Annotated in this window: 423 protein-coding genes, 7 tRNA genes, 4 pseudogenes and 1 riboswitch (1 of these 435 cut by a window edge); of the genes and pseudogenes, 224 read left to right on the top strand and 210 right to left on the bottom strand. The window is 60.0% G+C overall.

Annotated features, from left to right (window positions below; translation table 11 throughout):
* Positions 1-82 precede the first annotated feature (82 nt).
* The 4 genes from J4721_RS03510 to J4721_RS03495 form a co-directional block, all read right to left on the bottom strand.
* Positions 83-367 (bottom strand): hypothetical protein, encoded by a 285-nt coding sequence (locus J4721_RS03510; RefSeq protein WP_014874314.1) that lies wholly within the window; start codon positions 365-367, stop codon positions 83-85.
* Positions 368-445: 78 nt separating this feature from the next.
* A complete protein-coding gene (locus J4721_RS03505) occupies positions 446-1,123 on the bottom strand; it encodes a PspA/IM30 family protein (RefSeq protein ID WP_102855811.1) in 678 nt (225 codons plus the stop codon).
* A 92-nt stretch (positions 1,124-1,215) separates the two neighbouring features.
* Complete coding sequence (locus J4721_RS03500) at positions 1,216-1,803, bottom strand: TetR/AcrR family transcriptional regulator (RefSeq protein ID WP_211002110.1); 588 nt, start codon at positions 1,801-1,803, stop codon at positions 1,216-1,218.
* A 73-nt stretch (positions 1,804-1,876) separates the two neighbouring features.
* Positions 1,877-2,242 (bottom strand): hypothetical protein, encoded by a 366-nt coding sequence (locus J4721_RS03495; protein WP_014874311.1) that lies wholly within the window; start codon positions 2,240-2,242, stop codon positions 1,877-1,879.
* Positions 2,243-2,386: 144 nt separating this feature from the next.
* On the opposite strand from J4721_RS03495, the gene J4721_RS03490 reads away from it, so the two are divergent.
* Positions 2,387-3,145, top strand: coding sequence for an alpha/beta fold hydrolase (locus J4721_RS03490; RefSeq protein ID WP_211002109.1), 759 nt, complete (start codon positions 2,387-2,389; stop codon positions 3,143-3,145).
* A gap of 30 nt (positions 3,146-3,175) precedes the next feature.
* Here J4721_RS03490 and J4721_RS03485 read toward each other — a convergent pair whose 3' ends face one another.
* The 3 genes from J4721_RS03485 to J4721_RS03475 are packed head-to-tail and all read right to left on the bottom strand — an operon-like array spanning position 3,176 to position 5,033.
* The gene (locus J4721_RS03485) at positions 3,176-3,358 is read right to left on the bottom strand and encodes a hypothetical protein (protein ID WP_014874309.1); all 183 of its coding nucleotides are present in this window, start codon (positions 3,356-3,358) and stop codon (positions 3,176-3,178) included.
* A 14-nt stretch (positions 3,359-3,372) separates the two neighbouring features.
* On the bottom strand, positions 3,373-3,621 hold the full coding sequence (locus tag J4721_RS03480; protein WP_211002108.1) for a hypothetical protein: 249 nt from the start codon (positions 3,619-3,621) through the stop codon (positions 3,373-3,375).
* 38 nt (positions 3,622-3,659) lie between these two features.
* Entirely contained in the window at positions 3,660-5,033 is a 1,374-nt protein-coding gene (locus tag J4721_RS03475; protein ID WP_102915210.1) for a PAS domain-containing methyl-accepting chemotaxis protein, read from the bottom strand.
* A 456-nt stretch (positions 5,034-5,489) separates the two neighbouring features.
* Here J4721_RS03475 and J4721_RS03470 point away from each other — a divergent pair, with 456 nt between their 5' ends.
* A complete protein-coding gene (locus tag J4721_RS03470) occupies positions 5,490-8,018 on the top strand; it encodes an ATP-binding protein (protein ID WP_211002107.1) in 2,529 nt (842 codons plus the stop codon).
* 29 nt (positions 8,019-8,047) lie between these two features.
* Here the strand turns inward: J4721_RS03470 and J4721_RS03465 are convergent, their stop codons facing one another.
* The 4 genes from J4721_RS03465 to J4721_RS03450 form a co-directional block, all read right to left on the bottom strand.
* Positions 8,048-9,028 carry a glycosyltransferase family 2 protein gene (locus tag J4721_RS03465; RefSeq protein ID WP_102883294.1) on the bottom strand — a complete coding sequence of 327 codons (981 nt, stop codon included), beginning with the start codon at positions 9,026-9,028 and terminating at the stop codon, positions 8,048-8,050.
* 31 nt (positions 9,029-9,059) lie between these two features.
* Positions 9,060-9,145: transfer RNA gene (locus J4721_RS03460), tRNA-Leu, on the bottom strand.
* 109 nt (positions 9,146-9,254) lie between these two features.
* Positions 9,255-9,887 carry a tetratricopeptide repeat protein gene (locus J4721_RS03455; RefSeq protein WP_211002105.1) on the bottom strand — a complete coding sequence of 211 codons (633 nt, stop codon included), beginning with the start codon at positions 9,885-9,887 and terminating at the stop codon, positions 9,255-9,257.
* A gap of 69 nt (positions 9,888-9,956) precedes the next feature.
* The gene (locus J4721_RS03450) at positions 9,957-10,430 is read right to left on the bottom strand and encodes an Lrp/AsnC family transcriptional regulator (RefSeq protein WP_061048746.1); all 474 of its coding nucleotides are present in this window, start codon (positions 10,428-10,430) and stop codon (positions 9,957-9,959) included.
* Between the two features lie 168 nt (positions 10,431-10,598).
* Here J4721_RS03450 and putA point away from each other — a divergent pair, with 168 nt between their 5' ends.
* The 3 genes from putA to J4721_RS03435 all read left to right on the top strand — a co-directional run bounded on the left by putA (position 10,599) and on the right by J4721_RS03435 (position 15,363).
* Positions 10,599-14,042, top strand: coding sequence for a bifunctional proline dehydrogenase/L-glutamate gamma-semialdehyde dehydrogenase PutA (gene putA / locus J4721_RS03445; RefSeq protein ID WP_211002290.1), 3,444 nt, complete (start codon positions 10,599-10,601; stop codon positions 14,040-14,042).
* An 87-nt stretch (positions 14,043-14,129) separates the two neighbouring features.
* Positions 14,130-14,906 carry a rhomboid family intramembrane serine protease gene (locus J4721_RS03440; RefSeq protein WP_014874286.1) on the top strand — a complete coding sequence of 259 codons (777 nt, stop codon included), beginning with the start codon at positions 14,130-14,132 and terminating at the stop codon, positions 14,904-14,906.
* A 40-nt stretch (positions 14,907-14,946) separates the two neighbouring features.
* Entirely contained in the window at positions 14,947-15,363 is a 417-nt protein-coding gene (locus J4721_RS03435) for a GFA family protein (protein WP_211002104.1), read from the top strand.
* A gap of 91 nt (positions 15,364-15,454) precedes the next feature.
* Here the strand turns inward: J4721_RS03435 and J4721_RS03430 are convergent, their stop codons facing one another.
* Together J4721_RS03430 and J4721_RS03425 are read right to left on the bottom strand one after the other, a co-directional pair.
* The gene (locus J4721_RS03430; protein ID WP_014879691.1) at positions 15,455-16,240 is read right to left on the bottom strand and encodes an inositol monophosphatase family protein; all 786 of its coding nucleotides are present in this window, start codon (positions 16,238-16,240) and stop codon (positions 15,455-15,457) included.
* Positions 16,241-16,420: 180 nt separating this feature from the next.
* Entirely contained in the window at positions 16,421-17,326 is a 906-nt protein-coding gene (locus J4721_RS03425) for a LysR family transcriptional regulator (protein WP_014874283.1), read from the bottom strand.
* A gap of 96 nt (positions 17,327-17,422) precedes the next feature.
* On the opposite strand from J4721_RS03425, the gene metF reads away from it, so the two are divergent.
* From metF to J4721_RS03410, 3 genes are all read left to right on the top strand, one after another.
* The gene (metF, locus tag J4721_RS03420) at positions 17,423-18,292 is read left to right on the top strand and encodes a methylenetetrahydrofolate reductase [NAD(P)H] (protein WP_014874282.1); all 870 of its coding nucleotides are present in this window, start codon (positions 17,423-17,425) and stop codon (positions 18,290-18,292) included.
* 140 nt (positions 18,293-18,432) lie between these two features.
* Positions 18,433-18,960: a PaaI family thioesterase gene (locus J4721_RS03415; protein ID WP_051001637.1), complete on the top strand. Its 528-nt coding sequence runs from the start codon at positions 18,433-18,435 to the stop codon at positions 18,958-18,960.
* Between the two features lie 436 nt (positions 18,961-19,396).
* Entirely contained in the window at positions 19,397-19,873 is a 477-nt protein-coding gene (locus tag J4721_RS03410; protein ID WP_102891893.1) for a PDZ domain-containing protein, read from the top strand.
* A 520-nt stretch (positions 19,874-20,393) separates the two neighbouring features.
* Here the strand turns inward: J4721_RS03410 and J4721_RS03405 are convergent.
* The 3 genes from J4721_RS03405 to J4721_RS03395 form a co-directional block, all read right to left on the bottom strand.
* Positions 20,394-21,581, bottom strand: coding sequence for a DUF2235 domain-containing protein (locus J4721_RS03405; protein ID WP_211002103.1), 1,188 nt, complete (start codon positions 21,579-21,581; stop codon positions 20,394-20,396).
* Positions 21,559-23,856, bottom strand: coding sequence for a xanthine dehydrogenase family protein molybdopterin-binding subunit (locus J4721_RS03400; RefSeq protein ID WP_211002289.1), 2,298 nt, complete (start codon positions 23,854-23,856; stop codon positions 21,559-21,561). Before J4721_RS03400 ends, J4721_RS03405 begins: the two co-directional genes overlap by 23 nt.
* A 121-nt stretch (positions 23,857-23,977) precedes the next feature.
* Positions 23,978-25,129: a type III PLP-dependent enzyme gene (locus J4721_RS03395; protein ID WP_211002102.1), complete on the bottom strand. Its 1,152-nt coding sequence runs from the start codon at positions 25,127-25,129 to the stop codon at positions 23,978-23,980.
* A 109-nt stretch (positions 25,130-25,238) separates the two neighbouring features.
* Between J4721_RS03395 and J4721_RS03390 the strand changes: the two genes are divergently transcribed.
* From J4721_RS03390 to J4721_RS03300, 19 genes are all read left to right on the top strand, one after another.
* Positions 25,239-25,676 (top strand): Lrp/AsnC family transcriptional regulator, encoded by a 438-nt coding sequence (locus tag J4721_RS03390; protein ID WP_102854405.1) that lies wholly within the window; start codon positions 25,239-25,241, stop codon positions 25,674-25,676.
* Between the two features lie 435 nt (positions 25,677-26,111).
* Complete coding sequence (locus J4721_RS03385) at positions 26,112-29,222, top strand: valine--tRNA ligase (protein WP_211002101.1); 3,111 nt, start codon at positions 26,112-26,114, stop codon at positions 29,220-29,222.
* 264 nt (positions 29,223-29,486) lie between these two features.
* On the top strand, positions 29,487-29,780 hold the full coding sequence (locus tag J4721_RS03380; RefSeq protein WP_014874274.1) for a DUF1330 domain-containing protein: 294 nt from the start codon (positions 29,487-29,489) through the stop codon (positions 29,778-29,780).
* Between the two features lie 43 nt (positions 29,781-29,823).
* Positions 29,824-30,375: a TerB family tellurite resistance protein gene (locus tag J4721_RS03375; protein ID WP_014874273.1), complete on the top strand. Its 552-nt coding sequence runs from the start codon at positions 29,824-29,826 to the stop codon at positions 30,373-30,375.
* On the top strand, positions 30,372-30,812 hold the full coding sequence (locus tag J4721_RS03370) for a TerB family tellurite resistance protein (RefSeq protein WP_014874272.1): 441 nt from the start codon (positions 30,372-30,374) through the stop codon (positions 30,810-30,812). Before J4721_RS03375 ends, J4721_RS03370 begins: the two co-directional genes overlap by 4 nt.
* Entirely contained in the window at positions 30,809-31,594 is a 786-nt protein-coding gene (locus tag J4721_RS03365; RefSeq protein ID WP_211002100.1) for a phosphate/phosphite/phosphonate ABC transporter substrate-binding protein, read from the top strand. The genes J4721_RS03370 and J4721_RS03365 overlap by 4 nt, the downstream gene beginning before the upstream one ends.
* Positions 31,595-31,857: 263 nt before the next feature.
* Complete coding sequence (locus tag J4721_RS03360) at positions 31,858-32,637, top strand: ABC transporter ATP-binding protein (protein WP_014879679.1); 780 nt, start codon at positions 31,858-31,860, stop codon at positions 32,635-32,637.
* 37 nt (positions 32,638-32,674) lie between these two features.
* A complete protein-coding gene (locus J4721_RS03355) occupies positions 32,675-33,385 on the top strand; it encodes a transporter substrate-binding domain-containing protein (RefSeq protein WP_014874269.1) in 711 nt (236 codons plus the stop codon).
* A gap of 113 nt (positions 33,386-33,498) precedes the next feature.
* Positions 33,499-34,380, top strand: coding sequence for an ABC transporter permease (locus J4721_RS03350; protein ID WP_076619744.1), 882 nt, complete (start codon positions 33,499-33,501; stop codon positions 34,378-34,380).
* The gene (locus J4721_RS03345; protein WP_014874267.1) at positions 34,377-35,183 is read left to right on the top strand and encodes an ABC transporter permease; all 807 of its coding nucleotides are present in this window, start codon (positions 34,377-34,379) and stop codon (positions 35,181-35,183) included. Before J4721_RS03350 ends, J4721_RS03345 begins: the two co-directional genes overlap by 4 nt.
* Positions 35,184-35,343: 160 nt before the next feature.
* Entirely contained in the window at positions 35,344-36,663 is a 1,320-nt protein-coding gene (locus tag J4721_RS03340; RefSeq protein WP_076619742.1) for a glutamine synthetase family protein, read from the top strand.
* A 93-nt stretch (positions 36,664-36,756) separates the two neighbouring features.
* Positions 36,757-37,437 (top strand): type 1 glutamine amidotransferase, encoded by a 681-nt coding sequence (locus J4721_RS03335; protein WP_014874265.1) that lies wholly within the window; start codon positions 36,757-36,759, stop codon positions 37,435-37,437.
* The gene (locus J4721_RS03330; RefSeq protein WP_014874264.1) at positions 37,437-38,795 is read left to right on the top strand and encodes a glutamine synthetase family protein; all 1,359 of its coding nucleotides are present in this window, start codon (positions 37,437-37,439) and stop codon (positions 38,793-38,795) included. The genes J4721_RS03335 and J4721_RS03330 overlap by 1 nt, the downstream gene beginning before the upstream one ends.
* Before the next feature lie 115 nt (positions 38,796-38,910).
* Entirely contained in the window at positions 38,911-40,221 is a 1,311-nt protein-coding gene (locus J4721_RS03325) for an FAD-binding oxidoreductase (RefSeq protein WP_211002099.1), read from the top strand.
* Positions 40,222-40,390: 169 nt separating this feature from the next.
* Positions 40,391-41,611, top strand: a complete 1,221-nt coding sequence (locus tag J4721_RS03320) for a DegT/DnrJ/EryC1/StrS aminotransferase family protein (protein WP_211002098.1) — start codon at positions 40,391-40,393, stop codon at positions 41,609-41,611.
* Between the two features lie 171 nt (positions 41,612-41,782).
* Positions 41,783-42,724, top strand: coding sequence for a nucleoside hydrolase (locus tag J4721_RS03315; protein ID WP_211002097.1), 942 nt, complete (start codon positions 41,783-41,785; stop codon positions 42,722-42,724).
* On the top strand, positions 42,721-43,248 hold the full coding sequence (locus J4721_RS03310) for a GrpB family protein (RefSeq protein WP_211002096.1): 528 nt from the start codon (positions 42,721-42,723) through the stop codon (positions 43,246-43,248). The genes J4721_RS03315 and J4721_RS03310 overlap by 4 nt, the downstream gene beginning before the upstream one ends.
* Positions 43,245-43,694: an N-acetyltransferase gene (locus tag J4721_RS03305; protein WP_014874259.1), complete on the top strand. Its 450-nt coding sequence runs from the start codon at positions 43,245-43,247 to the stop codon at positions 43,692-43,694. Before J4721_RS03310 ends, J4721_RS03305 begins: the two co-directional genes overlap by 4 nt.
* Before the next feature lie 761 nt (positions 43,695-44,455).
* Positions 44,456-44,731 carry a glycine zipper 2TM domain-containing protein gene (locus tag J4721_RS03300; RefSeq protein WP_014874258.1) on the top strand — a complete coding sequence of 92 codons (276 nt, stop codon included), beginning with the start codon at positions 44,456-44,458 and terminating at the stop codon, positions 44,729-44,731.
* A 210-nt stretch (positions 44,732-44,941) separates the two neighbouring features.
* On the opposite strand, the gene J4721_RS03295 is transcribed toward J4721_RS03300, so the two are convergent.
* The 5 genes from J4721_RS03295 to J4721_RS03275 form a co-directional block, all read right to left on the bottom strand.
* Positions 44,942-45,199, bottom strand: a complete 258-nt coding sequence (locus J4721_RS03295) for a hypothetical protein (RefSeq protein ID WP_102874493.1) — start codon at positions 45,197-45,199, stop codon at positions 44,942-44,944.
* Between the two features lie 302 nt (positions 45,200-45,501).
* Entirely contained in the window at positions 45,502-46,017 is a 516-nt protein-coding gene (locus tag J4721_RS03290; protein WP_014874257.1) for a hypothetical protein, read from the bottom strand.
* A 65-nt stretch (positions 46,018-46,082) separates the two neighbouring features.
* The gene (gene eno, locus J4721_RS03285; protein WP_014874256.1) at positions 46,083-47,357 is read right to left on the bottom strand and encodes a phosphopyruvate hydratase; all 1,275 of its coding nucleotides are present in this window, start codon (positions 47,355-47,357) and stop codon (positions 46,083-46,085) included.
* Positions 47,358-47,531: 174 nt separating this feature from the next.
* Positions 47,532-48,428: a DMT family transporter gene (locus J4721_RS03280; protein ID WP_014874255.1), complete on the bottom strand. Its 897-nt coding sequence runs from the start codon at positions 48,426-48,428 to the stop codon at positions 47,532-47,534.
* 254 nt (positions 48,429-48,682) lie between these two features.
* Entirely contained in the window at positions 48,683-49,096 is a 414-nt protein-coding gene (locus tag J4721_RS03275; RefSeq protein WP_014874254.1) for a Fur family transcriptional regulator, read from the bottom strand.
* 379 nt (positions 49,097-49,475) lie between these two features.
* Here J4721_RS03275 and J4721_RS03270 point away from each other — a divergent pair, with 379 nt between their 5' ends.
* A complete protein-coding gene (locus J4721_RS03270) occupies positions 49,476-50,804 on the top strand; it encodes a DEAD/DEAH box helicase (protein WP_244915651.1) in 1,329 nt (442 codons plus the stop codon).
* Between the two features lie 160 nt (positions 50,805-50,964).
* Here J4721_RS03270 and J4721_RS03265 read toward each other — a convergent pair whose 3' ends face one another.
* Positions 50,965-51,690 carry an endonuclease/exonuclease/phosphatase family protein gene (locus tag J4721_RS03265; RefSeq protein ID WP_036767012.1) on the bottom strand — a complete coding sequence of 242 codons (726 nt, stop codon included), beginning with the start codon at positions 51,688-51,690 and terminating at the stop codon, positions 50,965-50,967.
* 176 nt (positions 51,691-51,866) lie between these two features.
* Here J4721_RS03265 and J4721_RS03260 point away from each other — a divergent pair, with 176 nt between their 5' ends.
* Positions 51,867-52,760 (top strand): DMT family transporter, encoded by an 894-nt coding sequence (locus tag J4721_RS03260; protein ID WP_211002288.1) that lies wholly within the window; start codon positions 51,867-51,869, stop codon positions 52,758-52,760.
* A gap of 10 nt (positions 52,761-52,770) precedes the next feature.
* Here J4721_RS03260 and J4721_RS03255 read toward each other — a convergent pair whose 3' ends face one another.
* Positions 52,771-54,210 (bottom strand): YdiU family protein, encoded by a 1,440-nt coding sequence (locus tag J4721_RS03255; protein ID WP_211002095.1) that lies wholly within the window; start codon positions 54,208-54,210, stop codon positions 52,771-52,773.
* 75 nt (positions 54,211-54,285) lie between these two features.
* Here J4721_RS03255 and J4721_RS03250 point away from each other — a divergent pair, with 75 nt between their 5' ends.
* Entirely contained in the window at positions 54,286-54,717 is a 432-nt protein-coding gene (locus J4721_RS03250; RefSeq protein WP_044041422.1) for a cupin domain-containing protein, read from the top strand.
* Positions 54,718-54,776: 59 nt separating this feature from the next.
* Here J4721_RS03250 and J4721_RS03245 read toward each other — a convergent pair whose 3' ends face one another.
* The gene (locus J4721_RS03245) at positions 54,777-55,949 is read right to left on the bottom strand and encodes an anhydro-N-acetylmuramic acid kinase (protein ID WP_211002094.1); all 1,173 of its coding nucleotides are present in this window, start codon (positions 55,947-55,949) and stop codon (positions 54,777-54,779) included.
* 153 nt (positions 55,950-56,102) lie between these two features.
* On the opposite strand from J4721_RS03245, the gene tyrS reads away from it, so the two are divergent.
* The 5 genes from tyrS to J4721_RS03220 all read left to right on the top strand — a co-directional run bounded on the left by tyrS (position 56,103) and on the right by J4721_RS03220 (position 60,796).
* Entirely contained in the window at positions 56,103-57,359 is a 1,257-nt protein-coding gene (tyrS, locus tag J4721_RS03240; protein WP_027247579.1) for a tyrosine--tRNA ligase, read from the top strand.
* Between the two features lie 454 nt (positions 57,360-57,813).
* Positions 57,814-58,758: a GNAT family N-acetyltransferase gene (locus J4721_RS03235; protein WP_211002093.1), complete on the top strand. Its 945-nt coding sequence runs from the start codon at positions 57,814-57,816 to the stop codon at positions 58,756-58,758.
* A 72-nt stretch (positions 58,759-58,830) separates the two neighbouring features.
* Positions 58,831-59,586: an SDR family NAD(P)-dependent oxidoreductase gene (locus J4721_RS03230; protein WP_014874246.1), complete on the top strand. Its 756-nt coding sequence runs from the start codon at positions 58,831-58,833 to the stop codon at positions 59,584-59,586.
* Positions 59,587-59,759: 173 nt separating this feature from the next.
* On the top strand, positions 59,760-60,245 hold the full coding sequence (locus J4721_RS03225) for a GFA family protein (protein ID WP_211002092.1): 486 nt from the start codon (positions 59,760-59,762) through the stop codon (positions 60,243-60,245).
* On the top strand, positions 60,242-60,796 hold the full coding sequence (locus J4721_RS03220) for a sugar O-acetyltransferase (protein ID WP_211002091.1): 555 nt from the start codon (positions 60,242-60,244) through the stop codon (positions 60,794-60,796). Before J4721_RS03225 ends, J4721_RS03220 begins: the two co-directional genes overlap by 4 nt.
* 167 nt (positions 60,797-60,963) lie before the next feature.
* On the opposite strand, the gene J4721_RS03215 is transcribed toward J4721_RS03220, so the two are convergent.
* From J4721_RS03215 to J4721_RS03205, 3 genes are all read right to left on the bottom strand, one after another.
* On the bottom strand, positions 60,964-62,751 hold the full coding sequence (locus J4721_RS03215) for an ABC-F family ATP-binding cassette domain-containing protein (RefSeq protein WP_102888011.1): 1,788 nt from the start codon (positions 62,749-62,751) through the stop codon (positions 60,964-60,966).
* Between the two features lie 65 nt (positions 62,752-62,816).
* Positions 62,817-63,641, bottom strand: coding sequence for a GNAT family N-acyltransferase (locus J4721_RS03210; protein ID WP_211002090.1), 825 nt, complete (start codon positions 63,639-63,641; stop codon positions 62,817-62,819).
* Between the two features lie 155 nt (positions 63,642-63,796).
* Complete coding sequence (locus J4721_RS03205) at positions 63,797-64,264, bottom strand: outer membrane protein assembly factor BamE (protein ID WP_027247585.1); 468 nt, start codon at positions 64,262-64,264, stop codon at positions 63,797-63,799.
* Positions 64,265-64,351: 87 nt separating this feature from the next.
* Between J4721_RS03205 and J4721_RS03200 the strand changes: the two genes are divergently transcribed.
* The 8 genes from J4721_RS03200 to J4721_RS03165 all read left to right on the top strand — a co-directional run bounded on the left by J4721_RS03200 (position 64,352) and on the right by J4721_RS03165 (position 72,693).
* Entirely contained in the window at positions 64,352-64,897 is a 546-nt protein-coding gene (locus J4721_RS03200; RefSeq protein ID WP_014874240.1) for a DUF177 domain-containing protein, read from the top strand.
* A 219-nt stretch (positions 64,898-65,116) separates the two neighbouring features.
* Positions 65,117-65,323, top strand: a complete 207-nt coding sequence (rpmF, locus tag J4721_RS03195) for a 50S ribosomal protein L32 (RefSeq protein WP_014874239.1) — start codon at positions 65,117-65,119, stop codon at positions 65,321-65,323.
* A 39-nt stretch (positions 65,324-65,362) separates the two neighbouring features.
* On the top strand, positions 65,363-66,487 hold the full coding sequence (plsX, locus tag J4721_RS03190; protein ID WP_027247586.1) for a phosphate acyltransferase PlsX: 1,125 nt from the start codon (positions 65,363-65,365) through the stop codon (positions 66,485-66,487).
* Positions 66,488-66,502: 15 nt separating this feature from the next.
* Positions 66,503-67,474 carry a beta-ketoacyl-ACP synthase III gene (locus tag J4721_RS03185; protein ID WP_211002089.1) on the top strand — a complete coding sequence of 324 codons (972 nt, stop codon included), beginning with the start codon at positions 66,503-66,505 and terminating at the stop codon, positions 67,472-67,474.
* Positions 67,475-67,593: 119 nt separating this feature from the next.
* Positions 67,594-67,896 carry an integration host factor subunit alpha gene (ihfA, locus tag J4721_RS03180; RefSeq protein ID WP_014874236.1) on the top strand — a complete coding sequence of 101 codons (303 nt, stop codon included), beginning with the start codon at positions 67,594-67,596 and terminating at the stop codon, positions 67,894-67,896.
* 29 nt (positions 67,897-67,925) lie between these two features.
* Entirely contained in the window at positions 67,926-71,321 is a 3,396-nt protein-coding gene (locus J4721_RS03175) for a MerR family transcriptional regulator (protein ID WP_211002088.1), read from the top strand.
* A 75-nt stretch (positions 71,322-71,396) separates the two neighbouring features.
* Positions 71,397-71,473, top strand: a tRNA-Pro gene (locus J4721_RS03170).
* A 110-nt stretch (positions 71,474-71,583) separates the two neighbouring features.
* Positions 71,584-72,693, top strand: coding sequence for a 2'-deoxycytidine 5'-triphosphate deaminase (locus tag J4721_RS03165; protein WP_102874507.1), 1,110 nt, complete (start codon positions 71,584-71,586; stop codon positions 72,691-72,693).
* Positions 72,694-72,716: 23 nt separating this feature from the next.
* Here the strand turns inward: J4721_RS03165 and J4721_RS03160 are convergent, their stop codons facing one another.
* From J4721_RS03160 to J4721_RS03125, 8 genes are all read right to left on the bottom strand, one after another.
* A complete protein-coding gene (locus J4721_RS03160) occupies positions 72,717-72,929 on the bottom strand; it encodes a hypothetical protein (RefSeq protein ID WP_102876436.1) in 213 nt (70 codons plus the stop codon).
* Positions 72,930-73,032: 103 nt separating this feature from the next.
* A complete protein-coding gene (scpB, locus tag J4721_RS03155) occupies positions 73,033-73,695 on the bottom strand; it encodes an SMC-Scp complex subunit ScpB (protein WP_061048781.1) in 663 nt (220 codons plus the stop codon).
* Positions 73,695-74,486, bottom strand: coding sequence for a ScpA family protein (locus J4721_RS03150; RefSeq protein ID WP_014874231.1), 792 nt, complete (start codon positions 74,484-74,486; stop codon positions 73,695-73,697). Before J4721_RS03150 ends, scpB begins: the two co-directional genes overlap by 1 nt.
* Positions 74,479-75,483: a beta-N-acetylhexosaminidase gene (gene nagZ / locus J4721_RS03145; RefSeq protein ID WP_211002087.1), complete on the bottom strand. Its 1,005-nt coding sequence runs from the start codon at positions 75,481-75,483 to the stop codon at positions 74,479-74,481. Before nagZ ends, J4721_RS03150 begins: the two co-directional genes overlap by 8 nt.
* A gap of 164 nt (positions 75,484-75,647) precedes the next feature.
* Positions 75,648-77,030, bottom strand: a complete 1,383-nt coding sequence (locus tag J4721_RS03140; RefSeq protein ID WP_211002086.1) for an SPOR domain-containing protein — start codon at positions 77,028-77,030, stop codon at positions 75,648-75,650.
* 92 nt (positions 77,031-77,122) lie between these two features.
* Entirely contained in the window at positions 77,123-78,868 is a 1,746-nt protein-coding gene (gene argS, locus J4721_RS03135; protein ID WP_014874228.1) for an arginine--tRNA ligase, read from the bottom strand.
* Between the two features lie 165 nt (positions 78,869-79,033).
* The gene (locus J4721_RS03130) at positions 79,034-79,333 is read right to left on the bottom strand and encodes a YciI family protein (protein WP_247655775.1); all 300 of its coding nucleotides are present in this window, start codon (positions 79,331-79,333) and stop codon (positions 79,034-79,036) included.
* Between the two features lie 136 nt (positions 79,334-79,469).
* Positions 79,470-80,651, bottom strand: coding sequence for a deoxyguanosinetriphosphate triphosphohydrolase (locus tag J4721_RS03125; protein WP_211002085.1), 1,182 nt, complete (start codon positions 80,649-80,651; stop codon positions 79,470-79,472).
* Positions 80,652-80,750: 99 nt separating this feature from the next.
* Between J4721_RS03125 and J4721_RS03120 the strand changes: the two genes are divergently transcribed.
* Complete coding sequence (locus J4721_RS03120) at positions 80,751-81,074, top strand: iron-sulfur cluster assembly accessory protein (protein ID WP_014874225.1); 324 nt, start codon at positions 80,751-80,753, stop codon at positions 81,072-81,074.
* A gap of 203 nt (positions 81,075-81,277) precedes the next feature.
* Positions 81,278-81,796, top strand: coding sequence for a YetF domain-containing protein (locus tag J4721_RS03115; RefSeq protein ID WP_211002084.1), 519 nt, complete (start codon positions 81,278-81,280; stop codon positions 81,794-81,796).
* A 16-nt stretch (positions 81,797-81,812) separates the two neighbouring features.
* Here J4721_RS03115 and J4721_RS03110 read toward each other — a convergent pair whose 3' ends face one another.
* Together J4721_RS03110 and J4721_RS03105 are read right to left on the bottom strand one after the other, a co-directional pair.
* Complete coding sequence (locus J4721_RS03110) at positions 81,813-83,072, bottom strand: hypothetical protein (RefSeq protein ID WP_211002083.1); 1,260 nt, start codon at positions 83,070-83,072, stop codon at positions 81,813-81,815.
* Between the two features lie 71 nt (positions 83,073-83,143).
* The gene (locus J4721_RS03105) at positions 83,144-83,380 is read right to left on the bottom strand and encodes a DUF6749 family protein (RefSeq protein ID WP_211002082.1); all 237 of its coding nucleotides are present in this window, start codon (positions 83,378-83,380) and stop codon (positions 83,144-83,146) included.
* Between the two features lie 388 nt (positions 83,381-83,768).
* Between J4721_RS03105 and xth the strand changes: the two genes are divergently transcribed.
* The gene (gene xth / locus J4721_RS03100) at positions 83,769-84,575 is read left to right on the top strand and encodes an exodeoxyribonuclease III (protein WP_102869738.1); all 807 of its coding nucleotides are present in this window, start codon (positions 83,769-83,771) and stop codon (positions 84,573-84,575) included.
* Positions 84,576-84,781: 206 nt separating this feature from the next.
* On the opposite strand, the gene J4721_RS03095 is transcribed toward xth, so the two are convergent.
* The 3 genes from J4721_RS03095 to dksA form a co-directional block, all read right to left on the bottom strand.
* Positions 84,782-84,988 (bottom strand): cold-shock protein, encoded by a 207-nt coding sequence (locus J4721_RS03095; protein WP_211002081.1) that lies wholly within the window; start codon positions 84,986-84,988, stop codon positions 84,782-84,784.
* Positions 84,989-85,203: 215 nt separating this feature from the next.
* Positions 85,204-86,430 (bottom strand): FAD-dependent monooxygenase, encoded by a 1,227-nt coding sequence (locus tag J4721_RS03090; RefSeq protein ID WP_211002080.1) that lies wholly within the window; start codon positions 86,428-86,430, stop codon positions 85,204-85,206.
* A 119-nt stretch (positions 86,431-86,549) separates the two neighbouring features.
* Positions 86,550-86,972: an RNA polymerase-binding protein DksA gene (dksA, locus tag J4721_RS03085; RefSeq protein WP_036767290.1), complete on the bottom strand. Its 423-nt coding sequence runs from the start codon at positions 86,970-86,972 to the stop codon at positions 86,550-86,552.
* Positions 86,973-87,165: 193 nt separating this feature from the next.
* On the opposite strand from dksA, the gene J4721_RS03080 reads away from it, so the two are divergent.
* Both J4721_RS03080 and J4721_RS03075 read left to right on the top strand, forming a co-directional pair.
* The gene (locus J4721_RS03080; protein ID WP_102858228.1) at positions 87,166-88,005 is read left to right on the top strand and encodes a MoxR family ATPase; all 840 of its coding nucleotides are present in this window, start codon (positions 87,166-87,168) and stop codon (positions 88,003-88,005) included.
* 133 nt (positions 88,006-88,138) lie between these two features.
* Positions 88,139-88,774: a DUF998 domain-containing protein gene (locus J4721_RS03075; protein ID WP_211002079.1), complete on the top strand. Its 636-nt coding sequence runs from the start codon at positions 88,139-88,141 to the stop codon at positions 88,772-88,774.
* On the opposite strand, the gene J4721_RS03070 is transcribed toward J4721_RS03075, so the two are convergent.
* Positions 88,768-89,130 carry a DNA-binding transcriptional regulator gene (locus tag J4721_RS03070; protein ID WP_014879640.1) on the bottom strand — a complete coding sequence of 121 codons (363 nt, stop codon included), beginning with the start codon at positions 89,128-89,130 and terminating at the stop codon, positions 88,768-88,770. The genes J4721_RS03075 and J4721_RS03070 overlap by 7 nt on opposite strands.
* A 1-nt stretch (position 89,131) precedes the next feature.
* Positions 89,132-89,509 carry a hypothetical protein gene (locus tag J4721_RS03065; RefSeq protein WP_014874215.1) on the bottom strand — a complete coding sequence of 126 codons (378 nt, stop codon included), beginning with the start codon at positions 89,507-89,509 and terminating at the stop codon, positions 89,132-89,134.
* Between the two features lie 266 nt (positions 89,510-89,775).
* On the opposite strand from J4721_RS03065, the gene J4721_RS03060 reads away from it, so the two are divergent.
* From J4721_RS03060 to rsgA, 4 genes are all read left to right on the top strand, one after another.
* Entirely contained in the window at positions 89,776-91,191 is a 1,416-nt protein-coding gene (locus tag J4721_RS03060) for a DUF2927 domain-containing protein (protein WP_211002286.1), read from the top strand.
* Positions 91,192-91,286: 95 nt separating this feature from the next.
* Positions 91,287-91,454 carry a hypothetical protein gene (locus tag J4721_RS03055; RefSeq protein WP_027247599.1) on the top strand — a complete coding sequence of 56 codons (168 nt, stop codon included), beginning with the start codon at positions 91,287-91,289 and terminating at the stop codon, positions 91,452-91,454.
* Between the two features lie 52 nt (positions 91,455-91,506).
* Positions 91,507-92,691: a VWA domain-containing protein gene (locus J4721_RS03050; RefSeq protein ID WP_211002078.1), complete on the top strand. Its 1,185-nt coding sequence runs from the start codon at positions 91,507-91,509 to the stop codon at positions 92,689-92,691.
* A 252-nt stretch (positions 92,692-92,943) separates the two neighbouring features.
* Entirely contained in the window at positions 92,944-94,035 is a 1,092-nt protein-coding gene (gene rsgA / locus J4721_RS03045) for a ribosome small subunit-dependent GTPase A (RefSeq protein ID WP_211002077.1), read from the top strand.
* Between the two features lie 92 nt (positions 94,036-94,127).
* Here the strand turns inward: rsgA and J4721_RS03040 are convergent, their stop codons facing one another.
* The 3 genes from J4721_RS03040 to J4721_RS03030 all read right to left on the bottom strand — a co-directional run bounded on the left by J4721_RS03040 (position 94,128) and on the right by J4721_RS03030 (position 98,396).
* Positions 94,128-96,002 (bottom strand): OmpA family protein, encoded by a 1,875-nt coding sequence (locus tag J4721_RS03040; RefSeq protein ID WP_211002076.1) that lies wholly within the window; start codon positions 96,000-96,002, stop codon positions 94,128-94,130.
* A 123-nt stretch (positions 96,003-96,125) separates the two neighbouring features.
* Positions 96,126-97,391 (bottom strand): VWA domain-containing protein, encoded by a 1,266-nt coding sequence (locus J4721_RS03035; RefSeq protein ID WP_211002075.1) that lies wholly within the window; start codon positions 97,389-97,391, stop codon positions 96,126-96,128.
* Positions 97,392-97,409: 18 nt separating this feature from the next.
* Positions 97,410-98,396, bottom strand: coding sequence for a MoxR family ATPase (locus tag J4721_RS03030; RefSeq protein ID WP_247655774.1), 987 nt, complete (start codon positions 98,394-98,396; stop codon positions 97,410-97,412).
* Between the two features lie 203 nt (positions 98,397-98,599).
* Here J4721_RS03030 and J4721_RS03025 point away from each other — a divergent pair, with 203 nt between their 5' ends.
* From J4721_RS03025 to J4721_RS02930, 20 genes are all read left to right on the top strand, one after another.
* The gene (locus tag J4721_RS03025) at positions 98,600-99,667 is read left to right on the top strand and encodes a glycosyltransferase family 2 protein (protein ID WP_211002074.1); all 1,068 of its coding nucleotides are present in this window, start codon (positions 98,600-98,602) and stop codon (positions 99,665-99,667) included.
* A gap of 235 nt (positions 99,668-99,902) precedes the next feature.
* Positions 99,903-100,862: a hypothetical protein gene (locus J4721_RS03020; protein WP_014874207.1), complete on the top strand. Its 960-nt coding sequence runs from the start codon at positions 99,903-99,905 to the stop codon at positions 100,860-100,862.
* Positions 100,863-100,964: 102 nt separating this feature from the next.
* Positions 100,965-102,005: a dihydroorotase gene (gene pyrC, locus J4721_RS03015; RefSeq protein WP_076619674.1), complete on the top strand. Its 1,041-nt coding sequence runs from the start codon at positions 100,965-100,967 to the stop codon at positions 102,003-102,005.
* A 76-nt stretch (positions 102,006-102,081) separates the two neighbouring features.
* Positions 102,082-102,762, top strand: coding sequence for an orotate phosphoribosyltransferase (locus J4721_RS03010; protein WP_014879629.1), 681 nt, complete (start codon positions 102,082-102,084; stop codon positions 102,760-102,762).
* A gap of 277 nt (positions 102,763-103,039) precedes the next feature.
* Complete coding sequence (locus J4721_RS03005) at positions 103,040-104,560, top strand: replicative DNA helicase (RefSeq protein ID WP_014879628.1); 1,521 nt, start codon at positions 103,040-103,042, stop codon at positions 104,558-104,560.
* Positions 104,561-104,819: 259 nt separating this feature from the next.
* A complete protein-coding gene (gene alr / locus J4721_RS03000; RefSeq protein ID WP_211002073.1) occupies positions 104,820-105,857 on the top strand; it encodes an alanine racemase in 1,038 nt (345 codons plus the stop codon).
* Entirely contained in the window at positions 105,854-106,654 is an 801-nt protein-coding gene (locus J4721_RS02995) for an ABC transporter permease (RefSeq protein ID WP_211002072.1), read from the top strand. Before alr ends, J4721_RS02995 begins: the two co-directional genes overlap by 4 nt.
* Positions 106,651-107,397: an ABC transporter ATP-binding protein gene (locus J4721_RS02990; protein WP_102858217.1), complete on the top strand. Its 747-nt coding sequence runs from the start codon at positions 106,651-106,653 to the stop codon at positions 107,395-107,397. The genes J4721_RS02995 and J4721_RS02990 overlap by 4 nt, the downstream gene beginning before the upstream one ends.
* Positions 107,398-107,427: 30 nt before the next feature.
* A complete protein-coding gene (locus tag J4721_RS02985) occupies positions 107,428-108,078 on the top strand; it encodes a hypothetical protein (RefSeq protein ID WP_211002071.1) in 651 nt (216 codons plus the stop codon).
* On the top strand, positions 108,075-108,521 hold the full coding sequence (locus tag J4721_RS02980) for a paraquat-inducible protein A (protein ID WP_102874527.1): 447 nt from the start codon (positions 108,075-108,077) through the stop codon (positions 108,519-108,521). The genes J4721_RS02985 and J4721_RS02980 overlap by 4 nt, the downstream gene beginning before the upstream one ends.
* Positions 108,522-108,697: 176 nt before the next feature.
* The gene (radA, locus tag J4721_RS02975; protein ID WP_014874199.1) at positions 108,698-110,062 is read left to right on the top strand and encodes a DNA repair protein RadA; all 1,365 of its coding nucleotides are present in this window, start codon (positions 108,698-108,700) and stop codon (positions 110,060-110,062) included.
* A gap of 40 nt (positions 110,063-110,102) precedes the next feature.
* Positions 110,103-110,657, top strand: a complete 555-nt coding sequence (locus J4721_RS02970) for a CvpA family protein (protein WP_014874198.1) — start codon at positions 110,103-110,105, stop codon at positions 110,655-110,657.
* 569 nt (positions 110,658-111,226) lie between these two features.
* Entirely contained in the window at positions 111,227-111,931 is a 705-nt protein-coding gene (locus J4721_RS02965; protein WP_076619665.1) for a Hint domain-containing protein, read from the top strand.
* A gap of 249 nt (positions 111,932-112,180) precedes the next feature.
* A complete protein-coding gene (purF, locus tag J4721_RS02960; protein WP_044040897.1) occupies positions 112,181-113,638 on the top strand; it encodes an amidophosphoribosyltransferase in 1,458 nt (485 codons plus the stop codon).
* Between the two features lie 124 nt (positions 113,639-113,762).
* On the top strand, positions 113,763-114,305 hold the full coding sequence (locus J4721_RS02955) for a DUF2199 domain-containing protein (RefSeq protein WP_014874195.1): 543 nt from the start codon (positions 113,763-113,765) through the stop codon (positions 114,303-114,305).
* A gap of 232 nt (positions 114,306-114,537) precedes the next feature.
* On the top strand, positions 114,538-114,807 hold the full coding sequence (locus J4721_RS02950; protein ID WP_014874194.1) for a hypothetical protein: 270 nt from the start codon (positions 114,538-114,540) through the stop codon (positions 114,805-114,807).
* A gap of 88 nt (positions 114,808-114,895) precedes the next feature.
* Positions 114,896-115,549 (top strand): SDR family oxidoreductase, encoded by a 654-nt coding sequence (locus J4721_RS02945; protein WP_014874193.1) that lies wholly within the window; start codon positions 114,896-114,898, stop codon positions 115,547-115,549.
* Positions 115,550-115,830: 281 nt separating this feature from the next.
* Positions 115,831-116,613 (top strand): 5'/3'-nucleotidase SurE, encoded by a 783-nt coding sequence (surE, locus tag J4721_RS02940; protein ID WP_076619660.1) that lies wholly within the window; start codon positions 115,831-115,833, stop codon positions 116,611-116,613.
* The gene (locus tag J4721_RS02935; protein ID WP_014874191.1) at positions 116,610-117,257 is read left to right on the top strand and encodes a protein-L-isoaspartate(D-aspartate) O-methyltransferase; all 648 of its coding nucleotides are present in this window, start codon (positions 116,610-116,612) and stop codon (positions 117,255-117,257) included. The genes surE and J4721_RS02935 overlap by 4 nt, the downstream gene beginning before the upstream one ends.
* A gap of 136 nt (positions 117,258-117,393) precedes the next feature.
* Complete coding sequence (locus J4721_RS02930; RefSeq protein ID WP_102876417.1) at positions 117,394-118,620, top strand: peptidoglycan DD-metalloendopeptidase family protein; 1,227 nt, start codon at positions 117,394-117,396, stop codon at positions 118,618-118,620.
* 107 nt (positions 118,621-118,727) lie between these two features.
* Here J4721_RS02930 and J4721_RS02925 read toward each other — a convergent pair whose 3' ends face one another.
* The 5 genes from J4721_RS02925 to tatA form a co-directional block, all read right to left on the bottom strand.
* Complete coding sequence (locus tag J4721_RS02925) at positions 118,728-119,570, bottom strand: ATP-binding protein (RefSeq protein ID WP_211002070.1); 843 nt, start codon at positions 119,568-119,570, stop codon at positions 118,728-118,730.
* A 48-nt stretch (positions 119,571-119,618) separates the two neighbouring features.
* Entirely contained in the window at positions 119,619-120,074 is a 456-nt protein-coding gene (gene rpiB, locus J4721_RS02920; protein ID WP_014874188.1) for a ribose 5-phosphate isomerase B, read from the bottom strand.
* A gap of 125 nt (positions 120,075-120,199) precedes the next feature.
* Complete coding sequence (locus J4721_RS02915) at positions 120,200-121,168, bottom strand: twin-arginine translocase subunit TatC (RefSeq protein WP_211002069.1); 969 nt, start codon at positions 121,166-121,168, stop codon at positions 120,200-120,202.
* Entirely contained in the window at positions 121,165-121,650 is a 486-nt protein-coding gene (tatB, locus tag J4721_RS02910) for a Sec-independent protein translocase protein TatB (protein WP_211002068.1), read from the bottom strand. Before tatB ends, J4721_RS02915 begins: the two co-directional genes overlap by 4 nt.
* A 6-nt stretch (positions 121,651-121,656) precedes the next feature.
* Positions 121,657-121,875 (bottom strand): twin-arginine translocase TatA/TatE family subunit, encoded by a 219-nt coding sequence (tatA, locus tag J4721_RS02905; protein ID WP_014874185.1) that lies wholly within the window; start codon positions 121,873-121,875, stop codon positions 121,657-121,659.
* Positions 121,876-122,097: 222 nt separating this feature from the next.
* Here tatA and J4721_RS02900 point away from each other — a divergent pair, with 222 nt between their 5' ends.
* A complete protein-coding gene (locus J4721_RS02900) occupies positions 122,098-122,406 on the top strand; it encodes a hypothetical protein (RefSeq protein ID WP_014879614.1) in 309 nt (102 codons plus the stop codon).
* Between the two features lie 76 nt (positions 122,407-122,482).
* Entirely contained in the window at positions 122,483-123,172 is a 690-nt protein-coding gene (locus tag J4721_RS02895) for a YafY family protein (RefSeq protein ID WP_211002067.1), read from the top strand.
* A gap of 9 nt (positions 123,173-123,181) precedes the next feature.
* On the opposite strand, the gene J4721_RS02890 is transcribed toward J4721_RS02895, so the two are convergent.
* The 3 genes from J4721_RS02890 to J4721_RS02880 form a co-directional block, all read right to left on the bottom strand.
* Positions 123,182-124,309 carry an ABC transporter ATP-binding protein gene (locus tag J4721_RS02890; RefSeq protein ID WP_211002066.1) on the bottom strand — a complete coding sequence of 376 codons (1,128 nt, stop codon included), beginning with the start codon at positions 124,307-124,309 and terminating at the stop codon, positions 123,182-123,184.
* Between the two features lie 144 nt (positions 124,310-124,453).
* Positions 124,454-125,584 (bottom strand): hypothetical protein, encoded by a 1,131-nt coding sequence (locus tag J4721_RS02885; RefSeq protein WP_211002065.1) that lies wholly within the window; start codon positions 125,582-125,584, stop codon positions 124,454-124,456.
* Positions 125,585-125,596: 12 nt separating this feature from the next.
* Complete coding sequence (locus J4721_RS02880) at positions 125,597-126,376, bottom strand: SDR family oxidoreductase (RefSeq protein WP_102848869.1); 780 nt, start codon at positions 126,374-126,376, stop codon at positions 125,597-125,599.
* Positions 126,377-126,671: 295 nt separating this feature from the next.
* Here J4721_RS02880 and J4721_RS02875 point away from each other — a divergent pair, with 295 nt between their 5' ends.
* The 7 genes from J4721_RS02875 (at position 126,672) to J4721_RS02845 (ending at position 133,879) form a co-directional block, all read left to right on the top strand.
* On the top strand, positions 126,672-127,688 hold the full coding sequence (locus J4721_RS02875; RefSeq protein ID WP_211002284.1) for a Hint domain-containing protein: 1,017 nt from the start codon (positions 126,672-126,674) through the stop codon (positions 127,686-127,688).
* 190 nt (positions 127,689-127,878) lie between these two features.
* Positions 127,879-128,310 carry an ester cyclase gene (locus tag J4721_RS02870; RefSeq protein ID WP_102850019.1) on the top strand — a complete coding sequence of 144 codons (432 nt, stop codon included), beginning with the start codon at positions 127,879-127,881 and terminating at the stop codon, positions 128,308-128,310.
* Positions 128,311-128,397: 87 nt separating this feature from the next.
* Positions 128,398-130,005, top strand: a complete 1,608-nt coding sequence (locus J4721_RS02865) for a peptide chain release factor 3 (RefSeq protein ID WP_061048891.1) — start codon at positions 128,398-128,400, stop codon at positions 130,003-130,005.
* A 38-nt stretch (positions 130,006-130,043) separates the two neighbouring features.
* Complete coding sequence (locus tag J4721_RS02860) at positions 130,044-130,790, top strand: hypothetical protein (protein ID WP_061048890.1); 747 nt, start codon at positions 130,044-130,046, stop codon at positions 130,788-130,790.
* Positions 130,787-131,752, top strand: coding sequence for a glycosyltransferase family 2 protein (locus J4721_RS02855; protein WP_211002064.1), 966 nt, complete (start codon positions 130,787-130,789; stop codon positions 131,750-131,752). The genes J4721_RS02860 and J4721_RS02855 overlap by 4 nt, the downstream gene beginning before the upstream one ends.
* Positions 131,753-131,931: 179 nt before the next feature.
* Positions 131,932-133,482 (top strand): DEAD/DEAH box helicase, encoded by a 1,551-nt coding sequence (locus J4721_RS02850; protein WP_102915269.1) that lies wholly within the window; start codon positions 131,932-131,934, stop codon positions 133,480-133,482.
* Between the two features lie 223 nt (positions 133,483-133,705).
* Positions 133,706-133,879 carry an RSP_7527 family protein gene (locus J4721_RS02845; RefSeq protein WP_014879604.1) on the top strand — a complete coding sequence of 58 codons (174 nt, stop codon included), beginning with the start codon at positions 133,706-133,708 and terminating at the stop codon, positions 133,877-133,879.
* A gap of 187 nt (positions 133,880-134,066) precedes the next feature.
* Here J4721_RS02845 and J4721_RS02840 read toward each other — a convergent pair whose 3' ends face one another.
* From J4721_RS02840 to J4721_RS02700, 29 genes are all read right to left on the bottom strand, one after another.
* Complete coding sequence (locus J4721_RS02840; RefSeq protein WP_211002063.1) at positions 134,067-135,734, bottom strand: ribonuclease J; 1,668 nt, start codon at positions 135,732-135,734, stop codon at positions 134,067-134,069.
* Complete coding sequence (locus J4721_RS02835; protein ID WP_102874540.1) at positions 135,724-136,512, bottom strand: type III pantothenate kinase; 789 nt, start codon at positions 136,510-136,512, stop codon at positions 135,724-135,726. The genes J4721_RS02840 and J4721_RS02835 overlap by 11 nt, the downstream gene beginning before the upstream one ends.
* 15 nt (positions 136,513-136,527) lie before the next feature.
* Complete coding sequence (locus J4721_RS02830) at positions 136,528-137,277, bottom strand: biotin--[acetyl-CoA-carboxylase] ligase (RefSeq protein WP_211002062.1); 750 nt, start codon at positions 137,275-137,277, stop codon at positions 136,528-136,530.
* A gap of 70 nt (positions 137,278-137,347) precedes the next feature.
* Positions 137,348-138,787 (bottom strand): NADH-quinone oxidoreductase subunit NuoN, encoded by a 1,440-nt coding sequence (gene nuoN / locus J4721_RS02825; protein WP_027247629.1) that lies wholly within the window; start codon positions 138,785-138,787, stop codon positions 137,348-137,350.
* A gap of 13 nt (positions 138,788-138,800) precedes the next feature.
* Positions 138,801-140,348, bottom strand: a complete 1,548-nt coding sequence (locus tag J4721_RS02820; RefSeq protein WP_102858201.1) for an NADH-quinone oxidoreductase subunit M — start codon at positions 140,346-140,348, stop codon at positions 138,801-138,803.
* Positions 140,348-142,474, bottom strand: a complete 2,127-nt coding sequence (nuoL, locus tag J4721_RS02815) for an NADH-quinone oxidoreductase subunit L (RefSeq protein ID WP_211002061.1) — start codon at positions 142,472-142,474, stop codon at positions 140,348-140,350. Before nuoL ends, J4721_RS02820 begins: the two co-directional genes overlap by 1 nt.
* A 6-nt stretch (positions 142,475-142,480) precedes the next feature.
* The gene (gene nuoK, locus J4721_RS02810) at positions 142,481-142,786 is read right to left on the bottom strand and encodes an NADH-quinone oxidoreductase subunit NuoK (protein WP_014874166.1); all 306 of its coding nucleotides are present in this window, start codon (positions 142,784-142,786) and stop codon (positions 142,481-142,483) included.
* 4 nt (positions 142,787-142,790) lie between these two features.
* Positions 142,791-143,393, bottom strand: coding sequence for an NADH-quinone oxidoreductase subunit J (locus J4721_RS02805; RefSeq protein WP_014874165.1), 603 nt, complete (start codon positions 143,391-143,393; stop codon positions 142,791-142,793).
* Positions 143,390-143,809, bottom strand: coding sequence for a carboxymuconolactone decarboxylase family protein (locus J4721_RS02800; protein WP_014874164.1), 420 nt, complete (start codon positions 143,807-143,809; stop codon positions 143,390-143,392). Before J4721_RS02800 ends, J4721_RS02805 begins: the two co-directional genes overlap by 4 nt.
* Positions 143,806-144,300: an NADH-quinone oxidoreductase subunit NuoI gene (nuoI, locus tag J4721_RS02795; protein ID WP_014879596.1), complete on the bottom strand. Its 495-nt coding sequence runs from the start codon at positions 144,298-144,300 to the stop codon at positions 143,806-143,808. Before nuoI ends, J4721_RS02800 begins: the two co-directional genes overlap by 4 nt.
* 3 nt (positions 144,301-144,303) lie before the next feature.
* Entirely contained in the window at positions 144,304-145,341 is a 1,038-nt protein-coding gene (gene nuoH / locus J4721_RS02790; RefSeq protein WP_014874162.1) for an NADH-quinone oxidoreductase subunit NuoH, read from the bottom strand.
* Positions 145,342-145,347: 6 nt separating this feature from the next.
* Entirely contained in the window at positions 145,348-145,734 is a 387-nt protein-coding gene (locus tag J4721_RS02785) for a hypothetical protein (protein ID WP_014874161.1), read from the bottom strand.
* On the bottom strand, positions 145,731-147,749 hold the full coding sequence (gene nuoG / locus J4721_RS02780) for an NADH-quinone oxidoreductase subunit NuoG (protein WP_211002060.1): 2,019 nt from the start codon (positions 147,747-147,749) through the stop codon (positions 145,731-145,733). The genes J4721_RS02785 and nuoG overlap by 4 nt, the downstream gene beginning before the upstream one ends.
* Positions 147,750-147,752: 3 nt before the next feature.
* Entirely contained in the window at positions 147,753-148,157 is a 405-nt protein-coding gene (locus J4721_RS02775; protein ID WP_211002059.1) for a DUF5333 domain-containing protein, read from the bottom strand.
* 113 nt (positions 148,158-148,270) lie between these two features.
* A complete protein-coding gene (locus tag J4721_RS02770) occupies positions 148,271-148,621 on the bottom strand; it encodes a hypothetical protein (RefSeq protein ID WP_211002058.1) in 351 nt (116 codons plus the stop codon).
* Positions 148,622-148,639: 18 nt separating this feature from the next.
* On the bottom strand, positions 148,640-149,938 hold the full coding sequence (nuoF, locus tag J4721_RS02765) for an NADH-quinone oxidoreductase subunit NuoF (RefSeq protein ID WP_027247636.1): 1,299 nt from the start codon (positions 149,936-149,938) through the stop codon (positions 148,640-148,642).
* Between the two features lie 6 nt (positions 149,939-149,944).
* Positions 149,945-150,172 (bottom strand): DUF5337 domain-containing protein, encoded by a 228-nt coding sequence (locus J4721_RS02760; RefSeq protein ID WP_014874156.1) that lies wholly within the window; start codon positions 150,170-150,172, stop codon positions 149,945-149,947.
* A gap of 52 nt (positions 150,173-150,224) precedes the next feature.
* Complete coding sequence (locus tag J4721_RS02755; protein ID WP_211002057.1) at positions 150,225-151,418, bottom strand: NADH-quinone oxidoreductase subunit E; 1,194 nt, start codon at positions 151,416-151,418, stop codon at positions 150,225-150,227.
* A complete protein-coding gene (locus J4721_RS02750) occupies positions 151,418-152,629 on the bottom strand; it encodes an NADH-quinone oxidoreductase subunit D (protein WP_014874154.1) in 1,212 nt (403 codons plus the stop codon). The genes J4721_RS02755 and J4721_RS02750 overlap by 1 nt, the downstream gene beginning before the upstream one ends.
* Complete coding sequence (locus J4721_RS02745) at positions 152,629-153,234, bottom strand: NADH-quinone oxidoreductase subunit C (protein ID WP_076619634.1); 606 nt, start codon at positions 153,232-153,234, stop codon at positions 152,629-152,631. The genes J4721_RS02750 and J4721_RS02745 overlap by 1 nt, the downstream gene beginning before the upstream one ends.
* A 24-nt stretch (positions 153,235-153,258) precedes the next feature.
* Entirely contained in the window at positions 153,259-153,792 is a 534-nt protein-coding gene (locus J4721_RS02740; protein WP_014874152.1) for an NADH-quinone oxidoreductase subunit B family protein, read from the bottom strand.
* Positions 153,783-154,148, bottom strand: coding sequence for an NADH-quinone oxidoreductase subunit A (locus J4721_RS02735; protein ID WP_014874151.1), 366 nt, complete (start codon positions 154,146-154,148; stop codon positions 153,783-153,785). The genes J4721_RS02740 and J4721_RS02735 overlap by 10 nt, the downstream gene beginning before the upstream one ends.
* Positions 154,149-154,386: 238 nt before the next feature.
* Complete coding sequence (locus J4721_RS02730; protein ID WP_027247639.1) at positions 154,387-155,169, bottom strand: crotonase/enoyl-CoA hydratase family protein; 783 nt, start codon at positions 155,167-155,169, stop codon at positions 154,387-154,389.
* A gap of 11 nt (positions 155,170-155,180) precedes the next feature.
* Positions 155,181-155,690 carry an AAA family ATPase gene (locus J4721_RS02725; RefSeq protein ID WP_102854347.1) on the bottom strand — a complete coding sequence of 170 codons (510 nt, stop codon included), beginning with the start codon at positions 155,688-155,690 and terminating at the stop codon, positions 155,181-155,183.
* A gap of 1 nt (position 155,691) precedes the next feature.
* The gene (locus J4721_RS02720) at positions 155,692-156,543 is read right to left on the bottom strand and encodes a hydroxymethylglutaryl-CoA lyase (protein ID WP_014874149.1); all 852 of its coding nucleotides are present in this window, start codon (positions 156,541-156,543) and stop codon (positions 155,692-155,694) included.
* 104 nt (positions 156,544-156,647) lie between these two features.
* Positions 156,648-158,585 carry an acetyl/propionyl/methylcrotonyl-CoA carboxylase subunit alpha gene (locus tag J4721_RS02715; protein WP_211002056.1) on the bottom strand — a complete coding sequence of 646 codons (1,938 nt, stop codon included), beginning with the start codon at positions 158,583-158,585 and terminating at the stop codon, positions 156,648-156,650.
* Between the two features lie 9 nt (positions 158,586-158,594).
* Positions 158,595-160,199, bottom strand: coding sequence for a carboxyl transferase domain-containing protein (locus J4721_RS02710; RefSeq protein WP_211002055.1), 1,605 nt, complete (start codon positions 160,197-160,199; stop codon positions 158,595-158,597).
* 100 nt (positions 160,200-160,299) lie between these two features.
* Positions 160,300-160,803 carry a hypothetical protein gene (locus tag J4721_RS02705; protein WP_211002054.1) on the bottom strand — a complete coding sequence of 168 codons (504 nt, stop codon included), beginning with the start codon at positions 160,801-160,803 and terminating at the stop codon, positions 160,300-160,302.
* The gene (locus J4721_RS02700; RefSeq protein WP_211002053.1) at positions 160,800-162,353 is read right to left on the bottom strand and encodes an AMP-binding protein; all 1,554 of its coding nucleotides are present in this window, start codon (positions 162,351-162,353) and stop codon (positions 160,800-160,802) included. Before J4721_RS02700 ends, J4721_RS02705 begins: the two co-directional genes overlap by 4 nt.
* 164 nt (positions 162,354-162,517) lie before the next feature.
* Here J4721_RS02700 and J4721_RS02695 point away from each other — a divergent pair, with 164 nt between their 5' ends.
* Positions 162,518-163,120, top strand: coding sequence for an OmpW family protein (locus J4721_RS02695; protein ID WP_102858189.1), 603 nt, complete (start codon positions 162,518-162,520; stop codon positions 163,118-163,120).
* A 142-nt stretch (positions 163,121-163,262) separates the two neighbouring features.
* Here the strand turns inward: J4721_RS02695 and J4721_RS02690 are convergent, their stop codons facing one another.
* A complete protein-coding gene (locus tag J4721_RS02690; RefSeq protein ID WP_014874144.1) occupies positions 163,263-164,423 on the bottom strand; it encodes an isovaleryl-CoA dehydrogenase in 1,161 nt (386 codons plus the stop codon).
* Between the two features lie 204 nt (positions 164,424-164,627).
* Between J4721_RS02690 and J4721_RS02685 the strand changes: the two genes are divergently transcribed.
* Complete coding sequence (locus tag J4721_RS02685; RefSeq protein ID WP_211002283.1) at positions 164,628-165,692, top strand: Hint domain-containing protein; 1,065 nt, start codon at positions 164,628-164,630, stop codon at positions 165,690-165,692.
* Positions 165,693-165,743: 51 nt separating this feature from the next.
* On the opposite strand, the gene J4721_RS02680 is transcribed toward J4721_RS02685, so the two are convergent.
* A complete protein-coding gene (locus J4721_RS02680; protein WP_044040895.1) occupies positions 165,744-166,952 on the bottom strand; it encodes a DegT/DnrJ/EryC1/StrS aminotransferase family protein in 1,209 nt (402 codons plus the stop codon).
* Between the two features lie 63 nt (positions 166,953-167,015).
* Positions 167,016-167,681 (bottom strand): HAD-IA family hydrolase, encoded by a 666-nt coding sequence (locus tag J4721_RS02675; protein WP_211002052.1) that lies wholly within the window; start codon positions 167,679-167,681, stop codon positions 167,016-167,018.
* 132 nt (positions 167,682-167,813) lie between these two features.
* Here J4721_RS02675 and glmU point away from each other — a divergent pair, with 132 nt between their 5' ends.
* From glmU to J4721_RS02660, 3 genes are read left to right on the top strand one after another with little or no spacing between them, the layout of a single operon-like run.
* Positions 167,814-169,169, top strand: a complete 1,356-nt coding sequence (glmU, locus tag J4721_RS02670; RefSeq protein ID WP_014874140.1) for a bifunctional UDP-N-acetylglucosamine diphosphorylase/glucosamine-1-phosphate N-acetyltransferase GlmU — start codon at positions 167,814-167,816, stop codon at positions 169,167-169,169.
* On the top strand, positions 169,169-170,977 hold the full coding sequence (gene glmS / locus J4721_RS02665; protein WP_211002051.1) for a glutamine--fructose-6-phosphate transaminase (isomerizing): 1,809 nt from the start codon (positions 169,169-169,171) through the stop codon (positions 170,975-170,977). Before glmU ends, glmS begins: the two co-directional genes overlap by 1 nt.
* Positions 170,974-171,723 (top strand): DNA alkylation repair protein, encoded by a 750-nt coding sequence (locus J4721_RS02660; protein ID WP_211002050.1) that lies wholly within the window; start codon positions 170,974-170,976, stop codon positions 171,721-171,723. Before glmS ends, J4721_RS02660 begins: the two co-directional genes overlap by 4 nt.
* A gap of 69 nt (positions 171,724-171,792) precedes the next feature.
* On the opposite strand, the gene J4721_RS02655 is transcribed toward J4721_RS02660, so the two are convergent.
* Positions 171,793-172,263, bottom strand: a complete 471-nt coding sequence (locus J4721_RS02655) for a hypothetical protein (RefSeq protein WP_102869702.1) — start codon at positions 172,261-172,263, stop codon at positions 171,793-171,795.
* 102 nt (positions 172,264-172,365) lie between these two features.
* Between J4721_RS02655 and moaA the strand changes: the two genes are divergently transcribed.
* From moaA to J4721_RS02640, 3 genes are read left to right on the top strand one after another with little or no spacing between them, the layout of a single operon-like run.
* Complete coding sequence (gene moaA / locus J4721_RS02650) at positions 172,366-173,373, top strand: GTP 3',8-cyclase MoaA (RefSeq protein WP_014874137.1); 1,008 nt, start codon at positions 172,366-172,368, stop codon at positions 173,371-173,373.
* Between the two features lies 1 nt (position 173,374).
* Positions 173,375-174,718, top strand: coding sequence for a 3-deoxy-D-manno-octulosonic acid transferase (locus tag J4721_RS02645; protein WP_211002049.1), 1,344 nt, complete (start codon positions 173,375-173,377; stop codon positions 174,716-174,718).
* Positions 174,719-174,731: 13 nt separating this feature from the next.
* Entirely contained in the window at positions 174,732-175,775 is a 1,044-nt protein-coding gene (locus J4721_RS02640) for a glycosyltransferase family 4 protein (RefSeq protein WP_211002048.1), read from the top strand.
* Positions 175,776-175,872: 97 nt separating this feature from the next.
* Here the strand turns inward: J4721_RS02640 and J4721_RS02635 are convergent, their stop codons facing one another.
* The 5 genes from J4721_RS02635 to J4721_RS02615 form a co-directional block, all read right to left on the bottom strand.
* A complete protein-coding gene (locus tag J4721_RS02635) occupies positions 175,873-177,036 on the bottom strand; it encodes a M20 aminoacylase family protein (RefSeq protein ID WP_102874557.1) in 1,164 nt (387 codons plus the stop codon).
* An 87-nt stretch (positions 177,037-177,123) separates the two neighbouring features.
* Entirely contained in the window at positions 177,124-178,290 is a 1,167-nt protein-coding gene (locus tag J4721_RS02630) for a M20 aminoacylase family protein (RefSeq protein WP_102874558.1), read from the bottom strand.
* Positions 178,291-178,300: 10 nt separating this feature from the next.
* On the bottom strand, positions 178,301-179,467 hold the full coding sequence (locus tag J4721_RS02625; protein ID WP_102874559.1) for a M20 aminoacylase family protein: 1,167 nt from the start codon (positions 179,465-179,467) through the stop codon (positions 178,301-178,303).
* Positions 179,468-179,692: 225 nt separating this feature from the next.
* Positions 179,693-180,859: an acetylornithine deacetylase gene (gene argE, locus J4721_RS02620; protein WP_014879566.1), complete on the bottom strand. Its 1,167-nt coding sequence runs from the start codon at positions 180,857-180,859 to the stop codon at positions 179,693-179,695.
* Between the two features lie 4 nt (positions 180,860-180,863).
* Positions 180,864-182,684 carry an ABC transporter ATP-binding protein gene (locus tag J4721_RS02615; RefSeq protein WP_102850017.1) on the bottom strand — a complete coding sequence of 607 codons (1,821 nt, stop codon included), beginning with the start codon at positions 182,682-182,684 and terminating at the stop codon, positions 180,864-180,866.
* A gap of 330 nt (positions 182,685-183,014) precedes the next feature.
* On the opposite strand from J4721_RS02615, the gene J4721_RS02610 reads away from it, so the two are divergent.
* The 4 genes from J4721_RS02610 (at position 183,015) to J4721_RS02595 (ending at position 188,194) form a co-directional block, all read left to right on the top strand.
* Positions 183,015-184,715, top strand: a complete 1,701-nt coding sequence (locus J4721_RS02610; protein WP_014874129.1) for a peptide ABC transporter substrate-binding protein — start codon at positions 183,015-183,017, stop codon at positions 184,713-184,715.
* A gap of 149 nt (positions 184,716-184,864) precedes the next feature.
* A complete protein-coding gene (locus J4721_RS02605; protein ID WP_014874128.1) occupies positions 184,865-185,872 on the top strand; it encodes an ABC transporter permease in 1,008 nt (335 codons plus the stop codon).
* Positions 185,865-186,836 carry an ABC transporter permease gene (locus J4721_RS02600; protein ID WP_014874127.1) on the top strand — a complete coding sequence of 324 codons (972 nt, stop codon included), beginning with the start codon at positions 185,865-185,867 and terminating at the stop codon, positions 186,834-186,836. The genes J4721_RS02605 and J4721_RS02600 overlap by 8 nt, the downstream gene beginning before the upstream one ends.
* Before the next feature lie 284 nt (positions 186,837-187,120).
* Complete coding sequence (locus J4721_RS02595; RefSeq protein ID WP_211002047.1) at positions 187,121-188,194, top strand: YeeE/YedE family protein; 1,074 nt, start codon at positions 187,121-187,123, stop codon at positions 188,192-188,194.
* Here the strand turns inward: J4721_RS02595 and J4721_RS02590 are convergent.
* The 8 genes from J4721_RS02590 to J4721_RS02555 all read right to left on the bottom strand — a co-directional run bounded on the left by J4721_RS02590 (position 188,130) and on the right by J4721_RS02555 (position 195,674).
* Positions 188,130-189,410, bottom strand: coding sequence for a DUF3422 family protein (locus tag J4721_RS02590; RefSeq protein WP_014879562.1), 1,281 nt, complete (start codon positions 189,408-189,410; stop codon positions 188,130-188,132). The genes J4721_RS02595 and J4721_RS02590 overlap by 65 nt on opposite strands.
* Positions 189,411-189,474: 64 nt before the next feature.
* Complete coding sequence (locus J4721_RS02585; protein ID WP_211002046.1) at positions 189,475-189,912, bottom strand: carboxymuconolactone decarboxylase family protein; 438 nt, start codon at positions 189,910-189,912, stop codon at positions 189,475-189,477.
* On the bottom strand, positions 189,905-190,273 hold the full coding sequence (locus J4721_RS02580) for a MerR family transcriptional regulator (RefSeq protein ID WP_102858177.1): 369 nt from the start codon (positions 190,271-190,273) through the stop codon (positions 189,905-189,907). The genes J4721_RS02585 and J4721_RS02580 overlap by 8 nt, the downstream gene beginning before the upstream one ends.
* Positions 190,274-190,343: 70 nt before the next feature.
* Positions 190,344-190,718, bottom strand: a complete 375-nt coding sequence (locus J4721_RS02575) for a VOC family protein (protein ID WP_014879559.1) — start codon at positions 190,716-190,718, stop codon at positions 190,344-190,346.
* Positions 190,719-190,816: 98 nt separating this feature from the next.
* Positions 190,817-192,250: an NAD(P)(+) transhydrogenase (Re/Si-specific) subunit beta gene (locus J4721_RS02570; RefSeq protein ID WP_102874563.1), complete on the bottom strand. Its 1,434-nt coding sequence runs from the start codon at positions 192,248-192,250 to the stop codon at positions 190,817-190,819.
* A gap of 13 nt (positions 192,251-192,263) precedes the next feature.
* Entirely contained in the window at positions 192,264-193,835 is a 1,572-nt protein-coding gene (locus J4721_RS02565; protein WP_102858176.1) for a Re/Si-specific NAD(P)(+) transhydrogenase subunit alpha, read from the bottom strand.
* A 137-nt stretch (positions 193,836-193,972) separates the two neighbouring features.
* Positions 193,973-194,434, bottom strand: a complete 462-nt coding sequence (locus tag J4721_RS02560) for an isoprenylcysteine carboxylmethyltransferase family protein (RefSeq protein WP_211002045.1) — start codon at positions 194,432-194,434, stop codon at positions 193,973-193,975.
* A gap of 286 nt (positions 194,435-194,720) precedes the next feature.
* Positions 194,721-195,674, bottom strand: coding sequence for an MBL fold metallo-hydrolase (locus J4721_RS02555; RefSeq protein ID WP_044040894.1), 954 nt, complete (start codon positions 195,672-195,674; stop codon positions 194,721-194,723).
* Positions 195,675-195,920: 246 nt separating this feature from the next.
* Between J4721_RS02555 and J4721_RS02550 the strand changes: the two genes are divergently transcribed.
* From J4721_RS02550 to kynA, 4 genes are all read left to right on the top strand, one after another.
* Positions 195,921-196,673, top strand: coding sequence for an SDR family NAD(P)-dependent oxidoreductase (locus tag J4721_RS02550; RefSeq protein ID WP_014874117.1), 753 nt, complete (start codon positions 195,921-195,923; stop codon positions 196,671-196,673).
* Positions 196,673-197,071 (top strand): MmcQ/YjbR family DNA-binding protein, encoded by a 399-nt coding sequence (locus J4721_RS02545; protein WP_014874116.1) that lies wholly within the window; start codon positions 196,673-196,675, stop codon positions 197,069-197,071. Before J4721_RS02550 ends, J4721_RS02545 begins: the two co-directional genes overlap by 1 nt.
* A gap of 93 nt (positions 197,072-197,164) precedes the next feature.
* The gene (gene kynU, locus J4721_RS02540; RefSeq protein ID WP_211002044.1) at positions 197,165-198,358 is read left to right on the top strand and encodes a kynureninase; all 1,194 of its coding nucleotides are present in this window, start codon (positions 197,165-197,167) and stop codon (positions 198,356-198,358) included.
* A 152-nt stretch (positions 198,359-198,510) separates the two neighbouring features.
* Positions 198,511-199,344 (top strand): tryptophan 2,3-dioxygenase, encoded by an 834-nt coding sequence (kynA, locus tag J4721_RS02535; protein WP_211002043.1) that lies wholly within the window; start codon positions 198,511-198,513, stop codon positions 199,342-199,344.
* 38 nt (positions 199,345-199,382) lie between these two features.
* On the opposite strand, the gene J4721_RS02530 is transcribed toward kynA, so the two are convergent.
* On the bottom strand, positions 199,383-199,964 hold the full coding sequence (locus tag J4721_RS02530) for a TetR/AcrR family transcriptional regulator (RefSeq protein ID WP_102848841.1): 582 nt from the start codon (positions 199,962-199,964) through the stop codon (positions 199,383-199,385).
* Between the two features lie 99 nt (positions 199,965-200,063).
* Here J4721_RS02530 and J4721_RS02525 point away from each other — a divergent pair, with 99 nt between their 5' ends.
* Complete coding sequence (locus tag J4721_RS02525; RefSeq protein WP_061048843.1) at positions 200,064-200,528, top strand: (2Fe-2S)-binding protein; 465 nt, start codon at positions 200,064-200,066, stop codon at positions 200,526-200,528.
* 4 nt (positions 200,529-200,532) lie between these two features.
* A complete protein-coding gene (locus tag J4721_RS02520) occupies positions 200,533-202,773 on the top strand; it encodes a xanthine dehydrogenase family protein molybdopterin-binding subunit (protein WP_211002042.1) in 2,241 nt (746 codons plus the stop codon).
* 69 nt (positions 202,774-202,842) lie between these two features.
* Here J4721_RS02520 and J4721_RS02515 read toward each other — a convergent pair whose 3' ends face one another.
* The 4 genes from J4721_RS02515 to J4721_RS02500 all read right to left on the bottom strand — a co-directional run bounded on the left by J4721_RS02515 (position 202,843) and on the right by J4721_RS02500 (position 206,911).
* Positions 202,843-203,622 carry a gamma-glutamyl-gamma-aminobutyrate hydrolase family protein gene (locus J4721_RS02515; protein ID WP_211002041.1) on the bottom strand — a complete coding sequence of 260 codons (780 nt, stop codon included), beginning with the start codon at positions 203,620-203,622 and terminating at the stop codon, positions 202,843-202,845.
* Positions 203,623-203,841: 219 nt separating this feature from the next.
* Complete coding sequence (locus tag J4721_RS02510; RefSeq protein WP_014879548.1) at positions 203,842-204,267, bottom strand: heme-binding protein; 426 nt, start codon at positions 204,265-204,267, stop codon at positions 203,842-203,844.
* 75 nt (positions 204,268-204,342) lie between these two features.
* Entirely contained in the window at positions 204,343-206,475 is a 2,133-nt protein-coding gene (locus J4721_RS02505) for a malate synthase G (protein ID WP_211002040.1), read from the bottom strand.
* Between the two features lie 235 nt (positions 206,476-206,710).
* Complete coding sequence (locus tag J4721_RS02500) at positions 206,711-206,911, bottom strand: hypothetical protein (RefSeq protein WP_014874107.1); 201 nt, start codon at positions 206,909-206,911, stop codon at positions 206,711-206,713.
* Between the two features lie 121 nt (positions 206,912-207,032).
* Between J4721_RS02500 and pepN the strand changes: the two genes are divergently transcribed.
* The 3 genes from pepN to J4721_RS02485 all read left to right on the top strand — a co-directional run bounded on the left by pepN (position 207,033) and on the right by J4721_RS02485 (position 211,680).
* Entirely contained in the window at positions 207,033-209,597 is a 2,565-nt protein-coding gene (gene pepN, locus J4721_RS02495; RefSeq protein WP_211002039.1) for an aminopeptidase N, read from the top strand.
* A 123-nt stretch (positions 209,598-209,720) separates the two neighbouring features.
* Positions 209,721-210,173, top strand: coding sequence for a hypothetical protein (locus tag J4721_RS02490; RefSeq protein ID WP_211002038.1), 453 nt, complete (start codon positions 209,721-209,723; stop codon positions 210,171-210,173).
* A 367-nt stretch (positions 210,174-210,540) separates the two neighbouring features.
* Complete coding sequence (locus J4721_RS02485) at positions 210,541-211,680, top strand: hypothetical protein (protein ID WP_371816054.1); 1,140 nt, start codon at positions 210,541-210,543, stop codon at positions 211,678-211,680.
* 51 nt (positions 211,681-211,731) lie between these two features.
* Here J4721_RS02485 and J4721_RS02480 read toward each other — a convergent pair whose 3' ends face one another.
* Positions 211,732-214,098, bottom strand: coding sequence for a Tex family protein (locus tag J4721_RS02480; RefSeq protein ID WP_211002036.1), 2,367 nt, complete (start codon positions 214,096-214,098; stop codon positions 211,732-211,734).
* Between the two features lie 232 nt (positions 214,099-214,330).
* On the opposite strand from J4721_RS02480, the gene gatB reads away from it, so the two are divergent.
* The gene (gatB, locus tag J4721_RS02475) at positions 214,331-215,845 is read left to right on the top strand and encodes an Asp-tRNA(Asn)/Glu-tRNA(Gln) amidotransferase subunit GatB (protein WP_014879542.1); all 1,515 of its coding nucleotides are present in this window, start codon (positions 214,331-214,333) and stop codon (positions 215,843-215,845) included.
* A 282-nt stretch (positions 215,846-216,127) separates the two neighbouring features.
* The gene (locus tag J4721_RS02470) at positions 216,128-216,847 is read left to right on the top strand and encodes a DUF4177 domain-containing protein (protein WP_211002035.1); all 720 of its coding nucleotides are present in this window, start codon (positions 216,128-216,130) and stop codon (positions 216,845-216,847) included.
* A 74-nt stretch (positions 216,848-216,921) separates the two neighbouring features.
* On the opposite strand, the gene J4721_RS02465 is transcribed toward J4721_RS02470, so the two are convergent.
* On the bottom strand, positions 216,922-217,176 hold the full coding sequence (locus J4721_RS02465) for a BolA family transcriptional regulator (protein WP_211002034.1): 255 nt from the start codon (positions 217,174-217,176) through the stop codon (positions 216,922-216,924).
* Positions 217,177-217,294: 118 nt separating this feature from the next.
* Here J4721_RS02465 and J4721_RS02460 point away from each other — a divergent pair, with 118 nt between their 5' ends.
* Together J4721_RS02460 and bla are read left to right on the top strand one after the other, a co-directional pair.
* Positions 217,295-217,918, top strand: coding sequence for a DnaJ domain-containing protein (locus J4721_RS02460; protein ID WP_014874099.1), 624 nt, complete (start codon positions 217,295-217,297; stop codon positions 217,916-217,918).
* Between the two features lie 320 nt (positions 217,919-218,238).
* Complete coding sequence (gene bla, locus J4721_RS02455; RefSeq protein WP_211002033.1) at positions 218,239-219,132, top strand: class A beta-lactamase; 894 nt, start codon at positions 218,239-218,241, stop codon at positions 219,130-219,132.
* A gap of 91 nt (positions 219,133-219,223) precedes the next feature.
* Here bla and J4721_RS02450 read toward each other — a convergent pair whose 3' ends face one another.
* Positions 219,224-221,338, bottom strand: a complete 2,115-nt coding sequence (locus tag J4721_RS02450; RefSeq protein WP_247655769.1) for a DEAD/DEAH box helicase — start codon at positions 221,336-221,338, stop codon at positions 219,224-219,226.
* A gap of 428 nt (positions 221,339-221,766) precedes the next feature.
* Here J4721_RS02450 and cobS point away from each other — a divergent pair, with 428 nt between their 5' ends.
* The 4 genes from cobS to J4721_RS02430 all read left to right on the top strand — a co-directional run bounded on the left by cobS (position 221,767) and on the right by J4721_RS02430 (position 227,255).
* The gene (gene cobS / locus J4721_RS02445; RefSeq protein WP_014879537.1) at positions 221,767-222,753 is read left to right on the top strand and encodes a cobaltochelatase subunit CobS; all 987 of its coding nucleotides are present in this window, start codon (positions 221,767-221,769) and stop codon (positions 222,751-222,753) included.
* 180 nt (positions 222,754-222,933) lie between these two features.
* Entirely contained in the window at positions 222,934-224,814 is a 1,881-nt protein-coding gene (gene cobT, locus J4721_RS02440; protein ID WP_211002032.1) for a cobaltochelatase subunit CobT, read from the top strand.
* Positions 224,815-225,048: 234 nt separating this feature from the next.
* Positions 225,049-226,851 carry an aminopeptidase P family protein gene (locus J4721_RS02435; RefSeq protein WP_211002031.1) on the top strand — a complete coding sequence of 601 codons (1,803 nt, stop codon included), beginning with the start codon at positions 225,049-225,051 and terminating at the stop codon, positions 226,849-226,851.
* Positions 226,852-226,913: 62 nt separating this feature from the next.
* Positions 226,914-227,255 carry a DUF427 domain-containing protein gene (locus J4721_RS02430; protein ID WP_211002030.1) on the top strand — a complete coding sequence of 114 codons (342 nt, stop codon included), beginning with the start codon at positions 226,914-226,916 and terminating at the stop codon, positions 227,253-227,255.
* Between the two features lie 405 nt (positions 227,256-227,660).
* Here J4721_RS02430 and J4721_RS02425 read toward each other — a convergent pair whose 3' ends face one another.
* The 15 genes from J4721_RS02425 to ftsW all read right to left on the bottom strand — a co-directional run bounded on the left by J4721_RS02425 (position 227,661) and on the right by ftsW (position 245,222).
* Complete coding sequence (locus tag J4721_RS02425) at positions 227,661-227,852, bottom strand: hypothetical protein (RefSeq protein ID WP_014879533.1); 192 nt, start codon at positions 227,850-227,852, stop codon at positions 227,661-227,663.
* Between the two features lie 216 nt (positions 227,853-228,068).
* The gene (locus tag J4721_RS02420; RefSeq protein WP_027247678.1) at positions 228,069-229,760 is read right to left on the bottom strand and encodes a chloride channel protein; all 1,692 of its coding nucleotides are present in this window, start codon (positions 229,758-229,760) and stop codon (positions 228,069-228,071) included.
* Positions 229,761-229,873: 113 nt separating this feature from the next.
* The gene (gene recN, locus J4721_RS02415; RefSeq protein WP_102854307.1) at positions 229,874-231,520 is read right to left on the bottom strand and encodes a DNA repair protein RecN; all 1,647 of its coding nucleotides are present in this window, start codon (positions 231,518-231,520) and stop codon (positions 229,874-229,876) included.
* Positions 231,521-231,548: 28 nt separating this feature from the next.
* Positions 231,549-232,397, bottom strand: a complete 849-nt coding sequence (locus J4721_RS02410; protein WP_014874090.1) for an outer membrane protein assembly factor BamD — start codon at positions 232,395-232,397, stop codon at positions 231,549-231,551.
* Positions 232,398-233,011: 614 nt separating this feature from the next.
* Positions 233,012-233,947 carry a UDP-3-O-acyl-N-acetylglucosamine deacetylase gene (gene lpxC, locus J4721_RS02405; RefSeq protein ID WP_211002029.1) on the bottom strand — a complete coding sequence of 312 codons (936 nt, stop codon included), beginning with the start codon at positions 233,945-233,947 and terminating at the stop codon, positions 233,012-233,014.
* A gap of 214 nt (positions 233,948-234,161) precedes the next feature.
* Positions 234,162-235,955: a cell division protein FtsZ gene (gene ftsZ, locus J4721_RS02400; RefSeq protein ID WP_014874088.1), complete on the bottom strand. Its 1,794-nt coding sequence runs from the start codon at positions 235,953-235,955 to the stop codon at positions 234,162-234,164.
* A gap of 449 nt (positions 235,956-236,404) precedes the next feature.
* Positions 236,405-237,739, bottom strand: coding sequence for a cell division protein FtsA (gene ftsA, locus J4721_RS02395; RefSeq protein WP_014874087.1), 1,335 nt, complete (start codon positions 237,737-237,739; stop codon positions 236,405-236,407).
* A 1-nt stretch (position 237,740) separates the two neighbouring features.
* Positions 237,741-238,634 carry a cell division protein FtsQ/DivIB gene (locus J4721_RS02390; RefSeq protein WP_014874086.1) on the bottom strand — a complete coding sequence of 298 codons (894 nt, stop codon included), beginning with the start codon at positions 238,632-238,634 and terminating at the stop codon, positions 237,741-237,743.
* On the bottom strand, positions 238,622-239,542 hold the full coding sequence (locus J4721_RS02385) for a D-alanine--D-alanine ligase (protein ID WP_211002028.1): 921 nt from the start codon (positions 239,540-239,542) through the stop codon (positions 238,622-238,624). Before J4721_RS02385 ends, J4721_RS02390 begins: the two co-directional genes overlap by 13 nt.
* A gap of 286 nt (positions 239,543-239,828) precedes the next feature.
* Complete coding sequence (gene murB, locus J4721_RS02380) at positions 239,829-240,752, bottom strand: UDP-N-acetylmuramate dehydrogenase (RefSeq protein ID WP_211002027.1); 924 nt, start codon at positions 240,750-240,752, stop codon at positions 239,829-239,831.
* 183 nt (positions 240,753-240,935) lie between these two features.
* Positions 240,936-241,187 carry a DUF2484 family protein gene (locus J4721_RS02375; protein WP_014874083.1) on the bottom strand — a complete coding sequence of 84 codons (252 nt, stop codon included), beginning with the start codon at positions 241,185-241,187 and terminating at the stop codon, positions 240,936-240,938.
* The gene (locus J4721_RS02370; RefSeq protein WP_102883207.1) at positions 241,184-241,438 is read right to left on the bottom strand and encodes a DUF2484 family protein; all 255 of its coding nucleotides are present in this window, start codon (positions 241,436-241,438) and stop codon (positions 241,184-241,186) included. Before J4721_RS02370 ends, J4721_RS02375 begins: the two co-directional genes overlap by 4 nt.
* A 61-nt stretch (positions 241,439-241,499) precedes the next feature.
* Complete coding sequence (murC, locus tag J4721_RS02365) at positions 241,500-242,897, bottom strand: UDP-N-acetylmuramate--L-alanine ligase (protein ID WP_014874081.1); 1,398 nt, start codon at positions 242,895-242,897, stop codon at positions 241,500-241,502.
* The gene (locus J4721_RS02360; RefSeq protein WP_102874584.1) at positions 242,894-243,991 is read right to left on the bottom strand and encodes a UDP-N-acetylglucosamine--N-acetylmuramyl-(pentapeptide) pyrophosphoryl-undecaprenol N-acetylglucosamine transferase; all 1,098 of its coding nucleotides are present in this window, start codon (positions 243,989-243,991) and stop codon (positions 242,894-242,896) included. Before J4721_RS02360 ends, murC begins: the two co-directional genes overlap by 4 nt.
* Before the next feature lie 19 nt (positions 243,992-244,010).
* Complete coding sequence (gene ftsW / locus J4721_RS02355; RefSeq protein WP_211002026.1) at positions 244,011-245,222, bottom strand: putative lipid II flippase FtsW; 1,212 nt, start codon at positions 245,220-245,222, stop codon at positions 244,011-244,013.
* A 132-nt stretch (positions 245,223-245,354) separates the two neighbouring features.
* On the opposite strand from ftsW, the gene J4721_RS02350 reads away from it, so the two are divergent.
* The 3 genes from J4721_RS02350 (at position 245,355) to J4721_RS02340 (ending at position 247,359) form a co-directional block, all read left to right on the top strand.
* The gene (locus tag J4721_RS02350) at positions 245,355-246,536 is read left to right on the top strand and encodes an NAD(P)/FAD-dependent oxidoreductase (protein ID WP_102874585.1); all 1,182 of its coding nucleotides are present in this window, start codon (positions 245,355-245,357) and stop codon (positions 246,534-246,536) included.
* Positions 246,537-246,617: 81 nt separating this feature from the next.
* Positions 246,618-246,911, top strand: coding sequence for a putative quinol monooxygenase (locus J4721_RS02345; protein WP_211002025.1), 294 nt, complete (start codon positions 246,618-246,620; stop codon positions 246,909-246,911).
* Between the two features lie 4 nt (positions 246,912-246,915).
* The gene (locus J4721_RS02340) at positions 246,916-247,359 is read left to right on the top strand and encodes a MarR family winged helix-turn-helix transcriptional regulator (RefSeq protein WP_211002024.1); all 444 of its coding nucleotides are present in this window, start codon (positions 246,916-246,918) and stop codon (positions 247,357-247,359) included.
* Between the two features lie 3 nt (positions 247,360-247,362).
* Here J4721_RS02340 and murD read toward each other — a convergent pair whose 3' ends face one another.
* Positions 247,363-248,760, bottom strand: coding sequence for a UDP-N-acetylmuramoyl-L-alanine--D-glutamate ligase (murD, locus tag J4721_RS02335; RefSeq protein ID WP_211002023.1), 1,398 nt, complete (start codon positions 248,758-248,760; stop codon positions 247,363-247,365).
* Between the two features lie 124 nt (positions 248,761-248,884).
* Here murD and J4721_RS02330 point away from each other — a divergent pair, with 124 nt between their 5' ends.
* Positions 248,885-249,799 carry a glutaminase gene (locus J4721_RS02330; RefSeq protein WP_014879519.1) on the top strand — a complete coding sequence of 305 codons (915 nt, stop codon included), beginning with the start codon at positions 248,885-248,887 and terminating at the stop codon, positions 249,797-249,799.
* A 331-nt stretch (positions 249,800-250,130) separates the two neighbouring features.
* Here the strand turns inward: J4721_RS02330 and mraY are convergent, their stop codons facing one another.
* From mraY to J4721_RS02290, 8 genes are all read right to left on the bottom strand, one after another.
* Entirely contained in the window at positions 250,131-251,213 is a 1,083-nt protein-coding gene (mraY, locus tag J4721_RS02325; RefSeq protein ID WP_014874073.1) for a phospho-N-acetylmuramoyl-pentapeptide-transferase, read from the bottom strand.
* Between the two features lie 27 nt (positions 251,214-251,240).
* Positions 251,241-252,653, bottom strand: a complete 1,413-nt coding sequence (murF, locus tag J4721_RS02320; protein WP_211002022.1) for a UDP-N-acetylmuramoyl-tripeptide--D-alanyl-D-alanine ligase — start codon at positions 252,651-252,653, stop codon at positions 251,241-251,243.
* Entirely contained in the window at positions 252,650-254,134 is a 1,485-nt protein-coding gene (locus J4721_RS02315) for a UDP-N-acetylmuramoyl-L-alanyl-D-glutamate--2,6-diaminopimelate ligase (RefSeq protein WP_211002021.1), read from the bottom strand. The genes murF and J4721_RS02315 overlap by 4 nt, the downstream gene beginning before the upstream one ends.
* 15 nt (positions 254,135-254,149) lie before the next feature.
* Complete coding sequence (locus tag J4721_RS02310) at positions 254,150-255,937, bottom strand: penicillin-binding protein 2 (protein ID WP_014874070.1); 1,788 nt, start codon at positions 255,935-255,937, stop codon at positions 254,150-254,152.
* Positions 255,934-256,308 (bottom strand): cell division protein FtsL, encoded by a 375-nt coding sequence (locus tag J4721_RS02305; protein ID WP_014874069.1) that lies wholly within the window; start codon positions 256,306-256,308, stop codon positions 255,934-255,936. The genes J4721_RS02310 and J4721_RS02305 overlap by 4 nt, the downstream gene beginning before the upstream one ends.
* On the bottom strand, positions 256,305-257,312 hold the full coding sequence (gene rsmH, locus J4721_RS02300) for a 16S rRNA (cytosine(1402)-N(4))-methyltransferase RsmH (RefSeq protein ID WP_102848818.1): 1,008 nt from the start codon (positions 257,310-257,312) through the stop codon (positions 256,305-256,307). The genes J4721_RS02305 and rsmH overlap by 4 nt, the downstream gene beginning before the upstream one ends.
* A 3-nt stretch (positions 257,313-257,315) precedes the next feature.
* Complete coding sequence (gene mraZ / locus J4721_RS02295; RefSeq protein ID WP_040104080.1) at positions 257,316-257,783, bottom strand: division/cell wall cluster transcriptional repressor MraZ; 468 nt, start codon at positions 257,781-257,783, stop codon at positions 257,316-257,318.
* 825 nt (positions 257,784-258,608) lie between these two features.
* On the bottom strand, positions 258,609-259,679 hold the full coding sequence (locus J4721_RS02290) for an Mrp/NBP35 family ATP-binding protein (RefSeq protein ID WP_211002020.1): 1,071 nt from the start codon (positions 259,677-259,679) through the stop codon (positions 258,609-258,611).
* A gap of 319 nt (positions 259,680-259,998) precedes the next feature.
* Here J4721_RS02290 and J4721_RS02285 point away from each other — a divergent pair, with 319 nt between their 5' ends.
* Positions 259,999-260,217 carry a DUF1127 domain-containing protein gene (locus J4721_RS02285; RefSeq protein WP_014874065.1) on the top strand — a complete coding sequence of 73 codons (219 nt, stop codon included), beginning with the start codon at positions 259,999-260,001 and terminating at the stop codon, positions 260,215-260,217.
* A 355-nt stretch (positions 260,218-260,572) separates the two neighbouring features.
* Here J4721_RS02285 and J4721_RS02280 read toward each other — a convergent pair whose 3' ends face one another.
* The gene (locus tag J4721_RS02280) at positions 260,573-262,936 is read right to left on the bottom strand and encodes an ATP-dependent helicase (protein WP_211002019.1); all 2,364 of its coding nucleotides are present in this window, start codon (positions 262,934-262,936) and stop codon (positions 260,573-260,575) included.
* A 271-nt stretch (positions 262,937-263,207) separates the two neighbouring features.
* On the opposite strand from J4721_RS02280, the gene J4721_RS02275 reads away from it, so the two are divergent.
* From J4721_RS02275 to J4721_RS02265, 3 genes are all read left to right on the top strand, one after another.
* On the top strand, positions 263,208-265,004 hold the full coding sequence (locus J4721_RS02275) for a diguanylate cyclase (protein WP_014874063.1): 1,797 nt from the start codon (positions 263,208-263,210) through the stop codon (positions 265,002-265,004).
* Between the two features lie 575 nt (positions 265,005-265,579).
* The gene (locus J4721_RS02270; protein WP_211002018.1) at positions 265,580-266,785 is read left to right on the top strand and encodes an alpha-hydroxy acid oxidase; all 1,206 of its coding nucleotides are present in this window, start codon (positions 265,580-265,582) and stop codon (positions 266,783-266,785) included.
* A 126-nt stretch (positions 266,786-266,911) separates the two neighbouring features.
* Positions 266,912-270,352, top strand: a complete 3,441-nt coding sequence (locus J4721_RS02265) for a pyruvate carboxylase (protein ID WP_027247695.1) — start codon at positions 266,912-266,914, stop codon at positions 270,350-270,352.
* A 115-nt stretch (positions 270,353-270,467) separates the two neighbouring features.
* On the opposite strand, the gene J4721_RS02260 is transcribed toward J4721_RS02265, so the two are convergent.
* Positions 270,468-270,674 carry a hypothetical protein gene (locus J4721_RS02260; protein ID WP_014874060.1) on the bottom strand — a complete coding sequence of 69 codons (207 nt, stop codon included), beginning with the start codon at positions 270,672-270,674 and terminating at the stop codon, positions 270,468-270,470.
* A gap of 234 nt (positions 270,675-270,908) precedes the next feature.
* Between J4721_RS02260 and J4721_RS02255 the strand changes: the two genes are divergently transcribed.
* The 6 genes from J4721_RS02255 to J4721_RS02230 all read left to right on the top strand — a co-directional run bounded on the left by J4721_RS02255 (position 270,909) and on the right by J4721_RS02230 (position 275,136).
* Positions 270,909-270,983, top strand: a tRNA-Gly gene (locus tag J4721_RS02255).
* A gap of 157 nt (positions 270,984-271,140) precedes the next feature.
* The gene (locus J4721_RS02250) at positions 271,141-272,115 is read left to right on the top strand and encodes a DNA cytosine methyltransferase (RefSeq protein ID WP_014874059.1); all 975 of its coding nucleotides are present in this window, start codon (positions 271,141-271,143) and stop codon (positions 272,113-272,115) included.
* 112 nt (positions 272,116-272,227) lie between these two features.
* Positions 272,228-273,139, top strand: a complete 912-nt coding sequence (locus J4721_RS02245; protein ID WP_014879508.1) for a NaeI family type II restriction endonuclease — start codon at positions 272,228-272,230, stop codon at positions 273,137-273,139.
* 67 nt (positions 273,140-273,206) lie between these two features.
* Positions 273,207-273,281, top strand: a tRNA-Gly gene (locus J4721_RS02240).
* A 214-nt stretch (positions 273,282-273,495) separates the two neighbouring features.
* Positions 273,496-273,570: transfer RNA gene (locus tag J4721_RS02235), tRNA-Gly, on the top strand.
* A 213-nt stretch (positions 273,571-273,783) separates the two neighbouring features.
* The gene (locus tag J4721_RS02230) at positions 273,784-275,136 is read left to right on the top strand and encodes an aminotransferase (protein ID WP_211002017.1); all 1,353 of its coding nucleotides are present in this window, start codon (positions 273,784-273,786) and stop codon (positions 275,134-275,136) included.
* Between the two features lie 415 nt (positions 275,137-275,551).
* Here the strand turns inward: J4721_RS02230 and J4721_RS02225 are convergent, their stop codons facing one another.
* Complete coding sequence (locus J4721_RS02225) at positions 275,552-275,791, bottom strand: Lrp/AsnC family transcriptional regulator (RefSeq protein ID WP_014874056.1); 240 nt, start codon at positions 275,789-275,791, stop codon at positions 275,552-275,554.
* A 202-nt stretch (positions 275,792-275,993) separates the two neighbouring features.
* Here J4721_RS02225 and hisB point away from each other — a divergent pair, with 202 nt between their 5' ends.
* Both hisB and hisH read left to right on the top strand, forming a co-directional pair.
* A complete protein-coding gene (hisB, locus tag J4721_RS02220) occupies positions 275,994-276,581 on the top strand; it encodes an imidazoleglycerol-phosphate dehydratase HisB (protein ID WP_102877576.1) in 588 nt (195 codons plus the stop codon).
* A gap of 1 nt (position 276,582) precedes the next feature.
* The gene (gene hisH / locus J4721_RS02215; protein ID WP_014874054.1) at positions 276,583-277,221 is read left to right on the top strand and encodes an imidazole glycerol phosphate synthase subunit HisH; all 639 of its coding nucleotides are present in this window, start codon (positions 276,583-276,585) and stop codon (positions 277,219-277,221) included.
* A gap of 98 nt (positions 277,222-277,319) precedes the next feature.
* On the opposite strand, the gene J4721_RS02210 is transcribed toward hisH, so the two are convergent.
* Positions 277,320-278,051, bottom strand: a complete 732-nt coding sequence (locus J4721_RS02210; RefSeq protein ID WP_211002016.1) for an AraC family transcriptional regulator — start codon at positions 278,049-278,051, stop codon at positions 277,320-277,322.
* 102 nt (positions 278,052-278,153) lie between these two features.
* On the opposite strand from J4721_RS02210, the gene J4721_RS02205 reads away from it, so the two are divergent.
* Both J4721_RS02205 and J4721_RS02200 read left to right on the top strand, forming a co-directional pair.
* A complete protein-coding gene (locus J4721_RS02205; RefSeq protein ID WP_014874052.1) occupies positions 278,154-278,690 on the top strand; it encodes a peroxiredoxin-like family protein in 537 nt (178 codons plus the stop codon).
* Positions 278,691-278,866: 176 nt separating this feature from the next.
* A complete protein-coding gene (locus tag J4721_RS02200) occupies positions 278,867-279,118 on the top strand; it encodes a WGR domain-containing protein (RefSeq protein ID WP_014874051.1) in 252 nt (83 codons plus the stop codon).
* Between the two features lie 104 nt (positions 279,119-279,222).
* On the opposite strand, the gene J4721_RS02195 is transcribed toward J4721_RS02200, so the two are convergent.
* Positions 279,223-279,609, bottom strand: a complete 387-nt coding sequence (locus tag J4721_RS02195; RefSeq protein ID WP_014874050.1) for a DUF2147 domain-containing protein — start codon at positions 279,607-279,609, stop codon at positions 279,223-279,225.
* Between the two features lie 132 nt (positions 279,610-279,741).
* Between J4721_RS02195 and hisA the strand changes: the two genes are divergently transcribed.
* Positions 279,742-280,464 carry a 1-(5-phosphoribosyl)-5-[(5-phosphoribosylamino)methylideneamino]imidazole-4-carboxamide isomerase gene (hisA, locus tag J4721_RS02190; RefSeq protein WP_014874049.1) on the top strand — a complete coding sequence of 241 codons (723 nt, stop codon included), beginning with the start codon at positions 279,742-279,744 and terminating at the stop codon, positions 280,462-280,464.
* Between the two features lie 143 nt (positions 280,465-280,607).
* Here the strand turns inward: hisA and J4721_RS02185 are convergent, their stop codons facing one another.
* Entirely contained in the window at positions 280,608-281,054 is a 447-nt protein-coding gene (locus J4721_RS02185; protein ID WP_014874048.1) for a DUF302 domain-containing protein, read from the bottom strand.
* Positions 281,055-281,279: 225 nt separating this feature from the next.
* Here J4721_RS02185 and J4721_RS02180 point away from each other — a divergent pair, with 225 nt between their 5' ends.
* Genes J4721_RS02180 through J4721_RS02170 form a run of 3 tightly spaced genes read left to right on the top strand, consistent with a single transcriptional unit; the run spans position 281,280 to position 282,872 of the window.
* Positions 281,280-281,762 carry a DUF2867 domain-containing protein gene (locus J4721_RS02180; RefSeq protein ID WP_014879500.1) on the top strand — a complete coding sequence of 161 codons (483 nt, stop codon included), beginning with the start codon at positions 281,280-281,282 and terminating at the stop codon, positions 281,760-281,762.
* A 34-nt stretch (positions 281,763-281,796) separates the two neighbouring features.
* Positions 281,797-282,558, top strand: a complete 762-nt coding sequence (gene hisF / locus J4721_RS02175; protein ID WP_211002015.1) for an imidazole glycerol phosphate synthase subunit HisF — start codon at positions 281,797-281,799, stop codon at positions 282,556-282,558.
* Positions 282,555-282,872, top strand: coding sequence for a phosphoribosyl-ATP diphosphatase (locus J4721_RS02170; protein ID WP_014874045.1), 318 nt, complete (start codon positions 282,555-282,557; stop codon positions 282,870-282,872). Before hisF ends, J4721_RS02170 begins: the two co-directional genes overlap by 4 nt.
* A 238-nt stretch (positions 282,873-283,110) precedes the next feature.
* Here J4721_RS02170 and J4721_RS02165 read toward each other — a convergent pair whose 3' ends face one another.
* From J4721_RS02165 to rlmB, 3 genes are all read right to left on the bottom strand, one after another.
* On the bottom strand, positions 283,111-283,581 hold the full coding sequence (locus J4721_RS02165) for a CoA-binding protein (protein ID WP_211002014.1): 471 nt from the start codon (positions 283,579-283,581) through the stop codon (positions 283,111-283,113).
* A 392-nt stretch (positions 283,582-283,973) separates the two neighbouring features.
* On the bottom strand, positions 283,974-284,537 hold the full coding sequence (locus J4721_RS02160) for a YHS domain-containing (seleno)protein (RefSeq protein WP_211002013.1): 564 nt from the start codon (positions 284,535-284,537) through the stop codon (positions 283,974-283,976).
* 198 nt (positions 284,538-284,735) lie between these two features.
* Positions 284,736-285,512, bottom strand: a complete 777-nt coding sequence (gene rlmB / locus J4721_RS02155; protein WP_014879496.1) for a 23S rRNA (guanosine(2251)-2'-O)-methyltransferase RlmB — start codon at positions 285,510-285,512, stop codon at positions 284,736-284,738.
* A 120-nt stretch (positions 285,513-285,632) separates the two neighbouring features.
* Between rlmB and J4721_RS02150 the strand changes: the two genes are divergently transcribed.
* Positions 285,633-285,716, top strand: a tRNA-Tyr gene (locus J4721_RS02150).
* A 224-nt stretch (positions 285,717-285,940) separates the two neighbouring features.
* On the opposite strand, the gene J4721_RS02145 is transcribed toward J4721_RS02150, so the two are convergent.
* The 7 genes from J4721_RS02145 to bioB form a co-directional block, all read right to left on the bottom strand.
* Positions 285,941-286,468: a DUF2478 domain-containing protein gene (locus J4721_RS02145; RefSeq protein ID WP_211002012.1), complete on the bottom strand. Its 528-nt coding sequence runs from the start codon at positions 286,466-286,468 to the stop codon at positions 285,941-285,943.
* 105 nt (positions 286,469-286,573) lie between these two features.
* Positions 286,574-287,362, bottom strand: a complete 789-nt coding sequence (locus J4721_RS02140) for a methyltransferase (RefSeq protein ID WP_211002011.1) — start codon at positions 287,360-287,362, stop codon at positions 286,574-286,576.
* A complete protein-coding gene (locus tag J4721_RS02135) occupies positions 287,359-287,979 on the bottom strand; it encodes a pimeloyl-ACP methyl esterase BioG family protein (protein ID WP_211002010.1) in 621 nt (206 codons plus the stop codon). The genes J4721_RS02140 and J4721_RS02135 overlap by 4 nt, the downstream gene beginning before the upstream one ends.
* Before the next feature lie 3 nt (positions 287,980-287,982).
* Positions 287,983-289,281 (bottom strand): adenosylmethionine--8-amino-7-oxononanoate transaminase, encoded by a 1,299-nt coding sequence (gene bioA, locus J4721_RS02130; protein ID WP_211002009.1) that lies wholly within the window; start codon positions 289,279-289,281, stop codon positions 287,983-287,985.
* Complete coding sequence (gene bioD, locus J4721_RS02125; RefSeq protein ID WP_211002008.1) at positions 289,278-289,919, bottom strand: dethiobiotin synthase; 642 nt, start codon at positions 289,917-289,919, stop codon at positions 289,278-289,280. Before bioD ends, bioA begins: the two co-directional genes overlap by 4 nt.
* A complete protein-coding gene (locus tag J4721_RS02120; protein WP_102883189.1) occupies positions 289,916-291,055 on the bottom strand; it encodes an 8-amino-7-oxononanoate synthase in 1,140 nt (379 codons plus the stop codon). The genes bioD and J4721_RS02120 overlap by 4 nt, the downstream gene beginning before the upstream one ends.
* Complete coding sequence (bioB, locus tag J4721_RS02115) at positions 291,055-292,032, bottom strand: biotin synthase BioB (protein WP_102858131.1); 978 nt, start codon at positions 292,030-292,032, stop codon at positions 291,055-291,057. Before bioB ends, J4721_RS02120 begins: the two co-directional genes overlap by 1 nt.
* A 209-nt stretch (positions 292,033-292,241) precedes the next feature.
* Positions 292,242-292,370: riboswitch (TPP riboswitch) on the top strand.
* Positions 292,371-292,492: 122 nt separating this feature from the next.
* Between bioB and thiC the strand changes: the two genes are divergently transcribed.
* Genes thiC through J4721_RS02080 form a run of 7 tightly spaced genes read left to right on the top strand, consistent with a single transcriptional unit; the run spans position 292,493 to position 298,585 of the window.
* A complete protein-coding gene (gene thiC, locus J4721_RS02110; RefSeq protein WP_102869666.1) occupies positions 292,493-294,301 on the top strand; it encodes a phosphomethylpyrimidine synthase ThiC in 1,809 nt (602 codons plus the stop codon).
* Positions 294,298-295,272 carry a glycine oxidase ThiO gene (gene thiO / locus J4721_RS02105; RefSeq protein WP_211002007.1) on the top strand — a complete coding sequence of 325 codons (975 nt, stop codon included), beginning with the start codon at positions 294,298-294,300 and terminating at the stop codon, positions 295,270-295,272. Before thiC ends, thiO begins: the two co-directional genes overlap by 4 nt.
* Positions 295,241-295,438, top strand: coding sequence for a sulfur carrier protein ThiS (thiS, locus tag J4721_RS02100; protein WP_211002006.1), 198 nt, complete (start codon positions 295,241-295,243; stop codon positions 295,436-295,438). Before thiO ends, thiS begins: the two co-directional genes overlap by 32 nt.
* Positions 295,439-295,441: 3 nt before the next feature.
* Positions 295,442-296,209 (top strand): thiazole synthase, encoded by a 768-nt coding sequence (locus tag J4721_RS02095; RefSeq protein ID WP_014874013.1) that lies wholly within the window; start codon positions 295,442-295,444, stop codon positions 296,207-296,209.
* A 23-nt stretch (positions 296,210-296,232) separates the two neighbouring features.
* A complete protein-coding gene (locus J4721_RS02090) occupies positions 296,233-296,826 on the top strand; it encodes a thiamine phosphate synthase (RefSeq protein WP_102858128.1) in 594 nt (197 codons plus the stop codon).
* Positions 296,802-297,791, top strand: coding sequence for a HesA/MoeB/ThiF family protein (locus J4721_RS02085; RefSeq protein ID WP_102883184.1), 990 nt, complete (start codon positions 296,802-296,804; stop codon positions 297,789-297,791). The genes J4721_RS02090 and J4721_RS02085 overlap by 25 nt, the downstream gene beginning before the upstream one ends.
* On the top strand, positions 297,788-298,585 hold the full coding sequence (locus tag J4721_RS02080) for a hydroxymethylpyrimidine/phosphomethylpyrimidine kinase (protein ID WP_211002005.1): 798 nt from the start codon (positions 297,788-297,790) through the stop codon (positions 298,583-298,585). The genes J4721_RS02085 and J4721_RS02080 overlap by 4 nt, the downstream gene beginning before the upstream one ends.
* Before the next feature lie 272 nt (positions 298,586-298,857).
* Here J4721_RS02080 and J4721_RS02075 read toward each other — a convergent pair whose 3' ends face one another.
* Positions 298,858-301,257 (bottom strand): methyl-accepting chemotaxis protein, encoded by a 2,400-nt coding sequence (locus tag J4721_RS02075; protein WP_102875526.1) that lies wholly within the window; start codon positions 301,255-301,257, stop codon positions 298,858-298,860.
* Between the two features lie 390 nt (positions 301,258-301,647).
* Here J4721_RS02075 and J4721_RS02070 point away from each other — a divergent pair, with 390 nt between their 5' ends.
* The 10 genes and pseudogenes from J4721_RS02070 to J4721_RS02030 form a co-directional block, all read left to right on the top strand.
* Complete coding sequence (locus tag J4721_RS02070) at positions 301,648-301,935, top strand: STAS domain-containing protein (protein WP_024099218.1); 288 nt, start codon at positions 301,648-301,650, stop codon at positions 301,933-301,935.
* Positions 301,932-302,306: a response regulator gene (locus J4721_RS02065; RefSeq protein WP_014881839.1), complete on the top strand. Its 375-nt coding sequence runs from the start codon at positions 301,932-301,934 to the stop codon at positions 302,304-302,306. Before J4721_RS02070 ends, J4721_RS02065 begins: the two co-directional genes overlap by 4 nt.
* Before the next feature lies 1 nt (position 302,307).
* The gene (locus tag J4721_RS02060) at positions 302,308-304,443 is read left to right on the top strand and encodes a chemotaxis protein CheA (RefSeq protein ID WP_014889357.1); all 2,136 of its coding nucleotides are present in this window, start codon (positions 302,308-302,310) and stop codon (positions 304,441-304,443) included.
* Positions 304,427-304,915: a chemotaxis protein CheW gene (locus tag J4721_RS02055; RefSeq protein WP_014881837.1), complete on the top strand. Its 489-nt coding sequence runs from the start codon at positions 304,427-304,429 to the stop codon at positions 304,913-304,915. Before J4721_RS02060 ends, J4721_RS02055 begins: the two co-directional genes overlap by 17 nt.
* Complete coding sequence (locus J4721_RS02050) at positions 304,912-305,775, top strand: protein-glutamate O-methyltransferase CheR (RefSeq protein WP_014881836.1); 864 nt, start codon at positions 304,912-304,914, stop codon at positions 305,773-305,775. Before J4721_RS02055 ends, J4721_RS02050 begins: the two co-directional genes overlap by 4 nt.
* 37 nt (positions 305,776-305,812) lie before the next feature.
* The gene (locus J4721_RS02045; protein WP_014881835.1) at positions 305,813-306,199 is read left to right on the top strand and encodes a response regulator; all 387 of its coding nucleotides are present in this window, start codon (positions 305,813-305,815) and stop codon (positions 306,197-306,199) included.
* On the top strand, positions 306,196-306,540 hold the full coding sequence (locus tag J4721_RS02040) for a hypothetical protein (RefSeq protein WP_014881834.1): 345 nt from the start codon (positions 306,196-306,198) through the stop codon (positions 306,538-306,540). Before J4721_RS02045 ends, J4721_RS02040 begins: the two co-directional genes overlap by 4 nt.
* Before the next feature lie 196 nt (positions 306,541-306,736).
* A pseudogene (gene tnpB / locus J4721_RS19695) lies at positions 306,737-307,036 on the top strand (IS66 family insertion sequence element accessory protein TnpB).
* Positions 307,015-307,350 (top strand): hypothetical protein, encoded by a 336-nt coding sequence (locus J4721_RS02035; RefSeq protein ID WP_211002004.1) that lies wholly within the window; start codon positions 307,015-307,017, stop codon positions 307,348-307,350. Before tnpB ends, J4721_RS02035 begins: the two are co-directional and overlap by 22 nt.
* A gap of 158 nt (positions 307,351-307,508) precedes the next feature.
* Positions 307,509-307,675, top strand: a pseudogene (locus J4721_RS02030) (integrase core domain-containing protein); the annotation flags it as partial.
* An 81-nt stretch (positions 307,676-307,756) separates the two neighbouring features.
* On the opposite strand, the gene J4721_RS02025 reads toward J4721_RS02030, so the two are convergent.
* From J4721_RS02025 to J4721_RS01995, 7 genes are all read right to left on the bottom strand, one after another.
* Positions 307,757-308,257 (bottom strand): DUF3299 domain-containing protein, encoded by a 501-nt coding sequence (locus J4721_RS02025; RefSeq protein WP_211002282.1) that lies wholly within the window; start codon positions 308,255-308,257, stop codon positions 307,757-307,759.
* Between the two features lie 27 nt (positions 308,258-308,284).
* The gene (locus J4721_RS02020) at positions 308,285-309,535 is read right to left on the bottom strand and encodes an ABC transporter permease (protein WP_211002003.1); all 1,251 of its coding nucleotides are present in this window, start codon (positions 309,533-309,535) and stop codon (positions 308,285-308,287) included.
* The gene (locus J4721_RS02015) at positions 309,532-310,227 is read right to left on the bottom strand and encodes an ATP-binding cassette domain-containing protein (protein WP_211002002.1); all 696 of its coding nucleotides are present in this window, start codon (positions 310,225-310,227) and stop codon (positions 309,532-309,534) included. The genes J4721_RS02020 and J4721_RS02015 overlap by 4 nt, the downstream gene beginning before the upstream one ends.
* A 6-nt stretch (positions 310,228-310,233) precedes the next feature.
* Positions 310,234-310,905 (bottom strand): DUF2796 domain-containing protein, encoded by a 672-nt coding sequence (locus J4721_RS02010; RefSeq protein ID WP_102856120.1) that lies wholly within the window; start codon positions 310,903-310,905, stop codon positions 310,234-310,236.
* A gap of 28 nt (positions 310,906-310,933) precedes the next feature.
* Positions 310,934-311,320: a Fur family transcriptional regulator gene (locus tag J4721_RS02005; RefSeq protein WP_014881788.1), complete on the bottom strand. Its 387-nt coding sequence runs from the start codon at positions 311,318-311,320 to the stop codon at positions 310,934-310,936.
* A gap of 180 nt (positions 311,321-311,500) precedes the next feature.
* Positions 311,501-313,774: a glycosyltransferase family 2 protein gene (locus J4721_RS02000; protein WP_247655767.1), complete on the bottom strand. Its 2,274-nt coding sequence runs from the start codon at positions 313,772-313,774 to the stop codon at positions 311,501-311,503.
* Between the two features lie 141 nt (positions 313,775-313,915).
* A complete protein-coding gene (locus J4721_RS01995; RefSeq protein WP_102875502.1) occupies positions 313,916-314,941 on the bottom strand; it encodes an AraC family transcriptional regulator in 1,026 nt (341 codons plus the stop codon).
* A 121-nt stretch (positions 314,942-315,062) separates the two neighbouring features.
* Between J4721_RS01995 and J4721_RS01990 the strand changes: the two genes are divergently transcribed.
* The 7 genes from J4721_RS01990 (at position 315,063) to J4721_RS01960 (ending at position 324,595) form a co-directional block, all read left to right on the top strand.
* Positions 315,063-316,835 carry an acyl-CoA dehydrogenase gene (locus J4721_RS01990; RefSeq protein ID WP_211002001.1) on the top strand — a complete coding sequence of 591 codons (1,773 nt, stop codon included), beginning with the start codon at positions 315,063-315,065 and terminating at the stop codon, positions 316,833-316,835.
* A 56-nt stretch (positions 316,836-316,891) separates the two neighbouring features.
* Entirely contained in the window at positions 316,892-317,698 is an 807-nt protein-coding gene (gene dmdD, locus J4721_RS01985; RefSeq protein ID WP_014881784.1) for a methylthioacryloyl-CoA hydratase, read from the top strand.
* Positions 317,699-317,815: 117 nt separating this feature from the next.
* The gene (locus J4721_RS01980; RefSeq protein WP_211002000.1) at positions 317,816-319,285 is read left to right on the top strand and encodes a PLP-dependent aminotransferase family protein; all 1,470 of its coding nucleotides are present in this window, start codon (positions 317,816-317,818) and stop codon (positions 319,283-319,285) included.
* 219 nt (positions 319,286-319,504) lie between these two features.
* Positions 319,505-320,755 carry a sarcosine oxidase subunit beta family protein gene (locus tag J4721_RS01975; RefSeq protein WP_014889348.1) on the top strand — a complete coding sequence of 417 codons (1,251 nt, stop codon included), beginning with the start codon at positions 319,505-319,507 and terminating at the stop codon, positions 320,753-320,755.
* Positions 320,756-320,767: 12 nt separating this feature from the next.
* Positions 320,768-321,076 carry a sarcosine oxidase subunit delta gene (locus J4721_RS01970; RefSeq protein WP_014881781.1) on the top strand — a complete coding sequence of 103 codons (309 nt, stop codon included), beginning with the start codon at positions 320,768-320,770 and terminating at the stop codon, positions 321,074-321,076.
* Positions 321,073-324,039, top strand: a complete 2,967-nt coding sequence (locus J4721_RS01965; RefSeq protein WP_211001999.1) for a sarcosine oxidase subunit alpha family protein — start codon at positions 321,073-321,075, stop codon at positions 324,037-324,039. Before J4721_RS01970 ends, J4721_RS01965 begins: the two co-directional genes overlap by 4 nt.
* The gene (locus J4721_RS01960; RefSeq protein ID WP_211001998.1) at positions 324,032-324,595 is read left to right on the top strand and encodes a sarcosine oxidase subunit gamma; all 564 of its coding nucleotides are present in this window, start codon (positions 324,032-324,034) and stop codon (positions 324,593-324,595) included. Before J4721_RS01965 ends, J4721_RS01960 begins: the two co-directional genes overlap by 8 nt.
* Positions 324,596-324,627: 32 nt before the next feature.
* Here the strand turns inward: J4721_RS01960 and J4721_RS01955 are convergent, their stop codons facing one another.
* On the bottom strand, positions 324,628-325,635 hold the full coding sequence (locus J4721_RS01955) for a GlxA family transcriptional regulator (RefSeq protein WP_211001997.1): 1,008 nt from the start codon (positions 325,633-325,635) through the stop codon (positions 324,628-324,630).
* Positions 325,632-326,528, bottom strand: coding sequence for a LysR family transcriptional regulator (locus J4721_RS01950; protein ID WP_102875496.1), 897 nt, complete (start codon positions 326,526-326,528; stop codon positions 325,632-325,634). The genes J4721_RS01955 and J4721_RS01950 overlap by 4 nt, the downstream gene beginning before the upstream one ends.
* 110 nt (positions 326,529-326,638) lie before the next feature.
* On the opposite strand from J4721_RS01950, the gene J4721_RS01945 reads away from it, so the two are divergent.
* From J4721_RS01945 to J4721_RS01920, 6 genes are all read left to right on the top strand, one after another.
* Positions 326,639-328,087 carry an aldehyde dehydrogenase family protein gene (locus J4721_RS01945; RefSeq protein WP_102875495.1) on the top strand — a complete coding sequence of 483 codons (1,449 nt, stop codon included), beginning with the start codon at positions 326,639-326,641 and terminating at the stop codon, positions 328,085-328,087.
* Positions 328,087-329,079, top strand: a complete 993-nt coding sequence (locus J4721_RS01940; RefSeq protein ID WP_211001996.1) for a membrane dipeptidase — start codon at positions 328,087-328,089, stop codon at positions 329,077-329,079. Before J4721_RS01945 ends, J4721_RS01940 begins: the two co-directional genes overlap by 1 nt.
* Before the next feature lie 62 nt (positions 329,080-329,141).
* The gene (locus J4721_RS01935; protein ID WP_014881774.1) at positions 329,142-330,686 is read left to right on the top strand and encodes a BCCT family transporter; all 1,545 of its coding nucleotides are present in this window, start codon (positions 329,142-329,144) and stop codon (positions 330,684-330,686) included.
* Between the two features lie 103 nt (positions 330,687-330,789).
* Positions 330,790-332,481, top strand: coding sequence for a hypothetical protein (locus J4721_RS01930; protein WP_211001995.1), 1,692 nt, complete (start codon positions 330,790-330,792; stop codon positions 332,479-332,481).
* Positions 332,478-333,128, top strand: coding sequence for a DUF3726 domain-containing protein (locus tag J4721_RS01925; protein ID WP_211001994.1), 651 nt, complete (start codon positions 332,478-332,480; stop codon positions 333,126-333,128). Before J4721_RS01930 ends, J4721_RS01925 begins: the two co-directional genes overlap by 4 nt.
* 63 nt (positions 333,129-333,191) lie before the next feature.
* On the top strand, positions 333,192-334,199 hold the full coding sequence (locus J4721_RS01920; RefSeq protein WP_211001993.1) for an Ldh family oxidoreductase: 1,008 nt from the start codon (positions 333,192-333,194) through the stop codon (positions 334,197-334,199).
* 91 nt (positions 334,200-334,290) lie between these two features.
* Here the strand turns inward: J4721_RS01920 and J4721_RS01915 are convergent, their stop codons facing one another.
* The 5 genes from J4721_RS01915 to J4721_RS01895 form a co-directional block, all read right to left on the bottom strand.
* A complete protein-coding gene (locus J4721_RS01915; RefSeq protein ID WP_211001992.1) occupies positions 334,291-336,711 on the bottom strand; it encodes an FAD-dependent oxidoreductase in 2,421 nt (806 codons plus the stop codon).
* A gap of 144 nt (positions 336,712-336,855) precedes the next feature.
* Complete coding sequence (locus J4721_RS01910) at positions 336,856-337,095, bottom strand: hypothetical protein (protein WP_014889337.1); 240 nt, start codon at positions 337,093-337,095, stop codon at positions 336,856-336,858.
* A gap of 3 nt (positions 337,096-337,098) precedes the next feature.
* Entirely contained in the window at positions 337,099-338,550 is a 1,452-nt protein-coding gene (locus J4721_RS01905; protein WP_211001991.1) for an aldehyde dehydrogenase family protein, read from the bottom strand.
* Complete coding sequence (locus tag J4721_RS01900; protein ID WP_211001990.1) at positions 338,547-339,701, bottom strand: aromatic ring-hydroxylating dioxygenase subunit alpha; 1,155 nt, start codon at positions 339,699-339,701, stop codon at positions 338,547-338,549. The genes J4721_RS01905 and J4721_RS01900 overlap by 4 nt, the downstream gene beginning before the upstream one ends.
* A 90-nt stretch (positions 339,702-339,791) precedes the next feature.
* Positions 339,792-340,697 (bottom strand): LysR substrate-binding domain-containing protein, encoded by a 906-nt coding sequence (locus J4721_RS01895; RefSeq protein ID WP_211001989.1) that lies wholly within the window; start codon positions 340,695-340,697, stop codon positions 339,792-339,794.
* Between the two features lie 132 nt (positions 340,698-340,829).
* On the opposite strand from J4721_RS01895, the gene J4721_RS01890 reads away from it, so the two are divergent.
* A complete protein-coding gene (locus J4721_RS01890; protein WP_211001988.1) occupies positions 340,830-341,774 on the top strand; it encodes a PDR/VanB family oxidoreductase in 945 nt (314 codons plus the stop codon).
* Positions 341,775-341,854: 80 nt separating this feature from the next.
* On the opposite strand, the gene J4721_RS01885 is transcribed toward J4721_RS01890, so the two are convergent.
* Positions 341,855-342,604, bottom strand: a complete 750-nt coding sequence (locus J4721_RS01885) for a hypothetical protein (protein WP_211001987.1) — start codon at positions 342,602-342,604, stop codon at positions 341,855-341,857.
* A gap of 80 nt (positions 342,605-342,684) precedes the next feature.
* Between J4721_RS01885 and J4721_RS01880 the strand changes: the two genes are divergently transcribed.
* Both J4721_RS01880 and J4721_RS01875 read left to right on the top strand, forming a co-directional pair.
* Positions 342,685-343,242: a MarR family winged helix-turn-helix transcriptional regulator gene (locus J4721_RS01880; protein WP_211001986.1), complete on the top strand. Its 558-nt coding sequence runs from the start codon at positions 342,685-342,687 to the stop codon at positions 343,240-343,242.
* Positions 343,229-343,930, top strand: a complete 702-nt coding sequence (locus tag J4721_RS01875) for an MOSC domain-containing protein (protein WP_211001985.1) — start codon at positions 343,229-343,231, stop codon at positions 343,928-343,930. The genes J4721_RS01880 and J4721_RS01875 overlap by 14 nt, the downstream gene beginning before the upstream one ends.
* A 47-nt stretch (positions 343,931-343,977) precedes the next feature.
* Here the strand turns inward: J4721_RS01875 and J4721_RS01870 are convergent, their stop codons facing one another.
* Together J4721_RS01870 and J4721_RS01865 are read right to left on the bottom strand one after the other, a co-directional pair.
* Positions 343,978-345,465: an NAD(P)/FAD-dependent oxidoreductase gene (locus J4721_RS01870; RefSeq protein ID WP_211001984.1), complete on the bottom strand. Its 1,488-nt coding sequence runs from the start codon at positions 345,463-345,465 to the stop codon at positions 343,978-343,980.
* Between the two features lie 125 nt (positions 345,466-345,590).
* Positions 345,591-346,031 (bottom strand): cupin domain-containing protein, encoded by a 441-nt coding sequence (locus J4721_RS01865; RefSeq protein ID WP_014881760.1) that lies wholly within the window; start codon positions 346,029-346,031, stop codon positions 345,591-345,593.
* Between the two features lie 156 nt (positions 346,032-346,187).
* On the opposite strand from J4721_RS01865, the gene J4721_RS01860 reads away from it, so the two are divergent.
* Positions 346,188-347,219, top strand: a complete 1,032-nt coding sequence (locus tag J4721_RS01860) for an AraC family transcriptional regulator (protein WP_211001983.1) — start codon at positions 346,188-346,190, stop codon at positions 347,217-347,219.
* 73 nt (positions 347,220-347,292) lie between these two features.
* A complete protein-coding gene (locus tag J4721_RS01855; RefSeq protein ID WP_211001982.1) occupies positions 347,293-347,901 on the top strand; it encodes a TetR/AcrR family transcriptional regulator in 609 nt (202 codons plus the stop codon).
* Between the two features lie 2 nt (positions 347,902-347,903).
* On the opposite strand, the gene J4721_RS01850 is transcribed toward J4721_RS01855, so the two are convergent.
* Both J4721_RS01850 and nirK read right to left on the bottom strand, forming a co-directional pair.
* Positions 347,904-348,662 carry an SUMF1/EgtB/PvdO family nonheme iron enzyme gene (locus tag J4721_RS01850; protein ID WP_247655765.1) on the bottom strand — a complete coding sequence of 253 codons (759 nt, stop codon included), beginning with the start codon at positions 348,660-348,662 and terminating at the stop codon, positions 347,904-347,906.
* Positions 348,663-348,699: 37 nt separating this feature from the next.
* On the bottom strand, positions 348,700-349,923 hold the full coding sequence (nirK, locus tag J4721_RS01845; protein ID WP_102856098.1) for a copper-containing nitrite reductase: 1,224 nt from the start codon (positions 349,921-349,923) through the stop codon (positions 348,700-348,702).
* A gap of 218 nt (positions 349,924-350,141) precedes the next feature.
* Between nirK and J4721_RS01840 the strand changes: the two genes are divergently transcribed.
* Positions 350,142-350,831 carry a Crp/Fnr family transcriptional regulator gene (locus tag J4721_RS01840; protein ID WP_211001981.1) on the top strand — a complete coding sequence of 230 codons (690 nt, stop codon included), beginning with the start codon at positions 350,142-350,144 and terminating at the stop codon, positions 350,829-350,831.
* A 74-nt stretch (positions 350,832-350,905) separates the two neighbouring features.
* Here J4721_RS01840 and J4721_RS01835 read toward each other — a convergent pair whose 3' ends face one another.
* Positions 350,906-351,133, bottom strand: a complete 228-nt coding sequence (locus J4721_RS01835; protein ID WP_211001980.1) for a DUF1858 domain-containing protein — start codon at positions 351,131-351,133, stop codon at positions 350,906-350,908.
* 130 nt (positions 351,134-351,263) lie between these two features.
* Between J4721_RS01835 and J4721_RS01830 the strand changes: the two genes are divergently transcribed.
* The 8 genes from J4721_RS01830 to J4721_RS01795 all read left to right on the top strand — a co-directional run bounded on the left by J4721_RS01830 (position 351,264) and on the right by J4721_RS01795 (position 359,425).
* The gene (locus J4721_RS01830; RefSeq protein ID WP_014881753.1) at positions 351,264-351,716 is read left to right on the top strand and encodes a cytochrome c; all 453 of its coding nucleotides are present in this window, start codon (positions 351,264-351,266) and stop codon (positions 351,714-351,716) included.
* 12 nt (positions 351,717-351,728) lie between these two features.
* A complete protein-coding gene (locus J4721_RS01825) occupies positions 351,729-353,087 on the top strand; it encodes a cbb3-type cytochrome c oxidase subunit I (RefSeq protein WP_211001979.1) in 1,359 nt (452 codons plus the stop codon).
* A 3-nt stretch (positions 353,088-353,090) separates the two neighbouring features.
* A complete protein-coding gene (locus J4721_RS01820; RefSeq protein WP_102875479.1) occupies positions 353,091-353,885 on the top strand; it encodes a CbbQ/NirQ/NorQ/GpvN family protein in 795 nt (264 codons plus the stop codon).
* 4 nt (positions 353,886-353,889) lie between these two features.
* A complete protein-coding gene (locus J4721_RS01815) occupies positions 353,890-355,827 on the top strand; it encodes a nitric oxide reductase activation protein NorD (protein WP_211001978.1) in 1,938 nt (645 codons plus the stop codon).
* Between the two features lies 1 nt (position 355,828).
* The gene (locus J4721_RS01810) at positions 355,829-356,011 is read left to right on the top strand and encodes a hypothetical protein (RefSeq protein ID WP_014881749.1); all 183 of its coding nucleotides are present in this window, start codon (positions 355,829-355,831) and stop codon (positions 356,009-356,011) included.
* Entirely contained in the window at positions 356,008-356,229 is a 222-nt protein-coding gene (locus tag J4721_RS01805) for an NnrT protein (RefSeq protein ID WP_211001977.1), read from the top strand. Before J4721_RS01810 ends, J4721_RS01805 begins: the two co-directional genes overlap by 4 nt.
* Before the next feature lie 25 nt (positions 356,230-356,254).
* Positions 356,255-357,478, top strand: a complete 1,224-nt coding sequence (locus J4721_RS01800; RefSeq protein WP_211001976.1) for an NnrS family protein — start codon at positions 356,255-356,257, stop codon at positions 357,476-357,478.
* Positions 357,479-358,036: 558 nt separating this feature from the next.
* The gene (locus J4721_RS01795; RefSeq protein WP_211001975.1) at positions 358,037-359,425 is read left to right on the top strand and encodes a PepSY domain-containing protein; all 1,389 of its coding nucleotides are present in this window, start codon (positions 358,037-358,039) and stop codon (positions 359,423-359,425) included.
* A gap of 305 nt (positions 359,426-359,730) precedes the next feature.
* On the opposite strand, the gene J4721_RS01790 is transcribed toward J4721_RS01795, so the two are convergent.
* Together J4721_RS01790 and J4721_RS01785 are read right to left on the bottom strand one after the other, a co-directional pair.
* Positions 359,731-364,407 carry a DUF4347 domain-containing protein gene (locus J4721_RS01790; protein ID WP_211001974.1) on the bottom strand — a complete coding sequence of 1,559 codons (4,677 nt, stop codon included), beginning with the start codon at positions 364,405-364,407 and terminating at the stop codon, positions 359,731-359,733.
* 320 nt (positions 364,408-364,727) lie between these two features.
* A complete protein-coding gene (locus tag J4721_RS01785; RefSeq protein WP_102859841.1) occupies positions 364,728-365,639 on the bottom strand; it encodes a LysR family transcriptional regulator in 912 nt (303 codons plus the stop codon).
* A gap of 110 nt (positions 365,640-365,749) precedes the next feature.
* Here J4721_RS01785 and J4721_RS01780 point away from each other — a divergent pair, with 110 nt between their 5' ends.
* The 4 genes and pseudogenes from J4721_RS01780 to J4721_RS19875 all read left to right on the top strand — a co-directional run bounded on the left by J4721_RS01780 (position 365,750) and on the right by J4721_RS19875 (position 369,086).
* Positions 365,750-366,715 (top strand): glutathione S-transferase family protein, encoded by a 966-nt coding sequence (locus J4721_RS01780; protein ID WP_211001973.1) that lies wholly within the window; start codon positions 365,750-365,752, stop codon positions 366,713-366,715.
* Positions 366,716-366,777: 62 nt separating this feature from the next.
* Positions 366,778-367,590, top strand: a complete 813-nt coding sequence (locus J4721_RS01775) for a hypothetical protein (protein WP_211001972.1) — start codon at positions 366,778-366,780, stop codon at positions 367,588-367,590.
* 132 nt (positions 367,591-367,722) lie between these two features.
* Positions 367,723-368,696: pseudogene (locus J4721_RS01770) on the top strand (IS5 family transposase).
* A 39-nt stretch (positions 368,697-368,735) separates the two neighbouring features.
* Complete coding sequence (locus J4721_RS19875; protein WP_338142638.1) at positions 368,736-369,086, top strand: Hint domain-containing protein; 351 nt, start codon at positions 368,736-368,738, stop codon at positions 369,084-369,086.
* 363 nt (positions 369,087-369,449) lie between these two features.
* Here the strand turns inward: J4721_RS19875 and J4721_RS01760 are convergent, their stop codons facing one another.
* The 6 genes from J4721_RS01760 to J4721_RS01735 are packed head-to-tail and all read right to left on the bottom strand — an operon-like array spanning position 369,450 to position 375,229.
* Positions 369,450-369,914 carry an HAD family acid phosphatase gene (locus tag J4721_RS01760; protein WP_102859792.1) on the bottom strand — a complete coding sequence of 155 codons (465 nt, stop codon included), beginning with the start codon at positions 369,912-369,914 and terminating at the stop codon, positions 369,450-369,452.
* Positions 369,911-370,456 carry a histidine phosphatase family protein gene (locus tag J4721_RS01755; protein WP_014889308.1) on the bottom strand — a complete coding sequence of 182 codons (546 nt, stop codon included), beginning with the start codon at positions 370,454-370,456 and terminating at the stop codon, positions 369,911-369,913. Before J4721_RS01755 ends, J4721_RS01760 begins: the two co-directional genes overlap by 4 nt.
* The gene (locus J4721_RS01750) at positions 370,453-371,520 is read right to left on the bottom strand and encodes an MBL fold metallo-hydrolase (RefSeq protein WP_014889307.1); all 1,068 of its coding nucleotides are present in this window, start codon (positions 371,518-371,520) and stop codon (positions 370,453-370,455) included. The genes J4721_RS01755 and J4721_RS01750 overlap by 4 nt, the downstream gene beginning before the upstream one ends.
* Positions 371,521-372,570, bottom strand: a complete 1,050-nt coding sequence (locus J4721_RS01745; RefSeq protein WP_014889306.1) for an ABC transporter ATP-binding protein — start codon at positions 372,568-372,570, stop codon at positions 371,521-371,523.
* On the bottom strand, positions 372,558-374,261 hold the full coding sequence (locus J4721_RS01740; RefSeq protein WP_102875471.1) for an iron ABC transporter permease: 1,704 nt from the start codon (positions 374,259-374,261) through the stop codon (positions 372,558-372,560). The genes J4721_RS01745 and J4721_RS01740 overlap by 13 nt, the downstream gene beginning before the upstream one ends.
* Complete coding sequence (locus tag J4721_RS01735; RefSeq protein ID WP_014889304.1) at positions 374,261-375,229, bottom strand: ABC transporter substrate-binding protein; 969 nt, start codon at positions 375,227-375,229, stop codon at positions 374,261-374,263. Before J4721_RS01735 ends, J4721_RS01740 begins: the two co-directional genes overlap by 1 nt.
* A gap of 204 nt (positions 375,230-375,433) precedes the next feature.
* Here J4721_RS01735 and J4721_RS01730 point away from each other — a divergent pair, with 204 nt between their 5' ends.
* Positions 375,434-376,165, top strand: coding sequence for a DeoR/GlpR family DNA-binding transcription regulator (locus tag J4721_RS01730; RefSeq protein ID WP_275541774.1), 732 nt, complete (start codon positions 375,434-375,436; stop codon positions 376,163-376,165).
* A gap of 300 nt (positions 376,166-376,465) precedes the next feature.
* Here J4721_RS01730 and J4721_RS01725 read toward each other — a convergent pair.
* Positions 376,466-376,828: pseudogene (locus J4721_RS01725) on the bottom strand (transposase); the annotation flags it as partial.
* Positions 376,829-377,267: 439 nt separating this feature from the next.
* On the opposite strand from J4721_RS01725, the gene J4721_RS01720 reads away from it, so the two are divergent.
* Positions 377,268-377,792 (top strand): hypothetical protein, encoded by a 525-nt coding sequence (locus J4721_RS01720; RefSeq protein ID WP_044041053.1) that lies wholly within the window; start codon positions 377,268-377,270, stop codon positions 377,790-377,792.
* 402 nt (positions 377,793-378,194) lie between these two features.
* On the opposite strand, the gene J4721_RS19690 is transcribed toward J4721_RS01720, so the two are convergent.
* The 5 genes from J4721_RS19690 to J4721_RS19825 form a co-directional block, all read right to left on the bottom strand.
* Positions 378,195-378,521: a hypothetical protein gene (locus J4721_RS19690; RefSeq protein WP_260079300.1), complete on the bottom strand. Its 327-nt coding sequence runs from the start codon at positions 378,519-378,521 to the stop codon at positions 378,195-378,197.
* A complete protein-coding gene (locus tag J4721_RS19685; RefSeq protein ID WP_102859787.1) occupies positions 378,518-378,865 on the bottom strand; it encodes a hypothetical protein in 348 nt (115 codons plus the stop codon). Before J4721_RS19685 ends, J4721_RS19690 begins: the two co-directional genes overlap by 4 nt.
* 791 nt (positions 378,866-379,656) lie before the next feature.
* Positions 379,657-379,733 (bottom strand) — tRNA-Arg (locus J4721_RS01710).
* A gap of 103 nt (positions 379,734-379,836) precedes the next feature.
* Positions 379,837-380,325: a DUF995 domain-containing protein gene (locus J4721_RS01705; protein WP_102859786.1), complete on the bottom strand. Its 489-nt coding sequence runs from the start codon at positions 380,323-380,325 to the stop codon at positions 379,837-379,839.
* A 117-nt stretch (positions 380,326-380,442) separates the two neighbouring features.
* Positions 380,443-381,366 carry a calcium-binding protein gene (locus J4721_RS19825; protein ID WP_102859785.1) on the bottom strand — a complete coding sequence of 308 codons (924 nt, stop codon included), beginning with the start codon at positions 381,364-381,366 and terminating at the stop codon, positions 380,443-380,445.
* A gap of 528 nt (positions 381,367-381,894) precedes the next feature.
* Between J4721_RS19825 and J4721_RS01695 the strand changes: the two genes are divergently transcribed.
* The 14 genes from J4721_RS01695 to J4721_RS01630 all read left to right on the top strand — a co-directional run bounded on the left by J4721_RS01695 (position 381,895) and on the right by J4721_RS01630 (position 395,341).
* Complete coding sequence (locus J4721_RS01695) at positions 381,895-383,451, top strand: ABC transporter substrate-binding protein (RefSeq protein WP_102856081.1); 1,557 nt, start codon at positions 381,895-381,897, stop codon at positions 383,449-383,451.
* Between the two features lie 151 nt (positions 383,452-383,602).
* Entirely contained in the window at positions 383,603-384,583 is a 981-nt protein-coding gene (locus tag J4721_RS01690) for an ABC transporter permease (RefSeq protein WP_014881734.1), read from the top strand.
* The gene (locus tag J4721_RS01685) at positions 384,580-385,527 is read left to right on the top strand and encodes an ABC transporter permease (RefSeq protein ID WP_211001971.1); all 948 of its coding nucleotides are present in this window, start codon (positions 384,580-384,582) and stop codon (positions 385,525-385,527) included. The genes J4721_RS01690 and J4721_RS01685 overlap by 4 nt, the downstream gene beginning before the upstream one ends.
* A 5-nt stretch (positions 385,528-385,532) precedes the next feature.
* Entirely contained in the window at positions 385,533-386,525 is a 993-nt protein-coding gene (locus tag J4721_RS01680; RefSeq protein WP_014881732.1) for an ABC transporter ATP-binding protein, read from the top strand.
* Entirely contained in the window at positions 386,522-387,556 is a 1,035-nt protein-coding gene (locus tag J4721_RS01675; RefSeq protein WP_014881731.1) for an ABC transporter ATP-binding protein, read from the top strand. The genes J4721_RS01680 and J4721_RS01675 overlap by 4 nt, the downstream gene beginning before the upstream one ends.
* 50 nt (positions 387,557-387,606) lie before the next feature.
* Positions 387,607-388,530 carry a LysR family transcriptional regulator gene (locus J4721_RS01670; protein ID WP_211001970.1) on the top strand — a complete coding sequence of 308 codons (924 nt, stop codon included), beginning with the start codon at positions 387,607-387,609 and terminating at the stop codon, positions 388,528-388,530.
* 268 nt (positions 388,531-388,798) lie between these two features.
* Positions 388,799-389,689, top strand: coding sequence for a LysR family transcriptional regulator (locus J4721_RS01665; protein WP_102884434.1), 891 nt, complete (start codon positions 388,799-388,801; stop codon positions 389,687-389,689).
* A 214-nt stretch (positions 389,690-389,903) separates the two neighbouring features.
* Positions 389,904-390,602 carry a glutathione S-transferase family protein gene (locus J4721_RS01660; RefSeq protein ID WP_211001969.1) on the top strand — a complete coding sequence of 233 codons (699 nt, stop codon included), beginning with the start codon at positions 389,904-389,906 and terminating at the stop codon, positions 390,600-390,602.
* Between the two features lie 519 nt (positions 390,603-391,121).
* Positions 391,122-391,724, top strand: coding sequence for a hypothetical protein (locus J4721_RS01655; protein ID WP_014889286.1), 603 nt, complete (start codon positions 391,122-391,124; stop codon positions 391,722-391,724).
* A 37-nt stretch (positions 391,725-391,761) separates the two neighbouring features.
* Positions 391,762-392,178, top strand: coding sequence for a thioesterase family protein (locus J4721_RS01650; protein WP_014889285.1), 417 nt, complete (start codon positions 391,762-391,764; stop codon positions 392,176-392,178).
* 23 nt (positions 392,179-392,201) lie between these two features.
* Positions 392,202-393,395, top strand: a complete 1,194-nt coding sequence (locus J4721_RS01645; protein WP_102875467.1) for an acyl-CoA dehydrogenase family protein — start codon at positions 392,202-392,204, stop codon at positions 393,393-393,395.
* 40 nt (positions 393,396-393,435) lie between these two features.
* Positions 393,436-394,017 carry a hypothetical protein gene (locus J4721_RS01640; RefSeq protein WP_102875466.1) on the top strand — a complete coding sequence of 194 codons (582 nt, stop codon included), beginning with the start codon at positions 393,436-393,438 and terminating at the stop codon, positions 394,015-394,017.
* Positions 394,014-394,700, top strand: a complete 687-nt coding sequence (locus tag J4721_RS01635; protein ID WP_102859782.1) for a M23 family metallopeptidase — start codon at positions 394,014-394,016, stop codon at positions 394,698-394,700. The genes J4721_RS01640 and J4721_RS01635 overlap by 4 nt, the downstream gene beginning before the upstream one ends.
* Before the next feature lie 83 nt (positions 394,701-394,783).
* Positions 394,784-395,341, top strand: a complete 558-nt coding sequence (locus tag J4721_RS01630; protein ID WP_102856074.1) for a gamma-glutamylcyclotransferase — start codon at positions 394,784-394,786, stop codon at positions 395,339-395,341.
* Here the strand turns inward: J4721_RS01630 and J4721_RS01625 are convergent.
* Genes J4721_RS01625 through tsaA form a run of 5 tightly spaced genes read right to left on the bottom strand, consistent with a single transcriptional unit; the run spans position 395,338 to position 400,779 of the window.
* A complete protein-coding gene (locus J4721_RS01625) occupies positions 395,338-396,834 on the bottom strand; it encodes an ABC transporter ATP-binding protein (protein WP_211001968.1) in 1,497 nt (498 codons plus the stop codon). The two genes, J4721_RS01630 and J4721_RS01625, sit on opposite strands and share 4 nt — an antisense overlap.
* Positions 396,831-397,640, bottom strand: coding sequence for an ABC transporter permease (locus J4721_RS01620; protein ID WP_211001967.1), 810 nt, complete (start codon positions 397,638-397,640; stop codon positions 396,831-396,833). Before J4721_RS01620 ends, J4721_RS01625 begins: the two co-directional genes overlap by 4 nt.
* The gene (locus tag J4721_RS01615) at positions 397,641-398,684 is read right to left on the bottom strand and encodes an ABC transporter permease (protein ID WP_211001966.1); all 1,044 of its coding nucleotides are present in this window, start codon (positions 398,682-398,684) and stop codon (positions 397,641-397,643) included.
* Positions 398,685-398,688: 4 nt separating this feature from the next.
* A complete protein-coding gene (locus J4721_RS01610) occupies positions 398,689-400,290 on the bottom strand; it encodes an ABC transporter substrate-binding protein (RefSeq protein WP_211001965.1) in 1,602 nt (533 codons plus the stop codon).
* 42 nt (positions 400,291-400,332) lie between these two features.
* The gene (gene tsaA / locus J4721_RS01605) at positions 400,333-400,779 is read right to left on the bottom strand and encodes a tRNA (N6-threonylcarbamoyladenosine(37)-N6)-methyltransferase TrmO (RefSeq protein WP_027246541.1); all 447 of its coding nucleotides are present in this window, start codon (positions 400,777-400,779) and stop codon (positions 400,333-400,335) included.
* A gap of 310 nt (positions 400,780-401,089) precedes the next feature.
* On the opposite strand from tsaA, the gene J4721_RS01600 reads away from it, so the two are divergent.
* The 4 genes from J4721_RS01600 (at position 401,090) to J4721_RS01585 (ending at position 405,601) form a co-directional block, all read left to right on the top strand.
* Positions 401,090-402,547: an SLC13 family permease gene (locus J4721_RS01600; RefSeq protein ID WP_102875461.1), complete on the top strand. Its 1,458-nt coding sequence runs from the start codon at positions 401,090-401,092 to the stop codon at positions 402,545-402,547.
* Between the two features lie 130 nt (positions 402,548-402,677).
* Positions 402,678-404,003 carry a vanadium-dependent haloperoxidase gene (locus tag J4721_RS01595; RefSeq protein ID WP_211001964.1) on the top strand — a complete coding sequence of 442 codons (1,326 nt, stop codon included), beginning with the start codon at positions 402,678-402,680 and terminating at the stop codon, positions 404,001-404,003.
* Positions 404,004-404,094: 91 nt separating this feature from the next.
* The gene (locus tag J4721_RS01590; RefSeq protein ID WP_211001963.1) at positions 404,095-405,156 is read left to right on the top strand and encodes a hypothetical protein; all 1,062 of its coding nucleotides are present in this window, start codon (positions 404,095-404,097) and stop codon (positions 405,154-405,156) included.
* A 4-nt stretch (positions 405,157-405,160) separates the two neighbouring features.
* Complete coding sequence (locus J4721_RS01585; RefSeq protein ID WP_211001962.1) at positions 405,161-405,601, top strand: hypothetical protein; 441 nt, start codon at positions 405,161-405,163, stop codon at positions 405,599-405,601.
* Between the two features lie 79 nt (positions 405,602-405,680).
* Here the strand turns inward: J4721_RS01585 and J4721_RS01580 are convergent, their stop codons facing one another.
* Together J4721_RS01580 and paaZ are read right to left on the bottom strand one after the other, a co-directional pair.
* Complete coding sequence (locus J4721_RS01580; protein WP_014881712.1) at positions 405,681-406,250, bottom strand: flavoprotein; 570 nt, start codon at positions 406,248-406,250, stop codon at positions 405,681-405,683.
* 34 nt (positions 406,251-406,284) lie between these two features.
* Complete coding sequence (gene paaZ / locus J4721_RS01575; RefSeq protein WP_211001961.1) at positions 406,285-408,417, bottom strand: phenylacetic acid degradation bifunctional protein PaaZ; 2,133 nt, start codon at positions 408,415-408,417, stop codon at positions 406,285-406,287.
* A gap of 331 nt (positions 408,418-408,748) precedes the next feature.
* On the opposite strand from paaZ, the gene J4721_RS01570 reads away from it, so the two are divergent.
* Positions 408,749-409,858, top strand: coding sequence for an NAD-dependent epimerase/dehydratase family protein (locus J4721_RS01570; RefSeq protein ID WP_211001960.1), 1,110 nt, complete (start codon positions 408,749-408,751; stop codon positions 409,856-409,858).
* A 4-nt stretch (positions 409,859-409,862) separates the two neighbouring features.
* Here the strand turns inward: J4721_RS01570 and J4721_RS01565 are convergent, their stop codons facing one another.
* Both J4721_RS01565 and J4721_RS01560 read right to left on the bottom strand, forming a co-directional pair.
* The gene (locus tag J4721_RS01565; RefSeq protein ID WP_211001959.1) at positions 409,863-411,107 is read right to left on the bottom strand and encodes a lytic murein transglycosylase; all 1,245 of its coding nucleotides are present in this window, start codon (positions 411,105-411,107) and stop codon (positions 409,863-409,865) included.
* A 69-nt stretch (positions 411,108-411,176) separates the two neighbouring features.
* Positions 411,177-411,650, bottom strand: coding sequence for an Lrp/AsnC family transcriptional regulator (locus J4721_RS01560; protein WP_014881707.1), 474 nt, complete (start codon positions 411,648-411,650; stop codon positions 411,177-411,179).
* A gap of 84 nt (positions 411,651-411,734) precedes the next feature.
* On the opposite strand from J4721_RS01560, the gene J4721_RS01555 reads away from it, so the two are divergent.
* A complete protein-coding gene (locus tag J4721_RS01555; RefSeq protein WP_211001958.1) occupies positions 411,735-412,760 on the top strand; it encodes a pyridoxal-phosphate dependent enzyme in 1,026 nt (341 codons plus the stop codon).
* Positions 412,753-413,880, top strand: a complete 1,128-nt coding sequence (locus J4721_RS01550; RefSeq protein WP_211001957.1) for an amidohydrolase — start codon at positions 412,753-412,755, stop codon at positions 413,878-413,880. Before J4721_RS01555 ends, J4721_RS01550 begins: the two co-directional genes overlap by 8 nt.
* On the opposite strand, the gene J4721_RS01545 is transcribed toward J4721_RS01550, so the two are convergent.
* The 5 genes from J4721_RS01545 to J4721_RS01525 are packed head-to-tail and all read right to left on the bottom strand — an operon-like array spanning position 413,872 to position 417,690.
* The gene (locus J4721_RS01545) at positions 413,872-415,032 is read right to left on the bottom strand and encodes a sensor histidine kinase (RefSeq protein ID WP_254682957.1); all 1,161 of its coding nucleotides are present in this window, start codon (positions 415,030-415,032) and stop codon (positions 413,872-413,874) included. The genes J4721_RS01550 and J4721_RS01545 overlap by 9 nt on opposite strands.
* A 4-nt stretch (positions 415,033-415,036) precedes the next feature.
* Entirely contained in the window at positions 415,037-416,050 is a 1,014-nt protein-coding gene (locus J4721_RS01540) for an ATP-binding protein (protein WP_211001956.1), read from the bottom strand.
* Positions 416,047-416,454, bottom strand: coding sequence for an ATP-binding protein (locus tag J4721_RS01535; protein ID WP_211001955.1), 408 nt, complete (start codon positions 416,452-416,454; stop codon positions 416,047-416,049). The genes J4721_RS01540 and J4721_RS01535 overlap by 4 nt, the downstream gene beginning before the upstream one ends.
* The gene (locus tag J4721_RS01530; RefSeq protein ID WP_211001954.1) at positions 416,451-416,813 is read right to left on the bottom strand and encodes an STAS domain-containing protein; all 363 of its coding nucleotides are present in this window, start codon (positions 416,811-416,813) and stop codon (positions 416,451-416,453) included. The genes J4721_RS01535 and J4721_RS01530 overlap by 4 nt, the downstream gene beginning before the upstream one ends.
* Position 416,814: 1 nt before the next feature.
* Complete coding sequence (locus tag J4721_RS01525; RefSeq protein WP_014881700.1) at positions 416,815-417,690, bottom strand: STAS domain-containing protein; 876 nt, start codon at positions 417,688-417,690, stop codon at positions 416,815-416,817.
* A 219-nt stretch (positions 417,691-417,909) separates the two neighbouring features.
* Here J4721_RS01525 and J4721_RS01520 point away from each other — a divergent pair, with 219 nt between their 5' ends.
* The 4 genes from J4721_RS01520 (at position 417,910) to J4721_RS01505 (ending at position 421,932) form a co-directional block, all read left to right on the top strand.
* Positions 417,910-418,407 (top strand): MgtC/SapB family protein, encoded by a 498-nt coding sequence (locus J4721_RS01520; protein WP_247655758.1) that lies wholly within the window; start codon positions 417,910-417,912, stop codon positions 418,405-418,407.
* Between the two features lie 108 nt (positions 418,408-418,515).
* Positions 418,516-419,862, top strand: coding sequence for a hypothetical protein (locus J4721_RS01515; protein WP_076620369.1), 1,347 nt, complete (start codon positions 418,516-418,518; stop codon positions 419,860-419,862).
* 277 nt (positions 419,863-420,139) lie between these two features.
* Positions 420,140-420,673 carry an ATP-dependent Clp protease proteolytic subunit gene (locus J4721_RS19665; protein WP_247655756.1) on the top strand — a complete coding sequence of 178 codons (534 nt, stop codon included), beginning with the start codon at positions 420,140-420,142 and terminating at the stop codon, positions 420,671-420,673.
* Positions 420,674-420,783: 110 nt separating this feature from the next.
* A complete protein-coding gene (locus tag J4721_RS01505) occupies positions 420,784-421,932 on the top strand; it encodes a lytic murein transglycosylase (RefSeq protein ID WP_211001952.1) in 1,149 nt (382 codons plus the stop codon).
* A 96-nt stretch (positions 421,933-422,028) separates the two neighbouring features.
* Here the strand turns inward: J4721_RS01505 and J4721_RS01500 are convergent, their stop codons facing one another.
* Positions 422,029-423,108 (bottom strand): calcium-binding protein, encoded by a 1,080-nt coding sequence (locus J4721_RS01500; protein ID WP_076620367.1) that lies wholly within the window; start codon positions 423,106-423,108, stop codon positions 422,029-422,031.
* Positions 423,109-423,432: 324 nt separating this feature from the next.
* Here J4721_RS01500 and J4721_RS01495 point away from each other — a divergent pair, with 324 nt between their 5' ends.
* Entirely contained in the window at positions 423,433-424,482 is a 1,050-nt protein-coding gene (locus J4721_RS01495; protein ID WP_211001951.1) for a DUF418 domain-containing protein, read from the top strand.
* A 129-nt stretch (positions 424,483-424,611) separates the two neighbouring features.
* Here J4721_RS01495 and J4721_RS01490 read toward each other — a convergent pair whose 3' ends face one another.
* Both J4721_RS01490 and J4721_RS01485 read right to left on the bottom strand, forming a co-directional pair.
* Positions 424,612-425,265: an aspartate-semialdehyde dehydrogenase gene (locus J4721_RS01490; protein WP_211001950.1), complete on the bottom strand. Its 654-nt coding sequence runs from the start codon at positions 425,263-425,265 to the stop codon at positions 424,612-424,614.
* A gap of 132 nt (positions 425,266-425,397) precedes the next feature.
* Positions 425,398-426,126 carry a metallophosphoesterase gene (locus J4721_RS01485; RefSeq protein ID WP_211001949.1) on the bottom strand — a complete coding sequence of 243 codons (729 nt, stop codon included), beginning with the start codon at positions 426,124-426,126 and terminating at the stop codon, positions 425,398-425,400.
* A 127-nt stretch (positions 426,127-426,253) separates the two neighbouring features.
* Here J4721_RS01485 and J4721_RS01480 point away from each other — a divergent pair, with 127 nt between their 5' ends.
* From J4721_RS01480 to J4721_RS01465, 4 genes are read left to right on the top strand one after another with little or no spacing between them, the layout of a single operon-like run.
* Entirely contained in the window at positions 426,254-428,383 is a 2,130-nt protein-coding gene (locus J4721_RS01480; RefSeq protein WP_211001948.1) for a YjbH domain-containing protein, read from the top strand.
* Positions 428,380-429,039 carry a YjbF family lipoprotein gene (locus J4721_RS01475; RefSeq protein ID WP_211001947.1) on the top strand — a complete coding sequence of 220 codons (660 nt, stop codon included), beginning with the start codon at positions 428,380-428,382 and terminating at the stop codon, positions 429,037-429,039. The genes J4721_RS01480 and J4721_RS01475 overlap by 4 nt, the downstream gene beginning before the upstream one ends.
* A 34-nt stretch (positions 429,040-429,073) precedes the next feature.
* Positions 429,074-430,447 carry a polysaccharide biosynthesis/export family protein gene (locus J4721_RS01470; protein WP_211001946.1) on the top strand — a complete coding sequence of 458 codons (1,374 nt, stop codon included), beginning with the start codon at positions 429,074-429,076 and terminating at the stop codon, positions 430,445-430,447.
* A gap of 26 nt (positions 430,448-430,473) precedes the next feature.
* Positions 430,474-430,731, top strand: coding sequence for a hypothetical protein (locus tag J4721_RS01465; RefSeq protein WP_211001945.1), 258 nt, complete (start codon positions 430,474-430,476; stop codon positions 430,729-430,731).
* 27 nt (positions 430,732-430,758) lie between these two features.
* Here J4721_RS01465 and J4721_RS01460 read toward each other — a convergent pair whose 3' ends face one another.
* A complete protein-coding gene (locus tag J4721_RS01460) occupies positions 430,759-432,204 on the bottom strand; it encodes a UdgX family uracil-DNA binding protein (protein ID WP_211001944.1) in 1,446 nt (481 codons plus the stop codon).
* Positions 432,204-433,439 (bottom strand): putative DNA modification/repair radical SAM protein, encoded by a 1,236-nt coding sequence (locus J4721_RS01455; protein WP_211001943.1) that lies wholly within the window; start codon positions 433,437-433,439, stop codon positions 432,204-432,206. Before J4721_RS01455 ends, J4721_RS01460 begins: the two co-directional genes overlap by 1 nt.
* Before the next feature lie 190 nt (positions 433,440-433,629).
* Between J4721_RS01455 and J4721_RS01450 the strand changes: the two genes are divergently transcribed.
* Positions 433,630-435,009 (top strand): NAD-dependent succinate-semialdehyde dehydrogenase, encoded by a 1,380-nt coding sequence (locus J4721_RS01450; protein ID WP_102875440.1) that lies wholly within the window; start codon positions 433,630-433,632, stop codon positions 435,007-435,009.
* Positions 435,010-435,083: 74 nt separating this feature from the next.
* Positions 435,084-436,061 (top strand): DNA topoisomerase IB, encoded by a 978-nt coding sequence (locus J4721_RS01445; RefSeq protein ID WP_102875439.1) that lies wholly within the window; start codon positions 435,084-435,086, stop codon positions 436,059-436,061.
* Positions 436,062-436,072: 11 nt separating this feature from the next.
* Here J4721_RS01445 and J4721_RS01440 read toward each other — a convergent pair whose 3' ends face one another.
* On the bottom strand, positions 436,073-437,407 hold the full coding sequence (locus J4721_RS01440) for an MATE family efflux transporter (RefSeq protein ID WP_211001942.1): 1,335 nt from the start codon (positions 437,405-437,407) through the stop codon (positions 436,073-436,075).
* A gap of 193 nt (positions 437,408-437,600) precedes the next feature.
* Between J4721_RS01440 and J4721_RS01435 the strand changes: the two genes are divergently transcribed.
* The 5 genes from J4721_RS01435 (at position 437,601) to J4721_RS01415 (ending at position 441,636) form a co-directional block, all read left to right on the top strand.
* Complete coding sequence (locus J4721_RS01435; RefSeq protein WP_211001941.1) at positions 437,601-438,614, top strand: ligase-associated DNA damage response exonuclease; 1,014 nt, start codon at positions 437,601-437,603, stop codon at positions 438,612-438,614.
* Entirely contained in the window at positions 438,614-440,170 is a 1,557-nt protein-coding gene (locus J4721_RS01430) for a cisplatin damage response ATP-dependent DNA ligase (protein WP_211001940.1), read from the top strand. The genes J4721_RS01435 and J4721_RS01430 overlap by 1 nt, the downstream gene beginning before the upstream one ends.
* A gap of 77 nt (positions 440,171-440,247) precedes the next feature.
* Complete coding sequence (locus J4721_RS01425) at positions 440,248-440,970, top strand: tryptophan-rich sensory protein (protein ID WP_211001939.1); 723 nt, start codon at positions 440,248-440,250, stop codon at positions 440,968-440,970.
* Positions 440,971-441,008: 38 nt separating this feature from the next.
* Positions 441,009-441,284: a type II toxin-antitoxin system ParD family antitoxin gene (locus tag J4721_RS01420; protein WP_102856046.1), complete on the top strand. Its 276-nt coding sequence runs from the start codon at positions 441,009-441,011 to the stop codon at positions 441,282-441,284.
* Positions 441,268-441,636, top strand: coding sequence for a type II toxin-antitoxin system RelE/ParE family toxin (locus J4721_RS01415; protein WP_014889242.1), 369 nt, complete (start codon positions 441,268-441,270; stop codon positions 441,634-441,636). The genes J4721_RS01420 and J4721_RS01415 overlap by 17 nt, the downstream gene beginning before the upstream one ends.
* On the opposite strand, the gene J4721_RS01410 is transcribed toward J4721_RS01415, so the two are convergent.
* From J4721_RS01410 to xylF, 4 genes are all read right to left on the bottom strand, one after another.
* Positions 441,637-442,065: a helix-turn-helix domain-containing protein gene (locus J4721_RS01410; RefSeq protein ID WP_014889241.1), complete on the bottom strand. Its 429-nt coding sequence runs from the start codon at positions 442,063-442,065 to the stop codon at positions 441,637-441,639.
* A gap of 123 nt (positions 442,066-442,188) precedes the next feature.
* A complete protein-coding gene (locus J4721_RS01405; protein ID WP_061047529.1) occupies positions 442,189-442,971 on the bottom strand; it encodes an ATP-binding cassette domain-containing protein in 783 nt (260 codons plus the stop codon).
* Positions 442,968-444,269, bottom strand: coding sequence for a sugar ABC transporter permease (locus J4721_RS01400; RefSeq protein ID WP_014889240.1), 1,302 nt, complete (start codon positions 444,267-444,269; stop codon positions 442,968-442,970). The genes J4721_RS01405 and J4721_RS01400 overlap by 4 nt, the downstream gene beginning before the upstream one ends.
* Positions 444,270-444,387: 118 nt before the next feature.
* Positions 444,388-445,413: a D-xylose ABC transporter substrate-binding protein gene (gene xylF, locus J4721_RS01395; RefSeq protein ID WP_014889239.1), complete on the bottom strand. Its 1,026-nt coding sequence runs from the start codon at positions 445,411-445,413 to the stop codon at positions 444,388-444,390.
* Positions 445,414-445,599: 186 nt separating this feature from the next.
* On the opposite strand from xylF, the gene J4721_RS01390 reads away from it, so the two are divergent.
* Positions 445,600-446,814, top strand: coding sequence for an ROK family protein (locus J4721_RS01390; RefSeq protein ID WP_211001938.1), 1,215 nt, complete (start codon positions 445,600-445,602; stop codon positions 446,812-446,814).
* On the top strand, positions 446,804-448,360 hold the full coding sequence (locus J4721_RS01385) for a CRTAC1 family protein (RefSeq protein WP_211001937.1): 1,557 nt from the start codon (positions 446,804-446,806) through the stop codon (positions 448,358-448,360). Before J4721_RS01390 ends, J4721_RS01385 begins: the two co-directional genes overlap by 11 nt.
* Before the next feature lie 11 nt (positions 448,361-448,371).
* Here J4721_RS01385 and J4721_RS01380 read toward each other — a convergent pair whose 3' ends face one another.
* On the bottom strand, positions 448,372-449,724 hold the full coding sequence (locus tag J4721_RS01380) for a cytochrome-c peroxidase (protein ID WP_211001936.1): 1,353 nt from the start codon (positions 449,722-449,724) through the stop codon (positions 448,372-448,374).
* Positions 449,717-450,775, bottom strand: coding sequence for an aldose epimerase family protein (locus J4721_RS01375; RefSeq protein WP_211001935.1), 1,059 nt, complete (start codon positions 450,773-450,775; stop codon positions 449,717-449,719). The genes J4721_RS01380 and J4721_RS01375 overlap by 8 nt, the downstream gene beginning before the upstream one ends.
* A gap of 353 nt (positions 450,776-451,128) precedes the next feature.
* Between J4721_RS01375 and J4721_RS01370 the strand changes: the two genes are divergently transcribed.
* The gene (locus J4721_RS01370; protein ID WP_014881669.1) at positions 451,129-451,812 is read left to right on the top strand and encodes a sugar transferase; all 684 of its coding nucleotides are present in this window, start codon (positions 451,129-451,131) and stop codon (positions 451,810-451,812) included.
* Between the two features lie 120 nt (positions 451,813-451,932).
* A complete protein-coding gene (locus J4721_RS01365; RefSeq protein ID WP_211001934.1) occupies positions 451,933-453,426 on the top strand; it encodes an oligosaccharide flippase family protein in 1,494 nt (497 codons plus the stop codon).
* 815 nt (positions 453,427-454,241) lie between these two features.
* On the opposite strand, the gene J4721_RS01360 is transcribed toward J4721_RS01365, so the two are convergent.
* Together J4721_RS01360 and J4721_RS01355 are read right to left on the bottom strand one after the other, a co-directional pair.
* Entirely contained in the window at positions 454,242-456,392 is a 2,151-nt protein-coding gene (locus J4721_RS01360; protein ID WP_102875429.1) for a methyl-accepting chemotaxis protein, read from the bottom strand.
* 176 nt (positions 456,393-456,568) lie between these two features.
* A protein-coding gene (locus J4721_RS01355; protein WP_102875428.1) for an aminopeptidase P family protein crosses the window boundary here: on the bottom strand, positions 456,569-457,574 show its 3' portion. The gene runs 797 nt beyond the window's last position; only the last 1,006 of its 1,803 coding nucleotides appear in the window; its start codon lies off the right edge, out of view; its stop codon occupies positions 456,569-456,571.

The following is a 457,574-nucleotide window of genomic DNA, read 5'->3' as shown; positions in this document are numbered from 1 at the left end:
ACCCCCCGCGGCAAAAAAAAAAACCCCCCCGCGGGCTTCCCCCCCGCGGCGGTTTTCTTTTGTGCGGTCCGGATCTACCAGATCAGAGTGGTTTGGTCTCAGCCAGCGCCTCTTCCAGCATTTTCTCATTGCGCGCTTCTTCGATACGACGGATGCGATCTTCGCTGGAACGGATGTCAAAGCGGTATTTCACAACGTTGATCAGGCTCAGTGTCAGCAGCATGATGCCCATGCCCCAGAACCCTTTGGTCGCCAGCGGCACCTCAGTCGAAAGCCAGAGCGAGATGCCCAGCATCCCGTAAGCCACAGCCACACCGGCCACGTTGAGGGTGATGATCAGGTTGTTGTCGTTGCGTGCGTTGGTCATTGGGTCTCTCCCGATTGGTCGTCTTGATTCTTCAAATACTTAAGAAAGCTGCGCCAGTTTACGGGCGCGCGCGAAGTGTCAGTTTTTCGGTGCCAGCCGCGCCAGAACATCAGCGGCGGTACTGCGTGTCGGGGCGCCGAACCCGGCATCCGCCAGATCATCTGCCACCGTGCCATGGCTCAGCCCGGTTTCGATGTCCTTCAGGATTTCGCTATGCTCAAAGGGATCTTCGGCGGACATCACACGATTGATCAGCGCCTCAGCCTCGCCCAGCGTGTCGCCGGATGCTTCGCCCCGCGCCATGCCGATATGCGCGCCTTGTGCCTTCCGGGTGGCCCTTGCTGCAACTGCGCCCTGTTTCAGATCCATCAGACGGCGATGACAGGATTCTACGGACTGGCGGAGCTGCAGGCTGCGCTGCTCCAGCATGTCGACCGTGCGGCGGCGCATTGCCTGCTCGTTTTCCAACTCCGCAATGGCCGTGGCAGCGGCCTGCGCCAGATCCTGACGATCATCCGCAAGAGCCGCGCGGGCCCGCTCCGTCAGATCACCGATCCGCGTGGTGACCGCCTCCAGTTGACGGGTTTCCATACGGGATTTCTGGATCAATCCGGCCAGCGCCTGTTTGGCGCGGGTCAAATCTGCCTCACCGGCGCGGATCTTCTGGTCGATCAACTCAATCGCATAAGTGTCGCTCAACCGCTCCTCAGCGCGGGCATCAATGCCCCGGATCAAAGTCTTAATCGTTGCAAACATGGCTTCCTCCAAATCGTGAACACCGTTCATGAGTTTGGTATAGGGAAATTTTGAACGCCGTTCAAGGATTATTTTGAACGATGTTCAGGAAATCATGTAAGGCGTGACAATACCTCGGAAATCATCCGCTCAATTTGGTCCACCGGCACGCCAGAGATGCGGTTCTCCAACCCGAGAAGCACGATTCCATGCACGGCCGAGAACAAAGCCCGCACCATGAGCACCAGATCCTCGGGTGTTTTGTGAGGAAAAATCTCCGCAACCGGCGCCGCAATATTTGAAAACAGATCCTCCAGCGCGGCGCGGTACCAATCAGGAACCGCCTCCTCCTCCGCCTGCACATCGAACAAGGCGCGCCACAGCCGGGTATTCTCTGCCGCGAATCCCAGATACGCATTGCTCATCAAGATCAGCCGTTCGGTCGGCGCAGCCCCCTCCGCCCCGTTGAGAGACTGCCGCACAGCCTGCCCCAGCGCCTGAAAGGTTTGCCCGTTTACGGCCATCACGATGGCATTCATATCGTCAAACGCGTTGTAAATAGCGCCCACAGCGCAACCCGCGTCTGTCGCAAGATCGCGTGCCCGCAGTGCCCCTGCCCCGTCACTGCGAATACGGACCTCAGCCGCTGCCACCAGTTTTTCACGCAACTCTTGCTTGCGGATTTCGGCCTTGCTTGCCATCTGCTCTGCCCTTCAGTCTTGAACCACGTTCAAGATACCGGGCCGCGCCCGCAAGTGAAAGGGGGGTCAGCTCTTAGACAAATCCCCGCCAGCGCAGCACCACCACGAGCAATATCGCAACCACGATCACCGAAAAGGCCATTGTGGCGACGATATCCAGCAGACGTCCGCGACGCCGATCCGCCAGGTCAATGGATTTCAGGTACTTGATCACCTCACGTGCCGCGCGCTGCAACGGGTCCTGCTCAACTGTCAGCCGCAGTTTCGGATGCGCCAGAAAATGCTGCGCTTCGGCAAGCCGCATGCCCTGTCGATAGATCCGGCGCGGCAACCGGCGTCGCGCGTGTTTCAGTGCCGACGCAAGATCGCCGCCAACCTGTTCTCGGTCTTTCAACAGGTCCTGAACCTGTTCGATATCGCTGAGAAGGGTATTTGCCATGGACGGTCCGGGATCTGAAAAACTAGCGATACTTTAGCGGCGCTTCGCGGTACGCTCAATGCCCAGACAGAGATATAAGAAACAACAGCAATCCCCCGCGCAAAGGGGCTGGCGAGTGAACGATCCCGACGCTATCACGGGGATATGCTGAACACGATCCGCCATGGCGCCCCGACCGACAAGCCCACCTTGATGATCGCGCATGGGCTTTATGGCTCTGCCCGAAACTGGGGCGCTATTGCCAAACGGATTTGCGATGATCGCGAGGTCATCGCGATCGATATGCGCAACCATGGCAACAGCCCCTGGACCGAAACCCACAGCTACCGCGATATGGCCGATGATCTGGCGGAGGTGATCGCAGCCCATGGCGGGCCCGTTGATATGATTGGCCACTCTATGGGCGGCAAGGCGGCAATGACGCTGGCACTCAACCACCCCCAGGCGCTGCGCCGCCTGCTGGTCGCGGATATCGCGCCAGTGGCGTACCAGCACAGCCAGATCCAATACATCCATGCGATGCGTCAGGTTGATCTCTCAAAGGTCGAACGCCGCTCCGACGCCGAAGCACAGCTGGCCGACCTCGGCGTCGAAAAAGCACTACAGAGTTTCTTCACGCAGTCCCTTGATCTGCCCAAGAAACGCTGGCGCCTGAACCTGGACACCCTGGAACACGACATGCCCCACATCATGGGTTTTCCCGAGACCGACGCGCAATGGGACGGCAGCACGCTGTTTCTGTCCGGCGCTGCCTCGGATTATGTCCTGCCGGAGCATCGCCCCCTGATCAAGGCACGGTTCAGCCAGTCACATTTTGCCAAACTTCCCGATTGCGGCCATTGGCTCCACGCCGAAAATCCGCGCGCCTTTGTCGCGACAGCCCGCAGCTTCTTTGACGCCTGAATGGGACGCCGCCTCTCTGCACGCGCGTGGTCATCCCTGATAAAGCCGTCGCGCCACCAGATAGGACACCGGAAGCCCTGCCACCGCACCAACAGCGGCCGCCATCAGAATAGCCGGAACAGAGACATGCCCGGCCACCAGAACCGCGATCACAGCGGCCCCGGCAAGGCTGCTGCCGATCAGGGAATAGAGGATGGATGCTAGGCGGATCATGGCGGTCACTCCGGTCATAGGTTGGCAACATTAGGGTATCTGCCACCATAAATCATGGTGTCGGAAGGCCGGTCTTTGATCCTGATCAGTTCCACAGCAACACTGCGCTGAAACGATCCCGGGTCAGCATGCGTTTTAGAAAGATCTGCGACCAATACGCCAACCGCCGCAGCTGCTGGTGCAGCACGGCGGTCGTGTTCTGGGAAGCGTTGGTACAGACGATCCCCCAGATCGGTTTTTATGAACGGACGAGCCAGCCCCACGGCGCCCCTCCTAGATAGACCGCCTTCTGATGCCAAAGTCAGCCGGTGGCACGTACACCATAGCCCTGCGCCCCAGCGCTGCCGCTTCCAAAGGACACGATGTTCTGCGTCCCGGACCCCGTTTTGAAAATGGAAATCTGGCGGGTCAGCTCATTGGCGTCATTGGAGAGTGTCTGACTGGCCGCGGTGGCCTCCTCGACCATGGCTGCATTGTGTTGGGTCACCTGATCCAACTGGCTGACACCGGTGTTGATCTCCACAAGGGTCACGGATTGTTCCGCTGCGCCCGTTGCAATCTGGCTGACATGGCCAGAGATGGTGCTGACGCTGCCGATGATTTTCTGCAGTTCTTCACCCGCGCGGCTCACCAGTTTCACACCGTTGCCGACATATTGCGAACTCTCGTTGATCAACTGCTTGATCTCACCCGCCGCGTCGGAGGATCGCTGCGCCAGCGCGCGCACTTCGGAGGCCACAACCGCAAAGCCGCGACCGGCCTCGCCCGCCCGCGCCGCCTCAACACCAGCATTCAACGCAAGCAGATTGGTCTGAAAGGCGATATCATCAATCACCGAAATAATCTGTGAGATCTTGCCAGAGGATTCCTCGATCTGCGACATAGCCGTCACCGCGTTGCTCACAACTTCACCGCTTTCCTCAGCGGTTGCGCGCGCGTTGCTGACGATGTCCTCGACCTCGCGGGCGCCATCGGCAGCGGAGCGCACGGTTGAGGTCAGCTCCTCAATCGCAGCTGCGGTTTCTTCCAAGGTAGCGGCCTGGGTTTCGGTGCGATGCGACAGCTCACTGGAGGACTGGCTGATTTCGGAAGCGGTGCTGCCAACCGCCTCCGCGACCGCCTTCACCGTTTCAACAGCGCCGTTCAACGTATCCTGCGCGTTGTTGAACGCCTCGCAGAGTACCCGCATGTCCGGCAATTCAGAGGGCTGTACCCGGTAGCTCAGATCCCCCTCACTCAGGGCTTCGAGCCCTTTTGAGATATCCTCAACACTGTTCTGCCGCGCGGTGATATCGGTGGCGAGTTTGATCACCCGCACCGTCTTACCCTCACTGTCGAGTACCGGCGCATAGGTGGCTTGGATCCAAATCTGCTCTCCGGTTTTCGATACACGCGGATATTGATCGGTGAAGAACTTTCCCGCGGCCAGATCCGCCCAGAACGATTTATAGGCGTCGCTGCGGGCATAATCGGGATCCACGAACATCGAATGATGCTTACCCTGGATCTCCTCAAGTTGGTATCCGACCGCGCCCAGGAAGTTTGCATTGGCTTCTAAGATCGTTCCGTCGGGTTCGAATTGGATCATTGCCTGCGTTCGATCAATCATATCCATGATCGAGCGTTCCATTGTCGATTCAGCTTGCTGCTTCTTCGCATCACGTTTGAAAAACATCGTTACCCTCAGCCATACATTGAAACTTCGTCGAAAAATCAATATCGGAGGTTCCTTGCGCAAATATTAACTTTGGAACACGCGCCGGGTCAGGGAACAGGATCCAGCTTTTCATCTCTTCCAAATATTAATTCATGATTTCTCACAGCAACTTAACTTACCCACAGAGTGTTCGGAATAGATCGCAAAGATACGCATTTACGCTACCTCTCGATTAACTTACTCAACCTAAGATGGCACCTCTTCAGCTGACGACCACACAAAAGCCCGCTCAATTTGATACTAATTAGAGAAACTGTCGTGGAAATCCCCAAAACAAATCCCCTTACGCGTGAGCAATCGTCCGGAAAACCTCTCAAAGTGGAAAAGTTCGGGCATCGTTAATATTGGTTGAACAGTTTTGCGCCAGGAATGACTGTATATTTACAGTAGACGATAATCACCGGTGTAACCTTCATGAGATTTCGGCCCAAAGCGTGGATCCAGGCGCTGAACAATCGGACCTATCTGCCGACGCTGGTCGCCTTAGTGGTGATCATCGCCGCAGGCATATCAGCCGAATCCCAGAACGACACCATCTATGAACAAAAGCTGCGGGCCGATGTCCAATATGAAGCGGGGCTCATTCGCGCCCGGATCGAGGGCAACCTGGCGGCCGATATCCAACTGGTTCGCGGGCTGCAGGCAGTCCTGTCAACAGAACCCGATATGACACAGCGCCGATTTTCGCAATTGGCGGCCCATCTACTGGAGGCCGAAGATAGTCTGCGCAATATCGCTGCAGCGCCCGACCTCGTCATCAAACTGATGCATCCGATGGAAGGCAACGAAGCTGCGATTGGGTTGGATTATCGCAAGAACGACGCCCAGCGCGCCGCTGCCCTCTTGGCTCGCGACAGCGGCGAACTCGTGCTGGCAGGGCCTGTCGATCTGCTGCAGGGCGGTCGCGGCATGATCGCACGTTTCCCGATCTTCATCGGGCCACAGGGAAGCAAATCCTTCTGGGGCATCCTCTCCTCCGTGATCGACATTGACGCCGTCTACTCAAAGGGAGGGTTGACGGATCCTGATCTGATGATCGACGTCGCTCTGATCGGTAAGGATGGCAAAGGCGCCAGTGGCGCGCAGTTCTACGGAAACCCAGATATCCTAGAGGACAGCCCCGTTCTGATGGACATTGTTCTGCCTGTGGGCACCTGGCAGCTTGCCGCACGCCCGAAGGTGGGCTGGCCCACCCGCGCCGATAACAAATGGCAACTGCGGTTCACAATCCTTCTGGCTGGCGCCTTCATTCTCTTTCCAACCGCACTGGCGGGTCGGTTGTCTGCGGCCCGGCGGTCGGTAATCCAGACCCTCAAACGGCGCGAGCGTGAGCTTGAGGCATTGTCACGCCGTCTGGAAATGGCAGTTGAAACCTCGAAGATCGGCATCTGGGAGATTGAGGACAACTCCGATAATGCTATCTGGGATCACAGAATGCGGGAGCTTTATGGCGATCCCGTCGGTTCAAGCGACGTGCCGCTCACTGTCTGGAGGTCCTTTCTGCACCCCAATGATCGTGATCGCGTCATCAACGGTTTTCAGGAGGCGCTGCGCCACGTTCGCAACCACTCCATCGATTTTCGGGTCCGGCTGGAAAACGGCACCCATAAGAACATCCGCGCAATGGGCTGTTCCTTTCGCGATTCACGGGGACGCAACCGGATGATTGGCGTCGAATGGGATGTGACCCGCGACGTCGACCTCAACAATGAACTGAAACGGACCAACCAGCAGCTGACCCACCGCAACGCTCAGCTGACCTACGCAAAACAGGCCGCCGAAAAGGCGGATCAGGCAAAGACCGAATTTCTTGCCAATATGAGCCATGAGATCCGTACGCCGATGAACGGCATCATCGGGATGTCCGATATCCTCGCCGAAAGCCCGCTCTCGGCGGAACAGGAGCAATGCGTTGACACCATACGGGACTCCTCTGTCGCTCTGTTGAAAATCATCAATGACATTCTGGATCTGTCCCGGCTGGAAGCTGGCAAGATGGAGATCAGCACCGTTGATTTCAATCTCCGCAAATGCGTTGATGGTGCTGTCGATGTACTGCGCCCGAAGCTGCGCGAAAAGGGTCTTACCTTCACACAGACCTTCGCCCGTGAGCTGCCCGAACAGGTTCATGGCGACGACGGACGGCTGCGTCAGATCCTCGTCAACCTGCTCAGCAATGCGGTGAAATTCACTCAGTATGGTAGCGTGTCCCTGCACGTCAGTCGCGATGTGAAGGATCCGTATCATCTGTTCATTGATGTCGTGGACACCGGCATCGGCATCTCAGAAGATCAGGCCAGACATGTGTTTGAGCGGTTCTCGCAGGCGGATGCTGCCACCACGCGCCACTATGGCGGCACCGGTCTGGGGCTGACCATCTCCAACATTCTGGCACAGCGTATGGGCGGCGGCATCAGCCTGAACTCAAACGAGGGTCAGGGCTCCTGCTTCCGGCTTGAAATCCGGCTGTCTGCGGCACGTACCGCGCCCAGTGCCCCAACACAGATCAGCCCGGAGACCGCGCAGCAAAAGCCCGGCCCCGGCGTTTTGCTTCTGGCAGATGACAACCGGACCAACCGCCTGCTGATCCGGAAATTTCTTGCCGACACCCCACTCAATGTGATCGAGGCCGAGAACGGGCGCGAGGCGGTAGATATGTGTCGCGACCACCAGCCTGCTATCATCCTGATGGACATGTCCATGCCAGAGGTCGACGGCCTCACCGCGACCCGCCAGATCCGGGCCAGCAACATGGCTCAACCCGCGATCATCGCCCTGACGGCCAACGCCTTTGAAAGCGACCGGCGCGCCTGTCTCGACGCCGGGATGGATCGCTTTTTGCAAAAACCCATCCGGAAACCGCTGCTGCTGGAAACCATCGCCTCGGTTCAGGCCGAACGTGCAGCGCCGCCGAATCAGACAAAAGACGGCACCAATTCCTGATCCCCTAAGGGGCCAGCCACCGGACACAATCAGTCTCTTATGGCCAGACCGGGATTTTCCAGACAATAAGTATACAGGTCGCGGTACACAGTAGCAGAATCTTCCATCAGCGCGTCAAACCGGCTGCGGTGCAATTCGATCGCCTGATCTCGCAGGTCAAGCAATCGCCCGCCCGACGCCGCATCCAGTTCCTGCATCCGATCGCGAATTGCATCTGCTCTTGCGGCCAGAAGCAGATCTTCCTGACTATTGTAATTGCGCCGCGTCCAATATTTTCGATCAATGGCGCGATTGGCCTGATGCGCGCTGCCCCGGTACGACTTCAGAACAAAACTCGCCGCATCCTTCGTTATATAGTGATTGATCTGCGCCAACGCCCGCTGGCCTGGATCTTTGGCCCGAAAATTGCGATGCTCGTAGGCGTTGAGCGGCAGGCCGGAGCCGTTGCAGATGCGGACCTGATCTTCCGGGATTAGTTGCCCCTGCGGCCGGTGGACACCGCATCGCGTATATGCATTTGGATCAAACATTGTCTTGAATGGCGTAAGGCGCGTTTTGACACGCGCCTCATCTTCGGCCAGCGTGAAGGTCTCGACCACCAGATCTTGCGAAATACGCGTCTTGCCCGCACCTCCAAAACGCTTCCAGTTCAGCATGATCTGATTGCACTCCGGCATCGCATCAACAAGGTCCTGCACGGTTCCGCCATCGGCACGGACGAGTAGAAATTCGTCCAGATCCAACGCCAGCACCCATTGCGCCTCCCGGAACGCCGCCTGCTGTGCGGCTCGCTTGTAGGCCTTCACCTGATGCCGCCCGCGCTCTGCACGGTTGTAAAAATAAGCAATCTCGCCCATGTCCCTCAAGATTTTCAGGGTCTCATGGGTAAAGTCATCTGAATCGTTCTGATAGATGATTATGGTCTCAAAGCCGATCATCTTGTGATAGGCAACCCACTCCAAGATGGCGGGTCCCTCGTTCTTGGCAGTTGCCACCAATGTGTAGCGCATTCACTGCTCCCGATACGACGCCTTCCAAAACTGGTGCGGACGGCGGGACTCGAACCCGCACGGCCATACGGCCAGGAGATTTTAAGTCTCCGGTGTCTACCATTCCACCACGTCCGCACAGCAGGCGAAACCCGCTGCCATCACAGACCTACCTAGGACACCACAGCGGTACAATGGGCTATCTGATCTGTTTGGTGAATTTTTCCGGGCGCCGCCGCGCTAAGGCCTACAGCTCAACCTCTGGCATGGCGGCCTCCGCATCTTCCGGTGCCAGCGGTCCACCCGGCGCCACCAGATGCCGCTCCGGCAACCAAGGGTTCAGCGACAGGGCCTGATCCAATGCTTCGCGCGCTTCACCCAGACGCGACAACCCATATAGTGACAACGCCCGGCCGCTCAGGGCTGCGACATGGCGTGGCGACAGGTCCAGTGCACGGTCCAGATCCCTCAGGGCTGCCGCAAAATCCCGCCGCAGATAGTGGACAAAAGCGCGCTGGTTGTAGCCCTCGGCATAATCCGGGCAATAGGCGACCAGCCGATCAAAAGCCTCCAAAGCCCCCAGAAAATCAAAAGCAGAGCGCCGGGTCATCCCACGATCCAGCAAGGCCTGCGCCTCAGCGTTCGGGGCATCCGCCCAATATTGCCAGAACTCATTGGAGATCTGCTGCGCTGAAGCTTCATCCGGGGCCGCCTGCACACGGCCGATCAGCTGGTCTACCGCGCTCTGATGATCCGGCGCCGCCGGGCAGCTTGCACTGTCAACGTATGACGGCGCCCGCCCTGCCCCCTCTGCCTGAGCGAGGGGCGCAGCCGCAGCGAAACAAAGACCAAGAAACGGGGCAATCCAGAACTGTCGCATCGTCCAATCTTGGCGCAAAACTCCCGCCAGACAAGTCACGATTTCGCGCGCATCCGCCCGACATGCCAATCACGGCAGCACCGCGCTATCCTCGATCACTGCCTGCATCGCCACATAGGTTGAGGTCGACGCCACATGCGGCAGCGCCGATATCTTCTCGCCCAGCACGGCGCGATAGGCCGACATGGATCGCGTCCGAACTTTCAGCAGATAGTCAAAATGCGAGGCCATCAGATGGGCCTGTTCGATCTCGGGCACCCGCGCTAGGGCCGCGTTGAATTTCGCCAGTGCTGCCTCGCGGGTATCGGTCAACTTCACCTCAACAAACGCCACATGATCCAGCCCCAACCGAATTGGATCGATCAAAGCGCGATAGCCGGTGATGATGCCCTCTGCCTCAAGCCGCCGCAGCCGCGCCTGGGTCGGCGTCTTCGACAAACCAATGCGTCGCGCCAGATCTGCGATCGACATGCGACCGTCTTCCCCCAAGGCAGTCAGAATCGCCTGATCGAACCGATCCATTCCAGGAAAGTCCATTTGCATCGAAAACTCACCTCATTTTAGTCCGTTGGCCTGCATATCTCACATTTTCGGCCGTTTGTCCCAATCATTTCACGATATCATGTGTGAAACGACCAACCAGGGCATCGCCCTTGGTTCTTTCGGAGAGTTCCCAACATGACCGCGCCCCAATCCAAGACCACGCCCGCAATGCCTTCTGCGCCGACCCCGGAGTACAGCGATGCCCTGCGCTATCGCATTGATGCAGGCACTTATGTTGATCAGGCTCAGATGCGGGACCAGCTGTTTGCGCTTGCCAATCTGGACGCGACAGACCGCAGCACCATCAGCGCCAATGCCGCCGGTTTGGTGCGCGACATCCGCGGCCATTCCTCCCCCGGCCTGATGGAAGTCTTTCTGGCCGAATACGGTCTCTCCACCGATGAAGGCGTTGCCCTGATGTGCCTTGCAGAAGCGTTGCTGCGGGTACCTGACGCGGACACCATCGATGCGCTGATCGAGGATAAGATCGCGCCGTCGGAATGGGGCAAGCATCTGGGTAAATCCACCTCCTCTCTGGTCAATGCCTCGACCTGGGCCTTGATGCTGACCGGCAAAGTGCTTGACGAAAAACGCAGCCCCGTCTCCGCCCTGCGCGGCGCCATGAAACGTCTGGGTGAGCCGGTGATCCGCACCGCTGTCAGCCGCGCGATGAAGGAAATGGGTCGCCAGTTCGTGCTGGGAGAGACCATTGAAGGCGCCATGAAACGCGCCGCCGGAATGGAGGCCAAGGGCTATACCTATTCCTACGACATGCTGGGAGAGGCCGCCCGCACAGAAGCGGACGCCGCTCGCTATCATCTGGCCTATTCGCGGGCGATTTCGGCCATTGCGGCAGCTTGCAACAGCGTGGATATCCGCCAGAACCCAGGGATTTCGGTAAAACTCTCGGCGCTGCACCCCCGCTATGAACTGGCGCAGGAAACCAGCGTCATGGAGCAATTGGTCCCCCGCCTGCAAGCGCTGGCCCTTTTGGCCAAGGCAGCCGGCATGGGCCTCAATGTCGATGCCGAGGAAGCAGACCGCCTCTCGCTGTCGCTTGAGGTGATCGAGGAGGTGATCTCCGATCCCGCTCTCGCAGGCTGGGACGGGTTTGGCATCGTGGTGCAGGCCTATGGCCCGCGCACCGGCGCGGCGCTGGATGCGCTGTATGACATGGCCAACCGTTATGATCGCCGCCTGATGGTGCGTCTCGTGAAAGGCGCCTATTGGGACACCGAGGTGAAGCGCGCGCAGGTTGAAGGCGTTGACGGCTTCCCGGTCTATACCCACAAATCCCTGACCGATGTGTCTTATATCGCCAACGCCCGCAAACTCCTGTCGATGACCGACCGGATCTATCCGCAGTTCGCCACCCACAACGCCCACACGGTCTCCGCAATCCTGCATATGGCCAAGGATACGGACAAGGGGGCCTATGAATTCCAGCGCCTGCATGGCATGGGCGAGACCCTGCACAATATGGTGCTCGAGCAGAACCAGACCCACTGCCGGATCTATGCGCCGGTTGGCGCCCACCGCGACCTGCTGGCCTATCTGGTGCGCCGCCTGTTGGAAAATGGCGCCAACAGCTCTTTTGTGAACCAGATCGTGGATGAGAATGTCCCGCCTGAGGTGGTCGCGGCCGATCCTTTCGCTCAAGTCGAGGATCTGACCGCAAACCTGCGCAAGGGTCCCGACCTGTTCCAGCCCGAGCGGCCCAATTCGATGGGGTTTGATCTGGGCCACGCGCCCACGCTCGCGGCCATCGACGCCGCCCGCGCGCCTTGGAAGAGCCACAGCTGGGCTGCAGAGCCGCTGTTGGCCAAGGCGCCCGAGACAGCGACAACCATAGATGAGCCGGTGCGCAACCCTGCCGACCTGACCACAGTGGGCCGCGTGCAGACCGCTGGTCAGGCCGAGATTGAGACCGCGCTCAGCGCCGCAACTCCTTGGAACGCCAGTGCTGAAACCCGAGCCGAGGTGCTGAACCGCGCCGCCGACCTCTATGAGGCCAATTATGGCGAGCTGTTCGCTCTCCTGACGCGTGAAGCAGGAAAGACCCTGCCCGATTGCGTGGCCGAACTGCGCGAAGCGGTGGATTTCCTGCGCTACTACGCCGCCCGTATCCCGGCGGAGGTGCCGGTTGGTGTCTTCACCTGTATTTCACCCTGGAACTTCCCGCTGGCGATTTTCTCTGGCCAGATTGCTGCGGCTCTGGCTGTTGGCAATGCGGTTCTGGCCAAACCCGCCGAACAGACACCATTGATTGCTCACCGTGCCATCTCGCTGTTGCATGAGGCAGGCGTGCCGCGCAGCGCGCTGCAACTGCTGCCGGGGGCCGGCGCTGTTGGCGGCGCCCTCACCTCTGACGCACGTGTCGGCGGCGTGGCCTTTACCGGCTCCACGGCCACCGCGCTCAAGATCCGCGCCGCCATGGCCGAACATCTTCGCCCCGGCGCGCCGCTGATTGCGGAGACCGGCGGGCTCAACGCGATGATCGTGGACAGCACCGCCCTGCCCGAACAGGCTGTGCAGTCCATAATCGAAAGCGCCTTTCAGTCGGCAGGTCAGCGCTGCTCCGCCCTGCGTTGCCTGTATCTTCAGGAAGACATCGCCGACAATGTACTGAAAATGCTCAAAGGCGCGATGGATGCGCTACACCTTGGCGATCCCTGGAACCTGTCCACCGACAGCGGCCCAGTGATCGACGAGACCGCCCGCGCTGGTATTCTGGCCCATATCGACGCCGCCCGTGCAGAGGGTCGCGTACTGAAGGAAATGACCGCCCCGCAAGGCGGCACCTTCGTGGCCCCGACCCTGATCGAAATCACCGGTATTCAGTCGTTGGAACAGGAGATCTTTGGCCCGGTTCTGCACGTGGTGCGCTTCAATTCGCAGGATCTGGACCAGATCATCAGCGATATCAACGCCACCGGATATGGGCTGACCTTTGGCCTGCACACGCGGATCGATGACCGGGTGCAATATATCTGTGACAGGATCCACGCGGGCAACCTTTATGTGAACCGCAACCAGATCGGCGCGATTGTCGGCAGCCAGCCCTTCGGCGGCGAAGGCTTGTCCGGTACTGGCCCGAAGGCCGGCGGCCCCTTCTACATGATGCGCTTTTGCGCACCCGACCGGCAGCAAAGCGAGGACAGCTGGCCTTCGGATGCCCCGACTATGACCATGCTTCCCGCACCAACCGGCCAGCCTATGCAGGAGATCACCACCAGCCTGCCCGGCCCCACTGGTGAATCCAACCGCCTGTCGCAGCTCGCGCGTCCGCCGCTCCTGTGCCTTGGGCCGGGACCGCAGGCCGTGGCAGCTCAGGCCCGCGCAGTTCACGCCCTTGGCGGCACCGCGATTGAGGCAACAGGCCCGCTGGACATGCGCCAACTTCAGACCATGGAAGGCACGTCCGGCGTGATCTGGTGGGGGGACGCGGCCACCGCGCGCGAGATTGAGACCTGGCTGGCCAAGCGCAATGGCCCGATCCTGCCGCTGATCCCCGGCCTGCCGGATGTGGCGCGCGTACAGGCCGAACGGCATGTCTGCGTCGACACCACTGCCGCAGGCGGCAACGCGGCCCTGCTGGGCGGCATGTCCTGACCGGCGCATAGATCCAAATGATGCCCGCACGCGCGGCGCGCGGGTAAGCTCTTGACGCTGGGCCATATTCGGCCCAGCGTTCCCCTCATGTTTCCGATCCGTGACCACAACCCGTCCGGGCGCACGCCCTATGTCACCTACGCGCTGATGGTGGCGAATATCGCGATCTTCGTGCTGACTTACTTTGGCTACGACAGCCCACGCAGCCTGACCGCGCTTTACAATGCCTACGCTTTGCTCCCGGCTGAGGTCACATCAGGTTACGACTGGAAGACGCTGCTGACGTCCACTTTCCTGCACGGCAGCTGGATGCACCTTGGCGGCAACATGCTGTTTCTGTGGATTTTCGGCGACAATATGGAAGATGAGATGGGCCATTTCACCTTCCTTGCCTTCTACCTTGTCTCCGGCATCGGCGCCGGGCTGATCCATGTGGCCAGCGCCCCCTATTCACTGGTGCCACTGGTCGGAGCCTCCGGTGCCATTGCCGGGGTCATGGGCGGGTATCTGCTGCTTTTTCCACGTGCCCGCGTTGATATCCTGTTGATCCTGATTGTCTATTTCCGCGTTTTCTCAATTCCCGCCTTCGTGATGCTGGGCGTCTGGCTGGGGATGCAATTCCTGGGTGGCATCGGCTCCGATCCGCAGGCGGGCGGGGTGGCCTATTGGGCTCATGCAGGCGGCTTTGGTGTCGGACTGGTGCTGACGATCCCGCTCTGGCTGCGACGGGGCGGTCCTGCCTACTGGGGCAAGACCCACGGGCAGCCGCCCCACCCCGAGGTCAGCTACTCCACCAGTCGTATCCCCCGCGTGGCCCGTAAATCCGCCAGCGATGACCGCAGAAACAGCCCCTGGGACCGATAACAATGGACCACCTCACACTCTGCAGAGGAGACCAGCCTCAATGACCCCAGACACTCCCGCACCCGCCGCCACTGACGGCCTAACAACATGCCATGCCAGCTGCCACTGCGGCGCGGTTGAAATCACAGCCGAGCTGCCCCGCGGCCTCGCCTCTGCCAGCCGCTGCAATTGTTCATTCTGCATCCGCAGGGGCGCGGCCGCTGTGACCGCCCGCACCGCCAGCCTGACCATCCTCAAAGGGGCGGAAAACCTCAGCCTTTACACCTGGGGCAGCCATACGGCGAAACACTATTTCTGTAAGACCTGCGGCATCTACGTCTATCATCAGCGCCGTTCCGATCCGGCAGAATGCGGCATCAATCTGGGCTGCATCGACGGAGGTAATCCACGCAATCACGCCGACACCTATGGTGAAATCCCCTGGCACGACGGCGTGAACCACCCGTCTGACCAATAGGTAATAGCGACGTCACCAGCCCCTAAGACAGCCCCGTCAAACAAAAAACGCGACCCAAGGGCCGCGTTTCAAAACCTGCTATTGGATCGGATCAGTCCCGGATCACCTTGGCAAAGCCGTCAAAAATCGCCTCATTGGCGCAGAGCACCTCTCCGGAGGTCAGGATATCATCCTCCGGGTTCACCGCCTCGATCAGCCCGCCGGCCTCCTGCACGATGATGATGCCAGCCGCCAGATCCCAAGCGTTCAGCCGACGTTCCCAATACCCCTCGTAGCGGCCCGCCGCCACATAGGCCAGATCCAGCGCCGCAGCCCCCCAACGGCGCACACCTGCGCACGCGGGCATCAGACGCGCCAGATCCTGCAGGGTCGCAGGCAGATCAGACCGCCCGGCAAAGGGCAGACCGGTGGCAAAAATCGATTCAATCATGCGGTGACGACCAGAGACACGAATCCGCGTGTCGTTCATCCAGGCGCCAGCGCCCTTCTCGGCAAAGAACATCTCGTCCTTGGCGGCATCATAGACAACACCAGCCACAACCTTGCCCTTATGCTCCAGAGCGATGGAAATCGCCCAATGTGGCAGGCCGTGCAAAAAGTTGGTGGTGCCATCCAGCGGGTCGACGATCCAGCGGCGGGTCGGATCTACGCCTTCGTCCTCGCCGCCCTCTTCGGCCAGCCAACCATAGGTCGGGCGCGCCCCCATCAGTTCTTCTTTCAGGATCTTTTCCGCAGCGATATCGGCCTTGGAGACAAAATCGCCTGCCCCCTTTCTCGACACCTGAAGGTTTTCAACTTCGCGAAAATCCTTGACCAGCGACCGCCCCGCCTTGCGGGCAGCTTTGATCATGATGTTGAGGTTTGCGCTGCCAATCATGCGAAAGACTCCTGAGCAAAAAGGGGGAGATGTCGGTCAAACCGTGCCTATACGCGCCTGATTGCCGCTTGCCAAGGCCCAATAGGGGCCTGAACGCACCAGCACGACACATGAGAGCTATGCCTCTGGCGCATGGGTGCGCCCTGCTCTGCCCCCTGCGCCACCGCCAGTGTTCGCGCGCTACTGCTGTTGCAGCCTGCGCGCCTCCACCTTGGCCAGTCGGATCAGCTCCTGCATATAGGGTTTTTCACGATCTTCACTGCGGATCGCCGCATAAAGCCTGCGGGTAATCCCCTTGGAGGTCAGGGGCCGTGTCACATAGTCAGAGGAATATTTCACCTCCCGGACTACCCAGTCGGGCAGCACCGAAATACCCCGGTTCGATGCCACCAGCAGCAGGATCACCGCCGTCAGCTCCACCTGCCGGATATGCGCAGGCTCAACCCCTGCCGGGGTCAGCAGCTGACTGAAAATATCCAACCGCGCCTTATCCACCGGATAGGTGATCAGGGTCTGACCACGAAAATCCTCGGCCTCGATATGGGGTTTCTCCGCCAATGGATGCAGCGCCGACGCAACAAAGACGGGTTTGTAGTCAAACAGCTCAATAAACTCGATCCCCGGCAGCACCTCCGGGTCGGAGGAAATCACCAGATCGACCTCTTCCTTCTGCAGTGCAGGCAGCGCATCAAAGGCAAGGCCCGGTCGAATATCCACATCCACATCCGCCCAGTTCTTACGCAGCCCTTCCAGCACCGGGAACAGCCATTCAAAACAGGCGTGACACTCAATCGCGATATACATCCGCCCGGTATTGCCATCCCGCAGCGCAGAGAATTCCGCCTGCATCGCCTCCACCTGCGGCAGCACCTGATCCGCCAGCCGCAACAGTCGCAGACCCGCCGCCGACAGCTTCATCGGTTTTGAGCGCCGCAGGAACAGCTCCACCCCCGCCTGATCCTCCAGCCCCTTAATCTGATGGCTGAGCGCGCTCTGGGTGATATTCAGCTGATCCGCCGCCCGCGCCAACCCGCCTTCCTGATGGATCGCCTTGATCGTGCGCAAGTGTCGGAATTCGATGTGCATCTATCGTGTTGCTCATGTTGTTCTTGAGTATTATGAAATTGTTTCACAATAGCCCGTATGCAACAAGAGATGAAATCATGCGGAGCGCTTTTTAAAATGACGACCCCTGACATCTCTTTTGAATTCTTCCCGCCGCAGTCGCTGGAGGCCTCATTTCGGCTTTGGGACACGGTACAAACGCTGGCCCCTCTGGCCCCCCGCTTTGTTTCGGTCACCTATGGCGCCGGTGGCACCACGCGTGACCTCACACGGGAGGCGGTGGCGACATTGCACAACTCCTCCGGCCTGAATGTCGCGGCGCATCTGACCTGCGTCAACGCAACCAAGGCCGAGACACTGGCAATCGCCGACCAGTTCGCCGAGGCAGGCGTGCGCGAAATCGTGGCCCTGCGCGGCGACCCGCCCAAAGGCGCCGCCGGGTTCGAACCCCACCCCGAGGGCTACGCCAATTCGGTTGAACTGATCGCCGCACTCGCCGAACGCGATCAATTCTCTATCCGTGTCGGCGCCTACCCCGATCGCCACCCCGAAGCCACCAGCGCCCGTGCGGATGTAGACTGGCTGAAGCGCAAACTGGACGCCGGAGCAGATGAAGCGCTGACCCAGTTTTTCTTTGAGGCCGATACTTTCCTGCGCTTCCGCGATGATTGTGCCAAGGCCGGGATCGACACCAGCCGCATCACCCCCGGCATCCTGCCGATTGAAAACTGGAAGGGCGCGCGCAACTTTGCAAAACGTTGCGGCACCACCATTCCGGCCTGGATCGACGATGCCTTTGACAAGGCGATCCGCGACGGGCGCGAAGATCTGCTTGCCACCGCCCTGTGCACTGAACTCTGCTCCGACCTGATGGATAACGGCGTCGACAAGCTGCACTTTTACACATTGAACCGGCCAGAGCTGACCCGCGATGTCTGCTTTGCGCTTGGCATCACGCCCGATGTCTCGCTGGAGAACGTGGCGTAGCGCTTGCTCTGCGACCTCTGCGCTCCTAGCCTCTGATCCTGACGCCCCTGCTGTTTTTGGTGGGGGCGTTTGTCGTCACGACCAATTCAAGAATACTGTGTTGGTCCTGTCGTACTATGTCGCAATATCAGGATGGCCGCATGTCTTCACCCATTTCGCACGCCCCCACCTCGTCCGTACGTCCCCGCCGCGCCGCCGGTCCACAGGATCTTTTGCGACCCGAGGAAATCACTCAGATCTCTGGGCTGGAATTCATGCAGAGCATTCTGGACGGTCGCCTGCCCGGCCCGCCCATAGGCGAGACCCTCGGCTATCACCTGTATAGCGTGGAGCCGGGCACAATCACCTTTCGCGGCACACCTGAATTTGCTGTCACCAACCCAATGGGTACAGTCCACGGCGGCTGGTACGGCACCCTGCTGGACAGCGCCATGGCCTGCGCCGTGATGACCCGCGTGCCCAAGGGGTCTGTGTATACCACGCTGGAATTCAAAGTGAATATTCTGCGCTCGATCCCGCTGGGCACCGAAATCGAGTGTATCGGGCTGACCGATCACGTCGGGCGCTCCACCGGTGTCGCCCATGGTGAACTGCGTGGTGTTGTCGATGGCCGTCTCTACGCCACCGGCTCCACCACCTGCATCGTCATGCAGATCGCTGCCAGCTAGGGGCCAACGAATTTTCACCATCCGGTGCACGCGCGGCTTCGAGCTCGGAAAAGCTCCCTCGCAACAACCGCCCGCACATTGGGGCGTGACGGACACTGCTGTCACTTTGGCAGGTATGACGACGTGCCTATCTGCAAAGATTGAGCAGGCTTGAGCTGACGCTTTGCAAACCACGCAAGAGCAGCTTTTGACTATCTTTGCGAAGAGAAATAGAGCAGCCATCCATGGACCACGCGGCGAAAGCTGACTCACAGCCCAGAGTCACCGATGCTGCATCGCGCACCAATGACGAGTTCCTAAAGCAGCGACCAAAAAACGTGACAAAAAACGTGACAAAAGGACCTTTTTGACAAAGCCTAGTGTTGGAGTTGGGGGCAAGATTGGAAGTCGGGTAAAGGGATGTTAAACAACCTCAGAAGCCTCCTAAGGAATGGTTATGCTTGTATCAATAAAGATCGGTCTACTCGCATTTATCTTTGTTGTTACGAGTGGCTCTTTTTTTCATGAAACATTCCGGAAAAAACCGCACATAGTTGCTGTTGCGATTATCTTTTCCATAGTCAGCACCTTTTACTTAGGGCGCAGCATATACAATGATTTGATCACTGACGTTTCTGCTTCAGTCGGGGTGCGAGCTAAGCCTTCCGAAGACTTTATTTCGGTTGATGGCCTTAGCCTGTTTTTCGATGGCGATAGTGTTAAGGTAACTGGCATGGCGGCGGGTTCCGCCGCTGGTGTTGCAGGCCTTCGAGCTGGAGATATCATCACTAGGATCGACAACACGCCCATTCTTAGACCTTCTGATTTTGTAACAGCAGAACGCGGCGCACTCGCACGTGGGCAGAGAAGCGTTGAAGTACATTTTCTGAGAGATGGCAGGGGGCGGGCAACCCTAATTACGCTTAGAAGATAGCCTAAGCGAGCAAGCGAAGGGAGCGTGAAATAAGCATCCTACACAAACCACCTTTTGTAACGCAGCCCATCATCCAAAGCCGTCATTTGCGCGGCTACGGCGAAAGTCGGTTCTGTCCCGCTCTCCGGATCATTTTGCACTCGTGGTGAAGGTCCGGTCTGGGTCCGAAATGCTTGGCGTCTGGGTCAGTCCTGCATGGTGGGGCCTTTGACAGGATACGCAAAACCCGCCGCATCGGATCGGAGTTGCGCGACGGTCCGCATTTCTCCCGTCGGCGTTCACAGCCGACCTATGGGCGACAGATCTGTTGGACGGGGAACACACATCCGCCGTTACCCACTGCCCCCCAGCGCGGCGAGTAAATTCAGCAACCGCCTGCCGGCGAGCCCTATCCCCTCTCTCCGCCCGATAGATATCGGCATCATGCGCAGGCTCTAGGTCTTACGTCTAAGGGGCGCACGCGCAGCTTGTTGACTGGTCCGACATCCCAGCCGCTCACAGCCAATGGCGCGCCGTCTGCCTAGCGCGCCACTTTGGACAGTTCCGACTGCCACTGCGCCAGGCGTTTGTCGGTGATATTGGCCCCCACACTGCTGTGCAATCGCTCGCTGCTGTCCAGCCCGACGCGGCGGTTGCCGCGCATCAGGAAGATCTTACCCCAGCCCCGCCAGGTCCCGACCGAGGGCGCCGTCGGATCAACCGAATACCGCATTCGCCAGTCGCGCGGCAGCGGCAGCCCGCAGTTTTCGGCCCGTTCCAGCATCCAGACCAGCGAGACATTGGACAAAGGCCGCGCCGCCTCAAATCCGCCCAACTGCCCGCCCACATCGCCATGGCTGCCCCGGAACCAGACCTGCTCCACCTTGCCATCGTGGCCGTCGTGGCATTCCCATAAAACCGGCGCAAAGACCTGACGGGTCTCATCCAGCGCAAGCGCGTGAAAACCGTTTTTCACATGCTTGCCCAGCTGGTGGTTGTGAAATCCGTGCCGCCGCTCCGCCCAGCGCCACAACAGCGGCAACCGCAGGCCCAGCGCCTTTACGGTATCCCAGACGCCGACCATCTCAATCTCTACATCCCGGTGGCAATAGCGCTCAGTGAAGGCTGAGGCGACACAGCCCCCGGTTTGCGCCGCCGCCTGTGCAGTAACGCCCGCGTCTTCCGTCTCACCGGTGTCCGGTCCATCCGACGTCAGCCGCGCCTGCGCCTTACCCGGCCCGCTGGCGGAGGCGCTGCCGCATTGGTAATGCCGATACGCGGTGCGGATATTACGTACGGTGGCATGTTCGGCCTTCAGCAGCCCCACCTCATCGATGACCCCTGCGAGCGAGCGCACCGCATAGGCGCCCCGCGAATAGCCCATGAGATAAATCCGGTCCCCCGGACGGTAGCGCGAGGCGAGATACCCATAGGCCCGGCGGATCTGACGGTTGATGCCACGCCCGATCATCACATCCGTGGTCTTGCGCCAGCTCTGCCATTGCACGCCCGCCTCATAGAAGACAGAGACCTGCGGCCCCACCTCCTGACACAGCCGGTAGACCATGCCAGCATGGGTTTCATGCCCCGGTTCCAGTGTCGACATGGTGCCATCAAGAATGATCAGATGGGCCTGCGGCCCGCGCAGCTTGGTCTCTGCAGAATGCTCGGAGCGCAGCGGGCGCCCCAGCCATCCCAGGATCCTCTTACTCAGCTGCGTCAGCGACATTCCTCAATGCTTCCCATAGTCTAAGTGGTGTGTAAGGCATCTCAACCTGCCGCACGCCACGATCCCAGACCGCGTCCTGCACGGCATTTGCCACCGCTGCCAGCGCGCCCACGGTCCCGGCCTCGCCGCAGCCCTTCATGCCCATCGGGTTCTGGGTCGACGGCACCGGCGCAAAGCCTACGTCAATCATCGGCACATCGGCCGCACGCGGCAAGGCGTAGTCCATAAACGATGCTGTGAGCAGTTGCCCATCGGCATCATAGACCACCCGCTCCAGCAGGGCCTGCCCCAGCCCCTGCGCCACCCCGCCATGCACTTGACCTTCGGCCAGCAGCGGATTGATCAGATTGCCGAAATCATCAACCACCGTGTAGCGATCCACATGGCTGACGCCGGTTTCAGGGTCGATCACGATCTCGGCAACATGGGCGCCGTTTGGAAACGACCGCCCCGGCAGCTTGGCCCGTGCCGTGTGACGCAGCAACTCGTGACGCCCTTGCGCACGGGCCATCTCTGCGGCCTCCACCAGGGTTGGCCGCTGATTGCTGCCCGGCGCGCTGAACTGCTCACCATCAAAGACGACAGACGCAGGCTCCACGCCCAGTTGCTCTGCCAAAAAGGGCGTGAAGGCTTCGATCATCACATCAACCGCCGCCAGCGTGGCATTGGCCTGAGTGGTCACAGATCGCGATCCACCAGTGCCGCCCCCCTGGGCAATGCGGTCGCTGTCGCCCTGCACCACGGTAATATCGGCAGCTGGGATGCCCGTCTGATCCGCAAGGAACTGTGCATAGACCGTTTCATGGCCCTGACCGTTGCTCTGCGTTCCGACATAGATGCTCACCCGCCCCTCCTCTTCAAAGGCAACTTCCGCGCTTTCTGAAGGATCACCCAAAATACTTTCGATATAGTAACACAGGCCAACGCCCCGTAAATTCCCCCGCAACGCATCAGCGGCCTTGCGCTGCGCGAATCCGGCCAGATCCGCCGCCTTTTCTGTGCGCGTCAGCAGTTGGTGGAAATCACCCACGTCATAGGTCTCGTCCGTTGCGGTCTTGTACGGGAACTGATCCGCGCAGATAAAATTGCGTCGTCGCAGCTCCCAGGGGTCAACCCCCAGCTCGCGCGCGGCGTGGTCCATCACCCGCTCCAGCACATAGATCGCCTCGGGACGCCCCGCACCGCGATAGGCATCAACCTGCGCGGTGTTGGTGTAGATCCCCTCCACCCGCAGCCAAGTGGTGTCGATATCATAGACCCCCGCCAGCACCCGGCTGAACAGCTGCGTCTGCACCGGCTGGCCGAAATGCGAGTTATAAGCGCCAAGGTTGCAGTGGCTGTGGACCCGGTATCCGGTGATGCGCAGTTCCGCATCAAAGGCCAGTTCCGCCAGCGAGGTCAGATCCCGCCCGGCATTGTCACTCAGCATCGCCTCGCTGCGATCCGACATCCAGAACACCGGCCGACCTAGCAGGCGCGCGGCATGGGCCACGGCAAAATACTCAGGATACGGCATCGCCTTCATGCCAAAGCCGCCGCCCACATCCGGCGTGGTGACATGCACGGCCTCGGATGCCAGCCCCAGCTTGTCGCTGAGCTGTTTTTTCATCGCCCAGACGCCCTGCCCGCCGTAGGTGAACTGCAAACGGCCCTCGGCCCAAGTGGCAAAACAGCCGCGCGGCTCCATCGTGTTGACGATGATCCGATTGTCCTCAACCTGCAGCGCCACGCGATGTGCCGCCGAGGCAAAGGCAGCCTCAGTCGCCGCCTCATCGCCCATGCCCCAGTCAAAGGCCCGGTTGTCCGGCGCCTCCGCGTGCAGCTGCTCACCACCCGCTGCCAGATCCACCTTGGCCGGCAGATCGTCGATATCCAGTTCGATCATCTCACCCGCATCACGGGCCTGCTCCAGCGTCTCGGCGATCACCACCGCAATCGGCTCACCGACAAACCGCACACGGTCGCGGGCCAGCATCGGGCGTTCCGGCGCAGACCCCTTGCTGCCATCGCGGTTGTCCACCACGGCGCCATCCATGCCCACACTGATGCCTGCGGCCTCCAGATCGGCCAGCGTCAGGATGGCCTGCACACCCTCAGCCTCTCGGGCCATGTCCAGATCCAGATGGGTGATGGTGCCATGGGCGACCGGGCTGCGCAGCACCCAGGCCCGCAGCGCGCCGACGGGAGCGGCATCTTCAAGGTAGCGCCCCTGTCCGGTCAGGAACCGTATATCCTCAACCCGCCGCACTGGTTGGCTCTTGCCGAATTTGTCCATCATTGCCCTGCCCTCACTGATATGCTGGACCCGTTTTGCCCATGGCAAACGCAGAGACGCGGCGCTCAGGTATATGCCCTGCGCGCCGCGCCAATTGATCCCGTCAGAAGCGACAGTAGCCTTAAGGGCGCGCTTGTCCAGACAGCTCGATCACCGTCGCCACGTCAGACAACCCGTAACCGTTGAACTGCGTACTCATGGCTGAGGAATACGCGCCAAGACCGGGGAAAAGCACGTAGTCACCAATCTGCGTATCGCGCGGCAAGGGCAGCCCATCCGGCAGCCGGTCCAGACTGTCACAGGTGGGGCCAAAGACCACACGCGGCTGGGCGTCTGCCCCCCGGCGGGTGCCATCAGCGGCAACCACTTCGACCCGCCCCGGCAGGCCCATATCGCGAATATCCACGAGGCCGCCATAGATCCCGTCATTGAGGAACACCACCTCTCCGGCCTTGCGCATCCCCTTGATGCGCGCCGCCAGGGTAAAGCTTTCAGATACCATGGCCCGACCCGGCTCGCAGATCAGCACCGGTTGCTCTGCACCAAAAGCCGCCTCTGCCGCAGCCGAAATCGCGGCAAAGACCTTTTCCAGATCAGGCGCCACACCATCGCGGTTCGCCGCAAAGCCGCCGCCGACATTCAACCGTGCAATCTTCACCCCTGCGGCATCGATGATGCGCTTGGCAGCATGGACATATTCAACCCAGGCGCTCTCATCCTCACATTGGGTTCCGGGGTGGAAACACAGCGCAGGCGTCCAGCCCTCTGCCGCCACCCGCTTCAGCAGCTCTATCGCCATGTCCGGCTCGGCCCCGAACTTGCTGCCAAAGTCATAGGCCGCGCCCGCCACTGGCAGGGCAAAGCGTACCGCGATCTCGCAGCTCTTGGGCACATCCGCGAGCTTGTCCAGCTCGCTTGGTTCATCCACCGACCAGCTGGCCACACCATGGGCGATGCCCGCCGCTATCTCCACATCCGAACGTACCGGGTTGTTATAATGCATCACCGCATCCGGGCTGGCCGCGCGCACCGCGTCCATTTCCGCAGGCGAGGCCACGTCAAAAACCGTGATTCCAGCTGCCACCAGATTGGACAACACCGCCGGATGCGGGTTGGCCTTCACAGCATAGGTCACCAGCCCCGGAAACCCGTGCTGAAACCGGTTCGCCACCTCATGCAGCACCCGCGGCGAGAAATACAGGATCGGGTGATCCGGTGTACTGCGCGCCAGATGGGTTTCAGGGGAAAGCCAGAGAGGTGGGATCTGCTGCATGGATATCGACCTTATTTGGTGTTTTTACCAGTTTCCGCCAAAACGTCGTCGATTCCGCTCGTCACTTTGCCTATAGTGACGAAAAATAACGTCATAACGCAGGCCAGACATGCAGACCGACGAAACCGACCAAAACCTCCTGACGCTCCTGCGGGAAAACGCCCGCCGCCCGGTTGCAGATCTGGCGCGGCGTCTGGGCCTTGCGCGCACCACCGTTCAGGCGCGGATCGAACGGTTGGAAAGCTCCGGCGTCATCAGCGGCTACACGCTGCGCACCTCGGCGCAGGCGCGCCCGCCCCTGCAGGCAACGGTGCTGATCTCGATTGAACCGCGCTCTGGCCCGGAAGTGCTGTCCCGACTGCGCGGATTGCCGGGCGTCGAAGTGGTGCATACCACCTCAGGACGCTTTGACCTCTTGGCGCAGGTGGTGGCGCAGACCACGACCGAGCTGGACGAGACCATTGATCGCATCGGCGAGGCGCGCGGCGTGCGCTCCTCCGAGAGCCTGATCCATCTGGCCACCAAACTGGACCGCACCGGCCAGTAGATTTCCCGCGCCAGTAGATTGCACACGAAGGGCTGACCAGCTGACACGCCTGCTGCAATATTCATGTCGCAAAAAATCGTGCGCCCGGCCACCCCTGCGGTATCCGCATCAAGGGTGCCCGGGCGGCTTAAAACCATAGGCATCGGCGAACAGGACCCGAGGGAGGTCCAGTGGACAAAGGCGGCTTGGAACTCCACCCCGGTTGATCGGGCGCGACATCACTCACTGTCATCTGCATCCCGATATCCCCACCACTCACCGTGCAGGATTAACCTTAAAACGTCGTTATCGCCGGGATCGTTCCATATTATTTTTGATATTCTCAGGATCCTTGCCGTCCCCCCCTTGGCAGGCCCGCCTATCGAGACTTTCCCTTTGCCGCACCATTCGGTATGGGATGACCCGATCAGATAGATACGCAGGCAGGACATTCCGATGGCGATGGACAAGACATTTAACGCAGCCGAAGCTGAAGCCCGGCTCTCTAAGGCCTGGGATGAAGCAGGCTGTTTCCGCGCGGGCGCAAATGCCAAGCGCAGCGAAACCTACAGCGTTATGATCCCGCCTCCGAATGTCACCGGCGTCCTGCACATGGGCCATGCCTTCAACAACACGCTGCAGGACATCCTGATCCGCTGGAAACGCATGCAGGGGTTTGACACGCTTTGGCAGCCCGGCACCGACCACGCCGGTATCGCTACCCAGATGGTGGTGGAGCGTGAACTGGCCAAAACCCAACAGCCCTCCCGCGCCGAGCTTGGCCGCGAAAAATTCCTGGAGAAAATCTGGGAGTGGAAAGAACAATCCGGCGGCACCATCATCAACCAGCTGAAGCGCCTTGGTGCCTCCTGTGATTTCGACCGCACCGCCTTCACCATGGCCGGCGCGCAGGGCGACACCCGCACGGGCCACGAGAATTCGCCCAATTTCCACGATGCCGTGATCAAGGTCTTTGTTGAGATGTACAACAAGGGGCTGATCTACCGTGGCAAGCGGCTGGTGAACTGGGACCCGCATTTTGAGACCGCGATCTCCGACCTTGAGGTGGAGAATATCGAGGTTGCGGGTCACATGTGGCACTTCAAATACCCGCTCGCCGGTGGGGCCACCTATACCTATGTGGAGAAGGACGAGGACGGCAACGTCACGCTGGAAGAAGAGCGCGATTATATCTCCATCGCCACCACCCGGCCCGAAACCATGCTGGGCGACGGCGCGGTGGCTGTACACCCCTCGGACGAACGCTACGCCCCCATCGTGGGCATGCTCTGCGAAATCCCTGTCGGCCCCAAGGCGCAGCGCCGCCTGATCCCGATCATCACTGACGAATACCCGGACAAGGATTTCGGCTCCGGCGCGGTGAAGATCACCGGTGCGCATGATTTCAACGACTATCAGGTCGCTAAACGTGGCGGCATTCCGATGTATAACCTGATGGACACCAAGGCAAATATGCGCAGCGACGGTGCGCCTTACGTCCAAGAGGCCACAACCGCACAAGCCATCGCCAATGGCGAGGCGGAGTTCACCGAAGCCAGCATCGCCGCGATGAACCTGGTGCCGGAAGAATACCGTGGCCTGGACCGTTTCGAGGCGCGCAAACGCGTGGTCGCCGATATCACCGCCGAAGGTCTGGCGGTGATGCAGACCGTGACCAAAACAATCAAGGACGAGGACGGCAACGAGAGTGAAGTCTCCGAAACCGTGCCCTACGTCGAAAACAAGCCGATCATGCAGCCCTTTGGCGACCGCTCCAAAGTGGTGATTGAACCAATGCTGACCGACCAGTGGTTCGTGGACGCGGCAAAGATCGTCGGCCCGGCGCTGGACGCGGTGAAAGACGGCACCGTCAAGATCCTGCCGGAAAGCGGCGAAAAGACCTATTACCACTGGCTGGAAAACATCGAGCCCTGGTGCATCTCGCGCCAGCTGTGGTGGGGTCATCAGATCCCGGTTTGGTATGGGCCAGTCAAAGACCAAGCTACCGGCAAATTCGACTATTCGCGCATGGAGGTCATGATTTGTGCATCCTCAGCGAGTGAAGCTGAAGAAAAAGCCAAAGCACTCTACGAGGTTGAGTTCGCTTATAACAGCCCACAGGAAAACGCAAAATTCCTCTGGGATGACGAAGTTGAAACAGCCACGTTTATTTCGCAGTCGGGTAACAAAGCCGGGAAAGAAGACGGTTCTGCAAACTTTGTACTGCTGCTTCGCGACCCCGACGTGCTGGACACCTGGTTCTCCTCCGGTCTTTGGCCGATCGGCACCCTGGGCTGGCCCGAGTGGACTGAGGAAACCTCGAAATACTTCCCGACTTCCACGCTGGTCACCGGTCAGGATATCCTGTTCTTCTGGGTTGCGCGGATGATGATGATGCAGCTGGCGGTTCTGGATCAGGATCTGCCGGTTGAACAGCGCATCCCGTTTGACACCGTCTACCTCCACGGCCTCGTCCGCGACGCCAAGGGCAAGAAGATGTCGAAATCCACCGGCAACGTCGTCGACCCGCTGGAGATCATCGACGAATACGGCGCCGACGCGCTGCGCTTTACCAATGCGGCGATGGCCAGCCTTGGTGGCGTGCTGAAGCTCGACATGCAGCGCATCGCGGGCTACCGCAATTTCGGCACCAAACTGTGGAATGCGGTCAACTTTGCCCATTTCAATAACGTCTATGATCCTGCCACCCCCGCCTATGACATCCCCGATGCCAAGGCCGCCGTGAACCAGTGGATCATCGGCGAAACCGCCAAGGTCCGGGTTGAAGTGGACGCCGCCCTCGAGGCCTACCGCTTCAACGACGCGGCCCTCGGTCTCTACGCCTTTGTCTGGGGCAAGGTCTGCGACTGGTACATCGAACTCAGCAAACCGCTGTTCGGCTCCGAGGATGAGGCGGTGATCGCTGAAACCCGGCAGACGCTGGGCTGGGTGCTGGACCAGTGCATGATCCTCCTGCATCCGATCATGCCCTTCATCACCGAGGAGCTGTGGGGCAATACCGCCAAGCGTGACACCATGCTGGTGCATGAAGACTGGCCGACCTATGGCACCGAGTTGGTCAACGCCGACGCGGACGCCGAAATGAACTGGGTGATCACCGCGATCGAGAACATCCGCTCCACCCGCGCGCAGATGCATGTGCCGGCCGGTGCCAAGATTTCGATGGTGGTGACCGAATTCTCCGATCAGGCGCGCGCCGCCTGGGAGAAGAACGAGGCGATGATCCAGAAACTGGCCCGCATCACCACGCTGGAGCAGGTCGACACCTTCCCCAAAGGCTGCGCAAGCGTCGCCGCCCCCGGTGCCTCCTTTGGCCTGCCGCTGGCGGATGTCATCGACGTGGACGCAGAAAAGGCCCGTCTGGAGAAAACCCTGGGCAAACTCGCCAAGGAGTTGGGCGGCCTGCGCGGACGTCTCAACAACCCGAAGTTCGCCGCCTCCGCCCCGGAGGAGGTCGTCGCCGAAGCCCGCGAAAACCTGCGCCTGCGCGAGGAAGAAGAATCCAAGATCAAGGAAGCGCTGGCGCGCCTGGCCGAGATCGGCTGATCATCCACAATAACGGGGCAAGCCACTGGTATCACGACCGGCTTGCCCGAAACCGCGCGTTTGATGGCGCCGCAGACCGCTGGCGCGGCGCCATATGATGCCCTCGCATCAGCGCTCAATCTGCACAAATCGGCCCATTGGCTGAACACTCCCGTCAAATCTTCCGCATAAGGGGAAAAACCGCACAATGCGGTCATTGCCTTTGCCCCGGTTCTGTATCAGCCTGTGCCAACAGCTTGATATCCGCGCCAGAAAGGACCCCCCATGCCCAAAGGATACTGGGTCGCCCATGTCGACGTTGACGATATGGACCGCTACAAGGACTATGTTGCAGCCAATGCGGCCCCCTTTGCCGAATACGGCGCCAAATTCCTGATCCGCGGTGGCCCCAAAGAGGTCCGCGAAGGCCAAACCCGCGCCCGCACCGTGGTGATCGAATTCAAGGATTTTGCCACCGCCAAGGCCTGTTACGACTCCGTCGCCTATCAGCAGGCCAAGGCGCTGCGCGATCCGGTCTCAACCGGCGATATGGAAATCATCGAAGGCTACGGCGACTAAGGACCCGCTTGGTCCTAGACGCGCTCAAGGGTAGAATAGTGCCATGCTGAAAAAACTGTTTCAGGTCTTTCGACCTCAAAAGACCCCCGCCCAGCCGGATCCCGATGCCGAGCTGGCGCTCGGCGCGCTTCTGGTGCGGGTGGCGCAATCGGATCGCGACTACCAGCTGGAAGAGATCAGCCTGATCGACCGTATTCTGGCCCGCCTCTATCAGCACGACGCGATTGAGGCAGCAAAGGTCCGTGCCGCTTGTGAGAAACTGCACGCCGCCGCGCCGGAAACCGACACGTTCGGCCGCCTCATCCGCGAAACCACCGGGCTTGAGGAACGGCTCGCGGCGCTAGATGCGCTCTGGGAGGTGGTGCTGGCGGATGGTCATGAGCACCCCGGAGAGATGAAAATCGTAGAGGACGCGCGCAAAGCGATGGGCCTCTCCAAGGCCGACAGCGACACTGCCCGCGCCCGCGCGCAGGGCAAACTGCTTGGCCCCGAGCCTGGCGTGGCCGCAGCTCAGCCGACCACACAAAGCCCGCTTTCGAGCGCCACCACGATATCGCCCACCCCCGACCCGTCAGATAAGGAGCCGCTGCCATGATCAAGGAATTGCTTGGACGACTGCTGGCCCCGGCACCAGAGCCGCTGGACGATGGCGATGCGCGCCTCGCCCTTTGCGCTCTTCTGGTGCGGATTGCGCGGTCTGATCACAACTACTCCGACGATGAACGCGACCGGATCGACCGGATCCTGCGGGCCCGCTACGATCTCGATCTGGGGGGTGCCATCCTGCTGCGCGAACAGGCCGAGGCGCTGGAGGCCGAGGCCCCCGACACCGTCCGTTTTACCCGCGCGATCAAGGACGCCGTTGCGTATGAAAATCGCATGGCTGTGGTCGAAGCCCTGTGGCAGGTCGTGCTCGCCGATGGCAAGCGTGACGCGGCCGAGGATGCGCTGCTGCGTCTCTCCGCCAGCCTGCTGGGGGTAAGCGATGTCGACAGCGCCCGCGCCCGTCGACGCGCGGAGGCCAGCTCATGATCGCCAGCCTGGCGATGTATGACCGCCCCGAAACCGCCCCTGCCCTTGATGCGCTGTGGCAGGCAATCCGGCACGAGCTGACGGCGGCCTCCATCGACGCGCCGGAAACCCTCACCCGTGGCGGCGACCTCTGGTCGATCTGGTCCGATTCGAAATTGCTGCTGGCGCAGACCTGCGGCCTGCCCTACCGCACCCGTCTCTATGAGCAGGTCAATCTGGTCACCACACTGGATCACGGCATCGCGGACTGCCCGCCGGGGCACTACAACAGCGTCTTCATCGCCCATCGCAACCGTGCAAGAAATAGCCTGCAAGCGATCGCAGGCGGCAGCTTTGCCTATAATGAGGCGCTGTCACAATCCGGCTGGGCCGCGCCAATGCTGCATCTGCGCGACCTCTCGCTCCTCCCCGGCAGCCTGTTTCAATCCGGCAGCCATATCGCCTCCGCCCGTGCAGTGGCCGAAGGAACCGCCGATTTCGCCGCCCTTGATGCTGTCAGCTGGACCTTAATGCAGGAACATGACGATTGGGCCAAAGATCTGGTTGAAGTGGCGCGCACACCGTCGACGCCGAGTCTGCCGCTGATCACCGCCAGTACCCGTGATCCGGCCCCCCTCCGCACCGCCGTCGCGCAGGCTGTCGCCACTCTGGATGATGAGCACCGCAAAGCCCTGCACCTGAAGGGTGTATGCGAGATCCCACCGGGCGCCTATCTGGCGGTCCCGACACCGCTCGGCCCGGTACTGACCGAGCAATCCATTCGCCAGCAGGCGGCAGGCTGATCCACCAGACTTATCCGCTCCGGTTACCCCCGGAGCGGAGGCCCTCACAACCGCGCCGCGACCTGCCCGGCGCTGATACCCACACGACAGGGCTGGCACAGAGGTCGGCAGATGCCCCGACCGTGAGCAGTCCCAGGACAATTTGATCAGATTATCCGCCAAAATGCCAATTTCCTCGCGTGCCTTCTCGGTTTGCACGTTGCATCCGCGCTTTTTTTCGGTCCAATAAGGACGAATTCAACGACAATTGGACGAGAGACACCTTGACCGACACAACGCCAGTTCTGGAAATCCGCGGCCTGCACAAGTCATATGGCGAGCTGGAAGTGATCAAAGGTGTTGATATCACCGCCCACCGCGGCGATGTGGTTTCCCTCATCGGGTCCTCCGGATCGGGCAAGTCCACTCTGCTGCGCTGCTGCAATCTTCTGGAAGACAGCCAGGAGGGTGATATCCTCTTCAAAGGCGAGCCGATCAATTGGTCCGGAACCGGCCTTGCCCGGCGTCCTTCGGATGCGAAACAGGTGCTGCGCATCCGCACTAACCTGTCCATGGTGTTCCAGCAGTTCAATCTCTGGGCGCATATGACCATTCTGCAAAACGTGATGGAAGCCCCGCTGACCGTCCTTGGCCGCGACCGCGCCGAGGTGGAGGACGCCGCCCGCAAATACCTCACCAAGGTGGGGATCGGCGACAAATGCGATGCCTATCCCGCGCAGCTCTCCGGTGGCCAGCAGCAGCGCGCAGCCATCGCGCGCGCACTCTGCATGGAACCTGAGGCACTGCTGTTTGATGAACCCACCTCCGCCCTCGATCCCGAGCTGGAGCAGGAGGTGGTCAAGGTGATCAAGGACCTTGCCGCTGAAGGCCGCACCATGATCATCGTGACCCATGACATGAACATGGCCGCTGATGTCTCCAGCCACATCGTGTTCCTGCACAAAGGCCTCATCGAAGAAGAAGGCTGCCCGGACGAAGTCTTTGGCAGCACCCGATCCGAACGTCTGCGCGGCTTCCTTGCCTCGACACGGCACGGTAAATAACCACCAACAAAAAACCTAACCAAACGGGAGTAACCTCATGAAATCTCTTATCCTCGGCACCGCGGCCCTGGCCCTCACTGCGGGCATCGCGATGGCAGACACTGTGCGTCTGGGCACCGAAGGCGCTTACCCTCCGTACAACTTCCTGAACGATGACGGTCAGGTCGACGGTTTTGAACGTGAGCTGGGCGACGAGCTGTGCAAACGCGCCGAACTAGACTGCGAATGGGTCACCAACGACTGGGATTCGATCATCCCGAACCTGCTGTCCGGCAACTACGACACCATCATCGCCGGCATGTCGATCACAGCCGAGCGTAAGGAAGTTGTGAACTTCACCACCGGCTACACCCGCCCGTCGCCCTCCGCCTATGCGGCGATGTCGGCTGATGTCGATGTGAACAGCGCCGTTGTGGCAGCTCAGGCCTCAACCATTCAGGCCGCCCATGTCGCCTCCACCGGCGCTACCTTGGTTGAATTCCCCACCCCGGATGAAACCGTTGCCGCTGTGAAAGCCGGCGAAGTGGACGCGGTCATGGCCGACAAGGACTTCCTGATCCCGATCGTGGGCGAAACCGAGATGGAATTTGTCGCAGACGACGTCCTGCTGGGCGACGGCATCGGCATGGCGTTCCGCAAGTCCGACGACGAACTGCGCGGCAAGTTCGACGTGGCCATCGAATCGATGAAGGCAGACGGCTCCCTGAACGCCCTGCTGGAAAAATGGGAAATCGAAGGCCAGTTCTGAGCCCTCGCATCATCCTGATATCAAGGAAGGGGGGCGCCATGTCCCCCTTCGCCCTTGACCGGTCCCGGCCCTATCGCTGCCCCTGACCTGTCCTTGTCCGAACGAGGCCCGCCATCTTCTCCTTTTGCTCTGATCCGGCCAGCCTGGAGGGTTTCCAGTGGCTGAGCTGTTACCTGACAACCGGCAAGCATTTTGCTTTCTACGCCTCCTTCGGGACGGTACTCCTGCTTCTGGCCGTAACCGCCCCGGCGGCGCTGGCCTTCGGCTTTGGCGGCGCCATGGCCGCGCGCGCGCAGTTCGCGCCGCTCTCCTGGCTGGGCAAGGCCTATATCGCAGTGGTGCGCGGGGTGCCGGATATCGCGTTCTTCCTGTTCTTCGTGATCGCACTGGATCAGGGCATCGAATATCTGCGCCATCAGGTGAAATGCCCCGACTGGGACGCGCCTGTGCGGCAGGGCAATGACTTTGTAGTCTGTGACATTGCCAAGATGCCGCTTAGTTCTTCCGATCAGTGGATCCACGAGGTCTACGGCTTCTCGCTCGCTGTGGTGACCTTTGCCATCGTGTTCGGCGCCTTTGCTGCCAATGTGCTGTTTGGCGCCATGCGTGCTGTGCCCCGTGCCCAGATCGAGACTGCCGAGGCCTACGGCATGACTCATCGTCAGGCTTTCTGGCGCATTCTGGTGCCGCAGATGTGGACCTATGCGCTGCCCGGCCTGTCGAACCTGTGGATGGTGCTGATCAAGGCCACGCCGCTGCTGTTCCTGCTCGGGGTCGAGGATATCGTCTACTGGGCGCGTGAGCTTGGCGGCTCCAAGACCGCCCGCTTTACCGATTACCCCCATGGCGACTGGCGGATGTGGTACTTCCTCGGCCTCCTGGTGTTCTACCTCGCCTTTACCAAACTCTCCGAGGTGGTGCTGGAGCGCATCCGCACCCGTCTGTCCCATGGTCAGGCCACATTGGCAGGCGAAGCCCAAAGGAAAGCGTCATGAGCTGTTTCCAGACCCTTCAGGACTATGGCCTGCGCTCACTTGGGCTTGGCGAACGCATGTTGCCCCGCAGTGATTTTACCCTCTGCGACCAGTTTGTGCTCATCGGCTCCGGCATGCTGTGGAACATCTACTTTGGCGCCATTGCTGTCGTTGTCGGCTTTGTCATCGCCAATGGCGTGGCGCTGGCCAAGAATTCCACCTCCACGCCGCTGCGCAAAGCCGCGGAATGGTTCATCTTCATCTTCCGTGGCTCGCCGCTGTTCATCCAGTTCTTCTTTGCCTACTTCCTGTTCCTGCAGCTAAAGTCGGTCTCGCCAATCTTCAATCCGCTGTCGGCGGCCTGGATGGGCGCACTAATCGTGCTGATCCTCAACACAGCCGCCTATTCCGCCGAAATCTTCTACGGCGCGCTGCGGTCGATCCCCAAGGGCGATATTGAGGCCGCAGATGCCTATGGGCTGTCCGGCTGGCCCCGCTTTCGCCGAATCATGTGGCCAACAATGATGCGACTGGCGTGGCCCTCCTACACGAACGAGGCAATCTTCCTGTTCCATGCGACCACGCTGGTGTTCTTCTCAGGCTTTCCCGCCTGGCAACAGCGCGGCGATGCGCTCTACTACGCCAGCTATTTTGCGGATAAAACGTTCAACCCCTTCGTGCCCTACCCGATCCTGGCCTTCTATTTCATCCTGCTGACGCTGGTGGTGATTGGCATCTTTGGCATCATCAACACCCGGCTGAACGCCCACCTGCCGCAGGAAAAACGCCGCAAGATCCGTTATCGGCCAAACCTGATCCGCTGATCAGATCTCCGGAACCAAGCAACCAAAAGGCGCCCTTTGAGGCGCCTTTTTCTTTGCCCTGCCGGTATGTTTGATCGGGCTGGTAAAACTTTTGATCAAATTTTCTTTGCGTCTTGCGGATCCTGCTTTAGTAATGGGGCAATCAACCAAGGAGCCTCCGATGGATCTGTCTCATCTGCGCACTATCCGCATCGCCGCCTGTGACCTGAACGGGCAGATGCGCGGCAAGCGTATGCCCGTGGGGCTGGCAGACAAGCTGGCAGATGGCGCTGCACGAATGCCGATCTCGACCCTCAATGTCGATCTCTGGGGCCGCGATGTCGAAGACAACCCGCTGGTGTTTGAGACCGGCGACGCCGATGGCGTGATGCTCCCGACTGAGCGCGGCGCAGTCCCGATGCCCTGGCTGGCCAACCCTTCGGCGCTGGTTCCGATGGCGATGTATTGGGAGGATGGCCGCCCCTTCATGGGCGATCCGCGCCACGTGCTGGCCGATGTCCTGGCACGCTACCAGCAGCGCGGCTGGCGGGTTATCGCCGCCACCGAGATGGAGTTCAGCCTGCTGGACGACAGCGGCGCACAACCCGCCCCGCCCATCGACCCGCTCACAGGCCGCGAGTTGGATCAGCAATCCGTCCTGTCGGTCGCGGAGTTGGACGCCTTTGATGCGTTTTTCACCGACCTCTACGAGGGGTCCGACGCGATGGGCATCCCCGCCCAATCCGCCATCTCGGAGGCCGGTCTGGGTCAGTTTGAAATCAACCTCAACCATCAGGATGCCATGCGCGCCGCCGATGACGCCTGGCTGTTCAAGGCGCTGGTCAAAGGCCTGGCCCGCAAACACGGGTTTGCCGCCACTTTCATGGCCAAACCCTATGCCGAAGAGGCCGGAAATGGCATGCATGTGCATTTCTCGGTCGAGGATGAGGACGGCAACAATGTCTTCAACGACGGCACCGAACGCGGCTCGGATCTGCTGATGAACGCGGTGGCCGGCTGCCTCACCGCGATGCCCGCCAGCACGCTGATCCTGGCACCACACGGCAATTCCTACGACCGACTGGTCCCCGGCGCGCATGCCCCCGTCAGCGCCGCCTGGGCCTATGAAAACCGCACCGCCGCCATCCGTATTCCCGGCGGCAGCCCCAAGGCGCGCCGCATCGAACACCGGGTCGCAGGCGGCGACATCAACCCGTATCTGATGCTCGCGGTTGTCCTCGGCGCGGCCCTCGCCGGGATTGAAGATGGCGCCACGCCACCTGCCCCGTCCGAAGGCAACATCTATGAGATTGACGGGTTGCCACAGCTGGCACCGGACTGGGCCTCTGCGGTTGATCTCTTCGACAGCGACCCCCTGATTGCCCGCATTCTGCCGGATCGCGTGATCCGCAATCTGGTGATGATGAAACGTCAGGAGCTGGCAGGCTTCGCCGAGCGCCCGGCAGAGAGTCATTGGCTGTCGTGGCTTGAGGCGGTATGACATCAGCCTGTCAAAGCCCACAACGCCCCGCATCAAGCGCTTGCCTGAGCTGCGGACCTCGGCTAGGCTTAATTTGATCAAATTTGGTGACCCATGAAAATCGGCATTCTGCAAACCGGCCACGCGCCCGAAAACCTGATCGACAGCTCGGGCAACTATGACCAGATGTTCCGCAATCTGCTGGCCGACGGCGGTTTTGACTTCGACACCTACGCGGTGGTCGACAACATTTTCCCCAGCGGCGCTGACGCGGCAGATGGCTGGCTGATCACCGGCTCCAAACATGGCGCCTATGAAGATCACGACTGGATCCCCCCGCTAGAGGATCTGATCCGCGAGATCCACGCCCGCAAGCAGCCATTGGTCGGCATCTGCTTTGGTCACCAGATCATTGCTCAGGCGCTTGGCGGCAAGGTTGAGAAATTTGCCGGCGGCTGGGCCGTTGGCCCGGTGACATATCAGATGGACGACAAGCCCCTGCGGCTCAATGCGTGGCATCAGGATCAGGTCACCACCCTGCCCGAGGGCGCACGGGTTCTAGCTGGCAACGATCATTGCAAGAACGGCATCCTTGCCTATGGCGACCACATCTGGACCCTGCAACCGCACCCGGAATTTGCCAGCAGCTTTGTCGGCGGTCTGATCGACAGCCGCGGGCGCGGCGTGGTACCAGACGCGATCCTTGATGCCGCCAGCACCGAATTACACCACCCCGTCCAATCGGGTGAAATCGCAACCTTCCTCAATGCCTTCTTCCAGAAAGAGAGGACCTGATGTCAGCCTGGCTCGACACCCTTCCCGAAGCTGCAAAAACCTATCTGGAGGGCCGTCGTCTCGACGAGGTTGAATGCATCATCTCGGACCTGCCGGGCATCGCCCGGGGCAAGGCGGTGCCAGCGTCCAAATTTGCCAAGCAGGATTATTTCCACCTGCCCGACAGTATTTTCTACCAGACCATAACCGGCGACTGGGCCGAGGCGGCGGATGACGATGGCTGGATCGAAAAGGACATGATCCTGAAACCGGACATGTCCACCGCCACCGCTGCCCCCTGGACCGGCGACTGGACCCTGCAAGTGATCCACGACGCCTATGACCGCGACCACAAACCCATCCCCTTCAGCCCGCGCAACGTGCTGAAACGGGTGGTGCAGCTGTACCATGACAAAGGCTGGCAACCGGTTGTGGCACCTGAAATGGAATTCTTCCTCGTCGCGCGCAACATTGACCCGGCGCGTGAAATCGAACCGATGATGGGGCGTTCCGGCCGTCCTGCAGCGGCCCGTCAGGCCTATTCCATGACCGCCGTAGATGAATTTGGCCCGGTGATCGATGATATTTACGACTTTGCCGAAGCCCAAGGCTTTGAAATCGACGGCATCACCCAGGAAGGTGGCGCAGGCCAGCTGGAGATCAACCTGCGCCATGGCGATCCGGTGAAACTGGCCGATGAGGTGTTCTATTTCAAACGTCTGATCCGGGAGGCCGCGCTGCGGCACGATTGCTTTGCCACCTTCATGGCCAAACCCATCGCTGATGAACCCGGTTCAGCCATGCACATTCACCATTCGATCATCGACATGGAGAGCGGCGACAATATCTTCTCCGGTCCGCAGGGCGGGGAAACGGATGCGTTTTACCACTTCATCGGCGGGTTGCAGAACCATCTGCCCGCCGGTCTGGCGGTGATGGCACCTTACGTGAATTCCTATCGCCGCTACGTGAAGGAACAGGCCGCCCCGATCAATCTGGAATGGGCGCGCGACAATCGCACCACCGGGATCCGGGTGCCGCTTTCGGGCCCGGAGGCACGGCGGGTGGAAAACCGCATCGCCGGGATGGACTGCAACCCCTATCTGGGGATCGCGCTGTCACTGGCCTGCGGCTATCTGGGTCTTGTCAACGAGGAACGCCCGCGCAAGCAGTTCAAGGGCGACGCCTATGCGGGCGACGGCGATATCCCCCAGGTGATGGGACAGGCACTGGATCTCTTTGAAGAGGCCAGCGCGCTGCATGAGGTGCTGGGGCCAGAGTTTGCCCGCGTTTATTCCATCGTGAAACGCGCCGAATATGACGAGTTCCTGCAGGTAATCTCTCCTTGGGAACGTGAGCATCTGCTGCTGAACGTCTAACACTGCCAGCGCTGGCGTCCGCCGCGACGTCAGCGCTGGTGAGTATTTATGGAAAGATGACAGGCAGTTGCGCTTGCCCGCATCGGGCAGTACCTGCCGGTGATTGAGGTGTGTGATGGCATTGAACCTGCTCTATTCCAATGACCGCAAAGGGACCTATCCCAACAGCTGGTATGCGGCAACCGCCACACCGCTTGCGCCCTTTGCCCCCTTGCAGGGCCAGGCCCGCGCCGATGTCTGCATCGTTGGCGGCGGCTATACCGGCCTGTCGGCCGCATTGCATCTGGCAGAAGCCGGGCGGTCGGTCATCCTGCTGGAGGCCAACCGTGTCGGCTTTGGCGCCTCGGGCCGCAACGGCGGTCAACTGGGCAGCGGTCAGCGCATGGAGCAAGACGGGCTGGAAAGCCTGATGGGTGAGCCGGAGGCCGCGAAACTGTGGCATCTGGCCGAAGACGCCAAGGATCTGGTGAAATCCCTGATCGCGCGCCACGGTATCGACTGTCATCTGAAACCGGGCATTGCCCATGCCTGTTTTTCCAAAAGCGACGTCAGCCATGAGCACCGCTATGTCGAACATCTGCAAACCCGCTATGGCTATGGCGACATCACCGCGCTGGACGCGGCTGCATTGCAGGCCATCTGCCCCTCGCCCGCCTATGTCGGCGGCTCGCTGGACATGGGCGCGGGCCATCTGCATCCACTGAACTACGCCCTTGGCCTGGCCCGTGCCGCAGCAGCTGCCGGGGTGCAGATCTGCGAGGGCAGCGAGGTTCTGGACATTGAGACTGGCGCGCAAGTCCGACTGCGCACTGACACAGGCAGCGTCACCGCCGATCATCTGATCCTGGCCTGCAACGGCTATCTCGGCGGCCTCAACCGGCAGGTCGCCGCGCGGGTGATGCCCATCAACAATTTCATCGCCGCGACCGAACCGCTTGGCGAGGAGGCCGCACAGGTATTGGCCCGTGATGTGGCCGTGGCCGATAGCAAATTTGTGGTGAATTACTTCCGGCTCAGCCATGACGGGCGCCTTCTGTTCGGCGGCGGCGAAAGCTATGGCTACCGCTTCCCCAGCGATATCGCCGCCACCGTGCGCAAGCCAATGACCGAGATATTCCCGCATCTGCACGATGTGAACATTGACTACGCCTGGGGTGGCACCCTGGCCATCACCATGAAGCGGATGCCCTATCTGGCCCGGCTTGCCCCCAATATCCTCAGCGCCTCGGGCTATTCCGGCCATGGGGTCGGCACTGCCACCCATGCAGGCCAGTTGATGGCGCTGGCCATTGCGGGCGACGGAGACGGGTTCGACACAATGGCGCGCGTGCCCGCCCCCGCCTTCCCCGGCGGGGCTGCCATGCGCAGCCCGCTACTGGCGCTGGCGATGACCTGGTATGCGCTGCGCGACAGGCTGGGCATCTAAGATCCAGCAACGCGCTCTCCAGAACGGCGCGCCGCTCCTGCATCTGACAGGCCCAAAGCAACAGTTTCGTGAAATTATCCGCCAAAACCCGCCGCCCCTGCCGCGGGTGCTTGGCATTTGCCCATATACCTTTTATGTTTTTGGAAAGGTAGTTTCAGGATTTTGAAATATGAGCCAGACATCCCCGTCGCAGGTCCCGAATGTCCATCAGGCAGAACCCATCCCGGAGGCCGCGCGCACGGCGCTTGAGGCGTTGATGCAATCCGGCGATCTGTTCCGCTACACCGCGCCGCAGGATGCGCCGGTTGCCCTGCTGGAGGAGGAATTCGCCCAGCTACTTGGCAGCAAATACGCGCTGGCGGTGTCGTCTTGTTCGGCCGCCCTGTTCCTGTCGCTGAAGGCGCTGGATCTGCCCCGTGATGCACGCGTGCTGATCCCGGGCTTTACCTTCGCCGCTGTCCCCTCCTCTATCGTGCATGCCGACTGCGTGCCGGTGCTGTGCGAGGTGGGCGCGAACTACCGCATCGACATGGCCGATTTTGAGGCCAAGCTGAAGGATGTGCAGGCGGTGATCATCAGCCATATGCGCGGCCATACCTCCGATATGGATGCGATTATGGCGCTCTGTCAGGCGCGCGACATTCCGGTGATTGAAGACGCGGCCCATTCGCTGGGCACCACTTGGCATGGTCGCAATATCGGCACGCTGGGCGCCATCGGCTGTTTCTCTTTCCAGTCCTACAAGATGATCAACGCCGGCGAGGGCGGTATTCTGGTCACCGATGATGCCGATCTGGTGGCCCGCGCCGTGATCATGTCCGGTGCCTACGAACACAATTGGAAGAAGCATAAATCCGCACCCGGCGACAACACCGGCGATCTGGAGCAGGCCTTTGCCAAATGGCAGAACCAGCTGCCGCTCTATAACCTGCGGATGAGCAACCTCTCTGCTGTGGTGATCCGTCCGCAACTGCCGGAACTGGCACGCCGGGTCCGCGACGGGCTGAAGAACCACGATTATGTGGCAGATCAGCTCAACCGCTCGCCGCATATCGACGTGCCCGCCCCGCTGAAACCAGAACAGCGCGCGCCGGATTCGATCCAGTTCAATCTGGTTGATATGAGCAGCGAAGAGATCAACCGCTTTGCCGCCGCCGCCGAGGCGCGGGGTGTCAAGGTGCAGATCTTCGGCCTCTCCGAAGACAACGCCCGTGCATTCTGGAACTGGCAATTCCTGCGCGACATCCCCGAGCTGCCGCAGACCCGCGCCATGCTGATGCAGGCCTGCGATGTACGCCTGCCGGTGCGCCTCACACGCGACGAACTCAATGTGATCGCGGATGTTCTGCTGTCGGCGATGGCCGACGCTATGGGGGCCGCAGCAGCCTGATTTCAGGCCCCATACACAACCGGACACAAAGGCGCGCGGGATGCTTCGGCGCGCCTTTTTCAGTGTGCGGGTGGGAGGAAACCGGCGAATTCCCGACCGCAGCCCGCGCCACCGCTGGACATTACCCGCCCCCCTTGCGAGGGTCAGCGCGAAGACCAGAAGGACAGGCCCATGAGCGCGCGCAAGATCATCATCGACACCGACCCCGGACAGGACGACGCTGTCGCCATTCTGCTGGCGCTGGCCAGCCCACAAGAGATTGATCTGCTTGGGATAACCTGTGTGGCCGGCAATGTGCCACTTGCGCTGACCCAGACCAACGCCCGCCGCGTGTGCGAGGTGGCAGGCCGCCCGGATGTCGCCGTGCACGCAGGCTGTGACGCCCCGCTGCAACGGCCCCTGATCACCGCCGAACATGTGCATGGCAAAACCGGTCTTGACGGACCCGAGCTGTGGGATCCGACCATGCCCCTGGCTGCAGCACATGGCGTCGATTTCATCATCGACACCCTGCGCCGCGAAGCCCCCGGCACCGTCACCCTCTGTCCGCTGGGGCCGCTGACCAATATTGCCGCCGCCTTTCAAAAGGCCCCTGATATCGTGGACCGCGTGCAGGAGATCGTGCTGATGGGCGGCGCCTATTTTGAGGTCGGCAACATCACCCCGGCGGCGGAATTCAACATCTATGTCGACCCTGAAGCCGCCGCCGCAGTGCTGACCTCAGGCGTGCCTATCACCATGATGCCGCTGGATGTCACCCATAAGGCGCTCGCCACCCGCGCACGGGTTGAAAAGATCCGCGCCCTCGACACCAAAGTGGCACGGTTCACCGCCGAGATGCTTGATTTCTTTGAACGCTTTGATGTGGAGAAATACGGCTCCGAAGGCGGCCCGCTGCATGACCCCTGCGTCATTGCCTATCTGATCCGGCCAGAGCTGTTCTCGGGCCGCCATGTCAATGTGGTGGTTGAGACCACGTCCGAGCTGACATTGGGCATGACCGTGGCCGATTGGTGGGGGGTCACAGACCGGCCTGCCAATGCGCAATTTATGGGCGATCTGGATGCCGATGGCTTCTTCGACCTGATCACCACCCGGTTGGCGCGGCTATGAGCCTGGTTGTTGCTCCGGACCCCACCTGGCCGACACAGGCCCAGGCCGAAGCAGACCGCTGGTCAGACAGTGGCGTAGATGGCCTGATTGAGGTGCATCATATCGGATCAACCGCAGTTCCCGGCCTACCCGCCAAACCCATTATTGATCTGATACCTGTCTTTGAGAGTGAGGCCGCTATGGATACCGCCCGCCAGACCATTGAAGCGCTTGGGTTCGAATGGCTGGGTGAATTTGGCCTGCCCGGACGGCGCTACTGCCGCTACGATGATCCAGAAACCGGAAAACGCCGGGTGCAGGCGCATTGTTATGTGGAAGGTTCTGACGAGATCACACGCCATATCGCCTTTCGCGATGCCCTGCGGGCCAACGTCGCACTGCGGGCAGGCTACGCAGCGATCAAGGGCAAATGCGCCGCGCTGCATCCCGGTGACATGCATGGATATGGTGACTGCAAATCAGACTGGGTGCAAAAGATCGAAGCACACGCGATCTACGCGCTGGCAACAAAGGAAATCTCATGAGTGCCGCATTGCATCTGGCCCGCCCCGAAGATCTGGACCGTGTTCTGGATCTGGTCGCCGCCTTTCATCAGGAGACTGGCATCGCCTCGGACGACAGTTTGCGCCGCGCGGCCATCGAACCCCTGCTTGAGGGATTGCCCTATGGCGCGGTCTATCTGATTGGCCCCAGCCGCGCACCCGTGGGCTACATCGTTGTGACCTTTAGCTGGTCGGTGGAATTTGGCGGCATGGACGGGTTTGTGGATGAGCTGTTCATTCGTCCTCCCGTGCGTGGTCGCGGCATCGCCACGGAGGTGCTGTTTGCCCTGCCCCGCACCCTGGCTGAGGCCGGTATCAAGGCGCTGCATCTTGAGGTCGACAAAAACGATGACACCGCGCGCGGCCTTTATACCCGTGCCCGGTTTGAACCCCGCGAGCGCTACATGCTGATGAGCCGCAAGCTCTGATCCCATTTCACTGCCATCCGCGGCAGGGGCAAATGTTTTGAGGAAAACATTCCCGGCCCCCGGCCGCGTGGCAGGCGCCCCTACGGGCACAACGCCACTGCCGGACCCATAGGTCCAGTTGCCCCACCCGCGCCTCCAGATTTTTTTCCACAAGATTTTTCCCGCTGAGGGAACCGATCTGCAGGTTGTGCGTTCTCTCTCAGACAGCAGGCGGCAGAACATGATCTTCTTCCGCATCGCTGACCGGAATTGAACACACCGTGGGACGTGTGGGAGCGCGCTGCCAGAGCTTTGGCAGCGCAACTGAGACAGCGGCAGAAGCCGCAGCATATGGCCGCCCACCGGGGCGGTCGCCGAGGCAAAGCCGACGGCATAATTACCAGCATGGATCCGGCGCGTCCCTTCGGGATACGCCCCCTCGACAACGGCTTAGGGGAGCCGAGGGGACAAGATCCACACTGCTGCGGCCACAATAATCGGCCAAACCGGCCGGGGATCAGGGGTGAGACCCGGCCAACAGACCAGAGCCGCCCCAGGGGTGAGGTGGCTCTGGTCCGCCATAGAATTTATTCGAATCTACCGCGCCCCCCGCGCAATGTGGTCCCTCGTCTCTGCTCGGACGGGGACCACCCCAGATCAGGCCCAGATCAGGCAGCGACCACACAGATAAGGTCACTCCGCTCCGCAAAATCACCACGACCGCAACGACCCCTGCGTGTCCAGATAAACAGGACCGCATATAAGACAGGAAAGGAAACCACATGAAAACGCATATTCTCGCCGGGTTGAGCGCCGCCACTCTGGCCGTCTCCGCCTGCTCCGACCTCACTCCGGAACAACGCACCGTGGCCGGGGTGGCCGGTGGTGCCGCCGCCGGTCTGATCGCCGCCGATGCACTCAAGGCAGATGACGACTGGCGCCTGATCGCCGCCCTTGGCGGCGCAGCAGCGGGCACCGTGGTGGCCCAGAACAGCCAGTCCCGCCAATGCGCCTATTCCCGCGGCGACGGCACCTATTACACGGCGGCCTGCCCATAAGGTTCACGTAACCCAGCTTCCGCGCGCGTGACCGCCACCGAAGCGATACCATGCGAAACGGGACCAATCACACGAAAAAGACCCTGAAAGCAAATCGCCCTCAGGGTCTTTCCCATTCGCCAACGGCTGAAAAAGCCGCGCCCCCCGTCGGCGCACGCCCCCCGGAACAGGAAGGGCCCAGATGCTGTCGATCCCCCTTGGCAGCGCGCGTCAAAGCCCCCCGGCAACAGTCGCGCCCTGTGTCATCGACAGGCTAAGAACCGGATCACTCATACCAACAGTCTGCCCACTCAGCGGATAGCGCCCAGGTCCCGCGCATCCCGCCAGCAGCGCCACCGCAACAACGATCCCGATAGGCAGCCAGCTTCCCGCACCCGCCGTCGCAAGAGCAGGTGCCACCGGCACTTTTGCGTCAGCCTTGGTCACCGAAACGGTTGGCCGGGCTTTCGGATGTGGTCTTACTCGCATGGTCTTCCCCCTCCTCAGCCAGCGCCACCCCCGTAGCGCCTGACCCAAAGACTGCCACAGCCACCCTCACGCGTCTGTGAACAAAGCCACATACGCGCGCTATTCGCACATAATTTGAAAAATGAGCACGGATCGACGCTGAACAGGCGACAGGCCTATCTCCTGTCCCTGCGCACTCGTGCGTCAGTTGGGATGGTATTTCGGGAGGGAGCCGACGTCAGATCAACACCCGCCTTCAGCCACCACCTCCGGCGACCCCAGGCCGTATCGCATCGGGTCGCCTCGCATCAGCTCGCGCCGCATTAGGCCAAGCGGCGCATCAGTTGCAGATCACAGGCCGTGGCATACCCCATAGCCCGCTTGATCCCCGGCAGCATTGCCGCCCCGTTCATCGCAAAACTCAGCTCGATCAGCCCCGCCTCGCCGTAGGCCGCGCGCACGATTTCCCGCGCCTCCGGATCATCCGTTCGCGCACCAGCGACAGCCCCGGAGAGCCGCACAACTGCCTCCAGCTCCGGTTCCAGCGTACCTCCCGTCAGGATCGACTGGATCAACTCCGGCGTCAGCCCAGCGGATTTTGCCAGATTGATCTCCGCCTCAACACAGGTGCCACAATCCGCACTCAACGCACCTGTCAACCGCGCTGCGTGATAAGCAGCCGCAGGCACATGACGGTTGGGATCCAGAAACCCGAAGACCCGATTGTAACGCGTCAGCAGGCCGAAATCAGCATCCGCAATCGCATGAGAGTAATCCAGAGACACGCCAACCCGGCGCTCCGCTCTGCGAATAAGGAAATGCGCAATCTTCTTAAGCATGGTCAAACACCACAGATACAAACACCAAGTAAAAAGGCCGGAGCAACACGCCCCGGCCTCTGTTCTTATTTCAGGATAGAGCGGCCCGCGTATTCGGCCACCTCACCCAGCATTTCCTCAATCCGGATCAGCTGGTTGTACTTCGCGAGCCGGTCGGACCGTGCCAGCGAACCCGTCTTGATCTGACCGCAATTGGTGGCCACGGCGAGGTCGGCGATGGTGGCGTCCTCAGTCTCGCCGGAGCGGTGCGACATCACATTGGTATAGCGCGCACGATGCGCCATATCGACGGCCTTCAGCGTCTCGGTCAATGTGCCGATCTGGTTCACTTTCACCAGCATGGAGTTGGCGCAGCCGCGCGCAATGCCATCGGCCAGACGGGCAGGATTGGTCACGAACAGGTCGTCGCCGACCAGCTGCACCTTGTCGCCCAGCTCGTCGGTCAGCGCCTTCCAGCCGTCCCAGTCGTCCTCACCCATGCCATCTTCGATGGAGATGATCGGGTAGTCCTTCACCAACGCTGCCAGATAGGCGACGTTTTCAGCAGAGGTCAGCGTCTTGCCTTCGCCGGACAGCACATATTTGCCGTCCTTGTAGTATTCGGTCGCCGCGCAATCGAGCGCCAGATAGATTTCCTCGCCCGGCTTGTAACCGGCCTTTTCAATCGACTTCAGAACAAAATCCAGCGCTTCGCGGGTAGAGGCGATATTGGGGGCAAAACCGCCCTCATCACCAATCCCGGTCGACAGACCTGCCGCCGACAGCTCTTTCTTCAGGGTGTGGAACACTTCAGAGCCCATGCGCACCGCGTCGCGGATGTTGTCCGCGGCCACCGGCATGATCATGAATTCCTGAATGTCGATCGGGTTGTCGGCATGTTCGCCGCCGTTGATGATGTTCATCATCGGCACCGGCAGCATACGCGCCGAGGTGCCACCGATGTAACGATACAGCGGCTGGGTGGTGAAATCGGCTGCGGCCTTGGCCACCGCCATGGAGACACCCAGAATAGCGTTGGCACCCAGACGGCCCTTGTTCTCGGTGCCGTCCAGCTCAATCATCGCCATGTCGACAGCGACCTGCTCGCAGGCGTCAAAGCCGACCAGCTCTTCTGCGATCTCACCATTGACTGCCGCAACCGCCTCCAGAACGCCTTTACCCAGATAGCGGGATTTGTCGCCGTCGCGCTTTTCCACCGCCTCATAGGCCCCGGTCGAGGCGCCGGATGGCACCGCCGCGCGGCCCATGGTGCCGTCTTCCAGCATGACATCAACCTCGACGGTCGGGTTGCCCCGGCTGTCCAGAATTTCACGGGCGTGGATATCGATAATAGTGCTCATCACTCGGGTCCCTGATCTTGGCAAATGGTTGCGGCAATTCTTGCCAGCGTCATAGCATCCACAGGGCAAAAGTAAACCACGGGCGTTATCGCTAACGTGACTTATTTTACGGGGTTAGGGCTAACAGGCGCCTGTTTGCGCAACCAATTGCCCCCGGTTTTCGCTGCCGCCGCTTCAGGCCGTGGCCACCGCCGCCGCGCGGGCTGCATGCCGCGCCAGACGCCGCTCCCGCAGGAACGTGTATAGCCCGGACCCAATGATCAGCGCAGACCCAATCAGCGTCATGCCATCCGGTGCCTCGGCAAAGACCACCACGCCGATGAGGGTCGAAAACACCAGCCGTGAGTAGCGAAACGGCGTGATCACAGCGGCATTGCCAATCCGGGTCGCAGTGACGATGCCATAATAGCCCAGCACGCCAAAGATCACACCGCCCAACAGCATCCCCCATTGGCCGCCCTGCAGGGCCACCGGCTCTCCGGGAAGGACCAGCAGCATCACCAGCCCGGCCGGGATCACCGACCCAAAAGCCTGCGAACTGACCACGGCAGAGGGCACAGCGCTGTCCATCACCCGCGTCATCAGGTCGCGCGCAGCAACCGCCACCACCGAGATCAGCACCAAAAGCACACCGGGTTCAAACCCCGCCAAACCGGGCCGGACAATCATCAACACCCCGGCAAAGCCGACAAGGATCGCACTCCAGCGCCGCCATCCCACGTCCTCGCCCAGAAACAGCGCCGCCCCCACGGTAACCGCCAGCGGCATCGCCTGGAACACCGCCGCCACTGTGGAGATATCTACCACCGCCAGCGCTGAGGCAAAGCTGACCGCCGCCAGTGCCTCCAGTGAGGCGCGCAGAACCGGCTGCCAGCGCCAGTTGCGCGGCGCCAGGACCCGGTGCCCCTGCAGCTTGGCCCAGATCACAAACACCGTGCCGCTGCCAAGACCCAGCATCATCAGGATCTGACCCACGGGCACCGATTTGGCGAGCTGCTTGATGAACATATCTTCCAGCGAGAACCCCGCCATGGCGAGGATCACCAACAAAATTCCTGTAACATTGTTCATCGTGATCGTCCCGTGAAGGTGGTTTGTGCCCGTCATAATGGTCTATGAACGGCATCAAAGCTGCAGCGTCGGCCAATCCGGCCAGCAAACATCAGCCAGCGACAGCGAACAACTCCGTTTGCGACGTTGCCCCATGACTTCATGTGACCTCTGCCATCACGCCCTGTGATGGGCACCCCGCGTCAGCCCCCGTGGCGCATCGGACTTTTCCTCAAAATTCCGTCCCGTTTTCTTGGACAAGAAAACGCCCGCGCTCAATCCCGCTTACGCGGCACACCGTAGAGCTCCAGCTTATGGCCCCGCAGCTCATAACCCAGCTTTTCGGCGATCTTCTCCTGCAAGGCCTCAATCTCGGGATCGCAGAACTCGATCACCGCGCCTGTGGTCATATCGATCAGGTGGTCATGATGCTCCCGATCGGCATCCTCATACCGCGCGCGTCCGTCACCGAACTCCAGCCGCTCCAGAATGCCCGCCTCGTCAAACAGTTTCACCGTGCGATAGACCGTGGCCAGCGAAATCGCCCCGTCCAAGGCACTGGCACGGGCATAGAGCTCCTCGACATCGGGATGGTCGGCGCTCTCTTGCAGCACGCGGGCAATCACCCGTCGCTGGCCTGTCATCCGCAGACCTATGGCTTCGCAGCGTGCGATAATCGTCTCGCTCATGGTCGTCCTCTATGCAGCGTGGCGTCCCTGTTTATACAAAGACGCAGGCCGCGCAAACCGGGTTTTTACACTCTTTGGCGCAGAATAACCGGCAATTGACCATTGACTTTCACCGCCGACAGGCCCATCTCCCGCTTCAGGCATCCCTCCCTGCCGCGTGAGCAGAGGACGTCGGGCCGCGCCAGACAGAGTGCGCAGGCAAATGAACCGACCCTAAGGATATGCCACCGTTCCCAATATCACGCGTGGGGCACTCGCAGCGACCAGCGGTCTGGCATGATGCCCGTCCGCCCGAGGTCCCTGCCCCAACGACAGTCCGCCCGGCATACGCATGGGCGGCACCGGCCGTGGCACCCGCCCGGCTGTGAAAGGACGAGACGTGACAGAATTTTCAACCATGGGGCTGCCCGAAAAGCTCCTGACCCGCATTGCTGAGCTGGGCTACACAGATCCTACCCCGATTCAGGCACGCGCAATTCCGCATGCGCTGAACGGCCAGGACGTGCTGGGCCTGGCGCAGACCGGCACCGGCAAGACCGCTGCCTTCGGCGTGCCCCTGATTGCCCAGATGATGCAATATGGCCGCAAGCCTGCCGCCAAGACCGTGCGCGGTCTGGTGCTGGCCCCGACACGCGAACTGGCCAACCAGATCGCCGCCAACCTCAAAGGCCTGACCGAAGGCACCCCGATCAAAACCGGGCTGGTTGTCGGCGGTGTGTCGATCAACCCACAGATCAGCCGCCTGTCGCGCGGCACCGACATCCTGATCGCCACGCCGGGCCGTCTGCTGGACATCCTCGACCGTGGCGCGCTGGACCTCGGCTCCTGCGACTTCCTCGTATTGGACGAGGCGGATCAGATGCTGGACCTCGGCTTCATCCACGCGCTGCGCAAAATCGCGGCGCTGCTGCCCGAACAGCGCCAGACCATGCTGTTCTCGGCCACCATGCCCAAGCAGATGAACGAGATCGCCAACTCCTACCTGCAAAGCCCCGTCCGGATCGAGGTGAACCCTCCCGGCAAAGCCGCAGACAAGATCACCCAGTCGGTGCATTTCATCGCCAAGGCTGAAAAACTGTCGCTCCTGAAGGAGCTGCTGGGCGCCCACAAGGACGAGCGCACGCTGGTCTTTGGTCGCACCAAGCACGGTATGGAAAAGCTGATGAAGACGCTGTCCGCAGCAGGGTTCTCAGCGGCGGCGATCCACGGCAACAAATCCCAGGGCCAGCGCGAACGCGCGCTTGCCTCGTTCAAATCGGGCGAGGTGAAGATCCTCGTGGCCACCGATGTGGCCGCCCGTGGTCTGGACATCCCCGACGTGAAATACGTCTACAACTACGAGCTGCCCAACGTCCCCGACGCCTATGTGCACCGCATTGGCCGGACCGCACGCGCGGGCAAGGATGGTCAGGCCGTGGCCTTCTGCGCGCCCGATGAGATGGGCGAGCTGAAAGCCATTCAGAAAACCATGAACCTCAATATCCCGGTGGCGTCCGGCCGTCCGTGGGAGGTGCTGCCCGATGCCAAGGCTCCGGCCGGACGTCGCGGTGGTGGCAAACCCGGTGGCGGCGGCAAACCCGGCGGTCATCGTCGGCGGCGCAGTGGCGGCGGTGGCGGCGGCCAGGGCGGAGCGCGCAGCGGTGGTCAGGGTGCAGGTCAAGGTGGCGGACAGGGTAAAGCCGGCGGTCAGCGCCGCCGCGCCCAGTAAGCCCGACCGGGTGACCTCAGCCGCCTCTCTTCGAGACCGCAACTGAACCCAAATATAAAGCCGGGGCCGCATTCCGCGTCTCCGGCTTTTTCTATCTGTCCGGCTTTGCTCTGTGCTACGCCGCCAGCCCACCACGGCAGCGAGATGGTCTATCGAGGCCCTAGGCCTGGCCCGCCGCCACCAGATCCGCCCAGACCGGCAGATGGTCGGAGGCGATATGCGCCGGCCGCGCCCGATAAACACCGCTGTCCACAACCTCCAGCCCCGCGCTCACCGCAATCCGGTCCAGCGCGCCCATCGGCCGCAGCGCCGGGAAGCTCGGGCGCGGCGGCACAAATCGCAGATCCGGCGCCAGATGGTCCAGAACTGGCTGGCGCGACCAGTCATTGAAATCGCCGGCCCACACGGTCGGCAGTGCAGGCTCTCTTGCGATCACCTCGGCCAGATGATGCACCTGCTCATGCCGCGCCTTGGTGGTCAGTCCCAGATGCGCGCCCACCACCCTGAGCGGTCCAAGCCCGGTCTGGAATAGCGCCCAGACAGCGCCGCGTGGCTCCAGCCCCGGCAGGGGGATATGGCCATGGTCCTGTAATTCGATCCCATCGCCCCGCCAAATGACCGCATTGCCATGCCAGCCCAGCGATCCCGCCCCGCCCAGATCGACAATCTGCCATCCTGCCTCATCCAGAATGAAATGCGGCAGCGCGGCGGGTCGTGGCGGCAGCCGTTTGTCGGCCTCCTGTAACAGAACCAGATCCGCCCCGGTGCCCTCGATCACCTGCAAGGTCCGGCGCGGGCGGCGGCGCAGATCAAGCCCGACAGACTTCTGGATGTTGTAACTCGCCAAGCGCAGCCGACCGGGCTGCCTGCTCTGTTCCTGCGTCATTCCGCCTGCCTTATGTGCTGCCAATCTGGTGCGCGATACGGGCCACAGCATGACCCAAAATCGGATAACAGGCCAGAGCCCCGCAAGGCAGATCCGCAGTGCCTAAACACCTGATTTGCCACCTTGACACCGCTGCCACCCCCGCCTCTTGTGGCGCGATGAGTGAAAAGCGCACAATGGACGGCATCGGAGCCGCAATGCTCATCGGCTTCAGCGGGCTGATGGGCTTCAATCAGGTGGTGATCAAGGTCTCCAACGGCGGCTTTGGCCCGGTGTTTCAGGCGGGCCTGCGCTCTCTCATCGGGTTGGCGGTGCTGCTCGCATGGCTCGCCTTTCGCGGCCAGCTGAAGCGCGCCAGCAACCCAGCGCCTGCGCCGACGCCAACACATTGGACCCGCTCCGTCCATCTATGGGGGCTGGTGTCAGGCCTGTTGTTCACGGCCGAATTTGTCTGTCTTTACATCGCACTGGACCTATCATCAGTGTCCCGCGTCACCATTATCTTCAACTCCATGCCGGTCTGGCTGGCGTTGGCGGGCCATCTGCTCCTGCCCGGAGAGCGGCTTAACTCAATGCGCATGCTGGGTCTTGTGCTGGCCATGGGCGGCGTGGTGCTGGCGGTTCTGCACCGGGGCAGCGGCGATGCCTCGCTACTGGGCGATATTCTCGCGCTTGCGGCGACGCTGGCCTGGGCCGGGATCGCCCTCTGCGCGCGCCTGTCGCCACTGGCCCATGTCCCGCCCATCCGCCAGCTGACCTATCAGCTGGCCACCTCGGCGCTGGTGCTGCTAGCGATCTCGCCGCTGTTTGGCCCGCTCCTGCGCGATCCCACCGCGCTGCATATCTCCGGCGTGGTGTTTCAGGCCGTGGCCATTGCCAGCCTCGGCTATCTCCTCTGGCTCTGGCTCATCAGCATTTACCGCGCGAATGCGGTCGCCTCCTTCAGCTTTCTGTCGCCAGTGATCGCCGCCATCCTCGGCTGGTTGCTACTGGACGAGGTGATCTACCCGCAGGTCTGGGCCGCGCTGGCACTGGTTGCCATCGGCATCGTGCTGATCAATCGCAAGTAACCGCCCGCCATCAGGTGCCGCAGAAGGTCGCCTTCACCACCTCGCTCGCCGCCGGAGGGCGACGCAGATCCTCGGCCTCCGCCTGCACAGAGTAAGGATCCGACAGCACCGTATTCAGCCGCTCAAACGGGGTGAAATCCCCCGCCACAGCAGAGGCAATCATCGCCTCAATCCGGTGGTTGCGCGGGATATAAACCGGGTTTACCGCTGCCATCACCGCCACCGGGCCTGCCTCCTGCGCCAACCGCGCACGCCAGCCGGTCGCCCAGCTGTCAAAGCTCTCAGGTGTCAGAAACTCATCGCGCACCTTGTCAGCGCCTTGGTCAACAGCGCCCTCCAAAGCCCGGAATGTATTGGTGAAATCCGCCTGCCCTTCTGCCATACGGGTCAGCAAATCGGCGATCAGCGCCATATCGTCAGGCGTTGCGTCAGCAATACCGATCTTGGCCCCGAACCGCCGCAACCAGGCAGCCTCGGTCAGGGCGGGCATGCCATGCACAATCTCCGTCGCCTCTTCCACCATGGCCTGCGGATCCTCCGCCTGCTGGATCAGCGCCGTTGCCAGCTGTGCCAGGTTCCACACCGCGATATCCGGCTGATTGGAATAGGCATAGCGCCCCATCCGGTCGATGGAACTGAACACCGTGCTGGGATGATACACATCCATGAAGGCGCAGGGGCCATAATCAATCGTCTCACCGGAAATGGACGAGTTATCGGTGTTCATCACCCCGTGGATGAAGCCCACCGACATCCAGGCCGCTATCAGTTCCGCCTGACGATCACGCACCGCCCGCAACAGCCCCATCGGGCCGTCAGCTTCCGGATAGTGACGCTGAATGGCATAGCCCGTCAGCTGGCGCAGCGACGCCTGCTCCCCCCGCGCGGCAAAGATCTGGAAGGTCCCCACCCGCAGATGGCTTGAGGCTACCCGCGTCAACACAGCGCCCGGCAAACCGCCCTCTTCACGCCAGACCGTCTCGCCGGTCGTAGCCGCTGCCAGCGCGCGGGTGGTTGGGATGCCAAGCGCGTGCATTGCCTCGCTCACCACATATTCGCGCAGGACCGGCCCCAGCCAGGCCCGCCCGTCACCGCCCCGCGAATAGGGCGTGCGCCCCGATCCCTTCAACTGGATATCGCGCCGCTCGCCATCCGGACCAACAGCCTCGCCCAGCAGGATAGCGCGGCCGTCGCCCAGCTGCGGATTGTAATTGCCGAACTGATGCCCGGCATAAAGCTGCGCCAGCGGATCGGCCCCATCGGGCACACGGTTGCCCGCAAACACCCCGGCCATCTCTGCTGTCTCACCTGCGGTAATACCCAGCCGCTCCCCAAGAGCAGCATTATAGGCAATCAGCTCCGGCGCCTTCACCGGCACGGGTGCCTGTTTCGTGTAGAACACCGGCGGCAGCGCGGCATATGTATTGTCAAAGGGGATGTGCAATGTCATGGCCCAAACATATGCGGCAAATGCCAAATTGCCAGAGCCAACAGCCAGAGCCAACAGAAGAAACGGAGCAGAGACATGACCGCCGATGAGATCATCACCAGGCTGAACCTCCAGCCCCACCCCGAAGGCGGCTATTATCGCCAGACATGGATCGCCGAGAACGCCGACAGCCACAATGGCCGCGCCACCGGCACCTGCATCTATTTCCTGCTGAAGGCGGGCGAAAGCAGCCATTGGCACCATGTCGATGCAACCGAAATCTGGCTCTACCATGCCGGCGCGCCGCTGGTGCTGTCGCTCTCCGCCAGCGACGATGGCCCGGCGCAGGATCACCTCCTGTCCCCCGACCTGGCCGAGGGCGAACCCCAGCTGATCGTCCCCGAAGGCCACTGGCAAGCCGCCCGCACCACCGGAGATTATACGCTGGTCAGCTGTACCGTCTCGCCAGGGTTCCAGTTTGACGGCTTTGTACTGGCCGAACCCGGCTTCGACATCCCGCGCGGTTAGCCGCAAATGTCTTCAAAGACATTTGCCAAGAAACGTCCAAGTTTCTTGGCTGCCAGACCTCAGTCTTCGCCCCCCGGCACGCTCACCACACCGCCGCCGACACAGGCGCGGACCCCAGTGGTGCCGGGACAGGAGGTCGGCAGCCCCCGTGCCACCCGCACCGCCAGATGGGCAAAGGCCTGCGCCTCCAGCATGTCGCCGTCCAACCCGACACTCTCAATCGGGGCAACCGGGCAATCCAGCGACACCCGCAACATCTCCATCAAAACCGGATTATGCCGCCCGCCACCGGTGACCAGCACCACCTCCGGTGGTTCCGGGCAATGTTCCATTCCCTGCGCCACCGCCGCTGCACACATGGCGGTCAGGGTCGCTGTTGCATCGCTGTCGGTCAGCTCGGACACCAACGTAATCATCTCAGCGAAATCATTGCGGTCCAAAGACTTCGGTGGCATTCGGGCAAAATACGGCTCCGCCAGAAACAGCTCCAGCGCGCCGGTTTCCACCACGCCCCCCCGGGCAATCGCACCGCCTTCGTCCATCATCTGACCACAGCGCGCCTGCACCAGATCATTGATCGGCGCATTGGCAGGCCCGGTATCAAATGCAAGCAGCGCGCCGGAGTCCTCTGCCGCCTCAAACCGCGGATCAACATAAGTGAGGTTTCCAACCCCGCCGAGATTCAGAAAACACAGGGGCTTGTCCCGCTTCAGATATTTCGCGCAGGCAAAATGAAAGAACGGCGCCAGCGGCGCGCCCTCGCCGCCCAGCCGCACATCATCGCTGCGAAAATCCCAAACCACCGGGGTGTCAAGCTCAGCCGCCAGCGCCGCACCATCGCCCACCTGCAGGGTGCCCTGCGTCCGGGGCGCATGGGCCAGCGTCTGACCGTGAAAGCCAATGACATCAACCGCCCGCTGATCCGCCCCGGCCTCTGCATCCTCAGCCAGAACCTGCGCCAACAGCGCCGCATGGGCCCGGGTGACGATCTCGCCCGCGGCCTCCACCTGCGGCCCCTGCCATTGCCCCAGCGCCGCGGCCAGCTGCGCGCGTTCCACCGGTTCATAGGCGCGATAAGCGCTGGCGCCAAAGCCATGGATCACGACGCCGTCGGTCTCAACAATGGCCACGTCCACCCCATCCAGCGAGGTGCCGCTCATGGTGCCAAGGGCGCGCAGAGCGCCGGTTTTGGGAATCGCGGACAAACGCGCCGAAGGGTTGGATCTGGTCATGCTGATATTGCCTGCTGAGATATTGGGCGCGCCGCGCCGATTTGGCCCCAAGGATACAGCAGCGAATTTATTCAGCAAAGCCGTTCACACTGCTTTCCCCCGTGCAAATTGCGTTTTATACAGCAGCGCGCAATTCAAAAGCCGAGGCACATCATGACCTACCACCCAAAATCGGATTTCATCGCAGTTATGATGGAACGCGGCTATCTGTCCGACTGTACCGATTATCAGGGCCTGGACGAGGCGCTGATGACTCCCGGCCAATCCGCCTACATCGGTTTCGACGCCACTGCGACCTCGCTGCATGTCGGCTCGCTGATCCAGATCATGATGCTGCGCTGGTTCCAGAAGACCGGCCACAAACCGATCACCCTGATGGGGGGCGGCACCACCAAGGTCGGCGATCCGTCGTTCCGCGCTGATGAACGCCCGCTGCTGACCGACGCCCAGATCGACGACAACATCGCCGGCATCAAGAAGGTGTTCGACGCCTATATCGACTATGACAGCGGCGCGGGTAACGCCGCCATGATGCTGAACAACGCCGAATGGCTGGACGATCTGAACTACCTCACCTTTCTGCGGGACATCGGCCGTCATTTCTCGGTGAACCGGATGCTGTCGTTTGAGAGTGTGAAATCGCGTCTCGACCGCGAACAGTCGCTGTCCTTCCTCGAATTCAACTACATGATTTTGCAGGCTTATGACTTCCTGGAGCTGAACCGCCGCTACGGCTGCGTGTTGCAGATGGGTGGCTCGGACCAATGGGGCAATATCGTCAACGGCATCGACCTGACGCGCCGGGTGCTGGACCATGAAATCTATGGCCTCACCTCGCCGCTGCTGACCACTTCCGACGGCAAGAAGATGGGAAAATCGCAGAACGGCGCGATCTGGCTCAATGGTGATCTGCTCTCACCGTATGAGTTCTGGCAGTTCTGGCGCAACACCACCGACGCCGATGTCGGCCGTTTCCTCAAGCTTTATACAGAGCTGCCGGTGGACGAATGCAACCGTCTGGGCGCGCTTGAAGGCTCCGAGGTGAATGCCGCCAAGGTGATCCTCGCCAATGAGGTGACCACCCTGCTGCACGGCGCCGAGGCCGCCGCCGCTGCCGAGGCCACCGCCCGCGAAGTGTTCGAGAAAGGCGGCATTGGCGACGACCTGCCCACCTTGGCGCTGTCTGCGGCAGATGTGGGCGATGGCATCTCCATCGTGCAGTTGATCGTGAAATCCGGGCTGGCCAAATCCGGCAAGGACGCCAAGCGCCTGATCGCCGAGAACGGCGCCAAGATCGATGACCAGCCGCTGACCGATGCAGGTCTGATGATCGACGCTGCCGCTCTGGCCTCGCCGATCAAACTCTCCGCAGGTAAAAAACGCCACGCGCTGGTGCAGCTGGACGGTTAACCACCGGATTGCATCCAACAGACAAGACAGGAAAAGGGGGCCACTGTGTCCCCTTTTTTCATACGATCAGAAGGCCTGCTAGGATATTCCTGCTCCGGGCATAGGCGTCGCAGCATCCCCGACAAGATGCTCCCGCCCGTCATCTCCCATCCCGGATGGGAATGCCCGTTGGGCCAAGCGCCGCGCAACGCGCGGCGCCGCAGCGCCAATCTGTCAATGGCCTGCGCAGATCACCGTCGCCACAGACCGCAAATGCAACAGGCACCCTGCCTCACAGCAGCAGCATATCCACCAGCACCAGAACCAGCCCAACCGGCAAGGAGAGGGCGAGTGCTGCCAACAGGGCGGCGGCTTTGGTCATCCTTGGGGCCGGTGCGTGATGATTTCTAATTTTATTCGCATTTTTCATATCCCTATTAACCATCATTTAGGTTTCGCTGCGGTTAATGGCGCCATGTTCGATTTCACACCAGCAGATGTCATGCCCCGACCCATTCTTCGCGACGAAACCATCTCTGCTCTGCCGCAATCGGCAGAATTTGCCCGCGCGCTTCAGGCGACAGGCAAGGACCCTCTGGTGCTTGGCCAGATGAAGGACACGGTCGTGATGCGCCGCAAGCTCTGGGGGCGCATCAACGTGGCCATGGTGAACCGCGCCCGTATCGACAAACCGTTGCGCCTGCTTGAACAATTGCAGGAAAACGGCCTGCGTCGCACGCCTGTCATCCTGTCCCCTGAAACGCCGACCCCCGCCTTGGCCCGCCACGGCGCCGTGGCGCTGATCAGCCCCGCGCATGTCGGCCTGCTCGACCTCACCGCTGACCCTGACCAGCGGCGCGCCAATCTGCACCAGAAATGGCGCAACCGGTTGGTGCACGGCGAACAGCAGGGCCTGCGCATCACCCGTCAGTCGCTGCCACAGACACCGGGGCACTGGATCTTTGCCGCAGATGCCGCGCAGCAATCCAGCCGCGGCTATCGCAACTGGCCGGTCGATCTGACGCTGGCATACGCACGCGAAAACAAAGGCATGGCCAAGATTTTCGAGGCCCATGACGGCAAGGAGATCGTTGCGGGCATTCTTGTTCTGCGTCACGGGCGCGGCGCAACCTACCACATTGCCCATACCACTGAACGGGGCAAGGCACTCTCCGCCCATAACCTGCTGATGTGGGAGGCGATGTCCTGGCTCGCCAAACAGGGCTGCGAACAGCTCGACCTTGGGGTGATCAACACCGAAGACGCCGCCGGTCTGGCCCGGTTCAAGCTGGGCACCGGCGCACGGCTGCACCAGCTGGGCGGCACCTGGGCCTATTGGCCGCCGCTGGGGCGCCTGCTGCGCCCCTTGGCCGCGCTCGACAAACGGCTGATGAACCCCGGGCTCTCTGGACACTGCTAGGGGGACGTGATTATCTGAACACACGTTCAGATATGAACCCGATAGCACAGACCCCCGGGAGGAGCCCTGCTCATGAAACTGTCGCAAACCGCCGCCGTCATCACCGGCGGCGCCTCTGGCCTTGGTGAGGCCACCGCCCGTCATTTCGCCGCCAATGGTGCCCAAGTCACCCTCTTGGATCGTGACGCCGAACGCGGCGCCGCCGTTGCCGCCGAAATCGGCGGGCATTTTGCTCAGACCGATGTCACCAGCGAAGAGTCGGTTGCCGCCGCCATGGCGCTTGCCAGCGAGAAAATGGGCAAAATCAACGCCTGTGTGAACTGCGCAGGCATCGCCCTTGGCATCAAAACCGTGGGCCGCGACGGTGCCCATCCCCTTGATGCCTATCAGCGCACCATCGACATCAACCTTGTCGGGACCTTCAACGTGGCGCGGCTGGCTGCGGTGGAAATCGCCAAATGTGACGCGGCCGAGGATGGCGGTCGTGGCGTGATCATCAACACCGCGTCAATCGCGGCCTTTGACGGCCAAAAGGGTCAGGCTGCTTATGCTGCCTCCAAAGGCGGCGTTGTGGGCATGTGCCTGCCGATGGCCCGTGATCTGGCCTCATCGGGCGTGCGGGTGATGACCATCGCACCGGGCATCTTCATGACCCCGATGCTGGCGGGCCTGCCGGAAGAGGTGCAGCAGCAACTGGCCGCCGATGTGCCCAACCCGGCCCGCCTTGGCGACCCTGCCGAATATGGCCGTCTCGCCGGGTTCATTGTCGAGATGGGCTATCTCAATGGCGAGGTGATCCGCCTCGACGGCGCGCTGCGGATGCGCTGACGCGCCCACGGTTGCCCGCATCGAAAACTGATAGCTCACACTGATACCTCAAGGGGCAGACCACCCCTTGAGGCACCGCCTCCCCCCTCTCCGCGCAATACGGAATTGACCAGCGACAGCCTCCGGATTCTCCGCTAGCCTGTCGCACAACCTTGCCGAGGGGGAGCACAACCATGACCCAGCCCAACCTGCCGCTGACCGGCGCCTGCCTCTGCGGTGCTGTCCAGCTGCATGTCACCGCCTTTCCCCTGCTGACGCTGGCCTGCCACTGCCGCGATTGTCAGAAACTTGCCGCCAGCGCCTATTCCCTGACCGTAATGTTTCCGGCAGAGGCGGTCACCGCCACGGGAGAGCTGGTGCTGGGCGGAAAACACAGCGAAGAGCGCAAGCATTATTACTGCCCGACCTGCCTCAGCTTTGTCCTCTCCCGCCTGAAGGCCGCACCAGAACGGGTCAACCTGCGCGCCTCCCTGCTGGATGATCTGACTTGGTTCACCCCCTTTGTCGAAATCATGACCGAGGAAAAACAACCATGGGCGCAGGTTCCGGTCTCTCACAGCTATGCCCGCTTCCCCACCACAGCGGAGGAGCTGGCGGATCTGATGGATGATTACGCCCAAACCATCACACCGCCCTCGCCCGGAACGGACCCGGCATGAGCAGATCCGAACAACAAAAGATGCAGGCGGGCGACTGGTACTGTTGCCTGGACAGCGAACTCTCCGCGCTGCGTCATCAGGCCCGTCTGGCGGTGCATCAGCACAATCACCGCCCCCCTGATCCCGGCGAAAGCCTCAGCCCGTCGCTGGCAGAACTCTTTGCAGACCATGGACAGAATTGTCTGATCGAGGCGCCGTTTCACTGCGCCTATGGGATCAATATCACGCTCGGGCATCAGGTCTATCTGAACGCGGGCTGCACCATCCTTGATACCGCGCCGGTGCGGATAGGGGATCGCTCCATGCTGGGGCCGAATGTGCAGATCTACTGCGCCCAGCACCACAAAGATAAAGCCTTGCGCGCCAAAGGGTTGGAGATCGCCCATCCGGTCACTCTGGGGTCCGATGTCTGGATCGGCGGCGGCGCGATCATCCTGCCCGGCGTCAGCATCGGCGATGGCGCCATCGTCGGTGCCGGCGCGGTGGTGACACGAGATGTGGAGGCCGGGGTGACAGTGGTCGGCAATCCGGCGCGGGCGCTCCCTCGCTAGCATCCGCAGGGTCAAAACTCGCACCCGTTGCGCAGCAGCCGCGCGCCGCCTTAGGCTTCAATCAGGAAAAATTTATATTTTACAAACGACTACGGCAGCGTATTTGACCCAATGTTTCGCGTGCGAAACATTGGGTCAGCCCTGCTTACCGAAAAACCAGTCGGGCTTCAGCCTGCGGATTTCTCTTCCAGCTCCAGCCATTCCTCCTCAGCGGCAGAGAGTTTCTCCTGCCGCTCCACCAGCGCATCGGTGGCCTTCTGGAACTTCACTGGCTCACGGGTGAACAGCTCCGGATCGGCCATCAGCTGCTGCAATTTGGCGATCTCCGCCTCCAGCCGCTCGATCTCTCCGGGCAGCGCTTCCAGCCGGTGTTTTTCCTTAAAGCTCAGACCGTCCTTGGGCTGCGCTTCCTGTTTGGGTTTCGGCTTGGCGGCCTTGGCTTTCTCAGCCTTCTCTGCGGCACCTTCAACCGGGGCACGCTGGGCCAGATAGTCACTCCAGCCGCCAGCATAGGCCGTGGCCCCGCCGCCGCCTTCCATGGCGATGGTGGTGGTGGCCACCCGGTCCAGAAAATCCCGGTCGTGGCTCACCAGCAGAACCGTGCCATCGTAGCTGTCCAAAAGTTCCTGCAACAGATCCAGTGTTTCGACATCCAGATCATTGGTCGGTTCATCCAGCACCAGCAGGTTGCTCTGCCGCGCCATCAACCGCGCCAGCAAAAGCCGCGCCTTCTCGCCCCCGGACAGGGACCGCACCGGCGCGCGGGCCTGCGCCTCGTCGAACAGGAATTCCTTCAGATAGCCGACCACATGTTTCGGCTGGCCCCGGACCATCACCTGATCCGCCTTGCCGGAAATCCCCAGAAGCGGATCCGAGGTCAGGTTTTCCCAGAGACTGGCATTGCCGTCCAGCTGGTCACGGGTCTGATCAAACAGCGCCAGCTCCAGATTGGTGCCCATCTGCACATGGCCCTCATCGGGCTGTTCCAGCCCCAGCAGCATCTTCAACAGCGTGGTCTTGCCTGCCCCATTCGGCCCGACAAAGGCAACGCGATCACCGCGCTGCACCTTGATTGAGAAGTCCCGCACAATCGCCTTATCGCCGTAGGATTTCATCAGCCCTTCGGCCTCAATCACCTTGCGGCCCGATTTCGGACCTGCGTCCAGCGCCAACTCAGCCGTACCTTGACGTTTGATCTGGCTGGACCGCTCCGATTTCAGGTCCTGAAGCGCGCGCACCCGGCCCATATTGCGTTTGCGGCGGGCGGAGATACCCTCCACCGCCCAGCGGCTTTCGGATTTGATCAGCCGGTTCAGCTTATGGCGCTGCTGGTCTTCTTCTTCCCAGATCTTGTCGCGCCAGGCCTCAAAGGCATCAAACCCCTTTTCCTGTCGGCGCACCTGCCCCCGGTCCACCCAGAGCGTCGCGCGGGTCAGTGCCCGCAGAAACGCCCGGTCGTGCGAGATCAGCACAAAGGCGGCACGGGTCGATTTCAGCTCATTCTCAAGCCAGGTGATCGCCTCGATATCCAGATGGTTGGTCGGCTCATCCAGCAGCATCAGATCGGGTGCCTCGGCCATCAGCTTGGCCAGCGCCGCGCGGCGTTTTTCCCCGCCAGAGGCCGTCGCCACAGGGCGGGCGGGATCAAACTTCAGCCCCTCGCCTGCCCGCTCCACCTTGTACATCTCGCCGGGATCCAGTTCGGATGCAGCAAAATCGCCCAGCGTGGCAAACCCGGTCATCTGCGGGTCCTGCTCCATGTAGCCGACGGATTTACCCGGCGGCACCACCAGTGAGCCTTTGTCGGCCTCGACCAGACCGGCCATCACCTTCATCAGGGTGGATTTGCCGGAGCCATTGCGCCCGACCAGCGCCACCCGGTCGCCGGGTTGCACCACCAGATCAAGATCCGCGAACACCGGATCGCCCCCAAAGGTGAGGGAGATACCGGACATCTGTAAAAGAGGAATACGTGCCATAGGAGCCAGCTAAACCGGGGCGCGGGGCAGGTCAACGGCTGTCAGGCCCCATGACTGTCGAAGCCGCCGGCAACAGCACGCAACAGACGTTTGCGCGCGGCGGGAATGGCGGCGATCTCCACAGCGGTAAACAGATGCAGCGTGTCCAGATCGCGGTCGATCACCGCATGGTCGCTGACCCAGCCGCCCATCATCAGATAGGTGCGCAGCAAGGGCGGCATCTGCTGCAACGCCTGTTTACCGTCCACGCGAGGCAGATCCATCGCGGTCAGCTCCAGCACCTCTGCCGCACGCACTCCGACGCCCTGCCCCGGCGGGGCCTGATGACGCAGGCGCAGCAGGCCCAGTGCCTGAGAATAAGCCGCCGGATCAACCCCCTGAAAGGACGAGCAGCCAAACAGCAGCTCCACCCGATGATCATCAACAAACGCAGTCAGCGCCCCCCACGCGAGCCGCAGGATATCCGCATCCTGCCAATCGGGGTGGATGCAAAACCGCCCCAGCTCCAGCAGCGGGTCAGTCCGGGACTGCAGCGGGGTCAGATCATAGCGCTGCGCTGCGTAGCTGACACCGAGATGCGCACCATCCGGCAAGAGCAGCAACCGGCAGCAACAGACCAAGCGACCACTTGCCTGATCCTCCACCAGCAGATGCCGACAGCGCGCGTCCAGCGCCTCCGCATCCGGCCCTTGTCGTCCAAAACACAGGCCACGCAAGTATTGCGCATGTTGCAGATCGGGATGGATAGATGCCCCCTCTGCCCCGTCGATAACGCGGACACGGTAGCGACCACGGCTCAACACCGGTTCAGCCTCAGGCTCGGCACCGGCTGAGATCACGACTGGGCTCAAGACATCACGCAACACAGATCTTCCACCAACCACAGACACCACGGGCTATCGCGCCGCAAACAACTCGGGCCTGCCTACCATGGATCACATCTCAGCCAAATGACGAAAGCCACCCCGGATCGGGATGGCTTTTTCAGAATGAGATATGCAGGCCGATCAGACCCGCCGCATCATTCGATCAGCCCACCGGGACCAAAGTTGCCGAGGCTGCCCAGAAGCTGGCGCAGGAATGTCTTGTCCTGCACGTTGGAGCTGGTCACGCGGCGCTGCAGGGGAATCACCCGGCCCTGCTCCAGACCGTAGCGTTCGATGCCTGTGACCACGCCCTGATCGTTGAAATTGATCGCCACCAATTCCCGTGAGACCGGCTTTGACGCCGAGGGGCCGCGCCGGCGCATCAGGGTAGAGACGTAGTAATATCCGCCATCGGTCAGCACGCCCTCTGCCGCCGGCACACCAACGGTTTCAGCCACGCTGTCCTTGGTATCAACGCCCACAACCACCTCGGAGAGCAGCTCCTCGCTGGGGACATATCCATGTTTGCGATACATCGCGCAGCCACTGACCGCGAGCCCCGCAACCAAGAGAACCGTGACCCTTGTCGCCGCCTTCAGCGACCTCATACATTTGGATGTCATGCTACTCTCTTGCCCCCCGGCTTGAATACGCCTTTGAACCGGATTACCTAAACCGAGCCTCCGGTTCAAGAAACGAAAGTCCCCCAAATGTCTGAGAGCACCGCTTTTCGCGTCGCTGACCTACCCCAAAACCGCGCAACCACCTTTGAGCTGCGCCCTGAAGTCGATGTTCTGAAAGCTCTGGCGCAGGACCTTGGCATCGATGATCTGCGCAAACTGCGCTTTGCCGGAGAGATCCGTGCCCTCGGCAAACGCGACTGGGAACTGGTGGGTGATCTGGGGGCCACCGTGGTGCAGCCCTGCGTGGTGACGCTGGATCCTGTCACCACCCGCATCGACCAGAAGGTGCGCCGCAGCTTCATCGCCGGGATGGTGCATCCCGACAGCGAGGAAGAGGTGGAAATGCCGGAAGATGACACCAGCGAACCACTTGGCAGCCATATCTCCCCGCAGGAGGTCATGGTGGAGGCGCTGGCACTGGCGCTGCCGCAATACCCCCGCAAAGACGGCGTCTCGCTCGGAGAATCGGTACATGCCGAACCGGGTGTCGCCCCCATGCGGGACGAGGACACCAAGCCCTTTGCCGGGCTGGCGGCCCTGCGCGATCAGCTTGACGGCGGCGGCGAAGACTGAAAAGAGGACCACCAGACGATTCCGATTGGTGTTCTTGCGCTGACCGGCCAAAAAACCACTTGCGCCAGCGTCAATTCGCAGTATTTTCGCGCGCTCATCGGAATTTTGGTTGGACATCGGCAAGGCTGCGGCCTAAACGCTCGGCAGACCGATCGAAACATTGAATGTGAAACGCGCCGCGGGGACAGCCCCAAGGCCCCAAGTGACAAAGGTTGAGACATGGCTGTCCAACAGAACAAAGTATCCAAGTCGCGTCGCAACAACCGCCGCGCGCACGATGCACTGGTTGCTGCAAACCCGAACGAATGCGGCAATTGCGGCGAACTGAAGCGCCCGCACCACGTTTGCCCCTCCTGCGGCCACTACGACGAGAAAGAAATCGTCGCAGCCGCTGACGAGATCGACATGGACGAAGACGCGGCCTAAGCCGCGTCTGACCCAGACTTATGTCAGGCAGGCCTTTTCATGGCGGGTAAACCCGATCAGATGCAGAAGAATGCCGGCCGCATAGTCATTTCGGTTGACGCCATGGGCGGAGATGCCGGCCCCGCAGTTGTGGTGGCCGGCATTGCCATGTCCGCCGACAAGAACCCCGATCTGGGGTTCATCCTGCATGGTCCCGAAGATCAGCTGAAACCGCTGGTCGCCAAGAAACGCATCCTTAACGGACGCGTGGAATTTCGCGACGCGCAGGATGTGGTCACCATGGAGGACAAGCCCTCCCAAGTGATGCGCAACGGCAAGGGCACGTCGATGTGGTCGGCCCTGGAATCGGTCAAACAGGGCGAAGCCGCCGGCGCCGTGTCCTGCGGCAACACCGGCGCGCTGATGGCGCTGTCGATGCTGCGCCTGCGCAAGCTGCCCGGCGTGAACCGTCCGGCGATTGCGATTCTCTGGCCGTCGCGCAATCCGCAAGGATTCAACGTGATGCTGGACGTCGGCGCCGATGTGCGCGCCGATGCGCAGGATCTGTTGCAATACGCCTTGATGGGCACCTCCTATGTGCGCAATTCGATGGATATCCCCCGCCCCCGCGTCGGTCTGCTGAATGTCGGCACCGAAGAGCACAAGGGCCATGCCGATCTGAAAGAGGCCTATGGGCTGATCTCGGATCATTCCGAAAACGGCAGCTTTGATTTCGTCGGTTTCGTTGAAGGCAGCGATATCCCCGGCGATACCGCTGATGTGATTGTCACCGACGGGTTCACCGGCAATGTGGCGATCAAGACTGGCGAAGGCACCGCCAGCCTGATGCGCGTCGCGCTGCGTGAAGCGTTTGAATATTCCTTCCTGTCCAAGATTGCTGCGCTGCTGGCCATGACCTCGCTGAAGCGGCTCTCCAAACGGCTGGATCCGCGCCGGGTCAATGGTGGCGTGTTCCTTGGTCTGAATGGCACCGTGGTGAAATCCCACGGCGGCGCTGATGCCACCGGAGTCTCGGCGGCGGTCAAGCTGGCCTTCCGTCTTGCCCAGCAGGGGTTTGCAGAAAAACTGGCGGCACGGGTTGCATCCTCTGTGGCGCTTACCCAAGATAAACCAGCGCAAATGGACGAGACCCCAACCGACCAGGCGCCCACCAAAAAAGACTAAAAGGCAGGCCATAGAATGACGCGACGCGCAGTAATTGTCGGGACCGGGCATTATCTCCCTGAACGCGTGGTCGAAAACGCGGAATTCGAAGCCACATTGGACACCACCGACGAATGGATTCGCAGCCGCTCCGGGATTGAGCGCCGCCATTTCGCCGCCGAGGGTGAGACCACCTCCATGATGGCCACCAAGGCCGCGCAAAATGCGCTTGCCGATGCGGGTATGACCGCCGAGGATATCGACGCCATCGTGGTGGCCACCTCCACCGCCGATCTCACCTTTCCCTCTGCCGCCACCATGGTGCAGGCCCAGCTGGGCATGACCCGCGGCTTTGCCTTTGATGTGCAGGCGGTCTGCGCCGGGTTTGTCTACGCGCTGAGCAATGCCAATGCGCTGGTCGCCTCCGGTCAGGCCAGCAAGGTGCTGGTGATCGGGGCCGAGACTTTCAGCAGGATCATGGACTGGACCGACCGCTCCACCTGCGTGCTGTTTGGCGACGGGGCCGGTGCCCTGGTGCTGGAAGCGCAGGACAGCGCGGGCACCGGCGATGATCGTGGCATTCTGGCAACCGATCTGAATTCGGACGGGCGCTACAAAGATCTGCTTTATGTGGACGGAGGTGTGTCGACCCAGAACACCGGCCATCTGCGCATGCAGGGCAATCAGGTGTTCCGCCACGCCGTCGAAAAACTGGCCTCCACCGCCCATACCGCGCTGGAACGTGCCGGCCTTGGCGCGAGTGACGTGGACTGGATCGTGCCGCATCAGGCCAATATCCGCATCATTCAGGGCACCGCCAAGAAGATGGGGCTGCCGATGGAGAAGGTCGTGGTGACCGTGCAGGATCACGGCAATACCTCCGCCGCATCGATCCCGCTGGCGCTTTCTGTGGGCAAAGCCCGTGGTCAGATCAAACAGGGCGATCTGGTGGTCACCGAGGCGATTGGTGGCGGTTTGGCCTGGGGATCGGTGGTGCTACGCTGGTAAGCGGCAAGGCATCGCTCAGAAGGTATACGATTTTACCGGTCGAACTCCCCGATGCAATTCATTGATATTGACAGGGAAATTCCCCCCGCCCTATGCTTCGACAAACAGCGGGGATAGTCATGGGCGAAAAAACACTAACACGAATGGATTTGAGTGAAGCGGTCTTCCGCGAAGTCGGCCTGTCGCGCAACGAAAGCGCGCAGCTGGTGGAAAGCCTGCTTCAGCATATGTCTGACGCCCTGGTCCGTGGGGAACAGGTCAAAATTTCTTCCTTCGGGACGTTCAGCGTGCGCGATAAATCCGCCCGCGTGGGGCGCAACCCGAAGACTGGCGAAGAGGTGCCCATTCAGCCTCGTCGCGTTTTGACCTTTCGACCATCGCATTTGATGAAGGACCGGGTGGCAGACGGGAACCGTAAATAACGGTCAGTAACCACGGGACACACCACGCGATGTCAAAATCACCAGACGCCTTCCGCACCATCAGCGAAGTTGCGGAGTGGCTGGGGATCCAGGCGCATGTCTTGCGTTTCTGGGAAAGCAAGTTCACCCAGATCAAACCGGTCAAACGCGCAGGCGGACGCCGGTACTATCGGCCTGCCGATGTTGAATTGCTGGGCAGCATCAAGACTCTGCTGCACGACAAGGGGCTGTCCATCAAGGATGTGCAGGCGCTGTTGCGCGAGCATGGTCCCGCGCATGTTGCCGCCATGGGTGCCGGAAATCCCCCCGCCGCAGAGCCCGAGGTCACCGATCCGGCCCCCTCCGATGGTGAGATGGTGATTGAGGCGGAGGTAAGCCCGTCTGAGGAGATCATCGCGGCCGAGGCCCCTGTCGAGGCGGATGTTCCAACGGATGCAGCCCCGCAAGAGGCGCCCGCCGCCACCGAACCGCCGCTGGCCGCGCCTGCAGAATCCGCACCGACGTTAGAAACCCCGGCCCCGGCAGAGCCGTCACAGGCCGCGCCGACACCGATAGATCAGACACAAGCTGAGCCGGTCAATGTCGCGCCGCCCGAAAACGCAGGAGCCCCTGCTGCCTCCGCCGTTGCGGCGGCACCGGCTGCCGCTGCTCCTGCGGCGCCTACTGCGGCTGCCCCTACCGTTTCCGGTGTTTCCAGCGTCCCAAGCACTGCGCCCGCCGCGCCCGCCTCGACGTCCCCGACATCTACCGCACCAGCCCCAACTGGCCTTGCACCGTCGGCTTCGCCGCAGGCAGAGGCACACGTTGTGCCTCAGGACAGAATCTCCACGCCCGCCGCAACACCAACACCATCGGCGCCCGCGCCAACCATCTCTGACAACCCGCAAGCCGCCATTCCGCAGGGCGAAATCCCACAGGAGCCGAGCACCGCGGCTCCGCAGCCGAAGTTTGATGCGCCCACGGCTGCCGATCCAATCGGCACTGCGGTGTCTCAGACCGGGTCACTTCACCCGCCAGCCTCGGCCACCAGTGAAACAGCGATACCTGCCACGTCAGTGCCAGCGGGCGGGATAACAGGTGAAACACCGGAGGGTGGCAGCACGGATGTCCCCCCCGGCGATGCGGGGGGCGCATCTGCAACGCCACCAGCGGCGCCAATGGCAGCGCCTGTAACCGCCCCGCCTGTGACCGCCCCACCTGTGACCTCAGCCACGCCCCCCGCCCCAATGGGTGCCGCGATGGCCGATACGGCTGCGCCAGAACCGAAGACCCCGCCCGAGGGCCCCGCGATGGGAGCCCAGCCGGGTCTGCCCCTGGAGAACGCCGATCAAGCGCCAGATGCTAAGGCCACGGCAAGCGAGGGTGATGTCACTGCCCCGGCTGAGATCAGCCAAGACGTTGATATCGAAACAAACCTTGAGTCTCCTGCTCCGGAACAAGGCCAGCTGTGGGACGCAGCACCTGATGTGCCCGAGGGGATATCCGAGACAGCGCCAGAAAGCAGTGAAAACGCAGCCCTGCCCGATGAAGCCGAGATCCTGATTCCGGCAGAGGACATCGATGTTACCCCGGATACGGTGGAGCTGATGACCCCTGCGACGGAGACCGTCGCCTCGGTCGCACCTTCGGAGGTCGACTCTATCGAAGTTGAGGCCGTAGAGGTTGGGGCTGAGCCGATTTCTGAGCCGAACCTCGACAGTGTGGCAGCGGTGGAGGCCAGCGCAGAGACTGTGGCATCGGTCGAGGAGATCGACGTCGAGAGCGCCTCTCCCTGGAGCGATGAGGATGGCGCGGACGGGCCAGCCATGGAAGAGCCGGTGATCACTGCGGGGGCTGTTGCCCCCCAAACGCCGGATCTGATCGCAGATCCTGAGACGGCGCCCGCACCAACTGCCGCCCTGCATGACGCGACCGAGACGGTCGAGGTGGCGATGCCGCAGGTTTCCGAACCGGAGACGTCGGCTCCTGATGCCCCGTCATTTGACACCATCAACCCCGATGCCGCCGCCACAGGCAGCACACCAGACCCAGTGGTTTTTGATCAGGGCGACAGCCCTGCTCCGGTGGTCGAGGCGCTGGACAGTGACCCCGCCCTTGCCGATATGACGATGCCGGAGCAAGGTGCGGCGCCTCTGGGAGAGCCGCTGCCCGAACCGCTCTCTGATCCGGAAAATGCCCCATTGGGGACGGCTGCTGAGGCGGAACCCGCAGCAGAGGATCTACTGTCGGTTGCCCCGGAGGCCGCCGATGCCCATCCGGATGATCAGCTGGACAATGATCTGGCCGACGAGGATGAGGCCCCCTCACCCGAGGACAATCCGCTGGCTTTTGCCGATGTGGCCGCGATGCCGGAGCCACTGTCCGATGCGCCGATGCAGGCGGCAGAGACACCAGAGCCGCATGTCGATGAACCGGATCTGACTGAGGCAGCGGCGTTGTCGGGGATGGCTAACGTCAGCGCAGTGACAGCTGATGCCTTGGATCTGGATGCGCCGGCGCTGGACGAAACGATGGTCAGCGACCCGGTCATGTCTGCGCCTGCGGTCTCGGACGATCTTCTGGATGCCCCAGTGACCGAAGAGACCCCGCTACCCGAGCCAGAGCCAGTGGAGCCGGAGCAGTCTGTGCCTGAGCAGTCTGTGCCGGAGCCGTTGGTTCCGGATCTGGACGACGCGGCAGACGCCGCTCTGCCGGAGCCTTCTGCCGAACCGGTCGGCGAAGAGGCGACAGATGTCACCGCTGAGACGCTGGAGCTGTCAGCCCCTGCCGAACTGGGTGAACCGGTGGAGCTGGCGGAGCCGTCCGAGCTTGGAGCGCCTGCCGAACTGACAGAGACGGTCCCGACACCTGCCCCACTGCCACAGGCGGGCAGCCCAGAGGTCGCGGAGGAGGTCGCCGCCGAGGAGACGATGACCGCGCCACAAAGCGATCTGCCAGAGGCCGACTTGCTCGACGTCGACTTGCCAGAGGTCGGCTTGCAAGAAACGGCCCCCCCTGAGGTGGCCCCGGCGGCGGCATTTGAAATGCCCGAAACAGCGCAGGATATACCAGAACAGGATCTATCCGAACTGGCAGACGTCGATCTGACTGAGCCTGCCCCGCTTGAAGCCGATGCCCATGATCAGAACACCGCTGACACGGATTTGGGCCTCCCAGATCTGGGCACCCCGGACCTCATCGACCCGGAGCTGGTCGCGGCGGATCCGGCGGAGGCGGAGTCCCCAGTCGCTGAGGAGGTCGGCGAAAGCGCGCCAGCAGGTCCGAAACCGCTGGTGATTGAGATCCCAGATGAGGCGGAGCCGCAGGCCCCGCAGGCGTCAGGCGTACTGGCGCGACTGGCGGGTGTGGACCACCTGCCTGCCGATCACATGGCAGAGGCGCGGGCCTGCGTCCAGAGATTGCGCGCGCATCAGGGGGCGGCCTAGAAACTTGACAGCGGGGCGAAATAATCTGGTTTTTTCGCTTGCCCCTGCCGGAAAAACGGGTAGAAACCAGCGCAACGGGCTATAGCGCAGCCTGGTAGCGCGTCCGTCTGGGGGACGGAAGGTCGCAGGTTCGAGTCCTGCTAGCCCGACCAAAATACCCCGCCTCGCAAGGGGCTAAAAAACGCCCGCCCCTATCTGGGGTGGGTGTTTTTGTATCTGCCTTTCGTGCAAGGTATTGATAATAAAGCGTTGGGAGGATGGGATGACATCTGAGGGACAGACGAGCAGCAGCCTGACACAGGGTGTGCTGTCGGACCGACAGATCCGACAGATGATCACCGGGGGTGCGATTGCGGCCTCCTCTCCGATCCTCAACGATCAGATCCAGCCTGCGAGCCTTGATCTGCGGCTGAGTGACTGCGCCTACCGCGTTCGCGCCTCCTTTCTGCCCGGACTGGGACGCACGGTTGCAGAGCGGCTGGAAGATCTGACCATGCACCGGGTGGCGCTGACCGGCGGTGCGGTGCTGGAAAAAGGCTGCGTCTATGTGGTGCCGCTGATGGAACGCATTCGCCTGCCCGAGGGGATGACGGCCGCCGCCAGTGCCAAATCCTCCATCGGACGGCTGGATGTGATGACGCGAGTGATCACCGATCAGGGCGTGGAGTTCGACCGGGTGCCGGATGGCTATGACGGGCCGCTTTATGCGGAAATCTGCCCGCAGAGCTTCTCAGTTGTGGTGCAGCCGGGGCAGTTGCTGACGCAGATCATCTTTCGTCAGGGGCGCACATTCCTCAGTGACGCAGACCTGCGCGCAGTCCATGAGGCGACGCCGATTGTGTCTGGTGATCCGGTGATCTCCGACGGTCTGGGGTTCTCCGTCGATCTGCGGCCCGAGCGGGGCGATCTGGTAGGATACCGCGCCAAACATCACACCGGTGTGGTCGATCTGTCGAAACTGGGCCATTACGATCCGGCGGAGTATTGGGAAGAGGTGCGCACCACCAAGGGTCAGATCATTCTGGATCCCGGTGCGTTCTACATTCTGGTGAGCCGCGAAGCGATTGCCATCCCGCCGGATTACGCTGCCGAAATGGCGCCCTATCTGGCGATGGTGGGCGAATTCCGGGTGCATTACGCGGGCTTCTTTGATCCCGGGTTTGGCTATGCTGCCGCTGGCGGGGCCGGATCGCGTGGAGTGCTGGAAGTGCGCTGCCATGATGCGCCTTTTGTGCTGGAGCATGGGCAGGTCGTGGGGCGGCTGGTCTATGAGCGGATGTCCGAAGTGCCAGAGCAGCTCTATGGTATTGATATTGCGTCGAACTATCAGGGTCAGGGGCTGAAGCTGTCAAAGCACTTCAAAACCAGCTGATCCCTGCGCCTGAGGGATGGCTGTTAAAACCGGGGTGGTCGGGCATTGCGGCGCATCAGGCGGGCTTTCTGAGCTCCGGCCTCATCCTGAGGAAGCGGGCGCGTGTCCTGCCCCTTGCCTGCACCCTGCCCTTTGCCACGTTTTGAGACGGCCTTGATCCCGGCATTGACGCCTGCGTTCACCGCGCGGCCCACAAGACGGCGCAGGATCATGTTCAGTATCCGCTCGATGTTCATCTGCCTGTCTCCTTCGCACCAAATCGGGATCGCCGGACCAGCCTGGCCGCGTTAGTGTCGCGCGTCTATGCGGCGGATTTAGGGCGTCTTTCCCCGGTGGCCCTCAGTCGCCAAAGAGTTCGGGCTGTTCTTCCACCTCGTCGCTGTCGCTGCGTCCGCCCATGGGCAGGCTGCCCGGTGGCGGGCGGTTTTCCAACAGGCCCGCGGCGCGCAGTTCCTTGAGGCCGGGGAGATCACGCGCACTTTCCAACCCGAAATGATCGAGGAACACCGGCGTCACCACAAAGGTCACCGGACGTCCCGGTGTCATCTTGCGGCGGCCAAGGCGGATCCAGTCCATTTCCAGCAGCTGGTCGATGGTGCCCCGCGACACCGACACGCCGCGCACCTCTTCGATTTCGGCGCGGGTGACGGGCTGGTGATAGGCAATGATCGCAAGGGTTTCGATGGCCGCGCGCGAGAGTTTGCGGGTCTCGACCGTTTCCTTCTGCATCAGAAAGCCAAGGTCAGAGGCGGTGCGCAGCGCCCAGGCATCGCCGACGCGCACGATATTGACGCCGCGCCCTTCGTACCGTTTGCGCAGATGCTCAATCGCGGTGCCCGGCTCACAGCCGTGCGGCATCCGCGCCTCAAGATCGCGGACAGTCACCGGTTCGGCGCTGGCAAACAGCACCGCCTCAACCATGCGTTCCTGTTCGGCCATCGGGGGCGCCTCAAACAGGGTCTGGGTTTCCTCCGCAACGGTGTTCTGGCTGTGGTCGTCCATCAGGTATCCTTGTCACGAATGCGCAGCTGAATGGGCGCATAGGTCTCGCTCTGGCGCAGCTCCAGGTGGCCTTCTTTCACCAGCTGCAGCGAGGCGGCAAAGGTGGAGGCCGTGGCGGAGCGGCGTTTCATCGGGTCGGAGTGCCAGCCTTCGGGCAGATAGGTGAGCATATCAGTCCAGCTGCCGGTGTAGCCGATCAGGTGACGCATCCGGTCCAGCGCCGCCTCCATGGTAAAGATTGCCTCGCGGTCCAGCACGAAGGGGCGGAAGTCGTCCCGCGTGCGGATGCGGGCATAGGCCTGCATCAGATCCAGCAGATTGGCCGAATAGCTAACGGTGCGGATGCGGGTCACATCCTCGCTCTGGCCACGGGCAAAGAAGTTGCGGCCCAGCTGATCGCGGGCCATCAACCGCGCCGCGCTGTCGCGCATGGCCTGCAAACGCTCCAGCTGGAAGGCCAGATGCGCGGCCAGTTCCTCACCGGAGGGGCCTTCCTCCGTCGGGTCGGGCGGCAGCAGCAGGCGGGATTTCAGATAGGCGAGCCAGGCCGCCATCACCAGATAATCCGCAGCCAGTTCAATGCGCAGCTCATGCGCCTTCTCCACAAAGCTGAGATACTGGCGGGCCAGTTCCAGCACCGAAATACGGCGCAGATCGACCTTTTGCGTGCGCGACAGCGACAACAGCACGTCAAGCGGCCCCTCGTAGCCGTCAACGTCCACGATCAATGCTTCGGCCGCGAGCCGGTCCTCGACGCTGAGCGCGTCGTCGTCAAACAGAGTGTCAGCCATATACCTGTCCGCCCATGAGGGCTGATAGTTCGGCCTCGGCCGTGGGTATGTCAAGCGCGGCGGGCGTGCGGCGGGCGGCTTCGGCGCGCTCGGCGCGTGCCTGTGCGGCGTCGGTCATCTCGCCAGCGGCCTCCGCCACGGCGGCGCGGTCGTCCAGCGGGGCGTTACAGAACAGGACCACATCGCAGCCGGCCGCGATGGTGTCGCGGGCAATATCTGCGGCTGTGCCTTGCAGCGCCTTCATCGAGATATCGTCGCTCATAATCAACCCGTCAAAGCCGATGTCCGAACGGATCATCTGCATCACACGAGGTGACAAAGTGGCGGGTTCGCTGTCGAGTGTCTCGTATACCAGATGGGCTGTCATCCCCATCGGCAGATCGTTCAGCGCGGCGAAAGCGGCGAAATCCTCCCGCGCCAGATCGGCGAGAGAGGCGGTGATCCGGGGGAGATCATGGTGGCTATCCATGCTGGCGCGACCATGGCCGGGGATGTGTTTCACCACGGGCACAACGCCGCCGTCCAACAGCCCCTCAGCCGTGGCGCGGGCGCGGGTGACGACGGTGGTCAGATCGGTGCCATAGCAGCGGTTTTTGAGGAAGGGATGCGTCCCCTCGCCCGCCACATCCGCCAGCGGCGCGCAGTTGCTGTCGATGCCGAGATCGCGCAATTCATCCGCAATCAGCCGCGCGCGCAGATACATGGCGCGGGTTGCACCTGCCCCCGCAACAGACGCGTGATCCAGCGCTGGCTGCCATTGGCGCGCCAGTGGCGGGCGCAGACGCTGCACCCGGCCGCCCTCTTGGTCGATGGTGATCAGACAGTCACGTCCCACCGCCTCACGCAGGTCATTGCAAAGCGCACGGGTCTGTTCGGCACTGTCGATATTGCGGGCAAACAGGATAAAGCCAAAGGGGTTGGCCTGGGCAAAGAATGCCTTTTCCGCCGCGCTGAGACGCAGGCCTTCGGCATCTAATATGGTGGCTCCGTAACGCATAGCGATCCTCTTTGTGCTGGGGCGCTGATACACCAGTGTCGCGGGCGGCGCCATGGTCGGGTTGGGTAAACTGGCAGCAGTTTGCCGGATGGTAAACGACAAACGCCCGGCTGTGCCGGGCGCAGAGGTGTCGGGGGAGGCCCCATGTCCTGACGGGTGGTGCCCTAGCGGGTGGTCACGGGGATACAGTCGGCGTTGCCTGCCACCAGAGCGGAGCAGAAACGGCGCGCATCGGAGAGGTCGGCAAAGCCCATCGCGCGCAGGCGATAGAAGGTGCGACCGCCGCTTTCGGCCTTCTGGATCACCCGTTTCTTGCCTTCCAGATAGTCGGCAAAACGACCGTGGATGCGATCCCATTCGGCGCGGGCGACCTCAGCGCTTTCGTAGGCGCCAAGCTGGGCCAGCCGGGTGCCTGCGGGCAGACTGTCGGGCGAGACGTCCTGAGTGGTGCGCGCAGCAGGGGTCGCCGCGACCGCGCGGCTGGGAGAGAACCGCGCCGGGCGCGCTGCGGGACGCAGCGAAACACGCACACCGGGGGCGTTGCGCAGGGCCGCGTTCGGCGCCGGGGCGACGGCGGCGATGCTCACCGGTTGCAAGGGCTCCGGCTGCACAATCGCCGGGGCGGTGTTTGGCGCAGCAGCAGCGGCAGAGAGCTGTTCGGCCCCGTTGAGCGCATCCTGCCTCAGTGGGGTGACACCGTCGGTCAGCTCTGCCACCAGTGCGTCGATGTCGCCGCCCTGATAGGCCGCCACCGCCTCAGTCGAGAGATCGGAGGTGTCAGGCGCGGAAGGGCGTTCCCGCCCCGCGCCAGAGGTGTCTGTTGTGAGGGCCGCCTGCATGGGCTGATCATCCTCGGTCAGCGCCACATCTTCGGGTGCGAGCGTCAGACGGTCGGCGGGGCTTTCGACATTGCCGTTGGCAGCAACGGCATTGACCGCAAGGCCCTGATGATCGGCGGGCAGGCCACCGGGGTTATCGGGCTGCACCCGCAGCGGACCTTCGACAGCGCGCACCACGGGCACGCCGCTCACGTCGCGCGAAATCAGCTGATAGCCCCAGAGACCGATGCCTGCGACCAGCACCAGCGACGCCACGGCGCCAAGGGCGCTAAACGCCTTCGCCAGCCCTGCGCGACCTGTGCCCGCGGGTTCGGGGGCAAATCCATAGTCGTCGTAGCGGTGCCCCTGATCGGTGCCCGGACCGCTATAGGCGTCCTCTGCGGGATCACTATAGGTGGGGGCTGCCTGCTGATAGGGGCTATAACCCTGCGCTGGCGTCTGAGGCTGATGTTGTGCGAAATAGCCACCCGCTTGCGGCTGCTGCGCATACCCTGCTGCGGCCTGCGGGCGCGCGACCGGTGTCTGCGGATCATGGCCGAAGGGGTGTTCCGGCTGCGGATAGGGGGATTGGGCAACGGGGTCCCGCAGATGCGCATCGGCGAAAGACGGCTCCTGCCGGATCCCTTGCGTTTCTGTGGCGGGGTCCGAAGAACGGTCCCCTCCATTGGAATACGACTGGCCGTGACCTGCCTGCGTAAAATACGCCATTTCCGCCTCACTGCCCGCATACGACGCGCGATGCGCCGCCCCGGGTTTCTACTTGATGATCTGCCTCGATCCGGCGGCCTGGGCGATTTTAGCTATCGCATCTCCTGCGCCGGTGTGACCCCAAGAATACCAAGACCGGCGGAAATGACAATGGAAACGGCCTTGGCCAGCGCCATTTTCGCATGTGTTGCAGATGGGTTGCTCTCGTTAACAAAACGTAAACCTTCGTTGGTTTTGCCGAGGTGGTAGAGCCCGTGCAGTTCCGATGCGAGATCGTAGAGGTAGAAGGCCACGCGATGGGGTTCGTTGGTCCGAGCAGCGATTTCCACCAGACGCGGCCATTCCGCGAGCTTTTTGGCGACGGTCAACTGGGCGTCATCCTGCAACAGCGTCAGGTCTGCGGCTGCGAGGGTTGCATCATCGGTGGCGATCCCCGCCTCTGCCGCCTTGCGCAGGGTCGAGCAGATCCGCGCATTGGCGTATTGGACGTAGAACACCGGATTGTCCTTGGACTGCTCCAGCGCCTTATCAAGGTCGAAGTCGAAGCCCTGATCGTTTTTGCGGGTCAGCAGCATGAAACGGGTCACATCCGGGCCAACGGCATCCACCACGTCGCGCAGGGTGACAAAGGTCCCTGCCCGTTTAGACATCTTGAATTCCTGACCGTCCTTGAACAGCTTCACCAGCTGGCACAGCTTGATGTCCAGCGGCACACGGCCATCGGACAGCGCCGAGACCGCCGCCTTCATCCGCTTCACATAGCCGCCGTGATCGGCCCCGAAGATGTCGATCAGCATGTCAAAGCCACGTTCGACCTTGTCATAGTGATAGGCGATATCCGGCGCGAAATAGGTCCAGGCGCCATCGGATTTCTTCACCGGGCGGTCAACATCATCACCATGTTCGGTGGATTTGAACAGGGTCTGTTCGCGTGGCTCCCAGTCGTCGGGCTTCTTGCCCTTCGGCGGCTCCAGAACGCCTTCATAGATCAGGCCCTTGTCGTCGAGGCTCTTGAGCGCGGATTCGATGAGGCCAGTCCCGTAGAGCGATTTTTCGGAGAAGAACTTGTCCATCTGGATGCCCAGCGAGGCCAGATCGGCGCGGATCAGGTCCATCATCGCATCGGTGGCAAAGTTGCGGATCTCTTCCAGCCAGACATCCTCCGGCTGGTTCACATAGGCATCACCGACCTTGTCCTTCAGCGCCTGACCGACCGGGACGAGATAGTCGCCGGGGTATGTGCCATCGACAAAGGCGACCTCCTGGCCGTGGGCCTCCAGGTAGCGCAGGTAAACTGAGCGCGCCAGCACATCAACCTGACCGCCACCATCGTTGATGTAATATTCGCGGGTGACGTCATAGCCGACAAAATCCAAGAGGCTGGCCAGCGCGTCCCCAAAGACCGCACCACGGGTGTGGCCCACGTGTAGAGGCCCGGTTGGGTTGGCGGAGACATATTCCACATTCACCCGTTTGCCCGCGCCAAGGTCGGAACGGCCGAATTTGATATCCTCCGCCAGAACGGCCCCCAGCACCGACTGCCAGCTGCTGCGGTCCAGACGCAGGTTGAGGAAACCCGGGCCTGCCACCTCGGCAGAGGTGACACGCGCGTCCGCGGCCAGTTTCCCTGCCAGCGCATCGGCAATATCACGGGGTTTCATCTTGGCGGGTTTGGCCAGCACCATGGCGGCGTTGGTCGCCATATCCCCATGCGCCGCATCGCGCGGCGGCTCTACCGCGACATTGGCAAAATCGAGCCCTTCGGGCAGCGTGCCCTCGGCCACCATTGCAGTAAGGCAGTCAAGCACGAGCGAGCGGATATCGGTAAAGAGGTTCATGTCTGGCGTCCCATCTGTTCACCGTTGCGGATACCGAGGGCCAGCGGCAGGGTCAACAGGATTGCAGGCCCCATCACGATCAGCGGCGGAGGCGCCCCGGAAAATTTCAATTTTCCGGTCAAGAGGGGGCGAGGTTCCGCGATATGCGCGCCAAGGCGCGGCAGGTCAGGCCACCGGTACGTCACGGGCCGGGAGACGACCCCATCTGGTGATCTGATACCGGCGTAGCGAGGCGACATAGTAGGGATCACGCAGAACCAGACGCTCGACCTCATCGCGGCTGGCCGCTTCGACATTCCAGATCGCCCCCGGAAAGTCCTGCTCGGGCCGCATCGCCAATGCGCCGCCGATCTGCAATTCGGGATGGGCGCGTACAAAGGCGATATGAGCATCCCGGCGCGGGCGATCCGCGCGGATCCGCGCCATCTCCGGCGCATCCTGAAAGGTCACGGTCCAATGCGTCATGCCATTTCTTGCCATGGCGGCCTCTTGCATCTGCGATTTCGGTTCTGAGCGTCTGCCCCATGAAACCGCATCCGGCCTGCCTCAGGATAGTGCCAGTTGGCGTCAGCGTTACCGCCAGTCGCAGCGCAGCCCGCGCCTATTGCCCGGCTTGCAGGTCGGCAGCAGCGGCGGCGGCCTCAGCCGGGAACAGGCGGCGGTGCTCCTGCAATGCAAAACGGTCGGTCATGCCTGCGATATAATCCGATACGATCCGGGCCAGCGCGGTTTCACCTGCGGCGGCGGCGATATCCCCCTGCCAGCGGGCGGGCATTTCCTCAGGGTGGTTGAGGAAATGCGGAAACAGCGCCTCCACCACCTTGGAGACCTCAGCGCGTTTGCGCATCACGCTGGGCGCGCGGTACATGCGGGTGAAGAGAAAGGCGCGGATTTCCTTCAGGTCGGCCCAGAGCGCATCGGAGAACACTACCACGGGCGCCCCGAGGGAGCGCACATCCTCGACGCTGCGCGCACCACTGGCGGCAAGGCGCCGTCTGGCGCCGTCGATCACGTCGCTGACCATCACACCAAAGACCCGGCGCAGCGCCTCGTGCCGCCGACGTCGTCCATCAAGGCCCGGATAGCGGCTGTCCACCGCATGATAGGCGGCACCAATCACCGGCAGTTCCATGATATCCGCATCGGTGAACAATCCGGCGCGCAAGCCGTCGTGCAGATCGTGATTGTTGTAGGCGATGTCATCGGCCAAGGCCGCCACCTGCGCCTCGGCGCTGGCATGGGTGTGCAGCTCCAGATCCACCGCCGCGTTGCATTCGGCCAAGGCCCAGGGCAGATCGCCCACCACCGGGCCATTGTGCTTGGCGATGGCTTCCAGCGTTTCCCAGGTGAGGTTCAGCCCGTCAAATTCGGCATAATGCCGTTCCAGCGAGGTGACGATACGGATGGCCTGCGCGTTATGATCAAAGCCGCCGTAGGGGGCCATCAGCGCGTGCAGCGCATCCTCTCCGGTGTGGCCAAAGGGCGTGTGTCCCAGATCATGGGCCAGCGCCACCGCCTCGGTCAGTTCCTGATTGAGGCCAAGCGCCCCCGCTATCGTACGGGCCACCTGCCCGACCTCAATCGAATGTGTCAGACGGGTGCGATAATTGTCGCCCTCATGTTCGACAAACACCTGTGTCTTGTGCTTTAGCCTGCGAAAGGCGCTGGCGTGGATGATCCGGTCGCGGTCGCGCTGGTAGGGCGATCGGAAGTTGCTTTCTTCCTCGGGGATCTGACGACCACGGCTGCGGTCCGGCATGGTCGCGTAAGGCGCGTAGGTCACTAATCTTTTCCCCGGTCAATCTTGTCCCTGTCCCCGCACCTTTCTATATTATGATCTCCGCTGCAACACGGCAGTGATCACCGTATTGGGAGACCAGAGATGCAATTGCCCCCGAAAGTGACCGAGCGTGCCTTTGCCCGGCTGGCCGAAATTGGTGCCGCCGATCAGGGTCAGGCCCTGCGCGTGGCGGTGGAAGGCGGCGGCTGTTCCGGCTTTCAGTATGAAATTGCGCTGGATGCCCCGCAGGCGGATGATCTGATCCTTGAGGGTCAGGGCCAGAAAGTGGTGGTTGATGAGGTTTCGCTGCCATTTCTGGAGAACGCGGTGATTGATTTCACCGAAGAGCTGATCGGCGCGCGGTTTGTGATCAACAACCCCAACGCCACCTCCAGCTGCGGTTGCGGCACCTCGTTTTCGATGTAGGCGCTGTTTGATCATGCGACACTGCTGCCTTGGTCGCACAGGCATTATCCCGCTGCCAGACAGGAACTTTTTTGCAATGCGCGCGTTCTGCCACTGAACGGGTGTTAGCCGATAGTATCCGCCAGAGATGGATCTGACCTCGCCGCTTCGCGATTTCAGCGGGCGCGCCGATCAGAGTCCGACCCCAGCTGTAGAGGTGCGCGGTGTTTGTCGAAAATATACTGACTGATTTTCTGTTAAGATCTGCAGTCCTGTCATCCATAGCGATCATCTGGGTGATCGTCGTGGTGCGGCTGGTAGGCCTGCGTGCCTTCTCAAAAATGACTGCATTTGATTTTGTCGTGACAGTGGCCATCGGTTCCCTTCTGGCCGGAGCGAGTCAGGCGACGTCCTGGAGCTCTTTTGGGCAATCGGCACTGGCCATCGCGACATTGCTTTGCGTGCAGTACGTCGTGGCCCGGTTGCGACAATCCTCGGAGAAATTCAAAGCCGCCGTGCAGAACACGCCGGTCATGCTGATGCGTGAGGGAGATATCCTGCAGAGCGCGCTTGCAGCGACACGGGTCTCTGAGGATGATCTGCTGGCCAAGCTTCGCGAGGCAAATGTGCTGTCATTTTCGCAGGTGCGTGCTGTGGTACTGGAAACCACCGGCGACATTTCAGTGCTGCACGGTGACAGCCTGGAGACCCGGCTGATTGTGGGGGTTGAGGTGCCCTCCTGAGAGACGCCCCCACTTATTAGGTGTGACCCGTCAGGCTGATGCCATCGGACGTGATGCGGCGGGTCTGGTGCAAGGCCTTACCCCGCCTGCTGAATATTTGCCAGAAATCCCCAAACTCAGGCGTACTCAGCTTCAGTTTGAGCAACTGGTCTGCCGCCTCCTGACCTTGGCACTCGGTCAGATACGTAAGAGCTGCACGCCAATGGTCTGCAGCCGACCGCTGGGCATCGGCACCATCCTCAATCAACCAGAGCGACAATGGGCGCAGCAGGCTATGCACGGGCGGGGCGGCGATATGGATTGCCCTCCCACCCCCGGCCTGTAAGCGGCCAGTATCCGCCCCCAGCGGCGACTCCCCCGGTGCGCATATCTGCTGCCACCATGTTGTGACGAAATACGCATGATAGCCGTCCATATGCCCGTCAAACCCGTCTGGCGTGATGACAAAGCCCCCTGCGGCGCGCGCCAGCGCCTGCTCCCACAGGGGCGGCGGCGTGACACCGCAGTAGCGCAGCGCGATGCAGATTTCAGACAGCAGATCCACATCCTGATCAAGGCAGGCCAGAATCCCCGCATAGGTCAGGCTGCGCTGCACTGCGCCGTCCAGGCCAAGATCGCGGCGGCCGTAGTCGGAGAGGTAGAACACGATATGGGTCAGCTCATAAGCGGCCTTGCGATTGGGGATGGCGAAGGTCTGACAGCGGCGGGCAAACCGGCGCAGCCTGTCATCAAGCCCCGGATCCACCGGCATCGCGATGCCGCGTCGCGCCAAAAGCTGCCGTGCCTCGGCCCGTTGCAAATCTGACATCTCCGCCTCGACCAGCCCCTGATGGGCCACCCAATGCGCCAGCTCAGCCGCGCGGGTGTCGGGGCCAATGCGACCGGTCCCGATCAGGTCCTCATAATCGAGACAGATCGACAGGATAAACCGATAGTATTGTGGGAAAAACCGCAGCTGCCGTGCGGCGCGGTCGTAGAATGGGCGCAGGGGAGACAGGGCTGCCTCATCCCGAAAATCCACTGCGCCCACGCCTTCCCCAACCCGCTGCTGCATCACCCGAAGGAGGCTCAGCAGCTCTGCGTTCTCCTTCAGCCAATAGACATCCTGAGGCGAGCGCCGGTGGCAAGCAAAGCTCTCGACCCACGGGGCTACGGGACCAGCCACAGACGTCCCCGGTCCAGTCGGGGGCTGATGGCTGGACACCGTGCCGATGTCGGCGCGGCGGTCTTTGCGGTCGCCCGCTGCGGGACGTGTGAACGGCAGGATGACAGTCATGGATCTTGCACCAATGCGGGGTTTGCGCCCCGGTGGCAGGGCGCAAATCTGGAAGGTCGGGTCGCCGAAGCTCAGCTGCCGGAAGAGAACAGACCGGTTGCAGCACCGCTGACAGTGGCGCGGTCGGCGCGAGGCGCCGAGCCAGAGGAAAACAGCGAGGTTCCGGCGCCTTCGACCATGTCGCCGCGGCTGTCGTGATTGAGCGAGCCGGAGGAGAACAGCTCGGCCCCATGGCCGCTGTGAAGGTCAGCTTTCGGCGTTGTCAATTGCGGTGCCACGGTCTGGCGGCGCTGTGTGGATGTGGTCATGGATCGTCTCCCGTTTCAGGTGAAAAACACCCATCGACGATTGACACGGAATGCCTGCTCGACAACACGAAAGCACGCCTTTTGGTTGTTTTTACGATGGTACAACCGATGAGCTTTGCGCGGCAGTCTTCTGTTCAGCAAGCAAATAAGCGGCTTCTGCACAGGATAACCACAGAGCTGTCCACACCCCCAGCCATACAAAGCCCGAACAGATCGCCCGCCTGCCCCCTTGCAGCGCTGCAAATCGGGTGTCGCACGGCTTTGCGATATGCCGTTTTTTCGATGGCGATGATTCGGCACTGCGCCGTCGGCGCGCCCTTGCCCCCTCGCCCGGATTGGGCGATAGATCAAGCGCCCCACCCCGGGCCACAGAGGCAGGAGACCGGATATGAAAATCGCCACGTTCAACATCAATGGCATCAAGGCCCGTATCAACGCGTTGCCCGAATGGCTGGATGAGGCGCAGCCCGATGTGGTGGTGCTGCAGGAGATCAAATCCGTCGACGAGGCCTTCCCGCGCGAGCTGTTCGAGGACCGGGGCTACAATGTCGAAACCCATGGCCAGAAGAGCTTTAACGGGGTGGCGATCCTGTCGAAATTGCCGCTGGAGGACGTGCGCCGCGGCCTGCCGGGGGATGACAGCGACGAACAGGCGCGCTGGATCGAGGCGACAGTGGTGGGCAAACAGGCGATCCGCATCTGCGGGCTGTATCTGCCCAATGGCAATCCGGTTGAGCTGGACGCAGATGGTCAGCCGGTCGCAGGCGGCAAATACGCCTATAAGCTGGCCTGGATGGAGCGGCTGCGGCAGCGGGCCAAGGATCTGCTGGCCGAGGAAATGCCCGCCCTGATGGCTGGGGATTACAACATTATCCCGCAAGCAGAAGATGCCAAGACGCCTGACGCCTGGAAAGACGACGCGCTGCACCGCCCCGAAAGCCGGGCGGCGTTTCAGCGGATCGTGGCGCTTGGCTTTACCGAAGCGTTCCGCGCCCGCCATCAGGGGCCGGGACATTATTCGTTCTGGGATTATCAGGCCGGGGCCTGGAACCGCAACAATGGCATCCGCATCGACCATTTCCTGCTGAGCCCACAAGCCGCCGACCTGCTACGTGATTGCCAGATCGACAAGGATGTGCGCGGCCGCGACAAGCCGTCCGATCACGTACCGGTCTGGGTTGATCTGGACCTATAGGCGGATAAGGCTGGTGTCTGAGCGCCGGGTCGTGGTGGATCGGATCCAGCCGCGCTGGCGCACGGATCACTGATATCAGCCGGACCCCTTGAGGTCCGCAACAATATCATCTCTGCACAAACAACCTGTGCACAAACAACAAAGGGCGCATCGTTTCCGATGCGCCCGAATATCATCTCAGCAGATACCCCCGAAGGGGCAAAAGCTTATACGAGAGCCAGGTTGGCTGCGCTTTCGCGGCCATCACGACCGGCTTCGATGTCGAATGTGACTTTCTGGTCGTCATTCAATGTGGTCAGGCCTGCGCGCTCAAGCGCCGAGATATGCACGAACACATCTCTGCTACCACCCTCGGGGGCGATAAAACCAAAACCTTTAGTAGAGTTGAACCATTTTACGGTGCCATTAGCCATCGTAAGTCTCCTTAATTATGCCACCCGCGGAATGCGGCAGCTCGGCCAGTCAGTGCAAGATCGCATCGCTGAGCCGTTAGGAGCAGAAAAGTCGATAGAGATAACGTAACTCGATACCCATAGCCACCTTTGACCAACTAAGCAAGCGCCAACTGTCGCTCATCGAGTGAACAAGTCGGTGACATGGCACACATCCGCCCAAAGCGCGGCGCTGCTTAGGCCAGCGTGGTGATGGGGCCGCCTGCGCCGGGGTCGTTGCCGGTCGGGGCCGGGGTGCCGCCGGTGACGTCGTGGCCATAGATCCAGTCGAATTGTTGCACCATGCGCTGTGGGGCGAGCCGCCCGCCGAGGCGCAGGATCTGATGCGCGGGCCAGGCGAGCGGCTGGCGCAGGTGGTATTTCCAGGCATTTCCGGTGGCGGCATCCACCACTTTGGCGGCGCGGCTGCGGCGGCGCTGCTGATAGGCGGCAAGCCCCTCTTCGTCACTGCTGGCGGTGCGCAGGGCATCAACCAGAACCCAGGCGTCCTCAAGCGCGAGATTTGCCCCCTGCGCCATGAACGGCAGGGTGGGATGCGCGGCATCGCCCATAATCGCGAGGCTGCCCTGATGCCAGACCTCCGCAACCGGATGGCGAAACAGCCCCCAGAGGGCCACCTGATCGACCTGCGCCAACAGATCGACGGCGGCGCCACCAAACCCCGTGAAGGCGCTGCGCAGCGCCTCCGGGTCATCGCGGTGATGCCAGCCTTCCTCCGCCCAGGTCTTGCTTTCCTGCACGGCGACAATATTCATCAGGCTGCTGTCCCGTAGCGGATAGGTGACCAGATGGCGGCCCGGCCCCATGAAGACCTGCGCCTCGGCCGGGTGATTGTGCAGATTGGCCACGGTGGCGCGCCAGGCCACCTGCCCGGTGAAACGAGGCGTCGCAATGCCATTCAGCGCCGCCCGCGCCTTCGAATGCAGCCCGTCGGCACCAATCACCAGATCACCGCTACATTGTGCGCCATTGGCCAGATGCACCACCGGGCGGGCACCGCTGGTGATGCGGTCGACCTTTTGCAGCAGGCGGACCTTCACCCCGGCTTGACGCGCGGCATCGGCAAGGAGGTTGATCAGATCAGCGCGGTGGGCGAAGTAGAAATTCTGCCCCGGCGCATATTGGTCGAGATCGAGGCGCAGAACCGCGCGGCCCCGCCGATGGCTGCGCAGGACCACAGCGCGGGCGCGCGGCGCGCTCCAGGCCAGATCATCCGCCAGCCCCAGCGCCCGCAGAACCGCAACACCGTTGGGACTGATTTGCAGGCCGGCGCCCACCTCGGTGATCGCCTCTGCCTGTTCGAGAACCGTGACTTTTGCGCCCTGCCGACTGAAGGCCAGCGCTGCCGCCAGCCCGCCAATGCCCGCACCGATGATGGTGATTTTTCGGTCTGTCAGTCTCATCTTGTCCCGCTATCTGCACACAGGCCGGTCCGTTCTGGCCGCGCGATACCCCCAGATAAACGAAAAACGCCGGAGCAACAGGCCCCGGCGTTATGATTTTTTTTACAAATGCAAGAAAATCAGTCGTCGCGGTGGACTTTTTCCCGGCGCTCGTGGCGTTCCTGTGCCTCAAGGCTCATCGTGGCGATGGGTCGGGCATCCAGACGTTTGAGAGAGATCGGCTCACCGGTGACTTCGCAGTAGCCGTATTCCCCTTCGTCGATGCGGCGGATCGCCGAGTCGATCTTGGCAACCAGCTTGCGCTGGCGGTCCCGGGTGCGCAGCTCAAGCGCGCGATCTGTTTCTTCACTGGCGCGGTCAGCAACATCGGGGATATTGCGGGTGTTGTCCTGCAACCCCTCGATCGTGTCGCGACTCTCGGCCAGGAGTTCCTGCTTCCATTCATGCAGCTTGCGACGGAAATATTCCTGCTGCCGGTCATTCATGAAGGGTTCATCTTCAGCTGGACGATAATCATCCGGCAGAAACACTTCTTGCTTCATTTCGGTACCTTTGGTTTGCCCCATACTGCCGGTCTTCCTCGGTATTGTTTACAAACTCAGCGGCTCCCCCCGCATGCCGCAGCGTTTATCCCCTGCGTCAGCGATTGTCACTACACAATAGTACGCACAAAGGGTTAAAACCTGCATAAGAGCGCCCCCAGGGGTTGCGCAGAGGCAACGAGGCAGGAAAGAGATGCAGTTTCAGGGCACTAAGGATTACGTCGCGACCGAAGATCTGAAAATCGCGGTCAACGCCGCGGTTACGCTGGAACGGCCGCTGCTGGTGAAGGGTGAGCCGGGCACAGGCAAGACCGAACTGGCGCGGCAGGTGGCCGATGCGCTGGGGCTGCGGATGATCGAGTGGAATGTGAAATCCACCACCCGCGCGCAGCAGGGGCTGTATGAATATGATGCCGTCAGCCGGTTGCGTGACAGCCAGCTGGGCGATGAGCGGGTGCATGACGTCAGGAACTATATCAAGCGCGGCAAGCTCTGGGAGGCGTTTGACGCTGACGAGAAGGTTGTTCTGCTGATTGATGAGATCGACAAGGCCGATATCGAGTTCCCGAATGACCTGTTGCAGGAACTCGATAAGATGGAGTTCCACGTCTATGAAACCGGTGAGACGATCCGGGCCAAACAGCGCCCGATCATGATCATCACCTCCAACAATGAAAAGGAACTGCCGGACGCGTTTCTGCGCCGCTGTTTCTTTCACTACATCCAGTTTCCCGATGCCGAGACCATGCGCAAGATCGTCGAGGTGCATCATCCCGGCATCAAGGACAGCCTGCTGACCACCGCGTTGACGCAGTTCTACGAGATCCGCGATACAGCCGGGTTGAAGAAAAAGCCGTCGACGTCGGAGGTGCTGGACTGGCTGAAGCTGCTGTTGGCCGAGGATCTGACGGCGGAAGATCTGAAACGTGATGGCGCAGACGCGCTGCCAAAACTGCACGGCGCGTTGTTGAAGAACGAGCAGGATGTGCATCTGTTCGAACGGCTTGCCTTCATGGCGCGGGGACGTCGCTGAAGAGACGGCCCAACGAGACAGATGGCCTGCGCGTAACACCGTATATGATGGCTTGCGGCTGACGTATCTGGTGCTCTCTTCTGGTGCGATCTGGGCGGTCCGATCTTTTGCAGTGCAGTGAAGGGAGCAAGATTTGCGGTCATTACCATTGCGTGGCACGGCCTTTTGGGCGCTGATTGCCCTGCCTGTGATCAGCGGGCTTTGGCTGGCCATTGGGGTGGGCATCCTTGCGGCGCTCAGCCCCGGCTATTCCCATGTCAGCCATTTTATGAGTGTGTTGGGAGCCGCCGGGAGCCCGTTTGCCGCCTGGACGAACTATGCGGTGTTCATCCCGACCGAACTGTGGTTCCTCGCCTTCCTGGCGCTGCTCAATACTCGCCTGCCTGACCGGCGGTTGACGCGGGTGTCATTGATCCTGCTGGCCGCCTATGCGGGCCTTCTCATGCTTGCGGCCGGACTGCCCTGTGACGCGGGATGTGACGGCGGAGACGCAGGGCATAGCGCGATCCATATCGCCCATATGATCGCCGCAGCCACGGCCTATCCTCTGGCGCTGATTGGCCTGTTCCTGTTGGTGCTGAGCCTCCCGCGACCTTCGCTATTGCGGCGTCTTGCGCTGCCGTCCATGGCTGTCGGGTTTGGTCTGTTCGGCGCCATCATTGCTGTACCGGAGGCACAGGGCCTGTTCCAAAGACTGCTGGAAGCGTGGATCTACGCGCATTTCATTGCGCTGGGGGTCCACGCCGCCTTGAGCCTTCGCCCTCAGTAGGCCTCGCGCAGGAAGCGTTCGACGCGCTCGGGGTCGTCCTCGATCATGCGCAAGAGGATGCGGGCGGGGCGTTCCGGCAGGCGGCGGCCCTGTTCCCAGTTGCGCACCGAGCCGAGGCGAAAGCCGAAATGACTGCAAAACCGCTCCTGCGACATGCCGAGGGTTTTGCGCAGGCGTACAACGTCCACCATCGGCACCTCTCGGCTGGCCATGGTCTCCAACGGCGCTTTGCCGGAAATGTCGTCCTGCATCTGCTGAAGGGCAATGGCGTCGCGGTCCGCTTCGCTTTGCTGGCGGATACGGCTGCCAGTCCCATTTCGGCTGCCATTGGTGCTGCCTGTCTGATGTCCTGCCATATCAATTGCCCTCCTTCAGCAATGCTTTGATCCGGGATTTGACCACATCGAGGGCCAGATCCCGCACCACCCGTGCGCCCTGCGCCATTCGTCCCGAAAGGCGCGGATCCCGCTCTCGGCGGTGAATTCTGAGCACATAGACCATCATCAGATCAGGACTGGCCTGATGGATACGGTAGCGCAATGTCAGATCCCCGGCGGCATGGTGGTAATCTTCATCCGTCTTGCGCCCGATGGTGGGGTCGCGCACCAGGGTGGCGATCAGCCGGGCCAGCTCATCCTCGTCCAGATAGGCGTGAATGGCGTCCTCGATCGCGACCGGGGTGATGCGGTAATCCACCCGCAGGCATTTCTGTGTCTCTTTGCGTATATACGCCATTGGCGTAGCCTTTTCAACCTGTCTCTGCGTTTACCCCTGATTAGGGGCAGATGATCCTGCCTCACACCGCAGCGCGAGCCCCTGCATTTCCGCCCTGATGCCCGAGGGTCGGCGGGCCCTTGCAGGAGAGGTGTTGCCGGGGTGCCCTTCTCTTTGCGGCTCTGCTGCGCTATGGCCAGCCATAACATTGATTTTTAACCCTGTCTTGGCACAAGCTGGGGCTGTCCTGTCGCAGGAGAGATCGCTTGTTCATATTCCGGCCCCGTATGCTGTCCGCTGGCCCTCTCGCAGGGCGGCTGCCCTTTTTGCGGCGCTGGCGCGACTTTGCGGCTCTGGCCATGGTGGCGGCGCTGGCAGCATGCGGCGCCGAGACGCGGCATACGCCCCCGAGCCGCACCGCTACGGCAGTGGCACCGCTGGCCCCGGCCAAGAGCTTTGCCCGCGCGCATCCGGTGGCGCCGCAACGGGCCAACAGCGATATCGCACGGGATTTCCTCGACCTGCATTTCCAGCTGGAAAGCGGCACTGCCCTGCCCGTCTTTACCCGTTTTGAACATCCCATCACCCTGCGCCTCATCGGTCAGCCCACCAAGAGCCTGAACCGGGATCTGGCAGCCTTGCTGCAACGGTTGCAGCGCGAGGCGGGGCTGGATCTTCGGCTGTTGGGCGAGAAGACCACGGGCCTCGCTGCCAATATCACCATCGAGGCGGTGCCGCGCAAAGCAATCCGCCGCGCCTCGCCGCGTGCGGCCTGTTTCGTGGTGCCCAATGTCAGCTCGCTGGCGGAATACCGTCGTTCCAAGCGCAAGCCCGGGACCAATTGGGCCAATCTGCGCGCGCGCCAGAGACTGGCGATTTTTGTGCCCAATGATGTCAGCCCGCAGGAAACCCGCGACTGCCTGCATGAAGAGCTGGCACAGGCCATCGGGCCGCTTAACGATCTCTACCGGCTGTCGGATTCAGTGTTCAATGACGACAATGTGCACACGGTGCTGACCGGATTCGATATGCTGATCCTGCGGGTGGGCTATGCGCCCGACCTGCGCAGCGGCATGACGCGGGCTGAGGTCGCCGCCCGTCTGCCAGCCATTCTGGCGCGGCTGAACCCCGGCGGGGCTGGTCGGGCTGCCCAGCCGCTGCCCGCCACCTCACGCGACTGGATTCAGGCGACTGAGGCGGCGCTGACACCAGGCACCAGCCGCGCCAATCGCCTCAGAGCGGCGCATCGCGGGGCGGCGATCGCCCGTGATCTGGGGTGGCAGGATCACCGGCGGGCCTTCAACCACTATGTGTTGGGGCGCATTCTGCAACGGGATGATCCGGAGCTGGCGCAGCAGCATTTCGAGACCGCGCTGATCTATCTGCAGGGGCGGTATGACAGCCCGCTGCTGCGCGCCCAGATCGCGAGCCGCATGGCTGCCTTTGATATTATCCGCGGAGATGGCGAGACCGCACTGGCGCGGATCCGGCCTGCCCTACCGGTTGCGGCGCGGGGCGAAAACGCGGTGCTGTTATCTAGTCTGATGCTGCTGGAGGCCGAGGCGCTGTTGTTGCAAGGCCAAACTGACGCGGCCTATGCGGTGAGACTGGACAGCCAGGGATGGGCACGATACGGATTTGGCCCGGATTGGGCAGTGCGCAGCGCGATGACCGAAATTGCGGCCCTGGCGCCGCCGCGCTGATCTGCGGCCTGCGCAGGGCCAGCAGCGTCACGGCTTGACCCGGAACTGAGCGGCCCCACCTGAGACATGAACATTCTTAATATACGGACATCGACATGATCGTAATCGGCGCATTGCTTCTTGGCGCACTTCTGGGGGCCCGCACGGCCCAAAAACGCGGCGGCAGCCTGGCAGATAAGCTGCAATATGGCGCTGCATACGCCATGGTTTTTGCTATTCTGGGGTTGTTTGCGACCATCCTCGCCGACCGCATGCTGCTCTGACGCAGCGCGCGGGGTGCGAGATGCCCCCTGACCAGCCCTGACGGAGACCCAGATGTTTCAGCCCTTCTTTGAAAACCTGCGCAAGGCGGCGGTTCCGGTGTCCTTGCGGGAATATCTGACCTTTCTCGAAGGGATGAAGGCGGGGCTTGCGACCTACGATATCGACGCCTTCTACTATCTGGCGCGCGCCGCCATGGTGAAGGATGAGCGCAATATCGACAAATTCGACCGCGCCTTTGCCACGACATTCTCCGGGCTGGAGGCAATCCCCGCCGAGGCGGTGATGGAGGCCGTGGATATCCCCGAAGAGTGGATCCGCAAGATGGCGGAAGAGCACCTGAGCGAGGAAGAGCGCCGCGAAATCGAGGCGCTCGGCGGGTTTGAAAAACTGATGGAAACCCTGAAAGAGCGGCTGAAGGATCAGGAAAGCCGCCATCAGGGCGGCAACAAATGGATCGGCACGGCGGGCACCTCGCCGTTTGGGGCCTATGGCTACAACCCCGAGGGCGTGCGTATCGGCCAGAAGGAAAGCCGCCACCAGCGCGCGGTCAAGGTCTGGGACAAGCGCGAATTCAAGAACCTTGATGGTGATGTCGAACTGGGCACCCGCAACATCAAGGTGGCGCTGAAACGGCTGCGCCGCTGGGTGCGCGAGGGCGCGTCCGAGGAGTTGGACCTCTCAGGCACCATCCGCGCCACCGCCGAACACGGCTATCTGGACGTGAAAACCCGCCCTGAACGCCACAATGCGGTGAAGGTGCTGCTGTTTCTTGATGTCGGCGGATCGATGGACCCGCATATCAAAGTGGTGGAAGAGTTGTTCTCGGCGGCGCGCAGCGAGTTCAAGCATCTGGAGTATTTCTACTTCCACAACTGCCTCTATGAAGGGGTCTGGCGCGACAACCGCCGCCGCTGGGATGCGCAGATCCCCACCCATGAGGTGCTGCGCACCTATGGACCGGACTATAAGTGCATTTTTGTCGGCGATGCCTCGATGTCGCCCTATGAGATCGCCTATCCGGGCGGCGCCAATGAACATTGGAACCCGGAGGCCGGTCAGGTCTGGCTAGAGCGGGCGCGGGCGCAATGGGCCTCACACCTCTGGATCAACCCGGTGCCGGAGGCCTATTGGGGTCATACCCATTCGATCCAGATGATCCGGGAGATCTTTGCGGATCAGATGGTGCCGATGACATTGGCGGGACTGGAGCGTGGGATGCGGGAGCTGACGCGTTAGGCCCGGCAGCCTGCACAAGCCACGCGCGGCGAAAGCTTGCCAAGTCACCCCGCCTCGGGTAGACCAAGCGCCAGAGAATTGGAGAGTTTATGTCCTGGTGAAGAAGGGGCGGCAGAGGCCACCCCGGTTTGCAGATTGCCCCGGAGAATGCCGCCTGCCCCTATCGGCAGGTGTCAGGGAAAATTTGCGCGACATTCATCAGACATACAGATCCGGGCCGACCCCGCGATCACACCAAGAAAGACATTCCCAATGACAAGGGACTATTCCCAATTCCTGAGCCCCGCCTCCGCTGACAGATCTGCCGATACCGCGCGGCCGCTGAGCCCGCTGGAGCATCTGGGCTGGCAAAGCTTTTTCTCACAGCAAACCGATCTCGAAGAGATCGCCAGCCACCCGCCCGTCCGTATCACCGAAGTGAACCGCAGCGGCCTGCGGGCCATGGGCGACGGCATCGACATGGTGATCCCCCCCGGCCCCGAGGCCACGGTGGGCGACTGGCTGATGCTGGACGCCGAGCTGCCGACCCACAGTCGGGTGCTGGAGCGCAAAAGCCTGATCCGCCGCCGCGCGCCGGGCAAGGATCGCAAGGTCCAGCTGATCGCGGCCAATATCGACACGATGTTCGTGGTCACCTCCTGCAACGCGGATTTCAATGTCGCGCGGCTGGAACGGTTTATCGCCATGGCCTTTGACGCGGAGGTGACGCCGGTGATCGTGCTGACGAAGATCGACCTCTGCGAAGATCTTGAGCCCTATGTCACCCAGGCAAAAGCGATTTCCGATCTGGTTGAGGTGGTTCCGCTGAACGCCAAGAGCGAAACCGCGCGCGAGGCGCTGGCGCCCTGGGTCCGGGCCGGGCAGACGATTGCCTTTCTCGGCACCTCCGGCGTGGGCAAATCCACGCTGACCAAGGCATTGGGCGATGACCTGGATATCGCGACCCAAGGCATTCGTGAGGATGACGCGCGGGGACGCCACACCACGACCCGACGGCAGCTTTACTTCATCGCAAACGGCTGTGGCGTGCTGGATACGCCGGGGATGCGGGAGTTGCAGCTGACCGATGCGGCCAGCGGTGTCGGCGATGTCTTTGCCGATCTGGAAGAGCTGGCGACGCAGTGCCGATTTCGCAACTGCGCCCATGAAGGGGAGCCGGGCTGCGCGGTGCAGGCGGGCATTGCCGCCGGTGAAGTTGACGCCAGCCGGTTGGACCGCTGGCGCAAGCTGGCTGCGGAAGAAGCCTTCAATTCAGCCTCTCTGGCGCAGAAACGGGCCAAGGACAAGAGCTTTGGCAAGATGGTGAAGACGGCGAAAACCATCAAGAAGCGCAGCCGCAAATAGCCGCTAGCACAGGTTTCAGACAGGACAGAAGGGCGCCCGATATGGGCGCCCTTTGATGTGGCGGCTAAGGCTTGGCCCCACAAGAAGGCCGGTCAGCTGCCGCCCTGTAGCAGCGGCGTGATGCGGCGTACGGCAGCGCGGCGGTTGGCGCGCTCGGCGCGTTGGGTCACCACCGCCAGATCGGTCTCACCATAGCCCTGCACCACCATATTTTCAGGCGGCACTTTAAAATACTCGGTCAGAGCCAATGCGACACTTTCGGCGCGGCGGTCTGACAGCGCGAGGTTAAAGGGCGCGGCACCGACCGCATCGGTGTGGCCTTCGATCAGAAACACCTCCTGCGGGTTCTGCGCGATCATGTCGCGCAGCGCATTGCCCAGCGCTGCCAGTTCTTCGGCCTCCGCTGCCCGGATCACGGCAGACCCGGTCTCAAAGTTGATGGATTGCACGGTGATTTCCGGCACCAGACGGCGGACCGCGTCGATATTGCGGATCTGGCGCAGGGAGAAGCGACGGCTCACGGCGGGGGCTTCCTTTGCGGCGAGTACCAGCGCCAGCTCATCTGCATCAATCGTATCACTGCTGAAGGCTGATTTGCGCGGGGCCGCTGTGGGCAGTTCGGAGACCACCACGTTGTCGGCGCGCTGCGTGTCATCGAACAGCACGACACTGCTGCCATCCGTCAGCGTGCGGGTGCGGCGCAGGACGCGACCATCGCGGGCGCGGATGGTTTCGACCTCCGCCCCATCCTCACGCACGACAACGGTCCGGGTGGAGCCGTCCTTGAACCGGTAGGTGGTGACATTGCTGCCGGGCTGGCGCAGCAGAGCGTCGTCGTTCTTGATCACCCGGTACTGGCCGTTCTGTTCCACCACCGCGCGGTCGCCGGAATTGCTGACAACGGTTTCGCCCTGTTTCAGGAGCTGGCCGATGGCCACGGCCCCCAGTCCAAGCAAAGCGGCCTTCTGCAACTTGCTGAGACCGTCATCGTCGTTGTCTGCGGTGGCAGCGGCGCTGTTGCTGCCAGTTTCAGCGTTTGCAGAAGTCTCGGCAGTGGCTTCGGCCTCAGCCGTCGGGGTGTTCACCGCCGTTTCAAATTCCTCATCCGAACTGCGCGCGGTGTCTTCGGTCACGGTTTCCTCGACAACCTCTGCCTGCTCGGTGGCGGCCGCGCTGGCCGCTGCGGCGGCGGCGCTGTCATCTGCCTCCTCGGTCTGGGCAAGGGCGTCGGCCTGCGCCTGACTGTCGAGCGGCTCAACCTCGGGTTCGGGCTCAGGCTCGGACGTAGGGGTAGGGTCGGTCCCGCCCTCCGCCTCTGCCAGCGCTGCGGCCAGTTCGGTAGCGGCGGTGGTTTCGGCCTCAGCCGTAGCCTCAGGCGCGGCGGCGGTGCCTGCCTCTGTGTTGGCGGCTGTATTCACCCCGTCATTGGCTGCCGGCTCCACCGGAGTCTCTGCCTCTGCGGTGGTTTCACCTGCGTTCTGTTCAGCGGCTGTCTCTTCCGTCTCGGCCGGAGCTTCGGTCTGCGCGGTCTGAGATGGGGCAGCGTCTGTGGCGGGTTCTGGGACAGGTTCAACCGGAGCGGCGGCGGCCTGCTCTGCCTCCGACGGGGCTGCTGGCTCGGCCTGTTCGCCTGCCTCAGGTGTGGCCTCAGCCTGATCAGCGCCCGCCATTAGGGTAGTTGACGCAAGAGCAGGGTCCAAACCAGCGTCCAATTCGCCGGTAACATAGGCCTGACAGAATTTGGCTTTGGCCCCCTTGCCCTTGCCTTTCAGGATCTCCCCTTCGGGGCTGATCCGGCCGTTTTGCAGCCAACGCAGACAGCGCTGCACGGCCTCGGTGATCTGCTCCGCCGTCATCTGGCTGAGGTCGGTCGGATCCGATTTAGACTGCGCGGGCGCGGCGACCGGAAGACTGAGAGAGACGATGACCGCCAACGCGGTCGAGGATCTGAGAAGCTGCGAAACCATGCGGTGTTCCTTTCGCTGTGCGATGCAAAGCCTAGAAACATAACGCGCGCCGGGGCAAATAAGTTGCTTGTGAGTGACGGTTTTCGGCCAGAGCCTGCCGATCAGATGTGGCCCTCGCGTCTGCTATTCGGCCGTCAACATCTGCATCAGCCGCTGTTTTTCGCCGCTGTCATCCTGACGCGCGAGCATATCCGCCAGATCCTGAAGCGCGGCAATAGAATGGCCTGCGCGAAAGCTGTCGACATGAGGCAGCATGGCGCGGATGCCGCGTGCCTTGGGGGCAAACCCGTCAAAGCGCAGTAAGGGGTTCAGCCAGATCAGGCGGCGCGCAGACAGATGCAGCCGCTGCATTTCGGCGCTCAGCTGATCGGAGTCGTCGCGGTCCAGCCCGTCAGTAATCAGCAGGACCACGGCCCCCTGCCCCATGACGCGGCGCGACCAGTCACGGTTGAAATCATGCAGGCAGGCGCCGATCCTTGTGCCGCCCTCCCAGTCCTGCGCCTCGGCCCCGGCTGCAGCCAGGGCGGCATCCACATCGCGCTGCGCCAGATGGCGGGTGATATTGGTAAGCCGTGTGCCGAAGGTAAAACCATGCACCCTCGCCCAGCCCGGCCCCTTGCGGTTGGCGGCCGCATGCAGGAAATGCAGGATCAGACGGGAGTATTGGCTCATGGAGCCGGAGATATCGCAGATCACGACGAGATTGGGCCAGCGCACCCGACGTTGGGCGCGTGAAAGGGTTGTAATCTCGCCGCCCTGACGCGCAGCCTGCGCCATTGTGCGTCGCCAGTCGATGCGGGGACCTGTTGGTGACGCCATCAGACGGCGCGATTGAATGGGGCGGATTGGCAGCTGCATCTTGGCGAGCATCCGCTTGGCCTCGGCCACCTCGGCGGTGCTCATCTGCTCAAAGTCGAGCTGCCGCAGCCGTTCCTCGCGCGACATGGTGAGTTCGGCGCTTAGTTCCAGCTGCTCCGGTGGCTCCTCCCCCTCCGGCGGGTCAGGGCGATCCGGCGCCTCAGCCCCATCCAGCAATGCCTCGGCGGCGCGTTTCTGGGCGGGCTTGGCGGCTTTCTCCTCCTGCGTGCCCCGGATCGCGGGCAGCATCGCCGCCATCATATGCTCCAGAAAGCGCGGATCCCGCCAGTAGAGACGAAAGATCTGCGCAAAGACCTGACGGTGTTCAGGTTTGGAGACAAAACAGGCGTGCAGCGTCCAGTAGAAATCCTGCTTCGAGGTGAAGCCAGCCGTGGCCACAGCCTCCACCGCCTCGCTCACCCGGCCCGGACCGATAGGCAGCCCAGCGCGGCGCAAAGCCCGCGCAAAATGGGTAACATTCTGCGCCAGCCGTGGCGTCTCCGGCAGCGGCAGCGGCGGGTATTCAGGCATCAGCGCAGGCCCGCAGCATCAGGCGGGACCCAGCGCGGCACGGGCCTGATCGAGAATGCGTTTGGCCTCTGATCCATGCAGGCGGCTGATATCATCCTGATATTTCAGGATGGCCCCCAATGTGTCGGCAATCACCTCTGGCGACAGATCAATGACATCCAGCGCCAAGAGGCAATTGGCCCAGTCAATTGTCTCGGCAATGCCGGGATGTTTGAACAGATCCTCGGTGCGCAGCGCCTGCACAAAGGCGACGACCTCCCGCGACAGGCGCGGCGCCAGACCCGGGGCACGGGCGGTGAGGATCTCCATCTCGCGGTCGAAATCGGGGTAATCCACCCAATGATAGAGACAGCGCCGTTTCAGCGCGTCATGCACCTCGCGGGTCCGGTTGGAGGTGAGGATCACGATGGGCGGCTCTGGCGCCTTAATGGTACCAAGTTCGGGGATGGTGACCTGAAAATCGCTGAGTGCCTCCAACAGGAAAGCCTCGAAAGGCTCATCGGTGCGGTCGAGTTCGTCGATCAGCAGCACCGGAGCGCCTGTCGGATCCGGTTGCATCGCCTCCAGCAGCGGGCGGCGAATGAGATAGTCATCGCTAAAGAGCTCTGCCTGAAGCCCTGCCCGATCCGATCCGGCCCCTGCGGCCTCAGCCGTGCGAATGGCCATCATCTGGGCGGCAAAGTTCCATTCATAGACCGCGCTGGAGGCATCCAGCCCTTCGTAGCATTGCAGCCGGATCAAGCGGCGGCCCAGCGCTGCGGCGAGGGTCTTGGCGATCTCGGTCTTGCCCACCCCGGCCTCGCCTTCCAGAAATAACGGACGACCAAGGCGCAGCGACAGAAACACCACCGTTGCCAACCCCCTGTCGACGACATACCCCGCCTCCGTCAGTAGTGTTCCCACCGCATCTATGGAGCCAGGTAGTCCGCGCGTGCCTTCCGGCCCAGGAGGGCTGGCAGGCTGACTGGCGGTCTCCGGTTGGCTCGTCTTCGTCTGCTGCGACATCTCGCTCCCCTTCGGCTCTGCCCAAGAGGCCACGGCGATGTGAGCGGGTCAAGCGGCTGGTCATGCCACTTTGGTCCCATAGGCCATCCGTGAATGATACTGCGCCCTGTTTCCGGACACATTGACCGGCCTGCCCTGCAATGCGATGACAGAGACACGCCATCGGCCCACGCGGGTCCGGCACAGACGTGGCAGGAGACAGCATGCGAACACTGGCCGTGACATGTGTAAAGAACGAAGGCGCTTTTCTGCTGGAATGGATTGCCCATCATAAGGCTGTGGGCTTCAGCGATATCCTCGTCCTCTCCAACGACTGCGCGGATGGCACGGACCGGATGCTGGACCGGCTGGATGAACTGGGCCATGTCACCCACCTGCGCAACGATGGCCCCTATGACAAGGGCGGCATTCAGTTCACCGGGTTGAAGAAGGCGGATAAACACCGCCTGATGCGTAAGGTCGACTGGGTGATGGCGTTGGATGTGGACGAATTTGTCAATATCCATGCAGGGGAAGGCCGACTGGCGGATCTTCACGCGGCGCTGCCCGATGCGGATGCCATCACCCTGACCTGGCGGCTGTTCGGCAATGGCGAGACGGTGCGCTATCAGGACCAGCCGGTGACCGATAGCTTCACCCGCTGCGCGCCGGAGGTGATCCACTGGCCATGGCGGGCGGCGATGTTCAAGACGCTTTATCGGAACGATGGCACCTATCGCAAACTCGGGGTGCATCGCCCACGCAGCCCGGAAGACGGCGCCACCCTAGAGGGGTTTCGCTGGTTCGATGGCTCAGGACGGGAACTGGATCAGGGGTTCAAGACGCAGCGGATCTATTCCGACTATGGGCAGCCGAATTTCGATCTGGTGCAGCTCAACCACTATCCGCTCGGGTCAATGGAAAGCTACGTGCTGAAAGCCGAGCGCGGGCGGGTCAACCGTCCGGGCGATCTGGGCATGGACTATTGGGTCGAGCGCAATTTCAACACGGATGAGGATGATAGCATCGCCCGCTATCGCCCCGCCCGTGAGGCCATTGCCGATCTGCTGCGCGAGGACGCCAAGCTGCAAAAGCTGCACGCCCGCGCGGTGCAGTGGCGCTACGAGCAGTTTCGCACACTGATGCAGCAGGAGGCTTATCGGACGCTGTTTTCGCGACTGCTGATGACACCGCCCTCGCGGCTGATCAGCCCCGGCACCGCGCGCACGCTCACCGGCTTTGCCACCCTGGGCCGCCATGGCGCACCGCAGGGCGGCGACAAGAGCGACTGATCCGGCGCCATATCAAGATCGGCCCTGCAGACCAGCCGGTCAGAAGGCAGGACATGGCGCAGACACAGGCCAGCCACTGGCCGAAAACGGGCCGAAAACTGGCATCTTTTTCAACGAAACCCGCGTCGATGGCCGATAAACCGGCCTTACAATTTCCAATTTTAGCCTTATTTCGCCCTTAGATGTTGCCAGACGCAAACCCGTCCAAACGAGGGCGGGACAAGAGGACGACGCAATGCAGCAGGATACATTGGACACGCTGGACGAGGACCTGTCCGGGCTGAAGCCCGCGCAGTGGCAGGCCCGTATGGCCGCGCTGGCCGAGGAAAACGGCATGTATCAGCCGCTGGGCAACCGTCACTTTGCCAGTTTCATTGATCAGGGCAATACGCTGCTGGTCAGTTTTGAGACTATCCAAGGGATCCACAACCTGTCGGATGTGGCGCAGCCGCTGGGGTTTGACCTGGTGAAGAACCTCGGCTGGTCACATCTGTGCATCATCTCCAATGGCGACACCTGGTTCCGCAATGAGCGGATCTACGGATTCTTCGACCAGCTGATTGACGACGGGTTCTTTGATGAATTCGACAAGGTCGTGTTCTATGGGGCAGGCCCCTGCGGCTATGCGGCTGCCGCCTTCTCCGTGGCGGCCCCCGGTGCCACCGTTGTCGCGGTGCAGCCACAGGCGACGCTGGATCCGCGTCTCACCGATTGGGACGACCGGTTCAGCGAGATGCGCCGCCTTGATTTCACCGATCGTTACGGCTTTGCCCCGGATATGATGGATGCGGCCAAGCAGGGTTTTGTGATTTACGACCCGCGTGAGCGGCTGGATTCGATGCATGCCGCCCTGTTTGCGCGCAAGAATGTGCTACGGCTGCGCACGCCGCATCTGGGCGATACCGTTCAGACACGGCTGATCGAGATGGAAATTCTCTATAATATCCTCGCGCTGGCCGGTGCAGACCGGCTGACAGAGCGGCAGTTCTACAAGCTCTACCGTGCCCGCCGTAGCAATGGCCCCTACCTGCGCAAGCTGATGGCTCGTCTGGAACAGGATGAACGTCCCTATCTGATGGCCCTGCTGTGCCGCAATGTGACCAGCAGGCTGCGCGCGCCTCGCTTCCGCCGCCGTCTGGAGGCATTGCGCAAAAGCGCCGCAGAAGGCCAGATCAAACTCCCCCCCGAACGGTAAGAGCAGAGCGGCGCCGCATGGCGCAAAAGGCGGGGCGGCCAATAGCTTTCGCATGTGATGCCGTCGCTTCCCCTGCGCGCGCCCCTGTGCTAGGCGGGCGCCATGACCGTTCAGCTCACCATCCCCCGCCCCGATGACTGGCATCTGCATCTGCGCGACGGCGCAATGCTGACGGCCGTTCTCCCTGAAACTGCCCGCGATTTTGCCCGCGCGATCATCATGCCGAATCTGGTGCCGCCGGTGGTGACAGGGGATCAGGCCGCGGCCTACCGCGACCGTATTTTGGCCGCCCTGCCCGACGGCATGGCATTTGAACCGCTAATGACGCTCTACCTGACCGAGGACACCGATCCAGCGGATGTGGCGGCAGCTCATGCCAGCGGGTTGGTCAAAGCCGTGAAGCTTTACCCGGCCGGGGCCACCACCAATTCCGCCTCTGGTGTCAGCGATTTCGACAAGGTGCGCGGCGTGCTGGAGACCATGGCCGACATCGGCCTGCCGCTTTGCACCCATGGCGAGGTGACCGACCACGACATCGACATTTTCGACCGCGAGGCGGTGTTCATCGACCGGGTGCTGGACCCGATCCGCAAATCCACCCCCGGCCTGCGCGTGGTGATGGAACATATCACCACCAAGAACGCTGCCGACTATGTGACCAGTCAGGACAGCGATCTGGGGGCCACGATCACCACGCATCACCTGATCATCAACCGCAACCACATTCTGGCAGGCGGCATCAAACCGCATTATTATTGCCTGCCGGTGGCGAAGCGCGAAGAACACCGTTTGGCCCTGCGCGCAGCTGCGACCTCTGGCGACAGACGGTTCTTTCTTGGGACAGATTCGGCCCCACACACCGACCCCAACAAGCTCAGCGCCTGCGGCTGTGCCGGCTGTTTCACCGCCCCCAACACCATGCCGTTGTTGGCCCATGTGTTCGAAGAAGAAAACGCACTGGACAAGCTGGCCGGATTTGCATCCGAGAATGGGCCAGCCTTCTACGGCCTGCCGGTAAACCCTGATACGTTGACCCTGTGCAAGCAGGATACCGCTGTGGGCTTTCCAGACCAAATCAACACCCCCGACGGCCCTGTCACCGTGTTTGACCCCGGCTTTGATGTCTATTGGCAGGTCGCCTGACCTTTCTTCTGGCTAAAAATATCCCCGCCGGAGGCTCCTGCCACCGGCGGATCGCGCCGACCAAAAGGATGATAGCATGATCCCCTCCTCCTACCCCTCCCGCGAAGAAATCGCCCGCCTTTCTGCCCGCATGCTGCTGGAAATCGGCGCGGTGAATTTCAACACCGACACGCCTTATACGCTGGCGTCTGGCCTGCCCTCGCCCAGCTATATTGATTGCCGCAAGCTGATCTCCTTTCCGCGAATCCGCACCACGCTGATGGATTTCCTCACCGTCACGGTGATGCGCAATGCAGGCTTTGAGGCGTTTGACAATATCGCCGGTGGCGAAACGGCAGGCATCCCCTTTGGCGCCTTGGTGGCCGAACGCATGGCGCTGCCGATGACCTATGTGCGCAAGAAGCCCAAGGGTTATGGCCGCAATGCCCGCATCGAAGGGGTCATGACCGAAGACCAGCGCGTGCTGCTGGTGGAGGACATGACCACCGATGGCGGCTCGAAACTGTCCTTTGTGGATGCGATCCGCGAGACCGGCGCCACCTGCGGCCATACCGCCGTCATCTTCTATTACGACATCTTCCCTGAAACCACCCAACGCCTGGGCGATCACGGTGTTGAGCTGCATTATCTCTGCACCTGGTGGGATGTTCTGGCCGAAGCCAAGGCGCAAAAGAGCTTCAGCGACGAGACACTGGATGAGGTGGAGCGCTTCCTGAAAGATCCGCGCGCCTGGCAGGAGGCGCATAAATCCGCCTGATCACCCTCTATGTGACACGCATCTTATCTGGGGCGACCTGTGGACAGGGCCGCCCCGAATCGACTTGGGAGCACGCGCATCAGCGCAGATATAGACAGCTTCCCAGAATGCACCGCATCATATAGACTACACACACCTCAACCCGGCTTCTGTAAAAACGACACACAGGTCAGCCTGCGGATATCAACAGGCTGTTCACAGCTCATCCACAGAGTTTTCCAGATAGCCAGACCGGGGTTCGCCCCCCTATAACGCGGGGCCAATGACGAGAGCAGCGATGAACGATATTACGCCATTTGACCCCAATCTGCCCGCCGCCCCGGAGCCTGCTGCCAATGGCGAGGCAACCGGAGACGACGCTCATATCCTGCCGCATTCCGTCGAGGCCGAACAGCAGTTGCTGGGCGCGATCCTGACCAACAATGACGTCTACGACCGGATCGCCTCAATCATCACATCCGCGCATTTCTACGACCCGGTCCACACCCGCATCTATGAGATTGCCGCCGCCCGGATCTCCAAGAACGCGCTTGCCTCGCCGGTGACACTGAAGGCCTTTATGGAGGATGACGAGGGCCTGAAGGAATTGGGCGGCCCGGCCTATCTGGCGAAACTCGCCGGGGCGTCCATCTCGGCCTTTGCGGTGCGCGACTATGCCCAGATGATCTATGATCTGGCGATCCGGCGCGAACTGATCGCCCTGGGGCGCAGCATCGCGGACAAGGCGCGCCGTGTCGATGTCGCCTCTGAACCCAAGGAACAGATCGTCGAGGCGGAACAGTCGCTTTATAAATTGGCCGAACAGGGCCAGACCGAAAGCGGTTTCAAATCCTTCCTCAAGGCGGTCACCGAAGCGGTCAATGTCACCAATGAGGCCTATCAGCGCGGCGGCGGCATGGCGGGGATCTCCACGGGGCTGGCCGATCTCGACAAACAGCTGGGCGGCCTGCACCCTTCAGACCTTTTGATCCTGGCGGGGCGTCCCTCGATGGGGAAAACCTCGCTCGCGACCAATATCGCCTTCAACGTCGCCAAGGCCTACAAACGCGGCCAGAAACCGGATGGCACTGAAGGCGCCGTTGATGGCGGCGTGGTCGGTTTCTTCTCACTGGAGATGTCGGCAGAACAGCTGGCGGGTCGTATTCTGGCCGAAGCCTCAGAGATTTCCTCGCATAAAATCCGTCAGGGTGACATGACCGAGGAAGAGTTCCGCCGCTTTGTGCAGGCGGCCAAAGATCTGGAAAGCTGCCCGCTGTTCATTGATGACACGCCTGCCCTGCCGATTTCACAGCTGGCTGCCCGTGCGCGCCGTCTGAAACGGACCCATGGGCTGGATCTGCTGGTGATCGACTATCTGCAGCTCTGCCGGGGCATGGCCGAAAACCGGGTGAATGAAATCGCGGAAATCTCCATGGGCATGAAGGCCATCGCCAAGGAGTTGAACATCCCGGTGGTCGCCCTCTCCCAGCTGTCACGTCAGGTCGAAAGCCGCGAAGACAAACGCCCGCAGCTGTCGGATCTGCGGGAATCGGGCTCGATCGAGCAGGACGCCGACGTCGTCATGTTCGTATTCCGCGAGGAATATTACAAGGAACGGGAAAAACCCGGCGATCACGAATTGGACAAGATGGAAGAGTGGAAGCAGGCGATGGAACGCTTGCACGCCAAGGCCGAGGTTATCGTCGGCAAACAGCGTCACGGCCCCATCGGCACGGTTGAACTGGCCTTTGAGGCGCAGTTCACCCGCTTTGGCAACCTCGCCAAGGCATGGCAGCAGGATCACGCGCCAGAGTATTGATCCGCGCCCCGAAATGCTGAACACAACGCGCCGCCAGCCAGACCCGGCGGCGCGCCTTTGAACGCTCCCCAGCGCCTGTCACCTTTCCCTAAATACTCAAAAAACCAAAAATTGCCCCGCAGACTCCCGCTTGCAGGGGCAGCCCACGCCGCCCGCCGCAACAGCAAGCCAGGGCGCGAAATCCGCCAACCACCTCGTCGGCGGCGCCGGAATGCGGTTTCCCCCTTGACCCCTGTGCCCCCCGTGTCATGAACAGCGCATGACGACTGCTAGACTGACACTCAATCTGGATGCGCTGGTGACCAACTGGCGCAACCTCGATGCGCTGACCAATTGCGAGACCGCCGCAGTGGTCAAGGCCAATGGCTATGGACTGGACGCAGGCCGCGTCGGTAAGGCGCTGGCCAATGCCGGTGCGCGCAACTTCTTCGTGGCAATGGCAGAGGAAGGCGTGGCCCTGCGCCGCGCCATCGGCCCCGGCCCCGGCATTTCGGTTTTTGTCGGCCATATGGAGGGCGACGCAAAACTGCTGCGCGATTTCCAACTGACGCCGATGCTGAATTCACTCGACCAGATGCTGCGCCATTTTGAGAGCCTGCCGGGCCATCCCTTTGGCGTGCAGCTTGATACTGGTATGAACCGACTTGGCATGGAGGCCGCCGAATGGGCCGCCGTCCGCGACATTGCTCTCAGTCAGGGGCCTGTGCTCCTGATGTCGCATCTGGCTTGTGCAGATGAGACGACCCATCCGATGAACAGCCACCAGCTGCAAAACTTCCTTGACCTGACTGAAGGTCTGGATCTCCCCCGCTCCCTCGCCGCGACCGGGGGCCTGCTGCTGGGGCGCAACTATCACTTTGACCTCTGTCGTCCGGGCATAGGTCTTTATGGCGGGCAGCCTTATGGCGACGCGCTGCCAGTGGCCCAGCTGGACCTACCCGTCATCCAGATCCGCAGTCTCGATCCGGGCGAAACCGTTGGCTATGGCAATAGCTGGGCTGCACAGCGCCCAAGCCGTATCGCCACTGTCGCCGCAGGGTACGCCGATGGGCTGCACCGCGCGCTCGGCAGTGGCCAGATCCAGGTCTATGCAGCCGACACGCCCTGCCCGGTGGTCGGCCGCGTTTCGATGGATCTGATCACCGTCGATGTCACAGACCTTGGCGACGACCCCAGCCATCTGGCCATTCTCAATGAACGACAGACCGTCGATACGCTGGCGGATGCGGCGGGCACCATTGGCTATGAGATCCTCACCTCTCTCGGCAGCCGTTACGCACGGAGCTACACCGGATGAGCACATTTTCGCGTCTTTCGCCCCTTAGCCTGCTTGCGCGGCTGGGACAGATGGTCCTTGCCGGTCTGGGCGCCGTCGGGAGGGTGACGCTCTTTGGCCTGTACACCTCCAGCCATATGCTGCGGCCACCCTACTACCCGCGCGAGCTGCTGAATGCGCTATTACAGGTCGGCTGGCTGTCGCTGCCGGTGGTTGGCCTCACTGCAATCTTCACCGGCGCGGCGCTGGCCTTGCAGATCTATGCGGGCGGCGCGCGGTTCAATGCCGAGGCCGTGGTTCCGCAGATCGTTGCCATCGGCATGGTGCGCGAGCTTGGCCCCGTTCTGGTTGGACTGATGATTGCTGCGCGCGTCACCTCCTCCATCGCGGCGGAGATCGCCACCATGAAGGTCACCGAACAAATCGACGCGCTGGTCACACTCTCCACCCATCCGATGAAATACCTGGTGGCGCCGCGTGTGCTGGCCGCGCTGATCACAGTGCCGGTGCTGGTGGGCGTTGGCGATATCATCGGCATCATGGGCGGCTATGTGGTCGCGACGCAGAACTTGGGCTTCAATCCAGCGGCCTATCTGAAAAACACTGTCGATTTCCTTGAGCTGCGCGATATCGTCTCCAGCCTTGTGAAAGGCGCTGCTTTCGGCACCATCGCGGCGACCATGGGCTGCTATTACGGCATGCAGTCAGGCCGCGGCGCACAGGGCGTGGGCCGCGCCACCAAAGGGTCCGTCGAAGCCGCAGCCGTGCTGATCCTGGCCGCCAATTTTGTCCTCACAGGGATTTTCTTCTCGCTATGATCCAGATGAAAGACGTCCATAAGGCCTTTGGTGACAACAAGGTTCTGCAAGGCATGACGCTTGAGATTCCCAAGGGAACCTCCATGGTGATCATCGGCGGATCTGGCACCGGAAAATCTGTCGCGCTGAAATCTGTTCTGGGGCTGATCACACCGGATCAAGGGCAGATTCTGGTCGATGGCAAACCCGCAGCCAGTGGCGACCGCGACGCCTTTCTGGCGCGTTTTGGCATGTTGTTTCAGGGGGCGGCGCTATTTGACTCCCTGCCGGTCTGGCAGAATGTCGCCTTCCGCCTGCTGCGCGGCTCATTGAAGCGCCCGGTGGATGAGGCGCGCGAGATCGCCATTGAAAAACTGCGCCGGGTGGGTCTGAAGGCTGATGTGGCGGACCGCCTGCCCGCTGAGTTGTCGGGCGGCATGCAGAAGCGTGTGGGTCTTGCCCGCGCCATTGCCGCGGAACCCGAAATCATCTTCTTTGACGAGCCAACCACCGGCCTTGACCCGATCATGTCCGGCGTGATCAACGACCTGATCCGCGAAATCGTGGTCGAGATGGGCGCCACCGCGATGACCATCACCCACGACATGACCTCCGTCCGCGCCATCGCCGACAATGTGGCGATGCTGCATGCAGGCGTGATCCAGTGGACCGGACCGGTCAGCGAGATGGACCAATCGGGAGATCCCTATATGGAGCAGTTCATCCACGGCCGCGCGGAAGGGCCGATTGAGGCGGTGCGGTAAAGAACAAATCGGTAAAGGAAACAAAAATTAATGGAAGCAATTCAAAGAATTATCGAAGTCACCCAAGAGCTTGACACAAAAGGAAATTTCAGCCGGGCTGACTTCGACGAACTTGCCATGCTTGTCGAACACTCAGCTAGTCAGCTCCCTAAACGCTTTGTCAAAATCGTTGAAGAAAGTGACCGAAAGTTTCCTAGCGGCCCAACACGAGAAGCCTACAACGGACGTATCGAACTTGCCGAACGCTTAAGGAAAGTTCTTAATGTAGCTAAAGAGCTTCCCAGCAGTCCCCAGCTGGAACTTGACGACGATGCGCTTCTCCCAACCTTTTCACTTGAGAAGAATGATAAATCCCGCGTCCTTGAGTTATGTGCTCAGATGAGAAAAATTGTACTGGGAACGGAAATCTTCGACCAACCACACAGGCGTCGACTTCTCAATCGCATAGCCGGAATTGAATATCAGGTAGAGCAACCTAAAGGTCTCTTAGATGTTCTACGTGCGGGGGTTTCAGATGTAGGCGAGACATTAGGGAAATTCGGAACTGACATTGAACCGCTGACGAAGCGGATGAACGAGGTCACTCAAATAGCGCGTTCGAACTCGAATGAGTACGACAAAATCCCCTCTCCTGAAGAAGTTAAACGACTACCCGCGCCAGAAAATCCAACTAAGGAATGACCCTCCGCCTCCTCACTCTCTCCCTGCTGATCCTCTATCCTGTTGCGTGGTTCGCGCCGTTGATGCGGGCGGGGCTGCTGCCGATCTTTGGCCTCAGCGAGATCTCGGTGATCACCGGATTGCAGAGCCTTTGGGGCAGCGACGTCATTTTGGCGCTGACGGTCACGGCTTTCGCGATCTTTGCGCCGTATCTCAAAACCATCGGGCTGGCGCTGGTGCAATGGGGCCTGCTGGACACACGCGTCCAACCGGTTCTGCATGTCTTAGGCAAGCTGGCGATGGCGGATGTGTTTCTGATCGCGCTCTATATCACGCTCGCCAAGGGGATTGGCTATGCAACGATTGAGACCGCCTGGGGGCTTTATTTGTTCACTGGCTGCATCCTGGCGTCAATTGCCCTGTCTCTTTTGACCGCGCGCCAGGTTAGCCAGCAGGACGAATAGAAACGGGGCGCTGCCCCCGGCCTTCGGCCTCCCCCGGGATATTTGTCGCCAGAAGATGTTCTGTGTCCCCCATCTTCTGGTCCTAAATATCCCGGAGCGCGAGGCAGAGCCTCGCATGCCCCGTCTGACGCTCCGCAACACTTGAACAAACCGGAAACATCTGCCAGATCTACCGCATGGCAAAAACAACATATTCCTGCTCTGCCTGCGGAGCATCTTTCTCAAAATGGTCCGGGCGCTGCGATGGTTGCGGCGAGTGGAATTCCATCACCGAAGACAAGGGCCTGTCCAAGGGCGGACCGGCGTCGAAATCGCTGGGCATGCGGCGTGGCAAGACAATCCCCTTGAGCGATCTGGCGACGGAGGAAGCGCCACCACCGCGCACCTGTTGCGGTGTGGGGGAGCTGGACCGGGTGTTGGGCGGTGGGTTGGTGCCTGCCTCTGCCATTCTGGTCGGCGGGGATCCCGGGATCGGAAAGTCGACACTGCTGTTGCAGGCGGCGGCGCAGTTTGCCCAGTCAGGCCTCAAGACGATCTATGTCAGCGGTGAGGAAGCCAGTGCGCAGGTACGCATGCGCGCGCAGCGGCTGGGATTGGCGGAAGCACCGGTCAAGCTGGCGGCGGAGACCAACCTGCGCGATATTCTGACCACACTGGAGGCAGAGCGACCACAGCTTGCGATCATCGACTCGATTCAGACCATGTGGGCTGATCACGTGGACAGCGCGCCTGGGTCTGTCAGCCAGGTGCGCGCTGCCGCGCATGAGCTGACGACATTTGCCAAAACCAATGGCGTATCTATCATCATGGTCGGCCATGTCACCAAAGAGGGGCAGATTGCCGGTCCACGGGTGGTCGAACATATGGTCGATACCGTGCTGTATTTCGAAGGCGAGCGCGGGCATCAGTTCCGCATTCTGCGCGCGGTCAAGAACCGCTTTGGCCCGGCGGATGAGATCGGTGTCTTTGAGATGACCGGTGGCGGGCTGAGTGAAGTCCGCAACCCCTCGGCCTTGTTTCTGTCAGAGCGTGGCACCCCGTCGCCCGGGTCGGTGGTGTTTTCCGGCATCGAAGGCACCCGCCCGGTTCTGGTGGAGATGCAGGCACTGGTCGCGCCCTCGCCCCATTCGCAGCCGCGCCGGGCGGTTGTGGGCTGGGACTCTTCGCGTCTGGCGATGATCCTGGCCGTGTTGGAGGCGCGCTGCGGCATCCCCTTTGCCGGGCTTGATGTCTATCTCAACGTTGCCGGAGGGATGAAGATCTCAGAACCTGCGGCGGATCTGGCAGTGGCTGCGGCGCTGCTGAGCGCGCGCGAAGACACCGCGTTGCCCGCAGATACGGTCGTATTCGGAGAAATATCGCTCTCTGGTGCCCTGCGACCCGCCCCTCAGACCGAAAACCGGTTGAAAGAAGCGCAAAAACTTGGTTTCACCGCAGCGATAGCTCCAAGTGGTGGCAAATCCGTCGCGGTCCCCGGACTTGCGGTGCGACAGGCCTCTGATCTCGCCGGTTTTGTTGGCGATTACTTTGGGGCTGGCTAAAGTCGCAAGAATTCTAATCGCAGGTTAACGGGCGAGGGACATGGAAGGTTTCACCATTATCGACGGGGTCGTGGCCCTTGTCATTGTTGTATCAGCGTTGCTGGCCTATTCGCGCGGGTTCGTGCGTGAGGCGATGGCCATCGCTGGTTGGATCGCCGCCGCCATCTTGGCCTTTCTGTTTGCGCCGCAGGTCGAGCCGCTGATGGCAGAAATCCCGGTGATCGGAGAGTTCATCGCGGACAGCTGCGAATTGTCGATTATCGCCGCCTTTGCTGCGGTGTTTGCATTGGCGCTGATTGTCGTGTCTTTCTTCACGCCACTGTTCTCCTCACTGGTGCAACGGTCAGCGCTTGGCGGGTTGGATCAGGGCATCGGCTTCTTCTTTGGGGTGCTACGCGGCATCCTGTTGGTGGCGATTGCCTTCTTCCTCTACAATGTCGTGATGACCGGTCAGAGCTTCACCATGGTGGATGAGAGCCGCTCTGCCGTTGTGTTTGAGCGGATGATCGGCAAGATTGAGGACCGCAACCCCGAGCAGGCGCTTGGCTGGGTCACCACGCAGTATGAAAGCCTGATCGGCTCCTGCGAGAAGTAAGCGCCTATTGTTGCTGCCACCGCGCATCGCGGACCTGTGGCAGCGGCACATACAAAAGGGATTGGAACAGGGCGCCTCAGGCGCCCTTTTTCGTGGCCGGATGGAACCGGTTGAGGTTTGGCGGGCTTGCACGGTCTGGCATTGACTACCGGGCCCATCACAATGCGACCGCCCGCTTGGCTGGTTCATGGATTGTGAACGACGGTGATGCCGCAAGGATCACTTGTCCAATGATGATATTTAGAGATGCAGGCGCGTTTACCTTTCCTAACATCAAAAACGCCTATTAACATTCTGTTAATCAATTAGAATCGCTGTATCAGGACATTGAATCGGACGCAAAGCGTGGGGTGGCGTGTGAAAGCAGACGGATAAAAGTTAACAAATCCTGTGATCCGAGGTGTTTTCGGGCAACAATTCGGTGAATGAGGCAGGATTAGCGGCCAAAACCCCTCAGTTGTCCCAATCGGCCCGATCCTTGCCCCATTTCCGTCCAATTTCGCAGCGCACATTGGTGTCACCAAGACGCCAGACAGAACGTCAGGCACACCGCTCAGAAGGACGACACCATGCTGCTGGATCACTCGACATCGTTTGCTGACTGTCAGCCCGTTGGTCTTCTGCTGGATTTCCCGGCGGCTGTCTCCCCTGCGGCTCCCAGCCGTGCCCGGCCCCGGCCACGCACCGGTGGTCTGCTGCCGCATGTGATGGTGGAAACGGATCGCGGCTTTGTTCAGGCTCGCAATGTGAAGCCGGGCGACAAAATCTACACTCTGGATGGTGGCGCGCAGGAAGTGACCGGCGTCAAACATGCCGTACCGCGCCTGACCTCGCTGGTGCATGTGCCTGCCGGTGCGCTGGGGAACGATGACGATCTGATGTTGCCGGCGGATCAGAAGGTTGGTCTGGAACTGGCCGCAGTGGAGCGCCTGTTCGATGTGCCCACCGCGATCACCAAGGTGGTTTCGCTGATCGGCTATAACGGTATCTCTGCCGCCATGCCGGAGAAGATGGCACGCATCTATCTCTCCTTTGCGGAGGAAGAAATGATCTGGGCCGAATGTGGCATGCTTGTGCATGTGGCAGGCGATACCAGCTCAGAAGATGACGGCGCCTTTCGCATGCTGACACTGACCGAGACCAGACAGATTCTGGCCAGTGAAGACGGCCGCGCACTCGCCGATGCGGGTAAGGACGATGCGGATGACCGCGATGAGGAGAGCGATGACGTGCTCTCCGCCTTTGATATGCTGCGCGGTCTGCTGGCGGCCTGAGGGCGCGATCACCGCCCACCTCTGCCAGGCTGAAACCCTGCGATACCGACCCGCTGCCCTGCTGAGACACCCGACCTGCGACCGCTCGCAGGTCGTTGTCGTTCTGGAGCGCGCGAGCAGCTAGACGCGGTTTTTCACCCCAACTGTCGTGAAACCGTGATCCTTTGGTGACATGGGCGGACGGACCCTCTATGTGGGGGGCATCCTGACAACCGGATTCGGAGCCACACCGCCTTGCCGATGCCGCAGATGCCCCCCGCCCACCCGTTTGACGATGACAAGCTGCGCGAAGAGTGCGGCATCTTTGGCGTCGTCGGCGTCCAGGACGCCTCCAATTTCGTTGCTCTTGGCTTGCACGCCCTGCAACACCGAGGACAGGAGGCCGGCGGCATTGTCACCCATGATCCTGTCGAAGGGTTCCAGAGTGCCCGTCGTTTTGGCTATGTCCGCGACAACTTCACTTCGCAAGATGTGATGTCCACCCTGCCCGGCCCGATCGGAATTGGCCATGTGCGCTACTCCACCGCCGGGACCAAAGGTCAGACCGCAATCCGTGACGTGCAGCCTTTCTTTGGCGAATTCGCCATGGGTGGGGCCGCAATTGCCCACAATGGCAACATCACCAACGCCAATGCACTGCGCAAAGAGCTGATCGAGCGCGGTTCTATCTTTCAAAGTTCTTCCGACAGTGAATGTATCATCCACCTGATGGCACGGTCGCTGCAGCGCAACATCCCTGAGCGGATGGAAGATGCGCTGCGCCGGGTCGAAGGCGCCTTTTCCGTTGTGGCGATGACCCGCACCAAACTGATCGGCGTGCGTGATCCGCTTGGCGTGCGCCCGCTGGTGCTGGGCAAGGTGGGTGATGGTTATGCGCTAAGCTCCGAGACCTGTGCACTAGACATCATCGGCGCCGAATTCCTGCGTGAGATCGAGCCCGGCGAAATGGTAGTCATCACCGAAAAAGGTGTTGAGAGCCATTTCCCGTTCCGCCGTCAGCCCTCCAAGTTCTGCATCTTTGAGCATGTCTATTTCTCCCGCCCTGATTCGATCTTGGGCGGGCGTTCTGTATATGAAACCCGCGAAGCCATCGGTCGTGAGCTGGCCAAGGAAAACCCGGTTGAGGCCGATCTGGTCTGCCCGGTGCCTGACAGTGGCACCCCGGCCGCCATTGGCTATTCGCTGCAATCTGGCATTCCCTATGCGATGGGGATCATCCGCAACCAGTACATGGGCCGGACCTTCATTGAGCCCACCGAGCAGATCCGCAACATGGGCGTGCGCCTGAAGCTGAACGTGAACCGTGCGTTGATTCAAGGCAAACGGGTTATTCTGGTAGACGATTCTGTTGTGCGGGGCACAACATCGCGTAAAATCAAGGAGATGATCCTTGATGCCGGGGCCAGTGAGGTGCATTTCCGCATTGCCTCGCCGCCCACTGCTTGGCCTTGTTTCTATGGTGTGGACACGCCTGAACGTGACAAGCTGTTGGCAGCAACCATGACCGAAGATGAAATGGCCAAACACCTTGCCGTGGACAGCCTGAAGTTCATCTCATTGGATGGGCTTTACCGTGCCGTCGGTCAGGATCAGGGCCGCAACAGCGCCTGTCCGCAGTATTGCGACGCCTGTTTCTCGGGCGAATATCCCGTTGTTCCCACCGATATGGTGGAACGGGGGTTTGAAATGAAACCCGCAGCAGAGTAAGAGCGCAGCCGACATCAGTTCGACTCATGAGGCGCTGATCACCGGATCGGCGCCTCATGCCGTTTTTGCGACCACCACCGCCTGCCACCGAAAGGCCGACCCTTTGGATCCACATCTCGCCCGCATGCTTGGCTCGCAGCGCCAGTGCCGCTGTTGCGGGGCGACCTTTGCCCAACTGCTGAGCCTCAGCTGTGACCGGCCCGATGTCTGCCCGGAAGATATGTTCGTGCACGACAACACCGCCATCTCCGCACAGGCAGGCGATGTGCTGACCGAGGATTTCTGCCGCCTTGGCAAACTGCGCTTCGTGCGGGCGGTTCTGGCGGTGCCTCTGGCGGATACCCGTGGTGAGGAGTTCATTCTGGGCACCTGGGCGCGGCTGAGCCAGGAGGATTTCGAGGCCTATCTTGATCGGTTTGAGATGCAGGAGACCGAGGATCTGGGCAGCAAGCGCGCCTGGTTGGCCAATGCCATCCCTCCGGATGGCAGCGAGTCGGTTGAGGCTATGCTGCATATGCGGCCAGAAGGGCAATATCCGGAGCTGCAAATCTCCGAGCCGGATCATCCGCTCTACAATTTGCAGATGGTAGGCGCGCAGCTGGAGGAGCTGCTGGGCCTGCTTTATGCCTATGGTCACGATCTGCCGTCGTTGATCTACGACGCCTGATCCCACTTAAGGCCCTCCCCGTCTTAGCCTGTTTTCCGCCGCAGGAGTTCAAGGGCCTGCGCGCAATTGCGCAGCGTCGCGCAGGGTAATGCGCAACGGCTTGCGCACCAGGGAGCGGCCTACCGGCAGTCGCTTGCCACCGCTCATCGCCCCCTCTGTTCGGCGGAAAGTGAAGCTGATAGCCGACCGGCATCCGCACTGAGCGCTCCTGAGAAAGAACCAAGTTACCAGAATGGCAAATCGTGATAGCGGCAAGACCCCGGCAAATGTTGCAGGTCATGCCACCCAGAAAGACGCCTTGCGCCGCAACCGGCTCAGCCTGTTGGGATTGTTTGGTGCCAGCAACAACCTCAGCGCCATGGTGCGTATGCCCAGCGGGCGCACACAGGTGGTGACCCGTGGCAGCCGGCTGTCCGGCGGCGAGGTCATTGCCATCGATGCCGACGGTCTGATCCTGCAGAAAAACGGCAAAGCTGCGCGGATCGAGATGCCGGGCAGCTGATCCGCCTTGGTGCCTGCCGGGGGCCCCAAAGGCGGCTGCGCCGCTTTGGCCCCTTGACCCGCGCCACGCAGCGCCGCACAAGGCGCGCATGACACAGAAACTTGCTCTCATCACCGGGGCCTCACGGGGTCTGGGCGCCGCCCTCGCAGAGGCACTGGCGCCGACGCATCACATCGTTGCCGTGGCCCGCACCACTGGCGCGCTGGAAGAGCTGGACGACCGGATCAAATCCGTCGGCGGTTCTGCCACATTGGCGCCGATGGACATCACTGTCCCCGATGCTATGGCGACGCTCTGCCGCGGCATCCACGACCGTTGGGGACAGCTGGACCTCTGGCTGCACACCGCGATCCACGCCGCACCGCTGAGCCCGGCCAATTTCGTCGCCGCGAAGGATTGGCAGAAATCCATGGCGATCAATGCCACCGCGACCTCCGTGTTGATCCCCTATGTGGCCCCGCTGCTGGGGCAGACCGGTCAGGCTGTGTTCTTTGAGGATCCACGCGCGGGCGAGAAATTCTTTGGGGCCTATGGCGCCACCAAAGCGGCCCAGATGTCACTGGCCAACAGCTGGCAGATTGAGACCGCCAAGACCGGCCCCAAGGTGCAGGTGCTGACTCCGCAGCCCATGGCCACCGCCGTGCGGGCACGGTTTTTCCCCGGCGAAGACCGCGACGCCTTGGCCACTCCGCAGCAGGAAGCGACCCGGCTGTTGCCCCAGATTCTGAGCGCTGCCGACTGACCACCGATTGCCCATCGGCTGCATGACGCCTAACGGCGGCGCAGACGCGCAACATTCCGCCGACCGGTGCCCGACAGGGGTGCCGGTCGCGTTGGTTTCAAGGTCAGGCAACAAACCTGTGACCTCTGTGCCGCAGGGGCCGTCACCGCGCAGCTTGCGCGCGGTCACAGTGGGGAAAGTCTTGCCCCCTTTTGTCCCACATCTTATTCAGGTCGGACATGCGGATCGGCGTGACCGCACCCGAGATACAGCCCGCCAGAGCCAGACGAGAGGCCCAGTTCATGCGAATTCTGATCACCAATGACGATGGCATCAGCGCCCCCGGTCTGGCTGTTCTGGAACAGATCGCCCGTGATGTCGCGGGCCCCGACGGCGAGGTCTGGACCGTGGCGCCTGCGTTTGAACAATCAGGCGTCGGTCATTGTATCAGCTATACCCGCCCCTTCATGCTGAGCCAGCTGGGCGAACACAGATTTGCGGCGGAAGGATCCCCTGCCGACTGTGTGCTGGCCGGGCTGCATGTGGTGATGAAGGACCACCTTCCGGATCTGGTGTTGTCGGGCGTAAACCGGGGCAACAATTCGGCTGAAAACGCGCTCTATTCCGGTACATTGGGCGGCGCAATGGAGGCAGCATTGCAGGGCATCCCTTCCATGGGGCTGTCGCAGTATTTCGGGCCAGAAAACAACCAGCTGGACAACCCGTTTGAAGCTGCCGCCGACCACGGCGCTGATCTCATCCGCTCAATCCTTGACACGCAATCCAACGAGGACACGGATTACAGGTTGTTTTACAACATAAATTTCCCGCCCGTTCCCGCAGCAGATGTTAAAGGGCGACGGATCGCACCGCAGGGGTTTCGGCGTGGTAGCCATTTCTCCGCTGAGGAACAGACCTCTCCCAACGGGCGGCGTTACCTGTGGATCCGTGGCGGCAATCAGCATATCGCGACCGCCGAGGGTACGGATGCGGCGCAGAACCTGGCAGGCTATATCTCGGTCACACCGATGCGGGCAGATCTGACGGCGACGGACGCGCTGGAGCGCCTGAAGGGCATTGAATGAGCGAGCCGACTGCCGAAACCAAGATGCAGTTTCTGTTTGCCCTGCGTTCGCGCGGGGTGACGGATGCGCAGGTACTGGACGCGATGGAGCAGATCGATCGCGGCCCCTTTGTGCGGGGGTTGTTCTCGGCGCGCGCCTATGAGGACATGCCGCTGCCGATAGCCTGCGGCCAGACCATTTCGCAGCCTTCGGTCGTCGGGCTTATGACCCAGGCTTTGCAGATTTCGCCCCGCGATACCGTTCTGGAAGTGGGCACCGGGTCCGGCTATCAGGCTGCGATCCTGAGCAAGCTGGCGCGGCGGGTCTATACCGTGGACCGCCATGCCAGACTGGTGCGGGAGGCGCGGCAGATCTTTGACCAGCTGCATCTGTCCAATATCACCTCGCTGGTGGGAGACGGCAGTCACGGGTTGCCGGAACAGGCTCCCTTTGATCGAATCATCGTGACCGCTGCCGCCGAGGATCCGCCCGGCCCACTCTTGGCGCAGCTGAAGACCGGCGGTATCATGGTTGTGCCCGTGGGGCAGTCGGACACCGTACAGACCCTGATCCGTGTTCAAAAAACCGCCAGCGGTCTCGAATACGACGAATTGCGCCCGGTGCGTTTTGTTCCCCTGCTTGAGGGGATCGGCAAAGACACGTAAGGGAGAGGCAAGACCTGCCCACCCCAAGGTTCGGGAACATCCCGAGCCGGATCACGTGGCTGGCCGACGGACTATTGGCAAGCCCCAGGGATAATGGGGGCCCGCAAGACGGGAACGGCGTTCTGAGGAGAGCGAAATGACAGTGACTGACCCCACCCGCCGCGATCGCGCGACAGGCCGCAAGGTGCTGATGGCGTTGCCTCTGGTGGCCGTGCTGGCCGCTTGCGAGGCGCCGCTGGACTATGATCTGCGCGGCCAGATCGGTGCTTTCAATACCACTAAGGCGGCCCAAACCGCCACCACCAGCCGTCCGAAACCGGATTCCAATGGGCTGATCACCTATCCGTCCTATCAGGTGGCCGTGGCGCGACGCGGCGATACGCTGAATGACGTGGCCGGCCGCATTGGGCTGCCCGCCAGCGAATTGGCCCGTTTCAACGGCATGAAGACAGACGACCCCCTGCGCCAGGGCGAAATCATCGCGCTGCCTCGCCGTGCGCCCGGCACCGCTTCAAACAGCTCAGGTGGTGTGGATATCGCCTCACTGGCGGGGGATGCGATCGACCGTGCGCCCGCCACCACGCCAAGTGCTGCAAGCACCGTCAATACCGCGCCGCTGGCCCCGCAGCCATCTGCGAGCAAGCCGCAGGTGCAGAGCGGACCGGAGCCCGTGCGCCACAAGGTGAAACGCGGCGAGACCGCCTATACCGTGTCGCGGCTTTATCAGGTGCCAGTAAAAGCGCTGGCGGAATGGAACGGTCTGGGCAGCGATTTTGCCATTCGCGAAGGGCAGTTCCTGCTGATCCCGCTGAAGGATCGCCCCGCACCGCGCAAGGAAGCCTCGGCAGCAGCCGTGCCTGCGGTTGCAACCGTCACCGCCCCTGGTGAGGGCACCAGCACACCCACCCCACCCAGCGCGACCAAGCCGCTGCCACAGGAAACCGTGGCCCCGGCAGCCGAAGCCCCCAAAGATCTTCCGAAAGTGGAAGTTCCCGCCCCCACCCGCAGCTCCAGCAGCGCGATGAGTTACCCGGTCAAGGGCAAGATCACCCGCACCTATTCCAAGGGCAAGAACGACGGCATTGATATCGCGGGGGCTGCGGGCGCGCCGGTACAGGCCGCCGATGGCGGCACCGTCGCGGCGATCACTAAGGATTCCAACAATATCCCGATCATCGTGATCCGTCACGACGCCAAGCTGCTGACGGTCTACGCCAACGTCGACAAGATCGCGGTGAACAAGGGCGATACGGTATCACGCGGCCAGACGATTGCTGCACTGCGTGATGGGCCGTCAGCCTATGTGCATTTCGAGGTTCGCAACGGCTTCGAAAGCGTCGATCCGCTGCCCTATCTGCAGTAACGTCGCCCCGGTATAACCACACAGAAAACGGCGCCCGGGATATCCCTGAGCGCCGTTTTCTGTGTGATATGCCGGTGGGGTGTCCCGAAACCTCGTGCGCGATCAGCTCAGGTGACTTTTACACCGTGCCGACCCGCGAGATCGGTGAAGAACTGCCACGCAACGCGCCCCGATCGCGCACCGCGTGTGGCTTGCCATTCTATCGCCTCGGCGCGCAGCTCCTGCTCCGCAACCTCTACGCCATAGGCGGCGCAATAGCCTGAGATCATGGACAGATATTCATCCTGATCACAGGGGTGGAAGCCAAGCCACAGCCCGAACCGATCCGAGAGCGAGACCTTTTCCTCAACCGCTTCGGAGGGGTTGATGGCGCTGGAGCGCTCATTTTCGATCATATCGCGCGGCATCAGGTGGCGGCGGTTGGAGGTGGCGTAGAACAGCACATTGTCAGGCCGCCCTTCGATGCCGCCATCCAACACCGCTTTCAGGCTTTTGTAGTGCTGATCATCATGGCCAAAGGACAGATCATCACAGAACAGGATGAAGCGTTCAGGCGCTGCCCGCAGATGGTTCAGCAGACGCGCGACCGATGGCAGATCCTCGCGCTGCAGCTCCACCAGTTTGAGTGCTGGAAACTCCGGTGACAGCTCACCATGGATCGCCTTCACCAAGCTGGATTTCCCCATTCCACGGGCGCCCCACAGAAGCGCATTATTCGCTCCAAACCCAGCGGCAAAACGGCGGGTGTTGTCCAGCAAGGTGTCCCGTGCCCGGTCGATCCCCAAGAGCAGCTCCAGCTCAACACGGGTGACGCGGTTCACAGGCTCCAGACGGTCCGGCGCCACATGCCAGACAAAGGCAGACGCCGCACCAAAATCCGGTGCCTTCGACGGAGCGGGCGCCATCCGCTCAAGCGCATCGGCGATGCGAGTCAGGCTTGTCTCATCCATACTGTGGGCCTCCGGTTCAATGTCTGGAATATGTGAACCTGCGCGGGATCAGCTGTCCTGCGGCTCAATCATGTCAACACGGGTGGCGTGGCGACCGCCCTCGAATTCCGCATTGAGAAAGGCATCAACAATCTCAATCGCCAGGCTGTCGCCAACCACGCGCGCCCCAATCGAGAGCATATTTGCGTTGTTGTGCTGGCGGATCATCTTCGCGGAGAAGGTTTCGGAGCAGACACCGCAGCGGACGCCCTTCACCTTGTTTGCAGCCATCATGATGCCCTGACCGGTCCCGCAAAGGATGATCCCGAGATCACAATCGCCCGAGGCGACGCGCTCCGCCGCAGCAGCACCGTGCTTGGGATAGTGGGTGCTCTCCGGGGTGGTGGGGCCAATATCGACGACCTCCCAGCCGTTTGCGGCGATATGGTCCGCGATAGCCTGACGCAGCTCAATCGCGGCGTGGTCGCTGGAAAGCACAACGCGGGTTGGTTTTTTCTGGTCCATGGGAGTCTCCGTCGATGAATTACCGGGGTCAAAGCATGTTCGGGCAGCGCGGGCAAGAGGCCAGCCAACAAAGGAAAAGGCGCACCGTTTCCAGCGCGCCTTTTGGTTATCGATTCTGACTGTGATTACTTGACCTTACCGTCGTCCTGATCGTCGTCGTCAAACTCAGCCATCAGGGGATCATCTTCGGGATGCATATCCATCTCGTCATCGAGGTCCTCCTCGTCGTCATAGTAACCTTCGGCGCGCAACTTTGCCTCGCGGTTTTTCTCAACCCGGCGCACCAAGAGGATCGACAGTTCATAAAGACCGTAAACGACCGAGAACAGGATCCCTTGGGTGATCACATCCGGCGGGGTCACAAGCGCGGCCAGTACAAGGATCGCGACAACCGCATATTTGCGGACGCTGCCCAACCCGTCGGCGCTGACCAGACCGGCCTTGCCCATCAGGGTCAGAAGCACCGGCAGCTGGAAGCACAGGCCAAAGGCCATGATGAACTTCAGCGTGATATCCAGTGACTCGTTCACCTTACCAAAGAAGGTGATCCGCACCCCTTCGGTGGTTTCCGGCACCACGGCGGCATCGGCTGGCAGGCTGCTCACCGCGCCAGACATCAGATTGGCAAAGATCGACGACACATCGGCAAAGCCAAGGAAGAAAGCCATCGCCAGCGGTGTCACCACGAAATGGGCAAAGCTGGCCCCCAAGAGGAACATCATCGGCGAGGCGATGAGGAAGGGCAGAAACGCATTCTTCTCCGTCTTGTAGAGCCCCGGTGCCACAAAACGCCAGAGCTGGAAGCCAATCACCGGAAACGACAGTGCAAAGCCAAACACCATGGAGATGCGGAACAGCGTGAACAGATACTCCTGCGGGCTGGTGTATTGCAGAGTCGGCGACGGGTCGCCGAGGTTGCGCAGTGTTTCCTCAATCGGGCCAAGCAGGAACTGCAGGATCGGCTCTGCCACGGTGAAGGCCAGCACAATGCCGACGATGAACGCGCCCACCGCCCGGATCAGGCGGGTGCGCAATTCGGCCAGATGCTCAATCAGCGGCGCTGTGCTGTCGTCGATATCTTCAGACGCGCTCATGTCTTGGTCTCACTTTCTGACGTCGCCGACGTGTCTGTGGCAGCCAGGGCCGCCTCCGCTTCGGCTGCCTTGACCTGGGCCTCTGCGGCCTCGCGTGCCTTGCGGTCCGCAGCGGCACGGGCAGTGGCCGCCTGGATCTTCTTGGCATCCTCAGCCCGCTCAGCAGCCAGTTTCCCGGTTTCGCTGTCGGGGTCGAATTTGGTCGGGTCAATCGACTTGGCCATATCCTCTGCCGCTTGTTTGACCCCATCCATAGCGGTGTTCATCGGATTGGCTGCCGCCTTCAAACCCTTGGCCATGTCGTTGACGCCAGCCTCGTCTGCCGCGTCGTTCATGGCTCGGCTGAATTCGCGCGCCATGCCCTTCGCCTTACCCACGAACCGTCCGACATTGCGGAACAAAACCGGCAGGTCCTTGGGCCCGACAACAATCAGCGCCACAACGCCGATAACCATGAGTTCGGTCCACCCAAGATCAAACATCGCGGCTTAGACCTTGTCTTTTTCGGTCTCGGGGGTCACGTCGCGCGCGGCCTCTGCGGTGTTCTCTTCTTCCAGTTCCTTGGTGCTGTCGTTGACGCCTTTCTTGAAGGCGGTGATGCCTTTGCCGACTTCGCCCATCAGCGACGAAATCTTGCCGCGGCCAAACAGGACCAGCACGACAACAGCGATGAGCAGCAGGCCCGGAAGGCCGATATTGTTAAGCATGAGAATGTTTCCTTCTGCGTGCGGACCCGGTGATGGACCGCAGATGTCATTTGATGACGGTTTTACGCCCCCGCCCCGGCGCGGCAAAGATCTGAGCCCTTACGTGATGGGCGAAATCTACTCAAAAACGCGTTTTCTTGGCAGGGCGCGCATCCAACTGACAGGTTTATGTCAGTTGGATAGCGGTATTGCCAGTACATCACAGCGAATAGGAGACAAGTGATGGATAAACATGTGGCAGAGATCGTGACCTTTCATCTGGCCGAGGGCATCAAGGCAGCTGATTTCGTGGCGCTGATGCAGCGCACCGAGGGTTTTGTGCGCGCTCAATCCGGCTTTTTGCATCGTCAGCTGACTAAGGGCGCAGATGGCAGCTGGACTGACTACGTGGTGTGGAAGGACATGGCCACAGCGCAGGAGGTGGCCAAGAGTTTCATGACGCAGGATTTCTCGGCGGAGGTGATGGCGGCGATTGCGCCTGACACGGCGAAGATGCGGCATGAGGACGTGCTCTGGTCGATGGCCAGCTAGGCTCAGGCAACTTTGAGGCTCTTGGGGCTGGGCGGGTGGTCTTGACCTCCTGCCCTCCCCGTATCAAGGCTAGGCCATGCGCCGTACTGACCGCCTTTTTGATATTATCCAGATCCTGCGCGACGGCAATTTGCACCGCGCCCAGGACATTGCTGAACGGCTGGAGGTATCCACCCGCACGATCTACCGCGACATGGATACGCTGGTGGCCAGCGGTGTGCCGGTCGAAGGCGCGCGCGGGGTCGGCTATATGGTGCGCGAGGCAATCACCCTGCCGCCCCTCACACTCACCAGCGAGGAGTTGGAGGCGCTGAACCTTGGCATGGCGATTGTTGCCGAGGCTGCCGACCCGGATCTGAAGGCTGCCGCCGAAAGGCTCGCTGCCAAGGTGGATGCGGTATTGCCAGAGCGCACTATCGCCGAAGCCGATGCCTGGAAATTTGCAGTCTACCCCTTTGCCAATGTGGCGCGGGGATTTACCCAGATGCCCACATTGCGCGCAGCGATCAAGGCGCGCCAGAAGCTGCATCTGACCTACAGACGCATTGATGACGCGCTGACCGAACGGGTCATCCGCCCGCTGCATATGGAATATTGGGGGCGGGTCTGGACCCTCACTGCCTGGTGCGAGACACGGGAGGATTTCAGGGTATTTCGGGTTGATCTGATTGCGGCGGCCACGCCCTTACCGGAACTCTTCGTGGATGAACCGGGCAAGCGGTTGATGGATTATCGGCCCTATGCCGACACGTCCGCGCCGGGCTGATCCGCCGCGTCAGCTGCCAGTCGGGAAAACGAAACAGCGGTTGCGGCGCACAGTCAGCCACATCACCCGTCCGGCATCCGGCAAGAAGACATTCGGTACCGTTGCCTTCAAGACGCTGCCGTCAAAATCCATGCAAAACTCAACCAGGCTCTCATGTCCGAGGAAGCGGGCCCGCTTGACCACGCCGCGCGCTGCAACCCCATCGCTGGGCGTCGGATGCGGACCGCGCCCGTTGCGGTCAAAATCAATGCGCAGATGCTGCGGGCGGAACACGATGTCTACCTTGGTGCCATCCGGCACGCCGGGAGCCAGAAACTGGCCAAACGGGGTTTCGGCAAGCGCTCCGTTCACCTCGGCATGCAGGACATTGGTATCGCTGAAAAACCCCACTGCCGCGCGGTCCGCCGGCCGGGTATAGACATTATAGGGCGCGCCCTGCTGTACAATTTTTCCGGATCGCATCAGCGCGATCTCATCAGCCATCCGCATCGCCTCTTCCGGTTCATGAGTGACCAGCAAGACGGCGGCGTCCTCTTCCTTCAGCAATGTCAGAGTTTCGTCGCGAATGCCGTCGCGCAGGCGATTGTCCAACCCGGAAAACGGCTCATCCATCAGCATGATCCGAGGCCGTGGGGCCAGCGCGCGGGCCAGCGCCACGCGCTGCTGTTCACCGCCGGACAGCTGATGCGGGAATTCATCAATATACTGCGAGAGAGAGACCTTTTGCAGCAACTCTTCGACGCGGGCGCGTTTTTCGTCCTTGCTGCCCTTTAGGCCGAAGGCAACATTGTCGGCAACGCTCAGATGCGGAAACAGCGCAAAGTCCTGAAACATCAAACCGATCTCACGACGCTCCGGCGGCACGCGAAACACGGTATCGCAGATCAGCTTGCCATCGACATAGATCTCGCCGCTGTCCTGCATCTCCACCCCGGCGATCATCCGTAACGTGGTGGATTTTCCGCATCCCGACGGACCAAGCAGGCAGGTCACCTGCCCGGCCTGTATCTGCAACGACACATCATCCACCACCGCGCGCCCATCAAAGAACCGCCGCAGATTGCGAATTTCGAGACGTGGCGCAGGGGCAGATGCGCTGTTGGTGCCAAGCATCGGATCAGGGGGAGAGGATGTCATGCGACCTCGTTATTCATGTCCGACCTAAATGATCGGGCTTGGCCCGCAGATATCAACCCCACTGTTCCCATGCAAGAGAGCGGGATACCGCGCAACAGCCAGAGCGGCCCCCATATGTCATGACAGATCAGGCCCAAAACCCCATCAGCCGTCGCGTTGATCCAGAAGATCGAACGCCAGCTCAGCGCGCGCCCGACCATTGACCAGCAGCTCAAGCCGATGGGCACCCGGCACCAAGGTAAAGGTGCTGGCCCCGGCTTTCAGCGGATGACGTTTGCTGAGGCGCGTGCTGCCGCCGGTCAGGACCGTTTGTTTCAGCTTAAACACCTTGGCTGATACTTTGCCGCCGGGGCGCTGGAAATGCAGCCGATAATCCACCAGAACGGGGGCGCCAGGCGCGCCGTCCAGTTGGCAGTCAAGTTGCAGGGCACCGCCAATATGCACAGAGTCATCGCGCAGCCTCAGCGTTGCGGCGAGCGGCATGTCCGGGTCATACCCCAGCATGTGCATCGCGCCGCTGTGCCCCGCCTTCACCAACCCACGCAGCGCATGGGCGGTCATCCAGGCCAGCTCCTGCGGGCGCTGACGGCCTGCCGCCTGCCAGCTGCGCAGCCGATCCAGCACCAGCTCCGGATCCTTTTTCGAGATATCGTTGAGGTGATTGGCCACTGAACGCGTCACATAGCGGGTCGGGTCAGCGTGGAGCTGATCCAGCAGCGGCAAGGGCTGCACCAATGAGAGCGGAACCGATTGGCCCCAAGGCAGCCTTGGCCGGGTGCCCTCGCTGACCAGCCGCCGAACGTGATAGTTCTCACTGGTGGCCCAGCGCTGCATCACGGACAATGTCTGATCGGTCCAATGGGAGAGGAACGGCCGGATGGCCCATTCCATGGAAAACCGCTGGGTGATCTCCGACAGCAGCTGCAGCGACAGGTCCGGTGCGGCCTCCAGCCCCCGCAGAACCACAAACTCCCCCAGCGGCGCAAAGATGAAATCGCCGAAATCATCATCCGACAGGCTGGGATCCAGTGGCGGCGGCAGTGCTCGCCGCAAAACGGGTGCAGCGGTCTCCAGATCAGCAGGCAAATGACCGGCCAGCACCTCTGCAATCAGGCTGATGCGCTCCTTCAGCTCCAGATCCGGAAGCCGAGCCATCACCTCAGCCTCAAAGCCCGCAGCGTCAAATCCGGAATCCGCCGCCGCGAAAAGGCCCGCCAGATAACGGGTCTTCTCCTGATTAAACAGTTGATTCTTCAACGAGAAACCGGATGCCATCTGCCCACCCCGTCAAATGGTCATATTGGTGGCACCGCCATCCAGCAGGATGTTCTGACCAATAATGAAACCCGCATGCTGTGAGCAGAGGAAGGCGCAAGTGGCCCCAAACTCCTGCCGCGTACCGTAGCGACCGGCAGGAATGCTCGCGGCGCGCTGCTCAGCGGCCTGTTCAAGGGAAATCCCCTGCTGCTGGGCCACACCGGTATCCAGCGAGACCGCTCGATCCGTGGCGTGGATGCCGGGCAGCAGGTTGTTGATGGTCACGCCCTGCGCCGCGACCTGACGGGAAGTGCCTGCTACATAGCCGGTAAGCCCGGTACGTGCCGCATTCGAGAGGCCCAGAACCGGGATTGGAGCCTTCACCGATTGTGACGTGATATTGACCACCCGGCCCCAGCCGCGCTCCATCATGCCGGGGACCAGCGCCTTGATCAGCGCGATGGGCGTCAGCATGTTGGCATCCAGCGCCTTGATAAAATCTTCGCGCCCCCAATCGGACCACAGCCCCGGCGGCGGACCGCCTGCGTTGGTCACCAGAATATCCACGCCCTCGGCGGCAGCGATGACCTTGGCCTGCCCCGCCTCGGTTGTGACATCAGCAGCGATGGTTTCCACATTGACGCCATGAGCATCCCGGATTGACTGAGCCGAGGCCAGAAGCGCCTCCGCCCCCCGTGCGTTCATCACCAGATCCACCCCGGCCTCAGCCAGGGCCTCCGCACAGCCGAGCCCCAGTCCCTTACTGCTGGCGCAGACCAATGCCCGCTTTCCCGCCAATCCCAAATCCATGACATATCTCCCTGTTGCGCCGCGATATCGTGCTCCGGCCATGCAGTTTACAGGCCGGGATCATACACCGTTTTTGTCGCGGCGGAGCTTGCACCCTTGTCCCGGTATTGGCCAGCCCAAACACCAATCGCAGGTGCCGATGCTCCCGCGAAACGGTCTGCGCCCTGCGCGTGGCCGTCTTTCGGTTCTGCTGGCTTCGCAAAACCACCCCCGTCTGGTCCGCATCTCGCCACATTTCCCGACAAAATGGGAGATCACACGCGCAGGACGCGCGCCGCTATTGGTTAGGTTATCCATGCTGACACAGCTGCATCAGACCCCCGTCGCTGCCCAAACGCTACCGGTGTTCGCGGCGGCTGATTTCTGCGTCGAAATTGGGGCCAATATGGGCGACAGCCTGGGGGTCTACGACGATCTGCAACTGGATGATGTCTATCAACTGACCCGCAACACCCCACCTCGCCAGATTGGTTTGACAGCGCGCCCGGATGGGCGGCTTGCCCTGGATGAGGGGACCGCAACCGGCACCCCGGGTGCGCGCCTGCATCTTGATTGCTTGCTGACGCTGATGCCGGATATTGGCGCCAATGTTGAGGCTCTGGTCATAGTCGAGGTTGACGAAGATGGGTTGATCGCTGCGATCTATTTGTTGCCGCTTGCGCCACTGCACCAGCAGACCGGCTATACGCTGGTGCGCAAGACACGCGAGGGCACACGTCAGCGGCTCGCGCAGCTGGCCTGCGTCTCCTTCACGCGCGGCACCCATATTACCCTGGACACTGGCGCCCAGCGGCCGATTGAGGACCTTGTGGTGGGTGACCGGGTTCTGACCCGCGATGACGGTGCCCAAGACGTGCGCTGGATCGGCCAATGTACAAGCCGCGCTGTCGGTGAAATGGCCCCGATCCTGATCCGGGCCGGCGCGCTCAACAATGAAAATGATCTCCTGGTCAGCCCGGACCACCGATTGTTGGTGCATCCCCGCCGCGACATCCGCCGCAGGGGCCGCCCTGATCATCTGGTTCGAGCGCGAGAGCTGGTGAACGGGATTGATATCTTTGAACAAAGTGGTGGCTTTGTGGATTACTTCCAGCTGTTATTCGATCGCCATCAGATCGTATTCGCCGAAGGGATCGCCGCTGAAAGCCTCCTGCTTAACCCCTTGACGCGTGCCGCGCTGCCGCAGGAAAACCTGAGCCGGACGCCGGGCCTGTTGCTGGGCCATCAGCGGGTGGCCTCTGGCCTTGATATCCGACCGGCGCTGATGGAACGCGGTCAGGCCGTAGCCGGGTTGAAGCGCCGCGTCATGTGACCGCCCGCTTCCAATTTGCGCGATCTGTAGGAGGCCACCGGTCCAACGGCGAATGCGCATGGCCTCAACAGATGCTGAAAAATTCAGCACGCGGGGGCGAGAATTTACGATTTTTGATGGAAGTCCCCGTGATAATTCCAACACATGGGCCAAACGCCCCGATGTGGAATTTATGGAACTTTGCCTGACTATGACGAAACGAGACCTTGTGCAGCGCTGGTTTTCCGAGGTTTGGGAAAATCGCGACATGTCCACATTTGCCGAGATGCTTGCCCCCTCACTCGAGAATACCGAACTGCTGGATGGGCTGACCAACCCGCGCAAGGATTATCCTGTCCTGATTGAGGTTGTTCACAAGCTGGCGGGTGAGTTGCGGGTGCAGATACTGCATTGCATGGAAGACGGCGACTGGACCTCTACGCGCTACCTGCTGACATCCGATGGCCCGGACGGGATCACACCTGTTCATGCTGAGGGGATCATGATGATTCGTTTTGAAGGCGACAGGATCGCCGAACTGACGTCCCGGTTTGACGCCTTCGCCTTCTTTGAGCAGCTGGGGCAACTGCCCGCAGATGCAATGCCAGCCTGTCTCGCCGGGCAGGCCCTGATCTGGGATTGAAACACCAGCCCCGATTGTCTGCAATGCAAAGGGGGCCTGCCCCCTGTTTTTCTTGCCTCGGCGCGCCATCCTGATATACGCGCGCTCATGCTCGATACCGTCCCAAACCGCCCCGACCTGCCGGCTGAAATCGCCCGGCGCCGCACCTTTGCGATCATCTCGCATCCGGATGCCGGTAAAACCACGCTGACTGAGAAGTTCCTGCTTTATGGTGGTGCTATTCAGATGGCCGGTCAGGTGCGCGCCAAGGGTGAGGCCCGGCGTACGCGCTCAGACTTCATGCAGATGGAGAAGGATCGCGGCATTTCCGTTTCGGCCTCCGCGATGTCGTTTGACTACGCCAACTACCGCTTCAACCTGGTGGACACGCCCGGTCACTCCGACTTTTCGGAAGATACCTATCGCACGCTGACCGCCGTTGATGCAGCGGTCATGGTGATTGATGGTGCCAAAGGTGTGGAAAGCCAGACCCAGAAACTTTTTGAGGTCTGCCGCCTGCGGGATCTGCCGATCCTGACCTTCTGTAACAAGATGGACCGCGAAAGCCGCGACACGTTTGAGATCATTGACGAGATCCAGCAGAACCTCGCGATTGACGTGACACCTGCCAGCTGGCCTATCGGCGTCGGTCGCGATTTCATCGGCTGTTACGACATGCTGCGCGACCGGCTGGAACTGATGGACCGTGCGGATCGCAACAAGATCGCCGAAAGCATCGAGATCAACGGTCTGGACGATCCCCAACTGGCCGAGCACGTACCGGAACACCTGCTGGAAAAGCTGCTTGAAGAGGTCGAAATGGCCCGTGAGCTGCTGCCGACACTTGATCCGCAGTCGGTTCTTGAAGGTCACATGACCCCGATCTGGTTCGGCTCCGCGATCAACTCCTTTGGCGTCAAGGAGTTGATGGACGGCATCAGCACCTACGGACCGGAACCGCAGCCGCAGACCGCCCAACCGCGCCAGATTGCGCCGGACGAAACCAAAGTCGCCGGTTTTGTGTTCAAGGTGCAGGCCAATATGGACCCCAAGCACCGCGACCGCGTGGCCTTCGTCCGGCTGGCCTCAGGCCATTTCAAACGTGGCATGAAGCTTACACATGTGCGCAGCAAGAAACCGATGGCGATTTCCAACCCGGTCCTGTTCCTGGCCTCAGATCGCGAATTGGCGGAGGAAGCCTGGGCCGGGGATATCATCGGTATTCCCAACCACGGACAGCTGCGCATCGGCGATACGCTGACCGAGGGTGAAGCGCTCCGTGTGAGCGGTATTCCCTCCTTTGCGCCGGAACTCTTGCAGGGCGTACGCGCGGGCGACCCGATGAAGGCCAAGCATCTGGAAAAGGCACTGATGCAGTTCGCCGAGGAAGGTGCTGCCAAGGTGTTCAAACCCTCAATCGGATCCGGCTTTATCGTTGGCGTCGTCGGTCAATTGCAATTCGAAGTGCTCGCCAGTCGGATCGAAATGGAATACGGCCTGCCGGTACGCTTCGAGGCCTCTCAATTCACCTCAGCCCGCTGGGTCAACGGTGACAAGCTGGCGCTGGACAAGTTCATCAACACCAACAAACAGCACATCGCCTATGACAATGATGGAGACGTCGTCTATCTGACGCGGCTTCAGTGGGATATCGACCGGGTCGAGCGCGATTATCCGGACTTGAAACTGACGGCGACCAAGGAGATGATGGTCTAAGACCCGTTTCCCAGATCACCGGTGACACCAGACCCGCCATGGATATCGACAACGAAAACTATCCTGGCGGGTTCTATAAATTGCTGCGGCAGCTCGAAAAGAAAGAGGTTCCTTTTGTGGACCCGCTATCGGCCCTGCCGGCGGCGGATGCCGATTTGGCCATTCTCTTCCGTCCGCTGATAAATCCCGCCCCTGCGTCGGCGACGCAGAAGGACCTGCCAAGTCATCATATCGCGCATAAGTGGCAGTCACTGCGGGAAGAGTTTGCAGGCGATCCAGAAATCTGGGCGCTCCACGCGCTCTGTATTGCGATCCTGCGCCGCCGGGAGGCGCCACCTGAGGCGCGGGCGCTGTTCCTGCGGATCTGGGCGGAGCATGGGGCCGCGCTGGCGGCGCGCCTGCCCACCCGTTGGCTGATTTCGGCGGCGGCCACCTTTGCCGATCATGGCGAAACGATAGACCAGCGGCTTGGCGGGCAAGGGCTGCAGATGCTGTTCCAGATGATCAAGCTGCACGACAGTGAACGGAGATTGTCCGGGCGGCCAACGGACAGTGGCCTGCCGCGTGTGAAAGGCAAGGATCTGGACGATATCGGCCTGGGCATGACGCCCTACCACCTGCCCTATGGCGATCTGGATCGGCATATGCTGGCCCGGTTGTGGCGGCATGGCGAACAGGATCCAGTGCTGCAGCCGCTTGCCGTCAGGATGCTGCGTATGGTGATGGAAGATCCCCGCAGCATTTTCGGACGCATTCAGCGCTACAAGGCGCATCACAAATCATGACCACACCAAGCCACCCGAAATGGGGCATTGTCAGCACAATCAAGGCCGAGGCCAAATCCATCCTGAATTTTGCCGCCTACCATCTGGATCTGGGCGCCCACCGGTTACACCTGTACCTGGATGCGGAAAACCCCGACGTCTACCCACATCTTAAGGCACATCCGAAGATTCGGGTGACAACCTGCGATGAACGCTATTGGAAGCAGCACAGGACCGCGCGTCCGAAGATGCACCAGCCCCGCCAGGCGATGAACGCGACTCATGCCTACGGGCGCATCCAGACCGACTGGATCGCTCATATCGATATGGATGAGTTTCTCTGGCCTCATGTCGCCCCCCAAGACCAAAGCCGGGCGATCACAGAAACGCTCGCCGCGCTGCCTGCTGATACGGATGCGCTGCGGATGCGCCCGCTGGAGGCGCTGGCCGGGCGTACGGATCACTACAAGGCGATGGTCCCCTCAGGTGCTGAACGCGAGCATGAGGTCAGGGCAATCTATCCGGAATTTGGTGTTTTTCTCAAAGGCGGTTTTCTCAGCCACACGGCGGGTAAGCTGTTTGCCCGCACCGGCCTCCCCGATATTCAGTACCGAATCCATAACCTGTTCCAGCATGGTGAGAAAAACACCCGCGAAGAGGAGCAGCCGGGCTTGCAGATCTGTCATCGCCACGCCACCAGCTGGGATGACTGGCAAGGCAGCTACCGATTCCGGCTGGAGCGTGGCTCCTATCGCCCGGGCCTCGGCGCGGGCTTTCCCGCCAGTCTGGGCGGGTTAAACAAGCATGAGCTGCTGACGATGATCGAACAGGAGCATGGCAGGGATGGGCTGCGGCGCTTCTTTAGCGAGATCAACGCCGAGGTGCCTGACGTCTACGATGCGCTACGCCTGCGGGGTATGATCCATCATTGCCCGCTGGATTTAGCAGCCAAGCGGCGTCAACATTTTCCTCAATTTGACTAAACTGTTTCGGGTTTACCCACTCCTAGAGCAATAACCTGCGAAAACCCGGCTTTGTTTGACGATTGCAGCGGATTTTGCTATGCCCCGCGCAAGCCGATCAAGACAGGACGCAAGACCATGCGGAATCGGCCCTGACATACACGCGCGGGCCAGGTCAGTGTCCGCAAAAACGGACGCATATGACAAAATTTTCAGATCTGAACCTGAACCCCAAAGTACTCAAAGCGATTGAGGAAGCGGGTTACGAATCCCCCACCCCTATTCAGGCAGGGGCAATTCCTCCTGCTTTGGAGGGGCGCGATGTGCTGGGGATTGCACAGACCGGCACCGGCAAGACTGCCTCGTTCACCCTGCCGATGATTACCCTGCTGGCGCGCGGTCGCGCCCGGGCACGCATGCCGCGTAGCCTGGTGCTCTGCCCCACGCGCGAGCTGGCAGCACAGGTGGCGGAGAATTTCGACACCTACACCAAACACCTGAAACTGACGAAGGCGCTGCTGATTGGCGGTGTTTCGTTCAAGGAGCAGGACACGCTGATCGACAAAGGTGTGGACGTGCTGATCGCCACCCCCGGTCGTCTGCTCGACCATTTTGAGCGTGGCAAGCTGATCCTCTCCGACGTGAAGGTGATGGTGGTGGATGAAGCCGACCGGATGCTCGACATGGGGTTCATCCCCGATATCGAACGTATCTTCGGCCTGACGCCCTTTACCCGTCAGACACTCTTCTTCTCCGCCACTATGGCGCCGGAGATTGAGCGGATCACCAATACCTTCCTCTCTGCCCCCGCGCGCGTGGAAGTGGCCCGTCAGGCGACGACGTCTGAGAACATCACCCAAGGTGTGGTGCTGTTCAAAGCATCCCGCCGGGACCGTGAGGGCAGCGAGAAACGCAAGTTGCTGCGCCACCTGATTGATCAGGAAGGCGAGAAATGCACCAATGCGATCATCTTCTGCAACCGCAAGACAGATGTCGATATCGTTGCGAAATCGCTGAAGAAATACGGCTATGACGCCGCGCCGATTCATGGTGATCTGGATCAAAGCCAGCGCACCAAAACACTGGAAGGTTTCCGCGAAGGCTCCTTGCGGTTCCTCGTCGCCTCAGACGTGGCGGCGCGCGGCCTTGATGTGCCCAGCGTCAGCCATGTGTTCAACTTCGACGTGCCAAGCCACGCGGAGGACTATGTCCACCGCATCGGTCGGACCGGTCGTGCAGGCCGTGACGGCTCCGCTATGATGATCTGCGTGCCCAAGGACGAAAAGAACCTCGAGGACATCGAACGTCTGGTCCAGAACGAGATCCCGCGCATCGAGAACCCGCTGAAGAAAGCCAAGGCCGAGCCGAAGGCAAAAGACAGCAAGGACGATGCAAGCAGCGAGACGACTGAGCGCAAGACCCGCAGCCGTCGGCCCTCCGCCCGCAGCTCTGCTGCCAAGGACGTGAACGAGACTGCGGACGCCCAGGCACAGATAAGCGATGCACCGAGCGCTGAGGTCGATGCACCAGCTCAGGAGCAGAAGGCACCTGAGCAGGAAAAACGCGCGTCTGGTCGTGGGAAGCCTGCAGAGAGCAAATCTTCCGGTCCTAAATCGGGGCAGAAGGGCAACCAGAAATCCGGTCGTGGCCGTGGCGGCAATGACCGTGGCAATGATCGCAACGTGGTTGGCATGGGGGATCATATGCCCAGCTTTATCGCGCTCAGCTTTGCCGAGCGCCGCGCCGGATAATATCCTCGGCGATCGCTTATATCATCAGGGCTGCCTCTTGGGGCGGCCCTTTTTCATTGCTCCGGGCCACAAATCCAACAGAAGCCATGCACCAGCCGCTGACGAACCGTCTCGGAGCTTTGCACTTGCAGCATGGCGGGATTGCCCATTTTTGCGGATGTCGCGCAACGCGGAAGAGCCTATCTGGAGGTCAACAAGACATAAGACATCCATGAGGCCTGCAATGAATAATCTGGAGTTCCCAACCGTGACCGCCGACGAAATCCGCGCCATTGAAGCCCGTGCACATGAACTGCGCGCCGAGGCGATGGCCTCCTTCCTGCGCAGCCTCGGCCGGGGTATTGCTAGCCTCCCGGGCAAGTTGGTCGCGCTGATCTCCCGCCCCCGTCACGCCTGATCCGACACCCGCCCAAGGGCGTCGACGAACAGCCGGTAAGGCTATTACCACATGAAAAGCCCCGGCAATCTGCCGGGGCTTTTTCGTTTTGGCCCGTCAGCTCTCTGGGAACCTCACATGCGCAAATCGAAAAAGGCCCGCCGCACCAAGTGCAGCGGGCCCTCAAACAGGGTCAAAACGTTCTGGCTCAGCGCATCCGGCTGACCACAACGGTCACCTCAGGTTTCTTGCCGATCTCGTTCTGCGCGGACTGGCGGGCGACACGGCGGAGGTTCTCTTCCAGCTTGTTATCATCGCGCAGGGTCTTGGCACCGGCACGCATGATAAACTGGTTCAGATCCTCTTCCATCACCTCAACCAGCGCAGCGTTGGACGTGCCAGTTTCCGCCAGCCCCTTGATATCACACCAAGGTTCGCCGAGCGGTTCGTCTTCCTCATCCAGGATGACGGTGACAACCACATGACCGTTGAGCGCCATGCGGATCCGGTCGCGGACAACGCCATCCAGCGCACCATATTTGACAGACCCATCCAGATAGGTGCGCCCGGTGTCGACGTAGTCCACCACCTTCGGCGCATTCCCTGTCAGATCCATCATCATGCCATTCACAGCCACTGCGCTGGCGATGCCCTTCGCCTCGCCCAGACGGGCGTGCTGGCGCAAATGGCGGTGTTCGCCATGCATAGGGATCAGCATCTGCGGCTTGATAATGTCATGCATCCGTTCCAGATCGGGACGGTTGGCGTGGCCCGACACATGATAGAGACCGGAGCTGTCATCCACGACATCAACGCCTTTTTCGGAGAATTGGTTGATGATGCGAATGACACCGCGTTCATTGCCAGGGATCGTTTTGGAGGAGAACAGGAACAGATCACCCTCCTTCACCTCAACCCCACGGTATTTGCCGCGTGCCAATTGGGCAGACGCCGCGCGGCGCTCCCCCTGGCTACCGGTCACAACCAACATCAGGTTTTCACGCGGCAATTCCTGCGCAGCCTCGACGCTCACCACCTTGGGGAAATCCTTCAGAACCCCGGTTTCAGTCGCAGCCTCAACCATGCGCTGCATCGCACGACCAAGCAGGACAACAGAACGACCTGCAGCATGACCGGCTTCCGCCAAGGTCTTCACCCGTGCGACATTGGAGGCAAATGTGGTCGCGACCACCATGCCCTCAGCCTCGCCGACCAGACGGGTGATCTCCGGGCCGACTTCGACCTCAGAGCGGCCGGGGTGCAGGGAGAAGACATTGGTGGAATCGCAGACCAGCGCCTTGACGCCATCTTTGGCGATCTCCGCCCACATTTCGGGATCAAACGCCTCGCCCACAATCGGGGTCGGATCGGTTTTGAAATCACCGGTGTGCACGATGCGCCCCGCAGGTGTGTCGATCACCAGACCGCCACTCTCCGGGATGGAATGCGAAATCGGTGCAACGCCGACGGTAAACGGCCCCAGTTTGGTGACCTCAGGCCATGCGGAGACGGTTTTCACCTCTTCGCTGTCCAGACCGGCCTCATCCATCTTGCGGCGCGCCAGATTGGCGGTAAAGGCGCGGGCATAGATCGGCACGTTCAGATCGCGGTAAAGATGCGCAACCGCGCCGATGTGATCCTCATGCGCGTGGGTGATGAACACACCCTCCAGCTGGTCGGCGCGCTCTTTCAGCCAGCGGATATCCGGCATGATCAGATCCACGCCGGGGCTGCTGTCCATATCCGGGAAGGTGACGCCCAGATCAACCAGGATCAGGCGCTCCTTGCCCGGTTTGCCGTAGCCGTAGACATAGGCGTTCATGCCGATTTCGCCCGCCCCACCCAGGGGCAGGTAGATTAAACGTTCAGTGCTCATCCTCGAGACCGTTATCCTTATTATATTTGTGTATGATCTGTAGCCCGTGCATCGTGAGATCATCCTCAAATGCGTCAAACAGATCCGCTGTTTGCTGGAACAAAGGCGCCAGCCCGCCTGTCGAGATTACTTTCATCGGCACGTCACGCTCCGCCTTGATGCGGGCGCATATTTCACGCACCAGTCCTACGTACCCCCAGAACACACCTGACTGCATACATGCAACCGTATTGGTGCCGATGACGGACTGGGGTTTGGAGATATCCACATGGGGCAAGGCGGCAGCGGCCTGATGCAGCGCCTCCAGGCTGAGGTTGACGCCAGGCGCAATGACACCGCCAATATAGGCGCCATCCTCGGCCACCACATCAAAGGTTGTTGCCGTTCCGAAATCCACCACGATCAGATTGCCACCGTATTTGTCAAATCCAGAGACCGTATTGACCAAACGGTCAGGTCCCACATTGGTTCCATGATCAACCCGCACCGACACGGGCAACAGGCAATCCGGTTTCCCCACCACGAGGGGACGGGTGTTATAGTAGCGATCCGCCAGAACGCGCAGATTGAACACCACCCGCGGCACGGTCGAGGAGATGATCATATCGGTGATATCCGCCTCGATACCCTCCAGCCGCATTAACGTGTTGAGCCAGACAAAATACTGATCTGCCGTGCGCCGCCAGTCACTGGCCGTGCGCCAGGTGCCGACAAAGCTGTCACCGTCCCAGATTGAAAACACCGTGTTGGTATTGCCGCAATCCACCGCCAGAAGCATTGGCAGCCCCCTTCCCTAGAAAAAGATGTCCGCCGCTGGGATATTGACGCGGCCCTTGGCGGTTTTTAGGACGAGGTTGCCATTGGCGTCTACCGTCTCAAAAGTGCCCTCGGTTTCGGAATTCGAGGTGCGCGCGATGATCACCTCCCCCAGACGGGCCGCGCGCGCCAACCAGGCCGTGCGGATCGGCTCAAACCCATAGGTGACGAATTGGATTTCATAGCGGTTGTAGGCTGCAGCCAGCTCGGTCAGGAAATCCTCCGGCGTGACGTGGATCCCGGTTTCCGACAGCAATGAAACAGGCCAGACGGCGCCCGGCTCCAGCCACTCCTGCATCGGCGTCTCAATCAGATTGACCCCGATCCCAATTGACAGATGGGTGACGCCGCCGGCAGTGCCCGCACTCTCCAGAAGAATGCCAGCCAGCTTTCCACCGTTCAAAAGCACATCATTGGGCCACTTCAGTGCAAGTCCAGCCGTCTCGCCGCAGAGCGCCACACAGGCATCATAGAGCGCCAGCGCCGCAACAAAGCTGCGCAGCGCCACCTGATCGGGTGGCCCCTCCGGCCGCATCACCAGGGTTGCGGCGAAATTCCCCTTGGGCTCCTTCCAGGCACGGCCACGGCGCCCCCGCCCCTTTGTCTGGCGTTTGGCCATGATCCATTCAGGGCCGGTCAATGTGGGCGCGCGGCGCGCCGCCTCATCGAGGGTGCTGTCCACCTCGTCAAGCAGGCTCCGCCCGTATCCCTCTGGCCAATCACTCATGATGCTGTCCCTTCAAGGCAAAAAGGCCCGGTCCGCAGACCAGGCCTTTGTGTGTTCTGTGTTAGAGCGGTCAGTTGACCAGCGTGGCAGCCGCTGATGCTGCTGCACCCTCGATGCCGAACATGTTGATAATACCCAGAAGCATCACCGCAGCCGACGCCATCAGGAACCCCCAGAGGATTGGCGATCGGTTGGTTTCCAGCTCCTCGCCCTCTTCACCGAAGTACATGTAGTAAACGATACGCAGGTAGTAGAAGGCCCCGATGACCGAGGCTATCACGCCCGCAACCGCCAACCACGCCAAACCCGCCTGATAGGCCGCGTTCAGCACATAGAGCTTGCCGAAGAATCCCAGCATCGGCGGCACCCCAGCCAGCGAAAAGAGCAGGATCAGCATCGCCAGCGCCTTACCCGGCTCACGACGGGAATAGAGGTTCAGTGCGCGGATATCGGTGATGGGCTTGCCGTCTTTTTCCATCATCAGGATGAAGGCAAAGGTGCCGATGTTCATGGAGACGTAGATCGCCATATAGACCAGCAAGGCCTGCACACCATAGGCGGTGCCTGCTGCAAGACCCATCAACGCATAGCCCATATGCGCAATCGAGGAATAGGCCATCAGGCGTTTGATATCGCGCTGGCCAATCGCGGCGACAGCCCCCACGAACATGGACAGCAGCGACAGCAGTGCAATTACCTGACTCCAGTCTTGCACCGCATGACCAAAGGCATCATGCATCACGCGCGCAAACAGGCCCATGGCAGCAACCTTCGGCGCCGATGCAAAGAATGCGGTAACTGGCGTTGGTGCGCCTTCATAGACGTCCGGGGTCCACATGTGGAACGGCACAGCAGAGACCTTGAACGCCAAGCCAGAGATCAGGAAGACCAGACCAAACAGCAGGCCGATGGACACTTCACCGTGCTTGGCAACAGCGTAGATGCCTGCAAAGTCGGTGGTTCCCGCAAAGCCGTAGACCAAGGACGCGCCATAGAGCAGCAAGCCGGAGGACAGCGCGCCGAGCACGAAATATTTCAGGCCGGCTTCGGTCGATTTCACGCTGTCACGACGCAAGGACGCCACAACATAGAGCGCCAGCGACTGCAGTTCGAGGCCCATATAGAGCGACATCAGGTTGCCGGCAGAGACCATAACCATCATGCCCACCGCGCTGAGCGCAACGAGGATGGGGTATTCAAACCGCAGCATGCCGCGGCGCGACATGTAATCCTGGCCCATGACCAGAACAGCCGAGGCCGATAGCAGAATGGCAACCTTGGCAAAACGGGCGAACCCGTCGTCGACAAACATGCCGTTGAACGCCTCACGGCTACCGGACGCGCCTGTCCCGATCCAGATCGCAAGTGCAGACATCAGGCCGGCCATCAGCCAGATCAACGCCGGGGCCAGTTTGTCCTTGCCGGTGTAGACGGCGCCAAGGAGCGCCGCCATTGCGCTGAGCGCCAGAACAATCTCTGGCAGGATAACGGTGAGATCAGCTGGGATCATCGCCCACGCCCCCTTAGTGCGAAGCCATCTGGGTCGCCGGGGACAGGTCCGCGGCAGCCAGAGATTCATTGAAGTTTGCAATCAGCGCCTCAGTCGACGGGCTGATGATATCGGTGACAAGCGCCGGGTAGACCCCCAGAAGGATGGTCATCACCACCAGCGGTGCAAAGATGAACCGTTCGCGGGCAGTCATATCCTTGATGGTCTTCAGGCTGCCCTTGATCAGATCGCCAAAGACCACGCGGCGATAGAGCCACAGCGCATAACCCGCCGAGAAGATAACACCGGTTGCGGCAACGGCTGCCACCCAGGTGTTTTTCTGGAATGTGCCCATCAGGGTCAGGAATTCACCGATGAAGCCCGAGGTGCCCGGCAGGCCGACGTTGCCCATGGTGAAGAACATGAAGACCAACGCATAGGCAGGCATACGGATGACAAGACCACCATAGGCGTCGATGTCCCGCGTGTGCATCCGATCATAGATGACGCCAACACAAAGGAACAGCGCCGCCGAGATGAAGCCGTGGCTCAGCATCTGGAAGATCGCGCCATCAATGCCCTGCTGGTTGGCGGCAAAGATACCCATGGTCACAAACCCCATATGCGCAACGGACGAATAAGCAATCAGCTTCTTCATGTCCGACTGCACCAGAGCCACCAGCGAGGTGTAGACCACCGCAATCGCCGACATCCACAGGATCAGGTCCGTCATCACGTCAGCCCCGACAGGGAACATCGGCAAACTGAAGCGCAGGAAGCCGTAGCCGCCCATCTTCAACAGGATCGCCGCCAGCACCACGGAACCTGCAGTCGGCGCCTGCACGTGGGCGTCCGGCAGCCATGTGTGGACCGGCCACATCGGCATTTTCACCGCAAAAGAGGCAAAGAAGGCCAGGAACAGCAGCGTCTGCATCCCGCCAACAACATGGATTCCCAGAAGATCAAAGCTACCCGCAGAGAAGCTGTGCGTCAGCAGTTGCGCGATATCGGTGGTGCCCGCATCTGCGTACATCGCAACCATCGCCACCAGCATCAGCACCGAGCCGAAGAAGGTGTAGAGGAAGAATTTGAACGACGCGTAGATCCGTTCCTTGCCCCCCCAGATGCCAATGATCAAGAACATCGGGATCAGGCCAGCCTCAAAGAACAGGTAGAACAGCACCAGATCCAGTGCCATGAATACGCCAAGCATCAGCGTTTCCAACATCAGGAAGGCGATCATGTATTCCTTGACGCGGGTATTTACCCCCCAGCTGGCCAGAATGGTCAGCGGCATAACAAAGGTGGTGAGCATCACGAAGAGCACAGAAATGCCATCGACACCCATCTTGTACTTCAAGCCAAAGATCCACTCGGCCTCTTCCACAAACTGAAAGCCTGTGTCGGAGGGGTCGAACTGGAAATAGATGCCAAGGCTCACCAGGAAAGTGATCGTTGTGGCAAAGAGCGCAACAGATTTGGCGTTACGCTGCGCCGCCTCATCCTCGCCGCGCAGGAACAGGGCCAGAATGGCCGCCGCAAGCGCCGGGATAAAGGTGACAATAGAAAGGAGATTGTCCATCAGTGCGCTCCTCCGCCGATCGACATCCAGGTAACCAGGGCAGCAATGCCCAGCACCATCCAGAAGGCATAGGTGAAAATGTAACCCGACTGAGCGCGACCGGCGAGGCGGGTGAAGAAGGGAATGATGCCCATGGCGATACCGTTCAGGGCACCGTCAATCGTCTTGCCATCACCACGCTTCCACAGGAAACGCCCGATCATCAACGTCGGTTTGACAAAGACAAAGTCATACAGCTCGTCAAAATACCACTTGTTCTTGAGGAACAGGTACAGCGGCTGCTGTTGCTTGGCGAGACGGCCCGGCAGGCTTGGGTTCACGATGTAGAACAGGATCGCAAGACCAAGGCCAAGCAGCATCGCAATGAACGGCGACACTTTCACCCATTTCGGGGCGGCGTGCGCGTCATCCAGCACAGTGTTGTCGGCACCGAAATACAGCGCGCCTTCGCCCGGTTGACCCGCGAATACATAGTGATGCTCACCGGATGCTTCAGCTGCGCCGTGACCGTCGTCCGCCGTGCTGGCGTGGCTGTCATCAGCGCCGTGGCCCGCATCTTCTGCGGCCTCTTCGCCGTGCCCTGCAGCAGACGCTTCTGCCACCGGGATGCCGTAGAATTTGCCAACCTTATCAGCATGGCCGAAGAAGCTGTTGTACCAGAGCATGCCAGAGAAGATCGCACCGAGGGCAAGCACGCCCAGGGGGATCAACATGACCATCGGGCTTTCATGCGCGTGATCATGCGTATGCTTGTCGCCGCGCGGCTTGCCGTAAAAGGTCAGGAAAATCAGGCGCCAGCTGTAAAAGGAGGTCATCGCAGCTGCGATCACCAGCATCCAGAATCCGTAGGAGGATCCCCCTGCATAGGCGCTTTCGATGATGGCGTCTTTCGACAGGAAGCCAGCGAACCCGATGTGCGTCAACGGGATACCAACGCCGGTGATGGCAAGGGTACCGATCATCATCGCGGCAAAGGTATAGGGGATCTTTTTGCGCAGACCACCGTAGTTCATCATGTCCTGCTCATGGTGCATCGCGTGGATCACGGAGCCCGCACCAAGGAACAGCATCGCCTTGAAGAAGGCATGTGTGAACAGGTGGAACATCGCAGCGGAATACATGCCGACGCCAGCGGCCACGAACATATAGCCAAGCTGCGAACAGGTCGAATAGGCGATCACGCGTTTGATGTCGGTCTGAACCAGACCCACAGTCGCTGCGAAGAAAGCCGTGGTTGCACCCAGCACGGTGATGAAGGTTGTCGCCTCGGGTGCGAACTCCATCAGCGGCGACATGCGGCAGACGAGGAAGACACCGGCGGTCACCATGGTGGCGGCGTGGATCAGCGCCGACACCGGGGTCGGGCCTTCCATCGCATCCGGCAACCATGTGTGCAGGATCAGCTGCGCCGATTTACCCATGGCACCAATGAACAGCAGGACTGCAATCAGATTGGCGGCATTCCATTCCGACCAGAGAAAGGTCAGCTGGGTTTTCGCCAGCTGCGGCACGGCCGCAAAGATGTCATCAAAGTTGATGCTGTCAGTCAGGAAGAACAGGGCAAAGATACCCAGCGCAAAGCCGAAATCACCAACACGGTTGACGATGAAAGCTTTCATCGCTGCCGCATTGGCCGAAGGCTTGCGGTAGTAGAAACCGATCAGCAGGTAGGAGGCAACGCCCACGCCTTCCCAGCCAAAGAACATCTGAACCAGATTGTCAGAGGTCACCAGCATCAGCATCGCAAAGGTAAAGAACGACAGATAGGCAAAGAAGCGCGGCTTGTAGCTCTCGCCGTCTTTCCACTGCGGGTCATGGGCCATGTAGCCAAAGGAATAGAGATGCACCAGCGAAGACACGGTGGTCACAACGATCAGCATGATCGCGGTCATTCGGTCCAGACGGATCGCCCAGGAGGTCGACAGCGAGCCGCTTTCGATCCAGCGCATGATCTCGATCGATTGGGTCAGCCCGTCAAAGCTGAGGAAGACGATCCAGGACAGAAGCGCCGACAGGAACAAAAGCCCGGTCGCGGTCCATGTGGCTGCGGTCTCGCCAATGAACTTCCAGCCAAAGCCACAGATGATGGCCCCGACCAGAGGGGCAAAGAGAAGGATGGTTTCCATGACGCTTTAGCCCTTCATCACGTTGATGTCTTCCACGGCGATGGTGCCGCGGTTGCGGAAGAAGCAAACCAGGATCGCAAGGCCAATGGCGGCCTCAGCGGCGGCCACGGTCAGCACAAATAGGGTGAAGACCTGACCCACCAGATCCCCAAGGAAGCTGGAGAAGGCCACAAGGTTGATGTTCACCGCCAAGAGCATCAACTCGATGCTCATCAAGAGGATGATGACGTTCTTGCGGTTCAGGAAGAGCCCGAAGATGCCGATGACGAACAGCGTCGCCGCGACGGTTAGATAATGCTCGAGTGTGATCATTGTCTCAAAGCCCCTGCCCCGGTTTCACATCCTTGAGTTCCATCGCGGTCGCCGGATCACGCATCATCTGCGCGACGACATCCTGGCGTTTCACGTCCTGACGATGGCGCAGGGTCAGCACGATCGCACCGATCATCGCAACCAGCAGGATCAGGCCGGAGAGTTGGAACAGAAGGAAATATTGGTCGTAAATGATGAGGCCAAGCGCCTCGGTGTTATGTTGGTCAGTTGGGATCGGCTGTGCCAGCTGCGTGGCCGCCGCCGGTGCAGTTTCCCAAGCGCCATAGGCCATGACAAACTGCATGAGGATGACCAGACCGATGAGCAACGCCAATGGCATGTAACGCGCCATCTCTGCTTTCAGCTCGGCAAAATCCACATCCAGCATCATCACCACAAAGAGGAACAGCACCGCGACCGCGCCCACATAAACGATGACCAGCAGCATGGCGACAAATTCGGCCCCGAGCAGGACGAACAGCCCGGCGGAGGAAATGAAGGCCAGGATCAGCCACAGCACCGAATGCACCGGCTGGCGGCTGATCACCGTGAACAGCCCGCCGGTGATGGCGCTGATGGCAAAGAGGTAAAAGGCAAAAACGCTCATGTTTCATCGTCCCCTTTGGCGTCCATGACCTCTTGCGCCAGTTCCAGCGCGCGGGTCATGGCCGGGATGCCGGCAAAGACCGACATCTGTCCGATCGTTTCAACGATCTCTTGTTTCTTCGCGCCCGCCTCTAGGGCGTGGCGTACGGTCTGACGCACGGCTGAATCTGCCTGTGCGCCCTGCATTGTCAGCCCGGCCAGCGTCAGCAGCAGCCGGGTTTTGGCATCGAGGCCGCCCTTGTTGACGGTATTGCCGAACATCATTTCCATGACATCCTTCGGCATCGTCGGCCACAGCGCTTCAAAATCCTTGAACGCACCGGTGGGAGAGAAACTCTCCAACGCGGGGTTCAGGGCTTTGGCCATGTCCTGAGCCTGGGCCATCATGGCCTCAAATGGGTTCTTGGCGTCGCTCATCGGTAGGGCGCGTCCAGTTCGAGATTGCGTGCGATCTCGGCTTCCCAGCGTTCCCCGTTCGAAAGCAGCTTGTCCTTGTCGTAGAACAGCTCCTCACGGGTCTCGGTGGCGAACTCGAAGTTCGGGCCTTCGACAATCGCATCCACCGGACAGGCTTCCTGGCAGAAACCGCAATAGATGCATTTGGTCATGTCGATGTCATACCGCGTGGTGCGGCGGCTGCCATCCTCGCGCGGTTCCGCGTCGATGGTGATCGCCTGCGCCGGGCAGACCGCCTCGCAAAGTTTACAAGCGATGCAGCGCTCCTCGCCGTTTGGGTAGCGGCGCAGCGCGTGCTCACCGCGGAATCGAGGCGACAGAGGCCCCTTCTCGTGCGGATAGTTCAGGGTGGCCTTGGGCGCGAAGAAATACTTCAGCCCCAGTTTGAAGCCGACCCAGAAATCCTGCAGCAGGAAGTATTTGGCAGCGCGGGTGTAGTCGATGTTCGCCATCAGTTAGCCTCCCACGGTCCAGCGGGCGAAGATGCCCCAGAACCAGTCAAATTTTGCAGCAAAGGATACGAAGACCACCCAAGCCAGCGAGAACGGCAGGAACACTTTCCAACCCAGACGCATCAGCTGGTCATAGCGGTAGCGGGGCGTGATCGCCTTCACCATTGCGAAGAGGAAGAAGAAGAATGCCATCTTGGCAACCATCCACAGGACGCCGTCCGGCAAGCCCGGGATCGGGGACAGCCAGCCGCCGAAGAACAGCAGTGTTGTCAGCGCGCACATCAGGAAGATGGCAATGTATTCCCCGGCCATGAACAGAAGGAACGGTGTCGCCGAGTATTCCACCTGGTAGCCTGCCACCAGTTCCGATTCCGCTTCCGGCAGGTCGAACGGCGGGCGGTTGGTTTCTGCCAGCGCCGAGATGAAGAACAGGAACACCATCGGGAAATGCGGGATCCAGTACCAGTTCAGCAGACCCAGATCACCGTCCTGCGCGCGCACAATGTCGCCGAAGTTCATGCTGCCGGTGGAGATGATGACCCCAACGATGATCAGACCGATGGAGACCTCGTAAGAGATCATCTGCGCCGCTGAGCGCAAGGAACCGAGAAACGGATATTTCGAGTTCGACGCCCAACCGCCCATGATCACGCCGTAAACCTCAAGCGAGGAGACCGCGAACACATAAAGAATGGCAACGTTGATGTCTGACAGCACCCAGCCATCATTGAACGGGATCACCGCCCAGGCAATCATCGCCAGCACAAAGCTGGTCAGCGGTGCCAGGATAAATACGGTGCGGTCGGCACCGGCGGGGATCACCACCTCTTTGACGACATATTTGAGTGCGTCCGCCACCGATTGCAGCAGACCGTATACGCCAACCACATTGGGGCCTCGGCGCATCTGGACAGCCGCCCAGATCTTGCGGTCCCCGTAGACGAGGAACAGCAGCGAAATCATGACAAATGCAACAACTGCAAGCACTTGCGCCAGGATCAGAACAGCGATGCCGCCTGGGGTGTTAAAGAATTCAGCCATAGGTCCTCACACCGTGGGTATTCCGTTAGCCTCGCAATCCGCGACCACGACTTCAGCGTCGATGGTGCGCAGTCCGCGCGGGAGGGAAGGCGAGATGGTGTAGACAGCATCTGCCGTCTGAACGCCACCCTCTTGTTTCATTTTTGTGCGCACGTGACGTGCAAATCCATAACCGCGGATCAGCGCATATTGCGCCGCTGCGCATTCAGCATAATTATCCAGATCGGCGCTGTTTCTGGCGCCGATCATGGCAACGTGGAACTGCACCAGATCGCCATCCAGAAGCCGCGTTTCCACCCCTTGGTAGTCGGGATTGAACGGCGCCTGCGATGTCTGAGGGGCCTGCACGCAGGCCGCCAGCAGCAAGGGCGATATGATGCCCGCCCGGATCACTCCGCTGCGATCTTCTCGGCGCCGCGCGCCTTTGCACCCGCCGACAGTTCCGCCATCAGCTGCGACGACCGCGCTATCGGGTTGGTCAGGTAGAAATCCTTAACCGCAGGCAGGAATGCCGCCTTACCCATGGCCTCAACCTCAAGCGCCGGACCCTCATTTGCCGCCACTTCGTCAATGCGCGCCAGATGCGGCACCTCTGCCACCAGCGCGGAGCGCAGTTGCGCCAGCGAGTCATAGGGCAGCTTGGCATCCGGCTCCGCGCTGAGCGCCCGCAGGATCGCCCAGTTTTCCTTGGCCTCACCGGGCGCGAAGCTCGCCCGCATCGCCAATTGCGGACGCCCTTCGGTATTTACGAACAGACCGTTTTCTTCGGTATAGGCAGCGCCGGGAAGGATGATGTCGGCACGATGCGCCCCGCGATCGCCGTGCGAGCCCTGGTAAATCACAAAGGCGCCTGCATCGATTTCGACCTCATCAGCGCCGAGGTTGTAGATCACCTCTGCGCCGTCAATGGCCGCTTCAAGGCCACCTTCGGTGACAGCGTTGACATCCATCGCGCCGACACGGCCCGCAGCGGTGTGCAGCACCAGCAGCTTAGATTCGGTCATGGCCGCGTATTTCTGCGCATGGGCCAGTACGGCCAGACCATCGGCCTCACGCAGGGCGCCCTGGCCGACTATGACCAGCGTATCCTTGCCAATCGCGCCTTCGGTTTCGCCGTTCACAAGCGCCTCAAGCGCTGCGCGGTCGGTACCGAGGTGAGCATAGTCATAGGTCAGATCAACCGGCTGGCCGATCAGGCCGATATTGGCGCCATTGATCCAAGCCTTACGCAGGCGGGCATTCAGAACCGGCGCCTCGTTGCGGGGGTCGGTGCCGATCAGCATGATCGCCTTGGCGCTGTCGATATCTTCGATGGTGGCGGTGCCGACATAGGCCGCGCGGTTGCCGATAGGCAGACGGGCCTTGTCAGTCCGGCACTCAACCTTACCACCCTGCCCTTCGACCAGCTGTTTCAATGCAAAAGCCGCCTCAACCGGGACCAGGTCACCAATCAGACCCGCGATTTTCTTGCCCTTCATCGCTGTGGCCGCAGCCTCCAGCGCTTCGGGCCAGGTGGCTGGCTTAAGCTTGCCATCTACACGAACGTAAGGGCGATCCAGACGCTGGCGGCGCAAGCCGTCCCAGACGAAACGGGTCTTGTCGCTGATCCATTCCTCGTTCACGCCGTCGTGGTTGCGCGGCAGGATCCGCATCACTTCGCGACCCTTGGTGTCGACACGGATGTTCGACCCCAGCGCATCCATCACGTCGATGGTTTCGGTCTTGGTCAGTTCCCACGGACGCGCTGTGAAGGCGTAGGGTTTGGAGGTCAGCGCACCAACCGGGCAAAGGTCGATGATGTTGCCCTGAAGGTTCGAATCCAGCGTCTCGTTCAGATAGGAGGTGATTTCGCTATCTTCGCCGCGACCGGTCTGGCCCATCTGGGTGATGCCGGCAACTTCGGTTGTGAAGCGGACGCAGCGAGTGCAGGAGATGCAGCGCGTCATCGCGGTGCCGACCAGCGGACCAAGGTCCAGATCATCAACCGCGCGCTTGGCTTCGCGGAAGCGCGAGAAATCAACGCCATACGCCATGGCCTGATCCTGCAGATCGCATTCGCCGCCCTGATCGCAAATCGGGCAATCTAGCGGGTGGTTGATCAGCAGGAACTCCATCACGCCTTCGCGCGCCTTTTTCACCATCGGTGAATTTGTCTTCACCTGCGGTGCCTGACCTTCGGGGCCGGGACGCAGATCGCGGACCTGCATGGCGCAGGAAGCGGCAGGTTTCGGCGGGCCGCCAACAACCTCAACCAGGCACATGCGGCAATTGCCGGCGATGGACAGACGCTCGTGGTAGCAGAACCGGGGAATTTCCACCCCGGCCTCTTCACAAGCCTGGATTAGGGTCATCGCCCCATCCACCTCAATCTCGGTTCCGTCAATGTTGATCTTGCGGAGGTCAGACATGGTCTATTTCGCCCTCAATAAAACGCCGATCGCGCTGTTTTTCTTAATTTCCGCACGACCAAACGCACAGAATGTTTCCGTTTTCTCGTAAGAGACCCCGTTTTGCGCCAGGAAGCGTTCTCCCTTGGCCCGCATCCGGGTTTTTTCCGTGTCCGAGTCGATGTAGGCGCGGATTTCAGTATCCGTATAGCCCAGGGCATTGGCCCGCGCCCGCAGGCGGCGCAGCTCAGTCAGCCCCTTGAAGTAGCGCGCGGATATGCTGTCGCAGTGGTCCGACACTTCCTTCGCCAGCGCGACCGCAAACAACGGGTCTTCAATCTCCTGCACATCGCGCAGAGAGGGCTTCGCGGCCGCCGCAGTAGGCAGTAGCATCAGGCAGGTGGCACAGGTTGCAATCAGGGTTCGCATGGTTGAACGCTCCTTGGTGGGAAAGCGTTCAGCACGCGCGCAGACAGCGGCGTTATGCAATAACACCGCCGCTGGCGCATCATGCGCAGCCAAAGGATATGCAGGCGTCATGCTCACGGGGTGCAGGTTCCGCCATAAACCGCTGTGTCCCCGTCGAGGGGGACCGCGACATCCGTATCAAGCGGGTTGATCTGCCATGCAATGCGCGAGGAGCCAAAATTCTCGATGCAGTAGCGGGTACCTTCGTGGTGCGCAGCCAGCCGCGCCCCCTCAAGCGAACGCGGGGCCTTGGAAACCGCAGTGGTAAACACCGCCAGCGTCTCTTTCTTGTTCACAGCCTTGGCCTTCGCCTTGAACGGAACGCCTGCGTAGGTTGGACGGTCGTTTACGATCCCGTCACACCCCGCCAGCACCCCGCCGCAGAGGGCCAGAATAGCCATGGCTTTGCTCACACCCGTGATCATCAACTGCTCCCCCGGACCTTATTCAGCCGCCATGGCGCCCATGCGCCCGGACTTCTGTGCCTTGATGCGGTCCTCGATTTCCTCGCGGAAGTTGCGGATCAGCCCCTGAATTGGCCAGGCTGCCGCATCGCCAAGTGCACAAATGGTATGGCCTTCGACCTGCTTGGTCACATCCCACAGCATGTCGATCTCTTCGAGCTCGGCCTCGCCTTTCACCAGACGGTCCATCACGCGCATCATCCAGCCGGTGCCCTCACGACACGGCGTACACTGCCCACAGCTTTCGTGTTTGTAGAACTTGGACAGACGCCAGATCGCCTTGATGATGTCCGTGTTCTTATCCATCACGATGACCGCGGCGGTGCCAAGGCCGGACCCCAGCTCGCCGCGCAGATAGTCGAAGTCCATGATGGCGTCTTTCATCTTCTCGCCGCGCACGCAGGGAACAGAAGAGCCACCGGGAATGACCGCCAGCAAGTTATCCCAACCGCCCCGGATACCGCCGCAATGCTTCTCGATCAGCTCCTCAAAGGAGATCGACATTGCTTCCTCAACCACACAGGGGTTGTTGACGTGGCCGGAGATCGCAAAGAGTTTGGTGCCCGCGTTGTTCTGACGGCCAAAGCCTGCAAACCAATCCGGGCCACGGCGCAGAATGGTCGGCACCACCGCGATCGACTCCACGTTGTTCACCGTGGTCGGGCAACCATAGAGGCCCGCGCCAGCCGGGAACGGCGGCTTCATACGTGGCATGCCCTTCTTGCCCTCAAGGCTTTCAATCAGCGCAGTTTCTTCGCCGCAGATATAGGCCCCTGCACCATGGTGCAGAAAGACGTCAAAGTCCCAACCGGATCCGGCGGCATTGCGACCCAGCAGACCTTGGTCATAGCATTCGTCAATCGCGGCCTGCAGCGCCTCGCGCTCGCGGATGTATTCGCCGCGCAGATAGATGTAGCAGGTATGCGCATTCATCGCGAAGGAGGCGATCAGCGCGCCTTCGATCAGCGTGTGCGGATCATGGCGCATGATCTCGCGGTCTTTGCAGGTGCCCGGCTCCGATTCATCGGCGTTGATGACCAGATAGGAGGGACGCCCGTCGCTCTCCTTCGGCATGAAAGACCATTTCAGGCCGGTCGGGAAGCCCGCACCACCGCGTCCGCGCAGGCCGGAATCCTTCATGTTCTGGATGATCCAGTCCCGCCCTTTTTCGATGATGCCCGCAGTGCCATCCCAATGGCCCCGCTGTTTTGCGCCTGCCAATGTGCGCTCATGCATCCCGTAAAGGTTGGTAAAGATCCGGTCCTGGTCCTTCAGCATGTCTGCCTACCTTTGGCTGTCCTGGCGCATCCGCCAGAGTTGAAAAATGTTGACCGCTGCATAAATGAAGCCTGCAAGGGCTGCGAAATCAAACAGCAGAGCGTAGCGTCCGGCGAGCCCCAGCGCGGGGCCGATGAACAGCGACATCGCCAGCCAACCAAGCATGGTTGCGGCAATCACCAACGCGATGTGCCGCCCCTTTGCTGCCAGTGCTTTGTCGTGTTCTACGCTCATATGGTCCTGAATTTTGGCCCCTGCCCCGATGGGCAGCGGCGGTTATCTTGTTTCAGTCGTTTTTGTAGCGATCGTCAGCTTTGGCCTTCTTGGCGAAGTCCGTTTCCTCACCTGCCGCGAGCTGCCGGGACTGTTCGATCCAGCCATCGCGGACGATGCGTCCCTTGAACTTCAACCGGCTGTCGACCCAGGCAACCTGCTCATCGGTCCAGGCTGCGATCTGGTCGAAGTGGAAGAAGCCCAGATCGTTAAGGGTCTGCTCCAGCTTGGGACCGACACCTTTCAGCATCTTCAGATCATCTGCACCGCCATCGCGTGCTGAGGTAAGGGTTTCCGGTTTCTCTTCAACCGAAACCCCGGCTTCTGCGGCGGCGCCCTCAGGAGAGGCTGGTTCGCCAACGCCCGCTTTTTTCGGTGCAGCTTTCTTTGGGGCATCGCTCTTTGCCTTGGCAACCTCGGCCTGCTTCACCGCAGGAAGCGGTGTTTTCGGCGCAGGCGGCGGGGTATCGGCACTGTCGCGACCGGCAACCTTGCCGTCCTTGCCAATCCAGGGCGTCAGGATCGGAACCTCAGCCCCGTCGATACGCTTGACTGTATCGCCAATATCCGCCGCCAGCTGGACCGACGCGTTATACTGCGTCTTGCCGCTTTCATATTCGGTCAGCGAGGTCAGACCCGACTTCGGTTCAGCCGCGTAGCGCCCGTTCTGCGGACCCGGCAGCGGGACCTGACCTGCAGCCAGATTATCCAGCAACTTGGCAAAGCCTTCAGCGGTCAGGTCTTCGTAGTAGTCCTTGCCGATCTGGGCCATGGGCGCATTGGTGCAGGCGCCAAGGCATTCGACCTCTTCCCAGGTAAACTTACCATCCGCCGACAGGGTGAAGGGTTTATTGGCAATCTTATCCTGACAGACAGCAATCAGATCCTCTGCGCCGCAGATCATGCAGGACGTCGTGCCGCAGATCTGAACATGTGCAACCGAACCAGTGGGTTGCAGCTGGAACATGAAGTAGAAGGAGGCAACCTCAAGTGCGCGAATATAGGCCATGCCCAGCATGTCCGCGACATATTCGATCGCAGGTTTGGTCAACCAGCCTTCCTGCTCCTGTGCGCGCCACAGCAGCGGAATGATCGCGCTGGCCTGACGGCCTTCAGGGAATTTGGTGATCTGCGCCTCGGCCCATGTCTGATTGTCAGACGTGAAGGCAAAGCTATCGGGTTGTTCGGAATGCAGACGACGAAGCATTAGCGGTCAATCTCTCCAAATACGACGTCCATGGTGCCAATGATGGCAGCGACGTCCGCGAGTTGGTGGCCCTTGGCCACATAATCCATGGCCTGCAAATGCAGGAAACCCGGCGCGCGCAGCTTGGCGCGATAGGGTTTGTTGGTGCCATCTGCAACCAGATAGACTCCGAACTCCCCCTTGGGTGCCTCAACAGCGGCGTAAACTTCGCCAGCGGGGACGTGGAACCCTTCGGTATAGAGCTTGAAGTGGTGGATCAGGCTCTCCATTGAGGTTTTCATGTCGCGACGGTTGGGCGGGGTCAGTTTGCCACGGGCCAGAATATCGCCGGGCGTTTCGCGCAGCTTGCCGATGCACTGACGAATGATCGACAGCGACTGGCGCATCTCTTCCATACGGACGAGGTAGCGGTCGTAGCAGTCGCCGTTCTTGCCAACCGGGATCTGGAAATCGAACTCATCATAGCATTCATATGGCTGCGAACGACGCAGATCCCATGCCAGACCAGAGCCACGCACCATCACGCCAGAGAAGCCGTAGTTGAGGATATCTTCCTCAGTCACGACACCGATATCTGCGTTACGCTGCTTGAAAATCCGGTTTTCGGTCAGCAGCCCGTCGATGTCATCCATCACGGCGGGAAAGGTGTGCGTCCACGCCTCAATATCGTCGATCAGCGCATCAGGCAGGTCCTGATGAACACCACCGGGGCGGAAATAGGCCGCGTGCAAGCGCGCACCACAGGCACGCTCGTAAAAGATCATCAGCTTTTCGCGCTCTTCAAAGCCCCACAGCGGCGGGGTCAGCGCGCCAACGTCCATCGCCTGCGTGGTTACGTTGAGCAGATGGTTCAGAATCCGGCCTATTTCGGAATAGAGCACCCGGATCAGCGACGCACGACGCGGTACTTCCACGCCGGTCAGCTTTTCGATGGCCAGACACCAGGCATGTTCCTGGTTCATCGGTGCCACATAATCGAGGCGGTCGAAATACGGCAGGTTCTGCAGATACGTCCGGCTCTCCATCAGCTTTTCGGTGCCGCGGTGCAACAGGCCGATGTGCGGATCGCAACGCTCAACGATTTCGCCATCCAGCTCCAGCACCAGACGCAGAACGCCGTGCGCCGCAGGGTGTTGCGGGCCGAAGTTGATGTTGAAGTTACGGATCTTCTGTTCGCCGGTCAGGGCGTCATCCATTTTGGAGCCGTCCATTATTTCGCCCCCTCTTTCTCATCACCCGGAAGGATATATTCCGCCCCTTCCCACGGGCTCATGAAGTCAAACTGGCGGTATTCCTGAACCAAATTTACCGGTTCATAGACAACGCGCTTCTGCGCCTCGTCGTAGCGAACCTCTGTGTAACCGGTGGTCGGGAAATCCTTGCGCAGCGGATAGCCACGGAAACCATAGTCGGTCAGGATGCGGCGCAGATCCGGGTGGCCGGTGAACAGGATACCGAACATGTCGAACACCTCCCGCTCAAACCAGTTGGCCGAGGGATGGATCGTCACGATCGACGGTAGCATCTCATCCTCGCGGATCGATACGCGCAGGCGGATCCGCTGGTTCTGATACATCGACAGGAAATGATAGACCACGTCGAACCGCTTAGGGCGATCCGGGTAGTCGACAGCTGTGATGTCGACCAGAGACGAGAACTTGCAGGTCGCGTCCGCTTTCAAAAACTCAACAAATCCTGCGAGGTTCGATGGGGCCACATCCACGTTCAGCTCATCAAAGGTGACATCCCAGCCGATAACGCAATCCGGGCGCTTGGCTGCGATCTGAGTGCCGAGTTCGTTCAGGGCTTCAGTCATTTTTGTCTCTCCAACCAAAGCCACTTAGCGCACAAGTGTGCCGGTGCGGCGGATTTTGCGCTGCAATTGCATCAGACCATAAAGCAACGCCTCTGCCGTGGGCGGGCAGCCGGGTACATAGACATCCACGGGCACAACCCGGTCACAGCCACGCACTACAGAATAGCTGTAGTGATAATAGCCGCCACCATTGGCGCAGGATCCCATCGAGATCACATAGCGCGGCTCAGGCATCTGGTCATAGACCTTGCGCAGGGCGGGGGCCATCTTGTTGGTCAGCGTACCAGCCACAATCATCACATCCGACTGGCGCGGAGAGGCGCGTGGCGCGATGCCGAAGCGCTCGGCATCATAGCGCGGCATCGAGGTGTGCATCATCTCAACCGCGCAGCAGGCAAGACCAAAGGTCATCCAGTGGAGCGAGCCGGTGCGCGCCCAGTTGATGATATCCTCGGCAGAGGTCAGCAGAAATCCCTTATCCTGCAGCTCTGCGTTCAGGGCCTGGGTGACGACTTCCTTGTCGACGCCAGCCGTGTTGGCTCCGGTCATCACTCCCATTCCAGGGCCCCTTTCTTCCACTCATAGGCAAAACCAATGGTCAGCACAGCGAGGAACACCATCATCGACCAGAAGCCCGCATCGCTCATGTCCTTGAAGCCGACGGCCCAGGGAAACAGGAATGCAATTTCCAGATCAAAAATGATGAACAGAATCGACACCAGGTAAAACCGGACATCAAACTTCATCCGTGCGTCGTCGAATGCGTTGAACCCGCATTCGTAAGCGCTGACCTTTTCAGGGTCCGGATTGCGGACGGCCAGCACAACTGCCGCCAAAATAAGAACAATTCCAAGCCCGACCGCTACGGCCAGAAACACCAGAATCGGGAGGTATTCCCGCAACATCTCTTCCACGAGTGGCTCCTTTCCGTGCGCGCGGATTTCTGCGCGCCGTCAATTGGCGTGTTGACTTGGGGCTGTGTCTACTCCCCTGCCCCCTCACCGTCAACCAACGCATCGTTAATGGATAAACCTTCTGTAACCGACGCGGCAGATCAACATCACGGCAGGTAAACCCTATTGTTTTCATAGGATAAGGCGCGCCTCGCAAAAGGCACGCCTTGGTGAATGGAATCCGACATTTTTGACGGAATTATCGCTGCCAGCTGGGCTTTTCCTTGGCAAAAAACGCGGCGATCCCCTCAGGTGCCTCGCTGCCCTCCCAACGGTCAACCAATGCGGCGATGGTATGATCAATGACCGCATCATCAATTTTGGGTCCCAAATCGCGCACCAATGCCTTAGCAGCACCCACCGCTTCGGGTGCACAGCTGAGATATGGGATCACTTCCGCCTCGATCGCGGCGTCCAAATCAGCTGCAGGAACCACCCGAGCGAGAATCCCCAGGTCCACGGCTTCCGCCGCGCCAAACAGCCGCGCCGACATAAAGACACGCCGCGCCCGCGCTTCGCCCATGCGGGCCACCACATAAGGGCCGATGGTGGCGGGGATCAGGCCAAGTCGGGTCTCAGTGAGGCCCATCTTGATATGATCGGCGCCGATGGCAACGTCACAAACCGAGGCCATACCGACGCCACCGCCAAAGGCATTGCCCTGGATCGCGCCAATGACCGGCTGCGGCAAGGTGTTGATGGCCATCAGCATCTCCGCCAGCACCCGCGCCTCGCGCCCGCGCGTTTCGGCATCAGCCTCCATCTGGGCCTGCATCCAGCCCAGATCACCCCCGGCGCAAAAACTCTTGCCTGCCCCCGTGAGGACGACGACACGAACGGCGCGATCCTTTGCCAGCGCGGCGGCGGCGGCTTTCAACTCCTGCAACATCTCACCGGACATCGCATTGTGTTTTTCCGGACGATTCAGTGTCAGCGTCGCGACACCTCGGTCGTCAGTGGCCAGGGTTATGGTGTTATACATCCGTATGCCTTTCAAAGGACCTTGATCTGCCGCCAGATGATCTCAACGGCGTCATCAACTGTGGTTTCTGCGGTATCGATTGAGAGTGATGCCTGTGGGAACGGTTCAAAGCAGCGCTGTTCGACCGCATCCCAAGTCGGAAGGTTCTGGCCTGACACGTCGGGCTTTCGTGTTTCGACACGGCATCGATGCTGAACAGGATCGGAACAGGTTACGGCAATGTCCAGATGCGCGACACCAACGTCCTGAGATACCTTGCGCCATTGCTCGCGCGTCAGGGCAATCGGATTAACGCAATCGGCGATCACCAGATACCCCTGACTGAGTGCCGCCTTGGCCATAACCTGAGCAGCCGCGTATCCGGCATCCGCAAGATCGACCGGCTCCATATGAGATTTTCTCATCGCTGTCTCGATCTCATCCAACCGAAGCCAGATAGCACCGGATTTTTTAGAGAGGCGCCGCGCAATCGTTGATTTTCCGACCCCTGGCAGGCCGGAAAAACAAATAAGTACAGCCATACTATCCCCGCATCGCGCGCGCCATAGCTGCGGCGTCGGTCAGCACATCGCCCTTCAGCCCGGTCTCATAGCCCAGCCGCGTCAGATGCTCATGCACAGCTTCGGTCGCAACATTGCCGACAGCACCCGGAGCATAGGGGCAGCCCCCCAGCCCGCCAACAGCAGCGTCAAAGACCCGGACACCCAGCGACAAAGACGCATCGATATTGTCAATCGCCCGCCCGGCTGTGTCGTGATAATGGCCCGCCAGACGGGTGACCGGCACGCGTTCCCGCACCGCCAGCAACATACGCGCAATGGAATCCGGTGTCGCCTGACCGATGGTATCGCCCAGCGAGATCTCATAGCAGCCCATGGAGAACAATCGATCCGCCAGTGCCGCAACCGCGTCCGGGTCGGTCGGCCCGTCAAAGGGGCACTCAGTCACGCAAGAAATATAGCCCCGGACCGGCATATCAATGTGGCGCGCAGCCTCAATGATTGGCGTAAAACGCTCAATGGATTCGGCCACGCTCGCGTTGATATTCGCCTTGGAGAAGCCTTCTGAGGCTGAGGCAAAAATCGCGATCTCATCCGCCTTTGCGGTCAGGGCATCCTCATACCCGCGCATGTTGGGCGTCAGCGCAGCGTAGCGCACATCAGAACTGCGACGGATCCCCGCGAGAACCTCCCCCGATCCCGCCATCTGCGGCACCCATCTAGGAGAGACAAAGCTCGCCACCTCAATCCGGCGAAAACCAGCATCGGTCAGCCGGTCAACAAGGGCGATCTTTTCTGCGACGGGAATGTCGCGCTTTTCATTCTGCAGCCCGTCGCGCGGGCCTACTTCGAAAATTTCAACGCTTTCGCTCATGATGCACTTCTCCCCAAGGCAATCTCAGACATCGCTCAAACCACAGTCGTTGCTGCGGCGGCAGATGGGGCAGCACTCGTGGCACCGCCCGATCTGATCGCTGTTCAGCTGTCCGCCTCTTCCAGACGGACCAGCGCGGCGCCAGCCTCGACCTGATCACCGGCAGAGGCCAGAACCTCGGCCACCACGCCATCGCGGGCCGCCAGGAGAGAGTGTTCCATTTTCATCGCCTCAAGGATAGCCAGTCTGTCACCTTCTTTGACCTCGGCGCCGGCTTCGGCGAACACGGCCTTGACCAAACCGGGCATCGGCGCCTCGATCACGTTGGTATCGCCACCGGCGGTCCCAGCGCGGTCCAGCGGATCGATACAGTCAAAGATGCTGCTGATCCGGGCAAACACCGTCAGCCTGCCATCGGCCTCAGCCACATTCGGCAAGGGATGCCCGTCATGCCGCCAGCACGTCCCGTCAAATGTCACCTCGTGACTGCCGTCGTCCAGCTGCCAGCGCTGTGCTTGCAGGCCCAGCACCTCAACGGTGATCTCAAGGCTCTCTTCGCCGTGGGTGAGCTGTACGGCCCGGTGCAGCGGCGCCCAGAGGGTAAAACCGCTGTCCCCACCAGACTTATGCAAACACAGCGCTCTCTGCGCGGCTGCAATCCAATGCGCCACAGGCATGTCGCCAACCGCCCTCAGCGCCTCGAGATCACGCGCGATCAGGCCAGTATCAACCTCGCCTCGACCAAACCCCTGATGGGAGGCAAGCGCACCCAGAAAGGCGAGGTTGGTGACTGTGCCTGCAACCTCTGTCCGTTCCAGCGCCCGGCGCAACTTCGAGAGGGCCACCGAACGGGTGGCGCCATGTACGATCACCTTGGAGATCATCGGGTCGTACCACGGACTGATGGTATCGCCTGCGCGCACACCGCTGTCGGCGCGGCACTCAGCCGGGAAGGACAGATGCGTCAGCGTGCCGGTTGCAGGCAGGAAGCCCTTGGGCACATCCTCCGCATACAGCCGCGCCTCAAACGCATGGCCGGTGATGGTGAGGTCGTCCTGCTGGGCAGGCAGGCTCTCACCCGAGGCCACCCGCAGCTGCCATTCCACCAGATCAACGCCGGTGATCAGCTCAGTCACCGGGTGCTCCACTTGCAGGCGGGTGTTCATTTCCATGAACCAGAAGCCGTCCGGCCGCAGCCCGTCAGATCCATCGACGATGAATTCCACCGTGCCGGCCCCCTTGTAGCCGATGGCTTCGGCGGCGCGCACGCCGGCCTCACCCATCGCCTCGCGCATCACCTCAGTCATGCCGGGCGCGGGCGCTTCTTCGATCACTTTCTGATGGCGGCGCTGAAGGGAACAGTCACGCTCAAATAGATGCACAGCGTGGGTCCCGTCGCCGAAAACCTGCACCTCGATGTGCCGCGGCTGCTGGATGTATTTCTCGATCAAAACGTCCGGGTTGCCGAATGCTGTGGTCGCCTCGCCCTGCGCGCTTTTCAGGGCATCCGAAAATTCGGCAGGTGCCTCTACCAGCCGCATCCCTTTGCCGCCACCGCCGGCAACCGCCTTGATCAGCACCGGATAACCGATCTTCTCCGCCTCGCCAGCCAAGAACTCCGTATCCTGGTTGGAGCCGTGATAACCCGGCACAACCGGCACGCCGGCCTTCTCCATCAACGCCTTGGCTGCATCCTTGAGACCCATCTTGCGGATCGCATCCGCAGAAGGCCCGATAAAGCTGAGGCCTGCGGCCTCGACCGCGTCCACAAAGCCCGGGTTTTCCGAAAGGAAGCCATAGCCGGGGTGAATCGCCTGTGCGCCACTTTCCTGCGCGACACGGATGATCACATCCCCCTTCAGATAGCTGTCCGCCGGGGCCGAACCGCCGATATGCACCGCCTCATCCGCCATCTGCACATGTTTCGCGGTAGCGTCGGCGTCGGAATAAACGGCTACGGTCCGCACCCCCATGGCACGGGCGGTTTCCATCACGCGGCAGGCAATCTCTCCGCGGTTGGCAATCAGAATCTTGTCAAACATGGGAGGTCCTCACATCCGGAACACGCCGAAGCGTGTATCTTCAATCGGGGCATTCAGCGCGGCGCTAAGCGACAGCGCCAGCACATCGCGGCTCTTGCGCGGGTCGATGATGCCGTCGTCCCAGAGACGTGCAGAGGCATAAAGCGGGTGACTCTGCTCCTCGAACATCTCAATGGTGGGGCGTTTGAAGTCGGCTTCTTCCTCCGTGCTCCAGCTGCCGCCCTGGCGTTCGATGGCATCGCGCTTGACCGTTGCCAGCACGCCTGCCGCCTGCTCGCCGCCCATCACAGAGATGCGGGAGTTGGGCCAGGACCACAGGAACCGCGGCTGGTAAGCCCGGCCTGACATGCCGTAATTGCCCGCCCCGAAGGAGCCGCCGACCAGCATCGTCACCTTCGGCACATTGGTGGTCGCCACCGCGGTCACCATCTTGGCGCCATGGCGGGCGATGCCTTCGTTTTCGTATTTGCGGCCGACCATGAAACCGGTGATATTCTGCAGGAAAACCAGCGGGATCTTGCGCTGGCTGCACAGTTCTACGAAATGCGCGCCCTTCTGGGCGGCCTCGGAGAACAGCACGCCGTTGTTGGCGATGATGCCTACAGGGCAGCCTTTCACATGGGCAAAACCAGTGACAAGAGTTTCGCCGAAACGCGGCTTGAATTCGTCAAAGCGGGAGCCATCGACCAGCCGCGCAATCACCTCGCGGATGTCGTAAGGCGTGCGCAGGTCACCTGGCACCACGCCGAGGATTTCCTCGGGGTCATAGGCGGGTTCCTCGGGGCTGGCCCAATTCACCGTCAGCGGCTTGGTGATATTCAAGGACTGCACCGCGCGCCGCGCCAGCGCCAGCGCGTGGGCGTCATCCTCGGCGAGGTAGTCGGCCACACCGGACAGGCGCGTGTGCACGTCGCCGCCGCCCAGTTCCTCGGCGCTGACAACCTCGCCCGTCGCGGCCTTCACCAGCGGCGGGCCTGCGAGGAAGATGGTGCCCTGCTCTTTCACGATGATGGTCACGTCGGACATGGCCGGCACATAGGCGCCGCCCGCGGTGCAGGAGCCCATGACCACCGCAATCTGCGCAATGCCCTTGGCCGACATCCGCGCCTGATTGTAGAAGATCCGCCCGAAATGGTCGCGGTCGGGGAAGACCTCATCCTGTTGCGGCAGGTTGGCACCGCCGCTGTCCACCAGATAGATGCAGGGGAGACGGTTTTCCTCGGCAATCTCCTGCGCCCGCAGGTGCTTCTTCACCGTCATCGGGTAATAGGTGCCGCCCTTCACTGTGGCGTCGTTGCAGACCACCATGACCTCTTGCCCGTGAACGCGGCCGATACCCGCCACGACCCCAGCACCGGGGGCGGCCCCGTCATACATGGCATGCGCCGCCGTGGCGCCGATCTCCAGAAACGGAGAGCCGGGGTCGAGCAGGTTCGCCACCCGGCGGCGCGGCAGCATCTTGCCGCGGCTCTCGTGGCGGGCGCGGGACTTCTCGCCGCCGCCCATGCGCGCGGCCTCTGCCGCCTCGCTGATCTGCCCGAGCGCGTCCAGATGCGCCTCGCGGTTCTGTTTGAAGCCTTCCGAGGAAGGCATCGCCTTGGAATTGAGTTTCATGTGCACTCTCCCATTGTTGGGGTTAGGCTGTGTCCCGTAATACAGGAAGACTTATTGGTTCTCGTTGGGGCAGCGTACGCCGGGTATGCAATACCTGTAGTCATTGGCTTGCCTCCCCAGTCATTTCTTCACTGCGCATCAGAATTCTTAGTTTGAGCCATTCTGAAAGTGCCTCCGAATAGCGGCACGCTACTTCGGCAGGCAAATTGTGGTCCGAAACCTGGGTGCAATCAGGAGCGTCACCCAAAGTAGGAATTGGCAGGGACAGGCCTGCGGGCCCGCTGCCATCAAGAACACTTTTGTCGAAGCCGGGCATCAGGCTAACGATGCGTGCTCCGTCCGCCTCCAACCAAGCCGCGGCGCTATCAGCACAGTGCTGCAAAGCCTTCATTTCTTGGCTTAGGTTACACATGCGGACGGCCTGCGAGACGCATTGGGTGTCCATGGGCACCGCAAAGCCAACATCGGGGACAAATCCAGAGCAAGCGCTTAGAAAACCGGCGATATCAAATTGAGACAATTCATCGCCGGCCACAGCAGGCGATGCCGCGCTGCCTAGAGCACAGGCCATGGCAGTGACCACGAAATGAATTGATAGTTTCATCTTTGCACCTCCCCTGCCGCCTGTGCCTTCAATTCCTTGCGGATCACCTTGCCGGTCACGGTCATCGGCAGTGCGCCCACGAACGCGACCTCCCGCGGGTAGGAATAATGCGCAAGGCGGTCCTTGACGTAGTGCTGAAGCTCCTGTCCTGACGCCTCCGCCCCCGGTTTCAGCACCACATAGGCTTTGACGATCTCGGTGCGCAGGCTGTCGGGCTTGCCGACCACGCCAACCGTCGCCACCGCCGGGTGGGTCATCAAGCAATCCTCGATCTCTGCCGGACCGATGCGGTAGCCGCCGGAGGTAATCACGTCATCCTCGCGGCCGACAAAGCGCAGATAGTCGCCCTCCCAAATGCCGCGGTCGCCGGTTACCAGCCAGTCGCCGCGGAACTTCTCGGCAGTTTCCACAGGCCGATTCCAGTATTCCAACAGCATCGAGGCCGAGCCGCGGCGGATCGCAACATCGCCTTCCGCGTCCGTTGGATTGCCCGCCTCATCAATCACCGCCAGCTCATGCCCCGGCACCGGTTTGCCAATGCAGCCCGGACGCGGGTCAAAATCCGCTGCGCAGGAGGAGGCAACCATGTTGCACTCGGTCTGGCCATAGAATTCATTAATCGTTACGCCCAGGTGACGCTGGCCCCAGGCGAGCATCTCTGCGCCCAGGGGCTCTCCCCCAGATGCTACCGAGCGCAGACCGTCGAGCCCCTGCCCCGCCGCCTTCAGCAAGCGCAGCGCAGTGGGAGGAAAGAACACATTGCGCACATCTCCCTGACGAATGATTTCGGCGCAAGCCTCCGGCGTAAATTTGTCCAGCCGCGCGGCCACGACCGGCACACCCAGCGCCAGACCCGGCATCAGCACGTCAAACAAGCCGCCGATCCATGCCCAATCCGCAGGGGTCCACAGGCAATCGCCCGGCTGGCCCAGATGATCATGGCTGATGGCCACGCCGGGCAGGTGACCGGAGAGCACCCGGTGACCATGCAGCGCGCCCTTGGCGCTGCCCGTGGTGCCGGAGGTGTAGATGAGCACTGCCGGAGTCTCCGGCGTGGTTTCCGCATAAGGCAGGAGGTGGTCGCTTTGGCCCGTGCTTGCGGACAGGATATCCGCCACCAGCAGCGGTTGCGCCAGTGATCCCAGCTGCGCCGTGCCCCCGCCATCAGTCAGCACCAGCTCCAACCCTGCATCGCCAATGCGGGAGGCCAGCGCATCATGCTGAAACAGCTTGAACAACGGCACGGAAATGGCACCGATTTTCCAGATCGCGAGATGTGCTACGGCGCAGTCGACAGATTGGCTGAGCAGTACACCAACACGGTCACCGGGCTGCACCCGCCGCATCAGATCGCGCGCCACCGCATCGACCATCTGCCGCAGCTCACCATAGCGGATATCACGCCGCGCGCCGGTGGTCAGATCAATGAGGGCCAATTGTTCGTCCGGATGGTCCAGCGCCTGCGCCGCCATGTTCAGGCAGGACGGAAACTGCCATCCGCCATCCGTGCGCAATCCCGGATACAATGTATGTCCCCCCACACCGCTCATGCCAAGACCTTCACGAAACGCATATCAGATATGCAGTTTTTCCCTGCATTCCCAAAGGGAAAGCGGGCCGCTTCTTGATCCAGATCAGTGTTCTGTCGCTGCCCCAGGCGCATACAGCCCTTGCAAACAAACGACCCGACCACGATAGAAGAGGGATAGTCCGAATGACCCGTATGGTTTCCGCCCTGGCTCTTAGCGCTGCACTGGCAGCCCTGGCCGGCCCCGCCCTTGCCCAGTCCCAAGGGGATTGGACCCTTGGCGTCGGTATCGCCAACGTCAATCCGAAGTCCGACAACGGCACTGTTGCCGGCGCGGCTGCGACAATTGGCGACGATACCGCACTGACCTTCACTGCGGAGTATTTCATCCGCGACAACATCGGCATCGAACTTCTGGCTGCCAGCCCGTTCGAACATGATATCTCCTTGAACGGCGCCTATACCGCGACCACCAAGCACCTGCCGCCGACCCTGTCGGTCAATTATCACTTCCCGACACAGACCAAGTTCAAACCCTTTGTCGGTGTTGGTATCAACTACACGACCTTCTTTGAGGAAAGCTCCCCCGCGGGTGTGATCTCGCTTGATGACAGTGTCGGGCTGGCGCTGAACCTTGGCGCGGACTGGCAGATCTCTGATCGCGGCGCACTGCGGGTGAACGTCCGCTACATGGATATCGAAACCGATGTGACCCTCAATGGCACCAAAATCGGCACCGCCGAAATTGATCCGGTCACTGTTGGCTTTGGCTACGTTCACCGCTTCTGATCCTTTTGACGAGTAAAAGACTGAGACGAGTACTTCAGGGAGGGGCGGCGTGCTGAGAGGCGCGCCGCTTTCTCGTTTTTTCAGATGTAACTGCGCATCATAAGCACAGGCCGCCCTATGGACCGCCCAGGCACGAGCGTGGTTACATCTGGCTCATCAATTCACGGCCAATCAGCATCCGGCGAATTTCCGATGTGCCAGCCCCGATCTCCATAAGCTTGGCATCACGGAAGATCCGGCCAACCGGGTTGTCAGAGAGATAGCCCGCACCACCAAAGGCCTGCACCGCCTGATGCGCCTGGGTCATGGCAACTTCGGATGCATAAAGACAGCAAGCGGCGGCATCCTGACGGGTCACGGTGCCCTTGTCGCAGGCTTTTGCCACTTCGTAGACATAGGCCCGCGCGGTGTTCATCGCGGTGTACATATCCGCGATCTTGCCCTGCATCAGCTGGAAGTTCCCGATGGGCTGGCCGAACTGTTTGCGCTCTTTCATGTAGGGCATCATCTCGTCCATGCAGGCCGCCATGATACCGGTGCCGATCCCTGCCAGCACCACGCGCTCATAGTCCAGACCGGACATCAGAACGCGCACGCCCTTACCCTCTTCGCCCAGCACGTTTTCAAATGGCACTTCCACATCCTCAAACACCAGCTCGGCGGTATTGGAGCCACGCATCCCCAGCTTGTCAAAATGCTGCGAGGTGGAAAAACCCTTGAATTCCTTCTCAATCAGGAAGGCCGTCATACCCTTGGAGCCGGCATCTGGGTCCGTCTTAGCGTAGACCACCAGCGTGTCCGCATCCGGACCATTGGTGATCCAGTATTTGTTGCCGTTCAGACGGTAGTGATCATTGCGTTTCTCTGCACGCAGGCTCATCGAGACCACGTCAGATCCGGCACCTGCTTCGGACATCGCCAGCGCGCCAACATGCTCGCCTGAGACCAGTCGCGGCAGGTATTTGGCCTTCTGCTCAGCATTGCCGTTGAGTTTGATCTGATTGACACAAAGATTCGAGTGCGCCCCATAGGAGAGCGACACCGAGGCACTGGCTCGCGCGATTTCTTCAACCGCGACGGTATGGGCCAGATAGGACATGCCAGCGCCGCCGAACTCCTCAGGCACGGTAATGCCGAGAAGACCCAGCTCCCCCATTTCCTGCCAAAGTTCCGCCGGAAATTCGTTTTTCTGATCAATCTCCTGCGCCATCGGGCGGACACGCTCCTGTGCCCAGCGGTGCACCATGTCGCGCAGGGCATTCACATCTTCGCCCAGATCAAAGGTCATGCTTGCGTTGAACATCGTTTTCTCCTGAACCCGTCAGTTATTGAACAGTTGTTCATTAACTGACATATCCCTCGCCCACAGTCAACAACGCCGCGTTGCAGACCTGCGAATTCTTCGCCAAACCGCCCCGCCACAAGCAAGCAGAGCTGGCATGCGCCACACTCATGCCTTACTCAGACGTTAGTAAATCGTTTACCATCGAAAGACATGAGCCCCCCAATGCGCGACCTGATCATCAACGGCACATTTGACAGCGGTTCCGCAAATTGGGGCGGCACCGATCTCGAGACCAGCTACACCGAGAACGCCTACCTCGGGAACGGCTCGTCCAATCGCGTTGCTGAGATGGACGGTCAATCTGGCCAGACCACGGTTATGGAACAATCCTTCACCGTCAACAATCCAATCCAGACCACGCTGACGCTGGACGCGGCACTGCGCACCGCCTCTCTGAATCAAGCTGGAACCGAAGGATTCACAGTTGAAATTCTGGATGCGGGCGGGGCCGTTATTGCATCGATGTCGGTGCTGCCAACCACCAATAGCTTCACCCAGGCCAGCCTGAATGTCGTTTTCCCCAGTGGGGGCCAGTACATGCTGCGCCTGACGGAACTGGGCAGCGACAACAGCCTGGGCGCCGTTGTCGACAATATTTCGTTGATGGTCTGCTTCTGCAATGGCACGCTGATCGAAACGGTGAATGGCCCCCGCGCGATAGAGACATTGGCGCCGGGCGACATGGTCTTGACCGAAAACGGGCCGACGCCGCTGCGCTGGATCGGCAAGCGCAGCGTGTCACCGGCACAGATGGCAGAAAACACCAAGCTCTGTCCGGTTCGGATCGAAGCGGGCGCGCTCAGCCCCGGGCTGCCAAGCAAGCCGCTGCAGGTCTCACGCCAGCATCGCATGCTGATCCGCTCCCGCGTGGCACAGCGCATGTTTGGTCAATTCGAAGTGCTGATCCCAGCCATTCGCCTGACCGCCCTGCCCGGTATCTACGTCAACGAAGACCGCGCAGCCGTCACCTATTACCACATGCTGTTCGACAACCACGAGATTGTGTTTGCCAATGGTGCGCCAAGTGAAAGCCTGCTGGTCACCGAACAGTCGCTCGCGGCCTTGTCGCCCGCCGCACAAGAAGAGCTGAAATTGCTTTTCCCGGATCTGATCTGCAGCACAGGGCGTGGCACCGCAAGCGCCAGACCCATCCCGCCGCGTGCCAGACAAAAGCGGCTTGTTGCGCGGATCGGCAAGAACAATCGCGCTGCGCTGGATGCCATCTGATCAGCCCTTTTGCGCCGCTAACCCAAGCCCAGATTTCTCAGTGCCGAACCGTCAGCCAAGGCCTGCCTGAAACACCGCCGCGACCTCTGCGCGGATGATGCGGGCAATCTGCGCGCAATCCTCCAGCGAGAATGTCAGCGGCACACGCATATCTATTATCCCGTGCAGAATCCGGTCGCTCGCTGGCATCGCAGGGGCATCCGCGTAGCGCCAGCTGTCATAGCGAGAGGTAAAAGCAACCGGTTCCGACGCGCCAAACCACTTCAGTTCGACGCCGCGCGCCGCACAACGGTTGAGAACCTCGGTGATATTCTGATCAGTCCAGTCCAGCAGCAGAAACTGAATGGAAGAGCCGACATAAAGCTCCTCTTCTGGGCGCTCGACCACCTTCAGACCCGGCGTATCGCGCAGGCCCGCCTCGATCCGCTGATATCGGGCATTCCAGCGCTGCACCTGCTGATCAAGATCCCGCAACTGCGGGCGCAAGATTGCGGCGCGCAGATTGTCCATCCGCCCCGAGATGTTCGGCGTCTCATATTTGATGCGCTCAAATACCTCAGGTCCGGGCGCCGCACGATGGCGGGAATAGAGCATATAGGACCCGGAGAGCATAATTGCGCGCGCAGCAATCTCGGGGTCGGAAGTGACTAGCAGGCCGCCCTCGCCTGAGTTCACATGTTTATAGGTCTGGCAGGAATAGCAGCCGACCGCGCCGTGACGCCCAGACAGAACCCCGTTCCAGCGCGCGCCCATCGTGTGGGCGCAATCTTCGATCACGGTCACATCTGCGGCATCGCAAACCGCCATAAGCCGGTCCATGTCACAGAGATGCCCGCGCATATGCGACAGCATCAGCACGCGAGGATGACCTTCGACCGACAATTGTTTTTCCAGATCCTCCAGATCCAACGTCAGCGCCTCAGTGACGCCGACGTAGACCGGATCTGCGCCCACAGCCGCGATTGAACCCGGCACCGGCGCCAGAGTGAAGGCGTTAGTCAGCACCCGGTCGCCTGGCTTCACCCCGACGGACCGCAGGGCAGTCGCCAGAGCATAGCCGCCAGAAGCCACCGCCAACGCGAAGGGCGCTTCCATCTGGGCAGCGAATTCCTCCTCCAGAAGGGTCACTTCGCCCGCCTCATCGCCCACCACATTATAGCGGTGCAAGCGGCCGTGACGCATCACCTCGACAGCGGCCTCAATAGCCTCTTCGGGGATGGGTTCCTGCTGGGTAAAACTACCGGTGAAAATCTCTGTCATCATGCGTTTGTCTGCGTCTGACTGCATAAGGTCAAGCCCCCGGTCCGCGAAGCCAGACTGCCGTTAAAGCGGCAGCAATCGCGCTGCCAGTGCAGGCAGATCCTCGAACCGCTGCAGCAACGCTTCCGGGCGCAGCGCCTCAAGGTCGCCGCCCGACGGACCAAAAGTGACCAGCACCGAAGCGACACCTGCGGCCGCAGAGGTTTTGCGGTCGGTATCGGTATCACCAATCAGTATCGTCCGCTCCGGATCCCCCCCGGCCCGGCGCGCGGCTTCGCGCAGGGGCTCGGGATCAGGTTTGCGCACGGACAGAGTATCGGCCCCCACCAGCGAATGAAATGCGTCACGAACCCCCAGGCTGCGAGTCAGTTTCTCCGCCAATGCTTCAGGTTTGTTGGTGCAGATGCCCACGCGAAATCCGTCGACCTTCAACTGTTCGACCGCCTCCATGGCGCCCGGATACATGACGGTATGGTGGTCAATCGCGTCGCGATATTGCTCCAGCAGAACAGGATAATATTCCTCAACCAGGTCTTCGCTGTAGCGGCCCGCCCGTTTCAATCCTGCGGTCAGCATGCTCTTGCCGCCACGCAGCGCAACGCCTGCATCCTGTGGCAGGTGCAGCAGATCGCCAAGCCCCATCTTGCGAAAACATGCGTTGGCCGCCGAGAGCAAATCACCAGATGTATCCGCCAGAGTGCCGTCCAGATCGAAGATAACCGTTCGCATATCTGCCCTCTCTCGGCGCGTTTTCGCCACCGCTTGTTGCAACCCGCAATCTTGTTTGATGCCGCTTTGCCTTGCGCACCTGCTGTTAGCGGATAAAACGGGGGCGCTGAAAAGACAAAGAGAAAACAACACATGAGCACCGCCCTCGTCATTCTGGCCGCAGGCAAAGGCACCCGGATGAACTCCGACCTGCCCAAGGTTTTGCATCCCATTGCCCACGCCCCGATGCTGGAACACGCGCTATCCGCAGGTCGCGCGCTGACGCCGGAGCGCACCATTGTTGTGGCAGGCCACGGGGCGGACTATGTGCGCTCCATGATGGCCGACATCGACGAAGATGCTGAAATTGTTGTTCAGGAAGAACAGCTTGGAACCGCACATGCGGTGGCACAGACCCGTGATGCCCTGTCCGATTTTGATGGCGATATCGTCGTGCTTTACGGCGACACGCCCTTTGTCAGCGCCGAGACATTGCAGCGGATGCTGGCCGCACGGCAGAGCGCCGATCTGGTGGTCCTAGGCTTTACCGCAGCTGATCCCGCGCGCTATGGGCGATTGCTCATGGATGGCAATAGCCTTGAGCGGATTGTCGAATACAAGGACGCAACTGAGGCTGAGCGGGAGATCGATTTCTGCAATTCCGGGCTGATGGCAGGTAATGCGGCGCAGATGTTTGCGCTGATTGACCAAGTCGACAGCGCCAATGCATCAGGTGAATACTATCTCACTGATCTGGTGGAACTGGCGCGTGCCGATGGGCTGCAGGTCACAGCGGTTTCCTGCGATGAGGCCGAAACCCTCGGCATCAATTCCCGCGCCGATCTGGCCGAGGCCGACCGTGTCTTCCAACAGCGCAAGCGCGCCGATCTGATGGCTGATGGTGTCACGCTGATGGACCCGGAAACGGTGTATCTGGCCTTTGATACTGTCATCGGGCGCGACACGATCATTGAACCCAATGTCGTCTTTGGCCCCGAGGTCACGGTGGAAAGCGGTGTGTTCATCCGGTCCTTTTCCCATTTTGAGGGCTGTCATATTTCGCGCGGTTCCAAGGTCGGCCCCTATGCCCGCCTGCGCCCCGGCGCAGAGTTGGCCGAAAACACCCATATCGGCAATTTCGTTGAAATCAAAAACGCCGAGATCGCCGAGGGCGCAAAGGTCAACCACCTGAGCTATATTGGCGATGCCAGCGTGGGGGCCGAAACAAATATCGGCGCAGGAACAATCACTTGCAACTACGACGGCGTGATGAAGCATCGCACCGAAATCGGCGCACGGGCCTTCATCGGCTCCAACACAATGCTGGTGGCCCCGGTGCGGATCGGCGATGAGGCCATGACCGCAACAGGTGCCGTGGTCACCAAATCGGTTGAGGACGGCGCGCTGGCGATTGCACGCGCTGAACAGAAAAACAAACCGGGTCGCGCGCGCAAGCTGATGGACATGCTGCGCGCAAAGAAAGCCCGTCTGAGCAAAGGAGCCGAATAATGTGTGGCATCGTCGGCGTTCTTGGCAATCATGAAGCAGCCCCCATTCTGGTCGAGGCGCTGAAGCGGCTTGAATATCGCGGGTATGACAGCGCAGGCATCGCTACGGTCAACGGTGGTGCTCTGGATCGCCGCCGCGCCGTCGGCAAGCTGGTGAATCTCTCTGATCTGTTGGTTCACCAACCGCTGGCCGGAAAATCCGGTATTGGCCATACGCGTTGGGCCACTCATGGTGCCCCCACCGTCGGCAACGCGCACCCCCATCAGGCCGGCGGTGTTTCTGTTGTCCACAACGGCATTATCGAGAACTTCAAAGAATTGCGCGAAAAGCTTGCCCAAAAGGGCATCACATTTGCGACAGAAACCGACACCGAAACCGTCGCCCTGCTTTGCCAATCGCTGATCGGTGACGGTAAGACACCAGTTGAAGCGGCGCGTGAAACCGTACAGCAGCTCGAGGGTGCCTTTGCTCTCGCCTTTCTGTTTGAGGGCGAAGCGGACCTGATGATCGCGGCACGCAAGGGCTCCCCCCTTGCAATCGGGCATGGTGACGGCGAGATGTTCGTTGGCTCCGATGCCATCGCGCTAGCGCCCTTCACTGACCAGATCACCTATCTGGAAGAGGGCGATTTTGCCGTACTGACGCGCAACAGCCTTGAGATCCGGGATCAGCGCGGCGCCATCGCCAACCGCGAGAAACGCCAGATCCAGCTTGCCAACGCCCGTGTCGACAAGGACGGTCACAAGCACTTCATGGCCAAGGAAATCGCCGAGCAGCCGGTGGCGATTGACCGTGCCCTGAAGGCCTATATGGACGACGACGGGCAGCTGTCGCTACCGGCTGAACTTGATTTCACCAAGATCGAACGGCTGACCATGGTGGCCTGCGGCACCGCCTTCTACGCTTGCATGGTTGCAAAATACTGGTTTGAGCAGATCGCCCGGATGCCGGTCGAGGTCGATGTCGCCTCTGAATTCCGTTACCGGGAACCGCCGGTGCCAGAGAAAACGCTGGCACTGTTTGTGTCACAGTCAGGCGAGACCGCCGACACACTGGCGGCGCTGCGCTACATGGAGGGCAAGGCCCAGCAGATCGTGGGGCTGGTCAATGTCCCTGAAAGCTCCATCGCGCGGGAAAGCGATGTGATCCTGCCGCTGCACGCAGGTCCAGAAATTTCTGTCGCTTCAACCAAGGCGTTTACCTGCCAGCTGTCGATCCTGTTGCTGCTGGCCCTGCGCGCGGCTGAGCAACGCGGCCTCCCCCTGCCGGACGGGATGCCCGCCGACCTGCGCGCCCTGCCGGGATTGATCCATCAGTCTCTGGCCGCGGAAAAGCAAATCACCGCCTCGGCCCGCGGGCTGGCCGAGGCGCGGGATATTATTTTCCTCGGGCGCGGGCAGTTGTACCCGCTGGCGCTGGAAGGCGCGCTGAAGCTCAAGGAGCTGAGCTATATCCACGCAGAAGGCTATGCCAGCGGCGAGCTGAAGCACGGCCCGATCGCATTGATTGATGAAAAAGTGCCGGTGGTTGTTATGGCACCGCGTGATGCACTGTTCGACAAGACCGTGTCAAACATGCAAGAGGTGATGGCGCGCGGCGGTAAGGTGATCCTGATCACCGATGCCGAAGGCGCCAAAATCGCAGGCGATGGCACCCATGAGGTGATCGTAATGCCGCAGATTCCAGACAGCTTGGCCCCAATCCTTTATGCCGTACCCGCACAGCAAATCGCTTATTACACGGCCATCGCAAAAGGAACTGATGTGGACCAGCCCCGCAACCTTGCAAAATCGGTGACCGTAGAATGAGCGTGTTGACAGTTGAACTGGCTTTGGCGGCACTAGAGGCCGCCGCAGAACCAGCGCGCGCGACCCAGATGGCGGGCTACCACAAGCAGAAACGCCGGGTGTTGGGCGTGCCGAACCCGGTGATCAACAGCCTCAGTCAAGACTGGCGCAAAGCCTTCGGCGCGCAGGATGACGGCCTGACTGCCCGCTGCGCGCTGGCGCAGGAGCTGTGGGCCAGCGATGTGTTCGAAGCACGGATTGCCGCTGCAAAGCTGCTGACCCAGGCGCGGATCAAGGAAGATGCGCCAGTCTGGGATCTGCTGCAAAGCTGGGTGCCGGATTTTGACAGCTGGGCCATTGCAGATCACGCAGCCTCGGCAATACAGAAACGACTTCAGGCACAGCCCGAGCGGCTGGACACCGTAGAGGGCTGGACGTCCAGCGATCATATGTGGACCCGCCGGGCCGCGTTGGTCTCGACCCTGCCGTGGGCAAAACTGCCCAATCCGAAACCTGAAGAGTTGGCCGCGCGTGAACGGATCCTTGGCTGGGCTGCGCGCTACGTGCCCGATCGCAACTGGTTCATTCAGAAATCCATCGCCTGGTGGCTGCGCGATCTCAGCAAACATGATGCCGACCGCTCCCGTGCGTTTCTGGCCGAATATGGCGCGGCGATGAAACCCTTTGCCCGTAAGGAAGCCACCAAATATCTGGCCTCCTCTGATGAGGACACCGCAGATGCATCCGCCACCGAAAATGAAAAATAGCCCGACAGCATAAGAAAAGGCGCAAGGAAGAAATCCCTCGCGCCTTTTCCATATCTTCAAGACGTCAGATCACGCCGCCGGCAGCACCTGCACCTCGACCAGCTCGGTCAATGGCAGACCCAGTGCCCGCATCGCATCAATGGACAACCGGCTTCCGGCTCCGGTATCGCCGCCAATCGGCCGCAGGATCAACGTGACCTCTGTGCCGCGCGGCGAACGCACGCGGGCAGTCTGCGGGCTATCGACCAAAGGCGTCTCCATCCACAGGCCCGATTGCGAGGGGTCGCCCAGACTGGCGACGGTCGACGCGCGCCCGGTATAGCCTGCGGTGACACCGGCAGAGGCAACCTGCCCCCCTGCAGCGTCCAAAGGTGCCTCTTCGACACCCGGTGCAAGCGGCACGGTATTGGCGGTGTCGACGGCTGGTTCCCCGACCGATCCAGCGGTCGTCCGCCCGCCCAGAACCGAGGAATTCCACTGCAACGGGCCACAAGCTCCAAGCAGCACGACAGAAGACAGGATCAAAACAGAATAACGCATAGCGCGACACTAGCTCTCACCTCACGGCTTTGCCAGCGGCAATCCCCGTTTCGGCCAAACTCAGCCCTTGCCGCAAGCCCGCCCCCGCTTTACCTAAGAAGGATGACTGCTCCGCTTATCGATCCCTTCGCCCGCGCCATCACGTATCTGCGTGTCTCGGTCACCGACCGCTGCGATTTTCGCTGCGTCTACTGCATGTCCGAAAACATGACTTTCCTGCCTAAGAAGGAACTGCTGACGCTGGAGGAGCTGGACCGGATGTGTTCGACCTTCGTCAATCTTGGTGTAGAAAAGCTGCGGATCACCGGGGGCGAGCCGCTGGTACGACGCGGCATCATGACTTTCTTCCGCTCCATGACCCGGCACCTCGAAAGCGGCGCCCTGAAAGAGCTGACACTGACCACCAATGGCTCTCAGCTGGAGAAATATGCGCAGGACCTCTACGATGCGGGTGTGCGGCGGGTAAATGTCTCGCTCGACACCATTGATGAGGATAAATTCGCCGAAATCACCCGTTGGGGCCGCCTGCCACAGGTGCTGCGCGGAATTGATGCGGCACAGAAGGCCGGGCTGCGGATCAAGATCAATGCCGTCGCTCTCAAGGGGTTCAACGAAGACGAGCTACCCGCAATCACCAGATGGTGCGCTGAACGCGATATGGATCTCACCTGGATCGAGGTCATGCCAATGGGCGATATCGGGAATGAGAACCGACTGGGTCAATACTGGTCGCTGAAAGACGTGCGCCGCGCCTATGACGATCATTACAGCGTCACCGATCTGGCAGAGCGTACGGGCGGGCCGGCACGCTATGTCCGTCTGGAAGAAACCGGCCAGAAAATCGGCTTCATCACGCCGCTATCGCATAACTTCTGCGAAAGCTGCAACCGTGTGCGGCTGACCTGCACAGGTGAGCTGTACATGTGCCTGGGCCAGGAAGACATGGCAGACCTGCGTGGCCCCCTGCGCGATCATCCTGGCAATGATCAGGCGCTGGAGGATGCGATCCGTGCGGCGATCACATTGAAACCCAAGGGCCATGACTTTGACTATTCACGGCAGAAACTCGACGGGCAAATGCCCCGCCACATGAGCCATACCGGCGGCTGAGATGGCCAGCCGCAAGACCAGCGCACCGCCGCTGTTGTTTCACCTCTACCGCGCTATCACGGCGTTGCTGGCACCGTTTGCCTATCGCAAAGTTGCAGGCAGGCTCGCCGATCACGGCGTATCAGCTGCCCGCCAGCGCGAACGGATGGGCTATCCAACAGAGCCGCGCCCAGTCTCCCATACGCCGGATGGTCGCCCAGCCCCGCTGCTATGGTTTCACGGTGCCTCGGTCGGCGAAAGCCTGGCGGCGCTGAGCCTGATCGACAAATTGGCCCCCCGCCTGCCCGACGCCGAGTTTCTATTGACTTCGGGCACTGCCACCTCCGCCGAAATGATGGCCAAGCGTATGCCAGCCAATTGTCGCCACCAGTTTGCACCGCTGGATGCTACGCCCCCCGTACGCCGCTTTCTGCGCCATTGGCAGCCGGACGCAGCGCTCTTTGTCGAAAGTGAGCTGTGGCCGGTGACCCTCAATGCCGCCAAGCGGTCTGGGGTGCGGCTGGCGCTGGTCAACGCCCGGCTGTCGGCCCGCTCCATCGCGCGGTGGGCGTCAAAGCCCGCGACGGCAGCTTTTGTAATGCAGCATTTTGATGTGCTGCTCAGCCAGAACCCGCAAATGGGCCAGAGCCTGATCGACCTTGGCGCCCCTGCTGATCGCGTGCATCCCAGCGGCAACCTGAAGGCCGGGTCCGCACCGCTGCCCGTTGACCAGACCGTTCTTGGCTCTGTTCGCGCCGAGCTGGGAACACGCCCGGTCTGGGTCGCGAGTTCCACCCATCGTGGAGAAGAGGAAGCGGTGATCGCCGCGCACAAAGCACTGCTGGCCGAGACCCCCGATCTCTGCCTGCTGCTGGCGCCCCGTCACCCGGAGCGCGCTACAGAAGTTACCGCGCTGATCAAAAAGGCGGGCCTCAGCGTCGCCCGTCGCAGTGCAGGCGACACCCTCACGCCCGAAACGCAGGTCTATCTGGCCGATACGCTGGGCGAAGTCGGGACATGGTATGCGCTGTCGCCCATCGTGTTTCTCGGCGGCTCCCTTGCCCCGATCGGCGGGCACAACCCATTCGAAGTGGCACAGGCCGGAGCCGCCGTAATCACCGGCCCGGGCTATTCCAACTTTGCCGAGACCTATCCACCGCTGATCTTCGCGGGTGGTGCGGTTGAGGTCAGCGACGCCTCATCTTTGGCCGGGGCGGTCCAGCATTGGTTGACGGACGAAGCAGCTCTAAACACCGCCCGCACCGCTGCCCGCGGCGTGGTTGAGGCGCAGGCGGCAGCACTTGACGGTGTCGTTGACCTGTTGATCACCCATCTGGCGCTCACCTCGCCGTCCACGAGCAACTGATCGGAACCGTCAGATGGCCGACCTTCTTGTCACCAATTTCAATCGCAATTTCACCGGCGTCTCAGCAACCGCCGCCAATGTGATCCGCCAGCAGGCCCGTCGTTATGATATGGCGCTGGTGGGGCGCGCCCTGCCCGGCTGCCCGGATCCGATCAGCATTGCCGCCGCTCGCGCGGCCTCGCGTCACCATGATCCCGCCAAACCATTTGCCATCTGGCATGTTCGGCGCAACACCGAGATGCGTGCCGCAATCTGGGCACGCGACATCCTGCGCCTGCCGGTTCGGATTGTCTTCACCTCGGCGGCGCAGCGGCGGCATTCTGCGTTTCCGCGCTGGCTGATCTCGCGCATGGATGCGGTTGTGGCCACGACTGACGCCGCCGCAACCTATGTCCCCCATGTGCGCGCTGTGGTGCCGCATGGAGTCGATACCGATGTCTTCACACCGGCGGAGAACCGCACCTCCGCGTGGGCCGCACTTGGCTATGGCGGCCAGCAGGGGATTGCCACAATCGGGCGCATTCGCCCGGAGAAAGGCACCGACCTGTTTGTTGACGCCATGCTGCGCCTGTTGCCGGACCACCCCGGTACAGTGGCACTGGTGATTGGGCGCGCAGCGCGGGAGCATCAGGGGTTTTTGAAAGGCTTGCAGGCAAGGATCACCGCAGCGGGCCTTGGCGAACGTATTCTGTTTCCGGGCGAAATCTCCGCCAGCGACCTGCCGAGGGTAATGCGAGCCTTGTCGCTGGTAATGCAACTGCCCCGTTACGAAGGCTACGGCATGGCCCCGTTAGAAGGTCTGGCCAGCGCTGTGCCATTTGTCGGCTCTGATACCGGGTATTATGGTGCGTTTTCGGCGCAGGGGACCGTAGGTACCGTGGTGCCATTGGAGGCCGCAGACGCAGCGGCACAGGCCGCAGGACAGTTGCTGTCGTCACCCAAAGAACTGTCGCGGCGCGGACAAGCTGGTCGCGATCTGGCGGTCCACGCCTTCAGCGCCGGTGCGGAGGCGGATGGAATCGACGCTGTTTATCAGCAACTCTGGTCCGCTGGCTAAACCCGGGTAGACCGTCACGCGCCCCAATCATCCCAAACAAAAATCGCCTGCCCACAGCGGGACAGGCGATCTTTTTTAGCTGTTTTTGCTCCAGCTATCAGGCAGCGGGCATCCGCTGTTCGACAATTTCGGCCCACCAGCTGCACCCAGCGGGGATTGCCTCATCGTTGAAGTTATATTCCGGGTGGTGCACGGCGGCGGTGTCGCCGTTGCCAACCAGAATATAGGCGCCGGGGCGCTCTTCCAGCATGAAGGCGAAATCTTCGCCGCCCATCACCAGCGGCGCATCATCACAGCCACCTGAGATATCCCGCGCCACCTTTGCGGCAAACTCGGTCTGTTCGTCGTGGTTCACCATCACCGGATAGCCCCGGTGGTAGGTCACCGCTACCGTACCGCCAAACGTTGCAGCGATGCCGTCGCAGATCTCATTGATCCGCTTCTCTGCCAGATCACGCATCTCGCCCGACATAGTGCGCACAGTGCCCTTGATGTGAACGCTCTGCGGGATCACGTTAAACGCCTTTGAGGACGTCTCAAACGAGGTTACCGAAACCACGATCTGATGCACGGGATCTGCGTTGCGCGAGGCGATGGTTTGCAGCGCCAGCACGGCCTGCGCCGACATCACGGTGGTGTCGATGGTCTCCTGAGGCTTCGCCGCATGACCGCCGCGCCCTTCGAAGGTGATGTCGAACTGGTCCGTCGCTGCAAAGAAAGCACCCGGGCGGATCGCGAAGGAGCCCACCGGACGGCCCGGCCAGTTGTGCATGCCGTAGACCTCCTGGATGTTCCAGCGATCCATCATGCCGTCGTCGCACATTTCCTTGCCGCCGCCACCGCCTTCTTCGGCGGGCTGGAAAATCACCACAACAGTACCGTCGAAATTGCGGGTCTCAGACAGGTATTTGGCCGCCCCCAGCAGCATCGCAGTGTGACCGTCATGGCCACAGGCGTGCATCGCGCCATCGGTCTTGGAGGCATATTCCAGACCGGTCTGTTCATGGATCGGCAATGCGTCCATATCGGCGCGCAGGCCGATGACCTTGCCGGAGCTGTCAGACTTGCCCTTGATCACGCCCACAACACCGGTCCGGCCAATGCCGGTGACAATCTCATCGCAGCCGAATTCTTTCAGCTTCTCAGCGACCAAAGCGCTGGTGCGATGGGTCTCAAACAGGATTTCGGGGTTTTCATGGATGTCACGGCGCCAGGCGGTGACTTCGTTTTGCAGTTCGGCGAAACGGTTCTTCACAGGCATGGTAAGGTCCTTTTTCTCTATCAATGCGCTGCCAATCTTGGTCCACGCGGTTTTCAGTTAAATAATGGTTGATGCAGGCTGCCGGGCCTATCGGGGCAGCGCCAGGCGCTGCTCAATCAGGGTGACAAACCAGCTGCATCCGGCCGGGATGGCATCGTCGTTGAAGTCATAGGCCGGGTGATGCAGACCTGCCGAGGGGCCATTGCCGACGCGGATCATTGCACCGGGGCGTTCCTCCAGCATAAAGGAGAAATCCTCACCACCCATGGCCAGCGCGACCTCCTCACAGTCACCCGCCACTGCCAGTGCAGCAGCGTGAGCATGACCGGTAGCCTCCGCATCATTGATGGTTACCGGGACACCGTTCACGAACTCCACCTCTGCAGAGCCGCCAAAGGTCAGCGCGATACCGGCAGTCACCGCACGCAGCCGCTCCGGGATTTGCGCCCGAACGTCCGGAGAATGCGTGCGAATGGTGCCCTTTACCTCGGCCCGGTCGGGAATGACGTTATAGGCCTTCGATGACGTTTCTGCCGAGGTGACCGACAGAACTGCTTGCATCACCGGATCGACGTTCCGCGACACGATGGATTGCAGGGCAGTAATCAACTCGCACATCATCACGGTGGTATCGACGGTTTCCTGTGGTTTGGCAGCATGGCCGCCACGCCCCTGAAGACGGATGATGAACTCATCGACGGAGGCCAGGATCGGGCCGGGCCGCAAGGCGAATTTTCCCAGCCCCAACCCCGGCGAATTGTGGATGGCATAGACCTCATCAATACCGAATCGGTCCATCAAGCCATCCTTGCACATGGCCTCGGCACCATTGCCACCTTCTTCGGCTGGCTGAAAGATTACCACCGCAGTGCCATCGAAATTGCGGGTCTCCGCAAGGTATTTCGCAGCCCCCAGCAGCATCGCAGTATGACCGTCATGGCCGCAGGCGTGCATCGCGCCCTCAATCTGCGAGGCATGCGGCAGGCCGGTGTCCTCTGCCATAGGGAGCGCGTCCATATCGGCGCGCAGACCAATCGCCCGGTTTCGCGTATCGCTGCGACCCTGGATCACCCCGACAACACCGGTCCGGCCGATGCCCGTCACCACCTCGTCACAGCCAAAGGTGCGCAGCTTCTCGGCGACCAACGCGCTGGTGCGATGTGTCTCGTAGAGGATCTCGGGGTTCTGATGGATATCCCGACGCCAGGCGGTGATTTCGGCGTGCATCTCAGCAAAGCGGTTCTTCACGGGCATCAGGTCATCCTCAGGCTGCGGGCATACGTCGTTCGACCAGTTCGGCAAACCAGCTGCACCCCAGCGGGATCGCCTCATCGTCGAAATCATAGGCCGGATGGTGGCACATGGCGGTGTCCCCATTGCCGAGGAAGATATAGGCGCCCGGACGCTCTTCCAGCATATAGGCGAAATCCTCTGATGGCATGATCGGATCAGTATCATCCGTGACCTTGGCAGCCACAGCCCGGGCCGCCTCAACCGCATACCCCGTCTCGGCCACTGTGTTGATGGTCACCGGATAGCCCGGTGTCCAGATCATCTCAGCCTTGGCCCCATAGGCGGAAGCTACATCTTCCGCGATGCGGCGCACGCGGATTTCAGCCTGCCCTCTGCATTCAGTCTCCAACGTGCGCACAGTGCCTTGCAAGCGGGCCGTGTGCGCAATGACGTTGGACGCGGTGCTATCCGTTTCAAAGGTACCGACCGTCAGTACGACATGTTTCAACGGGTCGATATTGCGCGAAACGATTGAATGCAGCGACACCACGATCTGCGAGGCGACCAGAGTGGTATCAATCGCCTCATGCGGGGTTGCGGCATGGCCGCCAACACCGGTCACGATGATCTCGAATTCATCGGAAGAGGCCAGCAGCGGCCCCGGGCGAATGGCAAATTCGCCCACAGGAATGCCCGGCGCATTATGAAGGCCATAGACTTCCTGAATACCCCAGCGATCCATCATGCCATCGTCACACATCGCCTTGCCCCCGGCACCGCCTTCTTCAGCGGGCTGGAAGATCAGCACCACCTTGCCATCGAAGTTGCGGGTCTCGGCCAGATATTTGGCGGTACCGAGCAGGATCGAGGTGTGACCATCATGACCGCAGGCATGCATCAGGCCCGGCGTTTGGGAGGCATAGTCAAGCCCGGTCGCCTCGGTTATCGGCAGGGCATCCATATCCGCGCGCAGGCCAATGACCCGGCCAGAGGTGTTCGCATTGCCCTCGATCACAGCGACAACCCCGGTCCGGCCAATCCCGGTGGTGATATCTGTGATACCAAAGCTGCGGAGCTTCTCCTCGACGAAGGCCGCTGTCTTATGCACCTCATAAAGCAGCTCCGGCATCTGATGTAGGTGACGCCGCCAGCCGGTGATCTCAGCGTGCATTTCGGACAGGCGATTCTTGATCGGCATGGGCATCTCCCTAGTATTGGTCCGCGGCCCCAGCTGCGTTGCTGGCTGCTGCGCCGTTAAAACACGACGTCCAAGGGTGCGAACAGGCGGACAGCCGCATCAACGGTAAGGTCTGCGGCCACTCTCATTCAGAAAACTTGCCTTATCAAGTAATGAGGCGCAAGCAGATCGTCATCGGCCATGATCAGCCCAAGCAGAGCATCCCGAAACTACGCTGACCAGACCTCAGATTGCGAGCCTGTCAATCAGCTGCTGCATGAACCGGTGGCCTGCGTTGAATTGCGACACGTCGATATACTCATTCGGCTGATGAGCCTGCGCGATATCACCGGGTCCACAGATCACAGCGGAATAGCCCGCCTCCTGAAACTGTCCGGCCTCGGTGCCATAGCTTACCACATGGGTGCCATTGTCACCGGTGAGCGCGCGCACCAGAGTTTCGGCTTCGCCCTCGACCTCGGGAACAAGACCCGGCACGTTGAACTTCTTGCTGACATCGATACGGGTGTCTGGATGGACCACCTGCATCTCCGCCTCAATATCGCGCACCTTGGCCAGATAGGCTGCTTCCCATTCTGCCGCAGATTCGCCGGGAACAACCCGGAAATCCATTACGAAACGGCAATCCTTGGCAGTGATGTTATGGGCAGTGCCGCCATTAATCATCCCGACATGACAGGTGGTGAATGGCGGCGTAAACAGCGCTGCCACGTCATCTGGCGTCTTGGCCATATTCTCAGCATTGCGCGCATTGGCCCAATCGATCAGCCGGGCGCCTTGCATGATGGCGCTGACACCAGTGTGCATGAGCGAGCTGTGTACCTCAAAGCCTACTAGGTGGGTGCTGTAGCCGATGCCGCCCTTGTGCCCGGTCACCGGGCGCATCACCGAAGGCTCACCAACGATGACACAAGACCCCTTGGGCAATACGTCCTGCATTGCGACAATCATCGGCGGCGCGCCGGTGCAGCCCACCTCTTCATCAAAGCTGAGCGCAAGCTGCAAAGGCCGCGCGACACCACGGTGGTGCGCCGCGACCAAGGCCCAGATCGCCAAGGCGTCAAAGCCTTTCATATCGCAGGTGCCGCGACCGAAATATTTCCCGTCCCGCTCCACCACGGTGAAGGGATCGCTGTCCCAGGGCTGCCCCTCAATCGGCACAACATCTGTATGCCCTGACAACACCACCGCCCCTTCGACGTCGGGGCCGACATGGGCAAAGACCGCGGCCTTGTGCGGCTGATCGGGATCGACCCAGCGGTGTGCGGTGATACCGTGGCTGGCAAGATAGCCCTCAACCCAGTCCACCAATGGCAGGTTGGTTTCGCTGCTGACGGTGGGAAAGGAGATCAGCTTGGTCATGATCTCCAGCGGGGTGAGCTGGTCTGCCATGCTCTTAGTAGCCGCTGTCAGTGGTCAGGACGAAATGCCCCGGCTCCACCTCGATATACTGCGAGGGCTCGGGCTGGTAATTCAGATCGTGGATTGGCGACGGGATCGGTTTAAAATTCAGATCCTTCTCTGATTTGCGCTGGTTGGGGTCCGCGATCGGCACCGCCTTCATCAAGGCCTGTGTATATGCGTGTTGCGGATTCTCAAACACACGCGCCCGTGGTCCCAGTTCAACAATGCGCCCCAGATACATCACGCCCACCTGATGGCTGACGCGTTCCACGACGGCCATATCATGGCTGATAAACAGGAACGACAACCCCAGTTCGGCCTGAAGCTCCATCATCAAGTTCAACACCTGCGCCTGCACCGACACATCCAGTGCCGAAACGGCCTCATCCGCGACGATCAGTTTCGGGTTGAGTGCAAGGGCGCGAGCAATGGCGATTCGCTGACGTTGACCACCGGACATCTCATGCGGATACCGGCGCATGAAGCTGCGCGGCAGATGCACCCGGTCAAACAGGTTGGCAACCCGGTCCTGCAACTCGGACCCAGAAGCCAAACCGTAGTTGCGCATCGGTTCCGCCACCTGATCCAGCAGCTGCATCTGCGGGTTGAGGGAGGCAAAGGGATCCTGAAAAATCATCTGCATATCAAGCCGCGCCTTGTGCAGCTCGCTCTGGTTCAGGCCGAGGATATCGCGGCCTTCGAATTCCACCGCCCCGGATTGCGGCTCCACCAATCGCAGGAGGGACCGACCGGCAGTGGATTTGCCGCAGCCGGATTCACCAACCAGCGACAGGGTCTGCCCCTTGAACACCTTGAAGGACACATCCTCAACCGCATGCACATTGGCCACGGTACGGCGCAGGATGCCCCCCTTGACGGGGAAACGCGTCACCAGGTTGCGCACCTCCAGAAGCACCTCGTCGCTGCCTTTGATTGGGGCAATCTCCTGCTGCTCTACGCCCATCAGCTTCATCGGCTCGGGATAGTCCTTGCCGCGCATCTCGCCCAGCTTCGGAACCGCGGCCAACAGAGATTTAGTGTAGTCATGCTGCGGGTTTTCGAAGATCTCGTTGACCGTTCCCTCTTCGACCTTGTTGCCACGGAACATGACAACCACACGGTCTGCCATCTGCGCCACAACCGCCATATCATGCGTGATAAACATCACCGCTGTGCCAGTTTCCCGCTTCAGGCGGTCCATCAGCGCAAGGATTTCGGCCTGGATGGTGACATCCAAAGCGGTTGTCGGCTCGTCCGCGATCAGCAGGCGCGGCTCACAGGCCATTGCCATCGCGATCACGACCCGCTGGCGCATACCGCCGGATAGTTCATGCGGGTATTGCTTCAGACGGCGTTCCGGCTCAGGGATCCGCACCTCACGCAGCAGCTCCAGAGCCCGGGTTTCCGCCTCTTTTTTGGTCATGTTCTTGTGGACGCGCAGCCCTTCGGTCAGCTGACGGCCAACGGTGAACACCGGGTTCAGCGCGGTCATCGGCTCCTGAAAGATCATCCCGATCTCATTGCCCCGAATCTGTTTCATCAGCGACTGGTCGGTTTTCCCAAGGTCAACTTCGCTCCCGTCGCGGCGATCAAACAGCAGCTGCCCTGACGTAATATCACCGCCACCAAACTCAACCAGACGCATCAGCGATAGCGAGGACACAGATTTGCCAGACCCGGATTCGCCAACGATGCAAACGGTTTCGCCGGGATTAACATCAAAGGAGACATCCTTGACGCCCACCACCGGGCCGTCTTTGGTCTGAAACTCCACCCGGAGCCCTTTGATTTGCGCGATTGGTTGATCCAGCACCGTGACGTCCCCTTCGTGTTCTTCTTTTTTCGATGGCGTTAACAGAAAGGTGTACGCACCTGCGCTGACCCCGTCAAACCCACGGCCAGAGCCTGCGCGATTTTTTCTCGGCTGCAAGTCTTGCAATTTGGCAGAAGTCTGTATTCGATACCGACAGTGCAGCCACGCCTGCCTCCGGTTGCAAGCCATGATCGCGGTAACGTGATCGCAGCCACAACCCGGCGGAGACCGCGTGCTCAAACGCACAGACCACAGCGATGTGGCAAATCTCCGGGGTGCAACAAACCCGGTCATAAAGAAGGCACATACGTGTCCGACAAGGAGTGAATTATGAAAATCAAGACCCTTTTGCTGGGTGCAATTGCGTCAGCCGCGCTTGCCCCCGCAGCCTTTGCCGAACGGGGATCGGACGGCCAGGTAAACATTATTTATTGGCAAGCCCCGTCCATCCTGAACCCGTTCCTGTCGGGCGGTACCAAGGATGTGGAATCGGCGTCGTTGGTGATCGAACCGCTCGCACGCTACGACCCACAGGGCGAAATGGTCCCATATCTGGTTGAAGAGATCCCCACTGTCGACAATGGCGGCGTGAGCGAAGATCTCACTTCGATCACCTGGAAAATCAAGCCCGGCCTTCTCTGGTCCGATGGCACGCCTTTCACATCCAAGGATGTGAAATTCACCGCTGACTACTGCATGCACCCCGAAGGCGGCTGCGCACAGGTCACCAAATTCGAAGGCGTCACCAACGTCGAGGCTGTTGATGATCTGACAGTCAAGGTCACCTTCGACAAACCGACCCCCTTCCCTTATGGCCCGTTTGTGGGCGGCGAAAGCCCGATCATCCAGGCTGCGCAGTTTGCTGATTGCGTCGGCGCCAAAGCGCCTGAATGCACCACCGCCAACTTTGCGCCCATCGGCACCGGTCCGTTTGTGGTGGATGAGTTCAAGCCCAACGACGTGATCACCATGTCGGCCAACACCAACTACCGTGATCCGGCGAAGCCTGCCTTTGCCAAGGTTCTGTTCAAAGGTGGCGGCGACGCAACCGCAGCCGGTCGTGCCGTTATGGAAACCGGCGAGTTCGACTACGCCTGGAATCTCCAGCTGGCCCCCGAAGTCATCGCGCAGATGGAAACCGGCGGCAAAGGTGTGCCAGTCGCGGGCTTTGGTCCTCTGGTTGAACGTATCATGCTGAACAATACCAACCCCGATCCGGCGCTTGGCCCGGATGAGCGTTCGGTGATCCGCCCGCATCCGTTCCTCAGCGATCCTGCGGTCTACAAAGCCCTGTCTCTGGCCATCGACCGTCCGCTACTGGTGGAAATCGGTTATGGCAAGGCAGGCAAAGTCGGCTGTAACTGGGTTCCTGCCCCTGCAGCCTTTGCGTCGGATACCTTCGACTGCTCGACTCAAGACATCGCCGCCGCAAACGCAATGCTGGACGAAGCCGGCTACAAGGACACCAACGGTGATGGCGTGCGGGAAACACCCGACGGCAAGCCAATGAAGATCCTGTACCAGACATCGACCAACGCTGTGCGTCAGGATTTCCAGGCGCTGATCAAACAGTGGTGGAGCGAAATCGGCATTGAAACCGAGCTGCGCAACATCAACTCTTCGGTCTTCTTCGGTGGTGATCCGGGTTCCCCCGACACCTTCCAGAAGTTCTATGCTGACGTCGAAATGTACGCCAACACCTTCAACGGCACCGACCCGCAGTCCTATCTGGGCAACGGTCTGTGCGACAAGGCACCGCGCCCTGACAGCCAGTGGCAGGGTGAGAACATCTCCCGCTTCTGCGACGAGGAATTCGACAAGCTGCACGCCGAACTGTCCCAAACGGCTGGTCTGGAAGCGCGCGCGGAAATCGCCAAGCGCCTGAACGATATCATTGTCGAAAAAGGTGGCATGATTCCACTGGTTCACCGTGGTCGTCTGTCCGCGCGCTCCAACACCCTGGGTGGCGTGGATCTGAACGTCTGGGACACCGAGCTGTGGAACGCAGCTGACTGGCACCGCACCGAGTAAGCGTCTAACGCCTGCAGTGGCCCCGGTAACGCGCCGGGGCCTCTTGCCATTTACGTCCGAATGACGTCATTGCATCGGCCAGAAATGGATCTCAGGCAAAAGACCGCCCAGTTCCACCCTATTCTTCCAATTGCAAAGGCGCCTACTGGATGCTGACCTTTACAATCAGACGCCTTGTCCTGTCGGTTCCGACGCTTCTGTTCATCAGCCTTGTTATCTTTTTGCTGCTTGAACTCGCGCCCGGTGACCCGATGGCTCAGGTCCCTCTGACCGTCCCCCCCGAAGTCAAAGAAAAGATGCGTGAGGCGCTTGGCCTTGGCCAACCCGCGCATATCCGATTCTGGAAATGGATCGTACAGTTCTTCTGGATCGAACCTCAGGTTCTGATCGACCATTATTTTGGCACCAGCTTTTCAGCCGGTGACCTGCGCGTGATCTCCTGGCAGACCCGCTCGCCGGTGATGGATATCGTTGTGCAGCGCATGCCGCAGACCCTCTGGGTTGTGGGCACTGCCTATCTGGTCGCGATCGCCATCGCCCTGCCTATCGGCATTTATTCGGCCTACCGCCAGTACAGCTGGTTCGATCAGGTCGGCACCTTTGTGTCGATGGTCGGCTTCTCGGTGCCGCCGTTCTTCTCCGGCGTATTGGTGATCGTGATTTTCTCGGTTCAGCTTGGTTGGTTCCCCTCCATCTATGACACCACTCATGTGGTGAACAGTTGGGACTCCTTCGTCAAACAGCTGCAACAGATGGTCATGCCGGTCATGGTTCTGGCCTTGCAAATCACCGCACAGCTCAGCCGCTTCATGCGCGCCTCGATGCTGGACAACCTCAACCAGGATTATGTCCGCACTGCCCGCGCCAAGGGCCTCAGCGAATATGTGGTTGTGATGGTCCATGTGCTGCGCAATTCAATGATTCCCGTGGTCACCGTGATTGCCTTGGGCATTCCCGCGATCTTCGGCGGCGCCATCATCACTGAACAGGTGTTCAAGGTGAACGGCATCGGTCAGCTGCTGATCGGCGCGATTGAGGCCAACGACCTGCCGATGGTGCAGACACTGACCTTCATCTTCGCGGTGCTGATTGTTCTCTTCAACCTGATCGCAGACGTGCTCTATGGCATTCTAGACCCGAGGATCCGCTATGACTGATAAGGACCGTCTGGTTCCCGACGAAGGGATTGCCCCCGCCTCCACCGCCCTGCCCGCAGCAGGTGTGATGGAAGAGCTGGACCAACCGCCCCGCAGCCAATGGCTGGATGTGTGGGATCAGTTCAAATCGCACAAGGGCGCTATGCTTGGCGGGGCCTTGTTCCTGCTGATTGTACTGACGGTTTATCTTGGACCGTTTTTCTGGGACATCGATGCCACGCGCATTGATATTCGCGCACGTAACCAAGGCCCCAGCTGGGCGCACCCCTTTGGTACAGATCAGCTGGGGCGCGACATGCTGGCCCGGATGATGGCAGGGGGGGCGACATCTGTTTCGGTTGGTCTGACTGCAATGCTGCTGGCCTTGTTCCTCGGTTCGCTGGTTGGCGTGATGGCCGGGTTCTTCAAACGGCTCGACGGCCCGCTGATGCGTCTGACCGATCTGTTCCTGGCGCTGCCTCTGTTGCCACTGCTGTTGGTCATGATGCTGCTGTTCCGCGAGCCGCTGAACGCAACCTTTGGACCGGAACAGGGGATTTTCATCCTGATCGTGGCCTCCATCGGTATCACCAGTTGGATGCCCACCGCACGAATTGTGCGGGGCGATGTGCTGGCGATCAAGGAACGCGAGTTCGTGCTGGCCGCGCGCTCCATCGGGACCACCAACACCAAGCTGATCTCGCGTCACATTCTGCCCAATGTGCTGTCGCCCATCATGGTCTCGGCCACACTGGGGATTGCGACCGCCATCATCACCGAGTCGGCTTTGTCCTTCCTCGGCCTTGGCTTCCCGCCGGATTTCCCCACATGGGGCCGCCTGCTCTATGATGCGACGGATTATCTTCAGCAGTATCCCGAGCGGGTGTTCTGGCCCGGCATGGCGATTTCCATGACCGTGCTGAGCGTCAACTACCTTGGCGACGGTCTGCGTGATGCGCTGGATCCGCGGATCCGGGGCCGCTGAGCCCCCCACCGAGAGGCTCGTGTAGCGGCGAACACCCCTACACATTCAAATAAAAACATATCAACCGGCCACTCTCCCAAGGTGGCCGGTTTGTTTTTGCCTGTTGCGAACGCGTCAGGACGTCTGGCCCAGATAGACCGACCCAGACAGAATATTCTCCTACACGCTGCGTGGTCACATCTGGATCCGAGGCTTGCCCACCGCCGACAAAACAGTCATTTCGGGAAAATATTCCAAAAGCGACGAATCTCGTCGCAGCCCTGCCGCAGTCACGGAGACCGAATATGTTCGAAACACTTGGCTTTGAAGACACCACCGCCCGCGCGGTTTCGGTCCTGTTTGCCCTGGGTCTCGGAATCCTCTTTGGCGGCCTCGCGCAGCTGACCCGGTTTTGCTTTCGCCGCGCCGTGGTCGGTGAGGATCGCCGACAGGCCGCAGGTGTCTGGGCGATGGCACTGGCTGTCGCCGTTCTCGGGACACAGGCGGGTGTGGCGCTTGGCTGGATCAGCTTTGCCGAGCATCGCCTGATGGTGGCCGATCTGCCCATTGCTGCCGTGATCCTTGGCGGGTTGATGTTCGGCGTCGGGATGGTGCTGACACGCGGCTGTGTCTCCCGGCTGATGGTGCTGACCGGCAGCGGTAACCTACGCGCGCTGGTGGTGATCGTGACCTTTGCCATTGTTGCCCATGCCACGCTTAAAGGCGTGCTTGCTCCGTTGCGCACTTGGATTGGCGGCGTAACCTTGCCGGTCAGCGACTATGCCTCGTTGGCGACACTGACCGGTGCGCCCTTGGTGGTTGCCGCAGTGATCGCTGCTGCTGCGCTTGTTCTGGCCCTGCGCTCCGGCAATCGTGCGCTGCCACTGCTCGGCGGGGCACTGATCGGCGCGCTGGTGCCGCTTGCCTGGGTGGGCACTGGCTATGTGCTGTTCGACGAATTTGACCCGATTGCGATGGAAAGCCTGTCGTTTACCGCGCCCTCTGCCGAGACCCTGTTCTACACGCTGGCCTCCAGCGCAGTACCGGCTGGCTTTGGTACTGGTCTGGTCGGTGGCGTGCTGATCGGCGCGCTGGTCGCCGCCCTTGTGAGTGGAAGTTTTCAATGGCAGAGCTTTGAGAGCCCGCGCCAGACCGGCCGCTACCTCAGTGGCGCTGTGCTGATGGGTGTTGGCGGTGTTCTGGCAGGCGGTTGCACCGTTGGTGCAGGCCTTGCGGGTATTCCGACACTCAGCCTTGCCGCGGTGCTGGCGCTGGCGTCAATCGCAGCAGGTGGCCTGGCCGCAAATGCCTGGCTCAATGCAGCCGCTTCCGGATCTGGCGCACAGCGAGCCACACCAGCAGTACAACCGGCAGAGTAAGCGCTGCCGTCATCATGCCCTTGCTGAGGTCCAAGACCTTGGCCAGGGGGTAGAGCGCATAAGACGCCAGCGACACGGCATAGTAGCTGATCGCAACCACTGACAGCCCCTCCACCGTGTGCTGCAGACGCAACGCCATATCGGCGCGCCGGTCCATGCTTTCCAACAGCGCCTGATTTTGTGCGCTGCGTTCAACATCCACGCGGGTCCGCAACAGTTCCCCTGCACGCCGTGCCCTGTCTGCCAAAGTGGCCAGCCGTCCTTCGGTCGATTTTACGGTCCGCATGGCAGGCTCAAACCGGCGCAACATGAACTCGGCAAAGGTCTGATACCCTTCAAACCGAGCCTCCCGCAGCAGCGCAATGCGCTGGTTGACCAGCGCATCATAGGCCCCCGTCGCCCCAAAGCGAAACGCAGCCTGCGCTGCCATCGCTTCCAACTCAGCAGAGACGATCAGCAGCTGCGACAATGTCTGTTCGGCGGGCATTCGGTCGCCGGTCATCTCCACCATCATTTCGCTCAGATGTGTATCAAGCGCCCCTATCGTTGGGCTGAGGCCGCGCGCCCGGGAAAACCCGAGCATCGACATGGCGCGATATGTTTCGATCTCGCAAAGACGCTGCACCACCCGGCCAATCCGCTGGGCGCCCGTCTCCCTGTTCGGAAAGACGGCAAACCGCATGTGACCGGCTGGATCAATACGGAAATCCCCAGCCACCACACAGCTGTCATCCAGCACCCGCGCAACGGCCAGACTCTCAGGGACAAACCAATCGGTCAGCGCGCGGCGCACATCCGCAACCTCGCCGCGTGGCAGGACCCGCAACATCAGCGAGGTAATGCGTTGGCCCGGCGCCTCGGACAGCCAATCAGACGGGAACACATCGAAATCCGCAGGATCGTAAGGGCGCTCGCTGATGCCATCAAAATACAGCGTGTAGGACACGAACTCGGTATGCTGTTCCCATTTCAGGGTATGACGCCCCAGTTGCGCGGAATGATGCGTCGCACCCGGTTTGGGATGCGGCACACCATGCCGGTCCAGCAAGGCCACCAGATGCGCGAGGTCCTGGCTACGATCACGATGCACCGCCTCTTGCGGCTGTTTGATCGCAAGATAGATCACCGTTGAGGGGTTGCTCATCGTCGGGAAAGGGCGGGCATGCAGCTCATTGGCCAGCTGGTAGCGCAGCGGGTGGTCTTGGATCGGCGGCATCTGTGGTCTCCCTGAGCAGCAGACCACAAGTTAGCCGAGGTGGAGCAACCTGTAAAGAATTACGTTATTTCAAAGCTTTAACAGGATACAACCGTATACAATCACGGAATACTCGACGCCAGACATCGGCATTACGCCGCCTCGAACACCTCAATCGCGCATTCAAACCATTGATGGCCGCAGGCATGCCGCCATAGATCGCCATCTGCCAGATGACCTCCAGAATCTCGGCTTCGCTTGCCCCCGCCGCACGGGTGTGGGCGATGTTTATCTTCAACTGCGGCGTCGTCTGAGCGCCCAGCGCCGTCAGCGCGGCAATCGTACAGAGCTGCCGTGTGCGCAGGTCCAGACCTTCACGCGCGTAGTGGCGCCCATAGGCCCATTCCACCAGGCTCTCCGCCATTCCCGGCAGATGTGCGTCGTAGCGCTCTGCCAAAATCGCTTCCAGATTTGGGTTCATCTTTGCCAGAAGATTGCGGCCATTGGTCAATGCGTCAGACATCTGCGCTTTCCTTTTCCAAGTCGTGGTAGATCGCCACCTTGCGATCCATCAGGGCAAGCGTGTCATGAAGCTGCTCCAGCTGTCGGCGGATCACCTCGCGGTGGGCCTCCAGCATTTCGCGCCGTTCAGCCAGTGTGTCCCGCCCCTTTGCACGCAACCGGGCATAGCGGACGCGATCCGCCTGTTTCATACCGGTGGCGTTCAACTGGCCCAGAAAACGGATCCAGCCGAGGATCTCGCGATCATAGACCCGCCGCCCGGCGGCATTGCGCGCGGGCGGATCGATCAACCCGATCTTCTCGTAAAAGCGCAGGGTATCCACGCTCAGGCCTGTGGCCATCGCCACTTCTGAAATCTTCATGCACGTCTCTCTTGCTGCCCACCCATCATGGGTGAGTCGGAACACCCTAGCGGTTGGAGTACACTCCAGCTCAAGCAGTATCTGCAGCCCGTCCAATCGGTTGCCAAAGTTCTATCGGATTGCCTTCCGGGTCATGCAACCGCGCGAAATAGCCAATCTCACCGTCCCACTCCGGCCGCGTCTCAACAGCAATGTCTGCGGCGGTCAGCTGTGCGATCATCGCGGCCAGATCCGTCACCCGGAAATTGATCATCCACTGCTTGGTCTGATCTCCGAAATAATCGGTATCCTCGGCAAACGGGGCAAAGACAGTATACCCCCCTTGTTGCATCCAGGGTGTCCCCCCAACAGGGTCGATTCCCAGATGGTCATTGTACCATCGGCTGAGCGCTTCGGGGTCTTTGGCGCGGAAAAACACGCCACCTATGCCTTGGGCCTTTTCCATATCATCCTCCTCGGCTGCCCTATGGTACCACAGGCCCAAAGAAAAAGAGCGCCCTGTCAGGAGCGCTCTTTCGATGTGTGCAGCGATGAGGTGAACAATCAGCTGATCATAGTCAGCAGTTTATCCAGGCTGGCCTTGGCATCGCCATAGAACATGCGCGTGTTCTCCTTGAAGAACAGCGGGTTCTCGATGCCCGAGTAGCCCGTACCCTGCCCCCGTTTTGAGACAAACACTTGTTTCGCCTTCCAGCATTCCAGCACTGGCATGCCAGCGATGGGCGAGTTCGGGTCTTCCTGTGCCGCCGGGTTCACGATGTCGTTGGAGCCAATGACAATCGCCACGTCGGTTTCCGGGAAATCGTCGTTGATCTCATCCATTTCCAGCACGATGTCGTAAGGCACTTTCGCCTCTGCGAGGAGCACGTTCATATGACCCGGCAAACGACCTGCAACCGGATGGATCGCAAAGCGGACGTTCTTGCCCTTGGCGCGCAGACGGCGGGTCAGCTCAGCCACATTCTGCTGGGCCTGCGCCACTGCCATACCGTAGCCAGGGATGATGACGACACTGTCGGCCTCATCTAGGGCTGCGGCCACACCATCGGCATCAATCGCGATCTGCTCACCGTCGATCTCCATCGCCGGACCCGCCGTGCCGCCAAAACCACCAAGGATCACCGACACAAACGACCGGTTCATCGCCTTGCACATGATGTAGCTGAGGATCGCACCAGAGGAACCCACAAGCGCACCAACCACGATCAACAGATCATTGCCCAGCGAGAAGCCAATCGCCGCTGCGGCCCAGCCTGAGTAGCTGTTCAGCATCGAGACAACCACGGGCATATCCGCGCCGCCAATACCCATGATCAGGTGGTAGCCGATAAACAGCGCCGCCAGAGTCATCAGGAACAGCGGGAAGAGACCACCAGTGTTAAAATACCAAATCAGACAGATCAGCGAGAGACCCGCAGCACCGGCGTTCAGCATATGGCCGCCCGGCAGTTTGGTCGCCGCCGAGGACACTTTGCCTGCCAGCTTGCCATAGGCAATCACCGACCCGGTAAAGGTCACAGCACCGATGAAGACACCGAGGAACAGTTCAACCCGCAGGATTGCGATCTCAACACCGTCTTTCTTGGCCAGAAGCGCACCAAATCCTTCGAGCGCCTTCTTGGCGGTGTCATCCATCGCCAGAACGCGACCCAGCTCGATATGGGCGATGAAGCCCACGAACACCGCAGCCAGCCCCACCAGCGAGTGCATCGCCGCAACCAGTTGCGGCATTTCGGTCATCTGCACGCGTTTGGCGACGTAGTAGCCGATGATACCGCCTGCGGCGATCAAGATGATCGACAACAGCCACAGACCAGCACCGGGGCCAATCAGCGTTGCCAGAACCGCCAGCGCCATACCGGCGATACCGTACCAAACCGCGCGTTTCGCGCTTTCCTGACCGCTCAGACCGCCCAGCGACAAGATGAAGAGAACAGCCGCAACCACATAGGCGGCAGTTGTAAAGCCAAAGTCCATTATGCCGGCCTCCTTAAGATTTCTGGAACATGGCAAGCATGCGCCGGGTGACGAGGAAACCGCCGAAGATATTGATCCCGGCCATGAACACTGACAGTGCCGCAAGGAAGATCACAAGGAACGACCCAGACCCGATCTGCATCAACGCACCAAGGATAATGATCGAGGAAATCGCATTGGTGACAGCCATCAGCGGTGTATGCAGCGAGTGTGCAACGCCCCAGATCACCTGGAAGCCCACGAAACAGGCCAGCGCAAACACGATGAAATGCTGCATGAAGCTGGCGGGTGCAAACAGTCCCACAAACAGCACCAAGGCACCGCCGACAGCCAGCAGGGTGACCTGGTTCTTGGTCTGCTGCTTGAAGGCTTCGACTTCCTGCTCCCGCTTCTCTTCGGGCGTCAGCTCCTTCACCTCTTTCTTCGGCTGGGCCGCGATGGCCTGCACCTTGGGCGGTGGCGGCGGGAAGGTGATTTCCTTCTCAAAGGTGACCGTCGCACCCCGAATAACATCGTCTTCCATGTCGTGATTGATCTGACCGTCCTTCTCGGGCGTCAGGTCAGTCATCATATGGCGGATGTTGGTGGCATAAAGTGTCGAGGCCTGCGCGGCCATGCGGCTCGGGAAATCGGTATAGCCGATGATAGTCACGCCATTCTCGGTCACGACCTTCTCGTCCATCACCGTGCCTTCGACATTGCCGCCTTTTTCAGCTGCAAGGTCAATGATGACGGACCCAGGCTTCATTGCCGCAACCATATCCTCAAGCCACAGCTTAGGAGCCTCGCGGTTGGGGATCAGCGCGGTGGTGATGACGATATCAACATCAGGGGCCAATTCGCGGAACTTGGCCAACTGGGCCTCGCGGAACTCGGGGCTGGAGACAGCCGCATAGCCACCGGTTGCCGCGCCGTCCTGCTGGCTTTCCTCAAAATCGAGATAGACGAACTCTGCGCCCATGCTTTCGACCTGCTCAGCCACTTCCGGGCGCACGTCAAAGGCATAGGTGATCGCGCCAAGGCTGGTGGATGCCCCAATCGCGGCCAGACCGGCAACGCCTGCCCCGACAACCAGAACCTTGGCCGGGGGCACCTTGCCCGCTGCCGTGATCTGACCGGTGAAGAACCGACCAAAGTTATTCCCCGCCTCGATCACCGCGCGATAACCCGCGATATTGGCCATGGAGGACAGCGCGTCCATCTTTTGCGCGCGGGAAATCCGCGGCACCATTTCCATCGCAATCACATTGGCGCCCTTGGAGCGCGCAAGCTCCATACCGGCCTCATTGCCCCCCGGGTTGAAGAAGGAGATCAGCGTCTTGCCCGCTGTCATCCGCTTCAGTTCCGTCTCGGTCGGCTGGCGCACCTTGGCCACGATATCCGCCGCTTTCCACAGGGCGGCCGGTGTTTTGACGATCTCAACGCCAACAGCCTCATATGTGGCATCTGCAAATCCCGCCGCCGCACCTGCGCCGGTCTCAATCGCACAGGTATAGCCCAGCTTTTGCAGCTGAACCGCAGAGTCCGGGGTCATCGCAACCCGCGCCTCGCCCTCAAACACTTCTTTTGGCGTGCCTATTTTCACCTTGTCGGTCCCCCTCTTTGTCCCCGCGCCAGATTTACTGAGCACGTATCGCAAATATTTTGACTACATTGCGCAACATTTTTGCGCAACAGTTTCGCTGCGTCGCCGCAACGGATTGCCGCATTGCCGCAAATCCATCACAGCCATCGCCGTGTCTCTTGTTCGTACCGCGCCCAGTCCGCGCGAAATTGCCTGCGCAGCCGGTTTTCTTCCGGCAGAATGAACCGCCGCTCCAGCACCCAGACAAAAATTGGCAACAGTGCCAGCGACAGAACCGCATCAAACCGCAGGACCAGCCCCAGCAGAAGCAGGCAATCGCCAAGGTAGATCGGATTGCGGCTGCTTTTGAAAATACCAGATTGCACCAGCTGGCTTGGATCCCCATGCGGGTGAAGCGTTGTCTTCTGGCGCCGCATCTCTGTAACGGCCAGCAACATCAGCACAATTCCCGCCCCGACCAACAAACCGCTCAGCAGATCAATGATCGCGGCAATGGGGCCCGTTGAAAACCCCAGCCCCAAGGGCAGGAACTTCGCCTGACACCACGCCAGTACAGCAAACCCCAGCAGCCACACCGGAGGCACGTCGATCCATTTCATTGCAGGCGACACTCCGGGCGACCCTTGTCTTTTGATAGGCACATCAGCGGCAGTTTTCCCCTAAGTGGTCAGAAGGTCCAGCCCCCGAACAGGACGACCGAAGGATAAGGACAGATTGCCCAAAATGGTCGCGGAACGGCGAATCCGTTCCGTTTGCGGCATGATCCTGCACATAATGTTACAAATGACCACGTATACTTTGGCATGCTTACCGGAAGCGGCGCCGCAAATGGAATCCATCTGTCCTCACAAGACCGTCACCAGCCAAGGATAAGGCAGGCTTGGACTATTCCCACTCCATTTCCTCATAGACGCGGCCTGCATTCTTGGTCGCCAACTCCTCAAAGGTGTCCAACTGCTGCCAGCGGGCCTGATCCACGTAATAAGCCGACGCCAGATCGCCGCCCTCTTCGATATGGGCACCAATCTTGCTGCGCAGATCCACGAGGTAGTCCAGCGTGTAGCGCCTCACCTGATCAAAATTGGTCGGATGGCCGTGACCGGGGATTACATAGGTCGGGTTCAGGGGCTCCAGCTTCTCCTGCCAGGTCTCGATCCAGCAACTGGTGCAGGTGTGTTCAAAAATCGGCAACATCCGTTCATGAAATGCGATATCTCCCGCAATCAGAATGCCCCACTGTGGAATCCAGACCTGAGTATCGCCCGGATCATGGGCCGGGCCCAGATGCAGGATCTGAAAATCGACGCCCCCCAGCGACAGATCATACCGATCCTCAAAGCTGAGGTTGGCCGGTTCAATCCGCGTCTCCCCTGCCCTGTCCTTGTTGTAGCTTTGCATGCCCTGCAGGATGAAATGACCGTTTTCCGTCACCTCTGCTGTGGCATCCACATGCGCCAGAACATCCACACCCTGATCGCGCCAATAGCCATTGCCCAGCATTGCGTGGCCCTGCCCGTTTTCATTGATCACCAGCACCACCGGCTGATCGGTCACCGTCTTGATCTCCGCATGGAGCGCGGCAGCCAGCGCATCAGATGCACCCGCATTGATCACAACAACGCCTTCGGTGGTCACCACAAAACTGAGATTATTGTTGTGACCTGCGTTCTCATAGGTTGGCGGCGCGGTGGCACCGATGGCGGAAAACACCTGCGGAATCACCTCAACGGGTTTGGCATAGAGCTCGGATTGGGGGTATTGGTCGGCAATATCTTCGCTCGCCAGCGCAGCTGCGGGCGATATCAGCGTGACCACTAGGCCAAGGGCGAGAGTTTTCATATCATCCTCCATCTGCAACGGTGACCTGTCGCCACCTTCGGCATGACATTCACACATTGGAATATTTATGTAAACAACATCTCCGTGGTGACCCAAAGCGACAAAATTCCCGTGCCCCATATCCGTGGCTCTTAAATGCCGGACAAAGTGACGGGACGGAGATCTTGCCTGCCATCACGCGACGGTTAGGCTCTTTGCACAACCGGTAGATAACCCGGAAATAAACACCAAAGGCGGAGCAAGGCCATGACACTCAAGGGAAAACACGCGTTGATCACCGGCGGAGGCACCGGCATTGGTCTGGCGATGGCACAGGCGCTGGCCGCTGAAGGCGCAGAGGTCACCATCACCGGACGCAGGCAGGAGGTGCTGGAGGAGGTCGCAACCGAAGGACTGCATCCGCTGGCGATGGATGTACGTGACGAAGCGGATGTCATCGCCAAGATCGACGCTGCCACTGCCGCCCGCGGGCCGATCCAGATCTGTGTGCCCAATGCAGGCATCGCCGAGGGCAAGGCCCTGCATAAGATGTCGATGGAATTCTGGCGCAACATGATGGCCACAAATCTGGACGGCGCCTTTCTGACCATCCGTGAATCTATGAAATCCATGCGCCAGACCGACTGGGGCCGCGTCGTGACCGTGTCCTCCATCGCAGGTCTGCGCGGGTTGCAGGGGGCGCCCTGCTATTCGGCCAGCAAACATGGGCTGATTGGCCTGACCCGGTCGCTGAGCGAGGATTATCTGGGCACGCCTTATACATTCAACGCGCTCTGCCCCGGCTACGTGGACACACCGATCATCGACCGTAACGTGACCTCAATTTCTCAGCGCGCAGGCGTCAGTGAGGAAGATGCGCTCAAGATCATGGTCTCCGCCAATCGCCACAAACGCCTGATTCTGCCCGATGAAGTCGCTGCCGCCCTACTGTGGCTTTGCGGGCCCGGCTCCCAGTCGATCAATGGGCAGACCATTGAAATCGCAGGTGGGCAGACCTGATGACCCGCGAGGAGTTCAACAGCTTCTGCGCCACATTCCCGGCGACATCCCATGTGGTTCAATGGGGCAATGCAGACGTCTGGAAGGCAGGTGGCAAGGTCTTTGCCATCTGCGGTTGGGCCGATGGCAAGGACGCCTTTACCTTCAAGACCGGAGAGATCGCCTTTGAGGTTCTGCAAGAACGGCCGGGCGTCCGCCCAGCGCCCTACCTGGCCTCGCGCGGGATGAAATGGCTGCAGCATTTCAAGGACCCCGGCCTCAGCGACGCCGAACTGAAGGAACAGATCAGCCTGTCCTACAGCCTCGTCACCGCGGGCCTGTCAAAACGCAAGCGCGCCGAGCTGGGCATCCCAGAACCGCAGCCGGGTGGCGAAGCCAGCGCGGATCCTGGATCCTAAACTCTGGACAGACGCGGTCCGATGCGATAGCACTTCAGAAGCTTTAAGCCTAAAATATGTAACCGCCAGACCATCCATGCTCACGAGGTTCAGATGACCGATTTTGCCGCAACCAAGGCCATGTTTTCCCTGCCAGAGGGGATGATCTACCTCGACGGAAATTCACTCGGCCCGATGCCCAGCGCCACCGCTGAACGGGTTCGCGGCACGATCGAGGACGAATGGGGCGAAATGCTCATCACTGGCTGGAACAAAGCTGGCTGGATGCAGAAACCCACCGCCATTGGCGACCGGATTGCCCGCCTGATCGGCGCCGAACCCGGCCATGTTGTGATGGGCGACACCCTGTCGATCAAGGTCTATCAGGCCGTTGCCTCCGCGCTGGAACTGAACCCAACCCGCAAGGTGGTCATGTCCGACAGCGGCAACTTCCCCTCCGACCTCTACATGGTCGAAGGCCTGGTGAAATCGCTTGGCCCGGACTACTCCCTGCGCGTCGTTGCACCGGAAGAGGTCAGCGCCAATATCACCGACGACATTGCCGTGCTGATGCTGACCGAAGTTGATTATCGCACCGGTCGCAAACACGACATGAAGGCCCTGACCGAACAGGCCCATGCCGCCGGTGTCGTGACGGTCTGGGATCTGGCGCACTCCGCAGGCGCGCTGCCAGTGGATCTGGCAGGTTGCAAGGCCGATTTCGCCGTTGGCTGCACCTACAAATACCTCAACAGCGGCCCCGGCGGCCCGGCCTTCATCTATGTCGCCCCCCGCCATGCGGAAAAGGCGCGCCCGGCACTCTCTGGCTGGCTTGGTCACGCGGCCCCGTTTGATTTCGATCTGAACTATAAACCCGGCAACGGCATCGAACGGATGCGGGTCGGCACCCCGCCCGTATTGCAGCTCGCCGCACTTGAGGCCTCAATGGATATCTGGGACATGGCCGATATGGCCGATGTCCGTGCCAAATCCATTGAACTCTGCGATCTGTTCATTACCGAGGTCGAATCCCACTGCCCCGATCTGACACTTGCCTCGCCCCGCGACGGTACCGTCCGTGGCAGCCAGGTGTCTTTCCGCTTCCACGAAGGCTACGCCGCCATGCAGGCGCTGATTGCCCGTGGCGTGGTTGGTGACTTCCGTGCGCCGGATATCATGCGCTTTGGCTTTACCCCGCTTTATATTGACGAGGGCGACGTGCGGGCCGCCGTCGATATCATAGAGGACGTCATGACCAACGCGTTGTGGGACAGCGCCGAATACAAAACCCGCAACGCCGTCACCTGATGGCAACCCTGCCCGCATATCGCGTGCCCCTGTGCCGTCCGGCCGGCTGGGTCGCCTTGTGGCGGCGGCTGGCCCAATGCGGCACGCTCAATTCGAGAAAGGCTCCTGTTTCCACAATCTGATACACTACCGGAACACCAAGGAGCCTTTCCATGTCCACCCCCTATGATCCCGCCAAAGAAGGCGCGCAGATGTCGTTTGACGGACGTATGTCCTATGGTGACTACCTGTCGCTGGATATGCTGCTGAACGCACAGAAAACCTGGACCAACACCCATGATGAGATGCTGTTCATCATCCAGCATCAGACCTCAGAACTCTGGATGCGTCTCGCCATTCACGAGTTGACCGCTGCGCGCAGTCGCCTGCTGGCGAACAAACCGCATGAGGCGTTCAAGATGCTCGCCCGCGTGGCCCGTATCTTTGAACAGCTGAATTCTGCCTGGGACGTGCTGCGCACCATGACGCCCTCAGATTACAGCGCCTTTCGCGATGAGTTGGGGCAAAGCTCGGGCTTTCAGTCACATCAGTACCGCCAGATCGAATTTATGCTGGGCAATCGCAACAAGGCGATGTTGCGCCCGCACGCCCATCGACCCGACGTTCTGGCCCTTCTGGAAGAAGAGTTAAGTCAGCCCTCGCTCTATGATGTGGCGCTGCGGACCCTTGGTCAGCGCTTCGACCTGCCGGAGGAGGTGCTGAACCGCAACCTGTCAGAGGCCTACACGCCCCACCCCGCGGTTGAGGCGGCATGGAGCGAAGTCTACCGCGACACCGAGGCGCATTGGGATCTCTACGAACTGGCAGAAAAGCTGGTGGATTTTGAGGACTACTTCCGCCGCTGGCGTTTCAACCATGTGACCACAGTAGAACGCGTCATCGGCTTTAAGCGCGGCACCGGCGGCACCGGCGGTGTCAGCTACCTGAAACGGATGCTTGAGGTGGAACTCTTTCCCGAACTCTGGCACCTGCGCACCGCGCTCTGACACGACACTCGCTGAGGCAGGCCTTTGCTGGGTCTGCCTCAGCGCGGGGAAAGCCCCGCCGCAAACAGCTGCCCCAACTGACGTACGCCAGCGCGATAGCTGTCATAATCCGCAGAGGTATGCTTGACGCCTTTCATCGCGCTACAAAATGTGCGCGCCACATCTTCCGCCGCGCCTGTCAACCGTATGGCACCAGCCGCGGCCATCTCAGCCAGCCATGTCGCGTAAACATCCCGCAAGAGCGCCTCGCCTGCGTCAATGTGATCCCCGGCGCTGCTCATGCTGGCTTCCAGCACTTCCATTCCATGGGGCGTGTTCAACATTGCTTCCATCGCCTCACCGCCCTGCGCCTCAAAGGCCGCAAGCAGCTGCGCCTCTATCGCACCCTCAGACGCCAGTGCCGCGCGGAGCCGATCAGCAGTCTCCGCATAATGCGCATCAATCAGCGCTTTCAGGATCGCTTCCTTGTTTCTGAAGTGCAGATAGAGCGCCGGCCGCGACATGCCCGCCCGCCTTGCAATGTCGTCCATTGAGGTCTTGCGATACCCGTAGGTCGCAAATCCCCCCCAGGCCGCTTCAAGAATGGCGCGTTGTTTCGGGTCGCTGGACGAACTCATCATGAAACCGCTTCTGACAGTTCACCCCAATTATGTCAATTGACACTCTGACAAAATACGTCAATTATGTCATCACGTCAGCCAATCGAGGAAGAGCCCGCCATGTCCACCACCCTTCGCATCAATGGAACACCGCATGAGGTCGACCTGCCGGACGACGTGCCCCTGCTGTGGGTTCTGCGCGATGAGATTGGCCTGACCGGCACCAAATTTGGCTGCGGCGTTGCGGCCTGCGGCGCCTGCACGGTGCATATCGATGGCGAGGCGGTGCGCTCCTGTCAGGTGGCGCTCTCCGACGTCTGGGGCGACGTCACCACGATCGAAGGGGTCGGCACCCCCGACACAATGGCCGCCGTGCAAAAGGCTTGGGTCGCCAATCAGGTGGCCCAATGTGGCTACTGCCAGTCTGGCCAGATCATGCAGGCCGCCAGCCTACTGGCGGAAAACCCTTCCCCCAGTGATGCCGAAATCGACGAGGCGATGCAGGGCAACCTCTGCCGTTGTGGCACCTACCCCCGTATCCGCGCCGCCATCCATGACGCCGCCAGCATGATGAAGGAGGCCTGATCTTATGGCCAGCCTCAAGAAAATCGCCCGCCGCAGCTTCCTCATCGGCTCTGCCGCCATCGTCGGCGGCGTCGCCTTTGGCACCTATAAATACCACCAGCCTGCCCCCAACCCTCTGGAACAGAAGGACGGCCGCGCGGTCCTTAACCCCTTTGTTTTCGTGGATCAATCCGGCGTCACGCTGATCGCGCCAAGGGCCGAGATGGGACAGGGCGTGAAATCTGCATGGGCCAGCCTGATCGCCGAAGAGCTGGACGTGGATCCGGCCAAAGTCACGGTCCTGCACGGCCCCGCTGCCAAGGCCTATTACAACAGCGCCATGATGTCAGAGGCGCTGCCCGGGCGTGGCTATGATGGCTCTGCTCTACAACATTCCTTGGGTGAGATCGTTGGCCACATGGCCAAGTTTCTTGATCTGCAAGTGACCGGCGGTTCGTCTTCCATGCGCGACGGGTTTGAGCGGATGCGCCATGCAGGCGCCAGCGCCCGCGAGACGTTGAAACAGGCGGCGGCGGATCAACTGGGTATCAGCCGCGATCAGCTCACGACCGAGGACGGCCATGTCGTCGCCCCTGACGGCACCCGCCTTCCCTACGCAGATCTGGCCCGTACCGCTGCAAATCTGACCCCCATCGAAACCGATCTGCGTAAGGCCTCTGAATGGCGGTTGATCGGCAAGGACGTGCCGCGCATTGATATGGTGGCCAAGGTCACGGGCACGGCAGAATTTGGCGTCGACGTCCGCCTGCCCGGCATGAAATTTGCCGCCATCCGGCAAAGCCCGCATTTCGGCGTCGGCAAAAAGAGCTTTGATGCAAGCGCTGCCGAAACCATGCCGGGTGTCGAAAAGGTGTTGGACCTGGGCGACGCTGTTGCGGTTGTGGCCAGCAACACCTGGCTTGCCCAGCAGGCCGTCGATGCCATTGACGTCACGTGGGAGGCAGCCCCCTACCCCGAAACGACTGAGGCGATTTTTGACGAAATCGCCCGCAGTTTTGACGCCACTCCAAATTCCACCATGCGGGACGATGGCGATGTGGACGCGCTACCAGAGGGCGCGACCGTGATCGAGGCTGAATACCGCCTCCCTTACCTCGCCCACGCCACGATGGAGCCGATGAATGCCACCGCGCTTTATTCCCGCGATGGCTTGCAGATCTGGGCGCCGAACCAAGGCCCGACCGTGGTGCAGAAAAAAGCCGCCACGCTTGCGGGGCTGGATGTTGATGCGGTGGAGGTGAACACCACCTATCTGGGCGGTGGGTTTGGTCGGCGGATTGAAACCGACTACACCGACCGTGCCGTCCAAATCGCGATGCAGATGCAAGGGACCCCCGTGCAACTGACCTGGAGCCGCGAGGAAGACATGCGCCATGATGTCTACCGCCCCGGAGCCATCGCGCGCTATCGTGCAGCGGTCAAAGACGGCAAAGTGGTCATGGTCCACGGTAAGATTGCCGCCCAATCCACCACGGTTGAGGGCGCAGGCCGAATGCTGGGCCTACCGATGAGCGGCCCGGACAAGGGACATGTGGACGCGGCCTTCAATCAGCCGCTCGCCATTCCCAACTTCCGGGTAGAGGGCTATCTGGCCAAACCCATGCTCCCCGTCGGCTTCTGGCGCTCAGTCGGCGCATCTTTCAACGGGTTCTTCTCAGATTGTATCATTGACGAGATGGCCCATGCCGCCGGACGCGATCCGCTGGAGTTCCGGCTGGAGTTGGCCCGCGCCGAATGGGAACCGGCAGCCAAGGTGCTGGAGACCGTCCGTGACATGTCTGGCTGGACTGGCAAGACACCCGACGGCATCGGGCGTGGCGTCGCCATGGCCTACAGCTTTGGCACACCGGTCGCTCAAGTGATCGAAGTGGCCGATCAGGATGGCCAGATCCGCATGACTGACGCCTGGATTGCCGCCGATCTGGGGCGCGTCATCGACCCGAAGAACACCCGCGCGCAGATGTTTGGCGGTATGGTCTATGGTCTATCCGCCGCCTGCTTTGGGGAGATCACCATTGATGGCGGCGCGGTCGAGCAGGAGAACTTCCCCGACTATGACGCGCTGCGCATGCACACGATGCCGACAGTTCAGGTGGAATTGCTGGAAAACCAGCCTCGTATGGGCGGTGCCGGTGAACCCGGCACACCGCCTGCCGCACCAGCATTGGCCAATGCGCTGTTTGATCTGACCGGCAAACGCGCACGGCAACTGCCACTGATGCATGAGTTTGATCTGTTGATCTGAAAGACCAGCGGCACCGCCCTAAAGGCGGTGCCCACAAAGGCTGCTACTGGTATTCAAAGGTCGGACGCCTCAGGCTGATTTCCGTTGGGCCGGTCTGCCCGCACCCTCGGCCCAGTCACGCACTGCGTCTCCAAAAGCGGTGAACAAAGGCCGCGACACCGGATCATTGGCGGCGTCCCATTCCGGGTGCCATTGCACCGCAAGGGTAAAACCGGGGGCGTCCTTCACATAAATGGCCTCAGGCGTGCCATCAGGCGCAGTTCCGTCAATCACGATCCGGCTTCCCGGCGCCTTGATCCCCTGCCCATGCAGCGAGTTGGTCATCACCTCTGCCGCGCCGAACAGATGGTGGAACACACCGCCCTCGGTCAGTTCCACAATGTGGCGCATGGCGAATTTCTCTTCCAGCGTGCCATCCGGCGGCATCCGGTGGTTCATGCGCCCTGGCAGGTCACGGATCTCCGGATAAAGCGTGCCACCCATAGCCACATTCACCTCTTGAAAACCGCGACAAATGCCCAGAAATGGCTGACCCCGCTCCACGCAGGCGCGCACCAGCGGCAGCGCGATGGCATCACGCGCCCGGTCAAAGGCCCCATGCGCATCGGTTTCCGCCTCACCATATTCATTTGGATGCACATTGGGACGCCCGCCGGTCAACAGGAAGCCGTCGAAACTCTCCAGCAACTCCTCAACCGACAGGAACCGTGGATCGGATGGGATCAGCAGTGGCATACAGCCCGCAACCTCGGCCACCGCCTCGGAGTTCATGGTCCCCCCGGCATGGGCGGGGTATTCGTCGTTGATCAGGTAGGAGTTGCCAATAATGCCGACTTTGGGGCGTGTCATTCTGTCCTCAACGATTTGGGCATCGGCCCTTGCACCTTGCAAGGGCACGACCGGGTCGGGACAATCCTACAGCCACGCTGCGGCGGGTTGCAATTCCCCTAAGGGGCGCAACCCGCCGTCATTCCGTAAAAAGCTGCATATGCGCCGCAACTTTCCGCAGCTTTCGTTTTTTGGGGGACTGGCGACCCGCCCGGCTTCGCTTGGCGCCGGGCGAACCGATCACGCCTCGCCGCTAAGCCCGGTTGCCCGGATTCCCGCCATCGCGGCCTCCGCATCATTGTCAGAGGTATCACCAGTAACACCGACCGCGCCGATCACAGCACCCGCCTCGCTGCGCAGCAACACTCCGCCCGGAACCGGGATAACCTGCCCGCCATAGACGCCGTTCACCGCAGCCATGAAATAGGCTTGTTGCTCGGCACGTGCCATCTGGGCCGTGCCCGCCATGCCCAGCATCACCGCGCCGTAAGCCTTGCCATGCGCAATCGCAAAGCGGCCCGGTGCAGCGCCATCTTCACGTTCAAACGCGAGCACATGGCCGCCCGCGTCCAGAACGACCACCGACAACGGCTTAAGCGCCATCTCGCGGCCCTTCGCCCGGGTATGTTCGATGATGCTGCGGGCCTGATCCAATGTAAGGGTCATTTCGGTGTCCTTGATATGCTTTGGTAGGTTCGAAAAAAAGGGGCCGGGCACAGCGCCCGACCCCATCTGTCTTCTTTAGCCTTGCGCCTTCAGTTCAAGGCGGCGCGCATGCAGCACCGGCTCGGTATAGCCGGAGGGCTGGATACGGCCGCGGAACACCAGATCGCAGGCCGCCTGAAAGGCAATACCATCAAAGCCCGGTGCCATCGGCGTATAGCTTGAATCGCCTGCATTCTGCTGATCAACAACCGCCGCCATTTTCTGCATCGCGGCCATGACCTGTGTTTCGTCCACGATGCCATGATGCAACCAGTTGGCCAGCGCCTGACTGGAAATCCGGCAAGTCGCACGGTCTTCCATCAGGCCGACATTGTGAATGTCAGGCACCTTGGAGCACCCCACGCCCTGATCAACCCAGCGCACCACATAGCCCAGAATGCCCTGTGCGTTGTTCTCGATCTCCTGCGCGATCTCCGCATCCGACAGGTTCTCGCCCTGCATCACCGGAATTGTCAGCAGATCATCCAGCGTGCCCCGCGCGCCGCCCGCTTTCAGCTGGTCCTGGACCTCGTGGACATTCACGCGATGGTAATGCGTCGCGTGCAGCGTCGCGGCGGTTGGCGACGGCACCCAGGCACAGGTCGCACCGGACTTCGGATGACCGATCTTCGCTTCCAGCATCTCGCCCATACGGTCCGGCATCGCCCACATGCCCTTGCCGATCTGAGCGCGTCCTTTCAGACCACAGGCCAGACCAATATCGACATTGCGATCCTCGTAGGACGCAATCCAGGGCGTCGCTTTCATCTCGCCCTTGCGCATCATCGCACCCGCCTCCATCGAGGTGTGGATCTCGTCGCCGGTCCGGTCAAGGAAGCCTGTATTAATGAAGGCAACCCGGTATTTCGCAGCGCGGATGCAGGATTTGAGGTTCACCGAGGTGCGACGCTCTTCGTCCATGATACCGATCTTCACAGTATGACGCGGCAGGCCAAGCGCGTCTTCGACATGGGCGAAAATCCGATCGGTAAAGGCAACCTCTTCGGGCCCGTGCATCTTGGGCTTCACCACATAGACCGAGCCATGCAGCGAGTTGCCACCCTCAGCCTGAAGATCATGCATCGCGCAGAGAACGGTGGTCATCGCATCAATGAAGCCCTCGCCTGCCTCGCGCCCGGCGCTGTCGCGAACGGCGGGGTTGGTCATCAGATGGCCCACGTTGCGCACCAGCAGCAGTGAACGGCCCTTCAGCACCAGATCAGACCCATCCGGCGCGGTGAAGGCTTGATCGTTGTTCAGCACGCGAGTGAAGGTTTCGCCGCCCTTCGTCACCTCTTCAGCAAGGTCCCGTTTCATCAGGCCCAGCCAGTTCGCATAGGCAGTAACCTTGTCCTCACCATCGACGCAGGCCACGGAATCTTCGCAATCCATGATGGTCGAGAGCGCGGACTCGAGGACGATATCATTGATCCCCGCCTGATCGCCCTTGCCGATATTCCCGTTGGCATCCACGACAATCACCGCGTGCAGGCCATTGTTCTTCAACAGGATCTTACCCGGCGTGGCGGCATCGCCTTCATAGCCCGCAAACTGCGCGGCGTCTTTGAGCGCAGGCACCAGCGCGCCGCCCTCCAGCGACAGGCCGGCACAATCGTTCCACGAGCCCTCCGCCAGCGGAAAAGTCTGATCAAGGAACCCACGGCCCCAGGCGATCACCCGCGCGCCGCGCCCGGCATCATAGCCCTTGCCCTCAGGCAGATCGCCCATGGCATCGGTGCCATAAAGCGCATCATAGAGGCTGCCCCAACGCGCATTGGCCGCATTCAATGCAAACCGCGCGTTGGTGATCGGAACCACCAGCTGCGGCCCCGGAACATTGGCGATTTCATCGTCAACATTCTGCGTCTCGATCTCAAAGTCATCGCCCTCGGGCAGCAGGTAGTCGATATCGCGCAGAAACGCCTCATAGGCGGTGGCGTCATGGGCCTGCCCTCTGCGTTCGATATGCCAGGCGTCAATCTGCCCCTGCAGATCGGCACGTTTTGCCAGAAGGGCACGGTTTTCATCCCCCATGCCATTGACCAGACCAGCCAGACCGGCCCAGAACGCATCCGCTGTCACACCAGTGCCGGGCAAAGCCTTGTCTTCGATGAAGGACACCAGCGTGTCGGCCACCTGCATATCATGACGTTCCTGCATCCCGCTCATGGGGTGATCCTCCTAATAAATGCGCGTGTTGTCGTCCCGGATACACCAAAAGTTTCCTATCGGCAACGCTGGTGGTAATATTAGTTTACCAATTATCGCGAAGCTGCTTCAAATATCCCTTATAGATGTAGCTCATCACCTATGCCCCGCTCCACCATCCCGGCAAACGAAAAAACCCGGCAGAGCGCTGCCGGGTCCAGCCGGGGAGGAATTTCAAATATTCGGGGGATTTGGATCAGTTGTCCGCGATGGTCGCCTGCACCTCGGCAGCCGTTTGCGGCGTTTCAACGACATCCTGCTCGCCGCCCTTGTTGAAAACCCAAAGCAGGAACACGGCGAACATCAGCAGCACAGCCACGACGACCCCCCGGATCCCCAGCAGGGCCGGTTTGTGCAGCTTCTCTTCGCGTTCAACATTAGTGTCAGGTGCCGACATGGGCCGCTCCTTTGTCTACAAGTTTGCGCGGTTGCTGGCGCGGGGCCGCAGCCGCTGGTACACAGGCTTGTAATAGATACGCTGACCGACCCGCCCGGGTTCCATGGAACAGGAAAAAACCATGAAAGATGCCGCACCCGCCACCGCACCGGAGACATTTTATCTGAAGGATTACAAACCCTTCGGATTTGAGGTGGAGACGGTCGAGCTGACGTTCAAACTGGCGCCGAATTCGACCCGCGTGCTGAGCAAGATCCGCTTTTCCCCCAAGGACAACGCTGCCGATCCGCGGTTCTTCCTGCACGGTGAAGCACTGAAACTCATCTCCGCCAAGATCGACGGTGCCCCTGTAACGCCCGAGCTGATCGCGGGTGGCCTCATCTGCGACACACCCGATACCCCCTTCACCTGGGAAGCAGAGGTGGAGATCGACCCCGCCGCCAATACCGCGCTGGAGGGGCTTTATATGTCCAGTGGCATGTATTGCACCCAATGTGAGGCCGAGGGTTTTCGCAAGATCACCTATTACCCCGACCGCCCCGATGTGATGTCGACCTTCTCGGTCCGGATTGAGGGCGATGAAACGGTCCTTCTGTCCAATGGCAACCCCACCGGTTCGGGGGAGGGTTGGGCGGAGTGGCACGACCCCTGGCCGAAACCGGCCTATCTCTTTGCGCTGGTGGCCGGCGATCTGGTGAACCACCCCGACCGCTTCACCACCCGGTCCGGCAAGGATGTCGAGCTGAACATCTGGGTCCGTCCGGGGGATGAGGGCAAATGCGCCTTTGGCATGGAAGCCCTGAAGAAGTCGATGAAATGGGACGAGGATGTCTATGGCCGCGAATACGATCTGGATATCTTCAACATCGTGGCGGTGGATGACTTCAACATGGGCGCGATGGAAAACAAGGGGCTGAACATCTTCAACTCCTCCTGCGTTCTGGCCTCGCCCGAGACCTCCACGGATGCCAATTTCGAACGAATTGAGGCGATCATCGCCCATGAGTATTTCCACAACTGGACCGGCAACCGGATCACCTGCCGCGACTGGTTCCAGCTGTGCCTCAAGGAAGGTCTGACCGTTTTCCGTGATGCCCAGTTCACTGCGGACATGCGCTCCGAGCCGGTGAAGCGGATTGAGGATGTGATTGCCCTGCGCGCCCGCCAGTTCCCGGAGGATAACGGCCCCCTCGCCCATCCGCCGCGCCCGGAACAGTTCCAAGAGATCAACAACTTCTACACCGCCACCGTTTACGAGAAAGGTGCCGAAGTGATTGGCATGCTCAAGCGACTGGTGGGCGACGACAACTACGACAAGGCGCTGGATCTCTACTTTGATCGGCACGACGGTCAGGCCTGCACCATTGAGGACTGGTTGAGGGTGTTTGAAGACGCCACCGGGCGCGATCTGAGCCAGTTCAAACTCTGGTACAGTCAGGCGGGCACCCCGCGGGTGCAGGTCTCTGAGGATTTTGCTGACGGCAGCTATACCCTCACCTTTGAGCAATCGACGCCACCCACCCCCGGTCAGCCTGACAAGGCCCCTCGTGTCATTCCCCTCGCGGTGGGGCTGCTCGCTGCCAACGGCGATGAGCTGCGCGCCACAGAAGTGCTGGAGCTGACCGAAGCCAAGCAGAGCTTCACCTTTGACGGCCTCGCCTCGAAACCGGTGCCCTCCATCCTGCGCGAGTTTTCGGCCCCAGTGATCCTGGAGCGCAAGACCACAAACGCAGAGCGCGCCTTCCTGCTGGCGCATGACACCGATCCCTTCAACCGCTGGGAGGCGGGCAATGCGCTGGCCACCGAAACCCGCGTCACCATGGTGACCGAGGGTGCCGCGCCCGACGGCGCTTATCTTGATGCGCTGGAAAAACTGGTGCGCGATGATACGCTTGATCCGGCCTTCCGCGCGCTGGTGCTATCGCCCCCCAGCCAGTCCGAGATCGCCCAAACTCTGCACGACCGGGGTGTCACCCCCGATCCGCAGAAGATTTACGACGCGGCAGAAACTTTCGCCCAGACCCTGGCCCAGCAGTTGGAAATCAGCCTGCCCCGGCTGTATGCGGCGACCACCGTTGATGGCCCATACCAGCCCGATGCCAATGGTGCCGGTCTGCGGGCGCTGAACGGTCGTATACTGTCCCTGCTGACCCGGCTTGATGGCGGCGAACAGGCCGCACGCCAGTATCAGGCCGCCGACAATATGACCCAGCAATATGCGGCGCTGGCCGCACTGATGAAGGCGGAGAATGGTGAGAAGCAAAGCCAGGCCTTCTTCGACCAATGGCAGAATGACCGTCTGGTGATGGACAAATGGTTCGCGCTGCAGGTGGCCTGTGCGGCCCCGGACGCAGCGGCGAAGGTCGCGATGGATCTGACCCGTCATACCCTGTTTGACATGAAGAACCCCAACCGCTTCCGCGCCGTCATGGGCGCGCTCGCAGGCAATCACGCGGGCTTCCACCATGCCAGCGGCGCGGGCTATCAGTTGCTGGCCGAAAATCTGATCGCGCTGGACAGCCTCAACCCGCAGACCACCGCGCGGATGTGCGCGGCCTTCCAGACCTGGAAACGCTACGACAGTGCCCGACAGGCGTTGATCCGGGTTGAGCTGGAACGCATTCTCGCGACAGAGGGGCTGAGCCGTGACACCCATGAAATGGTCAGCCGGATCCTGCAGGGGTGACGCCTGCCATACGCATAAAGAACGGGCGGCCAGGCTGCCCGTTCACCTCGACAGGTCCTGAAATTGTGCCGCTCTGCTGGCGGCCTGATTTCTACCACCACCATGTCGCCATAGGCGTGGCAGATGCCTGACGGCGACGCCTCCCCAGCGGTCTATCGCTACAGCCGGGCCGCCCGCACACCACACCTTGTCATGGCGCTTGCCCTATGGGCCGCCGGTATCCTGACCATATCCCTTTATGTCTCCGCAGCCGTCTGGATCACTGTGGTTCTGGCACTGCCCCTGCTCCCCGGCCTGTGGGATCTATGGCGCAACCCGACCGCTGTGCTGGCGCTGGACAACGAGGGCCTCAGCTGGCGCAACGCCACTTCCGGCAGCACAGATATCCCTTTGGGTCGGATCAGCCACATCAGGCTCGACAGGCGATGGGATTTCTCCCATCGCGCCACGGTTCACACGGACAATGGCAAACGCCTGCGTATTCCGCCGGATTGCCTGCCACCCCACCAAGGTTTTGAGCAGGCGCTGAGCGCAGCCGGTCTTCGGGTTGAGCGACATCATTTCCAGATTTTCTAGCGTTCTGAGCGGCGGCCCCGCTGCCAACTCAATTCTTAACGCCCGTTAACCTGCCACTGGAATATCCCAATCGTTCTCTGCAATGGCGCGCTCCCGCCATGATTGCGCCCCAAAGCCGGGTCAGTTTGTTTCCAGTGATTTAAGCTGCCAGCACGCGGACATAGATATGCTCAACAAAAACACCCCAGCGCGCGATCTTATCAAACAGGTTTTTGCGACATTTCTACCCGGCGACGGGCGCGCAACGACAGTCCAGACCGCAAACGGGCACCCCGTGCCCTTAGCAAAGCCAACGACGGTTCACGACAGCGCATCCAAGCGGCATTGCCATGGCAGCCCTGTCGGGCAATCAACTGAGCAGCTGATCGTGCCAATTTGCGATCCCGCGCACTCCGGCAGCGACTGTGCCGCGCTACAGGATCAGGGGCAATTTCTCGCCCGCCAGGATCGCTGGGGGGACCTCTCCTCCCGGATCGCAGAGGCGGATAAGGCGCGACGCAACACGCCACATGGCCTTCCCGTCGCCGAACTGCTGGCCCATGGCGCCCGCAGCGATGTGGTCAATGCCGTCGAACACGCGCTGAGCCTTGGCCACGCAGCAGACCGGCGCAAGATGATCGAAGGGGTCATGGGGCTGGAGGCCATGTGCGTCGAGCATCGCGACGATCCTTATCTGCGCACCTTGGTGGCCCTTGCCCATATTGATGTGGCATGGATCTGGCGGGGCTATTCCGATGTCTTAGCGATCACCGTCGCGAACGGTCAGCGCTGTGCGGCTCATTTCGACCGGGCCGCCGCTCTGTTGCACCCGCTGGACGGCATTGCGCTCAACAGCCCCTTCATTGCCGCCGCCAAAACCGCCCTTCTGGCCGGGCAACGCTCTGCCGGCACCACGCAGGTCGCCGATGATTTTGCAGCCCTGATTGATCTTGATCCCGACAATCACCGCCACATGCGCAGTCTGGGCACCCATATGCTGCCGCGCTGGTTCGGCGACTATACCGCACTCGAACTGGAGGCCCGCCGTACGGCCGCCCGCACTGAGGCCACATGGGGCCACGGCGCCTATGCCTGGGTCTATTTCGATGCCATCGCACTGGACCCGGAGGCCTGCGCCCGTGTCGATATCGATTTCTTCATGGATGGTCTGCGCGATATCGTGGCCCGCCGCCCGGATCAGGAGATGATCAACCTTCTTGCCTCCTATTGCGCCGTGGCCCTGCGCTATAGCGAGGAAACCGCCGCCAAGGGCACCCCGCAGCGCGCTGAAATCGTGGAGGCGGCGGAGTGGCTGATCCGCGACCATCTGCGCGAAATCCATCCCCTGATCTGGGCCCACGCCGCACAGCGGTTCGACAACAACCTGCGCATCGCCTCACCGCGCCGCTTTGCCGATCATGGGCGCAAGGATGCGCTGGCCTTTATCGCGAAACTGTTCCGCCACGAAATCGAAGCTGGCCAGCGGGTGGAATTCTCCGCCAAGGGTCTGCGGGTCACCTCAAACTAGGACAGGCGCTTCACGCGCCTGCGCTGGCCTCATACTCGATCCCGTGCTCTGTTATCGCTTCTTGAAGGCATCCATCAGGGCGGCCCCCAGCGCGCCAGTACTTTGACCCGTATTTTGACCTCTGTTCTGGCCAGAGTTTTGACGCGCGTTTTGACCTGTGCCCTTGCCACGACCTGAGGCAGGCTTGCCACCCTGTCGCGTGGCTGCCCCCTTGGCCGGCCCGCGCGCAGTGCGCTCTTCTTTGGCAGAGGCCCCGCCGTCCTTCTTCATGGTCAGCGCGATCCGCTTACGCGGCACATCCACCTCGGTGACCGTGACCTTGACCACCTGACCGGTTTTCACCACCTCATGCGGGTCTTTCACAAACCTGTCGGCCAGCTGGCTCACATGCACCAGACCGTCCTGATGCACGCCAATATCCACAAAGGCGCCAAAAGCCGCGACATTGGTCACCGTGCCCTCCAGCACCATCCCCGGCTTCAGGTCGGTGATCGTCTCCACTCCGTCCTTGAAGGACGCCGTCACAAAGGACGGGCGCGGATCGCGGCCCGGCTTTTCCAACTCCTCGAAAATGTCGCGCACCGTCGGCAGTCCGACCTCGTCGCCCACAAACTCCTCCGCTCGCAGGGATTTCAGCGCAGACCCGTCGCCCATGATCTGGCGGATATCGCGCCCGCAGGCCGCCACGATCTTGCGGGCCACATCATAGCTTTCGGGATGAACCGAGGAGGCATCCAACGGCTCCTTCCCCTCACGGATGCGCAGGAAACCGGCGCATTGTTCAAACGCCTTGGGGCCGAGCCGCGCCACCTTCAGCAGCTCCTTGCGCGAGGCAAACGCCCCGTTCGTGTCGCGATGCGCCACAATCGCCTCCGCCAGACCGGGGCCAAGACCCGACACATGAGAGAGCAGCGGCGCCGACGCCATGTTGAGATCCACTCCGACCGCGTTCACCACATCCTCAATCACCGCTTCCAGTGATTTCGACAGTTTGTGCTGGTCCACATCATGCTGGTACTGGCCGACGCCAATGCTCTTCGGTTCGATCTTCACCAGTTCTGCCAGCGGATCCTGCAGACGCCGGGCGATCGACACCGCCCCGCGCAAGCTCACGTCCAGATCCGGAAACTCCCGCGCCGCCAGTTCGGAGGCGGAATAAACCGAGGCACCCGCCTCGGAGACAACCACTTTGGTCGGCGCTTTCACCTTGGCGGGCAGATGTTTCAGCACCTCTGCCACCATCCGTTCGGTTTCCCGGCTGGCGGTGCCGTTGCCGATGGCGATCAGCTCCACGCCGTGTTCGGCGATCAGCTTCACAATTGACACCTGCGCGCCACGCAGGTCGTTCTTCGGCTGAAACGGGTACAGCGTCTCTGTGGCCACCAGTTTCCCGGTTGCGTCAACCACCGCCGCCTTGACGCCGGTGCGAATGCCCGGATCCAGCCCGAGAGTCGGCCGCGCACCGGCTGGCGCTGCAAACAGCAGGTCCTTGAGGTTGCGTGCAAACACCTGAATTGCATCCTCCTGCGCCCGGCCGCGCAAATCACCCATCAGTTCCAGCATCATCGACAACGACAGCTTCACCCGCCAGGTCCAGCCCGCAACCTTCCGCAGCCAGATATCCCCCGGTGCGTTGCCGCCCGCGCCCAATTCTGCGGCCACCATGGCTTCGGCCCGGGCAACACCCTCTTCCGGCTCCGGTCCCACGTCCAGCGTCAGCACGCCCTCGTTTGAGCCGCGCAGCATCGCCAGCGCCCGGTGCGAGGGCACATCCGCCCAACGCTCGGTATGCTGGAAATAGTCCGAGAACTTGGCGCCCTCCTGTTCCTTCCCTTCGATAACCTTCGCGGTGACCACCGCCTCTTTCTGCAGAAACATTCGCAACCGGCCCAGAAGAGCGGCGCTCTCCGTCAGCCGTTCGGTCAGGATGTCCCGCGCGCCGTTCAACGCGTCCTTCGCCGTAGCCACGGCCTCAGTGATGTAGCCCAGCGCCAGAGCCTCTGGATCGGCGGTACGGTCGGCCAGAATGGCGTCGGCCAGCGGCTCCAGCCCGTATTCGCGGGCAATCATCGCTTTGGTGCGCCGCTTGGGTTTGTACGGCAGATAGATATCTTCCAGCTGCGCCTTAGTCTCTGCCTTGGCGATTGAGGTCGCCAGCGCATCGGTCAGCTTATCCTGCGATTTCACGGATTCAAGGATCGCCGCCCGCCGCTTTTCCAGCTCGCGCAGATACTCCAGCCGCTCCGCCAGCCTGCGCAGCTGGGTATCATCCAGGCCGCCTGTTGCTTCCTTCCGGTAGCGCGCGACAAAGGGTACGGTGGCGCCTTCGTCCAGCAGCACAACGGCGGCACTCACCTGTTTGGCGGCGGCCCCGATTTCCGTGGCAATGGTCTGGCTGATGCGGGCGGATGTGTCCAAGGCGGCGGCTCCTTCTTACTCTCGGAGGTCTTTCTTATCCTTGCCGGAAGACCCCGCCAAGGGAATGTTTCACCCCTGGCCAAGGGCCGCGCCTGACCTGAGTGTCACTGCGCAAATAGGTGCTCAGTTAGGGACACAAATAGTTCCATAGTTAGAGGACTAGTCTTGCCCCTGCCCGCGCAGACGCCTAGAACGCTTGCCAACTATAGACATTCGGATACGGCGGAAAACCATGCTCGACCTGACATATGAACTCCCCAAGCCCAAAGTGATCGCGGGCGCCAAGCATGACTGGGAACTGGTCATCGGCATGGAGGTGCATGCCCAGGTCAGCTCCAACGCCAAGCTGTTCTCCGGCGCCTCCACCAAATTCGGCGCTGAGCCGAACTCCAACGTGGCCTTCGTGGACGCGGCGATGCCCGGCATGCTGCCGGTGATCAACGACTATTGCGTTGAACAGGCCGTGCGCACGGGTCTGGGCCTGAAGGCCGATATCAACCTCTGGTCGGCCTTTGACCGCAAAAACTACTTCTACCCCGACCTGCCGCAGGGCTATCAGATTTCCCAGCTCTATCACCCCATCGTGGGCGAAGGCGAAGTGCTGGTGGAACTGGGTGACGGCACCGCGCGCAACGTGCGTGTGGAGCGTATCCACATGGAGCAGGACGCGGGCAAGTCGATCCACGACATGGATCCCAACATGTCCTTTGTCGACCTGAACCGCACCGGCGTCTGCCTGATGGAAATCGTCTCCCGCCCCGATATCCGCGGCCCCGAAGAAGCCGCTGCCTATATCGCCAAGCTGCGCCAGATCATGCAGTATCTGGGCACCTGTGACGGCAACATGCAGAACGGCAACCTGCGCGCCGACGTGAACGTCTCGGTCTGCCGTCCGGGCCAGTATGAGAAGTATCAGGAAACGCAGGATTTCTCGCATCTCGGCACCCGCTGCGAGATCAAGAACATGAACTCCATGCGCTTCATCCAGCAGGCCATCGACGTCGAGGCCCGCCGCCAGATCGCCATCATCGAGGCGGGCGGCACCATTGATCAGGAAACCCGGCTTTATGATCCGGACAAGGGCGAGACCCGCTCCATGCGCTCCAAGGAAGAAGCGCATGACTACCGCTACTTCCCTGATCCCGACCTCTTGCCGCTGGAAATCGAACAAGCCTGGGTGGATGATATCGCCGCCAACCTGCCGGAACTGCCGGACGAGAAAAAGGCACGCTTTATCAAGGATTTCGGCCTCTCTGATTATGACGCATCGGTGCTGACCGCCGACGTGGAATCGGCCACCTTCTTTGAGCAAACCGCCAAGGGCCGCAGCGGCAAGCTGGCCGCCAACTGGGTGATCAACGAACTCTTCGGCCGCCTGAAGAAGGACGAGGACAAACAGATCACCGACAGCCCGGTCTCCCCGGCGCAGCTCGGCGGCATCATCGACCTGATTTCTTCGGACGCCATCTCGGGTAAGATCGCCAAGGATCTGTTTGAGATCGTCTACACCGAAGGTGGCGACCCGGCCCAGATCGTCGAAGAACGCGGCATGAAGCAGGTGACAGATACTGGCGCCATCGAGGCCGCACTGGACGAGATCATCGCGGCCAACCCCGCGCAGGTCGAAAAAGCCAAGGTGAACCCCAAACTCGCAGGCTGGTTCGTAGGTCAGGTGATGAAAGCCACCGGTGGTAAGGCCAACCCCAAGGCCGTGAATGAGCTGGTGGCCAAGAAACTGGGCGAGTGAGCGCAGTCTGCTGGTTGCAGATCAGATCCAATTACAGATCAGACAAAGGGCGCCCCGGTGGCGCCCTTTTTTTTGTTCCCTGTTCAGGGTGCAATTCACCCGCCCCTGATCGCTTCGCGGTGACACCACAGGGCAACCACCGCCATCAAACTGGAATTGCGCGGTATAATTTGGTTATACTGCAGATCGATTTCTTATCGACAGGTCCCCGCCCATGGGGAACGCGGACGCTTGACCCCCCGCACGCTTGCGCTAAACCTGCCGCCGACACAGGAGACGTTTATGCAAGCTTTTGAGTACAAGGTTGTTCCCGCCCCCGCCAAGGGCACCAAGGCCAAGGGGGTCAAAACTGCCGAAGCCCGGTTCGCCAATTCCATCGATATTCTTCTCAATGAGATGGCGGCAGAGGGCTGGGAGTATCAGCGCGCGGAGCTTCTGCCATCAGAAGAACGCAGCGGGCTGACCGGCTCGACAACCAACTGGCGCAATGTGCTGATTTTCCGCCGCGCGCGGCCAGCAGCGGCTGAGGACGCGCAGTCCACCGCCGTCGCCCAGCTGGCAGCACAGATCAGCGCCCAAATCGCCGCTCACGCCACAGGCCCGGCAACCAGCCAGCACGGCGACGCCGCAGATGCCATCACCGAAGACAACAGCGATGCCGCATCTGCGACCGCTGCGCCCCCGGCTGCCACCCGCCCGGAGACCGCCACGGTGCCGACCCTTGGTCCGGCGACCACCACCGCAATTGCACCGCCCACCGCCATTGCCGGTGATCCGGAGGCCCCCGCGGGCGCCATCGCCGTTCCCGGTCGCGGCGCACGTGCGATGATGGCCGACGACGGTGTTGAAGAACTGAGCCCGGTGTCCGGCGTCACTGCCGCCCTGAAGGCCCGTGCCACCCTCGCCGCGACGCCGAAAGATGCAGCGGCCAAGCCCGCACCAAAAGCCGAGCCAAAGCTGACGAAGGCGCAAGAACCCTCCAAGGATCCGGCAGGGGGCTGACCAGCCCCTTACCGGAATTCCCTGCCGACGTTGCCGCAAGGGCACATAGGCGGGGCTTTGCCTGACCTGCCGCGCTAGGCGCCGATATCCAGCGCCAGCGCGTGGATCCGGGGCACGATATCGCCGAGCGCCCTATGCACCGCACGATGCTGCCCGACGCGGGTCATATCCGCAAAGGCCGCGGCCCGGATATGCACGTTGAAATGGCTCTCGCCGCGCCCGTCGTGGCCCGCGTGGCCAATGTGTTGATCGCTCTCATCCTCAACCCGCAGTGCGTCGGGCGCGAATTCTGCACGCAGGCGCGCCTCAATCTCATCACGAATGCTCATTCTGCTGTGTCCTGCATAAAAATCCCCGTATTAATTTTCCCAGCCCCCTTCAATCTGCCGCCCCTTAGACTAAACTGCTGCCTCCGAGTCGAACAGTTGCGTCTAGAAGGTGCGCCCCATGACCAAGTCAGATCCCTTTGGTTTCGATATGTCCATCCGGTCAGCGAAGAAAAAGAACCCCCGCGGGCGGCGGGCCGCCACCGGCGCGTCCGAGACCTCCCAACGCGTTTGCGACAAGGAAGGCTGCAATGAGCCCGGCAAATTCCGCGCGCCCAAGGCCCCCGATGTGCTGGATGATTTCTTCTGGTTCTGCCAGGAGCACGTACGCGAATACAACAACAAGTGGAACTTCTTTGAAGGCACCACAGAGGCTGAGTTGAACGCCCAGCAGTCCAAGGACAAGGTCTGGGAACGCCAGACCAAACCCATGGGCGATCCAGAGGCGCGGGCCTGGGCGCGGCTCGGCATTGAGGATCCGCATCAGGTGCTGGGTCAGAACGCCACCCGCAATCCGGGCCGCTCCGCCCCTGCCGGGCGCCGCCTGCCGCCGACCGAGCGTCGCGCGCTTGAGGTGCTGGAGGCCAAGGACGACTGGAGCAAGGCCGACATCCGCAAGGCCTATAAGAAGCTGATCAAAGTGCTACACCCCGACATGAACGGTGGCGACCGCAGCCAGGAAGAACAGCTGCAAGAGGTGGTCTGGGCCTGGGATCAGATCAAGGACAGCCGCAGCTTCAAGTAAGCCGCTTCCACCAACCGGCGTCTTTGCCGTTTCGAAAAAGTCAGAGAGCGTCGCGCAAGCGGCGCTTTTTCTTTGTCCTCTGCGCCGCCTCCCGCAGGTTTTCGCCGATCCGCCGGGCGCCCGTTGAACATCGGTTACGGGACTGGCTTCATGCGCGGCATTGAACAACCGCGTGCAAACCCGGTCCGCGACAGCCAGTCGGGCCTTCATACAGGTCAAATCTACAGGTCAAATCTACTGGCAAATTATGCAGGGCAGATATTTCACACCCCCAGCCCAGACAAACCAGATTATTTATCGAGCATAGAAGGCAAAACACCATGTTTCCGTTTCACCGACAGATCCGCCACGCCGTCAGCGCCCTTGCCTGTGTGACACTCCTGTCAACTCAGGCGCTCGCCTCAGACCTTGCCGAGACCATCCGCAATTGGGAGCAGGCGCTTGACGCACGGCTGGGGGTGTTGCTGGTCCACCCAGCCACTGGCTGGGAAATCACCCATAATGCGGATGACCGGTTCCCACTCAACAGCACATTCAAACCGCTACTTTGCGCCGCGATCCTGTCGCAGGTTGATCGGGGCACAGAAGATCTCACTGCCCAGGTCGAGATACGCCGTAAGGATCTGGTGAGCCATTCACCGGTGACCGAGCGCTACATTGGCACCACGCGCAGCCTTGCCCAGCTGTGCGACGCCGCAATCACCCGTAGTGACAACACCGCTGCAAACCTGATTCTGGAGCGGATTGGCGGGCCGGAGGGGTTCACCGAGTATATGCAGACCAGCGGCGATTTGATCACCCGTCTGGACCGTTGGGAAACCGACCTCAACAGCGCCACGCCGGGCGACCCCCGTGACACTGCGACCCCGCGCAGCGTGCTATCCAGTTTGCATGCAGCGCTATCGGGGACAATGCTCAGCGGATCCTCATCCGCGCAACTGGCCGATTGGATGCAGCGAGATCAGCTCGCCGATGATCTGATCCGCGCCCATCTGCCCGAGCGCTGGACCATCGGCGATAAAACCGGCGCCGGCGGCCATGGCTCTCGTGGGATCATCGCGTTTCTACGGGATCCGCAGGGCCACGAATATCTTGCGGCAATCTATATCACCGAAACCGATGCGGATTTCTCTCGGCGCAATCAGGCGATCTCTGACATCGGACGGGCCATGATTGCCGAAATCCGCTTACACCGGGGATCAGCAGGCGGGTAACCGACCGATCCGCTCGACGCGCCACATGAAAACCAAAAAAGCCACGGCACCTTGGCGCCGTGGCTTCTTCTTTTTGCAATGATAGGGCGGCTCAGCTGCCCTTGCGCTGAGGCCGTGCGCTGCCGCCGGGTTTCCCGGAAACGACTGCACGGGCCTTGTTTTTCTTGCTGTTGGGCTTGCCCTTCGGCGGTGGTGGCCCCTTGCGACCGGATTTCCCCGGATTGGACCAATCACCCTTGGGCTTGCCCGGAACCGCAGGTTTGGCAGGCGCCGACGGCGTTGCCCCCCGGTCCGATGATCCGCGCGCGGTCACCGTGGCCTTACCGCCCTCACCCGTGCGTTTGGGTTTATCGAAACGCGGCTTGTCGCCATAGGCAGGTTTGTCGCCACGCGGTTTATCCCCATAGGGTTTGCTGGCACGCGGCTTGTCACCATATGACTTTTCGCCACGTGGCTTATCACTGTAAGACGGTTTGTCGCCGCGCGGTTTGTCAGAACGGGGCTTATCGCCATAGGGTTTGCGCTCACCGCGTTCACCGCCGCGATCTCCGCGATCCTGTCCACGGTGGCCGCGTTTGTCATCGCGGAAACCACCACCATCACGGCCCTGTGGGCGTGGCGATTTGGGCAGATCCGGTGCCTTGTCCAGACGGGTGACATTTGCCCCCTCTTCCAGACCGTCGTGTTTCACCGCGCCCCAGAAGCTTTCGGCGCTGCTTTCGCGCACTTCCACGTAGCTTTGATCAAACTGAACCCGGATCGCTCCGATATCATCCTTGGTCAGACCACCGGCATTGCATAGCGCTGGCAGCAGCCGACGTGGTTCAGCACCGGCCTTGCGGCCACCGCTGACCGCAAACCACACAGAGGGACCAAAGGGCGCACGCTCTTCACGCTCGCGCTTGTCGTGCTGCGGATCGCTCAGCTCCTCGGGGGCGCTGTGGCGATCGTGGAACAGACGCAGATAGGCGACCGCCAGCTGCTCGGGCGAGAACCGCTCGACCAGTTCCGCAACCGGGGCGGTCTCGTTTTCGCTGACCGGTTCACTCCAGGCCTTGTCACCCAGAAGGCGCTCAAAGTCGCGGGTCCGGACATCATCGGCACTGGGCGCCGGGCTGGTTTCGGCAGTGATCTTGGCAGACCGCAGCAGGCGCAGGGCCTTGCCCTTGGCCTTTGGCGGTACAATCAACGCCGACACACCCTGACGCCCGGCACGACCGGTCCGGCCAGAGCGGTGCAACAGCGTCTCATGGCTGGACGGCAGATCCGCATGAATCACCAGATCCAGTTTCGGCAGATCGATACCGCGCGCCGCAACATCTGTTGCCACACAAACCCGCGCGCGCCCGTCCCGTAGAGACTGCAGCGCGTTGCTGCGCTCCGCCTGAGACAGCTCGCCGGACAGGGCAACCACGGAAAATCCGCGATTGCTCAGCCGCGTGGTCATCCGGTTCACCACCGCACGGGTGTTGCAGAACACAATCGCATTGGGCGACTCGTGGAAACGCAGCACGTTAATCACCGCGTTCTCAACATCCCGCTGCGCCACGGCCAGCATCTGATATTCAATATCCGCGTGCTGCGAGGCTTCCGCCACGGTTTTGATCCGCTGATGATCCTTGAGATAGGTCTCAGCCAGACGCGCAATACCAGTCGGCACAGTTGCCGAGAACATCAGGGTGCGGCGGTCTTCCGGGGATTCGCCCAGAATGAACTCCAGATCCTCGCGGAAGCCCAGATCCAGCATCTCATCAGCTTCGTCCAGCACCACGGCGCGGACCTGCGACAGGTTGATAGAACCACGCATGATGTGATCGCGCAGGCGACCGGGCGTTGCCACAACAATATGGGCGCCACGTTCCAACGCGCGCCGTTCATCGCGCATATCCATACCACCAACGGTGGAGACCACATGCGCGCCGGCCTCGGCATAGAGCCAGCCCAGTTCGCGTTTCACCTGCAACGCCAGTTCGCGCGTCGGCGCAATGACCAGCGCCAGCGGCAGATCGGCACGGTCCAGTTTCTCGGCGTCGCCCAACAATGTGGGCGCCATCGCCAGGCCAAAGCCTACGGTTTTGCCGGATCCGGTCTGTGCCGACACCAGAAGGTCGGACTGATCCAGCTCGGCTGCGGTGACGGCCTCTTGCACGGGTGTCAAATGCTCGTAGCCGCGCGCCTGAAGCGCTTGTTCGAGTGCTGTTTTCAAGATTTCATTTCGCTTGCTGCGGGGCGCGCCGCCAGAGGGCACGCCGATATCGGGAATGTCCCCGACTGCGCAGGAACGCGGATGGCATCATCCAAGTGCGCGCTGATATCGGCTTTGCCCCCTGTTGTACAGGGTTCATTTGCCCTCAAAGGCGCCACAGACCGCCGACAGACGCAACCCCGCTATGCGTTTCCTGACGCTTCCGGTCACGCCGCAGCCATCCCGGAAAAAACACTTGTTAAGAGGATGAAGGATAGCGCATCCACTGGCGGGGACAGCCCCCATAAGGCCAGTTTTGATCCAAACGTCACGACAGCTGGTCAAACCCGGCCATGGCCCCTTGCGATTGCAGACAAGATCGGGCACCAATCCAGCGGATTGCCCGCAGCCAACGGACGCTGCGCGGATGAGGATAAGGATCGACTGCGATGACCGACGGTTTGCTGGATATGAATGCGAAACCCACCGAGACCTTTTCGGTGCGCGATGTGTTCGGAATTGATACGGATATGACCGTCAAGGGCTTCGCCGAAGGCTCTGACCGGGTTCCGGCTCTGGACCCCACCTATAAATTCGATCCCGAGACCACATTGGCCATTCTTGCAGGGTTCAGCCACAACCGCCGCGTGATGATCCAAGGGTACCACGGCACCGGTAAATCGACCCATATCGAACAGGTCGCGGCGCGCCTGAACTGGCCTTCCGTGCGTGTGAACCTCGACAGCCACATCTCCCGGATCGACCTGATCGGCAAGGACGCGATCAAACTGCGCGACGGCAAGCAGGTCACCGAATTCCACGAAGGCATCCTGCCCTGGGCGCTGCGTAACCCGGTTGCGATTGTGTTCGACGAATATGACGCCGGCCGCGCCGACGTGATGTTTGTGATCCAGCGCGTGCTGGAACATGACGGCAAGCTGACCCTTCTGGATCAGAACGAGATCATCACGCCGAACCCCTACTTCCGCCTGTTTGCCACCGCCAACACCGTTGGCCTTGGGGACACCACCGGGCTCTATCACGGCACCCAGCAGATCAACCAGGCCCAGATGGACCGCTGGTCGCTGGTGGCGACGCTGAACTACCTCAGCCATGATGCCGAGGCGGCCATCGTGCTGTCCAAAGCGCCGCATTACAACACCGCAGAAGGCCGCAAAACCATCTCCCAGATGGTGACTGTCGCCGACCTCACCCGGACCGCCTTTATGAACGGCGACCTCTCCACAGTTATGTCGCCCCGGACCGTCATCAACTGGGCACAGAACGTCGAGATTTTCCGCGATGTGGGCTATGCCTTCCGCCTGTCGTTCCTGAACAAATGCGACGAGCTGGAGCGCCAGACCGTCGCCGAGTTCTACCAGCGTTGTTTCGACGAAGAGCTGCCGGAGAGCGCTGCGAGCGTGAGCCTGGGGTGACGCCTTTTTTTGTCATAGCAGCCATTTGGGTCGCGCTTTACGCAATCTGGTTGTTTGACAAAACTGGTTGGAAGAAGACTGATCCGTCAGCCATGACGGGCAGTCAACACAGTCATTTGATACGGCTGCGTTGGGAATGCGCCCTTTTTTTCCTGACGGTGTCGATCTGGAGTGCGTTCAATGGCTAAAAAGCCCAACGATAACCCCGCCGATCCGTTCAAGAAGGCGCTGGCCGAAGCCACCAAGGTCATGGCCAACGACCCGGAATTGAACGTGTCCTATTCCGTTGACCCGGCTGGAATGTCCGGGGACAGCATGCGGCTGCCGCAGGTCTCCCGTCGGATGAGCCGCGAAGAGGTGCTGCTGGCCCGTGGCACCGCCGATGCGCTGGCGCTGCGCCACAAATTTCACGACACCGCCACCCATGCCCGCTATGCCCCCCCCGGCGACATGGCGCGGGATCTCTATGAGGCGTTGGAATCTGCCCGCTGCGAGGCGATGGGCGCGCGGCACATGCCCGGCACCGCCTCCAACATTGACGTCAAGATCCAGAACGAGGCCCTGCGCAAAGGCTATGACCAGATCAAATCCGCAACCGAGGCCCCGCTGGCCGTCTCGGCCGGCTACCTGATCCGTCATCTCGCCACCGGTCGCCCGATGCCAGAGGCCGCCGCCAATGTGATGGAACTCTGGCGCGGCTTCATCGAACAGCAGGCTGGTGAGACACTGGCCAACCTTGATGACACCATCGAAGATCAGGCCACTTTTGCCAAATTCGCCCGTCAGGTCATCACCGATCTGGGCTATGGTGATCAGCTGGGTGAGGACCCGGACCAGCTCGACGATGAGCAGGAAAACGACGCTGAAGAGGATGCTGAGGAGCAGCAGGACCCCGACAGCAACGGTCAGGACGGCTCCGACGAGGAAGAAGCCGACGCCAACCCCGAGCAGGCTCAGGAACAGCAGCAGGACGAAAGTCAGGCGCAGGTCTCCATGGACGAAATGGCGGATGATGAATTCGCCGAAGACACCGAAATGCCCGATGGCGAGGCTCCACTGGATCCGCCACCGCCGCCTGCCGTGTCGGAAGCTGATCCCGACTATAAGGTCTTCAATGATGCCCATGACGAGGAAATCGCCGCCGAAGACCTCGCCGAGCCCGCCGAACTGGAACGGCTGCGTGCCTATCTTGATCAACAGCTGGAACCGCTGAAAGGCGCCGTCTCGCGGCTGGCCAACAAGTTGCAGCGCCGCCTTCAGGCACAGCAGAACCGCTCCTGGGAGTTTGACCTTGAGGAGGGCATTCTGGATGCCGGTCGTCTGGCCCGTGTGGTTGCCAACCCCACCACGCCGCTGTCGTTCAAACGCGAAAAAGACACCGAATTCCGCGACACTGTGGTGACGCTCCTCCTGGATAACTCCGGCTCCATGCGGGGTCGCCCGATCTCTATCGCCGCGATCTGCGCCGATGTTCTGGCCCGCACGCTGGAACGCTGCAACGTGAAGGTCGAAATCCTCGGCTTTACCACCCGCGCCTGGAAAGGTGGCCTGGCCCGCGAGGCCTGGCTGAACGACGGTCGCCCACAACTGCCCGGTCGCCTGAATGATCTGCGCCACATCATCTACAAACGTGCTGACGCCCCAATGCGGCGGACACGCACCAATCTGGGTCTGATGATGAAAGAGGGCCTCCTGAAGGAAAACATCGATGGCGAGGCGCTGGAATGGGCGCACCGCCGCATGATCGCGCGGCAAGAGGCACGCAAAATCCTGATGGTGATTTCCGATGGTGCACCGGTGGATGACAGCACGCTTTCGGTGAACCCGGCCAACTATCTGGAAAAACACCTGCGTGATGTGATCGCCATGGTGGAGCGGCGCAAACAGGTCGAACTGCTGGCCATCGGCATCGGCCATGACGTGACCCGCTACTATGATCGCGCCGTCACCATCACCGATGTCGAACAGCTGGCAGGCGCCATGACCGAACAGCTGGCCGCCCTGTTTGACAGCGACCCGCGCGCCCGTGCCCGCGTCATGGGCATCAAACGCGCGAGCTGAGCACCTCAGCCGCACCGCTCTGATCAAAGCCCCGCGCCGCTTCGGTGCGGGGCTTTGTGTTACAGGGGTTGCGGGAAGCCGCCGGATTTGGAACAAGTGTTCGCGACAGAGCGCGCCATGACTGCCGCGCCATTTCCTTGTTCCTGCCGACGTCGCGCAACCCCCTCCCAGAAGGGCCGACCGCTGCGCCCTGACCGACCGTCGCGGACCACCCGAAACAGATGGAGGGAACCGATGTTCCAGACCTTTGACGTAGCGACCCGCCCGGACCAAGGCCCGCCCCGGCTCAACGCGCTGCGCGCAGAGATGCAACAGGAGGCGCTGGACGGCTTTCTGGTGCCCCGCGCCGATGCCCATCAGGGCGAATATGTCGCCCCCGGCGATGAGCGTCTGGCCTGGCTCACCGGCTTCACCGGTTCGGCAGGCTTCTGCGCCGTGTTGCGCGACATCGCAGGTGTCTTCATTGACGGGCGTTATCGCACGCAGGTGAAACAGCAGGTCGCAGAGGTCTACACCCCGGTACATTGGCCGGAGGTGCAGCTCGCCGACTGGCTGAAAGAACAGCTCCCGGAGGGCGGACGCATCGGCTATGACCCCTGGCTACATTCGGCAAGTCAGATCAAGACGCTAACAGCGTCACTGGACCACCATGGTTTTGACTTCGTCCAATGTGACAATCTGGTTGACCGCATCTGGCCGGATCAACCCGCCCCGCCCATGCAGCCCGTCATCGCCCATCCTGTTGAATACGCAGGTACAACTGCCGTCGCCAAAATCGCCTCTCTCGCCGAGGGGATGCGCAACGCCGGTCAGAGCGCCGCCGTGATCACCCTGCCTGACAGCATCATGTGGCTCTTGAATATCCGTGGCAGTGATATCGCCCACAACCCGGTCGCCCACGGCTTTGCCATCCTGCACGCCGACGCGCGGGTGGATCTGTTCATGAACAAAGACAAGCTGGCCGACGTCGCCGCGCATCTCGGCCCGGATGTGACCGTGCAGGCCCCCGAGAATTTTCTACCGGCGGCGGCTGACCTGTCTCGGGCTCAGAATGCAGCCGTCGCCGCGGACCTGACAACCCTGCCCCAGATCGTCGCAGATCAGCTCGGCGAGGCGCTGGTCGCAGCCGGTGATCCCTGCGCCCTGCCCAAGGCCCGCAAATGTGCCGCCGAGATCGAGGGCAGTGCCGCCGCTCATCTGCGCGACGGGGCGGCAGTGGTCGAAACCCTCGCCTGGCTGGATGCGCAGCCCCCCGGCACAGTCACCGAAATCGATGTGGTCAAACACCTTGAAGCCACCCGCCGCAAAGATCCCAAGCTGCGCGACATCAGCTTTGAAACCATCTCCGGCACCGGCCCCAACGGCGCCATCATCCACTACCGCGTCAGCGACGACAGCAACGCGACACTGGAGGAGGGCCATCTGCTGGTGCTGGACAGCGGCGGTCAATATCTGGACGGCACCACAGACATCACCCGCACCCTCGCCATCGGGACTCCACCGCAAGAGGCCCGGGAGGCCTATACCCGCGTCCTTCAGGGCATGATTGCCATGTCCCGGCTGCGCTGGCCCAAAGGGCTTGCCGGTCGTGACATCGAGGCGGTGGGCCGAATGCCGCTCTGGCTCGCCGGGCAGGACTTCAACCACGGGCTTGGCCATGGGGTCGGTGCCTTCCTCAGTGTCCACGAAGGCCCCCAACGGCTCAGCCGCGCCGGCACCGTTCCCTTGGACCCCGGCATGATCCTCTCAAATGAGCCGGGATATTACCGCGAAGGCGCTTTTGGTATTCGCATTGAAAACCTGTTGGTGGTAGAACCAGCGCCTGAGCTGGACAGTGCTGACGCAGACCGTGAGATGCTGAGCTGGCGCACCCTGACCTACGCCCCGCTGGACCGGCGACTGATCGTCGCAGACATGCTCACAACGGCAGAGCGGGACTGGTTGAACACCTATCATGCGGCTGTGGCCGACAAGATTGGACCCAACGTAACAGCCGAGGCGCGACGCTGGCTGGATGCCGCAACGGCACCGCTGTGATACCGCAGTGTTACAACCAAAGACGATATTGATCCGTGACGAACGACGTGAAGGAAAAGACCATGACAAAGATCCAAATTCGCAAGGCAGCAGGCACCTGGGTGGTGCGCTCCGGTGGCGCGGTGCTCGGCGAGAGCAGCAACGCGCTTGAGCTGAGCGAGGGCGATCTGGCGCCCGTCATCTATTTTCCTCGCGGCGACATCGCAACCGCCTTCCTGGACCGCAGTGACAAGACCAGCCATTGCGCAGGCAAGGGCGACGCCAGCTACTATTCCATCGTGAACAAATCCTCAGTGACCGAAAACGCCGTCTGGAGCTATGAAGCTCCGCTCGACGCCGTCGCCGAGATCAAGGGCCACCTCGCGTTTGTCACTAGCGAGTCGGTAAAGGTCGAACAGATCTGAGGTCAGAAACTCATCGGCAAGAATACGCTGGCCACACTTCCGAGGCGTCCCATATCGGGGCGCCTTATTTATGGATAAGCAAGCTTTCGCCCAGATCTACGGGCGGTCAGGAGCCTCGCACACTAGGGGACTCCGGGTCTTTGTCACACCATGACAGATCAGGAACCCATAGGACGGCACAGCGCAAGTTTGGTCGAAAAACGACCCAGAACCACAGGCAGTGCAGGCACGGGCCAAACACATCTACAAAGCCCTCCAAAGCAAAGCGCACGTATAACGATCAATTTGATCGTTATATACTGCGCATTACCAAGGCCATTTATGAGATCCTTTGAAGCGGATCTGGAGAAATAGAAACAATACCAATTAACACACCAATATAGGCCGACTGAAACACCGTGACGGTCAGCTGAGGATCGTTTGGCACAGATGCTCGCGCGCCGCCTCTACAGATTCACCTGTGCAGAACATCTGCGCATCCCGTGCGCTTTGAACAACATAGTCGATCAACGCCTCATAAGAAGCGCGCTCGTTTTCCTGCTCTACTGCCTTCGCCACGTGTTCAGCCTCTGTCGGGCTGATTTTATTGTGTTGCATGTTTTCACTTCCGAAGAATGATCACCATTATCCTTATGTTAACCATAATTAAGTGGCTCCGCCGACAAAGGTTAAAATTACTTAAGGAAAAAAGCGAACACCCGTTTCAGAAATATCACATATTCGAGATCGTCTTTTGCGGGTAAACATGTCTTTGAGCGACTCCATTGTCGGAAATGTCGCAAACCGACACTGAGTTGCCGCAGTCTTCAGCCGTCAGCTGTGCTCTTCGGCAGCCGCTGCGGCCAATGCGCGGTTGTAAGCCTTGAGCGAATCAATGTGGTAAAGGGCCCCGATGAGATTCGGCGGATTATCGCCACCCTCCGCTTCCGCCAGAACCGGGAGATACGCCAGTTCCGCCCGATCAAAGATCGGCATCGCCGCCTCCAGCGAAGCAGACGCACGGATCGACAATCCCTGTTCAATCAGCGCCGCGCAATCTTCGGCGCTGGCACAGCGCGGATCCCCCATCGGCCGCATCACCGCGCCCGCACGCAGCATCGACAGCAGATAGGCCTGCGGGCCTGCCGCACAGTGGATATTGCGCCGCTCCAGCTGTGTGAGAAAGAACGACCGATCCACAATGCGCGAAGCCAGCGCCGTGGACATCGACACCGCCACCATTACCGCCAACCCGATCTGCCAGTCGCCGGTCAGCTCAAACACGATCAGCGTGGTTGAAATCGGTGCCCCCAGTACAGCAGCGGCCACCGCCCCCATTCCGGCAAAGGCATAAAGCGTATGTGTCCCCGAGACATCCGGCAGCACCGCCGTTGCAATCAGCCCAAAGGCCAATCCGGTCAGCGCACCCACCATCAGCGAGGGAGAAAACACTCCGCCCCCCATGCGCCCTCCCATGGTGATCGCCACAGCCGCGGTTTTGACCATCGCAAAGAGGATTGTCTGATGCAGCACCAACGCGCCTGTCAGCGCCAGCACCGTGGTCTCATAGCCGACACCGATAATATGGGGAAACCAGACCGCAATCACCCCCAGCAGCAGACCCGACGCCGCCGGGCGCAGCCAGCGTGGCAGCTGTAACCGGTCCTGCAGCGCATTGCCGATCTGCTCCGCAAAGAAGATCGACCGCATCAGCACCACCGCCACCAGCCCGCAGATCAGCCCAAGCATCAGAAAGGCAGGCAATTCGACATAGAACTGTAATGCGCCCGGCGTGATCAGATCGAATTCGGTCACATCGCCGTATTCCAGTCGGTTGATCACTGTCCCGGCGACCGAGGCAATCACAATCGGCGCAAAGGCATGCACCGCGAAATGCCGCAACACCACCTCCAGCGCAAACAGCGCCCCTGCGATGGGCGCGTTGAAACTGGCTGAGACCGCCGCCGCCACCGCGCAGCCCAGAAGATCCCGCCCGGTGATTCCATCAGCCTGAATGCGGTTGCTGACCCAGGTCGAGATCACCCCGGCCATATGCACCACCGGTCCTTCTCGCCCTGTAGACCCGCCCGTGCTCAGCGTAATGAAAGACGCACAGGCCGACGCCAGCCCGGCGCGCATTTCAACCCGGCCATCCCCCAGTGCGGCCCCCTCGATCACATCCGCAACGGAGCGGACGCGGGCGTCAGGGGTGAACCGGTGCAGGATCACCCCCACCACCAGACCGCCCACCGTCGGAATCGCCACCAGCCAGTACCATGGCATGCCCTGAGCGAAACTATGCAGAAAATTCACGTCCTCGGTGCCGTAGACCCAGGCCTGAAACGCCGTGATCCCCTTGCGGAAGAACAGCGCGGCAAATCCAGCGGCAATCCCGATCAGCAGAGCAATGAACCAGAACTGAATCTGACTTGGGCCCCGGTGACGCAACACCCGCCAGACATCCCGCGCTCCGGCAACGCCCTGAGTGAACTGGGCAGAAATAACGGAGCGAATGGTCTGTGGCATGAACCCGATTGTCCCGGTGTCGTTCTTATCTCTTTCGCGGCAGACTATCGACAGGGTGGTTAAACCATCGTGAAAACTCAACCGCTTACGGCCGCCAGAGCGACAGTTTTACATCAGCCCGCCAGCAGCGCCTTGGCAGCGGCGCGGGCCTCTGGGGTGATTGTATCACCAGAAACCATCCGCGCCAGCTCATCGACGCGCTCGCCCTCATCCAGAGGCACCACCTGCGACAGGGTCTGCCCGTCAATCACCTGTTTCTGCACGCGCCAGTGATGCGCACCTTGCGCTGCGACCTGCGGCGAATGGGTCACCACCAGTACCTGACTGCCCTCAGCCAGCGATTTCAACCGCCGCCCCACAGCATCAGCGGTGGCACCGCCAACACCGCGGTCGATCTCATCGAATATCATCGTCTGATTGCCAGTCTCACCACGCAGACACACCTTCAGGGCCAACAGGAAGCGGCTCAGCTCACCGCCCGAGGCGATCTTGTTCAGTGGCCCCGCAGGCGCGCCCGGATTGGTCGCCACGGTAAAGGCAACGGCGTCCTTGCCCTCCGGCCCCGGCTCGGTGTCACTCAACCGTGTTTCAAACACTGCGCGCTCCATTTTCAGTGGCGCAAGTTCCGCCATCACTGCCGTGTCCAGCGCAGCAGCTGTTTCGCGGCGCGCTGCCGACAGCTGCGCGGCAGCACCTGCATATGCGGCCTCAGCCTCGGCCAGTGCGGCTTCCTGATCGGCGAGATCCTGATCCCCTGCATCCACCGCTGCCAGTTTCTCGCGCAGGGTTTCAGCATAGCCGCCCAGATCATCGGGCAGCACATCGTGTTTGCGGGCCAGCGCGCGGATGGCAAACAGCCGCTCCTCGCTCTCCTCCAGCTCACCCGGGTTGAACTCCAGCCCGTCGAGCACCCGGGCAACACCGTCCTGCGCCTCGCCCAGCTCGATCATCGCCCTCAGCAGCGCGGCAATCGGCGCATCCAGCGCATTTTCCGCCTGATCTGAGACCCCTTCCAGCCACCGCTGCGCATCGCCCAGTGCCGCCTCGGCGCCATCTGCCAGAATGCCCTGTGCGCGCTGGATATCACCGCGAATACGTTCGGCAGACTGCATCTCACGGCGGCGCTGATCCAGTGCTGCGTCCTCGCCGGGTTGCGGGTCGAGCGCATCCAGCTCCGCCACTGCATGACGCAAGAAATCCTCTTCGGCGCGGATGGCCTTCAGCGCGCTACGGGTTTCCTCCACCGCCTTTCGCGCGCGGCTTGCCGTGGCCCAGCGATCACGGACGCTGGCCAACATGTCGCCCAGCCCCGCAAACTCATCCAACATGGCCCGGTGGCCGCGCGGGTTCAGCAGCCCCCGGTCGTCATGTTGCCCATGCAACTCCAGCAATGTGTCGGACAGCGCCCTGAGCACCTCACCGGAACAGCGCCGGTCATTGACCCATGCCGTCTTGCGTCCCTCGGCGGTGTTCACCCGGCGCAACAGCAGCGTATCGCCTCCGGGCAGCCCCGCCTCGGCCAGCACCGCATGGGCGGGATGTTCCGGGGTCAGATCGAACTCGGCCAGAACCTCGCCCTGTTTGGCGCCCTGGCGCACCAGTTCGGCCCGCCCGCGCCAACCCAGAACGAATCCAAGCGAGTCCAGCAGGATCGACTTGCCGGCGCCGGTTTCCCCCGTCAGCACGTTGAGACCCGGCTGAAAATTCAGCTCAAGATGGTCGATAATCAGGATATCGCGAATATCAAGCGCGCGCAGCATGGCCCGGCCCCAATTGCGGAAGTGGCAATTACAGCCACTCCCCCTTGATGGACTGACGGTAGATCTGGCTCAACCAGTTGTTGCCGACATCGCGCATTTTCAGCCCGTTGTCTGTCAACAGCTTAAAGCTGTCCTCATACCATTCGGTCGATTGATAGTTATGGCCCAGAATGGCACCGGCGGTCTGCGCCTCATTCACCAGCCCCAGCGACAGATAGGCCTCGACCAAGCGGTGCAGCGCCTCTGCGGTATGGGTGGTGGTCTGGAAATCCTCGACCACGACGCGGAACCGGTTCACGGCAGAGGTGTAATGCTCCTTGCGCAGATAATAGCGACCGATCTCCATCTCTTTGCCCGCCAGATGGTCAAAGGCGAGATCGAATTTCAGGATCGCTGAACTGGCGTATTCGCTATCAGGGTAGACTTCGATCACGGTGCGCAGCGATTGCAGCGCCTGAAAGGTCAGCCCCTGATCGCGGCCCACTTCGTCGATCTGGTCATAGTAGCTCAGTGCCAGCAGATACTGCGCATAGGCGGCGTCTTCTTCGGTCGGGTAGAAGTCGATATAGCGCTGTGCGGCAGCGCGACTGTCCTCATAGTCCCGGCCCAGATGGTAGGCATAGGCCTGCATGATCAGGGCCTGTTTGGCCCAGGACGAATAGGGATAGAGACGTTCGATCTCCGAAAAATAGAAGGCCGCATCCTCGGTCCGGTTGCGCTCCATCTCGAACTCACCACGTTCGTAGATCTGCTCCGGCGTAAAGCCCTCAAGCGGCTGCGAACTCTTGGCCGCGCCTCCATCTCCGCCGCATCCCGAAAGCGCAGCTACGAGTAGAACCGCGCCGATGGTTTTGGCTGCCGCCCCCATGCCGATCATGTCCGCCTAACCTCACCGTCATTTACTTACGGGTGTGAACCCCGGTTCTGCCCGGTCTAGCACATTCAATTGACGCGCAAAACGTCTTTAACCGATTTCCAGCCCACTTGGCAGAGAAAGCGCGGCGGGGTCAAGGGTATGAAGCACCCCGCCCCCTGCCCTGTCGCAGGACTGCGCGGCAAAACAATGGTCAGTCATGCAATCAAAATCGGGTGAAACAGGCCCGGCGCGGCGGCATTCCAGGCCAGGACCCGCCTTCCCGCCAGTGTGATCTTCCCAGTGTGATCTTCCCGGTGTGATCTTCCCGGTGTGATCTTCGAACCGCCCCGCCCCTCAAGGGTCTGTGCCTAAGAACGGCTCGAAGATCTCCCCCCGGTGCCCCCGGCGCAAGCTGCTCCGGTCGGGCTGCGCCAACGCATGGGCCTGTATAGAAGCGGACGGAGGTGCAGCCTGTGCCCGGCACGCCTGCTGCTTCGCTCTGTCCGAAAATGACCGATGTGCTGTCGTTGCAGCGCGCGGTCCGGTTGGCGCCGGGTGCGCCCCGTTTGCCGGGGGAACCCAGATCGAACGTCAGGCCCCCCAGCCGACGTTCCCGCCCGATAGCCTCAATTCAGTTACGCAACGCGGCGCGCGTCGGTCGGGATCTCGGCCCAGACCAGCCCCTGCCCGGGCAGGCGCGCTGTCATCGCGGTATCGCACGTCACCTGACGCACGGCGCCGGGTGTTGCAAACACGGCCCGCAGCAACGTGTTGGTCAGCGAATGACCAGCACGGTCACCGATATAATGGCCAAACACAGGGCCACCGGCCAACGACAGATCGCCAAGCGCGTCCAGCATCTTGTGGCGCACCGGCTCATCCGCATGACGCAGGCCCAGACCGCTTTGGACTTCGGGACCGTCAAACACCACGGCGTTCTCACCGGGAACACCCCCCAGCGCCAGGCCATTGGCCTGCATGCTTTCGACGTCAACGCGACGGCAGAAGGTGCGGCTGTCACAAAGCTCACGCGCGAAGGCGCCATTGCGCAGATCCAGCGTCTTGCTCTGACGGCCAATCGCCGCCTCGGAAAAGTCGATGTGGAATTCGATGGTCAGACGATTGCTCGGCAACAGGGTCGCGGTTGCGCCTTCGTGGCTGACACTCACTGGTTTCAGAATCTGATAGGCGGTGACAGGCGCTGCAAGGCGTTGAATGCCGGTCTGCATGATGCCGCGGACAAAATAGGCAGAAGAGCCGTCCATGATCGGCACTTCGGGACCGTCGATATCAATCATCGCATTATGAATGCCACAGCCTGCCAGCGCGGCCATGATGTGCTCTACCGTGGAGACCGCAACACCGGAGGCATTGACCAGACGTGTGCAGAGCGGCGTCCGCTCGACCCGGTCCCAAAGCGCAGGAACCAAAGTGTTGCCCAAGGCAATGTCAGTGCGCCGGAAGCAGATGCCGTGCCCTGCCGCAGCAGGCTTCAGGATCATGCGAACGGGTTTGCCGGAGTGGAGGCCCACCCCGTCAAATGTCACTGATGCTTTAAGCGTATTCTGCACGATGGCCTCATTCCGTATGGATGGGCCGTAGTCTTGGCCCTTGTTGCGAAACAGAGGTAAGGTGTCAGTCCGTTAGGCTCAACTCAATCTTTGTAACGGAATGAAACATCCCTGTAACAGATAGGCAAAACACTGCCCAACCGGAAACAACCCGCTGATAAAAAACGAAAAAAGGCCGCCAGATGGCGACCTTTTTATCTTATATGTGATCAGCTCAGTTGGCTTGACGGCGCAGAAATGCAGGAATTTCGATCCGCTCCTGCTCCGGGTTGGCCTGACGCTGCGGTTGCGCAGCGGGGGCGGCCTGCTGACCCTGGTGCGCGACCTGAGGCTGATGCATCGGCGCCTGTTGCACCGGAGACTGCTGCACCGGCGGCTGTTGACGTGTCGGCTGCTGCGGCTTGGCCGGCTGGCCTTCAGCTGCGCTGCCGGTCATGCGGTGGATCAGGGAGTTGAGGCCGAAACGGCGCTGTTCCTGACCTGCCGCAGCGGGCTGCTGCTGAGGTTGCTGCTGCATCTGCTGAGGCTGCGGCGCACGCGGCTGAACCGCGTCAATCGAGGGGCGCTGCTGCATATGCGGCTGCTGGACCTGCTGCTGCATCGGCTGCTGAGGCTGCGCCCGTTGCGCTGCGGCCTGCAGGCGCACGATGGCTTCGGGCGATGGGGTGCCGGGCGCAGGTGCCTTCGGCGCAACAAAGCTCTCGGCCTGATGGGCCGCAACTTCGGCCTGCGGCTGGAATTCCGGCGCGGGCGTGCCCTGATAGGCCGGTGCGGGCAGACCATCGGCGCCCAGCTGTTCGCCTGCGTCTTCCAGAACCTCTTCGTACTGGCCCTCTGCAGCGGCCTGACCGTCATCGAATTCCGAGAAAAGCGACGGTTCTTCCTGTGCGGCAGCAACCGGCTCAGCGGTGGCGGCAACGGGCTGCTCGACCGGGGTGCTCAGCTCCAGCGGTGCCGCACTACGGGTATCTTCAACGCTCACGGTCTGCTTCAGCGGCGCCGACATCGGGCGGCGCGGCACTGGAAGCTCGGAGTGGACGTCGACCGCATCGATACCGGTGGCGACCACGGAAACGCGCATCTTGCCTTCCATCTCGGTGTCGAGAGTAGAGCCAACGATGATGTTTGCGTTCGGGTCGACCTCTTCGCGAATGCGGTTGGCCGCTTCGTCCAGTTCAAACAGGGTCAGGTCATGTGCGCCGGTGATGTTGATCAGAACACCCTTTGCGCCCTTGAGGCTGATTTCATCGAGCAGCGGGTTGGCGATGGCCTTCTCGGCCGCCTGCACGGCGCGATCTTCGCCCTCGGCCTCGCCGGTGCCCATCATCGCCTTGCCCATCTCGTCCATCACGGCGCGCACGTCCGCAAAGTCGAGGTTGATGAGACCCGGACGCACCATCAGGTCAGTCACGCCTTTGACACCCTGATAAAGGACATCATCCGCCATGGAGAACGCCTCGGTGAAGGTGGTTTTTTCATTGGCCAGACGGAACAGGTTCTGGTTCGGAATGATGATCAGCGTATCGACGACCTTCTGCAGGGCTTCGACACCCTCCTCGGCCTGACGCATCCGCTTGTTGCCTTCGAACTGGAACGGCTTGGTGACAACACCAACGGTCAGCACACCCAGTTCGCGGGCGGCCTGCGCGATGATCGGTGCCGCGCCGGTGCCTGTGCCACCGCCCATACCTGCGGTGATGAAGCACATATGCGCCCCCGCGAGGTGATCCACGATCTGTTCGATGCTTTCTTCAGCGGCAGCAGACCCAACCGAGGGGCGCGCACCCGCACCCAAACCTTCGGTCACCTTGATGCCCAGCTGGACGCGGCTTTTGGAGGCGCTTTGCTGCAGCGCCTGCGCGTCGGTGTTGGCGACGACAAAATCCACGCCGTCCAGCTGTTTGTCGATCATGTTGTTGACGGCATTGCCGCCTGCCCCGCCGACGCCAAACACGGTAATCCGGGGCTTCAGCTCTTCCTGGCCGGGCATCGAAAGGTTCAAGGTCATGCTCGTTCCGCCTGTGTTTATCAGCCCTCCCGCAAGGGCCTATTCCTGTCCATCTTTGCGACAATCCTACCGCGCAGCACGAGTCGCGTCATCCAAAAAAGCGCTATTTTCCACAAAATATAGACATAGTATTGTCTAATTTCGCGACATTTCGCCGATTTTGGCAAATGCTGTGGAAAGCCCTGCAATACACCACAACATGACGTCAGCCTCCGAAAACCAAAGCCTTCGAAAGCACATCTCGTCACTGATACTGGTGGCCACTGCTCGGCCTACATGCGCCGCATGATGCGGTCGTTATCGGAACATTAACGCGGCAGGATTTCGCTGTCACCCGCGAAACCGCCTTGCCAGCGAAGTTTTTCGTTAACATTTGATTAATGAATGTTGTGCAGCCGTCGGATCTGTGGCGACAGCAGGCCCCTGTCAGCCCTGCCGGAAACCACCGCTCACCAGTTGTCGCGGAACCATTTTACCGCCCGTTTCAGCGTGCCACTGGCGTTGCGATCCACCGGCATCTCGAAATCCCACCACTCATCCTGCGGATGGGCGGCAAACAGGCTGAGACCAACAGCGGAGGCAAAGCCCGGACCGGTCGCCGATTGCGGCAGACCGTGAACCCGCAAGGGACGACCCAGCCGCACCTGCTGGCCCAGAACCCGGCTCGCCAGCCCGTCCAGACCCATAATCTGGCTGGAGCCTCCGGTCAGCACGATCTGCTGGCTTGGCAGGCTGTCAAACCCGGCGGCATCCAGACGCGCTCGGACTTCTTCAAGGATTTCTTCGACACGCGGACGCATGATTCCGATCAGTTCTGCCCGGCTGACAGTACGGCGATCATGTTCCCAATCACCTGTATCTGCATGAATGTCGATCATCTCGCGGTCATCGGCGCCAGTGGCGTGGACGCCACCGTGAAAGGTCTTGATCCGTTCCGCATTGGCCGTCGGCACACCCAGCCCCATGGAGATATCGCTGGTAATGTGATCACCGCCCATACGTACCGCATCGGCATAGATCATGTGTTTCTTCATAAAGACAGAGATCGAGGTGGAGCCGCCACCCATATCGATACAGGCGGCACCCAGCTCCTGCTCATCCTCAACCAGCGCGGCAAAGCCCGAGGCATAGGCAGAGGACGCGATGCCCGCCAGCTCCAGATCGCAGCGCTGGATACAGCGCACGAGGTTCTGCACCGTCAGCGCATCAACCGTCAGCATGTGCATATCTGCCGCCAGCGTCTGCCCCATCTGACCACGCGGGTCATTCAGACCCGACCGGTTGTCGAGCGCAAAATTCACCGGCTGGGCATGCAGCACCTCGCGCCCGGCGCCATATTCCGGCACTTCGCAGGCCGCCAGCACGCGGGCGATCTCATTCTCGGTCACCACCTGACCTTCCAGATCGACCTGCGCATCCAGCCCGTAGGATCGCGGATTGGCCCCGGAAAAACAGGCGATCACGTGATCCACCCGCACCTCGGCCATCTTCTGCGCCGCCTGAACGGCGGTGCGGATGGCGCGTTCGGTTTCCTGCATGGCGGTGATCTCGCCAAATTGCACCCCGCGTGACCGCGTGGTCGCAGCCCCGATCACCCGGAACCCGGATTGCCCCGCCAGCGAACCGATGGAGTTATCCTCGCTCAGCCGCCCGGTGCCATCAAAGCGCAGCACCAAACAGGCAATCTTGGAACTGCCCACATCCAAAATAGCCACAACACCGCGCTGCATCGCCTGACGACGCATCTGCCGCATGGCGCGCTGAGATTGGTAGAGATCGGTCATATCATAGCCCGCCTGCGTTCAACTGTCGGATTCGCCACCAGTCCTCGACGGCGTTTTCGGTCATTCTTACGGTCGGACGCGCCGCCAGGCGCATGTCCACCGCCGCCACGTCGCGCTCCAATAGGTCACGCACTTCGCTGACGGCAATCACCCGCTCCAGCGCGGGCACAGGGTTTTCGGCCGGCAGCATGATCCGCTGGCCACGGTCCAGAACCAGATCCCAGCGCCGCTCGCCAATCCGCACCAATCCACGCATTCGCGGTCCCAGCGGCTTGGCCACGGCAAACAGCCGCAGCGCTTCCACAATGGCATCATCGGCGCTGCGCCCGGCCACCAGCGGCAGATCCGGGTGCATATTGCGCGCCCCCAGCTCGGCCACATGCACGCCATTGGCATCCAGCAGCGCCAGCCCTTCACGGCTGCGCCAGACAACCGCGGGCTTGCGCTCTTCCACCGTGACCTGAAGCACACCACCGGGACGAATCCGCACATCGGCCGTCTGCACCGGGTCCAGACCGGTGATCTCATCGCGGATCTGCGTCAGATCCAGATCGAAGGAACTGATGGGGAAATCAATTGGCACCACTTCGCGGATGTCTTCGGCAACGCTGCGCCCCGCGCCATCAATGGCCATCACATTGACCATGAACTCAGGCCGCTCCTCGATCGACGCCCGCAGGTCGCTGATCATCACCTGCAACCGGTCGCGCCGCGCGTCATCCGCCATAAAGGCAGCACCGGCAACAAAGACCAGGCAGAAGGGAATACCAAACCGCACACCAAAGCGGATACCCGGTGTCAGCATCCAGCGCTGAATGCGATAGGTCAGTCGCGATGGTGCCGGATCAGGGCGCCCCTCGCGGGGGGTGCGGAAGCGATCGATCAGCGAGGACATGTCGCATCCTCAACCAACCAGGAACAAAGCTGCCCGAAGGTCATACCGCAGTGTTCCGCCTGCTCGGGCGTCAGCGATGTCGGGGTCATGCCAGGCTGGGTGTTGGTCTCCAGCAGGATCAACCCTTCGGCGCCCCGCGCCTCATCCCAGCGGAAATCAGTCCGGCTGATCCCCCGGCACCCCAGTGCGTCATGGGCCTTCACCGCATAATCAAGGCACAGCGCAAAGATCTCTTCGGGGACATCAGCAGGCAGTACGTGACGCGAGCCGCCGGGTTTGTATTTCGCGTCGTAGTCATACCAACCGTCGGTCAGGATATCGGTTACCGTCAGCGGCTTGTCACCCAGCACGGTGGTGGTCAGCTCGCGCCCGGGGGCAAAGCTTTCGACCATCACCTCGTCAGGCATGTCCGCCGACAGCTGTGGCGGACCATTGGCCACCTCATTCACCAGATAAACGCCAACGCTGGAGCCTTCGTTGTTCGGCTTCACCACATAGGGCGGGGCCATCACGTGTCCGGCCATCACCTCGGCCTTGGAGTAAATCCCGCTCTCAACAACTGGCAGACCTGCGGCGCGGTAGATGGATTTGGCCCGCTGCTTGTCCATCGCCAGCGCCGAGGCCAGCACGCCGGAGTGGGTGTAAGGGATGCCGAGCCATTCCAGCAGCCCCTGCACGCAGCCGTCTTCGCCCCAACGACCATGCAGCGCATTGAAGACCACGTCGGGACGATCCGCCTGCAAACGTGCGGCAAGATCCGGACCCGCGTCCAGTTCCGTAACCTGATATCCCTCGTCCCGCAGCGCGGTGGCGCATTCACGCCCTGTGGACAAAGACACCTCGCGCTCAGCCGAGGGGCCACCCATCAATACCGCCACTTTCGGGAGTGTCCTGCTCGACTTACTCACGACAAGCGCCTCAAATGTTCCGGGGCTTTTCGCCCCTTGTTGTGCGATCCCAAATTGACCGCAAATGCTACAGGTCAAGACCTGCTTTTTGATATCGCGAGGCGTGTTCCCCGCACTGCACGGACCTTCGTGGTTCGCTATCCCCACATTAACGTCACAAACGTTACCGGCCCGTTAACAGTGCCTTTACCAAGATCGCGCTTTTCCAGTTCGCCCGCCGCTGCGATTCCCAAAGCGGCGCCCTGCTGATCAGGAGTAACATCCTGAAAAACATGGCCTTTATTGGCTATTTGGAAAGCGGATCCCCCACCCGCATGATTTCCCACTCTAGCGTTATGCCGGAATTGGCGTAAACCTTTTTTCTGACATCTTCGCCCAATCCCTCAAGATCTGCGGCAGATGCGCCACCTGTGTTAATCAAGAAATTGGAATGCTTCTCGCTCATCTGCGCAGCCCCGCGCCGCGCGCCGCGCATTCCGGCATCATCAATGACCTTCCAGGCCTTCAGATCATGGACATCATCCGCCTGCCCAGTTGACGAAAACCCCGCCGGATTGCGAAAGGTCGACCCGGCTGACCGGTCCTTGGTGGGTTGTGTCGCATCGCGCTTGGCCAGCTGTTCTTCCATCCGCGCATGCAGCGCGTCGGGATCACCTTTGGGCCCGCGCAAAACCGCTGACACCAGCACCGCGCCCTCGGGCAAATCGCTCTGGCGATAGGCAAACTTCAGGTCCTCACCACGAAGGGTGACCACCTCGCCGCTGCGCAGCACCACGGTCGCGGATTGGAACACATCGGCCATATAGCTGCCGTAGCAACCCGCATTCATCCGCACCGCCCCCCCGATAGAGCCGGGAATGGTGCGCAGAAATGTCAGATCAATGCCCGCGTCCGCCGCCTTGCGCGCCACATGTCCATCCAGCGCAGCAGCGCCAGCGGTCACCGTGTCGCCCTCGATCTCAATCGCGTTGAACCCACGCCCCAATCGGATCACCAGCGCCCGCAACCCGCCATCCCTTACGATCAGGTTGGACCCGACCCCCATGGGAAACACAGGCACCGACGGGTCCAGAGACCGCAGCATATGGCTCAGATCTTCGACATCAGCAGGCTGAAACAGATAATCCGCCGGGCCGCCGACCTGCAGCCAGGTCAACCCGGAAAGATCACGATTGGGATGAAGCTTGCCACGCAGCCCGTCGATATTCATATGCCCTGCCCTTGCCTGTCGCACCGATGCACACCGGCGCCATTTTGGCCACCCGGACGTGAAAAGAGACTCACGCACCTTGGATCAGACCTGCGTTTACTCCGGTTTTGGTCGGGCACACAATGGCCCAACCCGATGCCGGGTGCCAAAGGAAGATCACGAGACAGAAAGAATCGGCAGGGTTCAGCCGCGGCTTAGCCGACGGCGCAACCAGCGGCCCAGATAGATCACCGGCCAGCGCAGCATCGACATGCCGGCAAACAGCACACCCAACCCCCACCACGGCCCGTTTTCATAGGTCACATACCCCACCAGTGGGATGCCTGCCGCGATCAGCAGATAGGCGCGCGACCAATGGTTGTCGCGACTGGGCACCATCGCCAGCACATTGGCAGCCACCACCCAGAGACAGGCAAGGATCAGCGACAGCGTCATTCCTCCACCTCAGGCGCCGGTGCGCGGCGCAGTCGCGACAGCACATGCAACAACGGACGGCGGAACATCGACACCAGTGCGAATGTTCCAAAAGCAGCGGCAAACCAGCCGTGATCCCGTCCCAGAAGATAAATCAGCACCGGGGCGACAGCCAGCAGCGCAATCCCCGGCCCGCGCTGCCAGCGCAGCGGCAATGCGGCTACGCCGGTGGCCACGAACACCCAGATGATTGCGGCAAGCAGGCTCACCATGGTGCGACCTCAGCAGCCACCGGGCCAACCGCCCGCGGATATGAGATCACGCCTGTCACCCTCAGCCCCGCAACCGGTCGGGCAGACCATTGGCCCAGGCGCTGATGGTGCCCGCGCCAAGGCAGACCACCATATCGCCGGGTCGCGCCTGTTCGCGCACCAGTCGCTCCAGATCCGATTCGTCCAGCAGCGCGCGGGCGTGGCGGTGGCCATGGCGGATCAGACCGGCAACCAGATCGTCGCGCCCCGCGCCCTCGATCGGGTCTTCACCAGCGGCAAAGACCTCGGCGATGGCGACGACATCGGCCTCGTTGAAACAGGCACAGAAATCTTCAAACAGGCTGGACAGGCGCGAATAGCGGTGCGGCTGATGCACGGCAATGACGCGGCCGTCGCAGGCCTGACGCGCGGCCTTCAGGACAGCGGTGATTTCAACCGGGTGGTGGCCGTAGTCATCGATGATGGTCACACCATCCACTTCCCCCACCTTGGTGAAGCGGCGATTGACGCCGCCAAAGGCCGCCAGCGCCTCGCGGATCTCACTGCTTTTCATGCCCAGATGGCGCGCCACAGCCACTGCCGACAGCGCGTTGGAGACATTGTGATCCCCCGGCATCGGCAGGGTGCAGCCCTCGATCACGCGATCCTCGGCCTGAAGATGAATATCAAAATGCGCCACGCCCGCCTTGTAGGTCAGGTTGGTCGCCCGCACATCCGCCTGCGCATTAAACCCATAGGTCACGACCCGGCGGTCGGTGATCCGGCCGACCAGCGCCTGCACCTCGGGATGATCGGTGCAGCAGACCGCGACCCCATAAAACGGGATGTTGGAGACAAAGTCATAAAACCCGTCCCGCAGCGTATCGAAATCGCCCCAATGCTCCATATGCTCAGGGTCGATATTGGTCACAACGGCGATGGTCGCGGGCAGACGGTTGAATGTCCCGTCGCTCTCGTCGGCCTCGACCACCATCCATTCGCCCTGCCCCATCCGCGCGTTGGACCCATAGGCGTGGATGATACCGCCATTCACGATGGTCGGATCGAAATGCCCCGCCACCATCAGCTCTGCCATCATGGTGGTGGTTGTCGTCTTGCCATGGGTGCCTGCGATGGCGATGTTGGATTTAAGCCGCATCAGCTCGGCCAGCATCTCGGCCCGGCGCACCACCGGCAGGCCACGCAGGCGCGCCTCGTCCAGTTCGGGATTGCCCGGTTTGATCGCCGAGGAAATGACCACAACCGCCGCATCTTCAAGATTTTCTGCCGCCTGCCCGACAAAGATCCGCGCGCCCAGCTCTTCCAGCCGGTTGGTGATCTTTGACGCCTTCAGATCCGAGCCCTGCACTACATAGCCGAGATTGAGCAGCACTTCGGCGATACCGGACATGCCGATGCCGCCGATGCCAACAAAATGGATCGGGCCCACATCACCGGGGAGTTTGGTCGCAGGGTTCATGTCATTCCTTCCTCGGACAGCTGTTCAACAAGCCCCACCAGCCGCTCGGTCGCATCGGGAATACCCACTTGCAAGGCGGCCCGTGCCATCTGACTGGCACCATCGGGATTGCTGAGAACCGCGCTCATTTGCTCTGTCAGGGCCGAAACGTCAAGGGCGCTCTCCGGGATCAGGATCGCCGCCCCGGCATCGACCAGCCCACGGGCATTGGCGCTCTGGTGATCTCCAGCCGCCGCAGCAAAGGGGATCAGGATCGACGGGCGGCCAATCACGGCGATATCCGCGACCGACGACGCACCGGAGCGTGAAATCACCAGCTGCGCCTCCGACATCCGGGCAGGCACATCCGCGAAGAAGGGCTGAACATCCGCCGCAATACCATGTTCGGCATAGAACTGCGTGACGCGCGCAGCATCTTCATCGCGGGCCTGATGCGAGACCCGCAACCGGCTGCGCAGCGCCTCAGGCAGCGCCGCAATCGCCCCCGGCACCACATCCGACAGGATCCGCGCGCCCTGGCTGCCGCCCATCACCAGCACCGACATCGGGTAGTCACCGGGCGGAATGTAACCGGCGCCTGCCCGTTCAAGAACTGCCGCGCGCACCGGGTTGCCGACATGCACGCCATCGACCCCTTCCGGCAACGCCGTGGGCCAGACGCCACAGGCCACCCCGGCCACACGGGTGGCAAACAGCTGATTGACCCGGCCCAGCACGCCGTTCTGTTCGTGGATCATGCGCGGCAGCTTCAGCAGGGTCGCAGCCCCCAGCGCCGGAATCGACGGATAGCCGCCAAAGCCCACCACCACATCGGGCCGGTCGCGCCGCATCTGCAGCGCCATCCGTGTGACCCCCGCCGCGATCTTAGGCGCCACCATCGCCTTGGCCAGCACACCACCACGGGCGAATGTGGCCGAAGAGACTTCGGTGATTTCTGTCGTATGGGGATAGCCGCCGGTGTAGCGCGCACCGCGCGCATCGGTGGACAGCTTCACCCGCCAGCCACGTCTCAGCATCGCCTCGGCCAGGGCTTGCGCGGGGAACATATGCCCCCCGGTGCCACCTGCCGCCATCAAGAGCAATTTCTGCGCCATCGTAATTCAGATCTTTCTTCTATCCGCGCCCGTAGCCGCGCGCAGGCCCGTTCTGATGTCCGTGACCCCGTCCGTGCCCACGCAGGAAATCCGCAATCTCGCCCTGCGGACGCGAGCGCGAAAACGCCAGCAGCATACCAACCGCAATACCGCCGGCAATCAGCGAGGAGCCGCCGTAGCTGACAAATGGCAATGTCATCCCCTTGGCCGGCAAGAGCCGCACCGCAACGCCCATGTTGATCATCGCCTGCACCCCAAAGGTACAAACCAGACCCGTGCCCGCAAGGCGGATGAACGTGTCGCGTTCCCGCATCAGGCGGAACAGGGTCCGTGCCACCACAGCAGTGTAGAGCAGGATCAGGATCACCACGAGGACCAGACCGTATTCCTCGGCCGCAACCGCAATGATGAAATCGGTATGGGCATCCGGCAGCGACCATTTCACTTCGCCCTCGCCAACACCAACCCCAAACAGACCGCCCTCGCGGATGGCGTTGGTGGCATAGCCCATCTGGGTGGTCGGGTCGATTTCAGGGTTCAGGAAGCCATCGATGCGGCGGGCAAAATGCTCGGAGCTGGAATAGGCCACAACCCCACCCATCACGACCACCGCCGCCATGATGACCAACAGCAGCATCGGCGCACCAGCCACGAAATACATCACACCCCAGCCAAACAGCACCAGACAGGCCTGACCAAAGTCAGGCTGCACCACCAGCATCAGCACCACTGTCAGACACAGACCAAAGGACATCAGCGTGCCCGGCGGGCCGTTGATCTGCTGGCTCGCTGCAATCATCCAGGCCGCCACTACGATAAATCCGGGCTTCAGAAACTCCGACGGCTGAAGCGAGGCAAAGCCAAGACTGTACCAGCGCGTCGCGCCCTTGCCGAAATCAGTGCCAAACACCGGCAGCAGTGCCAGCGCCACAAAGGCGCAGATAAACCCGATGACCGCCAGCCGTCGCACCAGTGTTGGCGACATCATCGAGGTGATCACCATCGCCACCAGCGCGGTGATACCAAACACCGCCTGCCGCTCAACATAGTGGAAATTGTCAAATCCGTTGCGCTCTGCCAGCGGGACTGAGGCCGCAAGCCCCAGCAAAAGTCCAATGACAAACAGCATCAGAACACAGGACATTGTCCATTTGTCCAGCGTCCGCCACCATTTGGGTAGAATCGGCTCGCCCGCCTGTACGGGGAGCGCGCCATAGACCATTTCAGTCATGGGTAAACCGCCACTATCTGCCTCGTGATCCGTCCCGTTTTCGGGATCGTTGGGCAAACAGTACCCGGAAAGTTTTCATCAGGCCACCCTCTTCCTCTTGCCTTTGGCAGTTATCCGCGCCTATGGCCGGGCATGGCTTATGAAACCCTGATCCTTGGCGCTGGCGCAGCTGGCATGATGTGTGCAACGCGCTCCGGGCCCGGCACGCTGGTGATTGATCACGCCAAGGCGCCGGGTGAAAAAATCCGCATTTCCGGCGGCGGGCGCTGCAATTTCACCAATATGTACGCGAGCCCCGAAAACTACCTGTCGCAGAACCCGCATTTCTGCAAATCCGCCATGGCCCGCTACACCCAGTGGGATTTCATTGAGCTGGTGGATCGCCACGGCATCGCCTGGCACGAAAAGACCCTCGGCCAGCTGTTCTGCGATGGCTCGGCCAAGCAGATTGTCGCGATGCTGGTAGAGGAAATGAAGACAGCGGGTGCCGATCTGTGGCTGCAGACCAGCGTGACCTCCGTGACGCACACCGCTGATGGGTTCCGCGTCGAAGTAGAGCGTGAAGGCAAGCCGCAGGTGCTGACCGCCCGCAATCTGGTGATTGCCACGGGCGGCAAGTCGATCCCGAAGATGGGGGCCACCGGCCTCGCCTACGATCTGGCGCGCCAGTTTGACCTGCCACTGACGGACACCCGCCCCGGTCTGGTGCCTTTCACCTTTTCCGAAGACCGCTTCAAACCGCTGGCAGGCGTCGCCCTGCCCGCGCGACTCTCCAATGAGCGCACCAGCTTTGACGAGGCGCTGTTGTTCACGCATCGCGGCCTGTCTGGCCCGTCGGTGTTGCAACTGTCTTCCTACTGGCGCGAGGGCGAGCAGATCAGTGTCAATCTGATCCCTGAAACGCCTGTGTTTGACCTGTTGCGCAGCCAACGTCAGGAGGCCGGACGCAAGGCCCTGACCACCGAACTGGCGCGCCACCTGCCCGGTCGGCTGGTGGATTTCCTGGCGCCAAAGTTTGACCTCAAAGGGCGGCTGGCAGACCAATCCGACGCCGCCTTGCGCGATCTTTGCGACCGTTTGGAAAACTGGCGCCTCACCCCCTCCGGCAGCGAAGGCTACCGCACCGCCGAGGTCACATTGGGCGGTATCGACACCGATGCGCTCTCCTCCCAAACCATGGAAACCAAAACCATTCCCGGCCTCTATGCCATTGGCGAGGCGGTGGATGTCACGGGGTGGCTCGGCGGGTACAACTTCCAATGGGCCTGGGCCTCAGGCGTGGCCGCCGGCAGCGCAATCGCGGCGCGCCGCTAGCCTTAGCGCCCGGCCAACGGCTTGACATTTGCGCCTTCACACTCATTTAGTTATCATGATAACTCATTAAGGAGCCTTTTCATGACAACGCAATTTCAGCTGATCGCCAAAATCACCCCGAAGCCTGAGCATATGCAGGACGTCCGTGACAGCCTGACCAGCATCCTGGCCCCCACCCGCGCCGAACCCGGCTGCCTGAAGTTCAACCTGCTTGAGGGCCGCAGCGGCGATTGTTTTTATCTGGATGAGGAATGGACCAGCGATGACGCCCTCGCTGCCCATTACGAGATGGATTACATCAAACCGATCTTTGCCAAATATGAAAACTGGCTGGCCACACCAGCGGAGATCCACAAGATGACCGCGCTGACCTGACCGCATGTTCTTCCTCAAGGAGCTGCCCTCCCGTCACATGGTCGAACGCTATGTGGAGGCCTATGGCAGTGACCCGGCGCTTATCAGCGATGCCCTGCTGATGATGCGCCGGGCCAGCCTGCTGATCCGCAAGCTGGAGACCTATTTCGCGGGCCACGGGCTGTCGCAGCTGCGGTTTCTTGTGCTGATCGTCATCGACCGCGAACCGGATCGCCAATGGCTCAGCCCGAATGAGATCGCGCAGCGGATTGATGTCTCGAAACCAGTGATGACCCGCACGCTCCACGCCTTGCAGGCAGACGGGTTGGTCCGCATCACCGAGAGCGAGACCGATGGCCGCTCAAAAGAGGTGACACTGACGCCCGACGGCCATACGCGACTGCAGGCCACCCTGCCCGAATACTACCAGATCCTGTCAAAGGAGATGGCGCAATCCCCGCCCGGGTAGATATCAGCTCTGCAGCTTTGCCACCTCGGCGATGAAGTCTTCGCCGCGTTGCTCGAAGTTGTCGTATTGATCAAAGCTCGCCGCCGCAGGGGCCAGCAGAACCGTATCGCCCGCCTCAGCCTCAGCGCTGGCGCGGGCGACGGCCTCGGCCATGGTGATGCAAACCTCTGCCTCGACGTCCAGCTGCATGGCAAAGCCTGCCGCCTCGCGCCCGATCACATAGGCTTTGCGCACCTTGCCGGTCTGCCCGCGCAGGGCTTCCAGCCCGCCGTCTTTCTCCAGCCCGCCACAGATCCAGCGGATATTGTCAAAGGCGCTCAACGCCTTCACTGCGCTGTCCAGATTGGTGGCCTTGCTGTCATTCACATAGCGCACACCTGCGTGGGTCGCGATGGTCTGGCTGCGGTGCGGTAGCCCCGGATAGCTCGCCAGTGCGTCCTCGATCAGGCGCGGGGCCAGCCCCAGTGCCCGCGCTGCCGCATAGGCCGCACAGGCGTTCTGATGGTTATGCGCACCCGGCAGCCCCTGCATCTGTCGCAGATCAATCGACGCCGCCTGTCGGCCCTTGCGGTATTCGCTCAGGAACCCCTTGCGGGCAAAGACCTGCCAACCCGGTCCGGTCAGTTTCCGACTAGCAGAGATGCGGATCACCCGGTCGTCGCTGGCCGCTTCAGACAACTGACCGGCCAGATACAGCCCCTCGTCCTCATCCACGCCAATGATCGCACGGTCTGGCCCGCCTTCGGCAAACAGCCGTCGCTTGGCCGCGAAATAGCCGCCCATGCCCGCGTGCCGGTCCAGATGATCGGGGCTGAGGTTGGTGAACACCGCCACATCCGGCGTCAGGGCGCGGGCCAGATCGGTCTGATAGCTCGACAGCTCCAGTACCACGATGCCGCCGGATCCCGGCGGATCAATGTCCAGCACACCACGCCCGATATTGCCCGCCAGCTGGCTTTCGCGTCCGGCCTCCTGCAGGATGTGGTGCAGCAGCGCCACCGTGGTGGATTTGCCGTTGGAGCCCGTGACCGCCACAATGCGCGGCGCCTGATCGAACCGTTCCCAGCCCCGCGTCGCAACCGAGCGGAAGAACAGCCCGATGTCATTGTCCACCGGCACGCCCGCCACCAGCGCCGCATGGATCACCGGATTGGGTTTGGGATAGAGATGCGGAATACCTGGCGAGACGATCAGCGAGGCGATGTCATCAAACGCCCCGGCTTTTTGCAGATCGCGGCAGACAAACCCCTCAACCTCGGCCCGCGCCCGCGCGCCGGGGTTGTCATCCCAACAGACAGGCTCCGCCCCGCCTTCGCGCAGCGCCCGAGCGGTGGCAAATCCCGACCGACCCAGCCCCAACACGGCGACCTTTGCGCCCTCAAAACCTGTAACAGGGATCATTGCCCAACCTCCCGCAAAACCTTTGATCAAATCGCTAACCGATCCATGGAACCAATGCCAGTCCCGTCGCGTTGACAAATGGTCCGGCACGTCTGAAACCTCTGCCAAAGGAAGGGAGTATCCAATGGCTGCAAAGTTACAGCGCGTCCTTGACGAGATCAGCCAGCAGATGCGGGCCAGCACCGATTGGGGCGAGGTTGCCAGCTATATTCCCGAACTGGGCGAGGTGCGCCCCGATCAGTTTGCAATCAGCGTGGCAACGGCAGATGGCGGGCTGTTCAGCGCCGGTGATTTCCAGACACGGTTTTCCGCCCAAAGCATAACCAAAGTGTTCACCCTTGCCATTGCCTTGGGGCGCGCGGGGGATCAGCTGTGGCACCGGGTTGGCCGCGAACCCTCCGGCACGGCCTTCAACTCCATCGTGCAGCTGGAGCATGAACAGGGGCGCCCGCGCAATCCCTTCGTCAATGCTGGTGCCATTGTCACCACAGATGAGGTGCTGGCCGGACGTGAACCGCGCGAGGCGCTGGCGGAATTCCTCGGCTTTGTGCGCGCCGCGGCAGAAGACGACGACATCCATATCAACGCCGATGTGGCGCGTTCGGAAACCGCCCATGGTCACCGTAACGCGGCCCATGCCCATTTTCTGGCCTCCTTTGGCAACCTCAAGAACCCGCCGGAAAAGGTGCTGGGCACCTATTTTCACCATTGCGCCACAGAGATGACAACCCAGCAGCTGGCCAAGGCGGGCCGCTTTCTGATCGGCACCGGCAGTTATCCCCGGATGGTCTCCCTGGACCGGGTGCGGCGGCTCAATGCGCTGATGCTGACCTGCGGGCATTATGACGGGTCCGGTGAATTTGCCTACCGCGTGGGCCTGCCCGCCAAAAGCGGCGTGGGCGGCGGCATCCTAGGTGTTGTGCCGGGACAGGCGAGCATCGCCGTCTGGTCGCCGGGACTGAACCGCAACGGCAATTCCAAACTGGGCACCGAAGCGATGGAGCAACTGGCCCGTGAAATGGACTGGTCAGTCTTCTAGGCGTGCGTTGCCATCCCTGCGTTCGCAGCGCTTAGGATCCTTTCAGGTGACACCGCTAACCTAGCCCCGTTGCAACACCAAGATCAGGAGAACGTCCCCGCCCTGCTGACCCTGACAACGTCAGCCATTCGGGCATCACGGGGATCCGCACAGGCCGACAGACGGAGATGACCCCTAGCAAAGGTCATCCACCCTCCGCCCCTCCGGCGGCGCCGCCTTCTTCTTACGAAAAACCGCCCAAGGCATTCTCAGCCCCGAGCGGTTTCAAATATCAGGCCAGATCGGCACACCGCCCCGCAGGATAGCCTGCGCGGCGGCGATCCGGCGTGGTTCAGCGCACTTTCAGTGTCGCCAGACCAATCATCGCGAGGATCAGCGAGATGATCCAGAACCGGATCACGATGGTCGGCTCTGCCCAGCCCTTTTTCTCATAGTGGTGATGGATCGGTGCCATCAGGAACACCCGTTTGCCCGTGCGTTTGAAGTAGAGCACCTGAATGATCACCGACAGCGCCTCCACCACAAAAAGACCACCGACAATCGCCAGCACCAGTTCGTGTTTGGTGACCACCGCGATGGCGCCCAAGGCCCCACCCAGAGCCAATGACCCGGTATCCCCCATGAACACCGCCGCTGGCGGCGCATTGTACCACAGGAAGCCAAGACCACCGCCAAACAGCGCCGCGGCAAAGATCAGGATTTCCCCGGTGCCGGGCACATAATGCACATCCAGATATTCGGTAAAGTCGACACGCCCCACCGCATAGGCAATCACCCCAAGGGTCGAGGTGGCAATCATCACCGGCATAATCGCCAGCCCATCAAGCCCATCGGTCAGGTTCACCGCATTGGCCGCGCCGACGATCACGCAGATTGAAAACGGCACATAGAACAGGCCCAGATTTATCAGCGTATCCTTGAACACCGGCAGCGCCAGCTGGTTCTGCAACTCCACCGGATGATAGGCGGAGGCCCAAAGGGCGGCGATCACCGCGATGGTGATCCCAAGCGCCAGCCGCAGCTTGCCCGGTACGCCTGCGGTGTTCTGCTTGGACACCTTGGCATAATCATCGGCAAAACCAATCAGCGCAAAGGACAGCGTCACAAACAGCACCAGCCAGACAAACGGATTGTCCAAGCGCGCCCAGAGCAGCGTTGCCGTCACCAATGCGCCGACAATCAACAGCCCGCCCATGGTCGGCGTGCCGGCCTTGGCCAGATGCCCCTCGGGGCCGTCATCGCGGATCGGCTGACCTTTGCCCTGCTTGCGGCGCAGCACATTGATCAGCGGCGGCCCAAACAGAAACCCAAACAGAAGCGCCGTCAGAAACGCCCCGCCCGCGCGGAAGGTGATGTAACGGAAGAGGTTGAAAAGATCCCCCCCATCCGACAGCGCGGTTAACCAATAGAGCATGTCAGCCGGTCCTCAGTTCGTCAAAGTTCAGAAAGTGGCCTCGCCATGGCCCAATTCGCGGATGCCGTCAACAACCTTGGCCAGCGCCATGCTGAGCGAGCCCTTGGCCAGAACCACATCCCCCGCCGCGATCTGACCCGCCAGATCTGCCCGCACATCATCGCTGGTGGCATAGTGACCGCCGCGTTTGTCCACAGGCAACGCCGCATGCAGCGCGCCCATCAGCGGGCCGATGCAGTGAATTTCATCCAAGGCCTGTACCGCATCCAGATCGGCCAGATCGCTGTGCAGTCGCTGTTCCTGCGGTCCCAGCTCCTTCATATCGCCCAGATAGGCAATGCGCCGCCCAGTACAGGGCGTTGCCGCCAGCACCGCCAGCGCCGCCGCGACTGAGGTCGGATTGGCGTTGTAGCTGTCATCCAGCAGCAGGATCTCTCCCTGCCCCGCACCAAGGCTAATGGTTTCACGCGCCCCGCGCCCGGTGACCGGCGACCAGAGCGACAGGCTCTGCACGGCCTTGGCCAGATCCAGATCCAGCGCCGCCAGACAGGCCAGCGCGCCAAGCGCGTTCATGGCAAAATGGGCGCCAAGCGACTGGATATGCAGGCGATATCGCTGCCCATCCGGCAGCGTGACCTCGGCCTCTGTCTCATCCCCGCGCAGGGTGGTTCCGGTCAGGTGATAAGTCGGCGCAATCGGCCCCATACCGGTGCCAAACCACTGCACATCGCGCGTCACGCGCTCAGCAACCGATTGCAGGATCGGGGCCTCGGCAATATCTGCATTCAGCACGGCAACACCGCCCGGCTCCAGCCCATCCATGATGGCGGCCTTCTCTGCGGCGATGCCCTCGATCCCGTCAAAGGCCTCCAGATGCACCGGCGCCACGGTGGTCACCATCGCCACATGCGGACGCGCCTGTTTCGCAAGCGGGCTGATCTCACCGGGGTGGTTCATGCCGATCTCAATCACCGCAAATTCGGTGTCACGCGGCATCCGCGCCAGTGTCAGTGGCACGCCCCAATGGTTGTTATAGCTGGCAACAGCGGCATGGGTGCGGCCCTGATCCGACAGCATCCGCGCCAGCATTTCCTTGGTCGAGGTCTTGCCGACCGATCCGGTGACCGCAATCACCCGCGCGTCTGTGCGCGCACGACCTGCCCGCCCCAAAGCCTCCAGCCCGGTCTGCACGTCATCCACAAGCAAGAGCGGCGCATCTTCACTGACGCCCTCGGGCCGTCGCGAAACCAGCGCGGCGCCGGCGCCTTTCTCCAATGCTTGCGCCACGAAGTCATGGCCATCGCGCGCCGCCTTCAGCGCCACAAACAGATCGCCCTCGGCGATGCTGCGGGTGTCGATGGAAATACCGTCCACGCGCCAGTCGCCAACGGCCTGACCGCCGGTTGCTGCGGCGGCTTCCTCAGCTGTCCAAAGACTCATACCAGCCTCCCGTCCAGCACCGCGACCGCCATGCTGGCCTGCTCCACATCATCAAAGGGCAAAACATCACTGCCGACGATCTGACCCGTCTCATGCCCCTTGCCGCAGATCAGCAGCGCATCACCCGCCCCCAGCGCATCCACACCGCGCAGGATCGCCTCGGCCCGGTCGCCGACTTCCATCGCGTCCGGCGCGCCGCCCTTGACGGCGGCACGGATCACCGCCGGATCCTCGCTGCGCGGATTGTCGTCAGTGACGATCACCAGATCAGCGTTATTCTGCGCCGCCTGCCCCATCAGCGGACGTTTGGCGGCATCGCGATCACCACCGGCGCCGACAATGGCCACCAACCGGCCCAGCACATGCGGGCGCAGCGCCTTGATCGCGGTGGCCACGGCATCGGGGGTATGGGCGTAATCCACAAACACCGTCGCGCCGTTTTCCCGCGTGGCCGCCAGCTGCATCCGCCCGCGTACGGTCTGCAAATGCGGCAGCGTGTCAAACACCGCCTGCGGTTCCTCGCCGCTGGCAATCACCAGACCGCAGGCCAGAAGGATATTCTCCGCCTGAAACCCGCCAATCAAATTCAGCCGCGCCTGATAGGGTTTGTCGTGCCAGGTGAAGCGCATGTCCTGACCGGACGCATCATAGCGCGCACCGACAAGGCTCAGATCACCGAGACCGCGCCCGACCGAAATCACCTCATGCCCGCGCGCCGCAGCGACCGCCCGCATCTGCTCACCGCGGGGATCATCCATATTGATGACGGCCACGCCATCATCCGGCAGCACCCGACGGAACAGGCCGGCCTTGGCGGTGAAATACGCCTCAAACGTCTCGTGGTAATCGAGGTGGTCCTGGGTGAAATTAGTGAACCCCGCCGCCGCCAGATGCACACCGTCCAGACGCCGCTGCTCCAGCCCGTGCGAAGAGGCCTCCATCGCCGCGTGGGTGACACCCGCAGCCGCCGCCTGCGCCAGCGCATCATGCAGGGTGACAGGTTCGGGTGTGGTGTGATTGAGCGGGTGGCTCCAGCTGCCTTCAACGCCCGTGGTACCGAGGTTCACCGCCTGATGGCCCAGCTCGACCCAGATCTGGCGCACAAAGCTCGCTACCGACGTCTTCCCATTGGTGCCGGTGACCGCCACCATGGTTTCCGGCTGCGCGCCGAACCACAGGGCCGCGGCATAGGCCAGCGCCTGACGCGGATCTTCGACAACCACCAGAGCCACGGTCGACTCGCGCAGCAGCTCTGCTACGATCTGCGCCCCGGCCGCATCGGTCAGGATCGCCGCCGCCCCGTTGCCAAGTGCTGCGGGGGTGAATTTCGCCCCATGCACCTGACTGCCGGGAAGGGCTGCAAACAGCCCGCCTTCGACCACCTTGCGGCTGTCCACGGCAATGCCCCGGATCATCGGATCGACACCGCCACGCGCGGTCAGCCCCAACTGGCTGAGAGGACGGTTTTCAATGGTGCTCATAGCAACCCCACCTGTTCAGTTTGAGGTGAGGGTTATAGCAGCAAGCCCATCGGGTTCAACTTGTGGCCTGAGCCCCAGTAGCGGCGCCACGCGGCCGATCATTTCACCCGCGACAGGCACGGCTGTCCAGCCTGCGGTGCGGCGCTCCTCACCATGGGCGATGACCGACGGTTCATCCAGCGTCACCACCAGCACATATTTCGGATCATGGGCCGGGAACATGGCGGCGAAGGTGGCGATCACCTTGCTCTCATAGTAACCACCACGGGGTTTGGGCTTGTCAGCGGTGCCGGTTTTGCCGCCCACCTGATAGCCGGGCACCTCGCCAAAACTGGCGGTACCGCTGGTAACAACCTTGCGCAGCATCGCGCGGGCCTGACCGGCGGCCTCCGGTGACATGATCCGGTGGCCCAGCTGTGGCCCTTTCTGGCGCAGGATGGTCGGGGCGACATACTGGCCACCATTGGCAATCGCCGCATACCCCGCCGCAAGATGCATCGGGCTGGTGGACAGCCCATGCCCGTAGGAAATCGTCACCGTGCTCAGCTCACCCCATTTGCGGGGTTTCAGAGGTTTGCCGCCTGCGGCCTCGGCGATCTCAATCGGAGTGGGTTCAAACATGCCCATCGCGCGCAGGAAATCCTGCTGACGCTGCGCGCCAATCTGCAAGGCCAGACGCCCGGTGCCCCGGTTGGAGCTGTTGACGATGATGTCGGCAACACTCAGCTTGCCGTAGTTCTTGTTGTGAAACTCACCAATCGGGAACCGCCCGATCCGCATTGGACCGGAGGTATCGATAATGGTCTCGGAATTCACAATCCCCAGATCAACGGCCTGTGCCGCCGTGAAAATCTTGAAGGTCGAGCCGAGTTCATAGACCCCCTGCACCGCGCGGTTGAACAGCGGGCTGGTGGAGGGATCAAAGCCGGAGGTGGGCGGACGCGGGCGGTCATTGGGATCAAAATCCGGCAGCGACACGACGGAGATCACCTCGCCGGTGTGGACGTCCATCAGGATCGACGTTGCCCCCTTGGCGTTCATCAGCTTCATACCGCCCAGAAGCACCCGTTCGGAAGCAGCCTGTACCGTGAGGTCCAGCGACAATTGAAGGGGGCGCCCGCCATTGGCCGGGTCGCGCAGGTAGTCGTCAAACTGCTTTTCAACGCCCGCCACGCCGATCACCTCGGCGGCACTAACGCCTTCCTTGCCGAAACCGGCGCCGCCCAGCACATGTGCCGCGACGCTGCCATTGGGATAAAGACGCATCTCGCGGGGGCCGAACAGCAGGCCGGGATCACCGATATCATGCACCGCCTGTTTCTGCTCGGGGCTGATTTTCTTCTTGATCCAAATGAACTTACGCTTGCCGGTGAAATCGCTGACCAGCCGTTCCAGCTCCAGGTCGGGGAAGATTTCAACCAAGCGCTGCGCCGCCCCTTCGGGATCCACCATCTGCGGCGGCTGGGCATAGAGCGAATGAGTTTCAAAGTTGGTCGCCAGAATGCGGCCTTTGCGGTCGACGATATCAGCGCGCTGCATGGCAATGGCGCTGCCCGGCGCGCTGGCGATGGGCTCCACCGGTTCAGAGGTGGCCAATGTCGCCATCCGCGCGCCAATCGCGGTAAAGGCGCAGAGGAAAAACATGCCCAGAACCAGCAGGCGCCCCTCGGCGCGCTGACGGGATTGGGTCTGCATTTCCGCATGGCGCTGACGCAGGTTTTCCCGCTCGATGGCGTCAGGGTTTTCGCCGCGCGCACGCGCTGTCAGGATCCGGGCCAAGGGGCGCAGCGGCGTACGGATCATGGCTGCGTCCCCGTTGCGGTCTGCCCGTTGGCCCCAAGCGAGGAAACCTCAACCCCGTTGGTGAAATCCAGCAGCTCATCCTCCTGCGGGGGATAGGCGACCTCATCCACGCGGCCAAATTGTTCCGGGCGCAGCGGCAACAGGCTGAGGCGGTCAAAGTTCAGCTCCGCCAGTTCACGCAGGCGATCCGGGCGGTTGAGATAGGCCCATTCGGCGCGCAACACGCTGAGCCGGACCTGCGAGGCACCGATCTGGCGTTGCAGGCTACGGGTTTCCTTCAGCACCTGCTGAGTGGTGTAGTTCTCGCGGTAAGCCCAGAACGCCAACCCAAAGACAGCCAGGCAGGTGGCGATATACAGCAGCGTCTTCATGAGCGTTTGTCTCTCCCCTGAGCCTGCTTCAGTTGGGGCATTCCGATATCTTTGGCGCTGATTTCAATTGGCGTGGCCTCTGTCCGGCGTCCGACCCGCAGCCGGGCGGAGCGGGAGCGTGGGTTTTCGGCCAGCTCTTCATCATCCGGGCCAACGGCCTTGCGGGTGACCAGCGCGAACTGCGAGGGGGTTTCCTCCACCTCGGGCGCGTAGCGGTTGGCACGGCCAGTCTTGCCCGCGCGATGCTGGAAAAAGCGTTTGACCATCCGATCCTCGATAGAGTGAAAGGTCACAACCGCCAGCAATCCGCCGGGCTTCAGCGCGCGTTCAGCGGCCAGAAGCCCCTCGAACAGCTCTTCATATTCGGCGTTTACTGCGATGCGCAGCCCCTGAAAGCTGCGGGTGGCCGGATGTGACTGGCCGGGTTTGGAGCGCGGCAGACAATGCTCGATGATGCCTGCAAGCTGCAGGGTCGTGGTGATCGGCGCCTCGGTGCGGGCCTTGACGATGGCGCGGGCAATACGGCGGCTGGCGCGTTCTTCACCGAAGAGAAACAGAATATCGGCCAGCGCCGCCTCATCCAGTTCCGCGACGAGATCGGCGGCGGAGGGGCCATCCTGCGACATCCGCATATCCAGCGGCCCGTCACGCATGAAGGAAAAACCACGTTCGGCCAGATCCAGCTGCATGGAGGAAACACCAAGATCGAGGACGACGCCGTCGAGATCCTGTGCATAGTCGTCCATGCGGGAGAACACACCCTGTTGCAGGGTCAGGCGGCCAGCATAGTCGCCGATCCAGCTTTCGGCCATTTCAAAGGCCAGCGGATCCCGGTCGACGCCAATCACGTGATCAGCGCCCGCCTCCAGCAGGCCCCGGCTATAGCCCCCGGCCCCGAATGTGCCATCAAGCCAGCGCCCGGAGACCGGCGCCACTGCTTTCAGCAGCGGACGCAAAAGAACCGGTACGTGAGGACCGGTTGAGGTTGGGCGGTCCGTTGTCATGGATCAAGCGCCTCCGGCGCCGTCGAGGAGTTCCATCGGGTCGAAGTCCTCGGGCAGATCATCCATCCACTCCTCGGATTTCGCCAGTTCTTCCTCTTCATAGGTTTCAGGCTTCCAGATCTGGAATGTGTCGCCGGCCGCGATAAAGAACGCTTCGGCCTCCAGATCGATCTTGTTGCGCAGCTTGGCGGGCAGCACCAGGCGCCCGGTTTCATCCACATTGGTCGGGAAGGACTGACCGTGGAACATACGCTGCAGCATTTTGCGCGGCATTGAGCCTCGCGGCAAGGCATCGATTTTGGCGTCGACTTCCTCGATCGCCTCCATCGTATAACATTCCAGAAAATTGCGGCGCTGATCACCGTAGACGATCACCAGTTCGGGATTGCTGCCGGATTGCCAGTTGGGATCGCCCGCTTCCAGAACACGGCGAAAGGAGGCCGGAATCGAGACCCGCCCCTTTGTATCCACCTTGTGGTGGCTTTCACCTCTGAACCTACGGCCCAATCTATCGTCCCTTTTTTCAGCGTCCCTCGTGCCGAAGCTATCCCCAGAAGCAAAAGGGGCGGGCTGATCTGCTGCCACTGATCAACCCGCCTCCCTAATCCCGACATGCGGGGTGTCCGACTGCGCGCGCCACCTGGGGGGATGTCTGCTCGCTCGCGCGCCGGATCTCTCTATTTTCGATGAAAGCGAAGGCCTGTATGAAACCTGCTTCTTAGTAGTCTTGGTTGGGGTCGTTTGGTGCCCCTGCTCTTCGTCTCATTCGATGAACTAGGGATACTATGGGAAAACGTGGGCCACAACTGTTTTCTGTAGACCCTCCCGGCGCATATCGATAATGCCGCGCCGATTCTACGGGCAAGAATCGATGATTTTCCCAGTGGTAGATTAAGATACCGCAAAACCCACTACATATAGGTACAATCTCGCGCTCTAAAAAAGTGCCATGATTTCCCAGAAATCTCAGACAGCGATCCAGGGAATCGGCATGTTCATTATTCGTTCGCGAGCCGTGGACCATGCAGATCGCTCAAAACAGCCTGATTTGGCCAATATCGCCGGATAATCGCACCGTAATGGCACAGTGATTCGGGAGAGTGGCGATACAGCGCGGTCACGCTGGCCCATAAATTCCCACAGGCCCCATGAAATCCCATGGCTCCCATAATTTCCCAGACGGCCCATGGTTTCCCAAAGCCTGTCAGCTGCTCGGACCGGTGAAAGGCACCGCAAGCGGACCTACGGGTGAGACCGGCCTTCAGCAGGCCGGTCGCTGGGCGGTCAGGTACCGTGTCAGGCCATACCGCCGCGGATCAGCCCTTCGGCCATTTGGGCATAGGCCTGCGCCATGGCGCTGTCGCCCGCTGCAATGGGTGTGCCGCTGTCGCCGGCCAACCGGGTATCCAGATCAATCGGCAGCGCGCCAAGAAGTGGAACGCCAAGACGCTCGGCCTCGGCGGCAACCCCGCCATGGCCAAAGATGTGGTGCTCTCCGCCACAATCCGGACAGGTGAAGAACGACATATTCTCAATCAGGCCCAGCACCGGTGTCTTTAGCGTATTAAACATGTCGAGCGCCTTGCGCGCATCCAACAGCGCCACGTCCTGCGGTGTGGAGACAACGATGGCGCCGGATAGCTCCGCCTTGGTGCAGAGGGTCAGCTGCACATCGCCGGTGCCGGGCGGCAGATCGACGATCAGCACGTCCAGTTCACCCCAATTCACCTGCCCCAGCATCTGCTGCAACGCGCCCATCAGCATCGGCCCGCGCCAGACAACGGCCTTGGCCTCATCCACCATGAAGCCGATCGACATCAGCGTGACGCCATGGGCGTGCAGCGGTTCGATGATCTTGCCATCCGGGCTGGCGGGGCGGCCACTCGCACCCATCATGCGTGGCTGGCTGGGTCCATATATGTCCGCGTCCAGCAGACCCACCTTGCGACCCTGACCCGTCAGGGCCACGGCGAGATTGGCACTGACCGTGGATTTGCCCACGCCGCCCTTGCCCGAACCAATTGCAAGGATCCGTTTGACACCGCTGGGTTTCAGCGGGCCCTGCTGCGGTTTGGGATGACCGCCCAGTTTCAGGGTCGGCGCAGGTTTTGCGGCCGCATCGGCATGGGCGGTCAGCGCGGCGGAAACACTGTCTACCCCCGGCAAGGCCAGAACGGTTGCCTCGGCGGCGCGGCGCATTGGCTCCATCTGGGCCGCGATCTGCGGATTGGGGGCCTCGATCACGAAACTGACGCGCCCGCCATCAACCATCACCGCGCGCAGCATGTCACGCGAAACCAGCGTGCCGCCATCGGGCAGCTGCAGCCGCGCAAGGGCGTCGCGAATCTCTTCCTGGGTGGGGGTCATGGCCGGTCTCCTCATGGTTTCCAGCCATATAAGACCTGCCGCGACCAAGCCCAAGGCCACATTGCGCTGTCAGGCAGAGCCGATTCCGAAAGATGCCATGGCGCGCCGGTTCATTCCTCGCCCGGTTTTTCAGCGCCCACCCCCTCCATGATGCATAACTCAGCAGGATCAACCCCGTTTCCCTTAGGAAACCCATGCATTTGCTGCATAGCAGAAATGCCCCTTTCAGGGATTGTGCGCATGCAGCATTATCATATTTATGGGGTCAAGCGAGGCCGGGAACGGCCAGACACACACATAGACGTTAAGGACAACACCGATGGCCGCTGTTGATAATATGACAACCCGTAAAGGCGCTTTGGCCTTCAGCCCGCGCGCCGTGTTTGACGAACTGAAAGGCAAGATTGCACGCTACCGCCTGTACCGCCAGACCATGAATGAGCTGTCGACGCTCTCTGGTCGCGAACTGGCGGATCTGGGGCTAAGCCGCTCCATGCTGCGCAGCGTTGCCTATGAGGCCGCCTACGGCACGAAATAAAGAGTTCAGGCTCTCTTCTCCTCCTCCCTTGAGGGCCTGTAATCGCGGTGACATCCTCCTCCTCCCTGATGTCACCGCACCCTATACCGGCGTCATAGCCGGACCCTGATACACCTTGCCTTCTCCTCCCTTTTGGCCGGGTGTTGTACAGAACGGCGGTGCCCTCCTCCTCCCTGGCACCGCCGTTTTTTTGTGCCTGATGGCCTGCACCGCAGCCCCTCCCATTGATGACAGGACACAAAAAAGGCGCCGACATACTGTCGACGCCTGATCTGCTGTGCCTGCTATGACCGCCCATTCATGACCGCGACACATAGGTATGATCTTTGGCTGTAAGGCCCCCCGCATGTCCGGGTTAAATGGGCACGTCCTCTGCTGCGGTGACGAAGCGGGCCACGACTTTCTTCGTGCCAGCCTTCTCGAACTCAACCTCCAGCTTGTCGCCTTCGATACCGGTGATCGCGCCATAGCCAAATTTCTGGTGGAACACGCGCTCCCCGACCATGAAGGCGGATGTGGCAGTGAGGTCGATGACGCTGGATTTGCTTTCCCTGGGCTGTGACAGACCACGCTCACCAGCGCGGGACTGCATGCGTTTCCAGCCGGGCGAGTTGTAGCCGTCGGCAGCTGCCATGCGATCCTCAATCGTGGAGCGCACCGCCCCACCACCACCGCCGGGGGCCGCAGCCCCGTAGCCGCCACCATAAAGACCGGGCGGTGTCAGCACCTCGACGTTCTCTTCCGGCAGCTCATCAATAAACCGCGACGGCAGCTGTGACTGCCACTGCCCGAAGACGCGGCGATTGCCGGCAAAGGAGATGGTGCAGATTTCTTCCGCCCGTGTGATGCCGACATAGGCCAGACGGCGTTCCTCTTCGAGACCCTTCAGGCCGCTTTCGTCCATGGATCGCTGCGAGGGGAACAGGCCATCCTCCCACCCCGGCAGGAAGACGGCAGGAAATTCCAGCCCCTTGGCGGCGTGCAATGTCATGATCGACACCTTTTGGGCGGCGTCCTGTTTGTCATTGTCCATGATCAGGCTGACATGTTCGAGGAAGCCTTGCAGGTTTTCAAACGCCTCCAGTGCCTTGACCAATTCCTTGAGGTTTTCCAGACGGCCCGGCGAATCCGGGTTTTTGTCGGTCTGCCACATGGTGGTATAGCCGCTTTCATCCAGAATGATCTCGGCCAGTTCCATATGGGTGGTGTCTGCATCTCCGGCGAGCCGTCCCCACCGCGCCAGATCGGTGACCAGCTGGTGCAGGGCTTTGCCGCCCTTACCCTTGATCTGGCCGCTCTCTACCGCAAGCCGCGCGCCTTCGACCAATGAGACGCCATTGCTGCGCGCCATGGTCTGGATGGTCTGCTGCGCCTTGTCGCCAAGACCACGTTTGGGCGTGTTCACGATCCGCTCAAACGCGAGATCATCATCAGGGCTGATCACCTGGCGGAAATAAGCCATCGCGTCGCGAATTTCGAGCCGCTCATAGAAGCGCGGGCCGCCGATGACCCGGTACGGCAGACCAATGGTCAGAAACCGGTCCTCAAAGGCGCGCATCTGATGCGAGGCCCGCACGAGGATCGCCATATTGTTGAGATCCACCGGCGCCAAACCACGGGTGCCGCGCTGCATCGCCTCGATCTCCTCGCCGATCCAGCGGGCCTCCTCCTCGCCGTCCCAATGACCGATCAGGCGCACCTTCTCGCCACCGCGCGACTCGGTCCAGAGCTCCTTGCCCAAACGGCCGGAATTGCCACGGATCACGCCAGAGGCGGCACTGAGAATATGTTCGGTAGAGCGGTAGTTCTGTTCCAGCCGGACCACATTGGCGCCGGGAAAATCCTTTTCAAACCGCAGGATATTGCCCACCTCTGCGCCGCGCCAACCATAGATTGACTGGTCATCGTCACCGACGCAGCAGATGTTCTTATGCGCGCCCGCGAGGAGCCGCAGCCAGAGATACTGGGCCACGTTGGTATCCTGATATTCGTCCACCATGATGAACCGGAACCAGCGTTGGTATTGCTCCAGCACATCCGGGTTGTCCTGAAAGATGGTGACCATATGCAGCAGGAGATCGCCGAAATCGACCGCGTTCAGATCCTTCAATCGCGCCTGATACTGGGCATAGAAATCCACGCCGCGGTGATTGTAGGCGCTGGCATCGGAGACCGGCACTTTGGAGGGCGTCAGCGCGCGGTTTTTCCAATCGTCAATGACGCCCGCCAGCATGCGCGCGGGCCAGCGCTTGTCATCGATGCCTTCCGCCTTGATCAGCTGCTTCAGCAGGCGGATCTGATCATCGGTATCCAGAATGGTGAAGTTTGATTTCAGCCCGACCAGTTCGGCATGGCGGCGCAGCAGTTTCACGCAGATCGAGTGGAAGGTGCCAAGCCAGGGCATCCCCTCAACCGCCTGCCCCAACATGCCCGCGACACGCTCTTTCATCTCGCGCGCGGCCTTGTTGGTGAAGGTCACGGCGAGGATCTCGTTCGGCTTGGCCGTGCCGGTGGTCAACAGATGCACAATGCGCGCGGTCAGCGCCTTGGTCTTGCCGGTGCCGGCCCCGGCCAGCATCAGCACGGGACCTTCCAGACATTCCACGGCAGCGCGCTGCGCCGGGTTCAACCCGTCGAGATACGGCATCGGCCGCGCTGCCATAGCACGCGCGGACAGCGAGATCCCCTCATAGGGGTCGATATCGTCAAAACTGCTCATGGGCCTAACATTAGCGCGATTCAATCCCGGCGAAAAGAGGGCGTTCACAGTCTGTTCCGTCCGCGGCCATAGCAGGTCAACCGCATAAACTCCGAAAATCTTCAATAGTTTAGGCTTAGAAAGCCATTAAAATAGCTTACCGGTTAATAGAATCGAAAACTTGATAGGGCAGCATAAATCTGTTGCCAGGCCTATGTGGATTAGATCCCACCCCAACCAAGATTCAATTCTGGCACATCACTGGTACTATTAATTGGACGGTTACGGCATTATGAAATCCGATCTCAAAACCAGCGTCGCTGAAAAAATTCGCAGCATGTCCCTCCTCTTCGTGCTGTTTGTAGCGGCGGCGGCCTCAGTCTGGGCGGTCTTCTCCGTGCCGGCCCCAATTGTGGATCACATGCTTGAAGCGGACGTACGCAAGCAGGCAGAGCTCTGGCAGCGTCGCATCATTCTGCACATGCAGGAGCCTGGCGAGTCGTTTGAGGAGGGCGTCATTCAACCGCATGACGCGCATATGCTGTCGCTCTTCACAGAAGAAACCGACGTTTACCGATATCGCCTGCTGACCGGATCGGGGGAAATCTTCTGGTCCTCGCGGAGCGATGAGATCGGTGAGTTTGAAGCAAATGTATTTTTCACCACACATGTCGCCAAAGGCGAGACCTACTACATGCATGAGACGCTGCCCGCCTATGATGTGGATGGCCTGACCCTGCAAACGGGCACATATGACAGCGGCGTCACCCGCGAAGTCGCACAAGTTTACGTGCCCCTCATCCACAACGGTCATTTCGACGGGGCGATTGATTTTTATACGGATATCACAGATCTGCGGAACACCTTTATCAACCGGGTGCAACTGTCCCTTCTGGTCCTGACCTCGATTGCGCTGCTGGCCATGACGATTGCGGTCTACGTTGTGTTCAAAACAAACCGGTTCCGTATGAATCAGCTGCGTCAGCGCAATGAAACTGAACGTGAAATTCTGGATGAACAACTCCGGCTTGCCCGTGAAGTCCAGCTTCTGGGGGAGCTGAACGAATGGCTGCAGTCCAGCCGTTCGCTGGATGAACTGTTCGAGATGGTCGCCCGTTTCATGACGCATATTCTGCCAACGGCAGAGGGCAGCGTCTATGTATACTCAAACTCTCGCGATGTGCTGGACGGTTGCGCCAGCTGGAATGGCGGCACTCATCGCGACCACATCCATCCGGAAGAGTGCTGGGGACTGCGCCGGGGGCGCACCTATGAATTCGGCTCCTCCGAGATTGATTTTGTCTGTGAACATGCCGAACCCCATGATGGTCGCGCCTATTACTGTTTCCCGATTCTCGCCCATGGGGAAACCGTTGGCCTGATGCATCTGCGCGCCCTGAGTGACGCCACAGAAGAATTCATCAGCAGCAAGAAGCTGGCCCAGATGTGCGCAGAACAGATTTCCATGGCAATCGCCAATGTGCGGATGCGCGACCAGTTGCATGACCAGTCCGTGCGTGACCCGCTGACCGGTCTGTTCAATCGCCGCCATATGACTGAAACGCTGCGCAAGAGCATTGGCAACAGTCAGAACTCCGGGACCCCACTCAGCATCATTGCGGTTGATGTGGATCACTTCAAGAAATTCAATGACAACCATGGTCATGACGCTGGTGACATGGTTCTGCGCGCCGTTGGCTCGGTGCTGGAGCAGGCCTGCGACGGGGACGAGGTTGCCTGCCGTCCCGGGGGCGAGGAGTTCACCCTGATCCTGCCCGGCGCCAGCCAGGAAGATGTGATGACCAAGGCCGAGCTGCTGCGTCAGGCCGTGGAGGCCATTGTCGTGCGCTACGGGGAAAAAGCGCTGCCGGGGATCTCGATCTCACTTGGGGTGGCGCATTACCCGCGTCACGGCACCATGCCACAGGATCTGCTGCGGGCGTCGGATGAGGCATTGTACGAAGCGAAAGCAAAAGGCCGCAATCAGGTCTGTGTCGCCTCCTCAGCCGAGCAGGCCCCACGCGATCCGGGCGCGCAGAAGCACCGATCCACGCACCCAAAGCCCGACGGCCCGATCGCTGCCGAATGAGGCCGCGGCGCGGGGCTCAGGATGCGGGCCATCGCGTCGCCCATGCCCGCCGGCCAGCCAGGTTCTACCACGCAAGCCCTTCCGCCCGGATCCCGCTATCTGGCCCCTGCCACCAAGGTCCCGCAATCAGGGGCCCGCGCCCCAGGCGCTACCGTCCAGCGTCCGCCGCGCCTGTGCCACCGCCCTGCTCCCGAGACACAAACGCCCTATGGAGTTACACTCTAGCAGCGGGCAGAGATTAACGGTGGCCTGAAGCCCCTCGGGGCAAAGGGGCCGCCTGTAACACTCTGACAGCTTCCTTGCGCAGGCCAACCTCGACGCCCACCAGTACACACTCCAGCATGCCCCCACCGTCCCGGTCCAGCCCAGCCCAGCCCGACACTTGCTGCGCGCGAACGGTTTCACAAATACGAATGCCGGGAGGAAGGTGACAGCGGACCCGAATGGATGCGCGGTCGCATGGCATAGCACAGCCGCATGGAACGGAACCGCGCGGAACAGGCCCAGCACGAATAGTTACAAAATTGTTTCAAACCTGCACTCGGCACTAGACTTTTGCTGCAAGGCAGCAACAAATGCGCAACATGGATTTGCACCAGCGTTATCCCGCTCTCAGTGACCTTCGCCAGCGCGCCCGGCGGCGCCTGCCGCGTTTCGTTTGGGAGTATCTGGACAGCGGCACCGGAACCGAGGCGACCAAGGCCCGCAACCGTGCTGCGCTGGATCAACTGGGGTTTGCTCCATCCATCCTGCATGGCCCGCAGACGCCGGATCTGAGCCGTCGCTTTCTGGGCATTGACCGCCCGCTGCCCTTTGGTGTGGCGCCGGTTGGCATGTCCGGGCTGATCTGGCCGGATGCGGAACGGTTGCTGGCGCGCTGCGCTGCGGCACAGGGCCTGCCTTATTGCCTGTCCACCGTGGCCAGCCAGTCGCCCGAGGATCTGGCAGGTGATCTGGGGGCTGCGCCGTGGTTCCAGCTCTACCCGCCGAAGGATCCAGACATGCGCCGCGATCTGCTGGCGCGCGCCAAAGCCGCCGGCTTTGCCGGGCTAGTGTTGACCGTGGATGTGCCTGTAGCCTCGCGCCGCGAGCGGCAAACGCGATCAGGTCTGACCCAACCGCCGCGGCTGACACCCCGGCTGCTGGCACAGGTCGCCATGCGACCTGCCTGGGCGATGGGCATGGCGCGGCGTGGCCTGCCCCATATGCGGACGCTGGACAAATATGTTACCGGCCAGAGCGGCAGCCTATCGTCAACGGCACACGTCGGCTATCTGCTGCGCACCTCGCCAGATTGGGATTATGTGAAGTGGTTGCGGGACCATTGGGATGGCCCGCTGATCATCAAGGGGGTGATGCGCGCCGAAGATGCAGCGCCGCTGGAGGCAATCGGTGCCGATGCGCTCTGGGTTTCCAATCATGCTGGGCGCCAGTTTGACGCTGCACCCTCCACGATCGAGGCTTTGCCGGGAATTCGCGCCGCCACCCGGTTGCCGCTGATTTTCGACAGCGGGATCGAGAGTGGGCTTGATATTCTGCGCGCACTGGCGCTGGGTGCGGACTATGTGATGCTGGGCCGCGCGTTCCATTTTGCGCTTGCCGCACTTGGATCGCGGGGGCCGGATCATTTGGTGGATATCCTGCGCAAGGATCTGGACGCCAATATGGGGCAACTGGGCCTTGAGACGCTATCCGCCCTGCCCCGGCCGCTGGGACTTGCGTCGTTTGCCAACCCGTTCACGACATATAGGTCCGATACGGACATAAATGCACCGCCATAAATGCGAATTTTGCCGGTTTCTGGCCTCAGGTCAGCGCTATCACGCTGGCCATACCCAGAACTACGTCTATACCGGACCCTAATTTGCGCTTATCACTTCGCCAAACTGCACGACCCCGAGGACGCCATGACCGACTTCAAGAAAATCCTGATCGCCAACCGCGGCGAGATCGCCATCCGCGTCATGCGGGCAGCCAATGAGATGGGCAAGAAGACGGTGGCCGTCTATGCCGAAGAGGACAAGCTGGGCCTGCACCGGTTCAAGGCAGATGAAGCCTATCGGATCGGCGAAGGCATGGGGCCGGTTGCGGCCTATCTGTCGATTGACGAAATCATCCGTGTCGCCAAGGAATGCGGCGCCGATGCGATCCACCCCGGCTATGGCCTGCTGTCCGAAAACCCGGATTTTGTGGATGCCTGCGCGCGCAACGGCATCACCTTCATCGGGCCGAAGGCGGAAACCATGCGCGCCCTTGGCGACAAGGCAAGCGCCCGCCGCGTCGCGATTGAGGCCGATGTGCCAGTGATCCCGGCCACCGAAGTGCTGGGCAATGATATGGACGCGATCCGCAAGGAAGCGGCCGAGGTCGGCTATCCCTTGATGCTGAAGGCGTCCTGGGGTGGTGGTGGTCGCGGCATGCGCCCGATCCACAGCGAAGATGAGCTGGAAGAGAAAGTGCTGGAAGGCCGCCGCGAAGCGGAAGCCGCCTTTGGCAATGGCGAGGGCTATCTGGAGAAGATGATCACCCGCGCCCGCCACGTTGAGGTGCAGATCCTTGGCGACAAGCATGGTGAAATCTACCACCTTTATGAGCGGGACTGCTCGGTCCAGCGCCGCAATCAGAAGGTGGTTGAGCGTGCGCCCGCCCCCTATCTGACCGAGGAACAACGCACCGAGATCTGCGATCTGGGCCGCAAGATCTGCCAGCATGTGAACTATGAATGCGCGGGCACCGTAGAATTCCTGATGGATATGAACGACGGCAAATTCTACTTCATCGAGGTGAACCCGCGGGTGCAGGTGGAGCATACCGTCACCGAGGAAGTCACCGGCATCGACATCGTGCAGGCGCAGATCCTGATTGCCGAGGGCAAAACCATTGCCGAGGCCACCGGCAAGGCGTCGCAGGACGAGATCCAGCTCAATGGTCATGCGCTACAGACCCGGGTGACCACCGAGGATCCGCTCAACAACTTCATCCCCGACTATGGCCGCATCACCGCCTATCGCTCGGCCACAGGTATGGGCATTCGTCTGGACGGCGGCACAGCCTATGCCGGCGGCGTGATCACACGCTATTACGACTCACTGCTGACCAAGGTCACCGCCAAGGCGCCAACACCAGAAAAAGCCATTGCCCGCATGGACCGCGCCTTGCGTGAATTCCGGGTGCGCGGTGTCAGCACCAATATCGCCTTTGTCGAGAACCTGCTGAAGCACCCGACCTTTCTGTCGAATGAATACACCACCAAATTCATCGACGAGACGCCGGAGTTGTTCCAGTTTGCCAAGCGTCGCGACCGCGGCACCAAGGTGCTGACCTATATCGCCGATATCTCGGTCAACGGGCATCCCGAAACCGAAGGCCGTGCTGCGCCCCATGCCGATCTGAAAGAGCCGCGCGCGCCCAAAGCGGATGCCGCGACGCAGCCCTACGGCACCCGCAACCTGTTGGAGCAAAAGGGCGCGCAGGCGGTGGCTGACTGGATGAAGGCACAGCGCCAACTGCTGCTGACTGACACCACCATGCGCGATGGTCACCAGTCGCTGCTGGCCACCCGGATGCGCAGCCATGATATGATCAAGGTGGCGCCGGCCTATGCCCAGAACCTGAGCCAGCTGTTTTCGGTTGAGTGCTGGGGTGGTGCGACATTCGATGTGGCCTATCGCTTCCTGCAGGAATGCCCCTGGCAACGTCTGCGCGACCTGCGCGAGCGGATGCCGAACCTGATGACCCAGATGCTGCTGCGCGCCTCAAACGGGGTTGGCTACACCAACTATCCCGACAATGTGGTGCAGAGCTTTGTGAAGCAGGCCGCCACCGGCGTTGATGTGTTCCGCGTCTTTGACTCGCTGAACTGGGTTGAAAACATGCGTGTTGCGATGGATGCAGTCGTCGAGAGCGGCAAGATCTGCGAAGGTACCATCTGCTACACCGGCGATATCCTCGATCCCAACCGGGCCAAATACGACCTCAAATATTATGTCGGCATGGCCAAGGAGCTGGAAGCGGCAGGGGCGCATATCCTGGGCCTGAAAGACATGGCGGGCCTGTTGAAGCCTGCCGCTGCCCGCCAGCTGGTCAAGGCGCTGAAAGAAGAAGTCGGCCTGCCGGTCCATTTCCACACCCATGATACCTCTGGTGTGGCCGGCGCCACCATTCTGGCAGCAGCGGACGCTGGTGTAGATGCTGTGGATGCAGCTATGGATGCCTTCAGTGGCGGCACCTCGCAGCCCTGCCTTGGCTCCATCGTCGAAGCGCTGCGCAACACCGACCGCGACACCGGCATCGACATCGCCGCGGTGCGCGAAATCTCCGGTTATTGGGAGCAGGTGCGGGCGCATTATGTGGCCTTCGAAAGCGGTCTCGCAGCGCCTGCGTCCGAGGTTTACCTGCATGAAATGCCCGGCGGCCAGTTTACCAACCTCAAGGCACAGGCCCGTTCGCTGGGTCTGGAAGAGAAATGGTCCGACGTGGCGCAGACCTATGCCGACGTGAACCAGATGTTCGGCGACATCGTGAAGGTCACGCCGTCGTCCAAGGTGGTTGGCGATATGGCACTGATGATGGTGTCCCAAGGGCTGACCCGTGACGATGTCGAGGATCCGAAGAGTGATGTGGCCTTCCCCGACTCGGTGGTCGACATGATGCGTGGCAATCTGGGCCAGCCTCCGGGCGGCTTCCCCGAGGGGATCGTGTCCAAGGTGCTGAAAGGCGATGCCCCCAATCTGGAACGCCCCGGTGCCCATCTCGCCCCCGTGGATCTGGAAGCGACCCGCGCCGAACTCTCCAAGGAGCTGGAAGGCAAAGAGGTCGATGACGAGGATCTGAACGGCTACCTGATGTATCCCAAGGTCTTCCTCGACTACATGGGCCGCCATCGCCAATATGGTCCGGTCCGCAGCCTGCCCACCCGCACCTTCTTCTACGGGATGGAACCGGGCGAGGAGATCACCGCCGAAATCGACCCCGGCAAGACGCTGGAAATCCGCCTGCAGGCCATCGGCGACACCGATGACAAGGGGGAAGTCAAAGTGTTCTTTGAACTGAACGGCCAGCCACGGGTGATCCGGGTGCCGAACCGTCTGGTCAAGGCCACCACCCAGGCCAACCCCAAGGCCGAGCAGGGCAACCCCAATCACATCGGCGCGCCGATGCCGGGTGTTGTGGCCTCCGTTGCGGTGCAGGTCGGTCAGCCAGTGCATGAGGGCGATATGCTGCTGACCATCGAGGCGATGAAGATGGAGACCGGCATCCACGCCGAACGCGATGCAGTGGTGAAAGCCGTGCATGTCCAACCCGGTGGTCAGATCGACGCCAAGGACCTGCTGATCGAACTGGAGTGATCGCAGCCAGCGCCTGTCACGGATGGCAGGCACTGCGAATATCACATGCAGGCGTCCCCGCAGATCGGGGGCGCCTTTTTCTGTCAGGTGGCGCGTTCTGCCAGATACGCGAAGGTCAGATCAGCGCCTGTGTCTCGATCTGTGGTGGCATCATCACCGGGGCCTCGGCGGAATGAAGACCCGCAGCCTGCCCACCCGTGGTGAGTTTGACGCCAATCGCCAGGCCAATGGCGGCGGTCAGACCGAGAATACGCACTGTATCCAGACGGTCGTCCAAGGATGTGCCCAGCCGGTCACGCAGCGGTGTGCTTAGCAGTGTCATCAAGCAGCTCCCTTTCGGTTTCGCAGATCTGTCTGCGGGTTGGCCCGGCTCATTGGCGCGCTGTGCTCGGGGTCATTTCGGCCAGGCTCATGGTGTCATCATAGAGATAAAACGCAGCCGTCAGCAGGTTCCGTCGCTCAAATCGCCGTGACGGTCATTTTTTGCCGACCGCTTTGCGTTTTTCGCTTGCAGCTCTGCCAGCGAATGACTAAATCCCCCTCACCGAATGGCAGCGCGGGCGTAGCTCAGGGGTAGAGCATAACCTTGCCAAGGTTAGGGTCGGGCGTTCGAATCGCCTCGCCCGCTCCATTTGGACAGCAGAAAGGCCACCGCTTGCAGACGCAACGGTGGCCTTTTGTGTTTCTGAAATCCGGCGTAGCCTCTGGCTTGCGCGGAATCATTTCAGCGCCTAAGAACAGAGCGGGAACAGCTGCAACAGCAGCACGAGAACAGGTGATACGGCAGCATGCTCACATCGGTAGAACTCTGCGCAGGGGCAGGCGGTCAGGCACTGGGGCTTGAGAAGGCCGGATTTGACCACACCGCGCTGGTTGAAATCGACAAACACTGCTGCGCCACCCTGCGCCACAATCGCCCCCAGTGGAACGTGCTGGAGGAGGATGTGCGCGCCTTCAAGGAGGAGGCCGACGCCTATCACGGCATCGACCTTCTGGCCGGCGGCCTGCCCTGCCCGCCGTTTTCCGTCGCGGGCAAACAGCTCGGCGAAAAAGACGAGCGCAACCTCTTTGACGATGCCATCGAAATTGTCGCCGCCACCCGGCCCCGCGCGGTGATGATCGAAAACGTACGTGGCTTCCTTGATGCGGTGTTCCATGATTACCGCGAGAAGCTGAAGACACAGCTCGCCAAGCTTGGGTATGAAACCGACTGGCGGCTGCTGAATGCCTCTGATTATGGCGTGCCGCAGCTGCGCCCACGGGTGGCCATCGTTGCCCTGCGCAAGGAATTCTCCGGCCAGTTCAACTGGCCCGATCCCCTGCCGCATAATCCGCGCACGGTGGGCGAAACGCTGCTCGACCTGATGAAGGAACGCGGCTGGCGCGGGGCGGAAGACTGGGCTGCCAAGGCCGATGAAATCGCCCCGACCATTGTCGGCGGGTCCAAGAAACACGGCGGGCCGGATCTGGGTCCGACACGGGCGCGGCGCGCCTGGGCAGCCCTCGGCGTCGAGGGGCGCACCATCGCCTATGAGGCGCCGGACCCCTTCCACAACGACATGCCGCGCCTCACCGTGCGGATGGTGGCGCGCATTCAGGGCTTTCCCGACAGCTGGCATTTCACCGGCGCCAAGACCAATGCCTATCGACAAGTCGGCAATGCGTTCCCGCCCCCGGTAGCGGAGGCAGTGGCCCGCCAGATCCGCCAGGCCATTGCACGCCCCAGCCTGAAGGTTGTCACCGCGCCCGCCGCCGGGCGCTGAGGTGCATTGACATGCCGGGCCTGATTCACGTCTGCTCCGATAGGCCACGCCCTGCCCTGTCACCTTTCCAAAAATACTCACCCCGCCGCTGCGGATCAGCACAGGGCGCGCGATGAAACAAAAGCTGCCGCCCAGCCAGGTCAGCCCCGGTCACGCCGATCACGCACTTCTGGCCGCATTGGCGCAGGACATCACCACCCGCGCGGGTGGACTGATGGAGCTGACCCGCAGCGTTCCCGCAATGCTGCGCGATTGCATCGATGATGTGATCCTGACCGCCAAGACCGGTCGGCGCGCCTATGAGGATCTGGAAAAAACCGAGAAGACCTATATCGGCACGCGGGTAGAGATTGAGCTGCGCGCGCTGCTGCGACTGCCCAAGGGGCGGCTGGACACCGAAATCCTCGGCCATGATGTGGATATCAAACACACGATGGGCAGCAACTGGATGATCCCAACCGAGGCGGTTGATCAGCCCTGCATTCTGGTGGCAGCAGATGAGCCACGCGCGCGCTGTTATCTTGGCCTGATTGTGGCACGGCGCGATTACCTGACCGCCGGTCAGAACAAGGACGCCAAACGGTCGATCTCGGCGCAGGGGTTTGAGAATATCCTCTGGCTGCTGTGCGATCAGCCATACCCGGCCAATTTCTGGCGCCTGCTGCCAGAGGCCACGGTGGAGGACATCTTTGCCGGGGACAGCGGCAATGCGCGGATGGCGACCCTGTTCCGGACAGTGCAGCGCCAGCCGATCCCGCGGGATGTCGTGGAGGCGGTGGCCGCGCAGAAGGATTTCATGCGGCGGATCCGCTCGGACGGCGGCCATGGCACCCGCGATCTGCTGGCCCGCGATGGCATCGTGATCCTTGAGGGACGCAAGGACGCACAGCTGATCCGCGCGCTCGACCTGCCCCATTGCAGCGCATCCGAATTCATCTCCGCGCAGCTGACCACCCTGGCAGAGGCCCGGCTGGCGGCGAGCGCCGGCCACGCAGGGTGTGAAGATTTTTTCAGCCAGCCGTAAAAAGCCGCTGTTTTCCTATTGCAGCCCTGCGCGCAATTGCCTATTCACCGCTTCACCGGATGGCAGCGCGGGCGTAGCTCAGGGGTAGAGCATAACCTTGCCAAGGTTAGGGTCGGGCGTTCGAATCGCCTCGCCCGCTCCATCAGGACAGAAAGGCCGCTCATCTGAGCGGCTTTTTCTTTGTCTAATAAAAACATCGGATTAGAAGATATCCGCCGGATCAGCTCTGGCGCCGAAACGCAGGCCTGCCAGCGCGCGTGCTCTGCCTGGTTTTGCTATTTTCTGCGATGGCGGGTCATTTTCCCTCTTGCGGGGGCTGCGGCAATTTCCTAAATACCGCCTCACCAAATGGCAGCGCGGGCGTAGCTCAGGGGTAGAGCATAACCTTGCCAAGGTTAGGGTCGGGCGTTCGAATCGCCTCGCCCGCTCCATTTGGACTGCAAAGGCCGCTCTTCGGAGCGGCCTTTTGCGTTTCCGCCTTCGACTGCGCACCTCATGCGGCCTGCGCGGAATTGGCGCAAAGATTTGATCAAATTCCTTTGACGCGACTCTCAAAACCCGCCAATGCTGTGGCTCAAGGGGGTGCAAACCCCATCGCCGATATGCCGCCACCGCGGCACCCCAGCTCAGGAGGACAACAGCCCATGGCCCCGGTCATCTATCCCACCACCAATTTCACCGCCACCGAACAGCTCTGTCTTGAGCGGGGCGAAGGCATCTATGTGTTCGACAGCGACGGGCGTAAATATATAGAAGGGCTGGCGGGTCTCTGGTGTACCTCTCTGGGCTACAGCAACACCGAGGTGATGGATGCGATCACCGAGCAGCTGCACAAGCTGCCATTCTCCCACACCTTTGGCGGCAAGACGCATCAGCCGATTCAGGATCTCGCCGACAAGCTGGCGGCGATGGTGCCGGTGGAGGATGCCTATATCTTCTTCGGCAACTCCGGCTCGGACGCCAATGACACGCATTACAAGATGCTGCGCTATTACTTCAACGCCATCGGCAAGCCGGAAAAGCGCAAGATCATCACACGCGAACGGGGCTACCACGGGGTGACCGTCGCAGCCGGTTCGCTGACCTCTCTGCCCGCGAACCTGGCGCATTTCGACGCGCCCCTGGAGGCGCTGAGCATCCTGCGCGCCGACTCGCCGCATTACTACACCGCCCGTCAGGGCAATGAGACCGAGGCACAGTTTGTCGAGCGGATCCTGCAAAACCTTGAGGATCAGATCCTTGCTGAGGATCCCGACACGATTGCCGCGATGATCGTGGAGCCGATCACCGGTGCCTCGGGCGTGATCGTGCCGCCGGATGGGTATTATGAGGGACTGCAGGCGCTTTTGCGCAAATACGGCATTCTGATCTGGGCGGATGAGGTAATCTGCGGTTTTGGCCGCACCGGCGCCGATTTCGGTTGCACCACCATGGGCATCACGCCGGATCTGATGACTTTCGCCAAGCAATTGTCCTCGGCCTATTTCCCGATCTCCGCCTCGGTCATTCCGGGCTGGATGTATGAGGCGATGGTGGATCAGACCAATGAGGTGGGCGTCTTCGGTCACGGCTATACCTACTCCGGCCACCCCGCCGCCTGTGCGGCAGCGCTGAAGACGCTGGAGATTTACGAGCGTGACAACCTGTTTGAGCATGCCGCCGAGGTGGGCAGCTATTTGCAGGCGCAGCTGCGCGAGATTTTCACCGACCATCCGCTGGTGGGCGAAGTGCGCGGCAAGGGCCTGATCGCGGCGCTGGAACTGGTGTCGAACAAAACCACCGGCGCGAGTTTTGACAAAGGGCGTGCCGGGGCAACTGCGCAGCGGCTGTGCCAGGACAATGGGCTGATCCTGCGGGCGGTGGCCGGTAATGCCGTGGCGCTGTGCCCGCCGCTGATCATCACCCGCGAGGAGGTCGACGATATGCTGACCCGCCTGAAGACGGCGATTGATGCCAGCTACGAGGAGCTGAAGGCCGGTGGCCATCTGGCTCACTGACGCGAAGAAGCGCGGCAATTAAGACTGTGAAATCCACGGCAGCGGCGTCAGATTATGGCGCCGCTTTTTCGTGGCCAGCAGGTCCGTCGCAGTGGGCCGCCAGAAGACCCATGAGGTCAGTAATGTCACAATCCTGCGGTTTTTCCCCGTGAACGGACCGTAAATTACTGCGAGGCTTATCCTATTCCAAAGGTGTTCCAAGCCTGCATTTCAGCACCAGTTGATTTTGTGATCCCACACGGCTCTGCGGTCAGATGGTTTCGGGGGGAACCAGAAGGTCCTGGACCTGTGGGATACAGAGCGCCAGTGGATCCGGGGACCACTGTATCCGGTAGGTCGGGGAAACCGGGGCAAGGGAGATGGCGTGGTACGGACCCGCGCCACTCCCCCCGCTGCCCCGAAACACTATGGCAGATCAGAACACCTTGAAGGTCATTGTGGTCAGCGACCGCTCAATCCCCTCGATGACCAAGAGCTGATCATTGATATATTTGCCAACATCCTGATCGCTGGGAATATAAAGCTTCATCAACAGATCGTAATCACCGCTGGTGGAATAGAGTTCAGAATGAATTTCACGCAGCGCAATCTCTTCGGCGACCTTGTAGGTGGTACCGGGTTTGCAGCGGATCTGGATAAAGACGCAGGTGGACATGGTGCCCCTCAACTGTTTGGGAATGCGGTATGTGGCCGCCAAGCTGACACGCAGACGCGGCGGAGGCAATCCCCGGCGCGGCATCCCGCAAGGCCTTCGCGGTCGAATGGCGCAACAGTTTTGCGCCAATTGCTGCGGCAGGCTTGAGCGCGCCCCCGCCCTGCCCCTATAAGCGGCGCAGGATATCAAGGACATGCCGACCATGCGTAGCGCTCAGATCACCCGCAAGACCGCCGAAACCGAGATCACTGTCGAGATCAACCTCGACGGGACCGGTGCCTATGACAACCAGACCGGCGTCGGCTTTTTCGACCATATGCTGGACCAGCTGTCGCGCCATTCGCTGATCGATATGACCATCCGCGCCAAGGGGGATTATCACATTGATGATCACCACACGGTCGAGGATACCGGCATCGCGCTGGGTCAGGCGCTGGTTGCGGCCCTTGGCGACAAGAAAGGCATCAACCGCTACGGCGAATGCCACCTGCCGATGGATGACGCCCAGATGCGCTGCGCGCTGGACCTGTCGGCGCGCCCGTTTCTGATCTGGAATGTGAATCTTCCGACCCAGAAGATCGGCACTTTCGACACCGAACTGGTGCGCGAGTTCTTTCAGGCTCTGAGCACCCATGGCGGCATCACCTTGCACATTGATCAGCTGCATGGCTTCAACAGCCATCACATCGCCGAAGCGGCGTTCAAGGCTGTGGCCCGCGCGTTGCGCACCGCCGTGGAGACAGATCCGCGCAAAGGCGATGCCATCCCATCGACCAAAGGCGCGCTGTAAGATGCTGACCGCGATTATCGACTATGAATCCGGCAATCTTCACTCTGCCGAGAAAGCCTTTCAGCGCATGGCACGGGAGGTGGATGGCGGCGAGGTCGTGGTGACGTCGGATGCAGATGTGGTGGCGCGGGCCGACCGGTTGGTGCTGCCCGGGGACGGCGCCTTTCCAGCCTGCGCAGAGGAGCTGCGCGGCCATCGCGGCATCTATGAGGCCATGGTGGAAGCGGTCGAACAGAACGGTCGCCCCTTTCTGGGGATCTGCGTTGGCATGCAGCTGATGGCCACCACCGGTCATGAATACCGCGACACACCGGGGCTTGGCTGGGTTCAGGGTGACGTGGTCAAGATCACGCCCAGCGACAGCGCGCTGAAGGTGCCGCATATGGGCTGGAACAATCTGGTGATCGACCATGACCATACGATTTTTGACGGCATCACATCCGGTGATCACTGCTATTTCGTGCATTCCTACCATTTTCGGGTGAACGACCCGGCCGAACGGCTGGCGCATGTGGATTACGGCGGCGATGTCACCGCTGTCATTGGCCGTGACACCATGGTGGGGATGCAGTTCCACCCGGAGAAAAGCCAGGATATCGGCCTGCGGATGATCGGGAACTTCCTGACCTGGACACCGTAACGCAGCCATCGGCATATCACGACATCTGGAAAGCCGCCTGCTGCGCAGGTGGCTTTTGTATTTGAGTATTTATGGAAAGATGACAGGCGCGGCGACGGTCAGGCAGCAGCCATGCGCAAGGACATCGGCGCCACGCCATAGGCCTTGCGAAAGGCACGGCTGAAACCTTCGGGGCTGTTATAGGCGTAGCGGCGGGCCACGGCATCGACCCGATCACCGCGCGACAGATCCTGATGCGCGAGAATCAGCCGCCAGCGGCGCAGGTATCCGATGGGGGTTTCTCCTACCTCCGCGGCGAAAACTTCGGCAAAACGCGACAGCGATAGTCCCGCGACCTCCGCCAGATCGGCATTGCTCCAGAGGCGGCCCGGGTGATCATGCATGGCGACAATCGCCCGGCTGAGCCGCGGGTCCGCCAGCCCGGCCAGCAGCCCCGGCTCGGTCGCACCATTCTGAAGCTGATTGCGCAGCAGATGCACCATCAGCACCTCCCCCAGCCGGTTGATCACCGATTGCGCCCCACAGCGCCCGGCCTCTGCCTCCCCCCGCATTGCACGCACCAGGGCCTGCACCTCCGGGGCGCCGGAGATGTCATAATCAACCTGCGCCGGAAGCGCGGCCAGAAACGGGTTGCGGCGGCCAGACCACTCCACCCGCGCCGCCCACATCACCGCAGCAGAGGTGCGCATCGGCGAACTCTCAGTCGTATAATAGCGGATACGCACAGGCTCCCGCTCGGGACCCGCAAGGGCGATAAGGTTCGCCTGCCCCGGCTCTGCGGCGCACACGCTGAGCTGAAAACGATCCATCAATGTGGTCAGTCGGTCCATGAAATCGGATTTATCATCATGTTTTTCGGATTTAGATGATCCTAATATGCGCAAAGGTGGAAAACAAGTCACCAACATTGCTAGCTGACAAGGACCCTGCTCATGCTAATGCCACGCCAAAAGACACCAGATCTGACCCTACCGACACTGGACCACGGCACCTTCGACCTCTCGTCAGAGGATGCGACACGGGGCACCGTGATCTGCTTTTACCGCGGATTGCACTGCCCGATCTGTGCCAACTATCTGACCGAACTGGAAAAGCGGGTTGGTGATTTTGCCAGCCGGGGCGTGGCCTGTATCGCCGTCAGCAGTGACGGCGAGGAGCGGACCCGTGCAATGGCTGACAAGATCGGCGCTGAGGCGCTGCGGTTCGGCTATGACCTGTCGCTGAATGTCGCCCGCCAGTGGGGGCTGTATCTGTCCACGTCGCGCGGGAAGACCTCGATCGGGATTGAGGAACCAGCGCTGTTTTCCGAACCCGGCCTGTTCATGGTGACGCCTGAGCAGACGCTGTATTACGGATCGGTGCAGACCATGCCGTTCGTGCGCCCGCATTTCTCGGAACTGGTTTCGGCACTGGATTTTGCCATCGCCAATGACTACCCCGCACGCGGCGAATACGACGGCGACGTCTGATCACGGGCATCAGATCAATGACGGGAAGGCATCTGGCCGCAGGGGGCTGTGGCCAGATGGCAACCGGACGCCACATGGCAATGTGAAATCCACGCGAGAATGGATGGACAGTGGGGGCGCACACGGGCATACACCGCAAACCCAGATATCCCCAGTCTTTTGCAGGTCGCGGCCCGGTGCAGATCCGTCTCGAAAAATTCGACTATATTGAAGGTCAACACCGCTATTGCGTGCTGAACCTGAGCCAGACCCTGTTCGGGGAGTGGTGTGTCGAACAGACCAACGGTCCGCTGGGAGAGGCCGGGGGTCAACAGCGGCGCAGCTACTACACATCCCAGGAAACCGCCCTGGCAGCTGCCGAGAAACATCGCGATCGCCAGATCAAACGCGGCTTCGTGCCGATCCCGGTGCAGCTGGGACTGTTCTAGGGCCCTGCCCCCAGTATCCGCACACCGATCACAAAAAAGGGCGCCGACCTGATGTCGCCGCCCCCTTATGTCCCGATCATCTCGTGTGATCTTGAAAAGCGCGCTTACTTCACCCGGCTCCAGGTCTGTTTGGAGCAGATCAGACCGCCTGCCACGCAGCCCCGCAAGGCCAGCGATTTGCCGGACAGGTTCATTTTGCCGGTATAGATCTTGTTGTTGGAGGGGCGCCAGACCTTGCCCGCGTAAGAGCCATCGCCATTCGCCACCATGTCAATCACCAGCGTTTTGCCGATATTGGGCGATTTATACTCCCCCTCAGCATTGAACGTCCGGCTGATCTTGCCGCAAACGGCTGCACCACAGGGCGCCATGGTGACATGGGCATATGAGCCGTCATCAGGCTGCGTTTTCCAGGTGCCCAGCACCGGATCAGCTGAGGCCATGCCCGCCAGACCCAATGCACAGGCGATACCAAGTGCCAGTTTTTTCATGTGTCATCCTCCCTTTTGCAGCCAGTCTGGCCGCCAAGAGGCAATTCAGGCAAGCTTGACCTCGGGTCGCGTTGCAATCCGGCCTGGCCTTGTGCAAAAGAGGCCAGCTTAGTTTTATGAAGGACCGGCCAGATGATCCTCTACCCCGCAATCGACCTCAAAGATGGCCAGGCCGTTCGCCTGCTGCATGGTGATATGGAGAAGACCACCGTCTTCAACGATGACCCGGCAGCGCAGGCGCTGGAGTTTGTCGAGGCAGGCTGTGACTGGCTGCATCTGGTGGATCTGAACGGGGCCTTCGCGGGTGAGCCGGTCAATGCGGCCCCGGTCGAGGAAATCCTGAAGCGCTGCAAGGTTCCGGCCCAGCTGGGCGGCGGCATTCGGGATATGGCCACCATCGAACGCTGGATCGACAAAGGTCTGGCGCGGGTGATCCTGGGCACCGTCGCGGTGGAGAACCCCGATCTGGTCCGCGAGGCGGCGCGCGCTTTCCCCGGCAAGGTCGCTGTCGGCATTGATGCCCGCAATGGCCGCGTCGCCACCAAGGGCTGGGCCGAAGAGACCGATGTCATGGTAACGGATCTGGCAAAATCCTTCGAGGATGCCGGTGTTGCCGCGATCATCTACACTGATATTCTGCGCGATGGCGCCATGAAAGGCCCGAATGTCGAGGCCACAGCGGCGCTGGCAAATGCCGTGAGCATTCCCGTGATCGCCTCCGGCGGGGTTTCGTCACTGGCGGATCTGCAGGCGCTCAAATCCTGCGGCGCGCCTTTGAATGGCGCGATCTCCGGCCGGGCGCTTTATGATGGTGCAATTGACCTCGGCGAGGCCTTAAAGATCCTGAAGAGCTGATCGTCACCTTCTGGCTGAAAACACCCCGGGGGAGAGCAGCGATTGAGAAACCGTCCAGCGGACGGTTTCTCCTGTGAAGGGGGCAAGTGCCCCCTTCCCTCATTTTAGACGCCTGCCAAAGCAAGGGGCAGCCCGCGACGTGTCTACTCTGTGGCCGCCGCCGTCAGCTTGCCAAGCGCGCCCTGCATCTTTGCCACGGCCTCCGCATCGGCGGGAACATCCAGCCCCGCAAGCATCTCTGCCGGATCTTCATAGGTCAGCCAGACCTGCCCCTCTGCGTCCTGATACGCGAGGACTTTCAGCGGCAGGAACAGCCCGGCGCGCAGATCCGCCTGCATCACAGGGGTGCCCAGTTTGGGATTGCCAAAGATCAGCAGCTGCGCGTCACCAAGCGACAGATCCACCTTCTGCGCCCCGGCGGCATGGTCCACACGGGCAAACACCGTGGCGCCAGCCCCCTCTACGGCGGCCTGCAGCGCATCCATGGTCTCAATCACCGGTTTCTGGCTTGGTATTTTGATCAGGTCAGCAGCGGCGGGAATAGCGGACATAACAGCAATGACTCCGGCGAGGGCAAGGGATTTGATCATAACGACAGCTCCGAATTGGGGAATGAATGCCCCAAGAACAAGCCAGCACAGTCCTGTGTACAATTCACATCTTTGGCATCGGCAAGCCTGCGCCACAGGGTCGCGGCCGACACTCCGGCCCCTGCGGCACCGCGCCCGCTTTCCATCTGTCGCAAATTGACGTTTATTGCGCCGCAATAGTGCCGTTGATCTCTCCGGTGCCAAGACCACAATGGAACTCAGCCTATGCCCCGCGTCCGCAAGACCCGCCTCCCCGACAGCGCCCGTTTGTGGCAGATGGTCTCGCCCGGCGATTTCATCGACGGCTATGCGGTTGAAAGCCCGCTGTCCCCGCGGGAAGCGGCCGATATTGGTCTGTCGATGCCAGGATGGGCATCAGCCCTCTTGCGCCTGCGCAACGCGATTGTGCGCCCGTTGGGACTGAAAACCGAGGTGAGTGACACCGGCGAGGGTGCGATCTTTCCCGTCACCTTTGAAGACAGTCGCGAATTGATCCTGGGCGCAGATGACAGTCATCTGGATTTCCGCATCACCGTCTTACGCCATGACGGGCAGATTTACATGGCCACCTGGGTTCACCGGCATAATCTCCTTGGGCGCATCTATCTGGCGCTGGTGATGCCGTTTCACATCCTGATTGTACGGGACAGCATGCGCCGCATCGCGCGGCACAGCCCCGCGATTGCATCCCAACCACCCGCGCAGTAAGACAGGGCCAACCCCAGCGGCAAAGGGATCCTCCATGCTGAAAACCCGCATTATCCCCTGTCTCGACGTGGCTGATGGCCGCGTGGTCAAAGGTGTGAACTTCGTTGGCCTGCGCGACGCCGGTGATCCGGTTGAGGCGGCCAAAGCCTATGACGCTGCCGGCGCGGATGAGATCTGCTTTCTGGATATTCATGCCACCCATGAAAACCGTGGTACCATGTTCGATATGGTGCGGCGCACGGCGGAGCAGTGTTTCGTACCGCTCACCGTCGGCGGCGGGGTGCGCACCAAAGAAGACGTTCGCGCCTTGCTCTTGGCCGGGGCCGATAAGGTCTCGTTCAATTCCGCAGCGGTGGCCAACCCGGATGTGATCCGCGAGGCGGCCGAGCAGTTCGGCAGTCAGTGCATTGTCTGTGCCATCGACGCCAAGACGGTGGCCCCCGGAAAATGGGAAATCTTCACCCATGGCGGGCGCCGCGCAACCGGCATTGATGCGGTTGAATTTGCCCGGCTCGTGGTGGCCAAAGGTGCGGGAGAGATCCTGCTGACCTCAATGGACCGTGACGGCACCAAATCGGGTTTCAACCTGCCGCTGACCCGCGCCATTTCGGATGCTGTCGATGTGCCCGTGATCGCCTCTGGCGGCGTCGGCACACTGGATCATCTGGTAGAGGGTGTCACCGAAGGCGGCGCCAGCGCGGTTCTGGCGGCCTCGATCTTTCACTTTGGCGAATTCACCGTTCAGGAGGCCAAACAGCATATGGCCGCTGCCGGCATCCCGATGAGGCTGACATGACCCTGCTGCACGATCTTGAGACCACTATTCTGTCCCGCAAGGGGGCTGATCCGGACAGCAGCTGGACCGCCAAACTGCTCGCCAAAGGGCCGGAGAAATGCGCCGAGAAATTCGGTGAGGAGGCCATTGAGGCCATCATCGAGGCGGTGAAGGACAACAAGACCGGACTCGCCTCCGAAGGCGCGGATGTGCTGTATCATTTTCTGGTGATGCTGGCGGCACGCGATGTGGCGCTGGATGACGTGCTTCAGGTGCTGGCAGATCGTCAGGGTCTAAGCGGCATTGCCGAGAAGGCCGCCCGCCCCAAGGGCTGACATCCAGCCCATGCGGCGGGTCAAGGGAGGCGCAGCCTCCGCGCGGCACGCGCGGCTTGCCCTTGACGCGCGAAGAACCATTACAATCGACAAGGCCCTTTAAGGGCAGGCCTGCCCCTAAAGGGCATCTCAGCACATCTTCTGCGCCGCGCAGCGGCGCCCGGCCCAACCGTGGAGGCCGTCCTTTAGGACGGCAGCAGCGGGCGGGAGCCCCCTGTCGCGATAGTTCCTTACGAACCTACAGCTTGGACGAAATGATCCCGGTGGCAAAACCGCCCATGCGCAGCTCTCCGAACAGGCGCTGATATTCGATCTTCGGACACCGGTCCTGGATCACCGTGAGACCTGCAGCCTCCGCCTTTGCTGCGGCCTCGGCATGCTCTACGCCGATCTGCATCCAGATCGTCTGCAACCCTTTGCAGACCTCCAGCGCCTCCTCCACGATGGGGGGCACCGCCTCAGAGCGGCGAAAGATGTCGACCATATCGACCGGCTCCTGAATATCACTCAGGCTGGCGTGAATGGTCTGACCAAACAGGGACTTTCCCGCATGACCCGGGTTCACCGGCAGTACCCGGTAGCCCTTGAGGCCGAGATACCGCGCCACGTAGTAGCTGGGACGGACCGGATTGGTGGAGACACCGACCACCGCGATGGTCTTGTTGCGTGTCAGCACATCTTTCAGATGCTGGTCGGTATAGTCTGGCATCGCTCCCCCGTCTGCGCTGGTCTCAAATCGCTCTGCCACAGTGGTCTGACGATCGTTGTGCCAGTCCTGACCGTATCGCGTGGCGCATTGCGTGCAAGGCCAATTGCGTCCCGTAGGTCCATCAGAAATCGCGCGCGCCCTACGACGCAAGAAAAAAGCGCCCGGGATCAGGCCCGGGCGCAAGGTATGGAACGAGGGACAGTGAAAAAGATCTGCGAAGGTTCCAATTCGCAGTCTGTTAATAATATGGGGTGAGCCGTCGATTTTGAAAGGGAACCTCTCAAATTCGTGACATTTCTCTCGCGTGGCCAGTCACATACGGAGCCAGCCACATACGGATCTGCCAGGGCAATTCTGTGCCGCAGGCTCAGGCGCGGGGCCGCGCCTGCGGATCACTTTCGCAGGATCTTGGGCCAACGCCCTTCAGCGGCGGAGATCAGGGCTTGCTGCTCGGCCTGCCAGGCGGCCAGCGCGCTTGGATTGTTCAGCAGATAGAGCCGACCGTCGGCAATCACCCAGAGCGTGGGATCGCCGGGCGCCAGATACCCTTTGGAGAGCGCATAGGCGCAATAGCCCCCAAACCGGGGCGCATAGGCACGGGGATTAAGCTCAAACCGCTCCTGATTCTGCGAGGAGGCAAAGCGCCAGACGGCCCCGTGCCACAAGATCGCGTGGGTCTGCTGGCCCAGCACGGCCGTCCCGTCCTGAAAAAACGCCACCACATCATGGCCACCAACGGCCACCCCTCTTGGTGCGGAGACTAGCGTCGGATCGGCGCGGGCCGTCTCAGGCATCAGCGTTGCCGCCATGGCAACCACACTGCCAAGCCCCAGTACAGCCACCATTGACCTAAGGGCAGCCCCCAAACGCCGGGACGCCAGCCCACCCATGTGCGGTACGCAGGTCTTCAGGATCTGGCGATATTCTTGGCTGAGCATGGCAAGGCGGCTGGTCACGGGCAGGCGGGGTCCTTCATCGGGGGCCGTTCAGGCTTGGGTGCAGACGGGCACATGCCCGCGACGATTTCACGACAAGTCTGCCCGGCAGACAGGCCCCTGCAAAGGGAGGATACGCATTTGTGATAGGCCTGTGAGGGCGCTCTGACATTGTCAGGATGGACCTCTCACAGGCCGGTTTGGGGTCGCTAGCGCCAATTAGCGAGGCAACGACGCGTAAAGCGCAATCGCCGCCGCATTGGAAACATTCAGCGAGCCAAAGCCACCGGCGGCATCGATCTTGACCAGATGATCCACGGTTTCCTTGGTTTTTTGCCGCAGACCCGGCCCCTCTGCTCCGAGGACCAGCGCCACGGGATCGCCTTTGCGCCCGTCCAGAACCGCCTCGATGGTCTGCTCTGCCTCGCCATCAAGGCCCAGCACCAGAAAGCCCATCCGCTGCAATTCGACGATTGTGTCTGCAAGGTTGCGCATGCGCAGATAGGGCTGGCGCTCAAGCGCACCGCTGGCGGTTTTGGCAAGCGCGCCGGTCTCTGGTGCGGAATTGTGTCGTGTGCCGATGACTGCGCTGGCGCCCAGCACCTCTGCCGAGCGCAGGATTGCGCCCACATTGTGAGGATCCGTCACCCGGTCCAGCAGCAACACGCGCGGAACCTCCGCGCCGATGCAGTTCTCGTCCAGCCCGCCCCAATTCAGCGGCTTCACTTCGAGTGCAGCGCCCTGATGAACCGATTGCTTGTCTATCGGTGGGTTGAATTTGCGCGGGTCGATCACTTCAGCCTCAACCCCGGACTGGGCTATGGCATCGGCCAGTTTTGCCTCGGCGTTCTGGGTCACCATCAAACGCAGCTTTTCGCGCTTGGGATTGAGCAGCGCATCGCGCACCGCATGCAGACCAAACAACCATACCGTTTCCGCCGAGGCTGCCTTTTTGGACTGCTCTTTTTCGACGACCCATTTGGGTTTTTTAGACATATTGCTCTCCAGCAGAAAGAAATCAGGACCCGCGTGAAAAACTTTCGTTTTTCCGGTTGACGCCCCTTTGGCCTGCTTGTAATCACGCCTCCACATCAGGTGCAACACGCAACTGATTGTGGGCGACAGGCCGCAAGGTGTGGCAGGGGACTGTAACTCCCTCGCGGAGACGCACGCCTGGTTCGATTCCAGGGTCGCCCACCATCTTCTCTCTTTCAGCAGTGCTAAGCAAGAAGATGGTGGCAGCAGTCGCCAGGCTGAAATCCGCATTCAACCACCTGATTTGTAATGCAATTCCCTATTGCGCGTCTCGTTTTCTTGCGTCTGCGCATGGTGCCCTTTGACATCAGCTGCGGCGGGTCAGCCCAAAAAACCGGCGCGGTATCCCGCACCGGTTGGTCAGATCTGTCACTCGATCAAGGACGGTCTCAGCCCTCTTTCGCAGCCTCTGAAACGGCGGAATGGACCCAGTTCACGAGTGCATCAAGATCAGGTTCAGCCTCCTGTGCCAGCCCGTCACAGAAGCTTTGAAACGCCTCGACATTCATCCGGTTGACGCCGGAGACCACCACCGCGCCCCGCGCCAGTGCCTCGCCGATGACAGGGCGCATTCCCCGCCCGTCCGCTTCATGTTTGCCGAATTTATTCACCAGCAAAACCTGTGGTGCGGGGTCCTGCCCCAACGCCGCCGTGACCTGCCCCACCGCGCGCTCCAGCGCGTCGGGGTTCAATCGACAGCCGCGGGCCTCTGGGCCGAGGGATTGCGAAATCCGAATGGTTTCACCGGCCGGCAACACCCGCACATCCATGTCGCACAGCGCATTGTCATAGCATTCCGTATTGGTCTGCACGATCCCGGCCAGCCGCAGCCCGTCAGCCTGCAGCCGCTCGGCAAGAGCGGTCAGCAGCTTGTCGGTGGCGCCGCGTTCTTGGGTCATAACATAGGACAGATGCATTGCAGCCTCTTATTCTTTGATTTCCGGCCACAGGCTAGCGGCAAAGCCGCGCAACTGCCAGAGGCGCAATTGCCACGCGGCATGCGACTTTGGCCGCAGACGTATTCAGACGCGCCGCGCCAGCATCAGCACCGGATCATAGGTAAGGCGCACGCCACCCTGATGGGGAAAGCGGCTGCGATAGGCATCTTCAAACGCCTGCAGCCTGCCACGGCTCCAACCGCCGCGAGATTGGCCGTTTACGCCAGTGTCCCGCAGGTGGTGCAACACCGCGCGCGGGCTGTCAAACCTGAGGACGATAGGTGCCTGTCGCAGCTCGATCAGCTGCAGCCCCTCAGGCAGCACCCCCGCCCATTGGTGATGATCCATGTAATTTGGTGCCGCAGCATCAGAGCCGAGTGCGACCAGCTCGTGAAAATGCGCCGAGCCGAAACCGGAGAGTGCAAGCCAGCCACCGGGGCACAGCGCGGACTCAAACCGGCGCAAAAGGAATGGCAGGTCGCTGACCCACTGGACGACAGAAGCCGCCGCAATCAGGTCGAGGGTATCGGGCAGGCTGATGTCTTCAATCCGCCCCGGCAGAAAGCTCGCGGATTGCCCATGTGCCCTCATGATCGGCACCAAACCAGCCTCCGCGTCAGGTACCAGATCGTTGAGCGTGAGGCGCGCAACCGACAGATCGCGCAGCAGCGCATCCGTCAGATGGCCAGTTCCCGCCCCGAATTCAAACAGATGCGAAAACGGTGTCTGCCCCACGTGCTTGGCCAGAAGCGCCGACAGCTCCGCAGCTATCTGCGCCTGCGCAGAAGCAGCCCCGTGATAACTGCCGAGCCCCCGGCGAAAGGCGCGCGCCACGCGGGCGGTATCCACGGCTGGGGGTGTCAGATCCTTCATGAGATCAGCGCCTGCCAGCTGTCGAAGTGATCAAACGGCGCATGGGCCGCTGCGGGCAGCTCCCGGATTGTCGCGTCCGCCCAGGCCCGGTGCTGATTTTCGGGTGGAAAAATTCGATCCCGCCCGGCGATCCAGACCTGATCGAATGCTACAACAGACGCCGTTCCGCGCGCCGCAACCGCGTGCAGTTCGGCGCGGCGGGCATCGATGTCGACCGCATGCGGGGGCTGCGGGGCATTGAAGGTCCGGCGCAGGAACTGGGCAAAGCTCTGTTCGCTCAGCCCCTCTGCGGTCTTGGCCATTACCGCTGGCGGGATACCGCGCGTCTCATCCACCGGCGTAAGGGTTCCATTGACTGCGACCTTGCGATCGAAGGGGTCGGCGCGCCCCTCCTGCCAATGGGCATAGGACGCCACGCCAAAGGACCACGCCAGCAGAGTGACATGGTCGTAGCCAGACAGATCCGGAAGGTCCGCATCAAGGTTGCGGTAATCGTTCACGAATACAAGATCCTGCGCGCCCGCAAGATGATCAAAGACGCCCGGCCCGACGGCCCATCCGCCAAAGATCACGATGGCCTCGCCTGCTTGGTTCCGTTTGAGCCAGCGGACCTCCATAATCTACAACTCCCGCGCCAGCCGCAGCATGCCTGCGGTGATCTGGCTCAGCTGATCCGGCGTCGTGATGAAGGGCGGCATGGTATAGATGTTCTTGCCGAAGGGGCGCAGGAAGACGCCCATATCATGGGCACGGGCGTGGGCCTCATCTGCGGAGACGGGATGTTTCATCTCGATGACGCCAATGGCGCCCAGAACCCGCACATCCGCCACATTGGGCAGCTCGCGCGCCGGTGCCAGTTCAGACTGCATCTGCTCTGCAATCCCCGAGACAGTTCCGCGCCAGTCCTGCCCGGTCAGCAGATCCAGCGAGGCCTTGGCCGCAGCGCAGGCCAGCGGATTGGCCATATAGGTTGGACCGTGCATGAAAATACCGGGATTGCCGCCGCCCACGCCTTCCGCGACGCGGTCATTGGTCATGGTGCAGGCAAAGGAGATATGCCCGCCGGTCAGCCCCTTGCCCAAACAGATGATATCCGGTTCCGCGTCGCAGAAATTGGTGGCGAACAGCGCGCCGGTACGGCCAAAACCAGTGGCGATCTCGTCGAAGATCAGCAGGATACCCAGTTCATCGCACAGCGCACGCGCCTGGTTCAGGTATTCCGGGTGGTAGAAATACATGCCGCCAGTGCCCTGCACCACGGGTTCCAAAATGAAGGCGGCGATCTTCTGCGCGTTGGCTTCCAGCACGGTGCGCAGTTCTCCCAGACCGTTTTGTGCCAGATCATCGCTCCAACCCTCATTTATGCGGACCGGCGGGCGGGAGACGAAATGCTGCACGCTCAGTGCGCCCTGGAACAGGTGGTGCATGCCGGTGTCCGGGTCGCAGACGCTCATCGCCTTCCAGGTATCGCCGTGATAGCCAGAGCGGATGGTGGCAAACTCCTTGCGCTCTGGCTGGCCGATGGCGTGCTGATACTGCACCGCCATCTTCATCGCTACCTCGACCGAGACCGAACCGCTGTCGCAATAGAAGATCCGCGTCAGACTTTCGGGGGTGATCTCCAGCAGCTTGCGGCCCAGGTCGATGGCCGGATCGTGGGTCAGCCCGCCGAACATCACATGCGGCAGGGTGTCGAGCTGGGCGTGAATGGCCGATGTGATCGCCGGGTTCCTGTGGCCGTGCATCATGCACCACCAGGACGACATCGCGTCGATCAGCCGGGTGCCGTCGTCGAGCGTGATGTGGACGCCCTCGCTTTCCATGACCACAAAGGTCGGGCCGGGTTTGGCGACATTGGTGTAAGGGTGCCAGAGGTACTGCTGGTCGAACTCCAGCTGGGTGAGGTCTGCCGCGCTCATGCCGCCTCTCCTTGGGCCAATGCCTCCCTGATCAGGTCCACCCGAATGCTGGCCTGAAAGGCAACCGCCAGCGCGTCAGAGGTCAGCTCGCCCAGCACCGGCAGCCGCCCCAAATGCGCCACTTTGCCGAACTGGCAAATGGTTTCCTCCACCTCCGGCTCGGCGTCACCTATGAAGGCCACGCCCACAACCAGACAGCCCGCATCGCGCAGGGCTTTCAGCGACAGGAGGGTGTGGTTGATCGTGCCCAGCTGCGTCCGCGCGCACAGGATCACCGGCGCGCCCCAGCGGGCAAACAGGTCGAGATACAGAACCTTACGGTTCAGCGGCACCATCAGCCCACCGGCCCCCTCGGCCACCAGCACGCCGTTGGCTTCGGGCAAGTCCAGCGTATCCGGGTCGATCTCCACGCCCTCGGCCTCCGCCGACAGATGCGGCGAGGCTGGCAGCTGCAACAGATACCCCTCGGGCAGCGCCGGGCGGCCTGACAGGCGTGCGACGGTCTGGCTGTCGGTCTCCTCCTCCAGCCCGGATTGCACCGGCTTCCAATAGGTTGCACCCAGCGCCTGCACCAGGCCGGCCGAAAAGATGGTCTTGCCGATGCCAGTATCGGTTCCGGTGACGATCAGCGCGCTCATGGCCTTTTCTCCATTTCCCGGGCGAGGTCTTCAAACATCCGGGTGATGACCTGTGCCCCCGTGTTCAACGTGATCGACAGCCGCAGCCGCGAGGTGCCGCGCGGCACCGTTGGCGGGCGGATGCCGCGAATGTCATAGCCGTGGCCTTGCATCGCTGCTGCCAGCGCCATGGTGCGTTTGTCGTCACCGATCACCACCGGCAGGATCTGGCTGTGATAGCCCTCCAGACCGCAGAGGCGTTTGGCCTCTGCTTGCGCATGGGTGATCCCCTGCCACGCCTGTTCGCGGCGGCCCGTGTTCTGTTGCAGCTCAGCCAGGGCTGCCCGTACCAGTGCGGCGTTCAGCGGTGACGGGGCGGTGGCAAAAATAAACCCGCGCGCCTTGTTGATCAGTGTCTCGATCAGTACCCGCTGACCGCAGATGAGCGCGCCAGAGGCCCCCAGCGCCTTGCCGCAGGTGTGCAGGGACAGGACGTTGGGACGGTGCGCAATGCCGTGTGCCAGCCCGCGGCCCAGATCGCCGAACACGCCTGTGGAATGCGCCTCATCCACCACCAGCACCGCGCCGTCCGCATCACACAGCGCCATTAGCGCATCCAGCGGCGCCAGGTCGCCGTCCATCGAATAGACCGCCTCAACCGCGATCCAGACCTGGCCGGTGCCACCTGCAGCACGCCAAGCCTTCAGCACCCGCGAAGCGTCTTCCGCATCACTGTGGGTAAAGCTGCGTGTTTCTGCCCGGCCCAGCCGCATCCCGTCATGGGTGCTGGCATGGATCAGCGCGTCGTACAGCACCAGATCGCCCTGCTGCGGCAGGGTCGAGAAGATCGCTTGATTGGCGGTGAAGCCGCCGCCCATGAACAGCGCCGCCTCGGCGCCGAAAAACGCCGCCGCCTCTGCCTCCAGCAGTTGATGTTCGGCGTCATTGCCGCGCAACAGGCGCGAACCGCCTGCCCCGACCGGCACCCCGCGCGCCAGCGCATCGGTGGCAGCGGCGCGCAGCACATCGCTGCCCGCCAGCCCAAGGTAGTCGTTTGAGGCAAAGTCATGCCCGTCCCGCGGCATCAGCTGCCGGTAGCGCCCGCGATTGCGCAGCGCTTCCAGCGATGTCTCATGCCTCGGGAAGGCGCCCGCCATCAGCGGCTGCCGTCACATCCCGCCGCCATGGCGGTGATGCCCAGACGGTCGAACAGCTGCTGGTCCTTGTCCTCTTCCGGGTTGTCAGCGGTCAGCAGCGTGTCACCGACAAAGATCGAGTTGGCACCGGCAAAGAAGCACATCGCCTGCATCTCGTCCGACATATCGGTGCGGCCTGCGGAGAGGCGCACGTGGGACTTCGGCATCAGGATCCGGGCCAGCGCCACGGAGCGGACAAATTCGATCGGGTCCAGCTTCTCGACATTGGCGAGCGGCGTGTCGGCGATCGGGATCAGCATGTTCACCGGCACCGAGTCGGGATGCACCTCCAGCGTGGCCAGCGCCAGCATCATGTCGATGCGGTCCAGCTGCTGCTCACCCATGCCGACAATACCGCCGGAGCACACTTTGATGCCCGCCTCGCGCACCCGGTTCAGGGTGTCAATCCGGTCCGCGAATGTGCGGGTGGTGATGATCTCGGAGTAATACCGCTCGGAGGTGTCGATATTGTGGTTGTAATAATCCAATCCGGCATCGCGCAGACGGAACACCTGGTCTTCCTCCAGCATACCCAGGGTCATGCAGGTCTCCATCCCGAGATCCTTGACCCCCTGCACCATCGCCTCAAGTGCGGCCATATCGCGGTCCTTGGGCGAGCGCCAGGCGGCGCCCATGCAATAGCGTGTCGCGCCGCCTTCCTTGGCTTTTCTGGCCTCGGCAATCACCCGCTGCACCTCGATCAGCTTGGAAGCCGAGAGCTGCGCGCCGTTGCGGGCCGACTGCGAGCAATAGGCGCAATCCTCGGCGCAGCCGCCGGTCTTGATGCTGAGAAGTTTGGATTTCTGCACCTGGTTGGGGTCGAAATACTGCCGGTGCACAGTGTGTGCCTGAAACAGCAGGTCCATGAAAGGCGTGTTGTAAATCGCTTCCGCTTCCTCGCGGGTCCAATCGGTGCGGATGGGTGCAGCGTCCAGCATGCTGTCTCCTGTTCTCTCTACCTGATGGCCATACGCGGATGGCGTTATCGTTTTATAGATAACTTGACGGGTCACGATCAAGCATAAAGCTGCAGTGCAGCGAATTCACTCCACCTCTCAACTATTACCAATTTATATTACTGTTATTTAACGATAATAATAATCTATAAAATAAGACATTGACGGGGAGACCATATCTCCCCTACCCCTAAAGCACGCAGGGGAGTCCCGCCAAGGGGACTGAGAGGCGTTTAGGTGCGGGACATTCCGGACCGGCGGCGCGACCCTTTGAACCTGACCCAGTTGATACTGGCGTAGGAAGCTAGGCGCGCATGGCTGCGGGAATTGTACACCCCCTGACGTCTTGCGTTGACTGAACAAGGGGGTCGTACGCCCTCTGTTTCCCGAGCCAAACCTCATCTGGTGTCTTTTCCAAGTCTAGGCTTCGAGGAGCACCAACATGAATGTCCCCAATCCCAAAATCACCACAGGCGCATTGCCCGCATCACGCAAGATCTACGTCAGCGGAGAGGTCCACCCGGACATCCGCGTACCGATGCGGGAAATCTCCACCCACCCCACCGCGGGCGAAGCACCGCTGCCGGTCTATGACAGCTCCGGCCCCTATACCGACCCGGATGTGCTGACCGATATCCGCCAAGGCCTGCCGCAGCTGCGCCGTCAGTGGATAGAGGCACGCGGCGACGTCGAAAGCTACCAAGGCCGCGATGTAAAACCCGAGGACAACGGATTCGTTGAGGGTGACCGTCTGACGCCGGAATTCCCGGTGAAACCCGCTCCGCTGCGGGGCAAGGACGGCACAGCACCAACCCAGCTGGCCTATGCCCGCGCCGGCATCATCACGCCGGAGATGGAATACGTGGCAATCCGCGAAAACCAGCTGCGCGAACTGTCCCCCTGTCACCGCGATGGCAACGACTTTGGCGCCAATATCCCCGATTACGTGACGCCGGAGTTTGTCCGCGATGAGATCGCCGCCGGTCGCGCCATCATCCCCGCAAACATCAACCACCCCGAGATTGAGCCGATGATCATCGGTCGCAATTTCCTGGTCAAGATCAACGCCAACATGGGTACTTCGGCCGTCACCTCCTCGATGGAGGAGGAAGTCGACAAACTGGTCTGGGCGATCCGTTGGGGCGCCGACACGGTGATGGACCTGTCGACGGGGCGCAACATCCACAACACCCGCGAATGGATCGTGCGCAACTCGCCGGTTCCGATCGGCACTGTGCCGATCTATCAGGCGCTGGAGAAGGTGAACGGCATCGCCGAAGACCTGACTTGGGAAGTGTTCCGCGACACGCTGATCGAACAAGCCGAGCAAGGCGTGGATTACTTCACCATCCATGCCGGCGTGCGCCTGCATATGGTGCCGATGACCGTCGAGCGGGTGACAGGGATTGTGTCGCGCGGCGGCTCGATCATGGCGAAGTGGTGCCTGCATCACCACAAGGAGAGCTTCCTCTATGAGCATTTCGAGGACATCTGTGACATCTGCCGCCAGTATGACGTCAGCTTCTCACTGGGCGATGGCTTGCGCCCCGGCTCCATCGCCGACGCCAATGACGAGGCGCAGTTTGCCGAGCTGGAAACCCTGGGTGAGCTGACCAAGATCGCCTGGGCCAAGGACTGCCAGGTGATGATCGAGGGGCCGGGCCATGTCGCCATGCACAAGATCAAGGAAAACATGGACAAGCAGCTGGAGTGCTGCCACGAGGCACCGTTCTATACGCTGGGGCCGCTGACCACCGACATCGCGCCGGGGTACGACCACATCACATCCGGCATCGGCGCGGCGATGATCGGCTGGTTCGGTTGCGCGATGCTGTGTTACGTGACGCCCAAGGAGCACTTGGGCCTGCCCGACCGCGACGACGTCAAGGTGGGCGTGATCACCTATAAGATCGCGGCCCATGCGGCTGACCTCGCCAAGGGTCTGCCGGGTGCGCAGCGCCGCGATGATGCGCTGTCCCGCGCGCGGTTCGAATTCCGCTGGGAAGATCAGTTCAACCTGTCGCTGGACCCGGACACCGCGCGCGAGTTCCACGACCAGACCCTGCCCAAGCAGGCGCATAAGGTGGCGCATTTCTGCTCCATGTGCGGTCCGAAGTTCTGCTCCATGCGGATCAGCCACGACATTCGCGCCGAGGCGCAGAAGGAAGGCATGGAGGCGATGGCCGCCAAGTTCCGCGAGGGCGGCGAGCTGTATGTGCCGGCCCCCGAGGCTGCGGAACCTGCGGAATGATCACCATAGCAGGTGCAGGCCTCGCGGGCCTCGCCTGCGCCTATGAACTGGCGCAACGCGGGGCCGCTGTGCGGGTCTATGAGCGCGCAACCGAGATCGGCGCGGGCAGTGTCTCGCGCTATGCAGGCGGCATGCTGGCGCCCTGGTGTGAACGCGAAAGCGCCGAGGAGGAGGTGATCACCCTCGGTGGCCGCGCCATCGACTGGTGGGCCAAGGTTACGAGCGTCCACCGGCGCGGCACACTGGTGGTTGCGCCCCCCCGCGACCGGGCAGAGATCACCCGCTTTGCCCGTCGCACCACCCAGTACCGGCGTGTTGACGGGCCCGAGATTGCAGAGCTGGAACCCGCCCTCGCGGGGCGATTTTCGCAGGCGCTGTTTTTTGATCAGGAGGCGCATCTGGACCCGCGTCGCGCCATCCGGGATCTGGCGGCGGCAGTCTCTGCTCTCGGGGTTGAGATCTCCCTTGGCACGGATGCACCCGGCGCTGTTGATCTGGATTGCCGAGGCATCGCCGCCGCAGGACGGCTAGCAGATCTGCGCCCGGTGCGCGGAGAAATGGCCATTCTGCATTGCCCGGAGGTGAAGATCAGCCGCACGCTTCGGCTTCTTCATCCGCGCATGCCGCTCTACCTCGTGCCGCGGGGAGGCGGGCGGTTCATGATCGGCGGCACGATGATCGAGAGCACATCAGCGCGCGCGATCACCCTGCGCTCGCTCAGTGAGTTGCTGAATGCTGCCTTCACGCTGCATCCCGGATTTGCCGAGGCCAGCGTGGTGGAAACCGGCGCAGGCCTGCGCCCCGCCTTCCCCGACAATCTGCCCCGCCTTCATCAGGACGGCGGGACGCTATTCCTCAATGGGCTGTACCGCCACGGATTTCTGCTGGCGCCCGCCATGGCGCAGCAGGTGGCGAACCGCCTGAGACCGGAGACACAGGATGAAAATCATCGTGAACGCCAAACCGCATGAGCTGCGCGCTGGCACCCTCGACGAGGCTCTGCAACAGCTCGGCTATGCCCAGTCCGCAGTTGCAACCGCCGTCAACGGGCAGTTCGTGGCCCGCGCCGCCCGTCCCGGAATTCAACTGGCGGACGGAGATCGGCTGGAGATCCTGACGCCGATGCAGGGAGGCTGAGCAGTGCAACTCTATGGACAGAACATCACCTCCCGCCTGCTGCTGGGGACGGCGCAATACCCCTCTCCCAGGGTACTGAATGCGGCAATCAAAAGCAGCGCCAGCGAGATCATCACGGTGTCGCTGCGGCGGGAAACGGCGGAGGGCACCGGTGCCGGGTTCTGGGATCAGCTACGCGCATTGGACTGTCGCATCCTGCCCAATACGGCCGGTTGCCATTCCGTGCAGGAGGCTGTGACCACCGCTCATATGGCGCGCGAGCTATTCGACACCCCATGGATCAAACTGGAGGTGATCGGCCATTCCGACACACTGCAGCCGGATGTCTTTGCGCTGGTAGAGGCTGCGCGCGTGCTGTCTGACGACGGATTTCAGGTATTTCCCTACACGACCGACGATCTTGTGGTGGGCGAAAAACTGCTCGAGGCAGGTTGCGAAGTGCTGATGCCCTGGGGCGCGCCAATAGGCTCCGGCCAGGGCCTGCGCAACCCAGATGCCCTGCGCGCGATGCGAGCGCATTTCCCCGACGTGCCGCTGATCGTGGATGCGGGCATCGGCCGCCCCTCAGATGCCACTCAGGCGATGGAACTGGGAATGGACGCGGTGCTGTTGAACACCGCAGTGGCGAAGGCCGGAGACCCTGCCGGAATGGCCCGTGCCGTCGCGCTGGCCATTGAGGCTGGCCGCGCGGGATATCTGGCTGATCCGATGGAACGGCGCGATATGGCCGTGCCCTCCACCCCTGTTCTTGGCCTCGCCGCGCTGAGCTGAGCGCCCTCAATTTGGAGACGACAATGGAGCGTTTTTACCTGATCGTTGGCCATGTCAGCCAATTGGAACTGCTGGTGCCGCATGGCGTGCGACTGGTGCAGCTGCGGCTGAAGGATCGGCCAGAGCAGGAGATCCGCCGCCAGATTGCGCGGGCGCGGGATTTCTGCGCGGTGCATGGTGCACAGCTGGTGGTCAATGACCATTGGCAGGTCGCGCTGGATCTGAATTGCGGATTTATACATCTGGGGCAAGAAGACATGGACAGTGCCGACTTTGCCGCCCTGCGTCGCAAGGGCGTACGGTTTGGCCTGTCGACCCACGATGAGGCGGAGCTGGAGCGCGCCCTGTCCCACGCGCCGGACTATGTCGCGCTTGGCCCAGTGTATGAAACCCTGCTGAAGAAGATGAAATGGGCACCACAAGGTGTGGATCGCGTGCGGCGCTGGAAGGAGATGGCAGGCAGAACCCCTCTGGTTGCCATTGGCGGGCTGACCCCCGAGCGCCTGCCCGGTGTCTTTGCCGCTGGCGCAGACAGCGCCGCTGTGGTCACCGATATCCTCCAGGCCCCTGATCCGGAGGCGCGCACGCGCGAATGGATCAAGGCCTGCGCCTCATGAGCCGCTTTGACCGCCAGATTGCCCTGCCTGAGGTGGGAGCGGAGGGACAGGCAAAGCTCGCTGCCGCCCATGTTCTGGTGGTTGGGGCTGGCGGGTTAGGCAGTCCTGTCCTGCAATATCTTGCCGGGGCCGGAATTGGCGAAATCACGGTGATGGATGGCGACAGTGTGGAAGCCACGAACCTGCCGCGCCAACCCCTGTATACACCCGCAGATATCGGCCGCTACAAAGTTGACGCCGCCCGCGAAAAGCTGTGCGCCATGGCGCCGGAACTGCGCCTGCATCCCCATGCGCGGGATCTGACGCCTGATAATGTCACGGCTGCCGTCACGCCGGTGGATCTGGTGATTGATGCCGCCGACAGCCATGCAGTGTCTTATACGCTGTCAGATTGTTGCCAGCGGCTCGGGCGGGATCTGATCTCTGGCTCGGCATTGGCGCAATCGGGATATGTCGGCGTGTTCTGCGGCGGCGGTCCGTCGCTGCGCGCCGTATTCCCTGACCCGCCCGGCAGTGCCGCCACCTGCGCCACCTCCGGGATCATGGGTCCGGTTGTCGGCGTGATTGGCGCCTGGCAGGCGCAGCTGGCGTTGAAGCTGTTGCTCAACCATCAGCCGACCCCGCGCGGGCGCATCTTCAGCGTGGATTTCGCAGGGCTGCAAATGGGTGGTTTTGATTTCAGCACCGCAAGGGAGCCAGCCCGCCCCCTCCCCTTCATCGGGTTGAACGCGATCACCGATGAGGACTACGTGGTTGAGTTGCGCCCCGAGCAAGAGGCCCCGACACCCGCTATCCGAACCGCTGTTCGTATTCTGCCGGAGGCCTTGCAGGCGAGAGATCTGCCCGGTGATCGCCGCGTGGTGCTGGCCTGTCACAGTGGCCTGCGCGCCTGGCGCACGGCGGCTGAGATTGCCCCGGATTTCGCTGGAGAACTTGTCCTGCTAGCCGCGGGCCAACCCAGATGACCACGCTTCTGATCATCGCGGGGACAGACAGCAGCGGCGGTGCAGGGCTGACCCGCGATGTCGCTGCGGCCACTGCAATGGCCCAGCTGCTTCCGCAATTTGCACAGCGCTCGCTCTCGTTGCGACCGGTGGTGACGGCAGTAACCGTGCAGACAGATGCGGCCCTGGAGGAGATCCACCCGACGCGGCCCGAGGTCATTCAGAGCCAGATACGCGCAGCCGCCGCGACCGGGCCGATTTCTGCGGTGAAAATTGGTATGGTTGGCAGCGCAATGGCCGCCGAAAGCATTGCCAAGGCGCTGGCTCTTTCGGTGCCCGACACATGCCCGGTCGTACTGGACCCAGTCCTGCGCAGCAGTTCCGGTGGCCGGTTGATGCAGGCTTCAGACCTCAAGCCCTTGATTGCACGTGCCAATCTCATCACCCCCAATGTGCAAGAGGCCGCTCAGCTTGCCCCCTGCCTGAGCGACCGGCAACCCGACAGCCCTGACACACCCGGTATCGCATCACAGACCCGTCGGTTGCAGCAGGCTCGTCAGTTGCAGGATGCGGGCGCCGATGCGGTGCTGATCAAAGGCGGGCACGGAGGTGGGGCACTGTCGGTTGACCACCTCTTCTTCGGTGACGCGCATATTCGCTACGAGAGACCACGTCTGCCGCGCGGCAGGCGTGGCACCGGCTGCACCCTCGCCACGGCAATTGCTGTTCAGCTGATGACGGGTCGGGGCTTCGATCGGGCTTGCGCCAATGCCGGTGATTATGTGCATGAATGGCTGAAGGAGGCCGCAACCTGAGCAGCGCCGCCCAGTCCGAGCAAGCGATCGCAGCCAGATCTCACTTTGGACGCGCAGTGAAACGGCCTGTGAGGGGGACCCATCTGGCGCGTCTTTACCTCGGCGTGCCTTTGCGGCTCGGACAACGCTGTTCTCAGCCGGAAGGCAAATCTGCCGGAGGGGCGGAAGGGAAAAACCGCGCCGGACTGGTCCGGCGCGGTGTCTTTGTGGTCAGCCCCATTCCTGACCTGACTTAGCCTAATTTGGCTTGGAGTTGGGGGCGTTTGGCGGGATCAGAAATCCTGCCAGATGTCCTTGGCGGCATTGCCGCTGGTGCTGGCTGCTGCGGGGGCTGGCTGTGGTGTGACAGCCTCTAGGTCCCAATCATCGCCATGGGCACTGGGGGCGGCCGGTGCGGCCTCCTGCGTGGCAACCGCTCTCCGGGTTGGCGCTGTGGACGCTGCGGGTTTACGGGCCGGGGCCTGCCCGCCGCCTGCTGCGACACGGAAATGGGCGACCAGTTCCGCCAGTTTGCTGGCATCAGCGTTCAACATGTGACCGGCGGCGGTGGCCTCTTCAACCATGGCGGCATTCTGCTGGGTGACCTGATCCAGCTGGGTCACGCCGGTGTTGATCTCATGCAGGCCGGTGGACTGTTCGCTGGCCCCGGTCGCAATGCCGGACACCAGTTGCGAGATATGACTGACCCGTTCGACAATGCCCTGAAGCGCATCACCAGTTTTTCCAACCAGATCGACGCCACGCTCCACCTGTTTGGTGCTGTCGCCGATCAGTGTCTTGATCTCCATCGCGGCATCCGAGGAGCGCTGCGCCAGCGCCCGCACCTCACTTGCGACCACGGCAAAGCCCTTGCCCGCCTCGCCAGCGCGTGCGGCTTCCACCCCGGCGTTGAGCGCCAGAAGGTTGGTCTGAAAGGCAATGTCATCAATCACACTGATGATCTGGGAGATATGGGTCGAGGATTGTTCGATCTCGGTCATGGCAGAGACCGCGCTCTGGACCACTTCGCCGCTGGTTTCGGCCTCCTGTTTGGCCTCCTGCATGATGCTTTCGACGCTGCGCGCCCCTTCGGCGGCGGATTTCACGCTGGCCGTCATCTCATCCAGAGCGGCGGCGGTTTCTTCCAGCGTGGCGGCCTGGCTTTCGGTGCGGTTCGACAGATCGTCAGACGCCTGGCTGATTTCATTTGCCCCACTGCGGATGCTCTCGGCTGTGTCAATCACCTGCGTGACCGTGGAGCTGAGTGTTTCAGAGGTGCGGTTGAAATTCTCGCGCAGTTTTTCATGATGCGAAGGGAACGGATCGGAAATGGGCTGGGAGAAATCTCCGGAGGCAAGACGCACCAGGCCTGAGCTCAGCTGTTCGACGACAACCTCTTGTTGTTGTTGCAGTTCTGCACGATCAAGTTCAGCGGAGCGTGCCTGTTTAAGATCATCTTGCAGGCTGATCAGCTGCTTGCCGATATCACCAATTTCATCATTGCGGCCCGCTTCAGGAATATCTGAGTCCAGATTTCCGGATGCGACCTCCTCGATGCGGTTGCAAATACGGTTGATTGGCTGGGTGATTGAGCGTGCAAAGAGCCAGCCAACAAGCGACATAACCGCTGCACACACCAAAGAAATCAGCAGCAGAATATTGCGTTCTCGTACAACAGGCGCAAACAGCTCCGCGCGGTCCTGTTCTGCAACAATTGCCCAATTGACCTGCGGCATGTCGACAGGTTCGGAATAGGCGACAACCGGAGTGCCGTGTGAATCCACCGTATCGGCGTAAAAGCCGCTTTCACCAGCGAGAGCTGCCGAAATCTGTTCTGTTTCCGGCAGCTGTTCCAACACCTGGTGCACGTCATCATGACGCGAGTTGGTGCGCACCTTCAAATCCTGACCAACGATGAACACGTCCAGTGTCTCATTCATGTCGGTCACCGGATTGACGATTTTGGTCAGCATGTCCACAGGCACTTGCAGGGCGATGACCCCCTGCAAATCGCCAGCAGCGTCAAAAACCGGGCTTGCGACAAATGCAGCGGCGGCGCCGTTGCTCGGAGCGTAAGATTCGAGGTCGGCAAAGACGACGTCACCCGCTGACATGTCGATGGCTGACCTGAACGCCTTGCCAAGCCCTGATTCGGCATAGGCACCATTGACCAGGTTCGAGGCGTAGTCAGCCTCCTTAGTGACCGAATAGACCACATCACCCGCGGCGTTGATCAGGAAAACGTCGTAATATCCCTTGTTCTGAAGAACGGCCGTCAGTGAAGGGTGAAAGCGGGCGTGGTGCATATGATAGGGAGAATCGCCGATTCCCCGATTCAGCAGGTGTTTTTCACCTACCGCATTGGGATTTGCGTCTATATAGGCGTTCCGCAGCGTTTTCTGGGGGTCACCTTCGATTCCTTCCCAGGTCATGGTGAACCATTCAAGCGCGGTCGCCGTTGACGGAATCGCCGCTAGGGTTGACGCGTCAGCACGAATTCCCTCAACAAGCGCTCTCAGCGCCATACTGCGGTCCTCGGTCATGGCGTGAAATTGTTCCTCAGCATGTGCAATCGCATTTCGCTGAAAAGCGAGGGAGCTGATCGTTACAAAGATCGCTGTCACCAGCACGCTGAACCCTACGATGAAGAGGGGCAGTTTGTACGCCAGACGCAGGTTGGGAATAATTTTCATCGGATACTCCATTCACAGGCACAAGAAGTGGGTGCTGGCCCTCTCCTTTTCCCTTTGATGCCCGCTAGGAGTTAATTTCGACCTTACGAGAGGTTGGTTTTTCACGGCAATTTCTCGGTAAAACGCCATAACGGAACACCAGTGTGAGTCCGTATAAATATATCACCGCGCGTGAGTGCTGTTGTTTTGGCAAAGCGGGGCGGTCCAAAAAAGTGACCGTCAGCCCGCAGGTAAAATTTAGCGAAATTCCGGCTGGTTTTTACTGCTAATTCCATGCCGATTCAGGGCTCCCGGCGGCGGGTCCGGCAATCAAATATTAAGGCCCGCCGTCTACTCCTACCGTATCGACTTGAAACCTGTCGCCGAATACGGGGGTGCGAATCGCTGACCATGACGACGGAAACGCAAAAACACATCTTGGACCTGCCCAATGCCTTCTCGGATCTGGATCCGCTGATTGCATTCTTGCGCGGGGCGCGCACTCAGGCAGTGGAGATTGATTGCAGCAATGTGGCGGTCATGCCGTCACGCTGCCTGCAGCTTCTGCTGAGTGCAGAACAACAATGGCGGTCAGAGGGGCTGGGTTTCTCAGTCGCCAAGATCACTGAAGGGTGCCGGAAATCGCTCACTCTTTTGGGGCTCGAGCCCAACCGATTTGAAGACGAGGAAACAGCATGAAGACGAAAGTTCTGGCAATCGACGATTCCCGCACCATCCGGAATCTCCTGGCCGCCGCTCTTGAAGAGGCCGGTTTTGAATACCACTGCGCCGTTGACGGCCGCGAGGGTGTGGACATGTATGCGGATGTGGCTCCGGACGTGGTGATCACAGACATCAATATGCCGAATCTGGACGGCTTTGGTGTTATCGAAGAGCTGCGCGGTGATGGTATCAACTCGAAAGTGCCGATTTTGGTGCTGACCACCGAGAGTGCTCCTGAGTTGAAGGCCCGCGCCCGTGGTGCTGGCGCTACAGGATGGATCACCAAGCCGTTTGACGACGCCTCTCTGATTTTCGCGCTGAAGCGCGTTACTGGAGCCGCGGCCTAAGATGGCGGGGTCGATACAGGACACATTCTTTGAGGAGTGCGAAGAACTCCTCGAAGCAATGGATGAGGGTTTGACCGCTATCGAAGGAGGCGATCACGACCCTGAGGTGGTCAATGCTGTCTTCCGGGCGGTTCACTCGATCAAAGGGGGCGCAGGTGCTTTCGGCTTGGACGAGCTGGTCGCGTTTGCCCATAAATTTGAAACCGTCTTTGACGAGGTGCGTGCCAACCGGCTGCAACTTGACACCAAGCTTATTCAGCTGTTGCTGCGTTGTAGCGATCACCTGTCTGATCTTGTGGCGACCTCCCGCGATGGTGGCAGCGTTGATGAGGCACATAACGATGTGCTTGTCTCTGCTCTTGAGGAGTATATCGACGAGGAAGAAGAAGAGGTCGTATTCCAGCCGATGGGTTTGGGCGGTGCCTTTGAAATGGCGCCGATCGAAGTGGAACAGGAGCGGGTCTACACCATTCGTTTCCACCCATTGAAGGACATGTACGGCACCGGTAACGAACCTTACTTCCTGTTCCAGACACTGGCCGATCTTGGCACGCTTGAGGTGACACTGGACGAGAGTGAGCTGCCCGGTTTTGATGCACTGGATACTGACGAAAGCTATCTGATCTGGGCGCTGACGCTCACCACGACAGAGCCGAAGTCGGCAATTGAGTCGGTTTTCGAGTTCGTGGAAGGGCTGTGTGAGTTGTCCATCGACTCCGATATGGATGAAGAGGACGATGCCAATGCGCTGGCTGCGCTGGAGGCTGCATTTGGTGCCGCTCCAGAGGAAGGTGGTGATCAGGTGACTGCCCCTTTTGAACCGCCGGTCTCAGCTCCAGAGCCGGAGGCCGTGGAAGCCCCGGTGGCCGCCAAAGCGGCGGCGCCAAAAGCTGAGGCCGCGAAATCCGAGCAGCGTGGGCCAAACCCGACGCTGCGGGTCGATCTGGAACGGGTCGACCGGTTGATCAACGCCGTTGGCGAATTGATCATCAACCATTCGATGCTGGCACAGCAGATTGCCAACCTCGATGTCGCAGACCTGCGGGATGTGGAAACTGAACTGGAGGGCTTTAAAAATCTGGCCCGTGATATCCAGGAAGGTGTCATGTCCATCCGCGCACAACCCGTTAAACCGCTGTTTCAGCGGATGGCGCGGATCGTGCGGGAAGCCTCCTCAGCGACAGGCAAAACTGCCAAGCTGATCACCGAGGGTGAGGGTACCGAAGTTGATAAGACCGTCATTGAACGACTGTCTGATCCGTTGACCCACATCCTGCGCAACGCAGTCGATCATGGTATCGAAAAGCCCGAGGACCGCGAAGCGGCGGGCAAGACCAAGAGCGGTGAAATCCGGCTATCGGCGTCTCATCGCTCGGGCAGTGTCTGTATCGAGATCAAGGATGATGGGGCCGGTGTTAATCGGCCGCGTGTGAAACAGATTGCCATCGACAAGGGCCTCATTCCCGAGAATGCGGACCTTAGCGATAGCGAGATCGACAACTTGTTGTTCCTGCCGGGTTTTTCCACGGCAAAGGAGATCTCAAATCTGTCCGGGCGCGGTGTCGGAATGGATGTGGTGAAGAACGCAGTCACAGCCTTGGGGGGGCGGATCAATATTGCCTCCACGCCGGGTAAGGGCTCAGTCTTCACCATTATCCTACCACTGACGCTTGCTGTGATGGACGGGATGGTTGTGTCCGTAGCGGATCAGACCATGGTTGTCCCGATCACTTCGATTGTCGAGACGATGCGCGGCAGCGATGATATGGTCAACAACCTGGGCGCCGATGGCACGCTACTGTCGATCAGGGGGAATTTTGTTCCTGTCTGCGACGTCGGCGGCGCGCTTGGACTGTCCAAGGCTGATCAGGATCAGCCACCTGGGGTCTATCTTCTGGTCGAGACAGAAACCGGTCAGCGCAGCGCTTTGGCTGTGGATGACATCCATGACCAACGTCAGGTCGTCATCAAGAGCCTTGATGGCGTATGTGGAAATATTCCTGGCGTCGCGGCCGCAACCATTCTTGGTGACGGCAAGATTGCCATGATCCTTGACCCCGAAAGTATTCTTGCGGCTTCGCCTTCTGCAGCCGCTTTCGACACAGAGCGGAGAATAAGCAATGCAATCGCAAGCTGAAGCCAAATATGACGACTCGGAAATCAAACACGCCCAGCACAGCGAATTTGTCAGTTTCACCGTTGCTGGCCAGGCGTTCTGTTTGAAAATCACCCAGATCCGTGAAATCCGGCGCTGGTCTCCGGTAACGATCCTGCCTCATGCACCTGCGGATGTGCTGGGGGTCATGAACCTGCGCGGCGCGGTGATCCCGATCTATGACCTGTCAGCACGTTTCGGACTGCAGCAGACAGAGGCGAGCGAGCGAAACGTCGTGATCGTTGTCTCTGTGCATGGCAAGCCCGTTGGCCTGCTGGCTGAGTCTGTCTCCGAGATCATTTCGATCAATCCGGATGACATTCAGGACACTCCGCCGGTCGATAGCCGCAACACGATGGACTACATTCAAGGGATTATTTCGCACGATGAAACGATGGTGCGGATCATCAATCTAGATGCTGTCATCACTGTACCGGAACAGGTGATCTCGTGACTATTGCTAATCCCATCGATACTCGTGCGGATGGTTTTACCCTGTCGGATCAGGATTTTGAAGCCATCGCCGATTTTGCGCACAAGCACTTTGGGCTGGCTATGTCGAGCAGCAAGAAGCCGCTGGTTTCTTCACGCTTGGCGCGGCGGTTGCGCAAGCTGAATTACACCGATTTCAAATCCTATCTGAAGGAATTGAACGGTCCCAATGCGGATGCGGAACGCAGCGAACTGCTGTCTCTGCTGACCACAAACGTGACGCAGTTCTTTCGAGAACCGCATCATTTCGACACGTTGCGCGATGATGTCCTGCCGCCGTTACTGGAGAAAGCGCGTCGCGGAGATCGGGTGCGCATCTGGTCTGCAGGATGTTCTAACGGGCAGGAGCCTTATACCATCGCGATGGTGTTGAAAGAGCTCTGTCCGGATGTTGAGAAGCTGGACGTGAAAATCCTTGGCACGGATATCGATCCGGTGGTTGTCCGCAAGGCATCCTCCGCCCGGTATTCCGCTGATGAACTGTCGCAAATCCCGCAGAAATATAGCGGGTATTACAAGATCGAAGGCCAAGATGGGGCAATCCGCGACGACCTGCGCGCATTGCTGACATTTGGGGTACTCAATCTGATTGAACCTTTCCCGTTCAAGGGCAAGTTCGATGCGATTTTTTGCCGGAACGTCGCGATCTATTTCGACACTCCGACGCAACAGAAGGTTTGGCATGCGTTCCAACGCAGCCTGAACCCCGGCGGCTATCTGTTTATCGGCCATTCGGAACGTATGTCGGGGCCTGCGGCATCGGCGCTGCAGACCGTCGGCATCACCACTTACCTGAACTCTCCTGCCGGTGGGAACACCTGAGCAGTCCGGCACAATAAGAGAAAATGAGGAACTAAAAATGAGCTTGAAAGACTCTCTGCGCGTGATGGTCGTTGATGATATGTCCACCAGTCGAGGCATCCTGACCCAATGTCTGGATGAGCTTGGCGTCAGCAACTATATGGTTGAAAATAACGGGCAATCGGCATTTCAGAAGCTCGTCGCCAATCCGGTGCACCTGGTGCTGTCTGACTATAATATGCCAGGCATGGATGGGCTGGGCCTTCTGAAGGCCCTGCGTGAACATCGTGTGACGCAACGCGTGGGCTTCATCCTGGTAACAGGCAAGCCAACTCCCGAAATCGTTGAGGTTGGCCGCCGTCTTGCAATGAACAACATCATTCGCAAACCCTTCACCGTTGCCACGATGAAGCAAGCTATTGAACAAGTGGTTGGCCGCCTATGAACATGCAATCGACACCACCGCCGAAAGGCCACACGATCAGTGACCTTTGCGATGTGTCGCGCGCTGAGATGAAGCGGCTGCAGGAACAGGTGCAGGTGCTTGAGGATACTGTGTTGACGATCTTCGAACGCGGGACACCTCCCACACGAGAAGAACGACAATCTCTGCAGGACTTTGATCTGGTTGTGCAGACCCTGGCTGCAATGGTGAAGTTCTATGACGAACTCAGAAAACTTGCGGCGGATACCGGCGGTATCAACTTGGAAGACAGCAGCGCGGTGGTAACACTACATAAGCTGCGTGACCGGCTACGCGACCCTGCAAGCGCAGCTCAGGAGTAAGGAAACCTGCACCGCCATCCCGGCGGTGCAGCCCTGTTCCGGATATTGGTGTTCTGCGCAGTTTGCCTGGCGCTAAGATGTGAATGCCAACCAAGTTTTCAATCGGCTGAAGTAACCGCAATTTGCGACCGAGGCCAAAGTAGAACCCGTCACCTGCTTCCTACCGGTCGAAGTTCTGGACCCTGAACCTTTCGGAGTGATCCCGATTCCGCCAAACACAAAGGTCTGGCTGGCGGTTGAGGTCGCGGACATGTGTAAGGGGTTTGGCGACGAAGGTTCTGGCTGAAAATCCGTTCTGCGGGTACCTGCATGTTTTTCGCGAACGGCGCGGAGATCCGCTGAAGGGATAGCCATGGGGGCTTGCTTGTTCTCTAAGCGGCTGGAACGGGGGCGGTTCATCTGACCCTCTGCGAAAGACGGCAAGATCAGCCTAGCGCCGGATCAGCTGTCGATGTTGCCTGAAGGGGCCGATTGGTGGCTATCGCAAAGAACCTAGAAACCGTTGATATTCAGGAATCGTCTCGCATTTCCAGAGCGGTAGGAAACTCCTTCCGCAATAGCTGGGGCGTTTTCCGGCCCATGCTGGATGCGCACCGAACATTGCTTTCCGATCCCTGCGAGCTCAGTGTGACGGCGCAGACGCTGAAAAATGCCGCCAGCTTGCGGGGCATAGCCAGCATCGGTTCGGATCAAAGTCAGAACGCCTTGATAAGCTTCAACTCCGTCTGGACCTATGTCCGTATGAACGCCACTGGAGTGGAAAAGCTGCTGTCGTTACCGACGTGCTCTTTTGAAATGTCTTCTCTTTGAGGTTAGCCTGTTCTCCGGCTGAGGAGGCAGACGATGGAAAAGAAGCCATTTCAGCGAAAAGCAGATCATAGGCTTTCTGGACGTGTCAGGTTTTAGTGCCGCTCCGGGTTCTCATTTATGCGGCATGAGCCTCGAAGGCCGAGGAGCTTTTCCAGCCCAAGGCTGAGTGCCTGGACGAACACCTGTTCGCGCGCTTACGCAATGGCCGAAACCTGACCCGAGCCCCGTGCGACGACTACAATCACCACCGCCCGCATTCGAGCTTCGACGGGTTCACCCCGCGGGAATATAACCACGGTCAGGAGAGGGCCAAACCCTGAACAGAGATCACGGAAAAACGCGAACTCTGAGGGAAAACGTGATCGTCAGTTTTGGCCATCTATTAACTGGGTCGAGAAAACGCAGTCTACCAGACATAAACCTCCATCTCATTGGCGGAGATGGAATAGCCGGTTTGACCAAGTTTGGTCGACTGCAATTGCGTTCGCATGGTCCCTGTTACCCAAACTGGATCCCAGAGCATATCGCCCGGCCACGGCGTCTGGGTGCTCACCATAACCAGTTGGTTTGCAGGCGGTGGCGGGGTGTGGATACAGGCACCGACGTAGGGAACCAACATGAAATCGGCCACTCCGTCGGAGCTGATTTCAAAGGGAATAATGAAGCCAGGCATTTTGATGAACGCACCGTTTAGCGCTTCGTTCAGTTTTGTGGCATTGGCGTCATAAACTGGAGACCATGTGTCATTTTCCAGGTCCAAATCGCCCTCACCAGTAATTTCCGAGTAGGGAACCCCCGGGGGGATCAAATCCTCCCACATGATTTCGCGGGGCGTCGCACCAAAAGCCATATGTGGCGCGGCGACGGATCCAGCCAACCCCATCATGACCGTTCTGCGGTTCAACATATGCATTCACCTCATTCAGTCAGAGTATCACGTTTTTACGACCATACCATCAGCGACAGACATTCTGTAGGCTCGCATGGCGGGTATGAGGCTCACAATCACGCCAGCGCAGATCACAGCAAAAAGGACCCAGAACTCACGCAGCGTTGGTGTATCAATCGGTATCCATAAGCCGAAAGTGCTGTCCAGGATAGGTTGGGCCACGAACAAGCCGATATATAACAACACCAGCCCAAGCAGCGCGCCAACGGTGGCCATCATCATTGCTTCCAGCACCAGCAAGCTGAGAATGGTCCGGGGCCGGGCGCCCATTGCACGGAAGATTGCCATTTCGCGGCGCCGTTCGTTGAGGCTGGAGAAAATTGTCGCCATCATTCCAATCAAAGCGGTGACCACCACCATCGCGGACACTGCGAGTAAAGCGGTTTCCGCGATGCCGACAATGCTCCACAGTTCCTGCAGCGCAACGCCTGGCAAAATCGCCAGTAGGGGCTCTTCGCGATATTCATTGATGGCGCGTTGCAACGCGAAGGTTTGCAATGGGCTTTCAACGCCGATGAGAGCTGCGGTTATCGCCTTGGGCGTCAGCTCCATCTCGCGGATGACGTCTACCGGCGTTGATTGGCCGGGAATTTGCGCGCCACTTTGCCAATCCACATGAATTGCCTCGATTGCCTTCATACTCACGATGACTGTGCGATCGACTGGCGTGCCGGTTTTCTCCAGTATGCCGGACACGCGGAATGGTTGGTCTTTATGTTTGGCAAAGGACGCAAGCCCGTGCGCTACAATAATGGGATCCCCAACATGATAGTCCAACGTGGCAGCAACATCGGCACCAATCACGGTATCAAAGAGATCCTCCATCGGCGTGCCATCCGCCATCTTCAGGGACCGGCCCTGGCGGTACTTATAATGATCAAAGAATGCTGTGGTTGTTCCCATGACGCGAAACTGACGATGGCTGTCGCCCAGTGAAATCGGCACTATCCAGTCAACATCGGGTCGTTTTGCGATGTCTTGATAGCTTTCCCAAGTGACGTTGTTGGTCGCATTGCCAATGCGAAAAACAGAGTAGAGCAGCAACTGTACAGACCCAGACCGGGCGCCGACAATTAGATCTGTGCCGGAAATCGTATCGGCAAAGCTCGCTTTGGCGCCGGTCCGTATTTTCTCAACACCAAGAAACAGAGCGACGGACAATGCTATGGCAAGGACCGTCATGCCGACGGTCAACGCCCTTGCGAAGAGCGAAGCAATTGCGAGCCGCAGTATCATGTCATCGCCCTTTTCACTTGAGCGATATCTTCCACATGGATCACACGGTCAAAACATGCGCTGAGCCGTGAGTCATGGCTGACCATCAGCAGCGCTGAGCCGTGCGATGCTGTCTGAGTAAAAAGTAAGTCTAAGAAAGCGTTCTGAACGCCGCTATCAAGTGCTGAGGTAGGCTCATCGGCGATGATCAACGGGGGGGTGCCAATCAACGCTCGGGCCACTGCAACACGTTGCTGTTGACCCACGCTTAGGGTCCGGGCCTTGGCGCTGATAACACCCTCTGGCAAATTGAGTGCCGAACATAATCGCGATGCTTCCGCGATTGCGTCACTCACACGCTGCCGCCGTGACGGCGCAAAACGGAGCGGGAGCAGAATATTGTCGATCACCGATCCAAAGGGCAATAGGTTAAACTGTTGAAAGATAACCCCAATATGATTTGCTCTGAACGTATCACGCGCGCCATTGTTTAAGGCGGAGATAGTTTTACCTGCGATGGAGATCTCTCCGCGGTCCGGCAGGACTGTGCCGCAGATCAACGACAAAAGAGTGGATTTTCCTGAGCCGCTTTCGCCGAGTAACAGCACGGTCTCGCCTGCTGCCACAGTAAGATGCGGGACCGTCAGCGAGAACCCGTCACGGCCCGGCCAGCGATAGGCCAGGTCGTTGATTTCGAGGGTTGCATTAAGCACTTGCAGTCAGGGCTCCAAATTTAAGACCGGCGCGTTGCGGTCAACCTGATAGGCGCGCGCACCAGTTGATTTGATCACTTGTACATCAACACGCTGCGCCTGCGGGAAGGCGCTGAAATAGGCAAATGTCATTTTACTCAATGCCTCAGGGTTTTCACAGTCTAGCAGGTAGTTTGCATAAAACTCGGAGTGGGCAGGATGCTCAGCGTGACCGTCATGATGGTCACCATGATGCTCTTCGTGTCCATGTTCCTCATGTTCGGCGCCATCATGTTTTTCATGATCCTCATGCCCATGATCATGCGTGTGCTGCTCATCGGTGTGCGCCTCATGCGCGTGTTCGTCAGCGTGCTCTTCATGTTCCTCCTCGCCTGCAAGCGCTGCATGTGCATCCACTATGTTGCAGAGCGCTGGGTCCGGGACAACGAACAACTGCAACGGTGTATGGAGTGTGGCAATCGCTGCATTAACTGCGGAAATATCTGTCTCACTTTTTGCGGCGTATTCAAACCCGACAATGTCTGCCCCCGGGGCTTTGAACTCCATTGCGACCTTTGTGGTTTCGATCGCAATGTTTAGCGTCCCAACGCCATGTTCATGGGCATCAAGTTCGCGCGTGCCCTCTGCCAATGCAGGCAGAGCGGCGATGATAGCAAACAATGAGAGCGTTCGTTTCATGACCAATATCCAATATGTTAACAGTCGATCAGGCAGCACATGCACCGCACAACCCGTGGATTTCGACGATATGCCGCACGGCGTGAAAGGCGTTCTGGCCGGTCAGGGCCGTGAGTTTCGGTAGCAGCTCGCTACCGTCATGTTCGTCAACGGTGCCGCAGTCGTCACAGATCGCCAAGACGGGCACGCTCTCGGCGTGGCTGCAACGGCAGGGCACGAAGGCATTGATTGATTCAAGACGGTGAGCGCGTCCCTGATCGGTCAGCGCGGAAAGCGTGCGATAGACCGTCGGTGGCGCGATATTCGGTTCAGTCGTCTGAAGTTGCTCCAGAATTTGATACGCGGTCATCGGTTTGTCACATGCTTTCAGCACGGTCAGTACATCCAGTTGCCGAGCAGCAGCGCGTTTTCTCATATCAGGGCTCCTTCTCTGCAAGGTTTATTATTTTATAATATAACAAATTGCAAGATGTGAATCCTTTGGTCGGCTCTTCATCGGTTTGCTGAGAGCAAGCGTAGGTTTCTACACTGGGGATGTGATACCAAGAGAAATCTGCCGCTCAGCAGGATTTGTAACCTCTTGCGTTTTTGCCTCTCAGGCTTTGGATTCAATGCGCGGAACCGTAAAGAAGAAGTCGCCTGCGGGATCCTGTTGGGTGAGTTCATCAGGGATCACATCCGGGCCTCTTAGAAATACATTGGTGCAAAAATGCGCATGCATTCGGGAAAGCCTGCGTAGCCTGTCTCCGGTTATTTCCTGGTATAGCGTTCTCATATCGTTGCGCTTTTTGAGCTCGTCAATCTGCTGACGATGCCGCTGACAGGTATAATCATGTGCTGCAGCTATGTCCGGGTCATCCAGCAGCCGCGCCATTTCCGCCTCCAGTTCGGGGATCAGGCGTTGAATGGAGCGCTCTTCCTCAGAATTGTTATTCATTCGAAACCAGTAGGGTAGGCCTTGATCTCGTTCTGTGTGGTTCACGCGGCCACGGTCCCGTTTGACCAGAAAACTCTCAGCACTGCGCACGGCATAGTGATTGAGTTGCACCAGATCGTATCCATAGGTTTCAATGGTCGAGCGCCAGCCGCTGCGGAACATCTTCTGCGGCATAGCGTGCCCGGATCCGTTCACCCAATGAATATCCCTCCAGAGGTGCGGTCGCAGCCCCTTGGGCCGGTGTACGCCCAGCTTTTTGAAGACGCCATCATTTCGGAACAGTGTTTTAAAGCCCCATGCCTGGTGAGGTCTGCGCGTGATTTCGTAGGCGCATCGTGTGAATTCTCGCGTGACCAGCTCACCTGAGAATTCCGACACGTCATTGTTGCCGAACAGGCGCCACGTCATGGCGACCATATTGGCGCCTTGCGTCGCCGCATAAAGATCGCTGAGGTGTCCGTTGCCGCATTTGATGTTGATGAACTCATCAACATCCATACAGACGATCCAATCAGCGTTTCGAATAAGGGGTTCCTCTTGAGCCGCCTGAAGTGCCGCGTGCTGTGGTGTCGTGTCGGTGCCGCGGAAGGGGTTGTCTCGATGCTGGACAATCTCCTTGTCCTGCAAAACCTGCAGGAGAGCATCGGTGCCGTCCGTGCAGTCGTTTGTGTAGATGAGAAAATCATCAACCCCGATGACCCGGTGGTAGGCCAGCCATTCCAGAATGAAAGGCCCCTCGTTTTTCATGGCCGTGACCACGGATGTCCGCGTTCCTACGCTTGAATGTGATAGGCGCTTCTTTTCAGGCATACGCACCGGGTTCCCGCCAAGATGTTTCTGGGACAGTGCCAGCAATTCCGGCGACTCCAGCAAGCTACCCTTGGCAACCAGATGTGATATTTTCTGTGTTGGATGGCGCAGAACCATGCTTCGGAAGAAATTTGACGGTTGGGTCGGTTCGGCTATGGCTCCTATAACCTGGCTTTGGTGCCAGATATGGCTGTCGTTGTAGCCGTCGGGTGCGATGCACCAACGTGGATGGCGGATATTGCTATCAAACGGGGTGCAGATGTGATCAGCGAATGAGGCATCTTGGTTCCGGCGGACGCGCCACGGATAGGTTTGCGTTCCAAGTAAGCGGATATATTTGTCGCTTGCCTGCACCGCACGGTCGAAGATATTCAGCTCCGATTGCCCGGCCAACAGGTCACATAGATCTATGTTTGCGACGGCGCGAGCGTCGCTCAAGAACCGTTCCCTGATGATTTCATAGATCAGAAACTCACCCAGAGGTGCTCTCCATGGGTCTATGGGAGGCGGCTCTGGCCAATCTCTTTTAGGGGCGCCCTGAACGTTCACAGGGTGTGCTTCTGCAGGCAGCCCTTTCTGACCCAGTGGGATTTCAGAGTGTATCACCACGACTTGGACTAGCCCTTCGATGGTCTGCGCTAAATTGCGCAACTCTCTGATGAAAAAGCGACTTTCATTGGGGGGGGCTTGGTCGATAATGACAGCAGCCTGCATTCCATGCTGCGTTACATGATATTGCATCCAACTCGCAGCTGTTTCCGGGCTTTCGCCATTGCGGATCGCAAGCAGCACATTGAGACCGGCAAACAAGCTGGTTTCCGCAGGTTCCGCGGTGAGACTGAATGATTGCCCCTGTATCTTAAGCATTACCGGATCAGCAGGGTTTGCTATGGGAGTCTCCAAGATCGCAACGGCGTTTCCGCTCCGATTTGGTGAAACAGTTGCACCCGGTATTGAGATGTCCTCAAACCGAGTGCCAGATTTGAAGAACAGTCTGGCCAGATAACCGGTGCTTTGGGGGAGGACAACGCAGTCCAGTAGGGTGGTTTCTGCGAGGCAATGCGCGCCCAACTGACGCTCCAGAACCTGGTCCGATGCGATCGCGAAGTCTGAATGCGTCATAGAATATCCGTAGCGATTTCTTCTAAGTACCATGGATTCATACGTCTGACCTGTCAAAAGTGACGATCAGTGGACGCGGGGAAAGGCAGGACATCCTACTCTACAATGCTCACTGAGATCTGTTGGCATCTTGCCAAAAGGCTACCGGTACGAACTGGTTGTTCCACCGGTCCAGCGGCGGAAGGCGCGGTGAAAGTTTGCGGACGACGAAAAACCGAGGTCGTGGGAGATGTCTTCGATAGATTTGTGACCTGCCCGCAGGTCACGAATGGCGATATCGCGGCGCAATGCGTCCTTGATGGACTGAAAGGACGCGGCCTCATCCTCCAGCCGACGCATAAGCGTGCGGGGTGTCACATTCAGCATCGCCGCCGCGTCCCCCAGACGGCAGTCTTCCCAGTTTGACCGATAAAGAAAATCCCGGATCTGCAGGGACAGCCGATGCTCGCGAAAACCGGTAAAGATCCAGTCTCGCGGCGCTCGGTCCAGGAATGCCGCAAGTTCCGCCGGGCTGCGAGGCTGCGGGGGCCCGAGCTGTTGCGGATCAAATGAAATAGCGGAACACAGCTGAGAGAAGCGCACCGGGGCGGGAAAAATTACCCCGTAGTCCTGCGCAAAACCGGGTTGGTCAAATGCAAACTGCACAGCACGAACCGGTACCTCGTAACCTGCCAGCCAAGACAGCAATCCATGCGCTAATTTGAGCAGGAGCATATGCCCGAACCGGTGAGCCTCCTGCGTGCCACGTGGCACGAGACTTAGAGAAATACATGATTCTTCTGATTTTAATTCAATGTGATAGTCGTCCAATATCAGATTCCAAAATGTCGAAAACCGATAGAGTGCTGCTGGTAGATTTCCTGCTTCGCGCACAGTTGTGAGCAGGTGCTGTAACGCCCGTGGACGGACAGGGCGGCTCCAAAGGCCAGGCATTTCATCGCCTGTTTCAGCGGCTGCAATTTGATAGAGCTCAACGATCTGATCCAATGTAACCCGCTGTGTGGCCCTGTTAGCAGCGGGCTTCGAGTTCGCAAGCTGGGAAAGACCGCTGTGGGTCAGGATCCTGTGTATCTGATCCACGTCACAACTGGCCTGAAGAGCCGACAGCCAGTCTTCAATGAAGGGCAGTGAAACGGTTGCAAGGGTGTCTGGATCATGATGTGTCATAGAGGCGACAGGATAGGTTGGTTTGTCACTTTCGGAAAGTCGTTTGTCAAATTCTGGAATGGGCAGCCTTCGTGCGATAGCTTAGACAATCGGCAACAGCTAGCACAGCAACGAGGCGCCAATGACCTATGAAGCTCCGATCCGTGACATGATGTTCAATCTGGACCATCTCTCGCAATGGCCGCAGGTCAGCGCCCTTGAGAAATACGGTGAGATTGATCGCACTGATGCCCGGGCTGCGCTGGAAGAATTGGGCCGGTTTTGCACTGATCTGATCGCCCCGCTCTCATCTGTCGGTGACACCACTGGGGCACGGCTTGATGGAGATAAGGTAGTTCTGCCGGAGGCCTTTGCGACTGCCTATGCACAGTTCGTGGACATGGGGTGGCAGAGCCTGGCGCATCCGGTAGATCACGGTGGAATGGGTCTGCCCCGCGTGGTTGGTGCCGCAGCCACCGAAATTCTGAACGCGGCGGATATGAGTTTTGGTCTCTGCCCGCTTCTTACAGATGGTGCCATCGACGCGCTGCAATTGTCGGGAACCGAGGCGCAGAAAGAACTCTATCTTCGCCCGCTGGTTTCGGGCCGATGGACCGGAACTATGAACCTGACGGAACCGCAGGCCGGCAGCGATCTGGGGCGGGTGCGCTGCAAGGCAGAGCCGCGCGCGGATGGCAGCTACGGCGTCAGCGGCACCAAGATTTTCATCACCTATGGCGCGCATGAGCTGTCGGAGAATATTATCCACCTGGTTCTTGCCCGGACGCCTGGCGCACCCGACGGCCACCGGGGGCTAAGCTTGTTTCTGGTGCCCAAGTTCCTTGTCGATCAGGATGGCACCCCCGGCGACCGCAACAGCGTTAATTGCGTCAGTATCGAACACAAGCTGGGCGTGCGGGCGAGCCCCACCGCGGTCTTGGAGTATGACAATGCCACCGGCTACCTGATCGGGGAGGAGAACCGCGGTCTTGAATATATGTTCACCATGATGAATGCCGCGCGGTTTGCGGTGGGGGTGCAGGGCGTCGCAGTTTCCGAACGCGCCTATCAGCACGCGCTGTCCTACGCCAAGGAACGGGTACAGGGGCAGGCGATCGGGCTTGCTCCTGATAAAACAACGGCGATCATTGGTCACCCCGATGTGCGCCGGATGGTTTTGCGGATGCGGGCGCTGGTCGAAGGGGGCCGCTCTCTGAGTATGGCTGCCGCCGGCTGGCTGGATTTGTCCCAAAACGGTGATGATGACATCCGCGCCGAGACCGCGCCGGTGGCTGAATTTCTGGTTCCCTTGGTCAAGGCGTTCTGTTCGGAGCGAGCGGTTGAGGTGGCATCGCTCGGGGTCCAGATCCACGGCGGTATGGGGTTCATTGAAGAAACCGGTGTGGCACAGTTTTACCGGGATGCGCGCATTCTGCCGATCTATGAAGGCACGACCGCCATTCAGGCCAACGACCTTCTAGGGCGCAAGGTCTTGCGAGACGCCGGTCAAACGGCGCGCCGGTTCTCCGCTATGATTGCAGATACCGAGGCTGCCTTACAAACAGGAAGCGCCAAACTGCAGGATATCGCGGCACGCCTTGGCGAGGCGAGGGCGGCGTTTGATGCCAGCCTCGCCTGGTTGCTGGAAACCGCCCCCAATGATCCCAGAGCCGCATTTGGTGGCAGCGTCCCATTCCTCAACCTCACCGGGACGCTTGCTGCTGGCTGGCAGCTGGCGCGCGGTGCGCGTGCTGCCGAGGCAGAACTGCAGCGGGGGAATGAGACCGACTTCATGGCACAAAAAATTACCACCGTGCAGATTTTCGCACATCATATTCTGGTCGAATGCGAGAGCGATCGTGCGCGCATCATGACGGGTGCAACCAGCCTTCTTGACGAGGCCAGCCAGGTCTGACCGCTCATAAAATATCCGCCTCCGGGCGCTCCACCTAGTCCGAAAAGGATCCAGCCATGTTGGCAAAAGACAGTTTCAGCTCTTATCAGAACCTTGCAATCGAAGTGCAAGACAATGGCGTCTGCGTCGTAACCCTTGACCGCCCCAGCAAGCGCAACGCCCTGGATACTGCCACGATTGAGGAGCTGGTCCAGTTCTTCAGCAGTGCTCATCGCAAGGGGGTAAAGGCCGTGGTCCTGGCGGGCAAGGGCGACCATTTCTGCGCCGGTCTGGATCTGGTGGAGCACTGGAAAGAAGACCGAACCCCCGATGAATTCATGCATGTGTGCCTGCGCTGGCATGAGGCGTTCAACAAGATGGAATATGGCGGTGTACCAGTGATCGCAGCGCTGCAGGGCGCGGTGGTTGGCGGCGGTCTGGAGCTTGCCAGTGCCGCACATATTCGCGTGATGGATCAAACCACATATTTTGCCCTGCCTGAGGGGCAGCGTGGGATTTTCACTGGTGGTGGTGCAACTATTCGGGTGTCCGATCTGATCGGAAAATCCCGCATGATCGACATGATCCTGATGGGGCGTGTCTATCAGGGGCAGGAGGCGGTTGATCTGGGTTTGGCGCAGTACATCACTGATGGTTCCAGCTTTGATAAGGCGCTTGAGCTTGCCAATCGGGCAGCTGAAAACCTGCCGCTCACCAACTATGCCATCTGCTCCGCGATCAGCCATCTCAACAACATGTCTGGCATGGATGCGGCTTACGCCGAAGCCGTTGTTGCAGGCGTGGTGAACACGCAACCGGCCGCCCGCGCGCGGCTTGAGGCTTTCGCCAATAAAACTGCTGCTCGGGTGCGTCCGAACGACTAGCGCCACATTGGTCCCGTCAAGCCGGAGAGCGGCGGGCGGGACGGCTTCACTAGGTGATGATTGCGGGTGGCTGATGTCGTCTTGACTGGTCTGATCAAATGCAGCAAGGCTTGAGCTATGGCTAAGACCAGAACGGGGGCTGCGTTGCTGTCCCTATCCCTTGATCGCGATGGTGCAGACACGCTTCAGGCGCAGCTTCTTGCCCAGCTGAGACGATTGATTTTGGACAGGATGATATCTCCGGGATCAAAACTTCCCTCCAGTCGCACGCTGGCTGAGGAGCTGTCGGTCTCGCGGGTGACGGTCTCAGCAGTCATCGATCAGTTGATCAGCGAAGGCTATCTGGAGGGGCGCGCCCGCTCCGGTGTCTATGTCGAAGCAGAATTGCCGGATCAATTGCCAGAGGCACAATCCGGTACTGCGGCCTCTATGGAGCAGGGCAGGTCCGGTACCTTTCCCGAAGAAGCGTCCCCGGCCGTGCCCGCGACCTTACGGCCATTTGATGCCTCCGCACCCGAACTGACGCTATTTCCTTACCGGCAGTGGGCGCGTCATCACGATCAGACCTGGAGGAGACCGGACGCTGCCCTGCTGTCGCGTGTCGATTCATTTGGCTGGCCGCCTCTGCGGGAGGCTATTGCGGATCATTTACGTGAATGGCGTGGATTGCCCTGCACGGCAGAACAGATATTCATCACATCAGGTGTCGTCGAAGCCATCAGTCTGATTGCTGCTGCAACGCTGAACGAAGGGGATGTGGTACTGACCGAGGAGCCAGGTTACGCCGTCCTGAACCGGGCTGTGCATCAAAACCGGCTTATACCTGTGCCGTCGCCGGTTGACCAACAGGGGTTTGATATCAAGACGGCGCTTCAGACGGCTCCCCGGGCGAAGGCGGCAATCGTTACCCCATCGCGCCATTATCCGCTTGGCGTCACACTCCCACTGTCCCGTCGGCTTGAGCTCATCGAATGGGCCGTTGGGTGCAACGCCTATGTAATCGAGGACGACTTCGACAGTGAATACCGGTTCCAAGGCAAGCCGCTTCCCGCCATGATGAGCCTCAGCAATCAGGATCGGGTGATTTACGTCGGCAGCTTCTCGAAAGTGATTTTTTCTGCAATGAGGCTCGGGTTTGTGGTTTTCCCAAAGTCGATGCTGCCCAAGGTGAGGTCGGCATTGTCCCAGACAGATCAGCAGGCATCGCTGATGCTGCAGCCGGTCCTGGCGCGGTTCATGCAAAGCGGTGATTTCGCCATACACATCCGGCGCATGCGACGCCTGTATGCGAAACGACAGGCGGCAGTCTTGAAGGCAATCAAGCTGCATGCCGCCGATCTTCTGATTGTCGATCCTGTACCTGCCGGAATGCATCTGGTCGCCATGTTGACGCCAGACCTACAGAACCGCATGAACGATACTGAGGCTGCAGAACGGGCTAAATCCGCCGGAGTTATCGTGCAGCCTTTGTCGTCGTTTTTTGCAGGACCTCCTGTGAACCAAGGGCTTGTCATGGGGTTCGCTGGGTTCTCGGAAGAACGCTTGGAGAAAGGTGTCCAAGATCTAGCGGCGACGTTGAGAGTGTAACATCCAGGGCAACTGATCGTGCCTTCATTTAACATAACCTGCATTACAAGTGGCATCGCTCAAAAAAGGGCGCAAGGACACCATCAGTCGGCATGGGCTTGCCAACCGGAGCAATGCGAAGATCTGAATTGTCGATTCTGACATGAATCTTGTCCGAAAGCGCATCGGCAGCCTCACCTGATTTCACGGCAACTGTTCTCGCAAGGAACAGGAGCCGCTATGCGATATTCTGCGTTTGGACTGATCAAGGAAGCCCTGAGCGGGCACAAGGGCTGGCGCCCGCAATGGCGTGATGCGACGCCGCAGGCGGCTTATGACTATGTGATCATCGGCGGTGGCGGGCATGGTCTTGCGACAGCCTATTATCTGGCCAAGGAGTTCGGCGGCGCGCGGATCGCTGTGCTGGAGAAAGGCTGGATCGGCGGCGGCAATGTCGGGCGGAATACCACGATCATCCGCTCCAACTATCTGTTGGATGGGAACGAGCCGTTTTATGAATTTTCGCTGAAGCTCTGGGAAAATCTGGAGCAGGACCTGAACTACAACGCTATGGTCAGCCAGCGCGGTATTCTGAATCTGATCCATAGCGACGCGCAGCGCGACGCGGCAAGACGCCGTGGGAATGCCATGATCCTCAACGGCTCAGACGCCGAACTGCTGGACACAGATGGCGTTCGCGCAATGTATCCCTTCCTGAACTTTGATGACGCACGTTTTCCGATCAAAGGCGGCCTTTTGCACCGGCGCGGCGGCACGGTACGCCATGATGCGGTGGCCTGGGGCTATGCCCGTGGTGCCGATCTGCGCGGTGTGGATATCATCCAAAATTGCGAAGTTACCGGCCTGCGCATCGAAAGCGGCAAGGTGCTGGGCGTCGAAACCTCCCGTGGCTACATCGGGGCAGGCAAGGTCGGCGTCTCGGTTGCTGGCAACTCAAGCCGCCTGATGGCCCTGGCTGACATGCGCCTGCCAATCGAGAGCCATGTCTTGCAAGCCTTTGTTTCAGAAGGACTGAAGCCCTTTATTCCTGGCGTGATTACCTACGGGGCGGGGCATTTCTATTGCAGCCAGTCAGACAAGGGCGGGCTGGTCTTTGGTGGCGATATCGACATGTACAACTCTTACGCACAGCGCGGAAACCTGCCGGTTGTCGAAGATGTCGTCGAAAGTGGCATGTCATTGATCCCGGCTCTCGGGCGGGCGCGACTGCTGCGCAGCTGGGGCGGGATCATGGACATGTCGATGGATGGCTCTCCCTTCATCGACAAGACCCATATCGAGGGTCTCTATTTCAACGGTGGGTGGTGCTATGGCGGGTTCAAGGCCACGCCGGCAGCCGGCTACTGCTTCGCACATCTTCTGAAAACCGATCGTCCGCATGAGACCGCGACCGCCTACCGGCTGGATCGCTTCATGTCCGGTCACATGATCGACGAAAAGGGCCAGGGCGCCCAACCGAACCTGCACTGAGGAATTGTCCAGATGATTATCAACCATCCGCTGCTTGGGCCCCGCGACGCGCAGGAGTTCACCTATTTGGGGGACGCTGGCCTGATGAACCGGCCCTATTGGCTGTCAGAAACGGCCCTGCAGCAGTTCCATGACTATCTGTATCTGCGCAAGAACCCGGCGGGGGAACATCGCGAGCTGTGGTTCCACGAACAGGGTGACCGATCCTGGCTGGTGGTGACCCGGAACACCACGACGCATGAGATCCTGAGGGTGGAACTGGCCCGGGATGTGGCGCTTGCGAATAAAGCGGCCAATACCACGCAGGAGCCGCAGCAATGAGCCGGAGATCCGTGTTGAAAAATCGACTATCGGGCGGCCTTATCGACCACGATGCCCCGCTGTCGTTCCAGTTTGATGGCAAGACCTATGAGGGCCATCAGGGTGATACGTTGGCGTCTGCGTTGCTGGCCAACGGTGTGCAGCTAATGGGGCGCTCCTTCAAATATCACCGCCCACGCGGTGTGCTGACTGCTGGCAGTGAGGAACCCAACGCGCTGGTTGAACTGCGCTCCGGCGGGCGTCAGGAACCCAATACCCGCGCTACGGTTGTTGAGCTTTTTGCGGGATTGGAGGCCCGGTCACAAAACCGCTGGCCATCGCTTGACCATGATATGATGGCGATCAATGACCGGTTTTCAAATTTCCTGACAGCCGGCTTTTATTACAAGACCTTCATGTGGCCAAAAGCGTTTTGGGAAAAACTCTACGAGCCGATCATTCGCAAGGCCGCAGGACTTGGCAGCCTGACCGGGGAGGCAGATCCGGATGCCTATGACAAGGGATACCTGCATTGTGATCTGCTGATCATCGGCGCAGGACCGACTGGACTGGCGGCGGCTCTGACCGCAGGCCGGGCTGGCGCACAGGTCATCTTGGCAGATGAGGACTATCGCCTCGGCGGTCGTTTGCTAAGCGAAACCAAAGCGCTGTCGGAAATGTCTGGCACCGACTGGGTGGCGCAGACACAGGCAGAGCTAGCCGCGCTGCCAAATGTTCGCGTGATGCCACGTACAACCGTGTTTGGAGCCTATGATCACGGCATCTACGGCGCGGTTGAACGCAACGCGGATCACCTGCCGACGCCGACAGCGGGGAAACCGCGCCAGACGCTTTGGCGGATCTACTCAAAACGTGCACTGATTGCGACCGGCGCAATTGAACGTCCGATCGCCTTTGAGAACAATGATCGTCCGGGCGTGATGCTGGCGGGGGCTGCACGAGCATATGCCAACCGCTGGGCGGTGACACCGGGCCAGTCGGTTGTGATCTTTGCCAATGGGGACGATGCCTATCACACCGCCCGTGATCTGATGGCGAAGGGGGTGGAGGTGCCCGCAATCGTCGACGTACGCGATGGCGCGCCGATCCTGCCGGGCACCGAGGTTCTCGCCGGGGCCGAAATCATTGACACGAAGGGGCGTCTTGGCCTGTCGTCAGTCACTGTGCGTTTGGCTAATGGCCAAACCCGCACCATAGCTTGCGATGCGCTTGCTGTGTCGGGTGGCTGGAATCCCAATCTGGGCCTGACTTGCCATCAACGAGGCCGCCCTGTCTGGAGTGATGCAATCCAGTCCTTTGTACCGGGGGCTGGGCTGCCCGCAGGTCAGCTGATCGCTGGGGCGGCTATGGGGGAAATGACCACTGCACAAGCTTTGAAGGGGGGCGCAGAGCGCGCCGTTGAGGCGCTTGGTGATCTTGGCATTTCAGCCCGTGCTGCGGATCTGCCGCAGGCCGAAGATGCGCCTGTCTCCCTGACGCCTTTCTGGCATGTCAAAGGTGCCAAACGCGCCTGGCTTGATTTCCAGAACGACGTGACCGTGAAGGATGTTAAGCTGGCCCATCAGGAGAACTTCACCTCGGTGGAGCATCTGAAGCGCTACACGACCCTTGGCATGGCAACTGATCAGGGAAAGACCTCGAACCTTGGCGCCTTGGCGGTTATGGCGGAACTGACGGGCAAATCTATCCCGGACACCGGCACCACCATCTTTCGCCCCCCTTACACGCCCGTTGCGATGGGTGCGCTGGCGGGCCGTGCTGTCGGCAAGGATTTTCATCCGACCCGCCTCACCCCCAGCCATAAATGGGCTGAGGAACAGGGCGCAGTCTTCGTTGAGGTGGGCAACTGGTTGCGGGCGCAGTGGTTCCCGCGCGCAGGTGAGACTCATTGGCGCCAGTCGGTGGACCGCGAGGTCCTTCAGACCCGGAACTCGGTCGGCATCTGTGATGTGACCACATTGGGAAAGATTGATGTGCAGGGCGCGGATGCTGCGACCTTCCTCAACATGGTCTACGCCAATGGATTTGCCAAACTACCTGTGGGCAAGGTCCGGTACGGCCTGATGCTGCGGGAGGACGGCGTTGCCTATGACGACGGCACCGCTGCACGGCTGGCCGAGGATCATTTTGTCGTCACCACCACTACGGCCAATGCCGTTCTGGTCTATCGCAATATGGAATTTGTTCGTCAGTGCCTCTGCCCTGATCTGGACGTGCAACTGATTTCGACAACCGAGGCCTGGGCGCAATACGCCGTCGCAGGTCCCAACGCGCGCAAGCTGTTGCAAAAAGTCGTCGACCCTGAGTTCGACATCTCCAACGAGGCGTTCCCCTTTATGGGGTGTGGTGAGGTCACGGTCTGTGGTGGTTGCCGGGCGCGGCTGTTCCGCATCTCTTTCTCGGGTGAGCTGGCCTATGAAATCGCGGTCCCGACCCGCTATGGCGATGCCCTGATGCGAGAGATGATGGCGGCAGGGGAAGAATTCGATGTGACACCCTATGGCACCGAAGCGCTGGGTGTGATGCGGATCGAAAAGGGACATGCCGCAGGCAATGAACTGAACGGCACCACATCCGCGCTGAACCTAGGTCTCGGCCGCATGGTCTCAACCAAAAAGGATTGTATTGGCAATGTGCTGAGCCGCCGCGACGGTATGAACAAAGAGAATGCGCTGAGCCTCGTCGGGGTGCGCCCCGTGAAGTCCAGCGATGGTGTTCCTGCCGGGGGGCATTTGATGGCGACCGATGGCCCGGTCGATGCGGCGCATGATCAGGGATATGTGACCTCTGCCGCCTATTCACCTATTTTGCAAAGCGCAATCGGACTGGCCTTTGTCAAAGGTGGGGCAAATCGAATGGGCGAGCGGCTGCGTCTGGTCAACCCGTTGAAAAACCAAACCGTTTTGGTTGAGATTGTCAGCCCTCATTTCGTAGATCCCGAAGGGGAGAAGCTCCGTGCATAAATTGACCGCCCTCACCCCGCTTGGCAGTGACACCCCTCGGATGGATACGATTGGCGACCTGACGATCTCCGAAGTGACGGACCGGGCGCTTGCCTCAGTGGCGGCTCGCCAAGACCAGGAACCGGCGCTGCGGACAGCTCTTTCAGAAGCCTACAAGATGGAGCTGCCAGATGTTGGCGGATCGTCACAAGCTGGTGTGCTCTCGGTCTTTTGGACCGGGCCGCATCAGTGGATGATCTCAGCGCCCCATGATCAGCATGAGCAACTGACCCGCGATTTGAAAGACGTGTCGGGCGCCACCGCATCGGTGGTGGAACAGACAGATGGCTGGTGTCGTTTCGATGCTGCGGGCCCTGCCCTTTGTGATCTGTTTGAACGGCTCAGCAACGCACCGGTCCGCGACATGCAACCTGAACGCGTCATTCGTGGTACTCTGGAGCATCTCGGCGTGTTCCTGTGGCGCCTAGAGCAGGATCGCATGGCTGTTCTGGGGCCGCGTTCCTCCGCTGCGTCTTTGCATCACGCGCTGATCACTGCCGCCCGCTCCATCGCCTGAGGCGGGGATCTGGATGTGCTTGCCGCGCGGGTTTATCCCGCAGGCAGGGCATCCCCGCTTTTGACACGCAGGGAGTTTTTGGCGCGCCGGTCATTGATCGGCGTGACGCCAAAACTCTCGCGGTAGATCCGCAGGAATGCGCCGGGCGTACTGTAGCCGACCATATATGCGATCTCTGTTACTGGCGTGCTGGAATAAAGCACCAGCTGCCGCGCCTGGTTCATTCGCATCATCCGGTAGTATTTCAACGGGCTCTGGCCTGTGGCCTCCTTGAAGCTGCGTTCCAGCGACCGGGCGGAGACCCCGATGGCATCCGCAACATCACTGATCTGGATCGGGTCTTCGATGTGCTCGGCGAAGTGCTCGATTGCCTGTGTCACCTTCTTTGGCAGCAGGTCTTTGCTCTTGGCCGTTGAAAATGCCGGGGTTTTCTGAGAGGTCGCTGCGCTGCGCACATAGGGGTGCTGAAACCAGCAGGCAACCTCAGCCATGATATCCCCGCCGAGATGCTCCTCGATCAGCGTGAGCATGTAGTCAAACACCGCTGTCGCTCCGGAGATTGTCACAAATGACCCCTCATCGCAGATCACTGTGCTTTGTCGTTCGATGTCCGGAAACTCCGCCTCAAATGCAGCCTCATAGCACCAGTGAACCGAGAGCGGATGCCCCGCCACCAAACCTGTCCGTGCCAGCGGGAAAACCCCACCGCTGAAAGCGCCGAGCCGGGTCTTGCGTCGGGTGATCCGTTGCAAGGCTGCATTGGCTCGTGCGGGCTGGTCAAACTGCGCATTTGGTCCCGCCGTAAAAAACAGAAAATCATGCTCCGCCAGGTCCGCCAGCACAGTATCCGGACCAAAACTGACCCCAGCTGAGGAGGCGACCGGGTCCGCAGTCTCAGCGACCACCGTCCAGCGAAAGGCCTCCTGCCCCGCGATTTCATTGGCGGCGCGCAAGGGTTCAATGCAGGAGGTCAGACAGGCCATGGGAAAGCCGGGGAAGATCAGAATGCCCAGTGTGAGCGGCGTGTCGGTTCGGGTCATGACAGGCCTCCTTCGGTCAGTTCAGCAGCACAGGTGAGAATGTGTTTTTCCAGCAATCGCGCGGCTGGTGACAGGGCGGTATCGGTTTTGCGCAGCAGATGGATCTGGCGTGTGGCCTGCGAATCAGCCAGCCGACAGAACACCAGCTCCGGCGCATTTGCAGCCCGCGCGGCCATTTCCGGCAAAATAGTGATGCCAATTTCTGCCCGCACCATCGCCATGATGGAGGTCAGGTTCTGTGCTTTCAACAGAGCCTTATCGTGCAGTATCCGGGATGGTTCGGCATTGATGCCGGCTGACAAACTGTTGGCGATCAGACGCTCATCCTGCAGCATGTCCCAGTCGATTTTTCCTCGTTCCTGCGCCAATGGATGATTGCGAGTGCAGATCACTCCAAAGGCATCCGACAGCAGGTGCTGGCTGTGCAGGCCGGAGCTGTTTTGACCCAGTGTTGCAATCCCGATGTCGATGCGCTCACGGGACAATTCATGTAGGACAGATATGGAATCCATATCGCGAAGCTCGATATCGACATGCTCGAAATCACTGATATGTCTTGAAAAAACCAAAGGCATTACGGTGCCTGCAACAGATGGGACGGTGGCAATCCGCACATGTCCATGTGTGGCTTTGGCATAACCTTCAATCGCTTTGACCATTGTGTCGTATTGCTGCAACTCGCGCTCAGCCTGTTCCAGCACAAAGGCCCCCAGCGCCGTCAGGCGGTTCTTTCGATCGGTCTCAAACAGCGGTTCGCCCAGATGCGTCTCCAATTGTTTCAGCATCATCGACACCGCCGACGGTGTGCGCCCCAGAATGCCTGCTGCATCACTTAGGTTTCCGCTTCGGGCAACTGCGGCAAATCCGCGAAGCAACTCAATTTTCAGCGCCATAGCTAAAGACTTCAAAGTTTCTGAAATGGTGTTCAGTTATTTGAGTTTGATTGAAGTGACCTCTCATGTCCATACCCATGGAAACTGAATTCTGTGTGAGGCCTCTGACCATGACTGATATCCAAAAGAACCTGATCGCCGGTGAATGGCTTGCTGGTGAGAGCGAAGTGGAGAACCGTAACCCGTCGGATCTGAGTGATCTCGTCGGTATCTTTGCCCAGGCCAGCGCCGATCAGCTGGAGGCGACACTGGATCAGGCGCAGGTGGCACAGCGCGAATGGGCTGCCTACGGTCTGGAGCGCAAACAGGCGGTGCTGAATGCCATCGGGAATGAAATGATGGCCCGCGCAGAGGAACTGGGTACACTTCTCAGCCGTGAAGAAGGCAAGCCGCTGGCGGAAGGTAAAGGCGAAGTCTATCGCGCTGGCCAATTCTTCACCTACTACGCTGCCGAATGCCTGCGCCAGATCGGTGAGAATGCGGATTCTGTGCGCCCCGATATTGAGGTCGACGTCCGCCGCGAAGCTGTCGGAACCGTCGCGATTATCAGCCCCTGGAACTTCCCGACTGCAACCGCCTCCTGGAAAATTGCCCCGGCGCTTTGCTATGGCAATGCCGTGGTCTGGAAACCGGCAAACATCACCCCGGCATCGGCTGTTGCGCTGGCGGAGATTATTGAGCGGCAAGACATTCCCAAAGGTCTGTTCTCTCTGGTGATGGGTTCGGGCCGGTCCATTGGTCAGCGTCTGGTCGAAAGCCCCAAGGTGAACGCGATTTCCTTCACCGGTTCGGTGCCGGTGGGCAAGGGGATCGCGGCTGCCGCTATCCAGAACCTGACCAAGGTACAGATGGAAATGGGCTCCAAGAACGCGCTGGCCGTAATGGACGACGCGGATCTGGATCTGGCCGTGATGCTGGCCCTCGGTGGCGCCTTTGGCGGCACCGGACAGAAATGCACGGCCTCCTCGCGACTGGTGGTCCACGCCGGTATTCATGACGCCTTCGTGGAGAAGCTGGTGACAGGGGCAAAGGCCATGAAGGTGGGCCACGCACTGGAAGCAGGCGTGCAGATGGGTCCAGTGGTCAGCGAACAGCAGCTGAACGAAAACCTCGCCTATGTTGATCTGGGCAAAACCGAAGGCGCCGAGTTGGCCTGCGGTGGCCAGCGTCTCGAGATGCCGCATCAGGGGTTCTACATGTCCCCGGGCGTGTTCCTGAACACCACCAACGACATGCGTATCAACCGTGAGGAAATGTTCGCGCCGCTGACATCGGTGATCAAGGTTGGCAGCTACGATGAGGCGCTGAGCGTGGTGAATGACACCAACTTTGGCCTGACCTCGGGCATCGTCACCCAATCGCTGGCCCGTGCCACGCATTTCCGCCGCAATGCCCGCACCGGTGTTGTGACTGTCAATCTGCCGACCGCTGGAACCGACTACCATGTGCCCTTCGGTGGTCGTGGCGATAGCTCCTATGGTCCGCGCGAACAGGGCAAAGCAGCAGCGGAGTTCTACACCACAGTTAAGACTGCCTATATCAGCGCAGGCCCGGTTTGATGCGCCCGGCGCTCAGGATTGACGGGCTGCAATACGCCAACTGGTCGGAGAAGATCTTTCGCCAGCTGCGGGAGGGGGGCGTGGATGCAATCCACGTCACCATCTCCTACCATGAGAATTTTCGTGAGACGGTACTGAACTTCGAAAAATGGAACCGTTGGTTTGAACAGTTTCCTGATCTGATCATGAAGGGTCTCTGGGCCTCCGACATCGACAAGGCGCGCGAAACTAAGCGTACCGCTGTGTTTTTTGGCTTCCAGAATCCGTCGCCCATCGAAGACGACATCGGCCTGGTCGAAATCGTGCACACTCTGGGCGCGCGGTTCATGCAGCTGACCTATAACAACCAATCGCTACTGGCGACCGGCTGTTATGAGGCGGAGGACACCGGCATCACCCGTATGGGCAAGCAGGTCATCAAGGAGATGAACCGCGTCGGTCTTGTGGTGGATATGAGCCATTCCGCGGACCGTTCGACTATTGAAGCAGCGGATCTGTCGGAACGCCCGATCGCTATCACCCATGCCAATCCGCATGACTGGTCCCCTGCCCTGCGCAATAAGAAAGACGACGTGATCCGCGCAGTGACCTCCAATGGTGGGATGTTTGGGTTCTCAGTTTATCCGCATCACCTGAAAGACAAGTCCGCCTGCACGCTGCAAAGTTTCTGCGAAATGATCGCGCGGACCGCGGATCGCTATGGCGTGCAACACCTCGGCATTGGAACCGACCTTTGCCAGGATCAGCCCGACAGCATCGTCGAATGGATGCGTGTCGGCCGCTGGACCAAAGAAATCGACTACGGCGAGGGTTCAAAATCCGCGCCAGGATTCCCGCCAATGCCCAACTGGTTCGAGGACAACCGTGACTTCGGCAATATCGAAGACGGTTTGCGCAGCGTCGGGATGAATGAGGAAGAGGTCGCCGCTGTCATGGGGGGCAACTGGTACCGCTTTTTCGATGAGAATTTCGGTGCGAAGTCAGGGAGCTGACGGACCGGGATACGTTTAACGGCCCAGTACAATGATATCGGGCCGACCAATGGGAGGGACAGATGTCAGAGACATCGATGGAAACAACACCGCAGGAGAGCCGCATTAACAAGCCGCTCTTTCTGCTTTCGGGCGGCTTTATCGCGCTGTTCTGTGTGGCGGCACTGGTCAATCTTGACGGCCTTTCAGCACTGGTCGATTGGGGATTTAACATCGCCGCGACCTATTTCGGACTGTATTGGCAGATCCTGCTGCTAGCCACCTTCTTGATTGGGCTGGTCCTTTGCATACTGCCGGGTGGCCGCGCCATTATGGGCGGTTTGGCAACACCTGAGTTCACCACATTCCAGTGGGGGTCTATGATCATGTGCACATTGCTTGCGGGCGGTGGCGTATTCTGGGCCGCAGGCGAGCCGATTGCACATTTCCTCTATTCGCCGCCGCTTTATGGCGCCGAAGGTGGCAGCGAAGCCGCTGTGACACCAGCCATCGCACAGAGCTTCATGCACTGGGGGTTCTTGGCTTGGGCGATCCTCGGCTCGCTCTCGACCGTGATGCTGATGCATTACCACTATGAAAAAGGCCTGCCGCTGGCGCCGCGGACGCTGCTGTATCCTGTGTTCGGCGACAAGGCCATCAATGGTCCGATTGGCGTCATTGCCGATGCGTCTTCCATCATTGCCGTGGTGGCGGGCACCGTGGGTCCGATTGGCTTTCTCGGGCTTCAGGTCAGCTACGGTCTGTCTGACCTCTTCGGGATCCCGGATGTTTTTGCCACGCAGTTCGTGGTGATCGGTGCGCTGGTCGCGCTTTATACCATTTCAGCCATGACCGGGCTGTCCCGTGGCATTCAACTGCTGTCAAAGATCAATGTGATCCTCGCCGCGGTCCTGTTGATTTACGTCCTTCTGGCGGGGCCTACCGGCTTCATCTTCGGGTCGTTCTTCTCAGGCTTCGCAACCTATCTGGGCAACTTCTTCCAGATGGCTCTGTATCGTGGTGATGCGGCCGTCTTCGGCGCCCCTGGTTGGTTGGGTTGGTGGACCGTGTTCTTCTGGGGCTGGTTCATGGGGTATGGTCCGCTGATGGCCATGTTTATCGCGCGGGTGTCCCGCGGACGGTCCATTCGCTCGATCATCATCATGCTGTCGATCATCGCACCGATTGTGACCAACTTCTGGTTCACCATCATCGGCGGTACCGGCATCGCTATGGAACTGGCCGAGCCGGGCACCGTCTCCGCAGCGTTTGAGGGCTTCAACCTGCCCGCCGCGCTGCTGGCGATTACCAACAACCTGCCGATGGGCTTCCTTGTCTCCATCCTGTTCCTGATCCTGACCACGATCTTTGTGGCCACAACCGGGGATTCGATGAGCTATGTGATTTCCGCTACAATGACCAAGGGCGACACACCCAGCACGGCTGTGCGTGTTTTCTGGGGCATTGCGATGGGTGTGATGGCCGTGATTTTGATCTCTGTCGGCTCCGGCGGCGTATCAAAATTGCAAAGCTTCATCGTGGTCACTGCTGTGCCGGTGTCACTGATCCTGCTGCCGTCGCTCTGGGATGCGCTGCGCATCACCCTGGCAAAGGGCAAAGAGAGCTAAACATCTGCCGGGCGTCACTGGCGCCCGGCACCCATTTTAACCGCCCGACCTGTTCAGATCATACGGGATATGACTAACGACCTGATTGCAAAGGCCAATCCGAATGACCGACATTCTCTGCCGTGAACCGAACACTGTTATGCGTCTGGCGCGCCTCGGTTCGATGCACCAATCTCGCCTGTCTTTCATGCGGGTGCTTACCCGACGTCTGGCACGCGAGGGCTGGCGTTTTGAACAAACTGCCTTTGAGATTGATGAGATGGGCCAAGGCCATGCGGTTTACACCGCGCATGGGCCAGAACGCTCCTATTCGCTGGTGGCCTTTGCCCATGACCTGCCGCCCGAGAAACGTTCTGACCGGGTTATCGCAGAGGCATGGGACGCCACATTCACCCTGTATGACGGGGTGCCGACCGACGCGGATATCGCACGGTTGTCGCAGAATATTCCCGTTCAGGAAGCCGGGCGTGTCTCCGGCTCGGAACTGTCTGTCTCCCGTGCGAACCGCTCTGTACGTCTGTGGGAACATGTGGTCAGCGCGTTGGCCTCAGGCAAGCAGCCTTCTGCCGAACAGATCGACGCGGTGGGTTACCTGATGCGGACCACGGCCGTATATGGGTCGGGAAAACTGGGGGCGGCAGATCGCGAAATGATTGCGGAGCGCCCCGAATTCCGCGCGCCCTTCCAGGTTGAGATGCTGTCGGTCTATCTGACCCGTTGGTTTGTGACCGATCTGGTCCAGCACATGGCTGACTGCCGCGCGAGTGCTCAGGGAACCACTGCCGTGAGGCTGGCGCCGGAGTTGGCGCGATCAATGGGGATTGGCAACTCTACCGGCCTTGGAATGGCGCCGTTTCTGCTGAACCATCCCGTATTGTTCAACAATTGGGTGGCCGCGCGTGAAAAGGCCATTCAGGCTGTGCGCAATATTGAAGAAGCCCATCCAGATGATATTGCACTGTTCCGTTCTCTGGTCGAGCGCAGCAAGATGACAATCGCGGACTGGCAGTCTGAACATCCGATCCAGATCCAGAAACTGAGCGCGCTGCGGTCGGATGCCGATCAGGTGACAAGCTATCTTGAAATCCAGACATTGGCTGGGCCAAAGCCATGGGATGTTCTCTATCGTTGGGCTGAAGAGGCGCTATCTCTGGAAGGGCAGGAGTGGATCGCCTCGCTAATGCTGGAACCTTATGGCGGATTGGTCGATGGATTTGCCGAAGATATGTCGGCAGACAATACCGCCACCTTCCGCATTGCTGGCGCGATGACGATTGGAGATTTGCGCAAAATCCTTTGCGACGTCTACGCATGGGCAATCGATACCAACTGGCAGACGCCGGCGAACAAGGCACGTGCCTGGTATGTCTCGGAAGAGAAGCTCGAACCTCGGTTGGGTGAACGCTTCGAGGAGCCGATTGAAGAATATGAGCAGCCGTTGGCACCGGGTCGTGATGCAGCCATGTTGTATCAGGCCCTCGCCCATTGGCCGGACGAGGCTCAGGTCGCCGATTTCCTGCTGCGCCATTCGGAGCATCGCCACGTCCTGCGGCGGGCCCAGATCGTCGGGCGCGCGCCCTATGCGGAAATTCGCGACAACACGATTTCAGATCAGGTGCTCCCCATCGATATGCTGCGCTGCAAGCTGGCCTTTTTCGGGGCAACCAAGTTTGATCCCCGGTCGGATCGCTGGGTGCGGATCTGTATGTATGGCAACGCCCCGCTTCCCACTGAGTTAACCGCAGAGAACGCGGAATTTTGGGTGTTTCCTGAATTGGAAGAGGGTGCGGCATGAGCCATTCGCTGAATGAAATTGAGGCCATGAGCAAGCGCGCTGCCCGCGGGGCTGGTCTCTCATGGGGGCTGGCGGAGGAGGCTGCCAAGGGCACCCGCTGGCTGTCGTCCTTTGGCTTTCCCGGCACCGAAATGCTGGCGAGTCTTCTGACCATGAATGACCGCATTCCATCGATTGATGTCTCGCCTGTTTCGTTGCGGGCAGAGATCTGGCACGCGCCCGCCCGCAGGATGAGCCCGCTGATTGCCGGCGCTGCGCTGAGCGATTGCGCTGTGCGCCTGTTGGAGCGCGGTCGGATCACGATGGAAAATGTGAATTTTCCCTTGCTGGCTGTCCCCTTTATGGGCGGGGCTGCATTGCGACTGGGGCGCCCGGTTGCTGCTGAATGGGCTGGCGTGCGGCTTGCCACCGATGGCAAGCGGCTCTGCGTGCAGGGCGAGAGCAAGGCCTTTCTTACACGGCTGGCGGATCAGATGGTGTTTTCCGCTCCGGCAGATATGACGGGCCAGCAGGAACCAGTCATGCGTGCCGATGTGTCAGAAGAAAGCTGGGGACAGCTGGCTAAATTCGCACATCGCACATTTGCCCCCGCAACCGAAGAAAGCCGTTTGCGCGGCGCCGGCGCGGGTCTCAGCGACAACGATTGACGAAACCTATTGGGGCGCAGGTCCACCCTGTGCGCTCCGCATATGCAGAACAGAAAGACCGACATGACTGCGACAGAAACCCTGACCCTTGCCGAAATAGAAGATCTGGCCTTCCGTGCGCTGGTTAAGGCTGGCACCTCTGAAGCCAACGCGCGCCCCTTGGCTGTCGCCACAGCCATGACCGAAGCCGATGGCGTTGCCTCGCACGGGCTGGCCTATATCCCTATCTACGCTCAACATGTGGAATGCGGCAAGGTTGATGGTCAGGCCACCCCCGTTGTCGACCAGCCTCGCCCCGCTGTTGTCACCGTGGATGCGGCTACCGGATTTGCCCATAGCGCGATCCATCAGGGGTTCGAAAAACTGATCCCACTGGCCCGTGAAATGGGGGTTGCGGTTCTGGCAGTGAACAATTCCTACAACTGCGGTGTTCTGGGGGTTCATACCCAACGTCTGGCACAGGCGGGTCTGCTGGGCATCGGTTTCACCAACGCGCCTGCGTCTATTGCTCCATCTGGTGGGGCAAAGCCGGTTGTGGGCACCAACCCGTTTTCGATCGCCGCCCCGGATGCTGACGGCAACGCCGCGTTGCTGATCGACCAATCTGCCAGCACCATCGCCAAAAGCGAGGTGATGAAACACGCCCGTGAAGGCAAACCTGTGCCAGAGGGCTGGGTTTTGGATGCGGATGGCCAACCCACGACCGATCCCGAGGCGGGTCTCAAAGGCTCCATGGTGCCCTCCGGTGGCTACAAAGGGGTCGGTATTGCGCTGACTGTTGAACTGATGGCCGCTGCCATGACCGGTGCGACACTCGGTTCAGTCGCAAGCCCCTTCTCCGGCACTGCGGGCGGCCCTCCGAAAACCGGTCAATTCTTCGTCGCAGTTGATCCGGCGGCAACCGCAGGTGGCGCATTTCAGCAAAGGCTGGCCGACCTCATTGCATCGATCCATGATCAGGATGGTGCGCGCCTGCCCGGCGATGGGCGGCGCGCCTGCCGCATCCGCGCGGCCTCAGACGGTGTCGCCGTCAATGCCGCTCTGTTGGAGAAAGTCCGCGCCCTGCTGTGATATGGCAGATGCAGCCAACATCCGGCATCGTGGTGTGAGAGAACGAAGTGGAGGCCGAGCGGCCTCCATTTTTTCTTTTCTATGTTGAGTCTTAACCGCGCAGTATGGCGCCATCGGGATCAAATGGCGGGCGGTCAAGGATCACTGCCCGATGCGGACGACCCAACACCATGACCTCTACCTCGTCACCAGGGCCTGCATCTCGCACGAAGCCAAGCGCCAGAGACATACCAACGCTATAGCCATAGGCGCCGGAGGTTACGCGGCCGATGCCCTTGCCATCCTTGAAAATGGGTTCGCCGCCTGTCGCATCTGCATTGGAGGCAGCGGTCTCTGCCTCGTCCAGATGCAACAACACCAGCTGTTCGCGTGCCGGGTTTTTTAACACGTCTTCGGCAGCAGCTTTGTTCAGGAAATCTTTCTGCAGTTTGCAAAGCCGGTCCAAGCCAACCTCCTGCGGCCAGTATTCCGGGCTGTATTCCCGGATCCAGGAGCCATAGCCCTTTTCGACACGCAGGGACATCAAGGCGCGGCTGCCAACGGGACCTGCCCCAAGTTCCTCACCCGCCGCTAACAGGGCCGCATAAAGGCGTTGTTGATCTTCGCTTTTGCAATGCAGCTCCCAACCCAGGTCGCCGGTAAAGGACACCCGTAGCGCCAATACCTCAATGCCGGCAAGATCGATCATCGCCGACCGCATGAAGGGGAAATCTTCCGTCGCAAGTGAGGTATTGGTCAGCCGCTGCAACATTTCGCGCGACTTGGGGCCGGCGACGTTAAAACCGCAGATCGCCTCCGTCTGGGACTGAAATGTTGTTCCCTCAGGCAGGGGCACCGCCTTGAAAAACCGCTTGTGGTAGCGTTCGGCCATGCCAGACCCGATGATCCAAAATGCGTCTTCGGCCACGCGCGTCACAGTGAAATCCCCGGCAATCCCGCCGCGTTTCGAGATCAGAGGCGTCAGACAGGAGCGACCCACAGCTTTAGGCATAGTGTTCGCAAAAACCGCGTTCAGCCAGGTTTCCGCATCCGGCCCTGCACAGCGGTATTTCGCAAAATTGGAGATATCGATAATGCCTGCGCGGCTGCGCAGCATCCGGCATTCCGCGGCCACCGGTTCCCACCAGTTTTGGCGGGTAAACCCATTGGTGTCCTTGGCTCCGGGAGCTGTGGCAAACCAGAGCGGATGCTCCCAACCGGCATTGAGACCAAAAACCGCGCCCATTTCAGCCTGTAGCGCATAAATCGGACGGGCCCGTGCCGGACGGCCTGCACTGCGCTCCTCATTGGGGAAATGGATTGCAAAACGATGCGCATATTGATCCTGCACTCGCGCCTTGGTGAATTCTTTGGTGGCCCAAGTATCAAACCGTGCCATGTCCCAGGCGAACATGTCGTATTGGGTCTCGCCCTCGATGATCCATTGTGCTGCCATCAAGCCCATCCCGCCGGACTGAGAGAAACCCGGAATAATCCCGTTGCAGCAGAAATACCCCTCAAGTTCCGGAACGGGCCCCATCAGAACATTGGCATCCGGAGACCAGATCATCGGCCCGTTGATGACACGTTTGATCCCCGCCTCTCCTACCGCTGGTAGCCGCTCAATGGCGTTCATCATATTGTCCTCAATCCGCTCCAGATCGTCCGGGAACAGATCATGGGCGAAATCCAGCGGCGTGCCTTCCTCGGCCCAGAACTTCATGTCCTTCTCATAGGCGCCGACAAGCAAACCCTGCCCTTCCTGGCGCAGATAATATTCGCCATCCCGGTCGCTGACTGATGGCAAGCGGGTTCCGTGACCAGCGACATCGGCCATGGTTTCAGTCACGAAATACTGATGCTCCGTTGGCTGCAAAGGCAGTTCAACCCCAGCAAGGGCGGCAACCTCCCGACCCCAAAGCCCGGCGGCATTCACCACCCAAGACGTGCGGATATCACCTTTCGGGGTTTTGACGAGCCAACTCCCGTCCGTCTGCTGCTCGGTGGCTGTGACGGGGGTAAAGCGATGGATCTCCGCGCCACGCTGGCGCGCGCCAACCGCATAGGCATTTGTTACGCCGGACGGATCCACATTCCCGCCATCGGGTTCGTACATCACACAACGGATGCCGTCATAATTGACCAGCGGGTTCAGGCGTTTGGCCTCCTCAAGGCTGATCTCGTAGAAATTCATCCCGTAGAGTTTGGCCTTGGCGGCCTGAAGCTTCAGCTGATGTTCACGCTCTTCGGTCTGCGCCAGATAGAGTGAACCGGGCTGAAACACACCACAGCTCTGACCGGTTTCCGCTTCCAGCTCTTTGTAGAGTGTCATCGTATAATGCTGGATGCGGCTGATATTGGTACTGTCGTGCAATCCATGGATATTGGCCGCTGCATGCCAGGTCGAACCGGAGGTCAGCTCATCACGTTCCAGCAGTACCACATCGGACCATCCCAGTTTCGTCAGGTGATAGAGGATCGAACAGCCGATGACACCTCCACCGATGACAACTGCCTGTGCTTCTCTGCGCATCTCTGCCCCCTTCAAGAGCCTTATGTGGCAGTAATAGTGGCCTGCACTGTCACTGCGACGGGTTGGACCTTTGAGTCCGGTTGAATGGCTTCACACCTTAGGGTGCCAGCCGGAATTGTATAAAAAATGCCCGTTTGCGACATCTCAGAAGACAAGCCGATGCGCCCGCCCCTGTGCTGCCAGCCGGGCGTTCAACGGGTCGGCCTCAGGCGCCCCGCTTTCCAGTGCAAAGACAAAGGCATGGGTGAGATAGAAACAGGCCCGGTCAATCTCGCCTGCGCCTTCCGCCGCGTCCGCTGCCAGAGAGTAGAGCCGTATCAGAGCGGTGCTGTCCCCCTCCGCGTGGGCCTGTAACAGGGCCTGATCAAGATCATCACGCTCCATGGCTCAGCCCTTCAGCGAAATTGCGATATTCTTGGTCCGCACATAGTTATAGAGCGCCTCCAAGCCTTTCTCGCGGCCAAAGCCGGACTTACCGATGCCGCCAAACGGGGTGGAAATTCCGCCAGCGAACCATTCATTGACAAAAACCTGACCCGCGCGAAGTTTGCGCGCGACACGGTGCGACCGCGCAAGATCACGGGTAAATACCCCAGCGACCAGACCGAACTCCGTGCCATTGGCCATGGCGATCGCCTCTGCTTCAGTCTCAAAGGGGGTAATGCAAGTGACTGGTCCAAAGATCTCTTCTTGCGCAACTCGGGCATTTGGACTGACGTCGGCCAGAATCGTCGGCGCCATGAAGTGTCCCTCACACTCCAGTCGCCGACCTCCGGCGGCAATACGGGCGCCGTCCTGCTCAGCGGTGGCGATCAGCGTTTCGATCCGCGATAGTTGCGTTGCGGAGATCACTGGCGTGTGTTCTGGATTGTGTATGCCATGCCCGACCTTGAGCCCATCGGCCAGCGATACCGCGCGGGTCACGACCTCGTCATAGATCGAACGATGCACCAGCACCCGTGCCATGGCCGAACAGACCTGACCCGCATTGAAGAAAATTCCCGATTGCAGGCTCGTCATCAGCTCATCCAGATCCGCATCGGCAAACACCACCGCCGCAGACTTCCCGCCGAGCTCCATCAGGGATGGCGTAATCGTGTCAGCGGCAGCCCGCAGGATCGCCTGCCCCGTTGGCACCGATCCGGTAAAGACGATCTGATCAACGGCACTGCTGGCGACCAGACGCGCACCAAGATCGCGACCGATACCATTCAGGATCGAAACTGAGCCCGCAGGCACCTCGGCGCGTTCCAGTGCCTTGCCCAACAGCGCGAGCGCGATTGGATCCAGTTCTGGCGACTTGATAATTGTGGCGTTCCCTGCCGCCATGGATGGGGCCAGCGACCGGGCGGCGATAGACACTGGGAAATTCCACGGCACCACCTGCGCCGACACGCCATGCGGCTCATATATCGTATAGTCGACATAGTCTGGCCCAAGCGGGATCGACTTGCCCTCAATCTTGTCGGCAACACCTCCGTAATATTCAAAATACAAGGCGGCTTCTTCGAATTCGTCCCTTGCGGCGTCCAGTGTCTTGCCGCTTTCGCGGCATAAGATCTCTGCGCCTTCCGCCTTGATGGCGCGAATTTCACGCGCTACGCGCAGCAACAGTCGCCCCCGGGCCGAAGGTTGCATATCCGCTAGGTCCCCCCGGTCAAAAGAGGCCCGCGCGGTCTCCAGTGCCCGGGCCAATGTTGCTTCCCCTACCAGCGCCGCATCGGCAAAATCCTGTGCCGTGCCGGGGTCCTCAACCGCCAAACGCGCGCCGCCATCCCCTTCGAGCCAGGATCCGGCGACGTAGTTCCGCGCCAGACCATCGCGCAGGAAATCGCTCATGCCGCGCGCCCCTTCTGGACCTGCGTTGCGACCCAGTGGTGAAAGTTATGCGTCGGCCCATCCATTGCCGGCGAGAAACGCCCGCCGTCGAACAGTATACCGTGGCGGCCTTTCTGCATCCCTTCGACAACAAAGACATCTTCCTCAAAGACAGCCTTCCAAAGCTGCGCGTTGGAGGCGCGTAACCCGTCAAGCTCCGGCGTATCCCGTTCGCTTTCGGCATAGTAGAGCTCAATATGTTCAACCGTATGGCCACAAGCCTTTGGCTCCAGAACGATCGCAAAACTATGATCGCGCTGCACACCCAACAGCACGTTGGGATAGACTGCGATATATTCAGCACCTTCGTCCCATTGGCCACTCAACCCCGCAAAATCAGGCAGTTTGGCGCCACCTTCGTCGGTCAGCTGGCGATATACCAAGGTTCCCTGACCCGAATACTGCCCGCGCTCCTCAATATTGTAGTGATCTTCCAGTCGGGAATAGCTGTTGAGACCCGGATGCACCCAAGGCAGGTGATAACTCTCACAGTAGTTTTCGACCGCGAGCTTCCAGTTGGTTGCGACCTCCAGTTTCAACGAGGATCCTTCGCCGCCATGATGGATCGGTGTCTCAAACTCCTGCCAGCGCTCCAGCAACCCCGCATGAGCCGTGGCGAAGTCAGGCGCCTGACCATCGACATTTACAAATATCACATCGCGCCAGATATGTGAGCGGATACGGATCAGACCCAGCTTGTCCATATCCACATCCTCATGTGTATTCTGCCCTGGCCCGCCAACATGCGGCGTTGTCCGCAAGGCGCCGTTCAGCCCGTAGCACCAGCTGTGATAGGGGCAGCGGATGGCACCGCGGATTTTCTGCGGTTTGTCCACTAGGATCATGCCGCGGTGACGGCACGTGTTCTGAAACACGCCAATCTCACCAGTACGGTCGCGCACCAGCAACAGCGGCATGCCGAGGAAATCAACCGGCTTGGCGTCCCCCGGCTCCGGTATGTCCTTGCCAAATCCGATGCCCGACCAATTCGCAAACAGAACGGATTTTTTTTCTTCGTCAAAAACGCGTGGATCGACGTAATGCTCATTTGGCAGGCCATTGGCGGTGTTGACCGGGGCCAGCACGGACGACAGGGGGCTATGTGTGTTCATCGAACTCTCCATGGCGAAGTTGGCTGCCCTATTGGAGGCGCAAACCGAATGCGCTCAATAGGGGAAAACTTCATTCATGGATGAGAAAAACTAAAGCCATGTATCGCGGGTTTGCGATAGGATCCACTGTTTCAGCTTGAGCGCATTGGGGGACAGTTCGTCATCTGGCAACCCGACCAGATAGAATTCCCGTGGTGCCGGAACACTATGGCAGCCAACAATCGCAAGCTTGCCGCTGTCCAGCATCGGCTGGATCAATCGGCGCCACCCAAGCGCAACGCCTGCGCCTTTTCGCGCGATTTGCAGCGCAACCGAATAGCTGGTCACCCGGGTGCCAGCAGCGATGTCACCCTTGTGGCCCAATTCATGGAACCAGTCGGCCCAGGTTGTCCAACTCTGACTGGCGCTTTGAAGGTGGATCAGCCGTTGCTGTGCAATTTCTTGAAGGGAAGCGCCGTCGAGGCCCGCCGCGAGATCAGGCCGTGCCACGGGCACCAGCTGATCGCGGTAGATTGCAGTGTGGGCCAGTGTGGCATCTCTATCACGCCCATAGCGGATGAAAAAATCAAACTCTCGCGTGTCATGAAACGGGCGGTCCTGTGTGATCTGATGAATGTTTAGATCTGGGTATTCCCGCCAAAATTGGATGATCATCGGAGATAACCAAAGCGCTGCCACCGCTGTGGTCGATCCGACTGTTACCGCGTCCTCCTCACCCATTTGCCGGGTTTTCGACAGTTGACGCGAGATCTGGCGGAACGACGTGGCCAAGCTCTCATAAAGCCCCTGCCCCTCACGGGTGAGTTCAACACCACGATGTTTTCGCTGAAACAGGGCAACACCAAGCTCTCCTTCCAGCGCCTTGATCTGGTGGCTGACCGCGCCCGGTGTAACAGATAGTTCCTGCGCGGCATTCTTGAAACTGAGATGGCGTGCGGCAGTTTCAAAAGCCGCTAATGTGGTGAGGGGTGGCAGATCATAATGACGTCTGGACATGGTGGCTCTGCTGTTGGGCGTGGCTAGGCGTGATATGAATTCACCTGAGTATGAGTATTTTTCGAATTGAATGGCAAACTCAAATACGGTTCTGAGAGACAGGAATTCACCCTCTTGGAGGAAGGACAGCAGATGGACACCCGGACAGCTCGTCTTGTTGGCAAAACTGCGCTGAGCCCTGACACCGTCGATTTTTCCTTTGAACTCATCAACGGGCGGTTTTCTGGGCTGGAACCGGGTGCGCATATTGATGTGCACCTGGGTCCGGATCTTGTGCGGCAGTACTCGATCTGGAACTGGAGACAGGATGGCCGCCAACTGAATATCGCCGTCAAGCTGGAAGCCAGCGGTCGTGGTGGGTCCCACGCCATGCATGCGCTGAAACAGGGGGATGAAATCCTGCTCGGCGCCCCTCGTAACAATTTCAAACTACAGCCCGACACGCCGTATGTCACTCTGATTGCAGGTGGAATTGGTGCAACGCCTCTGGTGGCTATGGCGCGTGACCTGGCAAATATGCGGCGGGATTTTCAGGTCTACTATCTGGTCCGCTCACAGGATCTGGCCGCAATGGATGAACCGTTCCGCGCATTGGATCTGGGGGATCGCTATCATCTGCATTGTGACGATGCGGATGGTCAGCTGGATCTGGCAGCGGTTTTGCGGTCAATGCCCATGGGCAGCGATGTCTACACCTGCGGGCCGGAACCGATGCTGAACGCGGTGCTGGAGGCGGGAAGCGCCATGCGCGGTGGCACCATCCATTTCGAACGTTTCGCTGCGGTTGCGGATGCGGGCACCGGCAGCAACGGCAGCTTTGACATTGAAATCCAGTCGACCGGCGCAATGCTGCGGGTTTCTGCCGAAGAGAGCATTCTGGACGTCCTGAAAGCCAGCGGGATCGCAGTGGATTTCGGCTGTTCCGAAGGGCTGTGCGGCGCCTGTCTGGTTGATGTGCTCGACGGGGAGGTGGATCATCGCGATGGCATCCTCACACCAGAGGAACAAGCGACGAACAGCTATCTCTGTACCTGTGTCTCCCGTGCCAAGGGCGATAAACTGGTGTTGAATCTCTGACGCGTTTCGCGGTGGACGTTGGGGATGCAGCTTGAGCCAATCATGTGGCAGCGCGGCACTCTCGCCGCGCCACCAAGCCGTTAGTTGATCTTTGCCGGCAGGCTCAGATCACCGGATGCAATGTCAAAGACGTCAACCACACAGAGCAACGGGGCATGCACGTTGGCATTGACCCGCAGGGCTGATGTCACGCCATCATAGGCCACGCCAGCAAGGTCTACATCGCTGCGAAAGCCAACAGTCACGGTAATTTCCGGCCCGTCGAACAAAGGCGTGAAGCCCGGACTGTCCAGATAGATAGGCAGGCCGGGCCATGTTGCAGGCAGCTGCGGCGTCGCACCTTCGGGGATGTCTCGGACTGCCAATGCGCCGGAGCCGCAGGCCTCGGTCGGGGTCAGGACCACCCAGTGGCTGTGCCACAGAAGGCCATCGTTGCCGGTATCCCCATCATTGTTCTCATCCACCAGAGGTGTGTCATCAAAATCAGGATGGCTGGTGGCTGCCAGTGCGAGGATTCCGGTGCCCGCTTCAAATCCGACTGCCTCGGGATCCAGCGAGGTAGGCCAGACGTAAGAGAACACTTCTGCTCCGCCGACCCCGCCCACGGGTTCCGGCGTGTCGGTCCCTGCATTGCCATTTGTTGTCATGTGGAAGGTGACGGTGTTGTCGGCACGGTGGGCATGAGCCGCCAGAATATCAAAGGAGGCCACTTTCTGGGTATCTGTTTCAGACAGAATAGCACCCTTCTGGTGCAAGGCGTGGTCGCCATCGGCAAGAGCTCCGCCCGCCCCAAGCGTGAGGATGGCGGCTGTTGCAAAAAATCGTGTCATGGTCGTCTCCAATTTAAAGTAGCGAGTCGCTACAGATAAACCGTATTGCGTTATTAATTTCGAGTCGATACCAATAATTCATGACATCACAATCTCGCATTCGCTCGCTGATCAATCGTCTGGCCCGCATCGATGCCGCTGGCGGATGGTCGGGCAGCCTCAATCCGGCCCAATACGCGGCATTGGATTACCTCGCGCGCGCCAATCGAAACTCACGAGCGCCCTCGCATGTGGCTGAGTTCCTAGGCACAACACGCGGCACCATGTCCCAGACGTTAAAGGCCTTGGCGCGCAAGGGTTTCGTTCAGGAGGAACCCAAAACCGGTGACCAACGCTCGATTTCCTATGCTTTGACAGCAGAAGGGATGGCGCTTGCCGAAGCGCCCTCTGTCATTGGCACGGCCTTGTCGGGGCTGGAAGATAGGGTGACAGCAGCGTTGGAGACTGCGCTGACGGACATCTTGCGGGCCGCGTTAGACGCCCGTGACGGGAGAGCTTTTGGCCTCTGCAAAAATTGCAGGTTTCACGATGCAGGCCCTGTTCATGGCTATTGCACCCTGCTGGACCTCCCACTCCAGCACGGTGACAGAGATCTAATTTGTGTGGAACATAAGGCGCCTTCAGATGATGCAACCTGACCTCTCAACCCGGATAGCGGGGATTTTCCACGGCCCGATTGCCACTCCTTGGGCTGGCAAAGCGCCAACCGCCATCCGCAAGTCCCCGGTTCATGGGCCCCAGAAGATAGACTTTGACGGCTTCACCGGGGACGCCCAGGCAGATCTGACGGTCCATGGCGGCGCGGATAAGGCGATCCATCACTACGCAAGCGACCATTACAGCCTTTGGCAGGACGAAACAGAGATGCCGCTCACCTCGGTGCCTGCCGCCTTTGGGGAGAATATCGCAAGCTTAGGTCTGACCGAGAAAACGCTCTGCATTGGTGACATCCTGCGATTGGGCACGGCCGTTGTTCAGATCAGCCAAGGGCGGCAACCCTGCTGGAAACTGGGGCTCTATACCGGCAACACACGGATGCCCTATCTGTTTCAGAAAACCGGACGCACCGGATGGTATTACCGGGTGCTTGATCCCGGAATCGCACAGACCGGTGATAAGATCACATTGATGGAACGGCGACAGCCAGACTGGACGGTGGAGCGTGTGACCCACGCACGGCTCACCCGCAAGGTTGCGCCGGAAGATGCCGCAGTGCTCGCACATATGGAGGATCTCGCGGCAGGTTGGCGCGCAGCTTTTGCCCGCATGGCTGAGGGAGATAGCGGCGAAGATACCCGCGCGCGCTTGATCGGCGCGCAGGAATAGGGCTCAGGTCGGCCCCTGTTTCTGGGATTGCATCACGGCCGTGGTGATCAATTGACCCGGTATTGCGGGGTCGTGGCGAGAAACTGCCCGTAGGCGGTCGCATCCGGTGGCGCAAACTGCTCCACGAGTGGGTTCTTGCGTTTGTGTACCCGGGCACCCATATCCGACAGCAATTCGTCGAAGTGCTTGAAATGAAAGGGTGCTGAACACAGCCCGCCGTAAACCTGCGCCGCTGGCCGCTCGCGGCGGCGCCAGTTCAACATCATTTCAATACTGTCATCCATCTCAGCGCGGCTCGGTTGATTGGCCAATTGCCCGTCGGCATAGCGCACCAGCCAATTGGCGATCATCTCGGCCGACAGAACCGTGCAGAAGCTGGAATTGAACCCGACAAACCCCATCTCAGGCAGATCCGGGTTCACCGATAGCCGGTAGACGCGATACTGTCCGTCGTCCTCGATCAGCTTGTCTCGATACTCTTGCGCCAGATAGGGCACGCCAAGCTTCCAGCCAACCGCCAGAATGGCGATATCACAGGGAACCACCTCGCCGGTGCTCAGCCGCAGACCGTCTTCCTGATAGCTTTCAAAAGTGCCGATGACGGATGTGATACTGCCGTCATTCAGCCCCTCAAAGAGACCGGGCGTCACAATCGGCACAGAGCAGGACACTTCTTTCTCAATGGGTGTGGTGGGCACCATATTGTGCTTCTTAAGTCCGAGTTGCAGTTTCAGCAGGGTTTCCAACCCGCGAAAATTGGCCCAGACAAGAGGCTTCAGCGCCGCCGCGATGACACGCTGTAGGGGGGTCTTGCCCCATTGATTGAACTGCTGTTCCTGCGCCCGCATATAGAGCAGCTTCTTGAAGTTGATGCCGCCGACGAAATAGGGCACGCGCCAGACGTTCTCTCGGTAGACCAGCCGCACAGATTTTGCCCCGTTCTTGGCTGCGTTGACAGCAATATCGGTGGCAGACTTGGACCCGCCAAGGACCACAACGTCCTTTCCCGCCATCAGGCTGGGATCTGTGTAATCCGATGAGTGCATCACCTGCCCACCCCGCGCGACAAACTCCTCCTGACCTGGATGGCGGATGATGTTCTTTTCTGAAAATTGGCCGGTGCATATCGCCACGAAATCAAAATCCTGCTGCCAGGTCTGCCCAGCGGCCTCAAGTGTGAGGGTCCATCCAGGTTGACCATCCTGCCGCCGGCCCATCGCTGTGATAGAGGTATTGAGCCGGAACAACCGCGCCAGCCGGTGTTTCTCAGCATAAGAATGAAGATAGGCATGGACCTGTGGTCCCTTGGGCCATTCCGGGTAATCCGCGGGCATCGGATGGTCGGTATAGCAATAGAGATCTTTTGGGGATTGTGTCTGCACGTCCGGGTAAGAGCGTGACAATTCCCAGACACCCCCAAAATCATGGCTGCGTTCAAACCCGATCACCCGATGCCCGCGCTCGTCAAAGGCTTTGGCTGCGGCCAAACCGCTGACCCCCCCTCCGATTACGGCAACTGTCTTTCGTTTTATCATATTGCATTCTCCCCTTCCGGCCCGCTCTCCCGGCAGGCTGTCCTCATATGTCGACCCGCCTCCCCCGCGGGCGGGTCGCTGGCAGGTATCCGACGGGCCAGATGGCGATCCGGCCCGTTTCCACATCACGCGTCAGCGGGGGGTGGCAAGAAATCGACCTCATGCAAGGCAGACAGGCGCACCAGTTCCTCCGGATCAGTCACGCCATCCAATTCAATGAAGAGATCAAACAGCTTGCGAGCGGGCGCCACGCCGAAAATGCAATGCGCCTCTGCGCCGGATCGGTTGAAAATCGCATGGGCTTCGCCCTTTGGCATACGTACCGTATCGCCCGGCCCGGCCTTGTGGACGTCCCCTAAAAATTCCACTTCCAGCTCCCCTGCCAAGACGCTGATCCATTCATCCTGAGTGGGGTGGATATGCGGCGGCACAAATGTATCGGCAGGCAATACCGCATCCCAAATAAACGCATCATTGCTGAGCAATTTGGGGACGTAGGTCTGTCCCACCACCGTCCAAGACATCCCCTTGATGCCGTCGCTTGCCTTGGTGATCCCTTTTTCCATCGCGGTTTCCTCCCTGAAACTGTTTTGCGACGATCAGCCTGCACCGAGAGCGAAAATCCGATTATCCAGAAAACGAACCCATCTGATCCCAGAATGGTTGAGGCTTGAAATATCGTTGCAGCGTTCTAAGCTGGAGCCACCAGACGTGGAGGCGAGATGACCATCGCTGCCCAGACAGAGGCTGTTGAGTATCTGAGAAATCACCCGCTGCTACGCACCGGGGATCTGGATGAGGCACGCCATCGGGTGGGGCAGAAATTTTGTGATCACCGACTGGATATTGCGCAGCGACATCAAGGCCTTGCAGTCCGTCACAACCACGTGGCCGGGCGGCACAGCTCGATCAACTACCTGCACTATGGTGCTGATGTAACAATTGATCCGGGCATGTTGGACTCCTTCTATTTGTTGCAGATCCCGCTGTCCGGGCAGGCAAGTGTTCGGCATCGCGGCTCAGATATCATTGCAAGTGCAAGCACTGCGACGCTGCTCAATCCTGACCGGGACACGACAATGCAGTGGGGCGCTGATTGCCGCAAACTGCTGTTACAGATCGACCGGGGGTATCTGGAAACCGTGGCGCGCCAGATCATTCGGGCAGAGTTACCGGGACCGATCCGATTTGCCAGCCGCATTGATCTTCATTCCGAGGGTGGACGGCGCCTGAGGCAGATGGTCAGCGCCTGTGTACAGGCGGCAGAGGTCGGAGTTCTATTCCAAGGCGCGCTGAGCGGCTCCGATCTCCGGGTGGAAGATGATCTGGCACGCGCGTTGCTGACACGGCTTCCCAGCAATATTTCTCATATAATAGAACGCGCTGACCACGGCTCGCTGCCGCCCGGTATCCGGGCAGCAGTGGAGTACATCCACGCGAATCTGAGCAATCCGATCCAGCTGAGCGATATTGCGGCCCATGTGGATCTGAACATTCGCACCCTTCAAAACGGATTTCGCCGCGCCTTCGGACAGAGCCCGATGCGGGTGCTCCGCAACGCTCGGTTGGATGCCGCGCATTATCACCTGATGGCGCAGACCGACACGCCGGATGTGACCACCGCTGCCTTTTCCAACGGGTTTTCTCACCTTGGTCGCTTTGCCCGCGATTACAAAGCCCGCTTTGGCCACTCGCCCAGTCACACCGCCCGCCAGCAAGACTGCGGCGAACGTCCCGTCCTTGCCTGCCTCTGACGATGGGGCTACATCTTGCGGCAAGCCGCATGGGCGAGCGCCGATGCCATGGAGATACCAGCCAAGGACACAGATGTCAGACGGCCAGCGCAAACCCACCCGGATTGAGACCACCGCCAAACGACGGCAGCAAATCCTCGAAGCGGCGATCATGTGTTTCCTCGAAACCGGCTATCATCAGACCGGTGTACGCGACATTGCAAATCGCGCAGGTGTCAGCCTCGGCAATCTCTACAATCATTTCCCGGGTAAACATGACGTGCTGGTGGAGATTGCCGCTCTGGAACGCGCGGAACTTGCCCCCTTTATCGACGGGCTTGCGCAACCACGGGCACCGATGAAGTTGCTCGAAAACTTCGTCAAAGCCTATGCGAAATACCTCGCGGTGCCGGAGAATGTCATTCTCGGACTGGAAATCACCAGCGAAGCCATCCGCAAACCGGATATTGCCCGCCTCTTTCTCGCCAATCGCAACGCATTGGTCGTCGCACTCGCCAAGGTTCTGGAACGCGGAACAGATGCGGGTGAGATGCGTGGCCAGCTGGCTCCCGACGAAACGGCGCAGATGATTGTCGAACTCATCGAAGGCAGTGCCTACCACAGCGTGTTGGATAAGGTGCCAATGCGGCATCTGCGGAGCAGTCTTTTGGATTTCATTCTCGCGGCGGTGCGCCCGGATTAAGGCTAAAGTGGAGTGTCTCGGACGAGCCTCAGGCCCAGATGTGCTGGCGGTGATCCTACTGCGCAACCGCCCCGTGCTGGGTCGCGGACAAGGAATGGAACCGCTGCCAGATGTTCGCCCGCCACAAAATACGCCGGGCAGCGGCTGGTGCTTGCACCGGAGGCGCCGGCATAGCAATCCTGTGTCCATTCCCAGACGTTGCCGTCCATATCAACAATCCCATCCGGCGTTGTAGCATAGCTGCCCTGCGGACGCAGGGCGCGGCTTTTCTGTTCGCCCAGAAGATAGGTTGATGCCCAAGTGAGATCTGGATCGGTGAAGATCGGGTCGGGCTCTTCCGGGAGGACGGGTGCTGCGAGATGCTCCCACTCTGCCACACGCGGCAGGCGATATCCACCATCGCTGTGGGCATTGATCCAGGCCAGGTATTCGCTCACGTCAAGATAGCTCAACCCGGTTGCAGGGGTGGTCCCTGCATCCTGTTTGGCGCGTGTACGCAGTTCCAGCGCGCAACCCCCGTCAGCATGGCAGCGGTTCCACTCTGCTACGGTAACCTCATGTTTCATGACGTAAATAACATTCTGCCCGTCATGCTCTGCGACCGCAGGCACCAGTTCTGGCTGAAAGATACTCCCCCCCGTGGGTCCGTCAGACAGGCGGGGGGGAAATATGGCGACCAACAGGATCAGCGCCGCCACAAGGGCGCCCAGACCCAACAGGACAATCCGGTCAGCGGGGCGGTGCAATATGGCAGCGGGCATTGTGCTCTCCTATGGTCGTTATGCGCAGTGCGTTGGTTCAGGTTTCAAAGCTGCGCGGAGCAACCACCTGTTCCATCAGCGCATTGTCCCAGGCGCCATCGACGACGAAATGGGCCGTGGCCCCCAGCAGAACCGCCTCAATCAGATTATGGTTCACATAGGCATAAACGCCGGGTTGTTCGAAGGTGTACATGGCTGCCATGGCGCTGCCGCCACGAACAAACCAGCTTTCGATACCGGTCAGCGGCGCGTCGGTGAATGACCCGGTCTCCCAGACATAGTTGCCATGGCCGCCGATCAGGTGCGGGCGGGAGTCGCGGTTGGCCTGATTATGGATCATCAGCACCGTCTCACCGACCTTCGCGCGCAGTGCGTTGTCGCCGGTCAGGGCGCCGACAGCGCCGTTGAAGACCGAATGGGTCGGCACCAGCGTCCGCATCGCGTCCATACTGTCGGCGTAATCGTCGCCCGCCAGTTCGTAGGTGCGATAGTCGCCGTTTTCGTCCATCGGCAGATAGTAATCCTGCTCACCGATATAGGCGATGCTGTCATAGCGCAGTGGATTGCCCTCGCCGTCTTTGAGGCCATCGCGCGGCAGCACCATGATGGCACCATTCATTCCGTGGGTGACATGATAGGGGATCATCGCGCCGCCGGGCGCACAGTGATAGGTGAAGCAGCCAGGTTTGGTTGCTTTCCAGCGCAGGACGGTTTCTTCGCCCGGGAAGACATGGGTGAGGCCGCCGCCCCCGAGCGCTCCGGTCGAGGCGTGAAAGTCGATGTTGTGTTCCATCTGGCTGTCCGTCGGGTTGCGCAGTGTGAGTTCGACATAGTCGCCCTCATGCACGATGATCAGCGGACCGGGAACAGACCCGTTGTAGGTCAGCGCCCAGATCTCGGCGCCGGTGTCCTCATCCACCACCATCAGCCGCTCTTCAGTGATCAGTTCAATCTCGACGATCTTCGGCCCGCCGGATGCAACCTGCTCATGTTGGGGCGCGAACGGCGGTGCAACCAGTTCTTGTTTGACGCGGGTATACCCCGACAGATCCACCGGGGCCGCCTCGGCCTGTGCCTGTGCTTCGGCTTGAAGGAACTGGTGCGCAGTACCGCGCAACGGTGGCACCGATGTCCGAAGACCGGCCCCGTTTGCCGAGGAGGCCAGCCCGCCGGTCATCGCCGCAGCACCGGCAAGAACAGTTCCGCGCAGCACGTTGCGACGGCTTGTCTGAGCAAGCCCGGGGTTGAAACGTTTGGTCATTGTCGCTCTCCTTGTCTTAGGCGTGCTCCGCCTTGCGCGAGCCGCGTTTGCTGATGTCGCGATAAATTTAGCTGATCGTCGCATTCGGGACGTTGCGGCAGCGCAAAGACAGCGGCGGTTTTTTGGCTGACCAAGCCCAAGCCGCGATCAAAACGCGACGCGGGTGACGCCCCCCCGGTTTTGTTTTAGGATCATGACAACGCTTGTTCGGAGATGCCGTGCGCCACCTACATGAAAGCCTGCTTCGCCCGCTTCCGCCATTCTCGCAGCTGGCTGACGCGCAGATCCGCACGATCCTTGACCACGCCAGCAGTCGCGGAGTTGGTCCCGGCCAAACGGTCTTTGCCGAAGGTGATCCTGCGGAGACGTTCTATTTGCTGCTGGATGGTACCATTCGGGTCGTGCGTATCTCCAGCGACGGTGAACAGGTGACCTCCCTGCATATTCCGCCCGGACAGCTATTTGGAATTGCGCGGGCTCTGGGGCGCGACCACTATCCGGCCACCGCCATTGCCGCGAGCGAGGCGCTGTTGCTTTGCTGGCCGACCTCACTGTGGGACAGTTTCATCGTCGATTACCCAGGCTTTGCCACAGAGACCTATAAAACGGTCGGTGCCCGTATTGGTGAGATGAATACCCGTATCATGGAAATGTCGACACAACATGTCGAACAGCGTGTTGCGCGCGCTTTGCTACGTCTGATCAATCAATCCGGCTTCAAGGTCGCTCAGGGGATCGAGATCGGGTTTCCGATCACCCGTCAGGATGTTTCAGAACTCACAGGTACCACATTGCATACCGTCAGCCGCCTGCTCAGCGCTTGGGAGAAGGACGGGATGGTCAGCAGCAAGCGCAAGAAGATCACCATCTGTGACCCCCATCGGCTGATGCTCCTCAGTGATCCATAAGAGTGGCACCGACGCTGAGCGGGCTTGGGGTATCCCTCTGCAGTGGCGTCTTCTGATCGGATAGACACCCGGGGTCAGCCCCAACGCCGGTGCGCGGCCTCTACTGCGTCTGCCAACGCAGCCCGAAACACCTCTTCATCCAGATGATATTCCGCACAGGCTTCGCTGACGGAGTGGAACGGGCTGACCATACAGCCAACACAAAGCACATCGTGGTCCATGAAGACCCGGACCGTCTCCGGCCAGGTTGTCATTAGGACATCCAGCGGCAGGTCGGGGTCGTCCAGTTTTGGCGGCGGCATGACGGATCAATCCTCCCTCAGAGGTCAGGCTAGCAGCGGCAATCGCGCCAAACCTTGCGCTTGCACAACCTTTGCCACTGCTGCCTGGGCTATCACCAAGCGATCAACAACTGCCGGAAAGGGCCAGGCCATGGCTGAATTTCTGACCAAGTCGCGGGCGCGCAATGTGTTCTACGGGGGATCGATTTTCTTCGTCGTGGTGTTCATTGGCATGACCGTGCACAGCCACCGCTATGTGGTGACGACCTCCACCGCAGGAATGCCCCTGACCGAAGCCGTCGCACTGGGCAAACGGGTCTGGGAACGACACTCCTGCATCAATTGCCACACGCTACACGGTGAGGGGGCATACTTTGCGCCGGAGGTCGGCAATGTGATGACCAGATGGGGTGTTCAGGATGAACCGGAAGAGGCTTTCGAAATCTTGAATAGCTGGATGGAGAGTCAGCCCAGCGGTGTCGAGGGGCGCCGTCAGATGCCTTATTTCGAGTTGACCGAAGAGGAAACCCGCGGCTTGGCCGAATTCCTGCGATGGGCGGATCAGACCGACACTCAGGGCTGGCCGCCGAATGACGCGGGCTAAGGGAGAGACATCATGAAATATCAATCTCAAAAGGTCGCTCAGGCCTATTTTATCTGCGCAATGGCGTTGTTCGCAATTCAGGTCCTCGGCGGGTTATTGGCAGGTTGGATCTATGTCTCCCCCAATTTCCTGTCAGAGCTGCTGCCCTTCAATATTATCCGTATGCTGCATACCAATGCGCTGATCGTCTGGTTGCTGCTCGGCTTCTTCGGCGCGGCCTATTTCCTGATCCCGGAAGAATCGGAGCGGGAGATTTACTCGGTCAAACTGGCCTATCTGCAGCTTGCGATCCTGATGATTGGTACGCTTGGGGCAGTTGGCTCCTATCTTGTTGGTATTCACGGTGGGCGCGAATTTCTGGAGCAACCGCTCTGGGTGAAGTTCGGTATCCTCGTCGCCGCGCTGATTTTCCTCTTCAATGTGTCGATGACGGTGCTAGCGGGGAAGAAAACCGCGATCACCAATGTGTTGTTGATGGGGCTATGGCTGCTGTCGTTGCTGTGGATCTTCGCCTTCATCAACCCGGAAAACCTCTCGCTGGACAAGATGTACTGGTGGTTTGTTGTCCACCTCTGGGTGGAAGCAACCTGGGAGCTGGTGATGGCAGCGATCCTCGCCTTTCTGTTGCTGAAGCTGACCGGTGTTGACCGAGAAGTGGTGGAAAAATGGCTTTATGTTATCGTCGCCACCGCTCTTTTCTCCGGGATTCTGGGCACTGGTCACCATTTCTATTGGATCGGTTTACCCGGCTATTGGCAGTGGGTCGGCTCGATCTTCTCAACGTTTGAGGTGATCCCTTTCTTCCTGATGATGTCCTTTGCCTTCGTGATGGTCTGGAAGGGACGGAAGAACCACCCCAACAAGGCCGCTCTTTTGTGGTCGCTCGGGTCCAGCACGGTTGCCTTCTTCGGTGCGGGTGTTTGGGGGTTCCTGCATACGCTGCATGGGGTCAATTTCTACAGTCACGGCACCCAGATCACTGCTGCACATGGGCATCTTTCTTTCTACGGGGCCTATGTGGCGCTGAACCTCGCGATCTTCACTTATGCGATGCCAATGCTGCGTGGACGGGCACCGTATAACCAGGTTCTGAATATGGCGAGCTTCTGGCTGATGACCGGCGGGATGGCCTTCATGACCTTCGTGCTGACTTTTGCCGGTACCATCCAGACCCATATGCAGCGCGTCATTGGGGACTACTACATGGATGTTCAGGACAGCCTGTCGATTTTCTATCTGATGCGGTTCGGGGCTGGGGCTGCGGTCGTGATCGGGGCTTTGCTGTTCATCTACGCGCTTTTGGTGGTGCGCAAGGACGAGGTGATTGCACCCGGTCCGTCGCATAAAGCCAGCACTGTTGCGGGGGAGTAATTGATGAACATGCACACCCCCCGTCCGATCCCGCGCTACCATGAGATTGCTCAGGAATGCGCATTGTTCGAAACCGCCCATGCCCAAGGCCTGCCCCTTCTGTTGAAGGGGCCGACCGGCTGCGGCAAGACACGCTTTGTCGAACATATGGCAGCTAGGCTGGATCGGCCGCTTTATACCGTGGCCTGCCATGATGATCTCTCCGCCGCTGACCTGATTGGCCGGTATTTGCTGAAAGGAGGCGATACCCATTGGGTTGATGGTCCACTGACCCGCGCTGTGCGCGAGGGGGGGATCTGCTATCTGGATGAGATTGTCGAGGCGCGCAAGGACGTCACTGTGGTTCTTCATCCACTAACCGACAACCGCCGCATGCTGATGATTGATCGCACCGGCGAAGAACTGGTGGCGCCGCCCGGCTTCATGCTGGTTGCTTCTTACAATCCCGGCTACCAGAACGTGCTGAAGCGGCTCAAACCTTCGACACGGCAACGGTTTCTCTCGGCCAGTTTTGATTTCCCGAATCCGGAGCCGGAGAGTGCCATCGTCGCACAGGAAAGCGGGCTGGATGCTTCTAGGGTGCGACCGCTGGTGCGATTGGCCGGTCATATCCGGGCCCTGTCAGGGATGGATCTTGAAGAGGGCGTGTCGACCCGGCTGCTGATCTACACTGCAAGTCTGATCCACCGCGGTATGCCGATTGAATCGGCGCTGGAGGCCGCGATCATCGAACCCCTCACCGATGAAGAGGACATCAAACAAGCGCTGCGCGATCTGATCGCGACGATCTACGGGTAGCGCTATGAAATTGCTCGACCTGATGGAGCCAGAGGAAACTGTTGGCAACCTCTGGCACGATATGGCCAGCAATCTCGCCGGTGAGGTCGCAGAGGATGGCGCGACGCTGTCTGCTGCGGCCTGCCGGTTGCAGGATCTGAGGCCAAGCCTGGCAGTGCTGTTTCGCGCTTTGGGCGGGGCCGCGTCGGTCGATCTGGTCGAGGCACCCGCAACAGTGGCGCAGCATCGACGCTCCCTTACGCACCGGGTTACGGCGGACCGAATGCGCGAATTCATTCCCTGCTTTGATGGTAGGCGATTGGCCCTGCCCCCAGTGATGGCCTGCTTTCCCCATTATGAGTTGAACCGGGCCACGTACTTCTGGCTGGTCGCGCAGGCTGCGGTTGCCGAGCCGACAGAGCTGCGACCGCAGTCGGAGAAATCGGCGCGCGCCACCGATCTGGCACGGATCCGGGTTACTCTCAACGCCAGCCGCCGCGCCGCCCAACAGTGCCCCGGCCTGCGGGAAACCTATCAACAAATGGCAAGTCTATGCTTGCAACAGCGCAAGGCGCAGCCGCCGCATGCCGCTGACCGGCTGGTCGCAGAACAGGTTGTCGCGGCTTTGTCTCAGGACCCTTGGGAGGTCACGGCGGGTCAGCCGTTTAGCGCGGAACTGCCGACGGAGGCGGGGGTGGGGCGCTATCTGCCTTTTGCACCAGTGCCGTTCTGGCTCCGCTTCGAGGCCCCCGGTCATTCCGTGGTGGCTGCGGAAGAGCCCGCCGATCAGACAAGTCCCTTGCCCACTGCGGCAAGCAGCAGTCGCAAGCTGGGCGCGCGCATTGATCAGGATCAGGCGCGCCGGAAGGACAGCTTCATCTTGCATCGGTTTGAATCCATCCTGTCCTGGGTGGAGTCGATGAATATCAACCGCAGTGTCGATGATGACGACCCTGACAATGCTCAAAAGGCCGCAGAGGATCAGGATCTGATCCCGCTCACCAAACATGACCGCCGGTTGGCGTCCCGGTTGCGGTTGCATCTGGACCTGTCGCCCGCAGATGCCGAACACGAACGGTTGAGCGCTGAATTCACCTATCCCGAATGGAACCATCGCAGCCAAAGCGAGATGGCGGATCACTGTCGCGTGCTTGAGGCGGCCGCTCAGCCTGACACCAAGCACCCCTTTCAGCCCGATCTCCGCCAGATCCGGATGGTTCGTCGCCAATTCGAAGCGCTGCGCCCACGCCGGATCTTGCAACCACGCCAAGTCGAAGGCGCTGAGCTGGACCTGGATGCGGTTATCTCTAACCAAGCGGATCTGGCGGCGACCGGACGTGGCAGTGACCGGCTCTGGCAGAGCGCACGCCAGCAGCAGCGGGATCTATCGGTCGCTTTTCTGATCGACACCTCACGGTCCACCGAGGCCGCGATTGCCGACAGCAGCGTGATTGAGATCGCCCGCAATGCAATGGCGGCGCTGGCTTTCGGGATTGATGTGGCAGGCGACCGATTGGCGATCTGGGGGTTCTCATCCCTGCGCCGTGACCGGGTGTTCCTGACCCGCTGCAAGGGGTTTGACATGCCGATGTCCGATGCCGTCACCGCCAATATCGGCGCGCTGCAACCGGGCCACTACACCCGTCTTGGGGCAGCGATCCGCCACGTCAGCACCCGGCTGGCTGCAGAGCCATCCAGCCGCAAGCTGTTGATTGTCCTTACAGACGGCAAGCCCAATGATCTGGACCATTACGAAGGCCAGCATGGTATTGAGGACAGCCGCATGGCCGTGCGCAGCGCCCGCAGCGCCGGCCAAAGCCTGCATGGCATCATCATCGACGAAGACGGACAGGACTGGTTCGCACGGATTTTCGGCCGCGGCGGGTTTTCGCTACTGCCGAACCCTGCCCGATTATCTCGCGCCCTGCCCGACATCTACCGAAGCCTGACACAGGAGAACTGACATGCGTCACATCTTATCGGGAATATTCTACGTCGCGATCACCGCTCTGCCCGCGATGGCGACAGGTTTTGACCGTCCGGCACCGCAGGCGCAATCCGCGACTGCTGAATTCTGGTTTGGGCTGGCCTGTATCGCGCTGGTGCTGGCCCTTGCGGCGGTCCATGTTCTTGTGAGGCGGCGATGACGCCGCAGTCGGGCTGGTCACGCAGGCGTATCGCAATCGCACTTTATCCTCTTTGTGCAGGTGCTATGGCCGTCAATGTCTTCTTCGCCTCACTGATTACCAGCTGGCTTGGGATGCCAGTGCTGGGAACTGCTGCATCCATCGCGATCGGCGCCATGATCGCGGTGCCCGCCACCTATGCCTTCGCCGGACATATCCGGCGCCTGATGGACACCTGAGGTTTAATATGAACGGATCTGACCTATGACAGTGACAACAGACGCAGGTCGCAAGGAGACAAACGCGTCATCCTGGGCACCTGCCATTCTCTCCTACGGTTTTCGCCCGTTTTTCTTTCTCGCCGCGCTTTGGGCCGGTCTGGCGATGATCGCCTGGATCGGACAGCTGAGCGGTGTACTCACGCTCCCAATCATGCTGGATCCGGTCTCCTGGCATGCCAAGGCATTTCTGTTTGGATACCTCAGCGCAGTTCTGGCAGGCTTCCTGCTCACGGCAGTCCCAAATTGGACTGGAGGCGCGCCGCTCAAAGGATGGCCGTTGCTGGGTTTGGTCCTGCTCTGGCTGGCAGGGCGCGTCACCGATCTCTATACCGCAGATCTGCCTGCCGTCGTCGTGGCCTGTGTCGATGTGAGTTTTCCGCTCATCCTAGGAGCCGTAATCCTGCGTGAGGTTATCGCCGGAAGAAACTGGCGCAACCTTGTTGTTCTAGTGTTGTTGGGGCTGCACACATTGGCGCTGCTATTGGTACATCTGGAGACGGCAGGAGGTGGATACCCCGCCCAAGGTCTCGGCATGCGTTTGGGATTAGCAACGGTGATTGGCATGATCTGCCTCATTGGCGGTCGCATCATCCCCAGTTTCACGGGCAATTGGCTCCTTAAGATGGGTGTTGATGCCCGTCCCGCCAGCCCGATGCAGCGCCTCGACAAATTTGTCTTTGCTATCAGCCTGCCTGCCCTTGGCATCTGGGTTGCGGCGCCGGATCATATCGCGGCGGCTGTTGCACTAACCATCTTTGCGATGGGGCATCTGCTGCGCCTGGCACGCTGGCAGGGACACCGCACAGCGGCGGAGCCATTGCTTGCCGTGCTGCATCTAGCCTATGCGATGGTTCCCTGCGGCGCGGTCCTCATGGCTATTTCAAAGATCCCGCACGTGCCACTGGACACAGCCGCAGCTCAGCACCTCTGGATGGCAGGCGCCATTGGCATGATGACCCTCGCCGTGATGATACGTGCCACGCTGGGCCATACCGGGCGACGGCTGGTGGCGGGACCCGGCGCAAAACTGATTTTACTGGCGGTTCTGGTGGCGAGTGTCGTTCGAATTGTGGCCGGGATTGGCGTGGGTAGCGCTGGTTGGCTTTATCACCTCTCGGCCGCGGCATGGTGTACGGCGTTCTTTGGATACGCACTGGTATACGGGGCAGCTCTTTTCTCGGCCAGACGAGCTGCCGTGCAGGCATAGCACGTTGTCAGAGCCGAGACCCGCCATTGCACGCCAGACGAGCCCTTCGGTCTGCAAAGCCCTGTTTCCACCTCAAAACCACTCGCAATTCAACCGCAGTCGAACTACGACACTGTCTATGCGATTCGCGGTTCATATCTTTCCACGACTGGCCATGATGCTGGCGCTCGTGCTCGCCCTGGCCAGCACTGGTTTTGCACATACGATTGAGCGCGCCGAAGACTCACCGGACTACGCAGCCTTTGTCGCGGCAGGCGGCGCACTCAGTGATCTATGTGGCGACAGTCAGGATCCGGGCCACGGTACTCTCGCGCAATGTGAAGCGTGTCGACTGGTCGCGGCCGCGCTGATACCTGACCATCCGGCAACGCCCGGCGTCGCATGGGTGCAACGTTCAACGGCATCTGCTCCATTGACGAGACTGCCGCACAGCACGCTTTGGCGTGATCCGGCCCATGGCAGCCGAGCTCCTCCTCCGCTTTTGACCACTCTTCTCTGACGTCAATTGCAACTCAGGTGCTGTGACAACAACAGCATCCAAAGGCTTGGAGCCAACCCATGACTATGCCCAATTCCACCGCGCAGCCGCAGGGCAGCGCGCAAAAACTCTATTTTGCCGCCTGGCGGTGGCATTTCTACACCGGACTGTTTGTCATTCCGTTTCTCGCTGCACTCGCGGTTACCGGCCTCGCCATGCTGTGGATCGCCTGGATCGATGGTCGCGATGGTGAGCGCACGCCCGTGGCGCCGCAAGAACAGGTTCAACCACTCTCGGTGCAGGCCGAGGCCGCGCAAGCACGCTTGCCAGAGGGCGAGTTAAGACAATATGTGGCTCCCCGCGATGCCGATCTCGCCGCGCTTTTTCGTGTTGATCATGATGGCGATGCCGTCATGATCGCGGTTGATCCCTACATCGCTGAGGTCATCGAGACCTTCCCGCGCCGCAGCGGTTGGTATGATTTTGCGGATAACCTGCACAGCGATCTGATGCTAGGTGTCAGTGGCGACCGGATTTTGGAAACGGCAGCCTCATTGGCGTTGGTGCTGATTGCAACCGGCCTTTATATGTGGTGGCCCCGGACAATCGGGTGGCGTCGCGCCCTGCTGCCGAGCCTTGGACGTGGTCGGAGCCTGTGGAAATCACTGCATGGTGTGGTCGGCATTTGGATCTCGCTGTTTCTCATACTGTTTCTAGTTTCTGGCCTAGCCTGGGCCGGCATTTGGGGGGGTAAAATGGTGCAGGCCTGGAGCCAGTTCCCAGCTGAAAAATGGGACAATGTACCGCTATCCGAAGACGTCCACGCCAGTATGGATCACGCCCGGCGCGAAGTCCCATGGGCGTTGGAACAAACGCCGATGCCTGCCTCGGGCAGCGATGTGGGACGGGTCGGTGTGACAACTGCTCTCGTCGACATCGACAGCATCGATGCCTTGGCCCGCCGCATCGGGTTCGAGGGGCGGTATCAGCTGAGCATTCCGCGCGGCGACACCGGCGTCTGGACCGTCAGCCGGGATTCAATGAGCACAGACAGCACCAACCCCACCTCCGACCGGACCGTTCATATCGACCGCCATACGGGTAAGATCCTGGCAGATGTCCGGTTTGCCGATTACTCTTGGGCGGGGAAGGCGATGGCGGTTGGCATCGCCCTTCATATGGGAACCCTGGGGCTATGGAGCGTTCTCGCAAACACGCTGGTTTGTCTGTCCGTCCTGTTCCTATGTGTCAGCGCAATTGTGCTCTGGTGGAAACGTCGTCCGACCAGGGCTGGCCGTCTTTCGGCGCCGCCGATGCCAAAGGAAATGCCCATCTGGCAGGGCGCAGTCCTGGTCGGCCTCGCCGTGTCCATGGCGTTTCCCATGGCAGGGCTGGCGCTTCTGACGCTGCTTGTTGTTGACTGGATGCTCCTGTCCCGCCTACCGGCTTTGCGCTATAGGCTGACGTAACATCGCCCTTCAATGCGCGCCGACATTTTTTTGGCGCGCATTTTTTTGACAGGGAATACCGAGAAATTTTGGGGTGCCACGTAGTCTCCCCATCTGGGATGGGGTCAGAATCCATTGATTTCCGCACTGCTGAGCGGTTCATCGCGCCCAAAAGAGCGGTGAGCATGTCTGCTCTTTTCTGACTGACGGATGCACAGATATCGTGTCTTGAGTGGGATTATCTTTATCAATCGTAGTAGCTTGCGCTGCCATCGCTCCGACTACAACGGTCATCTACTGGCTCTGAAACTCAATGAATCCAAACTCTAGAACAGGAACACAGCCTCATTCAGATCCGCCAGCGATATGTTGTGGAGGGTTAGCGTGCTGCCATCCTCAAAACTGAAGATGAAATCGCCATCTGATTGCATGCCAAAGGCAAGCGCCTGCTCACGATCAGTGAAGCTGAAGTCCCTGAGGTTAAGCTGATCATCTTGCACATTGAAATCAGAAATTCGGTCATTGCCGCGCCCGCTGGCAAAGATGAACGTATCACGACCTGCGCCTCCGCGTAGCAGATCATCGCCCATGCCGCCGTTCAATGTGTCCTCGCCGTCTCCACCAGCGAGACTATCATCGCCGCTGCCGCCGAAGGCCCTGTCATCATCGATACCGAGGGAGATCTGGTCGTTCCCGAGGTCACCGCGGACACGATCGGCCCCTGAACCGCCAAAGACCGTATCGTTGCCCTGCCCGGCGCGGATACTATCGGAGCCCTGCCCGCCATAGACACGGTCCGCGCCTTGGCCACCGCGCAGCGTATCGTCGCCTTGCCCACCATGCAGCATGTCATTTCCGCCGCCACCGTTCATCTGATCATTCCCCGCGCCCGCAACACCGCGGTCGTTGCCCGAACCGAGGAACAGCCGATCGTCACCGTCACCACCACGCAATGTATCAACGCCCTTGCCACCATGGAGCAGATCTTCGCCTCGATCCCCGGTAATGCGATCATTTCCGCCGCCGCCGTTGATGGTGTCATTGTAGTTGGTGCCACTGAAGGTGTCATTGTCATCACCTGCCGACACATCCATCGGTATTTCAACAGGAGCTGGCGTTCCGCCTGACGATCCACCACCTGAGGATGCGGGATCTACATTGATCGTAATTACAGCCAGATCAGATATTGCACCATCACCGCCAACGATCCTGACACCGATCTCCCGGTTTCCATCTGTAGGTGCGCTGACAGAAGTGTTGTCATATTGAATGGCACTGAGAAAGCTTTGCATCGCCGCATGGGTTGCGCCTGCGGTGAGGTTGATCACCAGATCCTCTCCCGCGCCGCCAGTTCCGGTGGCCGAAACAGTTCCGATGGTCACGCCGCTTACCGATACGACAGACCCATTGCCCAGACCTGCGGATAGGGAAACGACGCCGCTGACATCCACCGAGATACGGTCTTCGGGCTGCATGCCGCTTTCGTAGGAAATCGTCACGGTCCCTTGATCAAAATTTGCATCGTCCGGGTCGCTGACGGTCAGATTACCACCCACATCAATGGGGGTCGCATTATCGCCTTCGGTAAACGTAAAACTGTCGCCGTCCAAGTTTCCGATGACCGGAGGACTGCTGACGACAAGAATATCAAACGTGCCAGAAACATCCTGATCGCCGCCGTTTGTGCTACCATCATTATCATTCAATGTCAGATCGAAGGTCCGCGTTCCGCTTGCGGAGGGCGCAGAATAGGTGAGATTCTGCAGAAGCGTTTGCACGTTGGCGCTGGTCGCACTTCCGGTTGTGAAATTAATTGTGAGCGTTCCACCATTGGCGCCGACATTGGTGGGGTCAATGGTCCCAACCGTCACCCCATTGACCTGCACGGTCTGCCCTGCGGCTATGACTGCATCCCCATCTGATGTGACAAGCGTGCCATCCACGCCCCAGGACCCATTTGCAGTTCCCGAGGTCTGTTGGATGGTCAGAGACCCCCCTTGGTAGTCATCAGAATCGAGGTTCGAGACCGCGGCATCATTGAGCCCGCTGAGGTCTGCAAAACCCGTCCCGAGAACAATCTGGCTGGCGGCCTCGGCAAACACCGCGTCCACCACGGGTGCGTCATTCACCGGGCTCACCGTGACAGTCGACGCCAGTGACAGCGTGGCACTGTTCTCATTGCTGCCCGTTGCACTGCCACTGTCGGTCAAGGCCGTGATTGTGACAACACGGTTGGAGGCATTGGTCGGATCCTCTGACGTGTTCTGATAGGTGATAGCGTCCACCAAGGTTTGAACGGCCGCCGAGCTCATGGTGCCGCTTGTCAGCGTGACGGTGGCGGTTGTGCCAGTGACCGAAACTGTGGCTGATAGGCTATTTGTTGCAGTGGTGAGCGTGTTGGCATCGGTCAACGCAAGTGCGCTGCCATCAATTTTCAGGATTTCCGCGCTGCCATCGGCCAAGTTGGTGATAGTCAAACGCAGCTCAGTAAAGGTCTGCCCGGACTCTATCGTATCGGCGCTGACTGTATGGAACAGATCCATAGCAGTGCCGCCTTCGATAAAATTCGGATCGGTGCCGGTTGCGCTCAACGTGGGCGCATCATCCGTCGCGGCGACGGTTACGGTCACGGTCGCCGTATCTGAAGTGATGCCAACATCATCCACGATTGTGACACCCAGCGTTCGGTTTGCTGTATTTGGTTCATCGCTGGTGTTGTTATACGACAGCTCGGTTATGAGGGCCTGTACCCGTGCTGGGGTCGCGTCGGCGTTAAGGTCGACCACAAGATTTTCATTCGCGCCACCTGTTGACCCTGCAACAAGCGCTCCGATCATCACCCCCTGTACCGTCACCGTTGAACCAGCAGATTGGCCGGAAGACAGCGCAACATTCGCGCTGGTGTCAATGACAATGCGGTCATGGGCGGTTTGCCCGCTCTGAAACGCGACGGTCAACGAACCGCTGTTGAAGTTGCCGCCATCTGCATCACTGACGGTGGCGTCTGCGTTTGTATCCAAGGCAACATCGCCGCCGTTTTCGACGAATGCGACAGTGTCACCAGAAAGATTGGCGATCACAGGTTTGTTGCCAATGGACATCGAAAAGTCGACCGAGACATCCTGATCACCGCCATTTGCGGTGCCGCCGTCGTCTGTTGTCTCGGTGAGCGTGATAACTCGGTTGGCGCTAGTCGTCGGATCGTCAGAGGTATTCTGATAGGAGAGACCATCTACCAATGTCTGCAAACCCGCCGCTGAAAGAGACGCGCCGGAGAAGCTGACTGTCGCGGTGGTGCCGCTGAGAGAGACTGTCACGCTCAACCCATTGGTCGCGGTGGTGGCAGAGAACCCATGCGTCAGACTCACCTGAGAGCCGTCGAAATTCAGCACCTCAGCCGCGCCATCGCTGACGTTGGTCACGGTGAGGGTCAATCCGGTGAACATTTCGCCACTCTCGACAGTGCTGGCGGTCACCGTGCTGAACAGATCGGACGCTGTAGCGCCTTCTACATATGTGGGGTTACCGCCAGTTGCGACCAGTGTCGGTGCGTCATTGACCGAAGTCACATTGATGCTGATGGTGTCTGCAGTGCCGGTAGCGGTTCCATCACTGGGCGTAACAGTCAACGTCGCGGTTGTCGTGTCGTTGCTGCTGGCGGTGAATTCAATCTTGGTCGTGTCATTCAGATAGGTGTTCAGGGTCGCAGCGCTGCCCTGAAGGGTCATCGAACCGGTGCCGGAATTTGCCACCGTCACGCCCCCAGTGACTCCATTGCCATCGGTAGAGGCAATCGTACCGCGATCTACAGCCAGGGTCAGAGTAATGGTATCGCCATCCGCGTCCGATACATTATAGGCAGAGAGATCAATTGTCGTTGCGACATCCTCGGTCGCCGTCTCATCTGCCGGTGCCCCGCCGAGTGCAGGAACAACATTCGATGGCGTAGCAGCATCGACGGTGATGCTCACGACTGCAAATTCCTGAAAACTGGGGTCATTCGAATAGTCAACGACCACGGTTCGGACGGATGCCCATGCAGCATCGCTGTCCCAGCTTCCGGACCCGATACTGTAAGTCGCAGTGACATTCGCTCCGCTGGCTCCCCAATCGAGACTGTCTGTAACAACCTCGGTTCCGGAACTGTTGAACCCGCGGATCGTAAACGTGTCACCGCTGAGGCTTTGACCGCGGCCTATTACCGTAAAACCCTCAAAGCTGAAGTCGCCGTCTCCAGACAACTGGAAACCGTTGCTATCATTGTTGAAGAAGGTACCGTCTGTACTACCAACATTGCCACCGAGCACGGCACCTACCGCCATGTTCATCACGCCACGGATATTCATATTGGTGAAGGTATTTGCTCCTTCGGTCCCATCTCCATAGTCAAGGGTCAACGCGATGCCGGGAAAATCCGCTATACCATCGCTGCCGTCGACCCAATCCGCTTTGTTGCTCCCATTGTACGAATAGGCGCTGTAGCTAAGAACTGTGGACAGAACCCCGGAAAACTGGGTCTGCGCTGTCGCCGACACACCAACTGGCGTCGTCACGGCGCCTCGTTGCAGGCTAAGCGTCCAGTCGCCGCCCAGTTCCGCCGCCCCCGTCAGGGTCTGCGACGCGGCCACATTGGCGCTGGTCGCCTCTGCCAGAGCGGTGACAAAGGCCTCGCCCTGCGCTGTCGCAGCGACCTTGCAGCCATAAAGAAGGATGTCGCCATTCGGAAAGAGCGCTTTGCCCAGCACCTCCATCACCTCAGGATTAGCTGTAATGACGCTTTTTGTGACAACCTCATTTCCAATAAATAGTCTGCCCTCGTCACCATGTGAGACAACATGCAGGGCAGACAGGCCACTCATATCGCGTAGAGCATCCGCGATTTGGGCCAGACCGGGTTTATCGCTGTCCAGCAGGATAATTTTCGCTTGCTCGGGCAAGTCTTGCAGCAATGTTTGGTACTGTTCTACGGAACGGTCAAAAGCAAAGACTTGAACATCGATCATTGTAAATCTCGGCAGCTATGGCGGAGGGAAACTAATTGATCATGGTATTCAAGACTCTAGTTGTCGGGGTTAATTTTTCCGACAACTCATCGTAAAAAGATAAGCACAAACATCTTTTTCTTTGATCATGCACCTACGCCTTGTTGGCCATTGAAGAGGACGGCTCTCTATGTGGTTTCAGGCACATGTTTTACCCGCTGCACGACCCCTAACCGGGGGATGACGCACGGGACGGAAAAGGCGAGCGGATCGCTTTTCAGCTGTGTCTGCCTGGCCGTACTGGCGCAATACGGTATGTGACATGGAGGCAGTTTTCACATTCAGGCGCTCTGATCCCATGATGGCTCATCACCGCCAAGATGCTCCAGGATGAAATCAATGAAAACCCGCACTTTGGCGGGCAAATAGCGGCGCTCCGGATAGACGGCATAGAGCGTCTGAGACGGCAGCCGACATTGGGGCAGTACCCGTACCAGTCGCCCGGTCGCCAGGTCCGGGCCAGCGCTGAAAGTGGGCAACCGACCTATCCCTGTCCCGCCCAAAATAGCCTCCCGCAGCGCGTCACCATTGTTAACGCTGTAGCTACCACCGGGGCGGAAAGTCTCCACCTCGCCACCGGAGTTGAAAACCCATTCCTGGAAATCCCGGCTATAGGAATATTGCAGACAGTTGTGGGTACTGAGATCGCGGACCGCCTCCGGCGCGCCGTGGCGTTCCAAATAGGCCGGGGCAGCAACCAGAACGTTGTGCAATGGTGCAATCTTGCGGGCGACCAGCGCGGAATCCGCGAGCGTTCCGCCGCGCAGCGCTAGGTCGAACCCGTCAGCGAACAGATCTGCCACCCGGTCATCCATAACCATATCCATAGATACGCCGGGGTGACGCGCCAGAAAGGTGGAAATCAGCGGAGCCACATGCAAACGCCCGAAGGCCATCGGTACATTCACCTTCAGACGCCCCTTGGGGGCCTCTTGCAACGCCAAAACGCTGTCCTCGGCCTCCTGCGCTGCCTCCTGCGCCCGGACCGCATGGGCATAGAAATGCTCGCCCGCCTCGGTCAGGCTGACATTCCGGGTGGAGCGGTGAAACAGCTGCGTCCCCAGCCGCCTCTCGATCTGGGTGATCCGCTTGCTGACTGCGGATTTTGTCACCCCCAATCGCCGCGCTGCAGCAGCAAACCCTTGGGTTTCGGCTACTGCCACAACCACCGGGATGTCTCCCATTCCTTCCATCAGCATTCTCCGACTAGGGTGAATTATTCTCAACGATAAGTTTCACCTTAGCCAGATTATCGCGCCTATGGAAACATTCTATCTTTGCCCCGTCATCAAGGAGGCGACCCATGGCAAAGATTCTGATTGACGGTATTCTCACCGAAAAACCAAAACCGGGAGACGGGGTGTTCCGCCGCATGAGCAGTGGTTTCCGCAATCGGATCGAGCCACAGGCGGAGGCGGAATTCCCGGCTGAGGTAGGCCGCTACCACCTTTATGTCTCCATGGCCTGTCCCTGGAGTCACCGCACCACGATCCTGCGTGCGCTGAAGGGGCTGGAGAAGATCAGCACCGTCACCCAGATGCTGCCGATGGCAGGTCCTGACGGGTGGCAGATCGACGCCGCAGCTCATGATCCGACAGCCGGAGTGCCGCGGGATGAGTACCTCTATCAGGTCTATCAGCGCGCAGATCCAAGCCACACCGGGCCGGTTACCGTGCCGGTGCTGCTGGACAAGAAGACCTGCCGCATTGTCAGTAACGATTCCGGAGAGATCATGCGGATGCTGAATTCGGCCTTCGATGAGCTGGCAGGCGCCACGCCGGATTTCTACCCGCCGGATCTGCAGCAGGACATCGACCGGATCAGCGCCGAAATCTATGCCCCGGTCAACAATGGCGTCTACCGTGCAGGCTTTGCCACCACCCAGGCCGCCTATGACGCAGCAATCACCGATTTGTTCGGCAAGCTGGAGGAGCTGGACACCCTGCTCGGCACCCGCCGCTACCTGACCGGGGAGCGGATCACCGAAGCGGACTGGCGCCTGTTCACCACCCTTGTCCGGTTTGATCCGGTCTATGCGACGCACTTCAAGACCGACCGCAAGCGGATCGCTGATTACCGCAACCTCGGCCCCTATCTGCGCGACCTATACCAAGTGCCCGGCGTGGCCGCCACGATCGAGATGGAGGCCATCCGCCAGCACTATTTTCTGAGCCACCGGCACATCAACCCGCACGGGATCATCTCCGTCGGCCCGCACCAGGATCTGAGCCATCCGCATGGGAGGGGCGGCGCAGCCTACCCCGCCTGAGCCCATCACCCCGCAATCCGACCGGGGCCACTGCCCCGGACACTGAACTGGAGAACTCCACTATGAAACTGCTTTCAAAACTTGCCGCAGCCGCAGCCGTGCTGTGGCTCCCCGCCCATGGGCTTGCCGGCGCCGCGGACACCGCCGGCCTCCTGGAACTGGAATACACCGATGGCCGCCCGGCCTCGCTTGGCGTGGAGGACGTGAATGCGGTGCTGAACAGCGTCGGTGTCCGCGTCAGTACCGTTGCGATCCCGGATCAGGCGCTTCCGATCCTTGAGACCTCCCGCAGCCGCACCATAACTGCCGAGGAGGAGGCGCAGCTGATCTCTGCCTTTGAACTGACCCGCGAAGATCTGCTGACAGAAATCGCCGCCGCAGGGCGGGAGCCGACGGTCGAAAACGGCGGCTCGCTCACCACTTCGGAACCGGGTGTTGCGCCCTACCCCAAGGTCTATGACATGAACAAGATGGACGCTGAGACCCGGGTCTGGGTCCACAAGAAATTCGGCCCGCTGCACATCAACCATGCAGAGGACGGCACCGGCATCGACGAGGTGATGACGATTGCTTCCGGCGGCCCCTGGGTCTGGTTCTTTGAGCTGCCCGGCGATGTCATCGGCAAGCTGACCCTTGGTCATGTCGGCCCGGACGGCGCGGCCTGGCGCATCAGCTATCCTGGCATCCGGCCGCACGGCGGATTTCTTAACCCGGAATACGGGCTTGTTGTCGCCTACGCGCACGGGCCCGAGCAGTTCGAGATCCATTTTGATGCGGACAATGTGGCCGGTTCCCGCCTGAACGGCACCAATGCCTGGATCGACTTCGCGGGGGAGAAGCCGGTGCTTCTGGATACCCTTCCGAAAAGCAACTGAACCGCGAGCGTCTGCCGACTCTTGAATAGTCGGCAGACGCCGTCCGCCACGAATGTGTTCCATCAAGGCGGCTCTGTTGCACAAATTCCGTGTGGGATTCATCTCATGAATCCAGCGTGGTAGCTGGGATGCATGAGCAGACCTTCACCCCCGACCTACAGGACCAGGAACTGACCAGCCTGCAATAATGCGCTCAAGCGCCGCGGCTCGCTGATGATCTGGTTCGACCCTGAGATGAGCTGGGATGCCGCGCCGACAGGCAGGCGTGGCCGCCAGCAGACCTACAGCGATGCCGCCATCCAGACATGCCTTTCGATGAAGGTGCTGTTCGGCATGGCGCTTCGGCAGACGACAGGCTTTGTCGAAAGCCTGCTGCGGCTGGTCGGTCTCGACTGGTCGGTGCCTGACTTCAGCACGCTGTCCCGCCGTCAGAAGACCCTGGTCGTAAACATCCCGTATCGCGGGTCGAAGGGCCCACTGCACCTGCTGATCGACAGCACGGGTATCAAGGTCGAAGGCGAAGGCGAGTGGCACGCCCGCAAGCATGGCGGTCCCAAGCGGCGCGTCTGGCGCAAGATCCACTTGGGGATTGATGAGGAGACGCTGGAGGTTCGGACCGTAGAGATCACAGGGAACCATATCGGCGAGGAGCCGGTATTACCCGACCTGCTCAACCAGATCCCCGCGTACGTGCAGATCAGCAGCGTCACTGCCGACGGTGCCTACGACACCCGCAAATGCCACGATCCAATCGCTGACCGCGGTGCCCACGCTGTCATCCCGCCCCGCAAGAACGCCAAACCGTGGAAGACCGTCACCGCCGGCGCGGTCGCACGAAACGAAGCACTGCGGGCATCGAAATACCTCGGTCGTGCCCTCTGGCGACGATGGAGCGGATACCACCGTCGAAGCCGCGTCGAAACAAAACCTCTCGGGATCATGCTTCGCATAACCCTGCCGGTCAGTGGATGCATTGCGTGAAACTGCTGGGGCAGCGCCTCATGGCGCGGGACTTCGACCGGCAGGTCGCGGAGTTTCAGGTCCGTATCGCCGTTCTGAACGGCTACACTGCGCTCGGCATCCCTGTCACAGAGCCCGTGGGATAAGTCTGTCCGGGGAAAGGGGAACACCGGCCGTCAGCCGATTTGTGCAACAGAGCCGTCACAAGCGCTCATGCCGAACTTATGTTTGGCAGTTCTGAGGTGCTGATAGCGGCAAAGCATCTTGTAAACGATTGCAGTATCCGGGCAAAATCAGGCGGTGAGGTTGAGTATTACCATCTACTGTTTGATCGGCACCAAGTGATTTATGCTGAAAGCGTGCCTTCCGAGAGTTTTTATCCGGGAGATCAATCGCTCGACAGTTTCTCTGAAGAAACGCGAGAAGAGATTCTGGAGCTGTTTCCAGAACTTCGGCACAACATGAGTGCTATTTCCGTGGCCCGGCCTTCTTTGAAATCTTATGAAGGCCAGCTATTGCAGAGATATGTCTGTTAGCTTCGGTGGACAAGCGTTGTTGTTCCAAGATTGATGCGCCTTGATCAAACAGCCCGAAAGGTCGCCAGCTTCCGTCTCAGATTATGCGCTGCCGCAGAAAGTCTGGCGTTGCAGCACCAAAATTGCAGTAGATCCCGTACCTCCGCCTATCATGGGATCACCGCATCCAGCCTAAAGCGGACATGGCCTAACGATGCCATGGAAGGACTCCGATCGTTCGCTGCATACTGGTGATACACGCAAAATAGCGAAGAAAACCCACATCCAGCTTATTTTACGCGTCCACAGTGTTTACTCTCGACATAATGCTCTTATTAATCCGTCGACGTGTCAGACTGCTGTTTAAATATCAACAATGTGTGATCAGAAATCCCCTGGTGCACATTGGAGGCAAACGAGCCCTTCGTTGCGCCAAGCCTCGACGACCGAAGTGCGGTCATCAATTACCAGCCAAGGCTTGAAGCCATCTGCTTTCATTTCGTTCAGCGCACTGCGCTTTACTTCTGGGTCACTCGCACTGTCCTGATCCATTGCCCGCAAATATATACCGTCGAAAGGCAGGTCATGTTTGTGAAGCCATGCAATCGTGTGTTCGGCCCAGCCTTTTGGCCGCCCGGAACAGATCACGATGGTCTCCCCGCTTTCTTTCAGCCGACGCATAAGTTTCGCAATTGGTGCAATCAACGCGGCATCAGCCATGGCATGATGAAACTCATCCCAGTGTTTCTCAACACCATGCACAAGATGGCCAAGGCGGTCTGCATCGAATTCAGCAAGTGTGCCATCGACGTCGAATACAACACATGGGGTAGGTGTTGCTTGGGTCATAGGGGCGTCTCCATCATTTTGCTGTCTGTCTGTTTGAAAAGGAGCGGTGTCGCATTTGGAGGGCGCCGCCCTGCGTCGCCGGTTGTCCAAAGGATACGAGCCGCACGAATGATGCCTGAATGACAAACAAGAACCGGTAGTTTTCCCTGCGAGGCCGCGCAAATTTCTGTAATCGCGGTGTGCACTCGCATTATCATACCGGACCAGCATTCGCCTTGATCCGGCGTATCTTCCCGGAGGGGCTGTTCAGTCAGTGGTTTCCCCTCAAACACGCCCCAGTCGCGTTCTCTTAATCCGTTGTGCAGCCAGAAATGCTGGCCCGGAAAGGCAAGGCGTGCAGTGTCTTGCGCCCGTGACATCGGACTGGCGTAGATCGCGATTTGCTCTGGCCATGTCGTGTGAGATAGCGCGCGCGCCTGATTGCGGCCCAGCTGGGTCAGCTGAACATCCGTGACACCCGCGATGATCGCATCTGCGTTGGCGGTTGTCTCTCCGTGCCGGATCAGGCAAAAGTCTTGAGATGGCAAAGGGGGCGTGTTCATAAGCGCACCCGTTCGTGGAAGAACACCTCGGCATCCAATCCTTCAACAAGGTAATCCTCAGGATGGGCGCAAAAAGCGGGCGCAAAGCGCTTTGCGCCAAGGCGCTTTAGCATCTTCACCTGATCGCGCAGGGGTGGATGCACGTTCCAACGTTGGAAATAGCCGCCCGGAACACTGCAAATGCCACGCGCATGGGCCGTCATATGGCCTGTGAATACAACATGGGCATCGCGCCCCAAACGGCCGCTTTCACGCCAGGCCCGCACATACCCCCAAGCGGCACCACCGTCGGCGTTGGGTGTATCGCAGATTAGGAAACGCGCTTGCTCCATCGGACCACGGTCCAGAAGCGGAGCGATTTCTTGGGCATTGGCACTGACATTGCCACTGTTCAGCGCGGCGCGCAGCGTATCTTGGCACTCAGGGTCAAGCATTACACTTTCAGGTCCGTAGCACCGGATCAGATGCAGCGCCATCTCACCTGCACGGCCAGACGGGGGCACAGGTAAAAGCACCTGACCCTGCACCCTGTCCAGCAGGGCATGCATCGCCTCAAGGCGTTGAGATTGCGGGACATCATCCAAATGATAAGAGCAATCCAAAATGGCTGTCGCAGCCGGAGGCGGCGCATCGAAGGAAAACCAATCAGATTCCTCAGACCAATCACCAGAATAGTAGAACCCTTCTCCCAGATCGAAGTGGAACCAAACACCGCCCATCGCGTGCCCATTGCGGCCCGTGGTCAGTGTTACGCCATCGATCACCGTCTGACCTTGTTCGGGCAACAGATGCACTTTAGCGGCAGGGGGAAGCGCCTTGGCAGTCTGCGCCGTGGCATATATAGGCAGCCCTGCCTCCACAGCATAAGAGGCCCCGCCGATGTGATCAATGTGGTCGTGGGTGATGAACACAGCCTCGGCCCCCTCAAGCCAGAGGGGATCGAAATACGCGTTAGCCTCGGGGCCAAAGCCGCAATCAAGCAGCCAAATCCGATTATCCGAGGTCAGTTTTATGCATGCGGGACCTTTGTCCCCTATGCCGGAAAGTAAACGTATGCTTTGCATTTAATCCTCCCAAAAAGCCCAAGGAGTTGTAATTGTAAGGCCCAATTGGGTGCCGACCTCGAAACGCGCGCGGGTTTCGGCAAACAGGCGTGCACCGCAGTCGGTCACCGCTTCCAACAGGTATTTACCGCCCACATAGGTGACCCGCGCGACTTTGCTGCGCAGATCTCCTGTCTCGGTAATGGTCAGGTTTTCAGGGCGCAGACAGACATGGCTGACCTGCGCCTCCTGGCTTGCGGATTGCACTGCAACCTCGGCCCCCAGAATACGCGCCTGTTGCGCATTTCCGCCGGATTTGAGCTCTTGCACCGGCACTACTGCGCCGCGCCCGACGAATTCTGCGACAAAGCGGTTCTTTGGCCGCTCGTAAAGGGTTTGCGGTGTATCGAATTGCTGAATGCGCCCTTGATCCATGACTGCAATTCTGTCGGCCATCGCCATGGCTTCGGTTTGATCATGAGTCACATAAACCATCGTGGCGCCGGTACGCTTGTGGAAGTCGGTAAAGACGCCCTGCATCGTCGCGCGGAGTGCCACATCAAGGTTGGCCAAAGGCTCATCCAGCAGGACCGCGCAGGGGTCAGACACAAGGCAGCGGGCCAAGGCGACCCGCTGCCTTTGCCCCCCCGAAAGGTCAGAAGGCATACGATCAGCATAGTCCACCAGCCCGGTTGAGGCCAAGGCGGCATCGGTCTGATTTGCGATTTCTGCCTTGGATAGTTTTCGGATCTCAAGCGGGTAGGATATATTGCGCCGCACAGACATATGCGGCCAAAGCGCATAGGATTGGAACACAAACCCGATTTTGCGCACTTCGGGGGGCAGGTTCGCGCCCGTTCGGGCGTTGGCCATTTCGCGCGTCCCGATACGCAGGCGTCCGTAGCTGGGCGCTTCAAAACCTGCCAAGATCCGTAAAAGCGTGGTTTTGCCACAGCCCGATGGCCCCAAAAGCGCAATAAATTCGCCGTCGTCAAACCGCGTTGTAATGTCTTGTAGCGCAGGCGTACCTGCGAATGTCTTGCCAACGCCGGACAGGTCTATGTCTGCCATGGGACAACTCCTTTGGGAAAGCGGCGTGATAACAACTGAATCAGCGCCATGAGGACGATGACGACAAGCACGATGGTCATCGCCAATGCGCTTGCCATGCCGGTTTCGCCGCTGTCATCGAGATTGAAAATCACCACGCCAAGCGTCTCGGTGCCCGAGGACCACAAAAGCGCAGACACCGTGACTTCGTTGAACGCGGTGAGAAAGACAAGAATTGCCCCCGCCGCCGCAGCAGGTGCCGAAAGCGGAAAGATCACATCACGCAAACGCCGGTAAAGCGAAGCACCAACCGATTGCGCTGCCTCGTCCATCGCCGGATCAAACTGTTTGAGGCTGGCCTGAACCGGACGGAACATGACCGCAAAGAAGCGCGCGATATAGGCCAGAAAAATAATCCAGATGGTGCCGTAAAGCGTGGCATCTGTGAAAGGCAGCTTGATCAGTAGCAAGATCATGGCAATCGATAAAACCACCCCCGGCAGCGCGTAGGGCAAGTCAAGCAGGCTATCGAACAGGCGAGCAAGCCGGTTCTTGCGCCTCTCCATCAGCCACGCAAGGGGGAAGCAAATCACGACAAGCACCAAGGATGCGCCCATTGCCAGCCCGAATGAGTTGGTAAACGCGCGTGATGTTGAGGGTTGCCGGAAAATCACCTCCTGCCACGACGCAATGCTGACCGTATCAAGGCGCAGCGGCACCCCGTAGGCGGGTATCAAGGAGGTGGCCAAAAGGCCAAACATCGGCAACACAAGGATGGCAAAAATCACCGCCCACAGAAGGATTTCAACAGGCAGGCGCGCCTTACCCAGCGGCAGAACTAAGGGGCGGGATGTGCTACCGACAAGGTGTAGCTTCTGACGGGTCTGGAAGAGACGTTGCAACAAAATACCGGCAACAGCCACAACCCCGATTAGCATGGCTAGAACCGAAACTTCGGCCAAGACCGTCGTCCCCATTCCCGCCAGCTTCTGATAGACAAGCGTCGGCAACGTCGCATAGCCTGCCGGAATGCCCAGCATCGCCGGAATGCCAAAATTGCCAAGAGCGGTCACAAAGGTGATTGCCGTACCGGCACCCAGACTGGGCAGGGTCAGCGGCAGCACCACTTGCCACCATATGCGCAACCCTTTCGCACCGCTGATACGGGCGGCCTCAACAACGTCTTGGGGGACAGATCGCAGGCCAGCGCGCAATGTCAGAAAAATGATCGACATATGCTGGATGCCCAGAAGAAAAATAATCCCCTCAGGCGAATAGAGTGGCTGCGGCGCCCCAAGTGGAGGCGCGATGCCCAGCGTTTTCAACAGAGCCGACGAAGGCCCCATAATCTGGACCCAAGACAGCGCGGTAATCTGCGGCGGGATCATCATCGGGATCATCAGGCAGAAAACCAACGCCGCCTTCGCCCTGAGGTCTGTCAGCGCGACGAGGAATGCAAAAGCAGATCCAAGCACCAAAGACACCAAAGTGCCACAACCAGCCGTGATCAACGAATGTTCAAGCGCGCTAATGGTTGAGGGCTGCGCCAGCACATCGCGCATCAGGGTAAGGCTGGGGTCCCCTTGATACGTGACGCCCTCGACAAAAAGGCGCAACACTGGGGCAAGCGTCAGACAGATCGCGACGACCAGAATAGCAGAGAGCAGCCGGGCCTCGGACCGGCTGCCTCCGTTGTATTGTGCGGCAAACATTACTCAGCGCCGAAAAGCTCTGAGAATTTGGCTTTGTTGGCATCTGCGTTTGCGAGCGCTTCGGCAGGATCAAAGGCCATCAACTTGATGTCATCGCGCGCGGGGAAACCTGCGGGGACACCCATGCCGTCGCGAGCCGGGATATAGCCCATATCCAGAACCAGGTCCTGACCGTCTTCGCTCAGCAAGAAGTCGACAAACTTCTCTGCGCCCGCAACGTTCTTGGCAGAGGACAAGATCGCAACCGGCTCAGTCACATAGGAGACGCCTTCTTCAGGGAAAACGAACTCTACTGGCGACCCATCGGCCTTGTTGCGGATCGCGAGGAAGTCCACGACCATGCCGTAGGGTTTTTCGCCCGAGGCGACGGCCTTGAACGTACCACCATTGCCGCCCTGTGCGCGCGCCCCGTTGGCGGCAAGGCCTTCGTAGTAGTCCCAGCCCAAGCTGTCGTCGCTTGTGAGCGTGGCAAGGTGGATCAACGCGGCACCGGAATACAGAGGTGATGGCATTGCGATCTGACCCTTGATTGAGGCGTCAGAAAGGTCGCCCCAAGATGTCGGTGCGGTTTCAACGCCGGTATTGTAGACAAGGCCGGTCGTGATCAGCTTGGTGGAGTAGTAAAACCCCTTGGGTGAGAAGAGGGCTGCGTCGTAGTTCTCGGCTTCGGGGGAGCTATAGGCATTCAGCAGGCCCTGTTGTGCCATGCCTTCAAGGGTTACGGTGTCTGCGATCAAAAGCACGTCAGGCTGCGGGTTACCGGCTTCGATCTCCGCGCGCAGGCGTGCCATTAGCTTGGTCGTGCCATCACGCACCCAATCGACTTCAGTGCCGGGGTTGGCTGCCATAAAGGCATCAACCGTGCGCTGCGCGTCAGCATTGGGTTGCGAGGTGTAAAGGGTGATCGTGTCGGCAATGGCTGTGCTGGCCAAGAGCGCGAAAGCGGAGGATGTGAGGACGGACTTCATAGGGCTCTCCTGAAGGTTATTCTTTCGAACGAAAGCATTTTGCGAGTCGCCTTATCGCTGAGAACCTTGACAGGTTTGTAACAGTTACTTGAAGGTTATATTTATATTGCAGTGCGCCGCCGAGTTTCCTAACATTATGGAAAAATTGATATTTTATTAGAGGACCCTGCTGTGCAAAGGGGTGTTACCCAGCGAAGAGATACGATCATATCGCTATTGTCAGAGAATGATATGCTTTCGGCTATGGATCTTTCGTTCGAACTTGATGTCTCTGTTCAAACGATCCGCGCAGATCTACGGGATCTGGATGAGGCCGGCTTGGTACAGCGGCGTAATGGTACCGTGCGACTGCGCCAACAAAGCGAAAATATCGGCTATCTGCCACGCGAAGGGATTGCACGGCAGGAAAAGCAACGAATTGCTTTATCAGTCAAGAACTTGATCCCAGATGGTGCGCGCTTGGCTTTGGGCACCGGCACGACAGTAGAGACATGCGCGCGTTTTTTGGCCTCGCACAAGGACCTATTTGTGGCCTCCAACAGCATTCACGCGGTCTGCGCTTTGCAACATGCTCAGGGCGTTGCGGTTGAACTGGCAGGTGGGGCTGTCCGAATGCGCGACCTGGATATGATTGGGACGCCTGCACTTGAATTTTTTTCTAAATTCAATGTGAACTATGCCGTGTTCAGCTGCGGCGGCCTGTCGGAGACCGGCAGAGTAATGGATTATAATTCTGACGAAGTAACCGCACGCACAGCTATCGCCAATTGCGCTAAAAATAGCATTCTGGTTATGGATAGCACAAAGAACGGGTTGGATTTGACCTGTCAGACTGGGAATGTCTGGGACTTTGACGTTGTGGTCACAGGTGCAACCTTTTCAAAGCCAATTCTACAAAGTTGTGCGCGACATGGTTGCCGCGTCATTCAAATATGACGATGGGATAATTCTGCGGGTATCTGGCGAATTTTAGGCTTGGCGTAAAAGAGGGATGCTCCAAACAAAAACACCTATCGCCGATCCATACGAGCTTCGTTATGTGCGCAAATAAGACATTCAATGCGGATGGCTCCAAGGGGCACTCTGGGTCGTTCGCATAACTTTGCCAAGGTCGCTTCTCTAATTGGGTGTTTGGGTCAAGCTCGTTTTCCTTGATCGCTGGGTCATTGTCACTCATCCGGGTCACATGTCTCTTCGCAGTCTGATTGATGCTCTGTTGGCATCGTGCAGCATGATCCCGAGCAGATCGGCTTGGCGGGTCAAACTCAGCTTGTGGTCGCGGTTGGTCATTTCTTTACGCTCCCCAACAGACCGGCCTTGGCGAGCGCTTCGCGCAAAAAAACCGTTTTCCAGCGTCAACTGGCCAATCTTCGCGTGCAACTATTTGACATCGATCTCGGGCTCCTTCGACGCCTTCGGCTTGTCGTCAAAAACGTCTGTCACGCCGTCTAGGAGCTGGTCTTTCCATTGCTTGATCTGGTTTGGATGAACGTCAAACTGCGTCGCCAATTCGCTCATCGTTTCGTCGCCCTTCAAAGCTGACAATGCGACTTTCGCCTTGAATGCCGGGCTGTGGTTCCGTCTGGGTCGTCTTGCCATCGTTGCTCCTTCGTCCCGGCACGCCGCCGGATCAGGAGCGGAAAATCCACCTAGCTCAACTGTTCATATTTCTCGGGCCACCTCTTGTGATCGTACTGGGAGCTCGACCTCGAAACAGAGGTAGCCCAACTACGCATACTATCTGCGCTTCGCTGCCCTTGGTGCTGTCCGCAGCATCACCTGAGACAGCTTAGCCCTGCCGAGCGTCCGCTTCGGGGAATAATTGACCATGGAATTTTGCACTGACAGCATCATGGCACCCGCCGCCATGTCTATGTCCGCTCCGGGCTGGCTGGCGTCCTCTGAGGACCGGGAACATGTGCGCGCACGCTGCAACCCTGCTGGTGCATCGCCGCAAGGCAGCAAGAACCCTCTTTGACCGATGCTGCAGTTTACATAAAGGTCTGCTACGCTGCCATGATCGAACTTGGAGAAGCCTATGGATGATCAGCACCCAAACGCTGAACGCGCATATACCCGAAAACAATGGAAGCGGGCAGTCAATTCGTCAGCTGTTCTTGGTTGGCTGTCGATAGCGGTTCCTATTTCTGCCGGTATGAACAGTGCCGGACTTCTCCAATTCTTCAGCATATTGATTTGGGCCGCAGCCATCGGCCTCCCGATTGCATTTATTGCGAGCTGGCTAATTGCGGCTCCGATACTCAACAGACTAATGCGAAAGAATATTTCTTGGTTTCAGGCTGTAATTTGGGGAGGGGCGATCATGTTTCTCATAGCTCTGGCAAGCATTGCAATCGGACGGTTCCGAGGCTGGATACAGTCGGTGGACCCCAGCTCTTTCTCTCAATTAGGTGGTGGCGACAAAGTTCGAGAGATAGATGGCATCCTGACTTCATATGGTTGGCTAAACCTTGCTCAGAACACAGCAACGTTCGTTGCGATTGGAATGGTCATTTCCCTTGTTGTTCGATTTGCAATCGGGCCAGGCGGTCGGATTTCCTAGTCGGTTTCTGACATCGGCGCAGCCGTAGCGAAAGGTAACTTTGTCCACATCCCGTCCGTTCGATGATGGTTGGTGGCTGCACTTGCGGCGAAGGTCTGCTCCATCCGTTGCTCGTGCAGCATGGGACCGCCGTCCGGCTGGCAGATTTCACGACTTTGCAAAGGTCACTAACTGCGCTTCGCTGACTTCTAAGCAAAGAGCGGCATTCCCAGGGCTAGCTGAGCAGCCTTGAAGGCCCGCTAACGGGAAGACCCTCGCGCTCGCAGCAGTGCCTTGTCCGCGCCCTGCATGAATGTCCGCTTAGGGCTGCGAGCAGTCATCGGTTTCGATCCTAAGTCAGCCGTTCCGGGATTGCCAACCCAAATCCTGCAGCAGACTAACACGAGGTTTGGGCGATCACGGCTAGAAACCAAGCACGCTCTCTCGTCGGTGTTGATCCTCCAGCGACACAACATAATGGACAAAAGCCGGACATTCTTCCACCGAACGGCTTATCAAGTGGGTCAGCATTTTGAGGCCGCGCTTTTGTCGATCAGTGAACTGGGATCGAGCATAGTTTAAGTCTGGTGCGGGCGTTCGATTCACGAAGCCAAAAAACTTTCCGAGAAGGCCTGCCATCACGTCGGACACCTGCACCCATGGGTGGTCCTTCGAGTCAACGAATGAAAAGTTGCTTAGAGGAGCGTTGCCATCCCGCAAATCAAGATCACGGAGATAGGCTTCGATCACCACCTCAGTGTCCCGGATGTGCGTGGAATTTTTGAATAGAGCGATGCGTTGGAGGTAAAAGTCTCCAAATCCGTCGATAAGAACGTTGGGGGCTCGTCTTCGAGGTAAGGGAGCGCGTCCAGTTCAGCTGCAATTTGGAGTAGCCCTTTGAGCATTTGAAAGTTGAAGGGGGGTAGCAATTGGCGTTGGATCTCTAGCAGGTCGCGCAGTTCCGCGATGAACGCTGCCAGCCGATCATGCTCGACATCTGGATAGGTGTACTGTTCAAGCAAGTTCGCGCTCATCCCCACGTTATCGCGCAAAATCGTGTAGAGATCGTTATTGAGTATGGGAGCGATCATCATGAGATACACGTTGGCATTTTCGGTGATGACGGAATCAACAATGAACCAGTAGAGTGGGTCAAGGACGTGGTAGTGGACGAACAGGTTTTGGCTGAACAGCTAATCGAGCAACGTCTCAATTTTCGAAGAGTTCAGAAGATTGAGGAAATCTCCCTTGCCCAAGTGTGCCAGTTTAAGCTCTTTCGTCGAGTTCTGAAGCCGGAACACTGACGGAGATCCTCAAACTCTAGCAGGGGCGGCGCATCCCGGTGGGCGATCCCATCGAGTACGAAGCACTGCGGCGCTCGGACGTTCAACCCGTTGGGCGTCAAATGCAGGCGCTGTATGTTGTTGGCTTCATCGTAGTGTATTGTGTAAGTGCAATCGACGTTGGGAAGGCGCAAGCACGGGTCCGCGGAGTTCGTTGATATCAGTCATCGTGTCCGTCGTTAGGATAGGTTATCTGCTCTACCTTTTAGGGCGGAGACCGCTTGAAGGTTGCATAATTAGAAGCGCTGAAACGTCGATCATAAAAAGTGTTGCGTCGGGCGCCCCCAAATGAAACCTATGCGGGGCCAAGCTCCGGGTATGGTTAGTTTGTCCTGCTCAGCCATTTTTTCCTGATAGACCTTGAACGGCCGCTTGGCGCCGTTCGCGTCATGCCGCGCGGGCGAAGGCCTAGCAGGCGATCAGAGTCCGCTTAGGGCTCTTTTGGCATCTTCGCGGCCTGCCGCATGAACGTACGTTTTCTGAGTTAGGGTCAGCAACCTGACAAGAAGGTCAGTTTTGCTTGGCGTTCAACAAGGAGGTAATGGCGGACCGAGGAGGATTCGAACCCCCGACCCCTTGATTCGTAGTCAAGTACTCTATCCAGCTGAGCTATCGGTCCACTGCGGCGGGGTTTATGCGTAGCAGAGCACGGGCGCAAGCCAAAAGCGAAGGGTCGGACAGATTTTTGCCCGACCCTCGAATTGGATGTTTCTTTGCGGCAGTCAGAAGCCCAGTTTCGAACGGGTCTGCCGAACCTGTGTCTGGAATTTATATCCACGCACCAGACCTGCGTCCTTTCCCATCGGCCACCATTCTGGGTCATTTGGCCAACTGCGCCACATGACGCCCCAGGCATCGACGACATGGCTGATGCAGGATTTGTCGCTTGCGCTGGCGCCAGCGCGGCGCCCGCTGGGATAATACCAGACAAGATCCTGGCACATCTGGCCATTAGCATCGACGCTCCAAGTACCCGCGCCCAGGTTTTCACTTTGGTCAGCACACCAGGCCCTTGCCTGACCGCCTGGCCCGAAATAGATGCCGCCACCACAGTTGTTGGTCCAAAGCTCGGTCTTCCCAGAGTAGATCTTTGCAATCTTCTGTGGGCTTGCGATCTTCGCGCTGCGTGGCAACGGATCCGCAGCTGCCGCCATCGGCAGGATGCAAGACAGTGCTGCGGCAACGAGTTTACACTTAACAGTTATCATCATTTACCTCCTTCGATGAGCCTGAAGTCGGCTCGCTTGTTGCCGTCAGTCGGCCCAGAAAGCAGCCGATCTGAGGGCTGATGCGGGGTCGGTGAGACATCTGGCCCTATGGCCACTATATCAGAACAGAAAGTGGTCTGCGCTTTGTAGTTCGGAAAACGCCGTGTCCTCGACCAGTATGGTCACATTGGCAAAATAGATCGCGGCATCGTCGCCGACCTGTGCGAAGTCGACGTCGTCCATACTCTCCGCTCCACGACCCAGTTTGATGCGGTCAACGCCAACCTCAAAGTCGGTTATGCGATCTGTGTGATCGCCCTCATTGAACACAAAGATATCGGCCCCGTCACCGCCTGTCATGACATCATCCCCGGTTCCGCCGTACAGGCGATCAACACCGGCGCCGCCGCGAATTGTGTCACTGCCTGACCCACCGATCAGGCGGTCATTGCCACGACCACCTCCAAGTAGGTCGGCTCCCACGCCGCCGAAGATGACATCACGGCCAACACCACCGCGTAGTACATCGTCGCCACCATTGCCGTGCAATGTGTCGGCTCCCGAACCGCCGCGAAGAACATCAGCACCCAACCCGCCGGTCAGAAAATCATTACCAGCCCCGGCCGCTACGGTATCGTCGCCGGCGCCCAGCGAAACCCGATCTCCGCCAGCATAGGTTCGAATTGCCGTTACATTGTCATTCAAGAGTGCGGTGATTTGGTCATCGCCGGAGAGAAGTTCTCGTGCGACGTCTTCGGCGCGCAGCGAAACGAAACGGTCAAAACTCATCGAGATGTCAGAAATCGAGACGATCGGGGAGCCATCAAGCGAATGATCCATCGAGAAAATCTGCCAATCGGCCTGATCGTCGCTAGAGAAATCGCCGCCTAAACGCAGAATTGACCCATCTTCGCTGATCTGTTCGAGCTCGGTCGGTGAGACGACGGTTCCGAACGATGTACGAGAGGTTTCAAACCCGTCGAAAGCCAAGTAATTGCTCAGCGAGGACACGCCTGGAAACGACGCAACGAATACATTTGCCATTGAGGGCTCTCTTTCGCGTTAGATGGAACGATTTGACTAAAAGCGATAGGGTTTTTCCGGATTGCACGCAAATCTTTGGCCGACAATCATGGTTAACGAAGCATTAATGGGCGCACATCGCGCACAAAGACCCTCGATGCAATCGACTGTTTCTTGATCCGCTACGAGGGCTCGATGCCGTTCGCCTTTGCTACGTCCTGATTCTTGGTGTCACGACTATTCGGAGATCGCGCGGCTCTAGGCCGAAAATGGCGCAGATGTTTGATCGTTGTGCGCAAGTTTCAGCACAAGTCGCCACCTTCGGTTCTGCTGTCGACGCTGATTCTACCGCCCCAAATAGCAGCTGTTCTATGTGGAAAATGGGATCCGGGTTTGCCGTTGGCAGCCTGAAAATGCCTGTAATAATTTGAAAAATATTAGAAAATATAGCTATACGCATTTTGCATAGCCGCATTGCAATCGGCATTGGATTGTTCGCCAGCGCTGCGATACCGATGATGTAACAATACCGTAACGGGAGGACGAATAATGAAACATTTTGCGAGCACGCTCGCTGTTGCCACGCTGACGGCGACCCTGAGCACGGCAGCAATGGCGGAAGTGACCATCAAGGTCGCCTACGATGCCGATCCGGTTTCGCTGGACCCGCACGAGCAGCTGTCGGGTGGCACTCTGCAGCTTTCGCACATGGTTTTTGACCCGCTAGTGCGCTGGACAAAAGACCTGCAGTTCGCGCCACGTCTGGCCGAAAGCTGGGAGCAGATCGACGAGACCACGATGCGGTTCAAACTGCGCGACGGTGTGACCTTCCATAGCGGAAATGCGCTGACGTCGGCTGATGTCGATTGGACATTTGACCGCCTGAAGGCCAGCCCTGATTTCAAAGGTATCTTTGCACCTTTCACTGACGTCGAAGTCGTTGACGAGCTGACATTCGACCTGAAAACATCCGAGCCTTATCCGCTGATCTTGCATACAGCGACATATATTTTCCCGATGGATAGCCAGTTTTACTCCGGCACTACCGAGGACGGTAAAGAAAAGGCCGAGCTCGTTAAGCACGGCGACAGCTTCGCCTCGCGCAATCTCTCGGGTACTGGCCCCTTCACCGTCACCGAGCGTGAGCAGGGCGTGAAGGTGATCTTCGACCGCTTTGACGGCTATTGGGACAGCGCTTCCGAGGGCAATGTCGACAAGATCATCCTCACTCCGATCAAAGAAGATCCGACACGCGTCGCAGCGCTGTTGGCAGGTGACGTTGATTTCATCGCGCCCGTTCCGCCGACGGATCTGAAGCGGGTTGAGGAACACGATGGTACCACGCTGATCACCGAGCCCGGCACCCGTATCATCACGTTCCAACTGAACCAGAACCGCGTTGAAGCGTTCAAAGATGCCCGCGTTCGCAAAGCGATCGACTATGCGGTGAACAATGCCGGCATCGTGGACCGCATCATGCGTGGCTTCGGCACCGTTGGTGCACAGGCCAGCCCGGCCGGTTACCTTGGTTATGATGAGAGCCTGACGCCGCGCTTTGACGTCGAGAAAGCCAAAGCACTGATGGCTGAGGCTGGTTATGCGGATGGGTTTTCCGTCACCATGATGGCGCCGAACAACCGCTATGTGAACGATGATAAAATCGCTCAGGCCGTGGCTTCGATGTTGGCGAAAATCAACATCAAGGTTGATCTGCAGACCATGCCCAAGGCGCAATATTGGCCGACATTCGACGAGCGCGCTGCGGATATGATGATGATCGGCTGGCATGCGGATACTGAAGATTCCGCTAACTTCCATCAGTTCCTGACCCATTGCCCGGATGAAACCACCGGCAACGGTCAGTACAACTCCGGCAACTACTGTAACCCGGAAGCGGATGCGCTGATGGCGGAAGCCAATGCGACAACCGACCAGACCAAACGCGGTGAATTGCTGCGCAAGCTGGAAGGCATCCTTTATGCAGACGCTGCCTTCATTCCGCTGCACTGGCAGAACCTGGCCTGGGGTGCGCGCGACGGTGTCCACGCTGAAAAAATCGTGAATGCTTTGAACTTCCCCTACTTCGGCGATCTGAAAGTCGACTGATAGGTTTCAGGCCGGGGCAGCAGGTCTGCCCCGGCTATTTCGAAATATTCCCCAGATTTTCACCACTTCTTTATGGGCATGTCCCTGCCGCCCGCCGGGCGTCAATAGCGTTGTGCCCATCAACAAGTGACTGATACAAGGTAACTTAAACATGCTCGCCTACCTCGTGAAACGCGTGTTCCAGGCCATCGCGGTGATGTTTGCCATCTCGCTGATCGGCTTTGCCATTCAGGACAACCTCGGTGACCCCCTGCGGGAGCTGGTCGGTCAGTCCGTGTCGGAAGAGGTCCGTCAGCAGCTGCGCGACGAACTGGGCCTGAACGACAGCTTTGTGACCCAATATGTCCGCTTTCTCGGCAACGCGCTACAGGGGGATCTCGGCACCAGCTACTTCTTCAAGGAACCCGCGCTGGATGTGATCCTGAAAAAGCTTCCGGCAACGCTTGAGCTGGTTATGGGGGCAACCCTGATCATTGTCGGTCTGTCCGTTCCCCTCGGCGTCTACACCGCGATCAAACCCAATACGATCCTTAGCCGCCTGATCATGGGCATCTCGATTGTCGGGATCTCCGTTCCGGTGTTCCTGACTGCGATCCTGATGATCTTCGTTTTCTCGGTAGAACTTGGCTGGTTCCCCTCCTATGGGCGTGGCGACGTTGTCCATGTCTTCGGTTATTGGGACACAAATTTTGCCACCGCTGATGGCTGGGTGCATATCCTGCTGCCCTCCGTCGCCCTGGCCTCGATCATGCTGCCGCTGTTTGTGCGCCTGATCCGGGCTGAGATGATGGAAGTTCTGCAAAGCGAATACGTGAAATATGCCCGCGCCAAAGGCATTCGTCCCTATCGCATTTACTTCATCCATGCGCTCAAAAACACGTTGCTGCCGGTGATTACTGTTGGCGGCGTTCAGATCGGAACGATGGTGGCCTATACCATCCTGACCGAGACCGTTTTCCAGTGGCCTGGCATGGGGTTCATGTTCCTGGAGGCCGTCAACCGCGTCGATACCCCGCTGATCGTGGCCTACCTCATCATCGTGGGGTTCATCTTTGTGGTCACCAATACCATCGTTGACCTGATCTACGGGCTCGTCAATCCAACTGTTAATATTGCGAGGATGGGCGCATGAGCAGCCTTAGCACAAACCAGAGCACACCATCGCGGTTCAGTCGCCTTTGGAATTCCAACATGGGTTACAGCTTTCGGCGCAACCCTGTGGCGATGGTCTCCTTTGCGGTCTTCTCGGTTATCACCATCGCTTCAATTCTGGCACCGGTTCTGGCTCCGTTTGACCCCTATGATCCTGCACAAATTGATATCATGAACAGTGAATACCCACCGGTCTGGATCGACGGCTCGGATTCTCAGTTTGTGTTCGGCACCGATGATCAGGGACGCGATCTATGGTCCACCATCCTCTATGGAACGCGGTTGTCGCTGCTGATTGGTCTTTGCGCGGTGGCTTTGCAGGCTTTCCTTGGGATCTCTATCGGGTTGGTGGCTGGCTATGTCGGCGGACGGCTCGACAGCCTGCTGATGCGCTTTGCTGATATCCAGCTGTCGTTCTCAACATTGATGGTGGCCATCATCTTCCTTGCGGTGACGCAGGCAATGTTCGGCAGCGAGACGTTCAATCAATATGCAATCTACTTCCTTATCGCGGTGATTGGCGTCGCCGAATGGCCGCAATATGCCCGAACCGTACGCGCCACTGTTCTGGCCGAGAAAAAGAAGGAATACATCGACAGTGCCCGCGTGCTCGGCTTTGGCCCGGTGCGGATCATGGTCCGTCACATTCTGCCCAATTCACTGTCACCGATTTTTGTGATCTCCACTGTACAGGTGGCCAATGCGATTATTTCCGAGGCCTCACTCAGCTTCCTGGGTCTTGGGATGCCCCCCAGCCAGCCCTCGCTCGGATCGCTGATCTCCTCGGGCTTCGACTACATCTTCTCGGGCAGTTGGTGGATCACCGCCATCCCCGGCGTGGTTCTGGTGGTCCTCGTTCTTGTCATCAACCTCTTGGGTGACTGGATGCGTGACGTGCTGAATCCGAAACTTTACAAAGGATAAGAGCGATGTCGTTGCTTTCCGTTCGCGACCTGACGGTCAAATTTGCGATGCGTGATCACACCGTCACCGCATTGAACCAGATTTCCTTCGACCTTGGCAAAGGTGAGCGCCTGGGCATCGTCGGTGAATCCGGCGCCGGTAAATCCATCACTGGGTTTTCGTTGATGAACCTGCTCAGCCGGCCGGGGTTCATCGACAGCGGTCAGATCCTGTTTGGCGACAAGGATATCGTTAAGCTGTCGGACGCCGAAATGCGCAAGATCCGCGGCAATCGCATGGCGATGATCTTTCAGGATCCGATGGTCACGCTGAACCCGGTTTTAACAATCGGCCAGCAGATGGTTGAGACTCTCAAAGCGCACCGTTCGCTGAGCAAAGCTGAGGCAGAGCAGATCGCGATCCTGAAGCTGCGCGAGGTTTATATCCCCTCACCCGAGGAACGTTTAAACCAGTATCCACATGAATTGTCTGGCGGTATGCGACAGCGGATCATCATTGCGATGGCGCTGCTGCTTGATCCCGAACTCATCATCGCGGATGAACCGACGACGGCGCTGGATGTGACCATTCAGGCGGATATCATGGAGTTGCTGCTGGAGCTGTGTCAGTCCAACAAGGTCGGTCTGATCCTGATCACCCATGACCTTGGCGTCGTCAGCCAGATGACTGAGCGAACCCTGGTGATGTATGCGGGGCGCCTGATCGAAGCCGGTCCAACCCGTGAGATTATCAACGACCCGCAGCACCCCTATACCCAGGGACTGATCAATGCGCTGCCGCAACAAACTCTGCCGGGCCAGCGACTGAAACAGATCCCCGGCAATATGCCCGGTCTGGCATCCATCCCACCGGGCTGCCCGTTCAGCCCGCGTTGCGAATATGCGGTCGACCATTGCCGCAAGGTCTTGCCGGAAACAGTCAGCTACCGTCAGGTCGAGGTCGCCTGTCACGAAGTCTCCCGCCTGCAGAATGCCAGCCTTGAGGAGGCAAGCGTATGACCACCCAGACACAAGACAGCAAACCATTGCTTGAGCTGAAGAACCTTGAGAAACGCTTTGAGCTGGACAAAGGGTTCCTGGAAACCATCAAGCTGCGCGGCGGCCGCATCACCCGGGAAAAACGCGCCGTTCATGCGGTGAACAATGTCTCGCTCAGTGCCGATCGGGGAGAGGCGTTGTGTATCGTCGGTGAATCGGGCTGCGGCAAATCTACAGTCGCCCGTCTGGTTGCGGGGTTGCTGGCGCCGAGTGGCGGCGAAATCCACTATGACGGTGAACGGATCGATGATCGCTCGCGCGGGGAGATGATGCCTCTGCGCAAGAAGATGCAGATGATTTTTCAGAACCCTTATGCTTCTCTCAACCCGCGTATGACCATTCAGCAGGCACTGGAAGAGCCAGTTCGCCACCATAATCCTTCTCTGTCGCGCGGGGAAGTTCGTGACAAGGTTTCAGAGGTGATGCGGTCCGTTGGTGTGGATCCCAGCTGGTCCAGCCGCTATCCGCATGAGTTCTCCGGCGGCCAACGCCAGCGGATCGCGATCGCCCGGGCGCTGACGGTGGATCCTGAGTTTATCATCGCGGATGAACCCATCTCGGCGTTGGACGTCTCGATTCAGGCACAGGTTCTGAACCTGATGCTGGAAGCCAAAGACCAGCGCGGGTTGACCTATTTCTTCATCACCCACGATCTGAGTGTTGTGGAGCATTTCGGCACCCGCGTTGCGGTCCTGTATCTCGGCACATTGTGCGAACTGGCCGATACCCAGACCCTGTTTGAAAACCCGAAACACCCTTACACCAAGGCTCTGCTGTCGGCAGTCCCGCAGCTGAAAGACCAGGGACAAAACCATATTCGACTGCAAGGTGAGATCCCGACGCCGATCAACCTGCCTCAAGGTTGCCCCTTCCAAACGCGCTGTGCATTTGCGAATGCTAGATGTCGCGAGTCGCGGCCACGGCCACTGCGCCAAGCAGACGGCAGCACCGTTGCCTGCCACGCAGTCGAAGAAAATAGGCTGAACAGCTAAACACCGGAACCCCCGGCCCACTGGATGACCCCAGAACGGACCTAGGCAAGTTGGATATTATCTGGCTCAGAGATTTTGAAGCGCTGACAACGCATAAGAATTTTTCGCGCGCTGCGGAAGAACGCAATGTCAGCCAACCTGCATTCTCCAGGCGCATTCGTGCGCTGGAGGATGAGGTCGGCGTGAAGCTGATCAACAGGCAAACTTTTCCGCTGTCTTTGACGCCGGCCGGGGATGTGTTCCTGTCGCAGGCAAAAATCATCCTGCGCACATACTCCGAAACACTGGAACGCTGCCAGACTATTGATGCTGCAGGTGAAAACGTCATTCGCTTTGCGTCGTCACAGTCGCTTTACATGACGCATTTCCGGGACCACATCGAACCTCTGATGGAGGCCGGCGGGCTGGATGTTGATCTCAATTCAACCAGCTGGGCGGCCGATCAATTTGTGACCGCTCTGCAGCAGCGGTATTGCGACGTCATCCTGACTTATTGGCATCCGGCAATGGACTTTCTCTCACCGCTGGAAGTCAGCAAGTGCGACTACCTTACGCTGTCAGAAGACGAATTCATCCCGGTATCAAAAACCGATGCCGACGGCAGCCCGCTGTTTGATCTGCGCCGTGATCCCAAGCGACAGATACCCCTTCTGTCGTATGGGAGTGCATCTGCACTGAGATCGGTTCTTGACCACACTCTGCGGCAGCAGATTTCGCCGCCAAACCTGCTGGTGGTGAACCAAAATTCTCTGGCCAACTCGGTCAAGGCAATGATTCTGGAAGGTTTCGGGCTGGGATGGCTACCGCGTAAACTCTGCCAAGCTGAACTCACCGAGGGCCGTCTGGCGGTTGCCGGTGGAGAAGCGTTTGTGACCCCCCTATCGGTCCGCCTTTATCGCGAGACTGAGAATAGCAAACCCACTCTGAACAGCCTGTGGCGGCGGATGGGGGACAGCGCGACGTCGATCAGCTGACGTCCGTGTCGTTACTCTGTCGTTACCTCTGGTCGCCATGACGCGGCCTGTCGCTCATCAGCTCGCTGATGAGCGCGAACAAGCTTAATCCAGTTGAAATTGAAAACAGGCGGAATGCAGCCAACTACCGCTTTGCGAGTGTTTATGTTTTGACTTCACGCAAAAGGCGCATAAAAGGTGTTCTGAGTGCGCTGACCAGGGGTGGCAGCGTGCCATTGTATAGCGGCGCTATTGTCCTTGGCGCCCTATGACATCTGAAGGGGTAACCATGGATATCAGTCAACTCAAGACCTTTGTCACCGTGGCAAGGGAAGGAAGTATCACGCGCGCGTCAGAACTGCTGTTTCGCAGTCAACCTGCCGTCAGCGCCCACATCAAAACGATGGAAGACACGCTTGGCCTGACACTGTTCCAGCGCACACCACGCGGAATGAGCGTCACCACCGATGGTCAGCGGCTCTTGGTTGAAGCGCGGCAACTGTTGGACAATCACCAGAAGTTTTTGGAGGAAGCCTCTCGCTTGCGTGGCCGCTTGGCCGGTCAGCTGCGGGTGGGTGCCGGACGCAACCTGGGGTCAACCGAGGTGAGCCGTCTGCTCGCAGATCTGTCGAAGAACTTCCCGGATCTGGAAGTCGCTTTGCAACATGGCACATCCTCCAGTGTGCTGGACGATATTCGCAACGGGCGGCTGGATGCCGGCTTTTTCATCGATCCAGATGAGGCGCATACCGATCTGGAAACGCTGGAAATTTCGCATTTCAGCGTTTATCTCGCCGCTGCCCCGGATCTGGTGTCGGAACGTTCTGATCTCGATTGGGCTCGGCTTGAAACCCTGCCCTGGATCTATCCGACCTATAGTTCATGCTGCGGGCGCATTGCGGAGCGCCTGTTTAAGGAAAACGGCATCCAGCCCGCCCGCATCATCAATGTTGACGACGAAACGATTACTCGGACCTTGATCGCAAGCGGTGCCGGCATCGGGCTGGTTCATGTCAGTTCTGCGGGGACCGAACCGGTGAGCGGCGATATCGCCCTGCTTCTTGAAGTTCGCAAATCCACACGTGTCTTGTTCGCCCATCTCGCGTCCCGTGCAAAAGACCCCATCATCAGCGCCGTACGTGATCTTCTGCATACCGAACAGATGGCTATACCGGCTTAACATCACGCCGCAATCACACCCGCAGACTGCCAGCCAAGCGGTGCTATTCACCCCTGCCAGCACATCAATACAGCTCTTATTTCTCCGCCCGGGAGTTTTATAACAAACATATTGCCGATTTCATCTATGTGGGTAAAGTTCTGATAATTACTGAGAATTGATTCCTGATTTTCAGGCTACGATCTTTCCTATAATTTCAATATGGAGCGCCCAGATGGACCGCAGACTATACAGCCTGTGTGGCGAGGACGGAAAACGTCACTATTCACCACATGTATGGAAAATAATTATGGCCCTGAGTCATAAAGGGCTAGAATACGATCTTATCCCTGTCTCTTTCGCAGATATCCCAAGTGTAGAAGATGGAAGCTATAGCAGCGTTCCTGTGCTACGTGATGGCAATACGGTTTTGGGAGAGAGTTTCGACATTGCCCGCTATCTCGATGAAACCTATGCTGACGCTCCGGCTCTGTTCGATGGCAAAGGGGCGGTAGCGCTGACCCGTTTCGTGGAAAGCTACTGTAAGACCGTCCTCCACCCCAGCCTCGCGACCATTGCTGTCATGGATATGCACAATCTGATGTCCCCGGCTGACCAGGTCTATTTCCGATCCGCCCGTGAACGCCGGTTTGGCATGCCACTTGAGGTTATGGCCGAAGGTGGCGAGGCCGAACGCGCGTTGCTGCCGGAAAAACTTTCGCCGATACGCGACCTGCTGGCCACCCAGGACTGGCTGTCCGGGGCGATGCCTGCCTATGCGGACTATACCCTTTTCGGTACCCTCCAGTGGTGTAACGTATGCGCGCCCAACACACTGTTTGAAAAAGATGATCTCGTTTCACACTGGTTTGAGCGCTGCCTTGATCTCTATGACGGCGTTGGTCGGAACCCGGCTCAGTCAGACCGACACTGACAGTGGCCCTCATGGGTAGTCCCCTCTGATTATTCCGGTATGTCGCCGTCGCGGACCTTAAAAAGCGTGACGCCGACTGTAAGATGTATCCAACTGACCAAAGCCTGTTTCGCTCCAGAGAGTGAAGCAGGCTATCTTTTGGACCTCAAACTGACGACCTTATCGTGTGAGCGACATTCCGCCCATCTATCTAGTAACACGCTGGATGCCACACGTGACTTGTAGCGCTAATTTCCGCTTTTCCACGCCATTCGTGAAATTATGACCCATTCCTCATTATACCTGAGGAACAGCATCAGGTTTTTTGAATTGTTCAGCGAAGCCTTTACCGCTTCGATGGGGTCAAGAAATTAGATTCGTTTAAAACTGTGACGTAGGGCTGGCGCAAACCTAAACAAGAACCCACCACAACAATCATGAAAATTTGTCCTTACCTCAATATCCAAATAAAATTTGGGTAAATTGATAAGGCATCGCAAATGCTCTCATATCAATACCATTTAGCGGAAAAGACAAGTGATGGATCTTCAAATCGAAAATAACGCCGACCCCGAGTATATTCCGCACCCCGAAACATTCGGCTGGGTGAAACAGGTTCATACACTAGGCCCGGCTGGTACAAATTGTGAGCGTGCAGCCCTATCCTGGGCAATGCGACGTTGTCAGGGCGCTTCGGTAAAACTGCACCGGACGATGGAACAGGCCGCAGACAGTGTCGCTTGCCAGGATGGAGCGGTTTTGGTTGGCGTGGTGGCTTACCCGCATCTGCACTCAATCATCTACGCGCATATCCAGAAGATGAAACTGCTGGATGTGTTCATCATGAATACAGACAATATGGTCCTCGCCTCCCGCACCGGAGCGGAGCCCAAGATCTGCGCGACCCATCCTGCACCTGAAAAGCTGCTCCCGATCACGGTTGAGCGGCGCTTTGTCTCCAGCAACGTCATAGCCGCGCGCGACTGTGCCGAGGGCCACGCCGACGGCTGTATCACCACGCTCTGCGCGGCCGAGAAATTCGGGCTGCCAATTCTGCGCAAATTCGGTCCCGTTCCTATGGGATTTACCATCCATGGTCCGCTGGAAAAGCGGGCCTGCCAGGACTGCACCCAGCACGCCTGAGCCTGCCCCGACAATCTACACCAACAGGAGAGACACCATGTCCAACAAAGCCTTCGAAACCCCGGTCGAAATCCGTTACCGCGATACCGATTCCATGGGCCATGTCAGCAGCCCCGTCTATTATGACTACATGCAGTCTGCCTATCTGGAATACATGCATGACCTTCTTGAGCTGCCAAAGTCCGAGAAACTGCCCCATATCATGGTCAAAACCTCCTGCGACTACATTTCTCAGGCGTTGTATGGCGACAACCTCGTCGTTTGCAGCCGGGTGATCAGCTTCGGCGGTAAGAGCTTCGAGATGGAACATGTGATGCATATCGACGATGGCGATCGCCGCGTCGTAGCCAATGCCAAATCGGTGCATGTGATGTTCGACTACGACAAACAGGCCACCTATCCGGTGCCGGATGCCTTCAAAGAAAGCGTTGCAGCTTTTCAGGAAACCGCCTGATCCCTGTTTGCGAGGACGAAGACATGCAATTGAACTGGACAGCTGAGCAGCAGCAGACCCGCATCGCCTTTGCGGCGATTGGGAAAATGGCCGACCCGGATGAGCTGCACCTGGGGCGTCGGGCTTTTGATCAGCGCACTTGGGATCGGCTGACCGCCGCTGGTTTGTGGCGGATGATCGTGCCGCGCGAATTCGGCGGTGATGGCCGGGATTGGTGGGGCTTTACTGCCGCGCTGGAAGGTCTTGCGGCCACCTTGCGTACCCCCGGAATGTTGCTGTCGGTGATCGCGCAAGCTGGTATGGTTCGCGCATTGGACCTGTATGGCAGCGACAGTCAGAAACGCGAATATCTGGGCCGGATCCTCAATGGTGAGCTGAGTGCAACTGCAATCGCGGATCCCGACACCGGCACCGATGTGCGCGCAACATCGTCGCTGTTGACCCCTGGTCCCAATGAGACCTTCCGTTTGAGCGGCGCGAAATACAACATCGCCCATGCCCCGGTCGCCAGCTTCATTCTTGTTGTCTGTAAGCTGAGTGACCACGGGCGCGAAGGCATTTCACTCGTATTGCTTGATGCCGATAGCCCCGGTCTTACGATTGGCGCGCAGGATCGCAAGCTGGGTAATCTGGACCTACCGACTGGCCAAATGCGATTTGATGATGTGCCGCTCCACTACGGCCATCTTCTGGGCGAACCGGGAGCAGGCCTTCGGAACCTTGTGAATATCGTCTCCATGGGGCGTCTGTACTATGGTCTGGCGGCGGCTTGGTTGATTGAACCTATGCTTACTGAGGCATTTGATTTCTCCAAGAAACGGACGACGTTTGATGTCCCGATCATCGAGCATCAGTATATTCAGAAAAAGCTGACCGATATTCGCATCGGTACCGAAAGCGCAAAGTGGGTATCCTACGGCGCCCTGCACCAGCTGCTCAGCGGTGCGCCGGAAGCCGCGATGACCTGTTCGATTTCCAAACTCGTCGGTGCCGAAACCATCGTCGAGGGTGCGATGGACCTGATGAAGCTCTACGGCAGCAAGGGCTACCACGAGGGGCAGATTACCACCTTTCTGCGGGATGCTCTGGCGTTCTGCAGCGTGGGCGGCACCGAGGAAATGCACCGCCGCAATATTTTCGGCCAGATGGCCCGGTTGCACGCTAAGGCCAAGAAAGCCACCGATCCCGCAACGGAAAAAACGCTGGAACCCGCCTAGAGCGGAGCAAACTTCAATAGACGAAGACTGGAGAGAAACGATGACCTCATCCCCCTGTGCCAAAGCTGCTGGAGCGATCGTGGCTACAGCTGCGGCGCTTACGCTGATGGCACTCCCCGCCCTTGCGATCGATAAACCCTCCGGGGAACCCGCTACACGCGCCGTGAGCAGCATTGACTGGGCGGCCGCCACATCCGCATTTCACGAGGCAAGTGCAGACGACCGGGCCCTCACGGCTGCGTTTCTCGCAACCGAGCCTGACGGATTTGATGATATGGCTATGGCTGTCATGATCCTCGGGAGCAATACTGCGGCCGGTCTCCCAGCGTTTCGAGGGCAGCGAGATGCCTACACCGCCTACTACCAATTGGAGGGCGCTCAAGTGAGTGTCCTGGGGAGCCGAACGCATCTTGTAGACGTGCCCGGACTGACCTTCAAACATCAAGCCCGATCCTATGAGTCCATCGGCGACGGGGCTGATCATATGCTTAGCCGCTTTGGCGGGAGCTACACGTTGCGGATCACCTGTGATGCGCCGACCGAGGATACGCGCTGTATTAAGCCAGACTATCTTGCCGAACTGGCACACTCCCTCACGGTAGTGAAAGGAGCGGATCAATGACACCACGCGCAACAAGCCTCTTTTGCGGCGCTCTCGCCCTCTCGGCACTGATTATCGCCGCTCCAGCAAATGCAGATGACCGCTTCAAGGCGCCCGGTGACCTGATCAAAGATACCGGTATTGGTCTCTCGATCGGGGCGGTTCTCTATCCCGATATGCGTTTCCCTCTGGAAAGTGGACCAGCCTATGCGAACTCCCACGTTTATGCGCCCGGCGGGTTCAAGGGGAATGGCGGAAGCCAGTGTGACACCGTCAATTACAGCTATCCGTGGCGCGACAATTTCTGCGAGCTGCGACGTTCAGACCTGCCGGTCTGTGCATCCGGCGGCCATCAGGGACAAGATATTCGCCCCGCAACCTGCCAGAGCGACACCCATTGGGCGGTTGCCGTAGAGGACGGCGTGATTGCGCATGTAGGACGCTTTGCCCTGACCTTGCAGACGCCCTCCGGCACGCTTTATCGCTATGTTCACATGAATATGGACGATCTCGCCGTTGCCCCGCTGGACAAGGTGTCCAAAGGCGATCGCCTTGGCAGAGTGTCGAATTCCTGGATCTCGGAACTGCCGATTCATTTGCATTTCGACGTCAAGGAAACGGTCCAGATCGGCGACGAAACGCGTTCAGTCTTTGTGCCCCCTTACAGCAGTCTGGTGACCTCCTATCGCCAGCTGACAGACTGATCTGCCTGGCGGAGGAGGGGCCCCTGACCTCCTCCGCCTTTTTTCGACAGGGGCGCATCCTCGCCGCATCAAGGAACTGCATAATGTCCGACACACTTTGGGTTTTTGCTTATGGGTCATTGATCTGGGACCCCGGATTTGAACCAGCCGAGCAGCTGCCCGCCCAGCTCAGCGGCTATCAGCGCCGGTTCTGCCTGAATTCTCTGCGCTATCGCGGCACATTTGCGCAGCCTGGCCTGGTGCTCGCATTAGACGCCGCAGAAGACGCGATCTGCAACGGCGTCGCCTTGGCCGTGCCATCCGGTCAGGAACCAGAGGTCCTGAAAGACCTGCGCGCGCGCGAGCTGTTCAATCCCGCATACCGTGAGATCAAGACGCCGCTTGCCCTCGCGGATGGCCGCATGGTCGAGGCGCTGACCTATGTCGTCAATCGAGATCATGAGCAGTACGACAACCACAGCCTGCCCCGGCAGGCGGAGATCATCGCCCATGCAGCGGGTGAACGCGGCCCCAATTGTGACTATCTGTGGAATACGGCCGATCATCTGCGCGATCTTGGGATCGCAGATGACAACCTTGATTGGCTTTCAGCAGAGGTACGTGCGCTGCAGGCAGCACAGAGTGAAGCCAATCGCCGCTAAGCTGCAACGCCGGAAGGACTCAGGCGCAGCTGCCCCTCTGAGAGAAACCGGATATCATGACCCAAGGCCTCTGCCACCTTCGGGTCGTGAGTAAACACGATCAGGGCCAACTGTTCCTGTGCCATAAGGCGCCTGAACAGTTTGAGAATGGTATCGCGAGTATCGCTGTCCAGCGATGCCGTCGGTTCATCCGCAATCATGCAGCGCGGCCGCGACACCAAGGCACGCGCAATGGTCAGACGCTGCGCCTCGCCTCCGGACAGGTCTGCTGCGCGCCTTGACAAAAAGGCGCCCGAATGCGGCAGGTCAACTCTCTGCATCAGCCCTGCAATATCGACATCGTGGCCCGCGCGACCTATGCGGCGACACAGCCGCATCGCATCGCTCAGCACATCACGCACACTCATATGTCGCGCCATTGCCCGATGGGGATGCTGCGAGACCAAAGCCAGCTCCTGTGGACGGCATATCCGAGGCTGGGATTCATCGCGGGCCCGCCACAAAATACGGCCCGTCTGCAAACGTTCGTATCCGCAGAGCAAGCGGGCCAGCGTAGACTTACCGCCGCCGCTCGGGCCAAAGATCGCCAGACACCGACCTGGTCTGACGGCGGCTGAAATGTCACGCAACACCAGCGTTCCGGTCTGTTGGTGCGACAGCCTCTGGATCACCAGCCCCGACGGGCTCGTCGGCAGCGGTTCGGGCCCTGGAACCAACGGGGCTATGCCCCGTTGCGCCGTAGCACGCGTGCGGTGGACCACGGCGCTCCCGCCCGGCTGCATCAGCATCTCAACCGCAGGACCGCGATCCACCAGCTGTTTGTCATGCAGGATCACCATGCGATCTGCCATCTGCGCTGCCAGATCAAAATCATGGGTGATCAGCAATTGGCTTCGCTGCGCCTGCCCCGCGCTGAGTGCAGCAACCGCCAGTGCGCGATTGCCGTGATCCAGCGCAGCGGTCGGTTCGTCAAGGATCAGAACCTGCGGATCACGCGCCAAAGCCAACGCCGTCAAAACCCGCTGGATTTCGCCACCGCTAAGGGTCGCAGGATATCTATGCAGGATGCGCTCTGGAATATTGAACCGCTTGCACAATGCCAAAGCCAGTGAGGTCCGGCGGCGGCTGTGCGGGAGCAGCTCTGCCACATGTTGAAAAACGGTCTGATGCGGGTTTAACGCGTCCGACAGGGCCTGTACGATCAGGCTCAGGTCCGTTCGCCGCAGTTTGCGCTGCTCTGCAAGCGGAGCACGCAGCATATCGACGCCCAGCACCTCCGCGCGCCCTGACCATCTGAAGCCATCCCCGTTTTGATCAGCTGTCTTCACATGACGGCCAGGCAACACACCGAGCAATAGCCGCGCCAGCGAAGTCTTACCGCTACCGGACGCTCCCAGCAGTGCCAGTGTCTGCCCTTTGGGTACCTCAAACGAGACATCCCGAAAGATCGTGCGGGGCCCATGCCAGAGGCAGAGATGATCGACCCGGATCAAAACACAGGCCCTAAAACCGCACCAGAGCGCAAGCGCCGGTCACCTAATTTCAGTGTCGTATGCAACAACAGCGACAAAAGCGCCGCCGGCGGCAACAGGAGCCACATCCACGCGCCGGTATAGAGCTGATCCATCGCCGATTGCATCATGCTTCCCCAAGTTAACAAACGTGGATCAGTCAGGCCCAGAAACGCCAGGCCCGCAGACTTCAGCGCGGCCTGTCTGATATTTTGAACCATCAGTGCGCCCAAAAGCGGGCGCAGCGCTGCAAAAAGGTGCCAGCGCCAGCAATAAAACCACCCTGCCCCCATCACGCGGGCATATTGGACATTTTCGCGCAGAGCCTCTCGCCGCAACACCGCCGCCGCCACCCGCACGTCATCGCTCCAACCTGTCAGCACCAACAATAGGAACAACGCCATGAAACCGGGACTTACCAAGGCCGCGACAAGCAGGAGAAGCAGCATGGTCGGAACAACTTGCAACACATCCACGCACCGCAGCATAAGCGCAGATAAGAATGGGCCGCCAAACACCACAAGGCTTGCCGCCCCCACAGCAAGGCTCACCGTCACCACCGCAGTTGCCATGGCCAACGTCAGTGTGGTCGGCGTGGCAAGTATCAGCCCGATCAGCACATCCTGCCCAATCTCATTTGTACCCAGCCAATGCCCCAGCCCCGGCGACACCAGCACCGCTCTGCTGCTATGATATTCGAGCCATCCAACCGCCTCAGCCAGCCAGATGGCAAGGCACAGCAGGATGACTGCGGCGAAAAGCAGATTCCGTCGGGATGCCAGCTGCATTTAGCCACGCCTCGCAAGATGCCCGGACAGGCCATCAACCAACCAGTTCATAAGCAGGACAACGCCTGCCATAAATACGACCGCTCCCTGCAACAGACCATAGTCCCGATCAAGGATGGCGCTGTAGATCAGATAGCCAGTGCCCGGGTAGGAAAAAACGATTTCCACAAAGAACACGGCACTGACCAGCCCGGTCAACGTATCGCTTAGCCGTGACAGGCAAGCGGGTATCAGGCTGCGCCCGATATAGGCCCATCGAAGGCGCCAGGGTGAGATTCCGCGTGCCCGTGCATTCACTATGAAATCACGTTGGGCCAGATTGAGCGTTTCAGCGCGGGCTAGAAAGTAAAACCGCGCCAACTCATGCAGCGCCAACGCCAGCATTGGCAGGATCGCGTGACGCAGAACGCCCACTGCCTGTCCCAGCTGGTCCATCGCGGGAAAAAGTGGCTCTGCCCCACCAGTAGGCAGAACGGGCCACAGAATGCCAAACACAAGAAGCAGCAGTACTGCCCCGGTGAATGGTGGTAGGCTTGCCAGCATGGTGACAACAGGCGTGACCCAACGATCCACAGATCCGCCCGGCAGCTGCCCGGCCTCGATCCCCGCCAGAGCGCCACCAATGAGGAAGACCGGCATAGCACCTAGGATCAACAATCCAGTCCAGGGCAAGGCAGTCAGTAACAGCTGCAGAACTGGCGCCGCGTGGGGGATTGAATAGCCCAGATCGCCAGCGAGCAGCCTAGACAGGTAAGCCCAGACCTGAGAGGCGATCCCCCCGCCCAGCCCCATCGTCTCCTGCAATTGCTGCACCTCGCCGGTCCCAAGGCCCCGTGCGAGATCCGTTGACAGCATGACCTGCAGCGTATCGCCCGGCATCATGCGCGAGAGCACAGCGCAGAGCACAATGACAAAGCAGAAGATCAATAGCCGCAGAACGAACCCGCCGACAAGGCCCGCAAACCTCCCAACAGCTGGCGATCCTGCGCCTGTGATCTCCGTCGGCACCGGGTGATCCAGCAACGAGGGGGAGGCATTGTCCACCGGTTCACTCCAGGAATATGGATTTGTGAAGCGCTGACGGAATGCCAATGGCCACCCCGCCCGGCATGAACGGTGCCGACAGTTTGTCATTGAATACGGTTGCCATCAGCGGGTTGACCAACATGTAGGACGGAAGGTTCTCTGCATAAAGCTGCTGAAATCTGGCCAGTATCTCCTGGCGTTCGGCCTGACTCTGAGCAACGGCCTGCGCCTTGATCAGGCCTGCCATCTTAGGGTCCGCAGGGAAACGGTCGCTGTTCCAGCCGCGCCCGAAGACCCTGCGCCGGATATTGCCCGGATCGCCCAACGTGCTGGATGAGAACAACGTCAGATCATAGTCGCCGTCAGCCACCAGACTGCGCAGCGCGGCGACCTCCATGACCCGAAGATCAACCGCAAATCCAAACGCTTCCAACTGTTCAGCGATCACTCTGGCGGGCTTCACCTCACGACCATCCGTGAGGAGCCGCAGGCGGATTTCCTCCCCCTGCGTTTGCCAGCGGCCAGCGCTGTTCTGGGTCCACCCTGCAGCCAATAACAGGTCGCGCGCCTGAGCCGGGTCGTAGGCGTAACCCTCCGTTGCCTCGTCACTTTGCCACTTGGAGCCGGGCTGAAAGTAGCCTGTCTCAGCAAGCTCAGCGACCCCGGGAAATGCAATTTCCAGCAACGCAGAACGATCAACGGCATAGGCAATGGCTTGGCGCAATTCTTTCTTTTGAAACTGTCCACGATGATTGAAGCCCAGCCGCAACACATGGTCACTTGGCGAGGTTTCGACAGCAAAGCCAGCGTCCAAAGCCTCAGGAAGGCGATCCGGGGGGAGGTATGAAATCACGTCCACCTCTCCGGCGCTCATCGCTTGAAGGGCGGCATCTGGACCCATCTTTACAATCCAGATCTGGTCAAACCGCGGCCGCCCGAGAGGGTGATCTTCCGTCGCCTCCAACCTGTAACGTCCCTGCGCCTTGTCGTAGGCGGCCAATCGATAGGGGCCACTGCCAACTGCGGCTTCCGGCGTGGCAAATCGAAAAGGATCTTTCACGCCCTCATAGATATGCCGTGGCAGGATAGGAATTGCGGAAAACAAACCCTCGACCAAGCCGTATTCCGCGCGTTTGATATGGATGCGCAGATCATGCACCCCCTCGATCTCAATCCCGGCAAGCGCTTTGACAGATCCAAAAACATAAGGATGCTCAGCCATATAGCGCAGAGTAAAGGCGACATCATCTGCGGTGACCGGGGTTCCGTCATGCCATTTCGCATCCCGTTGCAGTTCAAGAGCGTAACTCAAACCGTCCTGAGATCGCGTCCAAGTCCGCGCCAGCCCCGGCACCGAATTGCCATCTGCGTCCTGGCTGACAAGCGTATCAAAGATGTAACTGGTATAAAGATAGGCGATCCCGTTTTTGCGATGAACATAAGGCGCAAGCATGCCACGGTCGCCCTTGCTGTCAGTGATCACCAACGGCCTCTGGCGATCCGGTTCTGCCGCCATGAGCGCCTCAGCACCCAAACCAAAATACTGCGCAGCGCCAAGCGCCAGTCCGGCAGCCGCAGCATGGGCAAGGAAACGAGGGCGAATAAACCGGTGAACGAACGACATGAGCCTACTTTCTTTGTGGCTGAAGCACTGTGATTGGCTGCGCTACCAGCCGATAGTGGCTTCGGGGCGGGCATCTTCCTGTGGGACAACGGGTTTCAGATCCACAACCGGGGTGCCGTCAATGCAATCCAGCCCACTGATCGTCAGAACCCCATCGGAGTGGTTCAGCAATTGAACCGCGCTCAGGCCGATGGGGTTGGGGCGGTTTGGCGCCCGGCTGGCAAAAACCCCGCGGGCAACCTGGCTCCCACGTGCCTGCCGTATCCGCGCGGTGCGGTCGGATTTATGCAGCCAGTAGAGCACCCACAGATGCGAGGCCAATTCGATATTCTGTAGCGCGCCATGGTATTCAGGGGCCAACTCAATCCGACTGGTGGCTGGATTGCGGCGTCCAGACATCGGGCAGTCTCTGACTTCTTCAAACCCGGTGCGGACCACACCAATTGGCCTGATTTCAAACGCCTCGGTGGGCACTTTCAGAAGTTGCATCGCATCGGTCATGGTGTCTCGCAAACGGTATGTGGGAGGGAATGGGCTGGCTCACCTGTCAAAACAGGTTTGGGCGGGCCACCGTGGAACGGTTGCCCCGTGATATTGCGCAGGTCAGCCATCGTAAAATCGGAAATCCGGAGCGTTAACCTCAGAATTTCTGAGGTCTTGAGACTCATAGCATTGAAACCCTGAGGCCAGCGGAGGGTTTGGATTTTATGAGGCCCCGTCTCTGATAAATCGATTAGCATCAGGCCCCTAACGGGCGGCATATCGGGACCTGACCCCGGATCAGAGGACCTTCAGACGCATGACCGACCAAAGCAACTCAGCCCCGCCAACATCCGCACATCAATTGACCGGCGCAAGCCGATCCCTGTCACAAATGCTGCGAAACAAGCGCTCCCTTTGGACAGTGGTTCTGATCCTAACCTGCGCCGGACTGTCAGCTTTCGCGACCTCAATATACCTGTCCCCCGATCTGATGGGTGTTGCCGCCCTTTCGGTTGGGGCGATTGGTCTTTGGGCAACCGGTCTTGTGCCTGAGTATTGGACGGCCTTGGCCTTTTTTCTGGTCGCCGTGATATTCGGCGTCGCAGCGCCTGAAACCATCTTCTCTGGCTTTCACTCATCAACGTTTTGGCTTTTGTTCAGTGGCTTGGTCCTAGGCGCTGCCATCAAGCACACCACCCTCGACAAACGGGCTGCCGGTATACTCGCGTTGCTGCCGCTACGCAGTTACGGCGGCCTGCTGACCGGCATCGTGGTCTTTTCCGTGGCTCTGGCCTTTGTGATGCCATCGTCCATCGGGCGGATCATGATCCTGCTGCCGGTGATCTCTGCACTGGCGGAGCGCGTCGGCTTTGGCGCTGCCTCAAATGGTCGGACCGGAATGTTGGCAGTTGCCACCTTTGGCACCTTCGCCCCGGCTTTCACCATTCTGCCGGCGAATGCGCCAAATATGATCCTCGTTGGAATGTCGGAGACTATCTATGGGATCAATATCTCCTATTTCGACTATCTCCTGCTGCATTTTCCCGTGCTTGGCGTTGTGAAATCCGCAGTGCTGGTCGGGTTGGCCATGGTGATGTTTCCAGACCGCATTCCAACGCATAGCATCAAGGCAGCACCCTCCGCCGCGCCATTCAGCCGCCAGGAACGGATTTTGAGCCTCGTTTTGGCGTTGTGCCTATTGCTGTGGCTAACCGACCAGATCCATATGGTCTCCCCCGCATGGGTGGGTATGGCAGCAGCATTGATCTGCTTACTGCCAGGAGCAGATCTCACGCGCAAAGGATGCATCAACACCGATCTCAGCTACGGAGCCCTGTTGTTTGTGGCCGGCATCATGGGCCTCGGCGCCGTCATATCTTCCGCTGGGCTTGGCGAAGCTGTAGTGGGCGCCATCACCGGAACCGTCGCCTTCGCTGTGGAGTGGCCGGTATGGAACACATCGATCCTGATTGGGCTGTCAACGCTGGTGGCGATGATCACAAATCTACCCGGTGTGCCAGCCGTGATGACCCCACTTGCAGGCGAGTTATCTGACGCAACTGGCTTGCCGCTCGAAACGGTCCTGATGACACAGGTCGTGGCGTTCTCCAATGTCTTCCTCCCGTTTCAGGCACCTCCATTGATCGCAGCCATTCAGGCCGGGAACCTACCCGCGGGGGCGGTAATCCGACTGTGTCTCAGCCTCTTTCTGATTAGCCTTCTGCTTTTGGCACCGCTGGATCTGCTGTGGTGGCATCTCCTTGGAATGTTCTGATCCCGTTGTTTTTACCACGACGAAGGCGCTCCAGAAGAAATACTGAGGGGCGCCTTCCGGACTTTCGATTTGTGCGAACGGCCAAAGCGTTTCTACCTGTAGCTGCACTTTTTACGGACGAGGTACTCCGATGTTGACCCTGACCCCATGGCGCCGCCAGCTGCTCTCGCACACCTGTATCACCGGTCTGGCCACCGCGCTCTTTTTTACCGCCAGCGGATCGGCTCAGGCTGAATTGGCAGCCGACTGGCAGGAAACCGCAATGCGGTTTGTTGTTGAGGAAAAATGGCCCGGCGCGCAACGCCAGCGCACGCTGGCATTGCTGCATGCTGCGATGTTTGATGCTGCGAATGCAATTGATGGCAGCTATCATGCCTATGCATATGATGGCCCCCAGCAACCCGGCGCCGATCGACGTGCTGCGGTAACGCAGGCGGCCCTGGTTGTCATGCAGACCCTTATGCCAGAGCGGGAGGCAGACCTGACTGCCGCTGCCGAAGCAATCCTGGGCGACATCACAGATGATGAGGCGCGGGAGGCAGGCGTGCAGCTCGGCGCGCTTGCCGCAGAGGCGGTGCTCGAAAAACGGGCAGCGGACGGCGCTGACTTCGCAAGCGATTTTACCCCTGGTCAGGCAGATAACGGCGTCTATCAGCCCACCTCTGAGCGGCCCATGGTTGCACCCAAAATCCGCAACATGCAGCCCTTTGCTCTTACCTCCGCCACGCAGTTCGACGTGCCGCCGCCACCGGAGCTCATCAGTTTTCAGTTTCAGCGTGATCTGGCGGAGGTCGCAAAACTCGGCGGCGCAGTGTCGCAGAGCAATCCTGAGTTGATCGCTATCGCAAAACTTCATGCCGGGTCCGGGTCGGGAGCTTGGAACCAGATTGCACGCGACAGCAGCCGCGCCTGCGCGCTCCCACTGGTTGAGGAAGCCCGGACACTTGCACTGTTGAATATTGCTCTGACCGACGCATTGGTCGCCGGGTTCAATGCCAAGTACACCTATCAGTTCTGGCGGCCGGAAACTGCGATTGCCGCCCTGGGCAAAGGCTATGACCACCCGACACTGGACAAGATAGACGGCTGGTCCCCCTTAGTCGCTGCCCCCATGCATCCGGAATATCCCTGCCAACACTGCACCAGTGGAAGCGCCGCTCAGCAGGTCATGGAAACTGTCTTTGGTGCAGATGAGTTTACCTTCAGCTTTGAGGGGAAAGACGGCTACAGCCGCAACTATCAGACCTTCGCACAATTCGCTGAAGAGGAAGCAGAATCGCGTGTCATCGGCGGCGTACACTATCGTCGCTCAAACACGGTCGGCGACATGCTCGGCTATCAGATCGGCAGCCACATCAGCGCTGAATTTCTGACCCCTGCAAACGCCGGTCCGGGCGACGATAGCGCGGCAGCGACGGAGTGCGCGGGCGTTCTGACCTCAAAACTGTCACAATAACACCGTCAGGGTAACGTAATCCCCGCAGCAGGTTGCACCTGTTGCGGGGACCTGCTGCGAATGTGCTCGCCACTAGCCAAGGAGCCAGACTATGGCGCAGCCTGTCTCTGCCCGTATAGTTCTCAGTCTGGGCGTCGGCATGATCCTGATCAGCGGATCTGCGGCAGCACATGAACCATGGCTGCTGACGCCCCAAGAGGTTCAAACCCTGTCACAGCGCAGCGTGCCCGAGCTGTTTCGCAGCCCTGGCCTATTGCTTGTCTTCGCCCTTTTCGCAACGCTCGCCGTATTCGCAGCCGTGCTCGCGGGGCAACTCTTGCGCCCAACAGAGGACCGGCTTTTCAGAAGCTTGAATCATCGCAGTCACGACTGGGGTCCGTTGTGCCTGCGTCTTGGTCTGGGGACAACTGTGGGCATGAATGCTCTGGGCGGACTGCCCCGGCACGGCACTGAAACATGGAGCACCCCAACACTGTTTGTCCCCGATATGCAGCTGGCTCTTATCCCTGGCTGGGACTGGCTTGCGTTGCCTGCGCTGATCACATCTGTGTTGCTGGTATTGGGCCTTGGTACACGGCTGGCCGCTCTTGGCATCCTTGGTCTTGTTGCGTTTGGCAGCTGCCTGTTCTCCCTCGACTTCATCGCCTACTACGGCTTCCATTTTGCCGCGCCGGCGTTTCTGCTCCTGCATGTTGGTAGTGGCTCACTCAGCCTTGATCGCCTGCTGCCGCCAAGCCTCCCACCGCTTTTGCCCAATGCGCCTTCGTTGGTCTGGAGCTTGGTTCAAATAACCATGGGCGGAACCTTTGCAGTGATCGCTGTCTTGGTGAAATTTCTGCAACCCACCCTGCTGATCGCAATTCTGGAGCACGGGAACATATGGTTCTTCGGCCTGCCGCTATCGGTTGTTGCACTGACGATGATGGCGATTGAGCTGATGGCCGGCATTCTTCTGGCCCTTGGGCAATTGATACGGCCCATCTCGCTGTTTCTGCTCTGTGCTTTCACCTTCTTCGCAATCAGCCTGCAGGAAACTCCCCTGCTGCATGGCAATCTATATGGGGTTTTTCTATTCTTCCTGCTGCACGGCGGCGCCCCTATTGATCTGTTGCAGCGACCGCAGGCCGCCCTTTCCGAAGCCCAAAGGGCCTAGCGGGATGCTGCAAAGAGTGTTCTGCATCAGCATGCTTGCCGCGACCCCGCTCATTGCCATCTGTGCCTGCTTGCCGCAAATCAAACAGGTGGACGCCCTGCCCGCTGCACTTTTTGTCACGCTTCCGGCTCACCAACCGCAGCCAGACCTTCGGGTCAGCAGCGTCTACAACGCGGCGGATGGTTGGCGCCTGCGGATCGAGGTCGAGAATTTCGTCTTCACCGACCTTTGCGTCAGCAATGCCACCAACCTGGCGCGGGGGCATGCCCATATTCATCTTGGTGACAAAAAACTCGCTACTGCCTATCAGCCAAATGTCGTGCTTGGACATCTACCAACCGGACGGCATCGCGTGACGGTGTCCCTTCGTGCGCAGGATCATCGGGTTCTTGGACGGGAAAGGGGCGGGACATTCGCAGCTACGGTCATCATTGACGCACTCTGACGCACAGCAAAACCCACACAGTAAAACCGGCGCAGCTGCACATCTGCGCCGGATAGTATCAGATCCCTATTGGCCGATATCAACGAGCTGTGGGCAACCGATTTTGCAGAATCTGCACAACCTTCTCCGGATCAGGCAGCGAGTGATGCCCGTGCTGGATCTTCAGCAACGGATCGTAGTTCTCGCGCCAAACCGGTTCAAACACCTCATAGCCGTCTTCGCGCAGCTGGGAGACGTTGCGACGCACCGCCGGCTTTTCCCACATCGGACCGCCCATGACAGGGAACAGCAACACCGGAAAGGTCGCGGCCAGAATCACAGTGGTCAGTCGGTTTTGCGAGGATCCATGCGCTATCGCAGACAGCGTATTCGCCGTCGTAGGCAGAATGGCCAGAATATCGTGATCCGCAACAATGCGGCCCGGTTTATCGGTCGGCCAATCCTTGGGGTTATCACCGCTGATCACCCGATCCAGAAACAACGCAACCGCGTCCATATTCACGAATTTCGTTGCAGTCGGTGTAAACAGCGCGGTGAGTTCACAGTCGATCTCATTCTTGATCGCCCGAAGGTACAACGGTAGCATCGTGGCATCCAGTGAGCCCGTAACCCCAATGAGAATACGCGGGCGCGAAGCAGTGTCAGTCATTGAAAATGTCCTGTAATCAGTTTGTTAATATACTCTATTCAGCCGGTTGCTGAACCGGATTCTGTGCCCTGTGAGGGGTGGCTGCCGTATGCGGCGCAGCTTTATGTTCACTCACGTTGTCCTGAGGAACCGGCGGCCAACTCTTCATCACCAGGGTCAGCAGATCGAACCGAGCGACCACCGCACCACAGGCATTCAGAACGCAACAGTCCCAACGCACATCTCCAAAGGGAGCAGAGGCGCGCGGTGTGATTTCCTTGCAGGTCACGCGCACATGCAAGCAATCGCCAAAATACACCGGTGCGTGAAAACGCAAATTATCGGAGCCGATATTGGCCAGAACAGGGCCCGGCGCAGGATCAACCAGAAGCCCGTTCGCAAAGGACACCACCAATTGCCCATGCGCTACGCGGTCATCAAAAAACGGGTGTGAGCGTGCTGCTTCACGGTCCATATGGGCGTAGAATACATCCCCGGTAAAATGGGCAAATTGCTCTACATCCTGTTCAGTAATCTGTCGCGTTTCAGTGATGAGCTGATCCCCAATCCGCAATGTTTCCAGAGATTTACGAAACGGGTGCCCGTTGTGCCTGGTCTCCGCCCCTTCAACCCATCGGCCCGTGAGTGCGGTCAGCAACTGCGGCGGCGCGTGTATCTCCGTGCGCATCATATAGGCGGCGACAGCATGGCGGATGTCTTCTGCGCCACAGACCTGTGCATGGTGTGTCGCAGCGAATAGCCGCGGCACTGATGGATCCGGCGACAACTCCAAGGCCTGGCGTGCCATTTCACTTCCGCAAATCCGGATTTGACCTTCCGCTGATGTCAGGCAGGCCGCTGCTTCCTGTGCCAGTGGGCTATCGTTGGTAAAGACATTTGAGTAGCGCGAGCAGGGCGCCAGATTGGCAAGCGCGATCGCGTCACACAGGCTGTCGTAGGCCATAGCCGTCGCAACGGGCCCCTGAACGAAGGTCTGGTGAACGTCAGGGGTGTTGGCAGGCTTGGCGCAATGCAATAGCACCGGCGACAGAAAAGCCCCGCCCGTCTCAACCGGTGTAATAGTCGGGTCGGATACGAATTCTGCCCCATGACGTAACTCATCCATTGCCTTCTGCACCATCTCAAGATGCCCGCGTGAAACCAATGCCCCCATCTGGGTGGCCGCATCATCCGGCACTCCGACAATAGTATCCGCTAGGGTCGCGGACAGATCTGCGAGTACTTCGGCCTCGCGGTGGCGGGGCAGAAGAATACGGCGCACAGCATGACGCCGCTGGCCGGCCCTCAGGATCAATTCACTGCGGATCTCTCGCAGGAAAAACTGATATTCTTGGCTGCCCGGGGCCACGTCGCTGCCGAGGATGGCTGCAGACAGGCCCGTTTCGCAGGATTGCAGCCGCACCAGACCGGTAGCCACCGCGGGGTGCTGCCGTAATTTCTGGGCCGTACTGCGGGAGCCGGCAAAGCTGATCGCGTCTCCGGCGGACAGGTTGTCCACAAGCCCCAGAGGCGGGTTGTATATCAGTTGCAAGGCCCCGGTTGGCAGGATCTGACTGTCGTGGATCAGCTTCACCAAGCGTTCGCTCACACAGGCGGTGATTGGATCCGGGCAGACGATGCACGGCACGCCAGCGATGAGTGCGGGCGCGATTTGCTCCAGAAGCCCCGAAACCGGATTATCCAGCGCAGTAACATGCAGCGCAACACCGGACAGCGGGGCGAGGATCTGCTGGCGGCCGGTGGTGCTGCCCGGTCCGATACCATCCTCAAGGTGCAGGACTGGCGCATTGGGCAGTGACTTCAACGCCTGCCCGGCCAGAGCCGATAGGCGCGCAATACCGCCGTCCACATCCAGTTCACAGTCATGCCGCGTTGCACCAATGGTCAGGCTCTCACGATAGAGTGCAGCGCGATTGTCCTTCAAAATACGTGCAACAGCCCGCAGTTGCTGCGCACGATCCTGAAACCCCATAGCGCGCAATGCAGGCCCTCCGACCGCTCGGGCAAAATCAACGGCCTGGATCCCGTCATCACTACCGTAAGCAAGCACAGCATTAGGTTGGTTGGTTGCCGCATCGGCAAACACCTGGGTCTGCGCGCCGCAGTGATCCCATCTTTCTGCAATCAAACTTTGAAGAAAACGGGGTCGTTTTACATGATCAGTCACTTCAAAGCCCTCTTGCTGCGCAATCGCCAGATGATGCGGTGTCCTGATAACCGGGCCCCTGTTCGGCGGCCTAGTTCACCAGAAAGATCCAGTCATTCAGCTGCTAGGGTTCATGCAAAGCGTGCGTTACATCCAATCGAAACTTTGAAATCTGCGCCTCAGGATTTCTGAGGCTGCGGACGCATAGATCATCAGACATCGCTGATGCCCTACCTCAAGATTTTCGATGTGCAATTTTTGTCTGCCGCTGCGAGCTTGCCTGCGGATGGAGGGCGCCCTGCGTGTCAACCTTCCTAGGTTGAACGTATCGCTCTAAGAAGGGGACAATGCCATGACCGGTGCCACCTCGTCGCAAAACCTGAGACAGGCCTCCTTTGGCGGTACTGAACACACGCCTCGGCATATCTGCGTGGCCGGTGTTTCCGGGCTTGCAGGCGCACATATCGCCCGCGCCGCCCTCGCGTTGGGATGGCATGTCACCGGCACATTGCGGGACGCGACAGATACCTCGAAAACGGTTCCGCTCATGGCTTTGCCCGGTGCCCGCGACAGGCTCCGCCTAATATCCGCAGACACGGCCCAACCCGAAAGTTTCGTCGATGCGTTGAAGGATAGCGATGCATTGGTCATCGCCTGCCTGCCGTCTATTCGCAGCGGCCCGGACGGGACCCCTGCAAACGATCTGGATCCGCGCGCCGGGATGGCGCATTGCATAAACCCTGCAAAAACAGCCTGCCGCAACCTTATCACAGCGGCGGATCGCAACGGTATTGGCGATATCGTGCTTCTGTCGAGCACCGCCTCCGCAGATCCGAACCCGCCCCCAGCGATCAAGAATGAACTGCGGCACCATTCTGACCTTGAACACCAGATTGAGCAGAAGAAGTTCATAGCGGCGCAGAAAACCGCGATGGAAATTGCCGCGACACGTCTGGCGCAGGACCGTGACTTGCGTCTGATTATTCTGCTCTCGGGTATGATCCTTGGCCCTGGGATACTGCCCTGCCATCATCAGGGTCATGTGCTGAGCCGTCTTCGCGATATGGCAGTCAAGGCACGTCCGTGGCATCGCAACACGCCAAATGGGTCAATGTCGCTGATCCATCCGGCAGATTTGGCCAGGCAATGTCTGGCCGCTCTGCAAAAACCCGAAGCGGAAGGCCGCTACTTTGCCGTCGCAAAAAGTTGGCAATGGTCTGATATATATCAAGAAATATCAAATTTCGCACCCGAAGACGCCTTGCCCGCAGTTGTCCCCAAGGGGACAACTCCCGCAGCCACCACTGAGTTTGATTTCACCAAACGAGACAGCCTGGCACCGCCCCGTCACGGGTTGCCGGAGATGGTTTCCGGCTTTTATCATTGGCTGGATGAATGCAACGAGGCAAAGCTGGACGATCTGGAAATTGGCGCTGAACCGGCAGGCGCAGTGGCCAGATAGTAGCTTATCTGGACAAGTTGGCTTTCATTGCGGCACTTGGGAAGCAGGTTACCTGTTGTCCAGTCGCCTCCTGCCAGCGGCCGATCGAGCGGCGGGTCTTAAACCCTGCAAGCCCATCTGCGCCGCCAACATCGTAGTCGCGCCGTTCCAGTCCACGCTGCATGGCCGCCACGTCGGAACGCAGCATACTGTCCACCCGGCCCCAAGCGCCTCGAAAATCCTGCACACCAAACTGAATACGATCCCCGACATGCCCGACAAACAGCGCATAGAGATCGCTCTTGTTGTACTCTTTCAGCACATAGAAGTTCGGTGTCACGAGGAATGCCGGCCCGTTGCGCCCTGCCGGCATCATCAGATAGGCCACGCCGTCACGTTCATGCGCGGGAAAGGCGCGGCCAGAACCGCGGTGAATGCCTAGCGCCTCCCACTCGCGAATGCTCTGCCCTTGATCAGGTCCTTCCAGAGCACAGGATACCGAGGCAGGCACTGAAACCTCAAAGCCCCAATCGCGAGTCTTGTCCCAGCCGTGTCGCGCCAAATATCCCCCGATTGAGGCGATCGTATCCGCTTCTGAGCGCCAAATATCGGCGCGCCCATCCCCATCGCCGTCTTCGGCAAACTTGAGGAAACTGGACGGCATGAACTGCGGCTGCCCCAGCGCGCCCGCCCAACTGCTCCGCATAGCCTGTTCCGGCGCATGACCTGCCTCAGCGATCTGCAGCGCAGCAATCAATTCTTGGCGGAAATAGTCAGCGCGGCGACTCATAAATCCCTTCGTGCCCAGAACTTCAAAGACGTTGTGAGGGATCTTTACCTGACCATACCCGCTCTCGCGGCCCCAGATCGCCAGAATGATCCGTCCCGGCACGCCGGTCCTGCGTTCGGTTTGTTGCAAGGCGGACGCATGACGCTTAGCCATCCGGCGCCCCATCGAGGTTGCGCCATCAACGGAACCGCGGTTGAAATATCGTCCCGGCGCGCCAAATTCCGCCTGACGCTGGCGGCGGGGCAAGGTCGCTTTGCTGCCGGGCGGCACCAGATCCGGCAGGTCCCAGTTCAATCTCACTTTGGAGAAGGCCGCATCAAATGTCGGGCGCAGCACCCCGACCGCCCGGGCCTCAGGCCAAATGTCCTGTGCCAACCATTGCTGAAACTGCCTCTCGACCTTTGCGCGATCCACAGCCCACGCAGGCCCATATGGCAACGCCAACAGGATCATCAGAAGTGATAGCAAACGAAACAACATCTCAGACACTCCATCCGGTTTATTACTGGGGCCGACGTGGCAACAAAGCACCGCCTTGCCAGTCTGATGTCATCCCGCGGAGACCGGAATTTCAAGGCTGACTTTCTTGCGCCCCATCACCACAGAGGTCCGGAAGCGACGCACATTTGAGTCCTCGAAAAACAACCGCTTGGTCAACTCTTCAAAGGCCTCCATATCCGACGCGGTGCAGATCAGACAGAAATCCGCCTCACCTGTCAGATAGTAGCACTGCTGAACCATCGGTTCGGACCCTGCCCGGCGGGTGAAGGCGTCGATCTGGTCCAACCGCTCCCGTTCCAGTTCCACCATCACCACAAATGTCATTGGCATACCGACCTTGGCCGGGTCAACCAATGCAATTTCATCCGTGATTACCTTGCGTTGGCGCAGCGATTTCAGGCGCCGCTGTACGGAGGCAGCCGACAACCCCGCCTGAGCCGCCATAGCCTCAAGCCCAAGCCGCGTATTGCGTTGCAGAAGCGTTAGAAGCGTCACATCCGCCTTATCGAGTTTTTCACCCATAGAACCTCATCAGAGTGCAATATTTTTTCGCATTTAGTCTAACTTTGACCAGAACATAGCAATACTCTTGCCTAGACTGATGACATGAACAAGATCAATGTCACGCTCGACCCCGCCAAGCCCCAACAGATGCTACACGCCTGCCCTGCGTATCGTCCCTCCCCGTTGGCCTTGCATGAGGTGGCCGGCCAGCAGGTCTGGATCAAGGATGAGACCAATCGGATAGGCCTTGGGGCATTCAAGGCGATGGGCGGTGTCTATGCTGTCGCCGAGTTGTTGATGCGCGCAACCGGATTGACAGAGAATGACCTGACCAGTGACACAGGGCGAGCGGCGGCATCGAATGTGACCTTTGTCTGTGCGAGTGCTGGGAACCATGGCATGGCCGTTGCCGCCGGGGCACGGCTTTTTGGAGCGGCTTGCCGCATCCATCTCGCCGATACCGTACCTGAGGATTTTGTCCAGCGGCTGCGTGCCAAGGGCTCCGAAGTCGTCCGCTCCGGTGCGACCTATGAGGAGAGCATCGCCGCCGCCATCAAGGATGCAGAGGAAAGCGGCGCAGTTCACTTGGCCGATGGGTCCTGGCCCGGCTACACAGAGCCACCCCGTCTGGTGATGGAAGGTTACACGGTGATCGCGCAGGAAATGCGCGACAGTTTCGCAAGCTCGGGCCAATGGCCGACCCATGTCTACCTGCAGGCCGGTGTCGGCGGTCTGGCTGGAGCGATGGCCTATATGATCCGTGCCAATTGGACTGTTCAGCCCGAAATCATCGTGGTTGAACCCGACGCGGCTCCTTGCCTTCAGCAGAGCGCACGCGCAGGTGAAATGGTGACGGTAGAAGGCCCGGTCTCCAATATGGGGCGTCTGGATTGCAAGACACCCTCGATGCTTGCCTACAAAATATTGTCCAAGGAAGCCGACCGATATGTGACGATCTCTGACTCAGCGGCGCTCAGAGGGGCTGAGATCTCCGCCACGCTTGGGATCGCAAGTACCCCATCCGGCGCTGCCGGGCTGACGGCTTTGGTTCAGGATCTGGAAGCAGGCACATCTCCTGACATGCGGCCCCTGGTGATCGTTTCAGAAGGAGGCGTTGAGGATGCCTGAGCTGGATCTCGCCGCCTTTCGGCGTGATTTACACGCGCATCCGGAAACAGGTTTTGACCTCACACGTACATCAGATGCCATTGCCAAAGAACTGGAGCAGGCCGGGCTGACGGTGACCCGCGGAATTGGTGGCACGGGTCTCGTGGCCACATTGACACGGGGTGAGTCCACCGCTGGTATTGCGCTGCGCGCCGATATGGACGCGCTGCCGATTGAGGAAGCCACCAACCTCTCCTATCGCTCACGCCATCCCGGCCAGTTTCATGGCTGCGGTCACGACGGACACAGCACCATGCTACTGGGCGCTGCACTGCGTCTGGCGCATGATCCTGACTTCAACCAGACCGTCCATTTTCTCTTTCAACCGGACGAGGAAAACGGCACTGGCGCTGCGGCGATGATTGCCGATGGGCTGTTTGATCGCTTTGATATCACCCGGATCTATGGTCTTCACAACATGCCGGGGATGCCGCTTGGCCATTTCGCGACTGAAACCGGTGCGTTCTGTGCCTTTGAGGATAATTTCGAGATCCGCATCACCGGACGAGGCGGCCATGCCTCCATGCCAGAGAAAGCGATTGATCCAATCGTGACAGGCGCTGCGATCGTCAGTCAACTGCAGACGATCACATCGCGCGCCGTGTCAGCACGGGATCATTGCGTTGTTTCAGTCACGAATTTCGAAACCGACGGCGCGCGTAATATTCTGGCCAGCAACGTATTGATTTCCGGAGACTGTCGGGGATTTGACGCCCATGTCTCCCACACAATCGAACAGCGCATGCGCGACATCGCCAGTGGCATCTGCGCCGCACAAGGTGCCAGCTGCGAGGTGGCCTATTCAACATCGTTCCAGCCATTGGTGAATGACGCAGACGCAACCGCATTGGCCGTTGCTGCAGCAGGGTCCGCTGGCAGCATTGATGCGCAGTACGGGCGTGTGGGATTCTCAGAGGATTTTGCAGCCTTCCTCCAGCACCGCCCGGGCGCATTTATGTTGATGGGCAATGGCACAGAAGGCGCGCATGCCATGCAACTGCATAATCCGGGTTATGATTTTAATGACGACGCCATCGACCACGGCATCACTTACTGGTGCGCCTTGGCGCGATCAGGCTGACTTGTCGGTATGTTCGCGGGCGAACGGCAGGGTAAATTGCACCCGCATGCCATTGGAGCCATCCACCTCGGTTGTGCCTGCATATTTTCCGACCATACTGCGGATCATGCGCCAGCCGAGAGAACCGGAACGTTCAGGTCGGGCATCGCCCTCGGCCAGGCCGCGCCCGTCATCCGCGATCACAAGTTGCAATGCGTCATCCTGTTCGGTCAACTCAACCAGAATATTCCCCTGCTCACGCCCGACAAAGGCGTGCTTGTAAGCGTTCGTCAGCAGCTCACCCGTCAGAAGGCCTAGATCAATCGCCATTGAGCTTGGGATCTCAATGTCATCGCCGCGCACCGATACCGCCACTTTGAGGATCTCGGAACTGAACGCCCCCTCGGCATTGGCGGCGACCTCCTGCAGGAAGGGCAGCGCCTGCAGATGATCAACCCGCGCAGAACGCTGCAATTGTTCGTGCACACGGATCACCGATTGAACCCGCGCCTCCAGATCCGACAGCACAGAAACGGTTTCCGGTGCCTCAGCTCCTCTCCGGCTCATCCGGATCAGCGCGCCGATCAGAGCCAGATTGTTGCCGGTCCTATGATGGACCTCCTTCATCAGAAGATCCCGTTCCGTCAACGCTTCGAGCAGCACCCGATTCTGTTCAGCAAGTTCCGCAACGGGGTCAGCATCCCGGATCTTGCTGATCGCGTCAGTCGCGGCCTGAGCGGCGGCGATCATTCCATCGCTTTTGACCGGACTCAGGAACAGAAGTTCAATCTCTGTGCCCTCCGGTCCGCTGCGTATCGCATGATGATCCGAAAGACGGGACAGCCCGCGCAACCCCAGCCCCAACCCCGGACCAGGCGCGACCCCGCCCCTACGGCCCCGCAAAATATCGTCGAGCCCATCAATCCCAGGCCCCTGATCCGTGATAATGGCCCGCATGGCCACCTTGTTGCCATGCTCCTGCAGGCTCAACCGGACCCGCCCGACACTGGCATGCTGCTGGGCATTTCGAGCCGCCTCAAGCAATGCCGTCACCGCCCGCGTCTGGGAAAACGTCCCGAACTGCAAGGCCTTGGTAATCGCCATCGCGATAAAGCGTAACCTCAGAACATCTTGTTCTGTATCAATTTTCAAAGTGATCAGGGCAGTCGACACGAGTCTACATCTCTTTCGCGATTTTAATGACAGCAAGACTGGCGTCGTCGCGACCCCTGAAATTCTCGGCCATGAGTTTTCCCGCAATCAACAGCGCCGAACGCATCAGCAGAGCGGGTTTCTCGTGGAGGTCCCGTAACGTCAGCAGACCATCGCTGTGCAGAATAACGGTATCACCGGGTTGCAGATCGACCTCATCCGAATACGGAGAAAGTGCGGGGCCTCCGAGATGGCCATCGCGGGTCGCAAATCTCTTCGTCTCGCCCAGCCGGGCGCGGATCGTCGCAATATTGCCAACGGAGGCATAGGACATGCGTCGCCCATCCGCAGCCACTGCCACACAGGCCGCGACAGCACCACGTGTATCCGCAATATCGACAGAAATATCTGCCAAGGCCGCAGCAGGGGTACGACCCGGCTTGTGCCCAAAGGCGTGCAGGACCCGTTCAGCAGCATCCGCCGCCCGGTGACCATGGCCAAGACCATCACAGAGGATCAGATCCAGTCTGCCATCAGGGGTCGCATTGGGTGTCACACATGTCATATCCCAAGCGTCGCCACAGCGGGTTTCTCCGGGGTGGGTCACCAAAAGACCCGCGACCTCCATTGCGGTCGGCCGGTATGGGCGCAGTTGGAATTCACACGCAACAACTGTGCCCTCATCACGGTTTGAATAGATATCAAACTGATCCGACAACCGTTGCATCGCGCCCAAACCCAGCCCTGCCGAGCCTTCGCTGCTGCTCCCGTCCCGCATCATTTTGTCGAGCGCATCGATCCCGGGTCCCTGATCCACGACGATCACCGCCAAACGCGGGCCACCGATGCCCGGCATTCGCTGTAACAGACAACGCCCCCGTTTAGCATATCGCAGAACATTGGTCGCCGCCTCGCTGACAACGATGGCGATTTCTTCGGTCCGGGCCTGTGAAAACCCCGCGACCTGCGCCAGCTGGCGCGCGTTGCGGCGACAGACCGAAACGTCGCTGGGGTCTGAAAGGGGCAACCAATGGGTCATATCCGGGCCATCATCGTCACGCGTGTTCCTTTGCCTTCTTCGGTTTCGACCTCCAGCGCATCGCTCAGGCGTTTCGCGCCGCCCAGGCCGCGCCCCATGCTCCCTGCAGTGCTGAAGCCATCGCTGAACGCAGCGTCCAGATCCACAATCCCGGGCCCATTGTCGACACAGACCACGCTGATTGCGGACGGTTCACTGTGCATATAGATACGCGCTTCGCCTCCGCCACCATGCATCACCACATTTCTTGCAATTTCACTGACCGCAGTGACAAAGCGGGTTTTTTGAACGGTGCGCGCACCGCGCTGATCCATTTCACGGCCAGCGATCCTACGCACCTGAATAACATCGCGATCCCCGATCAGTGCATAAATACCGACCAGAACACCATCCGTGGGTATCATCCCCGATGTTCACCGCGCAGATCGCGCAACGCATGTGTCAGGCTGAGCGCCGTTTTACTCTCGGGCAGGTCCATGCCCAATTCCACCAGTGTCATTGCCACTGCCGGGCGCATGCCAACCACGTAGGTCTGGGCATCCAATAGTTTTGACACGCTGGCCAACTGCGCAAGGATGCGACCAACGAAGGTATCGACAATCTCCAATGCACTGATATCCATGACCACCGCCCGGGCCGCTTCATCCACCACACGCTCGGAGAGGGCCTCCTGCAAATCCAGAATATCAGTGTCAGAAATGTCTTCCTGGATCGCCACCAACAGAACGCCTTCGACAAAGTAAATGGTCGACGCGCCGGACATGTCAGTGATCCTTCTTCTTGGTTATTTCATAACCGACGCGGTTCAACGCATCTGCCAGACCGCTGCGGATGGTAGACCGGGTTGTTACCTCGCCGACATCCACACCCAATTGCACCATCGTCTGCGCGATGGTCGGGCTGATACCGCTGATAATACACTGCGCGCCCATCAGGCGCACAGCCGCAGCCATCCGCAACATATGCTGGGCCACCTGGGTGTCTACAGTCTGCACGCCAGTCAGGTCGACGATAACCACCTCTGCCTGACGGCGCAGAATGGTTTCCAGCAGGTTTTCCATCACCTCCTGCGCGCGTGCTGAATCCATCGTACCGATCAGAGGCAGGGTCAGTACCTTGTCCCACAGCTCAACCACCGGTGTGGACAGTTCCTGCATCTGGTCACGCTGCTGTTCGATAATGCGGTCCCGTTCGGCAATAAAAACCTCTGCACAATAGACTGCAAATGCGTCGATCACCCGGCTGAAGAACCAGATTTCCTCCACCAGGTTGGTCGGGTATTTTGCCAGTTTGTCTTTGAGGCGATAGAACACTGGCGCCTTCAGCGCCAACACGAAGGAAGCCATATCACTGGGGCTCACACCGCGTGAACTGCGTTCCTTGGTGACGTCAACCAACACGCTGCGCAAATCCACCCAAGCGTCACTGGACAAATCAAAACGATCGCCTGTCGCACCCTTTTCGATCCCAGAAATAAGCGCACGCAACAAGCCACTGGTCTGCTCCCGCCCCTCTTTGTGACTGAAAAGATCAATCCGTTGCACACCTTCGTCGCTTTGGGTCGAAATCCAGGACGCAACAATCTCTTCGAAATCATTCTGCAAAATCGTGAGCACAGTTTCAGTGGCGGTTTCTGACATCTCTACCTCATTTGGGCTGGAGATCCGGCGTCGGGCGCGCCGGAGTGCTCTGTGGAATGATCGATTTGATAGCGCTCCGCGACCCCGACTGTAAACAGCGAGTTTTGAAATCACACATAGAGCAGTAGAAATTTTCCTTTTTTCTTGCAAGGATAGGCTACGATGGCCGTATCGCGACACTCGCTGTGCATTTCGGCTGCTCCCTTGGAAAGGTCCACGATGTCCGCATCCCAGACAGCCGCCATGATCGCCTATGACAGTTTTCTTCTGCGCTGCTGTCTCGCTGTTGCTTTGGGCCTGTTGATCGGTCTCGACCGCGAAATCAAAAAGAAGCCACTGGGCGCGCGCGCCTATATGCTGATCTGCCTTGGCTGTTGTGCGCTGACGATGCTCACTCTTAATCTTGCGGCTACTGCGCAGGAGGGAACCGCTGCCGTTGATCCATCCCGGACGATACAAGGTATCGTGGGCGGCATCGGATTTCTGGGTGCCGGGGCGATCATGTCGACTACCGAAACCGGCAAACTGCGTGGGGTTGGCAGCGGTGCAGCCATCTGGGTTGTGGGTGTGGTTGGCATTGCCGTCGGATTCGGTTTCATTGCCGAGGCCGCCTCGGTGGCCTTGCTGGCATTTCTGATCCTCACCATCGTTGATTGGGCGCAACAACATAGACCGGATCTCGACAACGGCCGGGATGCGTCCGACGGCGAGGATTAGGCCCAGTCCCAACGCAAATAGAGCGGCAATTCACCAGCGTTGCGACAGCAGCGATTGCATCTGCTCCTACGCATCATATCTTGGGACGAGCAACAAGGAGCATCGCGCATGACCACCGAACCCAGCGGTCAGCACTCAGATCGTGCCACCGGATCCGCCTCCGGGTTGAGCCGGAGCGAAGCCCGCGCCGCGCAGAACGCCCGCGATCTGGAGGACCACCTCAGCTGGCTTGATAGCATCACAGGTACTGCGCTTGGCGTTCTGGCCGTCGCCTCGGGGATCTACACGTATCTTGGCGTCTCGTCTCTGTTGGATGATACCGGCGCATTTTCGGTGATCGCAGCCTTGGCGTATTCGGTGGCTGTTTCAGTCGGGATTTTTGTGTTCTGGTCGTATATGATGCGTCTGGTGCCAACCGTAAGGACAGCCGCTGCGCGCATTGGTCTTGTACTGTCGATGGCGCTGGGATCGGTTGCGATTATCGCAATGTCGTCCTGGCTGAATGCCGCTGCCTTGGCCGGCGCTGCCGCTGTTGAACAGCATCTGGCTGTGACGGTGCAGGATTATCAGACCGCATTGGAACGCGCGGATGAAATCACCCAGAGTGGTCAGAGCCTGGCGCGGGACGTGGCACGGGTGCGACAGACCTTTGTTGACCTCTCAGAGCAGGAGGCAACCGGTCAATTATCCGGTTTCGCCGGTCAGGGCGCAGTATTCCGATTGCTGCGCCAGAAATCGGATGAGCTGGCGGCGTTGGAAACTCAGATCACCAGCCAACAGCCGCTGGTGGAGGCTGCCTTTGACGAGGGTAATGCCATCCTATCGCGCATGCGGGCGCTCACTGTCGAACAGGGTCCGGTCGCCCAGCGGTCGGTCCTCTTTTCAGAAGAGGCCGTACGCCTGGCCAATGTGATCACCCAGTTGCGCCAACTGTCGGTCGCCCCACTGGTCCAAAGGGCGGCGCGTGACCTTTCCGACAGCGTCGTCACGCCAGAACTGGACGGTTCAGATGCCGCCACCCGACAAGGCCAGCAGGCCACTATCGACAGTGTTCGTCGCGTTCTGGCGCAACGCGCCGATGGGCTGGGCGCGGCGGCCAGCGCAGTGCTGAGCATGACTCCGCCACGCGATACCACCTACACACCTGTCTCTGCCGCTGATGCGGTTATTCTCTATGCCGGTAATTTCGTTCCCTCTTGGGCGGGCGCTATTGCGATTGACCTCCTGCCGGCGGTGCTGGTGTTGATAGTTGCCATTACACAAGCGGCGATCCGTGCCGGGCGCGAAGGGGCCGCCACCGAGGACACAATGACACTGGCGGAGCTGCGCGCCGCCGTAGCCGCCATTCGGGATATTGATACGTCTCTGGAACGCGCGGGTACCTTCGCCGCACCCCCGCCTGGCACTCAGCCTCCCGATGTCGCCAGTCTGGACGATAAACGTCGTGCCGACTAATCCCGACGCCTCGCAACCGATAGCTGCCGCCCGTCATCGGAAAAAACCAGACACCTGGCGCATATTGCGATGGGTTTTTGCAGCGCAGCTTGGATTTGCGGCTGTCTTGCTCGGAACGGATCTTGCAAAGCTTATCCCTCAGCTGGCTTGGCCCTCAACCGCGCCCGAGCTGACGGCACCGATTGGTCCCGGCGATCAGACCAGACGATACTCTCCCACACAGTTGCCAGATCGCCCGCCTGCCCCCGGCAGCCGACCACTGCCCGGCACCGAAAGCATGCCCAACAGGCTGACCTTCGCCACAGCTCAGTGGCAGGGCGAAACCGTATTGACCTTGACGGGCCGGATCTCCGAGGGCGACGCCACGCGGTTCAGCGACTATCTGGAGACGCTGGAGGCCCTGCCGTCACAGGTCTATCTCAATAGTCCGGGCGGCTCCGTCTCTGACGCTCTGACCATCGGTCGCGCCCTGCGCGCACGGGATATGAACACCGTGATGAGTGCCAGTGACATCTGCCTGTCGGCGTGCCCCTATATTTTGGCCGCTGGGGTCAGCAGGATTGCAGATGCAGACGCCATGATCGGCGTGCATCAGCATTATTTCGGACAGAATACCGTATTGCCCGCCTTTGTCGCCGTAGAGCAGATTCAGCGCGGTCAGGGTGAGGTCATGAGCTACCTTCAGGAGATGGGTGTCGATCCGCTGATGATGCAGCCAGCGCTTATGACGCCATCCGATGAAATCTACCTCCTGACCCCCGTCGAGCGGAGCACCTATCGCCTCACCACCGTTGACGGCGACCCGGAGTAGGCGGGCTGACGCCTACCCATCATGACAAGCGAATAATCGCTAGCCAAAGCCTTGCAGGGCGGCAGTGATCCGATAGGATTGTTATGACAAAACAAATGGCAGGCAGGCAGATGAACATTTCACGACGCGGCTTCGGATTGGGAGTGATGGCGCTTGGCCTCGGGGCTTGCAGCGGAGGGGGAACCAGCACATCGCTTCCGCGCACTGCCGGCGGGCTACCGGCCGATCTGCGCCCGGTGCCCAACGCGGCCTATGATGCCTGGGTTGCCGGTTTTCGCCAGCGCGCAAGCGCCGCCGGGATCAACAACAGCACTCTGAATACCGCCTTTCGCGGCGCAGGCTACCTCCCGGGAGTGATCAAACGCGACCGCAATCAGACGGAGTTCAAACGCAGCCTTGAGGATTATCTCTCTATCGCCGCCTCCGACGAACGCGTCAGCAAGGGGCGCGCAGCCTATGCCCGCCATCGCAGCACACTCAACGCCCTTGAGCAGACCTATGGTGTCGATGCCGAAATCATCACTGCAATCTGGGGTCTTGAAAGTTTCTTCGGCGAACGCCGCGGTGACGTGCCGGTCATCTCAGCCACATCGACCCTCGCTTTTGATGGCCGCCGCGGCGCCTTCTTTGAAAAGCAACTGATCGCAGCCCTTAAAATTCTGCAGAATGGCGACATTTCCGCCGCACGCATGACTGGCAGCTGGGCTGGCGCGATGGGGCATACGCAATTTATCCCTACGTCCTATCAGGCGTTTGCCGTTGATTTCACCGGCGATGGTCGTCGCGACATCTGGTCCGAAGACCCCAGCGACGCGCTGGCTTCGACCGCCGCCTATCTGGCACGCAACGGCTGGACCCGCGGATTGCGCTGGGGTCGAGAGGTGACCGGAACAGCAGCTGCCAGTGGGACCCTTATCCAACCCCAGGCAGGCGGTCCGAAGTTTGCAGTCACAAGCAACTTCCGCGCCATCAAGCGCTATAACAACTCTGACGCCTATGCGATCGGAGTCGGTCATCTCGCGGACCGTATTGGTGGGGGCGGCCCCCTGCGCAGCAGCTTTCCGCCAGACGCAAATGGTCTGACTAAGGATGATCGTATCCTGTTGCAGAAACGCCTGACAGCGAAGGGCTTTGACACCGGCGGTGCAGATGGCGTTATCGGACCAAACAGCGAAACCGCCATCCGCACCTATCAGCAAAGCCGTGGCCTACCTGCCACCGGAACTCCGTCACCGGCCCTGCTCCGCGAATTGGGCTAGGTACGTGGGAGCGAAACGGCTGACACGTTAACTATGCGCCCCTTAAACGACCATATTAGCGGTGCAATAGATATGCACCGCTAAATCTGGCTGCGATTAGAAGATGAAGTCACCTGCATCGAGATCATTGATATCAACACCAAGCAGCGTGATCGTATTACCTAGACCATCCGCAATAATTGCGTTGCTGCCGTCCTGTGTCAGATGATTATCGCGCAAGTCACTGAGATCAGAAATTTCTGAGACGCCCCGCAGGTCAATTTTCTCCGCATCACTGCGCGCCGCAAACCCGCGAATGGTGTCGTCGCCAAAATTACCCCGGAAAATGAAATAATCCGCCTGCGCGCCACCAACCAAACTGTCGTTACCATTTCCGCCAAACAACCTGTCGATCCCTGCTCCACCCAGGATTGTGTCATGGCCCGAACCGCCGACCAGACGATCGTTGCCTGAACCACCATCCAAACGATCGGCCCCGCCTTCTCCATAGACCGTGTCATGGCCTTGGGCACCAATAAGGACGTCTGCCTGTCGGCCACCCTTCATGAGGTCGGAACCCCACCCCCCACGTAGCAAGTCTTCACCACTGCCGCCGAAGAGAACATCCTGACCCGATCCGCCATTGATGGTGTCATTTCCGGAACCTCCGCGAATAGTATCGTCGCCGATGTCCCCCTGCCCCGCGGCAAAAGCGTCATCTCCGTTCATCAAGCGAACGTCATCACTGCCTACGGTGCCCGCCAGTACGTCATTTCCGTCAGTACCCACCGGCGTTTCTTGGCCTGCGATATTCATGGCATCGACGACCAGCGTTCCGGTTGAAATCCCGGCAAATTCAGCCCGGAGCAAATCAAACCCTTCAGTTATGTCAGACGGTTCGATCATCGAAAGCGAATCGAGGATAGTTTGTTTTTCAGCCGCTGTAAGCTGCTCTGAAATGAATGGCGTGTTCAGCAATTCTGCAACCTGATCAACAAGGTCTTGCCAGTTGATCGACAAAATTGCCTGCTCGGCAGCGTCGATGATGGAGAGGAATTCTCCAACGGTCAGCTGTGTTACATTGCTTGCATTGAAGGCCGCGAGCAAATCGGTGTTACCACTATAGGATACCACGCCCCCGATGTATTCGAGCCACTCTTCCAGTTCCAAAATATCGTTCAATACTGCATTCGGCATTTTTACCAATCACTCCACTATCGCCAACAAAGCGCGACCCAAACCAGAAACTTCACCGTAAACCCACCATGAGTAGACGATACTTCACACGATAAGATGTTGATAAAATTTTAGTCAAGGTTCGATTGGCTGTGTGAGCACTCACAGTTCCTTGCACTTGCGCATTCCCTTTTTAAGGTCGTTTCGAAGGCATTGAGCGCGACCCTCAGTCGTAAGCGGGCGAATACCTCGTCTGAACAAATCGGGATTACTCTACCTATTTGGGTTGAACACCAAGCGACACAGCTCATATAGTGAACGTACGTTCATTCGCCTGGAATAAATATGACCCCCACGCCCTCACCCCGTCTGCAAGGTCTGGACCTTGCACGCTATTTCGCTTTTGTCGGAATGGTCATCGTCAATTTCAAGATCGCCATGGGTGCGGAGGGCGGCACTGGTGTTGTGGCGATTTTAAGCACCGCCCTTGAGGGGCGCGCGGCTGCATGTTTTGTCGTTCTGGCCGGGATCGGGCTTGGCCTTGCATCAAACCGGTCAACAGACAGCATCGCCGCAACGACAGTCCGGCGTGCTGCATTCCTGATGGGCCTCGGAATGGTCAACATGCTGATCTTTGATGCTGATATCCTGCACTACTATGCTGTCTATTTCATGTTCGCGGCTGTCCTACTGAGGGCGCCGACACGGCTGCTCGCTTCTCTCACAGTGGTGCTAATCCTGATGTTTCCAGTGATGATATTGATCTTCAACTACGACAATGGGTGGGACTGGAAGCTCTATACCTATGCGGACCTCTGGACGATCAGAGGTTTTCTGCGCCACCTTCTGTTCAACGGATGGCACCCTGTTATACCTTGGCTCGCATTTCTGCTTGCCGGTATCCTCCTGTCTCGGATGCCATTGCAGAGCCGAAGATTCCAAATCGGCCTTATCCTCGCCGGCGCGGTAATTTACGCGGTGACCGAAGCAACCAGCGCAATCGCGGTTCAAAGTCTGCGTGAGATAGATCCTGAACTGGCAGACTTGGCGACAACACTGCCAATCCCGCCAATGCCATTCTACATGATCGCCGGGCTTTCCTCCGCCGGCATCGTGATCGGTGGATGCCTGTTGTTGACGCCGACGCTGCAACGGCTCGGCGTCGTGCAGGCACTGGCCCCCGCGGGCCGCCAGACCCTGACGCTTTATATTGCGCATATTCTCATCGGCATGGGTATTCTGGAAGAAATGAACATGTTGGAAGGTCAGACGCCTGAGACTGCCGTCTCGGCAGCCCTGCTGTTCTGCATCTGCGCGACGGGATATGCGTGGACTTGGGCACGTTTTGCAAAAAACGGCCCGATCGAAATGGTCATGCGCAGATTGGCTGGGTGATGATCCACCTTCCGCGAGGCGTTCGCGAGAGAGACCCCACCTCCGATCATCGCCGCAAGAAAGCTCCGTATTGCCAGAAAGACCCCAGCGGAATCCCCGCCACCGGAGATAACCCTCGCTAAAATCCAGTCAGGGCTTGGCCAAAGCATCAACCAGTTCAGACTTGCACATTTCGGAACGGCCGGAAACATCGCGATCCTTCGCGCGTTGGTACAGTTCAGATTTGGATCGGGCATTCAGAGCGGCCTTACTGCCCTTGGCACGACCGTTGTCATCGGTCGATTGACGGATGGCGTTCAGCAGGTCCTCCTTGGACATCTCCGAGCGCCCGTCGATCCCCAAGTCCTGCGCCCGCTCATACAGCATGTCGTAGGTCGGGCCGGTCTCCATTATCTGCGCAACTTTGTCTTGGACGTCGTCAGGTTGATCCGAAAACTGCTCGCTCCCATCATGTGTATCGCTCTGTTTCTTCGCGGTTGAGCGCCGGTATTCGTCTTCAGTCAGAACCATCCGAACGTCCTTGGGGAGGTAGCGCTCGCCGGTGTCGCTGCTTTTGGCGCCAGATTTGGTTCCCCAATCCTCTTCACTCCATTGATTGAGATCGGTCTCGTCCTGATCGGGGCCCTTATCTGCGTAGGTCCCGCCACGTCGTTTGTACATTTGCACGGCCAGCTGGGCCTTTCGGGCGGACCATTCCCCCGGCTCACCGCCCTTATCGCTTTGCGTGATCTCTTTCTTGACCTCCTGCCAGAGCTCCGGATTATTCTTCTTAGCTGTCGTCATTGACCTCTCCTCCCGATGCCGTTGCAATCAGTAATCAGCCTGGCCAAGAAAGGCGCGCGCCCCTCTCCCCACGCGGGTTTGATGAGGAACGCGCCAGCCGTCTTTCCGTTCCGCGAAATGAGCAGATCCGCATCAAGTCGAGATGAACGTAACCTGCCCGCGATCAATCTCTGCCGCCGTCAGACGGCCGGTGGCAAATGCGCCAGTATCCAATGCGATCCGCCCCTCGGCGACGGTCGGCTCTTTCATGATCCAATGGCCGTGCACGACCCAGATATCATCCTCACGACGCAGGCGGCGCGTATCGGGGCGCCCCCACACCAGCGCCTGCCGAAACTGAGCTGTCAACGGCGCTTCGGGATCGGCACCTGCATGGGCCATGAAGACATTGCCAGACTGGCAACAGGCCGGCAGAGTCTCCAGCCACGTAATCATTTCGGCGCCCATCGCCGCGCGAAGTGTACGCGCAGCGCTTTCAAGATCGGCTTTGGAGGATTGTTCCGAAACCCCACCCACACCAAAGCTCGCCAGCGTCTGCAATCCGCCATTACGCAGCCAGACCTCCGCGTTCGGGATTGGATCCGCCAGAAACTCAAGCAACATCGCCTCATGATTGCCGGTCAAGGCGGTAATATCAGGCCGTGCCATCAGTCGCTTCAAAACCGCTGCACTCTGCTCTCCCCGGTCGATATAATCCCCAAGGCAGACAACAGGCAGATCAGGATCTAGTTGCGTCAGAAGTTTGGCCAGAAGGTCGTCACAGCCATGGATATCTCCGATCACATAAAAGCGCAGCTCTGGGTTGAGAGCCACGAAATCTTGCGATTTTCCCTGAACTCCGGTAATTAACTTTTTGAACATAATCGCTGCTCCCTGGGGGCCTGACGCTGTTTCAACCGGCAAATCTGCGGGTTTAGTGTTAGGCGGGGTTGGGGGCAGTGTGAAGAAGCACCACCAAAAAAGGTGGGCACGACGAGGCTGGGTGGGAATGCGGGTACACGCAATTCTTCTGATTGGCTGTCTGAGCACGCTCAGCGGCCCGCTGGGTGCAATCCGTGCACCAGCTCAAACTCTGTCGACCTATGGAACCCCGGGATTGGTTGATATGCCAACTGCGGAGGTTCTGCCGGATGGAACGCTGGCGCTGACCACCTCGAACTTCGACAACACCAGCCGGAATACCCTGACGTTTCAGATGTTGCCGAATGTCTACGGCAGTTTTCGCTACAGTTTTTTGCGGGACTTTGATGCCGGGGTGGGCCTCAGCCGCTATGATCGCAGCTTTGACGTTCACTTTCAGCTGCGCCGGGAGACCGCTGCCGGGCCTGCCATCGCCGTTGGCCTGCGCGATTTCGGAGGCACCGGCGTCTATGCCAGCGAATACCTTGTCGCGACAAAACACGTGACACCAGATGTCACCGTCACCGGCGGGATCGGATGGGGGCGGCTGGCCGGACGCGGGGGGCAGCGCAATCCGCTGACCGCACTGAACGGGCGGTTTGACACCCGCGAAGATTCAAACGCCGGCGGCATATCGACGACCGGCCAGCTGGATTTCGGCAATTGGTTTAGGGGCGACGCTGCCCTTTTCGGTGGTCTGCGCTGGGATGTGACCCCGCACTGGTCTGTGATGGCGGAATATTCCTCCGACATCTATTCAGCGGAGGCTCAACGCGGGCTGAGCGATGTTCGCGCCCCCTTCAATATCGGTGCATCCTATCGGTTTGACAATGGTGTGACCCTGGGCGGATCATATCTGAATGGCTCAGCACTTGCTGTGCAGCTCAGCTATGCCTTTGACCCGCGCCGCGCCGCAGCACCCGGCGGTCAGGGCGCAGCAGCGCCGGCCTTGAAGCCAGCCGAACAGGTGGCGCTGGCGAGTTGGAATCTCGCCCAAGGCGGGACTAACGGATCACAATCGCCCCGGCTGAACGATGTCCTGAAATCCCAGCTGGAGGCGGAGGGCCTTCGGCTGATCAACTTTGAGCGCGAAGGCGCCAGCGCGCGCATTACGGTAGAAAATTTGCGTTACGGCGCGGCCGCACAGGCGGTCGGGCGCACGACCCGCGTCATGGCCAATACTCTGCCGCCCCATTTGCAGCAATTTGAGGTGACGCTCGCTGAGAACGGGTTGCCCACAACCCGTATCAAGAGCCAGCGCAGCGATCTCTACGAGCTGGAGGGTGATCTGGATGAAGCTTGGCGCAGCCTCGCCCGCACTGAAATCGAAGACGCCCCGGAACGCATCGCTGTTGATCAGGAGATAGACGCCTTTCCCCGCTTCACCTATCGCTTTGGGCCCTATACGCAACTCTCCTTCTTTGATCCGGATGAGCCGCTGCGCTACGAGATCGGCGCGGAGCTGAAAGCCACCTACCAGCCTGCACCCGGCTGGACCTTTGCCGGTCAGTTGCGTCAGCCAGTCATTGGCAACCTTGATTCCTCGGCCCGCCCTTCGAACTCCGTCTTGCCCCGGGTCCGCTCAGACTGGGCGCGCTATGCCTCTGAATCCGACCTTCGTCTCAGCCATTTGACCGCTGACTACAGTTGGCGGCCCGGTCAGGATCTGTTTGCCCGCGTCACAGCAGGCTATCTTGAGCAGATGTTTGGCGGCATCTCAGCGGAGCTGCTCTGGTTTCCGGTTGGCAGCAACCTCGCGCTTGGAGCGGAGCTGAATTATGCCAGACAGCGGGATTTCGATGTCCAGTTCGGGTTCCAGGACTACGACGTTATGACCGGCCATGCCTCCGTCTACTACAAAACCCGCGGCGACTATCATGTTCAGGTTGATATGGGCCGGTATCTTGCCGGCGACTGGGGCACCACGGTTACGGTTGATCGTGAGTTCAACAACGGATTCAAAGTCGGCGCATTTGCAACGCTGACAGACGCGTCTTACGAAGAATTTGGCGAGGGCTCCTTTGACAAAGGCATTCGTGTTGAGGTGCCGGTTGCCTGGCTCACCGGAAAACCCTCCCGACGCAGCATCACACAGGTCATCCGCCCAGTTCTGCGGGATGGCGGTGCCCGCCTGAACGTACAGACACGCCTCTATGACAAGGTCCGCGACAGCCGTGGGCGGGCGCTTGCTGCACAATGGGGGCGCTACGCCAGATGATAAACGCGCGACGCCTCCACCGGATCACCCGTGCCATTGCGACCCTCGCCTACCTGAGCACTGGGGCCTGCACGAATGATGAACGCGAGATCCTGACGGCAGAGCAGTTGACACGAGGACTTTCTGAACAGACGACAGCCCGCGCCGCCATATTGGCCAACGCGGGTGTAGAGCAGATGCAGGTCCGCTTTCTCAAGACCGGAAGAAGCGGTGTCATGCTGCAGGAAATCCGCCGCGCCGGGCTGGTCACGTGGCTGTCCTCCGATGGGGCGAGCCTGCAGACGGACAAGGGGCTGCTGCGCGCAACCCGTGGTTTCGGCGCGGGCCTGATGGCTGTGGACTTGGAGCAGTCTCATCACCGCATTTTTGCACATGCAGAAGGTCCGACAGAGCGATTTCACAGCTATCTGACCGGTAATGACGAGACTGAGACACGAACTTACCACTGCGACATCAAGGATCGCGGCAACCGCAAGCTGACCATTGTCGGCCAGGACATCACGACTCGCCTGATCGCCGAAAGCTGTGTCAACCCGGACCAGAGCTTCCTGAACCTCTATTGGCTACGAGCAACCGATAACAAGCTCATCCAGAGCCGCCAGTGGACCGGACCGTATCTCGGCACAATGACAACACGGCTGCAGGTGACACCATGACCCGCACCATCCCACCCCGACCGGAGGAAAGACCTTGCGCCTGATTTCCATGATCTGCTGCGCCACCCTTGCGCTGGCAGGATGTTCAACCGTCTATCGCAGCTCAGACGTCATTCCCGGCGCGGGGGATGGCACGCAGGTGCGTGTGGTGCCGCTGAATGGCGAAACCGTAACGCAAGCCAATCGTGCCCCCTATGCTCCGCAATCCCTTCCGGAGGCTTATGCCCGCACCGCTGGAACCGGCGCGGGTGTTTCTATTCGCGGCGCGGGGCGACTGCCAGAGGCGCCATCCACTCAGGAGGGCCTTCGCAATCAGCGCCTTGCCCTGAAGCGTCCTCCGGCGGTCCCCGAGATGTCCTACCAGATCGGGGTCGGCGATGTCGTCATGCTGGCAACGCCCACGACGCGCAACACCCTGGAAGAGCTGACCGGACTGCTGGCGGCGCAGAACAGCCGCAATGGCTACACCGTCCAGGATGACGGATCGGTCAACATCCCCGATGTCGGGCGCGTGCGCATTGCGGGCCTGACGATTGAGGATGCAGAGGAACTGCTGTTCCAGAAACTGGTCGAAGCCCAGTTTGACCCGACCTTCAGCCTCGAAATAGCCGAGTTCAACTCGCGCCGCGTCTCTGTCGGCGGAGCTGTTGGAAAGCCCGGTGTTCTGCCCATCACCCTGACGCCGCTCTACCTCAGCGAAGCGCTGGCCGCCGCGGGCAGCGTATCCGTACCGGATATCGACGTCAGCTCTGTCAGGATTTATCGCAACGGCAAACTCTACCAAATCCCACTCACGGATTTTTACGCCAGCCCCGATCTGCAAAACACACGCCTCATCTCCGGTGATGCAGTGTTTGTTGATACAGATTTCAATCTCAACCGCGCTGAGCGGTTTTTTGAACAGCAGATACGCCTGAAGCAGACAACACTCGCCGCCCGCGCGCAGGAGCTGAGCGAGCTGAACACCGCGATCTCCCTGCGCCGCAGCGATTACGCAGAACAACGCAGCACCTTTGAAGCACGCGAAGCCCTTGGCGCGAATAACCGTGACTATGTCTATCTGACCGGCGAGGTCGACAAACAGACCCGTTATCCCCTGCCTTACGAACGACAGGCCTCGCTGGCTGATGCGCTGTATGATGCTGGTGGTGGGATTGCCCGCGAAACCGGTGATGTCTCGCAGGTCTACGTGCTGCGCGCCTCCAGCGACCCGCGGGAATTTGGTGCGGTGACCGCCTGGCATCTGAATGCCAGCAGTGCGGCCAACCTGACACTTGCAACGAAATTCCAGTTGCGACCAGACGATGTGATCTTTGTTGCCGAAAACCCGGTCACCAAATGGGGCCGTACCCTGCGACAGATCACCCCGTCCCTGATCACAACACCCGTCGCGGCGGCGGTAAACTGATTGGACACACGGCGAAAGGATATCTCATGCGCACGATCCTGAGCTGCGCCCTTGCCCTCCTGCTTATTGCGGGCTCCGGTCTGGCGCAGACTGCAAAGACCTCGGATGACCAATTGGACTGCGAGGATGAGCGCAACGCGGAAGAGGGCGAGTGTCTCTTGTTCATTGAACCGGTTGCAGGTCAATTTGCGCCAATGATAGCGCCTGCTATCGGTCTTCTGGGTCTGGCGCTGGTCGCAGGCCTCGGCTCCTCAAGCTCGACCAGCACCACAAGCACGGACTAGGGTCAGGGCCCCTAGCCGCGTCCATCTTCAAGGCTCGATCAAGGTCTCGCGCTGCACCAACCAATCTGCCGCCAACCGCAGGTCTGCGCGCAGATCCTCCGTCGCACGCTCGCGCAGGTAGCGATCAGGCACCCGAAGCAGATAAGATGGATGCAAAGTGATCAAAACCGGCGTCCCGTCAACGCGGCGCTCAATCGTCCCACGCCGCTGCAGGATATCCTTGCCTGACCCCAGCAATGCCTCCGCCGCTGTCGCGCCAAGCGCAAGGATCAGCTTTGGTCGAACCTGATCCAGTTCTGCCCGGAGCCAGACCTGGCAATGGCGGATTTCCGATCCATTTGGCTGTTGATGCAGCCGTTTGCGCCCCCTCGGCAGAAACTTAAAGTGTTTCACCGCATTGGTTACATAGGCCGCCTCCCGCGGGAGCCCGGCTTCAGTTGCCAATTGATCAAATAGCTGTCCGGCAGGGCCCACAAATGGCCGCCCCACCAGATCCTCCTGGTCACCGGGCTGTTCGCCAACAATCATCAGATCCGCATCTGTCGGCCCTTCGCCGGGAACTGCCTGGGTGGCTGGGCCATGCAATGGGCAGCGTGTGCAACTGTTGATTGCGGCTGGCAATTCAGCTGCTGGTCCCTGCCAATGGGGGTTTGCCTCAGGCAATCGGGCCTGCACGCGTGCAGCGCGCAGCGGTGGCAAGGTGGGTGCCGCTTCCGCCATCGCGCGCGCCCTGGCAGGGGCTGTGGCAATCAACTCCGGAATGGCGGCGGCCTCGGGCATATTCTTCCAGTATTTCTTGGGCATCTCCGACTGCATGGCCTGAACTTTCAGCCGCGCTGGATTGAAAATATTGCGAAAATAGGTGATCCAGAGCTGTTCGCTGGCATCCTGCGGCAGTTCAGGCCGGGGGTGTCCGGGTTCAAACCGCAGCTCGCCACCCTCAAATATCGCTGCAACATCCGGCGTCAGAATACGCCAGTCCATATCGGCAAAGCGCCGGGCGAAGAATGTCGCCGTCGGCTCCACCGTGTGATGTGTCGGCTCGAACCACGCCGCGAAAGACCGTCGCGGCGCATCAGCATTGCCCAACTCACGAAACCGGACGAAGGCTTTCATCTTGTGCTGGCACCGCGACACAGCTTTTTCCATCTGCCGCAACCGGGCCAAATCCGCATCACCGCGATCACTCATCAGACCACGCTCTGCCCGCAGCCGCCACAGAAATGCGTAGAGCCGGGAGAACCGGCTCGGATCACTGTGCCAGACCACCTTGTCCGCCAGGGCGACAAAGCCGCGCGGCACCTGGATGTCGCCAATGGGCAGGGGCCGGGCCTGTGAGGCAAACAGATCCGGCGCCGTGCCGTCGCTGTTCCAGAGGATTGCCTCAGGCGGAATACCCTGCGCCAGAAACCCCCGCGCGGCACGGCGCCAGGCCTCCGCTGTGCCGATCACAGGCATTTCAGCATGGTACATCAGAACAAGGCCAGCTGTTCTGGTGGCGGTGCAAACTGCGCCCGCAAATCGACGCTGTCCGTCAGCCGACCCGGTGTCCAGCCACCCGCCACGACAAAGGCCCGTGCCTTCTTCATTGAGGCCCCGATGCGCAAAAGATCTTCATATCGCAGCGACCGGTGCCGCCTGGTACTCAGGATGCGGTTCACCGTCTTCACGCCAAACCCCGGCACCCGCAACAACATCTCCCGGCTGGCACGGTTCACATCCAACGGGTACATTTCACGATGGGCCAGCGCCCAGGCTAATTTGGGGTCTATATGGAGATCCAGATTGCCATCCGGCGTCACCGAGGTGATCTCATCAAGCTGGAAATCATAAAACCGCAGTAACCAATCCGCCTGATACAAACGGTGCTCGCGCTGCAATGGCGGGGATATCAGCGGCAGCTTGGCCGAGCTGTCGGGGATGGGGGAGAACGCAGAATAATAAACCCGCTTCAGTTTGTAACTGGAATAAAGCCGGGTCGACTGCCCCAGCACCATCGCATCGTTTGAGCCATCCGCCCCGATGATCATCTGCGTGGACTGCCCTGCCGGGGCAAACCGTGGCGGGCGACGGCCCGTATGGCTGCGATCCTTGGCAGCTTCCTTGCGCAAGCGCACATCGCCCATTGCCTTGCGGATCTGCCCGGGGTCCTTCTCCGGCGCATGTTCGCGCACTGCCGCATCACTCGGCATCTCGACGTTGATCGACAGGCGATCCGCCAGCAGGCCTGCCTCAGCAATCAGCTCCGGCGCTGCATCTGGAATGGTCTTGAGATGGATATAACCGCGAAAATTCTCCTCTTGCCGCAGCTTGCGCGCGATCTGAACCATTTCCGACATCGTCGCGTCCGGGGACCGGATGATCCCTGATGACAGAAACAGACCCTCGATATAGTTGCGCCGGTAGAATTCGATGGTCAGCTTCACAACCTCGTCCACCGTAAACCGTGCGCGCGGTACATTCGAGGACACCCGATTCACACAATATGTGCAATCATAGATGCAGAAGTTGGTCATCAGGATCTTCAGCAGACTGATACAGCGCCCGTCCGGCGCATAGGCGTGGCAGATCCCCGTCCCCTCGTTTGAGCCCAACCCCTTTCCATCGCGTGAGTCGCGTTTGGTTGAGCCTGAAGACGCACAGGAGGCATCATATTTGGCAGCATCACTTAGGATGGCGAGTTTTTGATCCAGTGTCTGTCGAGTCATTTGTTCTATATATGTTCTCATCAGATGGAAGGCAATCCGAGTTGCAACTCACCCGTCGGCCGATCCGGCAGAAGATCGGCTGCGACCTCACGTCCCCGCGATTGCCGGGAACCCAAACGCCGACGCTACGTTGTGCCTGCAAGAGACAGGCAGAGGCATCCCTCTCTGCCGATAGAACGAAAGGCCAATCATGTCCGATACAGTCACAACCGTGAATCCCACCACTGGCAAGACACTCGACACCTATAACGTGCTCAGCGGCAAGGCGCTGGAAGACGCCGTGCAACGCTGCCACGATGCATTTCTGGATTGGCGGCTGACCTCGGTGGAGGATCGCGCAAACACCATCAAAGCAATTGGCGCTGCCCTGCGCGACCGCAAGGATGAGCTTGCTGAACTGATGACGAAAGAAATGGGTAAATTGCTGAAGCAGAGCCACCAGGAAATCGATCTCTGCGCAGCGATCTGTGACTATAGCGCGGCCGAGGCGCCCGCTGCTTTCGCCCCTGAAGAACGCGAGATCGAGGGTGGCGAGAAAGGGCACATCTTCTACTCGCCCATCGGCGTTGTATATGGCATCCAGCCTTGGAACTTTCCCGCCTATCAAGTTGTCCGCTATTCGATTGCGAGCCTGATTGCTGGGAACGGCGTGCTGCTGAAACATGCCTCCAATGTGACAGGCTCGGGTCAGATGCTCCAGGAAATCTATGAGGCAGCGGGCCTCCCGAAGGGCTTGTTTCAGGCGCTGGTGATTTCCCATGATCAATCAGATACTTTGATCAGCCATGATCTGGTGCGCGGTGTTACCCTGACCGGCAGTGATGGCGCGGGCCGTAAGGTCGGTGCCAAGGCCGCGGAGGCCGTGAAGAAAACGGTTCTGGAGCTGGGGTCCAACGATGCCTACATCGTGCTGGAGGATGCCGATATCGATGCCGCCGTCCAGACCTGCGTCACTGGCCGGACCTACAACAATGGTGAGACCTGTATTGCCGCCAAGCGTTTTATCGTGGTGGATGCCATCTACGACCAGTTCCGCGACGCCTATGTCGCGGCGATGAAACAGGTCACCCCCGGTGACCCGATGGGGGAAGATGCCGACATCGGACCGATGGCACGAAAGGATCTGCGGGACGATCTTCATCAGCAGGTGAAAGACAGTCTCGAAGGTGGTGCCAAACTGCTTTGCGGTGGTGAGATGCCCGATACCGATGGGTTCTTCTACCCGGCCACCGTTCTTGAGAATGTGGCCCCCGGTCAACCGGCCTATGATGATGAGCTGTTCGGCCCAGTCGCCGCATTAATCCGCGCGCAGGATGCAGACGACGCCATGCGCATCGCCAATGACAGCCGCTTTGGCCTCGGGGGCGGCATCATGACGAAGGACACTGAGAAGGCGGTTGCCCTCGCCCGCGATCACTTCGACACCGGCATGGTATTCATCAACGGGTTTGGTCTCGCGATCCCCAATATGCCCTTTGGCGGTGTCAAAGATTCCGGTTATGGCCGGGAACACGGTGGCTTTGGCATGAAGGAATTCGTGAACGTTAAATCAGTCATGGTGATGGGCTAACCACATGAGGGTCGCCTGCCCCCAGGCGGCCCCTGACCGCATAGCCCATCTTTGTTGAGACAGGGATCAACTTGATGAAACTGGTCTATTACACGGATGATCAACCCGGTATTACCCGCCGCCGTCGAGGCCGCGGGTTTTCCTATTACATGCCCGACGGCAGTCATATCGGCAATGCGACGGAACGGGCCCGGCTGAATGGGTTGGGTGTCCCACCTGCATATACAGATGTCTGGTTGTGCCCATTGATCAACGGCCACCTTCAAGCCACCGGGCGCGACGCCCGCAATCGGAAACAATATCGCTATCATCCAGAATGGCAGGCGCGCCGGGCCGAACAGAAGTTTGCTCATCTCGTTGCCTTCGGGGAAAGCCTACCGGCGTTGCGCCGCTGGATCAGCGACAGGCTGACCGGCACTGTGGGCGACGAAGACACCGCCATCGCAGCCGTACTCGCCCTTCTGGATCGCGGCTCTCTCAGAATTGGAAACCCCCGCTACTCCGAGAAGAACGGCAGCTACGGCGCTACCACGTTGCGCCCGCGTCATGTCGTTTTTTCGGGTCAGGCGATACAGCTTACATATACGGCAAAGGGCGGCCAGACAGTGGAGAAGTCACTGCGGGGGCCTGCGCTGCAACGCATCCTCGAACGCTCACAGGATCTGGCCGGCCCCGAACTGATCTCTTGGGTCGACGAAAACGATGATGTTCGTGCCGTCCGCTCGGAGCAGGTGCAGGAGGTTTTGGCCAAACTATGCGGCGATGAGGTCTCCGCCAAGACCCTGCGCACCTGGAACGGCAGCCATGCCGCATTCGCCGTCGCTCTTGATGCCCCAACCCTGACCATCACCGCGATGGCCGAGGCCGCAGCAGAACGGCTGCACAACACCCCAACCATCGCCCGCAACAGCTATATCCATCCGCAGATCATCGGATTAGCCGACCTGCCTGACCGTCAACGCGTGGCACAGCTGAGCGCGTTGCCGCAGCGACAAGTCAACGGGCTACGTCTGGGTGAAGGCAGGTTGATCGACTTTCTGAATGCCAATTGAGCGCGACGCTCTCAGCGCGCCACCAATCCCGTCCTGCGACCGGTGAAATAAGCTCCTGGAACAGCTGCCAGATTGGCGATCACCGCAGCGCCAAGGATGCCCGCATAACCAAATATCCAAACACCTAACCACGCCAGCGGCACGTAGATTGCGAAAATCCGCATCAAGCTCAAGCCCATCGACCACACTGCTTTCGATCGCGCGTTCATAGCGGCGTTGGCGGTCACCAAAACACCATATCCCAGGAAGCTCCAGCTGACGATCCGCAAATATTGCGCGGTCGTGGCGGCCGCCCCCTGATCCGAGGTAAGGAGGCCAGCGATATCAGACGCAAAGAGCGTCAACACCAAGGCCATCGCCAGCCCGTATCCTATGCAGAATTGCCAGGATTGCCACACTGCCAGACGCGCCCGCATCTGCTGATCCGCCCCCCAGTTTTGCCCCACAACCGGGCCGATACCCGCCGACAGCGCCAACAATGGAACAAGGGCCACCGACTGCACACGCTGCGCAGCACCGAGCCCGGCCACGACGGTATCACCCAGCGTCGCCGCCGCTGCTGTGACCATCGCCATTCCGGCCGGGTTGATCGCATTTGAAAATGCCGCAGGCAAGCCAACGCGGATAACTTCGCGAACAGAACCGCCAATACCATCGGTGAACACCTCCGGCGGGCGAATGACCCCGGCCCGAAGCGCGTAGCCGAAAGCCCCAATCAGCGTCAGAACTCGCGCCAGAGCGGTAGCAAGTGCAGCTCCGGCTGTCGACATCTCGGGCACCGGGCCGAGGCCGTAGATCAGGACAGGGTCCAGCGCAATATTCAGCGCGGCTGCAACCATCATGATCACCGCTGAGGTTGCGCCATAACCATGCGCCCGAAACACGGCATTCAAAAGCGCCATACCAACCAAGAACGGGAAAGACAGCGCCCAGAATGGCGCATAGGACTGCGCCTCCGCCAGCACATCATCCTTCGCCCCCATCACCGAGAACAGAGCGCCCGCGCCTAGGTAGAACACCAGTGCAACCAATGTCGCAACCAATGTGCCCAACACGATAGCATGGACCGACAGCCTGTTGGTTTCAATCTCACTGTCACCGCGCCCCAGGCTTTGAGATATTGCCGCATTTGCGCCTGCGGATAGACCAATCGACAACGATGTCACCGCTGTTGTCACAGGATAGATGAAGCCTACAGCCGCAAGCGGCGCCTCCCCCAATTGACCCAAGAAATAGGCATCAGCCAGACCGACGCTCAGCACACCCAGAATGCCAAGGGACATTGGTGCAGACACCGCTGCGAGCGCACGCCAGACCGCCCCTTGCGTCAAGTTCTTCTGCGCCACGGGTATTCTCCTCAGCTGCTGTTTCGGGATGGCTGCATCACAAGGGGCAAAACGCGTGACTCCGCAGATGGTTCCAGCCCCTGTCATTTGACGCTGAGATTGTCAGCTGATGGCGCCACAGCCCTTGCCCAAACATCTGATTGGGTTAACTTCTTCCCGGTACTCGTTGTTTTGACACGAAGGAGCCGATCCCGTGAGCGCAAAACGCCTGCCGGAGGAGTTGCTGCATCCCCAGCCGGATGGCCTCTACTGCCCGGCCGGGGATTTTTACATTGATCCAATACGCCCGGTGCCCCGCGCAATGATCACCCATGGGCATGCCGATCATGCCCGCGCCGGCCACGGCACGGTCTGGGCCAGCCCCCAGACGCTGGATATCATGGCCATACGCTATGGTGAGGACTTCTGCGCGACTCGAATTGCCGTTGAAGAAAGTACAGAAGTTGACGGGATTGAGGCGCGGTTCACACCAGCCGGCCATGTGTTGGGATCTTGTCAGATCACTGTCGATGACAACAGCACCGCGATCACCGTTTCGGGCGATTATGCGCGTGTAGACAACCCCGCCTGCGCATCTTTTCGGCTGGCTCCCTGCGACGTATTTGTAACCGAAGCCACCTTCGGTCTGCCGGTGTTCAACCACCCCACCCCTCACTCCGAAATCGAAAAACTGCTGCGCTCTGTCGCGGCTCAACCGGAGCGCTGCCATCTTGTCGGCGCCTATGCATTGGGCAAGGCGCAGCGAGTTATCGCGCTCTTGCGGCAGGCGGGCTGGGATCAGCCGATTTATATCCATGGCGCCTTGCAGCGCTTATGTGACTATCACATTGCGCAGGGGATCGACTTGGGAGAGCTGCGTCCGGCCACCACCAAGGAAGGCAAAGCAGCATTTAAAGGACAGATCATTCTTGGCCCGCCTTCCGCCTTTGCCGCGACTTGGGCGCAGCGTTTTCCCGATCCGGTCATTTGTTTTGCCAGCGGCTGGATGCAGGTGCGCGCCCGTGCCCGGCAGCGGGGCGTCGAACTGCCGCTGATTCTCAGCGACCATGTGGATTGGCCGGATCTGACCCGCACCATCAGGGATCTCAACCCGAAACAAGTATGGGTAACTCACGGCCGTGAGGACGCGCTGGTTCGCTGGTGCGAGTTGAACCAAATCACCGCGCGCCCCTTGAGGCTTGTCGGCTATGAGGAGGAGGCAGAATAATGCAGGCCTTCGCCGAACTTTTGGAACAACTTGCCTTCACACCGTCGCGCAATGGCAAGATCGCGCATCTGACGACCGCGTTTGCCACCATCCCGGACCCCGAACGGGGCTATGCGCTTGCGACCATCACCGGTGACCTTGCCTTGCGCAACGTAACACCCTCGTTGCTGCGCGGTCTGGTGGCAGAGGAAACGGACCCAGAGTTGTTCCGCCTGTCCTATGATTTTGTCGGCGATCTCGCGGAAACCGTAGCCCTTATCTGGCCGCACTCAGACACGGTGATTGATCTGTCGCTAACCGACGCGGTGCATGAGTTGACCAACACCGCCAAGGCACAGCTCCCCGCACTCATCGCTCGGCGACTTTCCCAGATGACCCCGACGCAGCGTTACGCCTATCTGAAATTGGCGACAGGTGGTCTGCGCGTTGGGGTCTCTGCCCGGTTGGCACGCAGCGCCTTGGCCCAATTTGGGGATGTTGATGTCACCGAGATAGAAGAGCTCTGGCACGGGCTGACGCCACCATACCTGCCCCTTTTTGCTTGGTTAGAGGGTGGCGAAAAACCAGTGAACCTTGCCGCTGCACCCTTCCGCCCGGTCATGCTATCCACCGGCACCGATCTGGAAGACCTCGCCAGTCTCTCCCCAGCAGACTTCATCGCGGAATGGAAATGGGACGGCACCCGTGTTCAGGCCGCGAATGACAAGGGCACCAGACGACTGTATTCACGCACCGGTGAAGATATCTCCGGGTCCTTCCCCGATGTGATCGAGGCGTTGAATTTTGACGGGGTGCTGGATGGTGAGCTGCTGGTAAAGCGCGGAGACAGCGTTGCCCCATTTGGCGATCTGCAGAAACGGCTAGGGCGCAAGAAGGTTGGAAAAGCGATGCTCGCAAGCCATCCCGCCGCGCTGCGGGTCTATGACGTGCTGTACTGGAATGGCGAAGATCTGAGACCCCGCACCCTGGCTGATCGCCAGATCCATCTGCAAACCTGTGTTTGCGATCTGCGTGATCCGCGTATTGACCTTTCCCTGCCGCTTGACTTTGAGACTTGGGAAGATCTGGCGAAACTGCGCGCGGATCCACCAAACAGCGTGATAGAAGGCGTCATGATCAAGCGCCGCGACAGCGCCTATATTGCAGGGCGCAAGCGCGGCTACTGGTTCAAATGGAAACGGGATCCGATGCTTGTGGATGCGGTCATGCTTTATGCACAGCGCGGGCATGGCAAGCGTTCAGGCTACTACTCCGATTTCACCTTTGGCGTATGGGATAACGATCAGCTGGTGCCTGTCGGCAAGGCGTATTTCGGCTTTACCGACGCTGAGCTGAAGGAGCTGGATCGGTTTGTACGCAACAATACCATTGATCGCTTTGGTCCGGTTCGTGCGGTGAAACCTGAGCTTGTTTTGGAAGTTGCCTTCGAAGGGCTGAATGAATCATCCCGCCACAAAAGTGGTCTAGCCATGAGGTTTCCCCGTATCAATCGCATACGAACCGATAAACCAGCGTTAGAAGCAGGAACGTTGGCTGAGCTGAGAGCGTTTCTTTAACCGCATGTAAACAGAGCGTAATATTGAAATGATAGGCTCTCGAACACGCCAGCAACTAATAGCGGGAATTGAAGACAATGAACAAACAGTCGTTGGCCTATGTTACCCTGGCACTTGCCATTGCCTTTGCTGCAGCGCCCTTGGTGACGGAACCCTTTACAGGCTATTCCGCCAGTCAACTGCCCTATCCTCAACTTGATCCGATCATACAACCGATCGGGCCCGCGTTTTCCATCTGGATCGTCATCTATCTCTGGCTCATTGTGGGGGCAGGTTTTGGTGCCCTTCGGGCAGCGGATGGCTCAAGCTGGCATGAGATGCGTAAACCGCTGTCGATCAGCCTCGCCATCGGCGTCTGCTGGCTCTGGGTCGCGAATGCTTCGCCAATTCTGGCCACAGTCCTGATCCTTGCCATGACAATCACTGCGATCCTCGCAATGCGCCGCGCCGGTCGTCGCAAAAGGATCTGGAAACGTGGCCCGATAGGTCTCTATGCTGGGTGGCTAACAGCCGCCTCCGCCGTTTCGATCAGTATCGTTGTTCCGGGATACGGGCTGATGAATCCGCAAATTGCGGGGGTGATCTGTCTTGTGGCAGCACTGGCCGTTGCATGGGTGGTTCAATCACGCCACCCAACGGCTTCAACCTACACGATCGCTGTCTGCTGGGCTATCGGCGGGATCGTCATCAATCAGTGGGGCAGCGACAACTGGCTGATCGTTGCTCTCGCGGGACTGGGCTGGATCGCACTGGCCCTGCGTGGATTGTCCGGCGCTGGATTGATAAATACTACTCAGTAGCATAGAATGTGGTCAGGACTCACAGCATCAGGTGCAAAATGAGTGTGAAATCTTCCATCTCCCTGACCGAAGCGCAGGATGACTTTGCCCGCGCCTTGGTTGCGGAAGGCCGCTATTCGAGCCTAAGCGCCGTGTTGCAACAGGGTCTTGAACTTCTGCGTGAAGAAACCGAGGCGCGCCGTGCCGATACCGCCGCCCTACGCGCCCTGATCGCAGAGCGGCGCGACGGGGCCTTCGTCAGTGCATCTGATGGCCGTCAACGCACAGCGGATCTTCTGGCACGGAAACGGATGCAGCATGATCTACCGGGTTGATCGTGCCGAAGCGATCGACCGCGACCTGGAAGCTATTTTCGACTTTCTCTTTGAAGCCGCCATCAGCTTTGGTGAGAACACAGAGACCGCGTTCGAGCGCGCCGCCACGCGCCTGGCCGAGATTGACGACGCGATTGATACATTGGGGCAGGCGCCCCACCAGGGCACGCTGCGCACAGATATCGCACCGGGCCTGCGCAGCGTCACCAAGGGGCGTGCCATCTTCTATTTCGATCTCAACGAAGCAGACCAACAGCTGCGCGTGCTGGCGGTGTTCTTCGGCGGACAGGACCACCAGCGCAGGATGCTGCTGCGTGCGCTTGGCCATGATGAGGCGCCACCAGAGATTTGATCAGGCCCCGATTTCATCGTGATTGGTTAGGCATTCGGAATGATCCCGCAACACCTCCAAAACGCGACATTCGGCGACTGTACCGCCAGCACAATCACAGATCATCCGCTGTAGCTCCGTCTGCAAGGCCTCCAGCCGCGCGATCCGATCCGCCACTTGCTTCAGCTGCCGTTGCGCAATGGAATCCGCGTTGGAACATGATTGACCGGGGTGATCCGCCAGATCCAACAATTCGCGAATAGCATCCAGTGGAAACCCCAATTGCCGGGCGTGGCGAATGAAGGCCAGCCTATCCAGCTCCGTATGGCCATAGCGGCGTTGCCCGCCCGCAGTTCGGCCCGGTTCCGGCATCAAACCAATCTGCTCATAGTAGCGAATAGTCTGCACCTTTGTTCCGGTGCGTTTGGCCAATGTCCCAATTGTCAGCATGCTGCCTCTCCAAGCGACATAGAATCTACATAAACTGTAGAGTTCAATTCGACTCCCCGCAAGCCAAGGCAAACACAAAAAGGGGCCGCCGATGGCAGCCCCACGCGTCAAAGTCTTATCGCTTCAAGCAGCCGCTTCTCCCGGCCGCTTACCCAGGATGATCATACTCAGCAGATCGTCATCCGTGACATCATCAATATCAACAGTTCCGACAAGCTGGCCGTTCTTCATGACAGAAGCCCGGTCACACAGTTCCATCACCGCATTGACGTCATGGTCGATCAGGAAAATCCCGATGCCCTGCGCCTTCAGCTGCTGGATCAGCTCTGCCACCATCTGCGTTTCATGCGGACCAAGGGCTGCGGTCGGCTCGTCCATGATCAGGATCTTGGCGTTGAAATACACCGCCCGCGCAATGGCCACCGACTGGCGCTGACCACCAGAGAGAGCCGACACCGGTTCAGAGAATTTCTGAAAGTTCGGATTCAACCGGTTCATGATCTTCCGGCATTCGGCCTCCATCGCGGAGTCGTCCACCAGACCAAACGGCGTCACCAATTCGCGCCCCAGAAACAGGTTTGAGGCCGCGTCAAGGTTATCCGCCAGCGCCAGCGTCTGATAGATCGTCTCGATATTATGCGACCGCGCATCACGCGGATTGGTGATCTCAACCGTGTCGCCATTGACCCGGATCTCACCGGCATCCATCTGGTAAGCACCGGACAACACCTTGATCAGGGTGGATTTCCCGGCACCATTATGACCCAGCAGCCCGACAACCTCACCAGGGTAAAGGTCAACGCTGACGTGATCCACGGCTTTGATGCCGCCAAAGGAAATCGAGATATCCTTCATCTCGACCAGCGGGGTGGCGCCTGCGGCGCGCAGTTCTTTTGCGGTGCTCATATCCGGGCCCCCACACGTTTACGATACAGGATATCAATCCAAACGGCCGCGACCAGTACAGTGCCAACAACAATGTTCTGGAACGGCGCGTCGACGCCAACCATAGCCATACCCGATTGCAGGCTCTGCATGATCAACGCGCCAAGGATCGCGCCGTAGATCGTCCCGAAGCCACCAGACAGGGCAGTACCACCGATGACCGCCGCCGCAATGACGCGCAATTCATCCAAAGTGCCGATATCATTGGAGTGGTTCGCCAGGCGCGCCGACGCCACAACGGCGGAGAGTGCACAGAGGAACCCCATGAGAGCGAAAATCTTCACCGTCAAAAGCCGCGTGTTGATGCCAGACAGCTCAGCCGCGTCAGGATTGCCGCCGGTTGCGAAGATATACCGCCCCAGACGCGTCCGACGAGCGATGATCGTCATCACCACGGCTGTAGCAATCAGGATCAATACCGAAATCGGCAGACCATAGCCGACAACCAGCCCCTCGGGCATGGTTTCACCCTGCGCCTCCATCATCCGCTTCAGACGGCGGGCAGGGATCTGGTAGGCATTCAGGATGGCAACAAAGCCGAGAATGGACGCGGCAATGCTGCCTGCGATCGCAGCTTCTGCCCAGGCGGGTTTCACTGGGAAGCCATGACCTTGCTTGGCCCGACGGCTGTTCCACAATGCGGCCAGCGCCAGAAGTGTTGCAACAATCCCGACCACCCAGCTCAGCGTGGTACCCAATGTGCCGGAGGTGCCACCAAAGACCAGAAAGGTACTGTCGAGCGGGCCAATCGTCTGACCATCGGTCAGATACCAGGCCACGTTGCGCCACACCAGAAATCCGCCCAGCGTCACGATAAAGGCCGGGATCGTCAGAAAGCCAACCATCCACCCCTGAAAGGCACCGATCAGGGTTCCGATTGCCAGGCCCACGGCCACGGTGATGATCCAGGTGGCAGGATGGTTGAGGCCAAGGCCCAACATATCTGGCAACACATCGGTCTGCACCACAGCCATCACCGCCGAGCAGGTCGCCAGCAGCGCGCCAACACTCAGGTCGATGTGGCGGGTCACGATCACAAACACCATGCCCGTGGCCATGATCGCCACCGACACTGTCTGAATGGTCAGGTTAAAGATATTGCGCGGCGTTAGGAAACGTCCATCCGTCAGGATGTTGAATCCAATGCACAAGATGACAAAGGCACCGATCATTCCCAATAGGCGGACGTCCAGTTCCAGTTGCTGGAACAGGCCACGCTTGCTGTGTTCGGGGATCGGCTGAGACGTGGTTTCGGTCATATCCGAACTCCAGTGATCAGCGGTATTTAAAGGAAGGACGCGCGCCCGATCCGATCAGGACCATATTGTGGGCGCGCGCCGGTTTGAAACGCAGCAGCTGAGCGTTCTCAGCCGCAGCTTAGTTGCAGGGCGCAGGGCCGTTGGTCACGCCTTGGCACAGCGCCTCTTTGGTGATCCATCCGGCATCCACGACAACCGAAAGGTTGTCGGCGGTTACCGGAATCGGCTCCAGGAAGCGAGCCGTCAGCTCGGTGCCGGCAGGGGAGGTCCAGGCAGCGCCGCCCGCAACATCACCCATGGCAGCGCCTTCGGCCATTTCGACCGCGATGTTTGCCGCAGCCTTACCCAGATCACGGGCGTCTTTCCAGACAGATACAGTCTGCGTCCCCTTGGCCACACGGTTGAGTGCAGCATGGTCACCATCCTGACCGGAAACCGCGATACCTTCCATGCCCTGAGCAGTCAGCGCAGCGACCACACCACCAGCGGTGCCGTCATTGGAAGCGACAACCGCATCAACCTTGTTGTCGTTGGCGGTCAGGATCTGTTCCATGTTGCGCTGTGCATTGGCCGGCAGCCAGCCATCGGTGTAGGCCTCACCAACGATTTTGATATCACCACTGTCGATTGCGGCCTGAATGATCTCTTGCTGACCACCGCGCAGGAAATCGGCGTTTGGATCGGTGGGCGAACCCTTGATCATCACGTAGTTGCCGCTCGGCTGGGCTTCCAGCACCGCGCGCGCCTGCATCCGGCCCACTTCGACGTTGTCAAAAGTCAGGTAGAACGCGCGGCCGTCTTCGATCAGGCGATCATAGGCAACAACAGGAATGCCTTCGTCAGCTGCTGCCTGCACGGCCGGACCGATGGCCTGTGCGTCTTGCGCCAGAACGATCAACGCATCGACACCCTGTGCAATCAGGCTTTCGATGTCGGACAGCTGCTTAGCCGAAGATGACTGCGCATCGGCAGAAACATAGGTTGCACCTTTTGCTTCCAGTGCAGCCTTGATCGCGGCTTCGTCGGTTTTCCAGCGTTCTTCCTGAAAGTTCGACCAGCTGACGCCAACGGTCACATCTTCGGCAAGGGCCATGCTCGCGGTTGCGGCAAAAGCTAGTGCGGATACGCCACTCAAGAATTTCATTGTTTTCCTCCCTCGGGTCGTTGCGGGCGCTTGCAGCAGTCAGGTCCCCCCTCGCTACATGCCCGTCCTGATATCCCTAACATTATTTTTTTTGAAACTCAAATTAAATAATGTATCATGAGGTCGGATATCTTGTTGGTCGGCCGTTTTCTGCGATAACCCGCCCGACAATAAGGGGGAAATACGGTGGTCAAATCGGACAGGCTTTCACATTCCGGCGAGTTGCGTGAAAGCAGCCGCCTACAGGTATTTGATACCATACGCGCCGCCGGGCAGATCGCCCGAATCGATATTGCCCAGATCACCCGGATCAGCCCGGCCACTGTCACCGCAATCACCGCCGAGCTGTTGGCCGCCGGATTGATCGAGGAAGTCAGCCCTGACACGGTGCGCGGTGCGAAACGGGGCCGTCCGCGGGTTGCCCTCAGAATTCGGGGAAGTGCACATCATATCGCCGGGCTGAAGCTCTCACATCACGCCATCACGACGCTGATCACCGATTTCGAAGGCACCGAACTGATCAGCCACGAAATGCCCTTGCGGGGCGGCCAGATGTCCCCGGAATCCCTGTGCGAGAAAATTGTCGAGGCTCTGGATCAAAGCTGCGCCAAGGGTGGGCTGACCCGCGCGCAGATCTCCGGCGTCGGTATCGGTATGGCCGGGGTCATGGATGCGGAGCGGAACTTCATCTATTGGTCCTCATCGCTCAATGTGCGCAACATTGACCTCGGCAGCGCGCTAAAATCGCACCTCAGCATGCCGGTGTTCATCGACAATGACGCCAATCTGGTTGCCAAGGCAGAGCATCTGTTCGGCGAGGGCGACACCCGCAGCAACTTTGTTGTTGTCACCGTCGAGCACGGGGTCGGCATGGGCATCGTTATTGATAACCAAATCTATCGCGGCGCGCGCGGCTGTGGTGCAGAGTTCGGCCATATCAAGGTGCAGCTGGAAGGCGCGCTCTGCCAATGCGGGCAACGTGGCTGTCTGGAGGCCTATGTTGGCGATTATGCCCTACTGCGTGAGGCGAATATCACCAGTGGCGTCGAGCGGCACAAGGATCTTGCCTCGCTTTATGCAGCGGTGGCTGAGGGCGACATGATGGCGCAATCTATCCTCGACCGCGCCGGACGGATGTTTGCCATGGGGCTGGCGAACATCGTCAATATCTTTGATCCTCAGATGATTGTTCTGGCAGGCGCGCAGCTGGCCTTTGGTTATCTGTCCTCCGACAAAGTGGTCGAAGAAATGCGCCGCTGGGTAGTCCAGGTAGATGGCCCCCTGCCCGAGGTGCGCGTGCATGGCTGGGGTAACCAGATGTGGGCGAAAGGCGCCGCAGCCTATGCGATTGAAGAAGTCTCGGCTCTCACCATCAGGGAGGTTGCAAGCCATGCCGGTTAGGGTCCTTCGTCTGTTGGCGCCGCTGTGCCTTCTGCCGCAGATTGCACTCGCCAGCAGTTCTGAACCGCCGATGTTCACCCCGCGCCCAATCGCCGCGCATATCTATGATGGCGGTTGGGAGCATTTCGTCGGCGGCGGTCTGGCTTCGCTGGATTGCAACGACGACAGGTTTCCCGATCTGGTGGCTGCGGGTGGCAGCAATCCGGTTCAGCTGATGATCAATCGGACCAAGACCCCCGGCGCAGCTTTGCAGTTCACCGCCGATACGCCTACAGCCTTGGCGCAAACCGGGGTCACCGGCATCTACCCGCTGGATATTGACGGTGACAGGGTTCTGGATCTCGTCGTGTTGCGCGTCGGCGCCGACCAATTGCTGCGTGGAATCGGAGACTGCCAGTTCGAACCATTTGATGATATTGGATTTTCCAGTGGAGATCACTGGACCACCGCCTTCTCCGCCACATGGGAGAAAGGGGCTCAACTGCCCACCCTGGCCTTCGGCACCTACGTAGACCGGAGCAACCCTGATGGCCCGTTTGAGGCCTGCGATGACACGCTGCTCTATCGCCCCGAAGGGGACAGATATAGCCCCCCAATCAGGCTCACGCCCGGGTATTGCGCCCTGTCCATGCTGTTCACCAACTGGCACCGACGCGCTGACGGGCCTGCACGCGGGCGCGCCGACCTGCGCATCAGCAATGATCGGCATTACTATGTGCGCGGCGGGCAGGAACAGATGTGGAAGATGACCACACCGCCGGAGCTGTACCACCAGGATGACGGCTGGGCACCCTACCATCTCTGGGGCATGGGGATCGCGTCGCGCGATCTCAATGGCGATGGGTTCTCTGATGTTTACCTCACCTCGATGGGGGACCAGAAGCTTCAGCTATTTGATCCCGCCGGTATCGGCCCGTCCTATCGTGATGTGACCTACAACTACGGAACCACAGCTCACCGCCCAACCAGTGGCGGTGACGGGCGACCCTCCACCGGATGGCACGCGGATTTTGGTGATGTGAACAACGACGGGCGTGACGATATCTTCGTAACCAAAGGCAATGTCGAACAGATGCCAGACGCCGCCATGCGTGATCCAAATACGCTTTTGATCCAAGGTGTTGATGGACGATTTGCGGATGCCGCCGCAGCGGCAAAAATCGCCAGCATGGCCCGGTCCCGTGGCGCTGTTCTGCGCGACCTCAATCTGGATGGTCGCCTTGACCTTGCCGTAATCAACCGTCGCGCCCCGATGGAGCTTCATCAGAACGCCACTCAAACCACCGGTAACTGGCTCACCCTGTCTGTGCACGGCATCGCCCCCAACACCCAAGCCATCGGAGCCTTTGTCGAGCTGGACACCGGAACCCGGATCCATACCCGCGAACTCACGGTTGGCGGAGGTCACGCAGGCGGTTCCGCCGGGGACCTGCATTTTGGTCTGGGAGAGGCTCAGGACCTGCGATTGCGTGTGATCTGGCCGGATGGGGAGGCAACAGAGTGGCAGGCGGTGTCACCCAACCAGCATCTTACAGTGATCCAGTAGCCACGTCCGGGCTACCGCTCGACAGGCAGCCCGGAGGGCACGGCGTCCGGCACACCAAGCCGCCCCGCCGCCGCTGTGCTATCGGTCAGGGCCTCAAGAAAGGCGATAAGATCGGCGACCTCATCGTCACTCAACATGACGGGCACCAGATCATTGGCGGAGGCGATGCGCTGCACCTCCGCAGGATCATCCATTGCCGCCCAATCGATTGCCTCCTGAAGTGCAGGCAAGACCGCCTGACTGCGATCATATGACATCAAAGCATCCAGCGGATTTAAGTGATGACGCACAACCGCCTCCAGCGTGGCATAGGCCCCGCTGTGCCCATAGGGCGCCGTAAGCGCCACATTCCGCAGCGAGGGTGTCCGAAACCTATACGCATCGTCGGCGTTTCCGGTCACGCGCAACCGGCCTTCATCGCGGGCATGGGCCTCAAACCGCGCGGCCTTCCCCGGTCCAAGCTGAGGCATTGCAATTGCATGAAACCCATTGTCCGTCTGCAACCAGCCGGAATGGCACTGGCTGCATCCCGCCGCGCCATAAAACGTCTCTTGCCCCCGCGCAGCGGCGGGTAGCAGCGGTTCTCCCTGCATCTGCGCACGATCAAACGGGCTGTCATCGGCCCGCCACTCAAACCGGATAAAGGCCGCAAGCATATTCCCGATATCCGTGAACTGAATGGAGGCCCCTTGGCCCAAAACGCGATCAAACCGCTGTCTGTATTCCGGAATATCCGCCACCCGACCTGCAATCAGATCCCAAGCACCGCCCGGATGGCTCAACTGGCCCAGACGCACAGCACGGGACACCTCATTTTCGCCGTAGTGGCCTGCCATCTCATCTGCTGAAAGCACCGGAAACATCGCCTGCGCAGACAACGCTGAGTCAAACCCGGCAACCATATCGCCCTCCAGCGGCGTACGAATACCTGATCCATAGGCTGGATCTGCCTCCAGCCTGCCGTCATGAAACATGACATCCATTCCCCGCGCGCCAAGGTTCCAAAGTGCAGGCGCATTGCGCGGGATACGTTGCTCCGGCAGGTTTTCGGGATCGGCCTGTCGTTTGGGGCCAAGCCTGCTTGCCCCCTCCCCCAGCGACAGCGACACACCATCACCAGTGCCAAACCGCGGATGGTGACAGCTGGCGCAGCTGATATTGCGATTGCCTGACAGGATGGGATCGTAGAACAACAGCTGCCCCAACTCGACCTGTGCCTGATCCATCAGCGCGAAACTCGGACGGGGACCCAGATCCAAGGGCTGACGCTTGATCTCCGCGATCACCTCGTCAGCATAGGCCCAAAGGCTCAGGCTGGTGACAATAGACCCCAGAAGGCCGCTCCGACGCCAATACTCAGTCATCCCGGTCTGCCCCATTTGTTGAGAAATCCAACGACAGCCTCTGGTGATAAGGCCGCCCCGGATGCACAATAACGCTTGGAAAATCAGGTTGATTGACCGCATCCGGGAACCCCTGTGGCTCAATACAGACAGCCGCGAAAGGTGCAAGCTGCTGCCCTTCCTGTGCCGTCACTGCGCTGTTCAGATGTGTTGCTGTATAGATCTGCGCACCCGGCTGATCCGAACAAACCCGCATGGAAACCCCGTTTGGGGAAGTCAACTTCGCGATCTCCGACATATGCCCCTCGGCACCCTTGGCAAAGATGACATGATTGTCGGTTCCACGTCGCTGTGGATCCAGCGTTGCAAACGGCTGCCCATCGGTAAAATCGAACGGGGTCCCCGCGACAGGCACAATCGCGCCTGTTGGCACCCCGTCCGGGCGCAGCGGCAGATAGGTTGATGCCGGACACTGCAAACGGTGCCCCCAAATGTCACCCGTGGCACCCAGCGTGTAGTAACTGTGCTGCGCCAAGTTGATTGGTGTCGCCTGATCAACACTGGCCCTCATATCGTAGCTGACGCTGCCGCCAGACAATGCGATCCGCAGCTGGATTTCGGCGCATCCGGGATAGCCATTCTCACCATCAGCTGAGGTATATCTCAGCTCCACCGCATCATCGGCGACCTGCCGGATATCCCAGAAGACCCGCCCGAGACCCGCCGTTCCTCCATGCAGCTGATTACCACCCTCATTTGCATCCAGTGCAACCCGCCGCCCCGTCAGATCGAAACCAGCGCCGCCAACGCGATTGGCGACCCGACCCACAATAGCCCCCAGATAGAAAGGATCCCCCAGATAGGCGGCCATATCGCGATAGCCCAGAACCATTGGCAACCATCCATCACCGGCGCGCAGATCCAAGCGTGCCGTAATTGCGCCGAAGTTGAGGATCCGAAGCCGCAGATGATCATTTTCCAGATCCAGCCATTGCAGCTGACCAGCCGCAGTCTCCGGCAGATGCGCGTGCGGCGGATATGATCCAAAAGATGACAGGCTGGCTGGCGGCATTAAAGGATATCCCTGGTTGCAGAACCCCGGCTAGTCCTGATGCGGCAATTTATTTCGATTACAAAATTAATACGATGCACCGGAGCTGTCAATTCAGCTGACACAGGCGACAGAGCAGCGGTCAGCTGAGATACCGGCGATCATGTCAGCCACGCAGATCAGTGATTGCGCTGACACCAAACCCACTTCAGACAATCAGACAACGCCCAAGCAATACTCTGTTTAAGACAAATTCTTGCCACGAATTTGAATCAAATCTTAGGAAAGGCGGATGAGATCGCAGCCACCAAGAGCAAATAGCGATCCTGTCGACATCAACGTTGGCACCGCGAGGCTGAAGATCGGGGTAAGACATGAGCGACGTTACAAATTTCGACAACCCGCGCTCACCCGTCGGCTGCGAGCAGGCCGCTCCACGGCGCATGGGTCTCTACGCCATGATCGGAAAGCGCCTACTTGATATCCTCTTGGCTCTGATACTGTTTCCCGTACTATCGCCGGTGATCGCCCTTTTGTGGATGATCAGCCGCCGCGACGGAGGTCCGGGCTTCTTCGGCCACACGCGTATCGGAAAGGATGGAACCCCGTTCACCTGTTGGAAAATCCGCACCATGATTCATGGTGCCGAGGACGTATTGGCCGAGCATTTGAAAACCGATGCCAAGGCAGCCCAGGAATGGGCGCGCGACCGAAAGCTGAGCCGCGATCCGCGGATCACCAACCTCGGCCTCTTCCTGCGCCGCAGCAGCCTGGACGAGCTGCCGCAGATCTGGAACGTGCTGCGCGGTGACATGAGCTTTGTCGGGCCACGGCCGATCGTGCGTTGCGAGTTGAGCAAATACGGATCCGCTGCGCCGATCTACCTCAGCCAGAAACCGGGAATCACTGGCCTATGGCAGGTGTCCGGGCGCAATGATGTCAGCTATGAGGATCGCGTCTCCTTTGATATTGATTATCTCGAACGCCGGACATTCAGCTTTGATATCAAACTGATCCTGTTGACGGGTTTGTCAGTGATCGGACGGACAGGACGGTAAAGACGACATTAAGCCCTATGCTGTACTGTCCAGGCGAAGGCAAAAGGGATCACGGCCCGTGTCAGCGGCGGACAGCCGCGCGACATCAGGCGCCCTAACTGCAATAGCGGGACGACCAGAATGCACGACAGCAACACAGACGCATCAACACTGAGCCACGTATCCAGAGGCCGCGGCCGTCTGGCGCTTCTTGGGGTGTTCTGGTCATTCGTCAATATCATGGTCAGCAACGGTCTCACCGTTGTTGTTTTCCTCGTGACCTCGCTGTTGCTGGAGCCCGCCGACTTTGGGGCAGTAGCCCTTGCGACATCGATTGTGATCTGGGTGATGACATTGGTGCCGCTTCCCCTTGGCGACGCTATTATTCAACGCAGCGATCTGAGACAGGCACATCTAGACAGTGCTTTCTGGCTGACCATGGCAATTGCATTGGCCGCTATCGCGGTCCTGGTGATTTCAGCCCCGCTGATCGCAAGCTGGACCAAACTTGATGTGCTGGCGGTCATTTTGCCAGTCTTGTCGCTACGCATCCTCTTCGTATCGCTTGGAAATATCCCCGCTGCTCTAGTGAACCGGCGCATGGAGTTTCGCCATATCGCCCTTCGCACAACGCTTGCCAACGGGCTTGGCGCTGCGGGTTGCCTGCTGCTCGTCCTACAGGGCTATGCCATCTGGGCGCTGATCATGGCACAGGTCATCACCGCAGTGGTTGGCTGCATCGTTTCCTATTGGACCGCAGACTGGCGTCCGGGATTTCAGCTTTCGCGTGCGGCGCTGACTGATTTGCGCGGTTTCACCCTGTTCACCATGGGCGGGCGAATGATCGAGCCGACCAAAATCAACCAGATCCTTCTCGGGGTTGTTGCGGGCCCCGCTGTGCTCGGCATTTTCTTCTTCGCTCGCAGGATCTGCGAGATCCTGCAGGAGCTGACTATCGGTACACTGCTGCCAGTCACAAGGGTCCTGTTCGCCAGCCTACAGACCGAAAAGGATCAGCGCCGCGAGGCCTTTATCCTCAGCAGCTTTGCCGCAGCAACAGCTGCCTTTCCCCTGTTCATCGGCTTCATCATCGTGGCACCAACCGCCATCCCCTTTGTCTTTGGCAGCAAATGGCTGGCGGCAATCTACCCGCTGCAATGTTTTGCCATGCTGAGCCTGATGATGAGCATCGGCGTCATGCACGCCTCTCTGGTTCGGTTCTCCGGTCATGCCAGCTGGTGGTTCGGCTTCGAATGTGTGGTCAGCCTTTCCGGATTTGCTGCAATTCTGCTGCTGGCACCCGAAGGCCTGAACCGGATCATGTCCGCGCTCGTAGGCATTTCCTTCCTGCTGTGGCCAATCGCGACACGCAAAACCCTGAAGATACTCGACATGTCGGCGGCAACATACATATTTGACGCCCTTCGACCTGCCCTGATATCCGTGTCCATGATGGCTATTGCCCTGTTTGCCCTACGCGAACTGGGCCCACCAATGTATGGCACGTCACAACTTTTGGCACAGTTTGCCGTGGCCATCCCCACCTATGTCATCATGATCTTCCTAGTTGGGGGCGACCGGCTGCAGCAGATATTGGACAAGATCCGCAGCAGCCGAAACAATAGCGCGCAGTGACTTAGTCCACTCCAAGGCAGTCTACGAAAGCCGCCGCGGCGCAGGGTGAGCGCACTCTACTCAAGTGCTGCAGCGGTATCGCGGCGTGCCACCGGACCAATACCACTCTTTTTTGAGCAGACCGACGAAAGCGGCTGACGTCACTCAGCCGCCTCTCTCCATTGATCAAATAGCTTGTAATGCGGCCACCCGATCCTGACAGGATGAGCGGCAACGACACTCCAAATCCGCTCGGCGTGAAAACAGAGGCTTAGCGCATATTCGTGCCCTCTTCGCAAAAATTCAGTACGTCGCCCCAGCCCGTGTCACTAGCGCTTTAGCAATAAGGCGACGCCCAGACCCGCCCAGAGGCACCTAAACATCCGTGGCCCTCTACCATGTGCCGCGCCCACCGAGCGCGCCTCAAAGACCTATCTGGAGACTATGGCTTTCCAAATCTGATCCGCCCGTCTCACACCACGCAGTGTAGCCGTTGCGGCCCCGACAGGCGCCCAAACCCTCGCAGTCGCCCCGTGTCAGACGCATCATTATCAGCTCGGCGCCGAGCCATCTAAGGGAACATCAATCATGTAGTAGCTTCAGGGTGAGCGAAGCCGATATACATCGTCGACTACAGTATCACAAAAGGCCACCGCCCCTGACAAGGAGCGGTGACCTGTTGTCCTATCAACCTCAAAGGCGGCAAACCATTGACCGATGCGTTGTTGAAGATGGCGTGTTTTATTTTATCAAACACACCCTCTCACGCTCCTTGATCACCAGGCACCGCACTGCGACTGTCTCAGCCACCGAGCGGACACGCGACCCCCCGAGGATCAGGCGGCGGCAACATAGCCACGCTGGGCCTGCACTTGCCTTGGCTGGGCGCGCTCACCAGTCTGAAACGCCGTGACCAACCGAGACAGGTTCGTTGTCTCATGATCGAGAGAACTACAAGCTGCAGCGGTTTCTTCGCACATCGCGGCGTTCTGTTGTTGTGCGGATTCCAACGTGCTCATGGCCCCGTTCAATTCAGAGATTCCTCTAGACTGCTCATCCGCCTGCTTGGCAATATCGCCAACATGTTCAGAAATGCTGCCGATGGCATTCATAATCGTGGTCAGGGAGTCGTTCGTCCGACCGACCAGATCAACACCATGAGCCACCTGCGCCTCAGACGCTGTAATCAGTTTCTTGATTTCAAGAGCGGATTCAGACGAACGCAGGGCCAGACTGCGGACTTCCGCCGCCACCACTGAGAACCCGCGCCCCGCTTCGCCCGCACGCGCGGCTTCGACGCCGGCATTCAACGCCAAGAGGTTGGTCTGGAACGCGATGTCATCAATCATACCGGTGATTCGGGTGATCTGCTCTGAGGTCGCAGCGATGGAATCCATTGCGTCCACCGTTTCGCGCGCGACGGCTGAACTGGTTGCTGCATTCTGGCTCACAGAGGTAACCAAGGCCTCGGTTTCGCGGGCGCCACTGGCGACATGTTTCACATTCTGCGTAAGCTCGCTCAGCGAGGCGGCCGTCTCTTCAAGCTGTAGCGCTGATTGCTCGGTCCGTTGAGAGAGATCATTGGTTGCAGACGCAATTTCCGTCAGCCCGGTATCGATAGAGTCAGCAGAATCATTGACCGAGGTGATCAGCTTGCTCAATTGCTCAACCGTGTTGTTGAAATCCTGACGCAGAGCCTCGTATTGGTGCGGCATCTCATCATGGATTTTGACATCCAGCCGCCCACCGGCCAATTGCTGGAGCTGCTGTGCAAGCGTTCTGACAACCTCTTCCTGCTGCTGTTTCTCACGCAGCTGAGTTGCTTCCAGCTCCTCCTTAGAGGCAAGGCCCTGACGCAGAGTTTCGATGGAAGCTGCCATCGCTCCGATCTCATCCTTTCGCTTTGGAATATCAACAGGTTCGTGGACTTTGCCCTCGGTCAGATCCTTCATGACGCCAAGCATCTTTCCCAGAGGACGCCGGACCAGCGAACGAACCGAGAAAAAGATTGTCGCCAGGGTCAGACCCAACAGCAGCACATTGGTCATCAGCTGTTCATAGATGCTCGCCTTGACAGGGTTGACGAAGACGTGGCGCGGGACATCCAGAACCACCACCCAGGTCTTGTTCATACCATAGGCGGTAAACGGGTAGAAAAGGCGCGTAGATCCATCTGCGCGGTCGGAAACGATCTGTACTTCACCTGTCTCTATGGCAGCCTGAAAGTCCGCCACTTCCTCACCCTCAAAGGCCTGCACCAGCATCTCCGGGTCCGGATGAGACAGCCATTTGCCTCCTTGCCCCAGCAGCATCACACTGCCGCCCTCATAAACGGAGAGCCCGCGAACGAAGTCGCCCAGATTGTCGAGGACGATATCCACACCCGCAACACCCACGATCTGCCCCTGCGCATTGACCGGGACAGACACAGATGTCAGCAGCCTGTTTTCATTGGAAAGATACGGCTCCGTGATGACACTCTCACCGCTGTCGATGGGCAGGCGATACCACTCGGATGTATCATTCGGATCGACATTGAAGGTCTCGAAGTTCAACCCGCCCGCATCGGATTTGGTCCAATAGGCGGCAAAGATACCATCCGCATTGCGCCCTTCAGTTCCTGTGATGAAATCCTCGGTGGCGCCATCGGGGATTGCGGACATCCAGGAAGAAAATACAAGATCATACCGGCCTGGCACACCTTCCATGATTTTGATCAGATCCGCGGTGGTTGCTTCGCCATCTTCGATGTAGCCGGACAAGGCGCCACCAAGCGCGGATGCGGCTGAGGTTGCTTCGACCAATTGCGAAGACAGGCTCTGGGAAATGTCCGAGGCGCGCTGGGACGCGCCTTCTAGGACCCGTTCTCGAACCTGCTTGGACTCATTAAGAGCCGTGAAGACGCTGAAGCACAGCATCAACCCGGTGATAGCAACCGTGGTTGCGGCAAGAAGCTTGCCTGAAATTGTATTGAACAGAGCTGGCATTGAAATCTCCACTTGGAAGGCTCGTCGTTAACGATCTCTCCCACATCCGCCTGAACAAAGTGTTGATCCATGCTTTCAAAGCGTGTGTCCGAACAGGTTTACCCAGCAGATTTCACTCAGATTGAAGACAAATTTCCCACGGCTGCGACCACCGCCCCAACGCAATAGCGATCCTATCAGATCTCCGCAGTCACTGAAGACAGCCACCTGTGTGCGGGCTCGCTCAGCAGCGGCGCAAGCCGTTGCAACACCTGTTGATGATAGCTGTTCAGCCACAGCCGTTCAGCCGCACTCAAGTCAGCAGGGATCAGCATGTCTGTCTGTATCGGTGCCCACGTCATATTGCGAAACGCTAAGAAACCATCCGTTTCTTCAATGATCTCAAAGAGATTCTCAATGCGGATACCAAACCTATCAGCCTCGTAATAGCCCGGCTCAATCGACACCACCATACCAGCCGTCAGATCCACCGGGTTATATGGCTTGCCGATGCGCTGAGGATGTTCGTGAACTGATAGCCGGTGCCCGATCCCGTGACCGGTGCCATGATCGTAGTCAAGGCCCAGATCCCAGAGCGGTCGTCGGCAGATCGCATCAATGTGGTGCCCTTGGGTGCCGCGTGGAAACCGCAGTGTGGCAAGCGCCTGGAAGGCTTTGAACACAGCCGTGTAAGCCCGGTCGTAGCCCTCGGGGCGCAGATCAAACGCAAAGCTGCGCGTGGCATCCGTGGTGCCCGTCTCATATTGGCCGCCGCTGTCCAACAGATAGGGATGTTCTGGCAGTATCGGCGCATTCCGACCATTGGTGGCTGCGTAGTGGCACATGGCAGCATTCCCCCCAGCGGCGGAGATGGTCTGGAAACTCTCGCTCAGGAAACCCGGGCGGTCCTGTCGAAAGGACAAGATTTTCTCTTCAGCTTCGCGCTCTGTCACCGGATGGCCAAGTGCGGCACGGGCCGGAACCGTTTCAGCGAGCCAGCATGAGAACTCGGCCCAGGCAACACCATCCTGAACATGACAGTTTTGCAGACCCGTCAGTTCCACCGGGTTCTTGATCGCTTTCGCCCGGGTCAATGCACTGGCCATCGGAACCGGTGTGGCCCCTGCTTCTGCAATGGTCTGCCGGACAGCCACAGGCGAGAAATCAGGGTCGAATAGCACCGCTACGCCCGCAACGCATCGA

The organism is Phaeobacter sp. HS011, assembly GCF_018101215.1.
Taxonomy (GTDB): Bacteria; Pseudomonadota; Alphaproteobacteria; order Rhodobacterales; family Rhodobacteraceae; genus Phaeobacter; species Phaeobacter inhibens.
This window is presented reverse-complemented; position numbering and strand designations above follow the sequence as displayed.

Excerpts from the sequence above, each read along its gene's own strand:
- murC (WP_014874081.1), bottom strand. The coding sequence starts at position 242,897 with ATGAACCCTGCGACCAAACTCCCCGGTGATGTGGGCCCGATCCATTTT.
- J4721_RS01485 (WP_211001949.1), bottom strand. The coding sequence starts at position 426,126 with ATGTTCAAAAAGTTAATTACCGGAGTTCAGGGAAAATCGCAAGATTTC.
- argS (WP_014874228.1), bottom strand. The coding sequence starts at position 78,868 with ATGAACCTCTTTACCGATATCCGCTCGCTCGTGCTTGACTGCCTTACT.
- J4721_RS03345 (WP_014874267.1), top strand. The coding sequence starts at position 34,377 with ATGAGCTGTTTCCAGACCCTTCAGGACTATGGCCTGCGCTCACTTGGG.
- J4721_RS02715 (WP_211002056.1), bottom strand. The coding sequence starts at position 158,585 with ATGTTTGACAAGATTCTGATTGCCAACCGCGGAGAGATTGCCTGCCGC.
- ihfA (WP_014874236.1), top strand. The coding sequence starts at position 67,594 with ATGGGCGAAAAAACACTAACACGAATGGATTTGAGTGAAGCGGTCTTC.
- J4721_RS01540 (WP_211001956.1), bottom strand. The coding sequence starts at position 416,050 with ATGACCCATTGGTTGCCCCTTTCAGACCCCAGCGACGTTTCGGTCTGT.
- xth (WP_102869738.1), top strand. The coding sequence starts at position 83,769 with ATGAAAATCGCCACGTTCAACATCAATGGCATCAAGGCCCGTATCAAC.
- J4721_RS02075 (WP_102875526.1), bottom strand. The coding sequence starts at position 301,257 with ATGAAAATTATTCCCAACCTGCGTCTGGCGTACAAACTGCCCCTCTTC.
- J4721_RS02275 (WP_014874063.1), top strand. The coding sequence starts at position 263,208 with ATGAAATCCGATCTCAAAACCAGCGTCGCTGAAAAAATTCGCAGCATG.
- J4721_RS02270 (WP_211002018.1), top strand. The coding sequence starts at position 265,580 with ATGCGCAACATGGATTTGCACCAGCGTTATCCCGCTCTCAGTGACCTT.
- nuoN (WP_027247629.1), bottom strand. The coding sequence starts at position 138,787 with ATGATCCCAGCTGATCTCACCGTTATCCTGCCAGAGATTGTTCTGGCG.
- J4721_RS01370 (WP_014881669.1), top strand. The coding sequence starts at position 451,129 with ATGAGCGACGTTACAAATTTCGACAACCCGCGCTCACCCGTCGGCTGC.
- J4721_RS02900 (WP_014879614.1), top strand. The coding sequence starts at position 122,098 with ATGGATAAACATGTGGCAGAGATCGTGACCTTTCATCTGGCCGAGGGC.
- J4721_RS03435 (WP_211002104.1), top strand. The coding sequence starts at position 14,947 with ATGACCCCAGACACTCCCGCACCCGCCGCCACTGACGGCCTAACAACA.
- J4721_RS02860 (WP_061048890.1), top strand. The coding sequence starts at position 130,044 with ATGGATATCGACAACGAAAACTATCCTGGCGGGTTCTATAAATTGCTG.
- J4721_RS02880 (WP_102848869.1), bottom strand. The coding sequence starts at position 126,376 with ATGGATTTGGGATTGGCGGGAAAGCGGGCATTGGTCTGCGCCAGCAGT.
- J4721_RS01795 (WP_211001975.1), top strand. The coding sequence starts at position 358,037 with ATGACTATGCCCAATTCCACCGCGCAGCCGCAGGGCAGCGCGCAAAAA.
- J4721_RS03030 (WP_247655774.1), bottom strand. The coding sequence starts at position 98,396 with ATGTCGCAGCAGACGAAGACGAGCCAACCGGAGACCGCCAGTCAGCCT.
- J4721_RS02835 (WP_102874540.1), bottom strand. The coding sequence starts at position 136,512 with ATGCTTCTGGCGGTGGATTGCGGCAATACCAACACGGTGTTTTCAATC.
- J4721_RS01555 (WP_211001958.1), top strand. The coding sequence starts at position 411,735 with ATGAACAAGATCAATGTCACGCTCGACCCCGCCAAGCCCCAACAGATG.
- J4721_RS01680 (WP_014881732.1), top strand. The coding sequence starts at position 385,533 with ATGTCGTTGCTTTCCGTTCGCGACCTGACGGTCAAATTTGCGATGCGT.
- J4721_RS02600 (WP_014874127.1), top strand. The coding sequence starts at position 185,865 with ATGACTGATAAGGACCGTCTGGTTCCCGACGAAGGGATTGCCCCCGCC.
- J4721_RS01465 (WP_211001945.1), top strand. The coding sequence starts at position 430,474 with ATGCGCACGATCCTGAGCTGCGCCCTTGCCCTCCTGCTTATTGCGGGC.
- thiC (WP_102869666.1), top strand. The coding sequence starts at position 292,493 with ATGAATGTCCCCAATCCCAAAATCACCACAGGCGCATTGCCCGCATCA.
- J4721_RS03165 (WP_102874507.1), top strand. The coding sequence starts at position 71,584 with ATGACATCTGAGGGACAGACGAGCAGCAGCCTGACACAGGGTGTGCTG.
- J4721_RS01815 (WP_211001978.1), top strand. The coding sequence starts at position 353,890 with ATGAAATTGCTCGACCTGATGGAGCCAGAGGAAACTGTTGGCAACCTC.
- J4721_RS02895 (WP_211002067.1), top strand. The coding sequence starts at position 122,483 with ATGCGCCGTACTGACCGCCTTTTTGATATTATCCAGATCCTGCGCGAC.
- J4721_RS02740 (WP_014874152.1), bottom strand. The coding sequence starts at position 153,792 with ATGGGAGTGATGACCGGAGCCAACACGGCTGGCGTCGACAAGGAAGTC.
- J4721_RS02010 (WP_102856120.1), bottom strand. The coding sequence starts at position 310,905 with ATGAAACGAACGCTCTCATTGTTTGCTATCATCGCCGCTCTGCCTGCA.
- cobS (WP_014879537.1), top strand. The coding sequence starts at position 221,767 with ATGACCGACGGTTTGCTGGATATGAATGCGAAACCCACCGAGACCTTT.
- J4721_RS02560 (WP_211002045.1), bottom strand. The coding sequence starts at position 194,434 with ATGAAATGGATCGACGTGCCTCCGGTGTGGCTGCTGGGGTTTGCTGTA.
- J4721_RS02195 (WP_014874050.1), bottom strand. The coding sequence starts at position 279,609 with ATGAAAAAACTGGCACTTGGTATCGCCTGTGCATTGGGTCTGGCGGGC.
- J4721_RS01755 (WP_014889308.1), bottom strand. The coding sequence starts at position 370,456 with ATGAACACGCCCCCTTTGCCATCTCAAGACTTTTGCCTGATCCGGCAC.
- J4721_RS02930 (WP_102876417.1), top strand. The coding sequence starts at position 117,394 with ATGACAGTGACTGACCCCACCCGCCGCGATCGCGCGACAGGCCGCAAG.
- J4721_RS03415 (WP_051001637.1), top strand. The coding sequence starts at position 18,433 with ATGTCTTCACCCATTTCGCACGCCCCCACCTCGTCCGTACGTCCCCGC.
- J4721_RS01665 (WP_102884434.1), top strand. The coding sequence starts at position 388,799 with ATGGATATCAGTCAACTCAAGACCTTTGTCACCGTGGCAAGGGAAGGA.
- J4721_RS01410 (WP_014889241.1), bottom strand. The coding sequence starts at position 442,065 with ATGCTGACAATTGGGACATTGGCCAAACGCACCGGAACAAAGGTGCAG.
- J4721_RS03385 (WP_211002101.1), top strand. The coding sequence starts at position 26,112 with ATGGCGATGGACAAGACATTTAACGCAGCCGAAGCTGAAGCCCGGCTC.
- J4721_RS03455 (WP_211002105.1), bottom strand. The coding sequence starts at position 9,887 with ATGCGACAGTTCTGGATTGCCCCGTTTCTTGGTCTTTGTTTCGCTGCG.
- J4721_RS01915 (WP_211001992.1), bottom strand. The coding sequence starts at position 336,711 with ATGCGCAGAGAAGCACAGGCAGTTGTCATCGGTGGAGGTGTCATCGGC.
- J4721_RS03105 (WP_211002082.1), bottom strand. The coding sequence starts at position 83,380 with ATGACCACATCCACACAGCGCCGCCAGACCGTGGCACCGCAATTGACA.
- J4721_RS02885 (WP_211002065.1), bottom strand. The coding sequence starts at position 125,584 with ATGGCATCCGGTTTCTCGTTGAAGAATCAACTGTTTAATCAGGAGAAG.
- J4721_RS03245 (WP_211002094.1), bottom strand. The coding sequence starts at position 55,949 with ATGACCAGATCCAACCCTTCGGCGCGTTTGTCCGCGATTCCCAAAACC.
- rpmF (WP_014874239.1), top strand. The coding sequence starts at position 65,117 with ATGGCTGTCCAACAGAACAAAGTATCCAAGTCGCGTCGCAACAACCGC.
- J4721_RS01655 (WP_014889286.1), top strand. The coding sequence starts at position 391,122 with ATGGATCTTCAAATCGAAAATAACGCCGACCCCGAGTATATTCCGCAC.
- J4721_RS03500 (WP_211002110.1), bottom strand. The coding sequence starts at position 1,803 with ATGGCAAGCAAGGCCGAAATCCGCAAGCAAGAGTTGCGTGAAAAACTG.
- bla (WP_211002033.1), top strand. The coding sequence starts at position 218,239 with ATGTTTCCGTTTCACCGACAGATCCGCCACGCCGTCAGCGCCCTTGCC.
- J4721_RS02730 (WP_027247639.1), bottom strand. The coding sequence starts at position 155,169 with ATGTATAACACCATAACCCTGGCCACTGACGACCGAGGTGTCGCGACG.
- J4721_RS01895 (WP_211001989.1), bottom strand. The coding sequence starts at position 340,697 with ATGTCCAGACGTCATTATGATCTGCCACCCCTCACCACATTAGCGGCT.
- J4721_RS03185 (WP_211002089.1), top strand. The coding sequence starts at position 66,503 with ATGACGCGACGCGCAGTAATTGTCGGGACCGGGCATTATCTCCCTGAA.
- J4721_RS01580 (WP_014881712.1), bottom strand. The coding sequence starts at position 406,250 with ATGACTGACACTGCTTCGCGCCCGCGTATTCTCATTGGGGTTACGGGC.
- J4721_RS03405 (WP_211002103.1), bottom strand. The coding sequence starts at position 21,581 with ATGTCGCTGACGCAGCTGAGTAAGAGGATCCTGGGATGGCTGGGGCGC.
- J4721_RS02055 (WP_014881837.1), top strand. The coding sequence starts at position 304,427 with ATGCAATCGCAAGCTGAAGCCAAATATGACGACTCGGAAATCAAACAC.
- J4721_RS01570 (WP_211001960.1), top strand. The coding sequence starts at position 408,749 with ATGACCGGTGCCACCTCGTCGCAAAACCTGAGACAGGCCTCCTTTGGC.
- moaA (WP_014874137.1), top strand. The coding sequence starts at position 172,366 with ATGACTGCTCCGCTTATCGATCCCTTCGCCCGCGCCATCACGTATCTG.
- J4721_RS01505 (WP_211001952.1), top strand. The coding sequence starts at position 420,784 with ATGAACATTTCACGACGCGGCTTCGGATTGGGAGTGATGGCGCTTGGC.
- J4721_RS03325 (WP_211002099.1), top strand. The coding sequence starts at position 38,911 with ATGGCATTGAACCTGCTCTATTCCAATGACCGCAAAGGGACCTATCCC.
- metF (WP_014874282.1), top strand. The coding sequence starts at position 17,423 with ATGACGACCCCTGACATCTCTTTTGAATTCTTCCCGCCGCAGTCGCTG.
- J4721_RS01460 (WP_211001944.1), bottom strand. The coding sequence starts at position 432,204 with ATGTACCATGCTGAAATGCCTGTGATCGGCACAGCGGAGGCCTGGCGC.
- J4721_RS02265 (WP_027247695.1), top strand. The coding sequence starts at position 266,912 with ATGACCGACTTCAAGAAAATCCTGATCGCCAACCGCGGCGAGATCGCC.
- J4721_RS03510 (WP_014874314.1), bottom strand. The coding sequence starts at position 367 with ATGACCAACGCACGCAACGACAACAACCTGATCATCACCCTCAACGTG.
- J4721_RS02965 (WP_076619665.1), top strand. The coding sequence starts at position 111,227 with ATGCTGCTGGATCACTCGACATCGTTTGCTGACTGTCAGCCCGTTGGT.
- tatA (WP_014874185.1), bottom strand. The coding sequence starts at position 121,875 with ATGCTTAACAATATCGGCCTTCCGGGCCTGCTGCTCATCGCTGTTGTC.
- J4721_RS03130 (WP_247655775.1), bottom strand. The coding sequence starts at position 79,333 with ATGACGCATTGGACCGTGACCTTTCAGGATGCGCCGGAGATGGCGCGG.
- J4721_RS02605 (WP_014874128.1), top strand. The coding sequence starts at position 184,865 with ATGCTGACCTTTACAATCAGACGCCTTGTCCTGTCGGTTCCGACGCTT.
- J4721_RS02760 (WP_014874156.1), bottom strand. The coding sequence starts at position 150,172 with ATGAGCGTAGAACACGACAAAGCACTGGCAGCAAAGGGGCGGCACATC.
- J4721_RS01905 (WP_211001991.1), bottom strand. The coding sequence starts at position 338,550 with ATGAGCGATTTCCTGCGCGATGGTCTGGCGCGGAACTACGTCGCCGGA.
- J4721_RS02345 (WP_211002025.1), top strand. The coding sequence starts at position 246,618 with ATGACAACGCAATTTCAGCTGATCGCCAAAATCACCCCGAAGCCTGAG.
- cobT (WP_211002032.1), top strand. The coding sequence starts at position 222,934 with ATGGCTAAAAAGCCCAACGATAACCCCGCCGATCCGTTCAAGAAGGCG.
- J4721_RS02720 (WP_014874149.1), bottom strand. The coding sequence starts at position 156,543 with ATGAGCGAAAGCGTTGAAATTTTCGAAGTAGGCCCGCGCGACGGGCTG.
- J4721_RS02875 (WP_211002284.1), top strand. The coding sequence starts at position 126,672 with ATGCTGACACAGCTGCATCAGACCCCCGTCGCTGCCCAAACGCTACCG.
- J4721_RS19685 (WP_102859787.1), bottom strand. The coding sequence starts at position 378,865 with ATGATGATCGCTCCCATACTCAATAACGATCTCTACACGATTTTGCGC.
- pepN (WP_211002039.1), top strand. The coding sequence starts at position 207,033 with ATGAAAGATGCCGCACCCGCCACCGCACCGGAGACATTTTATCTGAAG.
- J4721_RS02575 (WP_014879559.1), bottom strand. The coding sequence starts at position 190,718 with ATGGAAAAGGCCCAAGGCATAGGTGGCGTGTTTTTCCGCGCCAAAGAC.
- J4721_RS02845 (WP_014879604.1), top strand. The coding sequence starts at position 133,706 with ATGAATAATCTGGAGTTCCCAACCGTGACCGCCGACGAAATCCGCGCC.
- J4721_RS03305 (WP_014874259.1), top strand. The coding sequence starts at position 43,245 with ATGAGTGCCGCATTGCATCTGGCCCGCCCCGAAGATCTGGACCGTGTT.
- nuoL (WP_211002061.1), bottom strand. The coding sequence starts at position 142,474 with ATGGAAACCATCCTTCTCTTTGCCCCTCTGGTCGGGGCCATCATCTGT.
- J4721_RS01980 (WP_211002000.1), top strand. The coding sequence starts at position 317,816 with ATGGCTAAGACCAGAACGGGGGCTGCGTTGCTGTCCCTATCCCTTGAT.
- J4721_RS02625 (WP_102874559.1), bottom strand. The coding sequence starts at position 179,467 with ATGCCGATCAAGAATCGCCTGTCCGAAATGCACGCTGAGATCACCGGC.
- J4721_RS01940 (WP_211001996.1), top strand. The coding sequence starts at position 328,087 with ATGCGCCCGGCGCTCAGGATTGACGGGCTGCAATACGCCAACTGGTCG.
- hisB (WP_102877576.1), top strand. The coding sequence starts at position 275,994 with ATGCGTAGCGCTCAGATCACCCGCAAGACCGCCGAAACCGAGATCACT.
- J4721_RS01990 (WP_211002001.1), top strand. The coding sequence starts at position 315,063 with ATGACCTATGAAGCTCCGATCCGTGACATGATGTTCAATCTGGACCAT.
- J4721_RS02585 (WP_211002046.1), bottom strand. The coding sequence starts at position 189,912 with ATGTCTGACGCATTGACCAATGGCCGCAATCTTCTGGCAAAGATGAAC.
- J4721_RS02350 (WP_102874585.1), top strand. The coding sequence starts at position 245,355 with ATGGCTTATGAAACCCTGATCCTTGGCGCTGGCGCAGCTGGCATGATG.
- hisH (WP_014874054.1), top strand. The coding sequence starts at position 276,583 with ATGCTGACCGCGATTATCGACTATGAATCCGGCAATCTTCACTCTGCC.
- rlmB (WP_014879496.1), bottom strand. The coding sequence starts at position 285,512 with ATGTCTAAAAAACCCAAATGGGTCGTCGAAAAAGAGCAGTCCAAAAAG.
- J4721_RS01675 (WP_014881731.1), top strand. The coding sequence starts at position 386,522 with ATGACCACCCAGACACAAGACAGCAAACCATTGCTTGAGCTGAAGAAC.
- J4721_RS02045 (WP_014881835.1), top strand. The coding sequence starts at position 305,813 with ATGAGCTTGAAAGACTCTCTGCGCGTGATGGTCGTTGATGATATGTCC.
- nuoG (WP_211002060.1), bottom strand. The coding sequence starts at position 147,749 with ATGTCTGACCTCCGCAAGATCAACATTGACGGAACCGAGATTGAGGTG.
- J4721_RS01415 (WP_014889242.1), top strand. The coding sequence starts at position 441,268 with ATGATCTACCGGGTTGATCGTGCCGAAGCGATCGACCGCGACCTGGAA.
- J4721_RS03260 (WP_211002288.1), top strand. The coding sequence starts at position 51,867 with ATGGACGGCATCGGAGCCGCAATGCTCATCGGCTTCAGCGGGCTGATG.
- J4721_RS01500 (WP_076620367.1), bottom strand. The coding sequence starts at position 423,108 with ATGCCGAATGCAGTATTGAACGATATTTTGGAACTGGAAGAGTGGCTC.
- pyrC (WP_076619674.1), top strand. The coding sequence starts at position 100,965 with ATGACCGTTCAGCTCACCATCCCCCGCCCCGATGACTGGCATCTGCAT.
- J4721_RS03495 (WP_014874311.1), bottom strand. The coding sequence starts at position 2,242 with ATGGCAAATACCCTTCTCAGCGATATCGAACAGGTTCAGGACCTGTTG.
- J4721_RS01910 (WP_014889337.1), bottom strand. The coding sequence starts at position 337,095 with ATGGAGCGTGATGATCTTGATCAGGCCCTGTTACAGGCCCACGCGGAG.
- J4721_RS02970 (WP_014874198.1), top strand. The coding sequence starts at position 110,103 with ATGGAAGGTTTCACCATTATCGACGGGGTCGTGGCCCTTGTCATTGTT.
- J4721_RS02610 (WP_014874129.1), top strand. The coding sequence starts at position 183,015 with ATGAAAATCAAGACCCTTTTGCTGGGTGCAATTGCGTCAGCCGCGCTT.
- radA (WP_014874199.1), top strand. The coding sequence starts at position 108,698 with ATGGCAAAAACAACATATTCCTGCTCTGCCTGCGGAGCATCTTTCTCA.
- J4721_RS01495 (WP_211001951.1), top strand. The coding sequence starts at position 423,433 with ATGACCCCCACGCCCTCACCCCGTCTGCAAGGTCTGGACCTTGCACGC.
- J4721_RS01645 (WP_102875467.1), top strand. The coding sequence starts at position 392,202 with ATGCAATTGAACTGGACAGCTGAGCAGCAGCAGACCCGCATCGCCTTT.
- tyrS (WP_027247579.1), top strand. The coding sequence starts at position 56,103 with ATGACCTACCACCCAAAATCGGATTTCATCGCAGTTATGATGGAACGC.
- J4721_RS02390 (WP_014874086.1), bottom strand. The coding sequence starts at position 238,634 with ATGTCCTCGCTGATCGATCGCTTCCGCACCCCCCGCGAGGGGCGCCCT.
- J4721_RS02685 (WP_211002283.1), top strand. The coding sequence starts at position 164,628 with ATGCGCGACCTGATCATCAACGGCACATTTGACAGCGGTTCCGCAAAT.
- dksA (WP_036767290.1), bottom strand. The coding sequence starts at position 86,972 with ATGAAGCAAGAAGTGTTTCTGCCGGATGATTATCGTCCAGCTGAAGAT.
- J4721_RS03465 (WP_102883294.1), bottom strand. The coding sequence starts at position 9,028 with ATGCGCTACACATTGGTGGCAACTGCCAAGAACGAGGGACCCGCCATC.
- J4721_RS02070 (WP_024099218.1), top strand. The coding sequence starts at position 301,648 with ATGACGACGGAAACGCAAAAACACATCTTGGACCTGCCCAATGCCTTC.
- J4721_RS02755 (WP_211002057.1), bottom strand. The coding sequence starts at position 151,418 with ATGCTTCGTCGTCTGCATTCCGAACAACCCGATAGCTTTGCCTTCACG.
- J4721_RS01760 (WP_102859792.1), bottom strand. The coding sequence starts at position 369,914 with ATGACCCAAGCAACACCTACCCCATGTGTTGTATTCGACGTCGATGGC.
- J4721_RS02135 (WP_211002010.1), bottom strand. The coding sequence starts at position 287,979 with ATGGAGGTCCGCTGGCTCAAACGGAACCAAGCAGGCGAGGCCATCGTG.
- J4721_RS02410 (WP_014874090.1), bottom strand. The coding sequence starts at position 232,397 with ATGATCGGCATGGGGGCGGCAGCCAAAACCATCGGCGCGGTTCTACTC.
- xylF (WP_014889239.1), bottom strand. The coding sequence starts at position 445,413 with ATGAAATTCTTGAGTGGCGTATCCGCACTAGCTTTTGCCGCAACCGCG.
- J4721_RS01820 (WP_102875479.1), top strand. The coding sequence starts at position 353,091 with ATGAACATGCACACCCCCCGTCCGATCCCGCGCTACCATGAGATTGCT.
- J4721_RS02460 (WP_014874099.1), top strand. The coding sequence starts at position 217,295 with ATGACCAAGTCAGATCCCTTTGGTTTCGATATGTCCATCCGGTCAGCG.
- J4721_RS02550 (WP_014874117.1), top strand. The coding sequence starts at position 195,921 with ATGACACTCAAGGGAAAACACGCGTTGATCACCGGCGGAGGCACCGGC.
- murB (WP_211002027.1), bottom strand. The coding sequence starts at position 240,752 with ATGAATATCGACGGGCTGCGTGGCAAGCTTCATCCCAATCGTGATCTT.
- J4721_RS02305 (WP_014874069.1), bottom strand. The coding sequence starts at position 256,308 with ATGAAGACGCTGCTGTATATCGCCACCTGCCTGGCTGTCTTTGGGTTG.
- J4721_RS03200 (WP_014874240.1), top strand. The coding sequence starts at position 64,352 with ATGTCTGAGAGCACCGCTTTTCGCGTCGCTGACCTACCCCAAAACCGC.
- J4721_RS03255 (WP_211002095.1), bottom strand. The coding sequence starts at position 54,210 with ATGACATTGCACATCCCCTTTGACAATACATATGCCGCGCTGCCGCCG.
- J4721_RS02080 (WP_211002005.1), top strand. The coding sequence starts at position 297,788 with ATGACCACGCTTCTGATCATCGCGGGGACAGACAGCAGCGGCGGTGCA.
- J4721_RS01865 (WP_014881760.1), bottom strand. The coding sequence starts at position 346,031 with ATGGAAAAAGGGATCACCAAGGCAAGCGACGGCATCAAGGGGATGTCT.
- J4721_RS01660 (WP_211001969.1), top strand. The coding sequence starts at position 389,904 with ATGGACCGCAGACTATACAGCCTGTGTGGCGAGGACGGAAAACGTCAC.
- J4721_RS03505 (WP_102855811.1), bottom strand. The coding sequence starts at position 1,123 with ATGTTTGCAACGATTAAGACTTTGATCCGGGGCATTGATGCCCGCGCT.
- J4721_RS01835 (WP_211001980.1), bottom strand. The coding sequence starts at position 351,133 with ATGCCGCCGCCAAAACTGGACGACCCCGACCTGCCGCTGGATGTCCTA.
- J4721_RS03050 (WP_211002078.1), top strand. The coding sequence starts at position 91,507 with ATGTTTCAGCCCTTCTTTGAAAACCTGCGCAAGGCGGCGGTTCCGGTG.
- bioB (WP_102858131.1), bottom strand. The coding sequence starts at position 292,032 with ATGCTGGACGCTGCACCCATCCGCACCGATTGGACCCGCGAGGAAGCG.
- J4721_RS01640 (WP_102875466.1), top strand. The coding sequence starts at position 393,436 with ATGACCTCATCCCCCTGTGCCAAAGCTGCTGGAGCGATCGTGGCTACA.
- J4721_RS03215 (WP_102888011.1), bottom strand. The coding sequence starts at position 62,751 with ATGTCCGGTATCTCCCTCACCTTTGGGGGCGATCCGGTGTTCGCGGAT.
- J4721_RS02090 (WP_102858128.1), top strand. The coding sequence starts at position 296,233 with ATGGAGCGTTTTTACCTGATCGTTGGCCATGTCAGCCAATTGGAACTG.
- J4721_RS01630 (WP_102856074.1), top strand. The coding sequence starts at position 394,784 with ATGTCCGACACACTTTGGGTTTTTGCTTATGGGTCATTGATCTGGGAC.
- J4721_RS02820 (WP_102858201.1), bottom strand. The coding sequence starts at position 140,348 with ATGGACAATCTCCTTTCTATTGTCACCTTTATCCCGGCGCTTGCGGCG.
- J4721_RS02180 (WP_014879500.1), top strand. The coding sequence starts at position 281,280 with ATGCCCCGCGTCCGCAAGACCCGCCTCCCCGACAGCGCCCGTTTGTGG.
- kynU (WP_211002044.1), top strand. The coding sequence starts at position 197,165 with ATGACCGATTTTGCCGCAACCAAGGCCATGTTTTCCCTGCCAGAGGGG.
- J4721_RS02520 (WP_211002042.1), top strand. The coding sequence starts at position 200,533 with ATGGCCAGCCTCAAGAAAATCGCCCGCCGCAGCTTCCTCATCGGCTCT.
- nagZ (WP_211002087.1), bottom strand. The coding sequence starts at position 75,483 with ATGCGTTACGGAGCCACCATATTAGATGCCGAAGGCCTGCGTCTCAGC.
- J4721_RS03370 (WP_014874272.1), top strand. The coding sequence starts at position 30,372 with ATGATCAAGGAATTGCTTGGACGACTGCTGGCCCCGGCACCAGAGCCG.
- J4721_RS03220 (WP_211002091.1), top strand. The coding sequence starts at position 60,242 with ATGAGCAGATCCGAACAACAAAAGATGCAGGCGGGCGACTGGTACTGT.
- ftsZ (WP_014874088.1), bottom strand. The coding sequence starts at position 235,955 with ATGACCTTGAACCTTTCGATGCCCGGCCAGGAAGAGCTGAAGCCCCGG.
- J4721_RS02850 (WP_102915269.1), top strand. The coding sequence starts at position 131,932 with ATGACAAAATTTTCAGATCTGAACCTGAACCCCAAAGTACTCAAAGCG.
- gatB (WP_014879542.1), top strand. The coding sequence starts at position 214,331 with ATGCTCGACCTGACATATGAACTCCCCAAGCCCAAAGTGATCGCGGGC.
- J4721_RS02315 (WP_211002021.1), bottom strand. The coding sequence starts at position 254,134 with ATGAGCACCATTGAAAACCGTCCTCTCAGCCAGTTGGGGCTGACCGCG.
- J4721_RS01490 (WP_211001950.1), bottom strand. The coding sequence starts at position 425,265 with ATGACGACAGCTAAGAAGAATAATCCGGAGCTCTGGCAGGAGGTCAAG.
- J4721_RS02145 (WP_211002012.1), bottom strand. The coding sequence starts at position 286,468 with ATGCATCTGTCCTATGTTATGACCCAAGAACGCGGCGCCACCGACAAG.
- J4721_RS02570 (WP_102874563.1), bottom strand. The coding sequence starts at position 192,250 with ATGGACTTTGGCTTTACAACTGCCGCCTATGTGGTTGCGGCTGTTCTC.
- J4721_RS02630 (WP_102874558.1), bottom strand. The coding sequence starts at position 178,290 with ATGCCCGTGAAGAACCGCTTTGCTGAGATGCACGCCGAAATCACCGCC.
- dmdD (WP_014881784.1), top strand. The coding sequence starts at position 316,892 with ATGTTGGCAAAAGACAGTTTCAGCTCTTATCAGAACCTTGCAATCGAA.
- J4721_RS02250 (WP_014874059.1), top strand. The coding sequence starts at position 271,141 with ATGCTCACATCGGTAGAACTCTGCGCAGGGGCAGGCGGTCAGGCACTG.
- ftsA (WP_014874087.1), bottom strand. The coding sequence starts at position 237,739 with ATGACCGATCTCTACCAATCTCAGCGCGCCATGCGGCAGATGCGTCGT.
- J4721_RS01970 (WP_014881781.1), top strand. The coding sequence starts at position 320,768 with ATGATTATCAACCATCCGCTGCTTGGGCCCCGCGACGCGCAGGAGTTC.
- J4721_RS03470 (WP_211002107.1), top strand. The coding sequence starts at position 5,490 with ATGAGATTTCGGCCCAAAGCGTGGATCCAGGCGCTGAACAATCGGACC.
- J4721_RS02865 (WP_061048891.1), top strand. The coding sequence starts at position 128,398 with ATGCTCGATACCGTCCCAAACCGCCCCGACCTGCCGGCTGAAATCGCC.
- J4721_RS01690 (WP_014881734.1), top strand. The coding sequence starts at position 383,603 with ATGCTCGCCTACCTCGTGAAACGCGTGTTCCAGGCCATCGCGGTGATG.
- J4721_RS03005 (WP_014879628.1), top strand. The coding sequence starts at position 103,040 with ATGAACGATATTACGCCATTTGACCCCAATCTGCCCGCCGCCCCGGAG.
- J4721_RS02230 (WP_211002017.1), top strand. The coding sequence starts at position 273,784 with ATGGCCCCGGTCATCTATCCCACCACCAATTTCACCGCCACCGAACAG.
- J4721_RS01620 (WP_211001967.1), bottom strand. The coding sequence starts at position 397,640 with ATGCAGCTGGCATCCCGACGGAATCTGCTTTTCGCCGCAGTCATCCTG.
- J4721_RS01695 (WP_102856081.1), top strand. The coding sequence starts at position 381,895 with ATGAAACATTTTGCGAGCACGCTCGCTGTTGCCACGCTGACGGCGACC.
- murD (WP_211002023.1), bottom strand. The coding sequence starts at position 248,760 with ATGATCCCTGTTACAGGTTTTGAGGGCGCAAAGGTCGCCGTGTTGGGG.
- kynA (WP_211002043.1), top strand. The coding sequence starts at position 198,511 with ATGTCCACCCCCTATGATCCCGCCAAAGAAGGCGCGCAGATGTCGTTT.
- J4721_RS03230 (WP_014874246.1), top strand. The coding sequence starts at position 58,831 with ATGAAACTGTCGCAAACCGCCGCCGTCATCACCGGCGGCGCCTCTGGC.
- rpiB (WP_014874188.1), bottom strand. The coding sequence starts at position 120,074 with ATGGACCAGAAAAAACCAACCCGCGTTGTGCTTTCCAGCGACCACGCC.
- J4721_RS02360 (WP_102874584.1), bottom strand. The coding sequence starts at position 243,991 with ATGGCGCAGAAATTGCTCTTGATGGCGGCAGGTGGCACCGGGGGGCAT.
- thiO (WP_211002007.1), top strand. The coding sequence starts at position 294,298 with ATGATCACCATAGCAGGTGCAGGCCTCGCGGGCCTCGCCTGCGCCTAT.
- J4721_RS03410 (WP_102891893.1), top strand. The coding sequence starts at position 19,397 with ATGCTTGTATCAATAAAGATCGGTCTACTCGCATTTATCTTTGTTGTT.
- J4721_RS02330 (WP_014879519.1), top strand. The coding sequence starts at position 248,885 with ATGGCTGCAAAGTTACAGCGCGTCCTTGACGAGATCAGCCAGCAGATG.
- J4721_RS01875 (WP_211001985.1), top strand. The coding sequence starts at position 343,229 with ATGATGCAACCTGACCTCTCAACCCGGATAGCGGGGATTTTCCACGGC.
- J4721_RS03065 (WP_014874215.1), bottom strand. The coding sequence starts at position 89,509 with ATGGCGTATATACGCAAAGAGACACAGAAATGCCTGCGGGTGGATTAC.
- J4721_RS03205 (WP_027247585.1), bottom strand. The coding sequence starts at position 64,264 with ATGACATCCAAATGTATGAGGTCGCTGAAGGCGGCGACAAGGGTCACG.
- J4721_RS01800 (WP_211001976.1), top strand. The coding sequence starts at position 356,255 with ATGACAGTGACAACAGACGCAGGTCGCAAGGAGACAAACGCGTCATCC.
- J4721_RS03330 (WP_014874264.1), top strand. The coding sequence starts at position 37,437 with ATGTCAGCCTGGCTCGACACCCTTCCCGAAGCTGCAAAAACCTATCTG.
- J4721_RS03335 (WP_014874265.1), top strand. The coding sequence starts at position 36,757 with ATGAAAATCGGCATTCTGCAAACCGGCCACGCGCCCGAAAACCTGATC.
- J4721_RS02260 (WP_014874060.1), bottom strand. The coding sequence starts at position 270,674 with ATGACACTGCTAAGCACACCGCTGCGTGACCGGCTGGGCACATCCTTG.
- J4721_RS01685 (WP_211001971.1), top strand. The coding sequence starts at position 384,580 with ATGAGCAGCCTTAGCACAAACCAGAGCACACCATCGCGGTTCAGTCGC.
- J4721_RS03150 (WP_014874231.1), bottom strand. The coding sequence starts at position 74,486 with ATGGCTGACACTCTGTTTGACGACGACGCGCTCAGCGTCGAGGACCGG.
- J4721_RS03070 (WP_014879640.1), bottom strand. The coding sequence starts at position 89,130 with ATGGCAGGACATCAGACAGGCAGCACCAATGGCAGCCGAAATGGGACT.
- J4721_RS02005 (WP_014881788.1), bottom strand. The coding sequence starts at position 311,320 with ATGAGAAAACGCGCTGCTGCTCGGCAACTGGATGTACTGACCGTGCTG.
- J4721_RS02435 (WP_211002031.1), top strand. The coding sequence starts at position 225,049 with ATGTTCCAGACCTTTGACGTAGCGACCCGCCCGGACCAAGGCCCGCCC.
- J4721_RS02675 (WP_211002052.1), bottom strand. The coding sequence starts at position 167,681 with ATGCGAACGGTTATCTTCGATCTGGACGGCACTCTGGCGGATACATCT.
- J4721_RS02695 (WP_102858189.1), top strand. The coding sequence starts at position 162,518 with ATGACCCGTATGGTTTCCGCCCTGGCTCTTAGCGCTGCACTGGCAGCC.
- J4721_RS01780 (WP_211001973.1), top strand. The coding sequence starts at position 365,750 with ATGGCAAAGATTCTGATTGACGGTATTCTCACCGAAAAACCAAAACCG.
- J4721_RS02120 (WP_102883189.1), bottom strand. The coding sequence starts at position 291,055 with ATGGCGGGCGCCTTCCCGAGGCATGAGACATCGCTGGAAGCGCTGCGC.
- J4721_RS01405 (WP_061047529.1), bottom strand. The coding sequence starts at position 442,971 with ATGAGCACCGCAAAAGAACTGCGCGCCGCAGGCGCCACCCCGCTGGTC.
- J4721_RS03365 (WP_211002100.1), top strand. The coding sequence starts at position 30,809 with ATGATCGCCAGCCTGGCGATGTATGACCGCCCCGAAACCGCCCCTGCC.
- J4721_RS02690 (WP_014874144.1), bottom strand. The coding sequence starts at position 164,423 with ATGTTCAACGCAAGCATGACCTTTGATCTGGGCGAAGATGTGAATGCC.
- J4721_RS01965 (WP_211001999.1), top strand. The coding sequence starts at position 321,073 with ATGAGCCGGAGATCCGTGTTGAAAAATCGACTATCGGGCGGCCTTATC.
- J4721_RS03440 (WP_014874286.1), top strand. The coding sequence starts at position 14,130 with ATGTTTCCGATCCGTGACCACAACCCGTCCGGGCGCACGCCCTATGTC.
- J4721_RS02710 (WP_211002055.1), bottom strand. The coding sequence starts at position 160,199 with ATGAAACTCAATTCCAAGGCGATGCCTTCCTCGGAAGGCTTCAAACAG.
- nuoI (WP_014879596.1), bottom strand. The coding sequence starts at position 144,300 with ATGGCGAACATCGACTACACCCGCGCTGCCAAATACTTCCTGCTGCAG.
- J4721_RS01955 (WP_211001997.1), bottom strand. The coding sequence starts at position 325,635 with ATGACCCGAACCGACACGCCGCTCACACTGGGCATTCTGATCTTCCCC.
- J4721_RS02775 (WP_211002059.1), bottom strand. The coding sequence starts at position 148,157 with ATGCGAACCCTGATTGCAACCTGTGCCACCTGCCTGATGCTACTGCCT.
- J4721_RS03035 (WP_211002075.1), bottom strand. The coding sequence starts at position 97,391 with ATGCCTGAATACCCGCCGCTGCCGCTGCCGGAGACGCCACGGCTGGCG.
- J4721_RS02640 (WP_211002048.1), top strand. The coding sequence starts at position 174,732 with ATGGCCGACCTTCTTGTCACCAATTTCAATCGCAATTTCACCGGCGTC.
- J4721_RS02280 (WP_211002019.1), bottom strand. The coding sequence starts at position 262,936 with ATGAGCAGTTTTGACGATATCGACCCCTATGAGGGGATCTCGCTGTCC.
- thiS (WP_211002006.1), top strand. The coding sequence starts at position 295,241 with ATGAAAATCATCGTGAACGCCAAACCGCATGAGCTGCGCGCTGGCACC.
- J4721_RS02655 (WP_102869702.1), bottom strand. The coding sequence starts at position 172,263 with ATGCGTTATTCTGTTTTGATCCTGTCTTCTGTCGTGCTGCTTGGAGCT.
- J4721_RS01480 (WP_211001948.1), top strand. The coding sequence starts at position 426,254 with ATGCGGGTACACGCAATTCTTCTGATTGGCTGTCTGAGCACGCTCAGC.
- J4721_RS02955 (WP_014874195.1), top strand. The coding sequence starts at position 113,763 with ATGCTTGGCTCGCAGCGCCAGTGCCGCTGTTGCGGGGCGACCTTTGCC.
- J4721_RS03295 (WP_102874493.1), bottom strand. The coding sequence starts at position 45,199 with ATGCGAGTAAGACCACATCCGAAAGCCCGGCCAACCGTTTCGGTGACC.
- J4721_RS02980 (WP_102874527.1), top strand. The coding sequence starts at position 108,075 with ATGACCCTCCGCCTCCTCACTCTCTCCCTGCTGATCCTCTATCCTGTT.
- J4721_RS02705 (WP_211002054.1), bottom strand. The coding sequence starts at position 160,803 with ATGAAACTATCAATTCATTTCGTGGTCACTGCCATGGCCTGTGCTCTA.
- J4721_RS03310 (WP_211002096.1), top strand. The coding sequence starts at position 42,721 with ATGAGCCTGGTTGTTGCTCCGGACCCCACCTGGCCGACACAGGCCCAG.
- J4721_RS03235 (WP_211002093.1), top strand. The coding sequence starts at position 57,814 with ATGTTCGATTTCACACCAGCAGATGTCATGCCCCGACCCATTCTTCGC.
- J4721_RS03160 (WP_102876436.1), bottom strand. The coding sequence starts at position 72,929 with ATGAACATCGAGCGGATACTGAACATGATCCTGCGCCGTCTTGTGGGC.
- J4721_RS03265 (WP_036767012.1), bottom strand. The coding sequence starts at position 51,690 with ATGACGCAGGAACAGAGCAGGCAGCCCGGTCGGCTGCGCTTGGCGAGT.
- J4721_RS19665 (WP_247655756.1), top strand. The coding sequence starts at position 420,140 with ATGCCCAACAGGCTGACCTTCGCCACAGCTCAGTGGCAGGGCGAAACC.
- J4721_RS02725 (WP_102854347.1), bottom strand. The coding sequence starts at position 155,690 with ATGGCTGTACTTATTTGTTTTTCCGGCCTGCCAGGGGTCGGAAAATCA.
- J4721_RS02375 (WP_014874083.1), bottom strand. The coding sequence starts at position 241,187 with ATGACGCTGTCGCTGATCCTTGCCTGTCTCTGGGTGGTGGCTGCCAAT.
- J4721_RS03430 (WP_014879691.1), bottom strand. The coding sequence starts at position 16,240 with ATGATTGGCAGCGCAAACCTCAACATCATGATCAAAGCTGCCCGCAAG.
- J4721_RS02840 (WP_211002063.1), bottom strand. The coding sequence starts at position 135,734 with ATGAGCACTGAACGTTTAATCTACCTGCCCCTGGGTGGGGCGGGCGAA.
- J4721_RS01900 (WP_211001990.1), bottom strand. The coding sequence starts at position 339,701 with ATGAACACACATAGCCCCCTGTCGTCCGTGCTGGCCCCGGTCAACACC.
- nuoH (WP_014874162.1), bottom strand. The coding sequence starts at position 145,341 with ATGGCTGAATTCTTTAACACCCCAGGCGGCATCGCTGTTCTGATCCTG.
- J4721_RS02025 (WP_211002282.1), bottom strand. The coding sequence starts at position 308,257 with ATGTTGAACCGCAGAACGGTCATGATGGGGTTGGCTGGATCCGTCGCC.
- J4721_RS02580 (WP_102858177.1), bottom strand. The coding sequence starts at position 190,273 with ATGAAGATTTCAGAAGTGGCGATGGCCACAGGCCTGAGCGTGGATACC.
- J4721_RS01450 (WP_102875440.1), top strand. The coding sequence starts at position 433,630 with ATGTCCGATACAGTCACAACCGTGAATCCCACCACTGGCAAGACACTC.
- J4721_RS03060 (WP_211002286.1), top strand. The coding sequence starts at position 89,776 with ATGCTGTCCGCTGGCCCTCTCGCAGGGCGGCTGCCCTTTTTGCGGCGC.
- J4721_RS03315 (WP_211002097.1), top strand. The coding sequence starts at position 41,783 with ATGAGCGCGCGCAAGATCATCATCGACACCGACCCCGGACAGGACGAC.
- J4721_RS03425 (WP_014874283.1), bottom strand. The coding sequence starts at position 17,326 with ATGCACATCGAATTCCGACACTTGCGCACGATCAAGGCGATCCATCAG.
- J4721_RS01520 (WP_247655758.1), top strand. The coding sequence starts at position 417,910 with ATGTCCGCATCCCAGACAGCCGCCATGATCGCCTATGACAGTTTTCTT.
- J4721_RS01400 (WP_014889240.1), bottom strand. The coding sequence starts at position 444,269 with ATGACCGAAACCACGTCTCAGCCGATCCCCGAACACAGCAAGCGTGGC.
- J4721_RS02890 (WP_211002066.1), bottom strand. The coding sequence starts at position 124,309 with ATGACATCCTCTCCCCCTGATCCGATGCTTGGCACCAACAGCGCATCT.
- J4721_RS01590 (WP_211001963.1), top strand. The coding sequence starts at position 404,095 with ATGGCGCAGCCTGTCTCTGCCCGTATAGTTCTCAGTCTGGGCGTCGGC.
- J4721_RS02950 (WP_014874194.1), top strand. The coding sequence starts at position 114,538 with ATGGCAAATCGTGATAGCGGCAAGACCCCGGCAAATGTTGCAGGTCAT.
- J4721_RS01850 (WP_247655765.1), bottom strand. The coding sequence starts at position 348,662 with ATGCCCGCTGCCATATTGCACCGCCCCGCTGACCGGATTGTCCTGTTG.
- J4721_RS02770 (WP_211002058.1), bottom strand. The coding sequence starts at position 148,621 with ATGATCACGGGTGTGAGCAAAGCCATGGCTATTCTGGCCCTCTGCGGC.
- J4721_RS01525 (WP_014881700.1), bottom strand. The coding sequence starts at position 417,690 with ATGTCAGAAACCGCCACTGAAACTGTGCTCACGATTTTGCAGAATGAT.
- J4721_RS02545 (WP_014874116.1), top strand. The coding sequence starts at position 196,673 with ATGACCCGCGAGGAGTTCAACAGCTTCTGCGCCACATTCCCGGCGACA.
- J4721_RS03485 (WP_014874309.1), bottom strand. The coding sequence starts at position 3,358 with ATGATCCGCCTAGCATCCATCCTCTATTCCCTGATCGGCAGCAGCCTT.
- J4721_RS03275 (WP_014874254.1), bottom strand. The coding sequence starts at position 49,096 with ATGAGCGAGACGATTATCGCACGCTGCGAAGCCATAGGTCTGCGGATG.
- J4721_RS02490 (WP_211002038.1), top strand. The coding sequence starts at position 209,721 with ATGCCTGACGGCGACGCCTCCCCAGCGGTCTATCGCTACAGCCGGGCC.
- J4721_RS03300 (WP_014874258.1), top strand. The coding sequence starts at position 44,456 with ATGAAAACGCATATTCTCGCCGGGTTGAGCGCCGCCACTCTGGCCGTC.
- J4721_RS01945 (WP_102875495.1), top strand. The coding sequence starts at position 326,639 with ATGACTGATATCCAAAAGAACCTGATCGCCGGTGAATGGCTTGCTGGT.
- alr (WP_211002073.1), top strand. The coding sequence starts at position 104,820 with ATGACGACTGCTAGACTGACACTCAATCTGGATGCGCTGGTGACCAAC.
- J4721_RS02680 (WP_044040895.1), bottom strand. The coding sequence starts at position 166,952 with ATGACAGAGATTTTCACCGGTAGTTTTACCCAGCAGGAACCCATCCCC.
- J4721_RS03490 (WP_211002109.1), top strand. The coding sequence starts at position 2,387 with ATGCTGAACACGATCCGCCATGGCGCCCCGACCGACAAGCCCACCTTG.
- J4721_RS01610 (WP_211001965.1), bottom strand. The coding sequence starts at position 400,290 with ATGTCGTTCGTTCACCGGTTTATTCGCCCTCGTTTCCTTGCCCATGCT.
- nirK (WP_102856098.1), bottom strand. The coding sequence starts at position 349,923 with ATGACCAAACGTTTCAACCCCGGGCTTGCTCAGACAAGCCGTCGCAAC.
- glmU (WP_014874140.1), top strand. The coding sequence starts at position 167,814 with ATGAGCACCGCCCTCGTCATTCTGGCCGCAGGCAAAGGCACCCGGATG.
- J4721_RS01920 (WP_211001993.1), top strand. The coding sequence starts at position 333,192 with ATGACTGCGACAGAAACCCTGACCCTTGCCGAAATAGAAGATCTGGCC.
- J4721_RS03395 (WP_211002102.1), bottom strand. The coding sequence starts at position 25,129 with ATGCAGCAGATCCCACCTCTCTGGCTTTCCCCTGAAACCCATCTGGCG.
- J4721_RS03290 (WP_014874257.1), bottom strand. The coding sequence starts at position 46,017 with ATGCTTAAGAAGATTGCGCATTTCCTTATTCGCAGAGCGGAGCGCCGG.
- J4721_RS02225 (WP_014874056.1), bottom strand. The coding sequence starts at position 275,791 with ATGTCCACCTGCGTCTTTATCCAGATCCGCTGCAAACCCGGTACCACC.
- J4721_RS01870 (WP_211001984.1), bottom strand. The coding sequence starts at position 345,465 with ATGATAAAACGAAAGACAGTTGCCGTAATCGGAGGGGGGGTCAGCGGT.
- J4721_RS01360 (WP_102875429.1), bottom strand. The coding sequence starts at position 456,392 with ATGCCAGCTCTGTTCAATACAATTTCAGGCAAGCTTCTTGCCGCAACC.
- J4721_RS03380 (WP_014874274.1), top strand. The coding sequence starts at position 29,487 with ATGCCCAAAGGATACTGGGTCGCCCATGTCGACGTTGACGATATGGAC.
- J4721_RS02185 (WP_014874048.1), bottom strand. The coding sequence starts at position 281,054 with ATGATCAAATCCCTTGCCCTCGCCGGAGTCATTGCTGTTATGTCCGCT.
- J4721_RS02500 (WP_014874107.1), bottom strand. The coding sequence starts at position 206,911 with ATGTCGGCACCTGACACTAATGTTGAACGCGAAGAGAAGCTGCACAAA.
- J4721_RS01825 (WP_211001979.1), top strand. The coding sequence starts at position 351,729 with ATGAAATATCAATCTCAAAAGGTCGCTCAGGCCTATTTTATCTGCGCA.
- J4721_RS03080 (WP_102858228.1), top strand. The coding sequence starts at position 87,166 with ATGCAGTTTCAGGGCACTAAGGATTACGTCGCGACCGAAGATCTGAAA.
- J4721_RS01860 (WP_211001983.1), top strand. The coding sequence starts at position 346,188 with ATGACCATCGCTGCCCAGACAGAGGCTGTTGAGTATCTGAGAAATCAC.
- J4721_RS01380 (WP_211001936.1), bottom strand. The coding sequence starts at position 449,724 with ATGACTGAGTATTGGCGTCGGAGCGGCCTTCTGGGGTCTATTGTCACC.
- J4721_RS01810 (WP_014881749.1), top strand. The coding sequence starts at position 355,829 with ATGCGTCACATCTTATCGGGAATATTCTACGTCGCGATCACCGCTCTG.
- J4721_RS02990 (WP_102858217.1), top strand. The coding sequence starts at position 106,651 with ATGATCCAGATGAAAGACGTCCATAAGGCCTTTGGTGACAACAAGGTT.
- J4721_RS02205 (WP_014874052.1), top strand. The coding sequence starts at position 278,154 with ATGCTAATGCCACGCCAAAAGACACCAGATCTGACCCTACCGACACTG.
- J4721_RS03010 (WP_014879629.1), top strand. The coding sequence starts at position 102,082 with ATGATCCCCTCCTCCTACCCCTCCCGCGAAGAAATCGCCCGCCTTTCT.
- rsmH (WP_102848818.1), bottom strand. The coding sequence starts at position 257,312 with ATGACAACGGACCGCCCAACCTCAACCGGTCCTCACGTACCGGTTCTT.
- J4721_RS01805 (WP_211001977.1), top strand. The coding sequence starts at position 356,008 with ATGACGCCGCAGTCGGGCTGGTCACGCAGGCGTATCGCAATCGCACTT.
- J4721_RS02420 (WP_027247678.1), bottom strand. The coding sequence starts at position 229,760 with ATGCCACAGACCATTCGCTCCGTTATTTCTGCCCAGTTCACTCAGGGC.
- J4721_RS03390 (WP_102854405.1), top strand. The coding sequence starts at position 25,239 with ATGCAGACCGACGAAACCGACCAAAACCTCCTGACGCTCCTGCGGGAA.
- J4721_RS02870 (WP_102850019.1), top strand. The coding sequence starts at position 127,879 with ATGACGAAACGAGACCTTGTGCAGCGCTGGTTTTCCGAGGTTTGGGAA.
- J4721_RS01375 (WP_211001935.1), bottom strand. The coding sequence starts at position 450,775 with ATGCCGCCAGCCAGCCTGTCATCTTTTGGATCATATCCGCCGCACGCG.
- J4721_RS01830 (WP_014881753.1), top strand. The coding sequence starts at position 351,264 with ATGGCTGAATTTCTGACCAAGTCGCGGGCGCGCAATGTGTTCTACGGG.
- ftsW (WP_211002026.1), bottom strand. The coding sequence starts at position 245,222 with ATGACTGAAATGGTCTATGGCGCGCTCCCCGTACAGGCGGGCGAGCCG.
- hisA (WP_014874049.1), top strand. The coding sequence starts at position 279,742 with ATGATCCTCTACCCCGCAATCGACCTCAAAGATGGCCAGGCCGTTCGC.
- putA (WP_211002290.1), top strand. The coding sequence starts at position 10,599 with ATGCCTTCTGCGCCGACCCCGGAGTACAGCGATGCCCTGCGCTATCGC.
- J4721_RS03110 (WP_211002083.1), bottom strand. The coding sequence starts at position 83,072 with ATGACTGTCATCCTGCCGTTCACACGTCCCGCAGCGGGCGACCGCAAA.
- J4721_RS01515 (WP_076620369.1), top strand. The coding sequence starts at position 418,516 with ATGACCACCGAACCCAGCGGTCAGCACTCAGATCGTGCCACCGGATCC.
- J4721_RS03020 (WP_014874207.1), top strand. The coding sequence starts at position 99,903 with ATGCAGCAGGATACATTGGACACGCTGGACGAGGACCTGTCCGGGCTG.
- J4721_RS01550 (WP_211001957.1), top strand. The coding sequence starts at position 412,753 with ATGCCTGAGCTGGATCTCGCCGCCTTTCGGCGTGATTTACACGCGCAT.
- J4721_RS01735 (WP_014889304.1), bottom strand. The coding sequence starts at position 375,229 with ATGAAGTCCGTCCTCACATCCTCCGCTTTCGCGCTCTTGGCCAGCACA.
- J4721_RS03400 (WP_211002289.1), bottom strand. The coding sequence starts at position 23,856 with ATGGACAAATTCGGCAAGAGCCAACCAGTGCGGCGGGTTGAGGATATA.
- J4721_RS01740 (WP_102875471.1), bottom strand. The coding sequence starts at position 374,261 with ATGTTTGCCGCACAATACAACGGAGGCAGCCGGTCCGAGGCCCGGCTG.
- J4721_RS02140 (WP_211002011.1), bottom strand. The coding sequence starts at position 287,362 with ATGAAGGATCTGACACCCCCAGCCGTGGATACCGCCCGCGTGGCGCGC.
- recN (WP_102854307.1), bottom strand. The coding sequence starts at position 231,520 with ATGCTGCGCGCGCTTGATATTCGCGATATCCTGATTATCGACCATCTT.
- J4721_RS02590 (WP_014879562.1), bottom strand. The coding sequence starts at position 189,410 with ATGCCGCCGATCCAAGACCACCCGCTGCGCTACCAGCTGGCCAATGAG.
- J4721_RS01995 (WP_102875502.1), bottom strand. The coding sequence starts at position 314,941 with ATGACACATCATGATCCAGACACCCTTGCAACCGTTTCACTGCCCTTC.
- J4721_RS01420 (WP_102856046.1), top strand. The coding sequence starts at position 441,009 with ATGAGTGTGAAATCTTCCATCTCCCTGACCGAAGCGCAGGATGACTTT.
- J4721_RS03055 (WP_027247599.1), top strand. The coding sequence starts at position 91,287 with ATGATCGTAATCGGCGCATTGCTTCTTGGCGCACTTCTGGGGGCCCGC.
- J4721_RS01425 (WP_211001939.1), top strand. The coding sequence starts at position 440,248 with ATGAACAAACAGTCGTTGGCCTATGTTACCCTGGCACTTGCCATTGCC.
- J4721_RS02935 (WP_014874191.1), top strand. The coding sequence starts at position 116,610 with ATGAGCGAGCCGACTGCCGAAACCAAGATGCAGTTTCTGTTTGCCCTG.
- J4721_RS02745 (WP_076619634.1), bottom strand. The coding sequence starts at position 153,234 with ATGACTGAAGCCCTGAACGAACTCGGCACTCAGATCGCAGCCAAGCGC.
- J4721_RS02430 (WP_211002030.1), top strand. The coding sequence starts at position 226,914 with ATGACAAAGATCCAAATTCGCAAGGCAGCAGGCACCTGGGTGGTGCGC.
- J4721_RS02245 (WP_014879508.1), top strand. The coding sequence starts at position 272,228 with ATGAAACAAAAGCTGCCGCCCAGCCAGGTCAGCCCCGGTCACGCCGAT.
- J4721_RS03095 (WP_211002081.1), bottom strand. The coding sequence starts at position 84,988 with ATGGCTAATGGCACCGTAAAATGGTTCAACTCTACTAAAGGTTTTGGT.
- J4721_RS02170 (WP_014874045.1), top strand. The coding sequence starts at position 282,555 with ATGACCCTGCTGCACGATCTTGAGACCACTATTCTGTCCCGCAAGGGG.
- scpB (WP_061048781.1), bottom strand. The coding sequence starts at position 73,695 with ATGGACGACCACAGCCAGAACACCGTTGCGGAGGAAACCCAGACCCTG.
- bioD (WP_211002008.1), bottom strand. The coding sequence starts at position 289,919 with ATGAGCGCGCTGATCGTCACCGGAACCGATACTGGCATCGGCAAGACC.
- nuoK (WP_014874166.1), bottom strand. The coding sequence starts at position 142,786 with ATGATCACACTCGAGCATTATCTAACCGTCGCGGCGACGCTGTTCGTC.
- J4721_RS01365 (WP_211001934.1), top strand. The coding sequence starts at position 451,933 with ATGCACGACAGCAACACAGACGCATCAACACTGAGCCACGTATCCAGA.
- J4721_RS03225 (WP_211002092.1), top strand. The coding sequence starts at position 59,760 with ATGACCCAGCCCAACCTGCCGCTGACCGGCGCCTGCCTCTGCGGTGCT.
- mraY (WP_014874073.1), bottom strand. The coding sequence starts at position 251,213 with ATGCTCTATTGGTTAACCGCGCTGTCGGATGGGGGGGATCTTTTCAAC.
- J4721_RS01385 (WP_211001937.1), top strand. The coding sequence starts at position 446,804 with ATGCCGGTTAGGGTCCTTCGTCTGTTGGCGCCGCTGTGCCTTCTGCCG.
- J4721_RS02915 (WP_211002069.1), bottom strand. The coding sequence starts at position 121,168 with ATGAGCGCGTCTGAAGATATCGACGACAGCACAGCGCCGCTGATTGAG.
- J4721_RS01790 (WP_211001974.1), bottom strand. The coding sequence starts at position 364,407 with ATGATCGATGTTCAAGTCTTTGCTTTTGACCGTTCCGTAGAACAGTAC.
- J4721_RS01745 (WP_014889306.1), bottom strand. The coding sequence starts at position 372,570 with ATGGCAGACATAGACCTGTCCGGCGTTGGCAAGACATTCGCAGGTACG.
- J4721_RS02425 (WP_014879533.1), bottom strand. The coding sequence starts at position 227,852 with ATGCAACACAATAAAATCAGCCCGACAGAGGCTGAACACGTGGCGAAG.
- J4721_RS02465 (WP_211002034.1), bottom strand. The coding sequence starts at position 217,176 with ATGAGCATTCGTGATGAGATTGAGGCGCGCCTGCGTGCAGAATTCGCG.
- tatB (WP_211002068.1), bottom strand. The coding sequence starts at position 121,650 with ATGTTTGATCTTGGGTGGACCGAACTCATGGTTATCGGCGTTGTGGCG.
- bioA (WP_211002009.1), bottom strand. The coding sequence starts at position 289,281 with ATGAGCGCGGCAGACCTCACCCAGCTGGAGTTCGACCAGCAGTACCTC.
- J4721_RS02525 (WP_061048843.1), top strand. The coding sequence starts at position 200,064 with ATGTCCACCACCCTTCGCATCAATGGAACACCGCATGAGGTCGACCTG.
- J4721_RS01880 (WP_211001986.1), top strand. The coding sequence starts at position 342,685 with ATGACATCACAATCTCGCATTCGCTCGCTGATCAATCGTCTGGCCCGC.
- J4721_RS02830 (WP_211002062.1), bottom strand. The coding sequence starts at position 137,277 with ATGAGTGATTGGCCAGAGGGATACGGGCGGAGCCTGCTTGACGAGGTG.
- J4721_RS02060 (WP_014889357.1), top strand. The coding sequence starts at position 302,308 with ATGGCGGGGTCGATACAGGACACATTCTTTGAGGAGTGCGAAGAACTC.
- J4721_RS02340 (WP_211002024.1), top strand. The coding sequence starts at position 246,916 with ATGTTCTTCCTCAAGGAGCTGCCCTCCCGTCACATGGTCGAACGCTAT.
- J4721_RS01530 (WP_211001954.1), bottom strand. The coding sequence starts at position 416,813 with ATGTCCGGCGCGTCGACCATTTACTTTGTCGAAGGCGTTCTGTTGGTG.
- J4721_RS01930 (WP_211001995.1), top strand. The coding sequence starts at position 330,790 with ATGACCGACATTCTCTGCCGTGAACCGAACACTGTTATGCGTCTGGCG.
- J4721_RS01430 (WP_211001940.1), top strand. The coding sequence starts at position 438,614 with ATGCAGGCCTTCGCCGAACTTTTGGAACAACTTGCCTTCACACCGTCG.
- J4721_RS01975 (WP_014889348.1), top strand. The coding sequence starts at position 319,505 with ATGCGATATTCTGCGTTTGGACTGATCAAGGAAGCCCTGAGCGGGCAC.
- J4721_RS01950 (WP_102875496.1), bottom strand. The coding sequence starts at position 326,528 with ATGGCGCTGAAAATTGAGTTGCTTCGCGGATTTGCCGCAGTTGCCCGA.
- J4721_RS02210 (WP_211002016.1), bottom strand. The coding sequence starts at position 278,051 with ATGGACCGACTGACCACATTGATGGATCGTTTTCAGCTCAGCGTGTGC.
- plsX (WP_027247586.1), top strand. The coding sequence starts at position 65,363 with ATGGCGGGTAAACCCGATCAGATGCAGAAGAATGCCGGCCGCATAGTC.
- J4721_RS02660 (WP_211002050.1), top strand. The coding sequence starts at position 170,974 with ATGAGCGTGTTGACAGTTGAACTGGCTTTGGCGGCACTAGAGGCCGCC.
- J4721_RS01560 (WP_014881707.1), bottom strand. The coding sequence starts at position 411,650 with ATGGGTGAAAAACTCGATAAGGCGGATGTGACGCTTCTAACGCTTCTG.
- J4721_RS03175 (WP_211002088.1), top strand. The coding sequence starts at position 67,926 with ATGTCAAAATCACCAGACGCCTTCCGCACCATCAGCGAAGTTGCGGAG.
- J4721_RS02750 (WP_014874154.1), bottom strand. The coding sequence starts at position 152,629 with ATGGACGGCTCCAAAATGGATGACGCCCTGACCGGCGAACAGAAGATC.
- J4721_RS01720 (WP_044041053.1), top strand. The coding sequence starts at position 377,268 with ATGGATGATCAGCACCCAAACGCTGAACGCGCATATACCCGAAAACAA.
- J4721_RS01455 (WP_211001943.1), bottom strand. The coding sequence starts at position 433,439 with ATGACTCGACAGACACTGGATCAAAAACTCGCCATCCTAAGTGATGCT.
- J4721_RS03355 (WP_014874269.1), top strand. The coding sequence starts at position 32,675 with ATGAAATCTCTTATCCTCGGCACCGCGGCCCTGGCCCTCACTGCGGGC.
- J4721_RS01890 (WP_211001988.1), top strand. The coding sequence starts at position 340,830 with ATGGACACCCGGACAGCTCGTCTTGTTGGCAAAACTGCGCTGAGCCCT.
- J4721_RS03090 (WP_211002080.1), bottom strand. The coding sequence starts at position 86,430 with ATGAGACTGACAGACCGAAAAATCACCATCATCGGTGCGGGCATTGGC.
- J4721_RS02985 (WP_211002071.1), top strand. The coding sequence starts at position 107,428 with ATGGAAGCAATTCAAAGAATTATCGAAGTCACCCAAGAGCTTGACACA.
- J4721_RS03320 (WP_211002098.1), top strand. The coding sequence starts at position 40,391 with ATGAGCCAGACATCCCCGTCGCAGGTCCCGAATGTCCATCAGGCAGAA.
- J4721_RS01535 (WP_211001955.1), bottom strand. The coding sequence starts at position 416,454 with ATGATACCCACGGATGGTGTTCTGGTCGGTATTTATGCACTGATCGGG.
- J4721_RS02000 (WP_247655767.1), bottom strand. The coding sequence starts at position 313,774 with ATGACGCATTCAGACTTCGCGATCGCATCGGACCAGGTTCTGGAGCGT.
- J4721_RS01775 (WP_211001972.1), top strand. The coding sequence starts at position 366,778 with ATGAAACTGCTTTCAAAACTTGCCGCAGCCGCAGCCGTGCTGTGGCTC.
- J4721_RS01565 (WP_211001959.1), bottom strand. The coding sequence starts at position 411,107 with ATGTTGTTTCGTTTGCTATCACTTCTGATGATCCTGTTGGCGTTGCCA.
- J4721_RS01750 (WP_014889307.1), bottom strand. The coding sequence starts at position 371,520 with ATGCAAAGCATACGTTTACTTTCCGGCATAGGGGACAAAGGTCCCGCA.
- glmS (WP_211002051.1), top strand. The coding sequence starts at position 169,169 with ATGTGTGGCATCGTCGGCGTTCTTGGCAATCATGAAGCAGCCCCCATT.
- J4721_RS01705 (WP_102859786.1), bottom strand. The coding sequence starts at position 380,325 with ATGATGATAACTGTTAAGTGTAAACTCGTTGCCGCAGCACTGTCTTGC.
- J4721_RS02645 (WP_211002049.1), top strand. The coding sequence starts at position 173,375 with ATGGCCAGCCGCAAGACCAGCGCACCGCCGCTGTTGTTTCACCTCTAC.
- J4721_RS01885 (WP_211001987.1), bottom strand. The coding sequence starts at position 342,604 with ATGACACGATTTTTTGCAACAGCCGCCATCCTCACGCTTGGGGCGGGC.
- tsaA (WP_027246541.1), bottom strand. The coding sequence starts at position 400,779 with ATGCAACTTCTGAAAGTGCCCACCGAGGCGTTTGAAATCAGGCCAATT.
- J4721_RS01785 (WP_102859841.1), bottom strand. The coding sequence starts at position 365,639 with ATGGAAGGAATGGGAGACATCCCGGTGGTTGTGGCAGTAGCCGAAACC.
- J4721_RS02805 (WP_014874165.1), bottom strand. The coding sequence starts at position 143,393 with ATGAGCGTTTTTGCCTTTTACCTCTTTGCCATCAGCGCCATCACCGGC.
- J4721_RS02020 (WP_211002003.1), bottom strand. The coding sequence starts at position 309,535 with ATGATACTGCGGCTCGCAATTGCTTCGCTCTTCGCAAGGGCGTTGACC.
- J4721_RS02855 (WP_211002064.1), top strand. The coding sequence starts at position 130,787 with ATGACCACACCAAGCCACCCGAAATGGGGCATTGTCAGCACAATCAAG.
- J4721_RS03450 (WP_061048746.1), bottom strand. The coding sequence starts at position 10,430 with ATGCAAATGGACTTTCCTGGAATGGATCGGTTCGATCAGGCGATTCTG.
- J4721_RS02285 (WP_014874065.1), top strand. The coding sequence starts at position 259,999 with ATGGCCGCTGTTGATAATATGACAACCCGTAAAGGCGCTTTGGCCTTC.
- J4721_RS02040 (WP_014881834.1), top strand. The coding sequence starts at position 306,196 with ATGAACATGCAATCGACACCACCGCCGAAAGGCCACACGATCAGTGAC.
- J4721_RS01600 (WP_102875461.1), top strand. The coding sequence starts at position 401,090 with ATGACCGACCAAAGCAACTCAGCCCCGCCAACATCCGCACATCAATTG.
- J4721_RS01635 (WP_102859782.1), top strand. The coding sequence starts at position 394,014 with ATGACACCACGCGCAACAAGCCTCTTTTGCGGCGCTCTCGCCCTCTCG.
- J4721_RS03025 (WP_211002074.1), top strand. The coding sequence starts at position 98,600 with ATGCGAACACTGGCCGTGACATGTGTAAAGAACGAAGGCGCTTTTCTG.
- purF (WP_044040897.1), top strand. The coding sequence starts at position 112,181 with ATGCCCCCCGCCCACCCGTTTGACGATGACAAGCTGCGCGAAGAGTGC.
- J4721_RS02800 (WP_014874164.1), bottom strand. The coding sequence starts at position 143,809 with ATGAGCGACGCCAAGAACCCATTTGAGGCCATGATGGCCCAGGCTCAG.
- J4721_RS02700 (WP_211002053.1), bottom strand. The coding sequence starts at position 162,353 with ATGAGCGGTGTGGGGGGACATACATTGTATCCGGGATTGCGCACGGAT.
- J4721_RS02515 (WP_211002041.1), bottom strand. The coding sequence starts at position 203,622 with ATGACACGCCCCAAAGTCGGCATTATTGGCAACTCCTACCTGATCAAC.
- J4721_RS02635 (WP_102874557.1), bottom strand. The coding sequence starts at position 177,036 with ATGCCTGTGAAGAACCGTTTCGCCGAACTGCAAAACGAAGTCACCGCC.
- rsgA (WP_211002077.1), top strand. The coding sequence starts at position 92,944 with ATGACAAGGGACTATTCCCAATTCCTGAGCCCCGCCTCCGCTGACAGA.
- J4721_RS01595 (WP_211001964.1), top strand. The coding sequence starts at position 402,678 with ATGTTGACCCTGACCCCATGGCGCCGCCAGCTGCTCTCGCACACCTGT.
- J4721_RS01855 (WP_211001982.1), top strand. The coding sequence starts at position 347,293 with ATGTCAGACGGCCAGCGCAAACCCACCCGGATTGAGACCACCGCCAAA.
- J4721_RS01445 (WP_102875439.1), top strand. The coding sequence starts at position 435,084 with ATGAAACTGGTCTATTACACGGATGATCAACCCGGTATTACCCGCCGC.
- J4721_RS01925 (WP_211001994.1), top strand. The coding sequence starts at position 332,478 with ATGAGCCATTCGCTGAATGAAATTGAGGCCATGAGCAAGCGCGCTGCC.
- J4721_RS02370 (WP_102883207.1), bottom strand. The coding sequence starts at position 241,438 with ATGGTGAGCCTGCTTGCCGCAATCATCTGGGTGTTCGTGGCCACCGGC.
- J4721_RS01475 (WP_211001947.1), top strand. The coding sequence starts at position 428,380 with ATGATAAACGCGCGACGCCTCCACCGGATCACCCGTGCCATTGCGACC.
- J4721_RS03375 (WP_014874273.1), top strand. The coding sequence starts at position 29,824 with ATGCTGAAAAAACTGTTTCAGGTCTTTCGACCTCAAAAGACCCCCGCC.
- J4721_RS03250 (WP_044041422.1), top strand. The coding sequence starts at position 54,286 with ATGACCGCCGATGAGATCATCACCAGGCTGAACCTCCAGCCCCACCCC.
- J4721_RS02470 (WP_211002035.1), top strand. The coding sequence starts at position 216,128 with ATGCAAGCTTTTGAGTACAAGGTTGTTCCCGCCCCCGCCAAGGGCACC.
- J4721_RS03040 (WP_211002076.1), bottom strand. The coding sequence starts at position 96,002 with ATGGTTTCGCAGCTTCTCAGATCCTCGACCGCGTTGGCGGTCATCGTC.
- J4721_RS02995 (WP_211002072.1), top strand. The coding sequence starts at position 105,854 with ATGAGCACATTTTCGCGTCTTTCGCCCCTTAGCCTGCTTGCGCGGCTG.
- J4721_RS02085 (WP_102883184.1), top strand. The coding sequence starts at position 296,802 with ATGGATCAAGGCCTGCGCCTCATGAGCCGCTTTGACCGCCAGATTGCC.
- J4721_RS02595 (WP_211002047.1), top strand. The coding sequence starts at position 187,121 with ATGTTCGAAACACTTGGCTTTGAAGACACCACCGCCCGCGCGGTTTCG.
- J4721_RS01585 (WP_211001962.1), top strand. The coding sequence starts at position 405,161 with ATGCTGCAAAGAGTGTTCTGCATCAGCATGCTTGCCGCGACCCCGCTC.
- J4721_RS02310 (WP_014874070.1), bottom strand. The coding sequence starts at position 255,937 with ATGATCCGTACGCCGCTGCGCCCCTTGGCCCGGATCCTGACAGCGCGT.
- J4721_RS02290 (WP_211002020.1), bottom strand. The coding sequence starts at position 259,679 with ATGACCCCCACCCAGGAAGAGATTCGCGACGCCCTTGCGCGGCTGCAG.
- eno (WP_014874256.1), bottom strand. The coding sequence starts at position 47,357 with ATGAGCACTATTATCGATATCCACGCCCGTGAAATTCTGGACAGCCGG.
- J4721_RS02505 (WP_211002040.1), bottom strand. The coding sequence starts at position 206,475 with ATGAGCGGGATGCAGGAACGTCATGATATGCAGGTGGCCGACACGCTG.
- J4721_RS03280 (WP_014874255.1), bottom strand. The coding sequence starts at position 48,428 with ATGAACAATGTTACAGGAATTTTGTTGGTGATCCTCGCCATGGCGGGG.
- J4721_RS02530 (WP_102848841.1), bottom strand. The coding sequence starts at position 199,964 with ATGATGAGTTCGTCCAGCGACCCGAAACAACGCGCCATTCTTGAAGCG.
- argE (WP_014879566.1), bottom strand. The coding sequence starts at position 180,859 with ATGGCAGACCAGCTCACCCCGCTGGAGATCATGACCAAGCTGATCTCC.
- J4721_RS01650 (WP_014889285.1), top strand. The coding sequence starts at position 391,762 with ATGTCCAACAAAGCCTTCGAAACCCCGGTCGAAATCCGTTACCGCGAT.
- J4721_RS02945 (WP_014874193.1), top strand. The coding sequence starts at position 114,896 with ATGACACAGAAACTTGCTCTCATCACCGGGGCCTCACGGGGTCTGGGC.
- J4721_RS02925 (WP_211002070.1), bottom strand. The coding sequence starts at position 119,570 with ATGGATGAGACAAGCCTGACTCGCATCGCCGATGCGCTTGAGCGGATG.
- hisF (WP_211002015.1), top strand. The coding sequence starts at position 281,797 with ATGCTGAAAACCCGCATTATCCCCTGTCTCGACGTGGCTGATGGCCGC.
- surE (WP_076619660.1), top strand. The coding sequence starts at position 115,831 with ATGCGAATTCTGATCACCAATGACGATGGCATCAGCGCCCCCGGTCTG.
- J4721_RS03140 (WP_211002086.1), bottom strand. The coding sequence starts at position 77,030 with ATGGCGTATTTTACGCAGGCAGGTCACGGCCAGTCGTATTCCAATGGA.
- J4721_RS03120 (WP_014874225.1), top strand. The coding sequence starts at position 80,751 with ATGCAATTGCCCCCGAAAGTGACCGAGCGTGCCTTTGCCCGGCTGGCC.
- J4721_RS02165 (WP_211002014.1), bottom strand. The coding sequence starts at position 283,581 with ATGCCAGACTATACCGACCAGCATCTGAAAGATGTGCTGACACGCAAC.
- J4721_RS02065 (WP_014881839.1), top strand. The coding sequence starts at position 301,932 with ATGAAGACGAAAGTTCTGGCAATCGACGATTCCCGCACCATCCGGAAT.
- nuoF (WP_027247636.1), bottom strand. The coding sequence starts at position 149,938 with ATGCTGAAGGACCAGGACCGGATCTTTACCAACCTTTACGGGATGCAT.
- murF (WP_211002022.1), bottom strand. The coding sequence starts at position 252,653 with ATGAGTCTTTGGACAGCTGAGGAAGCCGCCGCAGCAACCGGCGGTCAG.
- J4721_RS19825 (WP_102859785.1), bottom strand. The coding sequence starts at position 381,366 with ATGGCAAATGTATTCGTTGCGTCGTTTCCAGGCGTGTCCTCGCTGAGC.
- J4721_RS01935 (WP_014881774.1), top strand. The coding sequence starts at position 329,142 with ATGTCAGAGACATCGATGGAAACAACACCGCAGGAGAGCCGCATTAAC.
- J4721_RS03475 (WP_102915210.1), bottom strand. The coding sequence starts at position 5,033 with ATGTTTTTCAAACGTGATGCGAAGAAGCAGCAAGCTGAATCGACAATG.
- J4721_RS02510 (WP_014879548.1), bottom strand. The coding sequence starts at position 204,267 with ATGACCCTTACATTGGATCAGGCCCGCAGCATCATCGAACATACCCGG.
- J4721_RS03340 (WP_076619742.1), top strand. The coding sequence starts at position 35,344 with ATGGATCTGTCTCATCTGCGCACTATCCGCATCGCCGCCTGTGACCTG.
- J4721_RS02555 (WP_044040894.1), bottom strand. The coding sequence starts at position 195,674 with ATGAAAACTCTCGCCCTTGGCCTAGTGGTCACGCTGATATCGCCCGCA.